338 protein-coding genes, 1 tRNA gene and 11 pseudogenes (1 of these 350 only partly in view) are annotated in these 461,373 nt (G+C 73.7%); 182 read left to right on the top strand and 168 right to left on the bottom strand.

The window, feature by feature from the left end; translation table 11 throughout:
• The 3 genes from lanKC (D7231_RS17305) to D7231_RS17295 all read right to left on the bottom strand — a co-directional run.
• Positions 1–766 carry the beginning of a class III lanthionine synthetase LanKC gene (gene lanKC / locus D7231_RS17305; protein WP_120756346.1) on the bottom strand. Its footprint begins 1,796 nt before the window's first position, so only the first 766 of its 2,562 coding nucleotides appear in the window; the start codon lies at positions 764–766; its stop codon lies beyond the left edge, outside the window.
• Positions 767–1,213: 447 nt separating this feature from the next.
• Positions 1,214–3,850: a class III lanthionine synthetase LanKC gene (lanKC, locus tag D7231_RS17300; RefSeq protein ID WP_120756345.1), complete on the bottom strand. Its 2,637-nt coding sequence runs from the start codon at positions 3,848–3,850 to the stop codon at positions 1,214–1,216.
• Positions 3,851–4,036: 186 nt separating this feature from the next.
• A complete protein-coding gene (locus tag D7231_RS17295) occupies positions 4,037–5,110 on the bottom strand; it encodes a radical SAM protein (RefSeq protein WP_120756344.1) in 1,074 nt (357 codons plus the stop codon).
• Between the two features lie 250 nt (positions 5,111–5,360).
• Between D7231_RS17295 and D7231_RS17290 the strand changes: the two genes are divergently transcribed.
• The 4 genes from D7231_RS17290 (at position 5,361) to D7231_RS17275 (ending at position 11,639) form a co-directional block, all read left to right on the top strand.
• The gene (locus D7231_RS17290) at positions 5,361–7,451 is read left to right on the top strand and encodes a sensor histidine kinase (RefSeq protein WP_147449750.1); all 2,091 of its coding nucleotides are present in this window, start codon (positions 5,361–5,363) and stop codon (positions 7,449–7,451) included.
• A complete protein-coding gene (locus D7231_RS17285; RefSeq protein ID WP_241999770.1) occupies positions 7,444–8,127 on the top strand; it encodes a response regulator in 684 nt (227 codons plus the stop codon). Before D7231_RS17290 ends, D7231_RS17285 begins: the two co-directional genes overlap by 8 nt.
• A 197-nt stretch (positions 8,128–8,324) precedes the next feature.
• Positions 8,325–9,416, top strand: coding sequence for a M4 family metallopeptidase (locus tag D7231_RS17280; RefSeq protein WP_120756342.1), 1,092 nt, complete (start codon positions 8,325–8,327; stop codon positions 9,414–9,416).
• Between the two features lie 99 nt (positions 9,417–9,515).
• A complete protein-coding gene (locus tag D7231_RS17275) occupies positions 9,516–11,639 on the top strand; it encodes a nuclease-related domain-containing DEAD/DEAH box helicase (protein WP_120756341.1) in 2,124 nt (707 codons plus the stop codon).
• Positions 11,640–11,686: 47 nt separating this feature from the next.
• On the opposite strand, the gene dhaK is transcribed toward D7231_RS17275, so the two are convergent.
• Positions 11,687–12,682 (bottom strand): dihydroxyacetone kinase subunit DhaK, encoded by a 996-nt coding sequence (gene dhaK / locus D7231_RS17270; protein WP_120756340.1) that lies wholly within the window; start codon positions 12,680–12,682, stop codon positions 11,687–11,689.
• Between the two features lie 360 nt (positions 12,683–13,042).
• Here dhaK and D7231_RS17265 point away from each other — a divergent pair, with 360 nt between their 5' ends.
• The gene (locus tag D7231_RS17265) at positions 13,043–13,879 is read left to right on the top strand and encodes a hypothetical protein (RefSeq protein WP_324197171.1); all 837 of its coding nucleotides are present in this window, start codon (positions 13,043–13,045) and stop codon (positions 13,877–13,879) included.
• Positions 13,880–13,901: 22 nt separating this feature from the next.
• Here the strand turns inward: D7231_RS17265 and D7231_RS17260 are convergent, their stop codons facing one another.
• Both D7231_RS17260 and D7231_RS37610 read right to left on the bottom strand, forming a co-directional pair.
• Positions 13,902–15,431: an amino acid permease gene (locus D7231_RS17260; protein ID WP_120756339.1), complete on the bottom strand. Its 1,530-nt coding sequence runs from the start codon at positions 15,429–15,431 to the stop codon at positions 13,902–13,904.
• A gap of 487 nt (positions 15,432–15,918) precedes the next feature.
• Entirely contained in the window at positions 15,919–16,104 is a 186-nt protein-coding gene (locus tag D7231_RS37610; protein WP_241999769.1) for a hypothetical protein, read from the bottom strand.
• Here D7231_RS37610 and D7231_RS38505 point away from each other — a divergent pair.
• On the top strand, positions 16,042–16,299 hold the full coding sequence (locus D7231_RS38505) for a DUF3592 domain-containing protein (protein ID WP_422396733.1): 258 nt from the start codon (positions 16,042–16,044) through the stop codon (positions 16,297–16,299). The genes D7231_RS37610 and D7231_RS38505 overlap by 63 nt on opposite strands.
• Here the strand turns inward: D7231_RS38505 and D7231_RS17250 are convergent, their stop codons facing one another.
• The 4 genes from D7231_RS17250 to D7231_RS37600 form a co-directional block, all read right to left on the bottom strand.
• Complete coding sequence (locus D7231_RS17250) at positions 16,300–16,917, bottom strand: SUKH-4 family immunity protein (protein ID WP_120756337.1); 618 nt, start codon at positions 16,915–16,917, stop codon at positions 16,300–16,302.
• Positions 16,918–17,141: 224 nt separating this feature from the next.
• Positions 17,142–17,639 (bottom strand): hypothetical protein, encoded by a 498-nt coding sequence (locus D7231_RS17245; RefSeq protein WP_147449748.1) that lies wholly within the window; start codon positions 17,637–17,639, stop codon positions 17,142–17,144.
• 295 nt (positions 17,640–17,934) lie between these two features.
• Positions 17,935–18,258, bottom strand: coding sequence for a Rossmann-fold NAD(P)-binding domain-containing protein (locus tag D7231_RS37605; protein WP_241999768.1), 324 nt, complete (start codon positions 18,256–18,258; stop codon positions 17,935–17,937).
• On the bottom strand, positions 18,249–18,869 hold the full coding sequence (locus D7231_RS37600; RefSeq protein WP_241999767.1) for an FAD-dependent monooxygenase: 621 nt from the start codon (positions 18,867–18,869) through the stop codon (positions 18,249–18,251). The genes D7231_RS37605 and D7231_RS37600 overlap by 10 nt, the downstream gene beginning before the upstream one ends.
• A 537-nt stretch (positions 18,870–19,406) precedes the next feature.
• On the opposite strand from D7231_RS37600, the gene D7231_RS17235 reads away from it, so the two are divergent.
• Positions 19,407–19,820, top strand: a complete 414-nt coding sequence (locus tag D7231_RS17235) for an SgcJ/EcaC family oxidoreductase (RefSeq protein ID WP_391474663.1) — start codon at positions 19,407–19,409, stop codon at positions 19,818–19,820.
• A gap of 267 nt (positions 19,821–20,087) precedes the next feature.
• On the opposite strand, the gene D7231_RS17225 is transcribed toward D7231_RS17235, so the two are convergent.
• Positions 20,088–20,330: a three-helix bundle dimerization domain-containing protein gene (locus tag D7231_RS17225; RefSeq protein WP_120756335.1), complete on the bottom strand. Its 243-nt coding sequence runs from the start codon at positions 20,328–20,330 to the stop codon at positions 20,088–20,090.
• A 48-nt stretch (positions 20,331–20,378) separates the two neighbouring features.
• Between D7231_RS17225 and D7231_RS38120 the strand changes: the two genes are divergently transcribed.
• Positions 20,379–20,630, top strand: coding sequence for an ArsR family transcriptional regulator (locus tag D7231_RS38120; protein WP_277875602.1), 252 nt, complete (start codon positions 20,379–20,381; stop codon positions 20,628–20,630).
• Between the two features lie 389 nt (positions 20,631–21,019).
• Here the strand turns inward: D7231_RS38120 and D7231_RS17210 are convergent, their stop codons facing one another.
• From D7231_RS17210 to D7231_RS17190, 4 genes are all read right to left on the bottom strand, one after another.
• Positions 21,020–22,276 (bottom strand): MFS transporter, encoded by a 1,257-nt coding sequence (locus tag D7231_RS17210; RefSeq protein ID WP_120756333.1) that lies wholly within the window; start codon positions 22,274–22,276, stop codon positions 21,020–21,022.
• On the bottom strand, positions 22,273–23,217 hold the full coding sequence (locus D7231_RS17205) for a formyltransferase family protein (protein ID WP_120756332.1): 945 nt from the start codon (positions 23,215–23,217) through the stop codon (positions 22,273–22,275). Before D7231_RS17205 ends, D7231_RS17210 begins: the two co-directional genes overlap by 4 nt.
• A gap of 56 nt (positions 23,218–23,273) precedes the next feature.
• Positions 23,274–24,902, bottom strand: a complete 1,629-nt coding sequence (locus D7231_RS17200; protein WP_120756331.1) for an FAD/NAD(P)-binding protein — start codon at positions 24,900–24,902, stop codon at positions 23,274–23,276.
• A 483-nt stretch (positions 24,903–25,385) separates the two neighbouring features.
• A complete protein-coding gene (locus D7231_RS17190; protein WP_120756329.1) occupies positions 25,386–25,805 on the bottom strand; it encodes a hypothetical protein in 420 nt (139 codons plus the stop codon).
• A 151-nt stretch (positions 25,806–25,956) separates the two neighbouring features.
• On the opposite strand from D7231_RS17190, the gene D7231_RS17185 reads away from it, so the two are divergent.
• The gene (locus tag D7231_RS17185) at positions 25,957–28,107 is read left to right on the top strand and encodes an NB-ARC domain-containing protein (protein WP_120756328.1); all 2,151 of its coding nucleotides are present in this window, start codon (positions 25,957–25,959) and stop codon (positions 28,105–28,107) included.
• Here D7231_RS17185 and D7231_RS17180 read toward each other — a convergent pair.
• Positions 28,095–29,678 carry a translation initiation factor 2 gene (locus D7231_RS17180; protein ID WP_120756426.1) on the bottom strand — a complete coding sequence of 528 codons (1,584 nt, stop codon included), beginning with the start codon at positions 29,676–29,678 and terminating at the stop codon, positions 28,095–28,097. The genes D7231_RS17185 and D7231_RS17180 overlap by 13 nt on opposite strands.
• A 445-nt stretch (positions 29,679–30,123) precedes the next feature.
• On the opposite strand from D7231_RS17180, the gene D7231_RS17175 reads away from it, so the two are divergent.
• From D7231_RS17175 to D7231_RS17165, 3 genes are all read left to right on the top strand, one after another.
• Positions 30,124–31,164, top strand: a complete 1,041-nt coding sequence (locus D7231_RS17175; RefSeq protein ID WP_120756327.1) for a vWA domain-containing protein — start codon at positions 30,124–30,126, stop codon at positions 31,162–31,164.
• 95 nt (positions 31,165–31,259) lie between these two features.
• The gene (locus tag D7231_RS17170; RefSeq protein WP_120756326.1) at positions 31,260–34,208 is read left to right on the top strand and encodes a helix-turn-helix transcriptional regulator; all 2,949 of its coding nucleotides are present in this window, start codon (positions 31,260–31,262) and stop codon (positions 34,206–34,208) included.
• A gap of 143 nt (positions 34,209–34,351) precedes the next feature.
• The gene (locus D7231_RS17165) at positions 34,352–35,302 is read left to right on the top strand and encodes an alpha/beta fold hydrolase (RefSeq protein ID WP_228774923.1); all 951 of its coding nucleotides are present in this window, start codon (positions 34,352–34,354) and stop codon (positions 35,300–35,302) included.
• A gap of 15 nt (positions 35,303–35,317) precedes the next feature.
• On the opposite strand, the gene D7231_RS17160 is transcribed toward D7231_RS17165, so the two are convergent.
• The gene (locus D7231_RS17160) at positions 35,318–36,568 is read right to left on the bottom strand and encodes an MFS transporter (RefSeq protein WP_120756324.1); all 1,251 of its coding nucleotides are present in this window, start codon (positions 36,566–36,568) and stop codon (positions 35,318–35,320) included.
• Between the two features lie 133 nt (positions 36,569–36,701).
• On the opposite strand from D7231_RS17160, the gene D7231_RS17155 reads away from it, so the two are divergent.
• From D7231_RS17155 to D7231_RS37080, 8 genes are all read left to right on the top strand, one after another.
• Complete coding sequence (locus tag D7231_RS17155; RefSeq protein WP_120756323.1) at positions 36,702–37,721, top strand: ABC transporter substrate-binding protein; 1,020 nt, start codon at positions 36,702–36,704, stop codon at positions 37,719–37,721.
• Positions 37,711–38,829 (top strand): FecCD family ABC transporter permease, encoded by a 1,119-nt coding sequence (locus D7231_RS17150; protein WP_120756322.1) that lies wholly within the window; start codon positions 37,711–37,713, stop codon positions 38,827–38,829. Before D7231_RS17155 ends, D7231_RS17150 begins: the two co-directional genes overlap by 11 nt.
• Positions 38,826–39,623 (top strand): ABC transporter ATP-binding protein, encoded by a 798-nt coding sequence (locus D7231_RS17145; protein WP_120756321.1) that lies wholly within the window; start codon positions 38,826–38,828, stop codon positions 39,621–39,623. Before D7231_RS17150 ends, D7231_RS17145 begins: the two co-directional genes overlap by 4 nt.
• An 11-nt stretch (positions 39,624–39,634) precedes the next feature.
• Positions 39,635–40,477: a Rossmann-like domain-containing protein gene (locus D7231_RS17140; RefSeq protein ID WP_120756320.1), complete on the top strand. Its 843-nt coding sequence runs from the start codon at positions 39,635–39,637 to the stop codon at positions 40,475–40,477.
• Positions 40,474–41,502: a GHMP family kinase ATP-binding protein gene (locus tag D7231_RS17135; protein WP_120756319.1), complete on the top strand. Its 1,029-nt coding sequence runs from the start codon at positions 40,474–40,476 to the stop codon at positions 41,500–41,502. The genes D7231_RS17140 and D7231_RS17135 overlap by 4 nt, the downstream gene beginning before the upstream one ends.
• Complete coding sequence (locus D7231_RS17130; protein WP_120756318.1) at positions 41,460–42,503, top strand: pyridoxal-phosphate dependent enzyme; 1,044 nt, start codon at positions 41,460–41,462, stop codon at positions 42,501–42,503. Before D7231_RS17135 ends, D7231_RS17130 begins: the two co-directional genes overlap by 43 nt.
• Positions 42,504–42,586: 83 nt before the next feature.
• Entirely contained in the window at positions 42,587–45,367 is a 2,781-nt protein-coding gene (locus tag D7231_RS17125; RefSeq protein WP_120756317.1) for a discoidin domain-containing protein, read from the top strand.
• Between the two features lie 122 nt (positions 45,368–45,489).
• Positions 45,490–45,894 carry a hypothetical protein gene (locus tag D7231_RS37080; protein ID WP_199739390.1) on the top strand — a complete coding sequence of 135 codons (405 nt, stop codon included), beginning with the start codon at positions 45,490–45,492 and terminating at the stop codon, positions 45,892–45,894.
• Between the two features lie 63 nt (positions 45,895–45,957).
• Here D7231_RS37080 and D7231_RS17115 read toward each other — a convergent pair whose 3' ends face one another.
• The 4 genes from D7231_RS17115 to D7231_RS17100 form a co-directional block, all read right to left on the bottom strand.
• Positions 45,958–53,577: a LamG-like jellyroll fold domain-containing protein gene (locus D7231_RS17115; RefSeq protein ID WP_120756316.1), complete on the bottom strand. Its 7,620-nt coding sequence runs from the start codon at positions 53,575–53,577 to the stop codon at positions 45,958–45,960.
• A 176-nt stretch (positions 53,578–53,753) separates the two neighbouring features.
• The gene (locus D7231_RS17110) at positions 53,754–54,464 is read right to left on the bottom strand and encodes a YoaK family protein (RefSeq protein ID WP_120756424.1); all 711 of its coding nucleotides are present in this window, start codon (positions 54,462–54,464) and stop codon (positions 53,754–53,756) included.
• 176 nt (positions 54,465–54,640) lie between these two features.
• Positions 54,641–55,510, bottom strand: coding sequence for a DUF4097 family beta strand repeat-containing protein (locus D7231_RS17105; RefSeq protein ID WP_120756315.1), 870 nt, complete (start codon positions 55,508–55,510; stop codon positions 54,641–54,643).
• Between the two features lie 92 nt (positions 55,511–55,602).
• Complete coding sequence (locus D7231_RS17100; RefSeq protein WP_120756314.1) at positions 55,603–56,145, bottom strand: hypothetical protein; 543 nt, start codon at positions 56,143–56,145, stop codon at positions 55,603–55,605.
• A gap of 236 nt (positions 56,146–56,381) precedes the next feature.
• On the opposite strand from D7231_RS17100, the gene D7231_RS17095 reads away from it, so the two are divergent.
• A complete protein-coding gene (locus D7231_RS17095; RefSeq protein ID WP_120756313.1) occupies positions 56,382–57,617 on the top strand; it encodes a nitric oxide synthase oxygenase in 1,236 nt (411 codons plus the stop codon).
• On the opposite strand, the gene D7231_RS17090 is transcribed toward D7231_RS17095, so the two are convergent.
• Positions 57,556–58,347: a maleylpyruvate isomerase family mycothiol-dependent enzyme gene (locus D7231_RS17090; protein ID WP_120756312.1), complete on the bottom strand. Its 792-nt coding sequence runs from the start codon at positions 58,345–58,347 to the stop codon at positions 57,556–57,558. The genes D7231_RS17095 and D7231_RS17090 overlap by 62 nt on opposite strands.
• Positions 58,348–58,587: 240 nt before the next feature.
• Here D7231_RS17090 and D7231_RS17085 point away from each other — a divergent pair, with 240 nt between their 5' ends.
• The 3 genes from D7231_RS17085 (at position 58,588) to D7231_RS17075 (ending at position 63,751) form a co-directional block, all read left to right on the top strand.
• Positions 58,588–59,958, top strand: a complete 1,371-nt coding sequence (locus tag D7231_RS17085) for an amino acid permease (protein ID WP_120756423.1) — start codon at positions 58,588–58,590, stop codon at positions 59,956–59,958.
• A 174-nt stretch (positions 59,959–60,132) separates the two neighbouring features.
• On the top strand, positions 60,133–62,151 hold the full coding sequence (locus D7231_RS17080) for a hypothetical protein (protein ID WP_241999765.1): 2,019 nt from the start codon (positions 60,133–60,135) through the stop codon (positions 62,149–62,151).
• A gap of 43 nt (positions 62,152–62,194) precedes the next feature.
• Entirely contained in the window at positions 62,195–63,751 is a 1,557-nt protein-coding gene (locus D7231_RS17075; RefSeq protein ID WP_120756310.1) for a type 1 periplasmic-binding domain-containing protein, read from the top strand.
• A 24-nt stretch (positions 63,752–63,775) separates the two neighbouring features.
• Here D7231_RS17075 and D7231_RS17070 read toward each other — a convergent pair whose 3' ends face one another.
• The 7 genes from D7231_RS17070 to D7231_RS37075 all read right to left on the bottom strand — a co-directional run bounded on the left by D7231_RS17070 (position 63,776) and on the right by D7231_RS37075 (position 67,968).
• The gene (locus D7231_RS17070) at positions 63,776–64,099 is read right to left on the bottom strand and encodes a plasmid stabilization protein (RefSeq protein ID WP_120756422.1); all 324 of its coding nucleotides are present in this window, start codon (positions 64,097–64,099) and stop codon (positions 63,776–63,778) included.
• Between the two features lie 136 nt (positions 64,100–64,235).
• Positions 64,236–66,029, bottom strand: a complete 1,794-nt coding sequence (locus tag D7231_RS17065; protein WP_120756309.1) for a complex I subunit 5 family protein — start codon at positions 66,027–66,029, stop codon at positions 64,236–64,238.
• A gap of 6 nt (positions 66,030–66,035) precedes the next feature.
• The gene (locus tag D7231_RS17060; protein WP_120756308.1) at positions 66,036–66,380 is read right to left on the bottom strand and encodes a sodium:proton antiporter; all 345 of its coding nucleotides are present in this window, start codon (positions 66,378–66,380) and stop codon (positions 66,036–66,038) included.
• The gene (locus tag D7231_RS17055; protein WP_120756307.1) at positions 66,377–67,126 is read right to left on the bottom strand and encodes an MnhB domain-containing protein; all 750 of its coding nucleotides are present in this window, start codon (positions 67,124–67,126) and stop codon (positions 66,377–66,379) included. The genes D7231_RS17060 and D7231_RS17055 overlap by 4 nt, the downstream gene beginning before the upstream one ends.
• Positions 67,123–67,371: a Na(+)/H(+) antiporter subunit B gene (locus tag D7231_RS17050; RefSeq protein ID WP_120756306.1), complete on the bottom strand. Its 249-nt coding sequence runs from the start codon at positions 67,369–67,371 to the stop codon at positions 67,123–67,125. Before D7231_RS17050 ends, D7231_RS17055 begins: the two co-directional genes overlap by 4 nt.
• Positions 67,364–67,831 carry an MrpF/PhaF family protein gene (locus D7231_RS17045; protein WP_241999764.1) on the bottom strand — a complete coding sequence of 156 codons (468 nt, stop codon included), beginning with the start codon at positions 67,829–67,831 and terminating at the stop codon, positions 67,364–67,366. The genes D7231_RS17050 and D7231_RS17045 overlap by 8 nt, the downstream gene beginning before the upstream one ends.
• A complete protein-coding gene (locus D7231_RS37075; protein ID WP_199739389.1) occupies positions 67,792–67,968 on the bottom strand; it encodes a hypothetical protein in 177 nt (58 codons plus the stop codon). Before D7231_RS37075 ends, D7231_RS17045 begins: the two co-directional genes overlap by 40 nt.
• Before the next feature lie 185 nt (positions 67,969–68,153).
• Between D7231_RS37075 and D7231_RS17040 the strand changes: the two genes are divergently transcribed.
• The 7 genes from D7231_RS17040 (at position 68,154) to D7231_RS17010 (ending at position 77,374) form a co-directional block, all read left to right on the top strand.
• A complete protein-coding gene (locus tag D7231_RS17040) occupies positions 68,154–68,645 on the top strand; it encodes a DUF6328 family protein (RefSeq protein WP_120756305.1) in 492 nt (163 codons plus the stop codon).
• Positions 68,646–68,790: 145 nt separating this feature from the next.
• Positions 68,791–70,611, top strand: coding sequence for a thiamine pyrophosphate-requiring protein (locus D7231_RS17035; RefSeq protein WP_120756304.1), 1,821 nt, complete (start codon positions 68,791–68,793; stop codon positions 70,609–70,611).
• A 162-nt stretch (positions 70,612–70,773) separates the two neighbouring features.
• Positions 70,774–71,730: a TIGR03557 family F420-dependent LLM class oxidoreductase gene (locus D7231_RS17030; protein ID WP_120756303.1), complete on the top strand. Its 957-nt coding sequence runs from the start codon at positions 70,774–70,776 to the stop codon at positions 71,728–71,730.
• Positions 71,731–71,745: 15 nt separating this feature from the next.
• On the top strand, positions 71,746–72,297 hold the full coding sequence (locus D7231_RS17025; protein WP_120756302.1) for a type 1 glutamine amidotransferase domain-containing protein: 552 nt from the start codon (positions 71,746–71,748) through the stop codon (positions 72,295–72,297).
• Positions 72,298–72,431: 134 nt separating this feature from the next.
• The gene (locus D7231_RS17020) at positions 72,432–73,556 is read left to right on the top strand and encodes a DUF5954 family protein (RefSeq protein ID WP_120756301.1); all 1,125 of its coding nucleotides are present in this window, start codon (positions 72,432–72,434) and stop codon (positions 73,554–73,556) included.
• 81 nt (positions 73,557–73,637) lie between these two features.
• Positions 73,638–74,099: a helix-turn-helix transcriptional regulator gene (locus D7231_RS17015; RefSeq protein WP_147449747.1), complete on the top strand. Its 462-nt coding sequence runs from the start codon at positions 73,638–73,640 to the stop codon at positions 74,097–74,099.
• A gap of 374 nt (positions 74,100–74,473) precedes the next feature.
• Positions 74,474–77,374, top strand: a complete 2,901-nt coding sequence (locus tag D7231_RS17010) for an AAA family ATPase (RefSeq protein WP_147449746.1) — start codon at positions 74,474–74,476, stop codon at positions 77,372–77,374.
• A gap of 27 nt (positions 77,375–77,401) precedes the next feature.
• Here D7231_RS17010 and ribA read toward each other — a convergent pair whose 3' ends face one another.
• Complete coding sequence (gene ribA, locus D7231_RS17005) at positions 77,402–78,019, bottom strand: GTP cyclohydrolase II RibA (RefSeq protein ID WP_241999763.1); 618 nt, start codon at positions 78,017–78,019, stop codon at positions 77,402–77,404.
• A gap of 182 nt (positions 78,020–78,201) precedes the next feature.
• Positions 78,202–79,665 (bottom strand): MFS transporter, encoded by a 1,464-nt coding sequence (locus D7231_RS17000; protein WP_120756298.1) that lies wholly within the window; start codon positions 79,663–79,665, stop codon positions 78,202–78,204.
• 81 nt (positions 79,666–79,746) lie between these two features.
• Between D7231_RS17000 and D7231_RS16995 the strand changes: the two genes are divergently transcribed.
• Positions 79,747–80,052: an ArsR/SmtB family transcription factor gene (locus D7231_RS16995; protein WP_324196972.1), complete on the top strand. Its 306-nt coding sequence runs from the start codon at positions 79,747–79,749 to the stop codon at positions 80,050–80,052.
• Positions 80,053–80,117: 65 nt separating this feature from the next.
• Here D7231_RS16995 and D7231_RS16990 read toward each other — a convergent pair whose 3' ends face one another.
• From D7231_RS16990 to D7231_RS16960, 7 genes are all read right to left on the bottom strand, one after another.
• A complete protein-coding gene (locus D7231_RS16990) occupies positions 80,118–80,861 on the bottom strand; it encodes a class I SAM-dependent methyltransferase (protein ID WP_120756296.1) in 744 nt (247 codons plus the stop codon).
• Between the two features lie 64 nt (positions 80,862–80,925).
• Complete coding sequence (gene pucD, locus D7231_RS16985) at positions 80,926–83,253, bottom strand: xanthine dehydrogenase subunit D (protein ID WP_120756295.1); 2,328 nt, start codon at positions 83,251–83,253, stop codon at positions 80,926–80,928.
• Complete coding sequence (locus D7231_RS16980) at positions 83,250–83,732, bottom strand: (2Fe-2S)-binding protein (RefSeq protein ID WP_120756294.1); 483 nt, start codon at positions 83,730–83,732, stop codon at positions 83,250–83,252. The genes pucD and D7231_RS16980 overlap by 4 nt, the downstream gene beginning before the upstream one ends.
• A complete protein-coding gene (locus tag D7231_RS16975; protein ID WP_120756419.1) occupies positions 83,723–84,616 on the bottom strand; it encodes an FAD binding domain-containing protein in 894 nt (297 codons plus the stop codon). The genes D7231_RS16980 and D7231_RS16975 overlap by 10 nt, the downstream gene beginning before the upstream one ends.
• A gap of 14 nt (positions 84,617–84,630) precedes the next feature.
• Positions 84,631–85,425 (bottom strand): class I SAM-dependent methyltransferase, encoded by a 795-nt coding sequence (locus D7231_RS16970; RefSeq protein ID WP_120756293.1) that lies wholly within the window; start codon positions 85,423–85,425, stop codon positions 84,631–84,633.
• Between the two features lie 187 nt (positions 85,426–85,612).
• Positions 85,613–88,462 carry a helix-turn-helix transcriptional regulator gene (locus tag D7231_RS16965; RefSeq protein WP_147449745.1) on the bottom strand — a complete coding sequence of 950 codons (2,850 nt, stop codon included), beginning with the start codon at positions 88,460–88,462 and terminating at the stop codon, positions 85,613–85,615.
• A 75-nt stretch (positions 88,463–88,537) separates the two neighbouring features.
• Complete coding sequence (locus D7231_RS16960; RefSeq protein WP_120756291.1) at positions 88,538–89,203, bottom strand: TetR/AcrR family transcriptional regulator; 666 nt, start codon at positions 89,201–89,203, stop codon at positions 88,538–88,540.
• A gap of 65 nt (positions 89,204–89,268) precedes the next feature.
• Between D7231_RS16960 and D7231_RS16955 the strand changes: the two genes are divergently transcribed.
• Positions 89,269–90,738, top strand: coding sequence for an MFS transporter (locus D7231_RS16955; RefSeq protein WP_120756290.1), 1,470 nt, complete (start codon positions 89,269–89,271; stop codon positions 90,736–90,738).
• A 44-nt stretch (positions 90,739–90,782) separates the two neighbouring features.
• Entirely contained in the window at positions 90,783–91,385 is a 603-nt protein-coding gene (locus D7231_RS16950) for an NAD(P)H-dependent oxidoreductase (RefSeq protein WP_120756289.1), read from the top strand.
• A 68-nt stretch (positions 91,386–91,453) separates the two neighbouring features.
• Here the strand turns inward: D7231_RS16950 and D7231_RS16945 are convergent, their stop codons facing one another.
• From D7231_RS16945 to D7231_RS16910, 8 genes are all read right to left on the bottom strand, one after another.
• On the bottom strand, positions 91,454–92,194 hold the full coding sequence (locus D7231_RS16945; protein ID WP_120756288.1) for a class I SAM-dependent methyltransferase: 741 nt from the start codon (positions 92,192–92,194) through the stop codon (positions 91,454–91,456).
• Complete coding sequence (locus tag D7231_RS16940) at positions 92,191–93,411, bottom strand: flavodoxin family protein (RefSeq protein WP_120756287.1); 1,221 nt, start codon at positions 93,409–93,411, stop codon at positions 92,191–92,193. Before D7231_RS16940 ends, D7231_RS16945 begins: the two co-directional genes overlap by 4 nt.
• Entirely contained in the window at positions 93,408–94,496 is a 1,089-nt protein-coding gene (gene ribD / locus D7231_RS16935) for a bifunctional diaminohydroxyphosphoribosylaminopyrimidine deaminase/5-amino-6-(5-phosphoribosylamino)uracil reductase RibD (RefSeq protein ID WP_120756418.1), read from the bottom strand. The genes D7231_RS16940 and ribD overlap by 4 nt, the downstream gene beginning before the upstream one ends.
• Before the next feature lie 38 nt (positions 94,497–94,534).
• A complete protein-coding gene (locus tag D7231_RS16930; RefSeq protein WP_120756286.1) occupies positions 94,535–95,527 on the bottom strand; it encodes a formylglycine-generating enzyme family protein in 993 nt (330 codons plus the stop codon).
• A 3-nt stretch (positions 95,528–95,530) separates the two neighbouring features.
• A complete protein-coding gene (locus tag D7231_RS16925) occupies positions 95,531–96,847 on the bottom strand; it encodes an SGNH/GDSL hydrolase family protein (RefSeq protein WP_120756285.1) in 1,317 nt (438 codons plus the stop codon).
• Positions 96,844–97,578, bottom strand: a complete 735-nt coding sequence (locus D7231_RS16920; protein WP_120756284.1) for an SAM-dependent methyltransferase — start codon at positions 97,576–97,578, stop codon at positions 96,844–96,846. The genes D7231_RS16925 and D7231_RS16920 overlap by 4 nt, the downstream gene beginning before the upstream one ends.
• A gap of 136 nt (positions 97,579–97,714) precedes the next feature.
• The gene (locus D7231_RS16915; RefSeq protein ID WP_120756283.1) at positions 97,715–99,403 is read right to left on the bottom strand and encodes a WD40 repeat domain-containing protein; all 1,689 of its coding nucleotides are present in this window, start codon (positions 99,401–99,403) and stop codon (positions 97,715–97,717) included.
• Positions 99,400–99,939 carry a GTP cyclohydrolase II gene (locus tag D7231_RS16910; protein ID WP_120756282.1) on the bottom strand — a complete coding sequence of 180 codons (540 nt, stop codon included), beginning with the start codon at positions 99,937–99,939 and terminating at the stop codon, positions 99,400–99,402. The genes D7231_RS16915 and D7231_RS16910 overlap by 4 nt, the downstream gene beginning before the upstream one ends.
• A gap of 603 nt (positions 99,940–100,542) precedes the next feature.
• On the opposite strand from D7231_RS16910, the gene D7231_RS16905 reads away from it, so the two are divergent.
• A complete protein-coding gene (locus D7231_RS16905; RefSeq protein WP_120756281.1) occupies positions 100,543–100,935 on the top strand; it encodes a DUF6233 domain-containing protein in 393 nt (130 codons plus the stop codon).
• A 114-nt stretch (positions 100,936–101,049) separates the two neighbouring features.
• Here D7231_RS16905 and D7231_RS16900 read toward each other — a convergent pair whose 3' ends face one another.
• Entirely contained in the window at positions 101,050–104,925 is a 3,876-nt protein-coding gene (locus D7231_RS16900) for a type I polyketide synthase (protein WP_120756280.1), read from the bottom strand.
• A gap of 453 nt (positions 104,926–105,378) precedes the next feature.
• On the opposite strand from D7231_RS16900, the gene D7231_RS16895 reads away from it, so the two are divergent.
• From D7231_RS16895 to D7231_RS16875, 5 genes are read left to right on the top strand one after another with little or no spacing between them, the layout of a single operon-like run.
• Positions 105,379–106,659, top strand: a complete 1,281-nt coding sequence (locus D7231_RS16895; protein ID WP_120756279.1) for a phenylacetate--CoA ligase family protein — start codon at positions 105,379–105,381, stop codon at positions 106,657–106,659.
• Positions 106,656–107,951, top strand: coding sequence for an MFS transporter (locus tag D7231_RS16890; protein WP_120756278.1), 1,296 nt, complete (start codon positions 106,656–106,658; stop codon positions 107,949–107,951). Before D7231_RS16895 ends, D7231_RS16890 begins: the two co-directional genes overlap by 4 nt.
• Positions 107,948–109,096, top strand: coding sequence for a GNAT family N-acetyltransferase (locus D7231_RS16885; RefSeq protein ID WP_120756277.1), 1,149 nt, complete (start codon positions 107,948–107,950; stop codon positions 109,094–109,096). The genes D7231_RS16890 and D7231_RS16885 overlap by 4 nt, the downstream gene beginning before the upstream one ends.
• Positions 109,093–110,268: a LuxE/PaaK family acyltransferase gene (locus D7231_RS16880; protein ID WP_120756276.1), complete on the top strand. Its 1,176-nt coding sequence runs from the start codon at positions 109,093–109,095 to the stop codon at positions 110,266–110,268. The genes D7231_RS16885 and D7231_RS16880 overlap by 4 nt, the downstream gene beginning before the upstream one ends.
• A complete protein-coding gene (locus tag D7231_RS16875; RefSeq protein WP_241999761.1) occupies positions 110,265–112,784 on the top strand; it encodes an aldehyde dehydrogenase family protein in 2,520 nt (839 codons plus the stop codon). The genes D7231_RS16880 and D7231_RS16875 overlap by 4 nt, the downstream gene beginning before the upstream one ends.
• A gap of 28 nt (positions 112,785–112,812) precedes the next feature.
• Here the strand turns inward: D7231_RS16875 and D7231_RS16870 are convergent, their stop codons facing one another.
• On the bottom strand, positions 112,813–113,712 hold the full coding sequence (locus D7231_RS16870; RefSeq protein ID WP_120756275.1) for a phosphotriesterase family protein: 900 nt from the start codon (positions 113,710–113,712) through the stop codon (positions 112,813–112,815).
• A 97-nt stretch (positions 113,713–113,809) separates the two neighbouring features.
• Here D7231_RS16870 and D7231_RS16865 point away from each other — a divergent pair, with 97 nt between their 5' ends.
• On the top strand, positions 113,810–114,373 hold the full coding sequence (locus tag D7231_RS16865) for a CGNR zinc finger domain-containing protein (protein WP_120756416.1): 564 nt from the start codon (positions 113,810–113,812) through the stop codon (positions 114,371–114,373).
• Positions 114,374–114,731: 358 nt separating this feature from the next.
• Here the strand turns inward: D7231_RS16865 and D7231_RS16860 are convergent, their stop codons facing one another.
• Positions 114,732–117,011, bottom strand: coding sequence for a terpene synthase family protein (locus tag D7231_RS16860; RefSeq protein WP_199739388.1), 2,280 nt, complete (start codon positions 117,009–117,011; stop codon positions 114,732–114,734).
• Between the two features lie 214 nt (positions 117,012–117,225).
• Here D7231_RS16860 and D7231_RS16855 point away from each other — a divergent pair, with 214 nt between their 5' ends.
• From D7231_RS16855 to D7231_RS37570, 3 genes are all read left to right on the top strand, one after another.
• Entirely contained in the window at positions 117,226–117,630 is a 405-nt protein-coding gene (locus D7231_RS16855; protein WP_120756274.1) for a DUF937 domain-containing protein, read from the top strand.
• Between the two features lie 226 nt (positions 117,631–117,856).
• Positions 117,857–118,597 carry a hypothetical protein gene (locus D7231_RS37575; RefSeq protein ID WP_228774920.1) on the top strand — a complete coding sequence of 247 codons (741 nt, stop codon included), beginning with the start codon at positions 117,857–117,859 and terminating at the stop codon, positions 118,595–118,597.
• Positions 118,594–119,895 carry an ATP-binding protein gene (locus D7231_RS37570; RefSeq protein ID WP_391474427.1) on the top strand — a complete coding sequence of 434 codons (1,302 nt, stop codon included), beginning with the start codon at positions 118,594–118,596 and terminating at the stop codon, positions 119,893–119,895. Before D7231_RS37575 ends, D7231_RS37570 begins: the two co-directional genes overlap by 4 nt.
• A gap of 20 nt (positions 119,896–119,915) precedes the next feature.
• Here D7231_RS37570 and D7231_RS16845 read toward each other — a convergent pair whose 3' ends face one another.
• Complete coding sequence (locus D7231_RS16845; protein ID WP_120756272.1) at positions 119,916–121,475, bottom strand: FAD-dependent monooxygenase; 1,560 nt, start codon at positions 121,473–121,475, stop codon at positions 119,916–119,918.
• Positions 121,476–121,522: 47 nt separating this feature from the next.
• Here D7231_RS16845 and D7231_RS16840 point away from each other — a divergent pair, with 47 nt between their 5' ends.
• The 4 genes from D7231_RS16840 to D7231_RS16825 all read left to right on the top strand — a co-directional run bounded on the left by D7231_RS16840 (position 121,523) and on the right by D7231_RS16825 (position 126,051).
• Positions 121,523–122,212, top strand: coding sequence for a TetR/AcrR family transcriptional regulator (locus D7231_RS16840; RefSeq protein WP_120756271.1), 690 nt, complete (start codon positions 121,523–121,525; stop codon positions 122,210–122,212).
• A gap of 23 nt (positions 122,213–122,235) precedes the next feature.
• Positions 122,236–123,699: an MFS transporter gene (locus D7231_RS16835; RefSeq protein WP_120756270.1), complete on the top strand. Its 1,464-nt coding sequence runs from the start codon at positions 122,236–122,238 to the stop codon at positions 123,697–123,699.
• Positions 123,700–123,721: 22 nt separating this feature from the next.
• Complete coding sequence (locus D7231_RS16830) at positions 123,722–125,299, top strand: alpha/beta hydrolase (RefSeq protein WP_147449744.1); 1,578 nt, start codon at positions 123,722–123,724, stop codon at positions 125,297–125,299.
• 131 nt (positions 125,300–125,430) lie between these two features.
• Complete coding sequence (locus D7231_RS16825) at positions 125,431–126,051, top strand: DUF4142 domain-containing protein (RefSeq protein WP_120756268.1); 621 nt, start codon at positions 125,431–125,433, stop codon at positions 126,049–126,051.
• 30 nt (positions 126,052–126,081) lie between these two features.
• Here the strand turns inward: D7231_RS16825 and D7231_RS16820 are convergent, their stop codons facing one another.
• A complete protein-coding gene (locus D7231_RS16820) occupies positions 126,082–128,538 on the bottom strand; it encodes a SpoIIE family protein phosphatase (RefSeq protein ID WP_241999760.1) in 2,457 nt (818 codons plus the stop codon).
• 457 nt (positions 128,539–128,995) lie between these two features.
• Here D7231_RS16820 and D7231_RS16815 point away from each other — a divergent pair, with 457 nt between their 5' ends.
• The 8 genes from D7231_RS16815 to D7231_RS16780 all read left to right on the top strand — a co-directional run bounded on the left by D7231_RS16815 (position 128,996) and on the right by D7231_RS16780 (position 139,075).
• Positions 128,996–129,901 carry an ATP-grasp domain-containing protein gene (locus D7231_RS16815; RefSeq protein ID WP_120756267.1) on the top strand — a complete coding sequence of 302 codons (906 nt, stop codon included), beginning with the start codon at positions 128,996–128,998 and terminating at the stop codon, positions 129,899–129,901.
• Positions 129,898–130,731 carry an ATP-grasp domain-containing protein gene (locus D7231_RS16810; RefSeq protein ID WP_120756266.1) on the top strand — a complete coding sequence of 278 codons (834 nt, stop codon included), beginning with the start codon at positions 129,898–129,900 and terminating at the stop codon, positions 130,729–130,731. The genes D7231_RS16815 and D7231_RS16810 overlap by 4 nt, the downstream gene beginning before the upstream one ends.
• A 611-nt stretch (positions 130,732–131,342) precedes the next feature.
• Positions 131,343–131,825 (top strand): NADH-quinone oxidoreductase subunit B family protein, encoded by a 483-nt coding sequence (locus D7231_RS16805; protein ID WP_120756265.1) that lies wholly within the window; start codon positions 131,343–131,345, stop codon positions 131,823–131,825.
• A 115-nt stretch (positions 131,826–131,940) separates the two neighbouring features.
• Entirely contained in the window at positions 131,941–133,974 is a 2,034-nt protein-coding gene (locus tag D7231_RS16800; RefSeq protein WP_120756264.1) for a proton-conducting transporter transmembrane domain-containing protein, read from the top strand.
• Positions 133,975–133,999: 25 nt separating this feature from the next.
• Positions 134,000–134,965 (top strand): respiratory chain complex I subunit 1 family protein, encoded by a 966-nt coding sequence (locus tag D7231_RS16795; protein ID WP_241999759.1) that lies wholly within the window; start codon positions 134,000–134,002, stop codon positions 134,963–134,965.
• Between the two features lie 11 nt (positions 134,966–134,976).
• A complete protein-coding gene (locus D7231_RS16790; protein WP_120756263.1) occupies positions 134,977–135,675 on the top strand; it encodes a hypothetical protein in 699 nt (232 codons plus the stop codon).
• Positions 135,675–137,543, top strand: a complete 1,869-nt coding sequence (locus D7231_RS16785; protein ID WP_199739387.1) for a proton-conducting transporter transmembrane domain-containing protein — start codon at positions 135,675–135,677, stop codon at positions 137,541–137,543. The genes D7231_RS16790 and D7231_RS16785 overlap by 1 nt, the downstream gene beginning before the upstream one ends.
• A 2-nt stretch (positions 137,544–137,545) precedes the next feature.
• Positions 137,546–139,075, top strand: a complete 1,530-nt coding sequence (locus D7231_RS16780; RefSeq protein ID WP_120756262.1) for a hydrogenase large subunit — start codon at positions 137,546–137,548, stop codon at positions 139,073–139,075.
• Positions 139,076–139,116: 41 nt separating this feature from the next.
• On the opposite strand, the gene D7231_RS36190 is transcribed toward D7231_RS16780, so the two are convergent.
• Positions 139,117–139,314, bottom strand: coding sequence for a hypothetical protein (locus D7231_RS36190; protein WP_147449743.1), 198 nt, complete (start codon positions 139,312–139,314; stop codon positions 139,117–139,119).
• Between the two features lie 123 nt (positions 139,315–139,437).
• On the opposite strand from D7231_RS36190, the gene D7231_RS16775 reads away from it, so the two are divergent.
• Together D7231_RS16775 and D7231_RS16770 are read left to right on the top strand one after the other, a co-directional pair.
• Positions 139,438–139,510 (top strand) — tRNA-Ala (locus tag D7231_RS16775).
• 61 nt (positions 139,511–139,571) lie between these two features.
• A complete protein-coding gene (locus D7231_RS16770; RefSeq protein ID WP_120756261.1) occupies positions 139,572–140,975 on the top strand; it encodes an SDR family NAD(P)-dependent oxidoreductase in 1,404 nt (467 codons plus the stop codon).
• Between the two features lie 78 nt (positions 140,976–141,053).
• On the opposite strand, the gene D7231_RS16765 is transcribed toward D7231_RS16770, so the two are convergent.
• Positions 141,054–141,503 (bottom strand): winged helix-turn-helix transcriptional regulator, encoded by a 450-nt coding sequence (locus D7231_RS16765; protein WP_120756411.1) that lies wholly within the window; start codon positions 141,501–141,503, stop codon positions 141,054–141,056.
• Between the two features lie 82 nt (positions 141,504–141,585).
• A complete protein-coding gene (locus D7231_RS16760; RefSeq protein WP_120756260.1) occupies positions 141,586–142,221 on the bottom strand; it encodes a TetR/AcrR family transcriptional regulator in 636 nt (211 codons plus the stop codon).
• A gap of 63 nt (positions 142,222–142,284) precedes the next feature.
• Here D7231_RS16760 and D7231_RS16755 point away from each other — a divergent pair, with 63 nt between their 5' ends.
• Positions 142,285–143,265, top strand: coding sequence for a serine/threonine dehydratase (locus tag D7231_RS16755; protein WP_241999758.1), 981 nt, complete (start codon positions 142,285–142,287; stop codon positions 143,263–143,265).
• 8 nt (positions 143,266–143,273) lie between these two features.
• On the opposite strand, the gene D7231_RS16750 is transcribed toward D7231_RS16755, so the two are convergent.
• Positions 143,274–145,025 (bottom strand): ABC transporter ATP-binding protein, encoded by a 1,752-nt coding sequence (locus tag D7231_RS16750; RefSeq protein WP_158673775.1) that lies wholly within the window; start codon positions 145,023–145,025, stop codon positions 143,274–143,276.
• A 192-nt stretch (positions 145,026–145,217) separates the two neighbouring features.
• Here D7231_RS16750 and D7231_RS16745 point away from each other — a divergent pair, with 192 nt between their 5' ends.
• Positions 145,218–146,258, top strand: coding sequence for a PD40 domain-containing protein (locus D7231_RS16745; RefSeq protein WP_120756258.1), 1,041 nt, complete (start codon positions 145,218–145,220; stop codon positions 146,256–146,258).
• A gap of 30 nt (positions 146,259–146,288) precedes the next feature.
• On the opposite strand, the gene D7231_RS16740 is transcribed toward D7231_RS16745, so the two are convergent.
• Positions 146,289–148,439 (bottom strand): type 1 glutamine amidotransferase family protein, encoded by a 2,151-nt coding sequence (locus tag D7231_RS16740; protein WP_120756257.1) that lies wholly within the window; start codon positions 148,437–148,439, stop codon positions 146,289–146,291.
• A 264-nt stretch (positions 148,440–148,703) separates the two neighbouring features.
• Here D7231_RS16740 and D7231_RS16735 point away from each other — a divergent pair, with 264 nt between their 5' ends.
• Positions 148,704–149,348, top strand: coding sequence for a 50S ribosomal protein L25/general stress protein Ctc (locus tag D7231_RS16735; protein WP_120756256.1), 645 nt, complete (start codon positions 148,704–148,706; stop codon positions 149,346–149,348).
• Positions 149,349–149,439: 91 nt separating this feature from the next.
• On the opposite strand, the gene D7231_RS16730 is transcribed toward D7231_RS16735, so the two are convergent.
• Positions 149,440–150,231, bottom strand: a complete 792-nt coding sequence (locus D7231_RS16730) for a VOC family protein (protein ID WP_120756255.1) — start codon at positions 150,229–150,231, stop codon at positions 149,440–149,442.
• 227 nt (positions 150,232–150,458) lie between these two features.
• Entirely contained in the window at positions 150,459–151,514 is a 1,056-nt protein-coding gene (locus D7231_RS16725; RefSeq protein ID WP_120756254.1) for an NAD(P)-dependent alcohol dehydrogenase, read from the bottom strand.
• Positions 151,515–151,644: 130 nt separating this feature from the next.
• On the opposite strand from D7231_RS16725, the gene D7231_RS16720 reads away from it, so the two are divergent.
• Entirely contained in the window at positions 151,645–152,499 is an 855-nt protein-coding gene (locus D7231_RS16720; RefSeq protein WP_120756253.1) for a helix-turn-helix transcriptional regulator, read from the top strand.
• Positions 152,500–152,518: 19 nt separating this feature from the next.
• On the opposite strand, the gene D7231_RS16715 is transcribed toward D7231_RS16720, so the two are convergent.
• On the bottom strand, positions 152,519–153,376 hold the full coding sequence (locus tag D7231_RS16715) for an SCO6745 family protein (RefSeq protein ID WP_120756252.1): 858 nt from the start codon (positions 153,374–153,376) through the stop codon (positions 152,519–152,521).
• Between the two features lie 47 nt (positions 153,377–153,423).
• A complete protein-coding gene (locus D7231_RS16710; protein ID WP_199739386.1) occupies positions 153,424–153,987 on the bottom strand; it encodes a hypothetical protein in 564 nt (187 codons plus the stop codon).
• A gap of 270 nt (positions 153,988–154,257) precedes the next feature.
• On the opposite strand from D7231_RS16710, the gene D7231_RS16705 reads away from it, so the two are divergent.
• From D7231_RS16705 to D7231_RS16665, 10 genes are all read left to right on the top strand, one after another.
• On the top strand, positions 154,258–154,626 hold the full coding sequence (locus D7231_RS16705) for a hypothetical protein (protein WP_147449742.1): 369 nt from the start codon (positions 154,258–154,260) through the stop codon (positions 154,624–154,626).
• 37 nt (positions 154,627–154,663) lie between these two features.
• Positions 154,664–155,176 (top strand): O-acetyl-ADP-ribose deacetylase, encoded by a 513-nt coding sequence (locus D7231_RS16700; RefSeq protein WP_120756250.1) that lies wholly within the window; start codon positions 154,664–154,666, stop codon positions 155,174–155,176.
• A 612-nt stretch (positions 155,177–155,788) separates the two neighbouring features.
• Positions 155,789–156,637, top strand: a complete 849-nt coding sequence (locus D7231_RS36530; RefSeq protein WP_158673774.1) for a hypothetical protein — start codon at positions 155,789–155,791, stop codon at positions 156,635–156,637.
• The gene (locus tag D7231_RS16695; RefSeq protein ID WP_158673773.1) at positions 156,634–159,720 is read left to right on the top strand and encodes a non-ribosomal peptide synthetase; all 3,087 of its coding nucleotides are present in this window, start codon (positions 156,634–156,636) and stop codon (positions 159,718–159,720) included. Before D7231_RS36530 ends, D7231_RS16695 begins: the two co-directional genes overlap by 4 nt.
• A gap of 22 nt (positions 159,721–159,742) precedes the next feature.
• A complete protein-coding gene (locus D7231_RS16690; RefSeq protein ID WP_120756248.1) occupies positions 159,743–160,744 on the top strand; it encodes a methyltransferase in 1,002 nt (333 codons plus the stop codon).
• Positions 160,744–164,010, top strand: coding sequence for an ACP S-malonyltransferase (gene fabD, locus D7231_RS16685; RefSeq protein WP_120756247.1), 3,267 nt, complete (start codon positions 160,744–160,746; stop codon positions 164,008–164,010). The genes D7231_RS16690 and fabD overlap by 1 nt, the downstream gene beginning before the upstream one ends.
• Positions 164,011–164,121: 111 nt before the next feature.
• Complete coding sequence (locus tag D7231_RS16680) at positions 164,122–165,396, top strand: cytochrome P450 family protein (protein WP_120756246.1); 1,275 nt, start codon at positions 164,122–164,124, stop codon at positions 165,394–165,396.
• A 14-nt stretch (positions 165,397–165,410) separates the two neighbouring features.
• A complete protein-coding gene (gene panD, locus D7231_RS16675) occupies positions 165,411–165,827 on the top strand; it encodes an aspartate 1-decarboxylase (RefSeq protein ID WP_120756408.1) in 417 nt (138 codons plus the stop codon).
• A 30-nt stretch (positions 165,828–165,857) separates the two neighbouring features.
• Positions 165,858–166,817, top strand: coding sequence for a class I SAM-dependent methyltransferase (locus tag D7231_RS16670; RefSeq protein WP_120756245.1), 960 nt, complete (start codon positions 165,858–165,860; stop codon positions 166,815–166,817).
• A 43-nt stretch (positions 166,818–166,860) separates the two neighbouring features.
• Positions 166,861–168,198 (top strand): acyltransferase domain-containing protein, encoded by a 1,338-nt coding sequence (locus D7231_RS16665; protein ID WP_120756244.1) that lies wholly within the window; start codon positions 166,861–166,863, stop codon positions 168,196–168,198.
• 67 nt (positions 168,199–168,265) lie between these two features.
• Here the strand turns inward: D7231_RS16665 and D7231_RS16660 are convergent, their stop codons facing one another.
• From D7231_RS16660 to D7231_RS16640, 5 genes are all read right to left on the bottom strand, one after another.
• Positions 168,266–168,598: a DUF6204 family protein gene (locus D7231_RS16660; RefSeq protein ID WP_120756243.1), complete on the bottom strand. Its 333-nt coding sequence runs from the start codon at positions 168,596–168,598 to the stop codon at positions 168,266–168,268.
• Between the two features lie 49 nt (positions 168,599–168,647).
• A complete protein-coding gene (locus D7231_RS16655) occupies positions 168,648–170,321 on the bottom strand; it encodes an MFS transporter (protein ID WP_120756242.1) in 1,674 nt (557 codons plus the stop codon).
• Complete coding sequence (locus D7231_RS16650; protein ID WP_241999757.1) at positions 170,318–171,025, bottom strand: TetR/AcrR family transcriptional regulator; 708 nt, start codon at positions 171,023–171,025, stop codon at positions 170,318–170,320. Before D7231_RS16650 ends, D7231_RS16655 begins: the two co-directional genes overlap by 4 nt.
• Before the next feature lie 121 nt (positions 171,026–171,146).
• Positions 171,147–172,499 carry a crotonyl-CoA carboxylase/reductase gene (ccrA, locus tag D7231_RS16645; RefSeq protein ID WP_120756241.1) on the bottom strand — a complete coding sequence of 451 codons (1,353 nt, stop codon included), beginning with the start codon at positions 172,497–172,499 and terminating at the stop codon, positions 171,147–171,149.
• 68 nt (positions 172,500–172,567) lie between these two features.
• A complete protein-coding gene (locus D7231_RS16640) occupies positions 172,568–173,212 on the bottom strand; it encodes a 4'-phosphopantetheinyl transferase family protein (protein WP_241999756.1) in 645 nt (214 codons plus the stop codon).
• A 459-nt stretch (positions 173,213–173,671) separates the two neighbouring features.
• Here D7231_RS16640 and D7231_RS16635 point away from each other — a divergent pair, with 459 nt between their 5' ends.
• From D7231_RS16635 to D7231_RS16600, 8 genes and pseudogenes are all read left to right on the top strand, one after another.
• Positions 173,672–179,617: a beta-ketoacyl synthase N-terminal-like domain-containing protein gene (locus D7231_RS16635; RefSeq protein WP_120756239.1), complete on the top strand. Its 5,946-nt coding sequence runs from the start codon at positions 173,672–173,674 to the stop codon at positions 179,615–179,617.
• 73 nt (positions 179,618–179,690) lie between these two features.
• A complete protein-coding gene (locus D7231_RS16630; RefSeq protein WP_120756238.1) occupies positions 179,691–192,926 on the top strand; it encodes an SDR family NAD(P)-dependent oxidoreductase in 13,236 nt (4,411 codons plus the stop codon).
• On the top strand, positions 192,923–197,593 hold the full coding sequence (locus tag D7231_RS16625; protein WP_120756237.1) for a non-ribosomal peptide synthetase: 4,671 nt from the start codon (positions 192,923–192,925) through the stop codon (positions 197,591–197,593). Before D7231_RS16630 ends, D7231_RS16625 begins: the two co-directional genes overlap by 4 nt.
• On the top strand, positions 197,593–216,933 hold the full coding sequence (locus tag D7231_RS16620) for an SDR family NAD(P)-dependent oxidoreductase (protein ID WP_120756236.1): 19,341 nt from the start codon (positions 197,593–197,595) through the stop codon (positions 216,931–216,933). The genes D7231_RS16625 and D7231_RS16620 overlap by 1 nt, the downstream gene beginning before the upstream one ends.
• A gap of 21 nt (positions 216,934–216,954) precedes the next feature.
• Positions 216,955–223,899, top strand: coding sequence for an SDR family NAD(P)-dependent oxidoreductase (locus D7231_RS16615; RefSeq protein ID WP_120756235.1), 6,945 nt, complete (start codon positions 216,955–216,957; stop codon positions 223,897–223,899).
• Positions 223,896–233,135 carry a type I polyketide synthase gene (locus tag D7231_RS16610; RefSeq protein WP_120756234.1) on the top strand — a complete coding sequence of 3,080 codons (9,240 nt, stop codon included), beginning with the start codon at positions 223,896–223,898 and terminating at the stop codon, positions 233,133–233,135. Before D7231_RS16615 ends, D7231_RS16610 begins: the two co-directional genes overlap by 4 nt.
• A gap of 170 nt (positions 233,136–233,305) precedes the next feature.
• On the top strand, positions 233,306–235,357 hold the full coding sequence (locus tag D7231_RS16605) for a DUF8189 domain-containing protein (protein WP_120756233.1): 2,052 nt from the start codon (positions 233,306–233,308) through the stop codon (positions 235,355–235,357).
• Positions 235,358–235,704: 347 nt separating this feature from the next.
• Positions 235,705–235,942, top strand: a pseudogene (locus D7231_RS16600) (macro domain-containing protein); the annotation flags it as partial.
• Here the strand turns inward: D7231_RS16600 and D7231_RS16595 are convergent.
• From D7231_RS16595 to sbnA, 7 genes are all read right to left on the bottom strand, one after another.
• Positions 235,928–237,202, bottom strand: a complete 1,275-nt coding sequence (locus D7231_RS16595) for an MFS transporter (protein WP_120756232.1) — start codon at positions 237,200–237,202, stop codon at positions 235,928–235,930. The pseudogene D7231_RS16600 and the gene D7231_RS16595 sit on opposite strands and share 15 nt — an antisense overlap.
• Positions 237,199–239,892 (bottom strand): non-ribosomal peptide synthetase, encoded by a 2,694-nt coding sequence (locus tag D7231_RS16590; RefSeq protein WP_241999755.1) that lies wholly within the window; start codon positions 239,890–239,892, stop codon positions 237,199–237,201. Before D7231_RS16590 ends, D7231_RS16595 begins: the two co-directional genes overlap by 4 nt.
• A 136-nt stretch (positions 239,893–240,028) precedes the next feature.
• On the bottom strand, positions 240,029–240,853 hold the full coding sequence (locus tag D7231_RS16585; protein WP_120756230.1) for a mycofactocin-coupled SDR family oxidoreductase: 825 nt from the start codon (positions 240,851–240,853) through the stop codon (positions 240,029–240,031).
• Positions 240,844–241,563, bottom strand: coding sequence for a thioesterase II family protein (locus D7231_RS16580; protein WP_120756229.1), 720 nt, complete (start codon positions 241,561–241,563; stop codon positions 240,844–240,846). The genes D7231_RS16585 and D7231_RS16580 overlap by 10 nt, the downstream gene beginning before the upstream one ends.
• A gap of 96 nt (positions 241,564–241,659) precedes the next feature.
• A complete protein-coding gene (locus D7231_RS16575) occupies positions 241,660–242,655 on the bottom strand; it encodes a beta-ketoacyl-ACP synthase 3 (RefSeq protein ID WP_120756228.1) in 996 nt (331 codons plus the stop codon).
• The gene (gene sbnB, locus D7231_RS16570) at positions 242,649–243,686 is read right to left on the bottom strand and encodes a 2,3-diaminopropionate biosynthesis protein SbnB (protein ID WP_120756227.1); all 1,038 of its coding nucleotides are present in this window, start codon (positions 243,684–243,686) and stop codon (positions 242,649–242,651) included. The genes D7231_RS16575 and sbnB overlap by 7 nt, the downstream gene beginning before the upstream one ends.
• A gap of 81 nt (positions 243,687–243,767) precedes the next feature.
• Entirely contained in the window at positions 243,768–244,775 is a 1,008-nt protein-coding gene (gene sbnA, locus D7231_RS16565; protein WP_120756226.1) for a 2,3-diaminopropionate biosynthesis protein SbnA, read from the bottom strand.
• A gap of 485 nt (positions 244,776–245,260) precedes the next feature.
• On the opposite strand from sbnA, the gene D7231_RS16560 reads away from it, so the two are divergent.
• The 10 genes from D7231_RS16560 (at position 245,261) to D7231_RS16515 (ending at position 269,673) form a co-directional block, all read left to right on the top strand.
• Positions 245,261–245,482: an MbtH family protein gene (locus D7231_RS16560; RefSeq protein WP_120756225.1), complete on the top strand. Its 222-nt coding sequence runs from the start codon at positions 245,261–245,263 to the stop codon at positions 245,480–245,482.
• A 5-nt stretch (positions 245,483–245,487) separates the two neighbouring features.
• Positions 245,488–250,167, top strand: a complete 4,680-nt coding sequence (locus D7231_RS16555) for a non-ribosomal peptide synthetase (RefSeq protein WP_120756224.1) — start codon at positions 245,488–245,490, stop codon at positions 250,165–250,167.
• Complete coding sequence (locus D7231_RS37565; protein ID WP_158673772.1) at positions 250,164–256,547, top strand: non-ribosomal peptide synthetase; 6,384 nt, start codon at positions 250,164–250,166, stop codon at positions 256,545–256,547. The genes D7231_RS16555 and D7231_RS37565 overlap by 4 nt, the downstream gene beginning before the upstream one ends.
• Positions 256,544–263,662 carry a non-ribosomal peptide synthetase gene (locus tag D7231_RS37560; RefSeq protein WP_120756222.1) on the top strand — a complete coding sequence of 2,373 codons (7,119 nt, stop codon included), beginning with the start codon at positions 256,544–256,546 and terminating at the stop codon, positions 263,660–263,662. The genes D7231_RS37565 and D7231_RS37560 overlap by 4 nt, the downstream gene beginning before the upstream one ends.
• Before the next feature lie 66 nt (positions 263,663–263,728).
• A complete protein-coding gene (locus D7231_RS37055) occupies positions 263,729–264,538 on the top strand; it encodes a CPBP family intramembrane glutamic endopeptidase (protein WP_241999775.1) in 810 nt (269 codons plus the stop codon).
• A 36-nt stretch (positions 264,539–264,574) separates the two neighbouring features.
• A complete protein-coding gene (locus tag D7231_RS16535) occupies positions 264,575–265,711 on the top strand; it encodes a hypothetical protein (protein WP_120756221.1) in 1,137 nt (378 codons plus the stop codon).
• A gap of 1 nt (position 265,712) precedes the next feature.
• The gene (locus D7231_RS16530; RefSeq protein ID WP_120756220.1) at positions 265,713–266,411 is read left to right on the top strand and encodes a DUF6182 family protein; all 699 of its coding nucleotides are present in this window, start codon (positions 265,713–265,715) and stop codon (positions 266,409–266,411) included.
• Positions 266,404–267,069 carry a hypothetical protein gene (locus D7231_RS16525; protein WP_120756219.1) on the top strand — a complete coding sequence of 222 codons (666 nt, stop codon included), beginning with the start codon at positions 266,404–266,406 and terminating at the stop codon, positions 267,067–267,069. The genes D7231_RS16530 and D7231_RS16525 overlap by 8 nt, the downstream gene beginning before the upstream one ends.
• Positions 267,066–268,709, top strand: a complete 1,644-nt coding sequence (locus tag D7231_RS16520) for a GH3 family acyl-acid amido synthetase (RefSeq protein ID WP_120756218.1) — start codon at positions 267,066–267,068, stop codon at positions 268,707–268,709. Before D7231_RS16525 ends, D7231_RS16520 begins: the two co-directional genes overlap by 4 nt.
• A gap of 85 nt (positions 268,710–268,794) precedes the next feature.
• The gene (locus tag D7231_RS16515) at positions 268,795–269,673 is read left to right on the top strand and encodes a methylenetetrahydrofolate reductase (protein WP_120756217.1); all 879 of its coding nucleotides are present in this window, start codon (positions 268,795–268,797) and stop codon (positions 269,671–269,673) included.
• A gap of 73 nt (positions 269,674–269,746) precedes the next feature.
• On the opposite strand, the gene proP is transcribed toward D7231_RS16515, so the two are convergent.
• A complete protein-coding gene (gene proP / locus D7231_RS16510; protein WP_120756216.1) occupies positions 269,747–271,240 on the bottom strand; it encodes a glycine betaine/L-proline transporter ProP in 1,494 nt (497 codons plus the stop codon).
• Between the two features lie 440 nt (positions 271,241–271,680).
• On the opposite strand from proP, the gene D7231_RS16505 reads away from it, so the two are divergent.
• Positions 271,681–272,292, top strand: coding sequence for an HdeD family acid-resistance protein (locus D7231_RS16505; protein WP_228774915.1), 612 nt, complete (start codon positions 271,681–271,683; stop codon positions 272,290–272,292).
• Between the two features lie 348 nt (positions 272,293–272,640).
• Here D7231_RS16505 and D7231_RS38355 read toward each other — a convergent pair whose 3' ends face one another.
• On the bottom strand, positions 272,641–272,853 hold the full coding sequence (locus D7231_RS38355; RefSeq protein ID WP_324196978.1) for a hypothetical protein: 213 nt from the start codon (positions 272,851–272,853) through the stop codon (positions 272,641–272,643).
• Between D7231_RS38355 and D7231_RS38350 the strand changes: the two genes are divergently transcribed.
• The gene (locus D7231_RS38350) at positions 272,822–273,379 is read left to right on the top strand and encodes a DUF4232 domain-containing protein (protein ID WP_324196977.1); all 558 of its coding nucleotides are present in this window, start codon (positions 272,822–272,824) and stop codon (positions 273,377–273,379) included. The two genes, D7231_RS38355 and D7231_RS38350, sit on opposite strands and share 32 nt — an antisense overlap.
• Before the next feature lie 16 nt (positions 273,380–273,395).
• On the opposite strand, the gene D7231_RS16495 is transcribed toward D7231_RS38350, so the two are convergent.
• Positions 273,396–274,292: a helix-turn-helix transcriptional regulator gene (locus D7231_RS16495; protein WP_120756213.1), complete on the bottom strand. Its 897-nt coding sequence runs from the start codon at positions 274,290–274,292 to the stop codon at positions 273,396–273,398.
• A 97-nt stretch (positions 274,293–274,389) separates the two neighbouring features.
• Here D7231_RS16495 and D7231_RS16490 point away from each other — a divergent pair, with 97 nt between their 5' ends.
• The gene (locus tag D7231_RS16490) at positions 274,390–275,193 is read left to right on the top strand and encodes an NAD(P)H-dependent oxidoreductase (protein ID WP_120756212.1); all 804 of its coding nucleotides are present in this window, start codon (positions 274,390–274,392) and stop codon (positions 275,191–275,193) included.
• Between the two features lie 126 nt (positions 275,194–275,319).
• Here the strand turns inward: D7231_RS16490 and D7231_RS16485 are convergent, their stop codons facing one another.
• Both D7231_RS16485 and D7231_RS16480 read right to left on the bottom strand, forming a co-directional pair.
• Positions 275,320–276,765, bottom strand: coding sequence for a glyceraldehyde-3-phosphate dehydrogenase (locus tag D7231_RS16485; protein WP_120756211.1), 1,446 nt, complete (start codon positions 276,763–276,765; stop codon positions 275,320–275,322).
• Between the two features lie 60 nt (positions 276,766–276,825).
• Positions 276,826–278,310, bottom strand: coding sequence for a glycosyltransferase family 87 protein (locus D7231_RS16480; RefSeq protein ID WP_120756405.1), 1,485 nt, complete (start codon positions 278,308–278,310; stop codon positions 276,826–276,828).
• Between the two features lie 143 nt (positions 278,311–278,453).
• Between D7231_RS16480 and D7231_RS16475 the strand changes: the two genes are divergently transcribed.
• Both D7231_RS16475 and D7231_RS16470 read left to right on the top strand, forming a co-directional pair.
• Complete coding sequence (locus D7231_RS16475) at positions 278,454–279,626, top strand: molybdopterin-dependent oxidoreductase (RefSeq protein ID WP_120756210.1); 1,173 nt, start codon at positions 278,454–278,456, stop codon at positions 279,624–279,626.
• Positions 279,626–280,075: a hypothetical protein gene (locus tag D7231_RS16470; protein ID WP_241999753.1), complete on the top strand. Its 450-nt coding sequence runs from the start codon at positions 279,626–279,628 to the stop codon at positions 280,073–280,075. The genes D7231_RS16475 and D7231_RS16470 overlap by 1 nt, the downstream gene beginning before the upstream one ends.
• A gap of 61 nt (positions 280,076–280,136) precedes the next feature.
• Here the strand turns inward: D7231_RS16470 and D7231_RS16465 are convergent, their stop codons facing one another.
• From D7231_RS16465 to D7231_RS16455, 3 genes are read right to left on the bottom strand one after another with little or no spacing between them, the layout of a single operon-like run.
• The gene (locus tag D7231_RS16465; RefSeq protein WP_241999752.1) at positions 280,137–280,880 is read right to left on the bottom strand and encodes a methyltransferase domain-containing protein; all 744 of its coding nucleotides are present in this window, start codon (positions 280,878–280,880) and stop codon (positions 280,137–280,139) included.
• Complete coding sequence (locus D7231_RS37555) at positions 280,814–281,584, bottom strand: TIGR04282 family arsenosugar biosynthesis glycosyltransferase (RefSeq protein WP_120756208.1); 771 nt, start codon at positions 281,582–281,584, stop codon at positions 280,814–280,816. Before D7231_RS37555 ends, D7231_RS16465 begins: the two co-directional genes overlap by 67 nt.
• On the bottom strand, positions 281,581–282,288 hold the full coding sequence (locus D7231_RS16455) for a glycosyltransferase (RefSeq protein WP_120756207.1): 708 nt from the start codon (positions 282,286–282,288) through the stop codon (positions 281,581–281,583). Before D7231_RS16455 ends, D7231_RS37555 begins: the two co-directional genes overlap by 4 nt.
• Before the next feature lie 114 nt (positions 282,289–282,402).
• On the opposite strand from D7231_RS16455, the gene D7231_RS16450 reads away from it, so the two are divergent.
• On the top strand, positions 282,403–283,176 hold the full coding sequence (locus D7231_RS16450) for a response regulator transcription factor (RefSeq protein WP_120756206.1): 774 nt from the start codon (positions 282,403–282,405) through the stop codon (positions 283,174–283,176).
• Positions 283,169–284,293: a sensor histidine kinase gene (locus tag D7231_RS16445; RefSeq protein ID WP_120756205.1), complete on the top strand. Its 1,125-nt coding sequence runs from the start codon at positions 283,169–283,171 to the stop codon at positions 284,291–284,293. The genes D7231_RS16450 and D7231_RS16445 overlap by 8 nt, the downstream gene beginning before the upstream one ends.
• Before the next feature lie 15 nt (positions 284,294–284,308).
• Here the strand turns inward: D7231_RS16445 and D7231_RS16440 are convergent, their stop codons facing one another.
• Complete coding sequence (locus tag D7231_RS16440) at positions 284,309–285,370, bottom strand: NAD-dependent epimerase/dehydratase family protein (protein WP_120756403.1); 1,062 nt, start codon at positions 285,368–285,370, stop codon at positions 284,309–284,311.
• A gap of 116 nt (positions 285,371–285,486) precedes the next feature.
• Positions 285,487–285,855: a DUF488 domain-containing protein gene (locus D7231_RS16435; protein WP_120756204.1), complete on the bottom strand. Its 369-nt coding sequence runs from the start codon at positions 285,853–285,855 to the stop codon at positions 285,487–285,489.
• A gap of 130 nt (positions 285,856–285,985) precedes the next feature.
• Here D7231_RS16435 and D7231_RS16430 point away from each other — a divergent pair, with 130 nt between their 5' ends.
• The 6 genes from D7231_RS16430 to D7231_RS16400 all read left to right on the top strand — a co-directional run bounded on the left by D7231_RS16430 (position 285,986) and on the right by D7231_RS16400 (position 292,515).
• Positions 285,986–286,540 carry an AAA family ATPase gene (locus D7231_RS16430; protein ID WP_120756203.1) on the top strand — a complete coding sequence of 185 codons (555 nt, stop codon included), beginning with the start codon at positions 285,986–285,988 and terminating at the stop codon, positions 286,538–286,540.
• 156 nt (positions 286,541–286,696) lie between these two features.
• Complete coding sequence (locus tag D7231_RS16425; RefSeq protein WP_120756202.1) at positions 286,697–287,623, top strand: NADP-dependent oxidoreductase; 927 nt, start codon at positions 286,697–286,699, stop codon at positions 287,621–287,623.
• Positions 287,624–287,696: 73 nt separating this feature from the next.
• Positions 287,697–288,638, top strand: coding sequence for an AraC family transcriptional regulator (locus D7231_RS16420; RefSeq protein ID WP_120756201.1), 942 nt, complete (start codon positions 287,697–287,699; stop codon positions 288,636–288,638).
• A gap of 303 nt (positions 288,639–288,941) precedes the next feature.
• The gene (locus D7231_RS16410; RefSeq protein ID WP_120756199.1) at positions 288,942–290,369 is read left to right on the top strand and encodes a family 2B encapsulin nanocompartment shell protein; all 1,428 of its coding nucleotides are present in this window, start codon (positions 288,942–288,944) and stop codon (positions 290,367–290,369) included.
• Between the two features lie 43 nt (positions 290,370–290,412).
• On the top strand, positions 290,413–291,549 hold the full coding sequence (locus D7231_RS16405) for a family 2 encapsulin nanocompartment cargo protein terpene cyclase (protein WP_120756198.1): 1,137 nt from the start codon (positions 290,413–290,415) through the stop codon (positions 291,547–291,549).
• A 114-nt stretch (positions 291,550–291,663) separates the two neighbouring features.
• The gene (locus D7231_RS16400; RefSeq protein WP_120756197.1) at positions 291,664–292,515 is read left to right on the top strand and encodes a geranyl diphosphate 2-C-methyltransferase; all 852 of its coding nucleotides are present in this window, start codon (positions 291,664–291,666) and stop codon (positions 292,513–292,515) included.
• Positions 292,516–292,532: 17 nt separating this feature from the next.
• On the opposite strand, the gene D7231_RS16395 is transcribed toward D7231_RS16400, so the two are convergent.
• The 7 genes from D7231_RS16395 to D7231_RS16365 all read right to left on the bottom strand — a co-directional run bounded on the left by D7231_RS16395 (position 292,533) and on the right by D7231_RS16365 (position 302,477).
• On the bottom strand, positions 292,533–293,681 hold the full coding sequence (locus D7231_RS16395) for a substrate-binding domain-containing protein (RefSeq protein WP_194961360.1): 1,149 nt from the start codon (positions 293,679–293,681) through the stop codon (positions 292,533–292,535).
• Positions 293,678–294,682 (bottom strand): ABC transporter permease, encoded by a 1,005-nt coding sequence (locus D7231_RS16390; RefSeq protein WP_120756196.1) that lies wholly within the window; start codon positions 294,680–294,682, stop codon positions 293,678–293,680. The genes D7231_RS16395 and D7231_RS16390 overlap by 4 nt, the downstream gene beginning before the upstream one ends.
• Position 294,683: 1 nt before the next feature.
• Positions 294,684–296,192, bottom strand: coding sequence for a sugar ABC transporter ATP-binding protein (locus D7231_RS16385; protein ID WP_120756195.1), 1,509 nt, complete (start codon positions 296,190–296,192; stop codon positions 294,684–294,686).
• A 37-nt stretch (positions 296,193–296,229) separates the two neighbouring features.
• Positions 296,230–299,136, bottom strand: coding sequence for a SpoIIE family protein phosphatase (locus D7231_RS16380; RefSeq protein ID WP_120756194.1), 2,907 nt, complete (start codon positions 299,134–299,136; stop codon positions 296,230–296,232).
• A gap of 117 nt (positions 299,137–299,253) precedes the next feature.
• Positions 299,254–300,213 (bottom strand): cyclase family protein, encoded by a 960-nt coding sequence (locus D7231_RS16375; protein WP_120756193.1) that lies wholly within the window; start codon positions 300,211–300,213, stop codon positions 299,254–299,256.
• Positions 300,214–300,270: 57 nt separating this feature from the next.
• Entirely contained in the window at positions 300,271–301,686 is a 1,416-nt protein-coding gene (locus tag D7231_RS16370; RefSeq protein ID WP_120756192.1) for an amino acid permease, read from the bottom strand.
• A gap of 92 nt (positions 301,687–301,778) precedes the next feature.
• Positions 301,779–302,477 carry a TetR/AcrR family transcriptional regulator gene (locus tag D7231_RS16365; RefSeq protein ID WP_120756191.1) on the bottom strand — a complete coding sequence of 233 codons (699 nt, stop codon included), beginning with the start codon at positions 302,475–302,477 and terminating at the stop codon, positions 301,779–301,781.
• Positions 302,478–302,609: 132 nt separating this feature from the next.
• On the opposite strand from D7231_RS16365, the gene D7231_RS16360 reads away from it, so the two are divergent.
• Both D7231_RS16360 and D7231_RS16355 read left to right on the top strand, forming a co-directional pair.
• The gene (locus D7231_RS16360) at positions 302,610–304,037 is read left to right on the top strand and encodes a M6 family metalloprotease domain-containing protein (RefSeq protein ID WP_241999774.1); all 1,428 of its coding nucleotides are present in this window, start codon (positions 302,610–302,612) and stop codon (positions 304,035–304,037) included.
• 92 nt (positions 304,038–304,129) lie between these two features.
• Positions 304,130–304,366, top strand: a pseudogene (locus tag D7231_RS16355) (WhiB family transcriptional regulator); the annotation flags it as partial.
• A 35-nt stretch (positions 304,367–304,401) separates the two neighbouring features.
• On the opposite strand, the gene D7231_RS16350 reads toward D7231_RS16355, so the two are convergent.
• From D7231_RS16350 to D7231_RS16340, 3 genes are all read right to left on the bottom strand, one after another.
• Positions 304,402–305,322, bottom strand: coding sequence for an alpha/beta fold hydrolase (locus D7231_RS16350; RefSeq protein WP_241999751.1), 921 nt, complete (start codon positions 305,320–305,322; stop codon positions 304,402–304,404).
• Between the two features lie 179 nt (positions 305,323–305,501).
• The gene (locus D7231_RS16345) at positions 305,502–307,280 is read right to left on the bottom strand and encodes a M4 family metallopeptidase (RefSeq protein ID WP_120756399.1); all 1,779 of its coding nucleotides are present in this window, start codon (positions 307,278–307,280) and stop codon (positions 305,502–305,504) included.
• Between the two features lie 364 nt (positions 307,281–307,644).
• The gene (locus D7231_RS16340; protein ID WP_120756189.1) at positions 307,645–308,070 is read right to left on the bottom strand and encodes a gamma-glutamylcyclotransferase family protein; all 426 of its coding nucleotides are present in this window, start codon (positions 308,068–308,070) and stop codon (positions 307,645–307,647) included.
• A gap of 97 nt (positions 308,071–308,167) precedes the next feature.
• On the opposite strand from D7231_RS16340, the gene D7231_RS16335 reads away from it, so the two are divergent.
• Genes D7231_RS16335 through D7231_RS16325 form a run of 3 tightly spaced genes read left to right on the top strand, consistent with a single transcriptional unit; the run spans position 308,168 to position 312,106 of the window.
• Positions 308,168–310,585: an FHA domain-containing protein gene (locus D7231_RS16335; RefSeq protein WP_120756188.1), complete on the top strand. Its 2,418-nt coding sequence runs from the start codon at positions 308,168–308,170 to the stop codon at positions 310,583–310,585.
• 31 nt (positions 310,586–310,616) lie between these two features.
• Positions 310,617–311,171 (top strand): hypothetical protein, encoded by a 555-nt coding sequence (locus D7231_RS16330; protein WP_120756187.1) that lies wholly within the window; start codon positions 310,617–310,619, stop codon positions 311,169–311,171.
• The gene (locus tag D7231_RS16325; protein ID WP_120756186.1) at positions 311,171–312,106 is read left to right on the top strand and encodes a serine/threonine-protein kinase; all 936 of its coding nucleotides are present in this window, start codon (positions 311,171–311,173) and stop codon (positions 312,104–312,106) included. The genes D7231_RS16330 and D7231_RS16325 overlap by 1 nt, the downstream gene beginning before the upstream one ends.
• Positions 312,107–312,283: 177 nt before the next feature.
• Here the strand turns inward: D7231_RS16325 and D7231_RS16320 are convergent, their stop codons facing one another.
• Positions 312,284–313,573: a streptophobe family protein gene (locus tag D7231_RS16320; protein ID WP_120756185.1), complete on the bottom strand. Its 1,290-nt coding sequence runs from the start codon at positions 313,571–313,573 to the stop codon at positions 312,284–312,286.
• 210 nt (positions 313,574–313,783) lie between these two features.
• Between D7231_RS16320 and D7231_RS16315 the strand changes: the two genes are divergently transcribed.
• The 5 genes from D7231_RS16315 (at position 313,784) to D7231_RS16295 (ending at position 319,952) form a co-directional block, all read left to right on the top strand.
• Complete coding sequence (locus D7231_RS16315) at positions 313,784–315,025, top strand: DUF6777 domain-containing protein (RefSeq protein WP_120756184.1); 1,242 nt, start codon at positions 313,784–313,786, stop codon at positions 315,023–315,025.
• A 37-nt stretch (positions 315,026–315,062) separates the two neighbouring features.
• Positions 315,063–315,794, top strand: a complete 732-nt coding sequence (locus tag D7231_RS16310; RefSeq protein WP_120756183.1) for a DUF998 domain-containing protein — start codon at positions 315,063–315,065, stop codon at positions 315,792–315,794.
• 277 nt (positions 315,795–316,071) lie between these two features.
• Positions 316,072–317,454 (top strand): family 2B encapsulin nanocompartment shell protein, encoded by a 1,383-nt coding sequence (locus D7231_RS16305; RefSeq protein ID WP_120756182.1) that lies wholly within the window; start codon positions 316,072–316,074, stop codon positions 317,452–317,454.
• Positions 317,441–318,748 (top strand): cysteine desulfurase, encoded by a 1,308-nt coding sequence (locus tag D7231_RS16300; protein ID WP_120756181.1) that lies wholly within the window; start codon positions 317,441–317,443, stop codon positions 318,746–318,748. Before D7231_RS16305 ends, D7231_RS16300 begins: the two co-directional genes overlap by 14 nt.
• Positions 318,749–318,878: 130 nt before the next feature.
• Positions 318,879–319,952: a hypothetical protein gene (locus D7231_RS16295; RefSeq protein ID WP_241999750.1), complete on the top strand. Its 1,074-nt coding sequence runs from the start codon at positions 318,879–318,881 to the stop codon at positions 319,950–319,952.
• Between the two features lie 66 nt (positions 319,953–320,018).
• Here D7231_RS16295 and D7231_RS16290 read toward each other — a convergent pair whose 3' ends face one another.
• The 11 genes from D7231_RS16290 to D7231_RS36525 form a co-directional block, all read right to left on the bottom strand.
• On the bottom strand, positions 320,019–320,966 hold the full coding sequence (locus D7231_RS16290) for an MBL fold metallo-hydrolase (protein WP_120756180.1): 948 nt from the start codon (positions 320,964–320,966) through the stop codon (positions 320,019–320,021).
• Between the two features lie 90 nt (positions 320,967–321,056).
• Positions 321,057–322,160, bottom strand: a complete 1,104-nt coding sequence (locus D7231_RS16285; protein ID WP_120756179.1) for a PP2C family protein-serine/threonine phosphatase — start codon at positions 322,158–322,160, stop codon at positions 321,057–321,059.
• Between the two features lie 44 nt (positions 322,161–322,204).
• Entirely contained in the window at positions 322,205–322,393 is a 189-nt protein-coding gene (locus D7231_RS16280) for a hypothetical protein (RefSeq protein WP_120756178.1), read from the bottom strand.
• A 25-nt stretch (positions 322,394–322,418) separates the two neighbouring features.
• Complete coding sequence (locus tag D7231_RS16275) at positions 322,419–324,254, bottom strand: carbamoyltransferase family protein (protein ID WP_120756177.1); 1,836 nt, start codon at positions 324,252–324,254, stop codon at positions 322,419–322,421.
• A gap of 144 nt (positions 324,255–324,398) precedes the next feature.
• Complete coding sequence (locus tag D7231_RS16270) at positions 324,399–325,319, bottom strand: SGNH/GDSL hydrolase family protein (protein WP_120756176.1); 921 nt, start codon at positions 325,317–325,319, stop codon at positions 324,399–324,401.
• 60 nt (positions 325,320–325,379) lie between these two features.
• Positions 325,380–326,309 (bottom strand): NAD(P)/FAD-dependent oxidoreductase, encoded by a 930-nt coding sequence (locus D7231_RS16265; RefSeq protein ID WP_120756175.1) that lies wholly within the window; start codon positions 326,307–326,309, stop codon positions 325,380–325,382.
• Complete coding sequence (locus tag D7231_RS16260) at positions 326,290–327,603, bottom strand: MFS transporter (RefSeq protein ID WP_120756174.1); 1,314 nt, start codon at positions 327,601–327,603, stop codon at positions 326,290–326,292. Before D7231_RS16260 ends, D7231_RS16265 begins: the two co-directional genes overlap by 20 nt.
• Positions 327,604–327,658: 55 nt before the next feature.
• Positions 327,659–328,549 carry a phytanoyl-CoA dioxygenase family protein gene (locus D7231_RS16255; protein ID WP_120756173.1) on the bottom strand — a complete coding sequence of 297 codons (891 nt, stop codon included), beginning with the start codon at positions 328,547–328,549 and terminating at the stop codon, positions 327,659–327,661.
• Positions 328,550–328,614: 65 nt separating this feature from the next.
• Entirely contained in the window at positions 328,615–330,447 is a 1,833-nt protein-coding gene (locus D7231_RS16250) for a carbamoyltransferase C-terminal domain-containing protein (RefSeq protein ID WP_120756172.1), read from the bottom strand.
• A gap of 13 nt (positions 330,448–330,460) precedes the next feature.
• A complete protein-coding gene (locus D7231_RS16245) occupies positions 330,461–332,020 on the bottom strand; it encodes a radical SAM/SPASM domain-containing protein (RefSeq protein WP_120756171.1) in 1,560 nt (519 codons plus the stop codon).
• A gap of 132 nt (positions 332,021–332,152) precedes the next feature.
• On the bottom strand, positions 332,153–332,320 hold the full coding sequence (locus tag D7231_RS36525; protein ID WP_158673771.1) for a hypothetical protein: 168 nt from the start codon (positions 332,318–332,320) through the stop codon (positions 332,153–332,155).
• 617 nt (positions 332,321–332,937) lie between these two features.
• Between D7231_RS36525 and D7231_RS16240 the strand changes: the two genes are divergently transcribed.
• Together D7231_RS16240 and D7231_RS16235 are read left to right on the top strand one after the other, a co-directional pair.
• The gene (locus D7231_RS16240; protein ID WP_120756170.1) at positions 332,938–334,254 is read left to right on the top strand and encodes an alpha/beta hydrolase; all 1,317 of its coding nucleotides are present in this window, start codon (positions 332,938–332,940) and stop codon (positions 334,252–334,254) included.
• A gap of 28 nt (positions 334,255–334,282) precedes the next feature.
• A complete protein-coding gene (locus D7231_RS16235) occupies positions 334,283–336,805 on the top strand; it encodes a bifunctional lysylphosphatidylglycerol flippase/synthetase MprF (protein ID WP_120756169.1) in 2,523 nt (840 codons plus the stop codon).
• A gap of 12 nt (positions 336,806–336,817) precedes the next feature.
• Here the strand turns inward: D7231_RS16235 and map are convergent, their stop codons facing one another.
• Positions 336,818–337,585: a type I methionyl aminopeptidase gene (gene map, locus D7231_RS16230; RefSeq protein ID WP_120756168.1), complete on the bottom strand. Its 768-nt coding sequence runs from the start codon at positions 337,583–337,585 to the stop codon at positions 336,818–336,820.
• A 75-nt stretch (positions 337,586–337,660) separates the two neighbouring features.
• Between map and D7231_RS16225 the strand changes: the two genes are divergently transcribed.
• Positions 337,661–337,939: a helix-turn-helix domain-containing protein gene (locus D7231_RS16225; RefSeq protein ID WP_120756167.1), complete on the top strand. Its 279-nt coding sequence runs from the start codon at positions 337,661–337,663 to the stop codon at positions 337,937–337,939.
• 77 nt (positions 337,940–338,016) lie between these two features.
• On the opposite strand, the gene D7231_RS16220 is transcribed toward D7231_RS16225, so the two are convergent.
• Positions 338,017–338,478, bottom strand: coding sequence for a hypothetical protein (locus D7231_RS16220; RefSeq protein ID WP_120756166.1), 462 nt, complete (start codon positions 338,476–338,478; stop codon positions 338,017–338,019).
• Between the two features lie 382 nt (positions 338,479–338,860).
• Between D7231_RS16220 and D7231_RS16215 the strand changes: the two genes are divergently transcribed.
• A complete protein-coding gene (locus D7231_RS16215) occupies positions 338,861–339,667 on the top strand; it encodes a class I SAM-dependent methyltransferase (protein ID WP_120756397.1) in 807 nt (268 codons plus the stop codon).
• Between the two features lie 83 nt (positions 339,668–339,750).
• Here D7231_RS16215 and D7231_RS16210 read toward each other — a convergent pair whose 3' ends face one another.
• Positions 339,751–341,238: a hypothetical protein gene (locus tag D7231_RS16210; RefSeq protein WP_199739383.1), complete on the bottom strand. Its 1,488-nt coding sequence runs from the start codon at positions 341,236–341,238 to the stop codon at positions 339,751–339,753.
• Between the two features lie 209 nt (positions 341,239–341,447).
• Positions 341,448–342,617, bottom strand: a complete 1,170-nt coding sequence (locus D7231_RS16205; RefSeq protein WP_194961344.1) for a methyltransferase — start codon at positions 342,615–342,617, stop codon at positions 341,448–341,450.
• A 174-nt stretch (positions 342,618–342,791) separates the two neighbouring features.
• Here D7231_RS16205 and D7231_RS16200 point away from each other — a divergent pair, with 174 nt between their 5' ends.
• Positions 342,792–343,613, top strand: a complete 822-nt coding sequence (locus tag D7231_RS16200) for a hypothetical protein (RefSeq protein WP_120756163.1) — start codon at positions 342,792–342,794, stop codon at positions 343,611–343,613.
• A 107-nt stretch (positions 343,614–343,720) separates the two neighbouring features.
• On the opposite strand, the gene D7231_RS16195 is transcribed toward D7231_RS16200, so the two are convergent.
• Together D7231_RS16195 and D7231_RS16190 are read right to left on the bottom strand one after the other, a co-directional pair.
• A complete protein-coding gene (locus D7231_RS16195) occupies positions 343,721–345,286 on the bottom strand; it encodes an AMP-binding protein (RefSeq protein WP_120756162.1) in 1,566 nt (521 codons plus the stop codon).
• 140 nt (positions 345,287–345,426) lie between these two features.
• Positions 345,427–345,762 (bottom strand): glyoxalase superfamily protein, encoded by a 336-nt coding sequence (locus tag D7231_RS16190; RefSeq protein WP_120756161.1) that lies wholly within the window; start codon positions 345,760–345,762, stop codon positions 345,427–345,429.
• Positions 345,763–346,043: 281 nt separating this feature from the next.
• Between D7231_RS16190 and D7231_RS16185 the strand changes: the two genes are divergently transcribed.
• On the top strand, positions 346,044–346,529 hold the full coding sequence (locus D7231_RS16185) for a hypothetical protein (protein ID WP_120756160.1): 486 nt from the start codon (positions 346,044–346,046) through the stop codon (positions 346,527–346,529).
• A 435-nt stretch (positions 346,530–346,964) separates the two neighbouring features.
• On the opposite strand, the pseudogene D7231_RS16180 reads toward D7231_RS16185, so the two are convergent.
• Positions 346,965–348,194, bottom strand: a pseudogene (locus tag D7231_RS16180) (glycoside hydrolase family 6 protein); the annotation flags it as partial.
• 296 nt (positions 348,195–348,490) lie between these two features.
• Between D7231_RS16180 and D7231_RS16175 the strand changes: the two are divergent.
• Complete coding sequence (locus D7231_RS16175; RefSeq protein WP_120756158.1) at positions 348,491–349,456, top strand: TIGR03557 family F420-dependent LLM class oxidoreductase; 966 nt, start codon at positions 348,491–348,493, stop codon at positions 349,454–349,456.
• 39 nt (positions 349,457–349,495) lie between these two features.
• Here D7231_RS16175 and D7231_RS16170 read toward each other — a convergent pair whose 3' ends face one another.
• Positions 349,496–350,557, bottom strand: coding sequence for an ATP-dependent DNA ligase (locus D7231_RS16170; RefSeq protein ID WP_120756157.1), 1,062 nt, complete (start codon positions 350,555–350,557; stop codon positions 349,496–349,498).
• Between the two features lie 116 nt (positions 350,558–350,673).
• Here D7231_RS16170 and ligD point away from each other — a divergent pair, with 116 nt between their 5' ends.
• The 3 genes from ligD to D7231_RS16155 all read left to right on the top strand — a co-directional run bounded on the left by ligD (position 350,674) and on the right by D7231_RS16155 (position 352,609).
• Positions 350,674–351,717: a non-homologous end-joining DNA ligase gene (gene ligD / locus D7231_RS16165; protein ID WP_120756156.1), complete on the top strand. Its 1,044-nt coding sequence runs from the start codon at positions 350,674–350,676 to the stop codon at positions 351,715–351,717.
• Between the two features lie 82 nt (positions 351,718–351,799).
• Positions 351,800–352,225: an SH3 domain-containing protein gene (locus tag D7231_RS16160; protein ID WP_120756155.1), complete on the top strand. Its 426-nt coding sequence runs from the start codon at positions 351,800–351,802 to the stop codon at positions 352,223–352,225.
• Between the two features lie 183 nt (positions 352,226–352,408).
• Positions 352,409–352,609, top strand: coding sequence for a hypothetical protein (locus tag D7231_RS16155; RefSeq protein WP_052392529.1), 201 nt, complete (start codon positions 352,409–352,411; stop codon positions 352,607–352,609).
• Positions 352,610–352,686: 77 nt separating this feature from the next.
• On the opposite strand, the gene D7231_RS16150 is transcribed toward D7231_RS16155, so the two are convergent.
• The 5 genes from D7231_RS16150 to D7231_RS16130 all read right to left on the bottom strand — a co-directional run bounded on the left by D7231_RS16150 (position 352,687) and on the right by D7231_RS16130 (position 356,402).
• A complete protein-coding gene (locus D7231_RS16150) occupies positions 352,687–353,148 on the bottom strand; it encodes a large conductance mechanosensitive channel protein MscL (RefSeq protein ID WP_120756154.1) in 462 nt (153 codons plus the stop codon).
• Positions 353,149–353,220: 72 nt separating this feature from the next.
• On the bottom strand, positions 353,221–353,955 hold the full coding sequence (locus tag D7231_RS16145) for a Mut7-C RNAse domain-containing protein (protein ID WP_120756153.1): 735 nt from the start codon (positions 353,953–353,955) through the stop codon (positions 353,221–353,223).
• Between the two features lie 114 nt (positions 353,956–354,069).
• The gene (locus D7231_RS16140; protein WP_120756152.1) at positions 354,070–354,333 is read right to left on the bottom strand and encodes a hypothetical protein; all 264 of its coding nucleotides are present in this window, start codon (positions 354,331–354,333) and stop codon (positions 354,070–354,072) included.
• A gap of 244 nt (positions 354,334–354,577) precedes the next feature.
• Entirely contained in the window at positions 354,578–355,561 is a 984-nt protein-coding gene (locus D7231_RS16135) for a carbohydrate-binding protein (RefSeq protein ID WP_120756151.1), read from the bottom strand.
• 202 nt (positions 355,562–355,763) lie between these two features.
• Positions 355,764–356,402 carry a hypothetical protein gene (locus D7231_RS16130; protein WP_147449740.1) on the bottom strand — a complete coding sequence of 213 codons (639 nt, stop codon included), beginning with the start codon at positions 356,400–356,402 and terminating at the stop codon, positions 355,764–355,766.
• A 344-nt stretch (positions 356,403–356,746) separates the two neighbouring features.
• Here D7231_RS16130 and D7231_RS16125 point away from each other — a divergent pair, with 344 nt between their 5' ends.
• The 4 genes from D7231_RS16125 to D7231_RS16110 are packed head-to-tail and all read left to right on the top strand — an operon-like array spanning position 356,747 to position 361,402.
• A complete protein-coding gene (locus tag D7231_RS16125) occupies positions 356,747–358,054 on the top strand; it encodes an aminotransferase class I/II-fold pyridoxal phosphate-dependent enzyme (protein WP_120756149.1) in 1,308 nt (435 codons plus the stop codon).
• Positions 358,051–359,211: a GNAT family N-acetyltransferase gene (locus tag D7231_RS16120; protein ID WP_120756148.1), complete on the top strand. Its 1,161-nt coding sequence runs from the start codon at positions 358,051–358,053 to the stop codon at positions 359,209–359,211. The genes D7231_RS16125 and D7231_RS16120 overlap by 4 nt, the downstream gene beginning before the upstream one ends.
• Positions 359,208–360,146, top strand: coding sequence for an NAD-dependent epimerase/dehydratase family protein (locus tag D7231_RS16115; RefSeq protein ID WP_120756147.1), 939 nt, complete (start codon positions 359,208–359,210; stop codon positions 360,144–360,146). The genes D7231_RS16120 and D7231_RS16115 overlap by 4 nt, the downstream gene beginning before the upstream one ends.
• Positions 360,143–361,402, top strand: coding sequence for a phthiocerol/phthiodiolone dimycocerosyl transferase family protein (locus D7231_RS16110; protein ID WP_120756146.1), 1,260 nt, complete (start codon positions 360,143–360,145; stop codon positions 361,400–361,402). Before D7231_RS16115 ends, D7231_RS16110 begins: the two co-directional genes overlap by 4 nt.
• Positions 361,403–361,444: 42 nt before the next feature.
• Here the strand turns inward: D7231_RS16110 and D7231_RS16105 are convergent, their stop codons facing one another.
• The 5 genes from D7231_RS16105 to D7231_RS16085 form a co-directional block, all read right to left on the bottom strand.
• Positions 361,445–361,888 carry a CBS domain-containing protein gene (locus tag D7231_RS16105; RefSeq protein ID WP_120756145.1) on the bottom strand — a complete coding sequence of 148 codons (444 nt, stop codon included), beginning with the start codon at positions 361,886–361,888 and terminating at the stop codon, positions 361,445–361,447.
• 78 nt (positions 361,889–361,966) lie between these two features.
• Positions 361,967–362,269: a thiamine-binding protein gene (locus D7231_RS16100; protein ID WP_120756144.1), complete on the bottom strand. Its 303-nt coding sequence runs from the start codon at positions 362,267–362,269 to the stop codon at positions 361,967–361,969.
• 38 nt (positions 362,270–362,307) lie between these two features.
• Positions 362,308–363,471: an MAB_1171c family putative transporter gene (locus D7231_RS16095; protein ID WP_120756143.1), complete on the bottom strand. Its 1,164-nt coding sequence runs from the start codon at positions 363,469–363,471 to the stop codon at positions 362,308–362,310.
• The gene (locus D7231_RS16090) at positions 363,456–363,989 is read right to left on the bottom strand and encodes a M48 family metalloprotease (RefSeq protein ID WP_147449739.1); all 534 of its coding nucleotides are present in this window, start codon (positions 363,987–363,989) and stop codon (positions 363,456–363,458) included. The genes D7231_RS16095 and D7231_RS16090 overlap by 16 nt, the downstream gene beginning before the upstream one ends.
• Before the next feature lie 234 nt (positions 363,990–364,223).
• Complete coding sequence (locus D7231_RS16085; RefSeq protein ID WP_199739396.1) at positions 364,224–365,423, bottom strand: FUSC family protein; 1,200 nt, start codon at positions 365,421–365,423, stop codon at positions 364,224–364,226.
• 132 nt (positions 365,424–365,555) lie between these two features.
• Between D7231_RS16085 and D7231_RS16080 the strand changes: the two genes are divergently transcribed.
• Positions 365,556–366,329, top strand: a complete 774-nt coding sequence (locus tag D7231_RS16080) for an SDR family NAD(P)-dependent oxidoreductase (RefSeq protein ID WP_120756140.1) — start codon at positions 365,556–365,558, stop codon at positions 366,327–366,329.
• Positions 366,330–366,400: 71 nt separating this feature from the next.
• Here the strand turns inward: D7231_RS16080 and D7231_RS16075 are convergent, their stop codons facing one another.
• Positions 366,401–367,618: a ScbA/BarX family gamma-butyrolactone biosynthesis protein gene (locus D7231_RS16075; RefSeq protein ID WP_120756139.1), complete on the bottom strand. Its 1,218-nt coding sequence runs from the start codon at positions 367,616–367,618 to the stop codon at positions 366,401–366,403.
• Positions 367,619–367,827: 209 nt separating this feature from the next.
• Between D7231_RS16075 and D7231_RS16070 the strand changes: the two genes are divergently transcribed.
• Positions 367,828–368,493 (top strand): ScbR family autoregulator-binding transcription factor, encoded by a 666-nt coding sequence (locus D7231_RS16070; RefSeq protein WP_120756138.1) that lies wholly within the window; start codon positions 367,828–367,830, stop codon positions 368,491–368,493.
• 485 nt (positions 368,494–368,978) lie between these two features.
• Here D7231_RS16070 and D7231_RS16065 read toward each other — a convergent pair whose 3' ends face one another.
• A complete protein-coding gene (locus D7231_RS16065; RefSeq protein WP_241999749.1) occupies positions 368,979–369,656 on the bottom strand; it encodes a ScbR family autoregulator-binding transcription factor in 678 nt (225 codons plus the stop codon).
• Positions 369,657–369,925: 269 nt separating this feature from the next.
• Positions 369,926–370,390, bottom strand: a complete 465-nt coding sequence (locus tag D7231_RS16060; RefSeq protein ID WP_120756136.1) for an SRPBCC domain-containing protein — start codon at positions 370,388–370,390, stop codon at positions 369,926–369,928.
• A 324-nt stretch (positions 370,391–370,714) separates the two neighbouring features.
• Here D7231_RS16060 and D7231_RS16055 point away from each other — a divergent pair, with 324 nt between their 5' ends.
• The gene (locus D7231_RS16055) at positions 370,715–371,854 is read left to right on the top strand and encodes a carboxylate-amine ligase (protein ID WP_120756135.1); all 1,140 of its coding nucleotides are present in this window, start codon (positions 370,715–370,717) and stop codon (positions 371,852–371,854) included.
• A gap of 138 nt (positions 371,855–371,992) precedes the next feature.
• Positions 371,993–372,538 (top strand): hypothetical protein, encoded by a 546-nt coding sequence (locus D7231_RS16050; RefSeq protein ID WP_120756134.1) that lies wholly within the window; start codon positions 371,993–371,995, stop codon positions 372,536–372,538.
• 52 nt (positions 372,539–372,590) lie between these two features.
• Here the strand turns inward: D7231_RS16050 and D7231_RS16045 are convergent, their stop codons facing one another.
• Positions 372,591–373,127 (bottom strand): DM13 domain-containing protein, encoded by a 537-nt coding sequence (locus D7231_RS16045; RefSeq protein ID WP_120756133.1) that lies wholly within the window; start codon positions 373,125–373,127, stop codon positions 372,591–372,593.
• A 196-nt stretch (positions 373,128–373,323) separates the two neighbouring features.
• On the opposite strand from D7231_RS16045, the gene D7231_RS16040 reads away from it, so the two are divergent.
• On the top strand, positions 373,324–374,454 hold the full coding sequence (locus D7231_RS16040; protein WP_120756132.1) for a baeRF3 domain-containing protein: 1,131 nt from the start codon (positions 373,324–373,326) through the stop codon (positions 374,452–374,454).
• A gap of 58 nt (positions 374,455–374,512) precedes the next feature.
• Here D7231_RS16040 and D7231_RS16035 read toward each other — a convergent pair whose 3' ends face one another.
• The 3 genes from D7231_RS16035 to D7231_RS16025 form a co-directional block, all read right to left on the bottom strand.
• Positions 374,513–375,247: an AAA family ATPase gene (locus D7231_RS16035; RefSeq protein ID WP_241999747.1), complete on the bottom strand. Its 735-nt coding sequence runs from the start codon at positions 375,245–375,247 to the stop codon at positions 374,513–374,515.
• A gap of 228 nt (positions 375,248–375,475) precedes the next feature.
• Positions 375,476–376,345, bottom strand: a complete 870-nt coding sequence (locus D7231_RS16030) for an isocitrate lyase/PEP mutase family protein (protein ID WP_120756131.1) — start codon at positions 376,343–376,345, stop codon at positions 375,476–375,478.
• A gap of 431 nt (positions 376,346–376,776) precedes the next feature.
• The gene (locus D7231_RS16025; RefSeq protein WP_120756130.1) at positions 376,777–377,025 is read right to left on the bottom strand and encodes a dsRBD fold-containing protein; all 249 of its coding nucleotides are present in this window, start codon (positions 377,023–377,025) and stop codon (positions 376,777–376,779) included.
• A gap of 832 nt (positions 377,026–377,857) precedes the next feature.
• Between D7231_RS16025 and D7231_RS16020 the strand changes: the two genes are divergently transcribed.
• Positions 377,858–379,345 carry an amino acid permease gene (locus tag D7231_RS16020; protein WP_120756129.1) on the top strand — a complete coding sequence of 496 codons (1,488 nt, stop codon included), beginning with the start codon at positions 377,858–377,860 and terminating at the stop codon, positions 379,343–379,345.
• Between the two features lie 84 nt (positions 379,346–379,429).
• Here the strand turns inward: D7231_RS16020 and D7231_RS16015 are convergent, their stop codons facing one another.
• Positions 379,430–380,881 carry a Gfo/Idh/MocA family protein gene (locus D7231_RS16015; protein WP_120756128.1) on the bottom strand — a complete coding sequence of 484 codons (1,452 nt, stop codon included), beginning with the start codon at positions 380,879–380,881 and terminating at the stop codon, positions 379,430–379,432.
• Between the two features lie 199 nt (positions 380,882–381,080).
• On the opposite strand from D7231_RS16015, the gene D7231_RS16010 reads away from it, so the two are divergent.
• Both D7231_RS16010 and D7231_RS16005 read left to right on the top strand, forming a co-directional pair.
• A complete protein-coding gene (locus tag D7231_RS16010) occupies positions 381,081–381,569 on the top strand; it encodes a helix-turn-helix transcriptional regulator (RefSeq protein ID WP_120756127.1) in 489 nt (162 codons plus the stop codon).
• Positions 381,570–381,579: 10 nt separating this feature from the next.
• Positions 381,580–381,996 (top strand): VOC family protein, encoded by a 417-nt coding sequence (locus D7231_RS16005; RefSeq protein WP_120756395.1) that lies wholly within the window; start codon positions 381,580–381,582, stop codon positions 381,994–381,996.
• 13 nt (positions 381,997–382,009) lie between these two features.
• Here D7231_RS16005 and D7231_RS16000 read toward each other — a convergent pair whose 3' ends face one another.
• The 3 genes from D7231_RS16000 to D7231_RS15990 all read right to left on the bottom strand — a co-directional run bounded on the left by D7231_RS16000 (position 382,010) and on the right by D7231_RS15990 (position 383,243).
• On the bottom strand, positions 382,010–382,360 hold the full coding sequence (locus D7231_RS16000) for a hypothetical protein (protein ID WP_120756126.1): 351 nt from the start codon (positions 382,358–382,360) through the stop codon (positions 382,010–382,012).
• Between the two features lie 80 nt (positions 382,361–382,440).
• On the bottom strand, positions 382,441–382,914 hold the full coding sequence (locus D7231_RS15995) for a hypothetical protein (RefSeq protein ID WP_120756125.1): 474 nt from the start codon (positions 382,912–382,914) through the stop codon (positions 382,441–382,443).
• A gap of 77 nt (positions 382,915–382,991) precedes the next feature.
• Positions 382,992–383,243: a hypothetical protein gene (locus tag D7231_RS15990; protein ID WP_120756124.1), complete on the bottom strand. Its 252-nt coding sequence runs from the start codon at positions 383,241–383,243 to the stop codon at positions 382,992–382,994.
• 406 nt (positions 383,244–383,649) lie between these two features.
• On the opposite strand from D7231_RS15990, the gene D7231_RS15985 reads away from it, so the two are divergent.
• The 6 genes from D7231_RS15985 to D7231_RS15960 all read left to right on the top strand — a co-directional run bounded on the left by D7231_RS15985 (position 383,650) and on the right by D7231_RS15960 (position 386,980).
• Positions 383,650–383,853, top strand: coding sequence for a cold-shock protein (locus D7231_RS15985; protein WP_120756123.1), 204 nt, complete (start codon positions 383,650–383,652; stop codon positions 383,851–383,853).
• A gap of 176 nt (positions 383,854–384,029) precedes the next feature.
• Positions 384,030–384,302, top strand: coding sequence for an SCO5918 family protein (locus D7231_RS15980; RefSeq protein WP_120756122.1), 273 nt, complete (start codon positions 384,030–384,032; stop codon positions 384,300–384,302).
• A 114-nt stretch (positions 384,303–384,416) separates the two neighbouring features.
• Positions 384,417–384,653 carry a hypothetical protein gene (locus tag D7231_RS15975; protein WP_120756121.1) on the top strand — a complete coding sequence of 79 codons (237 nt, stop codon included), beginning with the start codon at positions 384,417–384,419 and terminating at the stop codon, positions 384,651–384,653.
• 86 nt (positions 384,654–384,739) lie between these two features.
• Entirely contained in the window at positions 384,740–385,195 is a 456-nt protein-coding gene (locus D7231_RS15970) for a hypothetical protein (protein ID WP_147449738.1), read from the top strand.
• A 44-nt stretch (positions 385,196–385,239) separates the two neighbouring features.
• Positions 385,240–385,845, top strand: a complete 606-nt coding sequence (locus D7231_RS15965; RefSeq protein ID WP_120756119.1) for a GOLPH3/VPS74 family protein — start codon at positions 385,240–385,242, stop codon at positions 385,843–385,845.
• Between the two features lie 94 nt (positions 385,846–385,939).
• A complete protein-coding gene (locus D7231_RS15960; RefSeq protein WP_120756118.1) occupies positions 385,940–386,980 on the top strand; it encodes a questin oxidase family protein in 1,041 nt (346 codons plus the stop codon).
• 62 nt (positions 386,981–387,042) lie between these two features.
• On the opposite strand, the gene D7231_RS15955 is transcribed toward D7231_RS15960, so the two are convergent.
• A complete protein-coding gene (locus tag D7231_RS15955) occupies positions 387,043–387,726 on the bottom strand; it encodes a TetR/AcrR family transcriptional regulator (protein ID WP_120756117.1) in 684 nt (227 codons plus the stop codon).
• Between the two features lie 116 nt (positions 387,727–387,842).
• On the opposite strand from D7231_RS15955, the gene D7231_RS15950 reads away from it, so the two are divergent.
• Positions 387,843–388,397 (top strand): NAD(P)H-dependent oxidoreductase, encoded by a 555-nt coding sequence (locus D7231_RS15950; RefSeq protein WP_120756116.1) that lies wholly within the window; start codon positions 387,843–387,845, stop codon positions 388,395–388,397.
• Positions 388,398–388,445: 48 nt separating this feature from the next.
• Here D7231_RS15950 and D7231_RS15945 read toward each other — a convergent pair whose 3' ends face one another.
• Entirely contained in the window at positions 388,446–388,724 is a 279-nt protein-coding gene (locus D7231_RS15945; protein ID WP_120756115.1) for a hypothetical protein, read from the bottom strand.
• A gap of 166 nt (positions 388,725–388,890) precedes the next feature.
• Positions 388,891–389,802, bottom strand: coding sequence for a helix-turn-helix domain-containing protein (locus D7231_RS15940; protein WP_120756114.1), 912 nt, complete (start codon positions 389,800–389,802; stop codon positions 388,891–388,893).
• Positions 389,803–389,935: 133 nt separating this feature from the next.
• Here D7231_RS15940 and D7231_RS15935 point away from each other — a divergent pair, with 133 nt between their 5' ends.
• A complete protein-coding gene (locus D7231_RS15935) occupies positions 389,936–391,510 on the top strand; it encodes a dienelactone hydrolase family protein (protein ID WP_120756113.1) in 1,575 nt (524 codons plus the stop codon).
• On the opposite strand, the gene D7231_RS15930 is transcribed toward D7231_RS15935, so the two are convergent.
• Entirely contained in the window at positions 391,505–392,329 is an 825-nt protein-coding gene (locus tag D7231_RS15930) for a serine/threonine protein kinase (RefSeq protein WP_120756112.1), read from the bottom strand. The two genes, D7231_RS15935 and D7231_RS15930, sit on opposite strands and share 6 nt — an antisense overlap.
• Before the next feature lie 68 nt (positions 392,330–392,397).
• A complete protein-coding gene (locus D7231_RS15925) occupies positions 392,398–392,808 on the bottom strand; it encodes an organic hydroperoxide resistance protein (RefSeq protein WP_120756111.1) in 411 nt (136 codons plus the stop codon).
• A gap of 116 nt (positions 392,809–392,924) precedes the next feature.
• Here D7231_RS15925 and D7231_RS15920 point away from each other — a divergent pair, with 116 nt between their 5' ends.
• The 8 genes from D7231_RS15920 to D7231_RS15880 all read left to right on the top strand — a co-directional run bounded on the left by D7231_RS15920 (position 392,925) and on the right by D7231_RS15880 (position 400,221).
• The gene (locus tag D7231_RS15920; RefSeq protein WP_120756110.1) at positions 392,925–393,404 is read left to right on the top strand and encodes a MarR family winged helix-turn-helix transcriptional regulator; all 480 of its coding nucleotides are present in this window, start codon (positions 392,925–392,927) and stop codon (positions 393,402–393,404) included.
• A gap of 85 nt (positions 393,405–393,489) precedes the next feature.
• Positions 393,490–394,578, top strand: coding sequence for an ABC transporter permease (locus D7231_RS15915; protein ID WP_120756109.1), 1,089 nt, complete (start codon positions 393,490–393,492; stop codon positions 394,576–394,578).
• A gap of 288 nt (positions 394,579–394,866) precedes the next feature.
• The gene (locus tag D7231_RS15910) at positions 394,867–395,598 is read left to right on the top strand and encodes a transglycosylase SLT domain-containing protein (RefSeq protein ID WP_120756108.1); all 732 of its coding nucleotides are present in this window, start codon (positions 394,867–394,869) and stop codon (positions 395,596–395,598) included.
• Between the two features lie 114 nt (positions 395,599–395,712).
• Positions 395,713–396,285 (top strand): PadR family transcriptional regulator, encoded by a 573-nt coding sequence (locus tag D7231_RS15905; protein WP_120756107.1) that lies wholly within the window; start codon positions 395,713–395,715, stop codon positions 396,283–396,285.
• Positions 396,286–396,401: 116 nt separating this feature from the next.
• Positions 396,402–397,388, top strand: coding sequence for a hypothetical protein (locus D7231_RS15900; RefSeq protein ID WP_241999745.1), 987 nt, complete (start codon positions 396,402–396,404; stop codon positions 397,386–397,388).
• A 155-nt stretch (positions 397,389–397,543) separates the two neighbouring features.
• Entirely contained in the window at positions 397,544–398,092 is a 549-nt protein-coding gene (locus D7231_RS15895) for a flagellar hook-length control protein (RefSeq protein ID WP_120756105.1), read from the top strand.
• Positions 398,093–398,201: 109 nt separating this feature from the next.
• Positions 398,202–398,900 (top strand): DUF8017 domain-containing protein, encoded by a 699-nt coding sequence (locus D7231_RS36520; protein WP_158673770.1) that lies wholly within the window; start codon positions 398,202–398,204, stop codon positions 398,898–398,900.
• Between the two features lie 241 nt (positions 398,901–399,141).
• Complete coding sequence (locus tag D7231_RS15880; protein WP_120756102.1) at positions 399,142–400,221, top strand: mechanosensitive ion channel family protein; 1,080 nt, start codon at positions 399,142–399,144, stop codon at positions 400,219–400,221.
• 132 nt (positions 400,222–400,353) lie between these two features.
• On the opposite strand, the gene D7231_RS15875 is transcribed toward D7231_RS15880, so the two are convergent.
• Both D7231_RS15875 and D7231_RS15870 read right to left on the bottom strand, forming a co-directional pair.
• Complete coding sequence (locus tag D7231_RS15875; protein ID WP_120756101.1) at positions 400,354–401,298, bottom strand: carbohydrate kinase family protein; 945 nt, start codon at positions 401,296–401,298, stop codon at positions 400,354–400,356.
• The gene (locus D7231_RS15870) at positions 401,295–402,236 is read right to left on the bottom strand and encodes a pseudouridine-5'-phosphate glycosidase (RefSeq protein WP_120756100.1); all 942 of its coding nucleotides are present in this window, start codon (positions 402,234–402,236) and stop codon (positions 401,295–401,297) included. The genes D7231_RS15875 and D7231_RS15870 overlap by 4 nt, the downstream gene beginning before the upstream one ends.
• 230 nt (positions 402,237–402,466) lie before the next feature.
• On the opposite strand from D7231_RS15870, the gene D7231_RS15865 reads away from it, so the two are divergent.
• Positions 402,467–403,819 carry a TolB-like translocation protein gene (locus D7231_RS15865; protein WP_120756099.1) on the top strand — a complete coding sequence of 451 codons (1,353 nt, stop codon included), beginning with the start codon at positions 402,467–402,469 and terminating at the stop codon, positions 403,817–403,819.
• Between the two features lie 34 nt (positions 403,820–403,853).
• Here D7231_RS15865 and D7231_RS15860 read toward each other — a convergent pair whose 3' ends face one another.
• Together D7231_RS15860 and D7231_RS15855 are read right to left on the bottom strand one after the other, a co-directional pair.
• On the bottom strand, positions 403,854–404,549 hold the full coding sequence (locus D7231_RS15860) for a DUF4097 family beta strand repeat-containing protein (protein ID WP_241999744.1): 696 nt from the start codon (positions 404,547–404,549) through the stop codon (positions 403,854–403,856).
• A 218-nt stretch (positions 404,550–404,767) separates the two neighbouring features.
• Entirely contained in the window at positions 404,768–405,154 is a 387-nt protein-coding gene (locus D7231_RS15855) for a hypothetical protein (protein ID WP_120756097.1), read from the bottom strand.
• A 209-nt stretch (positions 405,155–405,363) separates the two neighbouring features.
• On the opposite strand from D7231_RS15855, the gene D7231_RS15850 reads away from it, so the two are divergent.
• From D7231_RS15850 to D7231_RS15840, 3 genes are all read left to right on the top strand, one after another.
• Complete coding sequence (locus D7231_RS15850) at positions 405,364–406,884, top strand: GMC family oxidoreductase (protein ID WP_120756096.1); 1,521 nt, start codon at positions 405,364–405,366, stop codon at positions 406,882–406,884.
• Between the two features lie 39 nt (positions 406,885–406,923).
• Positions 406,924–407,901 (top strand): asparaginase, encoded by a 978-nt coding sequence (locus D7231_RS15845; RefSeq protein ID WP_120756095.1) that lies wholly within the window; start codon positions 406,924–406,926, stop codon positions 407,899–407,901.
• A gap of 356 nt (positions 407,902–408,257) precedes the next feature.
• Positions 408,258–409,208: a DMT family transporter gene (locus D7231_RS15840; RefSeq protein ID WP_120756394.1), complete on the top strand. Its 951-nt coding sequence runs from the start codon at positions 408,258–408,260 to the stop codon at positions 409,206–409,208.
• Between the two features lie 95 nt (positions 409,209–409,303).
• Here the strand turns inward: D7231_RS15840 and D7231_RS15835 are convergent.
• Positions 409,304–409,971 (bottom strand): annotated as a pseudogene (locus tag D7231_RS15835) (ADP-ribosylglycohydrolase family protein); the annotation flags it as partial.
• Positions 409,972–410,050: 79 nt separating this feature from the next.
• Here D7231_RS15835 and D7231_RS15830 point away from each other — a divergent pair.
• The 5 genes from D7231_RS15830 (at position 410,051) to D7231_RS15810 (ending at position 414,550) form a co-directional block, all read left to right on the top strand.
• Positions 410,051–410,569, top strand: coding sequence for a nuclear transport factor 2 family protein (locus D7231_RS15830; RefSeq protein WP_199739382.1), 519 nt, complete (start codon positions 410,051–410,053; stop codon positions 410,567–410,569).
• 164 nt (positions 410,570–410,733) lie between these two features.
• Positions 410,734–411,333, top strand: a complete 600-nt coding sequence (locus D7231_RS15825; protein WP_120756094.1) for an HAD family acid phosphatase — start codon at positions 410,734–410,736, stop codon at positions 411,331–411,333.
• Positions 411,334–411,552: 219 nt separating this feature from the next.
• Positions 411,553–412,671 (top strand): amidinotransferase, encoded by a 1,119-nt coding sequence (locus tag D7231_RS15820; protein ID WP_241999743.1) that lies wholly within the window; start codon positions 411,553–411,555, stop codon positions 412,669–412,671.
• Positions 412,672–412,730: 59 nt separating this feature from the next.
• Positions 412,731–413,669, top strand: coding sequence for a fatty acid desaturase family protein (locus D7231_RS15815; protein WP_199739381.1), 939 nt, complete (start codon positions 412,731–412,733; stop codon positions 413,667–413,669).
• On the top strand, positions 413,666–414,550 hold the full coding sequence (locus tag D7231_RS15810; RefSeq protein WP_120756091.1) for a hypothetical protein: 885 nt from the start codon (positions 413,666–413,668) through the stop codon (positions 414,548–414,550). The genes D7231_RS15815 and D7231_RS15810 overlap by 4 nt, the downstream gene beginning before the upstream one ends.
• Positions 414,551–414,668: 118 nt before the next feature.
• On the opposite strand, the gene D7231_RS15805 is transcribed toward D7231_RS15810, so the two are convergent.
• Positions 414,669–414,989: an antibiotic biosynthesis monooxygenase family protein gene (locus D7231_RS15805; RefSeq protein ID WP_120756090.1), complete on the bottom strand. Its 321-nt coding sequence runs from the start codon at positions 414,987–414,989 to the stop codon at positions 414,669–414,671.
• A 111-nt stretch (positions 414,990–415,100) separates the two neighbouring features.
• Between D7231_RS15805 and D7231_RS15800 the strand changes: the two genes are divergently transcribed.
• The 5 genes from D7231_RS15800 to D7231_RS37050 all read left to right on the top strand — a co-directional run bounded on the left by D7231_RS15800 (position 415,101) and on the right by D7231_RS37050 (position 419,499).
• Positions 415,101–416,726, top strand: coding sequence for an amidase (locus tag D7231_RS15800; protein WP_199739380.1), 1,626 nt, complete (start codon positions 415,101–415,103; stop codon positions 416,724–416,726).
• 112 nt (positions 416,727–416,838) lie between these two features.
• Entirely contained in the window at positions 416,839–417,129 is a 291-nt protein-coding gene (locus D7231_RS15795) for a helix-turn-helix domain-containing protein (RefSeq protein WP_120756392.1), read from the top strand.
• Positions 417,122–418,681, top strand: a complete 1,560-nt coding sequence (locus D7231_RS15790; RefSeq protein ID WP_120756088.1) for a helix-turn-helix domain-containing protein — start codon at positions 417,122–417,124, stop codon at positions 418,679–418,681. Before D7231_RS15795 ends, D7231_RS15790 begins: the two co-directional genes overlap by 8 nt.
• Positions 418,682–419,251 carry a transcriptional regulator gene (locus tag D7231_RS15785; protein ID WP_120756087.1) on the top strand — a complete coding sequence of 190 codons (570 nt, stop codon included), beginning with the start codon at positions 418,682–418,684 and terminating at the stop codon, positions 419,249–419,251.
• 92 nt (positions 419,252–419,343) lie between these two features.
• The gene (locus D7231_RS37050) at positions 419,344–419,499 is read left to right on the top strand and encodes a DUF6131 family protein (RefSeq protein ID WP_194962269.1); all 156 of its coding nucleotides are present in this window, start codon (positions 419,344–419,346) and stop codon (positions 419,497–419,499) included.
• A 33-nt stretch (positions 419,500–419,532) separates the two neighbouring features.
• On the opposite strand, the gene D7231_RS15780 is transcribed toward D7231_RS37050, so the two are convergent.
• Positions 419,533–420,021 carry an SRPBCC family protein gene (locus D7231_RS15780; protein ID WP_120756086.1) on the bottom strand — a complete coding sequence of 163 codons (489 nt, stop codon included), beginning with the start codon at positions 420,019–420,021 and terminating at the stop codon, positions 419,533–419,535.
• Complete coding sequence (locus tag D7231_RS15775) at positions 420,009–420,911, bottom strand: RNA polymerase sigma-70 factor (RefSeq protein ID WP_120756085.1); 903 nt, start codon at positions 420,909–420,911, stop codon at positions 420,009–420,011. Before D7231_RS15775 ends, D7231_RS15780 begins: the two co-directional genes overlap by 13 nt.
• A gap of 156 nt (positions 420,912–421,067) precedes the next feature.
• On the opposite strand from D7231_RS15775, the gene D7231_RS15770 reads away from it, so the two are divergent.
• Positions 421,068–421,697, top strand: coding sequence for a hypothetical protein (locus tag D7231_RS15770; RefSeq protein ID WP_120756391.1), 630 nt, complete (start codon positions 421,068–421,070; stop codon positions 421,695–421,697).
• Between the two features lie 72 nt (positions 421,698–421,769).
• Here the strand turns inward: D7231_RS15770 and D7231_RS15765 are convergent, their stop codons facing one another.
• The 6 genes from D7231_RS15765 to D7231_RS36185 form a co-directional block, all read right to left on the bottom strand.
• Positions 421,770–422,765: an aldo/keto reductase gene (locus D7231_RS15765; RefSeq protein WP_120756084.1), complete on the bottom strand. Its 996-nt coding sequence runs from the start codon at positions 422,763–422,765 to the stop codon at positions 421,770–421,772.
• The gene (locus D7231_RS15760; protein ID WP_199739379.1) at positions 422,762–424,027 is read right to left on the bottom strand and encodes an MAB_1171c family putative transporter; all 1,266 of its coding nucleotides are present in this window, start codon (positions 424,025–424,027) and stop codon (positions 422,762–422,764) included. The genes D7231_RS15765 and D7231_RS15760 overlap by 4 nt, the downstream gene beginning before the upstream one ends.
• A gap of 28 nt (positions 424,028–424,055) precedes the next feature.
• Positions 424,056–424,628 carry an ImmA/IrrE family metallo-endopeptidase gene (locus D7231_RS15755; RefSeq protein ID WP_199739378.1) on the bottom strand — a complete coding sequence of 191 codons (573 nt, stop codon included), beginning with the start codon at positions 424,626–424,628 and terminating at the stop codon, positions 424,056–424,058.
• A 135-nt stretch (positions 424,629–424,763) separates the two neighbouring features.
• Positions 424,764–424,940 (bottom strand): hypothetical protein, encoded by a 177-nt coding sequence (locus D7231_RS36515; protein ID WP_158673769.1) that lies wholly within the window; start codon positions 424,938–424,940, stop codon positions 424,764–424,766.
• A gap of 97 nt (positions 424,941–425,037) precedes the next feature.
• Complete coding sequence (locus tag D7231_RS15750; RefSeq protein WP_120756083.1) at positions 425,038–425,688, bottom strand: response regulator; 651 nt, start codon at positions 425,686–425,688, stop codon at positions 425,038–425,040.
• The gene (locus tag D7231_RS36185) at positions 425,685–426,566 is read right to left on the bottom strand and encodes a sensor histidine kinase (protein ID WP_241999742.1); all 882 of its coding nucleotides are present in this window, start codon (positions 426,564–426,566) and stop codon (positions 425,685–425,687) included. The genes D7231_RS15750 and D7231_RS36185 overlap by 4 nt, the downstream gene beginning before the upstream one ends.
• Here D7231_RS36185 and D7231_RS37545 point away from each other — a divergent pair.
• Positions 426,541–427,284 (top strand): class I SAM-dependent methyltransferase, encoded by a 744-nt coding sequence (locus D7231_RS37545; protein ID WP_241999741.1) that lies wholly within the window; start codon positions 426,541–426,543, stop codon positions 427,282–427,284. The genes D7231_RS36185 and D7231_RS37545 overlap by 26 nt on opposite strands.
• Here the strand turns inward: D7231_RS37545 and D7231_RS15735 are convergent.
• Entirely contained in the window at positions 427,208–427,876 is a 669-nt protein-coding gene (locus D7231_RS15735; protein WP_158673768.1) for an AfsR/SARP family transcriptional regulator, read from the bottom strand. The two genes, D7231_RS37545 and D7231_RS15735, sit on opposite strands and share 77 nt — an antisense overlap.
• A 317-nt stretch (positions 427,877–428,193) precedes the next feature.
• On the opposite strand from D7231_RS15735, the gene D7231_RS15730 reads away from it, so the two are divergent.
• Together D7231_RS15730 and D7231_RS15725 are read left to right on the top strand one after the other, a co-directional pair.
• Complete coding sequence (locus D7231_RS15730; RefSeq protein WP_241999740.1) at positions 428,194–429,339, top strand: family 2 encapsulin nanocompartment cargo protein terpene cyclase; 1,146 nt, start codon at positions 428,194–428,196, stop codon at positions 429,337–429,339.
• A 107-nt stretch (positions 429,340–429,446) separates the two neighbouring features.
• On the top strand, positions 429,447–430,316 hold the full coding sequence (locus D7231_RS15725; RefSeq protein ID WP_241999773.1) for a geranyl diphosphate 2-C-methyltransferase: 870 nt from the start codon (positions 429,447–429,449) through the stop codon (positions 430,314–430,316).
• An 87-nt stretch (positions 430,317–430,403) separates the two neighbouring features.
• On the opposite strand, the gene D7231_RS15720 is transcribed toward D7231_RS15725, so the two are convergent.
• On the bottom strand, positions 430,404–431,300 hold the full coding sequence (locus D7231_RS15720) for a LysR family transcriptional regulator (RefSeq protein ID WP_120756078.1): 897 nt from the start codon (positions 431,298–431,300) through the stop codon (positions 430,404–430,406).
• Positions 431,301–431,455: 155 nt separating this feature from the next.
• Between D7231_RS15720 and D7231_RS15715 the strand changes: the two genes are divergently transcribed.
• Positions 431,456–432,244, top strand: coding sequence for an alpha/beta fold hydrolase (locus D7231_RS15715; RefSeq protein WP_120756077.1), 789 nt, complete (start codon positions 431,456–431,458; stop codon positions 432,242–432,244).
• 86 nt (positions 432,245–432,330) lie between these two features.
• A complete protein-coding gene (locus tag D7231_RS15710; protein ID WP_120756076.1) occupies positions 432,331–433,146 on the top strand; it encodes an alpha/beta fold hydrolase in 816 nt (271 codons plus the stop codon).
• A 75-nt stretch (positions 433,147–433,221) separates the two neighbouring features.
• Here D7231_RS15710 and D7231_RS15705 read toward each other — a convergent pair whose 3' ends face one another.
• On the bottom strand, positions 433,222–433,728 hold the full coding sequence (locus tag D7231_RS15705) for a phenylacetate--CoA ligase family protein (RefSeq protein WP_199739377.1): 507 nt from the start codon (positions 433,726–433,728) through the stop codon (positions 433,222–433,224).
• Between the two features lie 786 nt (positions 433,729–434,514).
• On the opposite strand from D7231_RS15705, the gene D7231_RS36510 reads away from it, so the two are divergent.
• The 3 genes from D7231_RS36510 (at position 434,515) to D7231_RS15685 (ending at position 439,120) form a co-directional block, all read left to right on the top strand.
• Entirely contained in the window at positions 434,515–436,098 is a 1,584-nt protein-coding gene (locus D7231_RS36510; protein ID WP_158673767.1) for a pyrrolo-quinoline quinone, read from the top strand.
• 134 nt (positions 436,099–436,232) lie between these two features.
• Positions 436,233–437,075 carry a 3-hydroxybutyrate dehydrogenase gene (locus tag D7231_RS15690; protein WP_120756075.1) on the top strand — a complete coding sequence of 281 codons (843 nt, stop codon included), beginning with the start codon at positions 436,233–436,235 and terminating at the stop codon, positions 437,073–437,075.
• Between the two features lie 59 nt (positions 437,076–437,134).
• Positions 437,135–439,120, top strand: coding sequence for a helix-turn-helix domain-containing protein (locus D7231_RS15685; protein WP_120756074.1), 1,986 nt, complete (start codon positions 437,135–437,137; stop codon positions 439,118–439,120).
• Here D7231_RS15685 and D7231_RS15680 read toward each other — a convergent pair.
• The 6 genes and pseudogenes from D7231_RS15680 to D7231_RS15655 form a co-directional block, all read right to left on the bottom strand.
• Positions 439,017–440,369 (bottom strand): annotated as a pseudogene (locus D7231_RS15680) (MFS transporter); the annotation flags it as partial. The gene D7231_RS15685 and the pseudogene D7231_RS15680 overlap by 104 nt on opposite strands.
• 422 nt (positions 440,370–440,791) lie before the next feature.
• A complete protein-coding gene (locus D7231_RS15675; RefSeq protein WP_147449736.1) occupies positions 440,792–441,532 on the bottom strand; it encodes a hypothetical protein in 741 nt (246 codons plus the stop codon).
• A gap of 40 nt (positions 441,533–441,572) precedes the next feature.
• Positions 441,573–441,740 (bottom strand): annotated as a pseudogene (locus D7231_RS37540) (S26 family signal peptidase); the annotation flags it as partial.
• A 247-nt stretch (positions 441,741–441,987) separates the two neighbouring features.
• Positions 441,988–442,404, bottom strand: a complete 417-nt coding sequence (locus D7231_RS15665) for a nuclear transport factor 2 family protein (protein WP_120756071.1) — start codon at positions 442,402–442,404, stop codon at positions 441,988–441,990.
• Positions 442,401–443,573 carry an FAD-dependent monooxygenase gene (locus D7231_RS15660; RefSeq protein WP_120756070.1) on the bottom strand — a complete coding sequence of 391 codons (1,173 nt, stop codon included), beginning with the start codon at positions 443,571–443,573 and terminating at the stop codon, positions 442,401–442,403. The genes D7231_RS15665 and D7231_RS15660 overlap by 4 nt, the downstream gene beginning before the upstream one ends.
• A gap of 3 nt (positions 443,574–443,576) precedes the next feature.
• The gene (locus D7231_RS15655) at positions 443,577–450,971 is read right to left on the bottom strand and encodes an amino acid adenylation domain-containing protein (RefSeq protein WP_120756388.1); all 7,395 of its coding nucleotides are present in this window, start codon (positions 450,969–450,971) and stop codon (positions 443,577–443,579) included.
• Between the two features lie 459 nt (positions 450,972–451,430).
• Between D7231_RS15655 and D7231_RS38500 the strand changes: the two are divergent.
• From D7231_RS38500 to D7231_RS37040, 4 genes and pseudogenes are all read left to right on the top strand, one after another.
• A pseudogene (locus tag D7231_RS38500) lies at positions 451,431–451,775 on the top strand (KR domain-containing protein); the annotation flags it as partial.
• A gap of 94 nt (positions 451,776–451,869) precedes the next feature.
• A complete protein-coding gene (locus D7231_RS15645) occupies positions 451,870–452,220 on the top strand; it encodes an acyl carrier protein (RefSeq protein ID WP_120756069.1) in 351 nt (116 codons plus the stop codon).
• 376 nt (positions 452,221–452,596) lie between these two features.
• Complete coding sequence (locus D7231_RS38495) at positions 452,597–452,857, top strand: DUF6086 family protein (RefSeq protein WP_199739376.1); 261 nt, start codon at positions 452,597–452,599, stop codon at positions 452,855–452,857.
• A gap of 20 nt (positions 452,858–452,877) precedes the next feature.
• Positions 452,878–453,072 (top strand): DUF6086 family protein, encoded by a 195-nt coding sequence (locus D7231_RS37040; protein ID WP_199739375.1) that lies wholly within the window; start codon positions 452,878–452,880, stop codon positions 453,070–453,072.
• 212 nt (positions 453,073–453,284) lie between these two features.
• Here the strand turns inward: D7231_RS37040 and D7231_RS15635 are convergent, their stop codons facing one another.
• Positions 453,285–453,710 (bottom strand): MarR family winged helix-turn-helix transcriptional regulator, encoded by a 426-nt coding sequence (locus D7231_RS15635; RefSeq protein WP_120756068.1) that lies wholly within the window; start codon positions 453,708–453,710, stop codon positions 453,285–453,287.
• Between the two features lie 207 nt (positions 453,711–453,917).
• Between D7231_RS15635 and D7231_RS15630 the strand changes: the two genes are divergently transcribed.
• Positions 453,918–454,562 (top strand): MBL fold metallo-hydrolase, encoded by a 645-nt coding sequence (locus D7231_RS15630; RefSeq protein WP_120756067.1) that lies wholly within the window; start codon positions 453,918–453,920, stop codon positions 454,560–454,562.
• 46 nt (positions 454,563–454,608) lie between these two features.
• Here D7231_RS15630 and D7231_RS37535 read toward each other — a convergent pair.
• A pseudogene (locus D7231_RS37535) lies at positions 454,609–454,853 on the bottom strand (IS5/IS1182 family transposase); the annotation flags it as partial.
• 236 nt (positions 454,854–455,089) lie between these two features.
• Here D7231_RS37535 and D7231_RS36180 point away from each other — a divergent pair.
• A complete protein-coding gene (locus tag D7231_RS36180; protein ID WP_147449735.1) occupies positions 455,090–455,488 on the top strand; it encodes a hypothetical protein in 399 nt (132 codons plus the stop codon).
• On the opposite strand, the gene D7231_RS15625 is transcribed toward D7231_RS36180, so the two are convergent.
• Complete coding sequence (locus D7231_RS15625) at positions 455,482–456,858, bottom strand: MFS transporter (RefSeq protein WP_120756066.1); 1,377 nt, start codon at positions 456,856–456,858, stop codon at positions 455,482–455,484. The genes D7231_RS36180 and D7231_RS15625 overlap by 7 nt on opposite strands.
• Positions 456,859–456,958: 100 nt before the next feature.
• On the opposite strand from D7231_RS15625, the gene D7231_RS15620 reads away from it, so the two are divergent.
• Positions 456,959–457,948, top strand: a complete 990-nt coding sequence (locus D7231_RS15620) for a DUF5937 family protein (protein ID WP_120756065.1) — start codon at positions 456,959–456,961, stop codon at positions 457,946–457,948.
• Between the two features lie 216 nt (positions 457,949–458,164).
• Here the strand turns inward: D7231_RS15620 and D7231_RS38490 are convergent.
• The 4 genes and pseudogenes from D7231_RS38490 to D7231_RS15595 all read right to left on the bottom strand — a co-directional run.
• Positions 458,165–458,290: pseudogene (locus D7231_RS38490) on the bottom strand (IS5/IS1182 family transposase); the annotation flags it as partial.
• Between the two features lie 266 nt (positions 458,291–458,556).
• Positions 458,557–458,757, bottom strand: a pseudogene (locus tag D7231_RS38485) (transposase); the annotation flags it as partial.
• A 323-nt stretch (positions 458,758–459,080) separates the two neighbouring features.
• Positions 459,081–459,806, bottom strand: coding sequence for a hypothetical protein (locus D7231_RS15600; RefSeq protein WP_147449734.1), 726 nt, complete (start codon positions 459,804–459,806; stop codon positions 459,081–459,083).
• On the bottom strand, positions 459,716–460,405 hold the full coding sequence (locus tag D7231_RS15595; protein WP_241999738.1) for a helix-turn-helix domain-containing protein: 690 nt from the start codon (positions 460,403–460,405) through the stop codon (positions 459,716–459,718). Before D7231_RS15595 ends, D7231_RS15600 begins: the two co-directional genes overlap by 91 nt.
• On the opposite strand from D7231_RS15595, the pseudogene D7231_RS15590 reads away from it, so the two are divergent.
• Positions 460,390–461,193, top strand: a pseudogene (locus tag D7231_RS15590) (IS5 family transposase); the annotation flags it as partial. The gene D7231_RS15595 and the pseudogene D7231_RS15590 overlap by 16 nt on opposite strands.
• Positions 461,194–461,373: the final 180 nt, after the last annotated feature.

Genomic DNA, 461,373 nt, shown 5'->3' with positions numbered 1-461,373 from the left:
GGGCCTCGCGGAGCACGACGCGCCGCCCGGAGCCCTTGTCCGTGGCGCGGTACACCCCGCCGCCGTTGGAGAAGTGCAGGGCCTTCTCCACCCGGTAGGGGAAGCCGCCGGGCGCGCCCTCCTTGGCGGCCCGCACGGCGGCGGCGATGAAGGCGGGCGCCTCCACCCACGGCGGCACCCGGAAGGAGGTGCCCCGCACATCGGGCACGAGCCCGCCGCCGGGCCCCTCGACCGCCGGCACGTATTCGCCCTCGGGCGAGAAGCAGTACGCCAGGCTGAAGCCGCCGTAGCGCACGTACAGCGGGCCGTCGCCCCAGCGCAGGTCGCTCAGGATGTACGGGCCCCGCACGCCGCGCAGCAGCGCCGACAGGTCCGTCAGGGTCCGCTCCAGCTCCCGCTCGTCCGCGGGGTACACGGTGACCAGCTTGCCGCCCGCCGAGCGCGGACCCTGCTTGCTGTCGACCTGCTTGTGGACGGCAGGGCTGCGCAGGAACTTGAAGGAGATGCCGCGTGCGGTGCAGTGGTCCCAGACCGTATCGATCACGTGCTCCGCGCGGGCGGGCGTCGCCGAGGCGTGGATCTTCCAGCCCTGCCGCGGCAGCCGGGCGTCCGGGCGGTGGAGGTTGACCCAGCCGCCGCGCTCGGACCGCAGCCACCCCGGGGGCGGCGGCACGTCCGTGCGCGCGAAGCGCTCCGCGGCGTCGCCGATGCGGTCGAGCGTGTCCACGAAGCAGGGATCCGCGGCGAGATGACCCTGAGCGAGCATGCGACCTTCCCCTCCCGGTGCCCTGATCGCTGATTCCTGACCTTGATTCCTGACCTTGATGTCTGCGTTCCTGATCGCGGCGCCCTGATCCCCCGGCTCCTGCCGGCCGCGGGCAGCCCACGGCCGGCAGTCCTTGCGGGCGAGCGCTGCGTCGGCAGTGCGTCAGCCGGTGCGTCAGGCGACGCCGCGGGCGCTCTCGTAGCTGTTCGCGCAGGGCCACACGGAGGGGGTCTCCTCCTCCAGCTCTTGCAGTTCCAGGATCTCCGACATGTTCGTCACCTCCCTCCCGTAGCCGGCGTATCCGCGTATCCGGCACGGCCGTACGGCCGTACAGCCGCACGGACCGTCAGCCCATGCCGAGGCTGCTGTGCGAGCTGTTGGCACAGGGCCACAGGGCAGGGGTCTCCTCCTCCAGCTCCTGAAGCTCCAGGATCTCCGTCATCCGAATCACCTCCGCTCTTCGGCTCGTCGGGACGACGACCGCGGGTCGAGGTACGGCAGGACGGGACCGCGCCCCGCCGTGCCGTTCCCCTCGAACGCGGAGCCCAGGGCGAGGAGCACCCCCGCCGAACCCGTGGCCAGGTCCGCCGACAGGCGCAGCATCCGGAAGCCCGGGAACGCGAGGTGCCCGCGGTAGGAGTGCGCGTACCAGGCCAGGCGGCGGACCTGGGTGCGGACGTCCGCACCGGGCCGGCCCCCGTGACCGTCCAGTGCGGCCAGCGTGGCGATCGCACCCGCCCGCCCGCGCAGCAGCCCGGCGTTGCGCACGTACAGCGCCCGGCACGTGTCCCGGACGGCGGCGAGCGTCGCCGCCCTGCCGCCGCCGGGCCGGTGCCGCAGCAGCCCTTGCAGCGGGAACGCGAGCCCGCTGCTCCCGCCGTGCAGGTACGGCAGGTGGTGGGTGCCGTCGAAGAGGGTCAGGGCGCCGTCCTTCTGGACGGTGCACCGATCGATGTCGTGCCCCACGGCGCGGTCGGCGAGATCGAGCCAGCGGGCCGCGCCGGTCTCCTCGTACAAGTGCAGGAAGAGCAGGGCGATCCCGGCGGCCCCGTGCAGCAGGCCGTAAGGCGGCGGCACGCCGGGCCGGGCGGTGAGCGGCCCGGCCGTGACGAGCGCGGCGAGCTCGCCGGCGGTGCGCAGCGCGGCCTCGTGGAGCCCGGCGTCGCCGGTGACCCGCGCGAACCGCAGCAGGTTCAGGGCGATGCCCGCCTTGCCGCCGGCGAGGTCCGGGCGGATCACGCGGGCTTCGGCCGGGCGGCAGCGGGCGAGGACGCCGAGGGCCTCGTCCCGGCGGCCGAGCAGGTCGAGGACCAGCGCGACGCCGTGCAGCCCGTCGTACAGGCCCGGCTGCGGATCGGCGTCGCGCGTCGCGGCGTCCACCAGCCACGCGACGTACCGCTCCGGCACGTCGGCGCCGGCGCGGTGCAGGGCGTAGAGGACCCCGGCCGCGCCGTGGCCGAACGCGTGGCCGCCGAGGGAGTCCGGGCCGGCCGGGGTGGCGGGGAAGAGCCGGTCCTCGCGCCCGGGGGTGGCCATGGCGTGGATCCCGGCGACCAGGGAGTCCCGGACGGCGGGCCAGTTGAGGTCTTCCGCGGCGAGCAGCGCGGCGTGGTCCTCTTCGTCCTCTTCCCGTTCCCGGGCCGCCCCGTACGCCGCCGGATGCGGCAGCAGACCCGCGAGCAGCCTGCTGCCGAAGCCCGCGGGCAGCGGGTACAGCTCCTCGGCGGCCGCGGCGAGGGCGCGCAGGGTTGCAGGGCTGCGGTGCGGGACGGGCAGGAACAGCCACAGGCGCAGGGCGTCGAGCAGGTACGCGGTGGCGTCCGCGCCCCGGAGGCCGGGCGGTGCCGTGCAGCCCTCCTCGCCCAGGGCCGGGGCCCGGTCGTCCTCCAGGTCCGTGGCCGTCGCGAGACACGTGAGGACGACGCGCCCGTCGGGGCGCAGGAGCACGTCCCCCGGGTTGAGCTCGCCGAGGCGCACGCCCCGGGTGCGGAGTTCGCGCAGCGCACCGGCGATCCGGGCCACGACGGCCAGCGACCGGTCGGCGTACGCGGCCGCCTCCTCGGCCGCCCGCGCCTCGGAGGTCAGCGGGAAGGCGGCCGCCGCGGCCTCGGCCAGGCTGCGGCCCTCGACGTGCTCCAGGGCGAGGAAGTGGTGCCCGGCCCGGACGTGGTGGCCGAGGACGCGGGGCACGCAGTCCAGCCCGGCCAGCCGGCCGAGGACCGCGCGCTCCCGGGCCAGGCGCGTGACGGCGTCGTCGCCGCGCCCGTCGAGGCCGGTGTGGGGGCGGGCCTCGCGCAGGACGACGCGGGTGCCGGTGGCGCGCTCCTCGGCCAGGTAAGTGCCGCCACCGGTGGTGGCCTTCAGCGCCCGCAGCACGCGGTAGGGCAGCGGCTCGTCCGGCGCGGCGTGCAGCGTCTCCAGGTCCGGGCGCAGGAACTCCGGCAGTGCGACCCAGTCCGGGCAGCGGAAGACCGGGCGGCGGTTCTCGGGCACGAGCGTGCCGTCGGGGCGCTCCAGCGCCGGCACCAGGCGGGGTTCGTCACCGGCCCCGTACGCGGCGGCCGGCTCGGGGCAGCGCAGCGTTCCGGAGGAGCCGTACCGCACGTACAGCGGCCCGGCGCGGTGGCGCAGCCCGCCCGGGACGTACGGGCCCGGGAGCGCCTCCAGCAGCGCGTTCAGCTCGGTGAGCGCCCCGGCGAGCTCCGCCTCGCCCGCGGGGTGGAGCGTCATCAGGTCGCCGCTCGTGAGCCGGTCGGCGTGCTCACCGGCCAGCGCACGGGCGGCGTCGAGGCTGCGGACGACGTCGAAGGGGATGCCGCGCAGGAGGCAGAAGCCCCGGACGGTCTCCGCCGCGCGCGCCACGTACGGGAGCGCCACGGAGACGTGGATCCGCCAGCCCTGCGCGGGCACGCGCACCGCCCGCGGCCGCAGCGCCACCCACCAGCCGCGGTCCGTACGGTCCCAGCCCGCCGGCGGTTCGCGGAGGACCGCGGAAAGCCGCCCGGAGGTGTCGGGGAGGCGCTCGGGGAATTCGAAGAAGTCCGGGTCCGCCCGGTAGAAACGGTCGTAGTCCTTGAGATTCATCAAGACGGGCCCCTCCTCTCGGTGCCTCTCGATGCCTTTGGGAGTCTGTGGAAGTCTGCGGAACTCTGAGAAATTCTTTTGAAGACTTCGGGAATCTCTGGAATCGGCGGGGTTTACGGGGGCCGCGGCCTGTCCGCGGAATGCGGCCCGGAAAACAGCCGGCCGTTGGATGGGTCGGCCGCGGAATCAACCGGCTACGGGATCGGCCGCTTCAGCGAATTCCGGGGGATTGGTACGGACCGAGCGCCGGCCGATCCTCAGCACGTCCTCCGGGGAGCCGAAGCGCAGGTCCATGCGCCGGACCGCCTCCGCCCAGGTCCCCATGGAGCGCACCGAGGACAGGGTCTCCACGACGAAGGGGTCGTTCAGCCGCTCCAGGGTGCGCTCCCACAGCAGCGCCGCGGGCTCCTCCAGCAGACTGCCGACCGTTCCCTCGTACACGGGGATTCCGCGCACCCTGCCGTCCGGCTCCACCTGCATCACCAGGGTGTCGACGCGGCGGGCCACCCGCTCGGGGGTCATGACGAGGTTGAAGTTGTCCGTGGTGAAGACGGATACGGACGGGGGAGCGAGCTCGCGCAGCCGGGCCAGCAGCCCGTCGCTGGTCAGGTGTGCCACCTGGGCGTCGTCGAGGAGTTCGCGGCGGCAGAATTCCGGGCGGCTGGCGAGGCCTTCGGGAACGGCGGAATTGAAGGCGAGGGTGTTGAGCCGGGGAAAGCGGTGCGCGATGACGGCCGCGAAGTCCTCCAGCTGCCCGAAATTGCTGCGGATCACCACGCAGTCGATGCCGAGGCGCGGCCCCTGCCGGCCGGCCGCCCGGCGCTCCCCGGCCACCTCGTCCAGCACCCCCAGCGCGGCCATCACCCGGTCGAAGGAGCCGGCCCGGCCCCGGATGCGGTCGTGCACCCCGGGCGTCGCGCCGTCGAGGCTGACGATCACCTCGTCGAAGTGGTCCGCGAGCCCTTCGGCGAGGGGCCGGTTCATCAGCCAGCCGCTGGTGTTGACGGACGTGCGCACCCCGGCGTCGCGCAGCCGCGCCGCCACCTCGAACAGGCCCCGGACGAGGAGCGGTTCGCCGCCGGACAGGGCGACGACCCGCGGCCCCAGGGAGATCAGGGCGTCGGTCACCCGGAGCATGTCCTGCAGGCCGAGCTGCCGGGACGGGCGCCGCCCCGACTCCGAGTAGCAGTGCGAGCAGCGCAGGGGACAGGCGTAGGTGGTGTCCCAGACGACCACCTCTGGACCGGAGGAAGAACTCATGGCAGCCACCGTTCCGTTCGAATTCCCTGAAGCGATGTCATGGATGCGATGTCGACGTCGATGCCGATGTCGGTGTCGCGGAAGCGATGCCGATGAAGCGATGCCGTGGAAGCGGCGTCATGAGTCTGCGGCCCGGCGGCTTTTCCCGGGCACCCGGTGGTCCCCCAAACCGCATGGAGGTTCTCCGCCATGCGCGACGGTGGATTTCCTCTCTGGACGGTTCCGCCGGCGGCCCGCGATAATGTCCCTTATGGCAGCGGCCAGAAACCGGGGGATGCACATCGTCGCGGTGTGCGGCGGACTGTGCATGCTCTGGGCGACGCTCATCGGCACCACCCAGTTGCAGAACCGGTATACGCTGCCGTGGATCCTGGGTTCCGTTCTCCCGTGCTATTTCGCCGGTTTGTTCACGTGGTGGCACGCGCCGACAAGTCCGGTCGCAAAGCGACTTCTCCTGATCGGCACCTGGCTCTCGGTGACCATTGCGTTTCGCTACAGCACCACTCTGCTGATCCGGGCCTTCGACTGGAACCTCCGCCCGGCGCCCGGCGCCCTGCACCTGCCCGCGGACTACGGCCTCCAGGTGCTCAGCCAGACCTGCGACCTGATCGTCAGCATCCTCGTGGTGCGGCTGCTCGCCCTGCTGCCCGACGGCAGGTACGCCTTCCCGTACGAGCGCCGCGTCCTGGGCGCCCTGTGGGGCCTGCTGGCCCTGCCCGCCCTGCTGCCGCTGACCGGGATGAGCCGGCTCACCGTCCACTACGTCGTCTTCTACTACCCCGAGGCGTGGCTGCCCGGCCTCGGCGCCGCCCTCCTCGTGCTGCGCTGCCTGCGCGCCCCCGCGGCCGGCCGCCGCGACATCGCCGCCCTCCTGCCCTTCGCCGTCCCCGGCGCCGTCCTCCTCCTGGCCCGCGGCGCCTCCCGCCTCTTCCGCACCTGGCAGGGCGAGCAGGGCATGCTCTACTTCGTCGGCGCCGTCCTGGGCGCCCTGCCGTACGTGGCGATGGCCCTGGCCATCGTCTACGCCGCGTTCCGCCATCGGCTCCTCGGCGTCGACCTCGTCATCCGCCGCTCGGCCGTCTACGGATGCCTGTGGATCATCATCAACAGCTGGTACCTCGGCATGGCGCTGACCCTCGGGCTCACCGCCGGCCAGTACCTCCCGGTCGGCCTGTCCCTGTTCGTCGCCGTCGTCGCTACGGCCCTCTTCCAGCCGCTGCGCGCCCGGCTCAACGCCCTCGCCGAGCGCCACGTCTTCGGCAAGCGCCTGAGCAGGTTCGAGCTCCTCGTCCAGTTCGGCACCACCCTGGAGCACGCCTACGACCTCGGCCGGCTCGCGCCCCGCCTCGCGACCGGCCTGCACGAGGGCCTGAACCTCCAGTGGGTGCGCGTCCGGCTCGGCGGCGAGGGACTACCCGTCTCCGTGGGGGAGGCCGGGGCACGGCCCGCCGGCGCCGGCGGGCTGCCCGCCGAGCCCCTCGGGGAGTTCCCCCTCCTCTACGGGGAGGACGTGCTCGGCCTCATCGAGTACGGCCCGAAGGCCGAGGGCCGCTGCACCCCCGAGGACCACGACATCGGCGAGACCCTGGCCCGCTCGGCCGCCCTCGCCGTGCACAACGTCCGCCTCGCCGCCGAGCTCTCCGCCCGCGTGGAGGAGGTGCAGCGCCAGGCCGCCGAGCTCGACGCCTCCCGCGCCCGCATCGTCCACGCCCAGGACACCGAGCGCCGCCGCATCGAACGCCGCCTCCACGACGGCATCCAGCAGGAGCTCGTCGCCCTCGTCGCCAAACTGGCCCTCGCCCGCAGCTGCCTGCGCCGCGGCGGCGACATCGACGCCGCCCTGACCGAGATGCAGGACGACGCCTACCGCGTCATCGACGAGCTGCGCGAGCTCGCCCACGGCATCCACCCGCCGATCCTCACCGACCAGGGCCTCGTGGCCGCCGTGACCTCGTGCGCCCGCCGCATGCCCATCCCCGTCACCGTCCACAGCGAGGAGTCGCTGGGCGGGGTGCGGTTCGCCCTCGACGTCGAGGAGTCCGCCTTCTACCTGGTCTCCGAGGCCCTCACCAACGTCCTCAAGCACGCCGCGGCCACGCACGTCGCCATCCGCATGGCCCGCGGCGGCGGCCGGCTCCTGGTGGAGGTCCGCGACGACGGCGCCGGGTTCCCGACCGAGACCACCCGTGGTTCCGGCCTCACCGGCATGCGCGACCGCATCGAGGCGGTGGGCGGCGAGCTCACCATCACCAGCGGTCCCGGCACCGGCACCGTCATCCGCGCCCGGCTCCTGGAGCGGGTGAGGCAGGAGAAGCAAGTGAGGGAGGAGACCCGTGCCTGACCCCCTGCGCGTCGTCATCGCCGAGGACCACTACCTGGTCCGCGAGGGCACCCGCCGGCTGCTGGAGGACACCGGCCAGGCCGACGTCGTCGCGGCGGTGGGCACGGCCGGCGAGCTCCTTGACGCCGTCGGCCGGCTCCGCCCCGACGTCGTCATCGCCGACATCCGCATGCCGCCCGGCCACCACACGGAGGGCATCGCGGCCGCCCACGCCATCCGCGCCGGCCACCCCGGCATCGGCGTCGTCGTGCTCTCGCAGCACGCCAACGAGAACTACGCCTTCGACCTCTTCCGGCGCGGCACCGACGGCCTCGCGTACCTCCTCAAGGAGCGCATCGGCGAGGTCGACGAACTGCTGCGCGCCCTGCGCGAGGTGGTCGCCGGCCGCTCCGTCGTCGACCCGCGCATCGTGGAGGTGCTGATGGGCAGCCACGCCCGCGCCGCCGACGCCCCGCTGTCCCGGCTCACCCGCAGGGAGCTCGACGTCCTGCGGCACATGGCGGAGGGCAAGACGAACCGCGCGATCGCGGAGTCGCTGCGGCTGTCCGAGTCGACCATCGAGAAGCACGTCAACTCCACCTTCGCCAAGCTCGGGCTCGCGGAAATACCGCAACTGCACCGGCGGGTGAGCGCTGTACTGGCGTATCTGCGGCACACGCCGACGGGTCCTGACTGAGGGGGGCTCGTCTCTGCGCCCGCGCTCCATAAAGGGCGCGGGGAACTGCGCGACCGGCCGGGGACGGCCCGCAGCCGGCGAACCCAGGAGACCGGCAGGTGGCATGGCGCGCAGACATCGCTCGCGCAGGCACCGCTCGCGCAGACCTCGCTTGTCAAGCTCCTGACAAGGCGTGCGAGTGATGGCACGCTCGTTCCATGTCTCGCATGAGCGTCGTCCTCGCCGTGCCGGCCGCCGCCGTCCTCCTCCTCGCCGGCTTGCAGTCCGGCCCCGCCGAGGCCGGCACCCGCTCCGCCGGCGAGCCCGCCACCGGCAGGGGCTGCGGCGGCAGCACGGTCGGCGAAGTCGTTCTCGGCACCACGCACAACACCACCACGGGCCGGTACGAGCTCGACGACGCCGGGCGCGGCCATCACAGGACGTACGACCTCGGCGGCTCGACCACCGGCAACGGCACCCTCTTCACCGACGCCGACAACGACTGGTGCGACGGCGGCAGGCAGACCGCCGGCGTCGCCGCCCACTACATCGCCTCCGTCGTCTGGGACTACTACCTGAACACCCACGGCCGCAGGGGCGTCTACGGCGACGGCCGCGGCAACTGCAGCCGCGTCCACTACGGCAACAACTACTCCTCCGCCTTCTGGGACGCCGTCAGCGGCTGCATGACCTACGGCGACGGCGCCGCCGGCAGCCGGGAGCCGGTCCTCACCATCGAGGCCGGCGCGCACGAGATGACCCACGCCGTCACCGCGTCGACGGCGGGCCTGGAGTACAGCGGCGAGGCGGGCGGCCTCAACGAGGCGACCAGCACGATCTTCGCCGCGGCCGCCGAGTTCTCCGCGCACAACCCGGTCGACCCCGGCGACTACCTCACCGGCGAGCGGACCGACATCACCGGCACGACCGCACGCGGCTGGATGGACAAGCCCTCCAGGGACGGCGCCTCCAAGGACTACTGGTACCCCGGCATCGGCAACGCCGACGTCCACTACTCCAGCGGCCCCGCCGACCACTTCTTCTACCTGCTCGCCGAGGGCAGCGGCCCCAAGGACGTGGGCGGCGTCCACTACGACAGCCCCACGTACGACGGCAAGCCCGTCAAAGGCATCGGCCTGTCCGCCGCCGAGAAGATCTGGTACCGCGCGCTGACGGTCCACATGACCTCCCGCACGGACTACGCGGCGGCGCGTGCGGCGACCCTGCGCGCGGCGGGGGAGCTGTACGGCACCGGCAGCGGCCCGTACGCGGCGGTGGCGGCCGCGTGGGCAGCTGTCAACGTCAAGTAAAGGGTGAGAGATGGGCAGAAGATAGGCGGGAGATACCCCGTTCGCTCCCCTCGGTTATACGATCATCACTCTACGTCCGGGGTGGTGGAGGGGGCGCGCATGGCCGCGGGGGGATCGGCGTGGAAGCGGGCGCAGGAGGCCCGGCAGTACGAACGCGAGCTGCGCGAGCAGCTCAGGGCGGCCCGGTGGGAGGTCCGCAACTGGGAAGCCGCGAGCGAAGGCGAACGCCAGGTCGCCGCGAAGCTCCAGGTGCTCACCCGGCGCGGCTGGCGGCTGCTCCTCGACCGCCGCTGGCCCGGCACCCGCTCGGCCAACGTCGACATGCTGCTCGTCGGCCCCGGCGGCGTCTTCGTCATCGACGTCAAGAACTGGCGGCACGCCCCCGAGACGGCCGGTGGCCATCTCACGGCCGGCGGGCGCAGCTGCGACGGCGAGATCGGCAAGCTGCTCCGGATGACGCGGACCGCGGAGAACGCCGTCTCCGGGATGAACCTGTCCCCCGTGGCCGTCCAGCCGCTGATGGTCTTCGCCGGCCGGTCGGTGAACGCCGCGCTCGGCACCGTACGGCTGCTGGGGGAGCGCGAGGTGACTCCGGCCCTCGTCGCCGAGCGGACCCGCCTCCGTCCGGCCGACGTGCGGGCGGTCGCCGACCACCTGGAGCGCGCCTTCCCCGCGTACGAGAGCACCGCCGTATCCCCGCGGCCGAAACCGGCACCGGCCGCGGCGCCCGCCTCGGCTCCGGCCGCGGCGCTCGCCCCGGCTCCGGATGCGGCCGACGACGCACTCTTCGACGCCGAGGAGATCCGGAACGCGGCCCTGGAAGCCGCCCGCAGCGCCCCGATCGAACAGTGGATGACGTTCCTCCACCCCGCCCAGCTCGCCCTCGTCCGCCGCAACTGGTCCGGCCCCGCCCGCGTCAGCGGCCCTGCGGGCACCGGCAAGACGGTCGTGGCCCTCCACCGCGCCGCCCACCTCGCCCAGCGCACCTCCGGACGGATCCTCTACGTCACCTTCGCCAACAACCTGCCCCGCGTCCAGAGCACGTTCCTCAAGACCATGGCCCCCGCGGTCGCCGACCGGGTCGAGTTCAGCAGCCTGCACGCGTGGGCCGGGCAGTTCCTCCGCGGCCGGGGCATCGCGAGCAGGCTCGACGGCGGCAAGGCGGAGGACGCCTTCAGCCGGGCCTGGACCCACCACGGCCGCGACACGGTGCTCGCCGCCCTCGACCCGGCCCCCGGCTACTGGCGCGAGGAGATCGACTACGTCGTCAAGGGCCGGGGCATCACGGACTTCGAGGAGTACGCGGCGCTGCGGCGCGTGCGCCGCCGCACCCACCTGCGGCGGCCGCACCGGCAGGCGGTGTGGGCGCTGTACGAGGAGTACGAGCGCAACCTCGCCGCCAAGGGCGTGCACGACTTCAACGACGTGCTCGCCCTCGCGCTCGACGAGGCCCTCGCCCACCCCGGCAGCAGCCCGTACACCTCGGTCGTCGTCGACGAGGTGCAGGACCTCACCCTCGTCGGCGTCCGCCTGCTGCACGCGCTCGTCGGCGACGCGGACAACGGCCTGCTGCTGGTCGGGGACGGCCAGCAGGCCGTCTACCCGGGCGGCTTCCGGCTCTCCGACGCGGGCGTCGACGTGCGCGGCGACCGCGGGCAGGTGCTGCGCACGAACTACCGCAACGCCAAGGCCGTCCTGGAGGCCGCCCTCGCCGTCGTCGCCCAGGACTCCTTCGACGACATCGACGGCACCCCCACGGCGGGGCGCCGCGACATCGACCTCACCTGCGGCGACGGCCGCGTCACCAGAGTCGCCGCGGCGACCCTCGCCGAGCACGACGCGGCCCTCCTCGCCGCCCTGCACGCCCTGGGCCCCGGGGCGTGGCCCGACACGGCGGTGCTCTGCCGCACCGGCGCGGAGCGGGCGCGCTACCGGCGCCTCCTCGCCCGGGACGGCATACCCGCGATCACCCTGGAGCAGTACGACGGCCGCCCGGTGCCCGGCGTGAAGCTGGGCAGCTACCACCGGGCCAAGGGGCTGGAGTTCAAGCACGTGCACCTGCCCGACCACGACGCCCCTGCCGCGGCCGGCGCGGGCGACGGTACCGACGAGGGCGTCGCCCGCGAGCGCCGCGAACTCCACCGCAGCCAGCTCTTCGTCGCCATGACCCGGGCGCGCGACACGCTGTGGCTGGGCTCGGTCAGCCGCCCGCGAGGGGGCTGACGGTCCCTAACGGTCTCTAATGGTCTTTTGATGATCTCAGGAGGCGGCTATCGGCCCCAGCGCAGGCCCGGCGTCTGCACCGGCGCGTCCCACAGCCGCAGGATCTCCTCGTCGGCCCGGCACAGCGTCACCGAGGCGCCCGCCATGTCGAGGGAGGTCACGTAGTTGCCCACGAGCGTCCGTGCGACCGGCACGCCGCGCTCGCGCAGCACCCGGTGCACCTCGGCCGTGAACCCGTACAGCTCCAGCAGCGGCGTCCCGCCCGCGCCGTTGACCAGCAACAGCACCGGTTCGCCGCCCGGCCGCAGGTCCGTCAGGACCGCGTCCACGGCGAAGTCCGCGATCTCGCCGGACGTCATCATCGCGCGCCGCTCCCGGCCCGGCTCGCCGTGGATCCCCACGCCCAGCTCCAGCTCCCCGGCGGGCAGGTCGAACGTCGGGCTGCCCTTGGCGGGCGTGGTGCACGCGCCGAGCGCCACGCCGAAGCTCCGCGACGCCTCGTTCACCCGGCGCGCCAGCGCCTCCACCCGCTCCAGCGGCGCCCCCTCCTCGGCCGCCGCGCCCGCGATCTTCTCCACGAACAGGGTGGCGCCGGTGCCGCGCCGGCCCGCCGTGAAGGTGCTGTCGGTCACCGCGACGTCGTCGTTGACCAGCACGCTGGCCACCTGGATGCCCTCGTCCTCGGCGAGCTCCGCGGCCATGTTGAAGTTGAGGACGTCACCCGTGTAGTTCTTCACAATGAACAACACGCCCCGGCCGCTGTCCACGGCCGCCGCCGCCCGCACCATCTGATCCGGAACGGGAGAGGTGAAAACCTCCCCGGGACACGCGGCATCCAGCATCCCGTACCCCACGAACCCCCCGTGCAACGGCTCATGCCCCGACCCACCCCCGGACACGAGCCCCACCTTCCCGCCCACGGGCGCATCCCGCCGCACGACGACGCGGTGCTCGACATCGACACTGAGCTCAGGATGAGCAGCAGCCATCCCTCGCAGAGCATCGGCGACGACGGACTCGGGAACGTTGATGAGCATTTTCATGGCGGGTTCCTTCGGCGGCGGTCGTGTACTACTCAGTGTGATGATCCCCAGGGTACTGAGGCCGGCGCCCTGAGGAACTCTTCCGGGCCGCCCCATGCCCGGCGCCGGGGCCGGCGCGGCGCGGCCTGGCAGTGCGGGGCGTCCCGGTGTCGGGAACCGTGGCCGAGCCGGGGCGCGTCCTTTTCCGGGACGGTGGAAGGGACCCCATGAGCATCGACCCGCCCCGCCCGCCCGGGCGGGCGCCGGACGGCGAGCCGCGGCCCGGGGGGCGACCCGCCACGGCCCCCGGGCGACCCTCCGCGCCCGTACACGCCGCTGTGGCGACGGCTGCGTGAGGACGAATGGCCGCCGTTGGGTGAGGTGTTGCGGGGGCGGCGGGAGCAGGTGCACGGCGGGGTGTTGCTGGTGCTGGTCCTCCCATGCCTGTGGTGGCTGACCGTGCCGCTGCTGGCCGGCTACCAACTGGCCCGTACGGCCCGCCGCATGGCGCGACGGGTCTTCCCCGTACGCCCGGAAGGGCACGTCGAGGATCCCGAGGTGTTCCGGGTGCAGCGGGTGCGGGCCTGGGCTGCCCTCGTCATTTCGGTGGGGCTGCTGACCGTGTTCGGTAGCAGGAAGGACGTGGCGGAGGCACAGAAGCAGGTCTTGGAACGGGTGTTGTTCGCACCCTGGCTGGCGCTGTTGAGCGCGGCGGTGGTCGTGGCGCTGCTCTTCTGGGCGGCCAGGCCCGGGGCTCGGCGGACCATGCGGACGCAGCTGTGGCCGGCCGGCCGATCGGCCTTGTGGTACTTCGGCGCCTGGACGCTGGTGCCGCTGCTGTTCATAGCGGCGGGCAAGGGGATGGGGCTGCTGCCCAGCAGCGCCAACGGGCTGTTCGGGCTGCTGCTCCGGGCGTCCGTGATGTTCGTGTGCTGGGCGCCGTTCTGGTGGGTGATCTTCTTCCTCTGCTTCGCCTCCGGTCCGGCGCTGCGCCACGCCTTCAACCTGTCCGCCGTGCACGCGGCGCTGCCCGCGCTGGTCACCTCCGCCCTGGTCTGGGTGTTCGCCTTCCTCGGCCTGTCGTCGGGCGGCCTGCCGCCGGGCCCGGTGCCGCTCGCGGTCTGTGCGTTCCTCGGTGGCCCGGTGTCGGTGACGGCATTGGCCTGGTGGGAGATCCACCGGCTGCGGCGGCGGCACGGGGTGCGGTGGCGGGGCTAGCGCCACGGATCTGCGTGTTCCGTCAGGTGATGTTCTCGGCCTCTTCGATCTGATCGTGGGCTTTCATTGAGCTGGAGCGGGGCACTCCGTAGGAGCGGCGTCCGAACCGCCACCACAGCGCGGCCATGACGAGGGCCACCAGCAGGGCGACGGGGGTGTAGTTGAAGCTCATGGCGGTGACCGGGCTGGACTGCGGCAGCAGGAACAGCACTGATACGCCGGCTGCCGAGAGTACTGCCGCCCAGCCGATCGGCCGGCTCCAGCGGCCCAGGTGCCAGGGCCCGGGGGTGAACCGGTCCGGGTGGCGCAGCCGCAGCAGCACCGGGATGGCGTAGGCCGGGGTGAAACCCACGACGGAAATCGCGGTCACCGCCGAGAACGCCGTGGCGGAGTACAGGGACGGCAGGGCAAGCACGAAGGCGACACCGACTGCGAGCCGGACAGCGTTGGCCGGGACGGCCGTACGACGGCTGACCTTCCGCCAGCGCGCCGAGCCGGGCAGGGCGCCGTCACGGGAGAAGGCGTAGATCATGCGGCTGGCGGAGGCGGTCACGGCGTAGCCGCACAGAAACTGCGCCACGATGATCACCAGCATCAACGCCTTCGCCGTCGCCACGCCCAGAGCGTCCAGGAAAATCTGCGCCACCGGCACCCCGGTCTCGCTGCCCAGCGTCGCGGCGTAGTCCTGGACGGCGAACAGCAAGGCGATCAGCAGGATGCCGCCGGCGATCCAGGACACCGCCACCGAGCGGATGATCCCGCGCGCCGCGGCCACGGAAGCGCCACTGGTCTCCTCGCTCAGGTGGGCCGAGGTGTCGTAGCCGGCCAAAGCGAAGCACGGCAGCAGCATGCCCAGCAGGATGACGTACACGGGGCTCGACCAGCCGGTGTTGTTGGTGAACTCGGAGAATACGAAGCCGGCCGGCTGGTGGTGAGAGGGGACGAAAGCCAGGGCGCCGATGATGACGACGGCTCCGGCCAGGTGCCACCACGCGCTCAGGGAGGTCAGGACGTTCATCAGCCGGCTGCCGAAGAGATTCAGGACCGCGTGCAGCGCGAGGATGACCGCGTACATGACCAGCAGGGACCCCGGCGTCGGCACGTAGCCGAACTGCAGGTTCGCCCAGGCGGCGGTGAAGGTCGCGATGCCGTAGTCCTGGGCCGCGATCCCGCCGAGCAGCCCCAGAAGGTTCAGCCAGCCGGTGTACCAGCTCCACCGCTCACCGCCGAGCTGGCGGGCCATGTAGTACAGGCCGCCGCTGGTGGGGTAGCGGGAGGTGATCTCGGCCAGCGCCGCGGCCAGGCACAGCACCAGCGGCCCCACGGCGAGCCACCCCCACACCACCACCGCGGGCCCGCCGCTGTTCAGGCCGTAGCCGAAGAGCAGCAGCGTCCCGGACATGATGGAGATGACCGACAGGGAGGCGGAGAAGTTACCGAAAGCTCCCATGCGACGGTGTAGTTGTTGGGTGTATCCGAGCTCCTTGAGTGTGCGCTCGTCGTCGCCCGGCGGCTGGGGCCGCTTCCATCGTTCATGTGCTGATGTACGCATCGAGATTCTCCGCACAGGGGAGAGGGGAAAGGGAACGGGGGACGGGCGGGGCGCTGTACTGGACAACGCCGAGGTCACGCCTCTGCTCGCTGGGCCGCAACGTCGTCACGTCAGCTCCCTGTCGGTCGTGTCGCGTTCGGGCCGGGTGCGGAAGTCGGGTAGCCGGAGCGCATTGCTATCACTCCGGCCCCCTCAGAACCGTGCGTGCCACTCGTCGCGACAAACGGCTCAAGCAAGCGGTGAAGGCTTCGCTGAAGTGTCCCGGACCATCTGGTCCGGGGCCATGGCGCCTCTGCCTGCCTGCTCGGTGGCGTGGAGGCTCCGGTGACAGTGACGGTGACAGCTGGAGTGCGAGATCCTGCGCGGGCAGCCGCCTCTTTCGCAGGAACCGCCTCCAGCCGATGTAGCGTCCACTCCTACGACCGGAGCTACCCGGAGAGTCGTGCAAGGCATGGAAGGGTAAGCAGCGGTGTGGGTTGCGATGTTGCTACTGGCAGGTCTCGCCCTCCTCGGGTTCGGCACCTATGAGGTCATGGTCCAGCACCGCCTCCAGCGCGAGGGGATCCGCGTCAGGGGCCTGGTGGTCCGCCACCACACGGATGGTTCCCGAATAGATGGTGGCCCTGTTTACTTCGCGGTGGTCGAATTCGTTGATGCGCGAGGTAGTCGGCATACGTTCCAGGCCAGGTCATCCGGAGTCAAGGGCTTTCCCGTGGGCTGTGGGGTCCCGGTGCGCTACTTTCCCGAGGCACCGAAGGATGCGCGAATCGACCTCCTCAGGAGACGGATTGCGGAGGTCGCGGCTCTTCTTGCGGGCGGCACTCTGTTCACGGCTATCGGGATCTGGATGCTCGCCACCGGTCGGTGATCACCCGTAGAGCGAGCGGGCTCCCGGGCTGTTGCCCTTGAATCGCTGGCCCATGGCGATCTCATCGCCCACTACCGACCAGAGGGTCTCGTCGTCCTGGAAGGGGAGCGGGTCGATGGTGCTCGTCTCCGTACGGATGCGATCGACCTCGTCGTCCAAGCGCTCGAAGTCGGTCTCCTCGTCGCCGCTGAAGGTGAACGCGTCGAGCAGGTGCTGGAACCGGAGGGTGACCTGGACGAGGGAGGAGACGTCCGTGTGGAGTTCCTGCACGGTCTCCTCGTCGGGGTCGAATGCGTACACCTTGCCGGATACGGGGTCGAGGGCGAGGTGCGCGTTGAGCAGCCAGCCGATGACGGGCCAGCCACCTGCGCCCTCCGCGCCCTCCGCGGCGTCTTCGAAGTCTTTGATGCAGACGACGTCCTGGACGAGGGGCAGCAGGCTGTCGTGCTCGTCCGGCTGACGCAGCAGGAGTGTCCCGGTGGGGACGCCGATGGTCTGTAGGAGGCGGGCGCCCTCGGTGTCCGCGCCGGTGGGAGGGAAGACGGTGGCGGGCAGAGTTGCGATCCGGTCCTCGCCGAAGATGCCGGCGAGTTCACTGCGGGTGACGTCGAAAAGCATTACCGGAACTCCGAACTCCGTGGCGGCACGGGCGCCGTGGGATTCTCAGCGGATGGGAGCGGTCGCAACAACAGCGTTGCGGATCGAGGCGCTTTCGGCGACTCCGACTCCGATTCGCCCCGCCCACTCACCCGCCTCTTACGGAAAACTTGTGGTCTGAGGGGGAGGAGTGCCCCATCTCCGACCGGCGAGCAGCGTAAACCATTGACGGCGTCGGACAATCCTTAGTAGTCGAACGTCTCGAAGGTGACGACTGCGGTGTCCTCACTATCCCAGCGGACGTTCACCCTCACCTCGTCGGCCTGAAGGCTGCCCGACGGCCTGAGGATGCCAAGGGCGAGCCCTTCCTTCCGTTCCACCACGCTGTCGGACCCCACCCCGTCCGGCTGATTCCGCTCCCCGGAGAGCGAAGCGAGCCAGGGGCGGACATCGGCGCGCGACATGCGGAAGGTGCCCGACTGGGTGTGGCCCGCAAGGCCGCCGCTGAGCTCGGTGCACTGTTGGTCGCTCGCGTGGTCGGGAAGCACCCAGCCCATGGCGTACATCGCCTCCGAGCAGGCCATCGGGCGTTCTTGAAAGCCTTTGCCAACGGTGTCCTCGACCCCGGTGAATGCGTATGTCAGGCCGCCCAAGGCTGCGGTCGCGGCTAAGGCAACGAGCCACAACGCCTTACGGCGCTTCGGACGAGGGGCGGGCGCTGGGATCTCTGCTGCTATAGACACCGAGAAAGTATGACCTAAGCGCAATACCGGTGACTTTGCTGGTGGTGGGTCGTCGGAGCCTGGTCGCGTTGGTGGAATGCGGGACACGTGCGGTGTCCGCCGAGGCGACGGGGCTGTTGTCGGTCCATGAACAGCAGCTGGTTCCAGCCCTGCTGGACCGGCTCGGGCCCGAGGGACGGCCTGGGTGCCTGGCCGACGTCCTCCGCGTAAGCGCTACGAAAGGTGCCGCCCGCGCATCAGGAATCGGAGGTCGCCAGGGTCCGGGCAGCGGTTGCCCGTTCTCCCATGCCGGCCTTCAGCGCGCCGGGTCCGTGGCACGGTGCTGGACCGTCCAGGACGGGCGGGTGTTGACCTGTGCCGCAGTGGCCTGGGCCAGCCTCCTGTAGTCGGTTGCGATCTTGTCGGCCTGCCCGGCAGGCAGCGGCCCGCCGTGGGCCTCGGCTCGCGCGATGATCGCTTCCGGCCCCAGGTTCCGATTGGCCAGCACGATCGCATTGACGGCCGGCCGGCGCATTCGGTCGTATTGGCGGAGCGCGGCGACGGGGTCGTTCTCCCGGGCCAGGCACCAGGCCAGTACGCGGGTGTCGACGATGGACTGCGAGCCGCCGTTCATGCCCATGGGGAACATCGGGTGTGCGGCGTCGCCGAGGAGCGTGACTGTCCGAAGCTCCAGCGGGGCAAGGGATCGCGGTCGAGCATCGGGTACTCGAAGATTGCCGAGGAGCGCTCGGCGAGCGTCGTGAGGTCGATCCAGGGCAGCTGCCAGAACGACAGCCCGGCGCGGGCCTCCGCCGCGGTGACGCGACGGCCGGTGCCCTCCGGAGGCGGGGCGGACGGCTCGTGCCCGGACCTGTGTCGAAGCTCCAGCACCCAGTTCACCAGGGTGTCGCCGTCCGCTGACGTGGGGTCCTCGATCGGGTAGGCGACGAACTTCGCGCCGGGGGTCCCTCCGGCCACCACGATCGAACGACCGTCGAGGACGTGCGGATGGTGGGCGACGCCACGCCACATGTGGACGCCGTTCCACGTCGGTGGGCTCTCGTCCGGGTGGAGCTGGGTACGGACCGCGGAGTCGATGCCGTCTGCGCCGACCAGGACGTCGGCGTCCTCGACCGCGGGCTGACCGTTCGACCGGTCCAGGAAGTGGGCGCGGACGCCGTCCGCGGTCTGCTCGAATCTCTGGAAGAGCAGGCCGGTACGGACCGAGTCCGGCCCCAGTCGTTCGCGCACCGCCGCCAGCATCATCATCTGTAGCCGGCCGCGGTGGATGGAGTCAGGTCCGCCCGGCGATGCCGCCGCCGCCGACGGTCACTCTCATGCGTGTTCCCTCGCCCTTCGTCGGAGCTGCGGAGCCGGCCTACAGTCCGCTGCCGGCCTCGGGACACCGGCCCTGCGCGTCCAATACGCAGCGCTGATGGTAGCTGTCACCATCACTGGTGGCATGGGCCGGGCGTTCCGGTCTGCGACTGGAAAGTCCGGTCCGGTCAGTCACAACCACACCTTCCAGTTGCGGAGTTGATAGATCCGCCCCCGGGTGGCTGACTCCGGCCCAACACCACGCGACAGGACAGGCGCGACGCTCGATTCCCACCTCGTCCCAACTCACCAAGACGGAGTTCACGCCCACCAGCGGAAGCCCAACGATCGTGTTCGGTAGGGCAACAGCTACTCAAACTCCCCGTTTGTACGGGACGGCGCCGGACGTCCGGCCATCCCCACAGCGCATGTGATCACACGCTTGACCTCAATCGCGCTTGAGATGTGATGATGATCCACATGAACACGGAATCCACATCCCGCGCGGCAGACATCGAGGCCATCGGCCGGCTCGTCGCCACCGTCGAGCACTCCCAGCAGAACAAGGACCCCGAGGAGTTCCTCGCCCTCTTCCACCCGGACGCGATCTGGACGACGGCTCACGGCAAGGTCCTCATCGGCCTCGACGCGATCTCGGAGTTCACCCGCAAGGTCCTCCCCGCGGCGAACTGGGACGGCAAGGTCACCTACGAGGTGGTCCACGTGTTCTTCATCCGCCCCGACGTCGCGGCGGTCAAGGTCCGTCAGCGTTACCTGGCCCCGGGCGAGGAGAGCGAGGGCGCTCCGCTGTACGTGGTCTCGAAGCAGGCCGACGGCCGCTGGCTGCTGACCGCCTGCCAGAACACGGGGGTCGTCGCCGACTAGCCAGGCCGCCGGTGTTGCCCGCCCGCCCGTTTGAGGCGGCCGCGCCTCGGGCGTCGTCCGTTCCACAGTGGCGGTGGCGATGCGCCCTTTCTCCCGTACGTGATTGCTGGTCCGGAGAGGCCAGGGTCAACTCGAACCTGGCGCTCTCCACGGGGTAGGCGCCGCTGTGCGTGCGACGCACCAGGCCATGGTCCTCCAGCGTCGCGAGGTTCCGTCGCACGGTGTCCCGGTGAGCCTCGCCGGAGGCGACTCCGTGCACGGTAGCGGTCAGATGCTGTTCTTCACCCGCTGATCGAGGGCGGCCCGGGCCCGCCGTTCGACGAAGATCAGGACGTAGTCCCGGATGCGGGCGTCGCGCATGCTGTCCTCGGCCGTACGGACGGCCGCCTCGACGACCGAGGCCGGGAGGGTGCTGTAGCGGCTTGTCAGCCGCTCGGTGAGGGCGGCTATCTCGCGGCGCTCGTGCTCCTGGCGGTCGGTATCCGGGCTGCTTGCGGACTGTCCGTCCATGATCGGTGCTCCGGGACCCGCTGAGCTTCCGGGCGATGCATCGGCGCTGTGAGCCGTGGCCCATGTCTAGATTGTCCCGCCGCTTCGGTCCTGGTCGAGCGCACGGGTCTGGGGCTGAGCAACCCGACCATTTCCCACCACTACCGGGTGCTGCGCGAGGCGGGTCTGACGAGGACGTTCGTCGAAGGCCGCAAGCGGGTGGTCCGGGTCCGCCGCCAGGAGATGGAGGACCGCTTCCCCGGCCTCCTTGAGGCGATCCTCGGGGGTTCCTCCCGCATTGAAGCCCCGTCAGCCGGCTGAGGATCAACCCCGAGCCCCCTATTCCGCTCGGGGTGTGCCGCTTTTCTGGGACGTCGTCCGGGATCGGCCTGGCGTCCGCGGTCGCCGCGGCCAGGGCGGGGTTCACTACCGTCGCGACGCTGCGCGACCTCTCGCGTGCCGGCACCCTGCGAACGGCCGCCCGCGAGGCGGGGGTCGAGCTCGGCATCCGCCGTCTCGACACCACCGACGAGGAAGGCGTGTTCGCCCAGCTCAACGGCCTGCTCGGGCGGCTCGTACGGCAGAAGGATGGACGGGACGTCGTAGCGGGGTCGGATAGTGGCGCCACAGTGAGGGGCTCACCGGGCGGAGCCGCGCGTGCCGCGCACGTCCGCCCGGTGCCCCCTCGCGTTCGGCAGTCCGGTGTGTGGTCAGCTCGTTCGGGAGGCGGTCTCCTCGGGGGTGGTGTTGGCCGGGGCGGCGTCCGCCGGCTGTGCGTCGCGGGTGGTGCACAGGATCGGCGCGGCCAGGAGCAGGGCTCCTACCCCGAGGGCGGCGACGGCGTACCAGCCTCCCGCGTTCCAGATCTGGGAACCGATGAGGGAGCCCGTCGCGATCCCCAGGAAACGGGTCGTGAAGTAAAGGGTGTTGAGCCTGCTGTGCTGCCCTGCGTCGAGTTTGAAGAGCATGGCCTGATTGACGACCTGGTTGCCCCATACGCCGACGTCCAGCAGGATGACGCCGAGCACGATCAGGACCAGCCACTCCTTGCCGCCCGCGAGCGCCGCCCAGCCGGCCAGCGAGACGAACAGCAGCACCGTCTGGGTGTAGCGGCCGCCCTTGCGGTCGGCCAGCCGGCCGGCTCGTGGCGACCCGAGCGCGCTCGCCGCGGCGACCAGGCCGAACAGTCCGGCGATGCCGGGCCCGTAGCCGTAGGAGTCCTGGAGGACGAAGGCGAGCGTCGTCCAGAAGGCGCCGAAGGAGACGCCGACCAGCGCCCCGGACGTACACACCCGGCGCACCAGCGGGCTGCCCCGGAACAGCTTCGGCAGGCTCTTGAGCAGATCGCTGTACGGCATCGCGGCGCTGCCGGTGATGCCCTTGGGCAGCGCGAAGAACAGCAGCACCAGCAGCATCGCCATCAGCACGACCGAGCAGCCGTAGACCCAGCGCCAGCCCACGAGGTCGGCCAGCGCCCCCGCGTAGGCACGGGAGGCGAGCAGGCCGACCAGCAGGCCGCCCTGGAGGACGCCGACGACCCGGCCCTTGGCCTGACCACCGGTGAGCGCTACGGCGAGCGGGACGACGATCTGCGGAATCGGGGTGAGGGCGCCCAGCAGGAAGCTGACGACGGTGAGGACGGCGAGGTCGGGGGAGAGCGCGGCGGCGGCCAGTGCCACCGTCGTCGCCGCCCCCAGGGAAAGGATCAGCTTTCGGCGGTCGCGGGTGTCGCCGAGCGGGACGAGCAGCAGGATGCCGAGCGCATATCCGTACTGCGTGGCCGTCGGCACCGCGCCCATCGCGCCCTCGGAGACCCCGAAGGAGCTCGCCATGTCGGTCAGGACGGGCTGGTTGATGTAGATGTTGGACGAGGTGATCGCGCAGGCCAGGGTGAGCACGATCATGAGCGTCCGGCCGAGCGCGCCGCCCGCCGTGTCGCTCTTCGCGGGGCCGGCCGGGGGTGTCACGACGGGATCCCGGCGCCGGCGACGGCGTCCCGCAGGACCTTGCGCGCCCCGCGCGCCGTGCTGCCGCCGTCGGCGCAGAAGGCGCGGACCAGGGCTTCGATGACGGGCTCGGCCCGGAACAGGCGGATCCCCTTGTCCTTGATGGCCGTCAGTTCCTCCGGTGTGGCGTGGGTGTAGTACCGCGCCTCGTCCGCCGGCTGCGGAACGCTCAGCAGCCGCTCGCCCTCGAGCGTCTGGACGACCGCCTCATGGATCAGGGCGGCGCCGGCCCGGTGGTGCCGGATCATGTTCTCCAGCACCGAGCGGTCGTGGTCGAGCGGCTGGGTGGCGCAGGAGAGCACATCGCCCGCGTCCCAGTCGGCGTTGATGTGGTGCAGCGTAAACCCTGCGTGCGCCTCGGAGTTGGCCATCGCCCGGGCATAGGTGAGCACCCCGCGGTAGGCGGGCAGGACACCCGGGTGGAGGTTGAGCAGCGCGGAGTGTGCGGAGTGTCCGGTCGCCGTGGCGAAGTACCGGATGATGTCGGCGCCGAATTTCTGGTAACAGCGCACCGAGAATCCGAGGGTAATGCCGCGGCGCTGCAACTCCTGGATGGTCTCCGGGGAGTTGACGCTGTCCAGCCGCTGCACCGTGATGCGGTTCGGGTCCATTCGGGCAAGGGCATCGGGAGTGCGGTACGGGCCGTATTCCGCTCCTGCCGCGTATTCCGCTCCTGCCCCCGTGCCTGCCGCGTCAAGATGGGGGTAGAGCACGTCATTCATCAGCTGGTGCTCGATGAAAAACATCTCGCGGCGGTCGCGCGGGGCCTCCGGGTTCGGTTTCTGTGCGGTGTAGAAAAGGTGGATACCGGCATCCTCCGCGGCGAGCGAACGTACTGCCGCGTTGACCGCCAGGTGCGAGGTGACGTCGCTGCCGACAAAGAAGGCGACTTGCAGGGTCATAAAGGTTTCTTTCCTTGGGAATTCCGGGCCGGCCGGGTCGTCCGGGCCGTCCGGTATTAGCCGAGACCGCGCAGTACGGACCGCGCCGTGGCCGTGGAGTTCGTGCGCAGGGTCTCCACCGAATTGGTATAGAAGTGCACCCCCCGGGTGAGCGGACCGACGAAGTACACCGGTGTGCTCGCGGTGCCGTCAAGGCCGATCAGCCGGCCGGTCCCGAAGTCCACATCGACCCCGCCGTGCCGGTGCGGGCGCAGCCGGCCCGCCTGGCGCAGGTTGCCGATCAGCGGGTCGTCCAGCTCGGTGATGTCCGGGGAGGCTCCGGTGGCGTTGACGACGTAGTCCGCGCCGAACTCCCTTTCCCGGCCGTCCTCGACGCAGGTGAGGGTGTGCCGTCCGCCGTGCGCGACGGCCGCCCGGAGGCCGGTGTGCGCATGCAGCTGTCCCGCGCGCACCAGCCGCCACAGCTTCTCGGCGTTGGGGAGCGGCATGCTGTGCCGGTACATCGCCCACAGTGAGGCGTGCTTCGCCAGGAAGACCTCCTTGGCGGCGTCGTCCATGCGGTTCCACAGATGGGGGGCCAGGTGTCCGGTGGCGTCCAGGGCCGCGTACCAGCGGTTGCGCCCCTCGGCGGCGTTCCGGATGTCCTCGGGCAGGGTTTCGGCCACCGGGCGGCGTGCCGAGCGCAGGGCCGCGTCCCAGTCCAGAGGGGCGCCGGTGGCCAGCTCGATCTCCTGCCGGAAGAGTCCGGCGACCTCGGTCAGGGTGGCCTGCCGCGCCCCGCCGCCGGTCAGTTCCTCGATGCGCTCCTCGGTGACGTACTGCGACTTCCAGGGCGTGGGCGCCGCCTCCTGCACCTTGGGCAGCGACCGCAGGCGGGAGAAACAGTGGATGTCTCCCTGGTGACCGAGGGCGTCGAGCAGGACGATCACGTCGACGGCGGTCAGGCTGGAGCCGATGACGGCCACCGAGGCGGTCGAGGGGATCCCGGCGATGTCGTCGTACTGCCAGGCGGAGGGGAGGTACGCCGGAGAACCGGCCAGCTGCGGCAGTCCCTTACCCGGCAGGTCCCCGGAGCACAGCACCGCGGCGTCGCAGGAATAGACGACGTCCCCGCACTGGACGAGCGCTTTTCCGGCACCGGGCAGACAGTCCGTGACGCGGGCAGTTACGAACTCCACCTCGATGTCGTGCCGATGGGCGTCCTCGACGGCGGTATGTAGCTGCTCGCGAAGGTAGGCGCCGTATTGCACACGGGGGATGTACGCATCTCCGGATGCTGGTCGATTCCCTTGTGGAATACGTGAGTCGAGCCAGTTGAGGAAGTGGTCCGGCCGGTCGGCGTACATGCTCATGGTGGCTGCACGCATGTTGAGGATATGGCATTCGTGCGGCGTGCCGTAAGCGGGACCGGTCGCCAGCTCGCCGGTGTGGTCGAAGAGTTGGATGCGTAACTTGTAGTCGCGACTTAAGGCAGCTGCCTGTGTGATGAGTTGGGTCGTCGTGAGAATGCCGCTGGCGCCTGCGCCCACGACGGCGATGACTCGTTCCGAGCGGACTCTTTCCGAGCGTGGACCTCTGCCCTTGATCACGTTCACCCGGCGAGCGTAACAACCGAGATCTTTTGCGCCCAATACTGAAATCAAGCCACCTTGTTGGTGGCTTGCGGGAGTCGTTGTATGGGGCATGTAGAGCCGGAAAGGGGATCAAATCCCCCGTCAATGGCTGCTGAGGAAGGCTGGGTTCCGATGGTCGGGTCGGCCCCGGGTGTGGCCGGAGAGGTACGCCTCATCGTCGCCGGGATCCGGAGATCGAGGGAAAGAGACGCCCCGCAGTCGCTCAAGGAGTGGCAAAAGACTGGCGCTGCGACCGGCGGCTCTGCTTCGACCGCTCCGGCCTCCGGCGGCACCGGGGCCTGGCATGCCGGTGGGGCAGGTCGTGCGCACCTCCTACTCCCTCGACACCGTGGCGGTGTTCGGGGCCTTGCTGACCACGGCTGCGGCCGCGGCGTTCCGTCAGGGGGCGCGCCTGCGCGAAGATGCGGACAAAATGCGCGTCACGAAGCGTCAGGGCAAAGGATCGCTGATCGGGATTGGTCAGCCCCGGCCGCTTCGCGGCGCGAGGCCGGCGCGGGTGGTCGGCCCCCGCTGCGCGCGAGCTGGGGCGTGGGGCTAGGAAGTGGGCGGCGTGGTCGGGGAGACGGTGAAGGTGAGGTGGGAGAAGTCCTGTCCCTGGAGGACGGTGTGCTGCGTTCCGCCGCTGATCTCGTTGTGCACGGAGCCCGCGGTACGGATCGCCTGAGCCTGCTGCTGCCACTCCGTGAGGAGCCCCCGGAATTCGGCGTCCAGAGCAGCCCGCACGCCGAGCGCCGCGGCCAGTGCCGCCGCGCGCGTCAGGTCGCCGGGGGCGTCTTGCAGCGCCGTGAGCTCGGTCCGGCCCGAGCTGAGGGTGGCGTTCTCGTCGCCGTCGTCAGCTCCCTGCCGGAAGGGGCGCCGGACGAGCGCGACGAGCCCCTGCCACACCTGCCGTCCGGCTTCCCCGCCGGCTCCTCCGGCCAGTGCTGTGAGGGTGGTCACCGCGATCGGATCCATGGCGTACTCCCTGGTTTGTCTGCAAGTAGACACACCATAGAAGCGCCGGGTCGTGGACGCAGCGGATCCCGGTGGTTTCCGGTGGTTTCCGGAAGACATGGCTGAGATGTGTCGTCCCATCATGTAGCCCGTCACCCCCTAGGGTTGGGGGATGGCCGAGGAGACATACAACAGTATGGGTGGGCGGGCGGACGTGGCGGTCCAGGCCGGCCGTATTGAAGGGCTGCACCAGCACTTTCATGGGACGGGGACGGCGCCTCCTTCTCAGCCGGTACCGTTCCAATTGCCCCCGGCGCTCGCGCACTTCGAGAACCGTCAGGATGAGCAGGAGCACATCGAACGAGCTGCCGAGAGTCACACGGATCACCCCGGACCACTGGTGGTGGCGCTGACGGGGATCGGCGGGATCGGCAAGACGGAATTCGGATTTCATGTCGCGCGGCGACTCAGCCAGAGATATCCCGATGGCGTGTTGTACGTCGATCTCGACGACCTGCGGCGGGACGGGACCGTGGAAGTGGCGGACGCGGTCGGTGAACTGCTCACTGGTCTGGACGTCGCCTCCGACTGGCAGGAGCGCTCCTTCGCCGGCCGCTCGAAGCAGTATTGGACGCGCACTCGGGACAAGCGCCTCATCGTGGTCATCGACAACGCCCGCTACGGCGCGGAGGCCGTGCCGCTGCTTCCGGCGTCCGCCGGGAGCCTGGCGATCGTGACGAGCCAAGGGCCGCTCTACGACCTCGGCGGCGTGACCGCTGTCGAGGTGCCTCTGAGCCCGCTGGCACTGGATCATGCGGTACGGCTGCTCGGGCACATCGCGGAGGATCCCCGGCTCGCGGCGGAGCCGGGCGCCGTGACGGAGATCGTCCGCGGCTGCGGCGGACTGCCCGCGGCGCTCAAGGTGGCCGGTCAGTGGGTGCGCAAGTACCGCAGGCGCAGCCTTTCCCGGTTGGTCGCCGAGCTCAGCACCGAGCTGCGGGAGAGGGGCATTCCCATGGTCGAGGCGGTCTGGGACGCGGCCTGCGCCGGGCTGGGACCGGAGGCCGCCCGTCTCTACCACGTGGTGACGCAGTGCCCCGCTCCCGCCATCGCGGCCCCGGCGGCCGCCGCGCTTCTCGGAGGAGACCTCCGGTCCGCCGAGGACGCGCTGGAGGAGCTGGAATCCGCGGGTCTGCTGGAGAACAGACCCGAGGGGTACCGGATGCACGACCTGCTGCGCGGGCATGCCGACCGCCGTGCCCGCCAGGCCGACCCCGCGGGGACGGCCCGTGCCGAGGCCCGGCGCCGGCTGATCCGCTGGTACCGGCGTCAGGCGGCCCGAGCGGACCTGCTGGCCGCCGGCCCGCGCATGACCTTCGCGGAAACCGCCGCGGCGGTCCCCGGTGTTCGCGCCGTTCCCGATGTTCCCGACGCCCCCGCCGTTCCCGACGTTCCTGACGTTCCTGACGTCGAATTCAGCGGTAAGGCGGAGGCCCTGCGGTGGATGGAATCGCAGCGGCTCGCCCTGTACGGCTGTGTCCGATTGGCCTTTGAGGCGGAGCTCTACGAGGACGCATGGGCCCTGTGCGAACCACTGTGGACGCACTTCCTGGATCACCCGCACTACGCGGACGTCACGGACGCTTTCCGCACCGGCGTGGCTGCCGCCGATCGCCTGGAACACCTGCCGGCGATGGTGCGGATGCGATGCCAGCTGGCCAGGCCGCTGTGGGAACAGGAACAGTACGACGAGGCGGCCGAGCACCTGCGACATGCGCTGGGCGCTTCGCAATCCCTGGGCGATTCTCCGCAGGAACGGAAGCTGAAGGCGTCGGTGAGGGAATTCCTGGGCCTGCTGAAGTCGGCCCAGGGCGATTGGGCGGGCGCGACCGCGGACTTCGAGGCCGCGAGAGGAGTGCACGCGGAGATCGGCAACGCGTACGGCGTCCTGCTCCAGACCCACCTGCTGGGCCGCACTGCCCTGAGTCTGGACGAGCCCGAGCGGGCGGTCGCCCTTCTGCGTGAGGCGCACAGGATGGCGCGGGAACAGGAGCGGGAGCGCATGACGGCGCGGACCGGGTTCGAACTCGGCCGTGCGCTGCGGCGTGCCGGGCATGCGGCCGAAGCGCAGGGACTGGTGCGTGCCGCGCTGGCGAATTCCCGTGAGCGGGGCTCGACCTTCGACGAGGCTCGCATACTGAAGGAGCTGGCTTCCCTAGCCGACGAGCTGGGCGACTCCGCCGAAGCGGAGGAACACCGCGCAACGGCGCGGCTGCTGACTGAACGTTCGGGTGGGCTGTCCGATGAGGATCAGAGTTCGTAGTCGAGATCTGTTCTACCGGCCGGAGACAGCTCGACGCCTACGGTGAGAGGGCCGATCTCGCACGTGATCGTTGCGGGTGGCGTCCACTGCGGGTGGGCACCGAGCCAGGCGTGGACCGCCGACACCACTGCTGCGGGATCGGCGCGCGATATGCGTTCGTCGGTCCTGCAAGGGGCGATGCGAACGCTGAGAGGCTCTGAAGACCGGCGCCGGACCAGGCACCGCTCCGGGGAGAGGACGGCGGCCGCGGTCCGGCAGCCCGGAAACTCGTCCAGAACCCGTGCCGTCCAGCCGGCCGCCGTCCAGGTGCTGGTGTGCGGTGAAGGGGAGGCGGGCTGGGCACGGTGCCACAGCACCGACGCGCTCTGGAGGTGGCGGTGGCCGGCCTCAGGATGTTCGGCCGCCAGGTGGTGCACCACCTCGGAAGTGAACGGGGGAAACCGTTCGACGCCGACCCGGAGCCCGGACACCTCGGCTCGTACGGCATGGGCCCGCGGGCGCCGGGGCGCGGCCGGGCGGGGGAGCGCAGGCGGCACCACGGGGACGTCCCGTGGCTGGAGTCCCAGCAGCCGGTAGAGCTCGGAGCGCAGGTGGTGCAGGGCCTGGCCGGGCAGGGCGAACGCGGCATCGGCGAAGTCCCGGGTGTCCTGGGCTTCGGCCGCCGGGAGGAGGTGTACCAGGTCACCGGCCTTGCAGAGCCGGGGGATCGCGGCGAGCATCCGTGCCATGGGGCTGCCGGGTATCAGCTCGCTTCTGCCGTCGTACGCTCCGACGACCGGTCGGCCGAGGGCCGCCGCGTAGAGGGCCGTGGAACCGTGGTCGGTGACCACGGCGTCGGCGGCGACCAGCAGTGCGGCCCATTCCTCGTACGGCCTGGCCAGGATCAGGCCCGCCGCGAGGGCGGGGCCCAGGTGACGGGAGAGGTCGAAGGTGCTGGTCCGGCTGTACTCGTTGGGGTGGAGGACGAGGGCGAGCTGGTACGCGTCGTGCGGGAGCAGGCCGAGGAGTTCGCCCGGCAGCTCGGGTCGTCGCGCGAGCAGCGACTCCGGTCCCCAGGTGGAGGTGAGGACGACGAGCCGGCGCTCGCCTGTCCCCAGGGCGGAGCGGTAGCTCTCCCGGTGGGCGACCGCGCCGAGTAGCCGGTCCAGGGACGGGTCGCCCACGACCGCGCCCCGTGCGGCGGTGGCGGGGCAGTGTTCGGCGAGGCGGGCGAGCTGGTCGCCGTGGGCGAGCGCGTGGAGTGCGGCCCAGGGTTCACCGTCGGCGAGCAGGTAGTGGGGGTCGAGACCGGACGGCAGGTGGGGCGATCCCTCGTCGCTCAGGGCCTTGTTGAAGCCGGCGCCGTGCGGAAGCACGACCCTCGGCCCGGAAAGGGTCCGCAAGGCGCCCTTCGGACTCGCGGTCAGAATCAGGTCGTGCTCGCGCTCCAGCGCTTCGTCCCAGCTGATGACGCGGGCGCGGGAGTGCTCAAGGGCCGCGAAGGCGTCCGCGTCGAATGCCGATCCCGGCACCAGTGTGAAACGGACGAGGATGCGTTCGTCGCCTTCGAAGACGGGCAGTACGTCGAGCAGCCGGTGAAGGGCCCCCGCTGAACGAACGGCAAGAAGAACTGCCTGCTGCCTGCTGCCTGCTGCCCGCTGCCCGCTGCCCGCTGCCCGCTGCCCGCTGCCCGCTGCCCGCTGCCCGCTGCCCGCAAATTGTCCACTGTATCCGGTGAACTTGGCATGTACAAGCTGCTCTGGTCGGGTGAAGTGAAGTCGTCGAGAGCCTCTTGCCGCATGGGGCTGATCGTAACTGGCGGCGTACATCGGTTGCGGGCTGCCGGTTTCGAAGGAACGCGCAAAGCCGCCGACGCGCCCCGCGAGGCCGCCGCACCCCGCGAGAAGGCCGCGCCGCCGGGCGGCCTCCGGGCTCACCGGCCGACTGAGGCCGCCGGGCATCGTCGTGAAGGTCGATTGTCAGTGGTGGCTGCGAGGATCGGAGCATCGAGTCGGAGAAGATTTCGGGGGAGCCGTCATGTCCGGAAACCAGAACTACATCAACCACGTTGCTCTCGTGCTGGACGCCAGTTCGTCGATGTCACATCTGAGCCGTAAGGTCGTCGAAGTCGCCGACCAGCAGATCGCCTACCTGGCCCGCCGGTCGGAGGAGCTGGACCAGGAGACCCGCGTCACGGTGTACGTCTTCGCGAACACGGTGGAGTGCGTCATCTACGACAAGGACGTGCTGCGGATGCCGTCCCTGAAGGAGCTGTACCGGGTCGGTGGGATGACGGCCCTGCTGGCGGCCGCGCTGAAGTCGCAGCGGGAGCTGGCGCAGACAGCTCAGCTGTACGGCGACCACAGCTTCCTGACGTTCGTGCTCACCGACGGGCAGGAGAACGCGAGTCACCACTGCGTGGATGCCCCCACCAGGGACCAGCGTGAGCTCGTGCGGGCCGTGGCCGAGATGATCGAGACGCAGCAGGACAACTGGACGCTGGCCGTTCTCGTGCCGGACCAGATGGGCAAGCGCGAGGCCATGCGGTGCGGTTTCCCGAAGGACAACATCGCCATCTGGGACGCCACGAGCACGCAGGGCCTGGAGGAGGCCGGGCAGGTCATCCAGGAGGCCACCGAGAAGTTCATGGTGGGCCGCACCCAGGGCATCCGGGGATCGCGGGCGGTGTTCTCCATGGGCGCGGAAGCGGTCAACAAGGACACCATCGAGGCGGCCGGCCTCACCCCGGCCGATCCGTCGGCGTACCAGCTGATTCCGGTGGCCCGCGAAGCGGCCATCCGGGACTGGGTCGTCGAAAGCGGCCACACCTACCGCACCGGCGGTGCCTTCTATCAGCTGAGCAAGTCGGAGAAGATCCAGGCGCGGAAGCAGATCGCGGTGCTGGAGAAGAAGACGGACCGGGTGTACACGGGGCCGGAGGCCCGGGCCCTGCTCGGCCTGCCGGACGCGGAAGTCCGCGTCAAGCCGGACCACAACGACGACTTCACGATCTTCGTGCAGAGCACCAGCGTGAACCGGAAGCTGGTGCCGCAGACGCGGCTGCTCCTGATGAGCTGATGCCTCGGCTGATGAACTGGAAGGTACAGTCGGCCGCGCCGAGGGGAGGAGGGCACGGGGCCGTCCTTGCGGCGTTCACGGGGGCACGGAACAGCATGGCGGTCGACCGGATCAGCGGGCGCGGGGACGAACTCGAGGCGATCGAGGCGCTCCTGAAGGAGGTACGCTCCGGCGCCGGCCGGGCCCTGGTGCTGCGCGGCGAGCCCGGGGCAGGCAAGTCGACGCTCCTGGAGTACGCCGCCCGCCGCGCCGCCCCCGCCCGGGTGCTGTCGGCGACCGGTGCCGAGCCCGAGTCGGGCATGGCCTTCGCCGCGCTGCACCAGCTGCTGCGCCCGGTCGCCGGGCTGGCCGATGCGCTGCCCGGCGCCCAGCGGGACGCCGTTCGCGCCGCTCTCGGGATCGCCGAGCCCGCGGCCGCCCAGGACCGGTTCCTGGTGGCGGCCGGGGTGCTGTCCCTTCTCGCGGAGGCAGCGGTGCCCGGGGGCCTGGTGTGTGTCGTCGACGACTTCCAGTGGGTCGACCAGGCCTCCGCCGACGCCTTGTTGTTCGCGGCCCGGCGCTTCGGGAGCGACGGAGCGGGACTGCTGATCGGTACGCGTGACACCCCCGGCACCCGGCAGGCGCTGCGCACTCTGCCTGCCATGGACCTGGCCGGGCTGGACGCCGGGAGCGCAAGGGAAGTGCTGGCGGCGGGCATGAAGGGCGTGGCAGGCACGGCGGCCGGGCCGGCGCCTGCCGTTGTCGATGCTCTCACCGCGGCGACCGGCGGCAATCCGCTGGCCCTGAGTGAGACGGCAGGCCTGCTGACCGCCGAGCAACTGGCGGGCCGGGCACCACTGCCCGACCCGCTGCCTCTGGGCGACGGCATGGCCGGCGTCTACGGCGGGCAGATCGCGCGGCTGCCCGAGGACACCCGGCTGGTCCTGCTCGTCGCCGCGCTGGAGGGACGGGGTGACGTCCGGCTGATCCGGGCGGCGGGGGAGCGGCTCGGGGCGTCACCCGACGCCCTGTACGCCGCCGAGGCCGCCGGTGTCGTGGAGATCCGGCCTGCCGAAGTCCGCTTCCGGCACCCGCTGATCCGCGCCGCCGTACACGCCGGTGCCGGACCGGCGGCGCGTCGCGCGGTGCACGGACACCTTGCCGCGCTGCTGTCCGAGGCGGGCGACCGCGATCGCGCCGCCCGGCACCGGGCCGAGGCCGCGACCGGCCCGGACGAGGAGATCGCCGCCGAACTCGCCGCCGCCGGCGACCGGGCAGGCACCCGCGGCGGATACGCCGACGCCGCAGGGATGCTGTCGTGGGCCGCCGAGCTGACCCCGGACGAGCCCGCCAGGGCCCGGCGGCTGAAAGACACTGCGGCGGCCGCGTGGCTCGGCGGCCATCCCGGGCGGGCGCAGTCCGCCCTCGCGGCGGCCCGGGAACTCGCCGAAGACCCCGTCCTGCTGGCCGAGATCGCCCAGCTCAGCGGCAGGTTCGAGCTGTCCTCCGGCAACGCCGCCGAGGCGCTTCGAGCTTTCCTGACCGCGGCGGAACGCGCCGCCGCGCACACGCTGCCGCCGGACGCAGGGTCAGCGGGTGGGCCGCCGTCTCCGCACGGCGCCGCGGACGCCTCGCACTCGCCGCGTACGGGCGCTGCCCGGCGGGTCGTCCTCGCCCTGCTCGCCGACGCCGCGGAGGCCGCCTCGTACGTAGGAGACACCGACGCCGCCGTGCGGATCGGCAGCCGGGCGGCCGAACTGGCCCCGGCGCCCGGGGCGCCGGCCGGGCCCGAGGATGCCGCCGACACCGACACCGACACCGCCGCCGACGCGTTCCTGCGCGACATCCTGACCGGAATGGGCGCATGGCACAGCGGGGACACCGACGGCGGCGCGCGTCTGCTGCGCCGGGCCCTGGCCGCCGTCCCGGACAACAACAACGACAACAACAACGACAACAACAACGGCGACGACAGTCGGCAAGCCGCCCACCTGCTGTGGGCGGCCGCCGCCGCCAGCCTGCTCGGCGAGAGCGACGCCGCCGCCCGCCACGGCGCCCGCGCCGGCCGCGTCGCGAAGGTCTCCGGCATGGTGGGCACCCTGCCCGTCGTCCTGGAGAACGCCGCCACCGCCGAGCGCATGAACAGCAACATCGCGCTCAGCATTGCCCTCTCCCAGGAAGGCCTGGCACTCGCCCGCGAGACCGGCCTCGACAACTCCGCCGCGGCCCACCTCGCCAACCTCGCCGTCTGCGCCGCCGTCCGCGGTCAGGAGGACGACTGCCGGGCCTACGCGCACGAGGCCCTGGCCATCGCCATCCCGCACCGCCTCGGACTGCGCGCCGCGGTGGCCTCGTACGCGCTGGGCCTGCTCGACCTCGGCCTCGGCCGCCACGACCGCGCCCACGAGCGGCTCATGGCACTGACCACGGCGGGACCGGGAGCGGGGCACCCCGTCGTGGTGTGGGGCTCCACCGCCGACCGGGTGGAGGCCGCCGTCGCGGCGGGCGACCACACGGCGGCCCGTGCCGCCACCGGCTTCCTCCAGCAGTGGTCGGCCCACGCCACCTCGCCCCGCGCGCGGGCGGTGCTCGCCCGCTGCCAGGCACTCGTCGCCGACGACGTCACCGCCCCCGCCCTCCTGCGGCAGGCCCTCGCACTCCTCGACACCGGCGATGACCGCGACGCCACCGCCTATGAGCGGGCCCGCACCGCGCTCCTGCTGGGCGAGCGGCTGCGTCGCGCCCGCCGCGCGGGCGAGGCGCGCCCTCACCTGCGCGACGCCGCGGAAACCTTCCACCGCCTGGGGGCGGCGCCGTGGGAGCGCCGCGCGCAGGGCGAGCTGCGGGCGGCCGGTGAGACGACCGACCCCGCCGGGCCCGCCCTCCTCGAAACCCTCACCGCCCAGGAGCTGCGCATCGCCCGGCTCGTCGCCGAAGGAGTGAGCAACAAGGACGTCGCGGCCCGGCTCTTCCTGAGCCCGCGCACCGTCGAGTACCACCTGTACAAGGTCTACCCCAAGCTCGGCATCACCTCCCGCACCGAACTCGCCCGCCTGCTGCGGTAGGGGCCGGTAAGGGGCCGTAAGGGCCCAGTACCCAGTGGTCCCGCACCAGTGGTCCTACGGATGCCACTGGTGGAGAGGGGACGGCAAAGTACTGCCTGTCCGCACGACAAGCGGACCGGACGAAGGGGCAGGGAATGTCAGCAATGGGACGTATGGTCACGGTGGGCGACATCGAGCTGTGGACGGAGGAGTTCGGCGACCCCTCCCACCCGGCGGTGCTGCTCATAGCCGGTTCGATGAGCCAGGGGCTGCTGTGGCCGGACGAGTTCGTCGGCCGGCTCGCCGCGGCGGGCCACCGCGTCGTGCGCTACGACCACCGGGACGTGGGCCGCTCGACCGCCCGCGACTTCACCGAGCACCCCTACACCTGGGCCGACCTCAAGGCCGACGCCGTAGGCCTCATGGACGCCCTGGGCATCGGCTCCGCTCACCTCGTGGGGCACTCGGCGGGCGGTCTCCTCGCCCAGTGGATCGCGGCCGACCACCCCGGCCGGGTCGGCAGCCTCACCGTGATCGGCTCGTCCCCCCTGGGCGAGAACGAAGGACAGGTTCTGGTCCGCGCGCTGATGGGCGAGCCGCAGCCGGAGGGCAGCCTGCCGGAACCGGCGCCGGAGTTCACGGAGTTCTTCCGCAAGGCGGCCGTGAGCCCGCCCCCGGCCACCCGGGCCGAGGCCGTCGACTTCCAGATCGAGGTCGCCCGTATCCTCCACGGCACCGAGCGTCCGTCCGCGTTCGACGAGGACGCCCAGCGCCGCCTGGAGGAGAAGCTCCACGACCGCATGCGCGACCCGCGCACCGCGGGCAACCACCGGCTCGCCGGCATGGCCGACCTGGAATGGGAACCGGTGGGCGCACCGGCCCGGGTCACCGCCCCCACCCTCGTCATCGAGGGCACGGCCGAACCGGTCAAGCCCGGACACGGCCGGCTGATCGCGCAAGCGATCACGGGCGCACGCCTGACGATGGTCCCGGGCATGGGTCACATGCTCACCCCTCAAGCCGTCGGATCAGTCACGGACGCCCTCGTGGCACACCTGGAAGCCGCCGCCACGGCGGGGACCACCGGCCCCGGGGCCCACCCCATGGACCGATAGCGATAGCCCGTCGCCTCAGCGGGTGAAGTGGCGGGCTGTGGGCACCAGGGCCGCCGCGGCCGGTACGAGGAAGCAGGCGGCGGCGCAGACCGCGAGGACGGGCGTGGTGCCGAACGCGTCGATGGCCGGGGCGATCACGGCCAGGCCGACGGGGGCCAGGCCGTAGGACACCAGGAAGTCCAGCGAGGAGACGCGGGCCAGCTTCTCCGGGGCGACCTCGCGCTGGGTGGCCGTGAACCAGGGCACGTTGAACAGCTCGATCCCGATCCCGGCGACGGCGTACGCGGCGACGACCATGACCGGGTGCACGGGCAGCATCAGGCTCAGCGGAGCGACGCCGTACGCGGCGAGCCCCGCGAAGGCGGCCCAGCCCTGGGAGCGCGGCCGCCATCGGGCGATGACCAGGGCGCCGCCGAGCGCGCCCACGGTGTACGCGGTCATGGCCGCGGCGAGGACCCACTCGGTGCCGTAGCGGTCGCGGGTGATCAGGGGCAGCGCGACGCTGGTGGCGGAGTAGCCGAGGGCGATGACCGCGACGAGGGCGGCGAGCCCGGCGAGGAACCAGGGGTGGCGTCGCGCCTCCCGTATCCCTTCGAGGAACTCGGCGCGGAAGCCGGCGCGCGGGGCGGGCGCCGCGGCCGGGTCCGCCGCGGTGGCACCGGCGGTCCCCTTGCCCGGGACGAGCGCGGCGACCAGCCAGAGCAGGCCGATGCCGAGCAGGAGCGTCGAGACGTCGAGGAAGGCGGCGAGCAGCGCGGTCAGGGCGGGCCCGGCGAGCGTGGAGCCGCGTACGGCCATGGTCATGGCGGCGTTGGCCTGCTGGCGGTGGCCGGGGGCGACGGTCTCGGCGGTGAGCGCCTGGAACGCCGGGCGGCAGGCGCCCTGTCCGGCGCCCGCGAGGGCGGCGGCGGCCGTCATCAGCACGAGCGAGCGGCCGAGTCCGGCGGCGAGGAGGGGCGCGGCGACCGCCGCCGCGAGGGCCGACCAGAGGACGACGGCGCGGCGGGAGTGCCGGTCCGCCAGCACGCCGCCGACGGCGACGGCGGCGAGGAAGCCGGCGGTGCGTGCGGCGAGGACCAGGCCGAGGCCGGCCGCGCCGAGGTCGCGGTGGAGGACGGCGAGTCCCAGGACGAAGGGCAGGGCCCAGGTCGCGAGGCCGGAGGCGGTGGTGCCCGCCCACAGGCGCAGGAACGCGGGGTCGCGGAGGACCGAACGCGGGGGCGGGGCGGCGGACTTGGCCACGGTCGGCGGGGGTGTGGTCGGCACGGTGTGCTTGCTCCTCGGGGTGGGGGCGGGGGTGCGGACCGGCGGGCCGGATCGCACCCGGGTTCGCTTAATGAAAATGAATACCATTACAGTACCCTTCGAACGCGGCACCCCCTCCCGGACTGGAGACCCCATGCGCCACCCCGCCCGCCTCGGCATCGCCTTGGCCATCGCCCTCGCCACCGCGGGCTGCTCCACGGCAGCGCGCGACAGCCCCGCAGCGGACGCCGAGTCCGCCACCGCGGCCTCCGTCACGAGCTGCGGCCGTCAGCTGTCCTTCGCCAAGCCCCCGCAGCGCACCGTCACCCTGGACCAGACCTCCACCGAGACCCTGCTCGAACTCGGGCTCCAGGACCGGATGGCGGGAACGGCCAACCTCAAGACGAAGATCCCCGCGCAGTACCGGGCCGCGTACGCCGAGGTCCCGGTCATCGCCCCGAAGATCGCCACCGCCGAGCAGCTGCGCTCCGCCGCCCCCGACTTCGTCGTCGGCGGCTCCACGGACCTCTTCACCAAGGACCGCGCCGGCACCCGCGAGGAGCTGGCCGCCCTCAAGGTCCCCACCTTCGTCAGCGCCGTGGACTGCCCGCGGCGGAACCCGGCCGGCAATACCCCCTTCGAACTCCTCTTCTCCGACTACGAGAACCTCGGCAAGGTCTTCGGCGCCGAGGAGCGGGCCCGCAAGCTCGCCGCCGGCCAGCGCGCCGCGGTCGCCGAGGCGGGGGAGAACGCCGCCAAGTCCCCCGCGGGCAAGGACCGCCCGACCGTCGTCTACCTCTACTCCGTCTTCAACGGCATGCCGTACGTGGCGGGCAAGAGCGGCCTGCCCAGCGAGATGAGCCGGATCATCGGCGCGAAGAACGCCTTCGACGACGTCAACGAGGACTGGCCGGAGGTCTCCTGGGAGGAGGTGGCCAAGCGCAACCCGGACTTCATCGTGATCGGTGACCTGTCCGAGCGCGGGCGGCCGGGCGACAGCGCCGCCGAGAAGCGCGCCGCGATGACCGAACACCCGGTGGTCTCCAAGCTGGCCGCGGTCCGGGACAACAAGATCCTCGAAGTGCCGGGCATCGAGCTGGACCCGTCCGTGCGCTCGGTGCACGCCCTGGGAATGCTGGCCGAGGGGATGAAGGACCTCGGGTATGTCCGCTGACCCCGTGGCCCGGAGGGGTGCGGTGGATCTCCTGCTTCCGGCGGCCCGCGAGCGGGTGGTGACGGAGGACTCCGTCGCCGCGCCGCGGTCCGGCCGGTCCGCCGCGACCCGGGTCCTCCTCTTCCTCCTCGCGCTCGGCGCCCTGGCGGGCTCGGTCGCCACGGCCGTGACCATCGGCACCGCCGACGTGGGCTGGACCGGCCTCGCCCGCGCCCTCGGCACCCGTCTCGGCCTGGGCGTGGAGCCGTTGCCCCCGCTGGTGGACTCCCTCATCTGGGACCTGCGGCTGCCGCGCGTGCTGATGGCCGCCCTCGTCGGCGCCTCGCTCGCCGTGTGCGGCACGGTGCTCCAGGCGGTCACCCGCAACGCGCTCGCCGACCCCTACCTCCTCGGCGTCTCCTCGGGCGCTTCAACGGGAGCCGTCGCTGTGGTCGTCCTCGGGGTGGGAGCGAGCGCGCTCGGCGTCACCGGAGGCGCGCTCGCCGGTGCCCTGCTCTCCTTCGGGCTGCTCATGCTGCTGCTGCGGCGCACCGGCCTGGACTCGTCCCGCATCGTCCTCACCGGCGTGGTCGTCGGCCAGCTCTTCACCGCGCTCACCTCCCTCGTCCTGATGGCGTCGGCGGACGCGGACACCACGCGGGCCGTCACCCACTGGCTGCTGGGCTCGATGGCGCCCGCCCGCTGGAACACCGTCGTGGTCTGCGCGGTCGTCACACCGCTGGGGCTGCTGGCCGCGTGGCTCTGCTCGAACGCCCTCGACGGGCTCGCCTTCGGCACCGACACCGCCGCGTCCCTGGGGATCGGAGTACGGCGTACGCGGATGCTGCTGCTCGTGGTCACGGCCGCGCTGACCGCGGTGGCGGTGGCCACCGTCGGCGCCATCGGCTTCGTCGGCCTGATCGTCCCCCACGGGGTGCGCTTCCTCGCCGGCCCGCTGCACCGGGTGCTGCTGCCGTACGCGGCGCTCGCGGGCGCGGTGTTCCTGGTGTGGACGGACGCGCTGGCGCGGATCGCGTTCGCGCCCCGCGAGGTTCCCGTGGGCGTGATCACCGCACTCCTCGGCGTGCCGCTCTTCCTCCTCGTCCTGCGCAAAAGGGGTGAACTGTGAGGATCGCCGCCGAAGAGCTGAGCTGGTCGGTGGCGGGCACCCCGGTCGTACGCGAGGTCAGCGCGGACATCGCCCCCGGCGAGACGGTCGGGCTGCTCGGCCCCAACGGCTCGGGCAAGTCCTCGCTGCTGCGCTGCCTGGCCGGCCTGCGAGCCCCCGGCGCGGGCACGGTCCGCTACGACGGCGAGGACGTACGGGACTGGAGCGCGCGCAGGATCGCCCGCCACGTCGCCTTCGCCGGACAGGACCCGGGCGCGGACAGCGATCTGCGGGTCGCCGACGTCGTGGGCCTGGGCCGGACCCCGTTCCGGGACCGCTGGCGCGGACCGGACGCCACCGACCGGGCGGTCGTCGGCGCCGCGCTGGAGCGCCTCGGGCTCACCGCACTGGCCGGCCGCTCCTGGAAGGCGCTGTCGGGCGGCGAGCGGCAGCGCGCCCACATCGCCCGCGCACTGGCCCAGCAGCCGTACGCGCTCCTGCTCGACGAGCCCACCAACCACCTCGACGTTAAACACCAGCTGGAACTGATGCGGCTGCTGACCCGTACGGACCAGACCGTCCTGGTCGCGCTGCACGACCTGTCGCTCGCCGCCCGGTACTGCGACCGGCTGCTGCTCCTGCACCACGGACGCCTGATCGCCTCCGGCACCCCCGCCGCCGTCCTGACCGCCGAGCGGCTCGCCGAAGTCTTCGAGGTGGACGCCGAACTCACCACCGACGCCCTGGGGCACCCCGCCGTCACCTACCGCGGACCGCTCGGCGCACCGGCCCCCATGTCCCATCCCTCCCCGTGAAAAGGAATCCCATGACCCCGACGCCTCCCGCCCCTTCCGTTTCCGTCGACGCGCTCGTCGAAGCCGTCCTCGCGGGCGAACACGGCCCGCTCCCCTCCGAACTCACCGCGACCAGCGTGTTCTGGCTCCACCACGGCACCCGGCTCGCCGGCGGTGACACCACCTACCTCAACCAGTACGTCCTGGTCCGCCTCGGCGGCTCGTTCGGCGGCTGCGCCTTCGAGGCCGGCGAGATCGACCCGTCGGTCTGCCGCGACTCCTCCGGCGCCCCGCTCGACGTCCTGCTGCGCAAGGCCCCGCGCCCGCTGCGGATCGCCGCCCTCGACGCCTACCTCTCCGAGACCCGCCCGCACCGCGCGGCCGCCGCGGCGGGCGACGCCGAGGCCGTCACCCTCCCCACCGGCACCCCGGAGTCCCGGGCGAGGGCCCGCGACGCGGCCGTCGCCGGCCTGCTGGACATCGAGGAGGGCGCGCGGGTCGGCCTCATCGGCGTCGTCAACCCGCTGGTCGCGGCGATACGCGAGCGCGGCGGCGCCCCGCTGCCCTGCGACTTCAACCTCAAGTCCACCCAGTGGGGCGACCCCGTCACCGACGACATGCACGCGGTGCTCGACCGCGCCGACGCCGTGGTCGCCACCGGAATGACCCTGAGCAACGGCTCGTTCGACACCATCCTGGAGCGCTGCCGGTCCCGGGGCGTCCCGCTGGTCGTCTACGCCCAGACCGGCAGCGCCGTCGCCCGCGCGTTCCTCGGCTCGGGCGTGACCGCCCTGTCCGCGGAACCGTTCCCCTTCTCCCAGTTCAGCGCCGAGGAGAGCGTCCTGTACCGCTACCGGCCGGCGGGCGGCGCGTGACGCCCGCCGCCCGCCCGGCGGCCCCCGGTGCCGGCGGCGCGCCCGCCGGCACCGGGCACGCCCCCTGCCACCACGGCGAGATCCTCCAGGGCGTCTTCCTCGACGGCGACGGGCGCCGGTGCGCGGGCCTGGTCACCCTGCCGATGGCCGGCCCCGGCAGCCACGCCGAGTTCGTCCGCCGGCCCGGCACCCCGCCCGGCGCGCTCACCGTCGTCCCCGCCGACCGTACGAAAGCCGCCCGGGCCGCGGCCCTCGCGGTCGCCGAGTGCGCGGAGCGGGCCGGCCGGCCGCCCTGCGGCGGGGAGTTGCGGCTCACGTGCGACGTACCGGTCGGCCTGGGCATGGGCAGCTCCACCAGCGACGTGATCGCCGCCGTGCGCGCGGTCGCGGACTCGTACCGGCTCCGGCTCGCTCCCGACGCGGTCGCCCGGCTGGCCGTCCGGGCGGAGCTGGCCTGCGACCCGCTGATGCTGGACGGCCGTCCGGTGCTGTTCGCCCAGCGCGAGGGCCGGGTCCTGGAGGTCCTCGGCCCCGCCCTGCCGCCGCTGGTCGTGGTGGGCTGCGCCCTCGGCGGGGGCGCGCCCGTGGACACCCTCGCCCTGCCCGTACGGGAGGCCACCGAGGCCGGCGTCCGGGACTTCGAGCGGCTGCGCACACGGCTGCGCCGGGCGGTGGCCACCGGCGACGCGCACCTGCTCGGGCAGGTCGCCACCGCGAGCGCGCGCCGCGGCCAGCAGGTGCTCGGCCACCCGGAGTTCGGCGCGCTGACCGCCATCAGCCGCCGGGTCGGGGCCGTAGGCGTCCAGATCGCGCACAGCGGCGCCGTGGCGGGCGTGCTGTTCGACCCGGCCGCGCCGGGCCTGCGGCACCGCGTCCGCAGCTGCCTGCGCGCCCTGGACGCCCACGGCATCCCGGCCACCCGGACCTTCCCCACTTTTGGCAACTTCCCCGCCTTTCACCACCACCACCAAAGGGATCCCGAATGGACCAGCACATCGCGGAGTCGATCGGCCGGCCGGACCTGATACGCCTCGACGACCGGCTCGTCTGCCTGCGCTTCGAGACGATGAAGGTCGTCTCCGCCCTCGCCGCGGTACGCCACCTGCTCGACACCGGCGCCGTGCGGCGCGGCGACACCCTGCTGGACAGCTCCAGCGGCATCTACGCGTACGCCCTCGCCCTGGCCTGCCACCGGCACGGCATGCGCTGCCACATCGTCGGCTCGACGACGGTGGACCGCACGCTGCGCACCCAGCTCGCCGTCCTCGGGGCGAAGCTGGAGCAGATGGAGCCGTGCAGCGACCTCAAGCTCGACCAGAAGCGGCGCGTCGAGCGGATCCACGAGATCCTCGCCGCGCACCCCGAGTACCACTGGATGCGGCAGTACCACGACGACATCCACTACCTCGGCTACCGTGCGATCGCCGACCAGGTCCGGGCGGCGACAGGCCCGGCCCCGCTCACCGTCGTCGGCGGCGTCGGGTCAGGAGCCTCCACCGGCGCCCTCGCCCGCTACCTGCGCGCGGCCCCCGGCGGCCCTGCGGACGTCGAACTCGTCGGCGTCCAGCCGTACGGCAGCGTCACCTTCGGCGCCGGGCACGTCTCCGACCCCGAGATCATCATCGCCGGGATCGGCAGCTCCATCCCCTTCGGGAACGTCTCGCACGAGCTGTACGACACCCTGCACTGGATCTCCTTCGAAGCGGCGCTGGCCGGCAGCGTCGACCTGCTGCGGCGGCACGCGGTCTTCGCGGGGCTGTCCACCGGCGCCGGCTACCTCGCCGCCCGCCACGAACGCGAACGCAGCCCCGGGCGGACGGTCCTCTTCCTCGCCGCCGACACCGGACACCGCTACGTCGACACCGTCTACGCCCGGCACCGCGAGGCCGCGCCCCTCGCGGACTTCGCCCCGCAAGAGGTGCCCGACCAGAGCCGGCTGGCCCTCCCGTGGTCCCGGATGAGCTGGAACCGCGCCCCGGCGGCGGCGTTGCCGCCCGCATCGGCCCTAGCTTCGGAAGTTGTATGAACAACGCCAACCATTGACGTTATCCGTTCAGCAACTTTATGGTCGCGGGACTCTCGCAGGAGATACGAGAACGACGGAGAACAATGACGTACTCCCCCGGAGCGCGCCCGCGCCCGCGTCCCGCCCGCCTGACCGCGCTGCTGCTCGCCGGAGCGCTCGTCGCCCCGGTGGCGCCCGCGGCCGCGGCGTCCGCATCACAACCCCCCACCGCAGACCGTTCCCCCGCCGCCGTTCCCCCGTCCGCCGGCTGCCGGACGGGTGACGGCTGGTCGCTCGACTCCACCCGCATCGACACCGCCGACACCCACCATGCCTACGTGGGCAACGGCTATCTGGGGCAGCGCGTCCCGCCCAACGGCACCGGCTACTCCGCGAGCGACACCAAGACCGGCTGGCCGCTCTTCACCCCCTCCTACGACGGCTCGTTCGTCTCCGGCCTCTACGCGCACAACCCGCAGACCGCGGACGACCGGCAGGCCGTCGCGGCCCTGCCGACCTGGACCGGGCTCACCGTCGGCACCGGCGGCGCACACGGCGACACCTTCAACTCTTCGACGGAACCGGGCCGGGTGTCCGGCTACCGCCAGACCCTCTTCCTGCACTGCGGCATCGTCCGTACGTCCCTGACGTGGACCGCCGCCGACGGCAGGAAGACCGATCTCGTCTACGAGGTGCTCGCCGACCGCAACGACCCGCACGCGGGCGCCGTCCGGCTGCGCATGACACCGCGCTGGAGCGGCGAGGCCACCGTCACCGACGTGATCGACGGGCACGGCGCCCGGCGCATGAGCGGGACCGGCGGGGGCGACCGGACCGAGGGCCCCGGCCGCGACGGCCGCGACGGCCATGACGGCCGCACCATGGACGTCACCTTCCGCACCGACGGCACGAACACCGACGGCGCCGTCGCCTCCACCCTGCGCGCCGGGAACGGCGTGCGCACGACCGCAGCCCGGAGCGCCGACGCCGCCGCGAACCTGAGCGCACGGCAGTCCCTCGCCTTCCCCGTGCGCAACGGCCACGCCTACGAACTCACCAAGTACGTCGGCGTGGACACCGCTCTGACCTCGCCCGCACCCCGCCGCGACGCCACCGACGCCTCGCAGCGCGCCGCCCGGCGCGGCTGGGACGGCCTGCTGCGCGCCCACACCGCCGCCTGGGCCCGCCTGTGGCGCGCCGATATCGAGGTGCCCGGGCAGCGCGACCTCCAGGCATGGGTGCGCTCCGCGCGCTACGGCCTGCTCTCCAGCAGCCGCAAGGACGCCTCCGACAGCATCGCCCCGGCCGGGCTCACCAGCGACAACTACGCGGGACTGGTGTTCTGGGACGCCGAGACGTGGATGTACCCGGCCCTGCTGGCCACCGACCCCGCACTCGCCAGGAGTGTCGTCGAGTACCGCTACCGCACCCTCCCCGGAGCCCGCGAGAACGCCCGCAAGCTCGGCTACCAGGGCCTGTTCTACCCCTGGAACAGCGGCAGCAAGGGCGACCTGGCCCAGGAGTGCCACAGCGTGGACCCGCCCCACTGCCGCACCCAGATCCACCTCCAGTCGGACATCTCCCTGGCCGCCTGGCAGTACTACCTCGCCACCGGCGACACCGCGTGGCTGCGCGGGCGCGGCTGGCCCGTCATGAAGGGCATCGCCGAGTTCTGGGCCGGGCGGGTCAGCCGCAACACGGACGGCAGCTACTCCATCAAGGACACCGCCGGCCCCGACGAGTACAGCAACGGCGTCGACGACGCGGTCTTCACCAACGCGGGCGCAGCCACCGCACTGCGCAATGCCGCCCGCGCCGCACAGCTGATCGGCGAGCGCGCCCCGGGGGAGTGGACGGCGATCGCCGACCGCATCCGGATCCCCTACGACGCGCAGCACAAGGTCTTCGAGCAGTACGACGGCTACCGCGGCAGCAAGATCAAACAGGCGGATACGGTGCTGCTGATGTACCCGCTGGAGTGGCCCATGCCGCAGGGCGCGGCAGCGAGCACCCTTGACTACTACGCGCAGCGGACCGACCCCGACGGCCCGGCCATGACGGACTCGGTGCACGCCGTCGTCTCCGCCGCGATCGGCGAACCGGGCTGCTCGACGTACACCTATCTCCAGCGCGCCATCAGGCCGTTCGTCCGCGGGCCCTTCGCCCAGTTCTCCGAGGCCCGCGGCGCGAAGGCGGGCGCCGAGGACCCGCTGGCCGGCTCGCCCGCGCACGACTTCCTCACCGGCAAGGGCGGCTTCCTCCAGATCTTCACCAACGGCCTGACCGGCATGCGGATGCGCGAGGACCGGCTGCACCTCGACCCGATGCTGCCCCCGCAGCTCGGCCGCGGCGTCACCCTGCGCGGGCTGCGCTGGCAGGGCCGCACGTACGACGTCGAGCTCGGCGCCCGGCGCACCACCGTACGGCTCACCGACGGCGCGCCGATGCCCCTCGACACGCCGCAGGGCGCGAAGACCGTCACGAAGGCGGCCCCGGCCGTGCTCGACACCCGCCGCCCCGACCTCAAGCCCACCGCCAACGCTGCCCGCTGCACCGCCGCCACCGCCTCCTCCGAGGAACCCGGCATGTACGCGGCGGCCGCCGTCGACGGCAACACGGCCACGGCCTGGGTCCCGGACGGCCCGGACGGCAGCCTGACCACCGACCTCGGCAAGTCCGTACGCGTCACCGAGGTCACCCCGGCCTGGACCGGCCCGGCCCCGGCCTCGTACGCCGTCCAGCTCTCGGCCGACGGCCGGCACTGGCGCGACGCCCCGCCCGGCGGCAGGGCCTCGCCGGTGTCCACGCGGTACGTACGGGTGGCGGTGCACGGTGCCGGGCCCGCCGGGTCCCGCACGGGCATCGCCGAAGTGACGGTCTCGTAGCGGACGGGGGCCGACACGCCGGGATCTTCGGCGCAAAACATCCTTTTGTTGCGTGATCGCCATGCAGCAGGCTGGTCGGCGTATCGAACCGGAATGCTTGATTCGAACTGAAGAGGTATCGCATGAAGCTCATCGTCCGGACGGGGCTCGCCGCCGCCGTGGTGCTCGGAGCCGCTGCTGCCGCCGTCGTTCCCGCCTCCGCCGCCGTCGTCACCGACGACCCGCGCCCGGTGGCCGGTGCGCACGCGGTGGTGCCCAACCCGAAGACGATCAAGGCCGCCGCGTACAACCAGGCCCGCAGCACCCTGGCCGACGCGGGCAGCCGGACGGCGGCCAAGTCGCACCCGATCCACGGGAAGACCGACGTGCCGGTCAGCTACGGCACCAGCCTGCTGGCCGCCGCCCGCGACGAGTTCCGGCAGGCCGACAAGAAGCTGCCGGCGAAGGACAAGAAGTCCGACATGTCGATCGCGCACTACAACGCCGTTCACAGCGCGGCGAAGACCATGGGGATCGACACGTGGTGACGCACCGCTAGCCCGTACCGGCGTGCGCCCCGCCCCCGCGAACGGGGGCGGGGCGCACGTGCGTCAGCCCTCGACGCCGTAGTACTGGGCCAGGAAGCCGGTCACGTGTTCGGCGTGCGGGCTCAGTTCCGGCAGGTGCGTGGCCAGGGCCGTGCGCACGGCTGCCGTCAGTTCCGGCAGGCTCGTCGCCGCCCCCTTCACGTACGGGTCCAGGCGCCGGACGAGCTCGTAGTTGCTCTCCACGTCCAGCTGCCGCATCGCCTTCTCCAGCGCGGGCGCGCCGGCGTCCGCGGCGGGCGGCAGGAGCCGGCTGACGAACGTGACGCGGTGCATGACGCGCCAGCACGGCGGCTTGCGGTCCGACTGGCGGGCCTGCCGCAGCGCGGCCGCGTTCGGGTCGGCGCCGTTCTCCAGCCACGCCGGGTCGACGACCTTGTGGAAGAACGTGTCGAAGTGCTCGGTGTCCTCGCCCAGGTAGAAGCTGAGGAACCGGTACGCGTCGACCTTCCCCGGCGCGTTGACGGGCTTGCCGTCGGCGTCGAAGACCGGCTTGCGGTTCGTGTCGTACTGCTGGACGTTGCCGGACGGCGAGCAGGTGACGTTCAGCCCGAACGAGCGGGTGGCCTCCTTGCCGCGTGCCCGGGTCACGGACATGCCGCCGCCGACGGACGCGTCCAGCTGCGCGTTGATGCCCACGCCCATGACGTCGAAGGACGTGCCGACGGACGCGCCCACCGAGCCGGACAGCGAGTACGAGCCGGACGTCGTCTCGCTGACGGCGTCGGTCGTCTCCGTCGTCTCGGCGAAGAAGCCGCCGTCCGCCGTCCAGACGTAGGTGTTGACCAGGTCGCGGCGCGAGAAGCCGTCCCCGGTGGAGTTGCCCGCGGTGTCGCGGCTCTTGCCGGGCGCCGTGTCGCCGCCGATCGCGCCGCCCAGCACGCGGCCCGCCCGCTCGGCGGTGGGGTCGGGCGTGCCCGTGTCGGTGGAGACCGTCTCGTAGTAGCTGCGCAGCCGCTGCTGGTCCCGCTGGATGCGCCGCTTGATCGCGTACGCCTCGCGCGGCTTGTAGTAGCTGTACTCGCCGTGCTCGCGGGCGCCCTCGTAGTCCGGGTCGAGGACCCTGCCGCGCTCGTCGAAGCCGACCGTGCCGTCCAGCGTGCCCTGCTTGGTGTAGCGGGGGTTGAGGGGGAACGGGACGACGTTCCAGTCCTTGGGGATGTCCGGGTTGGCCTGGATGCGGTAGGCGACGAGGGTGCCGCTGTGCGCGAGCCGCAGCGCGAAGACGTCCGCGGTCTGGGACTGGACCAGCGCGAAGCCGGTGTTGACGGGTATGTAGCGGCGGCCGAGCACCGGGTTGAGCGGCTTCAGCGGGTCCTCCCAGCTGCCGGAGAGGTCCACCTTCATCGCGCGGGCGGTGTTCTCGCCCTGCGAGACGGCGGTCTCGTCGGCCCAGCTGTTGGAGAACTCCAGGCTGCCGCGCACGCCCACCGACACCTTGGCCTTCGCCATGGACTTGGCCACGCCGAAGCCCAGCGGTGCGGCGATCATCCACATGTCGACGTCGACCTCGTTGGAGAGGGCGAAGTTGAACGCCGCGTCGACGCTGCGCTCCTTCGCCGACGACAGCGAGTGGACGACCTGCTCGGCCTGGGTGAACTCCACCGAGGCGACACCGTCGTAGGTCGCGCGGTCGGGGTCGATCGTGTTCGGGGTGAGGTTCTCGGACGGCACCGGCGGCGCGCCCTCCACGTAGCCGACCAGCTGCGGGTCGAACTGCACCTGGCTGACCCACTCGCTGACCAGGTCGCCGACCTTGTAGCCGGTGACCAGGTGCCAGCGGCCGTCGCGCAGATAGCCGTACGCCCGCTTGAGCACGCCGAAGGCCTCACCCTTGACGGTGTACTGCATGTCCGCGTACTCGGCGACGGCCGGCGCGCCCGAGACCGCCTCGTGGAACGGCGTGCGCATCGCGGCGAGCGCGGAGCGGACCTGCGCGGTGTCGCTGGAGACGGGAGCGGTGGACAGGACGGCGGCGGGGCGGGCGGGGGCGGCGCGCAGCGTCAGGTCGTTGCCGCGCAGCCCCTCGTCGCGCACGAGGTCCGCGCTCTCGTCGGTGGAGGCCCGGTCGAAGGACCAGTAGGCGATCAGGTCCTCCTTCTCGCCCCGGAGCCGGGTGAAGAGGTTGTCGAGGATCTGCTCCTGGGTGCGGGAGGTGCGCCAGATCCGCACCTCTTCCAGGACGCCGTGGAAGGGCTGGTCGGCCTTGCCGTCCTTGAGCCGGGCGCCGAGCGCGAGCGCCCGGTCCCCGTAGCCGGCGAAGTCCTCGCTCTCCAGCGGCTCACAGGCGACGGACACGCCGTTGCGGTAGAGGCGGAAGGCGCTGCCGCGCGGGTCGGGGTTGGCCGTCCAGCGGGCGCCGCGCAGGCGGGCGGCGTGCGAACCGGTGGTGTCGGCCGCGGTGTTGCCCGCGTTCTCCTCGAACCGCCAGTGCGCCGTCAGCCCGCGGTCGCGCGCCGAGACGGGCGTGCCGAGCTGCGCGGCGTCGCGCGCGACGCCCCACAGCCGCGCCTCGGAGACGACGCCGGTGAAGGAGCGCGTCTCCAGGCCGTCGCGGGCCCGGCCGAGGTCGAGGGTGCCGGTGTTGCCCCTGGGGCCGGGGCCGTCGTAGCGGAACGTGCCGGCTTCGCGGCCGTCGACGAAGAAGCGGATGTCCTGCCACTCCTGGACGTCGACGGACTCCACGAGCTCCACGGTCTGCTTGACGGGCTTGCCGTCGGCGCCGGCCGCGGTGATCTCCTTGGAGCCCTTGCGCTCCTGCATCGACCGGCCGCCCTTGCGGACGACGCCGATCCGGTGGAACGTTCCCGCAGTGAGGGACTCGGTGGAGGCGAACCGCACGAGCTTGCCGTCGGGCTCCTCGAAGCCGAACTCCAGCCGGCCGTCGGGCAGGACGAGCAGCCGGTACGGGACGCTGCCGCCCGCTCCGTCCGCGGCCCGCCCCTTGGAGAGCAGGCCCTGGGTGGTGCCGAGGGCGTCGGTGCGGCAGAACACCTCAAGGGTGAGGTCGCCGGCGACGTCGAGGGCGTCGTTGTCGGGCACCTCCAGGTACGCGCCGTCCGTCAGCTCGACCGCCCACGACTGCTCGTACGCGGCGGCCAGATGGGTCCACTCGCGCAGGGGGAAGGTGTCACGGGTGGCCACCAGCTGGTTGCCGGCCCCGGCGACGATGCGGTACGTCGTGTCCACGGCCTGCTGGAGCTCGGCGGTCGTGGTCGCGGTGGTGACGCCGCCGCGCAGGTAGACGTGGCGGTTGTTGCCGGAGCGGTCCAGGACCCCGGGCTTGCCGCCCACCTGGTCGAGCGGGTCGCCGCAGGGCCAGTAGCCCATCAGGCCGGGCTCCTTGCCGGACAGCCGCAGGTTCTTGCGGTCCCGGATCTCCGCCGCGGTGCGGGCGGTGCCCCAGAGCCGGACCTCGTCCATCTCCACGGCCGCGTAGTCGGGCACCCAGCTGCCGAAGTGGCTGCCGAAGCTGAAGAGGCCGTCGCCCTGGTACGTGCCCGTGGCCGTGCGCCGGTCCTCGGCGACGCCGTCCCGGTAGATCACCTGCTCCCGGGTGGTCGCGTCGAAGACGCAGGCCCAGTGGTGCCAGCCCGCGTAGTCCTGGCCGTGGGTGGTGGTGAGGTCGTCGCCGTAGAAGGCGAAGGTGAAGGCGCTGCCCTCGCGCCAGCCGATGTGCAGGGCGCCCCTGGTGGTGCCCTGCGAGGTGCCGTGCCCGATGACGTACTGCGCCTTGCCGTTCCATTCCGTGGTGCGCCGGGCCCAGAACTCCACGGTGAAGGACTGGCCGGCGAGGCTGAAGCCCTTCTCGGTCATGGCCACGCCGCTCTTGCCGTCGAAGGCCAGGGCGGGCACGACGGGGGCCGCCGGGGCGAGCAGGCCCAGGGTGTACGGGACCTCGCCGGTGCCGGCGTGGACGATCCTGGCCGCGCCGGAGACCGACTCGGGGCTGACCCACGCCTCCAGGGTCAGGTCGCGGGTGACCGCCACCCGGTCCAGTCCCTCCTGCGGGAGGGTGAGGACGTTCTGCTGTCCGTCGAAGGAGTACGCGCGGCCCGGCTTGTCCGCGCGCCAGCGGCAGCCGTGCCCGGCGACGAGATCGGACACCTCGCCGAGCGGGACCTCCCGGGCCGGGCCCGGGTCGGCCAGCACCAGCCGGGAGCCCGCGGAGAGCGGGACGCCGGGGCGGTTGGAGGAGGCGCGTCGGTGGTCGTAGCGCAGGCGCTGGACGGGCTCGCCCGGCTGCGGCTCGGGGCCGCCCTCGCCGGCGTCCAGGCGGAGCGCGGCGGACCCCGCCGCGTGACCGGCCTCCGTGAGGTAGAGGTGGCCGCCGACGGTGACGGGCGTACCGCCGGGCAGGGCGGCGGAGAGGGGTTCGGCGAGCCGGAGGACGCCGCCGGCCACGTCGCCGGCCCGGCCGCCGGACAGCAGTCTGGTGGTCGCGTCGAACGACTTCACCGCGCCGATCGTGACGGGCTCCTCCGGTGTGCCGTTGACGATCGCGGCGAAGTCGGCCGCTTGGCGCGGCAGCCCCTGCCAGGTCTCGCGCTCCTCGCCCCGCTCGATGGTCACGTCGCACAGGCCGGGTCCGTCGCCGGCGGTGACGCGGATGGTCACCGATCCGAGGCCGGTGCCGGAGTCGCGGGCGGTGAAGGTGACTCCCTGGCCGTCGCCCGCCGCCAGCCGGCGGGAGGAGCGCAGGACCGTGGTGTCGTAGTAGGTGGCGAAGAACTGTCCGTTGGTGCCGCGGAAGTACAGCACGACGTTCCCGGTGGCGCTGTCCAGGAGGTACGGCCGGTCGGCCGAGCGGGCGAAGGCCAGCAGAGCGCCGGAGGTGCTCAGACCGGTGCGGTCGATGGAGAGCTGGGGCATGGGCAGGGCGATGTCGTCGGCGCCCTTGAGGCCGCCGGTGAGACGGGCGAGCTCGTCGCGCCCGGCCGTCAGCTCGGCCCGGGCGGACTCGATCTCGCGGCGGCGCCGCTCCACCAGCTCGAACTTGGGCCGGAGCTCGGCGAGCTGGGCGTCGAGCTCCTCCACACGCTTGCCCGCGTAGCGGATGTCGGAGTGCCCGAACTCGTGGAGGGCGACCCGCTCGAAGACGATCAGCCCCTCGCCGGATTCGGTGACCGCGGCGGTGTCGTACTGGACGACGCGGTCGCCGAGCCGGTCGGGGGCGCAGACCGCCTTCCCGCTGTACCGGTTGACGAGCGTGCTGTAGCCGTCGCTCCGCTCGTCGATGTGGAAATGGGTGTTCCAGGCATTGGTCTTCCGCGGCCACACGATCAGGGGCGCGTCGTTGTCCTGGCTGTCACCGGCAACGTTCATGTCCTTGCCGGTGTGCCGGTTGTACAGGTGGTAGGGCACGGGGCCGCTCCAGCTGGCCCCCGGGGGGATCAGGACGGACCACAGCGCCGACTTCGCGTCCTTGTCGGAGGTCCTGATCAGCGGCGATTCGCTCCCCGCGCCGTCGTCCTTCACTGCGAGGTACTGGGGCTTGCCGTCCCGGGTGTTCTTGAAGCGGATGCGGCACGTCCAGCCCGCGATGTCCTGCCACAAGGCGTAGTACATCGCGCGCTGGCTCTCCAGCTCCGGCACGCCCGCGGTCTGCCGGGCGAGCTCGGCGACCTCGGTCTCCTTGGCCGTGATGTCCTGGACCAGCTCGCGGATCCGGGCGTCCAGCTCGCTGATCGTCTCGACGTCGGCGCTGCCCTCCGGCGCCGCCAGCACCGGCAGCGCCAGCTCGTCCGGCACCTGGGCGAGGCGTCCGTCGCGCCCGACGCCGAAGTCGACGGTGGCCGCGTACGCCTCGTCGGTGGCGGCGCCGGTCTTCGGGTCGGGCCCGGACGTGGCGTACGACAGGAGGACGCGCGCCTGGCGCTTGGCCGGCTTGGGCTCCTGCCCGTAGCCGACGGCCGTCTCCTCCTGCTGGTGGTAGAGGACGGCGGACAGGCCGGAGACCGCGGCGCGGCCGGTGACCGCGAAGCTGTCGCGGCGCACTCCCGGGTGGTCGCCGACGGGCGCCTGCGACGTCACCCACTTCGGGTCGCCGAGGAGCTCGCCGTGGCGGGCGCCGTCGGTCTGGTCGTGCAGACGGGTGCCGGAGCCCTCGTCGAAGCGGTAGTACGCGACGAGCCCCGGGTCGTTGCCGATGAGGCAGACGCCCTTGTCGCGCTTGAGCTCGTCGGGGGTGCGGGCGCGGTCCCAGATCCGGACCTCGTCCAGCTCGGCGCGGGCGCTCTGGCCGAGGCCGCGGCCCAGCAGCAGGGCGCCGGTGCCGGTGTAGTCGCCGCCGGTGGTGCGGCTGCCGGCCTCCTCGCCGTCACGGTAGACGGTCTGCCGGCGGGCCTTGTGGTCGTAGACGCAGGCCCAGTGGTGCCAGGCGGTGTCCGCGACGGGGCTGTCGCAGTTGAGGTCGTCGGCGTAGAAGGCGAAGGTGAAGCGGTCGTCCTCCCGGAAGCCGATGTGCAGGGACGCGAGGGGAGCACCGGCCTCGTCGCCGTGGCCGGCGAGGAACTCCTGGCGTCCCGTCGCCGTGCGCCGCGCCCAGAACTCGACCGTGAAGTCACGGCCGGCGAGCTCCGGCCCCTCGGCGACGCGCACGTGCCCGTCGCCCTCGCCGAAGGCCAGCGCGGTCTCCGCGTGCCCCTCCGTGCTGACCACGGGTATCAGCGGCTGCCCGGTGAACGGGCAGGTGCCGGGCCCGCTCTCGTACACCGCGTCGCGGTGGGCCGGGTCGGGGCTCGTCCACGCCTGGGTGCCCTGGAGGTTGAACAGCCCGTCGCGGCCCTGCTCGACGTTGAAGGAGTCGATGCGGCCCGTGGCGTCGTTGTGCGCGAAGATCTGCCAGCGCTGCTGCCCGTGCACGGCGGTGGGGACCAGCAGCGCGGCGAACCGCCCGCCGGAGAGGTTCCGTACGAACGACAGCTCCTGGGTGGGCTCGTGGAAGGGGCGGCCCTCCATGTCCGTGGTGCCCAGGCTGTCCTTGGCCGAGTCGGGCCGCGTCCGGTGCCGGCTGCGGCGGTAGCGGGCCTCCAGGACGGGCTTGAGCTCGCCGCCGACGAGCAGGTAGCGGTCGCACAGCAGGGTGCTCGCGACGAGCGGCACCTTGGCGCCCGAGGCGTCCAGGACGTAGTCCGTACGCTCCGCATCGCCGGAGGAGGCGCCTCCGGTCAGCTGGTGGACGGCGTCGGGGTGCGCCGCGTCCACCGACTGGCGCAGCACCACGACGTGGGTGCCGTCGGACAGCGCGTGGAAGGGGGCGAGGGCGGTGAGCCGGGCCGTGGTGGACAGGAAGGGGTCCGCCTCGTCCTCGCCCAGCCGCTCCCCGGGCGCTGCCTCCACCCTGCCGCCGCGCTTGACGGCCGGGAGCGCGGTGGCGCCGGCGACCGCGAAGCCCACGTCCGCGATCTCGGACGGGAAGCGGAGCGGGACGGGGTTCTCCGACCAGTAGGCGGCGTCGAGCTCGCCCTTGGCCTCGTCGTGCCGCGCCAGGTCGAGGACGGTGTAGACGAGCCGCCGCTGGTCGTCCATGGCCAGGGCCACCGTGGTGCCCTGGTGGCGCACGGTGGTGGTGTGGACGTAGGAACGGTCGCTGTAGACCTTCAACAGATGCTGCTCGCCGGACAAGGCGTGTCCTCCAAGTGGTGCGGCCGGGTGGTGGCCGGGGAATCGGGGAAAATGCCGGGAAAGCCCCGCTGACCTGCGCCGCTCCCCGTGCGCGAGCGCAGCGGATCACACGATTTACCGACGCGAATCCCCCGTCAAGGAGCCGTTTGCGCCAGCGGCCGAAAGGTGACGGTGCGTCACGCCCCGGCAGGGCCGCGCTGTTGTAGCCCCCTGCCCCGTACGGGTAGCGCGCCCGCCAGGAGCAGGACCAGCGCGAGTGCCAGCGCCGGGGTCGCGCCCTCCCGCAGGAAGAGCGCGCCCCCGCACAGGGCTCCGGTGAACATGGCCGTCAGGGACGCCAGGCGGCGGACGGTCGCCGGGCCGGGGGCGTCGGCGGCGAGGCCGGTCAGGGTGCGCGTCAGCACGGTGGTCGTCAGGTCCGGGACGGCGAGCGTGCGGACAGCCGCGTTCTGGAGGCCCATGCCGCAGCCGAGGAGCGCGATGAGGGCCGTCTGCGCGGCGTCCGTACGGTGCCCCGCCGTCAGGTCGACCGCCAGTGCGGCCGCGACGAGCACCACGTGGACGGCCGTGGCGACGGCGAACAGCCGTGCCGGGTGAGCCGCGCGCCGGCCGAGCCGGCCGGCCGACCAGGCCCCGGCCGAGAAGGCGCCGAGGGCGAGCAGGGACGCCCGGACCGACAAATTGCTGTCGCCCGCCAGGGCGAACCCCAGGAAGACGACGTTGCCGGTCATGTTGGCCACGAAGACGTGGTGCAGGCCGATGAAGCTGACCGCGTCCACGATGCCCGTGGCCAGCGTTTGCAGGACGAGCACGGCCGGCAGGGCGCCGTGCTCGTTGGTGCCGTCCGGGAAGAGCCGGTCGGCGGCGCGTTCCAGAACCTGTCGCATCCCGGCCTCCTCGACGGCGGCGCTTGCCTCGCCCATCGGGAGAGTACGTGCCGGAGGCGGCGCGCCGGGCCAACCGGCGCGGGTGCGGCGCGGGAGGGGCCGTTCGCCGGCGGGTGGGCGCGGGCGGCCGTGCGGGACGGGCCGACCCTTACATATACATACGTACGTCCCCGGCGTCACACCGTCCCGGCGCGGTGGATCGTGATGTCGCCGGCCGAGGTGACGGCGTAGATCTCGGCCGTTTCGGTGGCGGTGCCCGGGCCGTCGGACGCCGTCAGGGAGTTGAGGACGTTGCCCGCCTTGGTCCGCACGTCGAGCCGGGCCGCCGTGCCCTCGGCGATGCCGATCTCGATCCGGCCGCTCGACGTGCCGAGGACGACCGCACCGCGGACGACCTCGCCGATCCGGATGTCGCCCGACGCCGTCCTGGCCTCCAGCGCCGCGCCGGTCCTGCCGACGGAGACGGTGCCGTTCGCCGACCGGACCCGCAGCTCTCCGGCGGCCTCGCCGACCCGGGTCCCGCCGTTGGCGTTCTTGATCACCGCCGGGCCCGCCAGCACGCCGATCCGCACCGCGCCCGCCCCCGTCGTGATGTCGGCCGGTCCGCCCACCCGGTCCGCCGTGATCTCTCCCAGCGACGTGGTGAGGACGGCGCGGCCGGTCTCCTCCAGCCGGATGTCGCCCGCCGACGTCTTGATCCTGCACTCGCCCAGCCGGCCGTAGCCGTGGAAGGCCGCCAGCTGACCGGTGCCCTCGACGTCCGAGCCGGCCGGCAGGCCGACCCGCACGTCGACGGACCCGGACTTGCCGAAGAGGCGCGGCTTCGGGCCCTTGACGAGCAGCCGGCCCCCCGCGAACTCGACCCGCGTGTCCTCGGCGGCCTTCGCGTCCGCTTCGTTCCCGGGGTCGCTCGGGCGCACCTCGACGGCCGTGTCGGTGCGGTCGCCCGCCTCCAGGCGGACGTCGCCGATCGCGAGGTCGACGCAGACGGAGATCGGCTGCGGCGTCTCGTACGACGTCTCGTACGGGGTCTCGAAAACAGGCATGGCTGCCCCTCCAGGTGGACCGGCCGGCCGTCCCCGCCGGCCGGATGCGTGCTGCTGCGGCGCCGCCGGGCGGCGGCCGGTGCCGGGAGCGGTCAGGTGACCCAGCCGGTGTAGCGCTGTCCGCCGCGCGGGGCGCGCCGTTCGGGGCGGCGGGCGCGGTCGTCGGACTCGAGCATCGCGGACACCGCCCGGACCAGCCAGGCGTTGACCGACAGCCCCTCCCGGCCCGCGGCCTCCTCGATCCGGGTCTTCAGGTGCTCGGGAGGCCGGAAGTTGATGCGCGCCGTGGCGCCGTCCTCCGCGCCGGCCGGCGGCAGGGGCGCGACGGGCAGCGGCGCCGCCGCCCCGGGGCGCCCGAAGTCGTCCCCGGCGTCGCCCGGGCCGTGCTCGGCGGGGGGAGGGGTGACGACGAAGCTGGGGTCGAGCCCCCGCAGACGCACCTCCACCGAGCCGGGCGCCAGCTCGCGGGTGATCTCGTCGGCGGCGGCCGACAGGGCGTCGAGCAGGACGAGCCGGACGGCGGAGGAGAGCGGCGTGACGAGGCGCTCGGCGAGCTCGCGCGCCTCCGCGTCACCCGCCTCGGCGGCGACGAGGAGCTCCTGCCGCAGATTGTCGACATACCGCACCAGTTCCATGGCGCCATCCTTGCAGCGCCGTGGCGCCACGGGCAAATCTCCGGCCCCCTCCCGTTCCCTGCCGGCTCCCCCCGCCCGCTACCGGCTCCACCTCGCCCGCGCGGCCGAATCGCCGAACTCCTTGGCCGCCGCTGTACCGCCGCATACGATGTCCCGGCGCGCAATCCGAAGGTCTTTTGGGTTATTCCGGCCGCCCGGGCCCGAGGCGGCGACGGCCGGCGCAAGGTGGGGGCTCGATGACGACCGATCAGCGGGACGGGCGGCGCGCGGCCGCCGCGGCGGACCGGGAGGAAGCCGAGCGGTTCGTACGGCAGTTCGCCGGCGAGTCCGGGATGGGCGACGACGCGCTCCACGCGCGGCTGACCGCGGTACGCCGGGAGATCGCGGAGACCGGCAGCTACCGCCACACCCCCGAGGAGCTCGCCTTCGGCGCCAAGGTCGCCTGGCGCAACTCCGCGCGCTGCATCGGCCGCCTCTACTGGCAGAGTCTGCGCGTGCGCGACCGCCGGCACGTCACCGACCCCGCGGACGTCGCCGCGGAGTGCCTCGCGCACTTACGCGCCGCCACGAACGGCGGCCGCGTCCGGCCGGTGATCACCGTCTTCCCGCAGGACGACGCCGAGGGCCCGCCCGTCCTCATCTGGAACGAGCAGCTCATCCGCTACGCCGGCTACCCGCTCTTCGAAGGCGGCCGCACCGGCGACCCCAGGGCGTACGGCCTGACGGAGCTGGCGACCAAGCTCGGCTGGGAGGGCGCGGGCGGCCGGTTCGACGTCCTGCCCCTGATCATCGAGACCCGGGGGAACGGCTTGCAGTGGTTCGGCGTCCCGCCGGGCGACGTCCTCGAAGTGCCGCTGAGCCACCCCGCGCTGCCCTGGTTCGCGGACCTCGGCCTGCGCTGGCACGCCGTCCCCGCCATCTCCCATATGCGGCTGCGCATCGGAGGCGTCTCCTACTCCGCGGCCCCCTTCAACGGCTGGTACATGGGCACGGAGATAGGCGTCCGCAATCTTTGCGACGCCGACCGCTACGACATCCTGCCGGAGGTCGGGCGCAGGCTCGGCCTCGACACCACCAGCGCGCGCACGCTCTGGCGCGACCAGGCCCTCGTCGAGGTCAACCGCGCGGTCCTGCACTCCTTCGACGCCGCAGGCGTCACCATCGCCGACCACCACACCGAGTCGGCGCGCTTCCTGCGCCACGTGGCCAGGGAGGAGACCGCGGGGCGGGCCTGCCCCGCCGACTGGTCGTGGATCGTCCCGCCCATGTCCGGCGGCCTCACCCCCGTCTACCACCGCTACTACGACGAGCACCGGCCCCGGCCGGACTTCTGCCTGGACGACGACGCGCGGCTGCGGGCGCAGGGCGTGGCGCCGGGGGAGCGCGCGCCCTACGGGGGTGCCGCGGTCGTCAGACGGGGGGAACCAGCGTGGTGTAGCGGTCCAGGGCCGCGCGGTCGCCCGTCACCGTGAGGCGGTCCGCGGGGAGCCTGCCCCAGAGGAACAGCATGAGGTCCGAGGCGGTGCCGGAGGCTTCGGCGTCGCACGGGGCCCCGTCCGGGGTGGTCCGCACGGTGTCGCCGTCCAGGCACACCGTCCACACGTCATCGCCGTCGGTCCGCCGGAAGCGGTAGCGCTCGCCCGCTCCGGGCGGGGCGGCGCTGCGGGCGCGGCTCCACGGGGCCATCACCTCGAAGGAGTGGCCCACGGCGTCCGCCGCGAGGGCGGCGTCGACCGGGCCGGGCGTGCCGAGGGCGTTCTCCGCGTCCCAGCGGTGCACGGCCGCCTCGATGGTCTGCACGCGCAGCCAGAACCCGGTGGTCTGCTCGCGCGACCACGTCCACGCGGGCTCGTCCGGGCCGCGGGCGCGGAACAGCGCCTCCAGGGCGGCGGCCCCCTCCGCGAACCAGTCGGCCAGACTGCCCGGCAGCGGGCCGCGGTTGGGCGCGTACTCCGGCCGCGGCCAGTCCCGCGTGTCCGCGGGGAGACCGGCGAAGGAGGGGTCCGCGGAGGGGTCCGGCGGGCCGGCGAGCCGGTGCCCGATGATGTGGGCGACGCCCCGGTGCACGCTGCCCAGGTGCACGACCAGGTCGGACACGGACCATCCGGGGCAGGAGGGAACGAGCGGCGCCGCGCGGCCGGCCCGGCGCGCCGCGGCCTCGAACGCCCGGACTTCCCGCCGGAAATGAAGGATCCGCTCCACCCGCCCATTCTGCCCCGGGCCGCCCCGGGCAGGCCCGGCACCGCGGCAGCGCGCTCGTTCCCCGGGGACACGCGCCGGTCCGTGGCCGCAATCTTCTGGTCACGGGGGCTCTCCTGGGGGATCTTGTACGGGTAGCGCAGGAACGGCAAGAGAGAGGAACCCACCACAGTGAGCTCGCCAACCACGGGGGACCCGGGCACCGGCACCGAGGGGTACAAACGGAGCCTGGGCTCCCGGCAGATGCAGATGATCGCCATCGGCGGCACCATCGGCACCGGCCTCTTCCTCGGCGCCGGCACCGCCATATCCCAGGCCGGCCCCAGCCTCATCATCTGGTACGCCGCCGCCGGCGCCGTGCTCTTCCTCGTCATGCGGGCCCTGGGCGAGCTGCTCACCCACCACCCGACCTCGGGCAGCTTCGCCGACTACGCGCACCGGTTCCTCGGCCCGTTCTGGGGGTACGCGACCGCCTGGACGTACTGGATCATGTGGGTGACCACCGGCATGGCCGAGATCACCGCCGCCGGACAGTACGTCAACTACTGGTACCCCGGCTTCGACCAGTGGAAGACCGCGCTGATCTCCCTCGTCGTGCTCGCCTGCGCCAACCTGATCTCGGTGAAGATCTTCGGCGAGCTGGAGTTCTGGTTCGCGATCATCAAGGTCACGGCCATCGTCGGCATGATCCTCATCGGCCTGGGCGTCCTCATCATCGGCTTCGGCGACGCCGGCGACACCGCGTCCGTCAGCCATCTGTGGGCCGACGGCGGCGTCGCCCCGCACGGCGTGTGGAACTCCCTGATGACCTTGCAGATCGTGCTCTTCGCCTACCTCGGCGTGGAGCTCGTCGGCGTCACCGCGGGCGAGACGAAGGACCCGGAGAAGAACATCCCGCGGGCCATCAACAGCCTGCCGCTGCGCTTCGGCCTGTTCTACCTCGGCGCCCTCTTCGTCATCCTGTCCGTCGTGAGCTGGCAGGAGTTCCACCCCGGCACGAGCCCGTTCGTCGCCGCCTTCACCAAGATCGGCATCCCCGCCGCGGCCGGCATCGTCAACTTCGTCGTCCTCACCTCGGCGCTGTCCTCGTGCAACGCCGGCGGCCTGTACGCCACGGCCCGCATGCTGCGCACCGCCGGGCTGAACGGCCACGGCCCCGAGGCGCTCGGCCGGCTCAGCAAGCGGGGCGTGCCCGCCACGGCCGTCGTCGTCTCGGCCGTGGTCATGGCCCTCGGCGTGCTGATCAACGCCATCGACCCGGAGCACGCGTTCGCCTACATCACGGCGGTCTCGACCGGCGGCGCGATCACGGTGTGGAGCATCATCCTCGTCACGCACCTCAGGTACCGCCGGGCCGTGGCCGCGGGCCTGGCGCGGAAGTCCACGTACCGGATGCCGGGAGCCCCGTACACGAACTGGATCGCGCTCGCGGGCTTCGCCTTCGTGACCGTGCTGATCGCCTGGGAGTCCGAGACCCGCGTAGCCCTCTACGTGGTCGCCGTCTGGTTCGCCCTGCTGGGTGCCGGATACCCCTTCGCGCGCCGGCGCGCGGCCCGCACGCCCCTGGCAGAGGCTCCCGCGGACGACCCGGCGAAGGCCGCCACGCGCGGCTGACCCGGTCCGGCGCCCCCTCCCCGGGGGCGCCGCTTCCGCATGCCCGCCTGTCAGTTGCCGCCCGACGCCTCCCGCGAACGGCACCCGCGTGGCAGCATTTCCTGACCGGCCGGCGGTGACACGCGCCGGCCCGAGGGGGGGCGGAGTGACGTGCCGGAGCCTGCGAGACAGCCCTTGGGTACCGAGGGCGTGGAAGCGCTGTTCCAGGAGTGCCGCACACGGGTCCAGGACGAGCGCGCGGCGGCGGGCGCCCGCGGGCTGCCCGTGGTGGTCCTCGTCGGGACCCGCGGCAGCGGGCGCACCACGGTGCTCGAATGGCTCGGCTTCCTCGGCTCGCACCGCCCCCACGCGCTCTACGACTTCGCGTCCGCGGGGCCGCGCCGCCCGCACGAGGTCGCGGGCCGGCTCGCCTACGGGCTCTCCCACCGCTTCGCCCGCCAACCCGCCGTGCTCTTCCCCCGCCTCACGCTGGGCCTGCTCGTCGTCGACCCCGGCCTCTCGCTCGACGCCCACGACTCCCGCCGCGCCGGCAACCAGCTGCGCCACGCCCTGTACGACGCCCACGAGCACACCGTGGCCGCCGACCGGGCCGCCGAGGTCGCGGACCTCCTCCAGGACCTCAACCTCTTGCAGATCCCCGGCATCGGCCTGCTGGCCGGGCTGATCCGCCGCCCGCCCCGGATGCCGCTCGGCATCGCCCGGCGCACCGGCTTCTCCTGGTACGCGGGCCCGCACACGCCGCTGCACGAGCTCGTCGCCCTCAACCAGCTCAGCAAGAGCCCCACCGACGCCGACCGGGCCGCCGTCGACCGGCGGCTGTGCGAGGCCTTCCTCGCCGACCTGCGCGGCGAGTTCGCGCGCCGCCGCCGCGACCGCAACTGCGTGGTCCTCCTCGACAACATCGACGCCCCGGGCGGCCGCGGCTTCCTGGACCTGCTCGTGCAGCTGCGCGAGGCGAGCGGCGCCCCCGACCCGCTGCTCGCCGTCGCCACCGCCTCCGACGCCGGCAAGGTCCCCGGCCCCTTCGCCCCCGGCCCGGCCGGCGTGCGCGTCCGCACGCCCGAGCAGGCCTCGTACGCCGACTGGGAGCGCTCCGTGCCCGACCCGCCGCCCGACTCCTCCTGGCGGTGGTACTGCGTCCAGCTGCGCGACCTGACGGCGGGCGAGGTCTCCCAGCTCGGCGCCGGCCTCGCCGACCGGCTCCCCGAGGTGCCCCCGCTGGTGCACCGCCTCACCCGCGGCCACGCCTGGAGCGCCCACCGCCTGCTGGAGGCCGCGGCGCACATCCCCGGCCGCGGCGGTGGCGAGGAACTGCTGCGCGGCATCCTCTCCCTGCCCGCGCCGCCCGCCGGCGACGATGCCGAACCCGTCACCGGGCCCGAGCCCCCGGCCGAGCCCGAGCCGCTCGGCCGGGCCGTCCTGCAAGGCCTCCTGGAAGACCTGACGGAGGAGCAGCGCGCCGCCCTCGCCGCCTGCTCCGCCGCCCGGGAGTTCGACACGGCCTGCGACACCGACCTGCTGGACGCCTTCTCCCTGCGCACCCGCAACAGCCTGGCCCGCGAGACGGGCAACCGGCTGTGGCTCACCCCCGCCGTCCCCCAGGACGCCGGCGCGCGCGGCGGCCGCGGCTCCGGATACCTCCGGGACGCCCATCCGCGCCCGCTGTCCACGCACCCCGTCCTGCACCCGTGGCTGCGCCTGCTGCTCCTGGAGGAGCTGGCCCGCAGCAGTGCCCGCTGGGACGAGGTCCACGAGCTGCTCCAGGACTGGCACGCGCGCCACGGCCACCCCCTCGACGTGCTCTACCACGCACTCGCCCGCGGCCGGCTCGACGACGTCGTCGGCCACCTCGCCCGCAGCCTGACGGACCTGCCCGGCACCGACGCCTGGCTGTACGAGCTCTACGCCGTCACCGCCGCGCCCCTGCGCGCCCCGGTCCTGCCCGAGCAGACGGCCACCCTGCGCGTGGACCGGCTCGCGGAGGAGCTGGCCCCGATCTCGTTCGCCGCACCCGACCGCCGGGCCCTGACCATGCTGGTCACCGCCCTGTGGCTGGCGGGCGACCCGCGCAACCGCATGCCCGCCGCCCGGCCCGAACTCAACGACACGATCAGCTCGATGTTCCAGAGCCTGGCCATGCACTCCGACCCGCGCAGGGTGGGGCTCAGGCACGAGGCCGCCAAGTACGTCTGACCGCGCCGCAGCGCGCGCCCGCCGTCCGGCAAGGAGCCCGCACATGCCCGTGAACCGTCCCGGCCCCCTCGACGAGCTGCCGCCCTGGTGGAAGGGCCGGCAGGGGATCGCCGTCCTCGTCCTCGTCCTGGCCCTCCTCGCCGGAGGCGGCTTCTGGCTGCTGGGCGGGAACGATGACGGCGAGGACCGGTGCGCCGACGACGTGCCGGGCCTCGTCCTGGCCGGCTCCGGGGGCGACCGCGAGTGCACCGGCGTCATGAACGAGACCGCGTACGCCTTCGACCCCCGGCTGAAGGACGTCACCGAGAAGATCGCCGCCGAGAACCGGCGGGTGCGCGACCAGTGGGAGCGGCCCGCCGCCGGCCGCACCCCCGTCCCCTACGTCAAGGTCGCCCTGCTCACCCCGATGACCGCGAGCGACAGCAGCGTGCTGCCCATCGAGGAGATCATGAGCAGCCTCGAAGGGGCCTACACCGCGCAGTGCCGCGCCAACGCCTGCCCCGGGCTCTCCGCCGTGAACGCCACCGGGATCCACGGGCGGACGCCCCAGATCCAGCTGGTCCTCGCCAGCGAGGGCAGGAACCAGGCCCACTGGAGGCCCGTCGTCGAGCAGCTGGCCGGCATGACCGCCGGCGACCACCCGCTCGTCGCCGTCGCCGGCATGGGCGTCAGCGTGCCCGAGACCCAGCAGGCCGCCGACGAGCTCGCCAAGCGCAAGATCCCCGCGATAGGCGCCGTCCTGACCGCCACCAACGTCAACTCCGAGCGCCTGTTCAAGGTCTCGCCGTCCAACACCGACTACGCCAAGGCCCTGCGCCGCAGACTGGACCGGCTGCCCGCCGAACAGCGCCGCGGCTACCTCGTCTTCGACAGCCGGGACGACAACTACGTCCGGACCATGCGCCAGGCCTACGACGAGGTCTTCCCCGACTACATCGACAAGCGCCGCGTCTCCTTCGTGGGCACCACCGGCCCGCGCACCGAGGGCATGCCCAGCCTGTTCTTCAACGCCTTCAACAACATCTGCCTGACCAAGTCCGAGCTCGTCTTCTACGCGGGCCGCGGCCGCGACCTCTCCGACCTCGTGCGCTCGCTGTCCTCGCGCAGCCAGTGCGGGCACGACAAGCCCATCACCATCCTCGCGGGCTCGCAGGGCGCCGTGCAGCAGGCCAACGACGTGATGGGGCTGCTCAAGGACAGCAGGATCACCATCCTGGAGGCGTCGGCGACCGACACCGAGCAGTGGATCAGGGGGAACGGGGCGCCGGGCGGCTTCAAGCCCTTCCTCCAGAGCTTCCGCGACCTCAAGTTCCCCGACAAGGAGCTCGCCGACGGCTACGCCGTCATGCACCACGACGCCGTGCTCACCGCCGTGTGGGCGCTGCGCATGGTCACCGGGCAGACCGGCCGGGAGACGCCGGGCGTCCAGGACGTCTTCAACCAGCTCACCAACCTCCACGACGCGGCCGTGGTCCCCGCGGCCAGCGGGGACCTCAGCTTCGACGACGCCTCCGACGGCTGGCCGCACAACAAGCCGGTGCCGATCATCCAGGTGCCGGGCGGCTCCCCGGACTCCGGGCCGCTGTACAAGACGCAGTAGCGCGGGTCGCGGCCGCGGCCGGGGTCAGTGCCCGAGCTTCCGCTTGAGCTCGGCCTTGTTCATGTGCGACCGGCCGTGCAGGTTCCGGCGCTGGGCCTCGGCGTACAGCTGGTCGTAGGTCGGGCCCCCGGAGCCGCTGTGGGAGCGCTGCCCGCCCCGCCGGGAAGAGGACATGTCCTGGAGCGAGGACTTGCTCGCCGTCTTCGACTCGCCGGACCGGGCGCGCTCCTTGTTGACGGTGCGCGCGGCGATCTCCTTCGCGCGCCTGGTGCTCTCGCCGCGCTCTTCGGCGCTCTCCTTGATGTGCTCGTACTGCCGTTCACGCTTGGGACTGGAACCACGAGGCATGATGTCCATCCTTATGGTGATTGCTTGCGTTTTCACCCTGCCCGCGGCGGCGGGGGCCCGCAACCGTTCGGGGCGGGCGGCCCGGCGGGCCCGGCGCCCGGCCACAAGGCCACCCGACCACCACGAGGCCACCCGGTCACCACAGGGCCAGCAGGGACACCAGCCCGATGCCGGCCACCGTCCAGGCCACGTAGTCGCCGACGTGCCCGGAGTGCAGGCGGCGCAGCGGCGCGGTCCCCGGCACGGCCCGCGACCTGCGGCCCATGGCCAGGGCGGCGAGCGCGACGGCGAGCGCGGCCGACAGCAGGCCGAGGCCGGCGCCGCTCCACGTCCACCACGCGTACGCCCCTGCCGGACGCGCGGCCGAGCGGCCGTCGAGGACCGCCGCCGCGTAGCCGGCGTGGTCGGTGAAGGCCTCCGCCGCGGCGGTGACCGCGCCGGTGAGCCCGGGCACCGTGCCCACGGCGAGCGCCCCGGCCAGCAGCAGCGCCGCCACCGTCACCATGGGGACGGGCGGGCGGCGGACGCGGCGGCCGGTCTCGGGCTCCTCCTCCCCGCCCGCGGTCTCCGGCCCCTCGCCGTGCTCGTACCCCGCCTGCCCCGCGCCCAGGAAGACACGCGCGGCGACCCGCAGCACCGCACCACCCGTCACCGCCGAGACGAGCACGAACAGGGCCGGCAGCCACGGGGACTGCTCCTCCACGAGCGCCTTGCCCAGGCTCGTGCCGAACGGCGGCAGCCCGGCGAGCGCCAGCCCGCCCGCGGCGAACAGCAGACCCGTGCCCGCGGTGTCGCGGCCCTTGCCGTGCAGCTCGCACTCGTCGACGCTGCCGTGGCGGTCGAGGAGGATGCCGGTGCACGCGAAGAGGGCGGCCTTCGCCCCGGCGTGCCCGAGCACGTACAGCGCCGTGCCGGCGATGCCGTGCGGCGTCAGCAGGGCGATCCCCGTGAGGAACAGGCCGGTGTGCGCCACCGTGGAGAACGCCAGCAGCCGCTTGACGTGCCGCTGCTGCCAGCACATCAGCGCGCCCGCGAGCGCGCTCGCCACGCCCAGCACCAGCAGCGTGCGCCGGACCCCGGCGGCCGGGACGCCGCCCGGCCCGGCGAAGACCGTCGTGTAGACGCGTGCGGCGCCGTAGCCGCCCATCTCCACCATCACGCCGGACAGCAGCATGCACACCGGTGTCGGCGCCACCGCGTGCGCGTCGGGCAGCCAGAAGTGGAAGGGCACGGCCGCGGCCTTGACCAGCAGCCCGGTCAGGATCAGCACGAACGCGGCGACGACCAGGGCGTCCCCGCCGTGCCCGGCCGCGCCGGCCGCCCGGTCCAGCTCCCGGCCCGCCTGCGCCATGCCGAGCTCGCCGGTGCGCGCGTACAGCAGGCCGATGCCGAGCAGGCCGGCGTAGCCGCCGAGGGAGTTGACGAAGCCGAAGACCAGCGCGCCCTGCACGGGGCGGGCCTCCTCGACGCGGTAGCCGGTCAGGGCGTAGCCGACGACGCCCATCAGCTCGAAGAACACGAACGCGTCGAAGAGGTCGCCGGTCAGCGCGAAGCCGCACATGCCCGCCTGGAAGAGCAGGACCAGGGCGGGGAAGGCGCCGCCGTGGCCGTGCGGCGGCTCGTCGAAGTAGTGCCAGGAGTAGGCGAGCACGGCGACGACGAGCAGCGAGGTGAGCGCCGCGAGGCCCAGCCCGACGCGGTCGCCGACCAGCACGATGCCGACGCTGTGGCCGTCCCGCGGCCGCCAGGCGCCGAGCCAGGCGACGGCCGGCGGGCGGGTGAGGGCGAGGGCGGCGAGCCCGGCGGAGGCCGCGGCGGCCAGGCCCGCGACGGCCTCCGCCACCGGGCGGGGCACGTGGCGGCCGCCCGCCACCAGCAGCGCCGCGCCCAGCAGCGGCACCACGACGATCAGCGGGAGCAGCCGGCCCACCGCCGCTCAGCCCTTCAGCCCGGACAGCTCGTCCGGGTCGACGGTGCCGTGCCGCTTGGCGGTCTGGACGACGAGGGCGAGGAGCAGCGCGGTGACGGTCGCGCCCACGACCACGTCGGTGAGGGCGAGGGCCTGGACCACCGGGTCGACGACGGGGACGCTCGTCGGGACGTCGGAGAAGACGGGGGCGGTGGCGCCCTTGCGGTAGCCGACGGACAGCAGGAGCACGTAGGTGGAGGACTGGGTGACGGCCAGGCACCCGACGGCGTGGATCAGGTTGCGGCTGGTGGCCATGCCGTGGACACCGACGAGGAAGATCCACCCGGCGATCAGGTAGGGCAGCAGGCTCACGCGGTACGGCCCTCCTCCGCATCGCCCTCGATCTCCAGCGCCTGGGCGAGGAAGTGCGCCAGCAGCACGACGACGGCCGAGGTGACCTCGATCCCGACGGCGGCGTTCAGCAGCGGCACCGTGCCGCCGGAGGAGAGGGTGTTGAACGTGCCGAGCGGCAGGACGTTGGCCAGGTAGGCCGGGCCGGCGAGCAGCCCGGCCGCGCCGAGCAGCACATAGGCCGCCTCGCCCGCGCCGTCGGCCAGTTCGTACAGCCCGAGCGGCCGGAGGCGCTCCAGGGCCGGGTAGTCGACGGCGATGTACAGCAGGTGCAGGGAGGTGGCGGCGACCACGCCGCCCTGGAAGCCGCCGCCCGGGCTGAGCTGGCCGTGCGCGATCACGTAGAGGCCGATGAGCAGGGTGACCGGCAGCATGAGGAGGCCGTAGCGGCGCAGCGCGGCCGGCACGCGGACCGGCTCCGGTGCCACGCGCTTCTCGTCGCGGGTCCGCCGCAGCAGTACGACGGTGCCCAGGACGCTGGCGAACAGGACGGTCTCCTCGCCGAGGGTGTCGAAGGCGCGCTGGTCGAAGTTGACCGAGGAGATGGTGTTCGCGGTCCGCTGCCGGAGCGCGGCGTGCACCGCCCGGTCGCCGTAGGGGTGCCAGGAGCCGCCGAACCCCGGCAGCTCCGTGCAGGCCGCCGCGTACACCGCGGCCGTGGCGAGCAGCCCGGCGGCCAGCACCCACAGCCGTGCGCGGCGCGTCACTTCCGATGCCCCTTCCGCCGGACCTTGCGCACGGCCAGCAGGATCATCAGCGGGGTCACGGCCGAGCCCACGGCGAGCTGCGCGAGGCCCACGTCCGGCGCCTGGAGGACGGTGAAGAGCACGGCGAGCGCCAGCCCGAGCAGCGAGAGCACGATCGCCTGCCGGGCCGGGTCGCGCTGGAACACGGCCACGGTGGCCGCGGCCGCGACGAGCAGCAGAGCGGCGACGACGAGCGCGTCATCCACGGCGCACCGCCCGCGAGGTGACGGCGCCTCCGGCGATCAGCAGCACGCCGATGAGGACCAGCTTGGCCGCGGCCCGGCCGGGGCCGGCGGCGATGCACATGGGCACGACGGTCGCGGGTGCGCCGACGAGGACGGCGGGGGTGAGCAGGCGCGTCCCGGGAGGCCGCTCACCCATCTCGTCGCCCAGGAGACGGGTGAAGACCAGCGTGCCGGCGGGCCCCAGCACGGCGACGACCAGGGCGAGGTCGACGTAGGACGGCCGCCCGTAGCCCTGCGACAGCAGGAGCAGGACCAGGCACAGCAGGAGCGTCGCCATGTTCTGGGCGACGACTCGCCCGCCGGCCGGACCGCGCGCCGCACCCCACAGGCAGGGCCCCAGGCCGCCGGCGACGAGCGCGCAGGCGGCGGCCAGCCACCAGTTCACCGGGCCGCGGCCCGGCGCGCGCCGCGGGCCGCCCACGCCGCGAGCAGGGCCGCGCCCGCCCCCACGGCGAGCTCCAGCGTGTCCGCCCGGCTGATCAGGAGGGTCCACACCGTGGTGAGCCCGGCCCACCACGCGAGGACCTCCGCCACGGCACGTGCGATGCCGCGCGCCATCCGCTCCACCTCCGCCGCTCGCGGGAACGCCCCAGTATCGGCTCGCGGGCCCGGCGATCCGGCGGACCGGCCGGGGCGCGTGTCGCACCGCGCGTGTACCCCCGCTTGCGCACGCCATGGCCGCGCATGTGCATGCCCGGTCCCGGCGGGGGTACTCCGCCCACCGAGCGACGCGGAGGGACGCCATGGCGCCGAGCGGAACGCAGGACGGCGGCCGCCGGGAGACGCCCGAGGAGCGCGCCGACCGGCGCTGGGCCGAGCTCCTCCAGGAGGTGCGCGTCACCCAGACGGGCGTGCAGATCCTCTTCGGCTTCCTGCTGACCGTGGTCTTCACGCCGCGCTTCGCCACGCTCGACGGCACGGACCGCACCATCTACGTGGTGACCGTGATGCTGGGCGCCGCCACCACCGGCGCCCTGATCGGCCCGGTCTCCTTCCACCGGCTCGTCAGCGGCCGCCGCATCAAGCCGTACACGGTCACCTGGGCCGCCCGGCTGACGCTGGCCGGAGTCGTCCTGCTGCTGTGCACCGTCACCTCGGCGCTGCTGCTGATCCTGCGCGTCGCCCTGCACAGCGCGGCCGTTCCCTGGCTGGTGGCGGGCATCGTGGCCTGGCTCGCGCTGTGCTGGTTCGGGCTGCCCGGCTGGGCGCTGCGCCGCTACAGGCCCAAGGACTGACCCCCACACATCCGTACGAGGGATTCGGCGGACCCCGCGTTTCCCGCGCCCGGGACCGGTCACCCGTACCACTACGGCGCGCAGCGCGCAGCGTGCGGCTCCGCCGCGAGACGACCGCGACGCCCCGGCGAAAGGGAGAGTCCCCATGTCCACCAAGGTGTCCGACCACCTCCTGGAGCGCCTGCGCGAGTGGGGCGTCGACCGGGTGTTCGCCTACGCGGGTGACGGCATCAACGGACTGCTGGCCGCGTGGGGCCGGGCGGACGACAACCCGCGGTTCATCCAGTCGCGGCACGAGGAGATGTCCGCGTTCGAAGCCGTGGGCTACGCGAAGTTCTCCGGCAAGGTGGGCGTGTGCGCGGCGACGTCGGGGCCGGGCGCGATCCACCTGCTCAACGGCCTCTACGACGCCAAGCTCGACCACGTGCCGGTGGTGGCGATCGTCGGGCAGACCAACCGCAGCGCGATGGGCGGCTCGTACCAGCAGGAGGTGGACCTGCTCAGCCTGTTCAAGGGCGTCGCCTCCGACTACTGCGAGATGGTGACCGTCCCCGAGCAGCTGCCGAACGTCCTCGACCGGGCCATGCGCACCGCGTACACGCGGCGCACCGTGACCGCGCTGATCATCCCCGCCGACGTGCAGGACCTCGACTACGCGCCGCCGCAGCACGCGTTCAAGATGGTCCCCTCCAGCCTCGGCGTGGCGCCCTACGCACCCGTGCCCGCGGACACCGAGATCACCCGGGCGGCCGAGCTGATCAACGCGGGCGAGCGGGTGGCGGTCCTCGTCGGGCAGGGCGCCCGCGGCGCGCGCGCCGAGGTCGAGCAGCTCGCCGAGGTCCTCGGCGCCGGGGTGGCCAAGGCGCTGCTGGGCAAGGACGCCCTGCCCGACGACCTGCCGTACGTGACCGGCGCCATCGGGCTGCTGGGCACCCGGCCCTCCTACGAGCTGATGCGCGACTGCGACACGCTGGTCGTCATCGGCTCCAGCTTCCCGTACACTCAGTTCCTGCCGGAGTTCGGGCAGGCGCGGGCGGTGCAGATCGACATCGACCCCTTCATGGTGGGCCTGCGCTACCCCTTCGAGATCAACCTCGTGGGCGACGCGCGGGAGACCCTCATGCGGCTGCTGCCGCAGCTCAAGCCCAAGGAGCACGGCCACTGGCGGGCCGGCATCGAGAAGAACACGGCCCGCTGGTGGGAGGTGATGGAGCGGCGCGCCACGGTCTCCGCCGACCCCGTCAACCCCGAGTACGTCTTCCACGCGCTGGACCCGCTGCTGCCCGAGAACGCGATGCTGACCGCCGACTCCGGTTCGGCCGCCAACTGGTACGCGCGCCACCTGCGGATCCGCGGCACCATGCGCGGTTCGCTGTCGGGCACCCTGGCCACGATGGGCCCCGGCGTGCCGTACGCCATCGGGGCCAAGTTCGCCCACCCCGACCGGCCCGCCATCGCCCTCGTGGGCGACGGGGCGATGCAGATGAACGGCATGGCCGAACTCATCACCGCCGCCAAGTACTGCAAAGAGTGGCAGGACCCGCGGCTGGTGGTGGCCGTGCTCAACAACCAGGACCTCAACCAGGTCACGTGGGAGATGCGCGCCATGGAGGGCGCCCCGCAGTTCCTGCCCTCGCAGGCGATCCCCGACGTGCCCTACGCCGCCTTCGCCCGCTCGATCGGCCTCGACGGCGTACGCGTGGAGGAGCCGGGCGGGGTCGTCGGCGCCTGGCAGCGGGCCCTCTCCGCCGACCGGCCCTTCGTCATCGACTTCCGCACCGACCCGGCCGTGCCGCCCATCCCGCCGCACGCGACCCTCGACCAGATCGAGGCCGCGGCCGCCTCGGTCCTCAAGGGCGACAGCGACCGCGCCGCCGTCGTCCGGCAGGGACTGAAGGCGAAGTTGCAGGACATGCTGCCCGGCGGGCGCAAGCGCCACGGGCGCGGCGAGGGCGGCGGCGGATGAGCCCCCGCGGCCGCGACGCCGGGGAAGGGGCGGGGGCCGGGCGGCGCGCCCCGCGCGCGGTGCGTGAGGGGCCGGGGGCCGGATGTTTTCCCCCGGGTGTTTCCCCCGCGCCGCCGGGGATACCCGGGTGCCGAAGCCCCGCCCTCCAGGAGGACACCCCCGATGACGGAATACGGCTACTTCCTGTCCACCGAGGAACACGGCCCAGCCGACCTGGTCGAACAGGCCCGCATGGCCGAGCAGGCGGGCTTCACCTCCCTGTGGATCTCCGACCACTTCCATCCGTGGAACTCCGAGCAGGGCCAGAGCCCCTTCGTCTGGTCGGTGATCGGCGCGCTCTCGCAGGCCACCTCGCTGCCCGTGCGGACCGCCGTGACCTGCCCGATCATCCGGATGCACCCGGCCCTCGTCGCCCAGGCGGCCGCCACCGCCGCCGTCCAGCTCGACGGGCGCTTCCGGCTGGGCGTGGGCAGCGGGGAGGCCCTCAACGAACACATCCTCGGCGGCGCCTGGCCGCAGGCCGCCGTACGGCTGGAGATGCTGCAAGAGGCCGTCCAGGTGATGCGGATGCTCTTCGAGGGCGGCGAGGTCAGCCACCACGGCAAGCACTACACCGTCGAGAACGCCCGGCTCTACACGGTCCCGGACGAGCCCGTGCCCATCGACGTCTCGGCGTTCGGGCCGACCTCGACCGAGCTGGCCGGGCGCATCGGCGACGGCTTCCTCACCATGGCCCCCGACGCCGAGGCGGTCGACCGCTTCCGGCGCAGCGGGGGCGGCGCCAAGCCCGCGCACGGCGGGCTCAAGGTGTGCTGGGGCACCGACCGTGAGGAGGCCGTCCGCACCGCGCACCGGCTGTGGGCCACCGAGCAGCTCCCGGGGGAGCTGGCGCAGGTCCTCCCCACCCCCCGTCACTTCGAACAGGCGAGCGAGCTCGTTCCGGAGGAGCGGGTCGCCTCCGCGGTGACCTGCGGGGACGACCTGGACGCCCACCTGGCCGCGGTCGGCGCCTACGCCGACGCCGGGTTCGACACCGTGTACATCAACCAGATCGGCCCCGACCAGCGCGGCTTCTTCGACTTCTACCGGAGCAAGGTGCTGCCGCAGCTGCCGGACTGACGGAAGGGACGCTCGATGACCACGCGGATCGCATTCCTGGCGGCACCGGAGGGTGTCGAGCAGGTCGAGCTCACGGACCCCTGGCAGGCCGTCATGGATGCCGCCGGGGCGCCGCGGCTGGTGTCCACGAAGCCCGGCCGCATCCAGGCGTACCACCACCTCGACAAGGCCGACACGTTCGCCGTGGACGAGGACGTGGACACCGCGCGCACCGGCGACTTCGACGGCCTGGTCCTGCCCGGCGGCGTCGCCAACCCCGACGTCCTGCGCATGGACGACCGCGCCGTCGCCTTCGTGAGGGCCTTCTTCGACGCCGGCAAGCCCGTCGCCGCCATCTGCCACGCCCCCTGGGTCCTCGTCGAGGCGGACGTCGTGCGCGGCCGCACCCTCACCTCCTGGCCGAGCCTGCGCACCGACATCCGCAACGCGGGCGGCACGTGGGTGGACGAGGAGGTCAAGGTCTGCACCGCGGGCCCCAACGCGCTGGTCACCAGCCGGAAGCCGGCCGACCTCAAGGCCTTCTGCGCCGCCGCCCTCGCCGAGTTCCGCAAGGCCGCGGGCGCCTGATGCCGGGTCCGGGCCCGGATGCCTCCGGGCCCGGTCTGCGACCTCGGCGTTGCGGTCCGGCTGCTGCGTGGGGGAAGCGGGTGAGCACACGCGTTTTCCTGCGCGGGAGCGGACTCGCGCGACATGCTGAGTGCATGTCCGATCACAGCGAGCGAGTGCCGGGGTACCGGCAGATCAGGATGGCCGCGCCCGACGCCCCGGTCGCCGCCCTGGCGGACGAGGAGGCGTGGCTGGCGCGCGACGCGTACCCCGAGATCCTCGGCGCCGGCGGGCCCGTCTTCGGCGTGGCCCGCGAGCGCGAGGAAGGGGGCTGGGAGATGCTCACCCGCTTCGCCGACCCCGCGCCGCAGGACTCCCGCGACACGATGGCGGCCCTCTTCCGCCGGGCCGCCCGCGACGCGGAGGCCGCCGGCGACGCCGCCCGTGACTCCGCCCGCGAGGAGTTCCTCGCCGCTGCCGGACGGCTCGACTGGGAGGCCCTCGACGAGATGACCGTCCGGGGCGTCCGCCACCGCGTCGTGCGCGCCGAGCAGTTCATCCGGATGGGCCCCGACGGGCCCGAGCCGCCGCGCCCCTCCGACCCCGACCCGGCCCCGGCCGGCCGCTCCCACGAGGTGCCCGACCCCGTCCAGGGAATGGTCATCGACACCCTCACGGCCACCGGCATGTCCGAGGGCATCCTCAAGGTCGAGCTGCTGTCCCTCGTCCGCGGCCCGGACGGCACGCCCGCCGACGTGCGGGCCGACTCCCTGCGGGCCGCGTCCACCCACCCCGGCGGCGTACTGCTCCCCACCAGCTACATGATCGCGGAGCGGTCCGGCGACGGCGGGTGGGAGCCCGTGACCGGCGGCTGCCACACCCCCCGGAGCGCGCGCGACTCCCTCGCCCTGGACCTGCGGGTGATGGCCCCGGTGCTGCGCAGGCTGGACGAGGCCGAGCGCGAGGAGTACGCCCGGGCGGCGGACCGGCTCGACGAGGAGCGCGGCCCCGAGGCCGAGGTGGCCGGGCGGCGCTTCCGCGTGGTGCGCATCGAGCGCCTCGTGCGCGTCGGACCGGACGGCCCGGAGGGCCCGCGCCCCTCCGACCACGACCCGCAGCCGCCCGTCAAGGTCCACGACCAGCAGCTGCGCGAGCAGGGCCTGGTCTCCGACGGCGACGAGGCCGCCGACGACGAGGAAACCTGCCCGGAGGTCCGGGAGATGATGGTCCTCGCCGAGAAGGAACGGGAGCGCAGACGGCGCATCGAAGAGGCGGGATAGTGCAGGATACGGCGGGGCCCGGCAGCGCGGGGCCCGGCCTTTCGTGCCTAAACTGGTGACGTGCAGAGGGGGGTTGGCAGGATGAGTGAAGAGAGGGACGGTCCGGACCGGCGCCGCCTCACGGTGGCGCAGAAGCTCGACCACCTGCTCAAGAGGCGTGCCGGGCCCAGCGACAACGGCAAGCCGTCCTACAAGAAGATGGCCGCGGAGATCGCCGCCCAGTCGGGCGAGACCTTCTCCAGCGTGTATCTGTGGCAGCTGCACCGCGGCGAGCGGACGAACCCTACGCTGCGCCACCTGTGCGCGCTCGCCGCGTACTTCGACGTGCCCGTCTCCTACTTCACCGAGGACGACGTGGCCCGGCGCATGATTGACGAGGAGGTCCTGGCCGGTCGCGAGCTGGACCAGGCCATGGCGGAGGCCGGGGTGAGCGCGGTCTATCTGCGCGGCGACCTCGCGGCGCTCTCCCCGGAGGGGAAGCGGATGGCCGCCAATATGATCCGCCAGCTCCGGGAGCTGGAGCAGGGCACGCGGCAGTCCTAGCGCGCCCCGGGCCGCGGCCAGCCCCCCCACCGGCCGGAGCCCGCCCAGGCCTTCCGCACCGCCCCCCGAGGGCAGGGATCCCCACGAGCCACGGACGCCGCACGCTAAGCGGCGTCCGTGGCTCCGTTATGCCGGTTGAAATGCCCCAACTCTCAAGTTAGGGTCACCTCTTGTGACGCCATAAGCTACGGTGAACCAACTATTGGTCAGCTTGTTCATACGAGTTAACGTCTTCGACTTCACGGTCCGGCCTCCTGAGACACATCACTACCCACGGCAACACGGCAGCAAAGGCCGGGCCGGTAAACGGGGGACCCGGGGGAGTGGCATGCAGCTCCGGGACGGCCCCGCCGCCTTACGGGGAGGGCACGCGCGTGCACGACATCCTGAAAGCCGCCGGCGCCGGCCGCGGCCAGAGCATCCTCATCGAAGGCACGGCCGGCATGGGGCGCACCAGGCTCCTGCGCCACGCCATGGACCAGGCCGGCGAGCACGGCCTCCACCTGCTGTCGGCGCGGGCCCGCGCCTCCGAGCAGGACGTCGAGTACAGCATCGCGCAGCAGCTCATGGCGGGCGCCCGGACCCTGCTGGCCGACGCCCTCCCGGGACCGGACGGCCCCGCCGCGCCGCCGGACCCCTGGGAGGCCCACTTCAACTGCCCGGCCCCCTACGCCGCGCACCCCTCGCCCGGCGCGGCGGCGGTCCACCCGCTCGCCCGGCTGCTGTCCACCGGCACCCCGCTGATGCTGGCCGTCGACGACCTCCAGTGGGCCGACACCGCGTCCCTGCGCTGCCTCGGCTATCTGATGGCCCGTCTGGAGAACACCCCGGTCGCGGTCGTCGCCACCGTCGCCCTCGGCGAGACCCCCGGCGACCCCGTCCTGGCCGAGGTGCTCTCCTCCTTCCGTCACCGCACGCTGTTAAGGGGACTCTCCGCCGAGGACACCGCCCGCATCGCCGCCGACGCCTTCGCCGCCCCCGGCCTGGACCCCGGGCCCGATCCCGACGCGACCGACGCCGCCCCCGACCCCCGCTTCGTGGAGGCGTGCCGCAGCGCCACCGGCGGCAGCCCGTACCTCCTCGAAGCGCTCTTCCGCGTGATGCGCCTGCACGGCCTGCGCCCCGACGCCGAGGCCGTGGACCGCATCGGCGACCTCGCCCCGGTGGAGGTCGCCGACACGCTCCTGCCGCGCTACGACCGGGCCTACCCCGGCGCCGCGGCGGTGCTCCAGGCCATCGCCGTCCTGGACGGCTCCGCCACCACCGCCATGACCGCCCGGCTGCTCGGCCTGGACCCGCTCGGCGCGGCTGACGTCGTCGACGCCCTCATCCGGGCCGGGGCCCTCACCGGGCAGGACAGCATCGTCCGCTTCGCCCGGCCCGTCCTGCGCACCGCCGTCCTGGCCAGCGTCCCGCCCAGCCGCCGCGACGCCCTGCACGCCCGCGCCGCCGAGCTCCTGCACGAGTCCGGCGCCCCCGCCGAGCGCGTCGCCGCCCAGCTCCTGCGCGTGCGCAGCACCCTCGGCCTGCACTGGACCTGCGCCGTGCTCTCCACGGCGGCCGGCGAGCTCATCCAGCGCGGCGACCCCGACCGGGCCCGCGCCTACCTCCACCGCGGCCTGGAGGAGTGCCAGGGAGCGTGCCGCGGCAAACTCCTGCGCGCCCTCGGCCGGATCGAGCTCGCCGCCGACCCCGCGGCCGCCGTGGAACACCTGCGGCGCGCCCTCGCCCTCGAACCCGACGCCGCCTGCCGCGCCGACATCCGGCTGTGCACCGCCCACGCCCTGCAACTCCTGGGCCGCCCCGAGGAGGCCGAGCGCGTCCTCCTGGAAGGCGTGGCCGAGGCGCGCGGCGCCGAGGAGGACGCGGCGGACGTCCTGCGGGCCGAGCGCTGCCTGCTGCGCGAACTGAACCACGCCGTCGACGCGGCGGTCGAGGCGGACTGCGCCGGGGCCGCCGAAGCGCTGCCCCCGGCGGCGACGGCGACCCCCGGCGAGCGCCACACCCGGCTCAGCCTCGCGGCCCTGCGCTCCTCGCGCCGCGGCGAGGAGCGCGACCGCGCCGTCCACCAGGCCCGCCAGGCGCTCCAGGAGGAGCACGTCAGCCTCGACTGGCGGATCGCGACCCGCACGGTGCCCCTGCAAGTGCTCGCCCGCGCCGACGAGCTGGACCTCGCCCTGTCCGAGTGCCGCGCGCTGCTGGACCGCGCGCGGGCCGAGGGGTCGCGGACGCTGCTGACCATCGCCCACAGCATGCGCGCCGAGGTGCGCTACCGCTCCGGGGACATAGCCGGCTGCCTGGAGGACGCGCGCGCGGCCCTGGAGCCCGCCGGGTCCTCGCCGTCGGGGCACTGGAGCCGCACGGGCCAGGCGATGGCGGCGGTCGTCGCCTCGCTGCTGGAGACCGGCGAGCTGCGGGAGGCCAACCGGGCGCTGAGCGACTTCGGCCTGGACGCCGACGTGCCGGAGGGCGCCGGGTTCGCGGCCCTGCTCTTCCACCGCGGCCGGCTCCGCGTGGCCTGCGGCCATCCGCAGGCCGGCCTGGCCGACCTGATGGAGTGCGGCCGCCGGCTCGGCGCCGCCGGGCAGCTCAACCCGTCCGTGCTGTCGTGGCGTTCGGAGGCGGCCCTCGTCCACGCGGCGCTCGGCGAGCGCGAGGCCGCGCTCGCCCTGGTGGAGGAGGAGCTGGCCCGGGCCCGCCGGTGGGGAGGCCGCCGGGCGACCGGCCGGGCCCTGCGGGCAGCCGGGCTGCTGGCCAAGGGCCTGGGCGGCGAGGAGGCGCTGCGGGAGGCCGTCGAGGTGCTGGAGGAGTCCGCGGCCCGGCTGGACCTGGCCCGGGCGCTGACCGACCTCGGCATCCTGATGCGCAAGTCCAGCCGGCTCGGCGAGGCGCGCGAGCACCTGCGGCGCGCGCAGTCCCTGGCCGAGCAGTGCGGGGCGGCCGTGCTGGCCCAGACGGCCCGTCAGGAGCTGCTGGCGGCCGGGGCCCGGCCGCGGCGGCCGACCGAGGTGGGCATCGACGCCCTGACCCCGACCGAGCGCCGCGTCGCGCTCATGGCGGTGGCCAAGTTCACCAACCGGGAGATCGCGGCGAAGATGTTCGTCACCCAGCGCACGGTGGAGCTGCACCTGAGCCGCGTCTACCGCAAGCTGGCCGTGACGGGCCGCTCCGGCCTCGCGGAGTACTTCGCGCGGCCGGAGAGCGGCTCCGCGGGCGCCGACCTGCCGGAGTGCGCCGCGGAGCCCGCCGCCTGGTCCGGCGCCCGCGCCGGGTGAGGCCCCGGGGCGGGCGCGCGGCGCCCGTCAGGCGCTACGGCCGGCGAAGTCGAGCCGCTCCTCGACGGCGATGCCGTACCAGCTCAGCTGCCGCACCTTGTCCGGGTTGCTGGTCAGCAGCCTGACCCGGCCGACGCCCAGGGCCCGGAGCATCTGGGCGGCCGCGTGGTAGTCGCGGGCGTCGTCGGCCACCCGCAGGCCGTGGCCCGCGGCGGCGATGCCGCGGCCACGGTCCTGGACGCTGTACGCATCGAGCTTGTCGTAGAGGCTGACGTCCCTGCGGCCCTGGCCTTCCTGGCGCAGGTAGAGCAGGATGCCGCCCTCCTCGGCCACCCGCTGGAGCGACTCGTCGAGCTGCGGCCCGCAGTCGCACCGGCCCGAGCCGAGGACGTCGCCGGTCAGGCACTCGGAGTGGACCCGGACCAGCGGGACGGCGGGGTGGCGGGTGTAGGACACCGCGATGTGCTCCAGGCCGTCGGTGAGCCCGTCGAAGGTGATGACGTGCGCGGTCTGCCAGGAGCCGTCGGCCAGGTGGAGCGGGATCTCCACCCGGGACCGGACGCGGGCCCCGCCCCGGCGGCCGTCCGCCGGGGCCGGGGCGGGCGCCTCGCCGTTCAGCACATCGCCGTTCAGCACTTTCGGCACTGTTCCCTCCCATGGAGATGCTTGCGCGCCCGGCGCGTCACTCGCACCGGTCGCTCCAGCATCGGCGAAAGGGCCGCCGCGGACAGCACGGACCGGCCCGGTACAGCGACCGAAGCATTTCCGCGCCGCGTACCGAACCGGACCGGTGCCGGACCGTCATCCGGCGTTGACCAGGCCGCTGATCAGGCCGTTCGCTCCGATTCCCGGAGCTCCGCCGAGGCCGCCGGGGCGTCCTCCGGGCCGCCGTCGCCGGTGAGCTTGCGGACGGCGGTCCGCAGGCCCGCGGCGATGCCGATGAGGGCGCACGCGGCGGCGATGACGTAGATGATGCCCAGCCCGCGGCTGTCGGCCCAGTCGTGCGAGGAGCCGTAGGCGGTGATGGCCGTGCCGAGGCCGGTCATCACGGCCACGGACAGGGTCTCGCACAGCTGGAGGCTCGAACTGGCCGAGCCCTCCTTGCCCTTGGGGGCCAGGGACAGCACGATCGTGGTGACGGCGGGGTAGACGAAGCCCATGCCGAGGCCGGCGACGGCCCAGCCGACGATCGCGAGCGGGACGCTCTTGAGGTCGGTGCCGACGGCCAGGGCGATCAGCGCGTCACCGGCCACCAGCAGGACGAAGCCGAGAACGACGCGGGCGTGCCGGCCCTTGCCGCCGCTGCGGGTGTCCAGCTTCGCCTGCAGCCAGGCGCCGCTGACCCAGGTGAGGGCGCCCGCGGACAGCGCGAGGCCGGAGCCGAGCGTGGTGAGGCCGAGGACGCGGGTCATGCTGAGCGGGAAGAAGGACTCGCCGCCGTAGTAGGCGGCGCTGACCAGGCCGCGCACGATCATGCCGGCGGGCATGCCGCGGCGGACGGTGAGCGTGCCCGCCGGCAGCAGCTTGCCGAGCACCGGCAGGGTGATCGCGATGCCGACGACGACGAGCGGCACGAGCACGGCGAGGTTGCGGTTCTCCAGGCCGGCCAGCAGGGCGCCGACGCCGAGCACCAGCAGCACGGTCAGCGGCAGCCGGTTCTGGTCCGGCGTGCCGTCGCCGGTGGGCTTGAGCTTGCGCATCGCGGGCAGGGTGAGCAGGGCCGCGACGGGCACCAGCGGGACGAGGATCAGGAAGACCACCCGCCAGTTGGTGGCGCTCGCGATCGCGCCGGCGATGGCCGGGCCGAGCAGGGCGGGCAGCGTCCACGCCGAGGCCACCAGCGCCAGCATCCGGGCCCGCAGCTCGTCGGGGTAGGCGAGGCCGACGATCAGGTAGGCCAGGGCCAGCACGCCGCCGACGCCGAGGCCTTGCAGGATGCGGCCCGCCAGCAGGATCCACCAGTTGGAGGCGATCGCCGCGACCACGCAGCCGATCACGAAGACGATGAAGGCCTGCACGTACGGGCGGGTGGGGCCGCCCCGGTCGGCGCCCTGGCCGGCGGCGATGGTCCCGAAGAGGTTGGCGAGCATGAACGCGGTGAACGCCCAGCCGAAGAGGTGGACCCCGCCGAGGTCTTCGGCGGCCTCGGGAAGGACGGTGGCGACGCCCAGCCAGAGGAAGGCCACCAGGGTGACCGACGTGATCAGCCCTAAGGACAGCGCGCGGTAGCGGGGGGAGAGGACGCCGCCTTCGGCGGGGTCGGCGGCGGGCGCCTCGGTCTTGTCGGTCATCGGACCTCCGAACCAGTTTTACATAGGCAATTTCCTATTTAGGGGATCCACTATATAGGCGCTGTTTGATAGCCTGTCAACGTGAGAGAACCTGCGGAGGACAAGACGGACGTCGCCATGCTCCGGGCGCTCGGACACCCCGTGCGGCTGGGCATCATGCGCGCGCTGGCGGCCGAACCCGAGACGTGCGCCTGTGACTTCACCGAGTTCTTCGAGGTCACCCAGCCGACCATCAGCCAGCACCTGAAGGTGCTGCGGGAGGCCGGCCTCGTGGTCACCCGCCGCCGCGGCACCCAGATCTGCTACTCGGTCCGCCCCGAGGGGCTCGACCGGCTCCACGAACTCCTGACGGCCATTCAGCCGCCCCGGCTGGCCGCCGCCGGCTGACCGGCCGGGCCGGCCCCGGCGCCCGCGAGGGCACCGGGGCCCACCGGGCGCCCGCACGCCCGCCGTCAGCGGACCGCCTCGAACAGCACGATGGGCGGATTGGCCGAGAACCCCTCCCAGTACGCGGCCCCGAAGCGCGCCAGCGCCGCCTCCGGCACGTGCAGCGGCACCCACGAGACCTTCGTGAACCCCGCCGCCGCGAACGCCGCCTCGTACACCTCCGGCCGGATCAGGCAGGTCTCGAAGGTGATCGGCGGCTCCAGCGCCGCCGTGACCCGGATCCGGGTGCCGAACGCCGAGGTCGCAAGCGGCTCGAAGGCGAAGCCGTACGGGTCGGGACGCGGCCCGTCGAAGGAGAAGCGCGGGTTCTGCGTCACCCCGATGAACCGCCCGCCCCGCGGGAGTCGTTCGAAGGCGCCGCGGCACATGGCCGTCAGCGTCTCCTCCTCCCGCGCGTAGTTGAGCAGGTAGGCGGCCGTCACGACGTCGAAGCCGCCGAGGTCCGGCAGGTCCGCCGCGTCCGCGGCCACGTAGCGGGTGCCCAGCGGCGCCCGCTCCTCCGCGGCCCGCGCCGCCGCGACCATCTCCTCGGAGACGTCCGCCCCCACCACCCGGTCCGCGCCCAGCAGCTTGGCCTGCCGGGTGTAGAAGCCGTCGCCGCACGCCAGGTCGAGAACGTCCAGCCCGGTCACGTCGCCCAGCAGGGCGAGGAAGCTCGCGCGCTCCGGGTGGACCGTGGGCAGCGACCGCGCGTCCTCCCAGCGCGCTCCGATCACGTCGTACTGCGCAGCGGTGCGCTCCTGGCTCATGGGGGGTCTCCTCGGGTGGGCGGGGCCCCGGCCGTGACCGGCTCGGGGAGGGTGGTGGCGGCGCTCACCGCACCCCGGAGCCGGGCGTGCGGGTCAGCCCGGCCACGTCTTCGAGGCGCAGGGGGATGCGCGGCAGGTCGAGGCCGGTGGCGTCCCGGACGGCGGCGGCGACCGCGGCCGGGCTGGAGATGTTCGGCGGCTCGCCCACGCCGCGCACCCCGTAGGGGGCGTGCGGGTCGGCCAGTTCGAGCACGTCGACGTGCATCGGCGGCACGTCGTGGACGGTCGGGATGAGGTAGTCGGTGAAGGACGGGTTCTGCATCAGGCCGCCCTCGGTCCGGATCTCCTCCATCAGCGCGAGCCCCAGGCCCTGCACGGTGCCGCCGTGGATCTGGCCCAGCAGGGCCTGCGGGTTGACGGCCTTGCCGACGTCCTGGGCGGTGGCGATCTCGACCGTCCGGACGAGGCCGAGCTCGGTGTCCACGTCGACCACCGCCCGGTGCGCGGCGAAGGCGAACTGGAAGACGGAGTCGCCCTGCCCGGTGTGCGGGTCCAGGGGGAACGTGGGCCGGTGGTGCCACTCGACGGTCTCCTCGACGGCCTCGTCGCCCAGCACGTCGGCCAGTTTGCACAGCACCCGGCCACCGGGGCCGGTGACCGCGCCGCCGGACAGACCGGTGGCGGTGCCGGGCCGGCCCAGCAGCCGGTCCGCGCGTTCCAGGACGCGGGCCCGGACGGCCTCCGCGGCCGCCTTGACGGCGCCGCCGGTGACGTAGGTCTGGCGGGAGGACGAGGAGGGCCCGGCCGAGCCGAAGGAGCTGTCCCCGAACTCCACCGTCACCTGCTCGACGCCGAGCTCGGTCCGGGCGATCTGGGCCTGCACGGTCACCACGCCCTGGCCGACCTCGGCCGCCGCGCTGGTCACCACGGCGCGTGCCTGCCCGCCTGTGGACTCCAGCCGGACCCGGGCGGTGGAGTAGTCGTCGAAGCCCTCCACGAAGCCGACGTTCTTGAAGCCGACGGCGTAGCCCACGCCGCGCACGACGGACTCCCCGCGCGAGGCCGTACGGGCCAGGTGGGCGCCCTCGGGCGGCGCCGCGGGGGGCATCGGGCGGTCCCGCACCCGGCGCAGCAGCTCGGCGACCGGCGCCGGGTGGTCCAGGACCTGCCCGTTGGCCACCGCCGACCCTTCGGCTACCGCGTTGCGGATCCGCAGCTCCACCGGGTCCATGCCGAGCTCGCGCGCGAGCCGGTCCATCTGCGACTCGTAGCCGAAGCAGGACTGCACGGCGCCGAAGCCGCGCATCGCCCCGCACGGCGGGTTGTTGGTGTAGACGACGCGCACGTCCACTTCCGCGTCCGGGACCTCGTACGGGCCGAGGGAGCAGGTGGCGACGGTGCCGGCGACGGCGGGGGAGCTGGAGGAGTAGGCGCCGCCGTCCAGGACGATCGAGGCCTTGACGTAGACGAGCCGGCCGTCGCGGGTGGCGCCGTGCTCGTAGGCCATCTTCGCCGGGTGGCGGTGCACGTGGCCGACGAAGGACTCCTCGCGAGTGTAGCACATCTTCACCGGGCGGCCGGTGCGCAGGGCGAGCAGGCAGGCGTGCGCGTGCATCGACAGGTCCTCGCGGGCGCCGAACGCCCCGCCGACGCCCGCCAGGTGCAGCCGCACCTTCTCGCGCGGCAGGCCCAGGGCCGCCACGACCTGGTCGTGGTCCACGTGCAGCCACTGCGTGGCGACGTGCAGGGACACCCCGCCGTCCGGGTCGGGCACGGCCAGGCCCGACTCCGGCCCCAGGAAGGCCTGGTCCTGCATGCCGACCTCGTAGACGCCGCGCACCACGACGTCGGCGGTGAGCGGCTCGCCGCGCGCGGCGCGGCCGCGGCGCAGCGGGACGTGGCGCAGGAGGTTGCCGCCGTCGTGCACGGCGGGGGAGTCCGGGGTGAGGGCGGCCTCGGCGTCGGTGACCGGCGGGAGCACCTCGTAGGCGACGCGCACCAGCTCGGCGGCGCGGCGGGCCGTCTCCGGGTCCTCGGCGGCCACGACGGCGACCGGCTCGCCCTCGTAGCGCACGGTGTCGACGGCGAGCACCGGCTGGTCGACGACCATCGAGCCGTGCAGGTTGCGGCCGGGCACGTCGCGGTGGGTCAGCACCGCGTGGACGCCGGGCAGGGCGAGCGCCGCGGCGGTGTCGACGGAGAGGATGCGGGCGCGCGGGTGGGGGCTGCGGAGCGTGGTGCCCCACAGCATGTCCTCGGCCTCCAGGTCGGAGGAGTAGGCGAAGGCGCCGCGGACCTTCAGCGGCCCGTCCGGGCGGGGGGCGCTGTCGCCGACGGTCCCGGGCGTGCGACAGGAGGTCGCGGCATACGAATCGGGGGCGTTCGGGGTCACGGGCGGGCCTCCAGGGCGCGCGTGCGGGCGGCGGCCAGGCGGACGGCGTCGAGGATGTGCCCGTAGCCCGTGCAGCGGCACAGGTTCCCCGCGAGGGCGTCCTTGATCTCGGCCTCGCCGGGGTCGGGGCAGCGGCGCAGCAGGTCCTCGGTGGACTTGAGCATGCCGGGGGTGCAGAAGCCGCACTGCACGGCGCCGCAGGCGAGGAACGCCTCCTGCACCGGGTGCGGCCCGTCCTCGCCGGCCAGGCCCTCGACCGTCTCCACGCTCCGGCCGTGGGCCTGGGGCGCGGGCACCAGGCACGCGCACACCAGCACGCCGTCCAGGTGGACCGAGCAGGAGCCGCACTGGCCCTGCTCGCAGGCGTTCTTCGCGCCGGACAGGCCCAGGCGCCGCCGCAGGACGGACAGCAGGCTCTCGGTCCCGGCGACGGCGTCGATGTCGTGCCGCTCGCCGTTGACCGTCAGCGTCAGGCGCACGTCTCCTCCTTCGCGCGCGCGTCCGCGCGGTAGTCGTCCCACACCCAGCCGAGGGCCCGGCGGGCCAGCACGGCCACCGCGTGCCGGCGGTAGGCGGCCGAGCCGCGCACGTCGTCGGCGGGGGAGACCGCCGCGGCGGCCAGCTCGCCGAAGCGGGTCAGGACGCCGTCCGGGAGCGGCTCCAGGGACTGCCACAGCCGCCGTCCGGCGAGCTCCCCGGCCACGAACCGCTCGGCTTCGAGCGCGGGCAGGGGCGTGTCCGCCGCCCCGCCGATGCCGGTGCCCACCGTGCCCCGGGAGGGCCACAGAGCCGCCGCGAAGGAACAGGTCGCCACCACCAGGGCGCCGCGCCGCCCCGCCTTGGCGTAGCTCTGCGGCCCCTCCGCCTCGGGCACCCGCACGGCGCGGATCAGCTCGTCCGGCGCGCGGACCGTGCGGCCCGGGCCGGTGTAGAACTCCCGCACCGGCACCCGCCGGGCGCCGCGCGCGGACACCAGCTCCACCTCCGCGCCCAACGCCAGCAGCATGGGGTGGACGTCGCCGGCGGCCCAGGCGGTGCCGAGGGCGCCGCCCACGGTGCCGCGGTTGCGGATCTGGCGGGAGCCCACCGTGCGGGCCGCGGCCGCGAGTCCGGGCAGCGGACCGGCGAGCTCGTCGGCGAGCCGGGTGTAGGGCACGGCCGCGCCGAGCCGGACGACGCCCGCCTCGCGCTCCCAGCGGGCCAGGCAGGGGATCCGGGTGAGGTCGACGGCGGCGGGCGGGCGCTCCCGGCCCCGGGACAGCCGCACCATGACGTCGGTGCCGCCGGCCACGGGCAGCGTGCCGGGCCGGGCGGCCAGCGCGTCCAGCGCGTCGTCCAGGCGGTCGGGCAGGAGGAAGTCCATGGTGGCCGGCAGGCTCATCCGGCGCTGCCCTCGGTGCGCTTGACGCAGCGGAAGACCGCCCACGGCGGGTTGGCCCGGAAGTCGTCCCAGTAGGCGGGCCCGTGTTCCAGCTCCCCTTCGACGGACAGCCGCACCGGCTCCCACGCGCAGTCGCGGAAGCCGGCGGCGGCGAAGGCCTCCTCGAAGGCCCGGCCGGAGGGCAGGTAGGCGCAGAAGCTGACCCGGGGGTCGGTGTGCGCGGTGACGCGGATCCGGCCGTCGTGCGCCGGGTCCGGCTCCCGCTCGAAGGAGAAGCCGTAGCGCTCCGGCAGCGGGTGGCCGAAGTCGAAGTCCGGGTGGGCGACGAAGGCCCGCAGGGCGCCCCCCGGGCGCAGGTTGCGGGCGCAGTTGCGGGCCATGCCCTCCAGCGCCTCCGGCGAGGCGGCGTAGTTGAACAGGTACGCGGCGAGCAGCACGTCGAACTCGCCGAGCCGCGGTAACGCGGACGCGTCGCCCACGGCGTACTCGACGCCGAGCCGCGCGCGCTCCTCCGCCGCCCGGCAGGCCTCGATCATCTTCGGGGAGATGTCCACGCCCAGCACGCGCTCCGCCCCCAGCCGGCGGGCGTGCCGGGTGTAGACCCCCGTGCCGCAGGCGAGGTCGAGCACGCTCTTGCCGCGGACGTCCGCCAGCAGGCCCAGCACGCTGGGCCGTTCCACGTACATCGTCAGCGGCAGCAGCTTGGACAGCTCGTAGTCCTCGCCGATCCGGTCGTACTGCAAGTCGTCGTGGGACGGGCGCACTGCGCTGCCGTCCGCTGCGTCGGTCATGGGGCGCCTCACCTTCTTCCGGATCGCCCGGAGTTGAGGCTTCCAGATTCCTGCCCCGCACCGGAGTTACGGATCACGGAGCAGCCCGTAGCGTTTGGGTGCCGGTACCGAGACGACAGCCGGCCGCCCGCGGGCGCAGGCCGGAGCGCGTGCCGCCGCCCGGGGCGCCCGCGGGCGGCGGCACGCGTCAGGCGCAGGACTCGGCGGCCTCGTGCTCGGGCAGGTGCAGGCACGCCGCGGGCGCCAGCCGCTCGTCGTCCGCCGCCAGGCTCAGCGCGCGGCGGTCGGAGATCGACAGCTTGCGGTAGACCCGGCTCAGGTGCATCTCCACGGTGCGCCGCGTCACGTACAGCCGCCCGGCGATCTCCTTGTTCGTGAGTCCTTCCGCGGCGAGCAGCGCGGTGCGGCGCTCGGCGGGGGTGAGGGAGGCGGGGCCGATCTCGGTGTCGCGGCGCGGGCGGGCACCGGCCTCGACCATGTCCTGGCGCAGCTCCTGCACGAGGACGTGCGCCCCGCACTTCTCGGCCAGGGCGGCCGCGGTCCGCAGGTGCTCCCGCGCCTGCCGCGTCTTGCGGGTCCGCATCAGCTCGCGGCCCAGGTCGCGCAGCACCCGCGCCTCGTCGAGGGCGGCGCCCGCCTCCCGCAGCAGCTGGGCGGACTCGGCGAGGACCGCCGCCCGCTCCTCGCCGGGCCCGAGCAGGCCCGCGGCGCGCAGGGCGATGCCGACGGCGTGGGGCGCGCCGAACTCCCGCGCGAGAGCCAGCTCCTGCTGGACGAGCCGCCGGCCCGTGTCCTCGTCGCCCAGCCGGGCGTGCGCCAGGGCCGCCTCGGAACGCCAGGGCCACAGCGCCGGGTTGGTCCAGCCGCGGTGCAGCAGCAGCCGCCCGCACTCCTCCAGGTCCGCCAGCCCGGGCCCGACCCGGCCCAGCGCGACTTGCAGCCGGCCGCGGTGGAAGAGCAGCCCGGGCAGGGTCACGGCGGGCACCGCGCTCTCCAGCCCGGCCTCCAGGAGGACCCGCTGCGCCTGGTCGAGGTCACCGGACTCGTACAGGGCGCTGCCCAGCCAGCCGCGGGCCGTGCCGGAGCCCAGCCACTCGCGCCCGGCCGGCTCCGGGCCCCGCTCCAGCACGCCCTGCGCGGCCTCCAGGGACTCCGTCAGGCGGCCCGCGCGGAAGGCGCATTCGGCGAGCACCGCGCGGGCGAGCGCCGCCACGGTGCGCGAGCCCTCCTCGGTCGCCGCGGTGAGCAGGGCCGCGCCGTGCTCCAGGGCCTCCTCCACGGCGCCCGAGCGAGCCAGGACGAGGACGAGGCCGAGGCGCATCAGGGCGTGGTCGTTGACGGTGGTGACCGGTTCGCCGAGCGCGAGGCGGGCCTGCTGGACCGCCTCGGCCCGCTGCGTGCCGCTCCACTGCGCGCCCATGGCCTGTGCCGCGGCCTCGGCGCGGCGCACCCACGGGCAGCGGGCGACCTCGCTCAGCTGCGCGGGGAACGACGACGCCGGCGCACAGGACGGCCTCGGCCGCGCGCCGCGGCCTTCGAGGAGCTCCAGCAGGCCGCGTACGGCGCGGAAGCCCGCCCGCAGCTCCTTCGGGGCGCCGGAGCGCTCCAGCTCGCCGGCCTCCTCCTCGACGATCCGCAGGGCTTCGGGCACGTCGCCGGTCATGGCGGCGGCCTGCGCCAGGTCCAGCAGGGCCATGGCGCGGTGCTCGGTGCCGCCCTGGATGAGGCCGACGGTGCGGCGCAGCCGGGCGACCGCGGGCTCGGGGCCGTCGGCCAGCTCGATGTGGCCGAGCCGGCGCAGCAGCCCGGGCTCCTCCTCCGGCCCGCACTCGGCGAGGCCGCGCTCCAGGCAGACCCGGGCCCGGGCGAGGGCGCCGCCCGCGAGCGCCGCGTCGGCCGCGTCCACCAGCAGCCGCAGCGCCCAGCGCTCGCCGAGGGGAGCGGCGGAGAGCAGGTGCGCGGTGATGCGCTCGCGGGGGGCGCTGTTCGCGTAGAGGGCACGGGCGGCCTCCGCGTGCAGCCGGGCCCGCTCGCTGGGCGGCATCCGGGCCCGGAAGGAGGCCATGACCAGCGGCTGGGCGAAGCCGAAGCCGTCTTGATCCTCCGTCAGGATGCCCCAGTGCACGAGCCGGTACAGCAGGTCGGCGGCCTCGCCGTCGCCGATGCCGGCGAGCCGGGCGACGAGCGGGCCGCTCGCCGCGGGCGCGACGACCGACACGGCGTCGAGCACCGCGCCGGCCTCGGGCGAGCCGCCGTCGAGCCGGGTCAGGAGGGTCTCGGCGATCTCCACCGGGCCCAGCCCGGCCACCCGGTCCGCGGAGACGACGCCCGGCGCGAGGCCCGTGCGCCGCAGCTCGCGCAGCAGTGCCTGGAGCAGCAGCGGATTGCCGCCGGTGGCCGTGCGGCAGGCGTGGACGAGGCCGGGGTCCGCGAGCTCGCCGGTGAAGGAGGACAGCAGATAGCCGACGCTGTCGGAGTTGAGGCCCTGGAGCACCGCGCGGCGGTGGAAGAAGGAGGCGATCCCGGCGGGGGACTCGGCGCCCTGCTGCCCGGCCCCCTCGCCCGCCGGGCCGGGGCGGTCCACGCCGAGGGTGGCCAGCAGGAAGACCGGCAGGCCTTCCAGGCGGGCCGTCAGATAGCCGAGCCAGCGCAGCGACGGGGTGTCCGTCCACTGGAGGTCGTCGATCGCGATGAGCAGGGGCGAGCCGGCCGTGGCGGCGGTGATCAGCCGGTGCATCCCGGCGGCCTCCGCGTCCCCGTCGTCCGGGTCGTCCTGCGGCCAGGCCTTCCCGAGCAGGCACAGCAGCTGGTCGCGTATCTGGTGCAGGACGCCGTGGGCCCGGCTCCGCTCGCCGGGCCTGGCGCGTGCGGAGACCGTCCCGAAGCCCCTGCTCCGGGCGGTCCTCAGTGCGGCCCGCACCAGGTGCGACTTGCCGGTTCCGATGCCCCCCTCCAGCAGCAGGCTGGCCCCCATGCCGGCCTCCGCTGCGGACAAGGCCCCGTCCAGGGCCGTCATTTCGCTGTCGCGGCTCAGCAACAGTCTCTCCCTCCCCTCGTACCTGCCGGGCCGTCACGGCGCCCGGCCCCCCGTCCCTTGCGGGAACCCCGCGCGTCAGAACCCGTCGAAGACCCCGTGCCGGTGCCTCTCGCGCCAGGTGCCGGTCGCCACGCCCTTCAGGACGACCTCGACCACGTCCTCCGCGAGCGTCGCGGTCACCGGCAGGTGCCCGAAGAGCACCCGGTAGTACGTGCTGGACGCGAGCATGTCCAGCAGCAGGTCGATGTCCGCGTCGGGGCGGATGTCCCCCCGCCGGATGCCGCGCCGCAGCGCCTCGGCCGTCGAGGCCCGCCGCGGGTGGAAGAAGCGCTCCAGGAAGAGGGCGTCCAGCTCCGGCTGGTCGGCGAGGTCGGCCACCAGGGCGGGCAGCACGCGCCGCCCGAGCGCGGTGCCGAAGGCCTGGCTGAGGGTGCCGATCCCGGCGATCAGGTCGCAGTGGGTGCAGCCGGTGTCGGGGGTCGGGGTGGTGCCCATCGTGGTGACCAGCGCGTCCACGACCAGGTGCTGGCGGGACTGCCAGCGCCGGCGCAGGGCCGGCTTGCTCGTGCCCGCACGGGCCGCCACCGCTTCGAGCGTCAGGTTCCCGTAGCCCGACTCGTTGAGGAGCTCCATCACCGCGGCGGGCACGGCTGCGTCGATGCGGCCGTCCCGCGGCCTGCCTGTGCGCTGCTGACCGGCTTCGCGTTCTTCGGCCACCGCGCCGTTCGGGGTGTTCACCATGCGGTCAGTATAGGTAATCTGCTATTAATTACGTCCCGGAACGGAACGAAACTTAGGAGGCCGTTGTGTCGCAAGACGTGAACCAGGTGACGGAGGGGACCGGTGAGCCGCTCGTGTCGCCGGTCGAAGAGGGGGGCACGAAGGGCTCGGCCGCCGCGTCGGAGAGCGTGTTCAGCGGGGCCTACCGCGCGCTGACGCTCGGCGTCATCCTTTCCGTGAGCATGGTGGCCTTCGAGTCCCTGGGCGTGGCCACGGTGCTGCCCGACATCGCCAAGGACCTCGACGGCCTGGGCGCCTACGGCTGGGGTCTGTCCGCCCTGATGCTCGCCAACATCATCGGTACGGTGGTCGCCGGCCGCGCCGCCGACAAGAGCGGCCCTGTGCGGTCGATGGCCATCGGCATGCTGATCTTCGCCATCGGCTGCGCCGTGGCGGGCGCGGCGCCCACGTGGCCGCTCTTCCTGCTGGGCCGGGCGCTCCAGGGCCTCGGCGTCGGCGCTGTCATGAGCATGGCCTACACCGTGATCGGGCTCGCCTACCCGGAGAACCTCAGGGCCCGCATGTTCGCCCTGCTCTCCTCCGCCTGGACCATCCCCTCGCTGATCGGCCCCGTGATCGCCGGCACCCTCGCCGACCTCACCAGCTGGCGCGGCGTCTTCCTGCTGATGCTCCCCCTGATCGCCGTCGCCGCCCTCCTCACCCTGCCCGGCCTGCGCCGCCTGGAGCGCCCGTCCGGCACCGCCGCCAGCAGCGCCCCCGCCGGCCCCTGGTGGAAGAGCCCCCTCGCCGCCAGCATCCTGCTCACCGCCGGCACCGCCCTGCTGCTCCAGGCCCTGCTCCTGAAGAACCTCGTGCTGCTCGTCGTGCTCGCCCTCGTCGGCATCGCCGTCGCCGTGCCGACCCTGCGCCAGGTCACCCCCGCCGGCACGCTCAGCCTGCGCGCCGGAGTCGGCGCCGGCATCGGCATCCGCTTCCTGCTCTGCGGCGTCTACTTCGGCAGCGAGGCCTTCCTCCCGCTCGGCCTCCAGGAGCTCCGCGGCGTGAACGCCTCCCTGGCCGGCCTCGGCCTGTCCGCCGGCGCCATCACCTGGGTCGTCGGCTCCGCCTGGCAGGCCAAGCGCGACGGCAGCGGCAACGGCCGCACCGGCAGCGTCACCCTCGGCTTCACCATCCTCTTCGCCGGACTCGTCGTCATGGCCGCGGCCGTCCTCGTCGAGGCCATTCCGCCGCTCGTCGCCATCGCCGGCTGGGCCCTCGGCGGCATCGGCATGGGCATCGGCTTCAACGCCGCCACCACCGACACCCTCGAACAGGCCCCCGCCGAGCAGCAGGGCCTCGTCAGCGGCTCCCTCCAGCTCGCCCAGACCCTCGCGACCGGCCTGATCTCCGGCATCGGCGGCGCCGCCATCGCCATGGCCCACCAGCACGACTCCACCACCCGGGCCGGGCTCCTGTTCACCTTCGCCATCACCGCGGTCCTCGCACTGGCCGGCGTCCTCGTCTCCCGCCGCCTGCGCCCCGCCGCGGCCGCCTGACGCCCGGCACCCGGCACCCCGCACCCCAAGGAAGGAGACCGACCGTGGAGAACGTCCTCCTGCTGGGGCTGAGCGCCCCCACCGAAGACGATCCGTACGGTGACCGGCTGCTTCGCGCCCTCTCGGCCCCAGGAGCCTCCGGCACCCGGCTCGTCGTCAGCACGGCACCCTCCGTGCTGGCCCGGGCCGGCAGCGAGATCATCGCCCCGTCGCACCCCGTGGCCGACGCGCTGCGCCAGATGGCGGCCCTCGCCGACGGCATCGTCCTCACCACGCCCGAGACGGACGGCGCGCCACCGAGCTCGCTGCGCACGCTCCTGAACTGGCTGACCTGGCCGGCCGAGGGCTCGCCCCTCGTGGGCAAGCCCGTGGCCGTCCTCACCACCTGCGAGGACTCCGTCGCCGAGCAGAAGCCGTACTCCGAGGTCGAGCGGATGCTCTTCACCGCCGGTGCCACCATCATCGGCCCGCGCACCATCGTGCCCCGCGTGGACCGGGCCCTGCGCGAAGAGCCCGACGGGCAGGTCTCCTTCGGCGACCCGGGAGCGGCCGTGCGCCTGCTCTTCCACATCCACCGCACGGCCGCGGCCGCCCGGGAGAACGCGGGCCTGCCGCCCGCGGAGGACTTCCGGCCGTGGCTGCTGTGACGGCGGACGCGGACGCCCGAAGGCCCCGGCGGTGAGAACCGCCGGGGCCAACGGGGGACGAGGCCGGCTCAGCCGGCCGTGCAGCGCAGCATCACCAGCGGCGGATTGGCCAGGAAGTCCGCCCAGAAGTCCGCGCCGAACGCGGCGGCACCCTCCTGCGGAACCTCCAGCGGCACCCAGGTGATACCGGTGAAGCCGGCCTGCCGCAGGGCGCCCTCGTAGACCTCGCGCCGCGGGTAGTTGGTCACGAACTCGATGGGCGAGTCCAGCAGCGCCGTGATCCGCACCCGCGGGCCCACCTCGCCCTCGCCCACCGGCTCGTAGCGGAAGCCGTACTTGTCCGTCGACGGCCCGTCGAAGCGGAAGTCCGGCGCCTGCGTGAGGACGAAGAACTCGCCGCCCGGCCGCAGGTTGCGGTGCACGCCGCGGCACATCCACTCCATCGTGGCCGCGTCGTCGGCGTAGTTGAGCAGGTACACCGCCGTCGCCACGTCGAAGCGCCGGTCGAAGACGGGCAGATCGGCGCCGTCGGCGACCTGGTAGCGCACCCCCAGGGGATTGCGCTCCTCGATGGCCCGGGCCGCGGCCACCATCCCGTCGGAGACGTCGACGCCGAGGACGTCCGCGGCGCCCAGCCGCTTGGCCTGCCGGGTGTAGAAGCCCGTGCCGCACGCCAGGTCCAGCACCGAGCGCCCGCTCAGGTCGCCGAGCATCCGCACGAAGCTGCCGCTCTCGGGGTACCGCGCCATGGGCAGCGACTTGAAGCCCTCGTAGGCCTCGCCGATGTCGTCGTACTGCTGGACGGTCATATGACTTCCTTTTCGAGGGGGGTGTCAGAGGTGACGGCCGCGAGCGCGGGCTCGCGGCGCAGCCGGCCGCCGGCCAGGGCGATGCGCCGGCCCTGGTGCCGGGCGGCCGCCAGCGCCTGCGCCGTGGGCAGGGCCCCCGCCGACCGGGGGTGCGACGTGCCGTACGGATTGCCGCCCGCCGCGAAGACCGCGGGATCGGTGTAGCCGGGCGGCACCACCACGGCGCCGCCGTGGTGCAGGACGTTGTTCAGGGCGAGCAGCGCCGACTCGCTGCCCGCGTGCGGCCGGGGCGTGCAGGCGAATCCGCTGGCCGGCTTGCCCGCCAGCGGCCCCGGCCCCGTCTCGGGCTCCAGCGACTGGAGGAAGCCCAGCAGGGACGCGGCCAGGGCCCCCGACCGCACGCGGGCGCCGAAGAGCAGCGAGTCCGCCCAGGCCACGTCGTCCGCGGTGACGACGGCCGCCGCGGGGGCGCCGCTCATGGGGCCGGGCAGGCCCGCCGCCCGCGGGGCCGCCGGCCCCGCCAGGCGGCGCAGCCGCACCTCGGCCCCCAGCTCACGGGCGCCCGCCGCGCACTCCTGCGCCAGCATCCGGACCGTCTCGTCCTCGGCGCAGTGGACGACCGTGACCCGGGCGCGGCCGCCGGCGTCGTCCGCCCGGGCGGCGCGCTGCACCTGGGCCGTGGTGGCGGCCAGCCGGTGGCCGGCCGACCACGCGGCGGCCAGCTCGGCCTCCCCGACGGCGCCGTCGCGCGCCGACGTGACCGCCAGCCCGTACGGATTGCCGCCCATCGCCATGGCTTCGGCACTGGAGGGTTCGGGGCCCAGCGCCCACGCACCCCAGTGGTAGACCGACTGGTACAGCGCCAGCAAGGTGCCCTCGCGCCCGCCGTGCAGACAGGTCGACGCCGTCAGGCCGGTCACGATCCGGTCGGCGAGCAGCCCCTGGGCCCACAGCGGCGAGGTGCTCTCCAGGAACCGCTTGAACGGCGAGGAGGGGTTGCCGAAGTACGTGGGCGCGGCCAGCACCAGCCCGTCGGCCCACAGCATGTCCTCCGGCGCGGCCTCCGGCTCCGGCCACTCCGATATCGCCTTGTCGTCGGCGACTCCCAGCAGCCGCACCTGCGCGCCGTACGCGCGGGCCCCCTCGGCGGCGGCCTCCGCCAGGGCCCGCATCGTGCCGCGCCGGCTGTGGTAGACGACGGCCACCTTCGGGGTCACGGCGCCTCCTCCGGCTCCTCGCCGCCGGCGAGCGGGCGCGAGCGCAGCACCAGCCGGACGTCGTCGCCGAGCCGGGCGACCTCGTCCAGTCGCAGCCGCAGCGCCTCGCTCAAGGTGCCCGCGCCGAACTCGTCGAGCACCGCGCGCCCCCCGCCGCCGAGCAGCACGGGCGCGACGTAGGCCACGACGCGGTCGAGCATGCCCAGAGAGGCGAACTCGGCCGCGAGCCGTGCGCCGCCCTCCAGCAGGACGGAGCGCAGTCCCCTCTCGTAGAGGGCGGCCGTCAGGGCCGTGAGGTCCAGCCGGCCGCCGGTCTCCGGAAGGGCCAGGACCGTGTGCCCGTTGGGCAGTTCGGGCCGCGCGGCCGACTCGCCGACCACTACGAGGGTCGGTGCCGCGTCGTCCAGGACCCGCGCCCCGGGCCGGATGCTCCCGGTTCGGTCCAGCACGATCCGCAGCGGCGGCCGCCCGGAGACGCCGTGGCGCAGCCCCAGGTGGGGGTCGTCCTCGCGGAGCGTGCCCGAGCCGACCAGAACGGCGTCGTGCGTGGCGCGCAGCCCGTGGGCGTCGGCCCGGGCCTCCGGGCCGGTGATCCAGCGCGAGGTGCCGTCGGGGGCGGCCGAGCGCCCGTCGAGCGTCCCGCCGAACTTCCACGTCACGCACGGCCGGCCGAGCCGGGTCGCGGTCAGCCAGAGCTCGTTGGCCCGCTCGGCCTCCTCGCGCAGCACGCCGCCCACGACCTCGACGCCCGCGGCGCGCAGCCGCTCGGCGCCGCCCGCGTGGCCGGGCACGGGGTCCGGGACCGCGTACACCACCCGGGCGACCCCGGCGGCCAGGAGGGCGTCCGCGCACGGGCCGGTGCGGCCCTGGTGCGCGCACGGCTCCAGGGTGACGACGGCCGTCGTGCCCCGCGCGCGGGGCCCCGCGGCGGCCAGCGCCGCGGCCTCGGCGTGCGGCTGCCCCGCGCCCAGGTGCCGGCCCTCCGCGACCGTGGAGCCGTCCGCGTCCAGCAGGACGCAGCCGACGACGGGGTTGGGGCTGGTGTGGCCCAGGCGGGTGACGGCGAGCTCCAGGGCCCGGCGCATGGCCGCCTGTTCGGCGGCGCTAGCGGTGAGCGCCGTCGTCACGGCGTCTCCGCGAGCCGGAAGCCCATCGCGTAGATCTCGCGCTTGTACCAGCCGTGCCGGCGGCGGCAGCGGGCGAGGTCGCCGAAGCGGGTGAAGCTTCCGCCGCGGGCGACGCGGTAGGCGCCCTGGGTCACGGCGAGGTCGTCGGCGATCTCCTCGCCGCCGGGGTAGGCGGCGTAGTCGTCCGCCACGTACTCCTCGACGTTGCCCGCGAGGTCGTGCACGCCGAACGGCGAGCGCCCGGCCGGGAAGACGCCGATCGGCGTCGTCGTCAGCGGCCCCTCCTCGACGGTGTTGGCGGCGCCGGGCCGCCAGTCGTCGCCCCAGGGGAAGTCGCGCCCGTCCCCGCCGGAGGCGGCGTACTCCCACTCGGCCTCGGTCGGCAGCCGGAAGCGGCGCCCGGTCCGGGCCGAGAGCCAGGCCGCGTAGGCGTCGGCGGCCTCGGGGGTCACGGTCCACACGGGGTGGTTGGCGAGCTGCTCGGGGTAGACGCCGAAGCGCCAGGCGGTCGGCAGCTCGGTGCGGCCGGTGTCCTCCAGGAACAGCCGGAACTCGGCGTTGGTGACGGGGTGCAGGGCGATCCGGAAGGCCGCGAGGTCCGCCTCGTAGACGGGGCACTCCTTGGCGATCCACTCCTCCTCGACGCCCGCGTGGCGCCAGCGGCCGGTGACCGCGGCCACCTCGCCGGGCGCGAGGCCCAGCCGGACCCGCGCGGCCGGCACGTCGGCCATCGGCGGGTCCTCGGGGCGGATCCGCGGGTCGCCGGTCAGGCCGAGGACGGTGCCGGCGGCGTAGCGGCGGGCGAACGGCTCGGCGGGGTCCTCCGCCACCCCGACGAGGACGTCCGGCGCGGCGGCCAGGAGGTCCCGGTGCCCGGCCAGGAGGTGCTGCGGGCCCCGGGCGACGAAGGCGTCGGGCAGGGCCATGGCGGCACGGTCGGTCAGGGTGTTGGGGTTGGCGAGGACGACCGGCGGCGTACTGCTGGTCATGGATTACCTTCCGTGGACGGCGGGAACGGGGCTGCCGGCGAGCTCGGCGAGCGGCACCGCGTCGGCCAGGGCCCGGTAGCCCGGGTCGTTGAGATGGATGTGGTCGCCGCCGTCGAACGAGGCACGGACCCGCTGCGGGTCGGCCGGGTCGCGGACGGCCGCGTCGAAGTCGACGACGGCGTCGAAGTCGGCGCGGGCGGCGGGGGAGCGCAGGGCGGCGTTGACCTCGGTGCGCGCCTTCTCGGCCTCCGGGCTGTAGAAGGGCGAGTCCTTGAACGGCGTCAGGGTGCCCACCACGACCCGGATGTGCTGCTCGTGCAGCCGCCGGGCCATGTCGCGCAGCCCGTCGAGGACCTGTGCGGCGCTCGCCCTGGGCTCCAGCTGGAGGTCGTTGATGCCTTCGTAGAGGACGGCGGTGCGCACGCCGGGCCGGTCGATGACGTCGCGCTGGAGCCGCTTCGAGGCGGCCGTGCCGCGCTGCGGCCGGTCGGTTTCGCTGCCGTCGCGCAGGATGCGGTTGCCGCCGAGGCCCTCGTTGAGCACGCCGGTGCCCCGGGTGGCCGGGTCGGCGCTGAGCCTGCGGGCGAGGGCGTCGGTCCAGCGGGCGTTGCCGTCGAGGGTGGACTTCACGCCGTCGGTCTGCGAGTCGCCGAGCGCCACCACGGTGCCGCGCGCGCCCTTGCCGCGGACGTCGACGCCGGTGAGGAAGAACCAGGAGGTCTCGGCGCGGGTGAACGCCCCGTTCCCGGCGTCGGCCGCGTGGTCGCCCGGCTCCGAGACGTAGTTGGTCTGCTGGGCGAGCCAGTGCCAGGTCGCGGGGCCGGTCGGCTTCGGCAGGTGGACGCTCACCAGCAGGTCGCGGTCGGCGGGCACGTCGAAGGCCACGGGATCGCTGACGATCTCCGCCCCGACGGGCACGGTCGCCCCGGCGGCCCCGCCGAAGGTGACGGGCCGCAGGGTGCCGGCCACCGGCGCGGGGGACGGCCCCGGGCCGGGCAGCGCGACGGTCGTCCGGCCGAGGGCCAGCGGCGCGTTGCCGTGGGCGTTGGAGAAGCGCAGGCGCAGCTCGCCGCCGGCGGCCGAGGTGTGCACGACCATGCGCACGGTGCGGTTGTCCAGGCCCTCCTTCGAGATGCCGTCGGGCGCGGCGGGCGCGGGAGCCGTGCCCCAGGTGCCGGTCCAGCCGGCCTCGCCGGCCGCCGCGGGCGGGGTCACGTGCGCGGACGGCGCCGCCTGCGCGGACGGTGCCCCGAGCAGCACGCAGGACAGCAGCGCGGCCGTTCCTGCCGCGGCGGCGCGGCGGCGGGTGGCGCGGCTCACCGGCCCTCACCCTCGGTGCGGCGGAAGGTGCTGACGAGGTACGTGAGGTCGCCGACGGCCCGGGGCACCTGGTGGGAGGCGACGAGGGCGAAGCCGTACTGCCCGACGAGCCCGGTCAGCTCCTGCTCGGTGAACTCGCGGTAGAGGCGGTTGCCGGCGTTGGCATACAGGCCGCCCTTGCCGCCCGCCGCGTTGAAGACGGAGAGGGTGAGGAGGCCGCCGGGGCGCAGCAGCTCGTGGATGCGCCGCAGGTACGGTCCGTACGCCTCGGGGTGCTGGTGGTGGAAGCAGCCGTTGTCGAGCACCGCGTCGTACTCGGCGGTGCCCGGCAGGTCGAGCGCGGCCGTGGCGAGGAAGCGGGCCCGCCCGGGGTGCTGCTCCGCGAGGGTCTCCCACTCGGGGGAGGCGACCAGGTCGATGCCGGTCACGCGGTGCCCGCCCGCGAGGAGGATGCCGGCGTCGCGGCCGTGGCCGGTGCCGAGGTCGAGGACGTGCGCGGCGGGGCTTGCAGCGCTGTCCGGGGTATCCGCTTCCGGCCGGGCGCGCAGGGCGTCCATGAGCAGGCGCGGGGCCTGCCGCATCGCCTCCTCGCCGGTCCAGATGTCGCGTCCGCCGGCGTAGTGGTCGACGAAGTCGCTGCGCAGGACGTCCGCGTAACGGGTCTCGTCGAGCGGGGTGGCCTCGGTCTGCTCGACCGTGTACCGGTCGGCTATGGAGTGGCTTTCGGCCATGAGGGACGGTCCTTCGTCTGCTGGAGCTCGGGTGTGTGGCTCGTGTGTGGTCGGTGCCGGGCGCGTGCGGGCATGGGTCGCGGGGAAGGCGGGCGCAGCCCTCGCCTTCCCCGCGACCGGTCCGTGGCGCCCCGTCCTAGACGGAGGGCGTGTAGTACACCCGGCCGTCGTAGGACGACGCGGCGAAGGCCTTGCGCTCGTCGTCCCAGGTGAGGGACGAGATGCCCGCGGTGGTCGGGCGGACGACGGCCGTCCACTCGCCGGTGGTGCGGTCGTAGAGCGCGATGCGGCCGTTGTAGCTGCCGGAGGCGACCACGCGGCCGTCGCCCGAGGCTGCGACGCACTTGATCGAGTGGGTGTGCGGGGTGTCGAGGACCTCGGCGCGCTGCTCCGGGTCCCAGATGCGCAGCTTCAGGTCGCGGCTGACGCTGGCGAACCAGCCGTCGCCCAGGCCCGCGCAGCCGTTGGCGATCCGGTCGTGCGCGTCCTCGATCGTGGCGACCTTGGAGAGGTCGGAGGTGCGGTACCAGGTCGCGGAGGCGTCGGCGGCCACGGAGAAGATGAGGTCGCCGGAGACCGCGACGCCCTTGACGGCGTTGGTGTGCAGCGGCAGGTCCGCGACGTGCTCGGCCTCGCCGGCGCCGGTCAGGCGCAGCAGCAGGCCCTCGCCGGTGTAGGCGCCGACCACGGCGTAGGAGGCGCCGTCGCGCTCGAAGGCGGCACCGCAGTTGAGCGGGGAGCGGTGCTGGTGGAGCTCACGGCCCGTCAGGGCGTCGAAGACCTTGCCGAGCTGGCCGCCCGAGAGCACCAGGCCGCCCAGCGGGGTGAGGAAGTTGCACAGGCTGCCGGTCTCCGCGACGACCTCGCCCTCGCGGTGCACGATGCCCGCGTCGCCGATGGTGAGCGCGCCGGAGGCGGTGGGCAGCACGGCGTTGACGCCCTGGGTGGGCGGCACCTCGGCGGTGTCCCAGGTGCGGCCCTCGTAGTCGTAGCCGCGGTAGCCGGCGCCGAAGGTCGCGAAGACCAGCCGGGAGCCGCCGGCGAAGGCGCAGGAGCGGGGCCACACGTCGTCGGGCAGGGCGGTGGTGTCACGCCGCTGCGGCACGCCGGAGGCGACGTCCCAGAGCTGCATGGTGCGGTCGTAGCTGAGGCTGACCAGCAGGTTGCGGGCGTCGTCCAGGACCAGGCGCTTGATGCCCGCCTCGTGGGCCGGCAGCACGGAGCGCTCGGTGGGGCCGACGACGATGATCTGGCCCTCGTCGTTGCCCGCGAAGATGGTGCCGCCCGAGGAGATGGCGATGGTGTCGGTCTCGATGCCGTCCATGTCGAGGTCGGCGATCAGCCCGCCGGTCTCCAGCGACCAGCGCTTGATGGTGCCGTCGTCGCTGGAGGAGATCAGCTCGTCGCTGTCGCGGGCCCACTCCACCGAGATGACGTCGGCGGTGTGGCCGGCGAAGCGGGCGACGAGGGTGCCCGTGAAGTCGTAGACCCGCACCCGGTGGTCCCGGGAGGCGGTGGCTATGAGCTCCTTGGACGGGTGGAAGACCGACATCTCCACGTCGTCCTCCTGGTCGGCGAGGACCGCGACCAGGCGCAGGTCCGGCACCGTCCACAGGCGGGCGGTGTAGTCGCTGGAGGAGGTGACCAGGTGGCGCCCGTCCGGCGAGAACGCGCACTGGTTGGCCAGGTGGTCGTGGAAGGAGCGGGCGAGGGCCGTTCCGGTCTGCTGGTCCCAGCAGATGACCTGGTTGTCGTAGCCGGCGGTGGCGACGTAGGCACCCTGCCACGCCGCGATGCCGCTGATGGGTCCCCGGTGCTGGATCACGCTGTTCCTTCCACGAGTTCGATCGAGTGGCCGCCGTACTCGGCCTTGGCGCGCAGGTAGTGGTCGTTGTTCTCGTTACGGAAGATTCCGGTACGGACCTGCTCCACGACCTCGATGCCGTACGAGGCGAGCTGCGCGGCCTTGTCAGGGTTGTTGGTGTGCAGCCGGATCCGCGTCACGCCGAGCGACTGGAGCATCTGGGCGGCCGAGCGGTAGTCCCGCAGGTCGTCCGAGAAGTTCAGCTCGCGGTTGGCGGCGAACGTGTCGAGGCCCTGGTCCTGGAGGCGGTAGGCGTCGAGCTTGTTGTACAGGCCGATGCCCCGGCCCTCCTGGCGCAGGTACAGCAGGACGCCGCCGGACGCGGCGAGCAGCTGCATCGACTCGGTCAGCTGCGGACCGCAGTCGCACCGCGCGGAGCCGAAGACGTCACCGGTCAGGCACTCGGAGTGCAGCCGGACCAGCGGGACGTCCGCGATCGGTCCGAACTGCACCGCCACGTGCTCGAGCCCGTCGCCGAGCCCGGTGAACGTCACCATCTGACCTGGCGTCCAGGCCCCGTCGGCCCGCTGCACGGGAATCTCGACGCGGGCTCGGATGCCCACGGACCCCTCCGGCGGTTCCACCGACGCCCCGTGCAACGGGGTGTCCTCCCCATTGAGTGTTTTGGGCACTGCTTCCTCCCGTAGAACGAGCACGCCCCGAACCCCAGGGCGCAGTCACAGCATGGATGCGGAGGGCAGCGCGGACAGCACGGTCCGTACCGGTACGGGTACCGAGATCATTTGACGGCGGTACCGAACCATCCGGTCTGTTGATTGGGAAGACCGAAGCTTTCAGCGCGTCAGTTCTCGCCCGGGAAACGGACGCTTCGGGATCTTCAGCCGGGATTGCGTCACTGGAAAACCGGCTACCCGGTACCTTCTTCCGCTTCGGTGCGCCGGCAGGGGCGACATCCCTGGTGCGCGGGCTGTACGGACGATCGTCGCCGGTGCCGGGTCCGTTCCGCCATCAGTCTTTCGGGCTAATCCTCCGCCCGGCGGGAACCGGTGCGGGGCCCCGCGCGGGTACCCCTCCGGCCCGTACCGCGACCTGCGGAACCGCCCCCCGCGGCGGCCCCCGCGCTGCTACCGTCGCGCGGCATGGAGCAGCTCTTCAGCGACGACGAACTCGCCCTCATCACGGAGGCCGCGCAGGAGTCGGGGATGGACCCGCGCGACTGGGTCCGTGCCGTGGTCCTGCAAGTCCTCACCGACGACGCGTACTTGGAGGACGACCCGCCGGCCACGAACGGCCACCGCCAGGGGGACGGCCGCCCGCCGTACCGGCCGGACATGGAGCACGCGCTCTGGCCGGTCACCACCCACCGCGGCTCCGGCCGCAACATGCACGAGCTGCACCACGCGGGATGCTGGGTACCGAAGGGCGGCGAAGAGACGATGAGCACGCCGCAGGCCCGTGAAGAGCTCCTCGCCCGCAACGCCATCCCCTGCGAGGCCTGCCAGCCGGAACGGTTCCTTACCCCGCTGGTCTAGCCGTCCGCCGCAAGTGCTGCCGAGGCGCGCGGCGGCCCGTGCACGGACCCCCGGCGGGGCACCCGTGCACGGGCCGCCATTGCGCTCGCCTCGTGTGACGCGGTGGTGCGGGGTTTACGAGGCCGCCACCGGCTCGCCCTCCGGGGCGAGGAGCGACGTGACGTGGCCGGCCAGGCCCTTCGCCGTCGGGTAGTTCCACAGGACCGTCACCGGCAGCCGCACCCCGAGCAGCTTCTCCAGCTGGGCGCAGACCCGCATCGACATCACCGAGTCGAGCCCGAGGTCGGTCAGCGGCCGCTCCGGGTCCAGCTCGCCGGCCGGCATCTTCATCTCGCGCGCCAGCCGTCCGGTGATCTCGTCGTGGACGCGGGCGGCGAGCTCCTCCGGCGGCAGCTCGCGCCACCGCGCCGGCTCGTCCGACGCCGGTGCGCCGTCCACGGCCGCCGCCTCCGGGCCGTCCGCCGCGGCGTCGCCGTCCGCCGCCCCGTTCTCGTGCAGCGCACCGAAGCGCGTCCCGGGCAGCCAGGCCCGCAGCTGCCCCTGCTCGTCGCTGATGACGATGTCCACGGTGTCCGTCGCCGGGTCCACGAGACGGATGTCGACCCAGCCGGTCTCCGGGGCCTCGCCCACCACGCGGACCTCGCGGATGTGGGCGGGCATGCGGACGGTGGGCGGGCCGCCGTAGATGACGGGGACGATGCCGAGCGCGGCGTCCAGCAGCGGCGCCCACGTGACCTGGTCGCCCGGCACGGCGGGCGCGTGCACCCGGGCGCGGATGACGCCCTCGCCGGTGTGCAGCTCCTCGACCGTCCACGGCCAGGCGATGCCCTCCACGCCGATGGCGTCCAGACGGCCGATCACCACGGACGGGTCCGCGGCGGCCAGGCCCGCGGGGGTGGTCACCGAGAGCATGCCCGCCGGGAACGGCGGGGCGTCGGCGGCCATCGTGGACGAGGTGGTGTGGGTCAGCCAGTTGCCCGGCCCGCTCGTCCCGGACGGGCCCGCGGGCCGCGTGCTCAGCCGCAGCGTCAGACCCTCCTGCACGACCTGCACCTCGCGCGGCGTCGCCAGGGCCACCGGGAACTTCAGGGAGACGTCGAACAGCGCCTTGCTGCCGCCCTGTCCGGGCGCGGCCTCCAGGAAGGTGTGGATGATCGAGGAGGCGGGGACGATCGACGTGCCGTGCAGCGCGTGGCCGCCGGGGAACGGCCGCACGGAGTCGTCCAGGTACGTGTTCCAGATGCGCAGCGGCGTCGTGCTCGCCACGTCCACCGGCGGGCCGAGCAGCGTGTGCCCGCTGATGTCGTGCCCGTGGGCGACGAAGGCGCCCGCGGGCAGCACCGCGTCGGTCCAGTAGCGGCGGTGCTGCCAGGCGATCGGGGGCAGCTCCGCGATCGGGGCGGCCGGATACTGCGCACTCCAGTCGACCGTGGCGCCGTGGCTGTGCAGGGCGGCCAGGTTCAGCAGCAGCGTGCGCAGCTCCGGCTGGTTGCGGCGCAGGGTGTGGGCGACGTGGCCGCCCGCCACCTCCAGGTGGGCCAGGGTCTCGCCGATGGAGTGGGAGACGACCGGGTGGGGCGAGACCTCCAGGAAGCGGCGGTGCCCGTCCTCGGCGGCGGCGGTGACGGCCTGCGCGAGGCGCACGGGGTTGCGCAGGTTGGCCACCCAGTAGGCGGCGTCGTGCGGCGCTCCGGCCCGGGGGTCGTCGAGCGCGGTGCTGTACAGCGGCACGTCGGGCGTACGGGGCTCCAGGCCGGCGAGGGCCTCGCGCAGCGCTTCCGTCAGCGGGTCCATGTGGGCGCTGTGGAAGGCGACGTCGGAGTTGACGGGCCGTACGGGTATGCCGTCCGCGCCCCAGTTCCGGACGAGCGCGGCGACGGCCTCCGCGTCGCCGGAGACCACGGTGGAGCCGGGGGAGGAGGCGATCGCGGCGCAGACCGCGGGGTTCCCGGCCAGCCGGGCGGCCGTGTCCTCGAAGGGCAGCGCGACCATGGCCATCGCGCCCTTGCCGGCGACCCGGCGCAGCAGCGCGGACCGGCGCCCGCTCAGGCGCGCGCCGTCCTCCAGGGACAGCGCGCCCGCGGCGACGGCCGCGGCGATCTCGCCCACGGAGTGGCCGATGACGGCGGCGGGCCGGTGCCCGTACGAGCGCCACACCTCGGCGAGCGCGACCTGCACCGCGAAGATCATCGACTGGGCGCGGTCGACGGCCTCGAAGTCGCCGGAGACGATGGCCTGCCGCGGCGAGAAGCCCAGCTCGGTGCGGAAGACCGGCTCCAGGCGGTCGATGGCGTCGGCGAACACGGCGTTGTCCGCGAGGAGTTCGCGGGCCATCCCCGACCAGTGCGAGCCGTGCCCGGAGAAGACCCACACCGTCCCGTCGCCGGAGCCCGGGCGCACCGTGCCCTCCGCGACGTTGTCGGTCTCCTGCTCCTCCGCCCCTTCGGCGGCGACGGCCCGCAGGGCCGCCACGAGCTCCGCGCGGCCGTCCGCCACGACGGTGACCCGGTGGTCCAGGTGGGAGCGGCGGGAGGCCAGCGTGTGGCCGACCGAGGACAGCGGGGTGTCGGGGTGCCGCTCCAGCCAGTCGGCGAGCCGGCACGCGTACTCCGCGACGCCCGCCCGGTTGCGGTAGGACAGCGGGAACAGCCGCGGCCCGCCCGGCAGCGGCTCCTCCCCGAAGCCCTCGGCGGGCTCGGGCGCCTCCTCCAGGACGACGTGGCCGATCGTGCCGCCGTAGCCGTACCCCGAGACGCCCGCGCGCCGCGGCACCTCGCCCTTGGGCCACACCTGGTGCTCGGTGACCAGCCGCAGCCCCCACTCGTCCCACGGGATGTCCGGGCTGGGCTCGCTCGTGAGGACCGTCGCCGCCATCTCGGCGTTGCGCAGCATCAGCGTGGCCTTGATGATGCCCGCGACGCCCGAGGCCGGCTCGGCGTGCCCGATGTTCGACTTCACCGAGCCGATCCAGCACGGCTTGTCGGCGGGCCGGCCCGCGCCGAAGACCGCGTGCAGCCCGGACGCCTCCACCGGGTCGCCGAGCCGGGTGCCCGTGCCGTGTGCCTCGATGTAGCCCGCGGTCGCCGGGTCCAGGCCCGCCTGCTGCCAGGCCAGCCGGAGCAGGTCGCGCTGCGCCTCGGGGTTGGGGGCCATGATGCCGCTGGTGCGGCCGTCCTGCGCGACGGCCGTCCCCTTGATCACGGCCAGCACGCGGTCACCGTCGCGCGTCGCGTCGGACAGCCGCTTGAGGACGAGCACGCCGCACCCCTCGGCGCGCCCGTAGCCGTCGCCCTCGGCGTCGAACGGCTTGCTGCGCCCGTCGGGGGAGAGCGCGCCGGCCGCCTCCAGGGTGAGGGTGTAGGCGGGGGAGAGGATGATGTTCACGCCGCCCGCGAGCGCGAGCGAGGTCTCGCCGGTCAGCAGGGACTGGCAGGCCAGGTGGACGGCCACCAGGGAGGCGGAGCAGGCCGAGTCGAGCACGAAGCTCGGCCCGTGCAGGTCCAGCACGTGCGAGACGCGGTTGGCGATGCCGGTCAGCTGGGCGCCGATGCCCGTCCAGGGCTCGATGCGGGGCAGGTCCTCCAGCAGCCGGCGCCCGTAGTCGTCCGAGCAGGTGCCGATGTAGACCCCGGCGTCGGACCCGGCCACGGAGCGCGGCGCCATTCCGGCGTTCTCCAGCGCCTCCCAGGCCACTTCCAGCACCAGCCGCTGCTGGGGGTCCATCAGCTCGACCTCGCGCGGGGCGATGCCGAAGAACTCGGCGTCGAATCCGTCGACGGCGCCGATGAAGTTCCCCGGCCGCTCGGCCCTGCGCAGGGCCTCGGTGAATTCCGGGCTGATCCGGGTGTAGGCGCGCCAGCGGTCCTCCGGGGTGGATTCCACCGAGACCTTGCCGCCGGTCAGGAAGTCCCAGAAGGATTCGGGTGAGTCGATGCCGCCGGGGAAACGGCAGCCGATGCCGACGAGGGCCACTGATTCTTGAATGGGCATGCGTGTCAATTCCGTTCGTTGCTGGGGGCACGGAGGCGAGACAGGACTTACGCACGGGTGAATTCTTGATGGTTTCTTGATGCGTTATGCGGTCCTCGTACAACGTTCACACGCCGGGTTTGGGCGGTCCATACAGGGCGGTGGACGTTGTCAACTCGGGGCGTGCAACGTCTGCTGCGGGAACGTCACGCCCCGGCGGAAGGAGACGGGTTACCTGCGGTCACCCTCGGTTTCAGGCCAGTAAAAGCGGCCGGTACGCGGCCGATTTTGCAGTACGTTCCGCTGTGTCCCATGATTGTGACCGCGCATCAGGCGGATGCCGGCGCTTCACGAGTGCGTGGTGCACGCGTTCTCGTTGAACAGTCAACCGGCGGCGGCGAGCACAGGCTCCGCCCGGCACAGGATCCGCCCGGCCGGAAACCCATCCCTATTCTCTGAGCAGGCAAAGGCAGCATGCCCGTCCATCAGCTATCGGACCTCATACGTTATGTCCGTCACAACTCCCCGTTCTACGCGGATCTCTACGCGGACCTCCCGCCGGACGTGGACTGCCTCACCGATCTTCCGGTGGTCGGGCAGAGCGACTTCTGGGCGGCCAACACCCTCCACGGCAATCGCGTCCTGACCGCCCCCCTCGACGAGGCCTCGGTCTTCAAGACCGGCGGCACCACCGGGGCGCCGAAGTTCTCCTGCTTCACCCGCGAGGAATGGCAGGAGTTCGTGACCGCCTTCGGCCACGGCCTCGTCGACGCCGGGCTCCGCCCCGGCCACCGCGTCGCGGACCTCTTCTACGCGGGAGAGCTGTACGCCAGCTTCCTGTTCGTCCTCGACTCCCTCTCCCACGCGCCCGTGAGCAGCGTCCGCCTGCCCATCGGCGGCGGCGCCCCGCTGGAGACGACCGTCCCCACCCTGCGCGACTTCGCCGCCCAGGTCATCGCCGGCACCCCGACCACCCTGTGCCGCCTCGCCGAGCACCTGATCGCTGACGGCGAGCAACTGCCCGCCGTCGAGCTGCTGTTCTTCGGCGGCGAGGCCCTCTTCGACGACCAGCGCCGCCTGCTCGCCCGTGCCTTCCCCAACGCCGAGCCCCGCTCGCTCGGCTACGCCAGCGTCGACGCCGGCCTCCTCGGCCGCCCCGTGCCCGGCCCGGACGCCCGCACCCACCGCGCCTTCACCCCGCACACCGTCGTCGAGATCCTCGACGACGCCACGGACGAGCCCATCCGCGAGGCGGGCCGCGCCGGCCGCGTCGTCGTCACCCAGCTCTTCCGCCGCCTCATGCCCGTCATCCGCTACCCCGCGGGCGACCGCGCCGAGTGGACCGACCCCGAGGCCGGCGTCTTCCGCATCCTCGGCCGCGCCGAGGAAGGCGTGCGCGTCGGCCCCGTCTCCCTCTACTCGCAGGACGCCCAGGCCGCCGTCACCACCGCCGACACCGACGGCCGCGTCGTCGGCATGCAGCTCGTCGTGCGCCGCTGGGACGGCCGCGACGGACTCGTCCTGCGCCTCGCCGTCTCTCCTGACGACCCGGGCTCCGAGGACCCCGCCGGGCTCGGCGTCCTCGCCAAGGCCGTCGTGGCCGCGCTCGAAGAGGCCCGCCCCTTCTACCCCGACGCCGTCACCACCGGCTTCGTCCACCCCCTCGCCGTCGAGTGGGTGCGCCACCGCGACCTCGCCGTCAACCCGCGCTCCGGCAAGCTGATCCGCGTCATCGACGAAAGGCCCACGGCATGACCGCCGCCCCCGCGGCCGGCCGCCGGCTGCCGCTCGTCCTGCGCAACCGCGCCTTCGGCGCCGTGTGGCTCGGCCAGGTGCTCACGCAGGCCGCGGTCCGCATGTTCCAGGTCGGCGTCTCCTGGTGGCTCGTCGCCTACGCGGTCTCCGGCGGCAACGGCCTCGCCTCCGGCCTCTTCATGGCCGTCAGCACCGTGCCCGCCGTGGCCCTCGCCCCCCTCGTCGCCCGCTCCATCGCCCGCTTCGCCCACCGCTCGGTGCTGCGCACCGCGGCCGGCGGCGCCGCCGTGGCCGCGACGGCCCTCGCGGTCTGGGCGTACGCGAGCGACCTGCCGATCGCGGCGGCCTACGCCGCGACCCTCGCGCTCGCCACCTGCCAGGCCTTCTTCGACCCCTGCCTGACCACCTCCGTCCCCGAACTCGTCGACGACGAGGACATCGAGGCCGCGACCGGCTTCGAACTGTCCACCCAGTCCCTCGCGAGCCTCGGCGGAGCCCTCCTCGGCGCCCTCATCGTCGACCGCGCCGGCATCCCCGGCCTCGCCGCCGGATGCGCCACCGCCTACGCGGCCGCCGCCGTGCTCATCGCGACCGTCCGGTTCCGCACCCCCGTCGGTGCCGGCGACGACGCGGAAGCGGGCGACGGGGCCGGGCCGCGCACGCTGCGCCAGGTCCTGGCCGGACTGCCCTTCGTCCGCGCCATCCTGATCTGCTTCACCGCGGCCAACCTCTTCACCACCGCCGTGTTCATCGTCATGCCGCTCTACACCAAGTCGGTGCTGCACGGCGACGGCGCCACGGTCGCCCTGCTGGAGGCCGCGCTCGGCACCGGCACCCTCATCGGCTCCTTCACCGGCGCGCGCATCCCGGGCCGCCCCACCGCCGTCGGCTCCGCCTGCCTCGGCGCGATGGCCGTCGCCCTCGCCGTCCCCGGCCTCATCGGCGAACGGCCCGTCATCGCGGGCGCCCTCGCCGTGACCGGCTGGTGCGTCGGCGTCATCGGCGTCCGCTTCGTGGCGCTCTTCCAGCGCCTCGTGCCCACCGCCGACAAGCCCGCCTTCTTCGCCGTCATGCAGGCCGTGCTCGGCGCGACCTTCCCCGTGGCCTCGCTGCTGTTCGGCCTCCTGGGCGACCACCTGTCCGCCCAGACCCTGTGCCTGATCCAGGCGGCCGGCCTCGTCCCCGCGGCGTTCGCCCTGGCGCTGCTGCGCGAGCCCGCTCCGGCCGCGGAGCCCCACGGGCCCGGGGCGGAGGCACCGGTGCCGGCCGGCGCCACGGGAGGCGCGAGGTGAGCGCCCCCACCGCCCCAGCCGTCGAGCGGGCCGCGCCCGGTGACATCGCCGAGCTCCGCCAGCTCTACTACGCGGTCTACGGGCCGCACTACCCCACGGCGTTCGGCACCGACCCCGCCGTGATGGCCCGGCTCATCGAGGACCCGCACACCCTCTGGCTCGTCACCCGCTGCCCGCGCACCGGAGCCCTCACCGGCTCCGCCGCGGTGCACGGCGAGCCCGGCAGCCGCCTCGGCCGCCTCGAAGGGCTCGCCGTCCACCCCGACCAGCGCGGCTCGGGGCTCGCGGGCCTGCTCACCGACGCCCTGTGCCGGCGCATGCTGGACGCAGGCCGCCTCGACTCGGTCTACGCCACGGTCCGCACCGTCAGCGCCGGCCCGCAGCGCGTCGTCAGCCGCAACGGCTTCCGCCCCATGGGCGTCCTGCCCAACGCCGTGGACCTCGACAGCCGCGAGAGCCTCGCGCTCTACGCGCGTTACTCGCCCGGCGTCCTGGAGCGGCGCGCCCCCGTCGCCGAAGTGCCCGGCCCGCTCATGCCCCTGCTGCGCACCGCGGAGCGGACCCTGGGCATCAGCTACGCGGACACGCGCGCCACCGCACCGGCCCCGGCCCCGTCCCCGGCGGCGGCCGCCGAGCTGGAGATGATCGAGGCCCCGGCGTTCGTCCGCCGCCGCTTCCGCGACCGCTTCCCCGACGCCGCGCACTGGTTCTACCCCCTGCACACCCCCAACGTGCTGCTCGTGCCCGGCGACGGCAGCTTCGAGGTCTACGCCTGCCTCAACCGGGCCGGCGGCTACTGCGCGCTCGTCGCCGGCCACCCCGGCCCGGCCGTCGCGGCCGCCCACCTCGAACCGATCACCCGCGCCCTGACCCGCGCCGGAGCCGGCTACGTCGAGGCGCTGCTCCCGCTGGACCGGCACGACCTGCTCTCCGCGGGCCTCGCCCAGGGCTTCATCCCCAGCGCCCTCTACCCGGCCATGCGCCGGGAGGGCGACGGCTTCCACGACTACGTCGTGATGTCCCGGACCACCGAGCAGATCGACTTCCGCGGCCTGGTCGCCGACGCGGCCCTGCAGCCCTTCCTGGATTCCTACGTGTCGGCCTGGGCGTCGACGTATCTGCCCTCACGCGAGGTTGCCTCATGACACTCACCGCACCCCTCAACCCCCATCTCGCCCCGGTCACCGTCCCCGACCCGGACGCGCTCGCACACGTCCAGCAGCTGTGCGACCTGACCGACCCGTACACCTCCGGCCCCGCCGAGGAGGAGCTCTTCGCCGCGGCCATGGCCGAGAGCCACGCCTGGCACCGCGAGCGCTCCCCGTTCTTCCGCGACCTGCACACGGCCACGTCCTCCGGCGATCCGGCCGCGCCCTACCGCGCGCCCCTGGTCCACGCCAACTTCTTCAAGTGCCACGAAGTGCTGTCCATCCCCCGCGAGGACGTCCACCTGCACCTGACCTCGTCCGGCACCACCGGGCAGAAGTCGCAGATGTTCTTCGACGAGTGGACCATCCGCTCCGCCCAGCGCATGGTCGCCCGCATCTTCGAGCGCAACGGCTGGATCACCCCCGAGCAGCCCGTCAACTACCTGCTCTACAGCTACGAGCCCGCCCGCGACCTCAAGCTCGGCACGTCCTTCACGGACAACTACCTGTGCGACTTCGCCCCGGCCCGCCAGGTCGAGTACGCCCTGCGCAACACCGGCGGCGGCCACGAGTTCGACCCCTTCGGCTGCATCGCCGCCCTGCGCCGCTTCGCCGAGGACGACGCCCCCGTCCGCATCCTCGGCTTCCCCGCCTTCCTCTGGTTCACCCTGGAGCGCATGCGCGCCATGGGCCTGCCGCCCCTCCGGCTGCCCGAGGACTCGCTGATCATCCTCGGCGGCGGCTGGAAGGGCCACACCGACCAGCAGATCGGCACGCACGAGCTCTACGCCCGCGTCACCGAACAGCTCGGCATCCCCTCCGAGCGGATCCGCGACACCTTCGGCTCCGTCGAGCACTGCATCCCGTACATCGAGTGCTCCCACCACAACCTGCACGCGCCGGTGTGGTCCCGGGTGTTCATCCGCTCCACCCGCACCCTCGAACCGCTGCCGTACGGGGAGAAGGGCTACCTGCACCTCGTCTCCCCGTACATCACCTCCGTGCCCGCCCAGAGCGTCCTCATGGGCGACCTCGCCTCCCTCCACCCCGGCGAGGAGTGCGGCTGCGAGCTGGAGACGCCGTGGTTCACCATCCACGGCCGCGCCGGAGTGAGCCGCAACAAGAGCTGCGCGGTGGCCGCCGCCGAGCTGATGAAGGGAATGTCGTGACCGAGGCAGATTTTTCGATGGATCCGATGCACCACCACTACTGGCAGGGCGCCTTCATCGGCGACGACGAGGCCGCACGCCGCCTTGAGACCCTGCCCGCCGCCGTCGAGGCGGCGCTCGCCGCACCGCTCGACACCGAGACCGTCCTCGCCGCCTGCGACACCCTGGCGAAGGCCCTGCGCGACCCGGCCCACCCGGTCCGCGCCCGGCTGGCGCCCCACGTGCCCGCCGGCGAGGACGCCGGCGTCCTCCTCGGCGAGCTCGCCGCCTTCCTGGACCGCGCCGCCCTCAGCCGCAAGCTCCGCCGCGAACTGGGCGGTACCGCGCCGCAGCGCCTGACCCGCCCCGACGCCAAGGAGACCGTCTACGAGGCGTGGGCTCCCGTCGGCCTCGTCGCCCACATCGCCCCCGGCAACGCCGCCACCGTCGCCCCCCTCAGCCTCGTCGAGGGCCTCCTCGCCGGCAACGTCAACGTCCTCAAGACGAGCAGCGCCGACACCCTCCTCGCCCAGCACCTCCTCGCCGAGCTCGCCGCCCTGGACCCGAGCGGCGCCGTCGCCGAGCGCGTCATCGTGCTGCGCTTCTCCTCCGGCCGCCAGGACTGGCTGAAGCTCATGTGCGCCCCGGCCGACGCCGTCGCCGTCTGGGGCGGCGAAGCCGCCGTCGAGGGCGTCGCCGCCCACGTCCCGGCCGGCTGCCGGCTCGTCGAGTGGGGCCACAAGATCTCCTTCGCGTACCTCACGCGCGACGCGTGGGCCGACGAGGCGACGCTGGCCGCCCTCGCCGCCGACGTGTGCCTCTTCGAACAGCAGGCCTGCTCCAGCCCCCAGGTCGTCTACCTCGACACCGAGGACGCCGACGAGGTCTTCGCCTTCGCGGAGCGCTTCGCCGCCGTCCTCGCCGGGATGCCGGCGGCCGGCGGGGACCCGCTCGACCCCGCCGAGGAGGCCGAGCTCACCACCACCGAGCTCATCGCCCGCCTGGAGGAGCACCTCGGCCTGACCCGCGTCCACGCCGCCCCCGACGGCTCCTGGCGCGTCATGGCCGACACCCGCCCGGCGCTCACCGCCTCCCCGCTGCACCGCAGCGTGTGGGTCAAGCCCCTGCCGCGCAAGGGCCTGATCGGCGCCCTGCGGCCCATGCGCCGCTACCTCCAGACCGCCGGCATCGCCGGCAGCCGCACCGACGTCGCGGAACTGTCCGCCACGGTCCTCGCCGCCGGCGCCACCCGCGTCACCCCCGTCGGCGCCATGACCGCCGGCTACTCCGGCGAACCCCACGACGGCGTCTACGCCCTCCAGCGCTACAGCCGCCGCGTCGCCGTCCAGGCCGACGAGCGCTTCGCCACGACCGCCTGCCTCGACGACCTGGCCCGCACCCCGGACTTCCCGGCGCCCGCCGGGCCGCTGCTGGACAAGGCGGCCGTCCAGGACCGCAACCACGACGTCGCCCGCGGCGACGCCGAGCTGTACTTCCGCAGCGGCGGCAGCACCGGCACCCCGGCCCTGTCCCTCTTCAGCTGGGACGACTACGACACCCAGATGCACGCCGCCGCCCGCGGCCTGCTCGCCGCCGGCTACGATCCGGCCCGCGACCGCACCGCCAACCTCTTCTACTGCGGCGGCATGTACGGCAGCTTCATCAGCTTCTTCTCCATCCTGGAGCGGCTGGGCGGCGTCCAGATACCCATGGCCGCGGGCCCCGACCACCGCGCCACGGCCGAGGCCATCGTCGCCCACGAGGTCGACACCCTCTTCGGCATGCCCTCCTACCTCTGGCAGCTCCTGCACGAGCAGGAGGACGCGCTGCGCTCGTACGGCGGCATCCGCAAGATCTTCTACGGTGGCGAGCACTTCACCGAGGAACAGCGCCGCACCCTCGCCGGCACCTTCGGCATCGAGGTCATCCGCTCCATCACCTACGGCAGCACCGACCTCGGCCCGCTGGGCTACCAGTGCGCGGAGAGCTCCGGCAGCGTCCACCACCTCCACGCCGACCTGCACACGCTGGAGATCCTCGACGTCGCCGCCGACGAGCCCGTCGGGCCGGGGGAGACCGGGCGCCTGGTCTTCACCACCCGCGCCCGCCGCGGCCAGCACCTCGACCGCTACGTCATCGGCGACCTCGGCCGCGCCCTGCCCGGCCGCTGCCCCTGCGGCAGCCACGCCCCCCGGTTCGAGCTCCTCGGCCGGCTCGGCGACGTGATGCGCGTCGCGACGTACTTCCTCAACTACCGCCGCTTCGTGGCGATCGCCGAGGAGAGCCTGCGGTTCGTCGGCGAACTCCAGGTCGTCCTGGACAATGACGGCGCCCGCGAGGGCCTCACGATCCGCATGGAGCGCACGGAGGCGACCGACGCCGCCGCGGCCCGGGACGCCTTCCTGTCCGGCTACCCCGAACTGCGCACGGCCGTCGACGAGAAACTGCTCGACCTCACCGTCGAAACGGTCGACGGCGCGTCCCTGGACCGCACCCCGGCCAGCGGCAAGCTGCGCACGGTGGTGGACAACAGGTAACGGCACACGCCCCGCGCCCCGCGCCCCGTCAGGGGCGCGGGTAGGCGAACGCGCGGGCCGGGTTCGTGACGAACACCCCCTGGGCGAAGGACTCGCCCAGCTCCGCCACCAGCGCCGGCCGGAGCCTGCGCAGCAGATACGGCATGCCGGGGCCGTCCGCCGACGAGCGGGCGGCCGCCGTCGTGGTGTCCCCGCCCAGGAGGATCCGGTCGGCGTGACCCGCCTCGGCGAGGGCCGTCAGCGCGTCGAACAGCCGCCAGTCCGTGGCGTGGTGGGTGCGCGAAGGCCCGTCGAAGGCCAGGAAGGCCCCTTCCTCCGCCGCCCGGAGGTGCACGCGCAGATCAGGGAAGCGGTTGAGGTGGCCGAGGACGACCCGGCCGGGCGGGACGTCCAGCTCCCCGCACAGCAGGTCCAGCACGTCCATGGCGCCCGTGCCGAGTTCGAGGTGGACGGCGACGGCCGCGCCCGTCGCGTGGTGCGCCTGCGCCGCGGCGGCCATGACGTGCCGGGCGTGGGCGTCGAGGCCGTGGAAGCCCCCGGCGACCTTCACCAGCCCGGCCCGGACCGGCCCCTCCGTCAGATCCCGGACGAACAGCTCCGCGAGCCGGTCCCGGTCGCGTTCCAGATACTCCCGTGCGTAGTGCACCGCCTGGTGCAGCCCCGTCGCGGCGACGACGTGCACTCCCGTGGCCGAGGCCAGTGCCGCGAGTGCGGCGCGCCGCCGCCCCATCCCGCGGGGCGTCCACTGCACGACGGCCTGCCCGCCGAGCGCGCGAAAGGCCCGCAGCTCGGCTCCGGCCGCCTCCGGATCGTCCAGCTCCTGGCCGGGGAGGCGGGGGCTGCGCAGGAACAGATGGTCGTGCGCGTCACAGACCCCCAGCTCCGAAGCGGGAATGTCCCCGAGAACGGTCCGTACGACAGGCCCCATGACGTCTCCTCCGGTCAAGGCGCGTAACGGCTCACCCGTTACATGATCGACGGGATCACTGTAGCGGGTGTAACGGGTGATCCGTTACGATGCCGGTGTGACCGATGAGAACCGCCTGGCCTTCCGCTTCGACTGCGGAGCCACCTGGCTCAACCTGCTCGCCACCCGCGGCCGGCACTTCAGCGCGCACCCGGTCGAGCGCCTGGCCACCCCCGAACGGCTGGCGGAGTGGCTCGACCGCAGCGAACTGCCGCCCGCCCGGCCGCCGGGCGCCGAGGACTTGTGCCGGGCCCACGCCCTGCGGGAGACCCTGCGTCCCCTGGCCCTGGCGGTCGTGGAGGAACAGCCGCCGCCGCCCGAGGCCGTTGCGGGGCTCACCCGCTTCCTGGGCGAGGAGGGCGATCCGGTTCAACTCCTCGCGGCGGACCGGCTACTGCGTGAGCGACCGGCCACCACCGGAGCGGCCCTGGCCCGCATCGCCCGGCAGGCCGCCGACCACCTCACCGGCCCCGAGCGCCACACCCTCGCCGTCTGCCCCGAACACGACTGCCGGGGCGTCTTCACCAACCCCACCGGCCGCCGCCGCTGGTGCCCGTCACCCTCCTGCGCGAGCCGAGGCCGAGTCAGGGCCCACCGCGAACGCCGCCGCACGGGCAGCTGACCCGGCGTACAGGCCGGTTCGACGGGGCCCAAGTCCTTCAGGGCCGGGCGGCGTCGGGCCGAGGGAGACCCGAGGCTTCCCCGGCCCGACGCCACGGTAAGTGCCCTGCTCTCAGAGCAGGGCGGCCACCTAGTGGATCAAGCTTCCGATGAGGGCGTGGATTCCGGCCACGGCCAAGCCCAAGAGCTGACCGACAATGGGCAAGAGCATCGCTGCACTCCTGTCATATGGGCCGCTCATCATCGCGGCCTGGTGGCCGGATCAACGACGCCCCGGCCGGTCGGACACGTCCTAACTGACGTACGCGGCAAGGGCGGTGTTCACCGCTGCCCGCTCACCAGAGCCCCCGCCGCTTTCGTCAGTCGGCCGGGTGGCCGCCCGTAGCGAGTGCCGGGGCGCGGAGCAGTGTCGTCAGGCGGGCGGCTGAGGTGCCCAGGCCGGTGAGGGTGCCTACCGGGGGCGCGGGGAGTGCCGGAGCGGTGGCCTTGTGGCGGAGCAGGTCCTCCTCGCGGTAGCGGCGGCATCCGCGGTGCCAGTTGAGGATCCCGGCCATCCAGTCCTGGAGTTCCTGCGCGTACTGCATGAGCGCCGCCCGCTCCTCCTCTCCGAGGCCGAAGTCCGCGGAGAGGACCGGCAGCTGGTGGGTGACCACGTGCTGGAACTCCCGCATCCGCGAGGCCTGGAGGTCGCTGACGACGGCCAGCGCCTCCTCGCGCCCGCAGTCGAAGAAGTTCTCCACGACCAGGACGGCGTTATGGATCTCGCCCTCGAACTGGATCTCCTTCTGGTACGAGAACATGTCGTTCATCAGGATGGCGTAGTCCATGGCCGCGTTCTCCATGGCCTGGACCGGCTGCGAGCGGTAGATCTCCGGCGGCAGCGCCGCGCCGAGGCCGTTGCGGCACAGCGTCAGGGTCATCTCGGACCCGAAGGTGTGGCGGCGCATTTCGATGTAGTCCACCGGCTCGGGGATGCGGTGCTGCTTCTGGTTCCACAGCTCCCAGAGCCAGGCGTCGAGCATCGTCCTGACCGCCGTGCGCAGACCGGTGCGCTCCTCCCTGCTCATGGCCCCGGTCGTGCGCGCCCACAGGTCGGCCAGCCCGAGCTCCAGGACGTGCTCCGGCCGCGGGGTGGCGGGGGAGTCCACCGGCATGAACAGCAGCAGCCGGTCCGTGCACGCCTGCGCCGCGGTCATGCCGGCCGCCCCGGTCTGCCCGCCGAAGGCCACGGGGTAGTAGTCGTCGCCGTACGTGCCCCAGGCCAGCCAGTCCGTCGCCAGGTCGAGCTCCTCGGCGGTGCCGACCGGGTGGAGTCCCGCGGCACACAGGGCGAAGTCGTAGTCCGCGAGCTTCTCTTCGGTCCACAGCCCGGAGCCGGGGAGGGCCGGGTCGGGGGCCAGCATGCCCATGCGGTGCCCCCAGGCGAGACCGTTGCGCCGGGCGGCGTCCAGGTGGGGGTTGAGGCGCAGCTTGTACGGCATGGGGAAGTCCGGCAGCGGCAGGTGGCCCACGGCCTGGAACGGCACGTGGGCGTGCTTGCGCAGCCGCGCCGGCGCCGTCGCCACGACCGAGGCGAACTGCCGCGCCGCGGAGGTGCCCAGCCCGAGCGGTCCGCCGAGCAGGGCCCCGGGGGTATTGACCGCGCCCTGCGGGGCGTCGTTCATATAGCGACTGGAGCGCATGTGCCACTCGTGGCCGCCGGACTGCCAGTCCTGGAGCCCCTTGACGTAGGCGAAGACGTCGTGCCGGGCCTGCGGGTCCAGGCCGTACAGCTCGAAGAGCGGCGCGAGTTCGGTCAGGGCGGTGTGCTCGAACTGCTGGAGCCGTGCGGTGAGCCAGTCGTTGGTGGTGTCGGCGGCCTCCTGGGTGCCGCAGCCCAGGAACCGCTCCAGCACCAGGACGGCGTTGGCCAGCTCGCCCTCGCTCTCGGTCTCCCGCTCGTACGAGAAGAGGTCGTTGCGCAGGTGCACGCTGTCCGCGAAGGTGTCCTTGAGCACGCGCATCGGCCGGCTCGCGGCGATGGCTTCGGGGACCTCGGCGCCCGCCGCGAACTCGACGAGGCCCGCCGACCAGGGGGCGCCGCCCACCTTGCGGCGCATCTCGATGTACTCGACCGGGTTGGCGACCCGGCCCTCGTTGATGTTGGCCAGCTCCCAGACCGACTCGTTGAGCAGGTGCCGCGTGCTCTCGGTGAAGCGGCGCCGCCAGTCCTCCGACATCGCCGGGGCCGTCCGGGCCCACAGGTCCGCCAGGCCCGCCTCCACCTGGTTGGTGGGCCCGGGGGTCGCACCGCAGTCGAGGGGCATGAAGGCCGGCAGCCGGTCGAGATAGGCCTTCGCGCCGGCCATGTCGCCGGTGCGCTTGAAGACGTCGAGGAAGTGGTCGTCGAAGAAGAACACCCAGACGTACCAGTCGGTGACGAGGTCGAGCACCGGGCCGGAGGCCTCCGGATGGGTGTACGCGCACAGCAGGGCGTAGTCGTGCGCGTCCAGGTCCGCCTCGTCCCAGATGCCGGAGCCCTCCAGCATGTTCATCTCGCGGGCCCAGGCCTTGGAGTGCTCCCGGGCGCCTTCCAGATGGGGGTTCAGGCGCGCGGGGTACGGCATGTAGAAGGAGGGGAGTTCGAAAGGGTGTGACATGGCCGCCCACGCTAGTTCGCGCACCCCGGACGGGTAGATCGGAAGGTCATATTTCCCCTCAATGAGGTGAAAGCCGAGCCGCGCCGCTTAAGGATCTTGAGATCGGTGCCGCCGCTTCCGCGCGGGACGGCGCGCGGGCGCACGCCGTCCCGCACAGTGACCGCCGCACTACCTTGCGTACCGAGATCTGTTCGGCCCGCGTAATGTCGGCCCCATGGGCGATGAAGCGCTGCAGAAGGACGTACTGGACGAACTGGGCGAGGACCGCATCCAGGAGCTCGCGGGGGAGCTCGGCACCGACGCCGACGGGGCGACGCGGATGGTGCGGGAGACCGTCGCGGCCCTCCCCGAGGAGCTCACCCGCGAGAACGGAGCGGCCCCCGCCGGCGTGGCCGGCCTCGGCGGGTTCGGTGGGCTCGGCGGCCTCGGACAGGGGTCGGGCGGCGGGATGCTCTCCGGCGGGCTGATGTCCGGCGTCATTGGCAGGATCACCAAACCCGTCGCCGAGACCGTCGCCAAACGTACGGGCCTGCCGGCCGCCCAGGTCGCCCGGGCGCTCGAACTGCTCCTGCCCGTCGTCATGACCGCCATCGCCAAGCGCCGGGGAAGGAAGCGCTAGGCCGCACCGCCCGCGGGACGGCGGCCGCACCGCCGCGGCCGTCCCGCGGGCGGTCGCCCGCTCCGGGCCCGGGACGGCCGGTGGCTCCCCGTGGCGGACCCGGCGGGCACACGGGGCGGCTCGCATAACATCGTGCTGTATCCCGGCTCCGGACAGGGGCCGCCGCCGCAGCCGACGATGGAACACCCGAGTGCCCCGATCCGCCCGCCCCGACGCCGGGAGAGCCGTGCCGCGCCCGCGTACCGCGCCCCGCAGGCGCCCCCTGCGGGTGCTCGGGGCGCTGGCCGCGCTCGCGGCGGCGCTGACCGCGGTGGCGGGGTGCGCGAGCGCGGGCGAGCCGGTCGGCGCCGGGCGCACAGCCCCCGCCTCGGCGCCCTCCAGACTGTGGCCGCAGGCGACGCCCGCGCCCTCGCCGAGCGGGTCGCAGCACGACGGCGAGACGGCCGAGAAGGTCCCCGGCGCCGCCCCCGTCCCCTCCGGCGACATCCACAAGCTGGATGCGTACGCCCTGGTCAAGGCCGAGGTCGCGGCCAACCGCAAGGACACCGGGGCGGACGCCCTCGACGACGCCACCGCCGCCAAGCTGGCCTCCTCGTGCTCCGCCGCGCGCCAGGAGCGGACCTGCCCCATGCGCAAGCCCGTCTACAGCGACCTCACCGGCGACGGCCGCGACGACCTGATCGTCGGCATCGACATGGAGGACCACTTCCTCTCGCTGCGCGCCTACACCCTGGTCAAGGGCGAGCCGACCCGCGTCCTGTCGACCGTCGCCCAGCCCTCGTCCATCGAGGTCGCCGGCCGCGACCTCATCGTCTGGGAGCCCTGGACGACCCCGCACTACGCCCTGCGCTCGGTCTACACCTGGAACTCCCAGACCCACTACATGGACTTCCGGCGCTACGAGATCCGCCGCGCCGAGACCCCCGCCTCCTCCGGCACGCAGCGCGGCCACAAGGGGCGCTCGTGACCGCCGCCCGCCCGCGGGGCCTGCGCGCCCGGCTCCGCGGACTCTCCCGCCTGGGCTCGCTCTACGGGAAGTTCACGCTCTTCCTCGCCGTCGTGTGCTGCGTCGTCGCGACCGTGCTCGGCGTCCTCGTGCACGTCATCGTCACCCGGCAGACCGTCCACCAGGCCCGCTCCGAGGCCCTCGCGCGGCTCGACTCCGCCACCCGGGCCTACGCGTCCGGCGACCCGATGCACCACCCCGCGGCCCTGAACCCGACCGACCTGCCGCGGCGGCTCCAGGAGATGGCGCTGCGCGGCGAGCGCGGCACCGCCCTCGGCGACCATGACGGCACCCCCACCATGTGGGCCGCCGGGCCCGCCGACGCCGGCGTCATCACCGCCCGCTTCGACTACCGGCACAGCAAGGACACCATCGACGGCCTCGACCGGGCCATCGCCGGCTCCGCCACGCTGGCCATCGGCGGCACCCTGCTCATCGGCGTCTTCGCCGTCTCGCGGGTCACCCGCCGGCTGCACCGCACCGCCGACGTGGCCCGCCGCATCAGCGCCGGCGACCTCGACGCCCGCGTCGCCGACCCGCGCACCACCCGCCCCGCCCGCGAGCAGGACGAGGTCGCCGCCGTCTCCGCGGCGCTCGACGCCATGGCGGGCACCTTGCAGGCCCGGCTGCAGAGCGAGCAGCGCTTCACCGCCGACGTCGCCCACGAGCTGCGCACCCCGCTCGCCGGCCTCCAGGCCGCCGCGGACCTGCTGCCGCCGGGCCGCCCCACCGAGCTCGTGCGCGACCGGGTGCAGACCCTGCGCCGCCTCACCGAGGACCTGCTGGAGATCTCCCGGCTCGACTCGCTGACGGAGCAGGCCGACCTCGACGCACACATGCTGGGGCTGCTCGCCGAGCGGGCCGTGCGCGCGTCCGGGCTGGAGGCCGAGGTCCACGTCGTACGGGACGCGTGCGTGGAGACCGACCGGCGCCGCCTGGAGCGGGTGCTGAGCAACCTGCTGGCCAACGCTCACCGGCACGGCCGCCCGCCCGTCGTCGTCACCGTCGACGGGCCGGTCGTCTCCATCCGCGACCACGGCGAGGGCTACCCGGACTACCTCCTCGAACACGGCCCGCAGCGCTTCCGCACCGAGCCGACGCGCTCGGGCGCCAAGGGGCACGGCCTGGGCCTGACCATCGCCATCGGCCAGGCCCGCACCATCCACGCGGAGCTCACGTTCGCCAACGCCCCGGGCGGCGGCGCGCTGACCACGCTGACGCTGCCGGAGTACGAGGAAGTGCCGGGGGAGCCGGAGTAGAGCCCCGGCCCCGGCCGGCCTCAGGCCGTCGTCGCAGCCCGCTCGCCGAACCACCGGGCGAGCGCGCCGCCGAGCGCACCGGTCGCCGCGGGCAGGGCCGCCGCGTCCGCCGCCCACGCCGTGAAGCCGTCCGGGCGGACCAGCAGCCCCGCCAGCTCCGGGCGTGCCGGGGCCGCGGCGGTCACCACCGTCACCCGGTCGCCGTACCCCTCGGCGGCGGCCCGTACCGCGGGGGCGTCCGCGAGGTCCAGGAGCAGGGCGCGCCCGCCGTGGAGGTGGTCGGCGAGCCTGCCGCCGCCGGCCAGTTCGAGGTCCGGCGCGCTGCCGCCGACGAGCGGGTGGTCGCCGGGCGCGGCCATGGAGTCGTAGCGCTGCCACACCCCGGCGATCTTCTTGGTGAAGAACGTCGTGCCGGCGACGGTGTCCGCGAACTCGGCCACCACCTCGCGCAGCGCCATCGCGTGCGACTCCGGCCGCATCAGCGCGACTTGGGCCCGGGTCCACTCCAGCACCCACGCGCCGATGGGGTGCCGCTCGGCGGTGTACGTGTCCAGCAGGCCCTCGGGCGCCCAGCCCCGTACGGTGGCGGCGAGCTTCCAGCCGAGGTTCATCGCGTCGCCGACGCCGAGGTTCAGCCCCTGGCCGCCGAACGGCGAGTGCACGTGCGCGGCGTCACCGGCGAGCAGCACCCGCCCGGAGCGGTAGGCGGCGGCCTGCCGGGCGTTGTCGGTGAAGCGGGTGGCGGTGTGCACGGCGGTGACGGTGACGCCGGTGCCGGAGACGTGGCGCAGGGCCGCCTGGAGCTCTGCGGCGGTGACGGGGGCGTCGCGGTCGGCGGGCGGCCCGTCGAACTCGACGGTGAGGATGCGCCCCGGGAACGGCCCGTGCGCGTAGGTGCCCGTGGGCGTACGGTTCCAGCCCTTGCCGAGGACTTCGGCGCCCTCCATCGTCACCATCGCCTGGTGCCCTGTGAGGGACGGGTCGGTGCCGGGGAAGGCGAAGCCGGCGAGCTTGCGGACCGTGCTGCGGCCGCCGTCGCAGCCCACCAGCCAGCCCGCGCGGACCGCGCCGCCGCCCACGTGCACGGTGACGCCCTCGTCGTCCGCCTCGAAGCCGGTCAGCTCCACGCCGCGGCGCACTTCCGCGCCCAGCTCCGCGGCCCGCGCCCCGAGCAGGCGCTCCAGGGGCTCCTGGGGGATGAAGCCGACCTCCCCGGCGGGGCCGGCGCCCGCGAAGGCGGGGTCGCCGGTGTCCAGCAGGTCGCCGCTCAGCGGTATGCCGGCGAAGTGCCCGGCGAACTTGGGCGGCATCTTCACGGGGCCGCCCCCGCCGCCTTGCCGCTGCGCCATGAAGCCGCTGATGCGGTCGAGGTTCTCCTGCTGGATCGCGGCGAGGGCCGGCAGCAGGCCGCGCCGGTAGAAGGCCTCCGCGGAGGGCGTGTTGATGGCCCCCGCCTTGATGGTGGTGTCGACCTCGGCCAGCCGCTCGACGACGAGGACGTCCACCCCCGCCAGCCGCAGCTCGCACGCCAGCGTCAGCCCGACGGGGCCCGCTCCTGCCACAACAACGTCGTAGTCCATGGAGGTGACTATAGCGACTAAAAGTTTTTGGTCGATATAATTTTTTCATGGCTTCCTCCCGGGCTTCCCGCCCCGCCCCCGACGACGGACTCTCCCTGCGCGAACGCAAGAAGCGGCAGACCCGGCAGCGGATCTCCGCCGTGGCCACCCGGCTCTTCGCCGCCCGCGGCTTCGACAAGGTGACCGTCGCGGAGGTCGCCGAGGCCGCCGAGGTCTCGACGATGACGGTCTTCAACCACTTCGCGCGCAAGGAGGACCTCTACCTCGACCGGATCCCGGAGGCGCTCGACCTCTTCACCGGGGCCGTCCGCGAACGCCGCCGGGGCGAGACCGCCGCCGCGCCCGTCCGCCGCCTCTTCCTCGAACTCGCCGACGCGCGTCACCCCCTCGGCGGCCTGGGCGACACCTTCCCGGCGTTCTGGCGCGTCATCCTGGACTCGCCCGCTCTGCGCGCCCGCGTCCGCGAGGGCATCGAGGAGCTGGAGGACGCCCTCGCGCAGGCCGTCGCCGAGACGACCGGAGCCGGCCCCGGCGACCCGCTGCCCCGGCTGACCGCGGCGCTCACCGTCACCGCCTACCGCACCGTCGTCGCCACCACCATGGCCCGGCTGCTCGCGGGCGAGCGCGCCGACGACGCCGCCCCCGGCCACCGCGCGCTCATCGACACCACGTTCGACGCCCTGGAGGAGGCGCTGCGGGCGCTCGGCCACCCGCCCGGCGCGCCCGAGAACCCCTGACGCGGCCGGTGTAGCCTCGCGGCATGCCACCGCACCCCCGCCGCCCCCGGTCGTGGCCCTCGGCCCTGGTCGAGGAGCGGGCCCGCCCCGAGCGCATACGGACGCGCCCCGGGGGCTGGCGGCTCGCCGTGGCCGCGGTCTGCTTCGGCGCCTTCATGGGCCAGCTCGACGCGAGCATCGTCACCCTCGCCTACGGCGGGCTGCGCAGCGAGTTCCACGCCTCGCTGGCCGCCGTCGAGTGGGTCTCGCTGGCCTACCTCCTCACGCTCGTCGCCCTGCTGGTGCCGGTGGGCCGGCTCGCGGACGCCCACGGGCGCAAGCTGTTCTACCTCTACGGGTTCCTGGTCTTCACCCTCGCCTCCGCCGCCTGCGCGCTCGCCCCGTCCCTCGGCGTCCTCGTCGGGTTCCGGGTGCTGCAAGCCGCCGGGGCCGCGATGATGCAGGCCAACAGCGTGGCCCTGGTGACCACCAGCGCCCCGCGCGAGAAGATGCGCGCCGCCCTCGGCGTGCAGGCCGCGGCGCAGGCCCTCGGGCTCGCCCTCGGCCCGACCGTGGGCGGCGCCCTGGTGGCCGGGCTCGGCTGGCGCTGGGTCTTCGCGGTCAACGTGCCCGTCGGCGTCGCCGCCCTCGTCGCCGGCCAGTACCTCCTGCCCCGCACCCGTACGCGCAGCCCCGTGGCCGGAGCCGACCGGCTCGGGCCGGTGCTCCTGGCAGTCTCGACCACCGCGCTGCTGCTGGGCCTGTCCATGCTCTCCGGCCTGTCCGTGCCCGCCTGGGCCGTCGCCGCCCTCTTCGCCCTCGCCGCGGCCACCGCCCGGGGCTTCGCGCTGCGCGAGCGCCGGGCCGCCGTCCCGCTGGTCGACCCGGCCCTGCTGCGGCGCCGGGCCGTCGCCACGGGGCTCGCCGGGGCGCTCGGCGCCTACCTCGTCCTCTTCGGCCCGCTCGTGCTCGTACCGGTCGTGCTGACCGGCGCCGGCTCCTCCGAGCTGCACGCCGGACTGGTCCTGACGGCCCTTCCGGCCGGCTTCGCGCTGGCGGCGACCTGCGCGGACCGCGTCCTGCCCGCGGCCCTCGGCGACCGGGCCCGGTGCCTGCTGGGCGCGGCCGTCGCGGCCGCCGCCCTGGCCGCGATGCTCTTCCTGCCGCTCACCGCCGTACCGCTGGTGCCGCTCCTCGCGCTCCTCGGCCTGGGCCTCGGCACCTTCACGCCCGCCAACAACGCCCTGGTCATGGGGGCGATTCCGGCCTCCGCCTCGGGCACCGGAGGCGGGCTGGTCAACATGGTCCGCGGCCTCGGGACCGCCCTCGGCATCGCCCTGGTCACCCTCGCCCTCCACCTCTCCGGGGCGGCCGGGCCCCACCGGGCCGTCGCCGTCCTGCTGGGCGCCGCGCTCCTCGTGATCGCCGCAGCGGCGCTCGGCCCGGCGACACGCCGTGGACCGGGCCGCGCGTCACCCGGACGAGCCGCACGAGGCGCCGGACGCTAGCGGGACAAGTACCGTCCGCGGCATGAGGTCCGTACTCGCACCCTCCCTCTGCCTCCCCCTCGCCGCCACCCTGCTGGCATGCGGTCTCACCGGCTGCGCGAGCCGTGACGAGGCGGCCGCCCGGCCGGATCTGACCCGCTATTACGACCAGGAGATCTCCTGGGAGCCCTGCTCCCGGGAGCAGGACAGGACGGTCAGGGACGAGACGCGGGACGCCGGCCGCACGGCCGAGTGCGCCCGCCTCACCGTCCCCTACACCTACGACGACCCCGGCAAGGGCGAGCTGCGGCTCGCCCTCATGCGCTACCGCGCCGCGGACCGCGACCACCGCCTCGGCTCCCTCGTCGTCGGCTTCGGCGGGCCCGGCGTGTCCGGCCTCGGACAGCTCGGCGCCCGCGGCCCGGACGGCTTCAGCAAGGCCGCGGGCCGCTACGACCTCGTCGCCTTCGACGCGCGCGGCGCCGGCGCCGCCTCCCCGGCGCGCTGCGGCACCGGCAGCGGCCTCCCGGCGGCCGCCCGCGGCCGGGACGACGACGAGGACGGCCCCGACGCCGCCGCCGAACTCGCCGACCGCGTCGACGACCGGGCCAAGGCCCTGCGGGACTGCGCCGAGCGCACGGGGGCCGTCCTGCCGTACCTCGGCACCGCCCACGCCGCCCGCGACCTGGACGTGCTGCGCGCCGCCCTCGGCGAGGACAGGCTGAACTACCTCGGCTACGCGCACGGCACCCGCCTCGGCGCCGCCTACGCCCACCGCTACCCGCACAAGGTCGGCCGCATGGTCATGGACAGCGTCGACGACCCGGCGCCCGACCTGCGCAAGAACGCCCTCGCCCGGACCGCCGCCTACCAGAAGGCCCTGCGCCACGCGGTGGAGATCTGCACCCGGCGCGGCGACGAGGACTGCATCCTCGGCTCCGACACCGACCGCGCCATGGACAGCGTCACCGCGGCCTTCAACCGCCTCGACGAGCATCCGCTGCCGTGGGTGGGCGGCCGCACCCTCGGCCGGGAGGCCGCCGTCACGCAGACCATGGGCCTCCTGCGCTCCCGCGTGGGCCTGCCCGAGGCGCCCAACCTCCTCGCGGCCATCGTCCACCGGCTGCGGCCCGGGGAGGCCGCGCACATGGCCCAGGAAGCCGTCGCCCGCGCCGGCGGCAAGGACTCCGGCGACCGCGACGGCGCCGGGGCCGCGACGGCGGGGGTCAACTGCGCCGACACCAGGAGCCGTTACACCGCCGACCAGGTCGCGGCCGCCTACGACGACTTCGTCGAGGCGTCCCCGGTCTTCGGCCCCGCCCTGGCCGCCGGCATGGCCGTGTGCACCGGATGGCCGCAGGCCGGGGACGACGCCGCGCACGACGTCGCGGCACCCCGCGCCCCGAAGATCCTCCTGCACACCCCCGAGTTCGACCCCGCGACCCCCGTGGCGTGGCTGCACCGCATGGCCCGGGCCCTCGGCCCGTCCGCGGTGACCATGACCGACGCGGGCGGCGGGCACGGCGTCTACGGCTCGTCGGACGCCGACTGCGTCAACGAGAAGGTCGACGAGTTCCTCCTGGAAGGGAAGCTGCCGGCCGACCGGACCCGGTGCACCTGACGCTCCGACAGATCACCGGCCCGGACCGGTGCTCCATTGGAGGGGAGTGACGGCCGGGCTGATGCGGCACGCCCGGCCCCCGGGCAGGCATCAGCCCGTGGGGGCGTCACCGAACGAATGGAGTGTGCAGGATGCGTATGGGACACCGGTTCACGGCCGCAGCGGCAGCCCTCGTCCTGGCGACGGCACCGGCAGGCGCCGCGCTCGCCTGCGACGAGGGGCACGAGACGGGAAGCAAGTCGCAGGACACGGCGGAGACGAAGCCGGCGAAGAAGCCGGGCAAGAAGCCCGGGGCGAAGCCGGGCAAGAGGACGGAGCGGAAGGCGGAGACCGACAGCACCTTCCTGAAGGCGGCCCACCAGGCCGGTCTGGCGGAGATCGCCATGGGCAAGGACGCCGGGAAGAACGCCGTCATGCCGTGCGTCAAGAAGACGGCCGACCTCCTCGTCAAGGACCACACCCGGATGGACAAGGAACTCCGGGAACTGGCGCGCCGCCTGAAGGTCACCCTGCCGCGCGAGACCTCCGAGCAGCGCAAGTCACTGCGGGACATGCGGAGGAAGGCGCACCAACGGGAGTACGACACGCTCTGGCTCAAGGCCGCGGAGGCCGGGCACGTCCAGGCCCTCGAACTCCTCGACGCCGAGATCTCGGGCGGCAAGAACGCCGAGGTGCGCGAGGCGGCCAGGATGGCGAGACCCATCATCGCCGCTCACCTGACGAAAGTGCAGGTGTGCCAGAAGGAACGCTGACGGGCCGCCGGCCGCGGGCCGCGCCGGCGCTCAGCCGGCCGCGGCCAGCGGCTGCTCGGCCCAGATCGTCTTGCCGTCCGGGGTGAACCGCGTCCCCCACCGCTCCGTCAGCTGCGCCACCAGCAGCAGGCCCCGGCCGCCCTCGTCCGTGACCCGGGCCCGGCGCATCCGCGGCGAGGTGCTGCTCGCGTCCGACACCTCGCAGATCAGCGAGGCCCGCTCGCGGATGAGCCGCAGCCGGATGGGCGCGTAGGCGTGCCGTACGGCGTTGGTGACGAGCTCGCTGACGACCAGTTCGGTGGTGAACCCCAGCTCCTCCAGCCCCCAGGCCGTCAGCTGCTCGGACGCGAACTTGCGCGCGTCGGCGACCGTCGACCGCTCGGCCGGCAGGTCCCAGCTGCGCACCTGCGAGGCGTCCAGCGCGCGCGTACGGGCCAGGAGCAGCGCGATGTCGTCCGTGGGCCGCTCGGGCCTGCGCGGCAGGAGCGCGTCCAGGACGGCGTCGCAGGTCTGCTCCAGGGGCGCGGCGGGCCCCGAGAGCGCCGCGCGCAGCCCGTCCAGGCCCGCGCCGATGTCGTGGTCGTGGCCCTCGACCAGCCCGTCGGTGTACAGCGCGAGGAGGCTGCCCTCCGGCAGTTGCAGCTCGGTGGACTCGAAGGGCAGCCCGCCCAGGCCCAGCGGCGGGCCGCCCGGGATGTCGAGGAAGCGCGCCGTGCCGCCGGGCGTCACGAGCACCGGCGCCGGGTGGCCCGCGCGCGCCAGGACGCAGGAGCGCGACACCGGGTCGTAGACGACGTACAGGCAGGTCGCGCCCGTCTCCCGGACGGCGCCCGGCACCTGCTCCGCCGCCTCGTCCTGGGCCAGCTGGACCACCAGGTCGTCGAGGTGGGTGAGCAGCTCGTCGGGCGGCAGGTCGAGGTCGGCGAGGGTGCGCACGGCCGCCCGCAGGCGGCCCATGACCGCCGACGCGTGGAGCCCGTGGCCGACGACGTCGCCGACGACGAGCGCCACGCGGGCGCCGGACAGGGGGATGACGTCGAACCAGTCCCCGCCGACTCCCGCCTGCGCGCCCGCGGGCAGATAGCGCGAGGTGACCTCGACCGCCGCCTGCTCGGGCAGCCGCCCCGGCAGCAGGCTGCGCTGGAGCGTCAGGGCGACGGAGCGCTCCGCGGCGTACCGGCGGGCGTTGTCGACGCACACGCCGGCCCGCGCCGCGATCTCCTCGGCGAGCAGCAGGTCGTCCGCGTCGAACGGCTCGGTGCCCGGCCGCCGGACGAACAGGGCGACGCCGAGCGTGCTGCCGCGGGCGCCGAGCGGGACGACGAGCACGGAGTGCGCGCCGTCGGAAGGATCGGAAGGAACGGTTCCTCCGGTGCCGTCCGCCCAGGCCCCGATCGCCGCCGCGTCCGCGCGGTGCAGCGAGGCGCGGCCGGACGCGAGGGCTTCGGCGGGCGGCGAATCCGGCGCGTACGAGAAGGGGCCCGGCCTCCCCGCGGGGAGGCCGGGGCGCGCGGCTGCCCGGCGCAGGACGGCCCCGTCCGCCTGCCGGTCGCCGTCGAGGGCCGCTGCGGCCGGGTCGCCGCTGTGCAGGACGGCGTCGAGCAGGTCGACGGTGACGAGGTCGGCGAAGCCGCCCGCGGTGAGGTCCGCGAGCTCCTCGGCGGTGCGCCCGACGTCCAGCGTGGTCCCGATGCGGGCGCCCGCGTCATTGACCAGGGCCAGGCGCTCGCGGGCGCGGTGCGGCTCCGTGCGGTCCAGGGCCGCTATCGACACGCCCTGGACGCGGCCGTCGCCGTCCTTGAGCGGAGTGAAGAACGTCGCCCAGGCGCGCTCCCGGGACTGCCCGGGCGCCCGGAAGAAGGTGTCCGTGCGCAGCGCCTCCCCGGTGCGCAGCACCTGGGCCATGAGCCGGCCGAACTCGTCGAAGGGGGAGCCCGGGAAGATCTCGGTCAGCTGCAGGCCCAGCATGGCCTCCTCGGGGCGGCCGGACAGGCGCAGCATCTCGCCGTTGGCGCCGGTCAGCCGCAGGTCGCGGTCGTAGACGGCGGTGGCGATGGGGGACTGGACGTACGCCCACTCCTTGAGCGCCGCGTCCTTGCGGGCCGCGTCCGCGAGCACCGCGTCGGGCGCGGCCTCCGGCCCGGCGGCGCCGGCGGCCTCCGGCGCCGCCCCGAGGAGCACCCACTGCACGCGGCCGTCGCCCTCCGGACAGGGATGTGCCCGTACGGTCACGCGCACCGCCCCGCCGTCGCGGTGACGGGCCGTGAGCACGCCGCTCCAGGGCGCCGAACGGGTGAGCGCCCGCAGGGCCGGGCCCGGCAGGGGCGCGGCCAGGAGGGCGGCGGCGGGGCGCCCGATGACCTCGCCGGGCGCGTGGCCGAGCAGGTGCCGGGCCGCGGGGCTCCACAGGGTGACGGTCCCCTCCGCGTCGACGGCGGCCATGGGGACCGTCGCGGTGGGGGAGTGGGGGTCGGCATACGCGTGCATCGGCGGTCATCCCGTTCGGCGGGCGCGTGCGGCCGGTCCGCCCCGCCGCCCGCATAATTCAGGCTGTAGCTATCTTTCCCGCCCTAACCGGCACTGAAGCATCTATCTCTGCCCGAACTGCCGCGGACTCCGAGGGGATCCCGGGGCGATCCCCCAAGGGCCCCGGCCGCACCGGAGCCGCGCCCCGGCCGCGGCGAAGCCGGTGTATCGGCCAATGAAGTCCCGGGGTGCGTAGCGCCGCTGCAGCCGCCCCCGTCCGTCGTTCGTCGGGGGTCGGCCCGTATCCGATGGGGTATCAGTCGGTCGTATCCGGAGAAAAACGGTCGGGGCCCGGCCGGGTTGCTACGGAATTGAGACAGGCCTGGTCATGCCCCGCCCTGCCCGCATGGCATCCTGAGCCGTCATGAGTTCTGCCGGACGGGATCGGCGGATGTCCGGGGATTACGAGGATGCACCAATGAGACTCTGCTTCCTGGTGGAGGAGCAGTACCGGCACGACGGCATGCCGGTGGACGTCATCCGCCAACTGAGGTCCTGGGGTCACCGGGTGGACGTGCTCAGGCCCGGCGGCTCGCTCCTCAGGCTCTCCGACGCGGTCGCCGCCGGCCGCCACGACGCCTGGGTCCTCAAGACCGTCTCCGGCGGCCCCGGCCTCACCCTGCTGGAAGCCGCGGCCGGGGCCGGCCTCACCACCGTCAACGACGCCCGCGCCATCCGCGGCGTGCGGGACAAGGTGCTGGCCGCCGTGACCGCCGAGCGGCACGGCCTGCCCGTGCCCGTCACCTACGCGGCCCTGCGCATCGAGGAGTTCGCGGAGGTCCCCGAGGCCGCCTACCCGCTCGTCGTCAAGCCCGCCGACGGCAGCTCGGGCCGCGCCGTGCGCCTCGTGCCCTCCCCGGACCGGCTCACCGACCCGGCCTCCCGGGACGAGCGGCCCGACGGCGGCATGCTGATCGCCCAGCCCTACGTGCCCAACTCCGGCACCGACCTCAAGGTGTACTGCGTCGACGGCCGGCTCTACGCCACCGAGCGCTGCTCGCCCCTCCACCCCGACCAGCCCGCCGTCGAACGGCAGGTGCCGCTCGGCGCGGAGGTGGCCGCGATCGCCGCGCGCGTCGGCGAGGTCTTCGGCCTCGACCTGTACGGCGTGGACGTCGTCCTCGGGCCCGACGGACCGGTCGTCGTCGACGTCAACGACTTCCCCAGCTTCCGCCAGGTGCCCGACGCGGTCGCCCGCGTGGCGTGGGCGATCCTGCGGCTCGCCGACGCGGGGGGCGAGCGCCCGCTGCCCGCGGCGGACGCGCTCCCCGGCCACGCCTCCGCCGCGCTGCCCCTCGGCGGTGCCACGGGCGGCGACGCATGAGGATCGGCCTGCTCACCCCGTCCCCCGGCCACCCGCTGCTCGCCGCCGCCACGGCGCTCCTGACGCCCCGCCACGACGTGGTCGCGCTGGACCCCGCGACCGCCGCCGACCCCGCGGCCGGCGAGCTCGCCGACGTCTACCTGCTCAAGACGCGCACCCCGCGCGCCCTCGCCTTCGCGCGCCGCCTCGAAGAGCGCGGCGCGCCCGTGCTGAACTCGGCTGGCTCGACCGCGCTGGTCCAGGACCGGACCGCCATGGCCGAGGTGGCCCTGGCGGCGGGCCTCCCCTTCGTCGCCACCGCCACCGAGGCCTCCCTCGCGGAGCTGGCCGCGCGCGGCGACCTGTCGTACCCCGTCGTGGTCAAGAGCCGGCGCAGCCGCCGCGACGACCTGGTGGCCCGGGTCGACGACCCCGTACGGCTCGCCGTGCTCGCCGCCGAGTGGGGCGGCGAGCCCGTCGTCGTGCAGCGCTTCACCCCCAACGACGGCTGGGACCACAAGCTGTGGGTCGTCGGCGACCACGTCTTCGCCGGCCTGCGCCGCTCCGAACTCGCCGCCCCCGCCGGCACGGGCACGGAGTCCCTGCCCACCGACCGGCTTCCGGCGGGCTGGCTCGACGTCGTCCGCCGCGTCGGCGAGGCGTTCGCCCTGGACGTGTACGGGGTCGACCTGCTGGACGTCGCCGGAACGCCCTTGATCGTGGACGTCAACGCCTTCCCGGGCATCCGGGGCCAGTCCGGCGCGCCGGAGGCGTTGGCGGCCTTGGCCTTGCACACGGCGAAGGGCGCGCACCACCCCCGTATGAGCCCGGCACCCCAGCCGGTCGGCTGACCCGACCGGGCGGGTCGGGGGCGGCCCCGTGCCCGGCGCGGGCAGCCCGGGCCGCGGCCGTGCATATCTTCCGCCGCAACGGCGATCAGCCACTGGCGAGGTTTCCGGCGGCGCCGAACTGCCTGATGCGCGCACGGCACCGCCGGTCACCCCGGTGGGGGCGGGCCGCCGCGGCGGCGGATTCATGGGGGCGAGGCCCCCATGCCTACCGAGCTCCCCATCCCGTAAGTCCGCGCGAAACTTCGGCCGTGCGGGACAAGGGGATTCGACTCATCCGTCCCAGTTGTCCGCCCTGTCACAACACGCGGGCCGCGGCCCGTCCGCCCGTGACCCGGGGCCCGCACGGGCGTTGACCCGGCCAGATCAGTCCTCATGCAAACGGGGCTGCCGAAGGCCGTACGACGATCCCACCCGGAGCGCCGGCGGGCCCGGACCACCGCGCCGGCGGAATCCGCGCGGCGCCGGAGACCGGGCTACCGACCGCCGTCCGCACGGGCCGTCGCGGCCCTTCCGACCGGCGGCCGTCTCTCGGCGCGAATCCGCGCTGTGACGGCGGGAGACGGCCGCCACACCTTCGTGAGGGACGCCGACGCCGAGGTGAGGGAACCCGCATGAGCCTGCTGCGCAAGATCCGTGAGACCGGCCGGGTGGCCGAGGACGCCCCGCCCCGCCCGGCCGGCGACCCGCCGCCCGGCGCCGCGGAACTCGCCGGCTCGGCCCACGTGCGCTGCATCGACGCCGGCTCCTGCAACGGCTGCGAGATCGAGATCGCGGCGGCCTTCGGCCCGGTGTACGACGCCGAACGCTACGGCGCCCGCCTGGTGGCCTCGCCCCGCCACGCCGACGTGGCCCTCGTGACCGGCGCCGTCACCCGCAACATGGCCGAGCCGCTGCGCCGCACCGTCGCCGCGATGCCCCGCCCCCGCCTGGTGGTCGCCGTGGGCGACTGCGCGATCGGCTGCGGGGAGTTCGCCGGCGGCCACGGCGTGGAGGGCGCGGCGGGCGACGTCGTCCCCGTGGATCTGCTGGTGCCGGGCTGCCCGCCGGAGCCGGAGCGGATCGTGGCGGCGCTGCGCGTCGTGACCGGCCGGTGAGCCCGTACGGCACGCTCCGTAGGCCGGCGGCGGGAGCCGCGAGACCCGCGCCCGGGAGCCGGTCGATAGGCACTCCCGGCCCCACCCGCACCCGCACCCCCGCAGGGCAGGCCGCATGAGCTCGGCCGAGTCCGCGACGGTCGTGGCCGCGGGCCTCGCCGGCGCCGGAGTGCTGGCGGGCATGCTCCTGCCGGGCCGGATCCGGGTCGTCGCCGTGGGCCTGTGCACGGCGGGCCTGGGCGGCGCGGGCCTCGCGGGCGGCGTCGCGGCCCTGGGCGGCACCCGCTGGTCCGCGTACCTGCCGGGCCTGCTGCCGCTGGCCGGCCTGCACTTGGCCGTCGACGCCCTCTCGGGCCTGTTCATGGCCGTGGCCGGCGCCGTGGTCCTCGCGGTCGCCGTGTACGGCATCGGCTACGCGTCGGGGCGCGGCCCGCGCGGCCCGGCCTCGCGCGGTGTGCAGGCGGCTCTGCCGGTCTTCGCGCTGACGCTGGTCCTGGTCCCGGCGGCCGCCTCGGTGTCGTCGTTCCTGCTGCTGTGGGAGGCGATGGCGGTCACGTCGCTCGTCCTCGTGCTGGCGGACCAGCGCGAGCGCTCCGCCGTCCGCGAGGCGGGCGTCTGGTACGCGGTGATGACGCACTTCGGCCTCGTCCTCCTGCTGGCGGGCCTCGCCCTGTTCGCGGCGGGCGCGGGCGGCGAGACCTTCGCACAGCTGCGCGCCGGGGCGAGCGGCATGTCCCCGGGCGCCCGCGGCGCGGTCTTCCTCCTCGTCGCGGCCGCGTTCGCGTCGAAGGCCGGCATGGTGCCGCTGCACCCGTGGCTGCCGCGGGCCCACCCCGAGGCGCCCAGCAACGTCTCGGCGCTGATGAGCGCCGCGATGGTGAACCTGGGCGCGTACGGGATCATCCGCGTGAACTTCGAACTGCTGGGCGGCGGACCCCGCTGGGGCTGGCTGCTCGTCCTGGCGACGGGCGCCCTGTCCGCCGTCTACGGCATCCTCCAGGCGGCCATGGCGTCGGACATCAAGCGCCTCCTCGCGTACTCGACGTCGGAGAACCTCGGCCTGGTCCTCATCGGCGTCGGCGCGGCGGGCCTCTTCGCCTCCTCCGGCTACCCCGTCCCCGCGGCCCTCGCCCTGGCCGCGGCCCTGCTGCACGTCACCAACCACGCCGTCTTCAAGGCCCTGCTGTTCTGCGCGGCCGGCTCCGTGGTGCGCGCCACGGGCGTGCGCGACCTCGACCGCATGGGCGGGCTGCGCGCGCGGATGCCGGCCACGGCCGGCTTCTTCGCGGTGTCGTCGCTGGCCGCGGTCGCCCTCCCGCCGGGCAACGGCTTCCTCAGCGAGTGGCTGCTGCTGCAATCCCTGATCCACGGCATGACCGTGCCCGGGGTGTCCACGGCGATCGTGCTGCCGCTCGCGGTCGCCGTCATCGCCCTGTCGGCCGGGCTCGCGGCGGCCGTGTTCGTCAAGGCCCTCGGCGTCGGCTTCTTCGCCCGGCCCCGCAGCGCGCGGGCCGCGTCCGCGGAGGAGAGCCCGCCGCTGATGCACGTCGGCATGGGCCTGCTCGCCATCGGCTGCACGGCCCTCGCCCTCGTCCCCGGCACCCTGGGCAACAGCCTGTCGCGGGCGGTCGCCGCGGCCGGGCTCCACGGCGGCCGCCCCCTGGCGGGCGGCGGCCTGGAACTGCGGCTGGACCAGGTCGCCGCCTCGCTGTCCCCGCTGTGGGTGACGGCCGCCCTGGTCGGGGGCGTCGTGGCCGCCGCGGGCCTCATCCGCCTCACCACCCGCCGCGGGCGCCGCACGAACGCCCGGCTGTGGGACTGCGGAGGCGGCGCCCCCACGCCCCGCATGTCGTACACGGCGACGTCCTTCGCCGAGCCCCTGCAACGGGTCTTCGACGACGTCCTCGAACCCGAACAGGACGTCGACGTCACCCCGGTGCACGAATCCGCCTACCTCGTGGAGCGCGTGCGTTTCCGGCGCAGCGTCCCCGACCGGATCGAGCACCGCCTCTACCGGCCCGTCCTGGCCGCCGCCCTGGCCCTCGGCCGGGCCGCGCGCCGGCTGGCCCCCGGCAGCGTGCACCGCTACCTCGGCTACGGGTTCTTCGGTCTCGTCGCTCTCCTGCTGGCCCTGGCGGTCGGCTGGTGAGCGCCACCTCGCACGAGGAGACGCCGTGAACGGCACCATGACCGCCACCGGCACGGCCGCGGTGACCCTCCAGGTCGCCCTGGTCGCCGCCGGTGCACCCCTGCTCGCCGGACTGATGCGGCAGGTACGGGCGCTGCTGGAGGGGCGGGCCGGGCCCGGCGTCACCCAGCCCTTCCGCGACCTGCGCAAGCTGCTGCGCAAGGAGGCCGTCACCCCGGCCGGCACGGGCTCGGCCTTCCGGCTCGGGCCCCTGGTGCTGGTCGCCACCACGGCCGTCGTCGCGGCGCTCGTCCCGCTGGCCTCAACCGCCACGCCCGTCAGCGGCAGCGCCGACCTCATCCTCGTCGTGGCGCTGCTCGGGCTCGGCACCGTCGCCCTCGCCCTGGCCGGCCTGGACACCGGCACCGCCTTCGGCGGCATGGGCGCCTCCCGCGAGATGACCGTGGCCGCGCTCGTCGAACCGACGATCCTCCTCGCGGTGTTCGCCCTGTCGATACCGGCGGGGTCGACGAACCTGTCGGCCATCGTCTCCGGCGGCATCCACGACCCGGTCCGCCTCGCCTCCCCGGCGGGGCTGCTGTCCACCGCCGCCCTGGCCGTCGCCGTCCTCGCCGAGACCGGCCGGCTCCCGGTGGACAACCCCGCCACCCACCTGGAACTGACGATGGTCCACGAGGCGATGGTGCTGGAGTACGCCGGACCCGACCTCGCCCTGGTCGAACTCGGCTCCCAGATGCGGCTGACCGTCCTGCTCGGCCTGCTCGCCTCGCTGTCCGCCCCCTGGGGCATCGCCACGACCGCCTCCCCGGCGGCCCTCGTCCTCGCCCTCGTCCTGCTCGCGCTGAAGGTCGCCCTGCTCGGCGCGGCACTCGCCGCGGCCGAGGTGTTCTGGGCCAAACTGCGGCTCTTCCGCGTGCCCGAGCTGCTGGCCGGATCCTTCCTGCTGGCACTCCTCGCGGTGACCGCCTCCTACTTCCTCACGGGAGAGTGAGTGAGGGACACATGACCGACAGCGTCTACACCCAGCTGCTCGACCTGGCGTGCGGCGCGTTCCTGCTCGCGGCCGTCGTCGTCCTGTGGCTGCGGCAACTGTCCTCGATCGTCCGCGTCTTCGCCCTCCAGGGCGTCGCCCTGGCCGCCGTCGCCGCCCTCCTCGGCCTGCACGAGGACCGCCTCGGCCTGCTCGCCGTGGCCGCCGGCATCGGCCTGCTGCGGGCCGGCGCCCTGCCGCGCCTGATGCTGCGCGCCCTGACCACCGGCACGCCGCACCGCTCCCATCCCCACTACCAGGAGGACGTCAGTGAGACCCGCGAGACGCAGCCGCTCGTCAACGTCGCCGCGTCCCTGCTGAGCGCGGCCCTCCTCACCCTCCTCGCCTACGCCGTGTCCCGGCCGCTGGTCGAGCTCAACCCCACGCCGGCGACGCGCGCCCTGCCCGTCGGGCTCGCCGTCGTCCTCATCGGCTTCTTCACCCTGGTCACCCGGCGCCGCGCGCTGGCCCAGATGGTCGGCTTCCTGCTGCTGGACAACGGCATCACCGTCACCGCCTTCCTCGCCGCCTCCGGAGTCCCCCTGATCGTCGAACTCGGCGTGTCCTTCGACGTCCTCCTCGCCGTTCTCGTCCTGCAGATCCTCACCACCCGGATGCGGGCCGCCTTCGGCGGCACCGGCATCGATGACCTGCGGGAGCTTCGCGACTGATGACGCACGCCACCACCGCACTGCTGCTGACCGCGCCCATCGTGGTGCCGCTCGCCACGTCCGCCGCGTACGCCGCGTCCGGCCTGCGCGACGCGAAGGCACGCGCCGCGGGGGCCGCCGCCCTCGGGCACCGCACGCCGCGCCAGCGCGGCGCCGCGGCCCCCGTGGCCACGCTCGTCCTCCGCCCGGGCCACGGCCCCGCGACCTACGGCACGACACCGGCTGAGACCGCCGACGGCCCGTCATACGGGGGCCCGGGCGCGCGCGCCTGGCCGGGCACCCGCCCCGGCGGGTCTCCGGGCGGTCCCGGTACGGGATCCGACGGGATCGCCGGTCCGGATACGGGCCCGGGCGCACCCGCGTGGTCCCGTGGCCGGCCCGCTGCACCCGCGGGCACCGGCACCGGTGCCGGCCCGGCAGGAAGGGCCCGCCCCGGCAGGGGACCCCGCACCGGGGCACCCGGACCCGTGCCGCGCCCGCTCACCGGCCGGCTCGGGCTCGTCTCCCCGGCGGCGATCCTCACCTGCGGAGCCGCCCTCGCCTGCACCGTCCCCGACAGCGGTCCCGTCACCGCCTACGGGCGGCTGCTGCGCGCCGACGCGCTCACCGTCTGGATGCTCCTCACCGTCGGCGCGGTCGCCTGCCTGGCCTGCGCCGCCAACCCCGCCCACCTCGCCCACGAGCGCACCGACGAGCCCGCGGCCCGCCGCTACCACCTGCTCGTCCACGCCTTCCTCGCCGCCATGAGCGCCGCGGTCCTCGCCGCCAACCTCGGCGTGCTGTGGGTCGCCATCGAGGCCACCACCATCGTCACCGCCTTCCTCGTCGGCCACCGGCGCACCCGCGCCTCCGTCGAAGCCGCCTGGAAATACGTGGTGATCTGCTCGGCCGGCATCGCCCTGGCCTTCCTCGGCACCGTCCTCCTCTACTACGCGGCCCGCCAGGCCGGCATCCCCGAGGCGTACGCCCTGGACTGGCAGACCCTCGCCGCCCGCGCGGACCGGCTCGACCCCTCCGTCACCCGGCTGGCCACCGGCCTCGTCGTCCTCGGCTTCGGCGCCAAGGCCGGCCTCGCGCCCCTGCACGCCTGGCTGCCCGACGCCCACAGCCAGGCACCCGCCCCCGTCTCCGCCCTGATGTCCGGCGTCCTGCTCTCCGTCGCCTTCGCGGGCCTCCTGCGCTACAAGGTCATCGCGGACGCGGCCCTCGGCGCGGGCTTCACCCGCACCCTGCTCGCGGGCGTCGCCGTGGTCACCCTCGCCCTGGCCGCGGCCCTCCTGCTGGCCCAGCGCGACTGCAAGCGCATGCTCGCGTACTCCAGCATGGAGCACATGAGCCTGATCGCCCTCGGCACCGCCGCGGGCAGCCCGCTCGCCCTCTCCGCCGTCCTGCTGCACATGGCGGGCCACGGCCTCGCGAAGACCGTGGCGTTCTGCGCCTCCGGCCACATCGCACGGCTGTGCGGCACGACCCGCATCGGCAGGATCCGCGGGCTGCTCGCCCACTCGCCCTGCCTCGGCACCGCCTTCGCCGCGGCCGTCGTCGCCCTGCTGGGCCTGCCGCCGTTCGGCCTCTTCGCCTCCGAACTGGGCATCGCGCGCGCGGGGTTCCTCTCCGGCCCCCGCTGGGCCCTGGCCGCCGCCCTCGTCCTGATGCTCGCGGCCTTCGCCGCCCTGGCCGCCCGCACCGCCCGGATGCTCCTGGGACCGCCGCCGGGCGAGGACGACGAGGCGGAGCCCGTACCGCTCGGCGCCGACGCCGGGGCCCCCCTGGTCGCCGGCCTGGCCGCCTGCGCGGCCCTCGGCGTCACCACCGGACCCCTCACCAGGCTGCTGTCCGAGGCCGGCGAGATCATCGGAGGCCACTGAGCATGCAACCGGCCACCGCGCACCGCACCGTCACCGACATCGGCCCCGCCGAACTGCCCGGCAGAGCCGCCGACCTCCTCGTCGCCGGCCACCGCCTCGCCCTCGTCGCCGCCCACCACGACAGCCCCGACGAACCCGGCGGCCGGGCCGTCCGCGTCGTCTACCTCTTCGTCGCCGGCCCGCCCGACACCCGCACCGAACTCCACGTCCGCCTCGACCCCAAGACCCCCGAAGTCCCCACCCTCGCCCACCTCTCCTTCCCCGCCGGCCGCTTCGAGCGCGAGATGCGCGACCTGCACGGCATCGTGCCCCTCGGCCACCCGCTCCCGCACCGCCTCGTGCGCCACTTCCACTGGCCCCGCGGCTGGTACCCGATGCACCCCGACGCCGGCCCGCCCCCGCCCTTCGCCGAACCCGAGGGCCCCTACCCCTTCCTGGAGGTCGAGGGGGAGGGCGTCTACGAGATCCCCGTCGGCCCCGTCCACGCCGGCATCATCGAACCCGGCCACTTCCGCTTCTCCGTCGTCGGCGAGACGATCATCAAGCTCAAGGCCCGGCTGTGGTTCGTCCACAAAGGCATCGAGAAGCTCTTCGAAGGCCGCACCCCCGAGAAGGGCCTGCCGCTCGCCGAGCGCATCAGCGGCGACACCGCCGTCGGCCACGCCCTCGCCTACTGCCTGGCTGTGGAGGAGGCCACGGGCGCCCACGTCCCCCTCGACGCCCGCCGCGCCCGCGCCCTCCTCCTCGAACTCGAACGCCTCCACAACCACGTCGCCGACCTCGGCGCGCTCTGCAACGACGTCGGCCACGGCATCCTGCACGCCCGCGCCCAGCACGTCCGCGAACGCCTGCTGCGCCTCAACCAGGAGGTCACCGGGCACCGGCTGCTGCGCGGCGGCGTCGTGCCCGGCGGCTCCGTGCTGCGCGCCGTGCCCGGCCCGGCGCGGCTGCGGGAGCTGGGCCGGGAGATCCGCGACATCGTCACCCTCGCCCTCGGCCACACCACCGTGCGCGACCGCTTCACCGGCACCGCCCGCCTCGGCATCACCGCGGCTCGCGACCTGGGCTGCCTCGGCTACGTCGCCCGGGCCAGCGGCCTGTCCGCCGACGCGCGCGCGAGCCACCCCTTCCACGACCACGGGGGAGTGCTGACCATCCCCGTCCACACCACCGGTGACGTGCTGGCACGCTTCCTCGTACGGGCCGAGGAGGCGGAAGCCTCGCTGGCCACGGCCGAGCGGCTCGCGGCCGGGCTGGAGGCGGGCCGGACCACGGGGACCTCGCTCGCCTGGCCGCCGCTGTTCGCCCGCAGCACCCGCCGCGCCGGGGTCGGCATCGTGGAGGGCTGGCGCGGCACGATCACCACGCGGGTCGAGCTCGGCGCGGGCGAGACGCTCACGCGGGTCAAGACCGTCGACCCGTCGTTCTTCAACTGGCCCGCCCTGCCCGTGGCGCTGGCGGACACGATCGTCCCCGACTTCCCCCTGGCCAACAAGAGCTTCAACTTGTCGTACGCGGGCAACGACCTTTAGCTCACCGGCTCTGCGGGTGGACCACCGGCTCTCCGGGCTCGCTACGCCGCCCCGTCGCCGTGATCGAGACCGTGGGAGCGGGCCAGGCGCAGCGCGTCCTCCAGCTCGTCCTCCGCCACCGCGATCTCGTAGGCGTCGCCGTCGGATTCCGCCGCCGCGAGGGCCTCCCGGGCCTGCCGCACGCGCCGTCGCATGGCCTCGGCGAATTCGCTCACGGCGGCCCCCAGCGCAATGGGCACGAACAGGTGATTCCTTGAAGTCTAGAGCCGTTTCGCCCGGCGGGCGCCCCCTCGGCCGAGGCCCCGGCTCCTGAAATCCGTTTTTGCGGTCGCCCCGGCAATCGGTAAGGTTCTGGCCAATGCCCGTCCGTAGCGCAGAGGCAGGCGCGCCGTCATGGCATGACGGAGGACGCCGGTTCGAATCCGGCCGGGCGGGCAGCTTGTCGTGCAGGAGCGGAGGCGGGGCCGGGCCCCGCCGCGGGGCGGGGAGCACGTACGTGGAGGTCGGCGCCGGCGACACCGGCATCACCGAGGAGGAGCTGGCCGCCTTCGACCGCACGGTCGGCAAGCTGCGGCAGCTCCCCGCCGATGACCCGGTGCGCCTGAGGGCCGAGCAGGTCGCCTCGTCCTTCGCGCGCGAGGGGCGGCACCACCGGCGCAGGACCCGCCGGCAGGAACAGAACGCCGCCGACGCCGCCGTGGTCGCCGCCACCGCGACCGGCGCCCTCGACCGCCGCGACGACGCGCCCCTGAGCACCCCCGGCACCCCGGGCACGTACGGCCGCCCCCGGCGCTGCTACGTCTGCAAGGTCTCCTACAGCCGGGCCGATGCCTTCTACCACCTGCTCTGCCCGGCATGCGCCGCCGACAACACCCGGCGGCGGGGCCTGCGCACCGATCTGACGGGCCGCCTGGCGCTGCTCACCGGCGGCCGGGTCAAGATCGGTTTCCAGCTCGCCCTGATGATGCTGCGCGACGGCGCCGAGCTGCTGGTCACCAGCCGCTTCCCGCGCGACACCGTCCGCCGCTTCCGCGCGGCCGAGGGCAGCGAGGCATGGCTGGACCGGCTCACCGTGATCGGGATCGACCTGCGCGACCCCCGGCAGGTGCTCGGGCTGTGCGAGCGGCTGAGGGCTGAGGGCCGGCCGCTGGACGTCCTCGTCAACAATGCCGCGCAGACCATCCGCCGCCCGCCCGGGGCCTACGCGCCGCTGATCGCGGGGGAGTCGCGCGCCCTGCCCGCCGGCCCGGCGGGGGCGGAGGTGTGGGAAGCCCCCGGCTTCCGGACGCCGTACGCGCTGGAGGGGACCGGGCACGGCGCGGGCGCGTCGGCGGCGCTCGGGCTCGTCCTGCCGGCCACCGCGCAAATGGCGGAGGCGGCGGAGGTCGACGAGGCCGGGCTGGTGCCGGACCGCTCCGCGGCCAACTCCTGGTCCGTGCGCATCGGGGAGCTGGACCCGGCGGAGCTGCTGGAGACGCAGCTGGTCAACGCGCTCGCCCCCGCGCTCCTGTGCGACCGGCTGCTGCCGCTCCTGCTGGCCTCCCCGCACCTGCGCCGCTACGTGGTCAACGTGACCGCGGTCGAGGGCCGCTTCGCCGTGCGCAACAAGTCCGCGGGGCACCCGCACACCAACATGGCCAAGGCCGCGCTCAACATGCTCACCCGCACCAGCGGCCCCGGACTCGCCGCCCGGGGCGTCCACATGTGCAGCGTCGACACCGGCTGGATCACCGACGAGAACCCGGCGCCGAAGAAGGAGTGGATGGCCGCGCACGGCTTCCGCACCCCGCTGGACATCGTGGACGGCGCGGCCCGCGTCTACGACCCGATCGTGCGCGGCGAGGCGGGCGACCCGGTGTCGGGCGTCCACCTCAAGGACTACCGCGTCGCCGACTGGTGAGCCGGGGGCCGGGCCGAAGGACGTAGACGAGTGGCGGGCGTGGTCGCGTGGCGAGCGGGACCCGGGACCCGCGGCTCGTCAGGCCGCGCCCTCCACGCTCCACCCCGGCACCTGGAAGCGCGCGGTGATCGCCGCGCCGTCGACCTCCTCGCCGCAGCAGCGGCAGACGACGGCCGGGTCGAGGTCGGAGCCGCAGGAGTGCTCGAACACCGTCGGCGGCACGTCCGCCAGATGCCGGTCGCCCCAGCTCATCAGCATGATGAGGACGGGCCGCAGATCGTGCCCGGACGCGGTGGGGCAGTACTCGAAGCGCGCCGGCCGTTCGCTGTAGGGAACCTTTTCCAGCACTCCCGCCTCCACCAGGCGGCGCAGCCGTGAGGCCAGGATGTCGCGCGGGGCCCCGGTGTTGCGGGCGATCGCGTCGAAGCGCCGGACTCCGAAGAAGACCTCACGCAGCACCAGCAGGGAGTACTTCTCGCCGACCACACCGAGCGCGTCGGCGATCGAACAGGGGCGCGGCTTCGTCATGTTCCCCATCGTAGAGCAGCCGGATTTGCTTCCCCAAGCCTTCCGGCGGGGCGCATCCATTTCACCAACCGACCCATGGGTCTCAGGGGTGCGCCGCCTCGATCAGCTGCCGCAGCGCGCCGTAGTAGACCTCATGGTCCGTCATGACGGGCAGGACGGCGTCCATGCCGCCCGTCAGGACGGGGAACCGCGCGGGGTCGAGCGCGGCCAGCGCGGTGCGGGTGCTCCGGGCGGTGAGGGCGGGGTCGCGGTGGTCGACGAAGGTGGCGCTGCCGAGGGTGAGCAGGTACATCCGCCGGTAGGCGCGGAACGCCTGCTCCGGCGTCATCCCCGCGGCGACGCTGTCGGCGAGCGCGGGCTCGACCAGGCGGGCCAGCAGCTGGGGGCTGAGCCAGGGGCGCGAGCCGCGCAGGGCGACCAGCCCCGGGTGTGCGGTGAGCAGTTCGTACAGCGCCCGGAAGCGCCGCTCCGTGGCCTCGGCCCAGGCGGTGCCCGGCGGGATCTCGGGCAGTTCCGCGGCGAGGTGGTCGGTGCACAGGTCGATCAGGCCGCCGAGATCCGTGCAGCGGCGGTGGATCGTCGCGTGGGACACGCCCAGCCGCTCGGCGAGGGAGCGGAAGCTCAGGGCGGAGGGGCCCTCCTCGTCGATGATCGCGAGGGCGGTGCGGGCGATGAGGTCCGGGGTCGCCCGGGCGAGGGAGGGAGATTGCCGCGGCATGTGAGACACCGTATCGTACGTTGTTGCATACGCTGTCCACCTGTGCTCCGAGGAGAGAAACCCGTGCACGACCTCACCTACGGCGACTCGGAGTGCGGCGCTGTGGAATACGGCGACGTCGAGAAGGCCGCCGCCCGCATCGCCGGTCACACCCGCCCCGTCGCCGTCACCCCGGCCGACCGGAGCGGCCGCCGCGGTGGAAGCGTGCGGCTCGCCCTGGAGTTCATGCAGCACACCGGGTCCTTCAAGGCGCGCGGCGCCTGGAACTTCCTCGCCGCCCACCGCGAGGCCGGCACCCTGCCCGAAGCCGGCGTCACCATCGCCTCCGGCGGCAACGCCGGACTGGCCTGCGCCTGGGCCGCCCGGCAGCAGGGCCTGCCCGCGACCGTCTTCCTGCCCGGGAACGCCCCGCAGGTGAAGGTCGCCCGGCTGCGCGGCTACGGCGCCGACGTCCGCCTCGTCGGCACGGAGTACGCCGAGGCGCTCGCCGCCTGCGAGGAGTTCACGCGCGCCACCGGCGCCCTCGCGAGCCACGCCTACGACCACCCGCTGATCGCCGCGGGCGCGGGCACCCTCCTCGACGAGATCCGCGCCGGCGTCCCCGGCCTCGACACCGTCGTCGTCGCGGCCGGCGGCGGCGGGCTCTTCGCCGGCGTCGCGGCCGCCGCCCGCCACCACGGCATACGGACGGTCGCCGTCGAGCCCACCGGCAGCCGGGCCCTCAACGCCGCCCTCGAAGCGGGACGGGTCGTCGACGTCACCGTCGACTCGGTCGCGGCGGACGCCCTCGGAGCCCGCCGCGTCTCCGAGGCGGCCCTGGCCGCGGCCCGCCACCCGGACGTCACCTCCCTCCTCGTACCGGACGAGGCGATCACCGCCGCGCGGCAGTCCCTGTGGGACGAGCGCCGCATCGCGGTCGAACCGGCCGGCGCCACGGCCCTCGCGGCCCTTGCCGGTGCCTACGAGCCGGAGGAGGACGAAACGGTCGCCGTCATCCTCTGCGGTGCCAACACCGACCCGGCGGACCTGGTCCCCCGCCCGTAGCCCGTGCTCTACCGGCCGTCGGCCGCCCCGTAGCCGCGCCCCGGGCCGGCCGCCGTCAGCGTCACCACCCCCGTCGCCGTCTCCAGCAGTGCCGGCCGGTGCGTGACCATGACCACCGTCCGGTCCGCCACCAGCCGGCCCAGCGCGGCCACCACCTGCCGTTCCGCCTCCGCGTCGAGTCCCGACGTCGGCTCGTCCAGCAGCACGATCGGGGCGTCGGCGAGCAGGGCGCGGGCGATTCCCACCCGCTGGCGCTGACCGCCCGACAGGCCGCCGCCGCAGTCGCCGAGCCGTGTGCCGAGCCCGTCGGGGAAGCCGTCGGTGAACGCCGTGACCAGCGCCGCGTCCGCGGCCGCGCGCACCTCCCGCGGGCTCGCGTCCGGCCGCGCGTAGCGGATGTTGTCGGCGACCGTCCCCGCGAACAGGAACGTCTCCTGGAGCACGGCCGTCACCTGCCGGCGCAGCCACTCCTCCGGCAGGTCGGCCGTTGCCGTCCCGTCGATGCACACCGTGCCGCGCGTGGGCCGGTACAGGCCCGCGACCAGCGCGAGCGCCGTCGACTTGCCCGCGCCGTTCGGCCCGGTGAGGGCGATCCGCTCACCGGCGGCGATCTTCAGGTCGAGGCGGTGCAGCGCGCGGCGGTCGCCGTAGTCCATCGACACCCCGGCGAAGTCGACCCGGCCCCGCGCACGGGGCGGCAGGCCGCGCGCGCCAGCCCGTACCGGCGCCCGCAGCGGGCACGGCTCGGCGAGGACCTCGGCGATGCGCTCGGCCGACGCCTGCCCCTGCGCGAAGGTGCCGGAGAGCTTCGACAGCGCCCGCAGCGGGGCCACCATGCCCGTCAGATAGCCGATCGCGACCACGAGATGGCCCGTGCTCCACCACCCGCGCAGCACCCCCACGCCGCCCACCCACAGCAGCGCCGCCGTCCCGGCGGCCGTCACCGCCTCCAGCAGCGGCGCCCGGCGGGCCTGGACGTCCACGGCCTCCAGGCCCGCGTCCAGCACGCCGCCGCTGCGCGCCGCGAAGTCCCGGTCGTGCACGCCGTGCCGGCCGAAGGCGTGCACCGTCCGGATGCCTTGCAGCGCCTCGGCGACCAGGGCCGTCAGCTCGCCCTCCGCCTCCCGGCGCCGCCGCGCCGCCCGGTGGCCGCGCCGCCGGTTGCGGACGCCGAGGAGCAGCACCGCCGGGACGACCGCGGCGCCGATCAGCCCGAACCGCCAGTCGAGCAGGAGCAGCGCGGCCGCGTAGCCGGTGACCGAGAGCACGCCGGGGAAGAGCACCGAACAGAACGCCACCAGGCCGTCCTTGACGTTCCCGCAGTCGGTGATCACCCGGCTCGTGGACCCGCCTACGGTCCGCCGGTCGTGATAGCTCAGCGGCAGCCGTTGCAGATGCGCGAACGTCTCGCGGCGGATCGCGGCGCTCATCCGCTCGCCCACGCCGTTCATCAGCCGGTCGCCCGCGTAGTCGAAGGCGGCGGACACCAGCGCCACCAGCACGACCAGGGCGGCCGCCGCGGTGAGCATGGCGGTCCGGTCCGTGCCGAGGACGTCCAGCAGGGAGCCGAGGGGATTGCGCGCGCCGCCCGCCCCGAGGACGTGGTCGACGACGGCGGCGACCGGCCAGGGCGTCACCAGGTCCGCGGCCGTCTCGCAGAGCCGCATCCCGACCCCGAGGGCGAGCAGCCGGCGGTAGGGGGCGCCGAACCCGCGGAAGAACCGCAGCAGCTGCCGGTGCGCCGTGGACGGGTCCTTCATCAGTGCTCCCCAGCCGACAGGGCGCTGCCCGCCGGTTGACGCAGCGTCAGCCGGCGACTCCATGGTCGGCACCGGCCGGTGCCGCAGGCAATCCGGCGCGCTGCCGGGCCCGGACGGGTGGCCCGCACGGGCGTACGCCGCGTTGCGCCGTTCCGCCTTCCGGCGCGCGCCGGAGCCACTAGGGTCGGCCGGGTGCGCAGTCGCCCGTACGTCTACGTCTACGTCGCAGCGTTCCTGGCCGCCCTCGCCCTGACGGCGTGCGGCGGCTCGGGGGGCCCGCGTCCGCCGGGGCCGTCCGACGGACGGGCGGACAACCGGTCCGACGGCGCGGAGCTCCTCTACCGGGGCAAGGGGCACGCCAGCGCGCAGAACCCCGCCTTCTCGCCGGACGGCAAGTCCGTGCTCTTCACGCTCTTCGAGGACGGCTACAACGAGGGCGCCGCCGCGCTGCGCGTGCTCCCGCTGCACGGCGGGGGCGGCACCCCCGGCCGCCCCGGCACCCTGCTCGACGAGGCCGACAAGGCCGCGGTCAACCTGCCCGGCTCCAGCTGGCACCCCTCGGCCGGGGTGACCTTCGCCTCGGACCGGGCGGGCGGCCGCGACGAGGTGTGGGTGATGCCGCCCGGAGGCCGCCCCTCCCGCGTCACCGAGCACGGCGGCGACTCCGGCTACCTGGAGCCCAGCTTCTCGCCCGACGGCTCGTGGATCGTCTTCCAGGAGATCCGGGAGAAGGGGGCGGGGGACGGCGGCAGTGCGCTCGGCTCGCTCTGGAAGGTCCGCAGGGACGGCACGGGGCGCACCCGCCTCCTGGACGGTCCCGCCACCGGCACGGACAACCGCCAGCCCAACTGGTCGCCCAAGGGCGACCGGCTGGTCTTCCAGCGGCGCGAGCGCGGCGCGGAAACGTGGGCGCTGTACGTGATGAACGCCGACGGCAGCGGCCTGCGGCGGCTCACCGACGGCCCCGGGGAGCACACCGACCCGAGCTGGTCGCCGGACGGCAGGTCGGTGGTCTTCTCCTCCACCACCGGCGGCCTGGAGGTGCCGCAGATCTTCGTGATCCCGGCCGGCGGCGGCCGCCCCGTCCGGGTGACCACGCGCGGCGCGGACTACGACGGTGCGCCGAGCTGGTCGCCGGACGGGCGGTGGATCGCCTTCGAGTCCCACCCGGGGGACGAGGACCGGCCGGCCTCGCTGTGGCGGATCCCCGCCCCCGGAACCGACGGGCCCTGAGGGCGGGCCCGGTCGGCCGGTGGTGCCCGATCAGCCGGTGGTGACCGTCAGCAGCGAGTACTGGGACACCGTCAGGGACACCGTCGCGGTCTCGCCCGCCGTCTGCCAGGCGACCGGCTGCGGAGCCGGCGAGGCCCCGTCCGGCGAGCTCACCGTGGCGGACAGCACCTGCTTGCCCGCGGGCAGCTTCAGCGCGACCGAGCACGCGGCCGGAGTGGTCCTGAAGGCCGCCGGGGCGTCACCGAAGCAGGTGAAGTTGACCAGCTGGACGACCGTGTCGGCGCCGAGCCGGCTCACCTCCATGTGGACGCGCCGGTCGCCCGTGAGCTCCACCGCGGGCGGCGCCGCCGCCCGTACCGGCGCGAGCAGCTGGTCGGCGCTGGCCTGGTCCGTCTTCGCGAGGTAGCTGTGGCCGGCCAGGTCCTTGACGTACCAGCACGTCCCCGCACCGAAACGATTCTGCTTGCTCGCCGGCAGCGGATCGCCTTTACGGAACCCCAGCACGTCGGCCAGTGCGTACTCGCCGCGGGCCGTGCCCAGCTCGTCGAGCCCGGTCGGGACGGGCCCCGTGATGACGACCGTCCCGCCTCCCGACACGTACTCCCGCAGGACCGCGGCCTCGGCGTCGGAGACGGCCTGGAGGTTCGGCAGCATCAGGACGCGGTACGGGGCGAGGTCGGCGGCGGACAGGTGCGGGCTCGGGACGGTGCCGAAGGGGACGTGGGCGTACACCAGCGCCTTGACCGTGCCGCGGAACTCGCCCAGCCACGCCTGGGACGTACAGCTCTCCTCCGCGCTGCCCGACGCCCACCAGTCCTTGACCCCCGACGGCGCCTTCGCGTTGGCGTACATGCCCGTGCCGGCGGAGGGGCTGACGAAGTCCCGGGAGGCCGAGGAGTGGTAGACGCCGACCTCGGCCGCCGGCACCGCGTCGTACAGCTTCGCCTGGTTGGCCGCGACGAAGGCGTACATGCGGGTGCGCATCGCCTTGTCGGTGGTCTCGTTCTTGAACGGGCTCTTGACCTCGTACGGATTGCAGCCCGCCGCCAGCAGCTCGGCCATCACCAGCGAGGCGTCGTCGGCCTTCCAGCCGTACGAGAACGCCCACGCGGGCTTCGGCCCGCTCGCGGCGCGCGCGTACTTGTACATCGAGATCAGACAGGTCCAGTCCGTCGCCGTGGCGTGGCGCATCCCGTCGTAGTTGCCGAGGATGTCCACCTCCCAGACGTGGCTCACGCCCTCCGCCGTGCGCAGGTACCCGCCGTCGAGGCCGACCAGCGTGGCGTACTGGTAGTCCATGCTCACCGTCTCGACGAAGGTGACCAGGTCCGGGTTGACGGAGCGGCCGGCGGCGGCGATGTCGAGCTGCCACTGGTTGAGGTTGCGGTGCCGCCACTCCACGTAGCGGCGGAAGGGCAGGCTGGAGAAGTCGGCCTTCGCGGGCAGCGCCAGGCCGGTGTCGGCCTTGAAGGCGTCAGCCGCCCAGGTGGAGCCGTCGCACCAGCTCATCGCCCCGTCGAAGTAGATCGGCACGTCCGGCCATATGGCGTCCACGCCCGTGGCGGCGAGGGCCTTGACGCGGCCGAGGTAGTAGTCGCGCCAGGGGGAGTTGGGGCTGAGCCAGCAGCTCTCGTCGCCGGGGTCGACCCAGACGACCAGACTGCCGTAGAAGACGTTCGGCTTGCCGTCGAGGGAGCGCTGCACCCACGACTTGCCCTCGCCGTTCTTGTAGAACGACGGGCCCTTCTCGCCGCCGACGCTGATGAGCTCCAGCGACGGGTAGTACATGACCACGCGGATCCCGGCGGCGTGCGCCAGCTCCACGAAGCTCTTGACCTTGCCCATGTGCTCGGTGAACTCGGCGGGCTTCAGCCAGTTCGACAGGACCGTGTCGAGCTCGATGACGCTGACGTTCTGCGCCTTCAGCGCCGTGATCACGGGCTTCATGTCGCGGAGCGGGTCGGCGTCCTCGTCGAACGTGCCGTCGGCCAGCCGTGCGTAGCGGCTCCACTCGGGGAAGAGCCCCTGCCGGGCCGCGGCCGGCGCCCAGCCGGGCGCGGCGCCCGGGCCCGTCCGGGCACCGGAGACGCCGGGGAGGAGCTGTGCGGCGAGCGCTCCGCCGCTCACCCCCAGGCCGGTCCGTAACAGGGCTCTCCGGCTGAATCTTCGTATACCGCTCATGGGTGTCCCCTCGGTTTCACAACGGTGTGACGGGGTCTGCGCTGCACGGTGCCCGCAAAGTCTGCCCGATCGCCCCGGCGTGGGCGGACGGATTCCGGATACGGCGAGGTGCACCCGGGCGGGCGGTGCGTCCGCCCTTGCCACCGGATCTGCCATCAGAAGGAAAACCGCCCGATATCGCTCCCGTACGGAGTAGCCGCGGAGGCACCTCTCCGGCCTGCGGTTAACACATCTTCAGACGACCGAACCGCGAGGAGTGCAGGCATGGCCGAAGTGAAGCTGACCGCCGAGACGCGCACCGACTTCGGCAAGGGTGCCGCCCGCCGGATCCGCAAGGAGGACAAGGTCCCCTGCGTCATCTACGGCCACGGCGCCGAACCGCGGCACGTGTCGGTGAACGGGCACGCCCTGCTGATGGCCCTGCGGACCCCGAACGTCCTGATCAAGCTGGACGTCGGCGGCAAGCACGAGCTCGTCATCCCCAAGGCCGTCCAGCGCGAGGCCATCCGCGGCTTCCTCGTCCACGTGGACCTGCTGATCGTCAAGAAGGGCGAGAAGGTCACGGTGGACATCCCGATCCACATCGAGGGCGAGCTCGCCCCCGGCGGCAACCTGCTGGAGTACATCCTCAACGCCCTGCCGGTCGAGGCCGAGGCCACGCACATCCCGGAGGGCGTCACGATCTCCATCGAGGGGCTGGAGGCCGGGCACACCATCCACGCCAAGGACATCCCCCTGCCGCGCGGCACCAGCCTCGCGGTCGACGGCGAGGACGCCGTCCTCCAGATCGTCGCGGCCCAGACCGAGCCGGTCGAGGAGGAGGAAGCCGAGGAGGAGGAAGCAGAGGCGGCGGCCGAGGGAGCCGCGGAGGAGGAGGGCGCCGCCCCCGAGGGCGAGGGCGGCGGCTGAGCGCTCTTGCGGCGGGACCTCCTGCGGCGGGACGGACAGGGGCGCGGGCAGGGTCCGGTCCGGGGCGCGGCCCGCGCCCCGGACCGGAGGGTCAGGCCGCGCGCGGCAGCGGCTTGAGGACCCCGAAGACCGCGCCGAACTGGTCGGCCAGCCAGGCGATCCGGCCCACGTCCGGTACGTCCTCGGCCGGCGCGACCACCGAGCCGCCGTTCTCCTGCGCCTTGGCGACGGTGGCGTCGGTGTCCGTGACCAGGAAGTACGGGATCCAGCGGGACTCCCGGCCGTCCCCGTCCCCTTCGGGCGCGGGCGCGATGCCGCCGAACGCGGCGTCGTCGCCGCTCGCCCCGGCCGTGGAGATCAGGGTGTAGGTGCCGACGGAGAACTCCTTGTCCTGCGTGCCCCAGCCGAACAGGGCGCGGTAGAAGGCCCCGGCCGCCGCCGGGTCCGCGGTGTGCAGCTCGACCCACAGCAGCGTGTCGGGCTCGCAGACCTTCTCCAGGCCCTTGACGGCGCCGGGCTGCCAGAGGGCGAACTCCGCGCCGCCCGGGTCGGTGAGACAGGCCAGCCGGCCCGCGTCCATGACGTCCGTCGGCGCGACGCGTACGGCGCCGCCGGCCTGCTCGGCCGCCTTGACCGTGGCGTCGGCGTCGGGCGTCTGGAAGTACACCGTCCACGCGGGGCTCGCGCCCTCCTCCGTCAGCGGGCCGAGCGCCGCGACGTCCTTGCCGTCCTGCTGGAAGAAGCCGTAGCCGCCCGTGTCGGGCCCGGCGGACGCCACGTCCCAGCCGAAGACCGCTCCGTAGAACGCGGCGGACGCCGCGGTGTCCGGGCTGCCGAGGTCGAGCCAGTTGGGTGATCCGGTCACGAAATCAGTGCTGAGCATGGTGGGTGCTCCTCCGGCGGATGCGCGCGGGGGCAACGGATGCGCGCGAGGCCCCGCCCCGTCACCGCGGGCGCGGCGCTCGGCGTCCCCCGACGCGACTCAGTCTTCCACCGCTCCCGGAGCACCGCGCGATGCGATGGCCGGGGGCGGGCGGCGCGCGGAGTCGTTACCGGCGCGGTGCGGGGCGGGCGGCTGCCGGCGCCCCGCACCGCGGCCGGTGCGAGGGGTCAGATCGTCGCGGCGTCGATGACGAAGCGGTAGCGGACGTCGCTGGCCAGCACCCGCTCGTACGCCTCGTTGATCTGCTCGGCGCGGATCAGCTCGATGTCGGCGCCGATGCCGTGCTCGCCGCAGAAGTCGAGCATCTCCTGGGTCTCCGGGATGCCGCCGATCATCGAGCCCGCCAGGGACAGGCGCCGGGTGATGAGGGCGAACGAGGCGACCTGCTGCGGGTTCTCCGGGGCGCCGACCTGCACGAGCGTGCCGCCGCTCTTGAGCAGGCCGAGGTACGCGTTGATGTCGACGTCGGCCGAGACCGTGTTGACGATCAGGTCGAAGCCGCCCGCCAGCTCCGCGAAGGTCGCCGGGTCGGAGGTCGCGTAGAAGTGGTCGGCGCCCAGCCGCAGGCCGTCCGCCTGCTTGCGCAGGGACTGGCTCAGCACGGTGACCTCCGCGCCCATCGCGTGCGCGATCTTCACGCCCATGTGGCCGAGGCCGCCGAGGCCGACGATCGCGACCTTCTTGCCCGGCCCCGCCTGCCAGTGCGCGAGCGGGGAGTAGAGGGTGATGCCGGCGCACAGCAGCGGGGCCGCCCGGTCCAGCGGAATGCTGTCGGGGATGCGCAGGACGTAGTTCTCGTCCACGACGACGTGCGTGGAGTAGCCGCCCTGGGTGATCTCCCCGTCACGGCCGGTGGCGCCGTAGGTGCCGACGTTGCCGAGCTCGCCGGTGCAGTACTGCTGGAGGCCGGCCTTGCAGTTGTCGCACTCGCGGCAGGAGTCCACGAAGCAGCCGACGCCGACGCGGTCCCCGACCTGGTAGCGGGTGACGCCGGAGCCGGTCGCGGTCACGACACCGGCTATCTCGTGGCCCGGGGCGAGCGGGAAGTGCCCGTCGTCGCCCCACTCGCCGCGGACGGTGTGGATGTCGGAGTGGCAGATGCCGGCGTACTTGATCTCGATGAGGACGTCGTGCTCACCCGGCTCCCGGCGCTGGATCGTGATCCGCTCCAGAGGAGCCTTGGCAGAAGGGGCGGCGTATGCGGGAACAGTGGTGTGGGTCATGCCCGCAAGCATGCGTCGGCCCGCGAGCCCCAGCCAGAACCCGGCGGAACGTACGCTTGCCGTTCCTACCACTGGCAGTGTCACCCTGGCCCCTCTCACCGGGCCCCGGCACCCCCGCATACTGGTGGGCATGGACCAGCGCACCGAACTGAGCGAGTTCCTCCGCAGCAGGCGGGCCCGCCTCCAGCCCGCCGAAGTGGGCCTCACGCCCTACGGCGGGCGGCGCCGGGTGCCCGGCCTGCGGCGCGAGGAGCTGGCGCAGCTCGCCGGCGTGAGCGTCGCCTACTACACGCGCCTGGAACAGGGGCACGGCCAGAACGTCTCCACCGCCGTGCTGGAGGCGATCGCCGACGCCCTGCGGCTCACCGGCGCCGAGCGGGAACACCTCAACCGCCTCGTCCGCCCGAGCGTGAAGAAGACGCGCCCGTGCCGGCCGCCCCGCCCGCAGCGGGTGCGCCCCTCGGTGCAGCACCTCCTGGACAGCATGGAGAACACCCCGGCCTACGTGGTCGGGCGCCGGCTGGACATCATCGCCTGGAACCGGATGGCCTGCGCCCTCCTCGGCGACCTCGACGCGATGCCCGCCGGGCAGCGCAACATGGCCTGGCAGATCTTCCTGGAACCGGCCACCCGCGAGCTGTACACCGAGTGGGAGAAGAAGGCCGCCGACGTCGTCGCCTTCCTCAGGCTCGACGCCGGCCGCTGCCCCGAGGACCCGCAGCTCGCCGCGCTCGTGGGCGAGCTGTCCGTCAAGAGCCCGGAGTTCCGGTCGCTCTGGGCCGCCCACAACGTGGAGGACAAGGGCTTCGGCGTCAAGAAGCTGCACCACCCCGTGGTGGGCCCGCTGACCCTGTCGTACGAGACGCTGGTGCTCCCCGCGGACCAGAACCAGCAGCTGGTCACCTACCACGCCGAGCCCGGTTCGCCCTCCGCCGAGTCGCTGCGGATCCTGGCGAGCTGGGCGATGGAGAGCTCGGACGTGTAGGCGGCGCGCGCCGGGGCCGTCACGGGCGGGGCGCCCCCATGGGATTGGGCACGGGCAGCACGCCGCTGTCGATGAGGTGACGGCTGAGCGGGACGGCGAGGCGGATCGCCTCCTCGGTCCCTTCCGCGCCCAGGGCGGCGAGGGGTGACGCGGCCAGCCGGTCGGTGTCCTCCTCCAGCCGCCGGCGCAGCGCGCCGCCCGCCCCGGTCAGCCGCCCCTCGCCGTCGAGCAGGCCGCGCTCCGTGAGCCTGTGGCGGCTCTCCTCCCACTCGGCCTCCGTCCAGCCGCGGTTGTCCTGGACGGCTTCCAGCGGCACGTCACCGGTGGCCACGTGCGTGAGTGTGGTGTCCAGGCCGGTGAGGCCCGCGTGGACCGCGGCGAGGACGTGGCCGTCGCCGCGGTGCTCGCGCAGCACGGTGGCCGCCAGCCAGACGCGCATGGCGGGGTCCGCGGGGCGGGGTACCCGGGACCAGCCGGCGGCCAGCGGCCTGCCCTCGAAGCCGCAGCCCGCCACGGCCGTCTCCAGGAGCTCGGCGAGCCGGGCGAGGGAGCGGCCGGATCCCGCCGGCAGCGTACGGGCCAGGGTGGCCCGTACGGCTTCCGTGCGCGTCTCCAGCACCGCTTCGGGCGAGGCGTACGCCCAGGCGTCGGGCAGCGAGCGGGCCACCATGGCCGGGGCGAACACGTGGAACATCGCGGCGACGGGCGCCGGCCCGAGCGGCCCCAGCGGGGCGACGCGCCCGGCGAAGTACCCCATCCACCAACTCGGCAGCCCGAGCGCGCGGGCTGCCGCGGCGGGCTCGGGTGCGAAGTAGACGACGGCGTGGAGGGGCTCGACGGCTTGCCGGAGCCGCTGGGCGGACGAGGACTGCTGCATGGTGAACTCCTCCGTCGAACCGTGTCGCACCGGTGCGAACTGTCGGGTCAATGCTGGGCGTTGGCGAATCCTATGACGACGGCGCCCCACCAGCACACCTGGGAGACGAGGGCCGTGCTCGCGCCCCAGACCGCCATCCGGCGGCCGGGCGGGGCGGGGGAGCGCTGGGCCAGGCGCCGGGTGAGCACGCCGGCCTGGAGGCCGTTGAGGGTGAGGACGAGGATCAGCACGAGCTTGGTGCGGGTGAGCGGCGAGGCCGGGTCCGGGTGCAGGAAGGCGCCGCTGACCAGCAGCCCGGCCAGCCCGGCCCAGACGGGCGCGTGGAGGCGGCCGACGGCGCCGAGCGCCTCGGCGAGCCCGAGCCGCCGGGTGATCCACAGCAGCCCGAACCAGTCGGCGGCCAGCACCGCGCCGAAGCCGAGCACCAGGGAGGCGAGGTGGACGAAGAGCGCCCCGGTGTGCAGGACCTGGTCGGTGCGTACGTGCAGGGAGACCCAGAGGCAGCCGGCCAGGCCCGCACACGCCAGGAGCGCGCCGGCCGTGACCGTCCACCACGAGTCGTACAGGCGGAGCGGCCGCGGCTGAGGATGCGGCAGCTGTGGCACGGACACGGGACCTCCAGGGCACGAGCAAAGAATTAGGCAAGGCTTACCTACTTTGATCGAGGGCCGTCAAAACCGGCCGATGGATATGTCCCGATCCGGAAAGAAGCGTGACCACCCCGAGATCACACCGAGACCGCCCGGGTCGCCCGCTCGCTTGTTCCAAGATCGCGGAGGCGTGGCAATGCCGCGCCCACCGACGAGTGATTCCGCCGGATGGACCAGCCGCCGTGGATAGCTGGAGGCACCGCACCGCCCCGCCACCACGAAAGGAATCCCGTGCGTATCCGCCGCGCCCTTGGCACCGCCGTGTCCGTACTCCTGCTCTCCTCCTTCGCCTCCACACCCGCGGCGCACGCCGCGAACGGCACCCTGAGCGTGGACTACTCGCGCTGCAAAGCGGGCACCGGCATTCCCGGGGTGGCCTGCCTCCCCGAGAAGGTGAGCAGAAGCGAGAAGGACCCGCAGGACGGCAAGTGCTTCAGCCTCCTCACCGAGAACCGCGCGAAGATCCGCAAGCTCACCAACGGCACCAACCGGACCGTCGTCTACTACACCGACCGCCACTGCACCCGCGGCGCCCGCACCCTCGGCCCCGGCCGCTCCCTGACCGAGCCGGCGGTCCGCAGCGTGCGCTACCCGATCTGACCCGGTCCGGCCCGGCCGGACGGGGGAGGATGGCCCCATGACCGTGATCACTCTCGTCCGGGGCGACATCACCGAACAGCACGTCGACGCCGTCGTCAACGCCGCGAACTCCTCACTCCTCGGGGGCGGCGGCGTCGACGGCGCCGTCCACCGCAAGGGCGGCCCCGAAATCCTCACCGCCTGCCGCGCCCTCCGTGCCTCCCACTACGGCAAGGGCCTCCCCACGGGCCGCGCGGTCGCCACGACAGCGGGCAACCTCCCGGCCCGGTGGGTGATCCACACGGTGGGCCCCGTCCACTCGGCGGAGGAGGACCGCTCCGGGTTGCTGGCCTCCTGTCACCGCGAATCCCTCCGCGTGGCGGACGAACTGGGCGCGAAGACGGTCGCCTTCCCGGCGATTTCGACGGGCGTCTACCGCTGGCCGGTGGAGGACGCGGCCCGTATCGCGGTCGAGACGGTGCGGCAGGCGGAAACGAACGTGGAGGAGGTCCGCTTCGTCCTCTTCGACGAGCGGGCGTACGAGGCGTTCGCCGCGCAGGTGGGTGACTGACCCGCCTCTCCATCAAAGGTCCATCGAAGGCATCAGCATTCTGTCCGCCCCCGGCCGGCCGTCGCACATGTAGCAGGTACGGCCTTCGCGCACGTAGCAGGTGGGCCGACCCGTTTGTCCGCCGAGGGTGTTGTTGCCCGTCCGGGCGGCCGGTGCGGCCCGTGGCCGTGTGCTGCGCCGGGTGCCGGCGAGGCGTTCGCGGCCGGACGCGTGGATTCCGCGGAGGAAAAACCCGGTGGCTCCATATGTTTTGTATGCGGGTGGTCACGCCATATACCGGGCATTCGGGAGTTTCCCGGGGGTGCCGGTGGCCGCCCCGCGGGGCCTCGGCGGGCGTCGGCGCGGCGGCGGGAGGCTCGGCGAGCCGCCGGGCAAAACGGTCGAAACGTGACAGTGCAGTGTCTGAAACCCTCCCTGAGTGTGACTGAAATCTATCGTCGTGGCGCGAAGTCGCCCGGCTGTTCAGGGGCGTTCGGGACGCTTCGTTCCATGATCAAGAGCTGTGGACACGGTGGATTGGCTGACCCTAGGATCCAGCTGGCCTGACCGGAGAAGGTCGGGGAATTGGCCGAATCAGTCGCTGGCTTTTCGATATTCGGGGGAAAAATTTCCATGCCCAACCCCACCGTGTGGAATGTCGTGCTCGACGCGGGAGCTGACACCGACATTGTGCTCGCTGCCGATTTCCCGGTGACAGGCCGAAACGAAGGTGGATTCGCCGATCTGGCGCCCGGTCTGAATCTCGACTGCGCCCTGTGGCAGACGGTCGCTCCCGTCCGCGACCCCGGAACGGACGCCCTGGGCGAGGCGTATCTGGAGCCCTGGCTGTCGGAGGTGGCCGCGAGCGGACGCAAGGTCCGTGCGGTCATGGGGTATTGCGCGGGCTCGGTGTTCGCCGGCGTGCTGGCCGAGAAGATCGCCGCACAGCAGGGCACCGCGCCGCGCGTGGTCGTCTTCGACCCCGAGCTCGTCGACGTGCCCACGGTCCACCTTCAGTTCGGCCGCGTCATCGGCAACATGACCACCGTCCTGACAGCGGAGGAGATCGAGGAGCTGTCCGGCACCGCCGAGCGGCTCGTCGCGGACTCCGGCATCGCGCCGGTCGAATTCGCCGCCGGGCTCTACTCGGCCTTCCGGCCGATCGGCACCGCCGCGCTCCGCCGTGCCGGACTGGACGAGGACTACGCCGGGGAACTGGTCGCCCTGGTCGGTTCGTTCATGTCCTACCTCGCCACCGCGGCCGGTCTCGACCCGCGGCCGGGCTGGCGGCGGGCCACCGTGATCACCTCCGCCAGCGAGCGGAGCGGACTGAACCGGATGCGCACCACGCCGGGCATCGCCCCCATCGAGATCGCCGGCGAGCAGCGCTTCGAGGTCGAGCACCGCGACCTGCTGCGCACCCCCGAGGTCACGGCGTCGGTGGCCGGCGTGCTGGCCGCCCGCCCGGGAGCCGGCGCGTGAGCAACGACCTGCCGGCCGGCCGCATCCGCCCGCCCCGCAAGGAGAGCACCCTCTGGCTGCTCGACGAGCTCGTCCCGGACAGCGGCGCCAACAACCTCTCGCTGGCGATGCGGGTGCGCGGCCGTCTCGACGCCGCCGCCACCGCGAAGGCCGTCCAGCTGCTGGTGGAGCGCTTCGAGGTGCTGCGCACCGTCTACCACCGCGACGAGACCGGCCTGCTCAAGTCCGTACCGGCGTCCCTGGCCGTCGGCCTGGAGGAGGCCGAGCACCACGGGGACGCCGAGGAGGAACTCGCCGCCCTGACCGCCTTCGTGGCCGCGCCGTTCACCACGGACGGCAGCCCGCTCGTCCGGGCGCTGCTGCTGCACGGCAAGGACGCCGACGTCTTCTGCCTGGCGCTCCACCACGCCGTCTCCGACGTCCAGTCGACGGCGATCCTGCGCGCCGAGTTCGTCTCCCTCTACGAGGCGGTGGCCGCCGGCGAGCACCCCGTGCCCGCCGAGGTCCCCGCCTGGCACGGCCCCGGGACGTCCGAGGAGAGCCGGCAGTACTGGCGCGAGAAGATGGCGGGCTTCCGCTCGGCCGGCCTGGAACTGTGGTGCGAGCAGCGGGAACAGGCGGTCACCACCCTCCGGGGCGACGAGGTCACCCACGTCCTGTCGCCGGAGGCCCACGAAGTGGTGCGACGCCTCCAGCGCGAGCTGCGGGCACCCGAGTCGGTCGTCCTCCTCACCGCCTACGCGGTGCTCCTCGCCGCGCACGGCGCCGGACCCGACCTCACCATCGGCTCGCCGGTCAACACCCGCCCCCGCGAGGCGGTGGACACGGTCGGCTACCACAGCAACCTCGTCACCCTGCGCCTCCTGCTGGAGCGGAACATAAGCTTCCGGGAGCTCACCGCCCTGACCCGGCGGACGTTCATGGAGGCGATGGCGCACCTGGACGTGCCCGCCGACGACGTCCTCGACATGGTCGAGCGCGACGGTTCCGGGTGGCGCAACACGCTGTTCAAGCACGTGTTCAACTACGTGCCCTTCGTGGAGGACCAGCGCACCTTCTCCATCGCCGGCACCGAGGCCGAGCTCGTCGTGGTGGAGAACGGGTTCAGCCAGTTCGACCTGGAGTTCTTCGTCTCGGCCAGCCGGGAGAGCGCCACCGTGCGCGCCGTGTTCTACACGGGCGTGCTGGACCGCGCCGACGTCGAACTGATGGTCCGCCGCTACGACGCCCTGCTCGTCACCGCGGGCGCCGCGCTCGACGCCCCGCTCTCCTCGCTGCCCGTCTGGTCGCCGCAGGACCGCACCGTCATCGACGCGGCCAACGCGACGGACCGTGAGATCGGACTGCCGACGGTCCTCGCGGGCTTCGCCCGCCGCGCCGCCGCGGACCCCGCGGCCCCGGCCGTCCGCGACGGCGACAGCACCGCCACGTACGGCGCGCTGTGGTCCGCGGCGGCCGACACCGCCGCCCGGCTGACCGCGGCCGGCGTGCGGCGCGGCGACGTCGTCGCGCTGCTCCTGCCGCGCGGGGCGGCCCTGGCAGCCTCCGTGTTCGGCACCTGGCTCGCGGGCGCCGCCTACATGCCCCTCGACCCCAACCACCCCGCGGAGCGGCTGGCGTACCAGCTGGAGGACTCCGGCGCCCGGGCCGTGATCACCGGGGCGGGAACCGAGGCGCCCGCGGGATACGCGAGCGTGCCCGCCGCCGACTGGGAGAACCTGCCCGAGGCGCCGGTGGACACGGCGGCGGCGGAGGCGGCCGGACCCGGCGACCTCGCCTACGTCATCTACACCTCGGGCTCGACCGGCAAGCCCAAGGGCATCCCGATCCGGCACCGCAGCCTCGTCAACCACATCGTCGACTACGCCGACCGCTTCGGCGTGGCCGGCTCGGCGCGCCCCACCGGCTGGCTCAGCACGTACAGCTTCGACACCTCGTCGCTCGAACTGATGATGCCGCTGCTGCACGGCGGGCACACCGTGGTCCTCCCGGACGCGGCACGCACGGACGGCGATCTGCTGGCGGCGGCCGTCACCGCGCACGACATCGGCTTCCTCCAGGCGACCCCGACCACCTGGCGGCTGGTCGCCCGCGAGGCGGGCGAGGTGGTGGCCGGGCGCACGATCCTCACCGGCGGCGAACCCCTTCCCGCCGAGCTCGCGGACACGCTGCTCGCGGCGGGCGCCGAGCTGTGGAACGTCTACGGGCCCACCGAGAGCACGATCTGGGCGACCGCGGGACGCATGAGCGCGGACCGCACCGGACGGGTGGACGTCGGCTCGCCCATCGCCAACACGCGCGTCTTCATCGCCGGTCCCGACGGCAGGCCGCTGCCGGTCGGCGTGCGGGGCGAGCTGTGCGTCGCCGGCGTCGGCGTCGCCTCCGGCTACCACGAGCGGCCGGACCTGACCGCCGAACGCTTCGGCGAGAACGCCGAGTACGGGCGGTTCCACCGCTCCGGCGACATCGCCTGCTGGCGGCCGGACGGCCGCATCGACCTGTTCGGCAGGGTCGACCGGCAGGTCAAGCTGCGCGGCAACCGCATCGAGCTGGCGGAGGTGGAGGCCGTGCTGCTCAGCCACCCCGACGTCGAGGCCGCGGCCGTGGTCGTCGTCGGCGATCCGGGCGCGGACGGCTCCCTCGCCGCGTTCGTCCGGGTGCCGGGCCGGCCCGAGGCCGTCGACGAGCTCTGGGACCACGCCCACCGGCAGCTGCCGCGCTCGGTGGTGCCGCACCGGTTCGTCGCCGTGCACGCCTTTCCCCGGACGGGCAGCGACAAGGTCGACTACCTGGCCCTCGCCGAGCGGGCGGCCGCACAGCACGGCCCGGCCGTCGGCGGCGGTGCCGCCCGGGCGGCCGGCGACGACCTGACCGCGACCGTCCTCGGCCTCTTCACCGAGCTGCTGCAACGCCAGGACCTGGACGCCGGCTCGCACTTCTTCGCCAACGGCGGGCACTCGCTGCTGGCTGCCACCCTCGCTCAGCGGATCAAGGACATCACCGGCGTACGGCTCGCCCTGTCCGACGTGTTCGAGACCCCGACCCCGGCGGCGCTGGCCGAGCGCCTGCGCCGGCTCGCCTGAGCGACCGAAAGAGAGACATCCCATGGAAATCCTCAAGCTGGCCGTCAGCGGCTGGTTCGCGCGGGCCCTGGCGGTCGCCGCCAGGCTGGAGATAGCCGACGTCCTCGACGGCGGTTCGTTGACGCCGGCCGAGCTGGCCGAGCGCACCGACACCGACCCCGAGGTGCTGTACCGCCTGCTCCAGATGCTGACCGTGCCGGGCGTGCTGGAGCGGGACGGCGAGAAGTTCCGCCTGTCCGAGGCCTACGCGCCGCTGCGCGCCGACCACCCCTTCACCCAGCGCCACTTCGCCATCCTCGCCGCCGAGCTGTACGACGACGCGTTCGCCGGCCTGATGCACACCGTCAAGACGGGCCGCTCGGGCTTCCAGGAGGTCTTCGGGCAGTCGCTCTACGCCTACCTGGAGAACGACGCCGAGACGGCCGAGCTCTTCGACAAGGGCATGGTCGACCTGGCGACGCCGGTCGCCCACTGCCTGGTCGAGAAGCACGACTTCAGCGGCGTGAAGACCCTCGTCGACGTCGGCGGCGGCAGCGGCGGCCTGCTGCCCGGCATCCTGGCCGCCCACCCGGGCGCCCGGGGCACCGTGGCCGACCGGGCCAGCGTCTGCGCCCGGGGCCGCGAGGGCCTGGGCCGGGTCGCGGACGAGTCCGTCCTGGAGCGGATCACCTTCACGCCGAGCGACTTCTTCGCCGAGGTGCCCGCCGGCGCCGACCGCTACCTGCTCAAGAACGTGCTGCACGACTGGACGTACGACAACTGCGTCCGCATCCTGAGCACCGTCGCCACCGCGATGGCCGGCAGCGCCGAGGGCGCCCGCCTGCTCGTGGTGGAGCCGCTGGTGGAGAACGACATCGACGGCTGGCGGGCGATGTTCCAGGCCGTGGCCTGCGACGAGGGCACCCTCGGCCTCGACGAGCCGGCCATGCGCCGTGCCCTGGAAGAGGCGGGCTTCGCGGTGGAGTCCGTGCAGCAGCTGCCGACCGGCCACAAGGTCCTCGAAGCCTCCTTGCGCGCCGCCTGATGCTCACGCCCGTCTTCCTGTTCGCGGGCCAGGGCTCGCAGTACCACGGGATGGGCAGGTGGCTCCACGGGGCGGACCCCGTCTTCCGCGAGAGCCTCGACGCGCTCGACGCGGTCGTCCGCGAGGTGCGCGGCGACTCGGTCATCGAGGCGATCCACGCGGAAGGGCACGGCCCCGAGCGCCCGATGACGCGCTTCGCGCTCACCCAGCCGGCGATCTTCATGGTCGAGTACGCCCTGGCGCAGATGCTGAGGTCGCACGGGTTCGAACCCGCCGCGGTGCTCGGCGCCAGCCTGGGCGAGGTGGCCGCGGCGGCGGTCGCGGGGGTCGTCGATCCCCGCGACTGCCTGCGCTCCCTGCTGCGCCAGACCGAGCTGTTCGAGGCCGAGTGCCCCCGCGGGGGCATGCTCGCCGTCCTCGCCGACGTGGGGCTCGCCCGGCGCGACCCGGTCCTGGCGGCGGCCCACGTGGCCGCCGTCAACTCGCCGGAGAACTTCGTCCTGGCGGGCACCGCCGGCGACCTGGACCGCATCGAGCGGCACCTCGTCGCCTCCGGCGTCCTCTGCCAGCGGCTGCCCGTCCTGTTCCCCTTCCACTCGCCCCTGATGGACCCGGTGGAAGGCGCCTTCAAGGACCTGATCGGCGGACTGGCCACGCGGCCCGCCACCGTCCCGCTGATCTCCGGCACCACCGGCGCGACCGTGCACCTCCCGGACCCGGCCCACCTGTGGCGGGTGCTGAGGGACCCGTTCGACCTGACCAAGGCCCTCGCCCCGCTCCTGGAGCGGGACGACCTGCTCTTCCTCGACCTGGGCCCGTCCGGGTCCATGGCCAACCTGGTGCGGGCCGCCCTCCCGCCCGGCAGCACCTCCCGCGTGCTGCCGCTGCTGTCCCCCTACGCCCGCGACGAGGTGCTGTACCGGGCCGTGCTCGACACGCGCCCGCTCCTCGCCCCTCCTGCACCACGAACCGAGGTGAAACCCATGAGCACTCCCGTGGCGACGCAGGACCGCACCGCCGCCGGCGGGAAGACCCTCGACGTGTACGTCTTCCCCGGGCAGGGCGCCCAGGCCAAGGGGATGGGCCGGGAGGTCTTCGACCGCTTCCCCGACCTCGTCGCCCGTGCCGACGCCGTGCTCGGCTACTCCCTGCGCGAGCTGTGCCTGGAGGACCCCGGCCGGAACCTGCGCGACACCCGCTACACCCAGCCCGCGCTCTACGCCGTCGACGCCCTCACCTGGCTGGCGGCCGTCGGCGAGGGCGGGCGGCTGCCCGACTACGTCCTCGGCCACAGCCTGGGCGAGTTCGCCGCGCTCTTCGCCGCCGGCGTCTTCGACTTCGAGACCGGCCTGCGCCTGGTCGCCGAGCGCGGCCGGCTCATGGGACAGGTCACGGGCGGCACCATGGCCGCCGTCTCGGGGGTCGACGCCGCGCTCGTCGAGCGGGTCCTGCGGGACGGCGGGTTCGACGAGATCGACATCGCCAACTACAACGCACCCAGCCAGACGGTGATCGCCGGCCCCGCGGAGGCCGTGGGCCGCGCGCTGCCCCTGCTGAAGGAGGCCGGAGCGCGCTGCGCGCCCCTCAACGTCAGCGCCCCGTTCCACAGCAGGTACATGGCGGCGGCCGCCGAGGAGTTCGGCCGGCTGCTGGAGCGCACCCCCTTCGCCGCACCGAAGATCCCCGTGATCAGCAACGCCGACGCCAGGCCGTACGAGGCCGGTGAGGTGGCCGCCACGCTGCGCCGCCAGATCGCCTCGCCGGTGCGCTGGACCGACAGCGTCCGGCTCCTGATGGGCCTGGGCGACCTGCGGGTGCGCGAGCTCGGCCCGGGCCAGGTGCTGACGAAGCTCGTCGACCGGATCCGCACCGAGGCGGCCCCGCTCCCCGCGCCGGAGACCACGGCGCCCCCGGCGGAGACCGCCGTGCCCGTGGCCCCTGTCTCTTCCGGGCCCGCGCGCAGCCGCACCACTCCCGGGTCACTGGGCTCGGAGGCATTCCGCCGGGACTACGGCGTACGCCTCGCCTACGCCGCGGGCGGGATGCGGCACGGCGTCAGCTCGGTCGACCTGGTCGCCCGGATGGCCGGCGCAGGCCTGCTGTCCTACTTCGGTGCCTCGGGGCTCACCCCCGCCGAGACGGCGGCGGCCGTGCAGCGGATCCGCGAACGCGTCCCCGCCGGAGCGCCGTTCGGGGTCAACGTCACCCACGACCCCTTCGACCCGCGCGCCGAGGACGCCCTGGTGGACGTGCTGGTCCGGCACGACGTCCGGTTCGTGGAGGCCGCCACCCACGTCGAGGTGACGCCCGCACTCGTACGCCACCGCCTGACCGGCGCCCGGGCGCTCCCGGACGGCACCGTGCACGTGCCCCGCAAGCTGCTGGCGAAGGTCACCCGGCCGGACGCGGCCCGCCTGTTCCTGTCGCCGCCGCCTGCCGCGCTGGCGCAGCGGCTGGTGGCCGAGGGGCTGCTGACGGCCGAGGAGGCGGAGGCCGGGCAGCGCGTCGCGCTGGCGGACGACGTCTGCGCGGTCGGCGACGCGGGCGACCACTCCGACATGGCGAGCCTCTGGGCGCTGCTGCCCGCGCTGCGCCGGCTGCGCGCCGGGCTGGGCGGGGTCGCCGAGGCGGTGCGCATCGGCGCCGGCGGCGGGATCGGCACCCCCGAGTCGGCCGCGGCCTCCTTCGTGCTGGGCGCCGACTTCGTCCTCACCGGCTCCGTCAACCTGTGCACGGCCGAGAGCGGGATGAGCGCCGCGGCCAAGGACCTGCTCCAGGACGCCGACGTGCACGACACCGCCTTCGCTCCCTACGGCGACCTGTTCGAGCTGGGCGGGCGGGCGCGCGTGCTGCGCAAGGGAGTGCTCTTCCACGCCCGCGCGGGCAAGCTCCACGACCTGTGGCGCAACTACGACGCCTGGGAGGCGGTCCCCGCCGCGGTGCGGTCCAAGGTCGAGCGCGACTACCTCGGCGCCTCGTTCGACGAGATCTGGGCCCGCCTCGGCCGCACCGCCGGACACGGGCTCGACCCCAAGCGGCGCATGGCGCTGGTCTTCCGCTGGTACTGCGCGCAGGCGAGCACCTGGGCGATCGACGGCACGCCCGGCCGCGTCGCCGACTACCAGGTCCCCTGCGGACCGGCGCTGGGGGCGTGCAACCAGTGGCTGGCCCGGACGCCGTTGCACGCGTGGCGGGACCGGCACGCCGACGAACTGGCCGACCGCCTGATGACCGAGGCCGCCGCCGTCGCCGGCCCGGCGGCCTGAATCCCGCGGACCGGCACCGGGCGGCGCCCGGTGCCGGCCGGGGGCCCGAGCCGGGCGCGAAGCGACACCGAGCACGAAACGAACACACGAGCAAGAAGCGAGGCCGACCTCATGACCGAAACCTCCGCTGCGGAGCCCTCCACCGAACCGGGCGCGCACACCAGCGAGTTCGACCTGTCCGACCCGGCGTTCATCACCGACCCGGCAGCGGGCGAGCGGTGGCTGGGCGGCCCCCGGCCGGTCTGCCCGGGGAAGTTCGCCGACGGCAGCCCCGTCTGGGTCGCCACCGGCTACCAGGACGTCCGGAAGGTGCTGAGCGAGCCGACGCTGCGCAGCCGCCCGCCGGGCGACTCCCACCGGGAGTCCATGCTCAGCAGGGGCATCCCCGAGGACATCGTCGACATGTTCGACTCCACGCTGCTCACCATGGACGGCGAGGACCACATGCGCGTGCGGCGGCTCGTCACGCGCGCCCTGTCCGCCCGGCGGATGCAGACGCTCACGCCGGCGATCGGCCGTGTGGCCCACCGTCTGCTGGACGAGCTCGCCGCCAAGCCCGAGCCCGACCTGATCGCGGACTACGCGCACCCGCTCGCCATCATCGTCATCTGCGAGCTGCTCGGCGTCGACGAGGACTACCGCGAGCAGTGGCGCGAGTGGAGCGAGACGCTGGCGGCGGCCCTGCGCCCGAACCCCGAGCAGTTCGCCCCGGCGGTGCGCGGCATGGCCCGGGTGACCAGGGAACTGATCGAGGCCCGCCAGGCCGAGCCCCGGGACGACCTCATCTCCGAGCTCGTGCAGATCCACGAGCAGGACAGCGAGCGGCTGACCGACGACGAGCTGGTGGCCCTGGCCATGGTCCTCGTCCAGGCCGGTCACGAGACCGTCCGCAACCTCATCGCGCTCGGCGTCTTCACCCTGCTCCAGCACCCCGACCAGCTGCGGCTGCTCAAGGACGACCCGTCCGTCGCCGCCCGGGCGGTCGCCGAACTCGTGCGCCACACCGCACCGGTGAAGCACACCTTCCGGCGCTTCGCGACCGAGCCCGTCGAGATCGGCGGTGTGACGGTGCAGCCCGGCGAGGCCATCCAGGTCGTGCTGGCCGCGGCCAACCGCGACCCCGAGGAGTTCGACCAGCCGGAGCGGCTGGACCTCACCCGCGAGCACAACCCCCACCTGGGCTTCGGCCGCGGCGCCCACTACTGCCTGGGTGCCAGCCTCGCCCTCATCGAGGGAGAGGTCGCGCTGAACGCGCTGTTCGAGCGCTTCCCCGACCTGGAGCTGGCGGCCGAGCCGGCGGAGATCGCGCCGCGCTACCTGCTCGCCATGCAGCGGCTCCCCGTGCGCCTGTCGCCGGCGCCGAAGACCTGCCCCGTGACCGGGTGAACGGAGAGAACATGCTGTACCGAGAGATGTTCAAGTCCAAGATCCACCGGGCCACGGTGACCCAGGCGGACCTGCACTACGTCGGATCCGTCACCATCGACGCCACCCTGATGGCCGCCGCGAACCTGCTGCCGGGGGAGAAGGTCGACATCGTCGACATCGACAACGGCGCCCGGCTGAGCACCTACGTCATCGAGGGCGAGGCCGGCAGCGGGATCATCGGCATCAACGGCGCCGCCGCCCGGCTCGTCAGCCCCGGCGACCTCGTCATCATCATCTCCTACGCCGCCATGACCGAAGAGGACGCCCGGTCGTACCGGCCGAGCGTCGTGTTCGTCGACGCGGACAACCGGATCGTCCGGACCGGCTCGGACCCCGCCGACGTGCCCGACGGCTTCGGCCTGGTGCGCGGCGACACCGTCAGCGCGTGACCGCCCCGCCCCGCCCATCGGAGATCGCACATGAGTTCCACACCTGACGTCATGGCCGCCTTCACCAGCGGCCTCGCGGACATCAACCTCGACGAGTCCGGCGCCCCGCGCAAGGGCGAGAAGGCCGCCGGCATGAAGTCGGCCAGCTCCACCATCTACGACATGGCCGCCACCTTGTCCGGCAAGGGCGACCTGTGGAACTGGGGCATGTACGACGCGGACCTCGCCGAGGAGATGCGGGCCCGCGTGCCCGGATTCGGCGGGCCCTGGACCGACGGCTTCAGCGAGCAGCTCTACTTCCTCGCCCTGCGGGACCTCCCCATCGGCCTGGACGACTACGCCGGCCGGGAGGTCCTGGAGGTCGGCTGCGGCATGGGAGAGGGCCTGAACTTCCTCTCCCGCGTCGCCCCCGGCGCGCGGATGACCGGCCTGGACCTGTCGCCGAAGGCCGTCGCCCGGGCGACCGCCACGCTCTCCCGCGGCGACGCGCTGCGCTACGTGCACGGCGACGCGGAGGACCTGCCCTTCGAGGACGGCTCGGTGGACGTGCTCGTCAACATCGAGAGCTCGCACACCTACCCCGACCTCGGCAAGTTCCTGCGCGAGGCCGCGCGCGTGCTGCGCCCCGGCGGCTACCTGAGCCACATCGACGTCTACACCCGGCAGCGCACCGCGACCATGCGGCAGGCGGCCGAGGAGACCGAGGGCCTGGACTGGATCGCCGACAACGACATCTCGGACCGGGTCCGCGCGGCCGTGCGCCGCCGGATGGCGCCGAACAGCCACTTCCGCGCCATGCTCGGCAAGCAGCGGATGAACCCGCTGATGCGGCAGGTCGTCGCCCACAGCCAGATCCTCATGTTCGGCGGCATGTTCGCCGGCTACCAGCCGCCCTCCACGATCAAGGTGCTCAGCAAGCTGGGCGTCGTGCCGTGGATGAGCGGGCTGCCGATGGAGAGCTACCGCCACCAGATCGCCGTCCGCCGGTGACCCGGTGCCCGGCGTTCCACCGCTCCGACCGGAAGGGGGAGGCGTGAGCGCACAGCTGTTCGCCGTCGCCGCGGGCACCGAGGACCTCCTCACCGCGCTGCTGCACGCGCACCTGGACCGGATCCGTGCCGGACGGTCCCTTCCGCCGCTGGCCCGGTACTGTCACGACGCCGCGACAGGAACGGCCGGCCCGCACCGTCTCGCGCTCGCGGTCGAGTCGTACGCCGACCTGGAGGAACGGCTGGGGGAGGCGTGCGCGGGCGAGACGGAGCGCATCCCGGCGGAGCTCGCGACCCGGCGCCCCCGGGTGGTGTTCGTCTTCGCCGGACAGGGCGCCCAGTGGCACGGGATGGGGCGCGAACTGCGGGACACCGAGCCGGTGTTCCGGGAAGCGCTGGACCACTGCGACGCACTGGTCCGCGAGTTCGCCGGGTTCTCCGCCGTCGAGCAGCTGCGGCTGCCCGCCGAGCAGGCCCGGCTCGGCGAACTGAACATCCTCCAGCCGACGGTGGTGTCACTACAGATCGCCTTGACCGCCCTGTGGCGGAGCTGGGGCGTGACGCCGGACGCGGTGGTCGGGCACAGCATGGGGGAGATCGCCGCCGCGCACACCGCCGGAGCGCTGACCCTGCGCGAGGCCATGATGATCGCCTGCCGGCGCAGCGCACTGCTGCGACGGATCGCCGGCAAGGGAGCCCTGGCCGCGACGGAGCTCTCGCCCGCCGAGGCGCAGGCGGTCGCCGCGGCCAGCGGCGGCGCGATCAGCGTCGCCGGGGAGAACAGCCCCCGGTCCACCGTCCTGGCCGGTGACGCCGCTTCGCTCGCCGCGCTCGTCGAGGACCTGGACCGGCGTGACGTCTACTGCCGGGTGATCAAGAGCACGGTCGCCTCGCACAGCCGCTACGTCGACGAACTGCGCGAGGACCTCGGCACCGCCCTGGAGTCGCTGGACCCCGCGCCCACCCGGGTGCCGATGTACTCGACGGTGACGGCCGGGCCGGTGCCGGGCACCGTCCTCGGGGCCGGGTACTGGATGCGCAACCTCCGCGAGCCGGTGCGGTTCGCCGCCGCGGTCGAGAACCTCTTCGCCGCGGGCCACGAGGTGTTCGTCGAGATCAGCACGCACCCCGTGCTGCTCAGCCCCGTGCGCCAGACGCTCGAACACGGGGAACGGCAGGGCCTGTTGCTGCCCTCCGGCAGGCGGGGGGAGGAGCGCCGTTCGGTGCTCTCCTCGCTCGGCACGCTCTACGCCTGCGGGCGCGAGCCGGACTGGGCGGCGCTGTTCCCGGGCGGGTCCGCGACGGCCCTGACCCCGTACCAGGCCGCCGTGCTGGACGCCGTGCGCCTGCCCAGGCCCGTAGCGGCCGGGGCGGCGGCGTAGCAGGGGAAAGGCCGTGGGCCCGGGTCCGTACGGACCCGGGCCCACGGCCTTTCCGGGCTTCGGGGTGTCAGCGGCCCTTGCGATTGATCTTGATGCTGGCCCGGTCGGTCGACACCGACTGAAGGTTGCGGCAGTCGGCCCCGAGCCGGCGGACGGCGGCGGTGCACAGCTCCTCGGCCATCGCGTGCACGACGGCCTCGGGGTCCTTCTCGTCCGCGGGGATCAGCACGCGGAAGGTGAATCCGTTGAGGGCCCGCTCGTAGGTGACGGTGCCCTCCTCGGTGAAGCGCGCGCTGAACACGTCATGCCGGCTCGCGACGGCTTGCAGCGCGACGCGCTGCTCGTCGCTCAGCTCCGCGAACTTGCCCTTGATGAGGACCTGGTAGGTCGTACTGCTCATGACGGTATCTCCAATTGCGTGCGGGGTCGGTGCTGCCGGTTGCCGCGGCCTAGGCCGTCTCCTGCCGCCGCACCCGGTGGTGGGGCAGGAGGAACAGCAGGCCGGCGACCGGTACGAGGCAGCCGGCGGCCCAGTACAGGGTTTCGCTGTAGGTGGCGACGAACGTCTTGGTGCGGATCTCGCCGAGCGCGCTCCCGATCGCCTCCAGGTTCCCGGGACCGCTCTTCGCGGTGAGCGCGGTGCAGCTGGGCGGCACCTTCGCCAGGTCGTCCTGGCCGAGCGCGTCGGTCGCGCAGCCCTTGACCTCCGCGGCCTGCCGGGCGACCGCCCGGTGGGCCGGCAGGACCCGGTCGGCCTGGGGACCCGCGTTGCCGGCCAGGGCGGAGAAGAAGATGCCGCCGATGACCGCCACGCCGAGGGCCGCGCCGAGCTGACCGGTCGCGTTGATGATGCCGGACGCGGCGCCCGCCTCCTGGGGCGTGACCTCCCGGAGGACCAGCGTGGTCAGCGGGGGCATGAGCAGGCCCATGCCGGAGCCGAGCAGGATCATGGACGGGACGGCGTGCCAGGAGGTGATGTCCGGGCCCAGCCGGTCGGCCGCCCAGGCGTACGTGGCGATGCCCGCCAGCATGCTCAGCGCGCCCGCCACCAGGCAGTACCGGCCGTAGAGCGGGGAGAGCTTGCGCACGGCCAGGCCGCCGACGAGCGGGACGCACACCGAGAACGGGATGGCCGTGAGACCGGTGTGCAGCGCGGACCAGCCGAGACCGCCCTGCAGGTAGAGCGTCCAGCTGAGGAAGAAGCCGGCGGGAATGGCGCTGAAGAGCAGCTGCACGCCGATGCCGGCGCCGAAGGCCCGGACCTTGAACAGGGACAGGGACACCAGGGGCGAGCCGTCCGTGCGGGTCTTGTGGCGCTGGTGCACCACGAACAGCGCGATGACGGGCAGCGCGGCGACGAGCGCGACGATGCTCCAGACGGGCCAGCCGAGCTCCCGCCCGAGCGTCAGGGGAAGCATCAGGAGCAGCAGTCCCACGGTGGCCAGCAGCATGCCGACGATGTCCAGCCGCTGGGCGTGCGGGGAGTTCGACTCCCGCATCCACTTCCACGCACCGGCCAGGGCCGCCACGCCGATCGGGAGGTTGACCACGAAGATGCTCCGCCAGCCGAGGTCCAGCGGGCTCCACTCGACGAGTGCGCCGCCGACGACCGGACCGGAGACGACGGCCAGTCCGATCATGCTCGCGTACAGGCTGACGACGCGCCCGATCTCCTGGGGCGCGAAGGTGACGTGGATGAGCGCCAGGACCTGGGGCACCATGACCGCGGCGGCCAGCCCCTGGAGCGCCCGGGAGGCGACGAGCATCTCGGTGTTCTGCGCGGCGGCGCACAGGGCCGACGCGACGACGAATCCGGCGACGCCGGTGAGGAACATCCGCTTGCGGCCGAAGATGTCGCCGAGCCGGCCGCCGGTGATCAGGAGGACGGCGAAGCTCAGCGTGTATCCGGCCGTCATCGCCTGGACGGCGACGGCCGAGGCGCCCAGATCGCGCTGGATGCTCGGGATCGCCACGGTGATGATGTTGGAGTCGAGCAGGTCCATGAAGGTGGCGACCAGCAGGACGGTCAGCGCGAGCCACCGCTTCGGGTCGGACCCGGGCGCGTCGGGCAGTAAGGGCGTTTCGGGGGCGGTCGGCTGCTCCGTCTGCCCTGCCTTGTTCATGGGTTCTTCTCCAGATTGTCGGATGGTTGCGTCCGGTCGGAGCCGGCGAGGGCGGTCCAGGAGCGCATCAGGAGCTCCACCACGTCCACGACCGTGTCCGTGCTGCTGCCGGCGGGGGAGAGCACGCGCTGGATGGCCAGGCCGTCGTCCAGGGCGTGCACGATGAGGGCCAGCAGCTCCACGGGGGCCGGGGTGCTCACGCCGCGAGCGGCGAAGCCCTGTTCCAGGCCCTGGGCCAGGGCTTCCCGGGAGCGGCGTTCGAGGTCGGCCAGGACCGGCAGCAGCTCCGGGCTGTCCCGCAGGCCGTAGAGCCAGAGTTCGGTGCGCAGGGCGAGCCAGCCGGCCAGGTTGCGGTCGCGCTCGACGTGCCAGGAGCGCAGGTGCTCGATCATCTCCTCGTAGGACCCCGCCAGGCGGCTCATTGCCCGGACTTCCTCCAGCTCGTGCCGGGTCCGCTGTTCGAGCAGGGCCAGGACGAGCTCGTGCTTGCCCTTGAAGTTGCCGTAGAACGCGCCGCGGGTGTAGCCGGCGCGTTCCACGATCTGCTCGACGGAGGTGCCGTTCACCCCTTGCTCGGCGAAGAGTTCAGCCGCCGACCGCAGGAGCTGCTCACGGGTGAGTTCCCGGCTCTGCTGCCGGGTGAGCCGTTTGGTGATGGTGATCGCCTCCCTGGCGAGCCGCTGGGATACGAGACTGTATCCCAATACGGCTCTGTATCTGAAGTGGCGTCAAAAGACATGCACGCAGCCGCGCGCATGCCGAAGGGCCGCCACCGGGCCCGGAGGTCGGTGGCGGCCCTTGGGAGACGCGGCGGGGCCGGCGGGGTCAGCCGGCGGCCGGCACGGGGGCCCGGAAGCGGTTGATGGCCGTCAGGTGCTTCTCGCGCAACTCGCCGTCGCGCACGCCGAGTCCCTCCTGCGGGGCCAGCGCGAGGACGCCCACCTTGCCCAGGTGCAGGTTGCGGTGCACGTCGTAGAGGGCCTGTCCGGTCTCCTCCAGCGCGTAGGTCCGGGACAGCGTGGGGTGGATCTTCCCCTTGGCGATGAGGCGGTTGGCCTCCCACGCCTCGCGGTAGTTGGCGAAGTGGGAGCCCACGATCCGCTTCAGGGACATCCACAGGTAGCGGTTGTCGTACTCGTGCTTGTAGCCCGAGGTGGAGGCGCAGGTGACGATGGTGCCGCCCTTGCGCGTGACGTAGACGGAGGCGCCGAAGGTCTCGCGGCCCGGGTGCTCGAAGACGATGTCGACGTCCTCGCCGCCGGTCAGCTCGCGGATGCGCTTGCCGAGACGCTTCCACTCGCGCGGGTCCTGCTCGTGCTCGTCCTTCCAGAACTTGTACCCCTCGGCGGAGCGGTCGATGACGGCCTCGGCGCCCATGGCGCGGCAGATCTCCGCCTTCTGCTCGCTGGACACGACACAGACCGGGTTCGCCCCGCCCGCCAGCGCGAACTGGGTCGCGAACGCGCCCACACCGCCGGAGGCGCCCCAGATCAGGACGTTGTCGCCCTGCTTCATTCCCGCGCCGTTGCGGGACACCAGCTGGCGGTACGCCGTGGAGGCGACCAGCCCCGGGGTGCCGGCCTCCTCCCAGGTGAGGTGGGCCGGTTTGGGCATCAGCTGGTTGGCCCGGACCAGGGCCAGCTCGGCGAGCCCGCCGAAGTTGGTCTCGTAGCCCCAGATGCGCTGCTCGGGGTCGAGCATCGTGTCGGCATGCCCGTCCGGTGACTCCAGCTCCACCGACAGGCAGTGGGCGACGACCTCGTCGCCGGGCTTCCAGGCGTTGACGCCCGGCCCGGTGCGCAGGATGACGCCCGCGAGGTCGGAGCCTATGACGTGGTACGGCAGGTCGTGCCGCCGGGCGAGCGGCGACCGGGCTCCGTACCGGGAGAGGAAGTCGAAGGTCGGCAGCGGTTCGAAGAGGGACGACCAGACGGTGTTGTAGTTCACGGAACTGGCCATCACGGCGACCAGGGCCTCGCCCGGGCCGAGTTCGGGCACCGGCACCTCGTCGAGGTGCACGGACTTGCGCGGGTCCTTGTCCCGGCCGGCGAGCCCGGTGAACATGCCCGTCTCGCTCTTGTGCAGGGTGACGGCCCGGTAGGACCCGGGGAGGGCGAGTGCGGCGAAGTCCTCCGGCGTCGCGTTCCCGCTCACGATGGCACTGACGATGTCCTGCATGCGACGTCCTCGGTAGTCGGAGATGTACGAGTGGCGCGGCCGGTGCGCGGGCCGGCGCACCGGGCGGTTCATGAGAGGGCCGGTGCCGGTACGGCGATGGCAGTGGCCACGAAGGCGGCGCCGTCCCGGGTGACCGTGCGCCACTGCCCGGTGAACCCGTCGACGCGGCGCCCGCCGACCACCGGTCCGGGCACGTTCAACGCGCAGTGGAAGGTGCCGTTGTCCGGGTCGGGCGTGATGACGCAGTCGCCGAAGTCCAGCCACAGGCCGGTCAGCGGGAACCAGGTCTTGTAGGTGCTCTCCTTGGCGCTGAAGAGCAGCCGGTCCCAGTGGACGGCCGGGTGGGTCCGGGTGAGCCGGTCCAGCGTGCGCCGCTCCTCGGGCAGCGCCACCAGCCTCTCGATGCCCGCGGGCAGCGGGGCGTGCGGCTCGGCGTCGATCCCGACCGACGCGACCACGGTGTTCTCGGCCACCGCGGCCGCGCGGTAGCCGTCGCAGTGGGTCATGCTGCCCACGACCCCCTCGGGCCACACGGGGGCGCCGCCGGGGCCGCGCAGGATCGGCCCGGGGGCCACTCCGAGCCCGGCCAGCGCCGTGCGCGCGCACAGCCGGACGGTGGCGAACTCGCTGCGGCGCTTGCCGACCGCGCGCGCGACGAGGCGGGCCTCCTCAGGGTACAGGTGGGCTCCGGGCGGGTCCGCGAACAGTTCCACGACACTGACGTCCGGAAACAGCCCCGCAAGAAGGCCGGTTCCGGTTCCAGGAGCAGTGGTGTTCCGGCCAGGTGCCGATCCGGAGCCGGATGGAGGGCCCGAGGTGACCGGCCCCACAGGATCGCATGTCCGTATCAGATGGTTCGGGGACGAACCCGACTCCTGATGACCTGTCATGTGCGACAGCCTAACGCTTGCAGAAACGTTCATGATCGGCCAAGATGCGTTCTGTCGAAGCGTGCATTCAAGCCTCGGACCAGCGGCTTTGAACTTTACGTGACAGACGATTCTGCTGAAGGCCTTGCCCTGCGCAGGCGGATCGCCGCGCCCTCGTGAGGCCTTCGGAGCAATGCGTCACAAGGGGGATGTGATGGTTGAGTACTGCCGTTTGCCGTGGCCGCGACCGGATCGCGGCGCCAGGGTCTTCGCACCCGTCATCCGGTTCGCTTGCGCAACCGCATGCTGACCCGTCCGGTCATTCTCGGTCTTCCCGCGCTCGCCATCGGCGGACTGTCCGAGAACTGGCTGCTGCGGGAGGCCGGTGACCTTCATTGGTCCCTTATCGGTGAGCACTTCGGACTGCCTGTCGCCGAACTCGCCGACGCGGAAGGACATCGCCTGCTGCCCGCCTTCGTCCGTGCCCGGATCACCGCGGCCGACTCCCTGCGCGCCTTCGCCGAGCATGACGAGGGAACGCTGAAAGGCTCGCTGACCAGGCTCGATGAGCAGACCTTCGCCAGCGACGTGCACTTCAGCACGGCGACGGCGAGCGTCGGCGTCCGGCTGCTGACGGCCTTCGTCCGCCGTGGTGCCGGCAACTGGCTCACCCCCGGCACGCCGCGGCACGAGGGCCGCGCGCCGGCGGCCGGGCCCGGTGCCGAACTCCTGGAGTTCCACAGCGGTTTCCGTGCGCAGCTCGCTGCGGACCCCGACGGCGCGGAGCTGTTCGGTGACACGTACGAACTCAACCCGTTCGCGGATGTGAACGCTGCCGGACTGCTGTACTTCGCCTCGTACCCGCACATCAACGACCGCGGCGAGCGCAAGTTCGCGCAAGGGCGGGTGCCGGACGCGGAGTGGGCAACCGAGGCCGTCACCGTCAGCCGGGACATCGTCTACCTCGGCAACTGCGGCCTCGACGAGGCGGTGCGCTACCGGCTCGAGGAGTGCCGGCCCGAAGCGGACGACCGCGTGGTCCTGACGTCGTCCCTGCTGCGGGAGAGCGACGGAAGGCCCCTGGCCCGCATCCGCACCGTCAAGTCCCTTGCCCGGCCCGGTGCCTTCACCGCTCTGTGGAGCGACGGGGCGGCTGCGCTTCCCTCCTCCGCGAACTCCCCGTCCTCTTCCTCCGCAGGCCCCCGTCACGAGGCCCAGGTGCCCGGCGACCTGGAGGCCACGCTCCTGGCACTGATGGAGAACGTGCTCGGCAGGCCCGCCGGTTCGCTGTCCGCGGACGAGGACCTGCGCCACTACGGGCTCGACAGCCTGTCGCTGTCGGAGGCCGTCGTCCGGGTCGGCGAGGAGACCGGGCTGGCGATCGACCCCGGCACCATGTTCCGGGCGTTCACCGTCGCCGCCATGGCACGCGTGGTGCGCGGCGAGCACCGGGCTCCGGTCGCCGCCCCGCCGGCCACGGCCGCGGCGCCGGCCGTGACGGCGTCGGCCGCGCCCATCGCCGTGATCGGCATGGCGGGCCGGTTCCCCGGCGCGCCCAGCGTGCCCGGACTGTGGGACCTGCTGGGCCGGGACGAGGACGCCGTGCGCGACATCCCGGCCGACCGCTGGAACACCGCCGCCCACCCCGGCATGGTCGGCAAGGCCGCCCTGCTCGACGACATACGCGGCTTCGACCACGAGTTCTTCTCCATCAGCCCGCGCGAGGCCGCGCTGATGGACCCCCAGCAGCGGCTGCTGCTGGAGGTCGCCTGGGCGACGGCCGAGGACGCGGGCGTGGACCCGTCCTCGCTGGCCGGCACCCGCACGGGCGTCTACGCGGGCGTGTGCCACTCCGACTACGCCGCGGTCCTCGCCGAGCACGCAGGAGACGACGAGCCCCACTTGAGCGTCGCGGTCTCCCCGTCCCTGGTGGCCAACCGGGTTTCCTACGCCCTCGGGCTGCGCGGGCCCAGCGTCGCCGTCGACACCCTCTGCTCGTCGTCCCTGGTGGCCGTCGCGCAGGCCGTCGCGGCCCTGCGCGCGGGCGAGTGCGACCAGGCCATCGCCGGCGGCGTGAACGTCCTGTGCGACCCCGCACGGCACAACGCCTACCAGCGCACCGGCGTCCTCAGCCCGCGCGGCCGCTGCCACACCTTCGACGACGACGCCGACGGCTACGTCCGGGGCGAAGGCGTGGGCGCCCTGCTGCTCAAGCCGCTGGACCGGGCGCTGGCCGACGGCGACCGCGTCCACGCGGTGATCCGCGGCACGGCCGTCAACCACGGCGGCCAGGCACGGTCGTTCACCGCGCCCAACCCGGACGCGCAGGCGGACCTGCTCGTGGCCGCGTACAACGAGGCCGGCGTCGACCCGGCGACCGTCGGCTACATCGAGGCGCACGGCACCGGCACCCGCCTGGGCGACCCGATCGAGATCTCCGGCATGGTCACGGCCTTCGAGCGGCTCTACGACCAGTGGGGCCACCCGCGCCCGGCCGCGCCGCACTGCGGCGTCGGCTCGGTCAAGACCAGCATCGGCCACCTGGAGGCGGCCGCCGGCATCGCCGGAATGATCAAGGTCATCCTGGCGATGCGGCACCGGACGCTGCCGGCCAGCCGCAACGTGCGCCGGCCGAACCGCATGATCAGGACCGAGGGCACGCCGCTGCGGCTCCAGCTGGAGCGGACGGCATGGGAGGCGCCCGCCGGTGGCGGACCCCGCCGGGCCGGCGTCAGCTCCTTCGGCATGGGCGGCACCAACGCGCACGTCGTGCTGGAGGAGGCGCCGGAAGCGCCCGTGCCGCCGGCCCCGGCCGGCCCGGTGTCCGTCCCCGTGTCCGCCCGTACGCCGCAGGCCCTGCGGCAGGCCGTGGCCGCGCTGCTGGACGTGGTCCGCTCGCCCGGTGCCCCCTCCCTGGCGTCGATCGCCCGCACGATGCGGACGGGGCGCGCCCACCTGCCGCACGGCGTCACCGTCGAGGCGGCCGGCCTCGGCGAACTGGCCGCGCAGCTCGCCGCGGTGCTGGACGGCGCACCGGCCGAGAGCCCCCTGCCGGACACCGGCGCGCAGGGCACGACCCCCGACGCCCCGCCGGTGTCGCTGCCGACCTACCCCTTCAGCCGTGACCGGCACTGGGCCGCGCCCATCCCCGGCGCCGAATTCCTCACCACCGCCTGGGAGGACGCGCCCGCACCGGCCACCGCGCCGGAGGGCCGGTTCCTGGTGGTCACCACCGACCCCGGGCTCGCCCGCACGGTGCTCGCCGAGCGGGGCGTCGCACACGTCCCCGGCGACCCGCTGCCGGCGCTGGACGGACTGACCGGCGTCGTCGACCTGGTCGACCTGTCCGCACCCGGCACCCTGGTCACCGAACGCATCGCCCTGCTCCAGCAGGTGCTCACCGCCCTGCCCCGCACCGGGCTGCGCTGCGTGCACGTCAGCGGCGCCGAGCGGTCCGTGCTCGCCGGCTTCTACCGCTCCCTGTCCGGCGAGTTCCCCGGTGTCCACGGGCGCACCGTCCGCGTGGACGGCGGGGCGGCCGGCCTCGCCGCCGCCGTCGCGGCCGAGACGGCGGCGACCGACCGGGACACCGAGATCCGCTACGAGGGCGCCCGGCGCCGCCGCCCGGCGGCCGTCTTCGCCCCGGCCCCCTCCGGCGATGACCTGCTCGCCGGCATCGGCCGCGGCGCCGTGCTGATCACCGGCGGTCTGGGCGGCATCGGGCTGCGCCTGGCGGCCCATCTGGCCGACCGCGGCGCCCGGCACATCGTGCTGGTCGGCCGTTCCCGGATGCCCGTGCGCAACCAGTGGGCCGCCCTCGCCGCCGCCCCGTCCACCGACCCGGTGCTGCGCGCCCGGCTCACGGCGCTCCTTGGCCTGGTCGAGCGCGGCGTGACGCTGACCGTGCGCACCGACGACCTCGGCGACGTCACCTCGCTGCGCCGGCTGATCGGCCGGGCCAGGAAGGAGGCCGGCTCGCTCGACGCCGTCTTCCACTGCGCGGGCGTGATGGACGCGCCCGCGTCCTTCCTCTCCCGTACGGCCGAGGACACCGCCCGGGTGCTGCGGCCCAAGGCCGGCGGCCTGGAGGTGCTGTGGTCCGCCTTCGGATCGCGCCCGCCGCGGCTCATGGTGCTGTTCTCCTCGGTGGCGGCGGCCGCACCGCGCCTCGGCGCGGGCTACCTCGACTACGCGGCGGCGAACACCCTGCTCGACGACTTCGCGGCCGCCCGCACCGGAGAGTCCGGCTGCACGGTGCGCTCCCTGCGCTGGCCGCTGTGGCACGGCGTGGGCATGGGAACCGACCGGACGAGTGCGAGCGGTGCGCTCGGCATCCCCGACCTGGCCGCGGGCGACGCCCTGGAACTGCTCGACCTCGCCCTGCGCGTGCCCGGCGAGCCCGTCCTGCTGCCCTGCCGGGCGGAGCGCGCCTCGGTGGCCGCGGACGAGCTGTACCTGGCTCCGTCGCGCACCGCCCCCGCGGCGCCGGCACCGGCGCCCTCCGCAGCGGCCGTACGGCCCTCCGGCGGTGCCGGCACCGAGCCCGGCGGCGTGCCCGGCACGGCCGCCGGTCTCGACCGGCTGATCGCCCTGGTGGCCCGGACGACCAAGGTCGAGCCCGCGCTGCTGGGCCCCGGGACCGCGCTCGGCGACGTCGGCGTGGATTCGCTGCTGATGGCCGAACTCGTCCGGGACCTCGAAGCGGAGCTCGGCCACCCGGTCGACCCGAGCCTGCTCCAGGAGCACCCGACGCTCGGCGGACTCGCCGCCGCCCTCGATGTGCCGGCCGCCGCCGGCGCGCCCCTGCCCGCCGAGCGCCCCGCCGCCGCGCCGCAGCCGGCCCGCGCGTCCGACGGCAAGCCGGTGCCCGTCGCCGTGATCGGGATGGGCTGCCGCCTGCCGGGCGCCGCCGGCCCCGGGCAGCTGTGGGAGGTGCTGCTGGCGGGAGGCGACGCCGTCACCGAGGTGCCGGCCGACCGCTGGGACACCGCGTCCCTGCACAGCCCCGAGGGCGGACCGGGCCGCAGCACCAGCAGGTGGGGCGGGTTCCTGGACGACGCCGCCCTCTTCGACCCGGAGTTCTTCGGCTTCGGCGATGAGGAGGCCCGGCACCTGGACCCGCTGGCGCGCAAGGCGCTGGAGGTGTCCGTGGAGTGCCTGCGCGACGCCGGATACCGCGAGGACGAGCTGCGGGGCCGCTCCGTGGGCGTCTTCGTCGGCACCCGGACGGGCAACCACCGCGCGCACCTCCAGCCCCCGAAGCGCGAGTACATCGCCGGTGTCAACCAGAACTTCGTCGCCGCGCACATCTCGCACTTCCTCGACCTCACCGGTCCCAACCTCGTGGTCGACAGCGCCTGTTCGTCGTCCCTGGTGAGCATCCACCTGGCGGCGCAGAGCCTGGCGTCCGGCGAGACGTCCATGGCCTTGGCCGGGGGCGTGGACCTGCTGTTCGACGAGGAGCCGTACCTGATGCTCAGCGCCGGCAAGGCGCTGTCCCCCAGCGGCCGGTGCCGCGCCTTCGACGCGTCCGCCGACGGCCTGGTCCCCGGCGAGGGCGCCGGGATGGTGCTGCTCAAGCGGCTCGACGACGCCCGGCGCGACGGGGACCGCGTGCTCGCCGTGATCGAGTCGTCAGGCGTCAACAACGACGGCCGGACCATGGGCCACACCACGCCGAACGGAGCCGCCCAGCGCGCCCTGGTCTCCGGCGTGCTCGCCCGCGGCGGGATCGACGCGCGGACCGTCCGCTACGTCGAGGCCCACGGCACCGGAACGATGATCGGCGACCCGATCGAGCTCCAGGCGCTGACCGCCGTCCACCGGACGTACTCGGACGACCGCGGCTACTGCGGCATCGGCAGCATCAAGAGCACGATGGGACACCTGCTCAGCGCGGCCGGCGTCGCCGGGTTCATCAAGGCCGTGCAGATCCTGCGGCACGGCCGGCTGGTGCCGACCCTGCACTGCGAACGCCCCAACCCGCGCTTCGCGTTCGCCGAGTCGCCGTTCTTCCCCGTCACCGCCGTCGCGGACCTGCCGCCCGGCAGCCGGGTCGGCGTCAGCGCCTTCGGCTTCGGCGGCACCAACGCCCACCTCGTCCTGGCGGCCGGCACCCCCGGCGAGCCGGGCAGGCCCGCGCTGCCGCCGCCGGACTACCGGCGCAGACGCTTCTGGCGGCTGCCCCCCGCGGCCGCCCCCGCCGCGGAACCGGTCCGTTCGGCCCGGCTCGACCTGATCCTCACGTAACCCGGCACGTCACCGGCGCGCCCGGGCCGCTCCCTCGCCCCGCCGCGCATCGCCGATCCCCAGGAGAGAACACGTGGACCGAAGGTCCGTTCGCTGTGCCCTGCTTTTGAACCGGGACAACCCGATCGTCGACGACCACCGGGTACACGGGGTCCGCACCCTGCCCGGTGTCACCTTCCTCGACATCGTCCACCGGCTGCTCGTCGCGCACGGCATCCCGCTGGACGGGACCGAGCTGAACGACGTGCTGTTCGTCGAGCCGGTGGTCACCACCGAGTCCTTCGACCGCGAGCTGTCCGTCGAACTCGTGCCCGACGGTGCCGACTTCCACGTGACGGCGACCAGTCGCCGCACGCAGGACGGCACTCCGGTCGACGACGCGGTGACCACCCACCTGAGGGCGACGCTGCGCACCGGCCTGGCCCCGCTCACCGGCACGCTCGCCCCCGCGGCGCCCGGCGCCGCGGGCGACGTCGGCCAGGTGTACGCGACCGGCCGGTCGGCCGGCATCGAGCACCGGGCCTTCATGCGCTGCGCCGGCACCCTGCGCACCGGCACCGACCACGTGCGCGCCGAGATCGCGCTCGGCGATGAGGCACGGGCCACGGTGGGGGACTTCCTCCTCCACCCCGCCCTGCTCGACGGGTCGACCATGCAGTCGTACGCGCTCGTGTTCGACGGAGCCGACGCCGACGGGCGCCCGTTCATCCCCCTGCACATCGCCTCCTTCCGCGCGGCCCGCACGCTCGGCGACGCCTGCACCGTCGACCTGCGCCTGAAGCCGTCCGGGGCCGGCGACGAGGCGGCCAAGGACATCGTCAAGGCCGACATCGACCTGTACGACGGGTCGGGCGTCCTCGCCGCGCAGTTCACCGGTCTGACCTTCAAGCGCATCCGCTCCACGGCGTCGATCACCCGGCTCACCACGGCCGCGGGGCCTGCCACGCCACCCGCCGCGCCGGTGCCCGCCGCGGCCCCCGCCGAGCCGGTCTCCCCCACGGGCACGGACGGCGAACCGGCCGACCTCCGCGCGGAGATCACCGAACTGGTCCGTCTGACCGTCGGCGACCCAGCCCTGGAAGTGGACCCGGACCGCGGCTTCTACGACCTCGGCCTGGAGTCGACCCACCTCCTCACCCTCGTCCGGGCCCTGGAGGAGCGCTGGGACGTCGCGCTCTACCCCACGCTGCTCTTCGAGTACCCGACCGTCGACGCGGTCGCGGCGCACCTCGCCGGGCTGCTGCCCGCCGGCCCGCGCCCCCGGGCGGCCGCCGCTCCGCAGGACGAACTCCCCGGACGCACCGGCGCCCTGACCGGCCTGTGGCAGGAAGCGCCCCGTCCCCAGGCACCGGCCGCCGGCCCGCTGCTGGTGATCGGCGACCTGACGGCCCGGCCCGGGCAGATCACCGCCCGCCGCGGTCCGGCCTTCCGCCGCATCGCGGACGACGAGTACGAGCTGCGCACCGGGGAGACCGGTGACCTGCGGCTGCTCCTCGCCGGCCTCGGCACGCCGCCCGAGGCGGTCCTGCACGTGGCGCCGCGGGACGGGGCCGCCCTCCCCGAGGCCGTGGAGTCGGCCTGCCAGGAGGTGCTCGCCCTGGCCAAGGTCCTGGCGGACCGCCCGGTTCCCGTCGTGCACGCGGGCCCGGCACCGGTCGCCGCCGCGGTGTCCGGGCTGGCCCGCACCGTGCGCCTGGAGCAGCCGCGTCTCGCGATCACGGCCGTCGAGTGCGACGGCCCCGCCGAACCGGAGGCGCTGCTCGCGGAGTTCGGCGACCTCTCCGAGGCGTGGGTGCGGCACGCGGCGGGGCGCCGGTACGTCCGCCGCTACCGCGAGGCGGCCCTCGGGGCCGCGGCCCCCGTCCGGCGCGGCGGGGTCTACCTGATCACCGGCGGGGCGGGCGGCATCGGCCGCGAGCTCGCCGCCCGGCTGACCGAGCGCGGGGCCACGGCCGTCCTGGCCGGGCGCTCACCGCAGCCCTCGCCGCCGGCCGGCTCGTACGTGCGCGCCGACATCACGGTCCGCTCCGAGGTGGACGCCCTGGTCAAGGACGTCCTGGAGACGTACGGGCGGCTGGACGGCGTCGTCCACGCGGCCGGGGTGCTGCGGGACGGCCTGTTCGCCGGCAAGCCGGCCGGGGATGTCTCGGCGGTCCTCGCGCCCAAGGTCCGCGGGACCGTGCTGCTGGACGAGGCGACCCGCCACCTTGACCTCGACTTCTTCGCCGTGTTCTCGTCGGTGACCGGCGTCGCGGGCAACGCGGGACAGAGCGACTACGCCGCCGCGAACGCCTTCATGGACGCCTACGCCCGCGAGCGCGGACTGGTCTCCCTCGCCTGGCCGCTGTGGGCCGGCGGCGGCATGCGCACGGACGCGGCGGCCGAGGCGCTCTTCCGCCGCCAGGGCCAGGCCGCTCTGCCGACGGCGGACGGACTGGACGTGTTCGAGCAGGCGCTCGCGCTGTCCGGCACCGAGGTCGTCGTCCTCCACGGCGACCCCGGCCGGGCCCGCGAGGCGCTGGGCCTCGCCGCCGCCGACCCGGCCGCGCCCGCCGCCGCGGAGCAGCCGGAATCCCCGGAGCCCGCCCGCCGCGCGCCGCGCCCGGCCGCACTCCCGCAGGCGCACGACGCCGACGGGGACATCGCCGTGATCGGCGTCGCCGGCCGCTACCCCATGGCCGAGGACCTCGACCGGTTCTGGACCAACCTGCGCACCGGGCGCGACTGCGTCACCGAGATCCCCGCCGACCGGTGGGAGCAGACCGGCTTCTACGAGCAGGGCCGCACCTCCGGCCGCTCGTACAGCAAGTGGGGCGGCTTCCTGGACGGCATCGACGAGTTCGACCCCGCCTTCTTCCGCGTCACGCCGCGCGAGGCCGAGGGCATGGACCCGCAGGAGCGGCTGTTCCTCCAGACCTCCTGGCACGCCCTGGAGGACGCCGGCCTGACCCGCGCCGACGTGGCCGGACGCTCCGTGGGCGTCTTCGCGGGCGTGATGTTCACCCAGTACCAGATGCTCGGCCTGGGCGCCGAGGACCGGCTGCCGGTGCTGCCGACGTCGTTCTCCTCGGCGGTGGCCAACCGCGTCTCCTTCTTCCTCGACCTGCACGGCCCCAGCCTGGCGCTGGACACGATGTGCTCGTCGTCCCTGACCGCCCTGCACCTGGCCTGCGAGAGCCTGCGGTCCGGCGACAGCGAACTGGCGCTCGCCGGCGGCGTGAACCTCATCGTCCACCCGTACAAGTACCTGCACCTGAGCCAGGTCGGCTTCGTCTCCACCGACGGCCGCTGCCGCGCCTTCGGCGCCGGAGGCGACGGCTACGTGCCCGGCGAGGGCGTCGGCGTCGTCGTGCTCAAGCCCCTGGCCCGCGCCCTGGAGGACGGCGACCGTGTTCTCGGCGTGATCAAGGGCAGCGCCGTCAACCACGGCGGGCGCGCGGGCGGCTTCTTCGTGCCCAACCCCGCCGCACAGGCCGACGTCGTCCGGCGGGCGCTGCGCAAGGCGGGGGTCGAGGCCGCGTCCGTCGGCTACGTCGAGGCGCACGGCACGGGCACGGCGCTCGGCGACCCCATCGAGATCACGGCACTGTCCCAGGCGTACGGCGACGCGCCGGGCCGGCTGGGTTCGGTGAAGTCCGGCATCGGCCACCTGGAGCCGGCCGCCGGCATCGCCGGGCTGACGAAGGTGCTGCTCCAGCTGCGCCACCGCACCCTGGTCCCGTCCCTGCACGCCGACCCGGCCAACCCCGGCATCGACTGGGACGCCGCGGGCCTGAAGGTGCAGCGCGAGACGGAGCCGTGGCCCGCCGCCGCGGACGGCACCCCGCGCCGCGCCGCCGTCAGCGCGTTCGGCGCGGGCGGGGCCAACGCCCACGTCATCGTCGAGGAGTACCCGCAGCCGCAGGCCGCCCCCGCCGTGGCCGGGCCGCAGGTCGTCCTGCTCTCCGCCCGCACCCAGGAGGCCCTGCGCGAACTGGCGCAGCGCTACCTGGAGCCGCCCGCGGGCGACCGGACCGCCGACGTGGCCGCGCTCGCCGGCCTGACCGGTGCGGACCCCGAGGCCGAACTCGACGAACTCGGCCTGGACGCGGACGACCTGCGCAGGCTGGCGCGCGCCCTCGCGGAGCGCTTCCCGGGCTCCGCCCCGCACGTCGACGCCCGCTCCACGCTGGCCGGTCTCGCCGCGGGCCTGCCCGCCGGCGCGGGACCGGACGCCCCGCTGGCCGACATCGCCTACACCACCCAGACCGGCCGCGAACCCATGGCCGAGCGGCTCGCCGTCGTCGCCTCGGACGCGGACGAACTGCGCTCGGCGCTCCGCGCCTTCCTCGACGGCTCCCGGACCGCCGGCTACCGGGGCAGCGTCACCGGCGCGTCCGGCGCCGCCGTCCCGGATTCCACGGACCCCCACGTGCTGGCCCGCAGCTGGGCGGCGGGCGCCGCGCCGGACTGGCGTGCCCTGCACCGCGGCCGTACGGCACGGAAAGTGGCGCTGCCGCTCTACCCGTTCGCCCGCGTACGGTGCTGGGTCGACGCCGCGCCCGCCGTCCCCGCCGAGGCCCCGGCTCCCGCCCCGGTCCAGCGGGTCCCGGAGCCCGCCCCGGAGGCCCTCCCGGTGGACGTCCCCTCCTGGGAGGTGTGCGCCGCCCCCGCCGAGGCCCCGGCCCCCGCCGGCCCCGTCGTGGTGCTGCACGCCCCCGGACGCGAGGGCCTCGCCGCCGAGTTGTCGGCCCGCCACGAGGGCGCGGTCCTCGCCCCGCTGGGCGCACCCGTTTCCGTCACGCCGCGCCTGGTCTACGTCCTCACCGGCACCACGGACGCCGCCGCCCCGCGCGAGACCGACCGCGTCGCGGCCGCCGAGGCCGCCGGCGTCAAGGCCCTGGCCCGCCACGCCCGCCAGTGGTCCCACCTGCCCGCACTCGACTGGGTGGTCGTCACCACCGGTGCCGCCGCCGCACCCGGCCGCGGCGTGACCGACCCGTACGCCGCCGGTGTCACCGGCTTCGCCCGGGTCCTGGAGAACGAGCACCCCGGCTGGTCGGTCGCCACCGTCGACCTCGACCCCGCCCACGAGTCCGCGCACCTCGTGACCCCGGCACCGCGGGGAACCCGGACGGCCTGCACCGGGACCGTCCGCCACACCCAGGTCCTGCGCCCGGCTCCGGCCGGCAGCGCTCCCGTACCGCTCCGCCGCGGCGGCACGTACGTCATCATCGGAGGCTCCCGCGGCATCGGCGCGGCCCTCGCCCACCGGCTCGCCGCGGACTGGGACGCGCAGGTCGTCCTGGTCGGCCGCAGCGAACTCCCCTCCGGCACCGGCCTGGGGGAGGGGATCCGCTACGTGCGCGCCGACGCCACCGACAGCGCCGGGCTCGCGGCCCTCCTCGACCGGGAAGGGCCGGTGCACGGCGTCGTGCACGCCGCCCTGGTCCAGCGCGACCGGCTGGTGCGCAACATGTCCGACGAGGACCTCGCGGAGAGCCTGGCGGCCAAGTCCGGCGTCGCGGCGGCCCTGGCCGACGCGCTGCGCGGACGCCCGCTGGACTTCCTGGCCTTCTTCTCCTCCGCGCAGTCCTTCCTCGGCGACCCGGGCCTGGCCAACTACGCGGCCGGTTCCACCTTCCTGGACGCCTACGCCCACGCGCTCGACGCCCGCCTGCCCTACCCGGTGCGCGCGGTCGACTGGGGCTTCTGGGGCACGGTCGGCGCGGTGGCCGGCGACACCCACCGGGACGGCCTGACCGCGGCCGGCTTCCGGTCCATCACGCCCGCGGCGGGATTCGCCGCGCTGCTCGAAGCACTGCGGCAGCCGGCTCCCCAGGCCGTCGTGGTGCCCGGCACCGCGGCGCTGCGGGAGCGCATGGGAGCAACGAGAACGGAGACGACGGACGTGACCACCACCGACGGTGGACAGCGGGGCACCGCCGGGCTGCGCGTCGTGGAGGACTTCCACGCGCTCGACCGGCGGATGACGGAGGTCGCCACCGGCGCACTGCTGGCCCTGCTCGACGACCTGGGTGCCTTCGCAGGCCCCGACCCGGACGCGGCCGAGGTCTCCCGCCGGATCGGCGTCACCCCCCGCTACGAGCGGCTGCTGCACACCCTGCTGGACATGCTCGCGCAGCACGGCCTGCTCGACGCCGGCGGCGGACGCCTGCGCCCGGTGCCGGGCGCCCTGGCCGGGGCCCGCGCCGGCGGACACCTCCGGCAGCTCGGCGAACTGGCCGACGCCCACCCCGAGTCCGCGGTCTTCGTACGGCTGCTGGCCCTGTGCCTGGAGCGCTTCCCCGAGCTGCTGCGCGGCGAACTCCTCGCCACCGAACTCCTCTTCCCCAAGTCGGGCACCTCCCTCATGGAGCGTGTCTACCGGGGCAACCCCATCAGCGACCTCTACAACGACCTGCTCACCGAGCACCTCGTCGGGCACGTGCGGCGACGCCTGGCGGAGCTCCCGCCGGACGCCAAGGTGCGCATCCTGGAGGTCGGCTCCGGCACCGGCGGTACGTCCGCGGGCCTGCTGCGTGCCCTCCGCCCCTACGGCGAGCGGGTCGAGTACTGGTACACCGATCTGTCGGTCACCTTCCTCGCCCACGGCCGGGCGGAGTTCGGCGAGCAGTACCCGTTCCTGCGGTTCAAGCGCCTCAACCTGGACAGCGACCCCGTCGCCCAGGGCTTCCCGGCGGACGGCTTCGACCTCGCTGTCGCGGCCAACGTCCTGCACGCCACGTCGGACGTGGGCCGCGCCGTGCGCCACCTGCGCGGCCTGCTGCGCACCGGCGGCGAGCTGGTGTTCAACGAGCTGACCACGGTCACCCTGCCCGCCACGGTCACCTACGGCCTGTTCGACGGCTGGTGGGCCCACGACGACACCGGTCTGCGCCTGCCCGGCTCGCCGCTGCTGGACGTGCCCGGCTGGACCCGGCTGCTCGCCGTCGCCGGCTACGAGGTGGCGGCCGCGATGCCGGACTCCGGCGCGACGACCCGCAACTTCCAGCACGTCGTCGTGGCCAGGGCCGTGGCCGGCGCCGCCGCACCCGCCGCCGCACCCGCCGCCGCACCCGGCGGCGAGGCCGCACCCGGGAGCGACACCACCGTGTCCTTCTTGTCCTCCTTCACCGACGCGCTCCTGGCCCTCACGGCGGACGCCTCGGGCATCCCCGTCGGCGACCTCGACCTCGACCGGGCGATCGGCGACTACGGGTTCGACTCGGTCAGCTACAGCCTCCTCGCGAGCCGGCTGAACGACGAGTTCGCCCTGGACGTGACGCCCGCGCTCTTCTACGAGACGCCCACCCTGCGCGCGCTGGCAGACCGCCTCGTGAGCGACCACGCCGGACTGCTGGACGCCCCGCGGGCCGTCGCTCCCGCGCCCGCCGCCCACGGTGCCGCCGGGGCGGGCGAGGAGCGGCCCGAGCCGGCCCCCCTGCCCGCGCCCGTGGCGCCCGTCTCCGCGGCGCCGGCGGCCGCGCCCGCCGGGCCCGAGGCGATCGCGATCGTCGGCATGGCCGGGCGGATGCCCGGCAGCCGCGACCTGGACGAGTTCTGGCAGCACCTGGTGGCGGGCGACGACCTGATCACCGACGTGCCCGCCGACCGGTGGGACCGCCGCTCCCTCCCCGAGGGCGTGGCCGGCCGCGGCGGCTTCGTCCACGACGTCGACGTCTTCGACCCCTTGTTCTTCGGCATCTCCCCGCACGAGGCCGCGGGCATGGACCCGCAGCAGCGGCTCGTCCTTCAGGGCGTGTGGACGGCGCTGGAGGACGCCGGCCTGGCGCCGGGCGCCCTCGCGGGCTCGGACACCGGCCTGTTCATCGGCGTGGGATCGAGCGACTACGACGAGGTCAGGAAGGCCGCGGGCGTCCCCGTCGACGCTCACGCGGCCACCGCCACCACGCACTCCATCCTGGTCAACCGCGTCTCCTACCTGCTCGACCTGCACGGACCGAGCGAACCGGTCAACACGGGCTGCTCCAGCTCCCTCGTCGCCCTCCACCGGGCCGCGGAGGCCATCCGGTCGGGGGAGTGCGACATCGCGGTCGCCGGCGGCATCAACCTCATCCTGTCGCCGCACAACCACGTCCTGCTCAGCCGCACCGGCATGCTCAGCCCGACGGGCCGCTGCCAGGCCTTCGACGCCCGCGCCGACGGCTTCGTGCGCAGCGAGGGCTTCGGCTTCGTCGTCCTCACCCGCGAGGGCCCGGCCCGCCGCCACCGCGTGCGCGCCTGGCTGCGCGGCACCGCCGTCAACCACGGCGGCCGCTCCCGGTCCCTGACCGCGCCCAACCCGGCCGCCCAGGCGGCGATGATCGTGCGGGCGCACGAGCGCGCCGGAACCGACCCCGCCACGGTCGGCTACCTGGAGACGCACGGCACGGGCACCGAGCTCGGCGACCCGGTCGAGATCAACGGCCTGCGCACGGCCTTCGACGAGCTCTTCCGCCGCCGCGGAGTCCAGGCGCCGGCCGAGCCCCACTGCGGTCTCGGAGCGGTCAAGGCGAACATCGGCCACCTGGAGTCCGCCGCCGGCGCCGCCGGCGTCCTCAAGGTGCTGCTGGCGATGGAGCACGCCGTGCTGCCGCCCGTGGCCGGCCTCGGCGAGCAGAACCCGCACCTGCGCCTCGACGGCACCCCCTTCCACCTGGTCCGCTCGGCCCGGCCGTGGCCGAGCCCGGCCGTGGCCCCGCGGCGCGCGGGGGTCAGCTCCTTCGGCTACGGCGGGGTCAACGCCCACGTCGTCCTGGAGGAGGCCGGGCCCGCACCGGAACCGCAACGGCCGTACGGCCCCTGGGTGTTCCCGCTGTCCGCCCGCACTCCGGAGGCGCTGCGCCGGTACGCGACGGCGCTGCTGGAGGCCCTGGACCGGGCCCCGGACCTGGCGGACACGGCGCACACGCTCCAGCACGGCCGGGACGCGATGGAGGTGCGGCTGGCGGTGACCGCGGGTGACCGGCACACGCTCGCCGCCGCGCTGGCTGCCGCCGCCCGGGGCGCCGAGCACCCCGCGCTGGCCCGGCCCGGAGGCACCGCCACCGCCGACCGCTGGGTGGCGGGAGAGCGCGTCGAGTGGCCGCAGGGCGGCGTCCTCATCCCGCTGCCGACCTACCCGTTCGAGCGCCGCCGCTGCTGGGCGGGGCTCGAGGACCTGCCCACCGGCACCGCCGCCCAGGAGCCGTCCGGCGAGAGCGCCCCCGCCGCCCCCGCGGGCCGGTACGCGCCGCGCCGGCAGCCCGTCGCCGCCCCGGTCGCCGCCTTCCCGGCCGCCGGTCCCGTCTGGGTGCTCGGCTGCGACGAGCACCCGGCGGCCGACGTCCACCGCATCGGTGACGCTCCCCTGGAGTCGCTGCCGACGCCCGCCGCGGTCCACGCCGTGGTCAGCGGCGAGGCCGGCGTCCTCGGCCTGTTCCGCATCGTCAAGCATCTCCAGGAGCGCCCCGGCGCGGCCGGCGAGCTCTCGCTGACCGTCGTCACGCGCCGCGCCGCAGGGGTGGACTCCGCCCCCGCCGACCCGTCGGCCGCGGCCGCGCTGGGCCTGGCCAGGTCGGTGCGCCACGAGTGCGAGCGCTGGCGGGTCAGCACCGTCGACGTCGGAGCGGACGACCCCGCGACCGTCTCCGTCGCCGTCCCCGGCGACTACGCGCTGCGCGCCGGGCAGTGGTTCCGGGAAGTGCTCGTCCCCGTCGAGGGCGAGGCGCCGGCCGCACCCGTGCTGCGCGAGGGCGGCACGTACGTGATCACCGGGGGTACTGGTGACCTGGGACTGGACATCGCCGAACAGCTCGTGCGGCGGTACCGGGCCAGGGTCGCCCTCGTCGCGCGCTCCGCGCCGGACGCGGCCAAGGCCGCCCGCATCCGGGCGATCGACCCGGCCGGGACGTCGGTGGAGGTCCACCGGGCGGACGCCGCCGAACCGGACCAGCTGCGGGCCGTGTTCGAGCGCGTGGGCACCGTGCACGGGGTCCTGCACTCGGTGACCGTCCCCGGCGACCGGTCGCTGGCGGCCATGGACGAGGCGTGGTTCACGCGCGCGCTGACCGCGAAGAGCCGTACGACCGCGGCGCTCGCCGTGGCCCTGGGCGACCGCCGGCCCGACTTCCTCGCGGTGTTCTCGTCCGTCCAGTCGTTCCTCGGGAACCCCGGTCAGGCCGCCTACGCGGCGGGGTGCACCGCACAGGACGCCATCGGGCGCGCGCTCGCCGCGCACCTGCCCTACCCCGTCCGGGTCCTGAACTGGGGGGCCTGGGCCGGCTCCGCGCTCACCGAGCGCCACCGCGACCGGCTGGTCGCCGCGGGTGTCCACCCGCTCTCACCGCAGGCGGGATTCGAGGCGCTGAGCCAGGTGCTCGGCGGACAGGAGGTTCAGGTGGCAGTGGTCTCCGGTACGGATGACTTCCTCGCCCGCATCGGCGTCCCGGTGGCGGGTGCGGCCGGACAGCGGCCCGCGGCCCCGGAGCCGGTCGCCGCTCCGGCGGCAGCCCCCGCGACCGCCGCGGCGGCCGCCCCGGCCGCCGAAGGGTGGCGCGAGGCCGCGGCCGGTGAACTGCTGGGCCTCCTGCGTGAGGTGGCGGGCATCCGGCCGGGCGAGCTCGCCGCGGACGACCTGCTCAGCCGCTTCGGCTTCGACTCGATCATGTACACGCGGCTGAGCCACCTGGCGAACGCGCGCTGGGACCTGGACCTGACGCCGGCCGCGTTCTTCGGCGTGGCCACCGCGAACGACCTCGTCGGCAAGGTGCTCCGGGACCACGGTCCGGCCCTGGCGGCCGCCTTCCGCCCGGCGGCCCCCGCCCCGGAGCGGCCCGCTCCCGCCCCGGAGCCGGCCCCCGCCCCCGCGGCGGCCGCGCCCGCAACCGTGCGCACCGCGCCCGGGGCCGTCCCGGCACCCCTCGCCGGCGAACCCGCCGCCGTGGCGATCGTCGGCATGGCGGGCCTGCTGCCGGACTCCGACGACCTGGACGAGTTCTGGCAGCACCTGACGGCCGGTGACGACCTGGTCCGCGAGATCCCGGCCGACCGCTGGGACTGGCGCCGCCTGCACGGCGAGCCGGAGCCCGGACGGTTCCGCACGCCGGCCAAGTGGGGCGGGTTCCTGCGCCGCGTCGACCTGTTCGACCCGCAGTTCTTCGGCATCTCCCCGCACGAGGCCGTGGCCATGGACCCGCAGCACCGGCTCGTGCTGGAGGCCGCCTGGACCGCGATCGAGAACGCCGGCATCCGGCCGTCCTCGCTCGCGGGCACGGACACCGGCGTCTTCATCGGCAGCGGCACCTACGACTACTTCGAGCTCCAGCACGCCCTCGGCGTCCCGCTCGACGGGTACAACACGGTGGGCAGGGCGCACGCCATCATGTCCAACCGGGTGTCCTACCTGCTGAACCTGCGCGGCCCCAGCGAGACGATCGACACGGCCTGCTCGTCGTCGCTCGTCGCCGTCCACCGGGCGGCCGAGGCCATCCGGCACGGCGACTGCGAGGTCGCGCTGGCGGGCGGCGTGAACGTCATCGCCTCGCCGACGCTGTTCGTCGACATGAGCCAGGCCGACATGCTGAGCCCCGACGGCCGCTGCCGCACCTTCGACGCGAGCGCCAACGGCATCGTGCGCGCCGAGGGCGTCGGCGTGGTGGTGCTCAAGCGCCTCGACGCGGCGATCGCGGACGGCGACGTCATCCACGGCGTCCTGCGCGGCAGCGCGGTCAACCACGGCGGCCGCACCAACTCGCTGACCGCCCCCAACCCGGACGCCCAGGCCGCCTGCATCGTCAAGGCGCACCGCCGGGCCGGGGTGGACCCGCGGACCGTCACGTACGTCGAGACGCACGGCACCGGCACCGAACTCGGCGACCCGGTCGAGGTGGAGGGCCTCAAGACGGCGTTCGCGGAGCTGTACGCCGACCACGGTGCCGAGTGCGGGGAAGCACACGTGACGCTGGGCGCGGTGAAGACCAACACCGGCCACCTGGAGGCGGCCGCGGGCGTCACCGGCCTGATCAAGGCCCTGCTCGCGATGCGGCACCGGGAGATCCCCGCGAACCTGCACCTGGACACCCTCAACCCGCACCTGCGCCTCGGCGGCAGCCCGCTGCGGCTGCCGGACGGGCGCGAGCCCTGGCGCCGGGTCCGCACGCCCGACGGGGCCGAGGCCCCGCTGCGGGCCGGAGTGAGCTCCTTCGGCCTGGGCGGCGTCAACGCCCACCTGGTCGTGGAGGAGTACGGCGAGGAGGTGCCCCCCGCGCCGTCCGGCGCCCAGGTGTTCGTCCTGTCGGCCAGGGACGCGGAGCGGCTGCGCGGCTACGCGCGGCGCCTGGCCCGCTGGGCCGCGGACCACGAGGACGTCTCCCCGGCCGCCCTCGCCCACACGCTCCAGACCGGCCGCGAGGAGTTCTCCGAGCGCCTCGCGATCGTCGCCGGCTCGCTGCGCGCGCTGGTGGCGGGCCTGGAGGCCTGGCTGTCCGGTGACGGCGCCGCCGGCGTGTTCACCGGGGACGGCTCGGACGCCACCACGGCGCTGCTGCTGGAGGGCGCCGAGGGCCGCCGCTACCTGCGGTCCGTGGTGGACGCCGGCCTGCTCGACAAGGTCGCCCGGCTGTGGGTCGGCGGCGCGCCGATCGACTGGGCGGAGCTGTGGCAGGGCGCGGCCCCGCGCCGCGTCCCCGCACCGACCTACCCGTTCGCACGGGAGAGCTACTGGCTGACCCCCGGCCCCCGGTTCGACGCCGTCCAGGCCGCCGAGGCGGGCCTGGTCGACGGTGCTGCCGAGGACCGCGACGCGGCCGCCGTACCCGCCGAGCCCGCCCGGCAGGCCGAGGCCGTGCAGGTCGAGCACGCCAGGCCCGCCGAAGCCGCCGAGCCCGTACGGCCCGCCGAGCCCGCCGCGCCCGTGGCGGCCGCGCCGCCCGCCGGCACCGGCCCGGAGGCCGCCGTGCGCGAGCACGTGCGCGGGCTCCTGGCCGCGCACCTGGGCATGCGGCCCGACCGGCTGCCCGTGGACCGGGTGCTGTCGGACGCCGGAGTGGACTCGCTGGGCCTGCGCCGGCTGAGCCGCCGCCTCGGCGCCGACTACGGCGTCGAGATCCCCGCGCGCATGTTCGGCGTGGCCCAGACGGCGCGCGCCGTGGCCCGCGCCGTGTTCGAGGCGTACGGGCCCCTGCCGGGGCGCGAGGAGACCGCACCGGCCCCCGTACCCGCGCAGGCGACCGCGAAGGCCCCGGAGCAGTCCGGGGACAGGATCGCGGCCCTGCTGACCGGTCTGCGCGACGGATCCGTGCGCGTGGACGACGCGCTGGCCGCACTGAAGGGAGGGACGGGCCGATGAGTACCGAACTGCGCGAACTGCTGGCGGCCATCGCCGCCGGAGAGATGTCCGACGACGTGGCGGAGCTCGTGCTGCGCGGGCTGGCCGAGCCGTCGCCCGCACGGGAGCAGGCACCGGCGGGCGAGCCGGAGCCGGAGCCCGGGCCGGGCCCGTACCCGCTCAGCCGCGGACAGGCGGCGCTGTGGGCGATCCACGCGGACAACCCGCGGGCGTCCTCGTACAACCTCCCGCTGGGCCTGTGGCTCGGCGACGGCGTCGACCCCGGCCGGCTGGCCGAGGCGCTGGCCGCCGTGGTGCGCCGGCACCCCGGGCTGCGCATCGCCGTCCGGCTCGGCGCCGGCGGGCCGGAGCAGGAGATCACCGACCGCCCCGCGGAGGTGACCCGGCTGGACCTCCGCCACGTCACCGACGGCGAATTCGCCGTCCGCCTGCGGAACCTGATCAGCCGTCCGTTCGACCTCGAACACGACGCGCTGCACCGGATGTGGCTCGTCGCGGCCCCCGGCGGCGGCACCCTGCTGCTCCTGGTCTTCCACCACCTGATCACCGACGGTGTCTCCAGCCACCTCCTGCTGCGCGACATCGTCGCCTGCCACGAGGCGCTCGCCGCGGGACGGCAGCTGCCGGCCGCCGAACCCGCCGCCCCGTACGCCGAGTTCGTGCGCTGGCAGCGGGCGATGCTCGCGGGCCCGGAGGCCCGGGAACACCGCGCGTGGTGGCTCGACCGGCTGACCGGCGCCTCGACCGCGCCCGTGCTGGAAGCGATCGCCGACCGCCCCCGGCGCGCCCCCGCCGCGCACGACGAGGGCGCGATGGTGCAGCTGCGGCTCTCCGAGGCGACCTGGAGCGCGGTCCGCGACACCGCCCGCGCGGCCCGGCTGACCCCGTTCAGCGTCGTCCTCGGCGCCTTCGCCGCCCTGTTGCACCGGCACTCCGGGCACCGCGACATCAGCGTCATGGTGCCGACCGACGGCCGCCCCTCGCAGCGCTTCGACCGCACCGTCGGCTACCTGATCAACCCGGTGGTGCTGCGCCTGGACTGCGACCCCGGCCGGAGCTTCACCGCGCTCATGGACGCCGTCCACGCGCGGATGGCGGAGGCCGAGGACCACGCCGCCTACCCGTTCGCGTCCGTCGTCGACGACCTGCGCCGCACCTCCGACGCCGGAGCGGGCTTCGACATCGGCTTCTACATGCAGCAGGGCGTCGGCGGCGACCAGGACATGGCGGCCGGGCAGACCGTCTTCCGGGACGCGCTCGACCTCACCCAGGAGGGCGAGAACGACCTCGTCGTCGAGGTGGTCGTGCGCGGCCCCGGCGCGCTGGTGTACGTCAAGTACGACCCGGCGCGCTTCGACCGCTCCACCGCCGAGCGGCTGGCCGAGCACTACCGGCTGCTGCTGGAGGCCGTGACGGCCGACCCCTCGCGGCGCGTCGGCGACGTCGAACTCGCCACCGCCGCCGAGCGCGGTGCGGTCGAGCGGGCCAACGCCACCCGCCGCGAACGGCCGCGCGACGTCACCGCCGCGGGCCTCGTCCTCCGGCAGGCGGAGCGCACCCCGGAGCGCACCGCGGTGGCCGACGCCGAGGAGTCGCTGACCTACGCCGGGCTCGCCGGGCGCACCCACGCCCTCACCCGGGCGCTCACCGGCCGCGGCGTGCGCCCCGGCGACGTCGTCGGCGTCCTCGTGGGCCGCCGGGCCGCGCTTGTCGTGACCCTGCTCGCGATCCAGGCCGCCGGCGCCGCCTACGTCCCCCTGGACCCGGACTTCCCCGCGGCCCGGCTCGCCCACATCGCCACCGACGCGGGCCTCGCGGCCGTGGTCCTCGACCCGGACCTGGCCGGCCGGCTGCCCGAGGGCACGCCCGGCGTCCGCATCCCCCTGACCGGCCGGGAGACGGCGGCTCCCGCCGCCCCGGTCGCCCGCCGCGACGGCGACCTCGCGTACGTGCTCTACACGTCCGGGTCGACCGGCGAGCCCAAGGGCGTCGAGGTCAGCCACGGCAACCTCGTCAACCTGCTCGACTCGACGGCCGACAGCCCCGGCTGCGCCGAGGGTGACACGCTGCTGGCCGTGACCACCGCGGGCTTCGACATCTCGGGCCTGGAGCTGCTGCTCCCGCTGACCCGCGGCGCCACCGTCCGCATCGCGCCCTCGGAGGCGCTGCGGGACGGCTTCGCGCTGGCCGAGCTGATCGGCGCGTCGGGCGCCACGATCGTCCAGGCCACCCCCGCCACCTGGGAGATGCTGCTGCACGCCGGCTGGACGGGACGCGTGCGCAGGATCCTGTGCGGCGGCGAGGCGATGACGCCCGAGCTCGCCGGCCGGCTCCTGGACCGGTGCGACGAGCTGTGGAACATGTACGGCCCGACGGAGACGACCATCTGGTCCTCCGCGCAGCGCGTGCGCCGCAACGCCCCCGTGACCGTGGGCACCCCGATCGCCAACACCACCTTCCGTACCGCCGGCCCCGGCGGCGCCCCCGTGCCGTTCGGTGCCGTGGGCGAGCTGCTGATCGGCGGCGACGGCGTCGCCCTGGGCTACCGCGGCCGCCCGGAGCTGACGGCCGAGCGCTTCGTCGAGGACCCGGCGACCGGCGAACGGCTCTACCGCACCGGCGACCTGGCCCGCTGGACGCCCACCGGCGAGATGCTGGTGCTCGGGCGGGCCGACCGGCAGGTGAAGCTGCGCGGCCACCGCATCGAGCTCGGAGAGGTCGAGGCCGCGGTCCGGAGCACCGGCGAGGTCGGCGACGTCCGCGTGGTCGTGCGCGAGGAACTGGCCGGGCACCCGCAGCTCGTGGCGTTCGTGACGGGCGGCGCGGACGCGGCGTCCGCCGTCCGGCGGATCGCGGACCGGCTGCCCGACTACATGGTTCCCTCCCGCACCGTGGCCCTGGAGCGGTTCCCTCTGACCCCCAACGCGAAGGTCGACACCGGTCCGCTGACGGCGCTGCCCCTCGACGAACTGGTGCGCCGCTTCGGCCACGGCGGCGGCCCGGCCGCCGGACCCGTGGCCGGGCCGGCCGCGGCGGCGCCCGCGCGGCCCGCGGCGCACGCCGGTGACCTCGTGACCTGGTTGCGCGAGACGACGGCGGGGGTCGCCGGGGTGCCGGCGCAGAACATCCCCGTGGACCGGCCGCTGGGCGAGGCGGGCTTCGACTCGATCGGCTTCACCCGGCTGGCGGTGGCACTGCGGGAACGTTTCGGCATCCCGGTGCGGCCGACGGTCTTCTACGCCCACCCGGACCTCACCTCGCTCGCGGCCCACCTCCGCGAAGCCCACCCCGGAGCGTTCACCCCGGCCGCCCCGTCCCCGTCCGCGGCCGTGGTCTCCGTGGCACAGGCGGGCGCGCCGGCCCCGTCCGCCGCGGCGGACGGCTACCCGCCGGTGGCGATCGTCGGCATCGGCGGCCGCCTGCCCTCCTCCGCCGGCCTGGAGGAGTTCTGGGAGCACCTCGCCGTCGGACGCGACCTGACCCGGCCCTACCCGCTGGAGCGCGGCTTCTCCGACCGGGTCTTCCCCGAGCGCTTCCGCGGCTCCTACGTCGACGACGTGGACGCCTTCGACGCCCAGCTGTTCCGCATCTCGCCCCGCGAGGCGGCGCAGATGGACCCGCAGCAGCGGCTGCTGCTGCACGCGGCCCACGAGGCCGTCCTGGACTCGGGGCAGGTCCCGGCGGCGCTCGCGGGCAGCCGCACCGGCGTCTTCGTCGGCCTCAGCGGCGCGGACTACCTGAGCCTGCTCGGCCCCGGCTCCCCGGAGATGGGCGACCACTTCCTGATCGGCAACGTCGCCTCGATCGCGGCCAACCGCATCTCGTACGTCTTCGACCTGCACGGCCCCAGCGCCGTCTTCGACACGGCGTGCTCCAGCTCGCTCGTCGCCGTCCACCGCGCGGCCCGCGCGCTCCAGCAGGGGGACTGCGAGCTGGCCCTGGCCGGCGGAGCGAACCTGCTGCTGTCCCCGCACGGGTTCACCGGGCTGCGCCGCGCCGGGATGCTCAGCCCCGACGGCCGCTGCAAGACGTTCGACGAGCGCGCCGACGGCTACGGCCGGGGCGAGGGCGTGGTGCTCCTCGCGCTGAAGCTGCTGGACCGCGCGCTGGCCGACGGAGATCCGGTGCACGGCGTGCTGATCGGCTCGGCGGAGAACCACGGCGGGCACACCCACTCGCTCACCGTGCCCAACCCGCAGGCGCAGCGCGAGGTCGTCCTCGCCGCGCACCGGGCCGCCGCGGTGGCGCCCGACACCATCGGCTACATCGAGGCCCACGGCACCGGGACGCCGCTCGGCGACCCGATCGAGATCGACGCCCTCAAAGAGGCGTTCGGCCGGCTGTACGGGGACTGGGGCATCCCGGTCGCCCCCGCGCGGACGGGCGTCGGCTCGGTCAAGACGAACATCGGCCACCTGGAGGCCGCGGCCGGGGTCGCCGGCATCGTGAAGGTCCTGCTGGCGATGCGTCACCGCACGCTCCCCGGCCTGGTGGACCTGCGCGCGACCAACCCTGAGATCGACCTCTCGGGCAGCCCCTTCCGGATCCAGTCCGGACGGCAGGCATGGGAAACACCCGACGGCGCGCCGGCGAGGGCCGGCGTCAGCTCGTTCGGCATGGGAGGCAGCAACGTGCACGTGGTAGTGGAAGAGGCGGGAAAGCGCTGATGAGCCGCAACACCGAGGACAGGACCGCTCGACTGGTCGTGCTGTCGGCCGAGGGCCGGGAACAGCTCGACCGGTACCGGGCGGAACTGTCGGACTGGCTGGACGCCCACCCGGCGGCTTCCCTCGACAGCATCACGCACACGCTGCAAACCGGCCGCGAGGCGCTCCGGGAGCGGCTCGCCGTGGTCGTGACGGACGTCGCGGAGCTCGCCGCACGCCTGCGCGACGGCGACGGCGTCGTGACCGGCACGGCGTCCGCAGCCGCGGACGCGCCCGCCGCCGGCCCGGCCCGTACGGACGACCCGGCCGAGGCCGCCCGCCTGTGGGTCGCGGGACAGGACGTCGTCTGGCCGGAGCTGCCCGGCGGCCGCCCCGCCCGGCTCTCCCTGCCCCGCCCGCCCCGGCCCTCCCGCCGCTACTGGATCAGCCCGCCCGCCGCCCTGGCCGACGGACCGGCCGAACGACTGCTGACGGGCAACGAGTTCTACCTGCGCGACCACGCCCTGGGCCGGGTCCGCATCCTGCCCGCCGTCGCCGCCCTGGAGTTCGCGGTGGCCGCCGCGGACCGGCTCGGGCACGGCCGCGCGACCGGCATCGTCAACGTCCTGTGGGCCCGCCCCGTGCTCGTCGAGGACGAGCCCGTGCGCGTGCGCCTGGACCTCCGGCAGGCCGCCGACGGCGTGTCCTACGAGGTCCGGCAGGTGGACGGGAGCGCCGACGGCGCGCTGTGCTCCACCGGCACGCTCCGCTTCGACGCCGGGCAGGAGGCTCCGCTCCTCGACCTGGAGGCCGTCCGGGCCCGGCTGCCCCGCACGTCGACGGCCGACGAGTGCTACGCGGTCTTCAGCGCGCTCGGCGGCGGCTACGGCCCCAGCCTGCAAGGGCTGCGGTCGGTGCGGTCCGCGCCGGGCGAGGCCCTCGCGCACGTCGCGGTGCCGGAGGCCGCGGACGCCCCCTTCACCGACTTCACCCTGCACCCGTCCCTGCTGGACGCGATGCTCCAGGCCTGCCTGTGGACCGACGAGGACCCCGCGGCCCCGCGCGCCCGGCAGCTGCCCTTCTCCCTGGACGCCGTCGACATCTTCGGCCCGCTGCCCGAGCAGGGCTACGTGCACGCCGTCGCGACCCCGGCCGGCCACGACGTGGCCCTCGCTGACGCGCAGGGCCGCGTGTGCGTGCGCTTGCGCGCCGTCGTCACCCGCGCCGTGGCCGGTGCCGCCGGCCTCGACGCCACCGTCGCCGCGCACCTGCTCGTCCAGCGGTGGCAGGACGCGCCGGCGCCGGCCGCCGGCGGCCCGCTCGCGCGCACGGTGCTGCTCGGCGACGCGACGCTCCCCGGCGCCGGGCGTTCCACCGAGGACGCCGTCTTCCCGTGCGGCGAGGAACTCCTCGTCGTCCGCGCCGTGGACGGCGACCCGCTGCCCGGCCTGCTGAAGCTCTTCCGCTCCTGGTCGGCGCAGCCGGCCCCGCAGCCGGTGCGGGTGCTGCACCTGTTCCGCCCGGCCGGTACGGCTGAGGACGCGCGGGTCTACGCCCTGGACGGCTTCGGGCGTGCCCTCGCCAACGAGCACCCCGACTTCCGGGTCGCCGTGATCGACACCGGTGACGCCGACCCGGCGACGGCCGTCGCGGCCGAGGCGCGCGGCGCCCACGAGTTCCGGGTCCGCTACACCGCCGACGGTCGCCGGCAGGTGCTCCGGTGGGAGGGCATCGAGCCGGCCCCGGCACCGCTCGCTCCGCACGGCACCGTGCTCGTCACCGGCGGCGCCGGAGCCCTGGGCCGCCACCTCGTCGCCCACCTGGGCGGCACCGCCCGCTACGTCCTGACGGGCCGTTCGGCCCACGCCGACCTCGCGGACCTGCGCGCCGCCGGTCTCGACGTGCACTACCTCCCGGCGGACCTCGGCGCTCCCGGCGCCGCGGCCGGCCTCGTCGAGCGCGTCCACGCCGCGTTCGGACCGATCCACGGCGTGCTGCACCTCGCCGGGACGACCCGCGACGCGCTGCTGGTCCGCAAGACCGACGAGGAGACCGCGGCCGTCCTCGGGCCCAAGGTGCGCGGCACCCTGGAACTCGACGAGGCCACGGCCGGCGACCCGCTCGGCTTCTTCGTCGCGTTCTCCTCCATGTCCGGAGCCGCCGGCAGCCCCGGCCAGACCGACTACGCCTATGCCAACCGCTTCCTCGACGCCTTCGCGCAGTGGCGGCGCGCGAGCGACCGGCCGGGCCGCAGCCTGTCCGTCCTCTGGTCGCTGTGGGCCGACGGCGGCATACGCGTCGACACCGACGAGGCGACCGCTGCCCGGATGGCCCGTCAGGTGGGGCTGGTGGCCATGCCGACGGACGCGGCGCTGGACGCCTTCGACCGGGCGCTCGGCCACGACGGCGACCACGTCCTGGTCGCGCACGGCAACCTCGCGCGGCTGCGCCAGGTGCTCGACGCCCCGGCGCCGGAGCCGTCCGCTCCGTCCGCACCCGCCGCTGCCTCCGCCTCTTCCGCCCCTGCTGCTCCTTCCGCGCCGGTGGGCACGGAACGCCCGGTCGCGGCCATGGCCGAGGACTTCCTGCGCGGAGTGCTCGCCACGGTCTTCGAGTTCCCCCCGGAAGAGATCGAACCCGGCGTCGCCTTCGAGCAGTTCGGCATCGACTCGCTCCTGATCATGGATCTGACCCGGCGGCTGGAGGACGACTTCGGCTCGCTGCCGAAGACGCTGTTCTTCGAGTACCAGAACCTGCGCGACCTCGCCGCCTGGTTCACCGAGCACCACGGCGCCCGGATCACGGAGCTCGCGGCACCGGCCGCCTCGCCCGCACCGGCGGCCGTGACGGAGCCCGCGCCCGCGGCCACGCCCGCCGTCACCCCCGCTCCGGCTCCGGCCCCCGCCGCCCCGGTTTCCTCCGCCCCGGCCCCCTCCGCCTCCGGCCCCGTGCCCATCGCCATCGTCGGCGTCGCCGCACGGTTCGCCGGGTCGGACACCCTGGAGGAGTTCTGGGCCAACCTGCGAGCCGGCCGCGACCTGGTCACCGAGATCCCGGCCGACCGCTGGAACTGGCGTGACTACGACCGGGCAACGCCCGCGGACCAGGCCGCCCCGTACAGCCGGTGGGGCAGTTTCCTGCACGGCATCGACAAGTTCGACCCGCTCTTCTTCGGCGTGTCGCCCCGCGAGGCGGAGATCATCGACCCGCAGGAGCGGCTGTTCCTCCAGACGGCCTGGCACGCCATGGAGAACGCCGGCCGCACCCGCGCGGACCTGCGCACGCACCGCGTCGGCGTGTACGTGGGCGCGATGTACGGGCTCTACCAGCTCCACGAGGCCGAGGACGGCCGGATCGGCGCCTCGTCCCACGCCTCCATCGCCAACCGCGTCTCCTACACCCTGGGCCTGACCGGCCCCAGCCTGGGCGTCGACACCATGTGCTCGTCCTCGCTGACCGCGATCCACCTGGCCGTGCGCGACCTGCGCTCCGGCGACACCGACATGGCCCTCGCGGGCGGCGTCAACCTGCACGTCCACCCGTACAAGTACCGCTTCCTGGGCCAGGGCGGCTTCACCTCCAGCGACGGCCTGTGCCGCAGCTTCGGCGCCGACGGCGACGGCTACGTCCCCGGCGAGGGCGTCGGCGCGGTGCTGCTGCGCCCGCTGGCCGACGCCCTGCGGGACGGCGACCACATCCACGGCGTCATCCTCGGCTCCAGCGTCAACCACGGCGGCCGCACCAACGGCTTCACCGTCCCGAACCCCGTCGCCCAGGGCGACCTGGTCGGGCAGGCGCTGCGCGAGGCCGGCGCCGACCCGGCGTCGCTCGGCTACCTGGAGGCCCACGGCACCGGCACCGCCCTCGGCGACCCGGTGGAGATCCGCGGCCTGGCCCGCGCCCTGGGTGCGTCCGGACTGGCGCCGCGCAGCCTGCCCATCGGCTCGGTCAAGTCCAACGTCGGGCACCTCGAATCGGCCTCCGGCATGGCCGGCCTGTGCAAGGTCCTGCTCCAGATGCAGCACGGCGAGCTCGTGCCGTCCCTGCACGCCGACCCGCTCAACCCGAACATCGACTTCGACTCGACCCCGCTGCGCGTGCAGCGCGAGCTCGCCCCCTGGCCGCGGCCGGGCAACGCCCCCCGCAGGGCGGGCCTGAGCTCCTTCGGCGCGGGCGGGGCCAATGCCCACCTCGTCATCGAAGAACACCTGGAGGACCGCGCGGTGCACACCACCGGGCCGCAGCCGTCGTCCGGCGACGAGACGGGGCCGTGGCTCTTCCCGCTCTCCGCCCGGGCGCCCGAGCGCCTGCCCGTCCTGGCTGCCCAGCTGGCGGACGCCCTGGAGAGCCAGCCGCAGCCGCGCCTCGCCGACGTGGCGTTCACCCTCCAGCAGGGCCGGGAGGAGTGGGCCGACCGCATGGTCGTCGTGGCCTCCACCGTCACCGAGCTGGTGGCCCGCCTGCGCGGCGCCGGCACCGAGGGCGTCTGGACCGGCAGTGCCCGCGGCCGGGCCGCCGCCCGCGCCGCGGCGCCGGCGAGCGACGCCCCGGCCGACATCGCCGCGGCCTGGGCCGCCGGCGCGACTGTCGCGTGGCCGCGGAACGGCGGCCGGCGCGTGCCGCTGCCGGGCTACCCCTTCGAGGAACTGCGCTGCTGGCTCACCGACACCATCTGGTCGCCGCCCGCACGGACCGCGGCCGGCCCGGCCCACCCGCTGCTGGACGAGGTCGACCCGGCCGGCAGCCTCGACGGACTCACCTACCGGACGGTCTTCGGACCGGAGCACCCCTACATCGACGGGCACCGCGTCGGCGAGACCCGCCTGCTGCCCGCCGCGGCCGTCCTGGAGATGGCCCGCGGAGCCGCCGAGGCGGCGGGCGCGGGAGCGCAGCTCCGCCTTGCCGGCGTGCGCTGGCTGCGTCCCTTCGTGGTGGAGGGCACCGAGCGCTCGGCCCGGATCCGGCTGCGCCGCGGTGACACCGGCCTGACGTTCGACCTGCTGGACGACTCCGGCGACCTGCTCGCCCAGGGCCGGATCGACACCCTCGCCGCGCCGGCCGCGGAGACGCTCCCGCTGGAGGCGCTCCGGGCCCGCATGACCCGCCACCACGAGGGCACCGCCCTCTACGCGGACCTCACCGCGGCAGGGCTCTTCTACGGCCCCGCCCTCAGGACCGTCGAGTGGATCGCCGCGGGTGACGGCGAGGCACTGGTGCGGCTGCGGATCCCCGCCGAGGCCGCCCCGTTCACCGGCTGCGCCCTGCACCCCTCGGCGGTCGACGGCGCCCTGCACGCGTTCGCGGTGCTGCGGGACCGCAGCGCCGGGCCCGCCATGGTGCCCTACGCCCTGACCGCCGCCGAGGTCCTCGCCCCGGTGACGGACCTCGCGTACGCCCACGTGACGACGGCCGGCACCGACCGCTACGACCTCACCCTCACCGACTCCGCCGGAGGCGTCCTCGCACGCCTGCGCGACCTGTCCCTGCGCCCCGCCCCCGGCACGGCCCCGCAGCAGGCCGCGGCGGCGGCCCCGGCCCTGATCCCGGCCGCCCCCGCGGCCGCCGGGGCCCCGGCCGACGACCTGATGTTCGTCCCGAGCTGGACCGCGCTGCCCGAGCGCCCCGCCCCCCTGCCCCGGGACCCGGCCGGCGGCACCACCTGGCTCGTGCGCGGACCGGAGTCCGCCGCCCTCGCAGCCGCTCTGACCCAGCGTCTGGGCGGCACGGTCGCCGAGGTGGACCCCGACCGGGTCGCCGACGCCGCCGGCCGCCCCGACCACGTCGTCCTGCTCGCCCCGCGGGCCGGCGCCCGCACCGACGACATGAGCGCCCTCGACACCGCGCAGGAGCAGGGCGTGCTCGCCCTGTTCCGCCTCGCCAAGATCCTCCAGCGGCTCGGCTCCTCGGTCCGGCTCACCGTCGTCACCGAGGACGCGCTCAGCACGGCCGGCGAGCCCGTCCGCAACCCGTTCGCGGCGGCCCTGCACGGCCTCGCCCTCTCACTGGCCCAGGAACACCCCCGGTGGCGGGTGGCCGTCGTCGACCGGTCGTCCGCCGACGAGCCGTCCGCGGACGTGCTCGACGTGCCCGCGGGCGGTCCGTACGCGCTGCGCCGCGGCGTGCTCCACCACCGCCGGCTCGTCCCGGCCGCGGCCACGCCGCCCGCGGAGCGCATCCGCCACGACGGCACCTACCTGATCCTCGGCGGGGCCGGCGGCATCGGCCTGGAGCTGACCGCGTGGCTCGTCCGCACCCACCGGGCCAAGGTCGTCCTGCTGGGCCGCAGCGAGCTGGACGCCGCGCGGCGCGAGCGCCTGCGTGCCATCGACCCGAGCGGAACGCTGGTCTCCTACCGGCGCGCCGACGCGACCGACCCCGCGGCGCTGCGTGACGCCGTCGCGTGGACGCGCACCACCCACGGTGCGCTGCACGGCGTCTTCCACGCCACGATCGTCCTGCGGGACCAGACCGTCGCCACCATGACGGAGGACACCTTCCGCTCGGTGCTGGAGGCCAAGACCCGCACCTCGGTGGCCCTGCACGCCGCGCTCGGCGCCTCGGCCGGCCTGGACTTCGTCCTGTTCTTCTCGTCCGCGGTGGCCCTCGCCGGCAGCGCCGGCCAGAGCAACTACGCGGCCGGGTCGACCTTCGAGGACGCCTTCGCCCACCACCTCGACGACGTGCTGGGCGCCCGGGTCGCCGTGATCAACTGGGGCTACTGGGGGACCGTCGGCATCGTCGCCGACGAGCGCAACCGCAGCCGGCTCGCGGCCGCCGGAATCCACTCGATCACCCCGGAGGAGGGGATGGCGGCCGTGCACGCCGTACTGGGACGCCCGGACCGCCAGGTCGTCGTGGTCAAGGCCGACGCCGCCGCCCTCGCCGCCGTCGGCGCGCAGCCGCGCACGGACGGCCCCGCGGACGGCGGGGCACCGGCGGACGACACCTCGCTGGTGCCGTCGCTGGCGGCGCTCCCGCCCGTCGCCCGCCTGCTCACCGAGGCCGACGACGCCCGCCTGACCGAGGTCATGTGCGGCTGGCTGTGGACGCTCTTCCGGCAGGAAGGCGCGTTCCTGACCGCGACCGAGGAGTGGACCTCCGCGGCCCTCGCCGAGCGCCTGCGCGTCGTCCCCGCGCAGGGCAGGCTCTTCGCCGAGCTCCTGCGGCAGCTGACCCTGTCGGGCTACCTGAACGACCGCGACGGGCGGTTCACCCCCGCCGGCCGCCCGGCCGCCGGGGACCCCGAGGGCGACCTCGTCGCGCTGTGCGAGGAGAAGCCGGCCCTCAACCGCTTCGACCGGCTGCTGCGCCCGTGCATGCAGAACCTGTTCGCTGTCATGCGCGGCACCGTCCGTGCCACCGACGTGATGTTCCCGGGCGGTTCGACCGCGCTCGTGGAAGGCGCCTACCGGGGCAGCCCGGTCGTCGACCGCGCCAACGAGCTCGTCGTCGGCGGCGTCCTGGACCACCTGACCGGCCACGACGGCCCGCTGACCGTCGTCGAGATCGGCGCGGGCACCGGAGGCACCACCGCGAGCGTGCTGCCCGCCCTCGCCGCCTCGGGCGCGGACGTCACGTACGTCTACACCGACATCTCCCGCGCCTTCCTCCAGCACGGACGCCAGCGCTTCGCCGAGGAGCACCCGTACGTCCGCTTCCAGCAGCTCGACGTCTCGGGCGACCCCGCGGCGCAGGGCTTTACGCCCGGCAGCGCCGACCTGGTCGTGGCCGCCAACGTCCTGCACGCGACCGCCGACCTGCTCGGCACCCTGCGCGCCGTGGCGTGGCTGCTCAAGCCCGGCGGTCGGCTGGTGCTCAACGAGGCCAGCAGCAACGTCCTGACGGCCACGCTCACCTTCGGCCTGCTCGACGGCTGGTGGCTGCACCGGGACGCCGAGCTGCGCCTGCCCGGCTCGCCGCTGCTCTCCGCGCCCGGCTGGCGCAGGGCCCTGGCGCTCGCCGGCTTCGCCCGCAGCCGCGCCCTGCCGGCCGACGAGGGCCTGACCCAGCACGTGGTGGTCGCGCACACGGCGCCGGACGCCGCGCCCGCGGCGGCCGCGCCCCCGGCCGGCGTCACGGCAGCCGCCGCGCCGGCGCGTGCCGAGGAGCCGGTGCGCACCGGCGGGCCCGCTCGTTCCGCCGAGCCGCCGGTGCCCTCCGGCGGGGATGCCGAGGCACTGGCCGCGGCCGCCCAGGAGTACGTGAAGGACGCCTTCGAGCGGATCCTCCAGGTGCCGCGCGACCGGCTCTGGCTCGATGAGACGTACGAGAACTTCGGCGTCGACTCGCTGACCGTGCCCCAGATCGTGGACGTGCTCTCCGAGCGCATGGGGGAGCTGCCCGCGACCCTGCTGTTCGAGTACCCGACGATCCGCGAGATCGCCGGCCACCTGGCCGACCGGCACGCCGACCGCGTGCGCGGCCTGCTGCCCGAGGCGCCCGCGCCCGCGGCGGCCCCGGCCGTGCGGGTCGCCGAGCGGGCTCCGGAGGAGTCCCGCACCGCGGCCGACCAGCGCATCGCCGTCGTCGGCATCGCGGGCCGCTACCCCCTGGCCGACGATCCGGACGCGTTCTGGGCGAACCTGCGCGCCGGCCGCGACTGCGTGCGCGAGGTGCCCGCCGACCGGTGGGACCACCGGGCCATGACCGAGGCGGACGGGCACAAGCCCGGCCGCTGGGGCGGCTTCCTCGACGGCATCGACGAGTTCGACCCCCGCTTCTTCCAGATGTCGCTGCGCGAGGCCGAGCTCACCGACCCGCAGGAACGGCTCTTCCTCCAGACCTCCTGGCACGCCCTGGAGGACGCCGGCTACACCCGGGCGCGCCTGCGCGGCAGCCGCGTCGGCGTGTACGTGGGCGTCATGTACGGGCACTACCAGCTCTTCGAGGACGAGCGGGGCCTCGCGGGCGGCATGGGGTACGCCTCCATCGCCAACCGGGTCTCGTACTTCTTCGACTTCCACGGGCCGAGCCTGGCGATCGACACCATGTGCTCGTCGTCGCTGACGGCCATTCACCTCGCCTGCGAGGCCCTGGCGGCCGGGCACGCGGACTACGCGCTCGCCGGCGGCGTCAACCTCGCCCCGCACCCGCGCAAGTACCGCCAGCTCGCGGCCGGCGGGTTCACCGGCGAGAGCGGCCGCTGCCGCAGCTTCGCGGCCGACGGCGACGGCATGGTGCCCGGCGAGGGCGTCGGCGCCGTCCTGCTCAAGCCGCTGGCGGCCGCCGAGCGCGACGGCGACCGGATCCTCGGCGTGATCCTCGGCAGCGCCGTCAACCACGGCGGCAAGACCGGCGGGTTCGCCGTGCCGAGCCCGTCCGCCCAGGGCGAGGTCATCGCCGAGGCCCTGCGGCGGGCCGGCGCCGAGCCGGCCGGCGTGTCGTACGTCGAGGCGCACGGCACCGGGACCGCGCTGGGCGACCCGGCCGAAGTGGCCGGACTGTCCCGGGCGTTCGGCGACCTGCCGGCCGGCTCGGTCGCGATCGGCTCGGTGAAGTCCTCCGTCGGCCACCTGGAGTCGGCCGCGGGCATCGCCGCCCTCACCAAGGTGCTGCTCCAGATGAAGGCCCGCGAACTGGCGCCGTCGCTGCACGCGGAGACCCTCAACCCGGCCGTCGACTGGAACTCCGTGCCGTTCCGCGTCCAGCGCGACCTCGCGCCGTGGCAGGCCGCAGGCCCGCTGCGCGCCGGCATCAGCGCCTTCGGCGCGGGCGGCTCCAACGCCCACCTCGTGGTGGAGGAGTACCGCGAGGACGCCCGCAGCGGCGCCACCTCAGGACCGGCCGTCTTCCCGTTCTCCGCACGCGACGCGGAAGGGCTGCGCGGCGTCATCGAGCGGACGCTCGCCTGGCTGCGCACCTCGGCCCCCGGCGTCACCCCCGAGGACATCGCCGCCGCCGCGGGCGTGCCCGTCACGGCGGTGGACGAACCGCTCGACGAGCTGGGGCTCGACCCGGCCACGATCGTGCGGCTGATCGGCCTCGGCGACGCCGTGCGGCCGGGAGCCGTGCACAGCGGCACAACCCTGCGCGAGCTGGCCCGCCGGGCCGGCGGCACCGGTGACGTGGACCTCCTCCGCCTCGCCTACACCCTGCAGACCGGCCGGGAGGCCATGGCCCACCGGTTCGCCGTCGCCGCGCGCTCGGCCCGCGAACTCACCGACGCCCTCGACGCCTTCCTCGCCGGCCGGCCCACCGGGCACACCGCCGTCGTCACGGCGGAGCCCGGTGCGGCCACCGTGCCCTCCCCGGCCGACCCGGACGGCGTCGCGCGCCGCTGGGCCGGCGGCGAGGTCGTCGACTGGGCCGCCGCCTACGACGGCCCGGTGCGCCCGCTGTCCCTGCCCGGCTACCCGTTCGCCCGCACCCGCTGCTGGATCGACGCCGTCACCCCGGCGGCGCTCCCGGCGGGCGCGGCCCAGGCCGCCCCGCCCGCCCGTGCGGAGGACGGCCGGACGCTCGACGCAGTGCTGCGCCTGCTGGGCACGGTCAGCGGCTACCCGGTCACCGACCTCGACCCGGCGGGCTCCTTCCACGAGCACGGCCTGGACTCCCTGAGCCTGATCCGGCTCGCCGACGAGGTCTCGAACGCCTTCGGCGTGTCCACCGGCCCCGACCAACTGCTCGCCACCCCCTCCCCGGCCGCGCTCGCCGCGTGGCTGGAAGCCGAACACCCCGCCGCCGCGGCCGCCGCGGCGCCGGCGGCCGAGCCCGCTCCCGCCGGGCCCGCCCCGGCCGCCGACGACCCGGTCGTGATCGTCGGCATGGCCGGCACCCTGCCCGGCGCACGGGACCTGGACGCGTTCTGGGCCGCCCTCCAGCGCGGCGGCGACCTCTTCAGCGAGGTGCCCGCCGACCGCTGGGACAGCCGTGCGCACTACGGCGACCCGGCGCAGCACCCCGACCGCACCCGCGTCACCCGGGCCGGCTTCATGCCGGACACCGACCGCTTCGACCCGCTGTTCTTCGGCATCTCGCCGCGCGAGGCCCGCTGGATGGACCCGCGGCAGCGGATGCTGCTGCGCACGGTGTGGGCGGCGCTGGAGGACGCGGGCATCGACCCGGCCCGCCTCGCCGGAACCGACACCGGGCTCTTCGTCGGCGTCGGCTCCTCCGAGTACGCCGAGCTGGTGCAGCGCTCCGGCACGGCCACCGACGCGTACTCCTCGACCGGTCTGACCCCGTCGATGCTGGCCAACCGCATCTCCTACCACCTGGACCTGCGAGGCCCCAGCGAGCCGGTCGACACGGCCTGCTCCAGCTCGCTCGTGGCGCTGCACCGCGCCGCCGAGGCGCTGCGGCTCGGGCACTGCGACACGGTCGTCGCCGGCGGCGTCAGCCTCATGCTGTCGCCCGTCACCTTCGCCTCCCTCGAACGGGCCGGGATGCTCAGCCCGGACGGCGTGGGCAGGGCCTTCGACAAGGACGCCGCGGGGTACGTGCGCGGCGAGGGCGTCGGCGCCGTCGTCCTCAAGCGGCTCAGCCGCGCCCTGGCCGACGGCAACCCGGTCCTCGCCGTGCTGCGCGGCACCGCCGTCAACCACGGCGGCCGCTCCAACTCGCTGACGGCCCCCAACCCGCGGGCCCAGGCCGAGGTCATCGTGCGGGCCCACCGCGAGGCGGGCGTCGACCCCGCCACGATCGGCTACATCGAGACGCACGGCACCGGCACGGTCATCGGCGACCCCGCCGAGACCAACGGCCTGCGTCAGGCGTTCACCGAGCTCTACCGCGACTGGGGCCACCAGGCACCGGCCGCTCCGCACTGCGCCCTGGGCGCACTGAAGAACACCATCGGCCACCTGGAGCCGGCGGCGGGCATCGCCGCCGTGCTGCGCGTCCTGCTGTCCATGCGGCACGGGCGGATCACCGGCGACCCGCACGGCCCGGAGCTCAACCCCCACCTGGCCCTGGACGGCACGCCGTTCGAGGTCGCGGTGGACGGACGGACCTGGGAGCCCGCCGCGCCCGGCGTGCCGCGCCGCGCCGGCGTGAGCTCGTTCGGCTACGGCGGGGTCAACGCCCACGTCGTGCTGGAGGAGTACCCGGCCGACGAGCCGGCCCCGGCCGCCGGCTGGGCCGTCGTCACCCTCTCCGCCCGCACCCCCGAGCAGCTGCGCGCCTCCGCGCAGGCACTGGTGGACGCCCGGGACACCTGGGCCCACGACCTCGCCGGCACCGCTCACACGCTCCAGGCCGGCCGCACGGAACACGCCGAACGCCTGGCGTTCGCCGCGGACTCCGGCGAGCACGCGGTGGCCACGCTCCGCCGGTTCCTCGCCGGAGACCTCTCCGGCCTCCACCTCGGCCACGTCGACCGGCACGCCGACCGCGCGCCGTTCGACGGCCACGGCGACGAGGAGACCGCCGCGGCCTGGGTGCGCGGCGCGACCGTCGACTGGTCCGCCCGCACGACGGGGACGCCGAAGCTGCGCTCCCTGCCGCCGTACCCCTTCGCCGCCGAGCGCCACTGGTTCACCGACGGCGCCTCCACCGCGCCCGCCGCTCCTGCCGGCCCCGGGGACGAGCCGCTGCCGGCTGCTGCCGGCACGGCCGCGCCCGTCAGCCTCTTCGCCGCCGAGTGGGTGGCCGAGGCCGTTCCGGCCGCCGCGCCGCACGCCGGGCGGGTGCTGGTGTTCGGCGACCTGCCGGTGCCCGGCGCCGTCCACGTACGGGCCGGGTCCGCGTACGCGGACGACGGCTCCACGATCACGATCCGCCCCGGCGAGCCCGAGGACTACGTCCGGCTGCTCGCCACGCCGGCGGACCGGATCGTGCACCAGTGGCCGCTGACCGAGCCGGACCGCCAGGACCTCGGCTTCGAGTCCGTGTTCCTGCTCGTACGGGCCATGACGGCCGCGGCCTCCCGCGCCGCGGCACGCATCCAGGTCCTGGCGCCCGAGGGCGCCGCGGCCGAGGCGTGGGGCGGGTTCGACGCGTCGCTGCGCGCCGCCCTCCCCGGCACGGCCTTCGGCGTCGTGCACGTCGCCGGCCGGGTCGGAACGGACGCCCTGCTCGCCGAGGTGGCGGCCGGGCGGCTCTCCGGTGCCGCGGTGCGCCTCTCGGCCACCGGCCGCACCGTGCGCGTGCTCACGGAGACCGCCGCCCTCCCCGTCACGGACTCGCCCCTGCGTCCGGGCGGCGTCCACCTGGTGACCGGCGGCGCGGGCGGCCTCGGCCTCCTGCTCGTCCGCACGCTGCTGGCGCGCGGCGCCCGGGTGGCCGTCACCGGCCGGTCCTCCGCCGAGGACCGCGCCGGGGAGCTCGCCGACCTGCGCGCGCTCGGAGACGTCCGGTACTACCAGGCGTCCGTGGACGACCCCGCCGCCATGGCCCACGTCGTGGCGGACGTCAAGGACGAGTGGGGCGCCCTGCACGGCGTCTTCCACCTCGCCGCCACCGCCTCGCGCACCCCTCTGCCGGACAAGGACGTCGAGGAGTTCCGCGCCCACCTGCGGGCGCGCTTCGAGGGCACGCGCGTGCTCGACGAGGTGACCCGCGACGAACAGCTCGATGTATTCGTCCTGTACTCGTCCCTGGCCGGGCTGCTCGGCGACTACGGGCTCGTCGACTACGCCGTCGGCGCCCGCTTCCTCGACGGCTTCGCCGAGGAGCGCGAGATCCTGCGCCGGGCGGGCCGCCGCAGCGGGCGGACGGTCTCGGTCGACTGGCCCATGTGGCGCGCCGGAGGCATGCACGTGGACGCCGACGACGAGCGCCGCTACCTCGCCGGCACCGGCTTCCGCTACCTGGAGGCCGGCGAGGGCGAGCGGCTGCTCGACCTCGTGCTGCGGCTGGACCGCCCCCAGGTCGCCGTCCTGCCCGGCGAGCCCGGGCGGATGCGCGAGCGCGTCGAGGCGATGCGGATCCGCGAGAGCGAGCCCGCGGTCCGCACGCCGCAGCCCGTGGCCCCGCAGCCTGCCCGGCAGGCCGGCGCGGCACCGGCCGGCCTGACCGGCCGGCTGCGGACGATGGTTGCCGGACTCGTCGGCCTCGCACCGCGGGACCTCGACCCGGAGGCCGGGTTCGGCGAGTACGGCCTGGACTCCTTCGGGCTCCAGTCCCTGTCCGTGGCCCTGGAGGAGCGCTACGGCGTCTCGGTGCCGACGACGACGCTGTTCGGCGCCAACACGGTCGAGAAGCTGGCCCGTCACCTGCTGTCGGAGCACCCCGGCCTGCTGGAGCACGACGCGCACCCGGCGGCCGTGCCCGCCGCCACGGCCGTAGAGCCGGCCGTGGCCGCGCCCGCGGTGACACCCGCCGACGGCGACGCCGTCGCCATCATCGGCATGTCCGGTCGTTTCCCCGGCTCGCCCGGGCTGGAGGCCTTCTGGCGGAACCTCGCCGAAGGGCGTGACCTGATCACCGAGACGCCCGCCGGCCGGTGGGACTGGCAGGAGGTCTCCCGGCGCTTCGGCGGCACCGCGCGCTGGGGCGGCTTCCTGGACGACGTCGACCGCTTCGACCCGCGGTTCTTCAAGCTCTCGCCCGCCGAGGCCGAGGTCATGGACCCGCAGCACCGCCTGTTCCTCGAACAGACGTGGGCGGCGCTGGAGGACGCCGGCTGCCGGCCCGACCGGCTCGCCGGCCACCGGGTCAGCGTCTTCGCGGGCGTGCAGTTCAACGACTACGAGACGATGGTCCTCCGGGGCGAGCGGGTGAACCCCCACGCCGGCACCGGGCTGGCGCGGACCATGCTGGCCAACCGCATCTCGTACCTGCTGGACCTCAAGGGCGCCAGCGAGAGCGTCGACACCGCCTGCTCCAGCTCCCTGGTGGCGCTGCACCGCGCCGTGCGCGCCCTGCGCAGCGGCGAGAGCGAGATGGCCGTCGCCGGCGGCGTCAGCCTGGTGCTGACGCCGCAGACCGTCGTCGCCGGCAACCAGCTCGGCGTGCTCGCCCCCGACGGCCGCTGCAAGGCGCTGGACGCGCGGGCCGACGGCTACGTCAAGGGCGAGGGCGTCGGCGTGGTCATCCTCAAGCCGCTCGCGCGCGCCCTCGCCGACGGCGACCGGGTGCACGCGGTGATCCGCGGCAGCGCCGTCAGCCACGGCGGCCACGCCTCCTCGCTGACCGCCCCCAACCCCCTGGCCCAGGCCGACCTGCTGGTCGACGCCTACCGGGACGCCGGGGTACCGGCCGCGACGCTGTCCTACGTCGAACTCCACGGCACCGGCACCGCGCTCGGCGACCCGGTCGAGATCGACGGACTGACCCGCGCCCACCGCACCCTGGCGGACGGACCGGCCACCCCGTGCGGCATCGGCACCGTCAAGAGCAACATCGGTCACCTGGAGCCCGCCGCGGGCATCGCCGGCGTCATCAAGGTCGTGCTGGCCATGCGCCACCGGACGCTGCCGCCGACGCTGCACCTGAAGCAGCTCAACCCGCTGATCGACCTCACCGGCACGCCGTTCCGGCCCGTGCTGGAGGCCACCCCGTGGGAGCCCGCGGACGCCGGCGGCGCGCCCCTGCCGCTGCGCGCCGGGGTCAGCTCGTTCGGCTTCGGCGGGGTCAACGCCCACGTCGTCCTGGAGGAGGCGCCCGCCGCGCCGGCCTCCGTCGCCACGGACCGCGAGGCCGAGGAGGTGTTCCTGCTCTCCGCCCGCGACGAGGACGCCCTGCGCCGGTACGCGGCGGCGACGGTGGAGTTCCTCGGCGGCGAGGACGTCCCGCCGCTGGCCTCGCTCGCCCGCACCTCCCGGACCGGACGCGTCCCCATGGCGGTGCGCCTCGCGGTGGTCGCCCGCTCGACCGGGGACCTGCGCGCGCAGCTGGCCGCCTTCCTCGACGGCGGCCGTGCACACGGCGGCGCGGACGGCGACCACGGGTGGCTGTCCGAGCCGGAGGGCGCGAGCTACCTGGAGCGCCTGGTCCGCGAGGGACGGCTCGACCGTCTCGCGCAGCTCTGGCAGGAGGGCGCCGACATCGACTGGAGCGCCCTGCGCACCGACCGGGCGCCGCTGACCTCCATGCCCACCTACCCCTTCGCCCGCGAGCGGCACTGGCTCCCGGCCGCCGCCCCCGCGGACGTACGGCAGGACCGGCAGGCGGGCTCCTCGGGCTCCCAGGACTCTTCCCTGCTGCTGGTCAAGGACTGGGAGGCCGCCCCGCTGCCGCAGGCCGAACTGCCGGGCAGGCTCATGGTCCTCGTCGGTCCGGAGACCGACCCCGGCGCCGCCGCGGCCTTCGGGCCCGGTGCCGTCGTGGTCCGGCTCGGCGAAGCCGGCAACGGCGACGGCGACGACGCCGCCCGCGCGCGGATCGTGGAGTCGGCCGGCCGGGTGGACGCCGTGATCGACCTGGCCGACGCCTCGGCCGTGCCGGTCGCCACCGTGACCGCCGACCCGTTCCGGATCGCGCTGCTGCGCGACCTCGTCGGCGCGCACCGCACCCGCGGCCTCGCCTACCTGCACCTGACCCGCGGCCTCACGACGTTCCGCACCGAGCAGCCGACGCTGCGCGGCGCCGCGTTCGCGGGCCTCGTCAGGATGCTCACGGCCGAGTACCGCGGCGTCTTCGCCCGCACCCTCGACCTCGACACCCTGACGCCCGCCGCCGTGCGGTCGGCGGCCGCCGCCGAACTCGCGGCGACCGACCCGGTGACCGAGGTCTGCGTCCGGGCGGGGGAGCGGCACCGTCCGGTGCTGCGCCCGGCCGCCCCGGCCCCGGCGTCCGCCGACTGGTCGGCGGACCTGGCCGGCCGGACCGTCGTCATCACCGGCGGCACGGGCGCGCTCGGCCGGCTGGTCGCGGCGCGGCTCGTCGAGCGGGGAGCCGACCGGCTCGTCCTGCTCGGCCGCTCGCCGATGCCCGCCCGCGACGCGTGGCCGGCGCTCCTCGCCGACCCCGGCACCGACGCGGCCCTCGCGGCGCGCCTGCGCGACCTCGTGGCGCTCGAACGCCCCGGCGTGCGGGTGACGATCGAAGCCGCCCCGTCGGACCGGATCGCCGAGGTCCTCGACCGGGTCCGGCAGCGGACCGGCCCGATCGCCGGGATCGTGCACTGCGCCGGGCTCGGCGTCATGCGCGACCCCGCCTTCGTCGGCAAGCGGATCGAGGACGTCCAGCAGGTGCTCGAACCCAAGACGACCGGCCTCCAGGCCGTCCTGGACGCGTGTGCGAACGACCCGCTGCGCTTCGTCGTGCTGTACTCGTCCATCGCCGGACAGGTGCCCGCGCTGGCCGTGGGCATGAGCGACTACGCGCTCGCCAACTCCGCGCTCGACCGCGTCGCCGCGTACCGGGCCGCCACCGGCGGACCCGTCGTCAGGTCGCTGCAGTGGCCCAGCTGGCAGTCCGCCGGCATGCCCGAGGTCGACACCCCGGCCTACCGGGACCTGGGCCTGCGGACCCTCGACCCGGAGACGGGGCTCGCCCTCCTGGACCGGGCCATGAGCGGGAACGACCCGGTCGTCCTGCCGTGCGTCGTGGACGCCGCGCGCTTCGACGCCGCCGCGCTCCTCGCGGTGCCGGCGCCCGGCCGCAAGGCCGCCGCGCCCGCCGTAGCCGCCCCCGCGGCCGCCGCGCCCGCAGCCCCGGCCGGAACCGGCCTGGTCCGGAAGGTGACCGAGGTGCTCGCCTCGACCCTCCGCATGGACGCGGCGAAGATCGGACCGGACGAGGACTTCGCCGACCTGGGCGTGGACTCGATCATGGTCGCCCAGATCCTCGCCGCCCTGGAGCGCGAACTCGGCGTCGTCGCGGAGCCGTCGGCCGTTCTGGAGAACCCGACCGTGACGCTCCTCGCGGCGGCCCTGCGGGACGAGGTCCCGGACGCCGCGCTCGCGGAGCCGGCCCCGGAGCCGGTCGTCGCGACGGCCGTCGTAGCCCCCGCGGCCTCGCCGGAAGCGGCGCGGGTCCCGGAGACGGCGCGTGACGAGGACGGCGCCATCGCCGTCGTCGGCCTCGCCGCGCACTTCCCCGGCGCGTCCGACCACCGGGCGTTCTGGCGGAACCTCGTGTCCGGGACGGATTCCGTGACCGAGGTGCCGGCGTCCCGCTGGGACGCGGACCGCCTGTGGCGGCCGGTGGCGGAACCCGGCACCACCGTCAGCAAGTGGGGCGGCTTCCTCGACGGCATCGAGGACTTCGACCCGGAGTACTTCCGCCTCGACCCGGCCGCGGGCCCGCACGTCGACCCCCTGGTGCGGCAGGTCCTGGAGACCGGTGCGGAGTGCCTGGCCGACGCCGGGCTCACGCCCGAGGAGGTCGCGGGCCGGCGCGTCGGCGTCTTCGCGGGCGCCCGGAGCGCGAACTTCGGTGCCCACCACGGCGCCGCCGGGCCGCACTCGATCAGCGGCATGGCGCAGAACTTCATCGCCGCGCAGCTGTCGCACTACCTCGACCTGCGCGGGCCGGCCGTCGTCGTCGACACGGCCTGCTCCAGCGCGCTCGTCGCGGTGCACCTGGCCGCACGCAGCCTGCGGACGGGGGAGTCGGACCTGGCGTTCGCCAGCGGCGTCGACATCCTCCTCGACGAGGTGCCGTTCGTCGGCATGAGCGGTGCGGGTGCGCTCTCCCCGACCGGCCGCTGCCGTACGTTCGACGAGCGGGCCGACGGCATCGTCCTGGGCGAGGGCGCCGGCACGATGCTGCTCAAGCGCCTGGCCGACGCGGTGCGCGACGGCGACCGGATCTACGCGGTCATCGAGGGCAGCGCCGTGAACAACGACGGCCGCACCATGGGCATCACCACCCCCAACCCGCGGGCGCAGAAGGACGTCATCGAGGCGGCCTGGGCCGACGCCGGGGTCTCCCCGGACCGGATCGGTTACGTGGAGGCGCACGGCACCGGCACCATGATCGGTGACCCGATGGAGCTGAAGGCGCTCACCGAGGCGTTCCGCGGCTCCACCGACGCGATCGGATTCTGCGGCGTCGGCAGCGTGAAGACCAACATCGGGCACACCCTCAGCGCCGCGGGCATGGCCGGGCTGATGAAGGTCGTGCTGTCGGTCCACCACGCGCAGCTGCCGCCGACGCTGCACTGCGAGACCCTCAACCGGCGCTTCCGGTTCGACGAGTCGCCGCTGTTCCCCGTGCGGGAGCCGCGCGCGTTCCCCGGACGCGACGGGACGCGCCGCGGCGCCGTCAGCTCCTTCGGGTTCGGCGGCACCAACGCGCACATGGTGGTGCGTCAGGCGCCGGACGAGCACGTGGCGACGCGCTCGCCGCTGGACCCGCCCCGCTACCGGCGGCGCCGGTTCTGGTTCGACGCCCCTGCCGAGGCGCCCGCCCACCCGCCCGTCGGAGCGTCCGCCGACGCGCACGCCGACGCGCCCGCACCAGCGCCCGTGGAAACCGGCCGCCCCGCCGCGGCGGCCGAACCGCCCGCGCCGTTCTTCGAGCTCGAGTTCTAAATGCATGCCGGAAGGAAAGAAATGAAAGCGTTGGACGGCCTGACCTGCACCGTGGTGGTGCGCGGGACCGACCCGGTGCTGCGCGACCACAGGGTGCACGGCACGCGCATCCTGCCCGGCGTGTCGTTCCTCGACATGATCTACCGGATCCTGCGCGCCCGCGGCGTGGACACCGACCGGGCCGAGCTGCGCCGCGTGCTGTTCCGCAACCCCGTCGCCGCAGGGCCGGAGTTCGACACCGAGCTGCGGATCGCGTTCGCGGCGGACGGCGACGGCTACCGGGTGTCGGTCACCGGCACCCGCCGCCCGTCGGGCGAGGCCGAGCCGGTGCTGGACTGCCGGCTGCACCTCGGCGTGCCCTTCCCGGAGGAGTCCGTCGACCTGGCCGCGCTGCGCCGGGCGCCGCACACCGCGGACATGGCGGACCTGTACGCGCTCGTGCGGGGGACCGGCATCGAGCACGGCGACTTCATGATGGCCCGCGGCACCCTGCACGTCGGCGACGGCGAGCTGCTGGCCGACCTGTCCCTGAGCCCGCAGGCCGCGGCCTACGCCGGCTACTTCCACCTGCACCCGGCCGCGCTGGACTCCTCGACGCTGCTGCCCACGCAGTTCGCCGTGGCCGGCGCCGGCACGGCCGCGCGGCCGTACATCCCCATGCTCATCGAGTCGTTCCGGGCCCGGGGCCCGGTCGGCGCCCGCACCCTGGTGCACGCCGTCCCGCCCCGCCCGGCCGGCCCGGACGGCGACCTGACCACGTGCGACCTGCGCTTCCTCGACACGGACGGCGGCGTCCTGCTGTGGTTCCGCGGGCTCACCTCGAAGCGGGTGCGCGATGAGGCCGCCATCACCCGGCTGGACGGCGCGCCCGCGGCGCCGCAGCCGACGGCCGAAACCGTGGTGCGCGAACTGCTCGCCGGGCGCCTCGACCGCGCGGACTTCGACGAGGAGGCGGGGTTCTACGAGCTCGGCCTGGACTCCACCGCGCTGCTGGGCATCTCCGCGGACCTGGAGCGGGCGTACGGCACCGACTTCTCGCCCACGCTGCTCTTCGAGCACAACACCTTCGCCGGCCTGGTCGATCACCTCCGGGACCTCCAGCTGCCCGCGGCCACCGCCGCGCGCCCGGCCGCCGCCGCGCCCGTGCGGCCCGTCGCCGACACGCCCCCGGCGCGGGAACACCCCTCCGAGGTCGTCTGGTTCGAGCCCCGCTGGCGGCCCGCACCGCTGCCGCAGGCCCCGGCCCCGGCCTCCGTCCTGACCGTCGACGCGACGACCTCGCGCGACTGGCCCGCCCTGCTCGCGGCGACCGACGCGTCGGACGTGCTCTGGACGCCGGCCGACCCGCAGGACGTCCTGCGGGAGGCCGTCGACCTGACCGGGTTCGCGGCTGCCCTGCTGCGCACCCGGAAGAAGCAGGTCCGGATCGCCTGTCACCTGCCGGCCGACGCACCGGCCGGCACGGCCGCGGCGATCGCCGGCCTGTTCCGTACGCTCCGCATCGAGCAGCCCGGCGTGCACGCGGCCGTGGTGCGCTCGGCGCACGCGGCCGACGCCCTGGCGGAGCTCGCCGCGGGCGCACCCGACGCGGACGTGCGGTACGAGGCGGGCGGGCGCCGGGTGCGCGAGGTCCGGCCCGTGCCCGCCCCGGACGCACCGGCGAGCCTGCGCGAGCGAGGCGTGTACCTGATCACCGGCGGGCTCGGCGGAGTGGGCCTCGCCCTCGCCCGCCACCTGGCGCGGACCGTACGGGCCCGGCTCGTGCTGTGCGGGCGGACGGCGGCCGAGTCGTCCGTGACCGCGGAGCTGACCGCCCTCGGGGCCGAGGTCGCCGTCGTCGCGGCCGACGTCTCCCGTCCCGAGGGCGTGCGCGCCGCGATCGACCACGCCCTGTCCCGGTTCGGGACGCTCCACGGCGTGGTGCACGCCGCCGGCGTCCTGCGCGACGGGCTGATCGCGGGCAAGAGCGCCGACGACGTGCGCACGGTGCTGGCGCCCAAGGCCGCCGGTGCCCGTCACCTCTACGAGGCGACCCGCCGGCTGGAGCTGGACTTCCTCGTGCTCTGCTCCTCCACGGCCGCCGCGTGGGGCAACCGGGGCCAGGCCGACTACGCCTGCGCCAACGGCTTCCTGGACGGCTTCGCGGAGGACCGGCCCGGCGTCGTGTCGATCGGCTGGCCCGGCTGGGCGGACGGCGGCATGCAGCTCGACGCGGGCGCCCTGCGGAGCATGGGCCTGACGGCCATGGACACGCCGACCGCGGTGGACATCATGCTGCGGGCCGTGGGCAGCGGCCGGCCGCACGCGGTCGCCCTCGTGGGCGACGCGACCAGGATCACCGAGCAGTTCACCCCGGCGGAGCCCGAGGCCGGGCCCGAGTCCGTCGTCCCCGAGCCCGTAGCCCCCGCGCCCGTCGCCGTCGAGGCGGCGCCCCCGTCCGCGCTCCCCGCCGGGGACCCCGGTGACGACGCCATCGCCATCGTCGGGATCAGCGGGCGCTACCCGCAGGCCCGCACCCTCGACGAGTTCTGGGCGAACCTCCGCGACGGCCGCGACAGCATCACCGAGGTGCCCGCCGGCCGCTGGGACCACGGCGCGATCCACACCGACGCCAAGGGCGTCCCCGGCCGTTCGTACGGCAAGTGGGGCGGATTCGTGGACGGCGTCGACGAGTTCGACGCCTCCTTCTTCCACATCTCGCCCAACGAGGCCGCCGTGCTGGACCCCCAGGAGCGGCTGTTCCTCCAGGAGGCGTGGCACGCCTTCGAGGAGGCCGGACACGCGCCCTCGTCCTGGCGCGGGCGCGCCGTCGGCGTGTTCGCGGGCGTGATGTACAACCAGTACCAGCTGCACGGCGTCCGCCCGGAGCCGGGCCTGGTGCCCTCGTCGTTCAGCGCGTCCATCGCCAACCGCGTGTCGTTCTTCCTCGACCTCAAGGGGCCGAGCATCGCCCTCGACACGATGTGCTCCTCATCCCTGACGGCCATCCACCTCGCCGTCGAGGCGATCCGGCGGGGCGAGTGCGAGGCCGCCCTGGCAGGCGGCGTCAACCTGCACGTCCACCCCAACAAGTACCTGCTGCTCAGCCAGTCCTCCTTCCTCTCCACGGACGGCCGCTGCCGCGCCTTCGGCGAGGGCGGGGACGGCTACGTGCCGGGGGAGGGCGTCGGCGTCGTCCTGCTGCGGCCGCTGCGCGACGCGCTGCGCGACGGCGATCACGTGCACGCCGTCATCCGCGGCACGATGCTCAACCACGGCGGCCACACGGGCGGGTTCTCCGTGCCCAGCCCCGTCTCGCAGGCCGCGCTCGTCGAGCGGTCGCTGGCGGCGTCGGGCGTCGACCCGGCCGACATCGGCTACGTCGAGGCGCACGGCACCGGCACCGGCCTCGGCGACCCGATCGAGATCACGGCGCTGGAGCGGGCCTTCGACCGGGCCGGCGCCGGCCGGGGCCCCTGGCCCATCGGCTCCGTCAAGTCCAACGTCGGACACCTGGAGTCCGCGGCGGGCATCGCCGCGGTCACCAAGGTGCTGCTCCAGATGCGCCACCGGCAGCTGGTGCCCTCCCTGCACGCCGAACCGCTCAACCCGGCCGTGGACTGGGCCGGTTCGCGCTTCCGCGTCCAGCGCGCCACCGAGCCGTGGACCGCGCGCGAGGGCGCACCGCTGACCGCGGCCATCAGCTCCTTCGGCGCGGGCGGCGCCAACGCCCACGTGGTGCTGGCCGAGCGGCCGGCCCCCGAGCCCGCGCCGGAACCGGCCCGGCCCCGGCTGTTCGTGCTCTCCGCCAAGGACGCCGGCCGGCTGGACGAGCAGGTCACCGAGCTGCTCGCCCACCTGGAGCGGGCCGGCGGCGCCGACGTCACCGCAGCCCTGGACGGGCTCCTGACCGAGGCCGCGGGCTTCCCCGCCGACCCCCGGGAGCCGCTGGCCGAACTGGGCCTGGACTACCCGCAGCTGTCCGCCCTGGCGCAGCGCATCGAGGAGGTCTTCGGCGTCCGGCTGCCCGTCGACGGCAGCACCACCCCCGCCGACCTGGCGGGCAAGCTCGCCGCGACGGCCCCGCCCGTGGACCCCGCGGCCCTCGCCTTCACCCTCTGGGCCGGACGCGACCACCTCGACGAGCGGCTCGCCGTCGTCGCCACCACGACCGGCGAGCTCGCCGAGGCCCTGCGCACCGGCGAGGGCTGCCACCGCGGCCGGCGGCGACGCGCGGCCGCACCGGCCGCCGGGGACGACCTGCACGCCCTGGCCCGCGCCTGGGCCGGGGGCGCCGAGATCACCGTCCCCGCGCCCGCACACCCGCGCCGGCTCTCCCTGCCCGGCTACCCGTTCGCCCGCGACCGGCACTGGATCGACACCGCCCCGGCGGCGACCGGCCCGGTGCCCGCGACCGGCCCGGCGGCGCTCGCCGAGCTCGTGGAGCTGCCCGACCGGCACGTGTTCGCCACCCGGATCAGCACGGCGGACCAGCCGTGGCTGGCCGACCACACCGTGGACGGCACCGTGCTCCTGCCCGGGACGTACTTCGTCGACCTGGCCCTGCACGCCGGAGCACGGCTCGGCGCTCCCCGCATCGAGGAACTCGTCACCCACACACCGCTGCCGGCGGCCGCCGCCGAACTGCGCCTCGTCGTCGCCCCGCCCTCGGCGGACGGACGGCGCACCTTCGACATCCACTCCCGCCCGGCCGCGGACACCGCCTGGACCGCTCACGTGACGGGCACCCTCGCACCCGCCCCCGAGGCCGCCCCGGAGACGGCGCCCCTGCCCGGTGACGCCGAGGAACTCGACGTCACCCGGCTCTACGAGACGCTCTCCGGGTACGGGCCCGGCTTCCAGGGCCTGCGCCGCGCCTGGCGCACCGCCGACGCGGTCTACGCCGACGTCGTCGTGCCCCACGGCGACGCCGGGCCGCACGGCCTGCACCCGGTGCTGCTCGACGCCGCCCTGCACACGGTGGCCCTCGCCTCGACCCTCGACGGCGACCGCCCCTACCTGCCCTTCGCCTGGTCCGGCGTGCGCGTCCACGCCCCGGGCGCGACCGCCGCCCGGGTCCGGGTCGCCCACCTCAGGGCCGACACGGTCGAGGTCCGCCTCACGGACCGCTCGGGAGCCCCCGTGGCGACCGTCGACTCGGTCGTGCTCCGTCAGGCGGGCGCCCCCGCCGACCCGCTCCACCGCATCGCGTGGGTGCCCGTCGACGCCTCCGGCACGCAGCCGCACGCGCGCTACGCGGTCGTCGGACCGGACCCGGACGGCGCCGGCACCGCCCTGGAGGCGTCGGGCGCCGAGGTGACCCGCGTACCGGACCTCGCCGCCCTGACGGACGTGCCCCCGGTGGTCGTCCTGCCCGTCGTCTCCGGCGGACCCACGGCGGCCGAAGCCCGCACGCTCACCGGCCGGGTGCTCGGCCTGCTCCAGGAGTGGCTGGCCGGAGACCGTTTCGCGGACTCCCGGCTGGTCCTCGTCACCACCCGCCCCGACCCGGCCACCGCCGCGGCCTGGGGCCTGGTGGGCTCCGCCCAGTCCGAACACCCCGGGCGCTTCACGCTCGTCGAGGCGGACGACCTCGCAGCGCTGCCCCGCGCGCTCGGCACCGGCGAACCACGGCTGTCGCTGAGCGGGGGAGCCGTCCGGGGCGCCCGCCTGGTCCGCACCCCGGTGACGGCGGCCGCGGCCGCCGCCGGGCCGCGCCGCCACGGCACGGTGCTCGTCACCGGCGCGAGCGGCGCGCTCGCCGCTCCGGTGGTCCGCCACCTCGTCGAACGGCACGGCGTACGCGACGTGCTGCTGGTCAGCCGCAGCGGGCGGCTCCCGGCGGGCCTGGACGGCCTGGAGGCCCCGGACGCCCGGATCGAAGCCGCCGCGTGCGACGTGGCCGACCGCACGGCCCTCGCCGCACTGCTGGCAGACCGTCAGGTGACGATGGCGGTCCACGCCGCGGGCGTGCTCGACGACGGCGTCGTCACCGCCCTCGACGCCGAGCGCCTCGACCGCGTGCTGCGGCCCAAGGCCGACGGCGCCGCGCACCTGCACGACCTGCTGCCGGACGCCGAACTGGTGCTCTTCTCCTCCGTGGCGGGCGTGCTGGGCGGCCCCGGACAGGGCAACTACGCGGCGGCCAACGCCTTCCTGGACGCCCTAGCCCGGGACCGTGTCCGAAACGGCGGCAAGGCCGTCTCCGTGGCCTGGGGACCGTGGGCGGTCGAGGACGGCATGGCCGCCGACCGCGAACGGCTCACGCGCGGGGGCATCGAGGCGCTGCCGGCCGACGCCGCGCTGCGCCTGCTCGACGCCGCCCTCGACGGCGAGCACCCGGCGGTCACCGCCGTGCGGCTCGTCCCCGGACCGGCCGCCGGTGCCGTACCGCACGTCCTGCGCGAGCTCGTGGCGCCGGCGCAGGCCGCGGCCGCGGCCGTTCCCGAGGCCGGCCCCGGCCTGGCCGGCCTCGGCCCCGACGAGCGGCGCGCCCGGCTCTCGACACTGGTCCGGCAGCACGCCGCGGCCGTGCTCGGCTACTCCGGAGCCGCGGCGATCGACTCCGACCGCTCGTTCCAGGAGCTGGGCTTCGACTCGCTGAGCTCCATCGAGTTCCGCAACCGGCTGGGCGCGGCCCTGGGCCTGTCCCTGGAGGCCACGCTGGTCTTCGACCACCCCACCCCGGCCGACCTGGTCGCCCACCTCGACGAGCGGTTCGCCGGCGAGTCCGGGGCGAGCGACCTGGAGGGCCTCCTGGAGGCCTTCGACCGCATGGCCGCCGCGCTCACCGCCGCGGCGGCTGACGACCCGGACCGCGGCCGCGCCGCGGACCGCGTCCGCGGCCTGCTCGACAGGCTCGCACCGCGGACCGCACCGGCCCCGGCCGGACCCACCGTCGACACCGCCACGGACGACGAAATCTTCAACCTGATCGACACCGAGCTCGGCACCCCCCTGCCGGGGCTGGAGGACCACACCCGATGACGAACGAGGACAAGCTCCGCGACTACCTGCGGCGGGTCACCTCCGAACTCCAGTCGGCCCGGCAGCGGCTGCGCGACGTCCAGGACCGGGCCGCCGAGCCGATCGCGATCGTCGGCATGGCGTGCCACTACCCCGGCGGCGTCGCCTCGCCCGAAGACCTCTGGACGCTCGTCGCCGAGGGGCGCGACGGCATCACCCCCTCCCCGCGCGACCGCGGCTGGGACCTGGACGCCCTGCACCACCCCGACCCCGACCACCCGGGGACGACCTACGTCCGCGAGGGCGGCTTCCTGCACGACGCGGCCGCCTTCGACGCGGGGTTCTTCGGCATCTCGCCGAAGGAGGCCCTGCACACCGACCCCCAGCAGCGGCTGATCCTCCAGACCTCCTGGGAGGCCGTCGAGCGGGCGGGCCTGGACCCGGCGAGCCTGCGCGAGAGCCGCACCGGCGTCTTCACCGGCGTCATGCACCACGACTACCCCGGCGCCCAGGGGGCGGGCAGCGTCATCTCCGGGCGCGTGGCGTACCAGCTCGGCCTGCGCGGCCCCGCCATCACGGTGGACACCGCCTGCTCGTCGTCCCTGGTCGCCCTCCACCTGGCCGTGCGCGCGCTGCGCCGCGGCGAGTGCGACACGGCCCTCGTCGGCGGTGCGACCGTGATGGCCACGCCCACCGCCTTCGTGGAGTTCAGCCGCCAGCGCGGCCTGGCGCCCGACGGCCGCTGCAAGCCCTTCGCCGCCGCGGCCGACGGCACGGCCTGGTCCGAGGGCGTCGGCGTGCTGGTCGTCGAGCGCCTCTCGGACGCGCTGGCCGCCGGCCACCGGGTGCTGGCCGTCGTCCGCGGCACCGCCGTCAACTCCGACGGCGCCAGCAACGGCCTCACCGCGCCCAACGGCCCCGCGCAGCAGCGCGTCATCCGCGAGGCCCTGGCGGACGCCGGCCTCGCGCCCGGGCAGGTCGGTGCCGTGGAGGCCCACGGCACCGGCACCCCGCTCGGCGACCCGGTCGAGGCCCAGGCCGTGCTCGCCGTCTACGGCAAGCAGCGCACCGAGCCCCTGCGCCTGGGATCCGTCAAGGGCAACCTCGGCCACACCCAGGCCGCCGCCGGTGTCGCCGGGATCATCAAGATGGTCATGGCCATGCACCACGGCGTGCTGCCCCGGACCCCGCACCTGGACGCCCCCACCCCGTACGTGGACTGGGCGGCCGGCGCCGTGGAACTCCTGGCCGACGACGTGCCCTGGCCCGCGGGCGACGCACCCCGCCGGGCGGCCGTCTCCTCGTTCGGAGTCAGCGGCACCAACGCCCACGTGGTCCTTGAAGAGCCGCCCGCGGCGGAGGAGCCGGCCGGGGACCCGGCGGCGCAGGACGCGCCGGGCCCGTGGGCCTGGCCGCTGTCCGGCCGGTCGGAAGCCGGGCTGCGCGCCCAGGCCGGATCCCTGGCCGCCTTCCTCGCCGGCCGTCCGGAACTCCACCCCCGTGACGTCGCCTTCTCCCTGGCCACCACCCGCGCCGCGCACGAGCACCGCGCCGTCGTCCTCGGACACAACCGTTCCGAGCTGCTGTCCGCCCTGGCCGAACTCGCCGGGGGCAGGCCCTCGCCGGCCGTGGTGGAGGGCACCACCGGACCGGCGGGCACCGTGGCCTTCCTCTTCCCCGGCCAGGGCTCGCAGTGGCGGGAGATGGCCGTGCGCCTGCTGGAGACCGACGAGGTCTTCCGCGAGCGGATCGCGGCCTGCGAGGCCGCCCTCGCCCCGCACACCGACTTCGACCTGCGGGCCGTCCTGCGCGGTGAACAAGACCTCGACCGCGTCGACGTCGTCCAGCCCACCCTGTTCGCCGTCATGGTGGCCCTCGCCGAGGTGTGGCGCTCGCGCGGCATCCACCCCGCGGCCGTCGCCGGCCACAGCCAGGGCGAGATCGCCGCCGCCTGCGTCGCCGGTGCGCTCACGCTCGAGGACGCCGCCCGCGTGGTCGCCCTGCGCAGCAAGGCCCTGACGGCGATATCCGGACGCGGCGGCATGATGTCGCTCGCGCTGCCCGCCGACGACGCCCGGGCCCGGCTGAGCCGCTGGGACGGCCGGCTGTCCCTGGCCGCCGTCAACGGCGCGGGCTCCGTGGTCGTCTCCGGCGACGACGACGCCCTTGACGAACTCCTCGCCGCCTGCGAGGCCGACGGCGTGCGGGCCCGCCGCGTCGACGTCGACTACGCCTCCCACAGCGCCCACGTGGAGGCCGTCCGCGAGCAGGTGCTGGAGGCCCTCGCGCCCGTGCGCCCCCGCGCCCCCCTGGTGCCCTTCTTCTCCACCGTGGACGGCCGCTGGATCGACGGCGACGACGCCGCGGCGTTCGACGCCGGCTACTGGTACCGCAACCTGCGCGAGACGGTGCGCTTCGACGAGGCCGTCACCGCCCTCGTCGAGCGCGGCTGCACCACCCTGCTGGAAGTCAGCCCCCACCCCGTGGTCACCACCGGCGTCCAGGAGACCGTCGACGCCCTCGGCACCGACACCGCCGTCGCCCACACCCTGCGCCGCGACGAGGGAGGCCCGGAACAGCTCCTCGCCTCTCTCGCCCAGCTGCACGTGGGGGGCGTACGGCCCGACTGGTCCGCCGTGTGGCCCGGCGCCCGCCGCGTCGAGCTGCCCACCACCGCGTTCGTCACCGAGCCGTACTGGCTGCGCACCGCCGCCGGAGCCGGCGACGTGACCGCGCTGGGCCTCGACACCGTCGGCCACCCCGTCCTGCGCGCCGCCCTGCCGGTCGCCGACGGGCAGGTGCTGACCGGGACGCTGTCCCTCGCCGCCCAGCCCTGGCTCGCCGACCACACCGTGGAGGGCCACGTGGTCGTGCCCGGCGCGGCGCTCGCGGAACTGGTCTCCCGGGCCGCCGACGAAGCCGGGTGCGCGGTCGTCGACCAGCTCACCCTGCTCACCCCGGTCGTCCTGCCCGACGACGCCGACGTCCGGCTGCGCGTCGACGTCACCGAAGCGGCCGGGGACGGCTCCCGCGGACTGACGCTGCACGCCCGCACCGGAGCCGGCCAGTGGACCACCCACGCCACCGCCGTCCTGCGGCCCGCCGGCGACGACGCCCCGCCCGCCCCCGCCGCCTGGCCGCCGCCCGGCGCCCGGCCGCTCGACGTCGAAGAGCTGTACGCGCGCCTCGCGGAGGCGGGCCTGGCGTACGGCCCCGCCTTCCGCGGCGTACGGGCCCTGTGGCGGGGCGCCGACGGCGACCTGTTCGCCGAGGTCGTACTGCCCGGCACCGGCGAACCCGGCGACTTCACCCTCCACCCGGCCCTGCTCGACGCGTGCCTGCACCCCGTGGCGCTCGGCGACTTCCTCACCGGGCAGCAGGGCCCGGCCGGCGAACCGGCCCGCCCCTCCCTGCCGTTCGAGTGGCAGGGCCTGCGCGTCCACGCCGCCGGCGCGAACAGCGTCCGCGTCACCCTGTCCGCCGCCGGCCCCGACGCCGTGCGCCTCGCCCTCACCGACCCCTCCGGAGCACCGGTCGCCTCCGTGGACAGCCTGGTGCTCCGCGAACTCCCCGACGGCGCCCTCACCCGCCCCGACCGCGGCGACCTGCTGCTGCCGGTGCAGGTGCCCCGGCCCCTGCCCGGCGGCGCGGCGGACGGCTACGCCGTACGCGACGCCGGGCTCGCCGCGCTGCTGAGGAAGCAGCCCACGCAGGACGCCGCCCGGTACGTCCTCGTCCCGGCCCCCGCCGGCGATCCCGCCGCCGCGGTGGCCGGGGCGCTCCGCCTCGTCGGCGACTGGGTGACGGACGAACAGAACGCCGAGTCGGCCCTCGTCGTGGTCACGCGCCGGGTCCTCGACGACGTGGCCCAGGCCGCCGTCGCCGGACTCGTACGCTCCGCCCAGCTCGAACACCCCGACCGCTTCCTGCTGCTCGACCTGGCCGACGACGAGGACGCCACCCTCGCCGCGATCCCCGCGGCGCTGGCCACCGGCGAACCGCAACTCGCCCTGGCCTCGGGCCTCCTGCGCGTGCCCCGGCTGACCCGCGCCGCCCCGGCCGACGGCGGGGCCGGCGACCTCGGCAGGACCCTGATCACCGGAGCCTCCGGAACACTGGGGCAGCTCGTCGCCCTGCACCTCGTCCACACGCACGGCGTGCGGGAGCTGGTCCTGGCCGCCCGGCGCGGCCCCGACGCGCCCGGCATGGCCGAACTCACCGCCGAACTGAGCGGGGCCGGCGCAACCGTCGAGGTCGTCGCCTGCGACGTCGCCGACCGCACGGCACTGGCCGCGCTGACCGACGGCGCGGACTTCGCCACGGTCGTCCACGCCGCCGGCGTCCTCGACGACGGCCTGGTCACCGACCTGACCCCGGAGCGCCTCCAGCGCGTGCTGGACCCCAAGCTCGCCGCGGCGCAGCACCTGCACGAGCTGCTGCCCACGGCACGCCTGGTGCTCTTCTCCTCCGCCGTGGGCGTCCTCGGCGGCCTCGGCCAGGCCAACTACGCCGCCGCCAACGCCGGACTCGACGCCCTGGCCCGGCTGCGCCACGCCCAAGGCCTGCCCGGCGTCTCGCTCGCCTGGGGCCTGTGGGACGCCACCAGCCGGATGACCGACGGCGTCGACCGGGACCGCTTCGCCGGCTCCGGGTTCCTCCCGCTGCCGAGCCCCGACGGGCTGGCCGCGCTCGACGCCGCCCTGGCCTCGGACGAACCCGTGCTCGCCCCGATCCGGCTCGACACGACGGCCCTGCGCGCCCAGGGGGAGGCCGTGCCCGCCCCGCTGCGCGACCTGCTCGGCGCGCCGGCGCGCCGCAGCGCCGCCCCGGGCGGACCGGCCGGCGGCTCCGAACTCGCCCTCCGCCTCGCCGGCAAGTCCGAGAACGACCGGCACCGCACCCTGCTCGACCTGGTGACCGGCCACGCCGCCGCCGTCCTCGGGCACGCTTCGCCCGACCTGGTCGACCCCGCGCGGGCGTTCAAGGACGCCGGGTTCGGGTCGCTCAGCGCCGTCGAACTGCGCAACCGGCTGGCCGCCGCCACCGGCCTGCGGCTGCCCGCCACCCTGGTCTTCAGCCACCCCAGCCCGGAGGCGCTGGCACGCCACCTGGACGAACTGCTCGCGGGAGCCGCCCCGGCGACCGCCGCGGCGCCGTCCGCCGGAACCCCGGCCGACGCCGACGACCCCGTCGTCCTCGTGGGCATCGGCTGCCGGCTCCCCGGCGGCATCCGCACCCCGGACGAGCTGTGGGACCTGCTGACCGCCGAACGCGACGGCATCGGGGAGTTCCCCGAGGACCGCGGCTGGCCGCTGGAGCGCCTCTACAACCCCGATCCCGCGGCCGCCGGGAGCTCCTACACCCGGCACGGCGGCTTCATGACCGGCGCGACCGCCTTCGACGCGGCCTTCTTCGGCGTGTCACCCCGCGAGGCCGTCGCCATGGACCCCCAGCAGCGGGTCCTGCTGGAAACGGTGTGGGAGGCCTGCGAGGACGCCGGCATCGACCCCGCCACGCTCCGCGGCACCCGCACCGGCGTGTACGTGGGCGCCATGTACCAGGACTACGGCCGCCTCCTGGAGACCGCGGCCGCCGAGGGCTTCCTCGCCCCCGGCGTCGGCGGCGGCGTGCTGTCCGGCCGCGTGGCGTACACGTACGGCCTGGAGGGCCCGACGGTCACCGTCGACACGGCGTGCTCGTCGTCGCTGACCGCCCTCCACCTGGCCGCCCAGGCCGTACGGGCGGGGGAGTGCGACCTCGCGCTCGCCGGCGGCGTCACCGTGCTCTCCACCCCCGCGTCCTTCGTCGAGTTCAGCGCCCAGCGCGGACTGGCCGCCGACGGCCGGTGCAAGCCCTTCGCGGCCGCCGCCGACGGCACGGCCCTGGGCGAGGGCGTCGGCGTGGTGCTCGTCGAGCGCCTGTCCCGGGCCCGCGCGCTCGGCCACGAGGTGCTGGCCGTCCTGCGCGCCAGCGCGCTCAACTCCGACGGAGCGAGCAACGGCCTCACGGCCCCCAACGGCCGCGCCCAGGAACGGGTGATGCGCGCGGCACTCGCCGCCGGCGGCCTGCGGCCCGCCGACGTGGCCGCCGTCGAGGCGCACGGCACGGGAACGCCGCTGGGCGACCCCATCGAGGCGGAGTCCGTCCTGGCGGTCTACGGCCAGGACCGGCCCGCGCCGCTGTGGCTCGGCTCGCTCAAGTCGAACCTGGGCCACGTCCAGGCGGCGGCCGGCATCGCCGGCGTCATCAAGGCCGTCCTGGCAATCCGGCACGGACTGCTTCCGCGCAGCCTCCACATCGACGAGCCCTCGCCGCACGTCGACTGGACCACGGGCGACGTCTCCCTGCTCACCTCGGCGCAGCCCTGGCCCGAGCAGCCCGGGCCGCGGCGCATGGGCGTCTCCTCGTTCGGCATCAGCGGCACCAACGTGCACGTGGTCGTCGAGCAGGCACCGGCCCCCACGGCCGGCGACGCGCCGCTGCCCGCCCTCGGGAACGAGCCGTGGCTGCTGTCCGCGCGCTCCGAGGACACGCTGCGGGCGCAGGCCCGGCGGCTGCTCGGGACGGACACCTCCGACACGGCCGCCGTGGCGCGAGCCCTGGCCACCACCCGGGCCGCCCACCGCCACCGGGCCGTGGTGACCGGCGCCGGCGAGCAGGCGCTGCGCGCGGGCCTGGAAGCCCTCGCCGCAGGCCGCACCGCCGACGGCCTGAAGCGGGCCCGCGCCGGCAGTCAGCGGCTCGCGCTGCTGTTCACCGGCCAGGGCAGCCAGCTGCCGGGCATGGGACGAGGGCTGTACGAGACGTTCCCCGCGTACGCCGACGCCTTCGACGAGGTGTGCGGGCACTTCAAGGACGCCGGCCTGGACACCGGGCTGCGCGAGGCGGTCTTCGAGCGCGAGGACCTGCTCGACCGCACCGCGTACACCCAGGCGGCACTGTTCGCCCTCCAGACGGCCCAGTTCGCACTGCTGACATCGTGGGGCGTCACGCCCGACGCCCTGATCGGCCACTCCATCGGCGAGCTGTCCGCCGCCGGCGCCTCGGGCCTGCTCTCCCTCGGCGACGCCGCCACGCTCGTGGCCGCCCGCGGCCGTGCCCTGGGCACGCTTCCCGCCACCGGGGCGATGGTGTCCGTACGGGCGACCGAGGAAGAGGTGCTCGCCGCGCTGGACGGCCGCTCCGGCACCGTGGAGATCGCGGCCGTCAACGGCCCCCGGGCCGTCGTCCTGTCCGGGGACGAGGACGCCGTGCTCGCCGTCGCCCGGGACCTGGAAGAGCGCGGGCACCGGACCCGCAGGCTGCGCGTGGGCGTCGCCTTCCACTCCGCCCACGTCGACCCGGCGCTCGAGGAGTTCCGGGCGGTCGCCGCGACCATGAGGTTCGGACGGGCCCGCATTCCCCTGATCTCCACCGTCCGGACCGACCACGCCCCCGGCACCGCGGACTACTGGGTGGACCAGCTGCGCCGCCCCGTCCGCTTCGCCGACGCCGTCGCCCGGGCGCACGAGACCGGTACCACCGCCTTCCTGGAAGCCGGCCCCGACGCCGTCCTGGCACCGGCAGCCGAAGCGTGCCTTCCGGAGAGTCCGGTCCGCCCGGTCTCCCTGCTGCGCCGCGACCGCGACGACGTCCGCACCGCCACCGAGGCCCTGGGCCTCCTGCACACCCACGGCGTGGACGTCGACTGGAAGGCCGTTTACGCGGACCGGCCCGTGGGCGCGGTGCGGTTGCCGAAGTACGCCTTCGCCGACCGCACCTACTGGCCGGCCCCGGCCGTGCCGGAGCCCGCGCCCGTCCCCGCGGCCGCGCCCGTTCCCGCGCCCGTTCCGGGGCCCGTTTCCGCTCCCGCGGAGGCTCCGGCGCTCGATTCGTTCTGGTCGGCCGTCGACGGCGCGGACGTCGCAGCCGCCCTCGGCCTGCTCGATCTCCAGGGTGACGCGACACCGGCCCAGGTGCTCGCGGCGCTCGGCCGGCTGCGGTCCGGCGTGACGCCTCCGCTCCTGGAGGCGGCCCGCTGGCGGCAGGTGCCGGACGCGACCGCTCCGGCGCTCCCGTACGACGTGCTGCTGCTCGTTCCCTCCAAGGGCGACGACGACCTGGCCGACGCCCTCGCCGGCTCCCTCGTCCGGCACGGCGCCCGCGTCCGCACCGGCGGGGAAGGACGGGCGGACCTCGTCGTGGCGCTTCCGGGCACCGAACCCGCCGCCGAGCCCGGCGTGCCCCGCTGGGTGCTCAGCAACGGCGGCCCCGTCCCCGCGTGCGAGCACGTCGTGTTCGTCCCGGAGAAGACCGACGCCCTCGCCCGGACCCGGCTCTGCGCGGCGCTCGCCGGCGGCCTGCGGGAGACGTGGATCCGCCCCGACGGCATGTTCGTGCGCGAGTACGAGCCGGTGGATCCGGCCGGCCCGTGGCAGCCTCGGGGCGACGTCCTGGTGGCCGGCCCCGCGGACGCGCTGACCGAGGCGACGGCCGACGCCGTGCTGCGGTCCGGCGCCCGCTTGCTGGTGGCCGGCGGCGTGCCCTGCCCGCCCGGCGCCGCCGAGTTCGGCACGGCCGGGGACACGGCGCGGCTCACGGCGGCCGTCGTCCGTGCGGGCAGCGGATTCGAGGACGTGGAAGCGTCCCGGGTGGCGCTGGTGTCGGTCGGCGGCCTCCTGCCCGCGCCGGAGCGGGAAGCCGGCCGGGACGGCGGCACGACGCTCGTGACGGTGGTCGACCCCGGCCTCGACCCGCGCGCCGCCGCGGCCGGCCTGCTCCGCGCCATGGCCGGCGACGAGCCGGCCGTACGACTCGTCGCCGCGGACCGGGACGCGGACGCGGACCTTCCGGCATCGGCCACCACCGGAGAGGAGTCGCTCCCCGCGGAGCAGCCTCAGGCCGAGGAGCCTCAGGCCGAGCAGCCTCAGGTTGAGGAGCCTCAGGTTGAGGAGCCGGCGGCCGGGACTCCGCAGGAGCAGGGCTCCGCACTGCGGGCGGTCCTGGTGAAGCTGCCCCGGGAAGAGTGGCCGGAGGCCGTACTGGACGGCGTGCGAGGGCTCGCGGCCGCCGTGCTGGGCCACGAGTCCGCGTCGGAGATCGGCACCGAGGACGAGTTCTTCGACCTCGGCCTGACCTCGGTCGCGGCACTCGAACTCCGCGACCACCTCACCACGCTGACCGGTCTGGAGTGGCCCGCGGACGTCCTCTACGAGTGCCCGACCCCCCGCGTCCTGACCGACTTCGTGGTCGAGCGGCTGATCGCGGACATGGGCTGAGCCCCCGCCGCAACGAACGGGAGCCCGTCCTCGCAGAAGCGCGAGGACGGGCTCCCGTCGTCAATCCGTAGCGTTCCCGGTGCCCTCCCCGGGCAGCCGTGGCTAGCGTCCACCCTGCCGGTTCGCGGCGGCGGTCACCGTCATGCCGTGGCATCCCCGCGGGAGGACTCATGCATCCGATCAGCAGACGCCGTCTGCTCCAGGGCTGCGCCGCGGCAGGCGCACTCGCAGTGCTGGAGGCCGGGGGCGGCGCGGTCGCCGGTGCCGCGTCGCCCCCGCCCCACCAGTGGATCGGCGCAGGGCCCTTCGCGCACGTCTACGATCCGTCCACTCCCGGTGGACGGCGCTACCTCAACGACCACACGCTGATCAAGGCGGCCGGCCGCTGGCACCTGTTCGGCATCACCGGAGCCGTCGCGCCGCCCGGCCGGGCCCCCGACAGCGCGGCCGAGGTCTCCTTCGCCCACGCCTCCGCCCCGGATCCGTCCGGACCGTGGACCACGCACCCCGACGCGCTGACCGCCGACCCGGCGTACTTCGGCGAGGAACACCTGTGGGCACCGCACGTCATCGAGGCGGGCGGTACGTACTGGATGTTCTACGCCGCCGGCGGGCGGAGCGGCGCCGCCATCAACCTCGCCACCTCGACCGACCTGTTCACCTGGACGCGCGTTCCGGGCGGCCCGCTCTTCCGGGGACGCGTGGCGCGCGACCCGATGGTGGTGAGGATCGCCGGCCAGTGGGTCATGTACTACACCGAACTGTCCGGTCAGGACGCTGGGGGCGGGAACGGTGGGGGCGGCCGGCACGTGGTGGCCTTCCGGCGCTCCGATGACCTGGTGCACTGGAGCGAACCGGGAATCGCGTTCACGGACGCGACCACCGAGGCGACGGTGTCGGTCACCGAGTCGCCCTTCGTCGTCGAACGGGGCGGCTGGTACTACCTGTTCATCGGGCCCCGCAACGGCTACGACGGCACCGACGTGTTCGCGTCCCGGAACCCGTTCTCCTTCGGCCTCGACGGGTACGCGGGCCACGTGCCCGGTCATGCGGTCGAGGTGGTCACCGACGGGCAGGAGTGGCACGCCAGTGCCGCGGGATGGTTCCACCAGGGCCTGCGTCTCGCCCCCTTGCAGTGGCGGGACGTACCGCCGCCCTGGCAGAGCGCTGACAACCCCGTCGCCGGCCTGGACGTCGACGGCCGTCTGACCGTGTTCGCGCTGGACGCGGGCGACGGCGCGTTGCTGCGCCGCGTCCAGCTCGGCCCGCAGTCCGACACCTGGTCGCCGTGGGAGTCGTTCGGCGGACCGGCCGGGGCGGTGCCCACCCTCGGCCGCAACGCCGACGGCAGGCTGGAGGTGTTCTCCCTCGACCCGGGCGGTGCCGGCCTGCACCACCGGGTGCAGCGGCCGGACGGCGGCTGGTACGACTGGGAGGTGTTCGGCGGCGCGGCAGGCGCAGCCCCGGCCGTCGCCCGCAACGCCGACGGCAGGCTCGAGGCCTTCGCACTGGGCCCCGGCGGCACTGCCATCGCCCGGCGGCGGCAGAGCTCACCCGGGTCGCTGACGTGGGAGCCGTGGGACGGCGGCTTCGGCGGGCCCGCGGGCGCACCGCCCGTCGTCGCCGCCAACGCCGACGGACGGCTGGAGGTCTTCGCCCTCGCACCCGGTGGCGAAGGCATCTACCACCGGTGGCAGGAGACGCCCAACGGCCCCTGGGCGCAGTGGAGCCGCTTCGGCACGGCGGCCGGCACCGCGCCGCGCGTGTCCCGCGACGGCAGCGGCAGGCTCACCGTCGCCGCATCGGCTCCGTCCGGTCCGGCAGCGTTCTCCCGGCGTCAGACCGTGCCGAGCGGAGGCTGGGACGACTGGCAACCGGTGTCCGGCTGGACCGCCGGGGCCCCGGTGCTCGTCCCCGACGCCGACGGCAGGCTCGAAGGCTTCGCCCTGTCCCCCGGCGGCTCCCCGCTCAGCCACCGCCGGCAGGTCACCTCCGGCGGCTGGGATGCCGCTGACGACTTCGGCGAGCCCGGCGTCCGGCTCGCCGCCCCGCCGACAGCTGTGGCCGACGCCACCGGACGGATCCACGTCTTCGCCGTCACCACCGAAGGCCGGCTGCGCACCCGTGTCCAGGCCCGGCCCGGCGGCTGGCTCCCATGGAGCGCATTCGGCGACCGCCCGGTCGCGCCCGTCCCGTCGGGCAGCCCCGTGTACTGGACCTGAACGCGTGGTGCAGTGCCGCGGGCGCGCATTGCGGCCGACAGCATGCCGCCGGGGAGGCGCGGCGGGCTGTGACGTGCTGCATCCTCTTATCTGCTGGATGCGTGCTTTGCCGGAATCTCGGAAAGTAGTCAGAAAACGGGGTGAGCGTGGAAGGATGCCCAGGTCACGAACTCTGCTCCCCGCGCCCGCGGGGATGACCCCTCTCACGAAGAGGCAGGTCCGCCATGGAGCGTCTGCTCCCCGCGCCCGCGGGGATGACCCCTGGCGGAGGAAGAGAACCTTGCCGGAGGTGGGCTGCTCCCCGCGCCCGCGGGGATGATCCCCTGGCGCGATGCTGAGCCTGCCCGTCCGTTGAGGAGGACCGCTCGGACCTGCTGGCCTCCTGCCACCGGGAGTCGCTGCGGGTGGCGGATGAGCTGGGTGCGCGGACAGCGGCGTTCCCGGCGATCTCGACGGGCGTCTACCGCCGGCCGGTGGAGGACGCGGCGGCAGGCGGAAACGAACGTGGAGGAGGTCCGCTTCGTCCTCTTCGACGAGCGGGCGTACGAGGCGTTCGCCGCGCAGGCGGATCTACCGCTCTGCTGACGACGGCGGTGACGCGTCGGTGGCCCGGGCCGTGGCGAGGGCCGCAAGCGCCAGTACCGCGGCCCCGGCTAGGAAAGGCGTGCGTAGTCCGGCCAGTTGGGCCAGTACGCCGCCCGTGGCCGCGCCGAGGGCGCCGGCGCCGTTGCTGACGAGTTGGTACGACATGCTGACCCGGCCCAGCAGTTCCGCGGGCACGAGCTGCTGGCGCAGCGTCACCGCCGTGATCTCCCAGATCAGGGACATGGCGCCGTATCCGGCGACGCAGCAGCCCGCGACGAGTGCGGCCGGGGCGGCGCCCGCGGCGGCGGCGGTCACCGCCGAGCCGGTGACGGCCGACAGGAGGACCCGGCGCGTGCCGAACCGCCGCACCAGGCGGGGCGCGGCCGCCGCTCCGCTCACGCCGCCGACCGAGAACGCGGCGATCAGCAGCCCGTAGCCGAGCCCGTCGAGGCCGAGCACGTCCCTCGCGTACAGCACCAGGACCGCGATCATGCCGGTGGTGACGAAGTTCGTGGCCCCGGCCACCAGGCACAGCCGCCGCAGCACGGGTTGCCGCCGGAGCCATCCGACGCCCTCGGCCACGTCCCTACGCAGGCCCCGCACCGCACCAGGCTCACCCGGCTTACGCGGAGCGTCCGGGATCCGGGCGCTGAAGTCCCCGCGGAGCACGAAGACCAGGGCGGCGGCGACGGCGAAGGACACCGCGTCGACGCCGATCGGCAGGGCAGGGGCGATGGCGAACAGCAGCGCACCCAGCGGCGGGGCGAGCAGTGTGGCGGTGACCAGGGCACCGGACTGGAGGGCCGCGTTGGCGCGGATCCGGGCCTCCGGCTCCGCCACGATCGCCGGAACGACCGCGGACCAGGCGCCGGTGTAGAGCGTCTGCCCGCAGCACAGCAGGAATCCGGCGGCGGCGAGCAGCGGAACGGAAGGTCTGCCGGACGCGATGGAGGCGGCCAGCGCACCCGCGACCAGGGCCCTGGCGAAGTCGACCGTCCACAGGACCCGCCGCCGGTCGAGCCGGTCCGCCAGCGCCCCGGCGATCAGGCCGACCAGCAGCCACGGCAGCTGCTCGGCCAGGGTCACGGCCGCGACCTGCCGGGGGTCGTCGGTCACCTGCGCGGCGAGCAGCGGGAGCGCGATGAAGCGCATGCCGTCGCCGAGGCCGGAGACCGTGACGGCGGTCCAGATCAGCCCGAACCCCGTCCCGAGTCTCCCGAAGCTCCCGAATCTCCCGAGGCCCGCCCCGAGCGGCTTCACCGCGCCGTCATCGCCGCTTCGAGCCCGCGCACGGTCGGATTGAGGTAGAACTCGCGCAGGCCGACCGAGGGCAGGCCCGCGTCCCGCATCGCGGCCGAGATGCGTACGGCCAGCAGCGAGTTGCCGCCGAGTTCGAAGAAGTCGTCGTCCGCGGTCACGGCGGTGCCGAGAACCCGCCGCCAGATGTCCAGGATCACGTGGACCGGTCCCTCGCCGCCGGGCGCCGCCGCTTCGGCGGTGCCGTCGTCCGCGCTCCCCAGTGCCGGCGGGGGCAGGCGCGCCGTGTCCACCTTGCCGTTGACGGTGAGCGGCAGCTCCTCGACGACCGTGACGGTGCTCGGAACCATGTAGTCCGGGAGCGTCCGGCCGAGGCTGCCGCGGATCCCGCCCGGTGAGGCGGGGGCGCCGAGCACCACGTAGGCGTCCAGCCGGGCGCCCGCCGGGTCGCCGTCGGGGCCGGCCGCCATGACGACGCCGGCCGCCCGCACGGCGGGGTGTTCGAGCAGCCCGGCCCGGATCTCGTCCAGTTCGATGCGGAACCCCCGCAGCTGGACCTGGTTGTCCATGCGGCCGAGGTGGTCGAGTCCGCCGTCCGGACGCAGCCGGCCGCGATCCCCGCTGCGGTACATCCGCCCGCCTCCGAAGGGATCCTCGACGAAGCGCTCCGCCGTCAGGTCCGGGCGGCCCAGGTAGTGCAGCGCCACCCCCGTGCCCCCGACCCAGATCTCTCCGGCCGCCCCGAACGGCACCGGCCGCCCCTCCGCGTCGCGCACGGACACTGACCAGCCCGGCAGCGCGGTGCCCACCGAGCGGGACCGCCGCACCATCTCCCCGGCGGTCACGGTCCGGGACGTCACGTGCACCGTCGTCTCGGTGATGCCGAACATGTTCACCACGCGGCAGTGCGCGGGCGGGTGGCGGTCGAACCAGCCCTTCAGGACACGGACGTCCAGCGGCTCGCCGCCCAGCACCACCAGCCGCACGGCCAGGTCCCCGGCGGCGCCCCGGTCGGCCTCGATCAGCTGGGCGAACGCGGACGGGGTCTGGCTGAGCACGGTGACCCGTTCCGCGGCGAGGAGCGCGCGGAACTCCCCGGCCTCCCGCGACGCCCAGTAGGGGACCGCGACCAGCCGCCCGCCCGTCAGCAGGCAGCCCCAGATCTCCCAGACCGAGAAGTCGAAGGCACCGGAGTGGAACCACGTCCACACGTCGCCCGGCCCCAGCCGCATGTCGTGCCGCGTGGCGGCCAGGAGGGCGGACACGTTGCGGTGCGGGACCACAACACCCTTGGGCCGGCCCGTCGACCCCGAAGTGAAGATGACGTACGCCGGGTCTTCCGGCGCCGCTCGCAGGCCGGAGCCGGTCCCGTCATCCGCATGGCAGTCGTCCCCCATGCGGTCCAGTTCCTCGGGGCTCGTCACCCGGGTGCCGGCCGGAGCCGGGAAGCCCGCCGCGCCGGTCACGACGACCGTGACTCCGGCGTCCTCGGCGGTGTTGCGGAGCCGCTCGCGCGGATGCCGCACGTCCATGGGGACGTACGCGGCGCCCGACTTGAGGACGGCGAGCATGACCGTGACCGGATCGGCGCCCCGCTCCAGGCACACGCCGATGAGGGTGCCGGGGCCGGCTCCCAGCCGGCGCAGGGCCCGTGCGCGGTGCTCCGCCCGGCGGTCGAGCTCCGCGTACCCGAGCGTGCCGTCGGGCCCGGAGTACGCCACGGCTTCGGGCTGTGCGGCGGCCACGGCCTCGAACGCCGCGTGGACGGTCACCGGGGTGTGCCCCGCGGGAGGAGGTGCCGCTCCCGCGGCCAGCACCTCCGTGGCCTCCTCCGCGGTCATGCCGGCCGCTTCGGCCACCGTCGCCGCCCCGTCGGTTCCGCAGGCGCCGGGGGAGCGGTTCCCGAGCCGCTCCGCCGTACGCACCACCTGTAGGGCGAAGCGGACGGCGATCTCAGAGGCCATCGCGTCCTCGTCGAAACGGCACTCTCCGCGCACGGTGCCGTCTTCGCCCCGCTCCCACCAGAGGGTCAGCGGGAACAGCGGTGCGGCACACGGCTCGTACACCTGGCCCGGGCGTGCGCGGGTCAGCACGGTGCCCACGGAGGGCCGCTCGCCGTCCGGGAAGTCCGGCGGCCCGCCGCACTCCTCCTCTTCCTCCCTTACGACGCCCGTGCCCGGCCGCTCGCCCTCCTCGTAGCGGGCGAGCACGAGAGGCACGGCCGCGAGCAGGTCCTCGTCGGACGCCCGGGCCTGCACGTTCAGGGCGACGGCGGCGTGCGCTCCGGTACGCTCGGGATCGCCCAGGCCCCAGGCGGGCAACCGCCGCGTTGCGGTGGGTGCTTCGCAGGCCGCGGGCGGCTCGCCGACGGCTGGCGGCGCCGCGTCCGCAGCGGTGAGCGCCGATGCCAGCCGGGCCAGTCCCTCGCGCCCCAGCACCGCGCGGTGGGCCACGAGGACCAGATCGGCGGGGCCGTCGTCGTAGGTCAGGAGTACGGCCCGCAGACCGGGCCCGCCGGGCGCGAGCGCGCGCCGTGACTCGGCGGCCCGGCGGCGCAGAGCCACGGGGTCGCCGCTGGGAAGCCCGACGGGCTCGGCCCACAGCCGGAGGTTCTTCAGCGCGGGCCGGCAGCCGGTCGCCCGGGTGAGTCGCGCCTGCAACTCATCGGTCCGGGGAGCGCTCGGCAGGCGCACGGCGAGACCATGACACGCCCGACCGGGTTCCACGGCGGCACTGCTGGACACGTAGGGCTCCTCGGACGTCGAATCTGCGGACTCGGACTCGGACTGGGACTCAGGTGCGGACCGGGGCTCGGGCGCGGGGCCGTGGCTACCAGACGGTGAAGCCGCCGTCCACGGTGATCACTGACCCGGTCACCCGCCGGGACTCGTCGCTCGCCAGCCAGAGCGCGGCGGCCGCGACGTCGTCCGGCTCGACGAGTTCGTTGGACGGCTGGCGCTGCACGAAGGTCTCTTCGTGCTCGTGCACCGGTACGTCGAGCGAGCGGGCGATCTCGCCCAGCATCCGCCCGTCGACCAGCGGGTCGTCCCGCACGGAGCCGGGGCACACGGCGTTGACCCGGACCTTCAGGGGCGCGTAGTCGAGCGCCGCCGCCCGGGTCAGGCCGATCAGCCCGTGCTTGGACGCCACGTACCCGGCGAAGTGCCGGTAGCCGACCAGGCCCGCGGTGGAGGCGATGTTGACCACGGACCCGGATCGCCGTGCGAGCATGCCCGGCACCACCGCCTTGGTCATCCGCCACGCGCCGGAGAGGTTGACGTCGAGCATCACCGACCACTCGCGCTCTTCGACGAGGTGCAGGTCCTTGCCCGACGGAGCCGCGATCCCCGCGTTGTTGACCAGTACGTCGATGCGGCCGAAGCGGTCGGTGGCCGCCTCCACGGCCCGTGCGACGGTGTCGGGGTCGCGCACGTCGCCGGTGGCGGTCAGGACGCCGGCGCCGCTCTTGCGGCACAGCCCGGCGGTGTGCTCAAGCTGTTCGGGGGTGCCGAGGGCGTAGGGCACCTCGTCGAGATGCTCCCCGAGGTCGAAGAGCACCAGGTCCGCGCCCTCTTCGGCGAAGCGGAGGGCACAGGCCCGGCCGAGGCCCCGTGCCGCCCCCGTGATCAGGGCCGTCCGGCCGGTCAGCCGCATACGGCCGTTCCGTTCAGTGAGCGGGCTATCAGCTCCAGCAGGGGACGGGCGCTCTCGGTGAGGTACATGTGGCCACCGGGCAGTTCGGCCGTGGCGAAGCCGAGGCTCGTGGCGCCGCGCCACTGGGCGGCGTCGGCGGCCGAGACCAGCGCGTCGTCCCGCCCCCGGACCGAGGTGACCGGTACGGCGACCGGCTCCTCGCCGCGCGGCCGGTAGCTCTCGTGCATCTCCACGTCCGAGCGCAGCGTGGGCAGCAGCAGGGCGCGCATCTCCGGGTCGTCGAAGGCTTCGTGCCGGTAGCCCGCGAACTCCTTTACCCGCGCCAGGAACGCCTCGTCGTCGAGGCCCGTGGCGCGCTGCCCGCGCGGGGCCCAGGGGCCGGGGCTGCCGCTGACGAACAGCCGCGCCACGCGCGCGGTGCCGTCCGCCTGTAGCCGGCGCGTCAGTTCGTACGCCACCACCGCGCCGAGACTGTGGCCGAACAGGGCGACCTCGCCCGCACCGGAGACCGCCGTGAGCACCTCGGGCAGGAGGCTGTCGGCCGCCTCGTGCACATCGTGGTGGGCAGGCTCCGCGATGCGGCGTTCACGGCCCGGCAACTGCACCGGCAGCACCTGGACACCCGGGACCGCGAGGTCCCGCCAGGGGCGGAAGAAGCTCGCTCCCGCCCCGGCGAAGGGCAGGCAGAGCAGGGGAGTCGGGGAGGACATGCAGGGGTGCACCTTTCGAACAGTCATGGTTCAGGTTGCGAACAGTCGTGGTTCCGGTTGCGAACGGTCACGGTTCAGATGTCGAAGGGTCATGGTTCAGGGCAGCCGTACGACCTGGGCCGCCCAGGACAGCCCCGCGCCGAATCCGAGGAGCAGCGCGAGGCTCCCGCTGCTCACGGTGCCCAGCTCGCGGAGCCGGGCGATGGCCAGGGGGATGGAGGCGGCGGAGGTGTTGCCCGCGTACCGCACGTCGCGTGCCACCGTGACGTGCGGCGGCAGCTCCAGCCGCTGGGCCAGGGTCTCGACGATCCGCAGGTTGGCCTGGTGCGGGACGAAGACGTCGAGGTCGTCCAGGGTGAGGCCCGCGTCCGCCACCGCCCGGCGCGCGACCCCGGGCATCTCCTGGACGGCCCAGCGGAACACCTCCGGGCCGGCCATGCGCATCGTGGGCCAGCCGGATCCGGGGTCGTCCCGGTAGCCGAGCCAGGTGGCGGAGTGCGCGATGAGGTCCTTGCCACTGCCGTCGGATCCCCAGGCGGCCGGGCCGATCCCCGGTTCTTCGGCGGGGCCGAGCACCACGGCTCCCGCCCCGTCGGCGAACAGGAAGGCGGCCGAGGCGTCGGCCGGGTCGACGATGTCGGTCATCTTGTCCGAGCCGACCAGCAGCACGTACTCGGCGGACCCGTCCCGGATCAGCGCGGCGGCCAGCGTGAGCCCGTAACAGAACCCTGCACAGGCGGCGTTGAGGTCGGCGGCCGCCGCGCCGCTGCCGAGCCGGTGCGCGACCTCGGGTGCGCCGCCGGGGCTCTGCCGCATGTTGGACATGGAGGCGAGCAGGACGGTGGACAGCCTGCCCGGTGCGATGCCGGCGTCGGCCAGGGCCTTCCTGGCCGCTTCCACCGCCATGCTGACCACGGTCTCCTCGGGGTCGGCGTACCGGCGTTCGACGATGCCGGTACGCCGCCGTATCCACCCGGCCGTCCGCCCGGTCCTCGCGGCGACCTCGTCGTTGCCGACGACGCGGCGCGGCCGGTACGCGCCGATGCCCATGATCGCGGCGCCCGGTGCGCCGGTTCGCCGCCCCGTCACCATGCTGCTGCGCCCGACTGCGCCGGGGCGGGGAAGAAGCCCGCCACCGGCCGGCTGCCGCCCGCGGCGGCGAGACGGTCGTGCACCCAGCCGCCCACCGCCAGGTCCAGGATGCCGAGGCCGAACGGTGAGAAGACGCTCGCTCGCCCGGCGTCCCGCCGGGCGCGGCCGCGGAGGAGGCCGGCGACGGTGCCGTGGAGGAACTCCCGGTGTCCTGCCTGCTCCGCGGCGAGGTGCAGCGAGGTGCGTTCCCGCACCGCGTGGCCGGGGTCGTCGGTCAGGTTCTGGCTGCGCAGGATCAGTCCGGGCGCGAGGTCCCGCAGCGAGAGGTGGAGCACCACAGGGGCGTGGGCGAGGAGGGCGGGGTCGTGCAGGTGCGGCTCCCCGGCCACGGTGGCGAGGACGACCAGGTCGCAGCCGGCGAACGCGCCCCGGACGCCGTCGGTGACCCGGACGTCGACGGCCCCGTCGTCCGCCAGGTCCCTCGCGAACCGGCCGGCCGCGCCGGCATCGAGGTCGAAGAGGCGGTAGCCGCCGATCCGCCAGCCCAGGTCGCGCAGGAAGCGCCGCACGTGCCCGGCGATCAGACCGGTGCCGACGAATCCGACGCGTTGTGCGGAGCGGCCTCCGAGCAGCGCCTCCGCGGCGACGACTGCGGAGGCGGCGGTCCGGGTGGCGGAGATCAGGGACGCCTCCATGCAGACGTACGGGAACCCGGTGGCGGCGTCGTTGAGGATCAGGACGGCCGAGGCCCGGGGGATGCCGCGCCGGGTGTTCTCCGGGTAGCTGGCGATCCACTTGATGCCGGAGAGGCCGAACTCTCCGCCGAGGCGGGCGGGCAGGGCGATGATCCGGTTGCGGGGTTCGTCCGGGAAGCGCAGGAAGCTGCTGTGCGGGTTGGACGAGTCTCCGGCGTCGTGCGCGAGATAGGCGCGGCGCACCACGTCCGCGCACTCGGGGCGGTGTCCTTCGATCTGCTCGGCCACCTGCGATGCGGTGATGAACGTCATGGGTGGCGGCGGCTGGTCGGTCATGGGCGTGTCCTCCAGTGGGGCGCGGTGACTTCAGGCGCTGCGGCGCGGGAGGCCCGGGAGCGTGTGGAGAAAGTGCCGGACTCAGCCGGCTGTGACCTCGGTTCCCACCGGGGGAAGGACGCTGTCCGCGTTCAGGACGTGGTGGACCCAAGCGGGGTCGTAGAGCGTGTCGGAGTAGGCCCCGCCCCGGTCCGCGCACAGGAATGCCACCGCCGGGCGGCCTGCTGTCTCCCTGCCGGTGAAATAGCGGGAGATGGCGGCGTAGACGCTGCCGGTCGAACCGCCCGCGAAGATGCCGTGCCGGCTCAGTAACCTGCGGCAGCCCTCCGCCGCCTCCGCCTCGGGCACGATCACGACGTCGTCGATGAGCGCCTTGCTCAGCAGGGGCGGGACGAGGCTCGAACCGAGACCGGGGATGCGCCGTGGCCGCGAGGGGCTGCCGAAGATCGCCGAGCCTTCGGAGTCGACCGCGACCACCCGGGCGCCGGGGAACTCCTGCTTGACCCGGGTGGAGAGCCCGGCGATGGTGCCCGCGGTGCTGACGCCGACGAAGACGTAGTCGAGCGCGGGCAGGACGCGGCACAACTCGGCGCCGGTGGCGTGCTCGTGGGCGTACACCGCGTCGGTATTGGCGTACTGGTTGGGCCAGTACAGGGGCGGGATGTCCGCGCGCAGTTCCTGGATGCGTGCGAGACGGGCCTTGAGGTAGCCGCCGGTGGCGTCCGCTTCGGCGACCTTCTCCACCCGGTCGCACAGCAGCCGCAGCTGTCTCTCGGTGGCCGCGTTGACGTTGGGGTCGATGACGGGGATGAAGGTCAGGCCGAGCAGCCGGCAGAACGACGCCATCGACAGGGCGAAATTGCCGGAGGACGACTCGGCGACGGCCGTTCCTTCGCGAACGTCACCGCGCTCGACGGCCCGGCGGAGAATCCAGTACGCGGAGCGGTCTTTGGAGCTGCCACCGGGGTTGCAGAACTCCAGCTTGGCGAACAGGTCCAGGTGCGGGTGGCGTAGCCGGACCACGGGCGTCTCAGGGAGTGAATCCCCGATTCCGCGTATGCGCTCAAGCAGTGGCTGGTCAACCTTCACCCTGTCCCCCGATTGCTGACGCGTCGTATCGCAAAGTCGCACATGTCGCACATGAGAGTTGATCTGCCGAGGGAAACCGCCGCATGGTCGGAGCGGAGTATTCCCTTTCGTTTACGAGTGTGGTGACACCAATACCCCGTGGGCTTTTGCTCGATCCTAAACACGTTTCGGCTCCGCTCTCAAGGAATTCTGAGCCAACTTGAGGAAGAAGGTACTGAGCCGGCATCCGGGGCCGTCCGGAGATCACTTACAGAAACCCTAACTCGTCAGTCGCTTGACAGCGTCAGATCCGCCGTGCCAGCGTTCCGGGCATCTGAAACTCAGCACGGGGATGCAACGGGGGTTGCTGTGTTTGCGGGGTGAGCCGGCCTGATCCGTGCCGCGCGGAGAGCCCCATCTCTTGATAGTCGCAGGTAACCCTTTGCCGGCGCGCCCCGGAATTCCGCCTGCCGCTTGCGATGTATTTACCTCCGGGAAGGATTGCGATGCCCAATCCGTTCGACGACGACGCGGGGACATTCTTTGCCGTGGTGAACGGCGAAGGACAGTACGCCCTGTGGCCGGCATTTCTGGAAGTGCCCTCCGGCTGGCGCCCGGTATTCGGTGAGAACACCCGCGCGGCCTGCCTTGAGCACATCGAGCGGAACTGGACCGACATGCGCCCCGCGAGCCTGGCCGCGGCCATGAGCGACACGGCCGAGGGCTGACGGGCATGCCGCAGCACTCAGCCACGGGCCTGCCGATGTCGACGGCCCAGTCCGACATGTGGTTCGCACAGCAGATGGACCCCGGCAACTGGACCTACTGCGTCGCGCAGTACATCGAGATCAGGGGCCCGGTCGACATCCCCACCCTCCGCGCGGCGGTGCGCCGCACCGTAGCCGACATCGAGTCCCTGCGCGTACGGGCCGGAGGCGACGCCGCCGATCCGCGGCTGGTGATCGAACCGCTCGCCGACTGGGACTTCCCGGTCCTCGACGTCAGCTCCGCGGACGATCCCCGGGCCGAAGCCGAGGCACGGATGCGCGACGAGCTGCGCCGGCCGGTCGAGCTGACGCACGCCCCGCTCTTCCGCACGATCCTCTTCGCCGCCGGACCCGGCCTGTACTTCTGGTACCACCGCTGCCACCACCTGGCCCTCGACGGATACGGTGCCGCCCTCTTCGCGGCCCGCTCCGCCGAGAACTACACGGCCCTCGCCGCCGGATCGGCGCACCCGGCGAACACCTTCGCACCCCTGACCGACGCCGTGGCGGCCGAGACCGCCTACCTGGAGTCATCGCAGTACAGCAAGGACCGGGACTTCTGGCGGCAGCGCTGCGCCGGCCTGCCCGGTATCGCGAGCCTGGCGGAGCGGCCGCCGGCGGATCCCGGCGACGGCATCGTCCGCAGTACCGGTTCCCTCGGCCCGGACCTCGCCGGGCGGCTGCGCACCGTCGCCCGCACGGCCCGTACCACGTGGTCGGCGGCCGTCATCGCCGGAGCCGCCGGATTCCTGCACCGTATGACAGGCGAGCAGGACCTCGTGCTCGGCCTCGCCGTCACGGGCCGCGCCACCCCCGCCCTGCGCCGCCTGCCCTGCACCCAGTCCGATGTGCTCCCGCTGCGCCTTCGCGTACGGCCCGGGCTCGGGTTCGGCGACCTGATCGAGCAGACCTCGCGCGAAGTCCGCGAGGTGCTGCGGCACCAGCGCTACCGCTCCGCCTGGCTGCGGCGCGAACTCGAAGAGGCCGGGGTCACGGGCCGGTGGGCCGGACTTGAGGTCAACGTCATGCCGTTCGAGCTGGACCTCGCCTTCGGAGAGCATCCCGCCGTCGTCCACAACCTGCTCAACGGGCCGGTCGAGGACCTGGCGTTCGCGGTGTACGGGGCGACGGCCGCGCGCAGCATGCGCGTCGACGCCGACGCGGTCGAGAACCGGTACTCCGCCGAAGCCCTGCACGGCCATCGCGCACGCTTCGTACGCTTCCTCGCCGAAGCCGCCGCTGATCCGCAGCGCCCCTTGGGCCGTACGGGACTCACGTCGCCCGAAGAGCGCCGCCGCGTGCTCAGCGGCTGGAACGACACCGCGCGCGACAACGGCGTCCAGTGCGTCGTGGAACAGGTGCGCCGGCAGGCCGCGGCCACCCCTGGGGCCGTCGCCGTCACCGACGGCCGCACCACCTTGACCTACGCGGCACTCGCCGGCCGCGCGAGCGCCCTCTCCCGCCGGCTGACCGGGGCGGGCGCCGGACGCGGCTCCCTGGTCGCGATCCTGGCGGACCGGGGAGCCGATGCCGTGACCGGCGTCCTCGGCGTCCTGGGCAGCGGCGCCGCCTTCCTGCCGCTCGACCCCGCGGTGCCGCGGCGCGCGGCCGCGGCCCTCGCCGGCAGCCGTGCCACGCTCCTGCTCACCGACCGCGCCCACCTGACGCAGGCCGGCGAACTGGCCGTCGAGCTCGCGGCCTCAGGCGCGGAACCGCCCGCCGTCGTCGCCTGCGACGACACCGCCGACCCGCCGCACGACTTAGCCCCCGCCATGGGGAACCCGGAGGACCTGGGCTACGTCCTGTTCACCTCCGGCTCGACCGGGCGCCCCAAGGGGGCCATGGTGCACCGCCGCGGCATGGTCAACCACCTGCTGGCCAAGGCCGAGGACCTGAACCTGACCGAGGCCGACTCCGTCGTACAGAACGCCCCGCTCACCTTCGACATCTCCATCTGGCAGATGCTCACCCCACTCCTGACGGGCGGGCGCGTGCGGGTCGTCGACGACGAGTGCGCCGCGGATCCGGAGCGGCTCTTCGGCCTCGCCGCCGACGAGCGCATCACCATCCTCGAAGTCGTCCCTTCGCTGCTGCGCGCGGCGCTCGACACCTGGGAGGCCGGCCCGTCGGCCGTGCCGCGCCCGGACGGGCTCCGCCGGCTCGTGGTCACGGGCGAGGACCTGCCGCCGGAGCTGTGCTCCCGCTGGTTCGCCCTGTTCCCGCACATTCCGCTGGTCAACGCCTACGGCCCCACCGAGTGCTCGGACGACGTGACCCACGCGATCATCACCGTCCCGCCGCCCGAGGGCGAGCCCACGGTGAGCATCGGCCACCCCGTCCGCAACACCCGGCTCTACGTCCTCGACGCGGGTCTCCAGCCCGTGCCACCCGGCACGGCGGGCGAGCTGTACGTCGGCGGGACCGGCGTCGGCCGGGGCTACGTCCACGACCCCGTACGCACCGCCGTCGCCTTCGTGCCCGACCCCTTCGCCGGCCTCCCCGGGGCCCGGCTCTACCGGACCGGTGACCGGGCGCGCCACCGCCCGGACGGCAGCCTGGAGTTCCTCGGCCGCACCGACCACCAGGTCAAGATACGGGGACAGCGCATCGAACTCGGCGAGGTGGAGTCCGCCCTCCGCGCACTCCCCGGAGTGCGCGCAGCCACCGTGTCCGTCGTCGACGGGCCCGGCGGCACGCCGGCCCTGGTGGGGTACGTGACCGGCCCCGCGGACCCGGCCGGGCTGCGCGCCGCGCTGGCCGCGGAACTGCCCGAGGCCATGGTCCCGGCCGTCCTCACCGCCCTGGACACGCTTCCCCTCACACCCAACGGCAAGATCGACCGGAAGGCCCTGCCCGCCCCGGACTTCGGCGCCACCGCCGGCGGCCGCCCCGCGCGCAACCCGCGCGAGCGGCTGCTGTGCGGCCTCTTCCAGCAGGTGCTCGGGATCCCGTCGGTGGGCATCGACGACAGCTTCTTCGACCTCGGGGGCAACAGCATCTCCTCGGTCCAGCTGGTCAACCGGGCCCGCCGCGAAGGCCTCGTCCTCACCCCGCGCGACGTCTTCCGGCACCGGACCGTGGCCGAGCTCGCCGCGGTGGCCCGCACCGGGAGCACGGGAGTCCAGGAGCACCCCGACGCGGGCATCGGGCCGGTGCCCCTGCCCCCGGTCGTCCACGCCCTCCGCGAAGCCGGCGGGCCCGTCGACGGCTTCCACCAGGCCGTCCGTCTGGAAGTGCCCGCCACCCTCACGGAGGTCTCCCTCACCGCCGCGCTCCAGACGGTCCTCGACCACCACGACGCCCTGCGCCTGAAACTGGAGCGGGAACCCGAGTGGCAGTTACGCGTCCAGGCGCGTGGAGCCGTGCGGGCCGGCCGGTGCCTGGAAGTCGTGCGCTCCGAGCACCCCGAGGACGACGCCGCGGCCCGGGCGGCGGCAGCACGGCGCAGGCTCTCCCCGGGGGAGGGGATCATGCTCCAGGCCGTGTGGCTGGACGCCGGCCGCACCAGGCCCGGCCGGCTCCTGCTGGTCGTGCACCACCTGGCGATCGACGGACTGTCCTGGCAGATCCTGCTGTCCGACCTCGCCGCCGCCTGGCGGGCGGAGTCCGATCCCGGCGGCCGCACCGCCACCGGCCCCGAGCCCGTCGGAACGTCCTACCGGACCTGGGCCGGACTGCTGCACCAGGCCGCTCACGACCCCGTCCGCACGGCGGAGCTGCCGCTGTGGCAGGAGATCCTGCGGCCCACGGAACCCCCGCTGGGCACGGCCCCGCTCGACCCGGAGCGGCACACGGCAGGCACCCTCCGCACCCTGACCGTAGAGCTGACCCCGGAACAGACCGTCCCCCTGCTGGACTCCGTGCCCTCCGCCTTCCGCGCGGTGACCGAGGACATCCTGCTCACCGCGCTGGGCATCGCCCTCACCGACCGGCACCGGACCCGGGGCGCCCGGCCGCCGCGGACGGGCCCGTCGGGCGTCCTGGTGGAAGTCGAGGGCCACGGCCGGGAAGCGGTGGGAGGGGAAACCGACCTGTCACGCACCGTCGGCTGGCTGACCAGCCAGTATCCGGCGCGGATCGACCCGGGCACCACTGACTGGGACGAGCTGTGGGCGGCGGGACACGCCGCCGGACAGGCCATCAAGAACGTCAAGGAGCAGTTGCGCTCGCTCCCGGACAACGGCGTGGGCTACGGACTGCTGCGCCACCTCAACCCGGAAACCGCCGAGACCCTCTCGACCTTCCCCCCGCCCACGATCAGCTTCAACCACCTCGGCCGGATCGCCGAGCCACCCGCGCTCACGGCGGCGGGCTGGTCCCTGGCAGGCACCGGCGAGCTGGTCGAGGGCCTCGACCCGGACGCCCCCGTCCGCCACGTCCTGAGCATCAACGCACTCACCCGGGACACACCCGGAGGGCCACGGCTCACCGCGGTCTGGTCATGGCCGTCCGAGCTGCTGCCCGAGGCGGACGTACGGCGGATCGCCGGCACCTGGGAGCGCGCCCTGGACGTCCTGACCGCGCACGCCGCGCTACCGGACGCCGGCGGCCGCACCGCGTCCGACTTCGGCCTCGCCGGTCTGCGCCAGGACGAGATCGACGAGTTCGAGGCCGAATTCGCGGCGGAGTGGGAGAACCAGGCATGAAGCAGCCGCACATCGAGGACATCCTGCCCCTGACGCCCTTCCAGGAAGGACTCCTCTTCCACACGCTCTACGACGAGCGGGCCCCCGATGTGTACACCGTCGAATACGCGCTGGAGCTGACCGGCCCGCTGGACCCGGCGGCCCTGCGCACCGCGGCCGAGGCCCTCGTGCACCGGCAACCGGCGCTGCGCGCCTGCTTCCGGCAGCGGCACAGCGGAGAACCGGTTCAGCTGATCCCGGGCCGGGTGCGCCTGCCCTGGGAGGAGGCCGACCTGACCGGCCTGCCCGCCGACGAGCGGGAGGCGGCGGCGGACCGGCTGCTGGACACCGCCCGGTCACGGCGGTTCGACCCCGCGAAGCCACCGCTGCTCCGCTTCACCCTGATCCGGCTGGGCCCGCTGCACCACCGGCTGGTGCTGCTCAACCACCACATCCTGGTGGACGGCTGGTCGATGCCCGTGCTCTTCGAGGAGCTGTTCACGCTCTACGCCCACGGCGGCGAAGCCCCGGGCCTCGAACCCGCCGTGGCCCACCGGGAGTACACGGCCTGGCTGTCCGGGCAGGACCGCCGGGCCGCGGAGGCCGCCTGGCGCACGGCGCTCGCCGGGGTCGAGGAGCCCACGCGCGTGGCCCCGCGCGCCGAACCCGCCGGGGAACTCCCGCACCGCGTCACCGCCGAACCGGCGCCCGAGCTGGTCCGTGCGCTCACCGGGACCGCCCGGCGCCACGGCGTCACCGTCAACACGATCGTGCAGACGGCCTGGGCGATGGTCGTGGGACAGCTGACCGGACGGGACGACGTGGTCTTCGGCGCCACGGTCTCCGGCCGCCCCGGCGAACTGCCCGGCGCGGAACGCATGGTGGGCTGCTTCATCAACACCGTCCCCGTACGGGTCCGGCTGCGGCCGGACAGCACCCCCGCTCGCACGCTGACCGAGATCCAGACCGCGCAGACGGACCTCATCGCCCACCACCACCTCGGCCTGACGGACATCCACCGCGCCGTCGGCACCAGTGAACTGTTCGACACCTGCGTGGTGTTCGAGAACTACCCGCTCCGGCCCGACACGCTCGAACTGCCGGGAGACCACGGCCTGCGCGTGGCCGGGCTGCGCATCCGCGACGCCGCCCACTACCCCCTCCGGCTCGCGGTGATGCCGGCCGGGGAACGCATGCCGCTGCACCTGGACTACCGGGCCGACCTGTTCGACCGGGAGGCCGCCCGGGCCGTCGCCGACCGGCTGGCCCTGGTGCTGGAGGCGCTCACCACCGACGACGAGCGGCCGCTCGGGCGGATCGGCATGACCACCCCCGCCGAGCGGCAGGAGGCCCTGGAACGGGGAACAGGAGCCGTACGGGCCGTCGGACGAGCCACGCTTCCCGACCTGTTCGAAGCGCAGGCGGCCGCGACTCCCGACCGCACCGCCGTGGTCTTCGAGGGCCGCCGCCTGACCTACGCGGAGCTCGACGCCCGGGCCAACCGGCTCGCCCACCTCCTGCTGAGCCGCGGCATCGGCCCGGAGGACCGGGTCGCCGTGGCCGTGCCGCGGTCCGCGGAACTGGTGACGGCGCTGCTCGCCGTCCTCAAGGCAGGCGCCTCGTACGTCCCCGTCGACCCCGGCCACCCGCAAGAACGCATCCGCTACGTGCTGGAGGACGCGGCACCGGAGATGGTCCTGACGACCGAGGAAACCGCCGCGGCGTTCGCCACCCCCCACAAGTCGCTGGTGCTCGGAGCCCCGTCCACCGAGGACCTGCTGGCCGGGAAGCCGGCACACGCGCCCGGGGACGCCGACCGCGCCGCACCGCTCCGGCCCCGCCACCCCGCCTACGTGATCTACACGTCCGGCTCGACGGGACGCCCGAAGGGCGTCGTCATCGAGCACGAGGGAATCGTCAACAGGCTGCTGTGGATGCAGTCGGAGTACGGGCTGGGGCCCGGCGACCGGGTCCTCCAGAAGACACCCGCGGGCTTCGACGTCTCCGTATGGGAGTTCTTCTGGCCACTGATCACCGGCGCCGCCCTCGTCGTCGCCCGGCCGGAGGGGCACAAGGACCCCGGATACCTGGCGCGGCTCATCCGCGACGAGCGCGTGACGACGGCCCACTTCGTCCCCTCCATGCTGCGGCTCTTCCTCCAGGCCCCCGGCGCCTCCGGGTGCACCGGCCTCCGGCGGGTCATCAGCAGTGGGGAAGCGCTGGCCGCGGACCTGGTGGAGCTCTTCTTCGAGACGCTCGACGGCCCGGAACTCCACAACCTCTACGGGCCGACCGAAGCCTCGGTCGACGTGACCCACTGGCCGTGCCGCAGGGCCGCCACTCCCTCCGGAGCCGCGTCCGTGCCGATCGGCCGGCCGGTCTCCAACACCCGTGTCCACGTACTGGACTCCGCGCTGCGTCCGGTCGCCCCCGGGGTGACCGGAGAGCTGTACCTCGCCGGAGTACAGCTGGCGCGCGGGTATGCGGGGCGTCCGGGGTTGACGGGTGAGCGGTTTGTGCCGGATCCGTTCGGGGGCCCTGGTGGGCGGATGTACCGGACGGGGGACCTGGTGCGGTGGGACCGCGCGGGTGAGCTGGTGTTTGTGGGGCGCGCCGATGATCAGGTGAAGGTGCGGGGCTTTCGTATTGAGCTGGGAGAAGTCGAGGCTGCACTGGCGGGGCACGCCGGTGTGGGTCAGGTGGCTGTGGTGGTGCGGGAGGACCGGCCGGGTGATCCGCGGTTGACGGCGTACGTGACGGCCGGTTCTGGCGAGGTGGATCCGGCTGAGTTGCGGGCGTTCGCGGGCGAGAGGTTGCCGGAGTTCATGGTCCCGGCGGCTGTGGTGGTGCTGGAAGAGCTGCCGTTGACGCCGAACGGGAAACTGGACCGGCGGGCGCTTCCGGCTCCTCGTGCTGAGGGTGCGGCCCTGGGCCGGGCGCCTCGTACGTCGCAGGAGCAGGTGCTGTGCGGGCTGGTGGCGGAGACGCTGGGCGTCGGGACAGTGACGATCGACGACAACTTCTTCGACCTCGGCGGCCACTCCCTCCTCGCGGTCCGCCTCGCTGCCCGCATCCGCACCGCCCTCGGCGTCTCCCCGGACATCCGGACGCTCTTCGAGGCCCCCACCGTGGCCGAACTGACGCAGCGGCTGGACACGGGGCGCACGAACCGGCCCGTACTGCGCGCGGCGCCGCGCCCCGATGCCGTACCGCTGTCCTTCGCCCAGCAGCGGCTCTGGTTCCTGGACCGGTTCGAGGAACCGGGCGCCGCGTACAACATGCCGCTGGCGCTGCGCCTGTCCGGGCAACTGGACGCCGTTGCGCTGCGGGCCGCGCTGCGCGACGTCGTCGACCGCCACGAGAGCCTGCGCACGGTGTATGAGGACGGCGCGGACGGCGAACCCCGCCAGCGGATCCTGACGCCGGGGGAGTACGACGTCGAACCGGTCGTCGTGCCCACCGCCCGGACGGATCTGGACGCTTTGGTGAACGAGACCGCCCGCCGGCCGCTGTCACTCGCTCACCGGCTGCCGTTCGACACCACGTTGTTCGCAGTGGCGCCCGACGAGCACGTGCTGCTCGTGGTGCTGCACCACATCGCGGGTGACGGCTGGTCGATGGGGCCGCTCGCGGACGATCTCACCGAGGCCTATGCGGCGCGTATGGCGGGTCGTGCTCCGGGGTGGGATCCGCTGCCGGTGCAGTACGCCGACTACACCCTGTGGCAGCGGGAGCTCCTGGGGGACGAGCAGGATCCCGGCAGCCTGGCGCACGAGCAACTCGCCTACTGGCGAGCGGCCTTGGCCGGTCTGCCGGAGACGCTGGCCCTGCCGTACGACCGCCCCCGGCCCACCGAGGCCGGCTACCGGGGCGGCACGGTCCGCTTCCGGCTGGAGCCGGGCCTGCAACGGGCTCTGCTCGACGTGGCGAAGCGGCGCCGGGCCACGCTGTTCATGGTGGCCCACTCCGCCCTCGCCGCGCTGTTCACCCGGCTCGGGGCGGGCACGGACATCCCGGTCGGGAGCCCGGTCGCGGGCCGCACCGACGAGGCGCTGGACCGGCTCGTCGGGTTCTTCGTCAACACACTGGTGCTCCGCACCGACACCTCCGGCAACCCGGCCTTCCACGACCTGCTCGACCGGGTGCGGAAGGCCGACCTGGACGCGTTCGCCCACCAGGACCTGCCGTTCGAGCGCCTGGTGGAGTCCCTGAACCCGGCGCGATCGCTGTCCCGGCACCCGCTGTTCCAGACGATGCTCGTCTTGCAGAACACGGAAGCCGCGCCGCTGCGGATGGCGGAGATCACGGCCGAGATGTTCCCCGTCGACCTCGGCATCGCCAAGTTCGACCTGCTGTTCAACCTGGACGAGCACTACGGGGCCGATGGCACGCCCGAGGGCATCGACGCCTACGTCGAATACAGCACCGAGCTGTTCGACCAGGAGACCGCCGAGACGATCGCCCGGCGTCTGGTGCGGGTGCTGGAGGCGGTCGCGGCCGACGACGAGGTCCGGATCGGAGACATCGACATCCTGCTGCCGGGGGAGCGGGAGACCGTGCTGGAGCGGTGGAACGACACCGCCCGGGACATGCGGCGGACCACGCTTCCCGAGCTGTTCGAGGCACAGGCGGCCGCGACTCCCGACCGCACCGCCGTGGTCTTCGAGGGCCGCGGCCTGACCTACGCGGAGCTCGACGCCCGCGCCGAACGGCTCGCCCACCTCCTGCTGAACCACGGTGCCGGGCCCGAGGACTTCGTCGCCATCGCCATGCCCAGGTCGGCGGACGTGATCGTGGCCGTGCTCGGCGTCCTCAAGGCGGGCGCGGCCTATCTGCCCCTCGACCCCGGCTACCCGGCCAGGCGGATCGCCCACATCCTCCGCGACGCCGCTCCCGCGGTCGTCCTGACCGACGCCGCCACCGCCGGAGGGCTTCCTCCGTGCGACGCGGCGACCGTCGTACTCGACGACGAGGCCACGGCCGCCCGGCTCGCGGAACAGCCCGCCGGCGGAGCGGCCGCGGCCCGTGCCGGACGCGTCACACCCGGCACCGCCGCGTACGCCATCTACACCTCCGGATCGACCGGGACCCCCAAGGGCGTGGTGGTGCAGCACGGCACGGCGGCCGACCTGGTCGCCTGGGCCGAGGAGGAGTTCGGGCCCCGGCGCCTGGACCGTGTACTGGCCTCCACCTCGCTCAACTTCGACGTCTCCGTCTTCGAGATGTTCGCGCCGCTGTGCACCGGCGGGACCGTCGAGGTCGTACGCGATCTGCTCGTCCTGACCGAGCCGTCGCACCGCTCCTGGAACGGTTCGCTCATCAGCGGCGTGCCCTCGGCCGTGGCGCAGCTGTTCGGGGCGGGCGGAAAGAGCGCCGCAGGGCCCGCGGCGGGCACCGTCGTCCTGGCGGGAGAGGCCTTCCCCGCGCATGTCGCCGCCGCGATACGCGAGGCCCTCCCGGGCAGCCGCATCGCCAACATCTACGGGCCGACCGAAGCCACCGTCTACTCCACCGCCTGGTCCACCGACGGCCCGGTGGAGCAGGCGCCGCCGATCGGCCGCCCCATCCGCAACCGGCGCGCCTACGTACTGGACTCCGCGCTGCGTCCGGTCGCCCCCGGGGTGACCGGGGAGCTGTACCTCGGAGGCGGCGGACTGGCGCGCGGGTACGTGGGGCGTCCGGGGCTGACGGGTGAGCGGTTTGTGCCGGATCCGTTCGGGGGGCCGGGTGAGCGGATGTACCGGACGGGAGATCTGGTGCGGTGGGACCGCGCGGGTGAGCTGGTGTTTGTGGGGCGCGTCGATGATCAGGTGAAGGTGCGGGGCTTTCGTATTGAGCTGGGAGAGGTCGAGGCTGTGCTGGCGGGGCATGCCGGTGTGGGTCAGGTGGCTGTGGTGGTGCGGGAGGACCGGCCGGGTGATCCGCGGTTGACGGCGTACGTGACGGCTGCGTCGGGTGGATTGGATGCGGCTGAGTTGCGGGCGTTCGCGGGCGAGGGGTTGCCGGAGTTCATGGTCCCGGCGGCTGTGGTGGTGCTGGAAGAGCTGCCGTTGACGCCGAACGGGAAACTGGACCGGCGGGCGCTTCCGGCTCCTCGTGCTGAGGGTGCGGTGCTGGGGCGGGCGCCACGTACCTCGCAGGAGCGGGTGCTGTGTGAGCTGGTGGCGGAGACGCTGGGCGTCGGGTCGGTGACGATCGACGACAACTTCTTCGACCTCGGAGGCCACTCCCTCCTCGCGACCCAGTTCATCAACAAGGTCCGCGCCGCCACCGGCACCGAGCTGAGCGTCCGCGCACTGTTCGAGACCCCGACCGTCGCAGGACTCGCCCCGAAGCTGAAGGCCGGCGGACGAGCCAGGCCCGCGCTGCGACCGATGCGCAGGCCCGGAGGTGACCGGTGATCCCGCTGTCGTACCCGCAGCAACGGCTGTGGACGCTGATCGAGCTGATGGGGCAGTCCCCCGCGTACAACATGCCGCTGGCGCTGCGCCTGTCCGGGCAACTGGACACCGCTGCGCTGCGGGCCGCGCTGCGCGACGTCGTCGACCGCCACGAAAGCCTGCGCACCGTGTTCCCCGCCGCTGACGGCCGGCCGCGGCAGAGCATCCTCGCCACGGAGGAGGCGGAGACCGGCATCGAGGTGGTGCGGACCGGTGAGCCGGCGCTCGCGGACCGGCTCGCCGCGGCCGCGGCCCGCCCCTTCGACCTGGCCCGCGACGTCCCCTTCCGCGCCACGCTGTTCGAGCTCGGGCCGCAGGAGCACGTGCTGCTCCTGCTGGTCCACCACATCGCGGGTGACGGCTGGTCCATGGGGCCGCTCGCGGACGATCTCACCGAGGCGTATGCGGCGCGCATCAGTGGCCGTGCTCCGGGGTGGGATCCGCTGCCGGTGCAGTACGCCGACTACACCCTGTGGCAGCGTGAGCTCCTGGGGGACGAGGAGGATCCCGGGAGCCTGTCTCATGAGCAACTCGCCTACTGGCGGTCCGCCTTGGCCGGTCTGCCGGAGACGCTGGCCCTGCCGTACGACCGCCCCCGGCCCGCCGAGGCCTCGTCCGCCGGGGACACCGTCGAGTTCGTCCTGGGGACGGACCTCCACCGAAGGCTGAACGAACTGTCCCGCAAGCGCGGCGTCAGCTTCTTCATGACGCTGCACGCGGGGCTCGCCGCGCTGTTCACCCGGCTCGGGGCGGGCACGGACATCCCGGTCGGGAGCCCGGTCGCGGGCCGTACCGACGAGGCGCTGGACCGGCTCGTCGGGTTCTTCGTCAACACGCTGGTGCTCCGCACCGACACCTCCGGCGACCCGGCCTTCCACGAACTCCTGCACCGTGTCCGGGAGCGGGTCCTGGAGGACTACGCGCACCAGGACCTGCCGTTCGAGCAGCTGGTGGAGGCGGTGTCCCCGCAGCGCTCACTGGCGTGGCACCCGCTGTTCCAGACCATGCTCACCCTCCAGAACAACCCCGAGCCGAAGCTGACCGTCCCCGGCCTCTCGGTCCGTCCCGAGCCGGTCTCCGTGACGGCCGCGAAGTTCGACCTTTCCTTCGACTTCACGGAGCACACCGACGAACGGGGTGCCCCCGCGGGCGTGACCGCCGTCCTCGAATACAGCACCGACCTGTTCGACCGGCGTACGGCCGGGACGATCGCCCGGCGTCTCGTGCGGGTGCTGGAGGCGGTCGCGGCCGACGACGGGGTCCGGATCGGGGACATTGACGCCCTGCTGCCGGGGGAGCGGGAGGCCGTGCTGGAGCAGTGGAACGACACCGCCCGGGACATGCGGCAGGCCACGCTTCCCGAACTGTTCGAGGCACAGGCGGCGGCCACCCCCGACCGCACCGCCGTGATCTTCCAGGACCGGCGGCTCAGCTACGGGGAGCTCAACGCGCGCGCCAACAGCCTGGCCCGGCGGCTGCTGGCACGCGGCGCCGGGCCCGAGTCCGTCGTCGCCGTGCTGCTGCCGCGCTCCGACCGACTGGTGACGGCACTGCTGGCCGTCCTCAAGACCGGAGCCGCCTACCTGCCGGTCGACCCGGCGTACCCGGCCGAGCGGGTGCGGCTCATGCTGCGCGAGGCCCGGCCCGCGGTCGTGCTCAGCGAAGCGACCGACCTCCTCCGTGAGCATGAGCATGAGCACGAGCACGACGGCCAGGGGGCGGACCTCGCCGACGCCGACGCCGACCTCACCGACGCCGACCGGGCGTCGCCCCTGCGGGGAGCCCATCCCGCGTACGTCATCTACACCTCCGGCTCGACCGGCACCCCGAAGGGTGTCGTGGCCACCCACGACGGCGTCGTCAACCAGATGCGGTGGCTGGCCCGGGAGCACCCTCTCGACGGCGGGGACGTGATGCTGGCCAGGACAGCGGTGAGCTTCGACGCCGCCGTCTGGGAGATCTGGCACCCGCTGCTGTCCGGGGCCGCCCTGTGCGTCGCGCCGGACGACCTCGTGCGCGACCCGGCCGCCCTCATGGCCTACGCGGCCCGCCACCGCGTCACCGTCGCGCAGTTCGTGCCGTCCCTGCTCGCCGCACTGCCCGACGGCATCGACGGGAGCGGGCTGCGCCGGGTGTTCGCCGGCGGCGAGGCCCTGCCCACGGCGGTCGCCAGCCGTGTCGCCACGGGGTGGCGGGCCGTGCTCGTCAACCTCTACGGGCCCACCGAGACGACGATCCAGGTCACCTCCGCGACATGGGACGGCGACGACCGCCCGCCCACGGTGCCCATAGGGGCCCCGGTCCACAACACCCGCGCCTATGTGCTCGACGAGCGCCTGCGCCCCGTCCCGCCGGGTGTCACGGGCGAGCTGTACATCGCGGGCGCGGGAGTCGCCCGCGGCTATCTGGGGAACCCGGGCATGACCGCGGAACGGTTCGTGGCCTGCCCCTTCGGGCCGCCGGGGGCCCGGATGTACCGCACGGGAGACCTGGCCCGGTGGGGGCAGGACGGGCAGCTCGCCTTCGCCGGGCGCGCTGACCAGCAGCTCAAAGTCCGCGGCTTCCGGGTCGAACCCGGCGAGATCGAAGCGGCGTTGGAGCGGCACTCCGGTGTGCGGCAGGCCGTCGTACGCGTCCATCAGGGGCCGGGTGCCCACCACGGGCGCCTGGTGGCCTGGGTGACCGGCCGGGACGGCCGCCCACCCGCTGCGGAGGAGCTGCGGGCGCACGTGCGCGAGGTGCTTCCGGAACACATGGTGCCGTCGGCCGTGGTGCCGCTGGAGGCGGTGCCGCTGACCGCCAACGGAAAGCTCGACACCGCACGCCTCCCCGCGCCCGCGGCCGGGCCCGCCCCGGCCTCCGGAAGCCCGCGCACACCTCAAGAGGCGGCGCTGTGCCGACTGTTTGCCGACATACTCGGCCTGGAACGGGTCGGCACGGACGACGGGTTCTTCGATCTCGGCGGCGACAGCATCGGGGCGATCCAGCTCGCCGGGCGGGCCCGGGAAGCCGGTCTGTCGTTCTCGGCCCGCGACGTCTTCCGCTGCCGCACCGTGGCGGCGCTCGCCGCCGAGGCGGCGGCACTCGCCCCCGAGCCCGCCGAGGAGCCGGGCGCCGGCATCGGAGAGGTGCCGCTGACCCCGGTCATGCACTGGCTGCGCGAGCACGGCGGCCCCGTCGACGGGTTCCACCAGTCGGTGCTCCTGCGCAGCCCCGGCGAGGCCACCAGAGACCTGCTGGTCACGGTCCTTCAGGCGCTGATGGAGCGGCACGACATGCTGCGCTCCCGGCTGCGCACCGGCAGCGACCGCCCCACCGGACCCGGTACGGGCTCGTGGACGCTCGACGTGCTCCCTCCCCACGAGGCCGACGCCGATACGCTGCTGCACCGCGTGGACGTGCGGGGAGCCGGCCCGGACGGCATCAGGGCAGCCGTGGCAGGCCAGGCCGCGGCCGCGCGGGACCGGCTCCGGCCGGCGGACGGCGTCATGCTTCAGGCCGTGTGGTTCGATGCGGGCCCCGGCGCTCCGGGCCGGCTCCTGCTGCTCGTCCACCACCTCGCCGTGGACGGGGTGTCATGGCGGATCCTGGTCCAGGACCTCGCGGACGCCTGGCAACAGGCCACGGCCGGGCGGCGGCCCGAACTCGCCCCCGTGCGGACGTCGTTCCGCCGCTGGGCACAGCAGTTGTGCGAGGCCGCGACCGAGCCGGACCGGACCGCGGAGCTGGCCGTGTGGACCGGCATGGCTTCGGGCGCGGCGGCCGGCGAGCCGCTGACCCGCGTACCGCTGGACCCGGCGCGCGACACCGTGTTGACCTCCCGGTCGCTGACCTCGGACTTGCCGGCGGGGGAGACCGACGCGCTGCTGACGCGTGCGGCCCCGCTGTTCCACGCGACGCCGGGCGACGTCCTGCTCACGGCCCTCGCCCTGGCACTCGCCGAATGGCGGCGCGAACGCGGCCGGGGCGGCGCGACCGGGACCCTGATCGACCTGGAGGGACACGGCCGGGAGGAGATCGTGCCGGGAACGGACCTGTCCCGCACCGTGGGCTGGTTCACGACCCTGTTTCCCGTACGACTGGACCCGGAGCGCGCCGCATGGGACGAGATCCGTTCCGCGGGGCCCGCCGTGGGCCGGGCGCTGAAGCGGGTCAAAGAGCAGCTCCGGGTGCCGCCGGACAAGGGTGTCGGCTACGGGCTGCTGCGCTACCTCAACCCGCGCACCAGCGGCGAGCTGCGCGGGCTGCCCCGTCCCGAGATCGCGTTCAACTACCTGGGCCGGGTGGGGGAGGCCGCCGGCAGCGACACGGCCGGATGGGGACTCGCCACGGATGCGGACGCGCTGGGCGCCGGCCGTGACCCCGCCTCTCCGATGAGCCACCCCCTGGCGGTGGACGCGCTCGTGCGCGAAGGCGCGGACGGCGGAGGACCCGTGCTGAGCACGACGTGGACCTGGCCGGACCGGCTGTTCCGGGCGGAAGAGGTACAGCGGCTCGACCAGCTCTGGCGGCAGGCCTTGGCGGCGCTGGCCCGCCACGCCGGGCAGCCGGGCGCGGGAGGGCACACGCCCGCGGACTTCCCGCTCGTACGGCTGACCCAGGAGGAGGTCGAGGCCGCCGAGGCCGCACACCCGGCGCTCGCCGGCGTCCTGCCGCTGTCCCCGCTCCAGGAAGGGATGCTCTTCCACTCCCTCTACGACTCCACGGCGCCCGACGCCTACGTCGTGCAGATCTCCCTCGACCTCGACGGGGACCTGGACACCGGCGCCCTGCGGCGGGCCGCTCGGGCGCTGCTGCGCCGCCACGAGGCGCTGCGGGCCGGCTTCCACTCGCTCCCGTCGGGCGAGACCGTCCAGGTGATTCCGGCCGAAGCCGCGCCGGAGTGGGCCGAGACCGACCTGAGCGGGGCGGGAGCGGCGGAGCGGGAGGCCGGACTGAGCCGGATCGCGGCCGCCGACCGGGCCGGGCGCTTCGACCTGGCGGCCCCGCCGCTGCTGCGCTTCGCCGTCACCCGCACCGGTGAGCGCCGCCACCGGCTCCTGGTGACGAGCCATCACATCCTCTTCGACGGCTGGTCCCTGCCGATCCTCCTGGGCGACCTCTTCGCGCTGTACGGCGGCTCGGACGGCGACCCGGGCCTGCCCGCCGTACGCCCCTACCGGGAGTTCCTCGGCTGGCTCGCGGAGCAGGACCGCCCGGCCGCGACACGCGCCTGGAAGGCGGCGCTCAGCGGCCTGAAGCAGCCGACGCTCCTGGCGGGGACGGCGGACGCCGCCCGGGACCCGGCACCCGCCGGCACCCTGCTGACCCGCCTTCCGGCAGAGCTGACCGGACGGCTGACGGCCGCCGCCCGGCGGCGCGGTCTGACGGTGAACACGCTGATCCAGGCCGCGTGGGCGCTGCTGCTCGGCCGGGTGACGGGGAGCACCGACGTCGTCTTCGGCGCCACGGTCTCCGGCCGCCCGCCCTCCCTCCCGGGCGTGGACGGCATGGCCGGCCTCTTCATCAACACCGTGCCCGTACGCGTGCGACCGGAGCCGGGCGAGCCGCTGACCGCGTTGCTGCAACGGCTGCAGGACCAGCAGTCGGAACTCTCCGAACACCACCACCTCGCCCTGATAGACATCCACCGGGCGACGGGCCTGCCCACCCTCTTCGACACGGTGCTCGCCTTCGAGAACTACCCCTTCGACGCCGCCGCGCTGGACCTGTCGGAGGCGGGGCTCACGGTCGTGGACGCCGATGTGCGGGACGGGGCGCACTATCCGCTCGCCCTGATCGTGACCCCGGGAGAGCGCATCATGATCCGGGCCGACTACCGCCCGGGGGTCTTCGACCGGAGCACGGTCGAGCTGGCGGTCCGGGAGCTGGCCGTGATCCTCGGACAGCTGGCGGACGATCAGGACCGGCCCGTGGCGGAGGTGACGGCGGACGCGGACGGGCAACTGCGCACGGCGCTCGCCCGGCGGCCCGCCCCGGCAGCCGCGACCGCGCCGGTCGTGGGGGACCCGCAAAGGCCCCGCCCGGAGGGCGGTCCCGCCGGCCGCGACCCCCGCGACCCGCAGGAAGAGATGCTCTGCCGCATCTTCGCCGAGGTCCTCGGCACGCCCGGCGTCGGCGTCGACGACGACTTCTTCGACCTCGGGGGCCAGTCGCTGCTGGCCACCAAGCTGATCCACCGGGTCCGCGCCGAGCTGGGCGTACGGGTCGACATCCGCAGCCTGTTCGAGTCACCCACCCCGGCCGGGCTCGCCCGGCGGCTCCACAGCGGCACGGACACGGCGACCGCGTTCGGCGCCCTGCTGCCGCTGCGCTCCCTCGGCGAGGGGCCGGCCCTGTTCTGCGTCCACCCCGGCGTCGGGATCGGCTGGAGCTACCAGGGGCTGACCCGGCACATCGACCCTCGTCACCCCGTGTACGCGCTTCAGGCCCGCGCCATCAGCGAGCCCGGGGCGCACTGCGCCACGCTGGAGGAGATGGCCGCCGACTACGTCACGCGGATCCGCACCGTCCAGCCCCACGGCCCGTACCACCTGATGGGCTGGTCGTTCGGCGGCGTCGCCGCCCACGCCATGGCGGTCGAGCTCCAGCGCCTGGGCGAGCGCGTGGCGCTGCTGGCGATGCTCGACGCCTACCCCGGCCGCCTGCTGCCCGCGACCGACGACCGCGCCATGGAGTCCGAGGTGCTCCGGGCGCTGCTCCAGGGGCTCGGCCACGACGCGGCGGAACTCGGCCCCGGCCCGCTGGACCGCACCCAGGTCCTGGAGTTCCTGACCGCCCGCGACGAGCACCGCCCGTACGAGAACGACCGGACGATGGAGGCGATCCTCGACGCGGCGGCCCGCAACACCAGGCTGCAACGGCAGTTCACCCCCGGGCTGTTCCGGGGAGACGTGGAGTTCTTCACCGCGTCCCACGACCAGCCCGCGGACGGCCCGGTCGTACGGGCCTGGGACCGGCACGTCGACGGCACCCTCACCGACCACCGGCTGCCCTGCGCGCACCTGGAGCTCATGGACGGCAAGGCGCTCGCGGAGATCGGCGCGGTCCTGGACCGGAAGTTGAGGATCGCATGAGCCGCGGAGCCGCCTCGCTAGACTGCTCGCGACCACCGGCCCCCGTGGGGAGGGACAGCCTTGACCATGCAGAGCGACGAGGCCATCGCCCCGCGGCAGCGGACCGCACTCCCCGGCCTCGCGGCGGGGACGGCGGCGCTCCTGATCGGGGTCCCGGTCACTGCCGGCTCGCCGGTCGTCTCCCTGGTCGTGGCGGCCGGGGCGGTGCTGGCCACCACGGCCGCCATCGCCTCGGGCTCCGCCCCGGCCGTGCGTACGACGCTGCTGGCGGACCTCGTGGTGGCCTTCGCGCTGACCGGTGCGCACGTCCTGAACGGGACGGTGCTGATCTGGCCGGTGACCGTGCTGCTGGCGCTCGGCGTGGGGCACCTCGTCAACCGCAGGTGCCGTGCCCCCCACCCCACCGGCCAGTGGCTCAGGCGCGGCCGGACCACGCGGGAACTGCCCTGGCTGATGGCCGCCACGGTGGTGCTGAGCACCGCCGCGCTCGTGACCTGGGCCCGGATCGTCCATCCCGCGCCCCCGCCGTTCGTCGACGGCGCCCGGGACCGGTCACCCCTCCTGCTGCTCGCGGTCATCGTCGGCTTCGCCGTGGTGAACGGGATCGCGGAAGAGTTCCTGTACCGGGGCTTCCTGCTCACCGAGCTGAGAACCCTGCTGGGCACCGCACCGGCCGTGGTGCTCCAGGCCGTCGTGTTCGGCGTCGCGCACCTCAGCGGCTTCCCCTCCGGGTGGCCGGGCGCCGCCATGGCCGCGGCGTGGGGGATCGTCCTGGGCGTCATCCGGATCCGGAGCGAGGGCATCCTCGCCGCCTGGGTCGCACACCTGGTCGCCGACTCCGCCATCGGCGCCATCGGGGTCTTCCTCTTGTTCTGACCGTCCCCTCCGCACCGGCCGGGCGGGGGTGACGGCATGCGGACTCCGCAGAGCCGGGAGCGCGTCCTCTTCGCACCCGTCCCGGTCGCCCCCACCAAACCACTGACGCTCAGTCATATCAAAGGCCTGCTCTGGGCCGACGTCCTCAGGAGGGCCACCGGGCTGCTGCACGACGTGGACCACCTCCACAGCCACACCGTGGCTCACCTCAACGGACAGACCCTGGGATTCTGGTCCTACCTCGACCGCGTCCATCCGGGTACCGACTACGACCTGCTCGACGAGGAGCAGATCGGCGGACTGTACGTGGAGTTCCAGCGGCGGAGGGACGCGGGCGGGCCCGTACCGGCGCCGGAGGACCTCGCCGCGCGCCGCGACGCCGCCGAGCGGCACGGCCGGCTCCACCCGGCGGGCGAGCGCGTCCTGGCACTGTGGGCCCGGCGGTTCCGCGAACTCGGGCTCCGCGACCCCGGGCTGAGCACCCGCCGGCGCCCCGCCGCCTCGCTGGACGAAACGGTCGAGGCGCTGACCGGGCACGGGCTGTGCGTGGACCACCGGCCGTGGCGCGGGCCCGTGTACCTCGACCTGACCGCCCGGGGCACCGCGCTGCGCCAGATCGTCGGCGCCGACGGCCACCCCAACTACCTGGCCGGCACCCTCCGCGAACTCATCCCCCTCATCGGCGCGTACGACCGGTTCGTCCTGGCCTGCGACCGCGAGTCGTTCGCGGACTACGCCCTGCTCCGCGACGTTCTCACCGCGCTGGGGGCCCGGGTGTCGCTCGTCGGCCTGGGACGGGTCCGGCTCGGCGGCAGCGTGCGGACCAGCCGCCACGGCGGATGGGAGGGCCGCACGGCGGCGCCCCTGGCCCGCACGTTCCTGGACCGCGTGGGGCCGCGCCCTTACCGGCTGGGCCTGCGGCTGTACTTCATCGCCGGCCTCGGCCAGGGCGACCGGGAGCCGTTCCGGACGGACCTGCTGTGGCGCTGCATGGCACGGGCGCACCGGCTCCTGGAGTGTTCCGTACCGGCCGCGGAGCACGAACTGCCGGAACTCCTCGGCCGGTGCGCCCACCCCTACGGATACGTCCACCCCTACCGGCTCACCACGGGATTGCTGGCCACGTCCCGGACCACCACGGCCCGCCCCTTGCTGGAGGAGGTGTTCCTCTGAAATGTTCACGCAGGACGAGATGTTCACGCAGGACGAGCTCCAGGCCGCGCTCGCGGCACGCACGCGCCGGGCGGGGCTCGCCGGCGAACAGCGGAGGGCCGCCGCGATCGCGGTGCTGCGGTCCTTCGACCCGGCGGGGTTCGCCGCCTCGGCCCTGGAATTCGCCGCCGTGCTCCCCGCCGCGACGCGCGGGCTGTGGCTCGCCAACTTCACGCAGACCCTCTTCCTCGCCGGAAACCCCGGCAACGTCTCCGTGCGCCACCCCCCGACGACGACGGCCGCCGACGGGAGCGTCTGCTGGTACGCGACGGCTCCCCGCCCGCACTACCGCGGCCTCTGCCTGCTGCTGCGCTCGCTCCGCGGCGAGCTGCCCGGAGACTTACCGGACACCGTCACCGTGACCGTGCCCGCGGCCGCTCCCGGCGCGGCGCCGACGGCCGGGGCCCCGGCGCAGTGGCGGCTGACCGTGGACGTACGCGGCCTGGGCCTGCCGCAGTACCTGGTGCACCTCACCCACACGCTCGGCGAAGCCCTGATCACCGGACTGCTGCGGCCGCACGACCGGATCCTCGTCTCCCACGCGCGCGAGCTGGCACCACCCGCGGGCGGCTACGCCTACCTGCGCGTGCACCGCGACACCGACGCCCCGGAAGCGCTGCGCGCCTACGCCTGCCTGTCCGAGGAGCGGAGCCATGGCTGACTTCTGGGTGCTGCTGGGCACCGACTACTGCGGCAAGTCCTCGGTGCTCGAAGCGCTCGCCGACGGGCGGTCCGCGATCCATCCGGTCTCCTACGACCGCCACATGCTGCCCGAGGAGTACGCCCCCCACGCCGGCCTGCACGCCCTGCTCGGCACCGCGCTCCGGGACGGCGGCGGCACGTACTCGGGCGACTTCGTGCTGTCGCTGCTCCAGGTCGGCGTGGTGTACCTGCGGGACCGGGCCCTCGCCGGCCCCGCCGGCCGGACCGTGCTGCTCGACTCCTACTACTACAAGGTCCTCGCCAAATGCCGCCTGCTCGGCCTGGACGGCGACCGGGCCTTCCGCTGGTGGCGCACCTTCCCGCAGCCGCGCGGCGTGGTCCTGCTCGACGTGGACCCCGCGGACGCCTGGCGGCGCAGCGGCGAAGGGGCGCTGCTCAACCCCATGGAGCACTACGGCACGGCCGGCACGCGAGCGGAGTTCCTCCGGTTCCAGGCCGATCTGCGTGACCTGCTGCTGGACGAGGTCGCCCGCCTCCCCGTCGTCCGCATCAGTGCCGGCGGCGACGTGGCGGCCACCACGGCCGCCGTCGCACGGGCGGTCGGGGAACCGGGCCTCCGGGAAACAGCGGCGCGAGCAAGAGGAGGCCGGCTGTGACCGGGGACCGGGAGACCTATCGCCGCGGGCTGGTCGCCGACAAGTACCGGCTGGCGCGGGCGCTGCACCACGCCGGCGACTGGCAGGAACGCGTCCGCACGGGACTCCTCGCCGAGAACGCGGACACCGTCTTCGGCTCCGCGCACGACTTCACCCGTCTCCGCACGATGGACGACTACCGGGCGGCGGTGCCCCTGCGCACCTACGCGGACTACGAGCCGTGGATCGACCGCGCCGCCGCGGGCGAGCCCGGGATCCTGACCGCCGAAGAGCCGCGGCTCTTCTTCACCACCAGTGGAAGCACCGGGGCGCGCAAACGCGTACCGGTCACCTCACGCTTCCTGACCACCACCTATCTGCCGTTCTTCCGCGCCGCCATGGGGGTGCCCGCCGAGTACTTCCCGGAAGTCATCACCCGCCCGGCCGCCACGCTCAACCTGCGGCACGACAGGCTCGCCCGGCCGGCCACCACCGGCTCGGGCCGGCACAGCCTCGGCCCCAGCCAGGCCGACATGGGCCGCGCCTTCGGCGTCGCCCTGCGCGAGCCGGGCGGCGACGCCCCCTGGGCCGAACTCCCCGTTCCCGTGGACGACTCGGCCTACCTGGACAAGCTGTACCTGCGGGTGCGGATGGCGGCCGAGCACGATGTGCGCTGCGTCATCGGCCACAACCCGGCCCTGATCGCCATGCTGCCGGTCCTGCTCGCCCAGTGGTGGCCCCGGCTGCTGCGCGACCTGCACGACGGCACGTACCTGGGAGCCCCGGGCGGAACACCGAACCCCTCGCGGGCGGCCGAACTCGAACGGCAGGCGGCCTATGCCGGCCGCCCCACCCCGGCCGTGATCTGGCCACGGATCCGGCTCCTCTACTGCTGGGCCTCCGGGGTGGCCTCGCTCTACCTCCCGCGGCTCAGGGAACTGTACGGAACCGGCGTCACCGTGCTGCCCACGCCCGCCGCCGCGTCGGAGGGCCCGGTCGGAGTGCCCCTGGACCGCCACCCGACCGCGGGGCCCCTGGCCGTCTCCACCGCCCTCTACGAGTTCGTCGAAGCCGGGCACGACATCCGCGCCGACAGCCCGACGCTGCTCCACCACGAGCTGGAGGCGGGGCGCGACTACCACGTGGTGTTCTCGCACATCGGCGGCCTCTACCGCTACGTCCTCGGCGACCTGGTGCACGTGGTCGACCACGTGCACGGAGTCCCGCGCGTCGAATACGCGGGCCGGAACACCCTCAGCGACGCCGCGGGGGAGCGGCTGCGCGAATTCCACCTCGTACGGGCGCTGCGCGCCACCGCCCTGCGGGCCGGGCTCGACATCGGGAACGCGACCTGCCGGGTGGAACCGGGCACCGGCACCCCCGGCTACGCCGTCGCCGCGGCGCTGCACCCCGAGCCGCTCCCCGGCGAGCTCCCCGCCCTCGCGCAGGCCCTGGACCGCGAGCTCGGCCGGCTCTCCCACGGCTACCGGGCCGCCCGGGCCCGGGGCGCGCTGGCCGCGCCGGTGGTCCGTCCGGTCGCGCCGGAGGCCTTCGCCCGGCACTGGCACCGGAGAGTCGCGGCCGGCATGCGCCCGCCCGAGGTCAAGGACCAGATCCTCCAGCCGGATCCGGCCGCGTGGAAGCTCCTGCTGGGGGAGTGACCGCCGGGGAACGGCCGGGGACGGGAGCGGACGGGTGTTCCTTTACCCTCGTGCAGTCGGGTCGTCCCACGCCTTACGGAGCACGATGGATTCTCGTACCGCCTCGCCCGGTGGAGCCACCGGCCTGCTGCTTGAGGACTTCTCCCTCGAAATGACCGGCAAGGACGTCCCGGATCTCCACGAGGCCCGCCACTACCTCCCGGCGGGCACGCGCGTCAACGTGACCTTCCTGGGCAACGAGGACCTGCCGATGCGGCTCACCGCGGCCCGTGCGGTGAAGGACCTCGGCTTCGAGCCCGTCCCGCACCTGTCGGCCCGCCGGATGCCCTCCCGCGCGGCGTTCGAGGAGTTCCTCTCCCGGCTCCGGGCCGACGGGACGTCCGGGCAGGTGTTCGCGGTGGGCGGCGACCCGGCCGTTCCGGAGGGGCCGTACGGGGAGGCCCTGGCGCTGATCCGGTCGGGGCTGCTGGAGCGGTACGGCGTCCAGCAGGTCGGCATCTGCGGCTACCCGGAGGGGCACCCGGCCATCACCGGCCCGGAGCTGTGGTCGGCGCTGGAGCGGAAGGCGGCGGCGCTCGCCGAGCGTGGCATACCCGGCCACGTCATCACGCAGTTCGGCTTCGACCCCGGCCCGGTCCTCGGATGGATCGGGGAGCTGCGTGACCGCGGCATCCACCTGCCCGTCAGGGTCGGCGTCCCCGGGCCCGCGGGGGTGCGCAGGCTGCTGGGGTACGCGGCCCGGTTCGGCGTGGGGACCAGCGCGGGCATCGCCCGGAAGTACGGCCTCTCCCTCACCCACCTCATGGGAACCGCAGGCCCCGACCGCTTCCTGCGCGCCCTCTCCGAAGGCTACGACCCGCAGCGGCACGGCACCGTCAAGCTGCACTTCTACACCTTCGGCGGCCTGCGGGCCACGGCGGAGTGGGTGGCGGGCTTCCGCGCAACGATCCCGGCGGCTTCGTAGCGCGCCGGCAGAAGGGTCCGTGAGGACGGCAGGACAGGACGGCCCGTGAAAATGGCGGGTCCCCGGCCGCCCCTCAGCGCTTCTCGTCGTGCCGGTGTCCCGGGTGGCGCAGGTGCAGCCATACGTTGCGGGCCCGGCGGCCCGCTTCGGTGCGGCTGTGGGCCACCAGCCGTTCCGCCTGCTCCGGCGTCTCCACCATCGGGCCCGAGCCGCGCAGCGGCTTGCCCGCCGTCTCGTGCAGGAAGAACGCCGAAAGGAAGCCGATGACGCCCGCGCCCATCAGGTAGTAGGCCGGGACCATCTCGTTGCCGGTGCTCTCCAGCAGCGCCGAGACGACCAGCGGCGTGGTGCCGCCGAACAGCGAGACGGAGATGTTGTACGACACCGACAGCGCGCCGTAGCGCATGCGGGTGGGGAAGAGCGCCGGCAGCGTGGCCGCGGAGGTGCCGGCGAAGACCACCAGCAGCAGGCCGAGCACGAAGCAGCCGAGCGCCGGCAGCAGCACGCCGCCGGCCCGGATCAGCAGCAGCGCCGGCACGGCCAGGGCGACCAGGGCGGCGCTGCCGGCCATGAACATCGGGCGGCGCCCCCAGGTGTCCGAGCGCCGGCCCACGGTCGTGATGGTCAGGGCGACCAGGATCATCGTGGCCAGGACGAGCAGTTGTGCGGTGGTGGGGTTCTGCTTCAGCGTCTCGGTCATGAACGTCGGCAGGTAGGACGTCACGACGTAGCTGGTGACGTTGTAGACCACCACCAGGCCCATGCAGATCAGCACGGCGTGCCAGTGCCCGGTGAAGATCTCCTTCAGCCGGCCGTGCCCGGACTGCCGGCCCTCCTCGGCGCCGGCGAGCTCCGCCTCGCTCTCCGCCTCCGCGCGGAAGGCGGGCGTCTCCTCCAGGCGCATGCGCATGTAGAGGCCGATCAGGCCGAGCGGCCCGGCGACGAGGAACGGCAGCCGCCAGCCCCAGTCGGCCAGGCCGTCGGTGCCCAGGACCGCGGTGAGCACGGTCACCAGACCCGAGCCGAGCGCGTAGCCGACGAAGGTGCCGAAGTCGAGCCAGCTGCCGAGGAACCCCCGGCGCTTGTCCGGCGCGTACTCGGCGATGTACGTGGTGGCCCCCGCGTACTCGCCGCCCGTGGAGAAGCCCTGCACCAGCCGGCACACGAGCAGCAGTACGGGCGCGGCGACGCCGACCGTGGCGTACGCGGGCAGCAGACCGACCGCGAACGTGCTGACCGCCATCATGATCATCGTGGCGGCGAGCACCTTCTGCCGCCCGATGCGGTCGCCCAGCGGGCCGAAGACCAGGCCGCCGAGCGGGCGCACCACGAAGGCCGCGGCGAAGGTGGCGAAGGCGGCGATCACCTGCGTGCCGGAGGAGCCGGAGGGGAAGAAGACCTTGCCGAGCGTGGCCGCCATGTAGGCGTACACGCCGAAGTCGAACCACTCCATCATGTTCCCCAGCGCCGCGGCGGAGACGGCGCGGTGGACCTCGGGGCGGTCCGTGACGGTGACGTCCTCGATGGTCAGCATCTTCTTGCGGCGCCGCAGCACGGTCCTGAGCATCCGGTCGGTGGCCGAAGTCCCGCCGCGCTGCGGGGCGCCGCGCCGGGGCGCGGGCGTCCCCTTCGGGAGTCTTCTGCGATCGGCGCTCAATGCTCCACCTGAGAGTCGGGGGCGGAATCAGGGGCGGGGACGGGGGCGCGGAAGGCCGTCAATCCCATGGTAGGGGCGTCGCCGCACCCGCGCTCGGGGGCCGAGTTGACCCGGGCCGGCCCGGGTTCCGGTGTCGCCCTGCCGGGAACTGTGCAAGCCTGATACGGGGGAGTAGTCGGGCAATTCATGCGCGGGGGCGAGAGGTAAGCGCCATGAGTTTTTCCTCGAACGGATCCGGCGGACCCAGTGGACCCAGCGGATCCAACGAATTCCAAGCGTCCCACCAGGCCCGTACGGACGTCGGTGAACCCGATGCCCGAGCCCCCGCTGACATTCCCTCCGGTCTGACCATGCTGGCCAACGCCGGATGGCAGGTCCTGGTGAGCGCGGGCGTGGCCTCGGTCGCCCTCGGGGTCGTCGTCCTGGCCTGGCCGAAGGCGAGCCTGACGGTGGTCGGCGTGCTCTTCGGCATCTATCTGCTGGCCATGGGCGTCTTCCAGCTGGCAGGGGCCTTCGGCACGCACATCCCGGGGCACATGCGCGCCCTGGGGTTCGTCAGCGGCGCGATCTGCGTGCTGCTGGGGCTGGTGGCCTTCCGCGGGCCCGCGCAGTCGCTGCTGCTGCTCGCGCTGTGGATCGGCTTCGGCTGGCTGCTGCGCGGCGTCATGCTGACGGGCGTGGCCCTGTCCGTCCCGGCGCTCCCCGCCCGCGGCTGGCAGGTCTTCCTCGGAGTCATCAGCGTCCTGGCCGGAATCGTGGTCATCACGTCGCCCTTCGAGTCGATCGCCGTCCTCACGATGGTCGTCGGCATCATGCTGGTCGTCATGGGAGTGATCGAGGTCGGGCACGGCATCCGGCTGCGCGCGCGGCTCGGAAAGCTGTCCGCGCCCAGCGCGCCCCAGGGCGGCGCGGGTGGCACGGGCGGCCGTGGCCACCGGTGGCACGCCCACCCGCAGCACTGACGGCGTCCGTGGCACGACTGTGACAGGAAGTGTGGCGGGGGTCACGGCAATTGCGGGACGGTCTTGATCCAATCGCCGTATGCTTCGTAACTTTCGTGCCCTTCCCGCTGTTTTGGCCGGTGCCGCGCTGCTCACCGCGTGCGGGACGCAGAGTGCCGGTCCGTCAGCGGCGCAGGCGTCCGGGACCCCGGACTCTCACGGCGATTCCCCCTGCGAGGCACGGCCTTCGCCTTCCGGCGCGACGTCCGGCGAGCCGGGCAAGGACGGAGTGACGATCACTGGTGCGGGGCGCGGCGCGCGTCCCTGCGTCACGTTCGAGGTCACCAATCGCGAGAAGGAACCGTTCACTTACACGGTCACCTTCGAGTTCCCGTCGAGTTCCGGTGTGGGAATGGAGATGGCGGAGCAGACGGTGCCGTCGGTGGGGCCCGGACGGACCGCGCGGGGCACCTTCACTCCCAGCGGGCCGGAGCCGGGGGAGTCGGGCGCGCCGGGCACGCCGAAGTCAGGCGTCCAGGACAGCTCGCGGGTGCGCGTCGCGAAGGTGAGGAGCGTTCCCACCGCCGAAGCGCCGTCACAAGAGGGCGCCTGCCCGCCGTCGGGTGTGCACGTCTACGTGGACGAGGGAAACGCCGCCATGGGGCTGCGTGCCCAGGGCATCCGGCTCCGGAACTGCGGCACTCAGCCCTACCGGCTCAACGGCTACCCGGAGGTCCAGCTGCTCGACGCGAGCCACCGGGCCGTGGACAGCGTGAACATCCTCCGCGGCGGCAGCGCCATCTCCACCGGTACGGGAGCCGACGGATCGCCTCAGCCGCTGGCCCTGAACCCGGGCGAGCAGGCGTACTCGGTTCTGGTCTGGCGCAACACCGTCACCAGCGGCGAACCCGTGAACGCTCCATATGCGCGAGTGCGGGCGCAGCCCGGCGCCCCCGCGGTGATGGTGACCCCCGAGTTCGACCTGGGGACGACAGGGCAGTTGGGCGTCGGCCCCTGGAAGAAGGACGACAACACGCGCGCCCCGGCCACCGGCGGACCGGCCGGTACGCCGGGGCCCGGCCGGCCGGACGCCGTCCTCCAACAGTAAGAACCGGGACCGCGGTTCAGTCACTCGGCCCGGCGGCCAGCCGGGCCAGTGCCGCTGCCTCCCGGCTGTCCGTCTCGGGTGTGAAGACGTGCATCACCAGGCCCGTCTCGCCGGGCAGCGCGGGCACGTGCAGCGTCTGGTAGTCCAGGGTGAGCAGCCCGGCCCGCGGGTGGCGGACCCGCTTGCGGCCCGCCGCGCACATCACGACTTCGCCCGTGGCCCAGATGCGCCGGAAGTCGGCGCTGCGCGCGGACAGCCCGGTCACCAGGGCGGTCAGTTCCGCGTCGTCGGGGTAGCGGCCGGCGGCGACCCGCAGCTGGCCCACGGCTTCGACCGCCCTGTCCTCCCACTCGGGGAAGACGTCCCGCGCGGCGGGGTCGAGGAAGAGGTACGCCGCCTGGTTGCGGTCGCGCCGGCCGGGCTCGGCCAGGCCGCCGGCGAGTTCGGAGCCCAGGTGGTTCCAGGCCACGGCGTCCAGGCGGTGCGTGGTGACGAAGACGGGCAGGCCGGCCATTCCGTCCACGATGCGCTGAAGCACGGGGCCGACCCGCGTCCCCGGGGCCGGACCGGCCGGGGCCCCGGCGAGGGTGGCGAGGTGCCGGCGCTCCGCCGTGCCGAGGCCGAGCGCCGTGGCGAGGGCGTCGAGCACTTCCGGCGAGGGCTGGGTGGCGCGGCCCTGTTCGAGGCGCACGTAGTAGTCGACGCTGATGCCCGCCAGTTGGGCGAGCTCCTCGCGCCGCAGCCCGTGCACGCGCCGGCGGCGTCCGCCGGGGAGCCCGGCCTGCTCGGGCGAGACGCGCCCGCGGCGGGCACGGAGGAAGCCGCCGAGCGCCCGCCGCGCGTCGCCCACGCCGTCGATGCCGGCCGGGGCCTCGCCGCGTTCCACGTGTTCCACCTGATGCGTGTCGTGCATGCCGCCAGTATGGGTGGCCCTGTCAGTACCAGGATCAGCGGACCTCCGGTTGAAGAGGGTTCTGGCTGCCCCGCCGCGTCCGGGAGAACGTGGCGTCATGAACGGAACCACATCGCAGCCGCAGCAGCCGAAGAAGATCCTCATCGTCAGCGCCCACCCCGAGCCCCGCTCGCTCAACGCCACGCTGACCGCCTTCGCGGCCGGCCATCTGCGCGCGGCAGGACACGAGGTGCAGGTCTCCGACCTGTACGCGATGAAGTGGAAGGCGACGCTGGACGCCGACGACTTCCCCGACCACCCCGGTGACCGGCCGCTGGCGGTCATGTCCGACTCCGAGCGCGCCACCCTGGCGGGGCGGCTCACGCCGGACGTCGCCGCGGAGCAGGAGAAGCTGCGGTGGTCGGACGCGGTGATCCTCCAGTTCCCCATGTGGTGGTTCTCCGCGCCCGCGATCCTCAAGGGCTGGATCGACCGGGTGTTCACCGCCGGGTTCGGCTACGGGCCCGCCCTGCCGCCGCCCTACAGCGAGGGCGCTCCCCTGGTGGGCCGCCGGGCGCTGGTGTCGGTCACGGCCGGCGCGAGGGAGACGTCGTTCTCCGACCGCGGCATCCACGGGCGGCTCGCCGACGTCCTCCACCCGATCCAGCACGGGCTGTTCTGGTTCACCGGCATGGCCCCGGTGGAGCCGTTCGTGACGTACCACGCGAACGAGCTGCCGCCGGAGCGGGTCGAAGCGGCGCGGCGCGCGTACGCACGACGGCTCGACGGGCTCTTCACCGACGCCCCGGTCCCGTTCCGCACGCTGACCGGCGGCGACTACGACCACGACATGCGCCTGCTGCCGGGGAGGGAGGCGCCGGGCACGAGCGGCCTGGACCTCCACGCGCATCCGCGCCCGTGACGCGAGACCGCCGGCCGGCGTCGCCCCGTACGACTCGTACGAGGTGACGCCGGCCGGCGGTTGCGGGACTCGGAGGCTGAGCGGCTCAGAAGCTCAATGGCTCGGAAGCTCAGCGGCTCGGAGTCTTCAGAGCACCGGCGCCGGGAACGTCGGGTACTCCACGCCCGAGACGTGCTGGACGACGCGGATGACCTGGCACGAGTAGCCGAACTCGTTGTCGTACCAGAGGTAGAGGATCGCGTTGTCGCCGTCGACCTTCGTGGCGCCGGCGTCGACGATCGAGGCGTGGCGCGAGCCGACGAAGTCCATGGACACGGCGTCGGGGGCGGTGGTGAAGTCGATCTGGCGCTTCAGCGGCGAGTTCAGCGAGACGTCGCGGAGGTACTCGAGGACCTCCTCGCGGGTGGTCTCGCGCCCGAGCCGCAGGCTGAGGATCGCGATGGAGACGTCCGGCACCGGGACGCGGATCGAGCTGCCGGTGATCGGCGCCTTGAGGTCCGGCAGGGCCTTGGCGACGGCGGAGGCGGCGCCGGTCTCCGTGATGACCATGTTGAGCGGCGCGGAGCGGCCGCGGCGGTCGGCCTTGTGGTAGTTGTCCAGCAGGTTCTGGTCGTTGGTGAACGAGTGGACGGTCTCCACGTGGCCGCGCAGCACGCCGTACTCGTCGTCCATGGCCTTCAGCGGCGGGACGATGGCGTTGGTGGTGCAGGAGGCGCAGGACAGGATCTGCTCGTCCGGCTTGATCGTGTCGTGGTTGACGCCGTGGACGATGTTGGGGACGTCGCCCTTGCCGGGAGCGGTCAGGACGACCTTGTCGATGCCGGGGCGGAGGTGCTTCGACAGGCCCTCGCGGTCGCGCCACTTGCCGGTGTTGTCGATGAGGATGGCGTTGTCGATGCCGTACGCCGTGTAGTCGACCTCGGACGGGTCGTTCGCGTAGATCACCTTGATCGCGTTGCCGTTGGCGACGATCGTGCTGTCCGCCTCGTCGACGGTGATCGTGCCCTGGAACTGGCCGTGGATCGAGTCGCGCCGCAGCAGCGAGGCGCGCTTGACGATGTCCTGCTCGCCGCCCTGGCGGACGACGATGGCACGCAGCCGCAGGCCGTTGCCGGAGCCGGCCTTCTCGATGAGGAGCCGGGCCACGAGGCGGCCGATGCGGCCGAACCCGTAGAGGACGACGTCGCGGCCCTCACGGCACTCGATCTTGTTCTCGCCCGTGGCGCCGGCGACGGCCTGAGCGGTGAAGGCCGCGACGGACAGACCGTGGTCGCCGGCCTTGTAGGTCGCGGCGAGCATGCCGATGTCGATCTGGGAAGGGCCGAGGTCCAGCGTGGTCAGCGCCTGGAGGAACGGCAGCGTCTCGGTGACCGAGAGCTCCTCGCCGGCTATCTGACGGGCGAATCGGTGGGTCTTCAGGATGCTGACCACCGACTTGTTCACCAGGGAGCGGCTGTGGAGGAGGACGGTGACGTCCTGCTCGCGGTGCAGCTTCCCGATGATCGGGATCATCGACTCCGCGATCTCCTCGCGGTTCTTCCAGTCAGTGAACGAGTCGTCGTTGACAGTCACAGGCTTTTCTCTTTCGAGCTAGGCAGCGCTCACATGCTAACCCCATGCGTTTTTGATCGTTCAAGGGGTGTCGCCGACGGCCGCCCGCGCGGGTTCCCCCAGGGCCCTGACCTGCGCCCGGCGGCGTAGCAGCCAGCCCGCGAGGACGGCGGTGCCCGCCAGGGCGTAGGCCACGGTGCCGAGGAGGCCGGAGTCGTCCACCGCGCGGCCTCCCACGTATTTCGCCGCTCCGGCCATGGCGACGCCGAGCCACTCCCAGCGGCCGTCGAGTGCGATGAGGGCGATCAGGAGCAGTGCGTACCAGGAGTAGCCGGGGGTGGTGAGGAGGAACGCCGTCCCGGTCACCAGGAGCGCGCCCCGCCAGGGGCGCTCGGGGTCTCCCCGCAGCAGCACGTACGCCACCACCGCCGCGCAGAGGACCAGGACCGCGGGCTGGGCCCAGGAGGCGGGCAGGACCAGCCGGAGGAGGGCGTAGCGGTTCTTCACGGTGGGGTCGTCGTAGCCCTCCTCCGCGGCGTAGCCGCCGAGGTAGCCGAGGACCGACCCGTGGGAGACCAGGAGGTACGGCAGGTAGCCGAGGCCGACGACCGCCGCCGCGGGCAGCAGCGCGGCGAGGGCGCGGCGTACGGCGCCGCCCGGCCGGCCGGCCCCGCGCGCGGCCGATCCGGCGAGGGCTCCGGGGAGGACGACCGCGGGCAGCAGTTTGGTGGCGATTCCGGCGCCGATCAGGGCGCCGCCCCGCAGCGGGCGCGCGCGGACCGCCGCCAGGCCAGCGACCGCGAACAGCACTCCGAGCACATCGACGTGCGCGTTGTTCACGGCCTCGACGGCGACCGCCGGGCACCACGCCCAGTACGCGGCCCGGTGGGCGCGGTCGCGGCCGCGGCGGCGCAGGACGGCCAGGAGCAGGGCCGAGACGGCGACGGACAGCACGGCGCCGCCCACCTGGAAGGGCTTGTGCCGGGCGTCCGCGGGCGAGAGCGCGTGGACGAGGAGGAAGTACCCCTCGGCCACGGGCGGGTAGATCGTGTGCACGGAGGGGCGGTTGATGCGCGTGCAGGAGGTGGTACGGCCTTCCGCGGCCGGGCTGCTTTTCGCTGCGGCCGGGCTGCCTTCCGCTGCTGCCGGACCGCCTTCCGCCGCCGCCACCCCGAACCGCTCGGGCCGCTCGCACTCCGCGCCCCGCGGGAACAGCCAGTCGTCGCGCAGCCGGGACAGGGCGGGGTCGCCGGGCACGTGGTCGTACGGCGAGACGCCCGCGGCCTGGACCCGGCCGTCCCAGACGTAGCGGTAGACGTCGGAGCTGGTGCGGGGCTCGGCGACCAGCCCGGCGGCGGCGACGGCCACGGACCCCGCGAGCACCAGCGGTGCCACGAGGCGGGCCGGTACGTGCCGCAACGCCCACGCCGCCGCGCCGAAGAGCGCCCACGCCACCGCGTACCAGCCGGCGAGCGAGGCGGGGTCGGTCACGTAGGCGTCGCTGCGGACGGCCAGGACGAGGACGGCGGTGAGCGCGGCGAGGGCGGCCGTGGTGACGGCGGTCATGACGGCGGGGCGGCGGGGAAGGACGATCACCGGGCCAGCCTGCACCGGGCGCGGGCGGAACACGTGCCGCGCAGGGCGAACGTCCGCATTCCGTAAGGTCCTCATGCCCCCGTCCCGGCCCCCGCGCGCGTTCTGATGAAGGCATGAAGCTCCCGCTCCAACGCCTCCGGCGGCCATCCCTCCGCCTTCCCGGGCTCCCGTTCCCCTCCTTCTCGGGCAGGCTGCACGACGCCCGTACGGCCACCGCCGTCGGCCGCCTGCTCGGCGCGGCGATCGCCGTGTGTTTTGTGACGGGCCTGGTCAGCCACGTCTTGCAGCACCCGCCGTCCCTGCTCGCGAACAGCCTTCCCAGCCGCCCCTCCTGGGGCTACCGGCTGAGTCAGGGGCTGCACGTCGCGAGCGGGATCGCGGCGATCCCCCTGCTGCTGGTGAAGCTGTGGACGGTCTACCCGCGCCTGTTCGCCCGGCCGCTCGTGCGCTCGGTGCGGCACGCCCTGGAGCGGCTGTCCGTCGCGGTGCTGGTCGCGTCGGCGCTCTTCGAGCTCTTCTCGGGGCTGTTCAACACCGCGCAGTGGTACCCGTGGCCGTTCTCCTTCGTGCCCGTGCACTACGCCGTCGGCTGGCTGCTCATCGGCTCGCTGCTCCTGCACCTGGCGGTCAAGGCGCCGGACATCGCGGCCCATTGGAGGCGCCGCTCGCCCGGGACGCTGTCCCTTCCCGCCGAGGACGGCCCCGACCGGCGGTCGTTGCTGGCCGCCACGGGCGCCGCCGTCGGAGCGGTGACGCTCACCACCGCGGGCCAGTCCCTGACGCCCCTCAAGAGCCTGGACCTCCTGGCCCCGCGCCACCCGGACCACGGCGAGCTGAGCCTGCCCGTCAACCGCACCGCCGCCCGCGCCGGAGTGACCGCGGAGGCCGTGCGCGGCTGGCGGCTGTACGTCGGGGGCCCGCGCCCGTACGAGATCACCCTGGACGAACTGCGCACCGTGCCGCAGCGGGAGGCGACCCTGCCGATCGCCTGCGTGGAGGGCTGGAGCCGCTCGGCGCGCTGGACGGGCGTACGGGTGCGCGACCTGCTGGACCGGGCGGGCGCACCGGTGGGAGCCCTGATCCGGGTCACGTCCCTGGAGCGGCACGGCGCCTACCGGGTGATGGTCATGCCGCACACCTACGCCCGCGACCCCCTCACGCTGCTGGCCCTGCGCCTCAACGGGCGGGAACTCCCGCCCGACCACGGCTATCCGGCCCGGATCATCGCCCCGAACAGGCCCGGCGTCCTCCAGACCAAGTGGGTGTCCCGGATGGAGGCGCTGTGATGCGGGGGCGGGGACGGGGGAACCGGGCACTGCCGGTGTTCCGCGCGGCCGCCGGCGCGTGCGGGGTCGCCCTGATGGGGGTGGGCGTGTGGGCCGCGTGGCGCGGCGACGACCCGCAGGACCCGTGGCAGGTCGTGCAATGGCTGGCCGGGGCGGTGCTCGTGCACGACGGGGTCGTCGTCCCACTGACGCTCCTCGCCGGTCTCGTGGTCGTACGGCTGCGGGCGCGGCGCGCGGTGCGCGCCGGCCTGCTCGTCGCGGCGAGCCTGACGGCGGTGGCCTACCCGGTCCTGTTCCGGCCGGGCGTCCCGCAGAACCCGTCGGTGCTGCCGCTGGACTACCTGCGCAACTGGCTTCTCCTGCTGGGGCTGACGGCCGCGGTGACCGCCGCGACCGTGCTCGTACGGGCCTGGGCCCGGCGGCTGCGGGAAGGGCCGCGGGACTCGTGACGCGACTGCGGGGCGCCCTCCGTCGTACGGAGAGCGCCCCGCAGGGCGCCGCGCCCCGGTCTCAGCGGCGCAGGGCCGAGAACGACCGCCCGGACACGGTCCACCGCTCCGCCACCCGCCACCCGGCCCGCCTCGCGTGGCGGGTCAGGGCGGCCGTGCCGACGCGGGCCCACGGGAAGGGCGGCCCGGTCCGGCCGCGCCCGTCGTCGACACGCACCTCCACGCGTTCGTCCACGCGCTCGCCGGCGTCCGGGCCGGCGGACTCGGCGATGAGGAGACCGCCCGGCGCCGTCAGGCGGGCGACGCGGCCGAGGAGGGCGGCCGGGTCGCCGCCGATGCCGATGTTGCCGTCGATCAGCAGCGCCGTGCCCCAGCGCCCCTCGCCGGGCAGGGGAGCGAAGACGGACCGGCACAGGGCCGCACCGCCGCCGCGCCGGGTCCGGTCGACGGCGGCCGGGCTGACGTCCACGCCGAGCACCGGGTGGCCGCGGGTAGCCAGGGCGGTGACGAGCCTGCCGGGGCCGCAGCCGATGTCGATGACGGGGCCCCGGCACCGGTCGAGGACCGTGAGGTCGGCGGGGTCGGCCTCCGCGCACCACCGTTCGACGTCGAGCGGCAGCATCCAGCCGTCCGTACGGCGCAGGAACAGCGGGCCACGGCCGGCGCTGACCGCGTCGGCGTAGGGGTCGCTGCGCCAGGGGGCCGGTATCCGGGCGGGCGGCGCCGCCGGGTCCGCCGTCAGTTCGCGCGTCGGCACGGCCGGCCACCTCCGCCGGGGGAGAGCGGCGCGGGGGCCGGCTTCCATGACGGCTCCCGTGACGGCTCCTGCACCGGATCCCGCGGCGCGGGCACCCGCCGCCCGAGCCGTTCCACGGCCGCCGCGAACCGGCTGCCGGGTGCCGCCTCGGCGACGCGCAGGGCGTCCGCCGCCGTGTCGACGTCGAGCAGTTCCGGGAGGTCCCGGACGCGGAGCCCGGCCGCCACGAGCCGGCGGCGCTGCACGGCGCCGGTCGTGGCCGTGGACATGGGGACGCCGCGCAGGAGACCGGGCTGCCATGGTTCGGCCAGCCCCAGGGCCCAGAAGCCGCCGTCGGCGGCGGGGCCGAACCAGGCGTCGCAGCCCTGCCAGCCCGCCGGGCCCAGGGCCGGGGCCAGCAGGCCCGGCGTGAGCTGCGGGGTGTCCATGCCGACGAGCAGGGCGGGGCCCGTACAGGCGGCGAAGGCGGCGGCGAGCCGTTCGTCGAGGCCGCCCGCGCACTGCGGCAGGACCTCGAAGCCCGGCGGCAGCCACGGACCGGGCCGGCCGTCCAGGACGAGGACCCGGCGGCAGGCGGGCATGGCCCGTACGGCCCGCAGCGTGTCCGTCAGCGCGGCCTCCGCCAGCAGCGCCGCCTCGGCCGGCGCGTACGGCGGGGTGAGGCGCGTCTTGACCCGCCCGGGCAGCGGTTCCTTGGCGATGACGAGCAGGGTCGTCGGCCCGCCCGGGCCCGCGGGAACGGCGGCGCTCACGCGGCCGTCACCTCCCGCGGCGCGGCGGGCGCCCGGAGCACGCCGCGCATGTCCCGCACCGCGCGCCAGGTGCCGCGCCAGGTGCCGGTCACCTTCGAGCGGCCGGTGCGGGGGAGGTACGGGACGTCGGTCTCCGTCACCCGCCACCCGGCGTCGGCGGCGCGCACCACCATCTCCAGGGGGTAGCCGCTGCGGCGGTCGGTCAGGCCGAGGCCCAGCAGGGCCTCCCGGCGCGCGACGCGCAGGGGGCCCAGGTCGTGCAGCCGCAGCCCGGTGCGGCGGCGGACCATCCGGGCCAGGGCCGCGTTGCCGAGGCGGGCGTGGACCGGCCACGCTCCGCGCCCTTGCGGGCGGCGCCGGCCGAGCGCCAGGTCGGCGTCGCCGGCGGCGACCGCCGCCGCGAGGCCGGGCAGCAGGCCGGGGTCGAGCGAGGCGTCGCAGTCGCAGAAGCAGACGAGTTCGGCCTCGGCGGCGGCCAGCCCGGCGTGGCACGCCGCGCCGAAGCCGAGGCGCGGCTCGTGGACGACGGTCGCGCCGAGGGAACGGGCCAGGTCCGCCGAGCCGTCACGGGAGCCGTTGTCGACGACGATCGCCCGCCAGCCGGCAGGCACCCGCGCCAGGACCCAGGGCAGGGCCGCCGCTTCGTCGAGACAGGGCAGCACGACGTCCGCGGTAGGAGAGGTGGAGTGAGTCACGCCACTCACCCTACGGAGCGAATTCCGGCATTTCGGATGTCAGGGTCTTACGAAACGAGGACGCCCGCCCACGGGCCGGGACGCTCCGCACCAGCGCCTCCCGGCCGGTGCGAGGCTGGAGTCATGCAGAACGAAACTCCCGCCCGCGTCCTCGTCGTCGACGACGACCCGACCGTCGCCGAGGTCGTCTCCGGCTACCTCGGCAGGGCCGGCTTCGCCGTCGACCGGGCCGCGGACGGCCCGGCGGCGCTGGAGCTCGCCGCCGCCGTGCGCCCCGACCTCGTCCTCCTCGACCTGATGCTGCCGGGCATGGACGGCCTGGAGGTCTGCCGCAGGCTGCGGGCCGCGGGACCCGTACCCGTGATCATGCTGACGGCGCGGGGCGACGAGGAGGACCGCATCCTCGGGCTGGAGATCGGAGCCGACGACTACGTCACCAAGCCCTTCAGCCCCCGGGAGCTCGTGCTGCGCGCCGAAGCCGTCCTGCGCCGGGCCCGGTCCCGGGCCGACGTGCCGCCGCCCGCCCCCGCGCTGCGCGCCGCCGGGATCGTCCTCGACCCCGTGGCGCGGCAGGCCACCAAGGACGGGGCGCCGCTCGCCCTCACCCTCCGCGAATTCGACCTCCTCGCCTTCCTGCTGCGGAACCCGGGGCGGGCCTGCGGGCGCGAGGAGCTGATGCACAAGGTGTGGGGCTGGGAGTTCGGCGACCTGTCGACCGTGACCGTGCACGTCCGCCGGCTGCGCGCGAAGGTCGAGGACGACCCGGCCCGGCCGCGCTTCATCCGCACGGTGTGGGGCGTCGGCTACCGCTTCGACGCGGAGGGCGACTTCGAGGGTGACGCCGCCGGGACCTCCGACGCCGCTACGCAGTCCGGGGAGGCCGGGACCCGTGAATGACATCCTGCTGATCGCCCTCTACGCCCTCGCGGGAGCGACCGCGGCCGGCGTGCTCGGCGCACTCGCCCTGCGGCTGCTCCGGCACCGCTCCGTCGCGGTGTCCCTGACGGTCGTGGCCGCCGTGTCGGTGACGGCCATGCTGGCCGGGACGCTGAGCGTGGCGTGGGCGATGTTCCTGTCCTCGCACGACCTGACCGTCGTGACGACCGTGTGCGCCATGGCCGCCGTGGTCTCCCTGGCCACCGCGCTGGTGCTGGGCCGCTGGGTCGTGGCCCGCAGCAACGCCCTGACCCTGGCCGCCCGGGACTTCGGCCGCAGCGGCAGCTTCGCGGCCCCCGGCGGCAACGCCACGGCCGAACTGGCCGCGCTCGGGCGGGAGCTGGCCGCCACCAGCGCGAAGCTGGAGGAGTCCCGGGAGCGGGAGCGCGCCCTCGACGCCTCGCGCCGGGAACTCGTGGCCTGGATCTCGCACGACCTGCGCACCCCGCTGGCCGGGCTGCGCGCCATGGCGGAAGCCCTGGAGGACGGCGTCGTCGAGGACCCGGCGCGCTACCACCGGCAGATCCGTACGGAGACCGACCGGCTCAACGGGATGGTGAGCGACCTCTTCGAGCTCTCCCGGATCCACGCGGGCACGCTCTCCCTCAGCCCGAGCCGGATGTCGGTGCACGACCTGGTGGGCGACGCCCTCGCCGGAGCCGAGCCGCTGGCCCGCGAACACGGCGTCCGGCTGATCGGCGAGAAGGCGGAGGAGGCGGCCGGCGTGCCCGTCGAGGTTGACGGCCGGGAGATGACCCGGGTCCTCGGCAACCTCCTCGTCAACGCCATCCGCCACACCCCCGCCGACGGGACCGTCGCGATCGCCGCGCGGCACGAGGAGGCGACGGGCACGGTCGTCCTGTCCGTCACCGACGCCTGCGGCGGCATTCCCGAGGAGAACCTGCCCCGCGTGTTCGACACGGGCTGGCGGGGCTCCGAGGCCCGTACACCGACCGCGGGTGCGGGACTCGGCCTGGCGATCGTGCGCGGCATCGTCGAGGCCCACTCGGGGCGCGCGACGGTCTGCAACGTCCAGGGCGGCTGCCGGTTCGAGGTGGTCCTGCCGGCGGCGCCCTGACCCGGACGCCTCCCCTCAGGCGTGGGCCGGCCGCCGCTGCGGGGCGTGCGCGAACTCCGTCATGCCCGCGGTGAAGCCCACCTGCGGAGACCAGCCGAACTCCGCGCGGAGCCGGCGCGAGGTCGCCGTGATGTGCCGGACGTCCCCGAGCCGGAACTCGCCGGTGACCACGGGGGCCGGCCCGCCGTGGGCCGCGCTCAGGGCGCGGGCCATGTCACCGATCGTGCGGGGCGTGTCGCTCCCGCAGTTGTACGCCCGCGCGCTCCCCGCGGGGCGGGTGCCGAGCCCCTCCAGCGCCAGGACGTTCGCCGTGGCCACGTCGCGGACGTGCACGAAGTCCCTGCGCTGGCGCCCGTCCTCGAAGACGCGCGGCGCCTCGCCCCGCGCGAGGGCCGAGCGGAAGAACGAGGCGACGCCCGCGTACGGGGTGTCGCGCGGCATCCCCGGCCCGTAGACGTTGTGATAGCGCAGCGACACGGCGCGGCCGCCCGTCATCCGCGCCCAGGACGACGCCAGATGCTCCTGGGCGAGCTTCGTCGTCGCGTACACGTTGCGCGGGTCGGCCGCCGCCTCCTCGCCGACGAGCCCCGGCGCGAGCTGCTTGCCGCAGCGCGGGCACAGGGGCTCGAAGCGGCCCGCTTCGAGGTCCCCGGCCCGCCGGGGCCCGGGCCGGACGGGGCCGTGCTCCGCGCAGTCGTAGCGCCCCTCGCCGTAGATCACCATGGACCCGGCCTGCACGAGGCCGCGCACGCCGGCTTCGGCCATCGCCGCCAGCAGCACGGCCGTGCCGTGGTCGTTGCAGCTCACGTAGGCCGGCGCGTCGGCGAAGTCCTTGCCCAGGCCGACCATCGCCGCCTGGTGGCAGACCGCGTCGGCGCCGCGCAGCGCCCGCGCGACGGCGGCGGGATCGCGTACGTCGCCCTCGTACCAGGCGGCGCCCTCGGGCAGGGCGGGCCGCACCGGGTGGGCGGCGGGGAGCAGGGCGTCGAGGACGACGGGGTCGTGCCCCCGGGCGAGCAGGGCGGAAACGATGTGCGAGCCGATGAAGCCCGCTCCTCCGGTGACGAGTACGCGCATGCGTCCGACGGTAGGGCCGGCGGCGGCCGTACGGCCCGGACGCGCGCGGTACGTCATCACTCCGTAAGGGTCGGCAAAGGTCGGCCCGGGGCCGGCGCCGCGTCAGTCCTGCCCGGTCAGTCCTTCGTCAGTACGTCCCGCAGGACCGCCGCCGCGCTGATGTCGCGGTCCCTGGTCGCGGTCAGCAAGGTGAGCGTGCCGTGCCGGGACAGCTCCCTGAGGTGCTGGAGGGCGGCCGTGTGGGGCTCGTCGCGCAGTTCCGTGCGGTAGCGGCGGGTGAACTCCTCGAAGCGGGCGGGGTCGTGCCCGTACCAGGTGCGCAGCCCGGTGGACGGCGCGACGTCCTTGCACCACTCGTCCAGCGCGGCCGCCTCCTTGCTCAGGCCGCGCGGCCAGATGCGGTCGACGAGCACCCGGCTGCCGTCCGCCTCCTCGTCGGCCGGGTCGTAGACCCTCCGCACTTGCACCCGCCGTGACCGCACCATGAGCCCATCGTCGGCGCCGGCCGGGCGGAACGCACGCGGAACGGCGCGGGGGAGGCCGCTCCGCGATACGCCTGGCATGACCAACTACCCTTCTACCCTTGCCCGAACAGCGAAAAGGAGTACGCACACCATGCCGGAGACCTCGTTCCAGGGCCAGGCCGTCGACACCGCACGACCCGCCTCCGCCGCCTATCTCGTCATCGGCATCCCGGGGTCGGGGAAGAGCTCGGTGTCGGCGGCGCTGGCCCGCCGGTTCCCCCTCGGCGCGCACATCGAGGGCGACCACCTCCAGGAGCTGATCGTGGCGGGAGGCCGCCTGCCCTCGCCGGAGGCGGACCTCGAAGCCGACCGCCAGCTGCTGCTGAGGGCCCGCAACGCGGCGGTGCTGGCGCGCAGCTTCCACGCCGCCGGCGTCGTCCCGGTCATCGACGACGTGGTCGTGCGGCGCGCGCACCTCGACTTCTACCTGGAGCACCTGAAGGACCTGCCGCTGCGCCTGATCGTCCTCGCGCCGTCGGCGGAGGTCGTCGCCCGGCGGGTGGCCGAGCGGGACAAGGTGCTGGCGGACGACTGGTCGTTCCTGGACGCGGCGCTGCGCGCCGAGCTCGGCGGCCGGGGCACGTGGTTCGACACCTCCCGGATGACCCTGGAGGAGACGGTCGACGCCGTCGTGACGGAGGGCTGATGGCGCCTTCGTGACAGAGGGTTGATGGCCCAGCCTCCCGGAGAGGAAGACGATGGGACATCTTCCGAAGATCCAGGGATATTCATCGGCTCATTCGATCTCCTTAATGTTGAGCACAGAACAGGAACCCACCCCACCAGCAGGGAGCAACCCACCATGCGCGCTGTCATCCAGAAGTCCTTCGGCGGCCCCGAGGTCCTGGAGGTCGTCGAGACCGAGCGTCCCACCCCCCTCATGGCGGAGGTCCTCGTCCGCGTCCACGCCAGCAGCGTGAACCCGGTGGACGTGGCCGTCCGCTCCGGCGCCTACCCGCTGCTCGGCGAGCCGCCCTTCGGCGTCGGCTGGGACATCTCCGGCGTCGTCGAGGAGGCCGGGGCCGGGTCCCGCTTCAAGCCGGGCGACGAGGTGTACGGCATGCCGTTCTTCCCGCGCGCCGCCACGGGCTACGCCGAGTACGTCGCCGTGCCGTCCCGCCAGGTGGCCCGCAAGCCCGCCACCCTCGACCACGTGCACGCCGCCGCCCTCCCGCTCGCCGCCCTCACGGCCTGGCAGGGGCTGGTGGACGCGGCCGGGCTCACCGAAGGGCAGCGGGTGCTGATCCACCGCGCGGCCGGCGGCGTCGGGCACCTCGCCGTGCAGATCGCCAAGGTCCGCGGCGCCCACGTGACCGCCCTGGCGAGCGCCCCCAAGCACGACTTCGTGCGGAGCCTGGGCGCCGACGAGGTCATCGACTACCGCACCACCGACTACACCGAGGCCGTCAAGGACCTCGACGTCGTCTTCGACTCCTCCTCCGAGGGCGTGCGCTCCCTTGACGTCCTGCGCCCCGGCGGCACGCTCGTCAGCATCATGGAGCACGGGGACCGGGAGCTCGCCGCCCGGATCGAGGCCGCCGGCCGCCGCTTCGCCGGCATCGCCGTCGAGCCCGACTACGCCTCGCTGGAGGCGATCGCCGCCCTCGTGGACGCCGGCCGCATCCGCCCGCATGTCTCCGAGACGTTCCCGCTCGCCGAGGCCGCCGAGGCCCACGAGGCGGTCGGGTCGGGCCGGACCCGGGGCAAGGTCGTCCTGACCGTCGGCTGACACGGAACGGGCCGTAGGCTGGCCGCCGGACAGGGACAGAGGCCGAACAGGGACAGAGAGGGAGGGGTCGGCGATGGACATCCTGACCGAGGCGCTGAGCTCGATGCGGACCGGCCGGCCCAGCTCCGTGCGCACCAACGGCCTCGCGCCCTGGGGCCTGCGCCTCTCCCCGGTCGCCGGCGCCGGCTTCCACGTGGTGCTCTACGGCACCTGCTGGCTCGTCCCCGAGGGGGACGCGGCGGACGTGCAGCCGATCGCCCTCAGCCCGGGAGACGTGATCTTCCTGCGCGACGGCCGGGGGCACGTCCTCGCCGACCACCCCGCCACCCCGCCCCAGGAGGAGGCGGGGTCCCGGCAAGCGGCCTGCCCGGACGCGCCCCTCGGTACGGTCACGATCGGCGCCGACGGCCCCCGCACCAGCCTCCTGTGCGGCCACTACCACCTGGACCAGGGACGCCCCCACCCCCTGGTGCGCCAGCTCCCCGAGATCATCCACCTGCCCACCCGGCACGGCCGCCACTCCGAGCTGCAAGCCGCCGTGCAGCTCCTCGGCTCGGAGCTGGAGAACCCCCGCATCGGCTCGGCCGGCATCATCCCCGCGCTGATCGACTCGCTGCTCCTCTACATCCTGCGCGCCTGGATCGAGGACCAGCCGCCGGCGGAGGCCAAGGGCTTCGCCGCCGCGCTCAGCGACTCCGCGGTGGCGCCGGCCCTCGCCGCCGTCCACGAGGACCCGGCCGCCCCGTGGACGGTCGAGTCCCTGGCCGGCCGGGCGGGCCTGTCCCGCGCGGCCTTCGCGCGCCGCTTCACGGCCCTCGTGGGCGAGCCGCCCATGGCCTATCTGACCCGCTGGCGCATGACCACGGCCGCCAAGCTGCTGCGCGAGTCCGACGCCCCGCTCACGACCGTCGCGGCCCGCTCCGGATACGGCTCCGAGTACGCCTTCGCCAAGGCGTTCAAACGCGAGTACGGACTGGCCCCCGGCGGCTACCGCCGCGACTTCCGCGCCGCCTGAAGACAGCCGCCTGAAGAAACCCGGCCGAAGAAGCCGCCCGACCGTACGTATTCAGCCACCTCGGTCATCGCCCACACCGCGGCATAGCGGACATGGTCACCCGCCCTCACCTGTGCCCCGGCCCGCATCGGGCCGTGCGGACCCTTTCCGCCCCGGTGGCGCAAAAGCGACGGTACGGTCCCGGCCGTCTCGACCAACATCATCACGCGCTGCTTCACTTGCGCCGCGGGAGCTCCTGGTAGTCCGAACGGGCTAATCGAGGGGCTCCTTCTTGACGCACGCGCCCAGATGGAGAGGACCGGGATGTCGACCGCAGCGCACCGGCACCAGCAGGAGCAGCCCGAGCAGCAGACGGGCCGGGCACAGCTCAGCCTGGGGATCGCCGCCGCGCGGAACCTGGCGACCACCACCAAGACCGCCCCGCTGGTGCAGGGCACCAGCTCGCGGTGGCTGCTGCGCACCCTGCCCTGGGTGGAGGTCAAGGGCGGCGCGTACCGCGTCAACCGGCGCCTGGTGTACGAGGTCGGCGACGGCCGGATCACCTTCGTCCAGGAAGGCGCCGCGGTCAAGGTCGTCCCCGCCGAGCTGGGCGAACTGCCGCTGCTGCGCGGCTTCGACGACGCCGAGGCGCTGCGGGCGCTGGCCGAGCGGTGCCGGCAGGAGGAGTACGAGCCCGGCCAGGTGATCGCCGAGCGCGGCCGCCCCGTCGACCACGTCTACCTCATCGCGCACGGCAAGGTCGAGAAGGCCGGCGCCGGCAAGTACGGCGAGGAGACCCGGCGCGGCGTGCTCGCCGACGGCGCGTTCTTCGGCGCCCGGGCCGTCGCCGAGGCGCCGGGCACCTGGGAGTTCACGGCGCGCGCGATGACGGCCTGCACCGTACTGGCCCTGCCCCGGACCGCGTACGAGGAGGTGGCCGGCCGCAACGAGCGGCTGCGCGCCCACGTCCGCGGGCGCCAGGCCGAGCAGGCCCGCCCGCAGAACAGGAAGGGCGAGGCCGACATCGCCCTCGCCTCCGGCCACACCGGCGCGCCCGTCCTGCCCGGCACCTTCGTCGACTACGAGCTCTCCCCGCGCGAGTACGAGCTGAGCGTCGCCCAGACGGTCCTGCGGGTGCACAGCCGGGTCGCCGACCTCTACAACGACCCGATGGACCAGATCGAGCAGCAGCTCCGGCTGACCATCGAGGCCCTGCGCGAGCGCCAGGAGTCCGAGCTCGTCAACAACCCCGAGTTCGGCCTGCTGCACAACGCCGACCACAGCCAGCGCATCTCCACCCACTCCGGCCCGCCCACCCCCGACGACATGGACGAGCTGCTCAGCATGCGGCGCGGGACCAAGGCCTTCTTCGCCCACCCCCGGGCCGTCTCCGCCTTCGCCCGCGAGTGCAACAAGCGGGGCCTGTCCTTCGACAGCGCCGACGTGGGCGGCCACGCCGTGCCCGCGTGGCGCGGCGTGCCGATCCTCCCCTGCGGCAAGATCCCCGTCTCGGAGGAGGGCACCTCCTCCATCCTCGCCATGCGCCTGGGCGAGGCCGAGGAGGGCGTGGTCGGCCTGCGGCAGACCGGCATACCCGACGAGTACGAGCCCGGCCTGAATGTGCGGTTCATGGGCATCAACGACCAGGCCCTCATCTCCTACCTGGTCAGCACCTACTACTCGGCGGCCGTCCTCGTGCCCGACGCGCTCGGCGTCCTGGAGAACGCCGAGGTCTTCCACACCCCGTCCTGACGGGCGCTGCCCACCACCGCCCCCGGAACGGAGAGAAGAACCGGTGTCACTGCTGTCCCGGATCACCGCGCCCACGGCCCGGCACGACGCGGCGCTGCTCGCGGCGGCCCTGCTCGCCCACCAGGGCGCCCCGGCCGCGCCCAGGGCGCTGCGCCCGCCCGCCGGGCCGACCGGCCTCGGCACCTCCGCGGCCCGCGTCGCGCCCCCGCGGCCGGCCGCGTCCTCCGCTTCCGGCGTCCCGGAGCTGTACTGCCCGCCCGCGCTCCGGGACGACCCGGCCCTCGGCCGGGAGGTCAACAACCGGCTGCTGGCCTGGGCCGGCGAGACCGGCATCTACGCCGGACGGCTCGACCGCGTCCGCGCCGCCGACTTCGGGCGCCTGATGATGCTCGCCCACCCCGACACCGACGACGCCGACCGGCTGCTCGCGGCGGGCAAGTGCGCGCTCGCGGAGTGGGCCACGGACGACTACTACTGCGACGACGGCGCCGGACCCGAACTCCTGGGCTCGCACCTGGGGCCCGCCTACGCGGCCTTCGACCCCGCCCACCTCCCCGCCCGCTACGCGCCCGCCTGGGAACGCGAGATGCGCGCCGACCCCGTCCGCGTCGCCCTGCGCTCCGGGCTGGAGCACCTGGCCCGCTACGCCGAGCCCTCCCAGCTGAACCGGCTCCGCCACGAGGTCGCCGTCCTCTACGTCGGCTACGGGCAGGAGGGCTCCTGGCGCTCGCGGGAGTACGTGCCCACCGTCCCCGAGTACCTGGCGCACCGGCAGTTCAACAGCTTCCTGCCCTGCATCGCCCTGGCCGACGTGGTCGGCGGCTACACGCTCCCCGCGGGCGAGTACGCCGATCCGCGCGTGCGCCGCGCCGTCACCATGGCGGCCACCGCCGCCACGCTCGTCAACGACCTGTACTCCATGACCAAGGAACACCACGCCACCGGCGTGGAGTTCAACCTGCCGACCGTGATCGCCGAGCAGGAGCGGTGCTCGCCCCGCGAGGCGATCGAGCGCAGCGTGGAGATCCACGACGAACTGGTGCGCACCTACGAGGCCGAGGCGGCCGCTCTCGCCCTCACCGGCTCGCCCCAGCTGCGCCGCTTCCTGGCCGGGGTCTGGGCCTGGCTCGGCGGCAACCGCGCGTGGCACAGCGGCAGCCCCCGCTACAACAACGCCTGAACCACCCGCTTCGAACCACCCGCTTCGAAGCGTCTTCTTTGCACCACCCGTTTTGAAGCACCTGCTTTGAACCAGCCGCTTCGCCTTCCTTGCACGCCCTAAAGGAGCACGACCATGTCCAGCGCCCCCGCCCCCGTCCTGCGCACCGCCTACCAGAAGTCCGTCGCCGAGTACTGGAACAACGAGAAGGACCCGGTCAACCTCCAGCTGGGCGACGTCGACGGGCTCTACCACCACCACTACGGCCTCGGCGACTACGACCCCTCCGTCCTGGAGGGCCCCGAGGCCACCCGCGAGGCGCGCATCACCGAGGAGCTGCACCGCCTGGAGTCGGCCCAGGCCGACGTCCTCCTCGACCACCTGGGCCCCATCGCCCCCGAGCAGCGGCTGCTGGACGCCGGCTGCGGCCGCGGCGGCACCAGCATCATGGCCAACGCCCGCTTCGGCTGCCGCGCCGACGGCGTCTCCATCTCCCGGGCCCAGGTCGACTTCGCCAACGAGCAGGCCCGCAAGCGCGGCGTGGACGACAAGGTCAATTACCACTTCGCCAACATGCTGGACACCGGCCTGCCCACCGGCGCCTTCCAGGGCATCTGGAACAACGAGTCCACCATGTACGTGGACCTGTTCGAGCTCTTCGCCGAGCACGCCCGCCAGCTGGCCTTCGGCGGCCGCTACGTCGTCATCACCGGCTGCTCCAACGACGTCACGGGCGGCCGCTCCAAGGCGGTCAGCCGCATCGACGAGCACTACACCTGCAACATCCACCCCCGCAGCGCCTACTTCAAGGCCATGGCCGCCAACGGCCTCGTGCCCATGAACGTCGTCGACCTGACGGCCGACGCGATCCCGTACTGGGAGCTGCGCGCCCAGTCCTCGCTGGCCACGGGCGTCGAGGACCCGTTCCTGACGGCGTACAAGGAAGGCAGCTTCCACTACCTCCTCATCGCCGCCGACCGCATCTGACTCGTCTGACCGGCGGGTTACGGACCCTCCCAGATCCTGCGGTACGCCGCGCGATAGCCGGGCGGGTCCCAGGACGTGGCGCCGCGGCTGTTGGCGGCGGTGGCGATGTGCACGGGGGCCACGTACCCGCTGGCGGGCGCGCCGGCGAAGGCGCGGTTGAACTCGTCGACGATCTGCCAGCCCTGCTCGGAGAGCGCCTCGGGCACCGTGGCCGCCTGGAACTGGCGGCTGTTGATGCGCTGGAAGGCCGACGGGTCGCCGTCGCCCGCGCCGATGTTGTACGGCGCGCCCGCGCCCTTCCTGCGGGCCGCGCGCAGGGCGGGCGCGGCGTCGGCGAAGTACACGTCGTTGATGGCGACGGAGTGCGTCCACCGCCGCGGGAAGCGGGAGAGGAGCGAGGAGACCTCCTGGGGCGTCCGGCTGCTCGTGTCCGCGAGCGGGATGTTCTCCTCCGCCAGCAGCCGCACGCCCGCGCACGTGCCGAGCTCCTTCGTGATCAGCTCGGACTTGTTCCTGGCGAACGGGATCGAGGCGTCGGTGAACACGACGACCCCGGCGGCGCCGTGCCCGTGCGCGATGACCCAGTCCGCGCTGATCCGCGCGACGTCGCCGACCCGCGTGGTGACGTTGGTGAACAGCGCGGGGTCCCTGCTGGGGCCGGGGGAGGCGACCGCGTGCCAGCCGATGAGCGGGATGTGCTCCGCTCCGGCCTGCGCGACCTGCTGCGACGTCAGGCGGGGGTCGAAGCCGGCGATGACGATGCCTTCGGGACGCAGGGCGACGGCCTGGCCGAACGCCGCCTGGATCCCGGCGGGGGTGCCCTGGCCGTCGATCACCCGGACGCGCCAGCCGATGGCCCCGGCCGCCTCCTCCACGCCCCCGGCGACGCCGGCGACGCCGGGGTTGGTCATGGACTGCGCGACGAGGACGAGTGACTTGCCGGGCACGGCCCGCGGACCGGTGACGGGCCCGTTCCACGCGGAGTCGGTCCGCTCGGCCCGCCGGACGGCCGCCTCGGCCCTGGCCAGGGCGGCGGGGCAGCCGCTCCCGGCCGGCGTGGCCGGCGGCGGGGCGGGGCCGGTCGACGAGCCGCGCTCGCAGCCGGTGAGGGCGGCGACGCCCACGGCCAGGACGGCCGCGCCCGCCCGCACGGCCGTACGGTTCACAGGCCGGCTCCGTGGCGCAGCTGCCGGCGCGCCGCGTAGCCGGCCAGGCCCACGGCGATGAGCAGGGTGGCGCCGTTGAACATCGGCGTGACCCAGAACCGGGCGCCCAGCTGGCCGATGCCGGCGAGGCCGATGGCCAGGACGGTGACGGCCACCAGCGTGCCCAGGGCGTTGGCGCGGCCGGGCCGGATCGCGGTGGAGCCGAGCAGCGCGCCGACGAACGCGGGCAGCAGGTAGTCCATGCCGACGCTGGGGTTGCCGGTCTGCTGCTGCGCGGCGAGCAGCACCCCGGCGAGGCCGACGACCAGGCCGGAAGCGGTGAAGGCGCCGGTGACGTAGCGCCGCGAGGGGATGCCCACGAGGTCGGCGGCGCGCGTGTTGGAGCCGATGACGTACAGGTACCGGCCCAGCGGCAGCCGCTCCAGGAGCAGCCACAGGACGGCCGTGAGGGCGAGGACGTAGAAGGCGGAGACCGGCAGGCCCAGGAACCGGGAGTCGTAGAGCGCGGTGAAACCGGCCGGCAAGCCGCCCGGGCCGGGGACGATCCGGGCCCCGCCGGTGATCCAGCCGGTGAAGGCGTACATGATGCTGCCGGTGCCGAGCGTGGCGATGAAGGAGTCGATCCGCGCGAATTCGACGACGGCGCCGTTGACGGCGCCCACGGCCGCGCCGCCCAGGACCACCACGAGGCAGGCGGCGGGCCACGGCCAGTGGCCGGCGACGAGGAGCCGCATCATCACGACGTGCGCGAGGCCCAGGCCGTAGCCGATGGACAGGTCGAACTTGCCGGTGGCGATGGGGATCGTCGCGCCGAGCGCGAGCATCGCGGGGATCGACTGGTTGGACAGGACGGCGGAGATGTTGTCCAGGGTGGGGAAGGTGTCCGGCAGGGTGAGGGAGAAGGCCGCGAACAGCAGGACGGTCAGGGCCAGGAGGCCGTAGGCGCCGACGAGGTGCCCGATCCGGTGACGGACCGCGGGACGGCGGTTCGGGGAGGTCACGTCACGGCGTCCCGGTGAGGGGAGACATGGCCGAGGCCGCGTGGGTGAGCGCGGCGACGGTGAGGGCTTTGCCGCTCAGCTCGGCCGTCGCCTTCCCGCGGACGAACACCAGGGCGCGGTGGCACACGCCGGCGACCTCCTCGAAGTCGGTGGAGATGAGCAGCACGGCGAGGCCGTCGGCCAGGGCGTGCTGCAACAGGTGGTAGATCGCGGCCTTGGCGCCGACGTCCACCCCGGCGGTCGGCTCCTCCAGGATCAGGAGGTTCCGGTTCGGCCCGAGCCACCGGCCGATCATGACCTTCTGCTGGTTGCCCCCTGACAGGGTCGCGATCGGCACCTCGCTGTCCCGGGGGCACACGGCGAACCGCTCCATGAGGACGGAGGCCGCGGCGCGCTCGCGCCAGGGGCTGATCCAGTGGGCGCTCCGCAGCCCGCCGGCCCGGGGGTTGGCCAGGAAGTTCTCCCGTACGGTCAGCTCCGCCGCGCAGCCCTCCTCCAGCCGGTTGCTCGTTACGAAGCCGACGCCGGCGTCCACCGCGGCGGTGACCGTGCCGGGCCGGTACGGCCGGCCGTCGAGCACGGCGCGCCCGCCGAGCAGGGGCCGGGCGCCGGCGAGGGCGCGGCCCAGCTCCATGTGCCCGGCGCCGGTGAGGCCGACCATGCCGAGGATCTCGCCGGCGCGCAGCTCCAGGCTGACCGGCCCGGTGCGCTTCGTCCGCACGCCGTCCAGGCTGAGTACGGGCGGCCCGGGCGCGGGGGCGGTGAACGCGTAGCCGCGCGGTTCGTGGCCGACGATGTCGTGCACGAGCCGGGCCGGGGGATAGCCGGCGACCGGGCCGTGGCTGACGATGCGTCCGTCGCGCAGGACGGCGAAGGCGTCGGCGACCTTGAACACCTCGTCGATCCGGTGGGTGACGAAGACGACGGCGTGCCCGCGGTCGCGCAGGGTGTGCAGGACGTCGAAGAGCCGGGCGCAGTCGGCCGCCGGGAGGCTGGCGGTCGGCTCGTCCAGCACGATCAGCCCGGCCCGGGTGGACAGGGCGCGGGCGATGGCCACCAGGGAGCGTTCGGCGCGGGTGAGGCCGGAGACGACGGCGTCCGGGTCGAGGTGGGCGGCGACGATGCCCAGGGCCTCGGCGCACTGCCGGCGGGTGCGCCGCCAGGACACCAGCCCCGCGCGGCGGGCGTATCCGGTGCCCAGCGCGATGTTCTCGGCGACCGTCATCCACCCGACCAGCCCGAGGTCCTGGTGGATGAACGACATGGCGCGGGAGGCCGCCTCGGTGCCGAGCGGGTGCCCGGCGACGGTCACCTCGCCCGCGTCCGCGCGGTGGACGCCCGCGAGCACCTTGATGAGGGTGGACTTGCCCGCGCCGTTGGGGCCGAGCAGGGCCAGGACGCTGCCGCGGCCGATGTCGAGGTCGACCGCGTCGAGCGCGAGCGTGCCGCCGAACCGCTTGCCGAGCCCGCGGATGCGGACGAGGGGCTGGGAGTTCGGCACGTTCGTCATGCTACGGCCCCTTTCGCCCCGGATCCCGGATGGGCCGTCAGATGGCGGGGATGTCGTCGAGGTCGATCCGCAGCGCGGCGGGGCCGGCCTTGCCGCCCGGCACCTCCAGCGCGCACTCCGCCCAGATGACCTTGCCCTCCGGGGTGTAGCGGGTGCCCCAGGACTGGGAGAGCTGGGCGACGAGGAACAGGCCGCGGCCGCCCTCGTCGGTGGCCGCCGCGTGGCGCAGGTGCGGGGAGGTGCTGCTGGTGTCGGCGACCTCGCAGGTCAGGGCCCGGTCGTAGAGCAGGCGCACCTGGATGGGGCCGGAGCCGTAGCGGATCGCGTTGGTGACCAGCTCGCTGAGCAGCAGCTCGGCGGCGAAGGCGGTCTCCTCCAGCCCCCATTCGGCCAGCCGGCGGGTGACGGCGGCGCGGACGGAGGAGACCAGCGCCGGGTCGGCGGGCAGGTCCCAGGTGGCGATCCGGTTCCGGTCCAGGGTGTGGGTACGGGCCACCAGCAGGGCGATGTCGTCCTCCGGATGGCCGGGGACCACGGCCTCCAGGACGGCGCGGCAGGTGTCCTCGGGCGGCCGGTTCGGGTGCGACAGCGCCCGGCGCAGGTCCTCCAGGGCCGTGTCGAAGTCGCGCCGGCGGTCCTCGATCAGCCCGTCGGTGTAGAGGACCAGCTGGCTGCCCTCGGGCAGCAGGAACTCCGCCGTCTCGAAGGGGAGGCCGCCCAGCCCCAGCGGCGGGCCGGCGGGCAGCTCGGGGAAGGAGACGAAGCCGTCGGGGCGCACCAGCGCGGGCGGCGGGTGCCCGGCCCGGGCCATCGTGCACGCCTGCGTGGTGGGGTCGTAGATGACGTACAGGCAGGTGGCGCCGATGATGCCGGGGATGCCGGCGCCGGGGTCGCCGCCGCCCTCCTCGCGGTCCAGGCGGCCGACGAGGTTGTCGAGGTGGGTGAGGACCTCGTCCGGGGGCAGGTCCAGCTCGGCGAAGTTGCGGGCGGCGGTGCGCAGCCGGCCCATCGTGGCGGCGGCGTGCAGCCCGTGGCCCACGACGTCGCCGACCACGAGGGCGACGCGGGCGCTGGAGAGGGGAATGACGTCGAACCAGTCGCCGCCGACGCCGGACTCGGCGGGCATGTAGCGGTGCGCGACCTCCACGGCGTTCTGCTCGGGGAAGCCCTGCGGCAGCAGGCTGTGCTGGAGGGCGAGGACCATCGCGTGCTCGCGCGTGTAGCGGCGGGCGTTGTCGATGCAGATGGCGGCGCGCGTGGCGAGCTCCTGCGCCAGCGCGCGGTCGTCGTCCCCGAAGGGGGCGGGGTCCCGCGCGCGGTAGAAGCTCGCGATGCCCAGGGCGATGCCCCGCGCGAGCAGCGGGACGGCGATGAGGGAGTGGACGTTGTGGGCGAGGATGCGCTGGGCGGCCACCGGGTCCTGGGAGACCCAGCCCGGGGCGTCCCGCAGGTCGGGCTCCAGGACGGTCCTCCTGCCGTTCAGGGAGCGGAGCTGGGGCGTGCACGGTTTGAGGTGGACCCGCTCGCCGACGGGGTAGAACGGGCAGTCCCCGCGGATGCCGTGGACCACGGTGCGGTGCAGGGGCTTGGCCGGGTCGGTCGGCTCGTCGCCGCGCAGCACCGCCTCGGGGAGGTCGATGGTGACGTAGTCGGCCAGGCGCGGGACGGCCATCTCGGCGAGCTCGCGGGCCGTGCGGGCCACGTCCAGGGTGGTGCCGATCCGGGTGCTGGCCTCGGACAGCAGCTCCAGGCGGCGCCGCGCCGCCACGGCGTGCTTCCCCACGCCCGGCTCGCCGACCAGCAGCAGGTTGCCGGCCGCGGGGGCGCCCGCGGCGGCCCCGGGGGCTGCCGGGCCCGGCGCGCGGGCCGTCGCCGCGGACCGGCCGGGGGTGGCGCCGGGCGGCCGGCCGGGCAGCGGGGCGAAGCGGGCGAGGGACTGCTCGGCCAGGAGACCGGGCGCCGCGGCGGCCGCGGGTCCGGCGGCTGCGGCCGTGGCCCCGGGTGCGGTCCCGGCTTCTGTGGCGACCGTGAGGCGCTGGTGCCGTGCGTCGAGGAACGCCTCGACGACGACGCCCTCCACCCCGGAGGCCGTGGTCACCGGGCGGCTCAGCAGGGTGACCCGCCGGCCGCCGGGCAGCGACACCTCGACGGCGGCCCGCTGGGCCGACGCGATCAGCTCGGTGGCCCGCTCCTCCAGGATCATCCGGTCCCGCCAGTCCAGGCCGCTCGCGGCCGCCGGCTCGCCCAGTTGCCCGTTGACGGCCGCGGGCCCGGCCGGCGCGCGGAGCCTGGCGTCGACGTACGCCTGGAGCAGGGCGCGCTCGCGTGCCGAACTCTGCTCCAGCAGCCGCCGCTCGATGGCGCCCGCCGCCTTGCGGATCACGATGTCCAGCGCCGCGTCCGCGTCCGTCCGCGGGAAGCCCAGGCACAGGACTCCTTCTATGCGGCCGTTGAGCAGGTCCCGTACGGGGATCGCCGCACACGCGTTGGACTGGGAGCGCTCGGCGAAGTGCTCGGCGCCGTAGACGTTGACCAGCTGCCGCTCCGCGAGGGCCAGGCCGATGCCGTTGGTCCCGGCGTACTTCTCGGCGAACACGAAGCCGGGGACGCTCTGGATCGCGGCCAGCCGCCGCACCAGGGTGGTGTCGCCGAAGCGGCGCTGGAGCACCGCTCCGCGCCCGTCGGCCAGCGACACGTTCATGTTCCGGCCCGCGAACCGGGCTTGCAGGCGGTCCAGCACGGGGCCGGCCGCGCGCACGAGGCGGCCGTCGAGGTCGATGTCCGGGAAGTACGGGAGCTCGCAGCCGTCCGGGGAGAGCCCCAGGGACCGGCTCCGCTGCCACGAATCGAGGATCGGGTCGCGCACGGCACCCTCGACCGGCGCGCCGGAGAAGAACTGCTCACGGGCGAGCACGGGGCCGATGTCCTCCGTGACGAGCCCCATCCGCATCACTTCCCCGTACGGTCCGCACGCCTGCACTGATGTTCCATTTTAGAACTTCCCGGACATATCGGTTTCTCCGGCTTGTTTCCTTGGTCATCTCCCAGGTCATTTCCTTGGTCACAACACGGCGACCGGGTTGACGGGCGAGCCCGTACCCCCCGGGATGTTCAGGGGGGACACGAGGAGCAGGAAGTCGTAACGGTCCGTGCCCGCGCAGGCGGCCGCGAGCTCCTCGACGTCGAGGTTGTCCAGCAGCGGCACGCCCATCGCCGCGACGGCGAGCGTGTGGACCGGCGAGTGCACGCCCTCGACCGGCGAGGGCCGCACGTCGCTGTCGCCGTCGCCGCCCAGCAGGGCGATGCCGCGCTCGGCCAGCAGCGGCACGGCGTCCACGTGGAACCCCGCGCAGGCCGCGTCGGCGTCCCAGGGGCCCAGCTCCCGGCGGCGCCGGAAGCGGCCGGTCCGCAGCAGCACGGCGTCGCCCTCGGCGATCTCCACGCCCAGCGCCTCCTCCGCGGCGGCGACGTCCCCGGCGTGCACGGCCTGCCCCGGCTCCAGCCAGGCTCTTCCCTGCACGGCGGGCAGATCCAGGAGTACCCCCCTGGTCACCAGGGGTCCGAGCGCCGCGACGCTGCCGAAGCGGGCGCCCGCGGCGCCGACGAGCTCCCGCGCCGCGCCGCCGCCGTAGAGCCGCCCGCGGTAGGCGACGTGGGAGAGGGCGTCCAGGTGGCTGATGCCCTTGCCGTGGTAGTCGGCGCCCACGAAGTCCTTGTGGGTGGACGGTTCGGGGGCTTCGACGTCACCGAGGTCGGACATGTAGTGCAGGGCGGGCTTGCGATTGTCGGGGCCGGACGTGGTGTCCCACGGCCGGCCCAGCGGGACGACGGTCCCGGACCGCACCAGGGCGGCCGCCCGCCGGACGTGGTCCGCGCCCACCCGGTTCCAGGCCCCGCGCTCGGCGGGCTCCCAGCGGCCCCACGTGCGCACCCGCTCGAACATCGCGTCGAACTCCCACCGGGAGACGGCGGGGCCGTTGCCGGGGCCGTCGGCGGGACCGTTGCTCATCGTGGTGCTCATCAGGTGCTCCCCGGCGGACGGAGGAAGGCCTGTCCTTATACGGGGGAAGGCCTGTCCTTATTCTGCGGCGGCCCGCCGCGCCCCGCCTCGGCGCTCCTTCACCAGAGCGCACATGATCAGCAGCGCCGCCCAGGCCCCCGTGCACAGGACCTGCGTACGGGAGTCCGGTTCGAGGGCCATGACCACCAGGACCGCGCCGATCGCGAGCAGGGACAGCCGGGTGAGGTGCGGGAACAGCCACATGCGCACCGGCGGCTGCGGATCCCCGCGCAGGGCGCGCCGGCGGCGCAGGCGCAGCTGGGAGAGGCCGATGAGGAACCAGACGATCAGGATGGTGGCCCCCACGGCGTTGAGCAGGAAGCGGAAGACGGACTCCGGCCAGAGGACGCTGAGGACGACCGCCGCGAAGCCGAACGCGGCGGAGGCGAGGACGGCGTTGCGCGGGACCCCGCCCGGCGTGACGCGGCCGAGGGCGCGGGGCGCGTCGCCGCGGTGCACGAGGGAGTAGAGCATGCGGGAGGAACCGTAGATGTTGGCGTTCATGGCCGACAGCAGGGCGACGAGCACCACGGCGTTCATGACGTTCCCGGCGCCGGGGACGCCCATGCGTTCGAGGGTGCCGCTGTAGGGGCTGGTGCGGGCGGTGCCGCCGTCCCAGGGCAGCAGGGTGACGATGACGGCCATCGAGCCGATGTAGAAGAGGCAGATGCGCCAGACGACGGTTCTGGCGGCGCGGCCCACGGCCCTGACCGGGTCGGCGGACTCGGCGGCCGCGATGGTGACGGTCTCCAGCCCTCCGTAGGCGAAGACCGCCGCGACGAGGCCGAGGGCGAGCCCGTGCCAGCCGTGCGGCAGGAAACCGCCGTGGCCGGTGAGGTGGGCGGTGCCCGGCGCGGCCGAGCCCGGCAGGAGGCCGGCGACGGCGAGCGCCCCCAGCAGCAGGAAGACGCAGATGGCGGCGACCTTCAGGCCGGCGAACCAGAACTCCAGGTCGCCGAAGCGCCGGACGGCGGCGAGGTTGCTGCCCGTGAAGCCGGCCATGAAGAGCGTCATCCACGCCCAGCCGGGGACGCCGGGAAGCCATCCGGTCATGATGTCCGCCGCCCCGATCGCCTCCGCGGCGACGCTGACGACCAGCAGCGACCAGTACAGCCAGCCCGCCGTCAGACCCGCCCAGGGGCCGAGCGCCTTGGCCGCGTGCACGGAGAACGACCCGGTGGCCGGGTCGGCGGCGGACATCTCCGCCAGCATCCGCATGACCAGCAGCACCAGGCCGCCGGCCAGGACGTACGCGACGACGATCGCGGGCCCCGCGGCCCTGATCCCCACCCCGGAGCCGACGAACAGGCCCGCTCCGACGGCACCGCCCAGCGCGATCATGGACAGGTGGCGCTGCTTGAGCCCGCCCGGAAGCGCGGTGGCCGCCGTGGCCGGGGCGGCTCGGTCGGTGGCGGCGGGGGAGGGTGCGAGCATGCTGACCGTCCTGGGGCTCAAGGGAGGCGTGGGCGTGGAACCACTACCTACCGATCAGCCGGGCACGGCACCCTTCCGCGCGGCCCGCTCTGTCAGGTCGGGGGAGCGAAGCGGTCGATGAGCGCGGTCACGCCGGCGGCGAGCTGCTCCTCGCCGCCGCGGGCGGCCAGCCCGGGCCCGAGGGCCCGCAGCCGGGGGAACTCCTTGACCGGCAGCCGGTGCAGCCCGAGCCGGAAGGCGGGCTCGGGCTCGTCCGGATTGTCCACGACCTCCCGGAGCTCGGTGACGATGTACCCCAGCACCCAGGAGATGAAGGCCCGGTACAGCTCCAGCGTGGCGCGCTCGCCCAGCCCGGCCCGCTCCAGCCGGGTCAGCAGGCGCTCGTGGGCGCGCAGCACCGCGGGCGGCCGCCGGGTCAGCGGGACGGTGAACGGCCGGAGCGCCATCAGCGGGACGACGTGCGGGTGGGCGAGCGCGACGCGGTACATCGCCCGGGCGACGCCGACGAGCGCCTCGCGCCACGGGGGAGCGGTCTCGGCGTCCCCGGCGGCGAGGGCCGCCGGGCCGAAGGGGGTGGAGCCCAGGCTCTCCTCCAGCTCGATGAACAGCCTCTCGACGAGGCCGTCGAGCAGCTCGTCCTTGCTGGAGGTGTAGCGGTAGAGGGCCATCGTCTCGACGCCGAGCTCGTCGGCGACCCGGCGCATGCTCAGGCCGTCGAGCCCCTCGGCGTCCGCGACGCGCAGCGCCGCGCCGACGACGCGGTCCCTGGTGAGACGGGTGCGGGCAGCCATGGCGACGGCCTCCCTTGACAAGGGGACAAGCCAGGTTAAACCTGTACATATACAGCATAAACGGAAACGACATGTTTACGAGGTAAATATGCCGCGCATCCTGTGATCGAACCGATCCGGTGAGTGATCGCCATGAGAAACACCTGCACACGGCCCTGCCCGGTGCCGCTGTCCCCCGACGCGCTGTCCCGCCTCTACACCCGCTACCTCGACCTGACGGAGCTGGGCCGGCTGCCGAAGGGCACCACCTTCGAGGACTACTACTACGTCTGGCGCTCCGCCCGGCGCGGCGAGAAGCGCGTCGGCCTCGACGACGGCGCCGCCGGGGTCGGGCCGGCCTTCGCCGGCCGGGAGCTCATCACGCCGCCGTCCAAGAAGCTGAAGGGCGTCATCCACACCCTGGTGCTCCTGGTGGACTTTCCCGACCGGCCGCACGACCCGGACCACCGCCCGGGCCACTACGAACAGCTGCTGTTCAGCGCGAACTCCCTCCCGACCGGCAGCATGCGCGACTACTACCGCACCGTGAGCGGGTTCCAGTCGTTCAGCGAGAACGGCATAGACGTCCAGGGCGAGGTCCACGGCTGGTTCCGCCTGCCGCAGCCGCTCTCCTTCTACGCCGACGGGAACTCGGGCCTGACCGAGGAGGGGTTCCCCCGCAACTCCCAGGGAATGGCGCGGGACGCGGTCCGGCTCGCCCTCGAAGCCGGCGTCGACTTCACACCGTTCGACGTCCTGGACGAGAAGATGGTCACCGCCCTCTTCATCGTGCACGCGGGCCGCGGCGCGGAGGAGATCGAGGGCCCGGAGGGCCGTGACGAGATCTGGAGCCTCAAGTGGGGCATCCCGGGCGGCATCAAGGTCGCCCCCGGGCTGAAGGTGGAGACCTTCCTCACCGTGCCGGAGGACTGCGCGATGGGCGTGTGCGCCCACGAGTGGGGCCACCTGGCGGCGCGCTGGGCGGACTACTACGACACGGGCGAGCTGGAGGCCACCAAGTCCAACGGCCTCGGCGACTACTGCCTGATGGCCTCGGGAAACTGGGGCAACCACGGCCTCACGCCCACGCTCCCCAACGGCATGCTGCGCATGTTCCACGGCTGGGTCACGCCGCGGAACATCGCCGCGACCACCAAGGACGTGGTGCTGCGGCCGGCCGCGGAGACCGGCGATCTGCTCTTCGTCCAGAACCCGGACACGATGACGGACTTGCAGTACCTCATCGTCGAGTACCGGCGCCGCCGGAGGCAGGACGCCGCGGCTCCCGACGAGGGCATCGCCTGCTATGTGGTGGATCAGGCCATCGCGGACGTCAACCGCGAGGACCGGCTCGCGATCGAGCTGATGCAGGCCGACGGCAAGCGCGACCTCGGCGCGATCTTCGGGCGCGGCAACCGGGGCGACTCCGACGACCTCTACCCCTCCCTGGGCAACGCGACCCTCGGCGAGAGCACGAGGCCCGCGCTCAACCTGCCGAACGGGAAGTTCTCCGGCGTCACCATCGAGGTGCAGGGGAACCCCGGGGACAAGGAGATGGGCGTCGACATTCACATGGAGTGAGGCTTACGCGGCGCGTTCCGGGCAACGCGGAGTAAAGGGGAGAGGGGGGACCGCCGACCCGGATCGAAAGGAACTGTCACATGAATCGCCACATGGACTGGCGACAGTACGCCGAGTGCCTCCACGAGGACCCCGAGCTCTTCTTCCCCGTGGGGAGCCGGGGCCCCGCGATCGTCCAGACCGAGGACGCCAAGTCGGTCTGCCGCCGCTGCCCGGTGCGGGAGAACTGCCTGCGCTGGGCGCTGGAGTCCGGGCAGGAGAGCGGCGTGTGGGGCGGGACGAGCGAGGCCGAGCGGCGGTCCCTGCGCCGGGCCGCGGGGACCCGGCGCGGGACGTCACCCGCGGGGCGGGTCCGGCCGAAGGGTCAGCCGAAGAACTCCAGGAGGGCGCGCGTGACGGCCTCCGGCTGCTCCTCGACCAGGTAGTTGCGGGTGCCCTCGATCTCGGCCATGCGCACGTCGGTGCCCTGCTGGGGGAACACCTGGCTCATGTACTCGAAGAACGTCCCGTACGCGAGGCCGAGCATCGGCACGGATATCTTGTCGTACGACTCGAAGTCCGCGATGTCCTGCTGGTACGACTGGAACCAGCCCTTGCTGGCCCGGATCGCCTCGGCCGACGAATACGCCTTGGCGTAGATGTCGCGGTCCCGGTCGGTGATCGCCTCCGGGTCCACCAGGCTGAGGCCGAACATGTAGTCGATGATGTGGCGGTAGCGGCCGGTGAGGAGCTTCTCCGGGAAGCCGGCCACCTGGTTGAAGGCGAGCCACCAGCGGTGCGGGCCCTTGTCGCCGGGGTTGGGCAGCATGGGGAACTTGTAATAGCTCTGGTCCGCGTGCGTGGTGTTGAGGATCGCCACCTTCTCGGTGGCCTCCGGGTGGTTCGCGGCGTAGGCGAAGGCGACCATGGCGCCGATGCCGTGCCCGGCGATGCTGACCTTCTCGTGGCCGAGGTGGCGGACCAGTGCGAGGATGTCCCCGGCCATGGACTTCTTCTCGAAGCCGGACTGCGGCTTGCTGGACCCGCCCATCCCGCGGATGTCGACGGTGATCACGCGGAAGCGGGCCGCGAGGGCGGGCATGACCTTGCGGTACTCCCACCACGTCTCGGGCCAGCCGGGCAGCAGCACCAGCGGATCGCCCTGGCCGCCGGTCACGTAGTGCAGCCGGACGCCGTTGACCTCGGCGTACTCGCTGGTGAAACCGCCTTCGAGGGACGCCGCGAGCTCCGCGTTCAGAGCCTTCAGCTCCTCCGCGCTCGTGACCGTCTCTGCGTTTGCCGGCACTTGCTCCCCCTTGTCGTCGACCAGTGCGCGTGGGGTGGGTTTGAAGCCCCAACTCTCTGGTGGCGTCGACGATAACAACATCCACTTCGCCGGACCAGGGGTTGTGGATCACACCGGCCCGGCCGGCTCCCCGGTGCGCAGCGCGCGGGGGAACCGGCCGGGCAGGGCGCGGGCGACCGTCAGCGCTTGACGGCCGGGCCCTCCTTGGGCGTGTTGGCGGCGGTCACGTTCACCCCGGCCCAGGCGGCGTCGACCGCCTGGTACTCGGTGCTCTTCTCGCCGTACATGTCCGCGGCGGCCTGGAGCGTGGCGGTGCGGGCCTCGTGGAAGTCGGTCGTCGAGACCATGTAGCGGGTCAGCGCGCGGTAGAAGATCTGCTGCGCCTTCTCCCGGCCGATGCCGGCGACGGCCTTGCCGTCGTACGTGGCGGAGTCGTACTCCACGCCCCCGACGGTCTTCTTGCCGCTGCCCTCGGCCAGCAGGTAGAAGGCGTGCGAGGAGACGCCGGAGCCGGCGTGCACCTCACGGTCGTAGGAGTCCTTGTCCCAGTAGTCGACCGTGCCTTCCAGGACGTCCAGCGACGGCTTGTCCATGCGGCGCAGGAACTTCTGCTCCAGGCCGAGCTTCTCGCCGAGCAGGTAGTTCGGCGGGTTGCCGGCGTTGTTCGTGCGGAACTCCACGCCCGTGCCGAAGATGTCCGCGAGCGACTCGTTGAGCGAGCCCGCCTCGCCGAACTGGTTCTGGCGTGCGTCCACCCGCGTGGGCTGGAAGTCGGCGGTGGCCTCGATCACGCCGTGGCTGAGCTCGTGGCCCGTGACGTCCAGGGCCACCAGCGGCTGCTTGAACGTTTCTCCATCGCCGTCGCCGTAGAGCATGCAGCCGCACTCGGGCGACCAGAAGGCGTTGCCGACCTTGTCGCCGAAGTGCACCAGGGCGTGCGGGCCGGAGCCGTCGTTCTTGATGCCGGTCCGGCCGAACGTGGCCTTGTAGTAGTCGTACGTGCTGGTGATGCCGAACTGCGCGTCGACGGCTGCGGTGGCGGCGTCCGTGGTGGTGCCGTTGCCCCAGCGGTTGTCGGAGTCCGTGAACTCCTTGCCGGACGCGAAGGAGTCGAGCTCCTTGCCCCCGGCGTCGCGGGTCTCGCCGCCGCCGCGGCTCGGGTCCTTCAGGACGAAGGAGTCCTTGGCGTTCTGCGTGGTCGTCAGCGGGACGTCGCCCGCGAAGAAGGAGGCGCCGGTGCCGCTCGCCTGGGCCGGGAAACCGGCGCCGGGCTGCACCTTGGCCGGCGGGGCGGACTTCGCGTTCTTGCTCGGCTTCGCCTGCCGGCCCTGGTCGCGGAGCTTCGCCTTCAGACGGGGCGAGATGAAGCCGTCGCTGAGCGGCGTGCTGCTGATGACCTTGCCGCTGCCGGCGTCCACGACGACGCTGTGGCTGACGCCGGTCTCGGCCTTGCCGCTGTCGGTGACGGTCACGCGGTAGGCGAGGACCGGCTCGGTGCTCCGCGCGTCGACCACGAGCTCGGTCTTCGCGGCCTTGCCGGACACGGACTTCGCGGCCGTGGCCGCGGCCTGCGGCGCGGTGAGCTTCGGGGCGACCGAGTCCACGGCGACCTTGTGCTTGATGGCCCGGGTGACGCCGAGGTAGTTCTTCTTGGCGTCGAGGTGGACGACGAGGTCGCCACCGACCACGGGGACGCCCTGGTAGGCCCGGACGAAGCGGACGTGGCGCTTGCCCTCGGGGTCGACGAGGGTGTCCTTGACCCGGAGCGTCTCGTTCTTGCCGACGCCCGTGGCGTCCGCGTGGGCGAGCGCCGCGGCGGTGGCGGCCTTCACGGTCTCTGCGTTGGCGGCGAGGGTCGCCGCGCTGATGGAGGTCTCCGTGGCGGCCGCGCGGGCCCGGTCCCGGGCGGAGCCGTTGTCCACGGGCTGGGACGGAGCGGCGGCCGCGGTGCCCGCCATGGTGGCCGCGGCCACGACGGCCACGGCGACGGCGAGTATTCGGTTCTGCGTTGTGGGGGTTGTACGCAAGTTCAGCGCCCTTTGCGTCGAGGGCGGTTCGGGACGCGCCCGGCCGCCTGCATGCACGCGGTGCCGTCACTCGCGCACCGCGGGAACCTGTGGTCCCGCGGAGGACTCTGCCTGTACTGGCATGGGCATGAAAAGATCAGATAGGCGTGATGTCCGGACAGTTGATCAACTGTTAACAATGACCGAACAGAAGGTGCCTATGTAGTGACTTGGCGTCAACCGCAGGGTGAGATGCGGGCTGCGGGGCGAGGGTTGCTGCGGATCGCCGGCATCTCGGAATGTGAGACGCGAAGCCCTACGCCCCGGGCCAGCTGCCGCCCGCCACCCGCGTCCCCGACGCCCGCAGCCGCCGCGCCGTCCGCTCCGCCGCGAGGTACACCCAGGCGCGGACCGCGCCGCCCCCGCCGCCGGGCAGCACCGGCCGCACCACCCGTACGTACATCTCGCCCGTGCCGTCCGGAGCGCAGCCCTCCAGCTCGTCCAGGGACGCGAGCACCGCCACGTACGCACCCGGCACGACACGGACCAGCTCGCCGCGGACCTCGCCGCCCGGCTCCGCCACGGCGTAGGGATACCCGGGCCCCTCGTACAGCACCGCGCCCCGCAGCCGCGCCGGCTCCTCGGCCACCGTCCGGCCCCGCAGGAGACGGCCGTGATTGGCCTGCCCGGGGCGCAGCGTCCCGTAGACGAACACCGGCAGCCGCTCCTGCCCCACCGCCATCCCCGGCTCCCTCCGCCGTCCCCGCCCGCCCCTGCCGCCACCGCCGCCCCGTACCACCGGAAGGCGGGGCAGGGCGGTCCGCCGTAAAATTACCGGTATGGGAGAGCGCCCTGTCGTGCCCTCCGCCCCCGAACTCGTGGTCGAGTCCGACGGCGGCTCGCAGACGATGACCCCGAGCCGCGTCTACCAGGTGGGGCGCGACCCGCAGAGCGACATCGTGCTCGACGACGCCCGCGTCTCCTGGCACCACGCGGTGCTGCGCCCGGTCGCGGACCACTGGACCGTCGAGGACGCCGGCAGCACCAACGGCACCTGGGCCGAAGGCCGGCGGGTGCAGCTCCTCGACGTGGGCCCCGGCACCGTCCTGCGCTTCGGCAGCCCCGCCGACGGGCCCGCCGCCGTCCTCAAGAGCGCCCCGCCACCGGCCCCGCCCCCGGCGGCGCCGCCCCCTCCGCCCCCGGCGTCCCTCGCGGAGCGCCCGACCTCGGTGTCCCACCCCGCCGCCACCGGCACCTTCCGCCGGCCCACCTCCGTACGCCCCCTGCCCGCCCGCACCATCCGCATCGGCCGCGGCCCCGACAACGACGTCACCGTCGACGACCTGGTCGTCTCCCGGCGCCACGCCGAACTGCGCGCGGGACCCGGCGGCGACTACGAGATCGTCGACCTCGGCAGCCACAACGGCACCTTCCTCAACGGCCACCCCGTGCGCCGCGCCCCGGTGCTCTCCGGCGACATCATCGGCATCGGCCACTCCGCCTTCTGCCTCGTCGGCGACCAGCTCCAGGAGTACGTCGACAGCGGCGAGATCTCCCTCGACGTCCAGGACCTGTGCGTCCACGTCGACGCCGAACAGGGCCGCAAACTCCTCCTCGACGGCGTCTCCTTCCCCGTCGAGGAGAAGTCCCTGCTCGCCGTCGTCGGCCCCAGCGGCTCCGGCAAGTCCACCCTCCTCAACGCCCTCACCGGGCTGCGCCCCGCCGACCGGGGCGCGGTGCTCTACGACGGCCGCGACCTCTACCGCGACTACGCCGAACTCCGCGCCCGCATCGGCCTCGTGCCCCAGGACGACATCCTGCACGTGCAGCTCACGGTGCGCCGCGCCCTGTCCTACGCCGCCGAACTGCGCTTCCCCGGCGACACCGCCAAGGCCGAACGCCTGGCCCGCGTCGAGGAGGTCATCCGCGAACTGGGCCTCGAACAGCGCGCCGACCAGCCCATCCACAGCCTCTCCGGAGGCCAGCGCAAGCGCGTCAGCGTCGCCCTGGAACTCCTGACGAAGCCCTCCCTGCTCTTCCTCGACGAGCCGACGTCCGGCCTCGACCCGGGCATGGACCGCTCGGTCATGAACACCCTGCGCACCCTCGCCGACGACGGCCGCACCGTCATCGTCGTCACCCACAGCGTGCTCAGCCTGGACGTCTGCGACCGGCTGCTCGTCCTCGCCCCCGGCGGGCGCACCGCCTTCTACGGGCCGCCCGGGGACACGCCCGGCTTCTTCGGGTTCAAGGAGTGGCCCGAGGCCTTCGAGGCCTTCGAGAACGACAAGGACCGCGACTGGCCGGGGGAGTACCGCGCCTCGGCCCAGTACGGGCAGTACGTCGCCCCCGCCGCCGGGCAGCCGGGCCCCGCCGGGGCGCACGCGCCGGAGGAGGAGCCCGCACCGCCCCCCAAGCCCCAGACCTGGGGCGCCCAGCTGTCGACCCTGATGCGCCGCTACGTGCGCGCGCTGAGCACGGACCGCACCTTCCTGATCATCATGATCGTGCTGCCGTTCGTCACCGGCGCGATGGCCCGGCTGTCCTCGGGCACCCGCTTCGCCTCCGCCGACAAGGCCAACACCGTCCTGCTGATCCTGTGCGTCGGCGGCGTGCTGACGGGCGCCGCCAACGCCGTGCGCGAACTCGTCAAGGAACGGGTCATCTACCGGCGCGAGAGAGCCGTGGGCCTGTCCAGGTCCGCCTACGTGATGTCGAAGATCCTCGTCCTCGGTGTGATCACCGTGGCGCAGGCGATCGTGCTGTCCATCGTCGGCCTGGCCGGAGTGGACACCCGCGCGCCCCACGGCCAGGGCGTCCTCATGCCGCCCTTGCTCGAGATGACCCTGGCCCTGGCACTGCTGTCGTTCACGTCCATGCTGCTCGGCCTGCTCGTCTCGGCGATCGTCCGCAGGGAAGAGGTGACCATGCCGCTGCTGGTCCTCATCACCCTGGTGCAGGTCGTCTTCTGCGGCGGAATGATCGAGCTCAACAACAAGCTCGTGCTGGAACAGCTGTCCTGGCTGGTGCCCTCGCGCTGGGCGCTGGCGGCCATGAGCGCAACGATCGACTTCACCCGCATCCCGCCCGCCACCGGGCAGGTCCCGCCGTCGGCCGGGGGAGGGGACCCGCTCTTCCGGCACGCCGTCGGCACCTGGCTGATGGACATGGGCATGATGGTGGTCCTGTCGCTCGTGTTCGCGCTCCTGGTGGCCCGCCTCCTGCGCCGCCACGAACCCGCGGTCATGCGGAAGTGACGCAGACGCAGGAGATGGAGGAGACGGAGCCATGAGCACGGTCCCCCTGGCGCCCGGCGGTGCCTCCGGCATCCCCGGCTTCCTGCCGACCCACGTCGTGCCCCCCGGCGGGCTCGCCACCTGGGCCGGCCCCGACGGGGCCGTGCCCACCACGGCGCTGGACCCGCTCCTGCCCGTACGGCTCGTGGAGCGGCGCGGCGACTGGGGCCGGGTGCTCTGCTCCAACGGCTGGGCCGCCTGGACCGACGCCCGGCTCCTCGTCGTCCTCCCGCAGGACCCGCCCGCCGCCGGCGGCCCGCTCGTCCGGACGGACGACGCGCGCGGGCTCCTCGCCCGTGTCCAGGAGGCCCTCGACCGGTACCGCGGGGCGATGGAGGACCTCGCCGCGGGCCGCACGGACGCCGAGGCCTTCGGGCAGACGGCCCGGGGCCTGCGCATCGGGGCCGTCGTCGACGGCGACGCCGTCTGGCTCTACGACGCCGAACGGGACCTGTGGTGCTACTGCGACGGCACCGCCATGGCCGCGCTCACGTCCCCCGCCGGGCCCGGCGGGGGCCCCGGCGGCGGCCCCGGCGGTGAACACTGATGGCGGCGGCCGGGGACCGGCCCGCCGAGATGACCGGCCACCGCATCGCCGGCTACGAGGTGGAGGGCGAACTGGGGCGCGGCGGCATGGCCGTCGTCTACCGCGCCCGCGACCTGCGGCTCGGCCGGATCGTCGCGCTCAAGCTGCTCGCCCCCGAACTGGCCCGCAACGACACCTTCCGCCAGCGCTTCGGGCACGAGTCGCGCGTCGCCGCGGCCATCGACCACCCGCACATCGTCCCCGTGTTCGAGGCCGGGGAGGCCGACGGGGTGCTCTACATCGCCATGCGGTACGTGGCCGGGCTCGACCTGCGCGCCCTCCTCGACCGCGACGGGCCGATGCCGCCGGTCGCGGCGTGCCGCATCGCCGGGCAGGTCGCCTCCGCGCTCGACGCGGCCCACGCGCACGATCTCGTCCACCGGGACGTCAAACCGGGGAACATCCTCGTCACGGAGGGCACGGACAGCGACCACCCCGAGCACGTCTACCTCACCGACTTCGGGCTGACGAAGAAGTCCCTGTCCCTGACCGGGTACACCCGGGTGGGCCAGTTCGTCGGCACGCTGGACTACGTCGCGCCCGAACAGATCGCGGGCAAGCCGGTCGACGGGCGGTGCGACGTGTACAGCCTGGGGTGCGTCGTCTTCGAAATGCTCACGGGGGCGCCGCCGTTCCGGCGCGAGGACGACATGGCGCTGCTGTGGGCGCACCAGTACGATGCGCCGCCGCGGGCGTCGGAACAGGTGGCGGGGCTGCCGGCGGCCGCCGACGATGTTTTGGCCAAGGCCCTGGCGAAGACCCCGGACGAACGCTTCGACAGCTGCTTGCGTTTCGTGGCGGCCCTGAGGACGGCCACGTCGGCTACGCCGGGCGCGACGCGGGTCCCGGAGCCTCCTGGGTGGGCGGCGGCAGCGTTCCCGGAACGGGGCGCGTGACGGCGGTGCGCTGACGCGGGGGTTGCGGCCGGTCCGGCACCGCCGGACTGCGCCGTTGTGGTGGTCCGCCGTGGCGGCGGGGGAAAACCGGCCGGCCCTGAAGGCGGGAGAGGCGCCGATTTCCCCTCCGCCGCCGCGGCGCGCAACCCACCGCCGGACTTCCCGGCGGTGCCGGGCCTACCCCGGCCCCGGATTCCCGGCTTCGCCGGCAAGGCCCCCGCGCCGGACCCGGTGGGACAGGGCGCTTCCCGCGAAGCCCGCCACCGCGCCCCACAGCAAGCCCAGGCCCATCAGCGTCAGCAGGTGCGGCCGCAACGCGACCTCGCCGCCGAAGGCTGACATGTCCGTGATGCCGAGGATGGACAGGCCGAAGCGGGCCGAGATGCGGGTGAGGGTGCCGATGACGAACAGAGTGACCGCTGAGGCGACACCCACCTGCACCGCGTGCTCCCACGGCCGCGTCGTCGCCGGTGACCGTACGGCCGTCAGGAACGCCGCCGCGAGGAGGGCGACCGCGGCGACGACCACGAGGAGCCACGCCCGGCCGTCGTGCGCGGCGAGCGAGGAGACGCTGAGCGTGGACGGCCGGTCGCCCCCCTCGCGGAGCACCGCCGTGAGCGGCGCGGGCATGGGCAGCCCGAGCGACGTGCCGGGCACGCGGCCGTCCCAGGTGCCGCCGAGGCCGAGACCGAACGCGAGCCAGGCGAGGTTGGGCAGGCCGAGGAGGAGCACAGCCATCGTGTCCCCCGGATGCCCCCGGACGGCGGCGGTCACGAGCCCGGCGACGAGGCCGAGCAGCACGTAACCCAGCAGCAGCGCCACCATGGCGGACGCCACGGGCCGCACGGGGTCCTGGAAACGCAGCAGCCGCGACGGCAGGGGCGTCTTGCGGGAGGCCGCCACGGCGACGGCGAGCAGGACGAGCAGCCACAGCAGGCCGTAGCCGAGCGTGGGACCGAGCGCCGCGCGGAAGCCGACGCGGGGGGCGACGTCGAGGACGTCGCCGATGTCACCGAGGAGCGAGTCGCCCAGGTTGATCCGGAAGTCGTGGCGCGCGCCGAGGCCGGTGAGGAGCAGGGCGAGCAGCCACAGGACGGCCGTCCGGGCGACGCGGGCGAGCAGCGCGCGCCCGCTCGTCACGGCGTGGTGCCGCAGCGGGCGCAGGAAGACGACGGCGAGGGCGACCGCGCCGGCCAGGGTCACCGACAGCGGGACGACGGCGATGCCCGCCCCCGTACGGCCCAGGACGCCCGCGTCGCCGGACAGTTCCACCGTGCCGCCCACGGCCGTGACGACGGTGGCCGCCGTCACCGAGGGGAACGCCCCGCCCGGCAGCCCGCCGGCCCCGGCGGCCCACAGGCCGAGCGCGGCGACGGCGAACATCGCGGCCACTCCGGCGGCGACGGCGGCGAGGGCTTCCCACCAGGCGCGGACGAAGGAGGGCGCGCCTCCGGGCGGCTGGCTCACACTGCCTCCGCGTGCGTCGTCGACGGTCGGACACCCGGCCTCCGGCGGGGAGGCCCGGGAAGCCCCGGGAAGCCCAACCTACGCCCGCGGGTCCCGCCCCACCTGTCGAGAACCTCCCGGAGGGAACCCCGCTTGCGGGCCGCGCCGGTTTGCGGCACACAATGAGCCCGTAAGCCTGACAAAGAGGACAAAAGCGGAGGAGCAGGGCTCGTGTCGTCCGAACCACCGTCAGAAGACCGGCCCACCGGCCCGCCCTCCGGCCCCCTGTCCGGCGGCGGAGGGAGCGGGTCCGGCAGGTCCGGCCCGTCCGGACCGCCTCCCGAACCGACCCGCCCGGACTGGCACTCGACCCCGTCGGGCGAGGGCGCCGGGTCGGGCGAGGGCGCCACCGAGATCAGCGGCCCCACGGGCGCGCAGCCGCCGGAGGAACCGCCGTCCCCGCCCGGCCCGCCGGCCCCTCCGTCCGGCGCGCACGGCGCACCGCCGCCCGCGGGAGAACCCGCCAAGTCCTGGTGGCGCTCCGCCCCCAGGGTGGCCCTCCTCGCCGGCGCCCTGGTCGCCGCCGCGGCGCTCGTGGTCTTCTTCCTCCGCCCGGAAGGCGGCAGCGAGGTCTTCCTCCAGGCCGCGTCGGCCCACGGCAACGACCCGTTCACCGCGTCCACGGCCAAGGACACGGGCACCAAGGAGGCCTCCGAGCCCGTCACCCCCTCCGAGGGGGGAACCCGCACGTACCAGGGCTCGACCCCGGGCCTCTACGGCGGCACCCAGAACGCGGCGAGCTGCGACGTCGAGCGCCAGATCCGCTACCTCAACGACGACCAGACGAAGTCCCGCGCCTTCGCGAGCGCCGCCGGCATCCAGCAGGGCGAGATCCCGGGCTACCTGCGCGGCCTGACGCCCCTGCAACTGCGCTCCGACACCCGCGTGACCAACCACGGCTACAAGGACGGCTCGGCCACCACGTTCCAGTCCGTCCTCCAGGCCGGCACGGCCGTCCTGGTCGACAACCGCGGCCTGCCCCGCGTGCGCTGCGCCTGCGGCAACCCCCTCGGCCCGCCCGTCGCGGCCAAGGGCGGCACGAAGACCAAGGGCCAGAGCTGGAGCGCGTACAAGTCGTCGAACGTCGTCGCCGTCACCCAGGCCACGACCGTCGTCTACGTCATCGTCGTGTACGACCCCGTGACCGGCCAGTGGTTCGAACGCCCGGTCGGTACCGACGGGGGCAGCGACCGCCCGGTCCCGCCGCCCAGCGGCGCCATTCCGTCCGGCCCGGCCTCGCAGGGGTCGGAGGAGCCGAGCAGCGCCGAGCCGTCGAAGCCGTCCTCGTCCGCCCCGCCGACCCCCTCCACGGCCCCGCCGTCCCCGCAGAAACCGCAGAAGCCGCCCACCGAACCCGGGCCCGCGTACGGGCCGCAGAACCGGGGGCTCGCCGGACCCGGAGGGGCGGCATGAGCGGGGCCGCCGCCCGGCGGGCCTGAGACGGCCCCCGATGCGCGACGCGCCCACCGAGCCCCGGCCGGGGGAAGCCGCCCCCGGCCGGGTGACGGCCACGGCCGGCGTGAGCCCGCGGGACCCGGGCGGAGCCCGCCGGGCGGCGTGGCCGCTGGCCGTCGCGGCGGTGGCGTACAACGCCTGGGTGCTGGAGTTCCTGCTGCCCACCGGCCTGGACCCCCGGCACTCCTACGTCAGCGAGCTCTACGCCGCCGACCAGCCCTTCCACGTGCTCTTCGGCGTCGTCGAAGTCGTCACCGCCCTGCTCGTCGCCGCGGGCGCGGCCCTGCTCGCCCGGCGCGCGGGAAGCGATCGCTGGTCCGTCGCCGGGCAGTGGGCGCTGGTCGCCTTCGCCGCGTCCTCCGTCGCGGACGTCGTCGTCCCGATGCGGTGCGCACCGTCGGTGAACCGCGCCTGCGAGGCCGTCAACCCCTGGCACACGGCCACCAGCGCGCTGGCCCACGCCGCGCTGTTCGCCTCCATGGCCCTGATGGTGACCGCCGCGGTGCGCGGCACCCGGTGGCCGCTGGTCCGCCGCTGGGGACCGTGGGTCCTGGCGGCCGCGCTCGTGACGGCCGTGAGCACGGTCGGCCCGCTGTTCGGGCGGCCGGGCTGGCACGGCGTTCCGCAGCGGGCGCACCTGCTGCTCGTCGGGGTGTGGCTGGCCCTGCTCGCCGCCTCGCCGGGAATCCGCCGCACCCGGGGCAGGGGCCGCCACCGGGCCCGGTGAGCCGCCGGCGTCGCGCGAAGCCCGCCGGCGATCGGATCTGGTCGTTTGTGCGCGAGAGGGACCGGCTCCGTACCTCGCCGACCGGAGGCTCACCCCGGCAAAAACGCGGAAAAGCGCACTGCTCAACGACCCCATGAACAAGGTGTGTTCACTTCTGAGCAGAACTGCCGCTACGCCAACGGTGAATGCTTTAAGGCCATGACGTATTGCTGCGGTCTTGTGAACGCAATGTTGCCGACAAGACGATCACCCTCGTTGCCCACACGAGGAGGTCCTCATGAACGACCGGCTCAGTCTCAGCCCGGACGCGGCACGGCAGCTCGCGACCACCACCAAGACCACCCCGCAGATGCGCGGCATCACGCCCCGCTACCTGCTGCGGGCCCTGCCGTGGGTGGACGTCGAGTCCGGCGTCTACCGCGTCAACCGCCGGCGGACCTTCATCCTCGGTGACGACCGGATATCCACCTTCAGGAACGACGACGCCCACCACGTCGTCCCCGAGGACCTCCGGGAGATCCCCTTCCTCCGCGAGGCCGGCGAGGAGCTGCTGCGCGAACTCGCGGACGCCTTCACCGAAGTCTCCTTCGACGCCGGGCAACTGCTCCTCCAGGAGGGCGAGGCCGCCGACAAGCTCTGGATCCTCGTCCAGGGCCGCGCCGAGAAGCGGACGACCGGCCGCTACGGCGAGGACGCCCTCCTCGGCATCCTCGGCGACGGCGAGTTCTTCGACCTCGACGCCTGGGCCTGCGGCTCGCCCGCCGCCCACCGCGTCAAGGCGCTGACCCCCGGCACCGCCCTGTGCGCCGACCGCAGCCACCTGGCCCGGCTGGCCGGCTGCGACGAGGCGCTGCGCGCCGCCCTCGCCGCCTACACCACCGGCGAACGCACCGTCCCCGGCGCCGAGGTGCCCGTGGACCTGAGCGCCGGGCACGTCGGCGAGCCGGACCTGCCGGGCACCTTCGTCGACTACGAGGACACGCCCCGCGAGTACCACATGACGCTCGCCCAGACCGTGCTGCGCGTCCACTCCCGCGTCGCCGACCTCTACAACGAGCCCATCGACCAGACCCGCGCCCAGGCCGGCCTGACGATCCAGGCGCTGCGCGAGCGCCAGGAGCGCTCGATGCTCCACCACCCCGAGTACGGCCTGTTCAGCAACGTCGCCCCCGGGCAGCGCCTCCAGACCCGGACCGGCGCGCCCACCCCCGACGACATGGACGAACTCCTCAGCAAGGTCTGGAAGCAGCCCTCCTACTTCCTCGCCCACCCGCGCGCCATCGCCGCCTTCGGCCGCGAGTGCACCCGCCGCGGCGTGCCCCCGGTCATCGAGAACCGCTTCGGCAGCCCCCTGCTGACCTGGCGCGGCGTCCCGCTGCTGCCCTCCGACAAGGTGCGCATGAGCGGCCCGAACGGCGCCGCCACCACCGAGATCCTCCTCATGCGCGTCGGCGAGGCCGAGCAGGGCGTCGTGGGCCTGCGGCCCGCGAAGGTGGCCGACGAGGTCGAGCCGGGCCTGTCCATGCGCAACATGGGCATGGACCAGAAGGGCATCACCCAGTACCTGATGACGGCGTACTTCAACGCCGCGGTGCTGGTCGAGGACGCCCTCGCCGTGCTCCAGAACGTCGAGGTGTCCAAGTACCATGACTACTCCTGACTTGCCGTGGGGCGCGTACGCCGCCCCGCCCCCGCAGCCCACCGCCGGCAGCGCCACCACCCGCAGCGGGCAGTTCACCCCCGAGGCCGCCCGGCGGGACATTCCCGTCCTCCAGCGGCCCGTCAACGGCCGCCCCGTCGTCTGGCTGGACAACGGCGCCACCACCCAGAAGCCCCGCCAGGTCATCGAGACCCTGGCCGCCTACTACGCCACCGCCAACTCCAACATCCACCGCGGCGCGCACACCATGGCCCGCGAGGCCACCGAGATGTACGAGGGCGGGCGGGCCGCGGTCGCCGGGTTCCTGGGCGCCCCGTCGCCGGACACCGTCGTCTTCACCCGGGGCACCACCGAGGCCGTCAACCTCGTCGCGCAGAGCTGGGGACGCGCCAACCTCGGCCCCGGCGACGAGATCCTGGTCTCCACCCTGGAACACCACTCCAACATCGTCCCCTGGCAGCTGATCGCCAAGGAGCGGCGGGCCCGCGTCGTCCCCATCCCGCTCCTGCCCGACGGCAGCATCGACCAGGACGCCTACGCCGACCTCCTCTCCTACCGCACCCGGCTCGTCGCGGTCAGCCACGCCTCCAACGTGCTCGGCACCGTGCCGCCGGTGAAGGAAATGACGGCACTGGCCCACCGCTACGACGCCAAGGTGCTGGTGGACGGCGCCCAGGCGGTCGCCCACTTCCCCGTGGACGTCCAGGACCTGGACAGCGACTTCTACGTCTTCTCCGGGCACAAGCTGTACGCCCCCACGGGCATCGGCGCGCTGTACGCCAAGCCGGAGATCCTCGCCGGCATGCCGCCGTGGCAGGGCGGCGGCAACATGATCGACCAGGTGGACTTCGGCCGCGTCACCTACGCGCCCGTGCCGCACCGCTTCGAAGCCGGCACCGGGCACATCTCCGGCGTCGTCGGCCTCAGGTCCGCCATCGACTGGCTCAGCTCGTTCGGCCGCGAGGCGGTCGCCGCGTACGAGACGGCCCTGCTCGGCCACGCCCGGCAGGCCCTCGCCGCGGTCCCCGGCCTCACCGTCCTCGGCGACGCGCCCGGGAAGATCGCGGTCCTCACCTTCACGCTCGCCGGCCACGACCCCATGACCATCGCCCGGTGGCTGGACCGGGAAGGCATCGCCGTCCGCGCCGGCCACCACTGCGCCCAGCCCTCCCTGCGCCACTACGGGCTGGAGGCCGCGACCCGGGCCTCCCTGGCCCTGTACAACACGGCCGAGGAAGTGGACCAGCTGGCCGCCTCGCTGACCCGGCTTCAGCTCCAGGGAGCCGCCGCCTGACCCGTGCGCGGCACAACTACGAGATTCCGCGGTATTTCCGGTGCCACAGGGAACCATCAGCTACGGAAGGCAATCTCGTACGTCGGAGACGCACGAGTGTGCGTACGAACCCGGAAGCAGGGGGCGGTACATGTCACGAAGAGTCGCGCAGCGGCGGTCGCCGGCGGTGCGGGGCGTCATGGGATCGGTGGCCGCCCTCGCGGCCGGTCTGGTCCTCGTCGCGGGAACGGCCGGAACGGCCACGGCCATACCGGCCGGCGGCGGCACGCGGGCCACCGCGGGCTGCGGCAGTGACCAGGGGGAGAAACAGCCGTCCGCCGCCGCGGCCGCCGCGGCCCGCGCGGCCACGGCCGAGCCGCCGGCCGCCGCGGTCGGCACCGCCGCGGAGAAGATCTCCTACAGCCTGCCCTCCCAGCTGCCCATCGGCATGTGGTCGCGCTCCGGCATCACCCTGCGCACCCCCGTCACCAAGGGCACCGTCCGGCTCGACGTCCGCAGCCGCGGCTTCGGCACCGACTCCCTCTCCGTCCAGCACTACGTGCCCACGACGCACAAGTGGACGGACCTCAAGAGCAGCCCCACCGGCTCGGACACCCACGGCGTCTTCACCTTCCCGGTCACGGCCGACGCGAGCGCGGCCCGCCCGCACAGCGTCGCGCTGCGGATCCAGGACCTCGACCGGCCGGGCACCCTCACCGTCACCGCCTCCGTCGACGACGGCAAGGGCCGCACCTACAGCGCCCCCGCCCGCACCGCCACGACTACCCGGCCCGACGTCTCCGTCAGCGGCTGGCGCGGCGGCGACCGGCTGACCCGCGGCGGCGCGCCCAGCGGGCCCTTCACGGTCACCGTGAAGAACACCACCGACCGGCCCTACCCCGCCCTGTACGCCTCCTACTACGCCTACGGCACCGGCAACAGCCACGCCCTGGCCCCCAAGGACCTCGTCCTCCAGCAGTACCGGCCCGGCCACGGCTGGGAGCGCGTCCCGCTCGTCGCCGGCGGCTGCGACCCCGGCATGAGCGCGGCGCTCCTGCCCGTCGCCAAGGGGCCGCTCGCGCCCGGCGCCACGGTCTCCTACCGGCTGCGGATCGCCGTCGCCGCGTCGGCCCCCCGCGACGTGTCGCGGGCGGACGCCGGGGTGACGGTCGGCAACGGCGACCTGTCCTTCTTCCACCAGGACCTGCCGTTCGGCATCCGCTAGCGCGCACAGCCGCGGATCCGCGGGCCGGCCCCTTGCGGGCCGGCCCGTCGGCGTACCGGGACCGGGTCAGGCCGGGCCCGGGTCCCCGTCCTCCGTACGGTCGAACGCCGCCCAGCGCGACAGCGCGAACTTCCCGCCCTCCCGGCGCACCTCGGCCGCCCCGTGGCCCGGGAAGTGCGCCGGGAACACCAGGGCGCGGGTGTCGGCGGCCTCCTCCAGGATCCGCCGCCGGGAGCGGGTCGCCTGCAGCTGGTCCTCGCTCAGGCACGTGTCGCAGTCCGGCTCGGCTATCTGGAGCGGGCTGTGCACCAGGTCGCCGATGAACAGGGCGCGGTCCGTGCCCGACTCCAGCCGCACGACGGCCGAGCCCGGCGTGTGCCCGGGGGCGGCCTCCAGCGTCAGGCCCGCGTCGATGCGGTACGCGTCGCCCTCCCAGAGCACCATCTGCCCCGCCCGCTGCACGGGGAGGACGCTGTCCTCGAACACCGTCTCGATGCCCTCGGCCAGGCTCAGGTCCCCGAGGACGCCGCGCGGCGTGTGCGGCCCGGCCGGGTTCCAGTAGTCGAAGTCGGCCCTCGCGACGAGGTACGTCGCGTTCGGGAACGTCGGCACCCACGTGCCGTCCCGCAGGCGGGTGTTCCAGCCGATGTGGTCCGCGTGGAGGTGGGTGTTGACGACGACGTCCACGTCCTCGGGGCGGACCCCGGCGGCGGCGAGCCGCTCCAGGTAACCGGTCCTCAAGTGCGACCAGTCCGGCATGTGCGGCCGGTCCTTGTCGTCGCCCAGCCCCGTGTCGACGACGACGGTACGGCCTTCGCTGCGCAGCACCCACGTCTGCACGTTGCACACCAGCTGGTCGGTGGCCGGCCGCCAGAAGTCCGGCGCCAGCCACGACTCGTTCTCCTTCCACATCCGCGGGGTGCTGGAGGGAAAGATCGCGGGGGTGGGGGCGACCGGCGCGTGCCATTCCACGACGCGGGTGATGCCCACTCCGCCTAAGGTGATCGTCTGCATGCCAATGACGCTATGCACCGGAGGCGGAACCGCCAAGAGGCAGATAACTGCATTGTGTTGACGCGGCGCCGCACCGCCCCGCACCGTGCGTCAATGCTCGCGCCGTACCGCGAGGAGCGCCGCGTCGTCCGAGAGCTCGCCGCCCGCGTGGGTGAGGAGGTCGGCGACGATGCGGTCCAGGAGGGCCGCCGGGGACACGTCCGGCATGGTGGCGAGGCGGTCCGCCAGGGGGTAGAAGCGGCCCGCCGCGTCCCGCGCCTCCGTCACCCCGTCGGTGTACAGCAGCAGGAGGTCGCCCCGCTCGAAGGCGAAGGGCCGTCCCCGGTACGTGCCGCCGGCCAGGCTGAGGATGGCCAGCGGCGGCTGCGGTTCGGGGGTGGGCACCTCGTCCACGGCCATCCCGCCGGCCCGCCCCGGCCGGCACCGCAGGGGCGGCAGGTGCCCGCAGTTCACCAGTTCGGCCCTGCCCGGCCCGGACACCTCCACCAGCGCCGCGGTCACGAACTCCTCGCCCGGCCGGCGCCGCCCCATCGCCGCGTCGAGCCGCCCCGCGACCACCGCGAGCGACGGCTCGACCTGCGCGGCCTCCCGGAACGTGCCCAGCACGGCCGCCGCCGTGTCGATCGCGGCGAGCCCCTTGCCCCGCACGTCGCCCATGAGCAGCCGCACCCCGAAGGGCGTGACCAGCGTCTCGTACAGATCGCCGCCGACCCGCGCCTCGGCCGCCGCCGCCAGGTACCGCACCGCGACCCGCAGCCCGTCGAGCCGTTCGGGCGGCGGCCGCAGCAGCGTGTGCTGCGCGGCCTCCGCCACGGACCGCGACTCCAGGAGCTCCCGCTCGCGCGTGGCGATGAGCACCACGTTCGCCGTGCTGACGCACGTGATCGCCAGCACGGTGAACGCGGACGTCAGGTGCACGAGCAGCGGCACCTCGTTGTCAGCGAGGGCCAGCGGCGCGACGAGGACCAGCGCGGCCAGGCCGACGAACAGCGGGACCCGGGGCCGCCGCGTGCCGATGCTGGCGAGCACCGGCGCGGTGGCCAGGACGGGGGACACCGTCCACTCCGGGCTCTCCGCCAGGTCCATCGCGACGGCCGCGGTCAGCAGGACGTACGCCGCCATGACGAGGAGCCGCGCGCGGTGCGGCAGGCGCGGCGCCTGGGGCTGACCGTCCGGGCCGGTGACGTGCGTCATGATTGATGTCCACCATCAGCCACACCCGGCCCGCCCGCAACCCGTCAGCGCCTCCCGGCCGCACCCGCATCCGCGCCGGACCCCGTACCCGCCCCGCTCCCGGGCACGAAGTGCCAGTACGTCTCCGCCCGCGGCCGCCAGCGCCGCGCCAGCGGATCGCGCACCCTGCGCCGGCACCACCCCCACGGGGTGACGACCAGGTAGTACACCGCCGTCAGCAGCATCGTCCGCACGGCGTCACACCTCCTTCCCCGGCAGTCAGTCCATCGGGATCCCGGCACGCCAGTCCCGCTCCTCCTGCCACGGCGGCTGCCCCTGCTTGCGCAGCAGGAAGCCGCCCAGCGCCAGCAGATCGATGTTGGTCCGCATGAAGCAGGCGTACGCCTCCCGCGGCGTGTTCACGATCGGCTCGCCGCGGACGTTGAACGACGTGTTCACCAGCACCGGGCACCCGGTGCGCTCCTTGAACGCGAGCAGCAGCCGCCGCAGCCGCGGATGCCGCCCGTCCACGGTCTGCACCCGCGCCGAGCCGTCGACGTGCGTCACCGCCGGGACCGTCGACCGGGGCACGTGCAGCAGGTCGAGCCCGCCCACCCCGCCGGGGACGTCCGCGGCCAGCCGCTGCGCCTCCGCGACCTTGCCCACGATCAGCATGTACGGGCTCTCCTGCCGCAGGTCGAACCAGTCCTTCGCGTCCTCGGCGAGCACCGCGGGCGCGAACGGCCGGAACGACTCGCGGAACTTCGTCCGCAGGTTGAGCGCCGACTGCATGCCGGGATCCCGCGGGTCGGCGAGGATGGACCGCGACCCCAGCGCCCGCGGCCCGAACTCCATCCGCCCCTGGAACCAGCCCACGATCGCCCCGCCCGCCAGCGCCGCGGCCACCCGCCGCGCCACGCCCTCGAACCCCGGGCGCTCGTACGGGATGCCCTGCGCGTCCAGATACGCGCCGATCTCGTCGTCCGTGTACTCCGGCCCCAGCAGCGCGCCCGCCATCGCGTCGTGCCCGGCGGCCGCGTGCGCCCGCGGCGCACCCCGCTCGCAGGCCTCGGCGAGCGCCGCCCCGAGCGCGCCCCCGGCGTCCCCGGCCGCGGGCTGCACCCACAGCTCCGTCAGGCCCGCGTCCTCCAGGAGCCGGCCGTTGGCGACGCAGTTGAGGGCGACGCCGCCGGCGAGGCACAGCCGCGGCTCCCCGGTCAGCCGCCGCGCGGTGCGCGCCAGCTTGACCATCACCTCCTCGGTCACCTGCTGCACGGACGCCGCAAGATCGAACTCCCGCTCGGTCAGCGGGCCTTCCGGCTGCCGCCGCGGACCGCCGAAGAGCTGCTCGAAGGCGGCGCCGGTCATCACCCGGCCCCGCAGGAATTCGAACCGGCGCAGGTCGAGCCGGAACGAGCCGTCCGGCTTGACGTCGATCAGCCGCTCCCTGATCAGCGGTGCGAAACGGGGCGTCCCGTACGGGGCGAGCCCCATCAGCTTGTACTCGCCCGAGTCGACCTTGAAGCCGCAGAAGTACGTGAACGCCGAGTACAGCAGCCCCAGCGAGTGCGGGAACCGCAGCTCGGCCAGGCACCGCAGCCGGGTCCCCGCGCCCTGCCACAGCGTGGTCGTCGCCCACTCGCCGACGCCGTCGACGCACAGCACGGCGGCCGCCGGGTAGGGGCTCGCGAAGAACGCGGACGCGGCGTGGGACTCGTGGTGGCGCCGCGCCACGACCTCCGGCACCGCCGCCCGCCGCCCGGCCCCGGCCAGGTGCTCGCGCACGGCCCGCGTGGCGGACCGCTTCCAGCCGAGCCAGGCCGGCAGCCCGTCGAGGAAGGACGGGAGGCCGTGCGGCGCGGCCCCCGCGTACGTCGCGAGCACCCGCCGGAACTTCAGCGCCGGATCCTCGTAGTAGGCGACGGCGGACACGTCACCGAGCTCCGCGCCCGCCTGCTCCAGGCAGTAGCCGACCGCCCCGTGCGGGAACGACGGATCGTGCCGTCTGCGGCTGAACCGCTCCTCCTGGGCGGCCGCGACCGGAACGCCGCCGGCGACCAGCGCGGCCGCACTGTCGTGATAGAAGGCCGACAAACCCAGAACCAGCTGCGTCACGCGGCGCCCCCGGATCAGAACATGGGATAGATGGACGCGTCGTCCGCCGGCTGCGGCTTCAGCGCCCGCTTGCGGCGCAGGCGCAGGCGCAGCAGCCGTGCCAGGACTCTGCGGAGCAGTGCCATGCGAACCCTCCTCCCCGCGCTAGGACGTGCCGAGCCGACCGGCGAGGACCCGGGCGACGGCGTCGTACCCGGCGTCGACGCAGTGCACCCGGTCCACGAACAGCCAGTCCCCGGGCCCGGTCGCCGCGCCGAGCTCCGCGTTCATGTCGACGAAGGGCACCCCCAGCGCCGCACACCCCTCGCGCAGGGCGGCCGCGTAGGCCCGCCCGACCTCCATCGAGGCGATGTCGTTGTGCAGCCGGCGCCAGTTGGAGACATCGTCCAGCTCGTCGAACAGCGCCTTCTCCTGCGGTGCCGGCTCCTCCCGCACCCAGGGCGCGAGCGGCTGGAGGACGAACGTCAGCCGCGCCCCGAGCGCCCGGGCCAGCAGCCGCCACCCGCCGAGGTGGCGCACCGTCAGCGCCGTGGCGTGCGCGATGCGCTCGGCCGGGGCCGGCACCGCGGACGCGTCCGGCGCGGGGCCGCACTCGAAGAAGGCGCCGTGCCGGCCGTGCTGCGCCGCCGGCAGCCGGCTGAGCACGAGGTTGTTGACGCCGGAGAACACGACGATCTCCGCGACCTCGGGCAGCAGGTGCTGGAAGAGCGTCAGCAGCATCAGCTCCTGCGCCGAGTTCAGGCTCTGCCCCGCGAAGGTGAGCCAGGGCAGCCCGGGCGCGTGCCGGCTGCCCAGGCGCGAGGCGATCGTGGCGTGGTCGCCGCTCGCCCCCACGCCGAACACGGAGGAGCTGCCGGCCAGCAGCCGCACGGGCCCCGGCGGGCGGCCGTCGGCGACGGTCGCCGTGCCATCCGTCGTGTGGGTGACCCGGAAACCGCACGAGTCGGTGGAGTACACCGGGGTCCGCTCGTTGCCGTACTGGAAGAAGCCGATGTACGGCTGGTCCTCCAGGACGAAGGTGTAGTGCTCCATGTGGGGGACGAGTTCGGCGCGCGGGGACTTCATGGGGCAGGGCTCTCCTCGGGTCTTCCGGGACGACCTCGGACCTTTTCCGGGACGGGCGCGTCAGTGGGCGGCGGGCGGCAGGTCGTAGAGCGCGCCGGGCCGGTCCTCGCGGATCAGGTCGGCGTTGACGGCCATGGCGGCGAGCCCGCCGCTGGCCGCGGCCATGGCCGCCTGCTGCATGTTCTTGCCCAGGTCACCGGCCACGTACAGGCGGGGGAGCGAGGTCCGGCCGCGCTCGTCGGTCTGGACTTCCGTGAGGTCGGCGGCCTGGAGCCAGGGCCGCAGCGGCTCCACGCGCGGCTCGGTGTCCATGTGCAGGAAGAGGGCCGTGAACGTGAGCACGCTGCCGTCCGTCAGATCGACGGCGACGCCGTCGGGGTGCGCGGCCACCGAGGCGATCTTTTCGGGCACGATCTTCACCCCGGAGGCGGTCAGGAACCCCTGCTCCTCCTCGGGCAGCTCCCGCCGGTCCGACAGATAGGTGAGCGAGGACGTCCACGCGGTCAGGGTCGCGGCGAGGCACTCGCCGGGCACCGCGCCGCCGTACACGCCGAAGTGCCCGTCCCGCACCTCGTACGCGTGGCAGTACGGGCACTCGAACACGCCCTTGCCCCACAGCGCGGCGAGCCCCGGCACGTCGGGCACCTTCGAGCGCACGCCCGCCGCGTAGATGACCGTGCGGCTCCTGAACGCCCCGGACTCCTTGGCCACGGTCACCAGGCGGTCGCCCTCGGGGGCCACGGAGATCACCTCGTCGTCGACGAACTCCACGCCGTAGCGGGAGATCTCGGCGCGGGCGCGGGCGCGGAAGTCCGCGATGGTCACGCCGTCGTTGGTGAGCATGTTGTGCATGACGCCCGCGGCCATGTTCCGGGCGTCGCCCGAGTCGACGAGCGCGACGCGCCGGCGCGAACGGCCCAGGTACAGCGCGGCGCCCAGGCCCGCCGGGCCGCCGCCGACGATCACGGTGTCATACAGTTCCGCGGTCATGCTCTCCTCTTTCGGTGTCGGTGTGCTGCCGCGGCACGCGGGAGGCTTCCGGCTGTTCGCCGGCGAGCGCGTCCTGGCGCAGCGGTGCGAGCAGGGCGACGGATCCCAGGATCAGGACGGCCCCGGACGTGACGAAGACGGTGGTGACGGACGTGGTGCGGGCGAGCAGCCCGCCGAGGGCCGCTCCGATCGGCATCGTTCCCCACGAGCACAGGCGTGACACGCTCATCACGCGGCCCTGGAGCTCCGGCGGTGCGAACCGCTGGCGTAGGGACAGCACCGGGATGTTCCAGCTCATCATGAAGACGCCGTTGCAGAAGATCGCGGCGCCGGCGGCCACCACGTGCCCCGCCAGGCCCAGCCCCACGTAGGCCGCGCCGGACAGGATCAGCGACCACAGCGCCTGGACGAGCGTGGGCAGCCGCCGCGCGAGCCGGGGCGCGAGCCACGTCCCGGCGATCGAGCCGACGGAGCCGGCGGTCAGCAGCAGGCCGTAGCCGGTGGCGTGCAGGTGCAGGGTGCGGTAGGCCAGCAGCACCAGCATCGAGAACGTCGCCGAGTACACCAGGCCGTAGAGCGCGCTGGCGGCCAGCGTGCGGGTCAGGGCCGCCCGGGTGAGGACGAAGGAGACCCCCGTGCGCAGGTCCTGCCACAGCGACCGGGCCGCGGACGTCCCCGGCGGGGGCGCCGTGCGCGGGGCCGCCTTGACGCCGGCCAGCCCCAGCAGCAGCACCGCGGCGAGCCCGTACAGCGCGCCGCCCGTCGCCAGCGCCAGCGTCGCGCCGACGCCGACCAGGAGGCCGGCCAGCGGCGGGCCCGCCATCTCGTTGAGGATGACCTGCGGCGCGAAGAGCCGGCCGTTGGCGTGCTCCAGGTGCTCGGAGGCCACGATGTCGGGCAGCATCGCGGGCGCCGCCGTCTCCGCCAGGGTCTCGGCGATGCCGAGGACGAACGAGAGCACGAACAGCACGGCCAGCGACGTGCCCGCGGCGAACGCCCCGACGGCCGCCAGCAGCGCGGCCGCCCGCGTGAGGTTGCTGAACAGCAGGATCCGCCGCCGGTCGTGACGGTCCGCCAGCACCCCGGCGGGCAGCGCGAACAGCAGCCACGGCAGCATGTTCACCGCCGTGAGCCCGGCCACCACCATCGGCTGCGGGTGGCTCGCGACGACCAGCAGCGGCAGCAGGGTGCGGGTGACGCCGTCGCCGGCGTTGGACGCCACGGACGACGACCACAGCCAGCGGAAACGGCTGCCCAGCACGGGCGTTCGGGCGGGTGCCCCGGTCTTGGTCAAGGGACTTCACTCCGCGTCCGGCCGCCGCGCACCGCCGCCCCGCCGCCCGGCACGGTCACGACCAACTCGTGAGCCCCAGGAGCCGCTCGCCCAGCGGGGTGAGCCCGGCGCGCCCGTACAGCTCGCGCTCCTTCTTGCGAGGGCTCCCGTGGTGCTCGTGCTCGTGCGGCGGGATGCGGTCCCGCCAGAACCGTACGCGGCTGTCCCGGAGCGCGGCGTCGTCCTCCAGGGCGGGCGCCATGGAGATGTACTGTGCCATACGCACCCGGTCCGCGGAGCGGTTCGGGCGCACCCCGTGCGGCAGCAGGCTGTTGAAGATGATCAGATCGCCGGGGTCGACGCGCAGCGTCTCCACCGCGTAGCCCGTGATGTCGGGCGTCATCGGGTCGCGGTCGGGGGGCTGTTCCTCCAGCCACGCGTCCAGCTTCTCGAAGATGCCCGGCACGCACTGGAAGCCGCCGATCTCCTCGTTGCCCTCGCTGAGCGAGAGCACCCCCTGGCAGCTGATGGGCAGCGGCCGCCGGGAGGTGTCGACGTCCCAGTGGACGAAACCCTCGAACGCGCGGGTGCCGCGGTTCGGCGGGTTGACGTTGGCGAAGTCGATCACGACCCACAGGCCGGTGGTGTCCCAGATGTCGACGAACGCGTCGTACACCCGCTGCGTCTGCCGGTTGTCCCACATGGCCTGGTGGTTGTAGATCTCCACCAGCCCGCTGTGGCCCGGCAGCCGCTGGTTGTCCGTGCGGTCCGCGTACCAGGTGGCGGGGTCGCCGGGCGCCATGTCCTCGAACTCCCACAGCGCCCGCGTCAGCCGCTCGACGTTATCCGCGGGGACGGCCTGCCGGACGACCACGTGTCCGCGGGTGGTCCAGTGCTCCCAGTCCTCGGGGGACAGCACGCGCAGCGGCAGCTTCTTGCGGACGTCCCTGAGCTGGGTCCTCGCCATGGTCGGTGCTCCTTGCTCCTGGTCAGGTTCACGTTCGGGTTCAGGTGGTGAGGGTGTGCTCCCGGTCAGGTGATGACGGTCCGCTCGTCGGCCAGGACGACCGCGTCCAGGGCCGTCGCGTCCAGCAGCTCCAAAGCCTCCGCGAGGTCGTTGAGGATGGGCCGGCCGCCGCCGTTGGCGCTGGTGTTGATGAGGATCGGCAGCCCCGTGCGGCGGGCCAGCGCGTGGCACACGCGGTGCAGCAGCGGATGCCGGTCGGCGTGCAGGGTCTGCAACCGCGCCGTGCCGTCGATGTGCCGCACCTCGGCGAGCCGCTCCGCGTGCTCCTCGCGGACGCGCACCGCGAACAGCATGGTGTCGGTGTGGTCGAGGGGGCCGGCGAAGTACGTGCCGGCCAGTTCCGCCGGGCACAGCGGCGCCACCGGCCGGAACCACTCGCGCCGTTTGATGGTCTGCGAGACGTGGCGCCGGGCGCCGGCCCAGTGCGGCGAGACGAGCAGCGACCGGTGCCCCAGGGCGCGCGGCCCGGTCTCCATCCGGCCGCCCAGCCAGGCCACGCACTTGCGCCCGGCGAGCATGCCGGCCACGTGCTCGGCCAGGGCGGCGTCGCTCGCGAGGGTCGTCCGGGTGTGCCCGGTGCTGACCGGGCCGCGCGCGGTGAGCGGCGGACCGCCGTAGGCCAGCTCCGCGCCCGGGTGCCTGCCCGCCGCCGGCCGGTCCTCCGGGGCGGCCACGGCCAGCGCCGCGCCCAGCGCGATCCCGGAGTCGTCGCAGCACGTGGGGATGTGCACCCGGGAGAACAGCCCGCTCTCCGCGATCCGGGTGTTCGCTGTGATGTTCAGCGCGCAGCCCCCGGCGTAGCAGAGCACGGGGTGACCGGGCCAGCGGGCGTGCAGCCCGGCGACGAGGTGGGTGAGGTCCTCCTCCACGGCCGCCTGGAGCGTCGCGGCCAGGTTCCGGCAGACCGGGTCGCCGGGGCTGTGCCCGACGAGGAACCGGTGCCCGCGCGGCGTGCGGATCTCGTCGGGGAACACCCCGCCGTAGGAGTGCACCACGTCGTCGTCGGTGGCGTCGGCCAGCAGGCCGTCCAGATAGCCGCCCGCGTCCTCGTCGTACGGGTACCAGGTGTCCTCGTAGCGCAGGGCGCTGCCGGCGGGCGCCTCGCCGCCGAGGGGGGCGAGCAGGTCGGGCGCGGCGCGCCGGGCGCGCTCCCCGGCGAGCATCGTGCGCAGGACGGGCAGGAGGCCGGCGTCGACGGTGCCGGTGGCGGCCAGGCCCAGCAGCTTGCCCGTGTCGAACTGCCCGCCGTGCACCCGGCGGGCCAGCGCCTCGTAGACCAGCCCGAAGCGCGGCCCCGTGCGGTTGCTGAACGACAGGACGGGCGTCAGCGACGCGCCGTCGCCCAGGCACACCATGCCGCACTCGGCGTAGTTGCCCGTCCCGTCCAGGGCGAGGACGAGCGCCTTCTCCGCCCCGGAGGTGTAGTAGGCCAGGGCGGCGTGCGCGTAGTGGTGGCGCACGGCGATCACGGGCAGGGGGCCGGCCGGGCCGTCGGCGAGCGGCCAGTCCACGGACTTGACCGGGCGCAGGACGGACGTGGCCAGAGCGTCGCCCGGGCGGCTCCACGTGATGTCCTCGGAGACGAGCTCCACGAGCCCGCCCGGCAGGGTCCGGCACGCCGGGGTGTACCAGTCGGCGACGGCGATCGCGGTGACCGGCCCGCTCGCCAGCGTATGCAGCCGGTTCACCCAGTCGCCGACCGACGCCGCGAAGCCCGCGTTGCCGCCGCACACGTGGCGCAGCCCCACCTGGCGCTCGCCCTCGATGACGTGTACCCCCGGGGGCTGGGCCAGGGCCGCGCCCCCGTCGTGCCCGAAGTTCAGACCGATCGTCGGCATCTGACGGGCCCCTTCAGACGCCCGCGCAGACCTGGGCGTGGTGACGCTCCAGCAGCCCTTGCACGACCTCGCGCATGTACGCGCAGTAGCCCGGCGACATCACCTGGATCGACCCGTTCTCCTCCTCCAGCGCGCCCGCGGACCCGCCCGAGCAGGTGCCCTGGAGCTCGCAGCCCTGGCAGCCGGGGCCGTTGGTGTAGGCCCGCATGCCGTAGTCGCGGTAGGCCGCCGAGTTGAACACGCCCCGCCAGTCGTCGATGGTGCCGAGCTTGCGCGCCGTCGCCTTGCAGGCGAACACGCTGCCGTTGGGCTCGATGGACAGCTGCCGGCCCACGGCCGGGCACGTCTTGTAGTCCGCCTGGGCCGCCCACTTCGCCTCGTCGGCGATCATCTGGAACGTCTGGTACCAGTAGCCGCTGAGCTGCACGCCGCGCTCGCGCCCGTAGTCGACGGCGGACAGCAGCTTCTGCGCCACGTCGTGCGGGCTGTGCTGCTCGAAGAACTCGCGCGCCTGGAAGGAGACGATCACGTCCAGGGAGTCCAGGCCGGCCTCGGCGACGAAGTCGATCAGCGGGGTGCCCCACTTGTCCCAGGTGTACTGCGACAGGACGGTGGTGATGGCGACGGGCACGCCCGCGGCCTTCATGTCGAGGATGGCCTTGCGCACCACCGGCCACGGCGTGCGCTGCTGCTGTCCGCCGCGGAACTCCCCGGTCTCGGGGACGAGGTAGTCGATCGAGACGGTGGTGGAGACGCGGTAGTCGGCGAGCGCCTTCAGCAGCTCGGCGTCGATGCGCGAGCCGTTGCTCGTCATGTCGTACGACAGCGTCACGCCGTCGTAGAAGTGCCCGAAGGTGTGCAGGATGTGCAGGATCGTGTTGCGTGCGAGCGTCGGCTCGCCGCCGAAGAACGACACCGTGAGCTCGCCGCCGCCGTTGGCCTTGCGCAGCGCCACCGCCTCGCGCAGCGTCTTCTCCGCGACCTGCGGGGACATGTGCATCGAGGGGTTGCGGGCGCCGTCGGTGCCCTCGTTCCAGTCGCCGCGGGCGAGCGTGGGCCCGCTGTCGCCGCGCGCGGTGCGCAGCTGGACGAGGACCGGGCCGGGCTTGACGGACTCGCCCGAGGTGTTGCGCTCCTCGACGCCGCCGTCGAAGTTGTACGCGAAACAGCCCTGACAGGAGAAGTTGCAGGCGTTGGTCAGCACGAGCTGGATGGAGGAGTGGAAGACGCCGCTGCTGAGCGCCTCGCCGCGGGCGGCGAGGAGTTCGTCGATCTGCGCCGCCTCGTCGTGGCCGGCCTCCACCAGGTACTTGGCCTCGATGAGGCTGTCCACGGTCTCGCTGCCCGCGCGGGCGCGCAGCGCGTCCAGGGGGATGCCGGCGGCGGCCTCGCGCAGCAGCTCGACCGTGTCGCGGTCCACCAGGCGGGCGTTGCCGAAGAGGGAGTGGAAGGCCACCGTGCGCTCGGTGCCGTCGAAGGCGTCGAGGCGGCCGCCGAACCGCGCGAAGTCGCGGTCCCGGGCGGTGCGCATCGTACGGACGTAGCGGGAGGACTGGTAAACCGGAGCCGACATCGGTGGACTTCCTCCTGGAAGCGGTGCGGAACGAACGGGGCCGGGACGCCGGCCGGGGGCGCGCGCCCGTGGAACGGGCCCGCCGCGGGCGTGCATCGCGGCGGGCCCGTCGGAACCGGTGCGCCGGGACGGTCAGACAGGGGTGACCGGTTCCTTCGTCTCGGCGACGTCCGTGCGGACCGACTCCGCCTTCGGTACCGGCGTGATCGTCGGGGCGTTGCCCTTGTCGGGCGAGACGAACCCGCAAGGGCGCGACGACGCCGTGGGCGTCGGAGTGATCATTTTCTTGACTTCGGCCATCAGTCTCTCCTCGCCGTGGTCCGGCAGTATGCGTGCATACGCGGCCAGCGAATCATGGCCCGGCTGATTCGGGGGATATTTGTTCCGGCCACTTTTTTCGGAGCGTATTACTTGATCCGGGCCGCTGGTATTAGCGCACGAACGGTATGGATTCCTGTTCGAGAACGGAGTTGGGGGCCGCTAGGGGAGTGCAGGCCTCTGCCGCCACCTGGGAGTATGCGGAAAACGCCGCTGCCGGAGGCATTTTCGGATGCGCATGTGCATGGCATGGATCAATTGCCATGGTCTCACCGGCCGTTACGAAGTGAGCGGTTTACGGGCCCGGCGCCCAAGACGATCTGTGGCCCGCTTTTTCCTCTGCCGCCCGGCGCCCTTCCCGGGCTGCGGCATTACGGCCGCGCGCGTGCGCGAAGGAGCGCGCCGGAGGAGGTGAATGCGCCTTTGGCCACTCCGTGCGCCGGGCGGAACACCGGCTCCGGGAATTCCGCGTAAGGGAACCGGCCGCCGCTGCCGTCCGGGAATCTCCCGCCGGCCGGGCCGCCGGCATGGGCCGCGGTACGCCTGCCTGAGTTGCTGCATTTGCGGTGATATGTAGCATTTTCAGGGAGGTGCGATGGATGCAGATCTGCGCAGGCCCGCTGGACTGGTCCCTGGTGAGCGGATGGATTCCGGTCGCCCTCCTGGCCGTGGGGCTGTGCGCCCTCGCGGCGCTCCTCTTCTCCCGCCGCCGCACCTGGTGGACCCGCCTCGCCCCGGCGGCCGTCCTGCTCGCCGCCGCCGCGACCTGGCTCCTGCGCACCGCCGTCGACGACTGGTGGCAGCCCTTCCCCGACCCCCTGCCCACCGGCGTGGTGATCTGGGCCGGGATCGCCGTCCTCGGCGTGTGCCTCGCCGCCTTCCGCATCCCGCTGCTGCGTCCGCGGCACTGGGCCGCCGCCGTCCTCGCCGGGCTCCTCGTCGTCCTCCTCGGCGCCTCCGAGATCAACCGGCACTTCGACCAGTACCCCACCGCCCGTAGTGCCCTCAACTCCTGGCTCACCAAGACCACGAGCATCACCGAGGCCACCGGACGCACCGAACCCACCCTGCGCGTCCCCGCCGGCAAGACCGTCGCCGACGTCTGGCGCCCGCCCGCCGGCATGGCCGAGCAGGGAACCCTCTCCAAGTCGTCCGTCCCCGGCGTCAGATCCGGCTTCCACGCCCGCAGCGCCTACGTCTACCTGCCGCCCGCCTACCGCGCCACGCCGCGCCCCCTCCTGCCGGTCCTCGTCCTCATGGCCGGCCAGCCGGGCTCGCCCGCCGACTGGATCAACTCCGGGCGGCTCGTCGACATGATGAACGCCTTCGCGGCCGGGCACCGCGGCCTCGCGCCCGTGGTGGTCGTCGTGGACCCCCTCGGCTCCCAGTTCGCCAACACCCTCTGCCTCGACTCCCGGCTCGGCAACGTCCAGACCTACCTCGCCACCGACGTCCCCGACTGGATCCGCTCCCACCTCCAGGTCGCCACCGCCCGCACCTCCTGGGTCATCTCCGGCATCTCCTTCGGCGGCACCTGCTCCCTCCAGCTCGGCGTCAACGCCCCGGGGGTCTACGGCGTCGTCAACGACATCTCCGGTCAGGAAGCACCCACCCTCGGCAGCCGGCAGAAGACCGTCGACGCGGCCTTCGGCGGCGACACCGCGGCCTTCACCGCCGTCAACCCCCTCGACGTGATGGCACGGCAGCGCTTCCCGGACACCAAGGCCGCCTTCGTCGCCGGCAGCAGCGACAGCACCTACCGGCCCCAGCAGCGCAAGGTCTACGAAGCGGCCGTGAGAGCCGGCATGCGGGCCGAGTGGGTCCTGCTCCCCGGCGGCCACAGCTGGCAGGTCTGGCGCCCCGGCCTGGAGCGCCAGCTGCCCTGGATCTCCCGCGAGACGGGACTGACCCGATGAGCGACTCCCGTGAGGCAGGGCCGATGCGATGAGCGAAACCGCCGCCCCGCCGCCCGCGCCCACCCCCGGCGACAGCACCCACCCCTGGCGCGTCACCCTCGACCGGCTGCTCGCCCCCGTCCGGCACGCCCCCTTCACCCTCGGCTTCCTCGCGGTGCTGTGGATCGTCGGCGCCGTCACCGGCAGCCTCGGCAGCGGCCCGAGCCGGCACCGCATGGACCACGTCGGCGTCGGCGTCCCCGCCCTCGCCGAAGGCCGCTGGTGGACCCCCGTCAGCTCCCTGCTGTGGTGCCCCGGACTCGGCGGCTACCTCGGCGCCACCGCCATCATCCTGCTGCTCGTCACCCCCTCCGAGCGCCGCCTCGGCGTCGCCCGCACCGCAGCCGTCCTCATCGGCGGCCAGATCCTCGGCACACTCCTGGGCACCGGCATCGTCCAGCTCGGCAATGTCGCGGGGGAGTGGTGGCTGGAGGAGCTCGCCGGCTACGTCGCCGTCTCCCCGACCGTCGGCGCCCTCGCCGTCGGCGGCGTCCTCAGCTACCGGCTCACCGCCCTGTGGCGGCGCCGCACCCGCCTCGGCATCGTCGCCTTCGCCCTCGTCATGGCCCTCTACGTCGGCCACCTCCAGGGCGTCCTGCGCTTCGGAGGCGCCGTCACCGGCCTCCTCCTGGGCGCGCTCCTGTACCGCCGGGCCGGGCCGCTGCGGCTGCGGCACTCCTCCCACACCGAGGCCCGCGTCCTTGTCGCCCTCGTCGTGGCCGCCGCCGCCATCGGCCCCATGGTCGCGATCCTCTACCGCGACGCCTACGGCCCCCTCAACTCCTTCCAGCTCTACGTCTCCGTCCAGCCCACCGGACAGGAGGTCGCCGAAGCCTGCGCCGCCTCCGCCGGGGACTGCCACTTCGTGCACGCCCTGCGGAACTTCTACGACTCGCCCGCCGCCGTCATGGCCGTCCTCGTCCCCGCGCTGATGCTCGTCCTCGCGGAAGGCCTGCGCCGCGGGCTCCGGCTCGCCTGGAGCCTGGCGATCCTGGTCCACCTCGCTTGGATCGCCCTGTTCTCCTGGTGGCTGCACGACTTCCTCAGCCACCCCGCCGGCTGGGCCGAACCCGCCGACCGCTCGACGTACGCCCAGGCCTTCGCGGAACAGATGCTGCTGCCCGTCCTCATCGTGGCCCTCCTGATCGTCACCCGCGCCCGCTTCGGCCTGCGGCTGCCGCGCCCGGCGACGTGCGGCCTCGCGGCCGTCACCGGCGGCGCCCTCGTCCTGGCCTGCGCCGCGTACGTGGGCATCGGCTACGCCGTGCGCGACCAGTACGACCCCGCGGCGGCGCCCTCGGTGCTCTTCTCGGGGCTCGCCTCGGAGTTCCTGCCGCCCACCCTGCTCGCCACCTTCACCGACTGGCCGGTCCCGGTCGGCGGCACGGCCCAGGCCCTCTTCCACTACTGCGGGCTCGTCTTCTGGCTCGTCACCCTGATCGCGCTGCTCGTCACCTTCCGCCGCCCGCGCCTGCACACCGACGCCGACGCCGCCGTGCGCGCCCGCGAGCTGCTCGCCGGGCACGGCGGCTCCACGCTGTCGTTCCTGACGACCTGGGACGGCAACTACTACTGGTTCGACGCGGCCGGGCGCTCCGCCGTCGCCTACCGCGTGATCGCCACCGTGGCCCTGACCACCGGCGAGCCGTTCGGCGCGCCGGACGCGCGGGCGGCGGCCGTCGGCGGCTTCGCGCGCCACTGCGACGAGCGCGGCTGGACGCCCTGCTTCTACAGCGTGGGGGAGGAGGCCCGCGCCGCGGCGGAGGCGCTCGGCTGGCGCTCGGTGCAGGTCGCCGAGGACACCGTCGTCCCCCTGCCCGGCCTCGCCTTCACGGGAAAGAAGTGGCAGGACGTGCGGACCGCCCTCAACAAGGCCAAGAAGGAGGGCATCACCGCCGAGTGGTGGTCCTACCCCGAGGCCCCGGTCGCCCTCACCGACCAGATCCGGTCCATCTCCGAGGAGTGGGTCGCCGACAAGGGCCTGCCGGAGATGGGCTTCACCCTGGGCGGCCTGGAGGAGCTCGACGACCCGGCCGTGCGCTGCCTCATCGCCGTGGACGGCGACCGCACCGTGCACGGCATCACCAGCTGGATGCCGGTGTACGAAGCGGGCCGGCCCGCCGGCTGGACGCTGGACTTCATGCGCCGCCGCGCCGCCGGGTTCCGCGGCTCGATGGAGTTCCTCATCGCCTCGGCCGCGCTCGGCTTCCAGGAGGAGGGCGCCCGCTTCCTCAGCCTCTCGGGCGCTCCTCTGGCCCGCAAGGCCACCGAGGAACCCCCGGCGGCGCTCCAGCGGATCCTCGACTACGGGGGCAAGGTCCTCGAACCGGTCTACGGCTTCCGGTCGCTGCTGAACTTTAAAGCGAAGTTCCAGCCGCAGTACCACCCCATGTACATGGCCTACCCCGACCCCGCCGCCCTGCCCGCCATCACCCGCGCCATCGGCAAGGCGTACCTGCCGCACATGACGGCGGCCCAGGGCGTACGGCTGATGCGGCAGTTCTCGGCCTGAGCCGCGCCGCTACTACGGCAGCGTCAGCACCCGCGGGCCGTCCTTCGTGATGGCGACCGTGTGCTCGATGTGCGCGGCGCGGCTGCCGTCGGCGGTGCGTATCGTCCACCCGTCGGCGTCCGTGCGGTAGCCGTTGCTGCCGCCCGCCATGAGCATCGGCTCCAGCGCGAGGACCAGGCCGTGCCGCAGCGTCATGCCCCGGCGCGGGCGGCCCCGGTTGGGCACGTGCGGGTCCTCGTGCATCTGCCGGCCGATGCCGTGGCCGCCGAAGTCCGCGGGCATGCCGTAGCGACCGGAGCGGGCGACGGTGCCGACGGCGTGGGAGATGTCCCCGATGCGGTTGCCGGGCACGGCCGCGGCGATGGCGGCGTCCAGCGCCCGCTGCGTGGCCTCGATCAGGGCCGTGTCGGCCGGGCGCGGCGTGCCGACGGTGAAGCTGATGGCGGCGTCGCCCGTCCAGCCGTCGAGCTGCGCACCGCAGTCGATGCTGACCAGGTCGCCGTCGCGCAGCGCGTAGTCGTCGGGGATGCCGTGCACGACGACGTCGTTGACCGAGGAGCAGATCACGCCGGGGAAGGGCGTGGGGGCGAAGTCGGGCTTGTAGCCCAGGAAGGGGGAGGTCGCCCCGGCGTCCTTGATGACGGCGTGGGCCGCCTCGTCCAGCTCCCGCAGCGTCACGCCCGTCTTCGCCGCGTCGCGGACGGCGGCCAGCGCGTGGGCCACGACCCGGCCCGCCTCGCGCATGGCGTCCAGCTCGCCGTCGGTCTTGATCTCCACCATGGTTCCGGAACTCCCCTAAGCTCGGCGTCACCAATTCTTATACCGGTATTAGTATCACGGTCTAGAATCCGGGTCATGGTGAGGACCCCCTTGACCCCCTGGGAACGGCGGCGCGGCGAGCGGCTCGGCGCCCTGCTCCGCGAGGCGCGCGGCGAACGCAGCATGGTGGAGATCGCCGCCGCCGCGGGCCTGTCCGTGGAGACGCTCCGCAAGATCGAAACCGGCCGCGCGCCCACCCCCGCCTTCTTCACGATCGCGGCGCTGGCCTCCGTGCTGGGCCTGTCGATGGAAAGGCTGGCGTCCGTCGCCGCGGCGGGCGCCGACACGGAGGAGCGTGCGGCGCTGACGGCGTAAGAGGGGCGGGGCCGCAGCCCCGTGAGGCCTTGCGGGCCGCCGCCGCTTTCGGTGCCGGCCCGGTATCAGTCCTGCGCTCAGTCCCACCAGTTGAACAGGACGTCGCCCAGACACGAGGGCTTCCAGTAGCGGATCTCCGTGAGCTCGGCCGGCGACAGCTCCGAGACGTCGACCTCCTCCAAGGGGGTCATCAGCTCCTTGACCCCCATCACCCGCAGCCCCGCCGTCTCGAAGACCTGCGCCCACACCGGCGGGTCCGCGAACCCCGGCACCGGCTCGCCCTCGCGGACCGGGTCCGTCGTGAAGGCGACCACGGGCAGGTGGACGTGGCCCAGGGCGGTGAACACCCGGCCGTACCCGTCGCTGAGCGCCGCCCGGCGGAACGTCTGCACCTCGCCGGGCACCATCTCGCCGGCCCGCCCCCGGGCCTCCATGGCCGCGGTGAAACAGGCGGCGCGGAACAGCGCCGCCTCCGTCCGCGGCAGAGGGGCCTCGTGCGGCCCCCGGAATCCCGTAGCGCCCCGCGCCAGACGGATCAACGTGCCTTCCTTCCCGTGTGCCGGAGCCCGGTGGCCGTCAGAGGCGGACGGGAGCTCACTCACGTGCCCATCCCGCTCCCGCAGTCACGCCCGTGTCACCCGTGACGTCCTGCTCCTCCTTACCCAGCACAACGCGCGAGCCGCCGCTTCGTACGCCTCTCCCGCAGTGCGTGCGGCCCGCCGCGCCACGGCACGCACCCCCCGGCGTGCGCGCGCCCGGTGCACCTCCCCGGCGGCCGTCCGCTCTTCGGCGGCGCGCCGGAAAATCGTTCGCGTGCTCGCAAGGGACCCCACTAGCGTCACGCCCGTGACGACGACCAGCGGAGGAACGGACGGCGGGCGGAGCGGCCACGCCGGGAACTGGCGCGAGGACAACCGCGCGATGTGGGACGAGAGGGTGCCCCTCCACACGGGGAGCGCCTTCTACGACGTGGCGGGTTTCAAGGCCGGCCGCAACGACCTGCGCGGGTTCGAGGCGGACGAGGTCGGTGACGTCACCGGCAAGCGCCTGCTCCACCTCCAGTGCCACATCGGCACCGACACCCTGTCCTGGGCCCGCAGGGGCGCCGTGGTGACCGGGCTGGACTTCTCCGGCCCGGCGGTGGAGGCGGCGCGGGCACTGGCGTCGGACGTGGGCGAAGAGCAGGCCCGGTTCGTCGAGGCCGACGTGTACGACGCGCCGGCCGCGCTGCGGGGCGAGACCTTCGACATCGTCTACACCGGGTTCGGAGCCCTGTGCTGGCTGCCCGACCTGACGCAGTGGGCGCGCACGGCGGCGGAACTGGTGGCGCCGGGCGGCTTCTTGTACCTGGCGGAGTTCCACCCGGTGGCCATGTGCCTGGGCGAGGACGGCAGCGCGTTCGCCGAGGACTACTTCGCCCGGGGGCCGTTCACGTACGACGAGCCCGGTTCGTACGCCGACATGAGCGCCCCGACGCGGCACAACCGCACGGTGGAGTGGCAGCACCCCCTGGGCGACGTGATCAGCGCGGTGACCGCGGCCGGCCTGCGGCTGGAGTTCCTGCACGAGCACGACTTCACGCTGTTCAAGTACCTCGACGGCATGGTCCGGGCGCGGGACACGAGCGGCAGCCGGGGCGGCGAGGGGACGGTCTACCGGCTCCCGGAGGGCCGCCCGCGCATCCCGATGGTCTACTCGCTGCGGGCCTCCAAAGAAGTCTCCGCATAACTCCGTACAGCTCCGCATAGCAGGGCACCGGTGCACGCCGCTGAACGCGCGTGCACCGGTGCCCTCACCCCGCGTGCGGGGACCTACTTGCGGCGGGAGCCAGTCGAGACGGTGCCCTCGCCGCCCGCCAGCTTCCACTCCTTGTGGAGCGAACCCAGCGGGATGGGCTTCTCGAAGATCGGCGTGCCGAAGACCTGCAACTGGAGCTGGAGGGCTCCCGCGAGGTCCAGTCCGCCGTAGGCGCCCCACTTGCCGGTGGCCGAGGCCTTGCCGTCGGCGGAGGCGGTCGCGCTGCCCTCCGCCTCGGCCCGCAGGTACGGGGCGACGTCGGCCTTCACGCCGACCGCGCCGTACAGACCCACGGACGCCTCGGCGCCGAGCGCCGCCTTCACCTTGCCGGCCGCGGTCACGGACGCCTGCGGCGAAGTGGCCGAGAAGTCGGAGGTGTTGACCGGCGACCAGCCCTTGCCGCGGTTGTACGCGCCACCGACGCGGAAGCCGCCCTTGAGCTCCTCCTTGACGTCGACGTTGACGTGGCCGTCGGCGTCCACCTGGAGGTAGCAGGTGAGGCCGAGGTTGACCACGACCGGCACCGGGCCGACCTGGATGACCGGCGAGGCGTGCAGCTTGGCGAACGGCACGCGCAGCGGCTTGCCGTCCGTCGAGGCGGCCGCCTGGCCCTTGAGCTCCCACTGGGAGGACCAGTCGCCCGACAGTGACACCGACGCGCTGGCGGGCGCGCCGCCGAAGCCGGCGCCACCGCCGTCGTAGGCGAAGTCGACCTCCGGGGCCAGCTGGACGAAGCCCGAGGCCGACGCCGCGGCGGACACCGGAGCGTCCTTGGCGGTGGCGATGGACGTGCCGACGTCGAGCCGCAGGTTGCCCAGCGGCACGTTCGCGCCCTTGGGCCCGAAGTGCACGTTCCCCGTCTTCGTCCACGAGGCCTTGACGCCCTTGACGAGCGGCTCGACCTCGACGGTGGACGGGTCGACGGGCACCGCGCCCTTGGCCTGGGAGTCGCCCAGCAGGGCGCCCAGGGTGGCGGGAGCGGTGTTGACCTCGGTGCCCTGCTCGGTCTTGCCGAGCACCTTGGTGACCTTGGCGAGGACACCGTCGGGGGCGCCGGGGGCGGGCGCGCTGGCGATGATGTCGCCGACGTCCACTTGGCTGTTCTTGCCGGGCGAGGCCTCGGGGGAGGCGCTGCCCGCGGCCCCCGCCGAGCCGGACGGCGCGGGGGTGCGGCCGGGGGCCACGCCCTTGGGGGGCTTCGCCGCGCCGGAGATGACGGCGCGTCCGCTCTTCTGGTCGAACGAGGCGACCTTCAGCGCGGACTTCTGCGCCGGCTTCCCGGAGCCGGAGGGGCGGGCCACGGCGCTCGGGGCGCCCGCGCCCTCGGGCGCCGCCCGGACGGCGAGCTGGGGTTCCGCGGCGGGCGGACGGGCTGCTGCTGCCTTCTCGGCGCCGGCGCCCGGGTCACTGCCGGACGGCCCGGAGGCTGCGGAGCACCCGGTGGCGAGCAGGGAGGCAGCGGTGATGGCGGGTAAAGCTATAAATCGTGCGGACTTGCGCAAATTCGGTCCTCGGAGCGTGAGGTGGGGGCGGGCCGGAGGGGTCGGCACTCCGGCCCGCATCACACGGCATGGGCGGGTGAACCGGATGGCTACCCGCCGGTAACGGCATGATCATGCCATGGGTGTGGCGGCCCTCAGAAGTCCTAAACCACCGGCGGGCAGTGATCTGGATCACTGCCCGCCGGAGGGGTCGGCTTGCGCTAAGTCGTTTAGTTTTTGACCGCCTTGAGAACGACGAACTTCGGGTCGCTCGCCACGGTCTCGCAGTTGCCGAAGAGCCGGCGCAGCTTCACGTGGTAGCCCAGGTGCCGGTTGCCGATGACCCACAGCTCGCCGCCGCGGCGCAGCGCGGCACGCGACCCGGCGAACATGCGCCAGGCCGTCGCGTCGGTGGTCGACTGGTGGGAGTGGAACGGCGGGTTGTTCAGCACCAGGTCCACGGACTCGGCGGGCACGCCCTCCAGGCCGTCGCCCACCCGGAACTCGGCCTTCGCCCGCGGCCCCGCGTTCTCCCGGAACGTGGCCTCGGCGGATGCCACCGCCTGGTAGGACTCGTCGACGAACATCACCTCGGCCTGCGGGTTGGCCAGCGCGGCGGCCGTTCCGACGATGCCGTTGCCGCAGCCGAGGTCCACCACGCGCTCCGGGCCGCGCCGCTGCGGCAGGTTGCGCAGGAAGAACCGGGTGCCGATGTCGAGCCGGTCGGCGCAGAAGATGCCCGCGTGGTTGGTGACCGTCAGACCGGAGGCCGGCCCGATGCCCAGCGGCAGGGCGTAGCGGTGCGGCCACGGGCTCCCGGACTGCGGGACGGCGGGGTCCGGCGTGCAGAAGATGAGGCGGGCCTTCTTCACGGCCAGCGAGGTACGGGTGGGGCCGGCGATCCGCTCGAACAGCTTGAGCGTCGAGGTGTGGATCTCGGTCACCTTGCCCGCGCCCACGACGACGGTCCCGGCGTGCAGACGCGGCGCGAGCCGGTGCAGCTGGTCCTCCAGCAGCGCGAGGCTCTTGGGCACGCGCACCAGCAGGACGTCGATGCGGTCCGGCGGGGTGTCCCTGGTCGACAGGAGCTCCGCGGCACCGGCGCCGAGGCCGTTGCGCTCCAGGTTCCGCAGGGTGGCCTGCCGGGCCAGGAACGACTCGGTGATCTGCACGGGCCGGGCGCCCTGCCGGGCGAGGGCGGTGGTCAGCGCGCCCCACCGGTCGCCCAGGACGGCGACGGTGCCGGACAGGTCCGCGGGGCCGTCGGCGCTCTCCGCGCTCCCCGCCAAGTGCTGGAGCAGGTATTCATCGGCGGCGTCCCAGGCACGGAGCTGGTCGCGGGGGTCCTCGGGGAAACGGGTCAGGACCAGCTCGCCCCACGGCGTCATCAAACGGTTCATTGTGCCCACAGGCTAGTCGAGACCCCCGGCGCGGGTGAGCACGGCCGTGCCGTTGCCGTACGCGCCCCCGGCCGATCGCGGATCCGGCCGGGCGGAGCATGCCCCGGCCACTGGGTAAAGTGTCGCTGCCGTTCGCGGCCGTACGAACATCGCAGGTGAACACGGGGGCAGGACATGGGCATACTCAACCGGGTGAAGAACCTGGGCGACCAGGTGGGATCGGCGGCGACCGCCTTCGGCATGGACGTCGCGAACGCCGTGCAGCGCGGCGCCGACGCCGGGCGCACCGGCACGAACGCCTCCGGCGACTGGGTCCTCTCCGTCCTGCGCTCGCTGCCCGCCCCCGCCGCGCCCGCCACCGCGGAATGGGAGTTCTCCCTCGGCGCCCTGATCTGCCGCCACCCCAAGGTCCCCGCCCTCACCGCGAAGGCGCTGCGCCCGCTGGACGCCATCGGCGCCCTGCGCTTCGGGCCCGAGTCGGTCGGCTTCGACGGCGAGGACGTCCCCTGGGACAAGGTCGTCCACCTCCAGCTGCACGACGCGTTCAGCGCCATGTCCACGGACGCGCTCGACACCGAAATCGACCGGATCCGGGACCTGCTGCCCCCGCTCCCCGGGCGCAAATGGGTCGTCACCAAGGTGGTCGAGGGACTCGCGTCCGTGATGCTCGCGGCGCTGGAACAGGCGGGCGAGCAGCGGCTGGAGACCGTCGACGTCGCCTGCGAGATCACCTACCGCGGCATGCTCGGCGTGAAGAAGACGCTGCGCGCCAACATGTTCACCACGGCCCTGCTGGCCCAGCAGCCCGAGGTCATGCACAGTCTCGTCCTCACCGCTCAGTCCAAGGGCGTCCCGGTCCTCCCGGCCGAGCCCCCGCTGCACGGCACCAAGACCGGCGAGCGCGTCCTCGCCCTGCGCGCCCGGACGGACGCGGTGGCGGCCCGGCTCCGCGCCGAACAGGGCGCGGACTCGCCCGCGCCGGCCCCCGCGCCGTAGGGATGCGCCGGGCGCCGTAAGGACGTGTTGGCCGAAACGGCACCGGTTGCCGAGGGGGCCGGCCGCAGTGCGCGGGCCGGCCCCCTCGGTGCGTCCGTCCGCCGTCGTCAGCGCGTCTCCGCCGCGGCCTCCGCCTCGCGGCGGAGGAACTTCTTGTCCGGCTTGCCGGCGTCCGTCAGGGGCAGGGCGTCGATGAAGGAGACGTGCGCGGGCTCGTACATGGCGCCGCGCTCGTCGCGGACCAGCTCGCGGAGCTCCTTCTCGTCGAGCTCGCTGCCGGGGGCGCGCACGACGGCCGCGTACACGTGCTCCATGCGGTTGGCGTCGGGGACGCCGAAGACGGCGCTCTGGAGCACCTCCGGGTGGGTGTTGAGCAGGTCCTCCAGCTCGGTGGTGTACACGTGGCCGCCGACCACCACGATCATGTCCTTGATCCGGTCGACGATGGTCAGGTAGCCCTCGTCGTCCAGGAAACCGATGTCACCGGTGTGCAGCCAGCCGTCCCGCAGGACCTCGGCGGTCAGCTCGGGCTGCTTCCAGTACCCGGTCATGATGTGCTCCGAGCGCACGCAGACCTCGCCGTGCTCGCCGGCGGGCAGGTCGCGGCCGGACTCGTCGCGTATCGCGATCTCGACGCCGTTCATGGCCTTGCCCGCGGTGCGCAGCCGGGACGGGTCGTCCGGGTTGTGGTCCTCCGGGCTGAGCACGCTGATGCCGCCGGCCTCGTTCTGCCCGTAGAACTGCGTCAGCACGTGGCCGAAGCGCCGCACGGCCGAGGCGAGGCGGGCCGGGGAGGACTGGCAGCCGCCGTAGGTGACGTTGCGGAGGCTGGAGGTGTCCGTGCCGTCCACGTCCGGGTGGTCCATCAGCTGGTACAGCAGGGGCGGCAGCAGGAACATGTGGGTGATGCGCTCGCGCTCGATCGCCGCGAGCGCCTCCGCCGCGTCGAAGTCGTCGAGGAGGACGACCGTGCCGCCGTCCGTGCGCAGGGTGACGTCGGCCAGCAGCCCGGCGGCGTGGGCGAGCGTCGTGCACACCAGCTGCCGCATCCCGTCGTCGGCCTTGCCCTCCGGCTCCAGGATCTCGTCGACGTCGTCCTGGAAGCCGGGCAGCCGCTCGAAGGCGGTGCAGATGGCCTTGGGGTGGCCCGTGGTGCCGCCGGTGTGGCGGATCATGCAGATGTCCTCGGGGCGGGCGAGGCCCGAGAGCGGCTCGGCCGGCTGACCGGCGGACAGCTCCAGCAGGTCGGCGCCCACCGTGCCCGGACCGAGCAGGAGCACGTCCTCGACGCCGGTCAGCTCCGCCAGCTCGGCCGCCCGCCCGGCGTAGGCGGGGTCGGCTATGAGGGCGCGCGTCTCGACGTCGCGCATGATGGTGGCCTGCACGTCGGCCGAGAGCTTGTTGTAGAGGTGGTTGACCGCGCAGCCGATCAGGTTGGCCGCGTAGCGGGCGGCGATCGTCTCCGGCAGGTTGCCGCTGAGCAGGGTGACGACCTGTCCGCGCTCCACGCCCCGGGCGCGCAGCGCGCGTGCCATCCGGTGGACGAGGTCGCGGAGCTCACCGGCGGTGACGCGACGGTCGTGGTGGACGACGGCAGTCCTGGCGGGGTCGGCCCCCAGGATGTCGAGGTTCCGCTCCACGTATGTGCGGAACTGCTGCGCCGTGGCGGTCATGCGTGATTCCTCCTGATGCGGCATGGCGATTGCCAGCAGTTGACTTAGGCAACCAGTTCGATGCTAATGCCATTGATCAACAGCGCCAAGTCGGGAGGAGGTTTGAGCGGTGCATGCCGACCCGAAACGTCGATATTCGGTCAACGGCTGGTCGGCGTGCCCACTCGCAGCCGGTTTCCGTCGGGGTCCCGCAGCTCGATCTCCCGCGCCCAGGGGGCGGTTTGCGGCGGTACGCCGAACTCGGCGGCGACCGCGTCGACATCGCGCACCCGCAGATAAACCAGCGTCCCGGGCCGGGCGTCGCCCTCGTGCTCCGACAGGAACAGCCGCACCGGCCCGCGGGCCACCTCGACGAAGGCCGGAAGGCCCGGTTCGAAGCGGTGCTCCCACTGCTCGGCGAATCCGAGGCGCGCATACCAAGCGACCGCCGTCCGCGCGTCCTCGACATAAAGCACCGGGATGACTTCTTCGTCCACGCGGCCATCATTCCAGACCCCCGGAAGGGCCCGGTTGTTGTGCTTTGACGACGAATGCTCTCTTCGGGGCCCGGCACCGGACCCCTTCGCTTCGAACGTCCTTTTCCTGCGATTTTCCCGGGATCTTGGTTCACTCGCCCGGCGGCATGCCGCTAATGTGGACGCGCCTAGGCGGTTCCCCCCACGTGTCGGCAGCGGACTCCGTGCCCGCGTAAAGCGGAGTCACGGATTTCGAAGTGCGGCTTCTTTCCTGCCCGTTCCGATCGTGGAGTTGCCCGACCATGTCTTCCCGCATATCCCTCCCGGCCTTTCGCCGCCGCTGGGCCGGCGCCTGCGGCATCGCCCTCGCCGGAGTCCTCACGCTGGCCGGCTGCACCGGGGGCGACGAGGACGCGTCACCGGCGAAGAAGTCCTCGGCCTCCGCCTCCGCGGCGCCGTCCGCGGCCTCCTCCTCGCCGTCGCAGGCGCCCTCGGCGTCCCCGACCGCGCCGCCCTCCCGAGCCGCCACCCCTTCACCGGTCCTGCCGAAGCCGCCCCGCAAGTCCGCGACCCCGCCGGCCGCCGAACACACCGGTGCGGGCGGCTCCTCGGCGCGAACGCAGGCCCCGCGCGAGGCCGGTACGACGTGCGAGATCCGCTCCAGCGCGGGCAACTGCTACAAGGCGGGCCAGTTCTGCCGCAATGCCGACGTGGGGGCGAGCACGCACGACGCCCAGGGCCGGCTCATGAACTGCGGCGGCAGCGGCAAGCCGCGCTGGCACTACTGAGCGCCGCCCGGCCGGCCGGGCGCCTCGGATCACCCGTCAGGGCGGGCGTTTCGTACCGGGGATGTTGACCACCCGTCGGCATCCCCTGAGTGAGCCGGCCGGTCACTCGCCCGTGGCGCGCCCGTCCGGCGGGTCCACGGGCGGCCCGGCGGGCGGGGCCGCGGACGTGGCCGCGGGCACGTGCCCGCCGCCCGGCCCGGACGACGGCGCGGCGGCGGCCGGCGGCATCGGAGCGGGCGGTACGGGGCCGGGGGCCGCCGGCGCCGGTGCCTTCGTACGGCCGCGAGCGGCAGGGGACTCCTCGGCGCCGTCCGCGGGCGGGCGCCCGGGAGCGGTACCGGGAGGCGCGGCCGGCGGCGGGACCGGCGGCGAGACCGGCACTTCCGGCTCGCCGGGCTCCCGTGACGGACGCGTGACCTGCCCCGGTGTGGCGCGGGCGAGGTCGAGCGCGTACTCCGCCCACCAGCGGCCGGCCGGCGGCGCGCCGCGGCAGGCCCCGTCGGACTCCCCGGGCCGTTTGACCCACAGGAAGGCGTCGATGCGCGGATCCCCGGTGGCGGTCGTGGGAGGCGTGCCGAGGGCGCGCCCGGGCGGGTTGCACCAGGACTCGGCCTCGTGCTCGGCCTCGGGCTTCGGCTCGGGCTCGTGCCCCGCTTCGTGCCCGGCCTCATGGCCGCCCTCGTGCCCGGCTTCGTGTCCGGGCTCCTGCCCCGCCTCGTTCTCGCCCTCGTCCCCCTCCGTCCCGTCGCCTTCCGCCCCCGCGACGTCGTCCAGTTCTCCTTCCAACCCCTCCAGTTCGTCCAGTTCCTCCATCTCCTCGGGGTCGTCGGTATCCCCCCTTCCCGCCGCGCGCCGGGCTTCGGCCGCACCCGGGGGAGCCGGAGCGGGATGCCGGCCGCCCTTCTTCTTGCCCTTGTGAGGAGGCGGTTCGGGGAGCGGCCCGTTGCCGTTGCGGCTGGTGTCGATGATGTAGTGGGCGCCGCCGAGCAGCGCCGAGAGGTGGTCGCCGTAGGCGCGTGTGACGGGCGTCGTGTGGAAGTTGGAGACGTTGAGCGCGAAGCCGTCCGCCTCCGCGATCCCCGCTTCGGTGAGCGCCGTCACCATGAGGTTCTGGTCCTTGATCCAGCCCGGGTTGCCGGCGTCGATGTAGACCGAGACCCCGGGCCGGGCCTTGAACGTGCGCACCGCCTCGGCGATGAGCGCGAGCCGCTGCTTGGCCGCAGCCCGGGGCACGCAGCCGGACGCCCACTGGGCGAGCGCGTCGGGTTCGAGGACGATCCAGGCCCGGCGCGCGCCGATCCCGGCCGCGGCCCGCGAGACCCACGTGCGGTAGTGTGCGGCGTCGGCGGCGCCGCCGGAGGAGTACTGACCGCAGTCGCGCTGCGGGATGTTGTAGGCGACCAGTACGGGGATGACGCCGTCGCTCTCGGCCTGCCGGGTGACGTCCTCGGCCTGCGCCTCGGGATCGTCGCCGGTCAGCCAGACGGCCATCGGCTCGCGCGCGATGCGCTGGAGGACCCGCGCGTCGTCCTCGCGCCCCCGCTCCCGCCACACCTCCACCTGGCGGGCGGCGGGCCCCCGCGGCTCGACCCAGAACGGGGAAGCGGCGTCGAGGTTCTCCTCGTCGTCCGTCAGGGCCCCCTTGGCCGGCCAGGCCAGGGACATCGCGCCGGCGCACACGCACGCGGACACCACGAGGGCCGCGCCGCACCGCAGTGCCTTCTTCGCCTTCTTCCTTCCGGGCGCGGTCGCCCGGCCCGCGTGGGGCCTGGCTGCGTGCCGCGGTGCCGCGTATGGCATCGATCCCCTGCACTTCATATTGGCCGATCGGTCTATTTCAGACACAGTGACAGGTGCCGACCCGTCAGACACGTCGGATTAGGCCGAACGGGACCCGGGAGAATCGCTCTGTCGACAGAGCGTCAGTTACGCGCGGACCGCCGCCGGGAAGCCGTTGCCGCATGGTGCAGATCGGGTACACGATGATGACCGAGCAGGCGGGGCCCCGGGACCTCGTCGCGCACGTGGCCGGCGCGGAGAAGGCGGGGTTCGACTTCTCCGTCACCTCCGACCACTACTTCCCGTGGCTCGCCGCGCAGGGCCACGCGCCCAACGCGTGGGCCGTGCTGGGCGCCGCGGCCCGGGCGACGTCCCGGATCCCGCTCATGACCTACGTCACCTGCCCCACGACGCGCTACCACCCGGTGCTCGTCGCCCAGCTGGCGGCCACCGTCCAGCTGCTGTCCCAGGGGCGGTTCCGCCTCGGGCTCGGCTCCGGCGAGAACCTCAACGAGCATGTCGTGGGCGGCGGCTGGCCCGGCGTCAGCGTCCGCCACGAGATGCTCGAAGAAGCCGTGTTCATCATCCGGGCCCTCTTCGAAGGGGACCTCGTCACCCACCACGGCACCCACTACGACGTCGAGCACGCCCGGCTGTGGGACGTCCCCGTGCCGGCCCCGCCCATCGGGATCGCCGTCTCGGGCGAGCACTCCTGCCGGCTGGCCGGGAGCGCGGCCGACCTGGTCATCGCGACGGAGCCCAGGAGGGAGCTGCTGGAGGCCTTCGACCGCCACGGCGGCGCCGGGAAGCCCCGGATCGGGCAGCTCCCCGTCTGCTACGACACCGACCACGGCGCGGCGGTCGAGCGGGCTTACGGGCAGTTCCGCTGGTTCGGGCTGGGCTGGAAGGTCAACGCCGAGCTGCCGCACAACGGGTCCTTCGCCGCCGCGTCCGCTTCCGTCACGAAGGAGGAGGTCGCCGAGGCGATCCCCTGCGGCCCGAACGTGGACCGCTTCGTCGAGGCCGTACGGGCGTACACCGACGCCGGGTTCACCGAGGTCGCGCTCGTGCAGATCGGCGGCGGCCACCAGGAGCCGTACCTGGAATGGGCCGGGAGAGAGCTGCTGCCCGCCCTGCGCACGCTCTGAAGACCGCCCGTCCCGCGGGGCTGCCGCCGGTCACAGCGCTCACAGCGCGAGGATGTCGGCGAGCTTGTAGTCCGCCGGTTCCTCCAGCTGGGCGTACGTGCACTGGTGGGGCTCGCGGTCGGGCCGCCAGCGGCGGAACTGCGTGGTGTGCCGGAACCGGTCGCCCTGAAGGTGGTCGTAGGCGACCTCGCACACCCGCTCGGGCCGCAGCGGCACCCAGGACAGGTCCTTGGTGCCGGTCCACCGGCTGGGGCCGCCCGGCAGCCGGCCGGCCGCCTGCGCCTCCTCGCTGGTCCACTCCTGCCACGGGTGCCCCTCGGCCGAGGGCATCCGCAGCGGCTCCAGCTCGGTCATGAGCTCCTGGCGGCGGCGCATCGGGAACGAGGCGCAGACACCGACGTGCTGGAGGCGCCCGGCCGGGTCGTAGAGGCCGAGCAGCAGCGAGCCCACGACGGGCCCGCTCTTGTGCGGGCGCAGCCCGGCGACGACGCAGTCGGCCGTCCGCTCGTGCTTGACCTTGGCCATGGCCCGCTCGCCGGGCCGGTACGGGGAGTCCGGCGGCTTGGCGACGACCCCGTCGAGCCCGGCCCCCTCGAACTGCTCGAACCACGCGTGCGCCGTCTCCAGGTCGTACGTGGCCGGAGCGACGTACACCGGGGCCGAGACCCCCTCCAGCGCCGCGGTCAGGGCGTCGCGCCGCTCCCGCTGCGGGGCCGCGAGCAGGGACTCCTCGCCGAGGGCGAGCAGGTCGAAGGCGATGAAGCTCGCCGGGGTGGCCTCGGCCAGACGGCGGACGCGAGAGGCGGCGGGGTGGATGCGTTCGAGCAGGGCGTCGAAGTCGAGGCGCCCGCCGCGGGTGATGACGATCTCGCCGTCGAGCACGCAGCGGGGCGGGAGCCGCTCGCGGAAGGCCTCCACGAGCTCCGGGAAGTAGCGGGTCAGGGGCTTGCTGGAGCGGCTGCCCAGCTCGATGTCGTCGCCGTCGCGGAAGACGATCGCCCGGAAGCCGTCCCACTTCGCCTCGTACAGCATGCCGGGCGGGATGGCCGCCACGGACTTCGCGAGCATCGGCTGAAGCGGTGGCATCACGGGGAGATCCATGACCGCGATTGTGCGGGCCCCGGGTCCCGGCCGCCTCTCCGCCGGGCCGTCCGCGGCCGCGTCCCCGCGACGCCGTCCGCAGGCGGGGCCCGGTGCCGCCCTCTAGCGTGAGGGGCATGGCACAGGAGGCGCTGGAGCTCACCGTGGGGGAGCGGACGGTACGGCTGTCGCACCCGGACAAGGTCTACTTCCCCGAGCGGGGCTTCACCAAGTACGACCTGGCCCGCTACTACCTCGCCGTCGCCGACGGCATCGTCCGGGCCCTCAAGGACCGCCCGACCACGATGGAGCGCTACCCGGACGGGGTGGAAGGCGAGTCCTTCTTCCAGAAGAGGGCGCCGAAGAACCTCCCCGAGTGGATCCCGACCGGGCGCATCGCCTTCCCCAGCGGCCGCTACGCCGACGAGATCTGCCCCAACGAGGCCGCGGCCGTGCTGTGGGCCGCGAACCTCGGCTGCGTGACCTTCCACCCCTGGCCCGTGCGCCGGACGGATACCGAGCACCCCGACGAGCTGCGCATCGACCTCGACCCGCAGCCGGGCACCGGGTACGCCGATGCCGTCCGGGCCGCCGTCGAACTCCGCGACGTCCTCGACGGCCTGGGGCTGACCGGCTGGCCCAAGACGTCCGGGGGCCGCGGGCTGCACGTCTTCGTGCCCATCGCGCCGCGGTGGACCTTCGTCCAGGTGCGCAGGGCCGCCATCGCCGTCGCCCGCGAGGTGGAGCGGCGGGTGCCGCAGGAGGTCACCACGGCGTGGTGGAAGGAGGAGCGCGGCGCCAAGGTGTTCGTCGACTACAACCAGACCGCCCGCGACCGCACCATCGCCAGCGCCTACTCGGTGCGGCCCCGCCCGCACGCCCCGGTGTCCGCGCCGCTGACGTGGGACGAGGTGACCGGCGGCGCCGTGCCCGAGGACTTCGACCTGGCGAGCATGCCGGCCCGGTTCGACGCCGTGGGCGACGTGCACGCGGGAATGGAGGACCAGCCGTGCGGCCTGGAGGCAGCCCTGGAGCTGGCCGACCGCGACGAGCGCGAGCACGGCCTGGGCGATCTGCCCTACCCGCCGGAGCACCCGAAGATGAAGGGCGAGCCGAAGCGCGTACAGCCGAGCAGGGCAAAGAAGGGGCCGACTGAGGGATCCTCAGACACGAAAGAGTGAGGGCGAATTGCCCTGGTTTATTAAGGATTGCGGCGAGGTACGACGGCATTGCGTTATCCACCCCGCAGACCAGGGAGCCCCCATGCCCAGGACACTCGCAGTCCGCAGCAAGAAGATCTCGACGGATGCCATCGCTGCGGCCGCATTGGCGGGCTCGCTGCTGGTCGCCGGCTCGGCCCAGGCAGCCTCCGGCCCCGCCGTCCCCCCCGTCCCCCAGCAGCCCGCCGGCAAGATCGTCAGCGCCTCGGGCGTCAACGAGCGCATGTACCCCAGCACGGACTCGGCGGTGCGGGGCACCGTCGCCCGCGGCGCCAAGATCGGCCTGCGCTGCAAGGTCCGCGCCCAGACCGTCGGCGGCAACAACATCTGGTACCTGCTCCGCACCCGCAACACCTGGGTCGCGGCGGCCTACGTCGGCAGCGCCGGCGTAGGTGCCGTCCCGCTGTGCAAGGACGTCGACCGCACGCCCCTGGACAGCGCCCCCACCACCCGGGCCGCCATGGGCTGAGACCCGCCGTCCCCGCATCCGCTCCGCGCCGGGCCGCCCGCCCGGCGCGGAGCCGCGCGCTCAGCGGTGTCGCGCGCAGACCCCGTTACTCCAGGTGGCTGACGGTAACGGATTGTGCCGTCACCTCGGGCGGCGGGCGGAATAATGGGTCATGTCGTTGTTTCCCGGCCGAATGCTGTCGTGATGCTGTGCAAGGACTGTCTGAACCCGGTAATCGAGGGCCCCGAAGGCGGCTACGTCTGCGGCCAGTGCTTCCACGTCGTGGAGCCCAACGGCTACGCGGAGCGCCGGGCCGAGGGAGTGCGGCGGGCCGCGGAGGAGCGCCGCATCCGCACCGAGGAGCGCCGCGCCCGGGCCCAGGCCCGCAACCGCGCCTGGCCTTGAGCGCGCTGAGATCCCCTTTTAGCGCTCCGGATCCCTGAGCCCCTGAACGGCCTGCTGAGCCCCGAACGTCCCGGCGCTCAGCGGCCCGCGGGCGCCGCGCCCCCGGCGGCCGCAGCCGCAGGAGGCTGATCGCTGCCGCAGTGCAGGCACTTGACCGCCGCCGCGGGAAGGTCCTCCGACAGGCACGCCGGGCAGGTCTTGAGCGGGCCCGGCTCCGCGAAGACCACCATGCCCCGCCGCGCCTGCACGTGCTTGTACGGGACCACGATCAGGAAGTACACCACGGCCATGAAGATGAGGAAGTAGACGGCCGCCGAGAGGAACGAACCCAGGTCCAGGTAGGTGTTCTTGTTGCCCGCCCGGCCCAGCTGCCAGCCCAGCCCCATCGAATGCCCGCCCTGCGCCCGGGCGATGATCGGATTGATCACGAAGTCGGTGAACGCCTTGATGAGCGTGCTGAGCGCGAGTGCGATGATCAGGCCGACGGCGACGGTGACGATGTCACCGCGCATGACGAAGTTCTTGAATCCCTTGAGCATGACCGACCTCCGGACAGCACGCTACATTCCGTCAAGCGGTCCTCAGCGGTACGGCACGCGCGGCGGCCGCCCTCAGGCGGCGGAGCCGCCGAATTCCCGCACGGCGTCCTCGACGATCGCCTCCAGCCGTGAGTGGTGCGCCCCGCGCCAGTACACGCGCTCGCAGACGGTGCACTGCGCGAACACGTCGTACGTGCGCCGCGTCCCGTGCTCCAGCCGCTCCGCGACCGTGTCCTTCGCGGCGTCCGCGAGCGGCCCGTTGCAGGCGGTGCAGCGCGTCCATGGGGCCAGCACCGGGGCGAACCTGCTCAGGACGTCCCGCAGTTGCTCGTCGGGACGGTCGCTGTAGACGTAGGCGCCGGCCCATATCTCGCGCCGCCGCAGCAGCCCCCGGTCGCGGCTGAGCAGCACCCGGCGCTCCGCCGCGGACAGCGCGGCCAGGGCGGGGTCGCCGATGTCCTCGCTCTCGTAGGCCGCGTCCACGCCCAGCAGCCGGAGCCGGCGCGCGAGCGTCCCCAGGTGCACGTCGAGGAGGAAGCGCAGCGGCGCGCCGGGCACCCGCTGCGGGCGCTCGACCGCGCGCACCTCGACGGATTCACCCGCGGAGGGGACGTGGGACACCGCCGCCGGGCGGCCGTCCACGAGCAGCGCGCCGGCCTCGGTCAGCGGAACGCCCAGCGATTCGACGACGTGCCCCAGGGACGAGGACGCGTCGATCGCGACGGGTGCCCGTTCGCGGCGCAGCTCCGAGTTGGCGAAGAGCCGCAGCTCAGGGGCAAGGGTGACGTGGATTTCCGGTCTGCTCACGCCGCCAGGATGCCATTGGCCGGCGGTCCGCCGGGCGCGGGGGCGCGGGTGGCGCTGCCGGCCCGGGCCCGGCCCCTGGGCGGGGCCGGAGCCGGGAAGCGCTCCGACGGGGCGTCAGGAGGCGCTGGGCAGGGCCGGTACCCGGTGCGTCGGGCAGGTGTAGCCGTTGCCGTGGATGTAGCTCCAGCCCAGCTCCTCGATGTGGGGCGTGGCCGTGTACGTGTGGTGCAGGAGGTGGCCCCACAGGTCGTCGTCGCGCGAGGGGCCGGGGTCGGGGATGACGAGGTCGAAGGTCGTGTGCGTGGTGCAGCCGTGGTGGTCGCACGCGAGGTAGAAGCGGACGGGGCCCGGGGTTTTGCCTGCGGTAGTGAGGCTCATGGGGCTAACTCTCGGGGGACGCCCGGGGCGGGGGAGGGCGGATCGGCGGATCTCTCCCCCGCTTCGGTGACGCAGCGTGTGACGACGGCCGGGGGTGGGTAGTCCTCTTCCCCTGGCGCACCTTTGGTTTTCCGTATCATCCGCTCAGGAGTTCTGGCGGGCTGATTACTGTACGTGGTCGCTGCGTGCGGTCGCCGTGTGTGACCCGCCGTCCGTGGTTGCTGTATGCGGTTGCTCCGCGCGGCTACTGACGGACGGTCCAGTGGTCGTTGGCGCCCGCCTGGAGGAACTTCAGGGGCGGGCAGAGGAAGTCGCGGCCCTGCGGGCTCTCCTCGGTCCACGGCGAGTCGGCCGGCCGGGCGGGCCGCCATGTCCCGCGGCTGCGCAGCGCTACGGCGCCGGAGTCGAAGACGGTGGTGCGGGCCTCGGTGCAGTAGTAGCCCGTTCCGGTCGAGGGGTTGACGCTCGCGTAGATCTCGAACATGTCCCAGCCGTGCGACAGGCCGCTCTGATCCTTGCCCGACTGGCGGAAGAGCAGGTCCCAGCCGGCCGTGCGGTAGTTGTAGAGGTACGCCGACCACCGGTTGGCCGCGGCGTCGTCCTGCACCATCTGCACGCTGTAGGCCGGCCGCCCGCTCGCCTTGTCCGTGTACGTGGCGAGGAACGCGGCGTCGACGGCGAGGGTCTTCGCGGGGCCGCCGGGGCTGGAGCACCAGTCCCAGGCCCATATCTCGTTGCCGCTGTTCCAGTAGGCGGTCACGACCTCCATGCAGGAGTTCTGGGCCTTGGTGGTGGGGGAGTAGGTGAAGTTCTCGCTGTCGGAGACCCGGTAGGAGGCGTCGACGCTGTGGGTCGCCTGGATGCCGTCGTGGGTGCCGGGCTGCGGGAAGACGCCCCACCAGTTGTGCGTGAGGTCCGCCTCCGGGGTCGCGGTCCCGCCGCCGGGCGTCCGGTCGTGGCGGCTCAGGGAGCCCGCCCGCGCGGCGGCCCGGCGGCCCTCGGCGAAGATGCGCGCGGCGCGGTCGCGGGCGGGGGAGTGGCCGGGGGTGCGGGCGCCGGCGACCGTGCCGCGGTGCGGGGCGCCGGGGGAGGGAACGGGATCGCGGTGGGCGGACGCCGTGCTCCCCGCCGCCCGGGGGTGGGAGGCGGCGGGGACGGCGGCGCCGAGGGCGGCGAGTGCAGCGAGTGCGGCCGTTGCGGACAGCAGGGCCGTACGGGCTCTCTTCATGGCTCCTCCGGACGGGGCGCACGGTGCGCGCGGTGGGGGGATTGGACCGGACCAAGCGATGAGAATGTCCATGACAACTGTTGAGGTGTCAAGAGACGCGAAGAGCCCACCACGCACGGCTCACCCCGGAGAGCCCGGCGCACACACGAGGGCGGCACGGGCCTCGGTAAGGCCCGTGCCGCCCTCGCGAGCTGACCGGCGCTCAGTCCAGAATGCCGCCCAGCACCCCGCCGACCAGCCCCGTCAGCCCGCCGACCACCCCGCCGAGCGCGAACACCAGACCGCCCAGCACGCCCGTCACCAGGCTCAGCAGGCCCGGCCCCCGGCCGTCGTACCGCTCGTGCCCGTGCGGCCCGTGCCCGCGCCCGGGAGGCCGGCCCCGGTCGGACACCTCGACCCCGTCCTTGGCCAGGTACGCCGTGGCCGCGGCCGCGTCGGTGGCGGCCGTGGTCATCCGGTCCAGGTCCGGGTGCGCGGCCGCGGCCTCCCGGGACAGCGCGCCCCGGGCCCGGTTCAGGCCGTCCAGGTGCTCCTTGACCTGCGTGCACGACAGACCCTGCTGCGCGCCGCCGGCCGCCTCGACCGCACCCGGCCCCGCCGCCCGGCAGGCCTTGACCGCCTCCACGGCCCGCTTGCGGATCACGTTGCGGTCGATGGCCCGGGCCCCGCCGGCGGCGGCCTCGCGCAGTGACTCGGGCGACGGCGCCTCGGCCGCCGGGGACGTGGGCGGCGTCGGGGGCGGGAAACCGGCCGAAGCGACGGCGGAACCGGTCGCACCAAGGGCCAGCGCACCGCACAGGGCGCCGGAGACCATGAGGGCGGTTCTGCGGGAAGCACCCATGAACGAACTCCTTCGGGCAGGACGGGCGATCGTTACGGTCACCTTGCGCCCGCCCCCGGGACCTCGCAATTCGTCGTCCCCGGGCTTTGCGCCGATCAGCCGAAGGCCCATCAGAAGCCCGCCACCGGCGCCCCGCACCCGCCCGGCCCGGGCGGCGGGCGATCGTATAGAGATACAAGCGGAAAAGCCAATGACGACCACGCGTGAGTGAAAGCGGCCCTGACGCCCTGGCACCCGCACGCCCCGCAGGGCAGGCTGCCAGGCGCACCACCGCGCTCCTTCCACACCGCACCGCCCCGTGCACCTCCCCGCTCCCTGCCGCCGACGGAAGAGCCCCCTCCCTCATGCCCGACAGCAACCCCGACAGCAGTCCCGGTCACAATCCACCCGCCGACCTCTTCGACAAAGCCCCGGCCTCCCCCTTCCTGCGGGCCGTCCACGCCACTCCCGTACGGCCCTACTACCGTCCCCTGCAAGCGCGCGACGGCGAGGCGGTCCTCGACGGGCGCAAGGTCGTGATGGCCGGCTGCAACGACTACCTCGGCCTGGCCACCGACTCCCGGGTCACCGCCGCGGCCGCGACCGCCCTCCAGACGTACGGCACCTCCTGCTCGGGCGCCCGCACGCTCAACGGCACCCTCCCGCTCCACGGCGAACTCGAAGCCGCCGTCGCCGACTTCCTCGGCACCGAGGACGCCGCCGTGGTCACCACCGGCTTCCAGGCCAACCTCGCCCTCGCCGCGCTCTTCGGCCCCGGCGACGCCGTCTTCAGCGACACCGCCAACCACGCCTCGCTGATCGACGGCATCCGCCTCGGCGCCGCGCACCGAATGCGCTACCGCCACGCCGACCCCGCCCACCTCGACCGGCTCCTCGCCGCGGCCGACCCCGCCGCGGCCAAGGCCGTCGTCACCGACGGCATGTTCTCCATGGACGGCGCCCTCGCCCCGCTGCCCGCCCTGACCGCCGCCGCCCGCCGCCACGGCGCCCGCACGCTCGTCGACGGCGCCCACGACATCGGGCTGCTCGGGCCCACCGGCCGCGGCGCCGCCGAGCTCCTCGGCGTCCACGAGCGGGTCGACCTCTTCACCGGCACGTTCTCCAAGTGCTTCGGCTCCACCGGAGGGTTCCTCGCCGGCCCCGCCCGCGTCATCACCCACCTGCGCTACGCCGCCCGCGCCATCCTCTTCTCCGCCTCCATGCCGCCGCCCGCCCTCGCCGCGGCCATGAGCGCCCTGGAGATCAGCATCGACGAGCCCTGGCGCCGCCACCGCGTCCTGGCCCTCGCCGCCCGGCTGCGCACCCGGCTCACCGCCCTCGGCTACGACACCGGCCCCGCGCACACCGACCCCGCCCCGCCCGGCGCGCCCCCGCCCCCCGGGCCGGTCATCGCCGTGCGCACCGGGGACCCGGCCGACTGCGTCCGGCTGTGGCAGCACCTGCTCGACGCGGGCGTCTACACCAACCCCGTCGGCCCGCCGGCCGTCCCCGAAGGCTCCAGCATCATCCGCGTCACCCTCCAGGCCACCCACACTGACACCCACGTCGACCACATCGCCGAAGCCTTCGCGAGCGCCCGCCGGACCCCGCCGCCCGCCGCCCCCGTGCTCGCCCGCCCCCGTCAGGCCCTCGCCCCGGAGACCGCCCGATGACCGACGTGACCGTCACCCCGGTGCGCGGGCGCGCCGCCACCACCGCCTTCATCAGGATGCCCCGCGCGCTCTACCGCCACGACCCCCACTGGGTCGCCCCGCTCGAACACGAGCTGCGCGCCTGCCTCGACCCCCGCCGCAACCCCTTCCACACCACCGGCACCGCCCAGCTCTTCCTCGCCCTGCGCGGCACCACCCCCATCGGCCGCGTCGCCGCCCACATCGACCCCCGGTACCAGCAGCGCCACGAGGAACGCACCGGCCACATCGGCTTCTTCGAGTGCACCGACGACCCGGCCGTCGCCGGCGCCCTGTTCGCCGCCGCCGAGCGCTGGCTCACGACCCGGGGCGCCGACCGCGTCCTCGGGCCCCTGAGCTTCACCACCAACGACGAATGCGGCCTGCTCGTCGAAGGATTCGACGGCCCGCCCACCGTCCAGATGCCGCACAACCCCCCGTACTACGCCGGTCTGTTCACCGCCTGCGGCTTCACCAAGGCCAAGGACCTCCACACCTTCACCGGCCCCGTGCCCGCCGACGGCGAGGTTCCCGCGGTCATCCGCCGCGCCGCGCAGCGCGCCCTGACCGACCCCGCGGTCCGCATCCGCCCCCTCGACCCCCGCCGCTACGACGCCGACCTCGCCGCCGTCCGGCGCGTCTACGACGAGGCATGGGCCGGGAACTACGCCTCCGTGCCCTTCACCGACGCCGAGTTCCACCACCTCGGCCGCCGCCTCAAGCCCCTCCTCGTCCCTGACCTGCTCCAGATCGCCGAAGTCGGCGGCGAACCCGCCGGCTTCACCCTCTGGCTCCCCGACGCCAACCAGGCCCTGGCCGCGGCCCGCGGCCGCCTCACCACCTACGGCCTGCCCATCGGCCTCGTCCGCGCCGCCCGCGCCCGCCGCCGCATCACCCGCACCCGCGCCTCCACCTCCGGCATCACCGGGGAACACCGCGGCCGCGGACTGATGGCCGCCCTCTTCTGCCGGGCCCAGCAGGCCGCCGCCCGCCTCGGCTACACCGAGAACGAGTACTCCTGGATCCTGGAGGACAACCGCGACGCCGCCCGCCACGCCCGGGCCATGGGCGCCGTCCACACCCGCACCCACCGCCTCTACCACCGCCCCCTCGCCCCCGCCCCGGCCACCGCCTCATGAGGTACGCCGTCACCGGAGCCACCGGATTCGTCGGCACCCGCCTCGTCGCGCACCTCACCGCGCTCGGACACGACGTCACCGCCCTCGTACGCGACCCCCGCCGCACCGTGCCCGGCGCCCGCACCGCGCCCGCCGACCTCGCCACCGGGGCCGGGCTGCGCGAGGCCACCGCCGGCGCCGACGTCGTCATCCACCTCGCCGCCCTCACCCACGCCGCCGACCCCCGGGCCCTCGCCACCGTCAACACCGGCGGCACCCGCCGCCTGGCCGCGGCCCTCGCCTCCCACCCCCATCCGCCCCGGCTCGTCTACTGCTCCTCGCTGGCCGCCAGCGGCCCCGGCCGGCTGCGCCACGAGGACGACACCCCCGCCCCCGTCTCCGCCTACGGCCGCAGCAAGCTCGGCGGCGAGGACGCCCTGCGCCGCGCCGCCGGCCGGCTGCCCGCCCTCACCGTCCGGCCCCCCATCGTCTACGGACCCGGCGACCGCCAGTTCCTGCCGCGCCTCGCCGCGGCCGCCCGGACCGGCCTGCTCCCCGCCGTCGGCCCCCGCGGCCCCCGCCGCTACTCCCTCCTGCACGTCGACGACCTGTGCCGGGCCCTGCTCGCCGCCGCCGAACACGGCAGGCCCGGCGCCGTCCACCACGTCGGCGACGGCGCCGAGCACCTGTGGAGCGACATCGGCGCGGCCGTCGCCGCCGCCCTGGGCAGGCGCCCGCCCCGCGTGGTCCACCTCCCCGCGCCCCTGGCCCTGGCCGCCGCCCACGCCCTCGGCCGCACCGGCATGCTCAACCCGGACAAGGTCAGCGAGGCCCGCCACCCCTCCTGGACCACCGCCCCCGGCACCCTGCCCGGGTTCGCCCCGCGCATCACCTGGCCCGACGGGCTCCGCACCACCCCGAGCCCCGCACTCCTCGACATCCGGAGCAGCACATGACCGTGCGCCGACACCTCTCCCCGTACGAACGCGCCGTGTGGGCGGCGGGTGAAGCGCTGCCCGCCACCGTCGCGGGCGCCGTGCACGTGGAGGGCGCCACCACCCCCGGCCGGCTGCGCGACGCCGTCGCCGCCGTCCGCGCCCGGCACCCCCTCCTCGGCTCCCGCGTGGAGCGCGGCGGCCCCTGGCGCGCCTGGTTCACCACCGAGGGCGTGCCCGAGACGCCCCTGCGCGTGGAGTATCCCGTCGCCGGCCGCACCGTCGCCCGCGTGCTGGAGGAGGAGCTCCAGCGCCCCTTCGCCACTGCCGACGGGCCCCTGGCGCGGTTCGTCGTCGTCGACGGCGGGGACTCCTTCGACCTGATCGCCGTCTTCCACCACCTCGTGGCGGACGGGCACTCCGCCGCCGTCGTGTTCCGCGACATCCTCCGCCACCTCGCCGCCCCCGGCGCCGGAGGCCCCGCCGTCGCCGCCCCGCCCGCGGACGGCCTCCTGCCCGGCCCCCGCGTCCGCCCCGCCGACCTCGCCAAGCTCTCCCGCTCCCTGCGCCTTCCCCGCCAGGCCGGCCCGCCGGCCCTGCCGCCCGGCCACGCCGCCCCGCTGACCTGCCGCACCTGGACGCTGGACCGGGCGGAGACCACCGCGCTGCTCGACCGCTGCCGCGCCGAGCGGACCACCGTCCACGCCGCCCTCTGCGCGGCCTTCGCCCGCGCCCGCCGGGCCCCCGGGCCCGCCCGCATCGCCGTGGCGGCGGACCTGCGCCGCATCCTCGCGCCCGTGCCCGAGGAGTCCGTCGGCCTCTACGCGGCCAGCTTCCTGCTGCCCGTGGCGACCGGCCGCCCCCACGACGACCTCTGGGAGGGAGCACGAGAGCTCAGGGAGCGCCTCCACCGGCGCCTGCGGCCGGAGGAACTGCGCCCGCTCGTCGCGGGGTTCCGCCTGCTGCCCCTGCCGGACGGGATGATCACACGGCTCCTGCACCGCAGCGAGAACAAGGGCGCACGCTTCGACGTGTCCCTCAGCAACTTCCTCACGTCCATCCCGGACACGTACGGCGACCTGCGCCTGACCGCCTTTCACGGCGCGGCCCACACCAGCCTCTCCGGCGCCCCGCTGGTCATCCTGATCGGCTTCGGCGGCAGGCTGTTCTTCAGCGTCACCTCCACCGACCCCGACGCGGCGGGCCTGTGCGAGCGGGCCATGACCCACCTCAACGCAGCGGTGACACCCGCCCGGCCGGCAGGTGCCCGCCTCTGACCCCCGGGGCCGCGGAACCCGCGCCGCGGGCCGCGCGCCCCGTCAGTGGGCGCCCGCGTACACCTTCGACGCGAACTCCGCGATCTGCTTGTCGGAGAGGTTCTGCGCGAGGTTGGCCTCCGAGATCATGCCGACGAGACGGTGGCCGTTCTGCACGTCGATCACCGGCAGCCGCTTGACCTGGTGCTGCTCCATGGTCGCCAGAGCGTCCGTCGCGGGCGCGTCCGCATCGATCCAGTGCAGCTCCCCGCCGAGCGAACCCGCCTCCACGCTCGCCGGGTCCACGCCGTCGGCCACGCACTCGATGACGATGTCCCGGTCGGTGACCAGGCCCTGGAGCCTGTCGTCGTCACCGCAGATGGGCAGCGCGCCCACATGCAGCTCGCGCATCAGTTTCGCCGCGTCCAGCAGCGATTCGTGCTCGCCGACGCACTTCGCGCCCGCCGTCATGATGTCGCGGGCGTTGAGCGGCTTGTTCCGTGCCATGATCGCTCCTCCCGTCGTGGCAGGTTCTTGCTCCCTCCATCGCAACACGGATGACCACCCGACGCCATGCGCACACCTTCACCGTCCGCGATCGGCCATGTGCTGCTCGAACGTGCTGATCTTCCCGTCCAGCAGGCCGGGCCGCCCGGGCCACAGATCGGCCTTGAGGACCAGCTGGACCCGTGGCGCCCGCGCGGCGACGGCCTCCGTGGCCCGCCGGACGACGTCCATGACCTCGTCCCACTCGCCCTCGATCATCGTGTACATCGAGTCCGAGCGGTACGGCAGCCCGCATTCGCGGATGACGGCCACGGCGTCGGCGATCTCGTCGGGGAAGCTCTCTCCGACGCCGACGGGCGTCAGGGTGAAGGCGATGAGCACGGTGGTCCGCCGTCCTTTCTTCTTCTTAGGTCTTCTTCTCAGTCCCCCGCGCGCGGCGGGGCGGTCGTGGTGGCGTGATAGGCGGCCGCGACCAGCAGGAGATGGTCGATCTCATGGGTCAGGCTGCGTGCCGAGGGCCCGTCCTGGTCGCCGGGCCCGGTGAGGTTCGCCGTCTGGGCGTGGGGCTTGCGGCCCTCGTGCTTGTTCCGCAGCGCGGCCGTGAGCCAGGACGCGGTGATGTGCGCGTCCACCAGGTGGGCCGGCAGGGACTGCCCGTGCACGCCGCGGCGAATCGACTCGAGCGTGGCGGGCGGGATGTAGTTGCGCAGGACGATCATCGCGTCGCGGATCTCGATGACCCGGCGGTAGAGCCGCAGCTGGAGGGGGACGGCCACGGCCCCGATGCGGTTGGCGGGGCGCAGCACGACGTCCGGGGTGTGCGTGGTGAGGTCCTGCCACAGCCGCTCCAGGCCGTGGTACGACCTGCGGTACTGCACGTGGGTGCGGATCCGGGCGAACACCGGCAGGGCCACCCCGAGCGCCATGCACACGGCCTCGACCCCGGTGACCGGCGAGAACAGCGGGGCGAACACCGGCGACCGCGTGTACAGATAGACGAGCTTGAGCGACCACAGCACCGTGGCCAGCAGGATGCCGGAGCCGAACAGGCGCAGCCCGTAGCGCAGCAGGCGCGGCGTGCCGTGCCGGCCGTGGCTCCAGCACACGATGCCGCAGACCGTGTCGGCCGTCAGGTGGAAGGCGAAGAACACCCACCAGTAGGCGTCCGGCACGCTCGGCGTGGCCCGCGACGGCGCGATCTGGTTCCGCGCGTGCGCCGGCCCGAGCACGTCCAGCAGGACGAGCGCGACCATGACGGCAGCCGCGGTGCCGAAGAGCACACCGGTGCGGCGCCGGCGGCCGGCCGCCCCGTGGATGAACCACAGGACCGCCGCCGCGTCGACGATGCTGAACAGATGCGTCGTCAGGTCCACCCAGTGGGCGCCGGGCACCATCCGGGACAGCACGGCCGTCACGGGTTCGAGGTGCATCGACATCGCCAGGGCGATCATGACGACGGCGAACCACAGCGGCCGCTGCTCGCGGTGGCGAACGGCCTGCGGGGCCCGTACGAGGGCCGCCGACCACAGGGCGGCGATGCCCGCGTTCTCGATCCAGCTGAGCTCCTCTATCCAGGCGAGCACGACGCCCCCGTCGGCCGGCCCACCCGCAGCCCCATCGCCGATTCCAGACCGCCGAGCATCCCCGACAGCAGCGTCGGCGCGGGCACCCGCCCGGCCGCCTCCAGGATCAGCGTGGCGATCATCTCCGCCTCCTGCTCCTGCTCGTCGCCGTAGCGGATCCGCGGCAGCGCCCGGCGCACCGACTGGGGATCGGTGATGTCGAGGTGGCGGTACAGCCGGGTGTCGTCGAGCGCGGAGCGGTGGTTGCACACCAGGTGCCCGATCTCGTGGACGATGATGTGCTCCTGGTGCAGCGGGCTGGTCTGCCCGTCGTAGAGGATGAAGTCCTCGGTCTCCACGGACAGCAGCATGCCCGAGGGCGTGCCGGGGACGGTCGGTGTGGGCAGGGCCAGCAGGCGCAGCGGCCGGTCGCGCTCGGCGGCGAGCCGCGCGCACAGGTCCTGTGCGGAGAACGGGTCGGGCACAGGAATCCCGCCGATCACCTTCTGGCATCGGCGGCGCAGATGCCTCCAGTGCATCTCAGTCGCTTCTCCCGCGGTCGTAGGGACGGGCGGGCACATGACCCGGTATCGGCGCCGGGTCATCGCGGTCTCCCGGTCCGCGAGGCGGACTCCAAGGCGGTCAATGGCGATACCACGAGCCCCCCTCGTACATGTGCCCCAGCCGCCTGCGATCGTAGATCGCCGCGCGCTGTCACGCCAGGGTCGCGCTACGTCGCGGTCCCCGCGGGGCGCCGGAGGCCGCCGGCGGGGCTATCCGAGGGTGCTGCGGCGGCCGTAGCGGCTCTTGCGCAGCCGCTGCACGACGCGGTGCAGACGCGGGTAGCGCTCGCGCTGTTCCCGGGAGCGGCGGTCGAGTTCCTCCGTGAGCCGTTCGGTGCGCTTCTCCACGTCGAGCTCGTCGAGGACGCGGTCGATCTCCGCGAGCAGCGCCCCGTGCAGCTGCCACTGCCGGGGGTGCTGCTGGACCTGATGGAGCAGCAGGTCGGCCGCCCCGTCGCGGGTGCGGCGGGCGGCGTCGAGCTCCCGAGTGAGGTGCTCCTCGGCGTGCTCGGCGCTGGTGGTGACGTGCGTGGTGATGACGACGGCGAAGTTCTCCACCGCCAGGGCCATGTGCCCGTAGACCTCCGCGAGGGCGGCGGCGGTGTCCCCGGGGAAGAGCGGCTCCTGCGCGCGGTGCGTGGCCAGATCGGTGAGGGTCCGGCAGGTCACGCGCAGCACGACGGCCGTGATCTCCAGCGCGTCGAGCCCCGTACGCAGCACCACCCGGTAGAGGAGCCCCTCCTTGACGCGCGGATTGAGCCGGAGGCTGTCCTCGGCCTGCCGGAGCGAGGCGTCCACCTCGACGATGTCGTGGTCGAGCCGCCGCGCGGCGTGCAGCCGGGCCGCGGCCTGCTCCACGGACGTGTGGCCGGTGATCTCCTCGCCGATGTCCTGGAGGAGGCGGCGCATCCGGCGCGCGAGGTCCTCGATCGCCTCGCCCGCGGGCTGCACCCACACCGGGGGGACGAGCAGGACGTTGAACAGCAGCCCGACGACCGCGCCGATCAGCGTCTCCAGCACCCGGTCCCAGGCCGTCTCCGCGACCCGCGTCACCCCCAGGACGAGCATCGCGCTGATCGCGACCTCGGGGACGAACTCGCCGGCCTTCACGAACCGCCCGATGACCAGGGAGGCGAGGATGATCAGCCCGAGGCTCCACCACGTCAGCCCGACCAGCACGCTGAAGCCGATCGCGATCAGGACGCCGGCCACGACCGAATTGACCCGGCGCACCCCCGTGGTGAGCGTGGAGTAGAGGGTGACCTGGACGACCAGGAGCGCGGTGAGCGGTGCGGTCAGCGGGGCCGGTTCCCTGCTCAGCCACAGCGCCACGACATAGGCGATCACCGCGGCTGCGGTGGACCGCACCGTCTGCACGACCGCCGGTTCCCTGCCGCGCCTCACCAGCATCGTCAGGGGATCACGAAGTCCGGGCACGTCGGTCCTCCTTCCCCCTCCCGCCTCCCTGCCAGCCACCGATGCGCCACTTGGGGCACCGGGGGCGGGGGAGAGCGGCCGTCAGGGGATGGCAGGATTTCGGCCATGACTGATCATCAGGGTTTTCTTTCCGGTAAGAGTGTGCTGATTACGGGAGCGAGCAGCGGAATCGGCGCTGCCGCGGCGAAGGTGTTCGCGCGCGAGGGCGCCGCGGTGGTGCTGACGGCGCGCAGAGGGGAGCGCCTGGAGGCGCTGTGCGAGGAGATCCGGGGGAGCGGCGGCGACGCCGCGTTCGTCGTCGGGGACATGCGCGTGGAGGACGACGCGCGGCGGGCGGTGGAGTGCGCGGTGGAGCGCCACGGGCGCCTCGACGCCGCCTTCAACAACGCGGGCATCGGCTGGGACCAGGAGCCGATGCACCTGATGAAGGACGACGCCTACGACGCCATCATGGACACGAACGTACGGGGCGTGTGGAACGTCATGCGCCATGAGCTCGCGGCCATGGTGGAGTCGGGTACGGGCGGCTCCGTCGTCAACAACAGCAGCGTCGCCGGCATGCAGGCCATACCCGCGGCCGCGCCGTACGTCGCCTCGAAGCACGCGGTGATCGGCCTGACGAAGGCCGCGGCGGCGGAGTACGCGCCGCACGGCATCCGGGTGAACACGGTCGCCCCCGGCACGACGCGCAGCGAGATCATCGCCGGCTGGTTCGAGCGCAACCCGCACATCGAGCCGGAGCTGCACCGCCTGACGCCGCAGGCCCGTACGGCCGAGCCGGCGGAGATCGCGGAGGCGGCCGCGTGGCTGTGCAGCGACAGGGCGTCGTTCGTGACGGGGGCGGTGCTGCCGGTCGACGGCGGCTTCACGATGGTGTGACGCGAGTTCGGGGCGTGACGCGGTAGGGGGAGAGGGCCCGGCGGCCGGACGACGGCCGCCGGGCCCCCGCTTCACGCAGCGGGGCCGGTGTGCGTGGTGGTGAAGACGGGCTCGCCGTTCTGGTGCCCGACGGTGGTACGGGTCGTCGTGCTCGACGTCGTCTGCCGCTCGGTGGTGATGGCGATGGGGGCGTCGAACTCGGCGTACCGGTGGAAGGTGGTGTGGGTGGTGGCGGGCTGCGGGCGGTAGCCGGAGCCCGCTGCCGGATCGCAGGCGCAGGAGCCGGCGGCGGAGCCGGCCGCGGTCGGCGCGGTCCCGGTGAACGCGGCCTGGTTGGCGGCCTCGATCAGCACGAGACCGGGGACGTGGTCGACGCCGTGGTCGTAGTAGACCGTGTTGTCGAAGGGGTGCCGCAGCTGCCACCGGCGGGGCTCGTCCGTGGGGCTGAGCAGGACCTCGTCCGGCCTGGCCCGGCCGACGTGCGCGGGAGGAAGGTGCGGCGTGAGGGGCGGCAGCGCCGAGGGAGGCTGGCAGTACTCACCGCGCAGCCGCCGGTAGACCGCCGGGGGAATCCACTCGAACGTGGTCTCGCCCGTGACGAGAACCGGGCCGGAGACCTTGCCGTCGTCAGCCGCCGGCCCCGCGGCCGAGATGGTCATGCGGATGTGGAGGGCGGTGACGCGCTTGTTGCGCGTGGTCGTGGGCGTGGCGGTGACGTCGATGTGCAGCGGGGTGGCCCGGTCGGTGTCGAGGGCCGCGCCCGGGTTGAGGGTGTAGGAGAAGGTGTGGAGGAGCGTGGCGTGGCTGAGAGGGGCCTCGAACGCGGTGTGGGCGAGGAGGAGCCCGGCCTGGCGTATCGTCTGGGCGACGGTGAGGGGCTCGTAATGGGTGCCGTGGCCGGGTACGTGGTGCGTCGTGTGGGCCGGCCAGCTTCCGGTGACGGAGTAGTGCGTGGGGTCCAGCTGCTCCCAGCGGGTCAGGAACACGGCGTCGTCGAAGCTCAGGTGCACGAGTTCCTTGGCGGCGAGGCCGCCGGGGGTTCCTACGCCGGTTCCTTCTTCGGTTCCGAGGCTGCTTCCGGCGCCGGCCCCGCCGCCGGTTCCGGCGCCGTCGTGGGCGGGGAGGGCGGTGCGGGCGCTAAGGTCTGAGGTCGAGGCCTGCGGCCCGCCGGACGCCTCGGTCCCGCCGGCCTCCAGCCGGACGAGCCGGCACTCGGTGGCGTGGTCGGCGGACTGCCGCGGGATGCCGTGGGCGGCGTTGAGTGCGGGGCGGAGCAGGATCTGAGACACGTCTCTCCTCGGAGTGGAATCGTGCGTCCCGGTTGTTAACCGGCCCGGTGATAAGATACGGACTATCCGGTTTGCTTTAGGGTTGTGGCTTGTGCTTGCCCTGGCCGTCGAATCCGGGCCCTGCCCGTTTCGTCCGGCAGGACGCATTCGGCGGCCGGGGCCGGCCGGGCGTTCGTATCGGCGTGTTGCCGGTGAACGGGAGGTAGTCAATGGCGAAGCAGGCGCGGGCGATTCACACGCGTCGCCTGATTCTCGAGGCGGCGGGTGAGGTCTTCGACGAGTTCGGATACGAGTCGGCGACGATCGCGGAGATCCTCGGGCGTGCGGGCGTCACCAAGGGGGCGCTGTACTTCCACTTCGCGTCGAAGGAGGAGCTGGCGCGCGGGGTCCTGGGCGAGGCGCTGACGACGGAGGGCGTGCTGCCCCAGGAGTCGCGCTTGCAGGAGTGGGTGGACGTCGGCATGGTGCTGGCGCACCGCCTGCCCGCGGAGCCCCTGCTGAGCGCCGCGATCCGGCTGTCGGCCGACCGCAAGGCGCGGGACCTGTTCGGCACGTCCTGGCCCGGGTGGATCGAGTTCATCGCCCGGCAGCTGACCGAGGCCAAGGAGCAGGGGGAGTTGCTGCCCCACGTGGACGCGGAGCGGACGGCGATGCTGTTCGTCAGCTCCTGGACGGGCGTCGAGATCCTGGCGACGGCGCACCCGGAAGGCGAGTCCCTGGAGCAGCGGATCGCCCTGCTGTACGACATGTTCCTGCCGAGCGTCGCGGTGCCGGGCGCCCTGCGGATGCTGGACACGGCCCCCGACCGCGGTGCGCGGGTCTGGCGGGCGCACCGGGCCCAGAGCGAAGAGGCGGAGGCCGCGGCCTCCGTGTGACGTACCGCGCGCGCTCCGGCTGTGACGCCGGGCGCGCGGAGGATGTCCGGGCGGCGGGCTGGACAGGACCGCTGCCTGATGACGTCCACGCTTACCCCCTGGTGTCCGGCCGATGCCGTTTTGAGCGCACAGCGCCAACGGGCCACGAGCCCCCCCTCGTCACCCCTGCACGGCATCGGAAAGCTGTCCGGAGGCCGCTGCGCGTGGCGGCGGGCCCCCGGTGATCCGATGCCAGGACGCTAACAAACCGGATATCCTGTTTGTCAAGGGTGAACGACATTCCTTCACGCGCTTCACCAGGGTGGATGCTCTGCGGGGCACGTGATGGAAGGTCGGATTCCGGGGTGGGTTCCGGAGCGGAACCAGGGGTGGGTTTCGGGGGGAATTCCCGGGTAAGGCGAAGGCCCGCAAGGGGGGTTGCGGGCCCGAGGGCGGCGGCGACGTTCCGCCGCCCGGCTCTGCTGTCGGTCCTCTGCCGACGGTCCTCAGCCGACGGCCGCGTGGGCCGCGGCGGGTTGTGCGGGAGCGGGTCCGGTCGCGCTGATGACGGATTCCGTTCCGGCGGCCTGGAGTTGCGTCAGCGCCTTGGGGGTGGCCATCTGCGGCAGGAGGGTGTGCCAGAGGCCGGTGAGGGCGGGGCGCGAGAGCCAGTTGTGGTCCTGGCGGGCCAGGGCCTCGAAGCCGGCGGTCGCCCCGACGACCGTGGTCGTCAGCTCCTCTTGCACCGCATGGGGCGGGGTCTGCCCGTGGGCCGCGGAGCGCTCCAGCGTACGGCGTACGCACTCCAGCCACTCCTGGTGCAGATTCACCTCGGAGTGGTGCGCAGTACGGCAGTTGAGGTGGAATCCGGCGCGCACCACGACGTCCCGGCGCAGCTGCTGGGCGATGACGTGCGAGGAGTCGATGAGTGCCTGGAGGGGTGAGGGGCTCTTGCGCTGGGCGTGCCGGGCCAGGGCGTGCAGGGCCCTGGTGGCCTCGGACTCCACGGCGGCCGCCATGGCCGCCTTGGTGTCGAAATGGAAGTGCAGGGCGCCCGAACTCACCCCGGCCCCGGCGCTGATGCCCGCGAGCTTGGCGCGCGTGTAGCCGAACTCGTCGAAGGCCTGCGCTGCGGAGCGGATCAGCGCGTGCCGGGTGTTCATGGCCCGTTCTTGCTTCGTCACCGGCAGCTCCTGCGGTGGTTCGACAACATCATGAACACATGAAACCAACTAACTGGTTTGATTTCTACTTGGCCTGCCCGGAATGCTCCTTATCTATGGGTAACTCGCAGACCGGCTTACTGGCGGCGGGTGATGCCGGTGCGGCGGACCGGAGTGGGTGAGGGGTAAGTGGTCCGCAAATACACCGAATTGCGGCTTTGGCTGGAGATGAGAAACCGACAGTCCGGTTTGTAGTGTGCGAGTGGTCTCGCAGGGGGATCCCCGCGGGCTCAGAGGCTGCCCGCCGCCTCCGCGCACTTCTTCGCCGTCGTCTCGGCGCGCTTCTTCAGGGCCCGGTTGAGCGCCTCGAAGTCCGCGACGCAGGCGGCGATGCTCCGCCGCAGGAACGGCACCAGCACCCCGGTGAACTTCTCGCTCTGCACGACGCGCGTGCCGTTCCCGTCCAGGTCGGTGAGGGTGAAGCGGTGCTCTCCGGTGAAGAGGCCGGGCAGGAGGGTCCGGCCGAGCCACCGCAGTTCCTCCTCAGGGGCCGCGGCCCTGACCTTCGGGCGGTACGTCATGGGCCGGCGACGTGCCGGGAAGACCCGCAGCCGCAGCCGGCCGCCGGGCGAGACCGTCCCCGACGCCTCGCGGATGAAGGGGTTCCACTCCCCGTAGCGCTCCAGGTCCGTCAGGATCCGCCAGACGTGGCCGGGCGTGGCGGCGATGTCTACCACGGTGGCTATTTCCCGCATCGGCGTCCCTCTCGTCGTGCCGCGGTTCCCCGTTGCCGCAGTGCTCTGTGCGGCCGTCCTCGTACGGCCCGCCCTGCGTGGGCGTCGTGCCACGTTGCCGTCGTGTGGCGTTCCTTCGCGCGGAGGACGTGCCCGCAAGGTTCAGTATTGGCCGGAATCGCCCTGTCGGCCTTCCGGGCGAGGCGGGGGGCTGCCCGGCGCATCTGGAGCAGCGGCCGTTACCGCCCGCGGCCACCGGGCACACCTCCAGCCGGCGGGTCTTGCGGGGACGCCGGGGAGCCCTTGCCCCGGTGCGGAACGGCGGACGAGAGGGCGGACGGTCGCATGATCACGTTGGGGGTGGAGGAGGAGTACCTGCTCCTGGACCCCGTCACGGCGCTGCCGGTGCCGCTGGCGGAGGAGGTGCGGGCTGCCTCCGGCCTGCACACGACGGCCGCGGCGTGGGAGATCAAGTCCGAGCTGCTGCAAGCCCAGCTGGAGGCCGCCACCCCCGTCTGCACCGGCCTCGCGGAGGTCGGCGGGCACCTGCTGCGGCTGCGGCACGCGATCAGCGCGGCGGCGCGGAAGGCGGGGTGCCGGCCCGTCGCCTGCGGCGCCGCTCCGCTGGCCGGCGGGCCCCCGGTCCCGGTCACCGGCGAGGGGCGGTACCTGGCGCTCCAGGCGCAAGGGGCGCGCCTGGTGGACGAGCAGCTCGTCAACGGCATGCACGTGCACGTGGGGGTGCCCGGCCGGGCCGCGGCCGTCGGCGCCCTGAACCGGCTGCGGCCCTGGCTGCCGGTGCTGGTGGCCATGGGAGGGAACTCCCCGCTGTGGCGGGGGAGGGACACCGGGTTCGCCAGCTGGCGCACGGTGATCTTCGGGCGCTGGCCGGTCAGCGGCCCGCCGCCGTGCTTCGAGGGACCGGACGACTACGACCTGCGGGTCGGTGCCCTGCTCCGGGCCGGTGCGATCATGGACACCGGCCAGCTCTACTGGCAGGCGCGCGTCTCCGAGCGCTATCCCACCCTCGAAGTGCGGGCGCTGGACGTCCAGCTCACCGTCGAGGACGCGGTCCTGTTCGCGGGCATCGTCCGCGCCCTGGTCGCCACCGCGCTGCGCGAGGAACGCGAGGGCCTGCCGCTCGCGCCCTGCCCGCCGGAGATGCTGCACGCCGCGAACTGGCACGCCGCGCGCTACGGGCTGCACCGCGGCCTGATCGACGCCCACGGCCGGCGCCGCGGCCCCGGCGAGGCGGTCGGCGCCCTGCTCGCGCACATCACCCCGGCCCTGGACGAGGCCGGGGACACGCGTGAGGTCAACCGGCTGCTGCGGCTCTTCCTCGGCCGCGGCGCCCCGGCCGACCGCCAGCGCCAAGCCCTCGCCGCGGGCGGGCTGACCGCCCTGACGGCTTTGGTGAGCACGGAGAGCGCGGAGAGCCCGGAGGGTCAGGGAAGCGCGGAGGGGCCGGAGAGCCCGGAGAGCTAGCGGCGTCCGCACGGCTGTTGACTTCTCCGCAGCCCCATGGCAGAGATGACATGTTCACGTCAGTCCTGCCGGTCTTCCGGCAGTCCCGTCCTCGGATCCGGCCCGCCCACCGCGGCGCCGGACGGAAGGAGCACGGCGATGAGCATCCCCCACACCCGCACACAGCGGAACCGCGGCCGGACGATCACGGGCGCGGCAGTCGCCGCCGTACTGGCGGGGGCGGGCACCGTCCTCGGCGCCCCGCCCGCCGCGGCCGCCGACGCCGTCACCGTCGGCTACACCTGCACCGGCCCCGGCGCCCCCGGCGGCGTCCAGTCCCTCCTCGTCACCGTGACCGCACCCGCCAGCGCGCCGCAGGGCTCGACCGCGGATGTGTCCGTCGAGGTCACCACCGCGCTGACCGTCCCCGTCGACGTGCCCGCCCGCGCCGCCACCGGCGAGATGGTCCTCGCCCTCGGCGGCTCGGCGACCGGCTCCGTAACAGCCACCGGGTTCACCAACGCCGGTACGGTGCCCAGCGGCTCGACCGTCACGCTCACCGGCGGAACGGCCTCGGTCGGCCTCGGGGCGCCGGGAGCCGCGACCATCGCGCCGGGCGACGCCACCGTGCACGTCTTCGGCGTGACCGTCACCTGCGAGGTCTCCGGGACCGCGCCCGTCGCGGCCACGATCGACGTCGCCTGACGTGGCGGGGCGGGCCCACGCCGGACGGACCCACGGCCGGACGGGCCCGCGGTCAGACGGGCTTGAGGGCGGTCGCCCCGAAGGAGACGTCGAAGCGGTCGCACCAGATGCTGACGCTGGTGTAGCGGGACAGGTCCACGTCGGCCGGCAGGGCGTAGTTCTGGTCGCCCTTGTTCCCCTTGAGGGAACCCAGGCTGCGGTGCGCGCCGTCGTCGAAGACGTACCACCCGTCCCGTCCCTTCTTCACCGGGGCGTCGCTGAGCAGGACCTTGACGTCGGGGCCGTTGCTGGTGTCGAGGTTCTCGATGCGCAGCGTGCGGCTCCCGTCGGGCAGCTGGAGGATGCGCACCTTCCCGCTGGTGCTGTGCTCGTGGCTGATCAGGTCGCCGGTGGCCAGGGTCCGCACGCCGCCCGTGCCGCCGCCCGCCCGCGCGGAGCCGGCGGCCGACGGCACGGACTCCCGTACGGTCTCGTCCACCCACAGCTTCCACGGCTGGAACCACACCAGCCCCGCGGCCACCGCGAGGGCTCCCGCGACCAGCACTCCGATGACGACCGGCTTGCGCAGCACCCGTCGTACACGTCCCATTTCCTGCCTCCGTAAGCCCGGCGTGTTCTCTTCACCCCTTGGAACGCGATCCGGCCCGGCCCGGGTCCGTCATTCCGGTGACGAAAGTCTTACGTCCCCCGCCGGCGTCCCCGTCTGGTGGCGCTGGGGTGGCTGGTGCGGGGTGTTTCTGGTGATCTGTAAGGGTCCCGGAGGCCGCGGCGGTAGGAGAACACCCATGGACATCGGCGACCTGACCGACGAGATCCTCCGCGATCTGCGCGGAGAGCGGCCCTATCCGGCGGTCTCGCTGCTCGTGCCGACGACCCGGCGTTCCCCCTACAGCCCCGAGGACCCCGTCCGGCTGCGGAACACCGTCGCCGAGGCCAAGCGCCGGCTCGCCGAGGACGCCGGGGTCTCCCGGTCCGTACGCTCCGACGTCGAGGGGCAGCTGGACGCGGCCGTCGCCGGGGTGGACCTGACGCACACCAGCGACGGGCTGCTGATCCTCGCGGCCCCCGGCGAGCACCACGTGTGGTACCTGCCGCGCTCGGTGCCCCAGCGCGTGGTGGTCGGGAAGACCTTCCTCACCCGCAACCTCGTGGCCGCCGCCCGGATGGAGGAGCCGTACTGGGCCCTGGCCGTCACCAAGGGGGAGTGCCGCCTGTGGGACGGCGCGGGCGACCTCCTCACCGAGTTCACCGGCAACGGCTTCCCCGTGCACCCGGCCCTGCCCGACCACGTGGACGCGCTGCCGGGCAAGAACTACGGCACGCCCATCCGCGAGGAGGGCCAGGCCGAGCGCGAACGGCAGTACTTGCGGACGGTCGCCGGCGCGCTCGCGGGCGTTCTCGAGAAGCACCCCCGGCCCCTGTACCTCGTGGGCCTGCGCGAGCTCACCGCGCACTTCAAGGAGGCCTTCCCCGACCAGGGCGCGATCACCGCCGTGGTCGAGAACGGCAGCGGCGCCGCGAAGAGCGGCCACGAGCTCCTGGAGGTTCTCCGCCCGGCCTTCGAGGAGCGCCGCGAGGCGCGCAGGGGCGAGGTGATGCGCAGGCTCAGCGACGCGCGCGGGGCCCGCCGCTACACCTCCGGCCTGGACGAGGTCTGGCAGACGGTGCGGCAGGGCCGGGTGGCCCTCCTGGCCGTCGAGGACCACTACCAGGCGACCGTCCGCACCGACGGCAACGGCGGCCACCCGCAGCTGGTGGAGGAGTCCGCGGAGCCGCTCAGCGCGGACGGCTCCCTCATCGAGGACGCCGTCGACGAGATCGTCGAGAGCGCGCTCGACAGCGGCGCGGACGTCGAGTTCGTCCCCGACGACTCCCTGGCCGAGGAACACCGCCTCGCCGCGGTCCTGCGGTACTGAACCGGCAGGGCGAGGCGTCCCGCTTCACCGGGCGTCCCGCGTCACCGGGCTGACCGGGTCACCGGGCGGGCCGGAACTCCAGACCGGAGACGTGCTCGCGGGTCGTGGTGCCCAGCAGCACGAGCGAGGCGGCCTCCGCGACGTCCGGCGGCACGGGCCCGCCTCCGCCGCCCGGCTCCACGGCGCCGTCGAGCCCGCGGAGCAGCCGGCCCAGCCCGTGCGCGTGCCGGGTGAAGGCGCGCCGGCTGACCCGGCGGCCCCGTACGCGCTGCCCTTCCAGCGCCTGCGCCGTGCCCACGTCCAGCAGCACCAGGTGGAGTTCGTGGCCCCGGCGGCCGGCCTCGCGGGCCAGCCAGCGCCGCATCCACGGGCGGCTGCCGCAGTCGTGCACCAGGACGGGCTCCCCGCCGCGCACGGCGGCCCGGATCCGCAGGAAGTGGTCCAGCCGGGCGCACGGCCGGTAGACCGCGTACGGCAGCCGGTCCGGCATGCGCGCCTGCCACCGCTCGTGGGCGGCCCGTGGATCGACGGCGGGGGCCGCCGCCGACCAGCGGCGCATGAGGGTGCTCTTGCCGCTGCCGGGCAGTCCCGACACGACGACGACCGACCCCGCCGGGTACGACAGCACCGCCGGGGCCCGGCAGCCGGCCGCCCGCAGGTCGACCAGCCCGCTGGGACGCAGCGCCGTCGTGGGCGCGGGCCCGGCCTGCGCCGCCGGGCCCGCGGGATCCGCCGGATCGCCGGCGGGTATGCCCGCCGGAGTGCTGCTGTCGGTCGTGCCGGTCCGGCTCACGGTCTGGTGTCCCCTGCCCTTGGCTGCTGTGCGCCCGCCGCCTTCGCGGCGGGGCCAGTCCTTCAGACGCCGTGGCGCACCCTGCCGGTTCACCGGATGTCCCCGCGGGTTCACCGGATGCCGCTGCACGTGCACCGGGCCGGGGGTGAACAGGCCCGTGGCCGCGCCGGAGGGGATGGGGGCGCGGCCACGGGCGGCCCCGGAGGGCCGGATGGGGAAGGGGTGCGGTCAGTGGGCGCCGGGCGCGGCGGTCAGGGCCCGGCCGTGGTGACGGCTGATGTTCTTCTCCAGCAGCGCCAGGCATTCGGCGACGCCGATGCTGTCGGGGGTGTGCTCGGGCAGCCGCCCGTCCCGGGCCTTCAGCCCGGCCAGGGCCTCGTCCATGGCCGACTGCGCGGCGAAGAGGCACGGGGTGCTGTAGATCGCCACGTCCACGCCGAGCCCGGACAGCTCCGGCAGCGACAGCCGGGGCGACTTGCCGCCCGCGATCTGGTTGAAGAGGAGGGGCTTGTCGCCGATGACGTCCCGGACCTTGCGGATCCAGTCGGTGCTGCGGACGCCGTCGACGAGCAGGACGTCCGCGTCGGTGGCGGCCAGGGCCTTGGCGCGCCGCAGGATCTCCTGCTCCTCCGTGGCGTCGGTCCGGGCGACGACGACGAGGTCGCGGCGGGATTCGAGGACCATGTTGAGCTTGTCCAGGTACTCCTGGAGGGGAAGGATCTGCTTGCCGTCGACGTGCCCGCAGCGGCGCGGCCGCTGCTGGTCCTCCAGGATCACTCCGGAGGCGCCGATGGCCTCCAGCTGCTGGACGGCGTGGCAGGCGGTCTCGGGATCGACGTAGCCGTCGTCGATGTCGACGAGCAGGTGCTGCGCGGGGAAGGCGAGGCGCAGCCGCTGCACGAAGGCGACGATGTCGGGCCAGGCGATGAAACCTATGTCGGGAAGGCCGTAGTGCGAGGCCGCGAAGCCGAAGCCGGAGACGAACATGCCGTCGTAGTGCCGGGCCGCGACGGAGGCGGAGAACATGTCGAAGATGCCGATGAGGGGGGTGGTGCCGTCCGCGGCGATGGCGTCACGTAGCCGGGCGGGGTGGTTCACGGTACCCTCCGAAGACTGGTTTGGCGTCGGTTGGGCCCGCTTCGGCTGCTGTCTTTGACGGAAGCCCGCAGCCGCTGCGGGAGACGATGACCGACCGGAGATCCCTGGGGTGCGCCGCGCGAAGGCGTGCCCCAGGGATTTTTGCTGTGCTCTGCTGCTGGTGGTGCCGGTCGGTGCCTTCGGGAGATTAGTCAAGAGATAGTCATGCAGCAATATAGGCAAGGTAAAAGCGGGTGGCCGGCGATGCTTTCGCGCCGACCACCCGCACCTCCGGAGCACTGTGCGGCGCACACCCGTCCGCACTCGCCCCGCAGCTGAGCGGCCCCTTCCGGTCCCGCGGCCGGCCCCGCGCATATGCCCGCGGATCGACCGGATCCAGCGGGTCGGATCACGTCGCGGCGGACCGCGCCGGGCCGGGCCGGTGCCGGGGCCTACTGCTTGGAGAGGTTCCGGGCCTCGGCGCGGCCTTTGAGCTCCAGCTGCTCGGCGAGGTCGCGCAGGGCGCGCGCGCCGGCGATCTCCTCGCCGACGCGCGGTTCGTTGGGATCTCGGGCGTCCCGGGTGGAGCTGGTCCGGGCGCGGAGCTCGGTGCCGTCGCGCAGTCGCAGGAGGGCGGCGGCCCGGGTACGGGATTCGTCCTCGTCGAATTCGATTTCTACGTGCCAGCCGGCGACCTGCATGGGCAAAACACCTCCGCCGTGTTGCAGCTTTCTGTGGCGGCCACTGTAAGTCGCCCCCTTCGGGCGCCCGCGCCCCCGCGCGCCGGGCTGCCTCCAGGTCCACCCGTCCGGCTGCCCGGCCATCCGTATGCGGGGTGCATGAATGCAATAGGCATGAATGCAGAAGGCATGTATCGCCCGAGGCAAACAACGCAAGATCACATCGCTGTGGCCTTGATCACAGCGGACAGGGGCAATGCGTGAAAACGGTCATGTACGAGCCTGCCTTTCCCGCCCCGCGAATCCCTTTACCCGTCCGGGAAATGCCCTGGTCGCCCCGCTCTGACCAGCACTGATCGATCACTTACCGACGGAAATATCAATTCCCCGTGAAGTCTTGACGTCGCCCTTACGCGCCTCACACCATTCACGGCATGGAGTCCACCGAGAGCCGGCCGAGCACCGAGGCGCAGCAGCGTCCCGGCGCCATGCCGTGCCGTGAGGCGCACGCGCCCCACGGCAGGCCGGTCCGTCGGGTGACACCCGGCCGGCGGCGGCCCTTAAAGGGCTGACCTCCCCGCGCCATCCAGCGGCGCCCAGGACGGCAGCAACAGCACCGCCGCCCCGGGCCACGCACCCTCGTGCCCGCTCCCCCCTGCACGGCCGCGAACGACCCCCACCCGGGGCCGCCCGCGCCCGGCCGGAGGAGAGGACATGCCCGGCTCACGGCCGGCGGGCATCGCACCATCCCTCGGAGGAACGGCATCGCCAGCCGGCCCTCCGGGTAACCGGGCTCACCCCCTCGCAGCACCACGGCCCGGTCCTGCCCCCTCCAAAGAAGGCGAAGTACCACATGAGTGACCGCACCCTCACTGCGGCCGAAACCCAGCCCGCCGCCACGGCGGCGCCGACGGCCTCCACGCACGTGGACGCCGGCGATGCCGGGTACAGCAAGGACCTCAAGTCCCGCCACGTCAACATGATCGCCATTGGTGGAGCGATCGGCACCGGACTCTTCCTCGGTGCCGGCGGCCGCCTGGCGAGCGCGGGACCCTCCCTCTTCATCGCGTACGCCGTCTGCGGCCTCTTCGCCTTCTTCGTCGTCCGGGCCCTGGGCGAGCTCGTCCTCTACCGCCCGTCCTCCGGCGCCTTCGTCTCCTACGCCCGTGAGTTCATGGGCGAGAAGGGCGCCTTCGCGGCGGGCTGGCTCTACTTCCTCAACTGGGCCACCACCGGCATCGCCGACATCACGGCGGTCGCCACGTACACGCACTACTGGAGCATGTTCAGCGACATCCCCCAGTGGGTGCTCGCGCTGATCGCCCTCGCGGTCGTGCTCACCGTGAACCTGATCTCGGTGAAGTACTTCGGTGAGATGGAGTTCTGGTTCGCGATCATCAAGGTCGCCGCGATCTCCACCTTCATGGTCGTCGGCATCTTCCTGCTGGCCAGCCAGCACAAGGTCGGCGACGGCACCCCGGGCCTGTCCAACATCGTCGACCACGGCGGCATCTTCCCGTCCGGCGTGATGCCCATGCTGATGGTCATCCAGGGCGTCGTCTTCGCCTACGCCTCCGTCGAGCTGTGCGGCGTCGCCGCGGGTGAGACCAAGAACCCCGAGAAGATCATGCCGAAGGCGATCAACTCGATCATGTGGCGCGTCGGCCTCTTCTACGTCGGCTCCGTCATCCTGCTCGCGGTGCTGCTGCCCTACGCCGCCTACCACGCCGGCGAGAGCCCCTTCGTCACCGTCCTGTCCAAGATCGGTGTGCCGTACGCGGCCGGCGTGATGAACCTCGTCGTCCTCACCGCGGCGCTCTCCAGCCTGAACTCCGGCCTCTACTCCACCGGCCGCATCCTGCGCTCGATGGCCATGTCGGGCTCGGCGCCGAAGTTCACCGGCAAGATGAACAAGGGCCAGGTCCCCTACGGCGGCATCCTGCTCACCGCGTTCTTCTGCGTGCTGGGCGTCGGCCTGAACTTCGTCGTCCCGGCGGACGCCTTCGAGATCGTGCTGAACTTCGCCGCCATCGGCATCATCGGCACCTGGGGCATGATCATGGTCTGCTCCCTGCTGTTCTACCGCCGCTCCAAGGAGGGCCGGGTCACCCGCCCCGGCTACAAGCTGCCCTGGGCCCCGTACACCCAGATCGTCACGCTGCTCTTCCTGGCCGCCGTGCTGGGTCTGATGGCGGCCGAGCCGGGCGCCGGGCGCACCACCGTCCTGTGCCTGCCGATCATCGTGGCGATGCTGATCGGCGGCTGGTACCTCGTCCGCGGCCGGGTCGCGAAGATCCAGCGCGAGAACGAGCTCGCTCGTGCGGAGGCCGGTCAGTCCTGACCGGTTGACGTAAGAGAGGCGCCCACCCCGGAAGACCGGGGTGGGCGCCTCTGCATGTGCCTACGGCTCGGCCGAGCCCGCTGCCTACGGTTTGACCGAGTCCACGCCCGACCGCCCCGCGCGCCACTGCCCCCGCGTGAAGTCCGGGATCTCCTGCGGCGCCCCCTTCGCTCTGATGGAGGCGTGGCTGAGCGGCACGGGCGCGCTCCACGTGGCCGCGTCGTACACGTCGAAGTCCGGCACCAAGCCCTGCTGCATGCACTGCATGAGCCGGAAGACCATGATGTAGTCCATGCCGCCGTGCCCGCCGGGCGGGTTCGCGTGCTCCTTCCACAGCCAGTGGTCCCACTTCGCGTACGCCCCGAAGTCACCCCACTCGTCCCCGGACATCTCCGGCTCCAGGTAGATCCGCGGCGGGTAGTCCTCGAACACGCCCTTCGTGCCGCCCAGCGTGTTCACACGGCTGTACGGGTGCGGGTTGGAGACCCCGTGCTCCAGGCGGATCACCCGCCCCTTCGCCGTCTGCACCAGGCTCACCGACAGATCGCTCCCGACGTACGTCTCCTTCCAGCTCGGATCGCCCGCCGGCATGTGCTGCGCGCGGTAGGCGGCCAGCCCGGCGGCGGGGGAGCCCACCGTCGAGATCCGCACCGCGCGGTCCCCGCGGTTGACGTCCATGTAGTTCGCCACCGGCGCGAAACCGTGCGTGGGATAGATGTCGCCCCGCAGCCGGGTGTGCCACTGCCGCCGCCACGGGCCCTCGTAGTACGTCGGCGAGAACATCAGCTCCCGCAGGTCGTGCAGGTACGCCCCCGCCCCGTGCAGCAGCTCGCCGAAGACGCCCGCGTGCGCCATCCGCAGCACGCGCATCTCGTTCTTGCCGTAGCAGCAGTTCTCCAGCTGCATGCAGTGCCGCCGCGTCCGCTCGGACAGGTCCACCAGCCGCCACAGCTGATCCAGCTCCATGGCGGCCGGGCACTCCACCCCCACGTGCTTGCCGGCCTTCAGGGCCGCCTCGGCCATCGGGAAGTGCCACTCCCAGGGCGTGGCCACGTACACGAAGTCCACGTCGCCGCGCCCGCACAGCTGCGCGTAGTCGCCCTCGCCCTTGGTGTAGAGCGCCGGCGCCGGCTGACCCGCCGCCTTCACCGTGGCCGCGACCTTCTCCGCCTTCGCCCGCACCTTGTCGCACAGCGCCACCACCCGGACCCCGGGCACCGCCAGGAACAGCTCCGTCATCGAGGCGCCGCGGTTGCCCAGCCCGACGATCCCGACCCGCACGGTGCCGCGCCGCTCGAACGGCACCCCGATCATGGTCGCGCCCTGCCGCCGCGGGACCGCCGCGGCGGCAGGTTCTGCCGCGGCGTCCGCCCGGGCCGGGCCCGCGCCGAGGCCCGCGCCGACCCCCACTCCCGCGCCCGCGGCGCCCGCGGACTTCAAGAGGAAGCGGCGGCTGACGCCCGGGTCCTGTGCGTGGCCGGGCGTCTCCGTCTCCGTCTCCGGCTGCCGGGGGTTCTGCGGGGCTGACTCGTGCATCGGTCCTCCTGGATACAAGGGGCTGATGTGAGCTGCGGCGCGTACGTGAACCTTGCTGACTTCGTGACTCCGGTAAGTGACCCTGACGGCTGTGACACGGGCAACGCAAGAGGGCTCGCGCGACGAGATTCCGCCGTTCCCCCGGGCCCGGCTCACGGCCGCCGGTGGCCGCCGGCGGCCGTGCGATGCTGGTCGGGTGATGCTGACGGACCTGGTCCGGCTCCGCCGGGCGCGCGACACGATGGACCGCGACTACGCGGAGCCCCTCGACGTCCCCGCGCTGGCCCGCTCGGCCCACATGTCGCCCGGCCACTTCTCCCGCAGCTTCCGCGCCGCGTTCGGCGAGACCCCGTACAGCTACCTCATGACCCGCAGGATCGAGCGGGCCAAGGCACTGCTCCGCCGCGGCGACCTGTCGGTCACCGACGTCTGCTTCGCGGTCGGGTGCACGTCACTGGGGTCGTTCAGCTCACGCTTCACCGAGCTGGTGGGCGAGAGCCCGAGCGCGTACCGGGCACGCCCGCACGAGCAGGGCGCGGCCGTCCCGGCCTGCGTCGCCAAGATCTTCACGCGGCCGGCCAGGAACGCGGAACCGGTGAGGGACGCGAGTCCGGTGAGGAACGCGGAACCGGTGAGGAACGTGGAACCGGTCAGGATCGGAGAAGCGCAGCACGCGGCCCGCCCGTAGCGTGAGCTGCATGGACATCAAGCTTTCACAGTGCTTCATCGCCGTCGACGACCACGACAAGGCCCTCGCCTTCTACCGGGACGCGCTCGGCTTCGAGGTGCGCAACGACGTCGGCTTCGAGGGGATGCGCTGGGTGACGGTCGGCGCCCCCTCGCAGCCCGACGTGGAGATCGTGCTCGAACCGCCCGCCGCCAACCCCAACGCCTCCCCGGCCGACAAGCAGGCCATGGCGGAGCTGCTCGCCAAGGGCATGCTGCGCGGCGTGATCTTCTCAACCGACGACTGCGACGCCGCCTTCGAACGCATCCGGGCCTCGGGCGCCGAGGTGCTCCAAGAGCCGATCGACCAGCCGTACGGGGTCCGCGACTGCGCCTTCCGCGACCCCGCGGGCAACATGCTGCGCTTCGCCCAGCGCCGCGCCGCGTGAGCCCGCCGCCCGCTCAGGACGCGTCGTCGTCGGACGGGTCGTCGTCCTCGAAGAACTGCGTCTCGTAGAAATCCATGAGCTGCTCCGCGGTGTGCCCGGTCGTGCGGGCGAAGTCCTGGGCCACCGCGGCGGCCCAGTTCCCCAGCGACAGGGACAGCGCAAGGATGCCGTCCGTGCCGTGCTTGGCCTGGATGGCCTTGATGGTGGCCAGGTTCACCCACGGCACGACGCCCGGCTCCTTCTCCGCCACGGTGCGGCGCAGGAGTTCGATGACGGTGCGGGTCATCTCCGGCTGGAGCGGGCGCAGGCGCTCGCGCTCCTCCGTGACCCGGGCGACGATGCGGGCGCGCTGGTCCTTGTCCACGGACGTTCCCCTCCTTCGGCGGTGGCGACCGCCTACCGTAGGGCCGCCGCGGGCGCTCGGGGGAGGGTTTGGTGCGATGGTCAGCGTACGGGTGAGGCGGGATGGACGGGCGGTGCGTACGGGGCCGCCGCTGACGAAGGATCGTCGGCGGGGGTCATGACCCGGCGGCCGCGGGCGAAGGCCTCGGCGCACTCGACCGGGACGCCGAGCAGCAGCGCGGTCACCGGTGCACTGGAGAGCGGCGCCTGCTCCGTGCCGATGCGGTACGCGGTGCGGATCAGCTCGTCGTCCGGGCCGCTGTCGTCCACGGTCTCGAACCCGTCCCCGGAGGGGCTCCACCGGCCGTTGACCCGCCAGGTGTAGTGCAGTTCGAGCAGGCCGGGGGAGGAGTGGCACCAGGCGAACCGGCCGATGCTCAGCTCGCCGCTGATGCTGTCGAAGCGGCTCCATCCGCGGCCGTCGGCCAGGAACACGAGCTCGCTCGTCTCCATCGCGCCCGCGTCGAAGGGGGCGCTGCACCACTGGCCGGTCAGGTGCTCGTCGAGAGAGATCACCCGGGGATTATCGCCCTACGGGTGCGGGCGGTGCGGTGCCGGGAGCCCCGGCACCGCGGTCGCCGGCTCGTCGGTTGTCATCGGAGGGAGATACGGCTGGATGCCTCCTTGGGGAGCTTCTCGTTGACGAAGGAGACGGTGTCGCCCACGGGGGATTCCTCGACGTCGGCGAGGTGGGCCAGCCGGTTCATCAGCGGCCGCGGGCTGAGCCCGCCCCCGCCGGCGGCCTGGGCGGTGCCGGATGCGGAGACGGCGCCGCACACCAGGAGGGCCGATCCCACAGCGATACGCGTCACGATGCGGTTCTTCATGTCTTGCAGAACGACCATGGGGACGAACCGACACGCAACCCCCGGAAAACACATGAAACGCATGGCGGGCGCAGGGGTGTTGATGCCGGTGGGGCCGTTGCTCGGTACGGGTGCTCAGTCCGGATGCTCAGTACGGCTGCTCGGTCCGGGGAGGTCTTCGCGGAAAAATCCCGGCGTAGAGATGATTTTTCACTCGACCGTGGGGCGAAAAATTTTTCCGCCCCACCGGCAGGGGTTCCGTGCTACTGTCTTTTCAGTTGCAGTTGTGGTTCCCAAAGACTTGCAAGTGTTCATCGGCCGGCCTCCAGTCGGCGGTGGCACTTTTTGTATTTCCGGCTTTTCAATTTCCGGACAGGGCAATCATCGCGGCGATGCGGGGCCCGCACAGTGCGGTCCCCGGGTAATGCCCCGAAGGAGATTTGTTATGGCTACCGGCATCGTGAAGTGGTTCAACGCTGAAAAGGGCTTCGGCTTCATCGCCCAGGACGGCGGCGGCGCCGACGTCTTCGCCCACTACTCGAACATCGCCACCCAGGGCTTCCGTGAGCTCCAGGAGGGCCAGAAGGTGACCTTCGACGTCACCCAGGGCCAGAAGGGCCCGCAGGCGGAGAACATCCTCCCCGCCTGACGCCCGTCGTCCGACGCGCGCTGAACGCAGCCGGGGCCCGCACTTTGGGTGCGGGCCCCGGCTCGTTGCTTTTCCGCTCCATTCCGGCAGGCGGCCCGTGGCCGCCGGGGAATTCCTTCGATACGCGCCGGCCGGCATCCCGCCCCCGGGTTTCCCTCCCACCTCGTCGAGGCACTATGCGCTGCGTTATCGCCCGTTTCCCCTTCGATCTCGTCAAGAGCGAGGTCGAGCACATGATGAAGGGCGTCGCGCCTGAGCCCGCCGTGGGCGCCTGCGTGGCCATCGGCCGCCGCACGTATCCCGTCAAGCAGGTCGGGCAGGTGATCACCAGGCAGGACCGGCGTGATTTCACCGCCGACGAGGTCACCCGCGCGCTGACCCGGCTGGGCTTCACCTGCCACTCGGTGCCCGCCGAGCCGGCCGGCCCCCTGCCCGGAAGCCTGCTCTGAGCGACCCCACGAGCCCTGCCCTGCGGCCGGCCGGTTCCGCCGGCCGGGTGCAGCCCCGCCGACCCGCCCGCCATAGCCTTGCCCCGGCCCCCCTCCCTGCGGAGCATGCGGCCCATGGCACGTTGCGAGGTTTGCGGTAACGACTACGACCTGGCGTTCTCCGTGGAGACCCGGGACGGTTCGCGTCACGTCTTCGACTCCTTCACCTGCGCCATCCACAAGATGGCCCCCGTCTGCGAGCACTGCCGAGTCAAGATCATCGGCCAGGGCGTCGAAGCGGACGGCCACTGGTACTGCGGAGCCCACTGCGCGCGCTCCGAGGGGAAGGTGGGGATCGTGGACCGCGTCTGACGGGCACGCCCACCGGGATCGACGGCCGGGCGGCCGTACGCGCACGGGCCGCATGGCATTGTGATCATGTGTTTCTCCTGATCCTCATGCTTCTCCTGGCCGTGCCCGTGGCCGCGTGCCTCCTGCTCGTGAAAGCCGTACGTGCCGTGATGACCCGGCGGCTGACCCGCAGGAAGGGCGCCGGCGCCTGGACGGAGGCGGCAGGCTCCCTGCTGTGCTGCGCGGTACTGGCGTACGGGGTGGGCGTGGGGTTCATGTTCGTGCCCACCTGGCCCGACTGGTGCCCCGTGGTGACGTTCAGCGACGACCCTGACCCCTCGGCCGTAGCCCCTCACCCCCGCGTGGAACAGAGCTGGTTCCCGCTGGAGGCCCGCTGCGTCTCGGACGTCCACACCCCGGTCGACCTGGTTCCCGCAGCCGTCAACCCGGTCATGCTGGGGAGCCTCGCGGGTGCGGCGGGCTGTGCGGGGATGAGCGCGTGGCGGAGGCGGCGACAGTCGTCCGAGGTGGAACGGGGTGCAGCGGTGGAGGTTGCTCCGTAGGCTCGGGTGCGGAGCATCCGCCGGCGGCCCACGTGGAGCCTTCTATGACCACAGCACGGGACTTGATGATGACCGCTATGGACGCGGCGTCCACGCACCCTGTGGAGCCGGGCGATCTCTCGCTCGCGCTGGCGGGAGCGGAGGTGATCGACCTCCTGGCCGCCGGGGCCGTCATCCTGGACGGCGACCGCATCGTGCCCGGCAACCCGGCCGCTCCGGCGGATCGCGTGCTGGCCGAGGCCGCGGCGTCGCTCGTCCGGGAAGCGCCGTACGAGCCGGTCGGCGACTGGCTGTGGCGCAGGGGCCGCGGCCTCGCGGCGGTCTACCTGGGCGCCCTGGAGGCGGACGGGCAGCTCACGCGGCGAGGCAGCCGCTGGATGCCGTTCCGGCCCGGCCGGGCGGTCCCGGCCGATTCGGCCGACCACCGTCTCGCCGAGGACCGCCTGGCGGCGGACGAGCCCGTCCTCGCCGGCCTCGCGACGGCCCTCGGGATCCGCGGCGAGAGCGGCGCGGAGGCGACGGCCGACGCCGGTGACGAGGCCGAGATCGTGCTCGCCGCGGTCAATGACGCGCTGCTGGACCTGGAGGCCGTACGGCAGCGGCGGACCATCGAGCAGGCGGCTTTCGACAACATCTGGCGGGGCGCCTGACGGGGCCCGGCGGCCCGGCCTAGGGCCGGCGCGCCGCCCGACCTGGTCCCCGCGGCCGATACGGCGGCCGGCGACCGCGCCTAGCGTGCCCCGTATGGACACCACGGACGACACCACGGACGCGAGCGGCGTGCTCGACGAAGCGTTCCAGCGGCTGCACGCCGCGGGCCCGGAGCGGCTCGGGCGGCTCACCAACCACGCCCCCATGGTGGCCGAGGCGCTCGTCGCCCACGGCCGCGCGGACGCGGTCCACCGCTGGCTCGACCTCTACGAGGAGCGGCTGGAGGAGTTCCCGGCCGCCGTCGCACCCGTCACGGACGCCGACTGGCCCGGCGCGCTCGGCGACCCGCGCCGGGCCGCCGACTGGATCGCCTACTTCGGCCGCGCACTGCCCGAACACGGCTGGCGGAGCGTGCTCGCGACGTGGTGGCCCCGTCTGCTGCCGGGCATGTACGGAGGATCGACCCACCCCGTGATCCGCGTCGGCCACGCCGTACGCGCTCTGCTCCGCGACGGCAACAGCGAGCCCCGGCTGACCGAGCTCGTCCACGGGCTCGGCTACTGGGCCGCACGCCATCACCCGCTCACCGGCATCACCTGGCTCCCCGGCCGGGCGCACGCCGCCGCGAGCCTGCACGCCGTACCCCCGGTCCCGGCCGTCGAGGGAGGCTTCCCGGCGCGGCTGGCCCGCGTCGAGCGGCTGCCCGCCTGGGCCGGTGACGTGACCGACCCGGGCACGGCCCGGCACCGGCTCGCCGAGCTGGTACGCGCCGCGACCCACCGCTACGCCACCCACGGCCACGGCGACGCGACCATGCTCGTGCACGCGGCCACGGCTCCCAGCGCCGTCCTGCGCACCCTCCCCGCGCTGCCGCGGGACCTGTGGGCGCCGAGCCTCCACGCGGCCTGGAAGGCGTCCGCCGCGGTCACGGCGATGTACGCCCCCGCGGAAGCCGTCCCGTACGTCCCGTGCGCCTCACCGGGCGGCGTCACCGCCGCGGACGTGCTGGAGCGCGCGGTGGCGCACGGCGACGAGCACGTCATCAAATTCGCCGACACGGCGCTCGACGTCGCCGACGAGCAGGCGCACGCCGCCGCACTGCGGGCGATCGAGCTCAGCGAGCCCCTCGCCTGATCTTCCGGATGTCCGGCTGATCTCCGGATGCCCGGCGAGCGCGGCGCGGGCCGCCCGGAGGCTCACCCGGCCGGGCCGGCTCCCAGCCGCGTCACCAGGTCGTGCCAGGTCGCGTCCAGGCGGTCGAGGGACATGCCGCGCTCGACGGACAGGTGGTGGACGAGGGTGGTGTCGAGGTAGCCCAGCAGCGTGTGCGCGAGGAGCTCGGCGTCGCCCTCCACGCCCGCCCCGCGCAGGAGCATGGCGACGTGCGTGAGGCGCAGGTGGCGGGCCGGGACGCTGTAGGCGCGCAGCGGGTCGGTCCGGGTGGCCAGGATCAGGTCGTGGTGGTCGCGCTCGTGGCGGATGACGGCGGGCCCGAAGGCGTGCAGGCGCTGCGCCGCGGGGGCGCCGGGGCCCAGGGGCGGCGGGCCCGAGATGAAGGCCGCCTGGAGTTGCTCCTCGCGGTGGTCCAGGAGCGCCAGCAGGAGGCCGGTGCGGTCGCCGAAGCGCCGGAAGACGGTGCCCTTGCCGACCCCGGCCGCCGCGGCCACCGCCTCCATGGTCAGGCTCGCGGCCCCGCACCGGGCCGTCAGCTGTGACGCGGCCTCCAGCAGGCGCGTGCGGTTGCGCGCCGCGTCGGCCCGCAGCTGCGGGGACTCGCCGACCGGGATGAGCGCGAGGCCCGGACGCTCGCCCCGGGCGTCAGAGGCGCCTTCGGGGCCACCGGGATCCGGGCAGGGCGGGGGCGGGGGGAGACCGGTCATGGGACCAGCGTAGCGCGTGCGCGAATTAACTGGACCACGGTCCGGATAGGTGCTACAACTTTAAACAGGGCCCCGGTCCGGTTTTATTCTTGTCGCTCACGCTTATGGAGATCCCCATGTCCGTCCGCATCCTCACGCTCGTCGGCAGCCTCCGTGCCGGGTCCCACAACCGCCGCCTCGCCGAGGCGGCCGTCAAGATCGCCCCCGAGGGCACCGACGTCCAGATCTACGAGGGCCTCGCCGACGTGCCCTTCTACAACGAGGACATCGACGTCGAGGGCAGCGTCCCCGCGGCCGCCGCCGAGCTGCGCGAGGCCGCGGCCCGCGCCGACGCGCTCCTGCTGGTCACGCCCGAGTACAACGGCACCATGCCGGCCGCGCTGAAGAACGCCATCGACTGGCTGTCGCGCCCGTTCGGCGGCGGCGCGATCTCCGGGAAGCCGGTCGCCGTGGTCGGCACCGCCTTCGGTCAGTACGGCGGCGTCTGGGCGCAGGACGAGGCCCGCAAGGCCGTCGGCATCGCCGGCGGCATGGTCGTGGAGCACGCCAAGCTCGCGATCCCCGGCTCCATGACGCGCTTCGCCGAGCTGCACCCCGTCGAGGACGCCGAGGTCACCGCCGGCCTGACCGTGGTCATCGAGAGCCTGGCCGGGGCCCGCGCCGCCGCGTAACCGGCTTCCCCGTCCGCCTCCTCAGGCCCACAGGCCCCCGTCGCGCCGTCAGCGCTTCGGGGGCCTGACCCATCCCTTCTTGACCAGCTGGTCGCAGTGCCACTTGCCGTAGCGCTTGCTCTCCCCGCGCTTCTGGGTGGCCTTGATGCAGTCCGTGTAGGGGAAGGGTGGCTTGTCGGCAGGCATGCCCACGGTGGGCAGGTGCGTGATGGATGCGTGCGCGGCCGGCAGGTGCACGGCGAGCGGGGCCGCGGGGGCCGGTTGCGCGGCCGCCGCAGGTGCGGCCAAGGCGCCGGCCACGACGGCCGCAGCCGCCAGGATCCTCATACGACGCACAGTTTCCCTCCGCCTTCTCGTTTTCATGCCGGTTCGTTCCAGTTCATTCGGACTCGTACCGGGGCATGGTGATTCGTGCATACGGGCCAACGAGCCGGAGCACGGCGGGAAACGATTCCCGGGAGGGGTTTCACCCCGAGGGCGACGGCAAGCCGCTTCACGCCGCCGAACGGGCGATCCCGGCATCCAGGGCGGCGCAGAGCCAGTCGTGGGCGGCGCCCGGAGTCGGCCGCGACGGGCCGTACAGCTCGGCGGCCAGCTGCCAGTAGAGGTCGATGCGGGGATCCGCGGCGAGCTGGCCGCTGAGCTCGCGGCGGAAGGCCGGCGTGTCGCGCGTGCCGCGCGAGCGCGCGTAGGCCGCGACGAAGCAGTCGAGCGCCTCACCGTCGTACGGCTGCCGCTGCGCCCGCAGATCGGGCGACGCCAGGGCGTACGCCTCGCCGAGGCCCTCGTAGAGCACCGCCGGGCGGTAGCCGCCTCCGGTCCGGTGCGCCGCGGGCTGCCAGTCGCTGACGCCGGACGCCCCGGTGCACGGGCCCGAGACGAGGGCGTGCAGCCGGGCGAAGGCCAGGACCTGCGCCGGGGTCGGATCCGCGGGCGGCTCCGGCACCGCCTGGTCGACGACCGCGGACAGCACCCGCGCCGGGAGCCGCGGGGGCAGCCAGCGGCGCCAGAACCGGGCCAGCGCGGCCGTGCTGGGCGGGGCGGACACGGCGCCGATCAGGCGCAGCCGGTCGGCGCGCTCCCCGGCCGGGCAGTCCCGGACGAGCTGGAGGGCGGCCTCCCGCCAGCGCAGGGCGGCCAGTTGCGTGCCGAGCTCCCGCAACTGCCCCGCGACGACGTCCTCCAGGGCGTCCTCGGAGTCCAGGACCCGGCCCACGTCCGGGACCGGCAGGTCGAGGGTGCGCAGGGAGCGGATCAGGCGCAGCCGGTCGAGGGCCTCGGGGCCGTACCGCCGGTGGCCCCCGGCGCTGCGGCCCGCCTCGGGCAGCAGGCCGCGGTCCGAGTAGAAGCGGACGGTCTTGACGGTGACGCCCGCGTGCCCGGCGAGCTCTCCGATGCTCCACATGCCGTCAGGTGACACGGCTTGAACCTCCCCCAGCTGGAGCTTTTACCGTACCGGCGAGCGCGGACGGCCCGGCGGGCCGGGGCCCGCGGACCGAGGTGCACGAGGCCGCGCGACGGCCTGCGAGGAGGAGAGCATGACGACATTCGTCCTGGTGCCGGGTGCCCACACCGGCGGCTGGATCTGGGAGGACGTGGCCGCCCGGCTGCGGGAGGCGGGCGCCGAGGCCCACCCCGTAACGCTGACCGGCATGGGCGGCGGCCGCGACGCGACGGACACAGGCACGGGTACGGGCACTTGTACCGGCACCGACCTGGAGACGCACGTCCAGGACGTGGTGCGGCTGATCGACGAGCTCGGTGAGGGCGGCGAGAGCGACGAGGGCGGCGCGCCGGAGGTGGTGCTGGTCGGCCACTGCTACGGAGTCCACCCGGTGCTCGGCGCCGCCGCCCGGCGCCCCGGACGGGTCGCCCGGATCGTCTACGTGGACACCACCGTGCCTCAGGACGGCGCCCCGGCCCTCGAACTGATACCGGATCAGGCGCTGCGCGACGCGGTGCGGAAGCGGGCGGGGGAGCCCGGAGCCGGGTCCGGCGGGCTGCTCTCCCCGCCGGAGCCCGCCGAGTGGCAGAAGTGGGGCAGCCTCGCCGGCATCCCCCAGGACGCGCTGGACCGGCTGACCGGCCTCGCCGCACCACAGCCCCTGGCCACGCTCACCCGGCCGCTCAGCGTGCCGGACGGGTCGGTCTCCGAACTGCCGACGACCGGCATCCTCTGCACCGCCGGCGGAGCCGGCATCGCCCTGGTCGAGTCACTGGCGAGGATGGGGGATCCGCGCCTCCTGGAGCTCGTCCACCCGAGGGTCGGTTTCTTCGAACTCGGCACCGGGCACTGGCCGATGCTCTCCGCCCCCGGAGAGCTGGCCGCGATCCTGCTCCGCGCCGCCGCGGACGAAGGACACCGGCTGTCCGTGACGCCGGCGGACGAACCGCCGTCCCATCTGCGGCCCTTCCTCCTGGACGTACCGGAGCGGCGCCGCGAGCGTGTGGGGCGGGTCGATCTCCACCTGCCCGAGGCCGGCGGCCCCCGCCCCGCGGTGGTCTTCGTCCACGGCGGGCCGGTCCCCGCCGGCATGCGGCCGACGCCGCGCGACTGGCCGCTCTACACGGGCTACGCGCAGTACGCGGCGAGCATGGGGGCGGTCGGCGTGACGGTGGACCACCGGCTGCACGACGTCACCGACTATGAGCGCGCCGCCGAGGACGTCGCCGCGGCGGTCGAACGCGTACGGGCCGACCCGCGCGTCGACGGGGAGCGGGTCGCGCTGTGGTTCTTCTCCGGCGGAGCGCTGTTGTCGGCGGACTGGCTGGCCGCGCCTCCGCCGTGGCTGCGGTGCGTGGCGGCGACGTACCCCGTCCTCGTGCCGCTGCCGAACTGGGGGCTGTCCGGTTCGCGCTTCCGGCCCGCGGCCGCGGTGCGCGCGGCCGGGTCGCTGCCGGTCGTGCTGACCCGTGCGGGCCGGGAGTTCGCGGAGATCGCGGCGACGATCGAGGAGTTCCTCACCGCCGCCGGGGACTGCGGAGCCGCGGTCGAGGTGATCGACGTGCCGGACGGCCGCCACGGCTTCGAGACGACCGGCCCCACCGGGCAGGCGCGCGACGCCGTGGAACGCGCAATGCGGTCCGTCCTGGGACACCTGCGCGATTCATGACCCGCCGGCGGCGCGCCAGGCTCGGGCGAACTCGCGGACCGACGCGAACCGCTGCCCGGGCTCGGCCCGGGCGGCCCGCTCCACGACGGCGAGCCGGGCGGCCCCGCCCCGCCAGGCGCGCTCGCGGTCACCGGAGTCGAGGAGCAGGCGAGCGGCGCGCCCGAGGGTGAACACCGTGGTGCGGATGTCGATGGCGGCCCCGCGCACGAACTCCTCGGGCGCCATGAACCGCGTGGAGCCCGGCAGCCGTTCGTCTTCCAGGATGAACGGGCCCGGACGGTATTCGTCGAGGTCGACGAGGTGCATGGTGCGGGCGGCGAAGTCGTACAGCAGGGAGCCGTCGTAGAAGTCCACGGCGACGTGCCCCGAGTCCTCCACCGCGAGGTGCGCGCTGAGGATCCGCTCGAAGGCGCGCACGACGAGGGGGAGGGGCAGCACCCGGAAACGCGCCATGGCGCTGCCGGGGGCGGTGCGGTCCGCGGATCCGTGGGCGGCGGGGTGATAGAGGACCTCGCCGTCGCGCCACGGCATGACCACCGCCCAGCCGTCCCGCAGGGCGATGCGGTGCACCTGCGGGACGATCGCCGGGTGCTGCACGGCTTGGTGGAAGGCCCAGGCCCGGTCGAGGGACCGCCGTGCGTCGCGGGTGACGGCTTCTTTGACGAACCAGCGCTCACCGTCGGCGAGACGGACGCCGTAGGACACGCACCCCGAGTCCTGGCTCCGGAAGGCGGCGAAGATCCTTCCGATCCGGTCGAGACGGGCCTCGATGGATACGGACGAGGTCCGGGAGAAGTCCAGTAACGGGTGAGGGGGCATGCCGTCATCGTGCCACCTGCGGGCGCGCGGCTTCGGGCGTCGCCGCAGACCTACTCGGTCTGCTCGGTCTACTCGACGACGAGCTCGACGGAGATGTTGCCCCGCGTGGCCTTCGAGTACGGGCAGACCTGGTGGGCCTGCTCCACGAGGCGGGTGCCCGTCTCGCCGGCGAGGGTGTCGGGGAGCTCGACGCGGAGGACGACGGACAGGCCGAAGCCGGTGTCGTCCTTCCCGATGGAGACCTCCGCGGCGACGGAGACGTCCTTCGTGTCGACCTTCGCCTCGCGGCCGACCAGCCCGAGCGCGCTCGCGAAGCAGGCCGCGTAGCCGGCGGCGAAGAGCTGCTCGGGGTTGGTGCCCTGGCCGTTGCCGCCGAGCGCCGGGGGCATAGCCAGAGCGAGGTCGAGCCGGCCGTCCGAGCTCACGGCACGGCCTTCGCGGCCGTTGGCGGTGGCGACAGCGGTGTACAGCGCATCCATGGGGAGCTCCTTCGTTCGGCGGGTTCCTGTGCGGGGCGGCGCCTCCGCACAGCCATGAGCATTGCACACAACTTAGTTGTGCACAACTTAATCGTGGTGCGGGTTAGTCTTGGGCCATGACCGCTCCGCACCCTCCCCTCCCGGACGACGCGGAGCTGCTCCGCCTCGACCACCAGATCTGCTTCTCGCTGCACGCCGCGGCCCGCGCCTTCGGCGGCGTCTACCGCGACGCCCTTAAGGACCTCGGCCTCACCTACCCGCAGTACCTCGCCATGCTCGTCCTGTGGGAGGAGCCCGACCCTCAGCCGGTCAAGGCCATCGGCGAGCGGCTGCGGCTCGACTCCGGCACCCTCTCCCCGCTGCTCAAGCGGCTCGAAGCGGCCGGCCTCGTGGCGCGCGAGCGCAGCGCGGAGGACGAGCGCTCGGTCGTCGTCCGCGTCACGGAGGCCGGCGAGGGGCTGCGCGAGCGCGCCCTGCCGGTGCCGCGCAGCATCGCCGCCGCATCGGGCCTGTCGCTCCAGGACGCCCGCACCCTGCGCGGACTCCTGGAGCGGCTCACCGAGAGCCTCGACGCGGCGCAGGCGGGGGAGCGCTGACCCGGCCCTGACTGTCCGCCTGCGACGCGCGGGCCCCGGCCGCGCCGTGCCCGGATCGTGAGGATCATCCGCTTATCGTGACCCCATGGGTGATCCCCTGGGTGAAGAGAGCGGCCCCGGCGCGCCGCACGCCCCCGCCGGTGCCGGGCGGCGCGCCCGTACGCGCCGGCACGCGTTCCGCCACTCGCCGTTCTTCCCCGCCACCGTGCTCCTGCTGATCGTGGCCGCGTCCGCCGGGCTCTTCGCCGGCTCCTACACGTACGCCATGGCCAATCCGACCCCGCACAACATCCCCACCGCGGTCACGGGCGTCCCGCTGTCCGAGATCAAGCGGGCCGAATTCGTCCAGGGCATGGAGAAGGCGCTCGGGGCCGAGCTCCGGCTGCGCCACTTCACCACCTACGAGGCCGCCCGGGACGCCGTCGACGACCAGCAGGTCTACGCCATCCTCCAGGACCGTCCCGGCGCGGCCGAGCTGGACGTCTCCGGAGCCTCCGGCGCGACCGTCGCCCAGCTCCTGACCGAGACCGCGCCGGAAGTCGGCAAGACCATCGGCGTGCCCGTGCCCGTGGTCGTCAAGGACATCAACCCGCTGCAAAAGGGGGACCCGCGCGGACTCGCGCTCTTCTACATCACGCTCGCCGCGGTCATCGTCGGATTCGTCGGCGCCATTCAGATGGGCGTCCACGCCTCCGCGCTCAATCCCGCCGAGCGCATCGCCTTCACCGCCGGATACTCCCTGCTGGGCGGATTCACTATTGCCGCCGTCGTGGACTGGGGGCTGGGCGCCGTGCGGCTTCCGTTCACGGAATCCTGGCTCATTCTCGCGCTGACCATGTTCACGTCGGGAATGGTTTTCACGATGTTCAATGCCCTTTTCGGGCGGTGGGCGATGCTGCCGACCTGGGGGCTGATGGTCCTGCTGGGCAACCCCTCCTCCGGCGGCGCCGTCTCCTGGCCCCTGCTGCCCTCGCTCCTCGGCGAGATCGGCCGCTGGCTGCCGCCCGGCGCCTCCGTGAACGCCCAGCACGCGGCCGTGTACTTCCGGCACTACCAGCACTTCTTCCCGTTCGCCGTCCTCGGCGCCTGGGCCGTCCTCGCCTGCGCCGTCTTCTGGGCCTGGCGTCACCGCCACCCCGGCGGACGCGACACGAGCGCGGCCGCTCCCGCGTGAACGCGCGCTCGCACGGAGTGACGCGCGGGGCCCTGCGGTGTGAGGCCGCCCATGAGGCGTGGGTCACTTACGAAGGGCCTTAGTGGATGCGGGGGCGGAATGAAGGGGAAAGGGCGGGGTTTTTCCGGGGGCTATGAGCGGGCGTAGTAGGTCACCGTGCTTGTCAGGGGTTTTCGCCGCCGCTAACAATTGCGGGGTCGCTGGGCGCCGTCGACCGAGAAACGGCGCTTCGTTATTGCGCCGCTTCAGGGCCGGGCGACATCCGCGATTGGAAGGTTCAGCTCTCTCATGCGCTCCACCATCTCCGGCTATACCCGTCTTCCGAAGATTCACAAGTTCTCCGTCGCCGGCATTGCCGCGACCGGTGCCGCCGTCGTCGCGGTGGCCGTCGCCCCGCACGCTTTCGCCGCCGGCACCGCTTCCGATGCTTCGGTGAAGCCGGTGGCGTGGAGCGCCGAGGCGTTCGGTGAGACGCAGCAGGATGCGCTGGAGGCGCAGACCGCCGCCGCTGTCACGGCCGCTAAGGCTGACGCCGGCAAGGTGAGTGCGGAGAAGGCGCGTGCTGAGAAGCAGGCCGCCAACCGTTCGACTGAGCGCAAGGCCATCGAGGCCAAGCCCGCCGCCCCCGCCAAGCCCGCGGCTCCGGCTAAGCCGGCCGCCCCGGCTGCCAAGCCTGCCGCTCCGGCGAAGAAGGCTTACGCGGACAACGTGGACGGCTGGATCAGCGAGGCCCTGGACATCCTGCGCGCCAAGGGCATCCCGGCTTCGTACGAGGGCATCAAGAAGAACGTGATGCGTGAGTCGACCGGCAACCCGCGCGCGATCAATGACTGGGACGTCAACGCCGCCAACGGTGTGCCGTCGAAGGGTCTGCTCCAGATGATCGACCCGACGTTCAAGGCGTACCACGTCGAGGGCACGTCCTGGGACATCTACGACCCGGTCGCCAACATCACCGCCGCCTGCAACTACGCGGCCGACAAGTACGGCTCGATGGACAACGTCAACTCCGCGTACTGAGCCGTAGCCGACAGCAGACAGCTGAACATCATCGCGAGGGCGGTGGCACCCCGGATCCCGGGGCGCCACCGCCCTTCCGCGCGTTTAGTCTATTTAGACTGTTACAGTTCGACCATGCCACGACGCACCCTGGACAACCCCATCGTGCTGGCGGTGCTGGGCCTGCTGCTGGAACAGGCCTCGCACCCGTACCAGATGCTCGCCGAGCTGCGGCAGCGCAGCGACAGCCACGCGGCCGCCATCACGCGGGGCACGCTCTACAACACCGTCGCCGCCATCAACGAGGCCGGGTGGGTGGCCGTTCAGGGCCAGCAGCGTGCGGGAAACCGCCCGGAGCGGACCGTCTACGCGCTCACGGATGCCGGACGCGAGGAACTCGTACGGCGGCTGGACGACCAGATCCGTAACCCCGAGCGGGAGTTCACCCGCTTCCTCGGAGCTGTCACCTACCTCGGTGCGCTCGGTCCGGACGGCGCCGTGGAAGCCCTCACCGAGCGGGCGCAGCGGCTCCGGCAGCGCACGGCGGCCGACGAGGAGCGCCTGGCTTCCGCACGGTCGGCCGGCGCGCCACGCCTGTACGTCATCGAAGCCGAGTACGCGCTGTGCCTCGCGCGCGCCGAAACGGCGTGGATCGACTCGGTCATCGACGACATCCGCACCGGCGCACTCACCTGGCCCACCACCTGACCTGACTTGCCCTGACCGGACTCGGCCTGACCGGACGTGATCCGCCCCGGCACGCCACCGCGGCGGCGCCCTCCACCGCGCCCTGCTCGAAACCAAGTCGAGAGGAAATCGCCCCCATGACGCCGACAGCGCATGACGGAATGCTCTTCGGGATATACCCGGGCAGTGTCACCGGTGACGACACCGGAGGCCTGGCAGCAGGCCCGCCCGACGACCCGTCCCGCATCACCGCCGCACTCGACCTGCTTCAGGGGAGGCCCGGCCGCCCCTTCCTCGTACGCGCCTACACCCGCTTCGACGACACCACCGCGCTCGGCAGTCCCCACGCCACGTCCACGCCGGCCGACGCGGCCCGGTACGCGGTGCGGGGCCGCCGCCTGGATCTCGTCGCCCAGTACCAGTCCGCCTCCGGCGACGTCGAGGGCTACTGCGCCTTCCTTCGCGAACTGGTCGAGCAGTACGGGGACGTCACGAGCACCCTGCAAGTGACGGAAGAGCCGAACATGACGTCGATGCCCACCCTGGACGGCGCCTACCCCGGCGTACAGGAAGCGATCGTCCGCGGGGTGACCGCGGCCAAGGAGTGCGCACGCGCACTCGGGCACACGCATCTGCGGGTCGGCTTCAACACCACCCCGCTCTTCGGGCCCGCCGCCTCCTTCGTCGCCGACCTGACCCGCCGGGCGGGCGACGCCTTCCTCTCCGACCTGGACTACGTGGGCCTGGACTTCTTCCCCGATGTCTTCGTGCCCGTCGCCGCGCCCGACCTCCCGAACGCCGTCGAGGGGCTGCTGCGCCACCACCGCCGTACGGTCCTGGACCCTGCCGGCCTCGGGCACCTGCCCCTGCACATCACCGAGCACGGCTGGCCCACCGGCCCCGGCAGGCCCGTCCACCGGCAGGCCGAAGTCGTCGAGACCGTGGTCGGCGTCGTCGCCGCCCAGGCCGGGCCGCTCGGGCTGAGCGGCTACACGCACTTCGCCCTGCGCGACGCCGACAGCGGGAACCCCGGCCTGTTCCACCGGTTCGGGCTCATGACCGACGACTACGCGCCCAAGCCCGCCTTCTCCGCCTTCGCCGAACTCGTCGAACGCTTCGGCTGAAAGCCGGGGACGGGGTGTCCGGTTCCGGGCTTGGAGGTCCTGTGAAGAGCGTGGAGAATCCGCACCGTCACGCCATGCATCTCAAGTCACATCAGTGAGGAGAAGCCATGCGCTCGGTGAAGTCCTCGGCGAAATCGATGAATTCGGTGAGGTCAGTGAAGCCGGTGAAGTCGGTGAAAGCGGCCCTCGCGCTCGGCGTCGCGGCGCTCGCCGCGGCCGGAAGCCTCGCAACTCCCGCCACCGCGGCCGCGCCCGCCGCCGACTCCGGCGGCAAGGCCATGACCTGGACGCTGATGGCGGACGGCCCCAGTGGGACTGTGCAGGTCGGCGGCGGCCCCCTGAGCAACCCGTACCAGGGCGACACCGCCACGACCACGGCCCTGCCCGTGCTCTGCCTCAGGATCGACGGCCGGGCCGCCCCCGCCGGCATCACCCCCGGCTTCTACGCGGGCTGGGCCCGCGGGGCCGTCGCCGCCACCAACCCGATCCGCGGCACCCGCCTGACCAGCCGCGCCGCTGCCGACAGCGTCTGCGCGAACACCTTCGGCGAGGGCTGGCGCATGGCCGAGTTCCACGACGGCAGATACGGCCCCAACCTGGAGAGCTCGGGGGGCTGGAGCTTCTGGGCCTACGGCGACGTCCCCGCCGGCACGCGCTTCTGGACGGCTATCAACGACCAGCCGGCCAACCCCTGGAACAACTGACCCTCCCGCCCCGCTCCGCCGTATTCGCTCTTGAGTGCGTCAGTCTTGAGTACGTCAGTGAGTACGGGTGCTCAGGCAGGTTCCCGCGCAGATCACCGATGCTGGGACCATGACGACACCTCAGCCTCCACAGCCGCCTCACCCTCCCCTCGCCTTTCCGCCCGCCGCGCCCGCGCCCGTGCCCCCGGCCACTTCCCCGTCCGGCCGGGGGCCGGGCAACCGGCGGACGATGGTGGTCGGCGGCGTGGCGGCGGCCCTGGTGCTGCTGCTGGTCGCCGGGGTCGCCGCCGGGTGGTGGCTGACCCGCGACGAGGACACCGCGCCGTACGCCGGCCGGCCTCGCGTCACCGACGGTGCCGCCGGGCTCTCTTACGCGATACCCGAGGGGTGGGAGAGTGACGGGAAGAAGCTGATCGACGCGTTCACCTCGTCGGCCGGCAAGAGGAACGCCGGCGGTGGCGGCAGCACCGTGTTCGCCGGCCGCGCCGGGGCGGTCCCGCAGCCCGCTCTGCAGCGGCAGGCGGAGCGGGCCGCCCGCTCGAACGCGGAGTTCTTCTACCCGGACGGGAGCTCCGAACTGGAGGAGTCCCGGCCGACGACGGTCGACGGCCGCCCCGCCCACACGGTGGCGCTGCGCGTGAGCGCCGACAAGCAGGGCGCGAGCATCCCGGGGCACCTCCGCCTGACCATCGTCTCCGTCGACGACAGCCGTTCGGCGTTCCTCCTCGGCGTCGCCCAGCCGGGCGGTCCGGAGGAGAACCGGGAGGTGGACAGGGTGATGGAGAGCGCCTCGCTGGACCCTCGGTAGGTGCCGCGGAGGTAGCCGCAGTTGGTGAGCTCGCGGCGGTCGCGCGGCCGATCGCCACCCGGGCGTGCAGGGGCGGAACGGGCGTGGTGCAGGATGTCCTCTCGCGATGATCCACTTCTGTGGGACCCGCGCACTCACGATCCGTCGGGACAGACAGGTACAAGGTGACGAACCACTACTCCGGGCCTCCGGCAGACGGCGCCGCCGTCGCTCCGCTCTCCGCAACGGCAGGAGGACACCGGTGACCCGCGACCTCACCCTGCACGACGCCATCGTCGCCGGCATCGCGGTGGCCGCCGGCGTGGCCGTCGCCCTCCTGCTGCGCGTGATCCTGCGCTGGCTCGGCGAACGGGCCGCCCGTACCGCGTGGGAAGGCGACGACATCATCGTCGACGTGCTGCGCACCGTCGCCCCGTGGGCCGCGGTGGCGGGCGGCGTGGCGTCGGCGGCCGCGGCGCTCCCGCTGACCAGCCAGGTCGGCCACACCGTCAACCAGGCGCTGACGGCCTTCGTCATGCTGACGGCGACGTTCACCGCCGCCCGGGTCATCAGCGGGCTCGTGCGGTCCGTCGCGCAGTCGAGGTCCGGCGTGGCCGCGTCGGCCACGATATTCGTCAACATCACCCGCGTCGGGATCCTGGCGATGGGCTTCCTCATCATCCTGGAAACCCTCGGGATATCCATCGCCCCGCTGCTCACCGCCCTCGGCGTGGGCGGTCTCGCGATCGCCCTGGCCCTGAAGGACACCCTGGCCAACCTCTTCGCGGGCGTCCACATCCTCGTCTCGAAGACGGTCCAGCCCGGCGACTACATACGGCTCAGCAGCGGCGAGGAGGGCTACGTCCGCGACATCAACTGGCGCATCACCGTGGTCGAGCAGCTCAACAACAACCTCGTCATCATCCCGAACGCCAAGCTCGCCGGCACGAACATGACCAACTTCAGCCGCCCCGAGCAGAAGCTGTCGGTCACGGTGCAGGTGGGCGTCGGCTACGACAGCGACCTGGAACACGTCGAGCGGATCACCAACGAGGTCGTCGAGAGCGTGATGAAGGACATCACCGGCGCCGTCCCCGACCACGAGCCCGCCGTCCGCTTCCACACCTTCGGCGACTCCCGGATCGGCTTCACGGTGATCCTCGGCGTCGGTGAGTACAGCGACAAGTACCGCATCAAGCACGAGTTCGTGAAGCGCCTGCACCGGCGGTACCGCGAGGAGGGCATCCGCATCCCCGCTCCGGCGCGCACGGTCTCCCTGGAACAGCCGGCCGGGGAGCCCGTGATTCCCCACCCCCGCGCCTCCGTCGAAGCCACGGGCTGAGCGGCCGCGGCGAACGTTCTTCACCGCCGCGTCCGGCGGACGCGTGCCGCGTGCCGAGCCGGGGGACCGGAGCCCGGGGGAGGGGCGTCGCACTCACTCCGGGCTCGGACGCGTCTCTCGCTCCGTAGACCCCTAGGGCGCCCATCCGCCACTATCAATGCCTCCGCCTCCGCTCCCGCCCGGGCGCGCACCGATGCGGGTGACTGCCTCCGCGCCGGCCTGGCATCCCCGGTGTGCGGACGTGGCCGGGTCGTGGCCGGCCAGGCGGGACGCGAGGAAGGCGCCGGTGAAGGCGTCGCCCGCGCCCGTCGTGTCCACGGCCGAGGCCGGCCGGCCCGGCACCCGGGCCGTGACCGCGCCCGAGGCGGCGACCAGCGCGCCCCGGGCGCCCTGCGTGGCGACCACGAGCGGGAACTGGCGGCTCAGCTTGGCCGCGGCGTCGGCCGGATCGGGCAGGCCGGTGAGGAGCGCCGCCTCGTCGCCGTTGGGCAGGAGGACGTCCGCTCCGGCGACGGCCTCCAGGAAGCGGTCCACCCCCAGGCGGGCGATGAAGCCCGCGGAGGCCGGGTCGACGCTGACCGGCACGGAGCGGGCGCGGGCGGCCTCCATCGCGACCTGGGCGGACCGGCGGCTCGCCTCGGCGAAAAAGAGGTAGCCGGAGAGGTGCAGGTGACCGACCCCGGCGAGAAAACCGTCACTCCAGTCCGCAGGCGACAGCCGCTCGACGGCCCCGCTGTCGGTGAGGAAGGTCCGCTCGCCGTCCGCACCGACCAGGCAGACGACCGTACCCGTAGGGGCCTCGGGGTCGACGACCAGATGCGGCCGGACCCCGGCGGCCCGCAGCGCGCGCTCATGCTGCTGCGCCGCCGCGTCCGCCCCCACCCGGGCCAGGATACGGACATCCCGGGCGCCCGAACGGGCGGCCCAGCAGGCCACATTGGCGCCCGCCCCGCCCGGGAGCGTGACGATCGCGGCCGCGGTGTCGGTCGCGGGGGCGAGCGGCGTGCGGTGACGGGCGACGACGTCCGTCACCACGTCACCGACCACCAGCAGCGCCCCGGCCCGGACACCCGTCATGAGGCGTACGCCACGGCGATCTCGGCCGCCAGCCGCGCATTGCCCCGCACCGCGGCCACGTTGGCCTCCAGGGACGCCCCGCCGGTGTGCCGGACGAGGTGGTCGAGGAGGAAGGGAGTGACCGCCTGCCCGGTGACGCCCTCCCGCGCGCAGGCCGCCAGCGCCTCGGCGAGCACCCGGTCGTGCAGGGCCGGATCCAGCTGCTGCGCCACGGGCACCGGGTTCGCGACGATGAGGGCCGACTCCGGGCCGCCCAGCGCGTCCTGGGCCCGCAGCACGCCGGCCACCTCCGCCGCGGACCGGGCCGTCCAGTCGACCGGCTCGCCGGAGCTGCTGAGGTAGAAGCCCGGGAACTCCGCCGTCCGGAAGCCCAGCACCCCGACGCCCAGCGTCTCCAGCCGCTGCAAGGTCGCCGGCACGTCCAGGACCGACTTCACCCCCGCGCACACCACGGCGATCCGCACCCGCGCCAGCAGGCCCAGGTCCGCCGACTCGTCCTGGGACCGCACCCACTCGCGGTGGACGCCGCCCAGGCCGCCCGTCGCAAAGACCCGGATCCCCGCCCGTGCCGCCAGGAACGCCGTCGCGGACACGGTCGTCGCCCCGCTGGCCCCCGCCGCGACCGCCGGCGCCAGGTCACGGTGCCCCAGCTTGCGGATGCCGTCCTCACCCGCCACCCGCGCCAGCTCCGCCTTGTCCAGCCCCACGCGCGGCTGTCCGTCCAGCACGGCGACGGTCGCGGGGACGGCGCCGCCCTCCCGTACGAGCTCCTCCAGTTCCTCCGCCACGTGCAGGTTCCGTGGTGCGGGCAGGCCGTGCGCGATGATCGTCGACTCCAGGGCGACCACCGGCCGGCCCCGTACCAGCGCTTCCCGCACCTCGTCCGACACGGCCGGCCACCTCGGTTGCCCGCCCGACACCTCTGGCACCTCTGGCATCGCAGGTCCCTCCCGTCGCGCCGAGCACGGCGCTGCTCACCGGATCCCTGATGCACAGAGCCGTTCCCCGGCCCGTGACCTCGCAAGCCTCGGCCGCCGAGGGCGTGATGGCTTGACGGGTTGAGCGGGTTGACGGCTGACGGGTTGACCGGGGCTGCCCGACGGGGCTTGGCTTCCCTCACCTTTGATGTCCAGTCAAGCCAAGTCCAGTCCAGCCCAGGAGGGGAACCATGCGCTGTCTCGCACGAACCGCGATGCTGGCCGCCGCATTGAGCGCTTGCACGGTGGCCGCACTGCCCACCGCTACCGCTGCCACCGCCGCCACCAGCGGCGCCGAGCACCAGCGCCCGCGTACGGAACGGGTGAGCGTGGCCGCCGACGGAGCCGAGGGCAACGCGGAGTCGTACACCGCCGGCATCAGCGCCGACGGCCGCTTCGCGACCTTCAGATCCGTGGCCACCAATCTGACGCCGGGCACGCGCGGCGGCGTCAACCTGTTCATCAAGGACTTACGCAGCGGGGCCGTCGAGCAGGCGAACGTGGCGAGCGACGGCACGCCCGCCGACGACTCGTCCTTCGACATCGCCCTCAGCGCCGACGGACGCTACGCCGTCTTCGACTCGCGGGCCGGCAACCTCTCCCCGGACAAGCGCCCCGGGGACACGGATCTCTTCGTCCGCGACCGCACGACGGGACGGACGGAGCTGCTGCTGGAGAACACGCAGCAGCAGGCGGGCACGTCCTACGAACCGGCCGTCAGCGCCGACGGCAGGTTCGTCGCCTTCACCTCCGACCGCACTGACCTCGTGCCCGGGCCGAGCACGGATCCGGTGGCGGTCTACGTACGGGACCGATGGAACGGCACCACGCAGCGGGTGAGCGTCCGGTCGGACGGCAGCCAGGCGGGCACCCGCTCGGCGGCGCCGGTCATCAGCGCGGACGGCAGCAAGGTCGGGTTCCTGTCGCTGGGCGGCCTGGGCGAGGGCGAACCCGCGGGTTCCGCCGCCGCTGCGGGGCTGGCAAAGCCGCGGCTGAGCACCTTCTACGTCCACGACATGCGCACCGGCCGGACCGAGTCCGCCGCCCGGCAGCGCGACGGCAGCGACGCCGGGGCGAGCGACATCCGCCTCAGCCCCGACGGACGCTACGCGCTCTTCACGACCCGCAGCTCCGACGTCGTACCGGGCAAGACCACGCAGACGTCGGACGTCTACGCCCGGGACCTCCGGACCGGCACCACGCAGCGGCTCAGCCTCGCCCACGACGGGTCCGAGGCCCGCGGCGACTCCCGCGGCCCCGTCATGAGCGCCGACAACCGGAAGGTGTTCTTCACCTCCACCGCCCCCAACCTGGTCCCCGGCGGCACCACCGGCGGACACCAGGCCGTCTACGCGCGGGACCTGCGCACCGGCTCCGTCGAACGGCTCGACGTCGCGGCCGGCGGAACCCCGGCCGACGGCGAGTCGACCGGCGTCGCAACCGACGGCCCGGGCCGCACAGCGGTCTTCACCAGCTCCGCCGGCAACCTCGTCCCCGGCGACACGAACAAGGCCGACGACGTGTTCCTACGCCGCCTCCCGTGACCCGGGGCCTGAGCATGGGCATAGGTCGCCGCTCTCAGGACCGCTTGACGGTGATGGCGCCGCTGCCCGTGCTCAGGTCGAGCCGGTGCGTGCCGGACGGGTCGTCGTGGACGGCGATGTCCTTGCCGCCACTGTCGCTCTCGGCGGTCACCCGGTACCGCCCGTCGGGCGTGGTCAGAGTGACGGCCCCGCTCCCGGCCCCGGCCTTGACGTCCTGCGCCTCGGACATGGTGAGGTCGACGGCCCCGCTGGAGGTCCTGGCGACGACGGGGCCGCCCTTGAGCCCCTTCCCCGTGATGGCGCCGCTGCCCGCCTGCACCTCGACCGCGCCGTTGACGTCGTCCAGGTCGATGGCGCCGGAACCGGTCCGCACCTTCACCGCGCCCGACCGGGACACGCTGACCGCGCCGCTCGTCGTCCGGCCGGTCACCGGTATGCCTGCCGGCAGGTCGACGGTGTAGGCCACCGAGCAGTCGTCGCCGCAGCCACCGAGCACGAGGACGCCGTTCCCGACGCGGTGCGTAGCGCCCTCCGGCCGGTCGCCGCCGTACTCCACGTAACGGTGCAGGCTCACCGCGGTGGCACCCTCCTTGCCGCGCAGAGTGACGCCGCCGGAGCCGGTGTCCAGCCGTACGGAGGTGATTTTCTGCGCGACGGTGGTGTCGTCGTCGAAGTTCTTCCGCATCATGCTGCACGCGCTGATGCCGCCGGCAGCGATGGCGGCTGTCATGGCGGCAGTGAGCAGACGGGAGCGCGCACGCATGGGGATATCCACCGTTCTTGATGACTTGATGAGATGTCAGGGGGTGTCAGGCACTCCTGCCGAGGAGCTGCCTGTCCAGGCGAGGCTATGCGCCGTACCGGACCTCTCACCATGGGGAAAACCCCCGGATGCAGATCCCCGATCCCCGATCCCCGTTCCTCGGCCGGCGGCACGGCCGGACGTGCTCATTGCGGCAAGGCGAGCACCCTGAGGATGACGAAGGCGGGCGGCAGCAGTGCGCTCCAGGCGGTGAGCCTGCGCGCCGTGGCGTACCGCATGCGCCGCGGCAGGACGCCAGCCGTCAGGAGCAGCGCCGGCGTCCCGGCGAATGTCGCGTACAGGCCGAAAACGACCTCGGCGAGGGCCTGGTCGAGGGCGCGGGAGCAGTGGTCGGGGCCGCAGCTGTCGGTCGCCATGGGAGCGAGCCCGCCGAAGAGGAGCGCCACGGGGATGAGCAGCACCGCAAGCACCGCGGGCAGGATGAGCGAGCGCCCGCCGCGTTCGTCCCGGTCGTCGGTGCTGCGGGTCTGTGCGGCGGCGTCCGCCTGCGCCTGCGTCGTGAGGTCGTTCATGGGTCCACTCAACCCTCCGCCCGGGCCTGCCCGCGTCGGCCCGGGTACTCAGAACGTACGGGTGCGCGTACTCATCCCGGCCTCATCCCGGTCTCGTCCTGAAGGTGACCCGCGCCGCAGCCGTCAGCCGCGGCGGTCATCTGTTCGTCCCCGGCGCCGGGGGCCATCATGAGAGCGCCGTCGCATCGGTCACCTGGAAGGGGACACCCATGCCCGTACAGGGCGCAAGGGATGCACAGCACGAGAGCCACGACTACGTCGTCGTGGGGGCGGGGTCGGCCGGTTGCGTACTGGCCGCGAGGCTGAGCGAGGACCCCGGCGTCCGCGTCCTGCTGCTGGAGGCGGGGCCGCCCGACGACGCCGAGGCGATCCGCGTCCCGGCGGCGTTCACGACGCTGTTCCGGACCAAGTACGACTGGGACTACGAGACCGAACCCGAGCCGGGCCTGGACGGCCGCCGCTGTTACCTGCCGCGCGGGAAGACCTTCGGCGGCTCGTCGTCCATCAACGCGACGATCTACATCCGCGGCAACCGCGGGGACTACGACGCCTGGTCGGACGCCGGCGCCAAGGGATGGAGCTGGGACGAGGTCTTCCCGTACTTCCTCCGCGCGGAGGACCACCACGGCGGCGCCTCCGACCGGCACGCCGCCGGCGGCCCGCTCACCGTCAGCGGGGGCCGTTCCAGCAGCCCGCTCCTGGCCGCGTACGTGGAGGCCGCGCAGGAGGCGGGCCACCCGTTCAACCCGGATTTCAACGGCCCCGAGCAGGACGGCTTCGGCTACTACGACCTCACCCAGCGCGACGGCCTGCGGTGCAGCACGGCCGACGCGTACCTGCGCCCCGCCCTGGAGCGGCCGAACCTGACGGTGGTCTCCGTAGCCCACTGCACCCGGCTGCTGTTCTCCGGCGGCCGGGCCGCCGGCGTCGAGGCCGAGCACCAGGGCGAGCTGGTGGAACTGCGCGCCGAACGGGAGGTCATCGTCTCCGCGGGCACCTACAACTCCCCGCAGCTGCTCATGCTTTCGGGGATCGGCATCGCCGCGGAGCTCGAAGCGCTCGGCATCGCGCCCCGCGCCGACCTCCCCGTGGGCGAGAACCTCCAGGACCACGGGCACCTTCCCCTCATCCACCTCACCAGCAGCGAGTCGCCGATGACGGCGATGGCCCCGGCGGGCGGATTCGTACGGACCCTGGCCGGCCTCGAAGCGCCGGACGTGCAGATCCATGCGATTCCGGCCACGTACGAGGAGGAGGGGCTCGGCGCCCCGGCCGCCCATGGCTTCCACCACGGCGCGGTCCTGCTGGGCGCGGCAGCCCGGGGAAAGGTCTCCCTCCGCTCGGCCCTGCCCAGCGCCAAGCCGCGCGTCGTGCACAACTACCTGTCCACGGAGGAGGACCGCGCGGCCGCGGTGCGCGCCCTGCGGGTCCTGCTCGACATCGCGGACCGGCCCGCCCTGCGGGCGCACCGGCGCTCCGACTTCCGCGTGCCGCGCTCGGACAGCGACCAGGACCTCCTCGACTTCGCCCGGCGGGAGCTGCACACGCTCTACCACCCCGCGGGCACCTGCGCCATGGGGCCGGTCGTCGACAACGAGCTGAGGGTGCACGGCGTACGGGGCCTGCGCGTGGTGGACGCCTCGGTCATGCCGACCCTGGTGCGAGGCAACACCAACGCGCCTACGATCATGATCGCGGAGAAGGCCGCGGACTTGATCCGGGGCGCGTAGCCCGGCGCCGGACGCCGGCGGCAACGGCTGGGGGAGAACATGAGCATCGCGCTGTTCGCGCTCGGGGGCACGATATCGGTGTCCGGGCGCGCCACGGGGGAGCGGCTGACCGGGGCCGAGATCACCGCGGCCGTACCCGGGCTGGACGAGCTCGGGGTGCCTCTGGACGTACGCGACGTCCACGCCGTTCCCAGCGGGAGCCTGACCTTCACGCAGGTGCTCGACGTCGTCGAGGCGGCCTCGCGGGCCGTGGCGGAGGGGTCCGCCGGCGTCGTCGTCACCCAGGGCACCGACACGCTGGAGGAGACCGCGTTCCTCGCCGACCTCGTGTGGCCGCATGACGCGCCGTTCGTCCTGACCGGGGCGATGCGGCAGCCGGGCATGGCCGGCGCCGACGGACCGGCCAACGTGCTCGCGGCCGCCCGCGTCGCCGCTTCCCCCGCGGCGCGCGGGCTCGGCGCGCTCGTCGCCTTCAACGACGAGGTGCACGCGGCGCGGTGGGTGCGCAAGTCCCACAGCACGAGCACGGCGGCCTTCGTCTCCCCGAACGCCGGCCCGGTGGGGCGCGTCGTGGAAGGCGGCGTACGGGTCCTGGCCCCGCCGCCGCGCCGTGCCGTCCTGCCGGCCGGCATCGGCAGAGCGCGGCTCGACGCCGCCCGGGTGGCCCTGCACTGCGTCACCTTCGACGACGACCCCGGCCGGCTCGAAGGCCTCGCCGCCACGTACCGGGGCCTGGTGGTCGCCGGCTTCGGGGCCGGGCACGTGCCCGCCTCCTTCGCTCCCGTGCTGGGCGCCCTCGCCGACCGCATCCCGGTCGTCCTCACCTCCCGCACCGGCAGCGGCCCGGTGCTCCGCCGCACCTACAGCGCGCCCGGTTCGGAGACCGACCTCCAGCAGCGCGGACTGATCAACGGCGGGCTGCTCGACCCGTACAAGGCGAGGGTGCTGCTGCGACTGCTGCTCGCGGCGGGCGCGGAACACGACGACATCACCGCGGCGTTCGCCGAACACGGCTAGCCGGATCCCGCTCGCGTACCGGCCAATTTCCGCCAACGGCAGCCGGATCAGTGATCATTTGGGGTGGGGGAGGGCGTAGGGTGGTCGGCATGCGTTCGACAGTGCTTGCGCCTCCCGCTGCCTGAGGCGGGTCGCCACGTCTCCTCAGCGCGCCGGGCCCTTCGAGGCCGACGCGCTGTGTGGTTGTGCCCGCGCACGGGAGTCCATGACCATCCGCTCCGTCTGGAGAACGCACTGTGTCCGAATCGGTGTCAGAAACCGTCTCTGCAACGTCCATAGAGCCGTCGTCCTTGACCAGCGACCCCGGCGATCCCGGCAACTCCAACGACCCCGGCGCGCGGGCAGCGTCGCGTTCCGTGGGGCGCGGCCTCGTCTACCTGGCCGTCGCCGGCACCACCTGGGGAACGACCGGCGCCGCAGTGGACATCGTCTACCGGTCCAGCGACCTGGGCCCCATGGCGCTGTCCTTCTGGCGGTACGTCAGCGGCCTGGCGCTGCTGCTCGCCGCCCGTGCCTTCCTCCGCATCCGCACCGCTCCCGCGCCCTCCGCCTCCTCCGCTCCCCGCGTCCTCCGGCAGCCGTGGTGGCGGGGGCAGCGGCTGCTGCTCCTGGGCGGGACGGGCATCGGCCTGGCCGTCTTCCAGACCGCCTACTTCGGGGCGGTGCAGGAGACCGGGCTGGCCGTGGGCACCATCGTCACGCTCGGGGCCGGGCCCGTCTTCACCGCGATCGGCGGGCGGCTGCTGCTGAACGAACGGATCGGACGGGGCGGGGTCATGGCCGTGTGCGGGGCGCTGGGCGGCCTGGCCGTGCTGGTCCTGGGCGACCGGACCGGCACCGTCGACCCCCTCGGAGTGGGTCTGGCGCTGCTGTCCGCCGCCGGATACGCCGTGGCCACGCTCCTGGCCCGCTGGACGGGCCGCCGCGGCGGCGGGGGCGAAGACCCGTACAGCCTGACGATGTGGTCCTTCGGCATCGGTGCCGTGGTCCTGCTGCCCCTCGCCTGGGCCGAAGGCCTCGTCCCGCACACCGAGCACCTCGGGCGCGTGCTGCTGCTCATGGCCTACGTCGCCGCCGTCACCACCGCGCTCGCCTACCCGCTCTACTTCGCGGGCGTCGCGGCTGTCCGCGCGACGACAGCGGCGGTGGTGATGCTGATCGAGCCGGTCAGCGCCGCCATCCTCGCCGTGACGCTCCTCGGCGAACACCTCACCACGGCGACCGTCCTCGGCACGCTGCTCCTGCTCGCCGCGGTCGCGGGCCTCGCCGTGGCCGAATCCCGGCTCCCGGCGCCGGCGGCCGCCTGAGGAAAACCGCCCCGGGCAACTGCCGCACTACCGCGCCGCCGCCATTGCGTACACCTGCCGCGAAGGCGGCGGCGCCCCCCCGGCCCCGGGCGCCCTCAGCGGTCCCAGAGCGCGCCGAAGGCCAGGAGCTCGTCGCGGTACTCGATCCGCTGCACCCAGTCCTGCGGCCAGGCGCCGGCGCCCAGGTGCGCTCCCGCGAACGCGCCGGTGAGGCAGGCGATGGAGTCGGAGTCGCCGGAGGTGCAGGCGGCCCGGCGTATCGCGGTGACCGGCTCGGCGGGGAAGAGCAGGAAGCACAGCAGCGCGGTGGCCATGGCTTCTTCGGCGATCCAGCCCTCGCCGGTGGCCAGGCAGGGGTCGGCTTCGGGGTCCGGGTCGCTCAGCGCGGCCTCCACCCGGCCGGGCGCGGCGAGGCACTCGTCCCAGCCGCGCTCGGTGAAGGCGACCGCGCTGTGGTCCTGCGCGAACTCCCACAGGTCGCCGAGCCACCGCTCCCGGTAGACGGAGCGGTTGGCCGGCGCGTGCTCCTTGAGCAGGCCTACGAGTTCGCCCGGCCGTGCGCCCTGCGCGAGCAGGTGCACCGCGTACGCGACGAGGTCGCCGGCGGCCGGCGCCGTCGGGTGCCCGTGCGTGAGCGCGGCCTGCGGGAGCCTCCGGCGGTTCCCGTGGCGCGCGCCGGCTTCCGGTTGTTGTCCGGCGAGCGTCACCACGCGACGAACTCCTCGCGTACGGGCCGCTCCATCCGGGCCGGCGCAAGCGTGCCCGTTCAAACCGTTCACTGTGGGCGCGGCCACTCCTTTGCCGCTGGACCTCAAGTGCGCTTGAGGTGACAGGGTTCCCTCATGGAGACCGAACAGATGCACCAGATGCAACAGGTGCGCCAGATGGAACAGATGCACCGTCAGCTGCAAGCTCTCACCGACCGCGCGGAGATCACCGACCTGCTGGACCGCTACCTGCGCTCCCTGGACGAGCGGGTCTTCGACGAGGCCTGGGCCCGCGCGTTCCACACCGAGGACGTCACCGCGGAGATGCCCATCGGTACGGTCCGCGGCCGCGAGGCCCTGCTGGCTCACATCCGGCGCGGCATGGCGCTCTTCGACCGCACTGTGCACTTCGGGGCGGCTCCCGTCATCGAGATCGACGGCGACCGCGCCACTGTCAGCGGAGCCCAGCTCAGCACGCACATCCTCGCCGGCGGCTCGGAGGACCTCTTCGTCTCCGGCGGCCGCACCCGCACCGAGCTGGCCCGGACGCCCGACGGCTGGCGGATCAGCGCCTCGGCGCTGCACGTGACATGGACCCGGGGCACGCCGCCGCGGGTGCCGGACGAGTGGAAGGCGACCGCCCCCGCGGCCTGAGGCGAACACCGCGCGGAAGGGGTCGGAGCCGGTCCGGATCCGGACGGCGGCCGGTCCTGGCGCGTTCATGACGGTGACATCTTGCCGTCGCCCCGGCGTCCCTCCGCGATGTTGATCTGTCTGACCGACAGGTTGATCGTTCGACCATCGGAAGGAACGGGTTGATGTCCGTCAGGAAGTCCCGTATCGCCGCCCTCGCCGTGCTGACGGCAGTCGTGCTCCCGGCCGCGACGCCGGCCGTCGCCGCCCCCGCGCAGGACGCTGTTTCCGCGCAGGCCACCGCCTCCGGTCAGGCAGCGCCGGGCTACCAGACCTGGCAGTCCGACGTGAAGAAGGCCGTCGCCCCCGCCGTCCCGTGGCTGCGCGGCCGTTCCGCCGAGCGTGGTGGCGGGAAGCCGGCCATCGTGCTGGACATCGACAACACCGCGCTGGAGACGTACTACCACGAGGGCCGTGCGAACAAGCCGGTGCTGGAGGTGGCCGAGTGGGCGCAGAAGCACCACATGGTGGTGCTGTTCGTCACCGCCCGCACCTCCTCCTCGTCCGCCCGGCAGCAGCTCGAGCACGCCGGCTATCCCGTGGACGCGATATGCACGCGCGAGCACGGCGAGAGCAAGGGCGAGGGCAAGGCCCGCTGCCGGGAGGAGCTGACCCGGGACGGCTACGCCATCACCGCCAACATCGGAAACCGGTCGACCGATTTTGAAGGCGGCTACTACGAGAAGGGCTTCAAGCTCCCCGACTACGGCGGCCTGCTGTCCTGACGCCGCATCAGGCGCGTTGCGCCTGTCAAGAACGCCTTTTGCGACAACATCGCCGGGAGCCTTGCCCGCCCGGCGGGCGCACGCGTTGAATTCGATCACTCGATCGACGGCCACCACCGGTGAGGACGTAACTCACCGCGCCGCATCACCATCCGTACCGCCGGTACCTCCTGGTGGTGGCCCCGCACGTCGCACCGCACAGCAAGAGGAGCACTACCCGTGACACTTGACGCAGTGGACAACAGCGCGACCGAACACACTGCTCAGGCAGAACAGCCGGCAGGCCCCGTGTGTTCCTACACCGAGTGGGACCCGCTGGAGGAAGTGATCGTCGGCATCGTCGACGAAGCGAGCTTCCCGACCTGGCACATGGCCCTGCCGCCCGTGCTGCCGGGCAACCAGCACGAGACCTTCCGCCGCAACGCCGGGCAGCCCTTCCCCGCCGAGCAGGTGGCCGCGGCGCACAGGGAGCTGGAGGAGTTCGCCCACATCCTCACCAGCGAGGGCGTCAAGGTCCGCCGCCCCGAGCCGATCCCCCAGCGCACGGAGTACAGCACGCTGGACTGGAAGAGCACCGGCATGTACGCGGCGATGCCGCGCGACGCCCTGCTCGTGGTCGGCGACGACATCATCGAATGCCCGATGGCCTGGCGCTCCCGCTACTACGAGAACCTCGCCTACCGCCCGCTGCTCAAGGAGTACTTCCGCGGCGGCGCCAAGTGGAGCGCCGGGCCCAAGCCCGAGCTGACGGACGAGCAGTTCGACCAGGACTGGACCGACCCGGGCGAGGACGGCCCGCAGCGCCTCGTCGTCACCGAGTTCGAGCCGACCTTCGACGCCGCCGACTTCACCCGCTGCGGCCGCGACATCATCGCCCAGAAGAGCAACGTCACCAACGACTTCGGCATCGAGTGGCTGCGCCGCCACCTCGGCGACGACTACCGCATCCACGTCTTCGAGTTCAACGACTCGCACCCGATGCACATCGACGCCACGCTCGTCCCGATGGCCCCGGGCAAGCTGCTCATCCACCCCGAGCGCGTCCCCGAGGTGCCCGCGCTGTTCAAGGGCTGGGACGTCATGACCGCCCCCGCGCCGGTCATCCCCGACGCGCACCCGCTGTACATGACCAGCAAGTGGATCAACATGAACATCCTCATGCTGGACGAGGAGCGGGTCATCGTGGAGCGGCAGGACCAGCCGATGATCGACGCGATGAAGAAGTTCGGCTTCAAGCCGATCCCCGTCAACTTCCGCAACTTCAACAGCTTCGGCGGCTCGTTCCACTGCGCCACGCTGGACGTGCGCCGCCGCGGCACCCTGGAGTCGTACTTCTAATGAAGACCGGGGGGATATGGAAACACACACCGCGGGACGGGCTCCTGCTGGTGTTCAGCGTGGCGCAGTTCGCCGTCACCATCTGGCTCGCCACCGCGTGGGACGGGGCCTCGGCCCCCTGGAGGGCCGGCGGATACGCCCTCCTCGCGGTGATGATGGCCTACAACATCATCGTCATCTCTCACCTGTTCACGCACGTGCCGTGGTTCGCCTCGTCCCGGCTCAACGGCCTGGTGTCGCTCCTGAACTCGGTCAACATCGGCCAGTCGGTGCAGGCGTACCACCTCACCCACGTACGCAACCACCACCGGTTCAACAACGACCTCAAGGGTGCGGACGGCACGACGCGGGACACCTCGTCCACCTACCGCGACGGCAAGGACGGCGAACACGCGCCGCTGCTCTACTTCGTGGTGATGGGCGCCCTGGACTCGCTGGTGGGCCGGGGCAAGGAGATCCTCTACGTCGTGCGGCTGTGGCGCGTGACACCCGGCGACGGCAAGCTGCTGGAGCTGGCCTCCCGCAGGGAGCCGCGCCGCGGCAAGGAACTGCGCCAGGTGCAGGCCGACCGTGCCGCGCACTGCCTGTCCCTCGTGCTGTTCGCGGCGATCTCCTGGCAGTGGACGCTGTTCTGCTACCTGCCCTCGTTCTTCATCGCCCTGGCGATGGTGAACGTGCAGAACTACTACCGGCACTACGGGGCCGACCCGTCGTCCCGCGCGACGGACTCGGTGAGCCACTACGGCCGCCTGTACAACGCGCTCACCTTCAACGACGGCTACCACCAGGAGCACCACCTCAGCCCGGCGACGCACTGGTCACAGATGCCCGTCGTACGGGAGAGGCGCCGGGGCGAGCTGGACGGCCGGCCGCGCATCATCAGCCCGGTCCCGGCCATGCTCGGCTTCCTCGACCGCAAGCGCCCGCTGCTCCACCACGGCACCGCGACCGGCGGCGCGCCGTCCACCGCGACCGAGACCCGTCGGAGGAGCGCATGACCACCGGCACCACGGCACCGCGGATCACCGGCAGGGCCCTGCCGCCGGACCAGTTCCGGGTGCACGAGACGCACGGCAGTCTCGACGTCGAGGCCGTCCTCCAAGTGCTGCGCGGGGAGCTCGCCGCCTACCGGGTGACCGGCTTCGTCCCCGAGGCGGACCGCCGGCGGATCGTGGAGAACTTCTGGGCCTCCACGCGCCGCACTCCCCGCTACGGCGAGGGGGAGGACGGCGTCGAGGGGTACATCGTCGGCGCGTCGCACATCGAGAAGACCACGGACGCCTACCTCACCGAGGTGGCACAGTCCGCGGACGCCGTACGCGCCCTGTACGAGGGCGCGACCGACCCGGTGTCCGCGCTGCGCGACGAGCTGGCCGCGCACGGCGGCCTGTCGCGGGTCCGCCCCGCGGTGCACGAAGGGCGCGCCGCCGGCGACTCGAAGGCCGTGCTCTGGAACAACACCGGCGCGTTCCTGCTCATGCCGCACGACGACCTCGCGCAGCTCCGGGACCCGCTTCAGGCGGGCTTCGAGATCCAGAGGCTGCGCCGGGTGATGGCCGTCAACGTCTACCCGCAGGTGCCCGGCGGAACGGGACAGATCAAGCTGTGGAACGTCGAGCCCGACGACCGCTCCCGCGAGCGGCTGGGCCTGACCTACAGCGGCTTCCCCTACCCGCCGGAACTGCTGGAGGGCCATCCCGGGGTGGTCGTCCCCGTCGAGAGCGGGGACCTGTGCGTGATCAACGGCAACCTCGCGCACGCCGTCCTGGGCAGGGAGACAGGGGAGACAGCGGAGACGCCTTCCGGTGACGCCAAGCGGCTGCTGCTGACCTGCTTCACGGCGCTGAACGACGAGAACGAACTCGTCTGGTGGACCTGATCACCCTCACCGGGGAGCGGGCCTGATCATCCTCACCGAGGAGTGGACCTGATCGCCCTCACCCGCGAGCGGTGACGGCCGGGGGCGCGAGGAACGATCCTCGCGCCCCCGAGCCCGTTCAGGCGTTCTTCGGCGCCGTGTGCTGGACGACCTCGAAGGAGAGCAGGCTGGAGCCGGTGGCCGCCGGCTTGGGCCGGGCGCCGTCACCGCCCTGGTGGCCCTGCCGCATGGGGCCGTTCATCCAGTTCTGGTAGTCCTCCTCGCTGCGCCAGCGCGTGTAGACGAAGTAGTCGTCCGTGCCCTCCACGGGCCGCAGGAGCTCGAACCACTCGAAGCCGTCGCTGGACTCCACGAGCCCGGCACGTGCGGAGAAGCGCTCCTCCAGGACGGCGCGCTGCTCGGCGGGGACGGTCAGGACGTTGATCTTGACTACGCTCATGCCCCAATGGTGCCCGATGTCCCCGTTACGGGTGCGGCGGGGGTGCCGGCTCCGGGGCGTGGCGCGTGCGGGCCCTTGTGCCGGGCGCGGCGATGTAGTGCGCTGGCACTCATGGGGAAGCAGAGCGCTCTCGTACTGATGGCCGCACTGGCGGTGGGGCTGGGGTCTCTCATGACGGGTGTGCCGGGCGTGCCCGGTGTGCCGGACGCCCGCGCGCAAGCCGCCGAACGCGACGCCGGCAGCCCGCCGCTGACCGGCGATCCTCCACCGGCCCTGCCCGTCGACCTCGACAGGGTGACGATCCCGGAGCTACAGGCCCGCATGGCCGACGGATCGCTCACCTCGTCGGAGCTGACCGCCGCCTACCTGCGGAGGATCGCGACCGTCGATCCCAGGATCAACGCGGTGCTGCGCACCGATCCCACCGCCATGCGCCAGGCGGCCGCCAGCGACGCCAGACACCGGCACGGCGGCGCCCGCGGACCGCTCGACGGCATTCCCGTCCTGCTCAAGGACAACATCGGCACCCGCGGTCTGCTCACGACGGCCGGATCGCTGGCGCTGGCCGGCAGCCCGCCGGACACCGACGCGGCCCTCGTCAAGCGGTTGCGGGACGCGGGAGCGGTGATCCTCGGCAAGACCAACCTGTCCGAGTGGGCCAACTTCCGCGCGGCGAAGCCGACCTCGGGGTGGTCGGCGGTGGGCGGGCAGACCAGGAACCCCTACGTGCTGGACCGGAACCCGTGCGGATCGTCCTCCGGTTCGGCCGCCGCGCTCGCCGCGTCGCTCGCGCAGGTGGCGATCGGCACGGAGACGGACGGCTCCATCGTGTGCCCGGCCGGCATGAACGGCGTTGTCGGCCACAAGCCCAGCCTCGGGCTGGTCAGCGGGGCCGGCGTGGTGCCGATCTCCGCCGAGCAGGACACCGCGGGGCCCATGGCGCGCAACGTGACCGACGTCGCACTCACCCTCGCGGTGCTCCGCGAGGACGGCGCCTCGCGCGCCGGCACCGCTCTCCCGGACAGCCTGACGCGCCCCGGCGGGCTGCGCGGCAAGCGGATCGGCCTGTGGCGGCTGCCCGCGCTCGGTCCGGACGTCGACGCCCTGATGAGCCGTACGGCAGGCGAATTGCGCGACGCGGGAGCCGTGGTCGTCGAGGTGACACCCCCGTACCAGGAACGGCTCGCCCAACTGGAATACCCGGCGCTGCTGAGCGAGTTCCACCGCGACATCGACGCCTACCTCGCCACCCGCCGCGGACCGCGCGACCTCGCCGGGCTGATCGCGTTCAACCGCGCCCACGCGGCCGAACGGACCTGCTTCGCCGGCCAGGAACTGTTCGAACAGGCCCTCGCCGCGCCTCCCGTCACCGACCCCGGGTACCGGGCCGCCCGCGCCGAGCTGAAGGACCTCTCCCGGCGCTCCGTGGACGAGACCATGGCCGCCCACCGTCTGGACGCCATCGCCGCGCCGACGAACCCGCCCGCCTGGACGACCGACTGCGCGCGGGGCGACAACGACATCATCCCGTCCTCGACCCCCGCGGCCGTGGCCGGATACCCCTCGCTGTCGGTGCCCGCAGGCTTCGTCGGCGAACTCCCGGTCGGCCTGCTCCTCATGGCCGGCGACCGCCAGGACAGCCGTCTGCTGTCACTGGGCGCCACGGTGGAGGCCCACCTGAAGGCCTGGCGAGCACCGCGCTACCTACCGACTACGGGGTCCGGCACCTCCCGGTGAACGGTGGGGCACCGGCCGGCACTCGGCGGGTGGCCACCGTCTCGTAGAGGACTCGCCGGCCCACTCCCAGCGTGTATGCGGTTTGCGCATGGTCATTGGTAGGGTGTGCGGCATGAGCTCGGGACTGGAGGAGTCGTTGCGCCTGTCGGTGGCCGCGTTGATGCGGACGACAGGGGAGTCGCAGAGCGTGGTCGCCGGTGTGCTGGGCCTGACGCAGGCACAGGTGTCGCGCAGGCAGTCGGGCGCGGCGTCGTGGACGCTGGGCGACGTGGACGCCCTCGCCGTGCACTACGGCATCGCCGCCTTGGACCTGCTGGCCGGTCCGGCCCGCGCGTGCGAGGCGCTGCCCGCAGCCCGGCGGCGGGTCGCCACGGCCGCGCGGGGGGTGCGGTCCGGTGGGTGACTTCGACGCGATCGACTCCCTGCTCGCCGCCGTCGGCCCGGAGGCCGGACTGCCCGCCCGCGGAGTCCGGCGGGAACTACGGGAGCAGGCCCGCTTGTCCAAGGCCCAGGTCGCCCGGGCGCTCGGGGTGAGCCCGTCCACGGTGGCCGGATGGGAGGACACCCGGGATCCTTCCGGCGAGATCCGCACCCGGTATGCGTATCTGCTGGACGGGCTGGCCGCCAAGTTCGCGGTCGAGGTCCAGGAGAAGCCGGAGCCGGAGGCCGTGCAGGAGCCGGAGCCGGTGCAGGAGCCGGCTGCGGCCGATGACGCTTCACCGGCCTATGACGCCTCAACCGCCGGTGCCGGTGAGGGGGACGACGTGGAGTCGCTCGCTGTGCCGGAGCCGTGCGTGCTGTGCGGGCAGCCGGCCGGGAGCCGGGTGGCGGGGTTCGCCCAGCACCTGGACCCGGCGGACTGCCACACCGTGACCGCCCCCGGCCCCGGTCCCGCCCCCGCCTCCGAGGCGGCCGAACCCGTAGCGAGGCAGGAAGGCCCGCCGCGCGGGCCGCGCCCCTCCGGCCGCTCACAGGGTCCGGCCGGGCGTGCGTTCCAGGAGCCGTCCGGGCCTGCCGACCTGATCGGTCAGGCGGTCCGGGCTGCGCTCGCCGAGCATGAGGGCGACATGGAAGCGGCCACCGCCGCCCTGCTGAAGCGCGCGATCCCGGACGCGATGCGGCTGCTGGACGAGACGCGCAAGGGCGCTCGCTACGACATCGTCGCCCACCCGTGGATCCCCGACATCCTGAAGAAGCAGACCTCGCGCGGCGCCGACCAGATCTGGGAGGCCCGCCCCAAGTGGACCCGCCACGAGCTGCCGCCGGGCCGCCATGAGGTGACCGCGCTCGACATCAACGGCGCCTACCTCTCCGCCCTCAAGACCCATCTGCCCCTCGGGCAGCTGGAGCACTCCGCCGGCCTCGCCCACGACCGGCGTCGCGCGGGTGTCCACCTCATCACCCCGCCGGCGTGGGAACACGAGGCGGTGCTGCCCAACCCCATCGGGCAGCGGGACGAGCCGGGCCCGCTGTGGGTCACCGAGCCCACCCTGCGCCTCCTGCTGCGCCTGTCGGGCCCGAAGTACGGGCTGTGCGCGCCGCCGGAGATCCACGAGTCGTACACCTCGGGTGCCACGGAGAACCTCCTGGAGAAGTTCCGCGTCGCTCTCAAGGACGCCCGTGACGCGGCCATCACGGAGAACGACGAGGTCACCCTGGAGTACGTGAAGGCGATGTACTCGAAGTTCGTCTCCACGATGGGGGAGTCGAACTACAACCGGGAGCTCTACCGCCCGGACTGGATGCACATCATCCGCTCCCAGGCGTTCGCCAACCTCTGGATGAAGGCCCTCAAGGCGCACGACGAGGGCCTGGCGGTCGTCCGGGCGATGGGCACCGACGAGCTCCACGTCATCGGTGACTGGCGCCGTGTCTTCGCCGAGGGCCGGGGCGTTACCGAAGTCAAGGTCAAGGACGCGTACACCGCTGCCATCGGGACGGGGGAGGAGGAGTAGATGCCGCAGAAGAACATCGACTTCGGCAAGTACGGCGCCCGGGGCCTCAAGGGCAGCGAAGCCGTCGCCCGCAAGCTCGACGAGCTCGCCGGCGGCATCACCACCCCCGTGACCGCCCGCCGCGGCCTCATGGCCCGCCTGCACTACCTGACGAGGACGGCCCACGCGCGCCGGGCCGCCCGCGACGCCGGCCTGACTGTCACCGACCGCACCCTGAAGGCGTGGCTGGACGGCGGGCGCCGCCCGTCGAAGGCCAGCCTGGACCGCATCGAACAGGCCTACCGGTCGGTACGCCGCCAGAACGTCGCCCGGCACCTCCTGCGGCGGCTGAACGCGTCCGGCGGGACGCGCGTGGAGATCCACCCCCTCAACCAGTCCCAGGTGCCGCGCCCGCTCCAGCGCGTGGTCGAGTACCGGACGATGAACGTACGCCGCTGGGACCGCATCGTCGCCGCGTGGGCCGCCGGCGACTACCAGGGGCTCGACGACGCCTGGACGGACACGATCGTCGACCTGGGCTCGCAGTGGGGCCAGTACGAGTACGTCACGAACGTCGGCTTCGCCGCCTGAGGGCGCCCCGGGCGTCACTTGTATCTCTTGGCACGGGACCCGGCCGGGGTGGACAGTAAGGAGAGGGGGTTTTCCGCCGAGCGGAGGCCATCATGATCGTCCTCGGAGTCATTCTCCTCGTCATCGGGTTCCTGACCGGCATCTCCATCCTGTGGACCATCGGGATCATCGTGCTCGTCATCGGCGCGATCCTGTGGGTGCTGGGCGCGGTGGGCCATGAAGTCGGAGGCCGGCGGCACTACTGGTAACCGCTGATCAGCCGGGTCCCGTACGCCGTGCGCTCAGGTGAGCGGCGGTGTGGCAGCCGGGCCGTGCCGCTTGCCCGAGCGCCGGGACAGGGCGGTGTCGGCGGCGGCGAGGATGTTGCCGAAGGTGCGCGTGATGACCGGCTTCGCGAAGCGCCGGGTGAGGAAGGCGCCGAGCACCGGGACGGGAATCTCTGCGCGGGTGGTCCAACGGACCAGGGTGCCGCCGTCGGTCTCGGTGAACGTCATGCGGCCGAGCTCGTGCCGGGACGGCGGCAGGCTCCGCTCGACGACGTACTCGGTGGAGTACGGCGCGTCGTAGTGAGTGATGCGCTCGCGGAACCAGCCGATCAGCCAGAGGTGATTGCGCACCGCGCCGACGCCGTAGGGCGCGTCCTCGCCGCGCCGGTCCAGGCGGCAGCGCAGCACCAGAGGCGAGCACGTGTAGTTGGTCGTCGTGGTGAGCCAGGCGAAGACCTCGTCGATCGGGGCGGCGATGGTGCGCTCGACGGTCATGGTTTCCATGGCTGGAGTTCTCCTCGGTCGAGTGGGCGCACCGCATCGGTGCGCCGTAGCTTGTCGGGGTTGCGCATGACGTAGAGGCCGCTGATCCGCCCGTCGTGGATCTCGAAGGCGAGCAGCCAGTCGGGCTCGCCGCCGTTGACGGAGCGTGCCGCGGGCATGCCGTTGTACGTGGCCTGCTCGATGCGGGTCGCCGCCGTGAGGCTCGTGCGGGCCACACCGAGGACGTAGCGGGCGACCTCGGCGCTGCCCGTGATCGGGTGGCGGGCCGCGGTCGCTTTCCCGCCGCCGTCGGACACCTGCACGACGTCGGGCGCCAGCAGGTCCATCAGCGCCTGGATCTCGCCGGTCTGCGCCGCGAGCAGGAACCGCTGGACGACCTTCCGGGCCGCGCCGGAGTCGGGCTCGAAGCGGCGGCGGCGCGCGTGGACGTGCCGGCGTGCGCGGTGCGCGATCTGCCGGACGGTGACCTCCGTCTTGCCGATCGACGCGGCGATCTCGCCGTGGGTGTAGCCGAACACGTCGTGCAGCACGAACACCGCGCGCTCGGCCGGGCTCAGCGTCTCCAGGACGAGCATCATGGCCATCGACACCGACTCGGCCAGGATCGCGTCCTCGCTCACCCCCGGAGCCGTACGGATCGGTTCCGGCAGCCACGAGCCGACGTAGTCCTCGCGCCGCGCCTTCAGCGTGCGCAGGTGGTTGAGGGCCTGCCGCGTCACCACGCGGACCAGGTAGGCCCGCGGGTGCTCGACCGTGGCCGGGTCGACCGCGCTCCACCGCAGGTAGCTCTCCTGAAGGACGTCCTCCGCGTCGGCGGCGCTGCCCAGCATCTCGTAGGCGATGGTGAACAGCAGCGGACGGTGCTCGGTGAAGGCGTCGCCCTCAGCCATGACGCTCCTCTCGTCGGGGTATCGGGCCGTCAGTAATGGACCGTCTGTTCGTCAGATGCCCATCGAGACACCCCGCACCGGCGAACCGTGACAGGTTGCCACTGTGATCCCGTTCACAACGAGGCCGCCGTCCGGCGCCTCTGTAGAGTGGCCGCCGTGAAATCGAAGATCGTGTCAGTGCTCATAACCGGTGCGGTGTGCCTGGCGGCCGCCGGATGCGGAGGTGGAAAGTCCGGCGGGGACCACGCCGGCGCCGAGCCGAAGCCGGCCGCCACCGTCCTGTCGCAGCGGCTGGACCAGCCGCCCGCCATGCCCGACGAGAAGGCGGAGCCCTCCCCGGCCGCCGACGCCTCGTTCAGTGAGAACCTGGAGTACGAGCTGCGCCGCAAGACCCGGGCCATGGCCGGCGCCGCGGGCAGCATCACCGCCGAGTGCCCCAAGGACGTGCAGTCGGAGAACGGAACGCAGACGACCTGCAAGACCACCTTCGAAGGCCTCCAGGTGGAGTGGGACGTGCGCATCGGCGAAAAGTCCCTCTTCAGCACGGTGAAGTACACGGCGACCCCGCGCCAGGGGATCCTCACGCGCGACGGCGTCGCCCGCCTCCTCTACGGCAACTACAAGGGCAGCATCGACTACGCCCTGTGCAATGACATCCCCAAGGCCGTGCTCGCACCCCTGGGCAGCCCGTCCAAGTACGGTTGCGACGTGGTCATGAAGGGCGAGAAGCCGTCGGGCTTCGCCCAGCCCGTGCGGGCCACCGACTCCGGACCGCGGTACTACTGAGATACCGCGCCAGGCCGGTGCCGCGCCAGGCCGACACCGACACCGGCACCGGCCCCGGGCCGGCCTGCGCGGTCAGTGGCCCAGCCGGCTCAGGGCCTGCTCCGGATAGCGCGCGCCGGCCACCGCCTCGGCGGGGACGGCGTCGCCGATCCGCGCCAGTTGTTCCGGCGTCATGACCAGGTCCACGGCCGCGGCGTTCTCTTCGAGGCGGGCGAGGCGCTTGGTGCCGGGGATCGGGATGATGTCGTCGCCCTGGGCCAGCAGCCAGCCGAGGGCGGCCTGGGCCGGGGTGCAGCCGATCTCCCCGGCCACGGCTTCGAGGGCGCGCACGAGCGCGAGGTTGCGATCGATGTTCTCCTCGGAGAACCGGGGCCAGCGCCGCCGGTTGTCGCCTTCGGAGAGCTCGTCGCGCGAAGCGACGGCTCCGGCGAGCATGCCGCGGCCCAGCGGCGAGTACGCGACGACGGCCGTGCCGAGCTCCCGGCACGTCGCGAGCATGTCGCCCTCCACCACGTCCCGGGTGGCGAGCGAGTACTCCATCTGCACGGCGCTGACGGGATGCACGGCGTGCGCGTCCCGCAGCGTCCGCGGGCTCACTTCCGACAGCCCGAGGAAGCGCACCTTGCCGGCGGCGACGAGCTCCGCCATGGCCCCCACGGTCTCCTCGACCGGGATGTCGGGCGTGCGGCGGTGGACGTAGTACAGGTCGATGTGGTCGACGCCCAGCCTGCGGAGCGACGCGTCACACGCCTTCTTCGTGTGCTCCGGCGAATTGTCGACCCTGTCGACCCGCCCGCTGACCGGATCGTGCCGCAGCCCGAATTTGGTCGCGAGGAAAAAGCTTTCACGGGCCCGCCCTTGCAGCCAGTTCCCGAGGAGTTCCTCGTTGGCCCCGCGACCGTAGGCGTCCGCCGTATCGAGAAAGGTGATGCCCAGCTCGGCGGCGCGGTCGAGGGTGCGCCGCGCCTCTGCCGTGTCGACGGGACCGTAGGCGATGGACATGCCCATGCATCCGAGACCGATGGCCGATACGGTCGCACCGCTGCCGCCGAGCCTGCGGTTCTTCATGACCTGTTTCCCCTCACGTGTCCCATGTTCCACCGTTCCGCCGCCGCCCCGCCCGTGCCTGTGCTTGTGCCTGTACCTGTGCCTGTTCCGCCCTGTTTCACCAGGGTGGAATAGGCACGGGCCACTCCGATCAGCCGGGAGACCTCGCCCGCGTAATCCACGTTCGTGGGAACGAACGACGTCACGGTCGGTGGCGCCTCGGGCAGTTCGACTTCACGCATCTTCGCATCGATCGCCGCCGCCACAAGGGCCGCCTCGGTATCGGCGGTGACCCCGTCCGGCTCCTCCGGCATGTACGGGCGCAGGGCGAGGATGCCGTCCTGGATCTCGATGACGCGCCGGTACAGCCGGTAGTTGATGTCGTACGGCGCGAAGCGCACGAGCCGTGAACGCTCCGGAGGACTCAGCGCGATGTTCGGGTTGGCGGCGCAGAGGTCGCTCCACAGCCGGTGCAGCTTCTGATGGGCGAGGAAGTGGTCCGTGCGCTGCCGGGCCGCGGAGACGCGCGGGCCCCAGGACGGCATGGTGAGCCCGGCGGCGAGGAAGGCGATGCCGACGCCGTTGGCGACGGGGGTGACGGCTTCCCAGTTCAGCGGGGCCAGGCCCAGTTGCACCGCCACGACGGCCCAGGCGCGGTTGAGGCAGTAGACGAGGTAGGCGGCGGCACCGACCGCCGTGCAGTGCAGGCCGCGGCGGAGCCACGCGCGCCCGGACACCTTGCCGTACCGGAGGCTGAGCCGGATGATCTCGACCATGCCCGCGCCGAACGCGGTGACGTACAGCAGCAGATAGGCGGCCGTGACGGGCCGGTGCGCGTTTTGCAGCAGGTAGTGCTGCGACCTCTGGCCGGACCCGTCGTCCCCGGCCCACCACAGCACAATCATGACCAGTCCGCAGAGGGCGGTGACGGTCAGGAGCACGCGGGTCCTGGCGCGGGCCACGTCCCGCGGGTGGACCCAGTGGACGATCGCGATGAGGAAGGCGGCGCTGGAGGAGGCCCCGCCCATGAGGTGGATGCCGAGAGCGCCCAGGTTCTGCACGCCGAAGAACGCGTCGACGCCGGCCGATACCGCGGGGGTCGACAGGACGAAGGAAACGCCCTTGCAGAGAAAGGCGGCGAGGAGGGCGAACAGCGCCGGATCCCGGCCCTTTCTGCCTTTGTTCCCTCCGCTTCCTCTGCGCACGTCGAGGAGCTTGTACAGGAAGGCGACGGCGCAAAGGGCGGCGCAGACGGGGAAGATGACGCTCTTCAGGCCCAGCACTGCTCCTCCCCGGCGAGGAGTGGTGAGATCACAGCGACCTTTCTATGCGGGCCACGGTTTCCGCGTCCACCGAGGGGACGTCCCACCTGCTTTCCAGCGGCGGGCGGGTGACGTGCTCCAGGATCAACGACGCCATGATCTCGGCTTCCTGCTCCTCCTCCGACGAATAGCTGGTCCGGCCGAGTGCCTCGCGGACCCGCTGGGCGTCGAGGTGCGGGACCATCGTGAAGAGGCCCGAGGTGCCGACCGGGTCGGTCGCCCCCCTGTGGTTGCAGATCATGTGCGCGAGTTCGTGCGCGATGATGTGGTCCTGGTGGAGCCTGCTGGTGTTGGCCTCGAAGATGACGATGTCGGCCGTGTCCAGCGCCACCCACATCCCGCACGGGTACGACGGTCCCATGATCACCGGAGCGAGGTGGAGCGGCCGGTCCCGCTCGCGGCTCAGGTGCTGGCACAGCGTCACGATGTCGCAGTGGCCGGGTAGTTCGAGCCGGGTCAGCAGGGCATCGGCGCCTCGGCGGAGCCGCCGCAGTGCTCGTCCGGACCGGCGGCGGGTGGCCGCGGATCCGGAACCATCGGCGTGGACATGGTGTGCTCCCACTGACTCTCTTTCACCCGCTCGTCCCAGAAGACCTGTCAGACACCCGCCGGAGAATCTACTCGTCAACCGGTCGGCGAGTCGATAGATCGGCACCCTCACGCGGACACTGCGCAGCGCCTGCCGGAACGGGTCCGGTCAAGTGCAGTCCGTGACCGGGGCGTCGTGGGTCAGGGCACAGGCGATCCGGGATCCCTCGCGCACGCCGTGGACGGCCTTCAGCTGCTGCTGGAAGTCCCGCCACTGCCGCCGGGTCCCGGCGATGGCACCGCGGACCGCTCGGACGTTGGACGGGGGGACTTGCCGATCGGTCACACAGGGAATTCACGTCGCCTTCGCGCCGCTGTCGAGGCGCTCTCCGCGTGCCTTCAACGCGCTTTCACGGTGCTTTCACCGTGCTTTCGCGGCTCTGTCAGCCGGTGAGCCCGGCGTCGCGGGCGTACAGCGCGGCCTGGACCCGGTTGCCGACCTCCAGCGCGGCCAGGATGCGGCTGACGTGAGCCTTCACCGTGCTCTCCCGCATGCCGAGCCCCGCGGCGATCTCGGCGTTCGACGTGCCTTCGGCGAGGAGGGCCAGCACGTCGGTCTCCCGCGGCGTCAGCCGGTCCAGGCGCGAGCGGGCGGCGGAGGTCCTGCCGCGGGTGGTGTGGTGACAGTGCTCGATGAGTCGCCGCGCGGCGGAGGGATGCAGCATGGCCTGCCCGTCCGCGACGACCTCCACGGCCCGGATGATCTCCGCGGGGTCGCTGTCCTTGAGCAGGAAGCCGACCGCCCCGGCGGCGAGCGCGTCGTACACGTACTGGTCGAGGTCGAAGGTCGTCAGCATCACGACCTTGGGCGGATCGGGCAGGGCGAGCAGCCGCGCGGTGGTCTCGATCCCGTCCATGCGGGGCATCCGGACGTCCATCAGGACGACGTCCAAGTGCTGTGTCCCGGCCCGCGCCACGGCCTCGGCCCCGTCGGCCGCCTGCGCCGCGACAAGGATGCCCGGCGCGTCGTCCAGGATGTCCACGAGCGCCAGGCGCACCAGGCTGGCGTCGTCGACGATCATCGTGCGTATCATGCCGCCCCTTCGTTCCGCCGGCAGTCCTGCGGGATGCCCGCGGTGACCTCCCAGCCGCCCGCCCCCGTGGGTCCGTAAGCCAGGCAGCCGCCCAGCGCGTCGACCCGCTCGGCCAGCCCGATCAAGCCGTAGTCCGAACCCGCCGCCCCCGACCGCCGGCCGTCCGGATTACGGACCACCACCGTCGACTCCGGCGGGCCGTAGCGCACCTCCACGCGGACCCGTGCCCCGGCGGCGTGCTTGCGGGCGTTGGTCAGCGCTTTCTGGACCAGGCGGTGGACGGCGAGGCGGTGGCTGGCCGGCACGGCCCCGGCGTCGCCCCCGACGGCCGCGTCGATCTCCTGTCCCGCCGCCCGCGCCTCGTCGAGCAGCGTCGACAGCGCTCGCAGGCCCGGCTCCCGCGCGTCCGCGGGCTCGGCGGAGCCGTGGCGGCGCAGCGCTCCCAGGACGTCCCGCAGGTCGTCCAGGGCGTCCGTCGAGGCGGTGCGCAGCAGGCCGATGCGGTCGGCCACCGGCCCGGGCAGGGTTGCGCCGCGCCGCTGGAGGGCGCCGGTGTGCAGGGCGATGACCGTCAGCCGGTGCGCCAGGACGTCGTGCATCTCGGCGGCGATCCGGGTGCGCTCCTCCAGCCGGGCCGCTTCCGCACGCAGTTCGCGCTCCACCTGCAAGTGGTCGACCTGGTCGGCGAGCGAAGTGACCAGCTTGCGGCGGCTGTCCGCCCACAGCCCGAAGGCGAGGGCGACCAGGAGCACCGCCAGGGGGCCGTACGAGCGGGTCGCCCACAGGCTCTGCTGCGGGTGCGTGAACGCGCTGCCCGCCTTCGGGCGCCGCGGACCCGTCCGGGTCCTGGAAGTGGGCGCCGGGACCGGCACTGTCACGCGGGCCATCGCGGCCCGGCTCGGTCCGGGCGACCGCATGGAAGCCGTCGAGCTCAACCCGGCCTTCGTCCGGATGCTGACCCGGGCGCTGCGCCGGGATGCCGCGCTGGCGCCGTTCTCCGGGCAGATCCGCGTGATCCCGGAGTCGATCACCGAGCTTCCGCTGACCGAGCACACCTATGACGTCATCGTCTCCTGCCTGCCTTTCACCAACTTCCCTCCGGAGGTGGTCCGTTCCATCCTTGAGCGCTATCTGGCCGCACTGGTGCCGGGCGGCCACCTCACCTACTTCGGCTATCTCGGCACCCAGTTAGCCCGGAACCTGGTCAGCACCCGGGCCGCGGCCGCCCGGCACCGCGCGGCCGGCGCCGCGGGGCTGCCTTACCGCAGCATGGCCCCGTACAGCCTGGCAGCCGGCGCGGTGTGGGCATGTGCGGAAGCCGGGGCCGGCTATGCGGGCGCGGCCTCCCTGCGCCGGCTGGTTCCGCCGCGACTCCACGGGGAGGCGGGCCTGCTGCTGATCGCGGCGGCGGCCGTCGCGTGCGCGGTGCTGATCGCCCCGGTCCTGCGGGCCGCCCTGGCAGTACGGGCGAGGCGGGCAACGGCACGGGAGGGGACCGGGGCGCCTGTCGCCGGTACGGTCAGGAGGCGCGTTGCTGGTCCCTCTCCCGCAGGGCTTCCCGGCCGCTCGCGGGAGCGGCGTCCCGCTCCGGAATGATGTTCTCGCCCGATCTCAGCATCGCCAGATGCAGTTGCCGTGCCTCCTCGCCCGGCTCGACGCCCGGTTCGTCGCGGAAGGACCGGCGCATCGCCGCGTAGGCCTGGAGCGCTTCGCCCCGGCGTCCGCAGCGGTGCAGCGCGGTCATCAGCTGGATCCAGCGACGTTCGTGAAACGGGTACTTGTGCGTGAGGGCGCGCAACTCTCCCACGATCTGGTCGTGCCGCCCCAGGGACAGGCACACGTCGTGGTAGCGCTCGCCGGCAGTGATCCAGCTCTCGCGCAGCCGGGGGGTGACTTCGCGGTGCAGCGACTCGGACTCGATGTCCGCGAAGGGTTGTCCGTGCCACAGTACCAGCGCCTCGGTCAGCAGATCGGCCTCCCCGGCCGGGTCCCCGCAGTCGCCGGCGGCGCGTGCGAGGCGGGTGAGTTCCGCGAAGCGCCCGAGGTCGAGGCGGCATGGAGCGACCTCGATGGTGCACTGCCGGGGGCGGTGCGGATGCGCCGGCCCAGCCCGGTGCCGTCCGCTTCCAGGCTCCGGCGCAGCCGTGTCAGCAGGGTGTGCAGGGCGCGGCGGGGAAGGCGGCCGCACCGCCCCTCCCGAAGCCGCATCGCACGGGCATCGGTCGCACGCACCGCTTCCGCCGTATCTGCACCACAACGCGACCGGATAAACATACACAGCTACATACGGATGAATGTGTGCCCGTTCTGCTGTGCAGGTGCCTCCCGGCCCGTCAGTCTGCTGCACCGGAGAACTCCGGCATCGCGGACCGCCGTTCGCGATGCCCGCATGCGTAGCGAAGGGACCCCCGGATGCCCCAGCTTGACGGCGCCTCTCCGCTCCAGGCGGGAGCGCGCAGTGCCCCTCGCCCCCGCCAACTCGCAGCAGGCGGGGTGCCGTCCGCCGTGGCGGACGCGGTGCACGGCCTCCTCGCCGGGCCCACGGGGCTGGGCACGTCGGCGGTCCGGCTGTTTCGTACGGCCCTCGCCGACGCCGGCCGCGAGCCGGCTGAGGCCCCCGCGGCGCCCCCGGCCGAGGAGGGCGCCGCCCCGCCCGCCGGCGGGGGCTCCGAGGAGGGTTCGGACGGGGCTTCCGTCGTGGTGCCGCCGCTCTACTGCCCGGACGCCGAGCGGGACGACCCCGCCCTCGGCGAAGAGGTCAACAACCGGCTCGTCGAATGGGCCGAGGAGATCGGCATCTTCCAGGGCCGCCTCGAACGGCTGCGGTCCCACAACTTCGGGCGGCTGTTCATGCTCGCCCACCCCGACACCGACGACCCCGAGCGCATCCTCACCGCCGCCCGGTGCGGGCTCGCCGAGTGGGCCGTCGACGACCACTGGGTCGACGAGGGGGAGGACACCAACCCCGAGCTGATCGGCTCGCGCCTGGCCTTCGCCCACGCCGTGGTCGACCCCGTCCGCCTCCCGGCCCGCTACCAGGCGGAGTTCGAGAACGTGGTCCGGAAGGAGCCGGTGCTGCGCTCCTTCCGCTCCTGCCTCGACCACCTGGCGCAGATCGCGAGCCCCACCCAGGTCGCACGGCTGCGCCACGAACTCGCCGTGATGTTCGTGGGCTACAACCAGGAGGCGGAGTGGCGCAGCTCCGGGCGGACCCCCGCCGTGTGGGAGTACATGCTGCACCGCTACGAGAACGCCTTCTACCCGTGCATGGTCCTGATCGACCCGGTCGGCGGCTACGAACTCCCCGCCGCGGAGTTCGCCGACGCGCGCGTGCGCCGCACGTACCTCTACGCCGGTACGGCCAACGTGCTGCTCAACGACCTGTACTCGATGACCAAGGAAGACCCCACCGACACCAACCTGCCCAACCTCATCGCCGCCGAGGACAACTGCTCGCTCCAGGAGGCCGTGAACCGCGCGGCCTGCATCCACGACGAGCTGATGCACACGGTGGAGGCCGAGTGCGCCGTCCTGAGCGCGGCCGGCTCACCCGCGCTGCGGCGCTACCTGACCGGGCTGTGGGCCTGGATGGGCGGCAGCAAGGAGTGGCACGCCACCAGCCCCCGCTACCACGGCACAGCGGGTCAGTGACTTGCGTTGAGTTGAGCCTGAGTCCCTGCAAGTGCCCATGAGTTCCAGCCAGTTCCCATCAGTTCCCATCAGTTCGTCGGCTAACGAAAAGAGAAGACACGGTGACCATTCAGGAGACCCCCGCCCTTCAGGTGACCCCCGCCGCGGTCCTCGCCAGCGCGTACCAGCGGTCCGTCGCCGATTACTGGAACCGCGAGAAGAACCCGGTCAACCTCCGCCTCGGCGAGGTGGACGGCATCTACCACCACCACTACGGCATCGGCGACGCCGACTGGTCGGTCCTGGAAGGGCCGGAGGAGACCCGCGACGAGCGGATCACCGCCGAGCTGCACCGCCTGGAGTGCGCCCAGGCGGACCTGCTCCTGGGCCACCTGGGCCCCATCACGCCCGACGACCACCTGCTGGACTCCGGTTCGGGCCGCGGCGGCAGCAGCCTCGTCGCGAACCAGCGGTTCGGCTGCCACGTCGACGGCATCTCCATCTCCGAGACCCAGGTGGCGTTCGCCAATGAGCAGGCCGAGAAGCGCGGCGTGTCCGGCAAGGTGCGCTTCCACCTCAAGAACATGCTGGACACCGGCTTCGAGACGGGCCGCTTCCGGGCCATCTGGAACAACGAGAGCACCATGTACGTCGACCTGTCCCAGCTGTTCCCGGAGTACGCGCGGATGCTGCGGCACGGCGGCCGGTACGTGACCATCACCGGCTGCTACAACGACAGCTACGGTCTGCCCTCCCGGGCCGTCAGCGAGATCAATGCCCACTACATCTGCGACATCCACCCGCGCAGCAGCTACTTCAAGGAGATGGCGAAGAACCGCCTCGTCCCGGCCGCCGTGGTGGACCTGACCGAGGCCACGATCCCGTACTGGGAGCTGCGCGCCCAGTCGCCCCTGGCCACGGGCATCGAGAAGGCCTTCCTGACCGCGTACAAGGACGGCAGCTTCCAGTACCTGCTCATCGCGGCCGACCGGGTCTGACGGCACCTGCTGGTCCTGTTGGTTCTGTTAGTCCTCTTGGTCCCCGGCGGCTCGCTGCCGGGGACCAAGAGGTTTTGCCTGTGGTGCTCAGCCCTCGTCTTCTCCCAGACTGTTGCAGGCGTCCAGGAGAGCGGCCAGCCGGTGGGAAGGGGAGTGGGGGCGGACCACCAGGTACGTGCGGACGGCGGGGGCAGGGGCGGCGAACGGGCGGAAGGCGATGCGGGGAGCCGGCTGGACGCGGGCCTGCGCCGCGTAATACACCGTCCAGCTCGGCCTGCCGGAGGCGATCGCGGCCAGGGTGTCCTGGTCGGTGGTGAACGCCGCGCCCATGACCGGCTCGAAGCCCGCGGCGCGGCAGGCGCCCGTGACCGTGTCGACCAGGTACGGGTTGGTGTCGCGGGGCGTGATCCGCAGGGGGAAGCCGGCCAGGTCGGAGAGGGCGACGTACGGCTGTGCGGCCAGCGGATGGGCGGCCGGCAGGGCGGCGACGAGGGCGTCGCGCCAGAGGGGAAGAAACTCCAGGCCCGGGCTGTGCGCGTCCGCACCCCGGACGAAAGCGGCGTCCAGTTCGCCGTCGCGGACCTGCTGGAGCCGGGCCGCGCGGGGCGCGCTGACCAGCTCGACCATCAGCTGCGGAGCCCGCTCGGTCAGCGCGGTCAGCACCGCGTCCAGACGGAGGCCGAGCCCCGTGGTGGTGCCGACCCGCAGCGTCGACTCCTGCTCGGCATGCAGCGCGGCCATGGCTTCGAGCGCCGAGCGCTCGGCCTCCAGGACGGCGTGGGCGTGCGCCAGAAAGGCCCGCCCCGCGGCGGTCAGCGTCACGGTACGGGTCGTGCGGTCGAACAGCTTGAGGCCGAGCTCGCGCTCGAGCCGCCGGATCTGCTGGCTGACGGTCGGCTGCACGATGTGCAGCCGCTCGGCGGCACGCCCGAAGTGCAGTTCCTCGGCCACCGCAACGAAGTAGCGCACCTGACGCAGCTCCACGCCGCTTCCCCCTCTTATTCATCACGCTTCATGATCAGTCTAGGAGCGGATCGCTTCTTGGCCGTCACCGCCTTGTCCATTGGAATGGGCCACGTCACAACAGCGTGGCGCGGGCTCCCACCGGCGCGCAGAAGACCCGTAGAAGGGACAGGACGATGGCCTACGCGACCGTCAACGGCACCACGCTCCACTACCAGGACCTCGGCTCCGGCCGGCCTTTGGTGTTCCTGCACGGCTGGGGCACCAGCGGCCGCGTGTGGGACGCCCAGGCCGCCGACCTGATGACCGACCACCGCGTGATCACCCTCGACTGGCGGGGCTGCGGCCGGTCGGACCGGCCCGTCACCGGCTACAGCATTGACGGCATCACCCGCGACATCCTCGGATTCCTCGACGTCCTGGAGCTCGACCGGCCGGTGCTGATCGGATCGTCGATCGCGGGGGCGTTCACCATCGAGGCCGCGCTCGCCGCCCCGGACCGCATCGGCGCGATCGTCCCCGTGGACGCCGGCATCCACCACTTCTCCGGGATGCGGGAAGCCATGGACAAGCTGCTGGCGGACCTGCGCGCCGACAGGGCGGGCACCCTAGCGGACTTCGTGCCGCACTGGTACCGCCCGGGGGCGAGCGCCGCCATGATCGACTGGACGGTCCGGCAACTGCTGGACGCCACGTTCCTCATCGACCAGCTCGTCGTCGACCAGGCGGACTACGACCCCCGGCCCCGGCTCGGCCGCGTACGGGTCCCCACCCACTTCCTGCACGGCGAGCTCGACACCGAGGTCCCGCTGTCGGTTCCGCGCGAGTGCGCAGGCCTGATCCCCGGCGCCCGGCTGACCGTCATCGAAGGCGCCGGCCACATGTCCCAGCAGGACCAGGCCGAGCGCTTCAACGAGGCGCTCCGGGCGGCGCTGAGGCTGACGGCCCCTGCCTCGGCCGCCTGAACAACCACTCCCCGAACCCACTTCAACGGGTTCTGGCCAGGACCAGGTCTTGGCCAGAACCAGCGATCTCCGGAGGAAGAACCACCATGCCCGTAGTCGACGTTGCCGTCTCCGGCGGAATCAGCAAGGCCCACTACCTCGTCACCGGAAGCGGCCCCGGCCTGGTCCTGGTGCACGGCACCGGCGCCACCGGCCAGGTCAACTGGGGACCGCTCATCGAGGCCCTCAGCGACCGGTACACCATCGTGGCCCCGGACCTGCCCGGCGCGGGCGAAACCCGCGACCCCGGCGGGCCGATCACCCTTCACGACATGGTCGCCCACGTCGTGGCGGCGGCCCGGGACGCCGGCCTCGAACGCTTCCACCTCGCCGGGCACTCCCTCGGCGCCGTCGTGGCCACGGCCACCGCAGGACTGCACCCCGACCTGGTCGACTCCCTGACGCTTCACGCCGGATGGGTCCGGGCCGACGCGCAGATGGCGTTCCAGTTCGAGCTGTGGAAGGAACTGGTCCGCACCGACCCGGCCGCGATGGCGCGGATGCTCCTGCTCACGGCCATGGGCAAGGACACCCTCCGTTCCTGGGACCGGACCGCTTTCGACCAGGCGGCCGCCGCGTTCACCGGCTTGCTGGAAGGGGACAGGGCCCAGGACGGCTTCGCCCGGCTGTCCGAAGCCAACGCGACCATCGACCTCACCGGCCTGCTCCCGGACGTCACGGCCCCGACCCTGATCATCTCCAGCGCCGACGACCGCATCGTCTTCCCGCACCACCAGCTCGAACTGGCCGACGGGATACCCCACGCCCGGCTGCTGCGCGTGCCGGGCGGTCACGGCCTCCCGGGTGAGAACCCGGAGCTCCTCACCGCCAAGGTCGCGGAACACCTCGCCCGGGTCGCCTGACCGCGTGCGGGCGTAGGTGGGGGCCGGCGTAGGCAGGGGCGGGCGTAGGCAGGGGGCGGGCGGATCCGGTGGGTGTCAGGCGAGTGGGATGACCGTCCTGTACTTGCCGCCGGGCGTCTGCCGGGGTGGTTCCTCGGCCCGTTGAACGATGCCGTGGCCGAGGCCGTTGCCGGCGAGCAGGCGGGTCAGCTCCTGGAGGACGGTCCGCCACGCCCGGTCCGGGTCGGCGCCGGCAGCCGGGAGGATCCGTACGCGCAGGGCCGCCGGGGCGGTCTGCTCGATCTGGAACAGCTCGATGCCGGGGGTGTGGTCGAAGAGGGTGCCGAAGGCCAGAGGGGAGAGGCTGACGTGGCCGCCGCTGCTGGTGGGGAAGGTGAGGACGTCACCGGCGCGGCCCCGCACGCGGATCGCCGGGAGCGGGTTGCCGCAGGGACACGGGTCGGGCCGGAGCAGGACGCTGTCGCCGAGGTCATAGCGCAGGAACGGCTGCACGCGGTTGGCGAGGTTGCTGATCAGAACGGTATGGGAGAACTCGCCGGGAGGGGTGGGGCGGTGGCCGGCGTCGACCGGCTCCAGCGCCACCCAGTCGCTGTTGACGTGGTACCAGCCTTCCGCGCAGCCGTGGCTGAGGTAGATGCCGGTGCCCCCCCGGCTGGTGACACCCCGGCCGGTGACACGTCGGCCGGCGCGCGCCCCGGCTCCGTTCGCCGGAGCCGGGTGAGGTCAGTTCCCGGAAGCCGGCGCGAAGGGCGGCCACGGGCTCGGGCCGTCAGGGACTGTCGCCGGTGCGAAGGGCGGGATCGGTCCAGGCGTGTCGTCCGCCGCGAACGGCGGAATGGGGCCGGGTCCCTCGGGCCGCGCGAAGGGCGGGATGGGGACAGGGGTATCGGGGGCCAGGGCCACCGTACGGAGAGACCCCGTGCCGACGGGTGTGGAAGTGGTGCTCGCGGCGGCCGTTCCGGCCGCGGTCGCCACCGATAGTGCCGTTGCTGCAGTCAGGAGCGCCGCCTTGCGTGCGAACGTCATCCGTTCCTCCTTCCGGATGGGGGCGCTGGGCGCACGGTGCGGGCGCGCCGCGCCACCCACGCGCTGTCGCCCCGATGGTGAGCCGGAATGAGCGCACCCGGCCATCCCCGGAACGGGGAATGGCGTGCACCGCACGGCCGTTGGCGGAGACCGTACGGGCGTGCGGGGCGTGAGCCCGGCCGCCCCCGCTTCCGCGTCACCCGTTCCGGTGATTGAGGCTCGGCAGTCCTTCGCCAACCCTGGACAGGGAAGGCCCGTATGGACGTAGTAGACGTATAGCGGGACGCATTCAGGACGCATTCAGGACGTATGCGGAACGTATACGGGGGGAGGCCGCCACGGATGCCGGCGACTGCCGACGGAGCCGGCCCCGCGCCGGTGACCACGCAGCACAACGACAACCGCCGAACCGGCGCCAACCTCCACGAGCACACACTCACCCCCCTCACCGTCGGCCCCACGACCTTCGGCAAGCTGTTCACCCGCGCCGTCGACGGCCAGATCTACGCCCAGCCCCTCGTTGTCCCCGGCGTCGACGTGCCCGGCGAGGGCCAGCGCGACGTCGTCTACGCGGCGACGATGCACAACACCGTCTACGCCTTCGACGCGCACGACCCCACCGCAGGCGCCCCGCTGTGGCGGGCCTCCCTCGGACCGTCGGTCCCGCTGCCCGACCCGCAGATCGGCCCGTCCGGCTACCGCGACATCGAGGTCGAAGTCGGCATCGTCAGCACCCCCGTCATCGACACCGTGCGGCAAGTCCTGTACGCCGTGGCTCTCACGAAGGACGCCGACGGCTACCACCACACTCTGCACGCCCTCGACCTCGCCACGGGCCGGGAGTCCCTCGGCGGCCCGGTTCGCATCGCCGCCGAGGTACCCGGTACCGGCGAGGGCAGCAGCGGCGGCCGGATCGCGTTCGTCAGCCGGCGCCACATCCAGCGGACCGCGCTGACCCTGGCGAACGGCCGGGTGTACATCGCCTTCGCCTCCTACGGCGACCGCCGCCCTTACCACGGCTGGGTCCTCGCCCACGACGCCGCGACCCTCGCCCTCACGGGCGCCTACGTGACGACGCCGGGTACGCGCATGGGCGGGATCTGGCAGGCGGGGCAGGGCCTCGCGGTCGACGCCGACGGCTGTCTGTACTTCATGACCGGCAACGGCGGATTCGCCGCCGACGGCAGCGAACTGGGCGACAGCGTCGTCAAACTCACCCCGGACCTCGCCCTCGCCGACTGGTTCTCGCCGTACAACAACGCCACCCTCGACGCCCAGGACGCAGACCTCGGCTCGGCCGGCCCCCTGCTCCTGCCCGGCACGTCACTGCTGCTGGGCGGCGGCAAGGAGGGCAAGTTCTACCTGCTGGACACCGGCCGCATGGGTCACTTCCACGCCGGATCCGACTCCCAGATCCCGCAGAGCTTCTACGTCGTGACCCCCGACGGCAACCGCCACCACATCCACGGCGGACCGGTGTACGGGGATTTCCCCGGCGGCCCCCGGGCCTACGTCTGGCCCGAGAACGCCTTCCTGCGCGCCTACCGCTTCGACGGCCGGCTCTTCGCCACGACCCCGGTGTCCACGAGCACCACCACCGACCCCACCGGCGTCCCCGGCGGCTCCCCGGGCATGCCCGGCGGCATGCTCTCCCTCTCCGCCCACCACACCGACCCCACTACCGCCGTGCTGTGGGCCTCCCATCCCTACCGGGACGACGCCAACCAGGCGGTGGTGGAGGGAATCCTGCGCTGCTACCAAGCGGCGGACCTCACCCGCGAGCTGTGGAACAGCAAGATGAACGCCACGCGCGACGACGTAGGCCTGTTCGCCAAGTTCGTCCCACCGACCGTAGCCGACGGCAAGGTGTACATAGCCACGTTCTCCGGCGCCCTGCACGCTTACGGACTGCTTCCCCGGGCCTGACCCTGCTGCGTCTCAGGTCAGGCCCGGCACAGAGCCTCCGCTGCCGGGTGGTGTCCCCCTGCGCCATGGAACCGGGCTGCAATGTGGCTGTTGACCACATGGGTCCGGCCGGAGACCCGGCCTAGGGTGCGGGCATGACCGCGCCCCACTCCTCGACCCCGCCGTTCAACCCGCCGTTCAATCCGCCGGACCCGCCGCCGTCTCCGGCGGACTCCGCCATCGACCTGCGTGGGCGCACCGCGCTCGTCACCGGTGCCGCAGGCGGTATCGGAGCCGCCTGTGCCCTGCGGCTGGCCGCCGCCGGGGCCCGGGTCCGGGCCGTGGACCGTGACGGCTCCGGGCTGGATGCCCTCCGCGCGCGGGCGGAGCACCTGCCCGGCGCCGTCGAGGCCGTACACCTCGACCTCACCGACCTCGACGCCGCCGAGCAGGCGGCTGCCGGTACCGACATCCTCGTCAACAACGCCGGCACCCAACTCGTACGCCCCATCCAGGACTTCCCTCCGGAGGAGTTCCGCGCCGTTCTCACCCTTCTCCTGGAAGCGCCCTTCCGCCTGCTGAGGGGAGCCCTGCCGCACATGTACGAGCGTGGATGGGGCCGCGTCGTCAACATCTCCTCCGTACACGGGCTGCGGGCCTCCGCGTACAAGTCCGCCTACGTCGCCGCGAAGCACGGCCTCGAAGGGCTGTCGAAGGTCACCGCCCTCGAAGGGGCGCCCCATGGGGTCACCTCCAACTGTGTGAGCCCGGGCTACGTGCGCACGCCCCTCGTCGAGAAGCAGCTCGCCGACCAGGCCGCCCTCCACGGCATCCCCGCCGAGAGCGTCCTCACCGGGATCCTCCTGGCGGACTCGGCCGTCAAGCGCCTCATCGAACCCGGCGAGGTCGCCGAAGCCGTCGTCTACCTGTGCGGACCGCACGCCTCCTTCATCACTGGCAGCACCCTGACCATGGACGGCGGATGGACGGCCCACTGAGCGAGCAGCGCTCACCGGCCGCTGGCGCGCCGCTGGGCCACGGCGGTATGTCTGTGCGCATGTCCGACGATCACGCCGAGACCGAGACCCCGTACCTCGCGCTGCTCGCCCGCGGCGCCCCCGCCGCGGAGTACGAGCGTCCGGTGCTGCGAGCCCGCGCCGACGGCGCACCGCCGGACCATCTCGCCGCCCTCGATCGTGCCAAGCACCTGGCCCTGCGCGTACAGGCCGAACTGGAGGACCGGCGACGGCGCGAGGCCGAGCTGTCGGCCCTCTTCGCGACCGCCCACGACCTGGCCGGCCTGCGCGACCTCGACGCGGTGCTCCAGGCCATCGTGCAGCGGGCCCGCTCCCTGCTCGGCACGGACGTCGCGTACCTCACCCTCCACGACCCGGCCGCCGGCGACACGTACATGCGCGTCACCGACGGCTCGGTCTCGGCCCGATTCCAGCAGCTGCGGCTCGGCATGGGGGAGGGGCTGGGCGGGCTCGTCGCGCAGACCGCCCGCCCCTACGTCACTGACGACTACTTCGACGACCCCCGTTTCCAGCACACCCGGACCATCGACTCGGGAGTCCGCGACGAGGGCCTGGTCGCGATCCTGGGCGTGCCGCTCCGGCTCGGCAGCCGTGTCATCGGAGTCCTCTTCGCGGCGGACCGCCGCGCCCGTGCCTTCGAACGCGGGCAGACGGCGCTCCTCGCCTCGTTCGCCGCACACGCCGCCGTCGCCATCGACACGGCGAACCTGCTGGCCGAGACCCGCTCCGCCCTCGCCGGGCTGGAGGCCGCCAACGAGATCATCCGCGACCGCAGCGCCGTCATCGAGCGCGCCTCCGACGTCCACGACCGCCTCACCGCTCTCGTACTGCGCGGCGGCGACGTGCACGACGTCGCCGCGGCCGTCGCGGAGAGCCTCGGCGGGCAGGTCACCTTCCTGGAGGCGGGTGAGTGCCCCGCGGCCGCCGTGGACAGCTCCCGCGCCGTACGCCACGGGGACGGCTGGTACGCCGCCGTCTCCGCGGGCGGCGAACTCCTCGGAGCCCTCGCCCTGTCCGGGCACCCCGCCCTCGACCCCGTCGACCAGCGCACCCTCGAACGGGCGGCCATGGTCACCTCACTGCTGCAACTCGCCGGCCGTCAGGCGGGCGAGGCCGAGCAGCGCGTACGGGGCGAACTCCTCGACGACCTCCTCGACGCGCCCGGTCGCGACCCGCGCCTCCTGAGGGAACGAGCGGCACGCCTGCGGGCGGACCTCGACACACCGCACGTGGTGCTGGCGGCGAGAGTGGCGGAGGGCGCGGCGCAGGGCTGCGTACCGGGTCCCGTGGAGGGGCCGCCGCCCGCCGACCACCGGCAACGACTGTGGTCAGCGGCGTCCCACCTCGCGGCGACCCGGCACGGCCTGGCCGCCGCCAGGGACGGCGGCACGGTGCTCCTGCTCCCGCACGACGGGCGGCACAGCCCGTCCGAGGAGGCCCGCCGCGCCGCCCGGCAACTCGGCGCCGCGGTCCCCGCCGGCGTCACGGTGGGCGCCTCCGCGCCCGTACGCGCTCCGGCGGCCGACCCCGGGGCCGTGGCCGCCGCGTACGCCGAAGCGATGCGCTGTCTCGACGTACTTCACGTGCTCGGCCGGGACGGAGAGGGCGCGGCGGCCGACGACTTCGGCTTCGTGGGGCTGCTGCTCGCCGAGGCGGGCGACGGGGCCGGGAGCGGGGACCGCATCGGCCGGTTCGTCGCCCGCACCATCGGGCCCGTCGTTGAGTACGACACGCGGCGCGGCACCGCGCTCGTGCCGACCCTCGACGCGTACTTCGCCGGGGGCATGAGCCCGGCCCGCACCAAGGACGCCCTCCACGTGCACGTCAACACCGTCGCCCAGCGCCTGGACCGCGTCGGCCGCCTGCTCGGCCCCGACTGGCAGACGCCCGCCCGGGCCCTGGAGATCCAGCTGGCGCTCCGGCTGCACCGTCTCGCGGCGCCGCCGGCGGACCGGCGAGGTCCCGGTGGCGCGTCTCCTGCGCGAGACCGACCGCGACCAGCGTGATCACAACGGCGGCGATCACGTACAGGGCGACGGGCGTGCCGCTGCCGTACTCCGCGAGCAGCGCGGTCGCGATCAGCGGGGCCGGCGCCCCGGCGGCCACGGACGCGAACTGCGCGCCGATCGAGGCGCCCGAGTACCGCATCCGGGTCGCGAACATCTCGGAGAAGAAGGCGGCTTGGGGCGCGTACATCCCGCCGTGGAAGACCAGCCCCACCGTCACGGCGGTCACGAGCCCCCCGAAGCTCCCGGAGTCCGCGAGCGCGAAGAACGGAAACGCCCAGATCCCCACGCCCGCGGCCCCCATCAGATAGACGGGCCGCCGCCCGATCCGGTCCGAGAGGGCACCCCAGGCGGGGATGACCGCGAAGTGCACGGCGGAGCCGATGAGCACGGCGTCGAGCGCGGTCTGCTTGGGCAAGTGCGTCTGCGCGGTGGCGTAGACGAGGACGAACGCGGTGATGACGTAGTAACTGATGTTCTCCGCCATACGGGCACCCATGGCTATCAGCACATCGCGCCAGTGGTCGCGCAGGACGGCGACGAGCGGCGGCTTCTCCGGTTCACCCGCCGAGACCCGCGCGAGGGCGGCCTTGAAAACCGGCGACTCGTCGACGGACAGCCGGATCCACAACCCCACCATCACCAGCAGCCCCGACAACAGGAACGGCACCCGCCACCCCCACGACAGAAACGCGGCCTCGGACGTCAGCGCAGTCAGCGCGGACAACACCCCGGTAGCCAGCAACTGCCCGGCCGGAGCCCCGGTCTGCGGCCAGGAGGCCCAGAACCCCCGCCGCCGCGCATCCCCGTGCTCGGACACCAGCAACACGGCCCCGCCCCACTCCCCGCCCAAGGCAAACCCCTGCACAAGCCGGAGCAGAGTCAGCAACACGGGCGCCAGCGACCCGACGGCGGCATGCGTAGGCAACACCCCGATGGCGCATGTAGCACCCCCCATCATCACCAGACTCACCACAAGCAACCGCTTCCGCCCGACCCGATCCCCGAAATGCCCGAAAACCAGCGCTCCAACGGGCCGCGCGACGAAGCCGACGGCGTAGGTGAGAAAGGACAGCAACGTCCCGACGAGCGGATCGGACCCGGGAAAGAAGAGCTTGTTGAAGACGAGCGCAGCGGCAGAACCGTAGAGGAAGAAGTCGTACCACTCGATAGTGGTCCCGATGAGGCTCGCGACGACGATTCTGGGGAGTGAGTTGGGAGTTGGAGTGGGTGGGGGAGGGTTGGTCATGGTCATCACTTCCGTGTGGGGGAGGGGCGCGTCATTGCGTCGCCACACCGTAGGAAGCGGCAGGTCAGGGGCCTATGTGGCGAGGGACCATACTTCGGCGGCGGGGGGTGAGGGCAGAGCCCATGAGAGGGCGCTACGGGCCCTGCGAATAGCTCAACTCGATTTAGGAATTCGGTGCAGAGTAATGTCGTGATTGGGTTGATATGGCACCCGGGTGCTGACTCCCGTGCTGACTTGGTGCTGACTACGCAGCGTTGAACTGCGGCATTCGGTCATGGATCGGACTGCTGCGTTGGGCCAGACGATCGCTCGGCCCGATGCGCTGGAGGTCGTCGCATCACCTCAGACGACCGAAGGCAACGGCACCGACGTTTGCCCCGTCACTGCCGGAAGGGCCGGCTCGGGCATGACCGCTTTCTCGGTCAGCGGTTGAAAATGCCCAGGATCGTGGTGACGACGGACCCTACGTAGACGGAGACGGTCGCCACCATCTCCTTCACCGGGAAGAGCTGGACCCGGCCTTCCCGGATGACGGCGATCTCCCGCCGCTCCGCTCGCGCGATCTCGAACTGCTCAAGGCTTCCGGGGACCGCCCGCTGCCGCAGCTCGGCGAAGCAGCTCCGGAGCCGTGCGATTTCCTGCTCGCGGTACCGCTTGGTCCCGCTCCTGAGCAAGGCCACGGGGAGGAGGAGGAAGAGGGGGACGCAGAGCAGGAAGAGCAGGAGGAAGGGCGCGGTCCAGGAGACCTGTCGCACAGAGAGCGAAAGGAACAGGGAGCAGAACCCGACCAGGGAGATGAGGAGGGACACGACGACTCCGCTCAGAAGGTCCTGCATGGCCTTCCATCCGTGGCAGCCGTCGGGGTTGGCCGTGTCGAAGGCGTAGACGACGTCCTTACGGATGGCGAAGAAGAAGGACATCATGCACAGGCCCATGAGGTTGTGCTTGATGATCACGTAGGCGATGCCGGAGGCGACGAGGGCGTAGACGACGGGGCCGGTGGGTCCGCCGGCTTCGGGGGACGCCCACCAGGAGGCGTAGGCCCGCATGCTCCACTCGTGGCGGGCGCCGTCATCCGTTCCGGGAGCCAGCCAGAGGAAGACCCCGCCTTCCCGGTAGGCGCCGCTGAGCAGCCCCGCGATGACCAGCGAGACCAGGGCCACCGCCCAGGAATGCCGGCCGCATGCGGAGAAATACCGGTTGGACGACCGCGCCGCGGTGCGGTTTCGCGCCGAACCACGGCGTGAGCTTGTCCACCAGGACGCGGTCGTCCTTCTGCAGGGTGTTCTCCATCGAACCGGAGGGGATGGAGAACACCTGTATCAGGAAGGTCTTGACCAGCAGGGACAGGACCAGCGCCACACCGGCGAGCATCAGCGTCTCGTGCCATCAAGGGCGCTTCTTGCGGGGGCCCCGGCTCGACGTGCGGATTCTCCTCGGCCATCGGCGTGTGGCGTCCCGGCCTTCGCGGTCCGTGGCCGCGGGCTCCTCCACGGTCCTCACGTTCGCCCTTCCTCTTCCGTCCCGGAGGTTCCGATGAGCCCTCACAAAACAGTCAGCGAACGGCAGTTCCCTCGGCGGCCGGGACGCCCACGGTGAGGCGTCCCGGCCGTCGTGCTTACCCGTCCTGTCCGAACAGGGTCCGGGCGAAGTACTGCGTGTCGAAGTACTCCCGCATGCTCACGATCTTTCCGTCGCGGACCGTGAAGTGCGCGCTGATCTCGTTCGCGTACGGGATGCCGTGCACGGTCGTCGAGCGGGTGACGCACTCGACCGACACCTGGTCGCCTTCGGCGAGGACGTGCGAGACCTCCACCGAGTAGCCGGCGTCCGGGTCGAACAGCTCCCCCATGGGGGCGAAGAACTTCTCGCCGATCTCGTCCAGGCCCCTGAACGTTCCGGCCAGCGGGTGGCTGCCGGGTATGCGGTAGACGGCGTCGTCGGCGATGAGCTCGGGTATCGCCTCCACGTCACGCGTGCGCAGGGCCTGAAGGTAGCGGGTGACGACGGTGCGTGCGTCGGGCCGGACGGTCATGCGCTGCCCACCAGCTGGGGCGTGAGGGCCCGCTGGAAGGGGGCGAAGAGCACGGACTGCGGCGCGCGGCGCAGGTAGGCGTCGCGGAGGCTGCACAGCACCGGGTTCTCCACCTGCTCGAAGCCGGCGAACTTGCGGGAGACCTCGACCATGAACCGGGTGCGTTCCCGGCGCATGTTCTCGTAGGCCCGCAGCGCCGCGACGGGGTCGCTGTGCGAGGCGAGGCACTGGGCCAGCACCACGGCGTCCTCGATGGACGTGCTCCCGCCCTGGCCGAGGCTGGGCAACATCGGGTGCGCCGCGTCGCCCAGCAGGGTCACCGGGCCCTCGCCCCACTGCTCCAGGAAGGGCCGGTCCAGCGCGGGCACGGCGACGATGTCTTCGACGGGCGTGGTGCGCACGGCGTGGCGGACCTCGTCGGCCCAGTTGTCGTAGGCGCGGATGACCTGGTCCTTGTCGCTGTTCCAGGAGCGGGCGGCGTGGGTGGGCATGTTGATGGTGCCCCACCAGTAGGCGCGGCCGTGGCCGACGTCGTGGATGCCGAACCGCTTGCCGACGCCCCAGTAGTGGGCGTTGAAGCCCTTGGTCATGCGCGGGTGGTCGTAGGGCGTCACGGCCAGCCAGCACAGGAAGCCGCCGTAGCGGGGCTTGCCGTCGCCCGTGCGCTGGCGGCGCACTACGGAGTTGATGCCGTCCGCGCCGATGAGGATGTCGCCGGTGGCCTCGCGGCCGTCCTCGAAGCGCACCCGCACGCCGTCGGAGGTGGTCTCGTAGCCGGTGGCCACGGCGCCCGTCTCGATGCGCTGGTCGCCGAGGCCCTCCAGCAGGGCCGCCTGGAGATCGGCCCGGCACATGGCCACGCTCGGCGCGCCGAGCTCTTCGCCCGCGGACTCGATGGGCAGCGACCGGAGGGTGCGCCCGTCGCCGGTCATGATCTCGGTGTGCAGGACGGTCTGCCCGCGCTCTTCCAGGCCGAGGTCGAGGCCCAGCACGCGCAGGGCGGAGACGGCGTTGCTCAGGACGGAGATGCCGAATCCGGCGGGCCGCAGCTCGCTCGCGCGCTCGTAGATCTCCACCTCGACGCCCACGCGCCTCAGGGCGACGGCGGTCGCAAGCCCGCCGATGCCGGCTCCGACGACGATCGCCCGTGTACGGGTGTGCAGGGACATGGTTCAGTGTCCTTTCGGGGTGGAACGGGTGGGGCCGGACGGTGCGGTGACCGTGTCGGTCAGCTCCGCGATGGCTCGGGCCACGTCCGCCACGTGCGGTTCTTCCATGATGGTGAGGTGGTCGCCCGGGACGGGCACGACGTGCACCGCGCCGGTGGTCACCTCGCGCCAGCCGTTGGCCGGGTCGGTGTAGCGGGTGCCGGCGGCGCCGTGCATCGAGCGCAGGACCTCGGGCAGGGGCTCGACGGCCCGCAGCAGGACGATGTCCTGGTCGGTGGGGGCCGGTCGGTGCTCCACGGTCGCGCGCCAGTTGGCGGCGTACACCCGGAACAGCCTGCGGACCAGGGCGTCGGCGCCGTCGGCGGGCAGGACGCCCTCACGGGCGGCCAGGTCGGCGATGAACGAGAACTTCTCGTCCAGCGTGGTGAGTTCGTCCGGGACGACGGCCATCGGGGACGAGCCGCCGCGGTGCAGCCAGAGCAGTTCCCAGAAGAACCAGCCGAGCAGCGCCTCGTCGGAGTAGGCGCCGCGCTGCGCGCCGGGGCCGACCGCGACCGTGTCCAACAGGACGACCTGCGAGATCTCCTCGCCGGCCGCCTGCAGTTGGCGGGCCATTTCGAAGGCGACGAAGCCGCCGAAGGACCAGCCGCCGACCCGGTACGGGCCCTGCGGCTGGACGCGGCGCATGGCCTCGATGTACGAGGCGGCGATCTCGGGCAGGGTCCGAAGCGGTTCGGTGCCGGGCTCGGCGCCGGCCGCCTGGAAGGCGTACAGCGGCTGGTCGTCGGGCAGGTGCCGGCTGAGCGGCAGGTAGCACAGGACGTTGCCGCCCATGGGGTGGGTCAGGAACAGCGGCTGCCGGTCGCCGCTGGTGCGGATCGGCACCAGCGGGTCGAAGGCCGCGGCCGCGTGGCCGGAGCGCAGCAGCTCGGCGAGCGCGGCCACCGTCGGCGCGGCGATGAACCGGGAGAGCGGGATCGCAATCTTGTACCGCTGCTCGATGAGCACGACGAGCCGCATCACGGTGATCGAGGTGGCGCCACACGCGAAGATGTCGTCGTGGATCCCGACGGGGCCGGTGCCCAGCAGGTCGGCGAGCATTTCCACGAGCGCCCGCTCGTGGGCGTCCCGGGGCGGGGTGCCGCCGCTGGAGCCCGTCCGGGACAGCGGCAGGGCGCGCAGGGCGCGGTCGTCCCGCTTTCCGGAGGGGGTCAGCGGCAGTGCGGGCAGCCACTCCCAGTGGGTGGGGACCATGAAGTCCGGCAGTGCGGAGCGGAGTTCGGTGCTCAGCAGGCGGGTGTCGGTGCGGTCGGCGTCGCCGACGAGGAAGGCGACGAGGGCGGTCTGCCCACCGGCGTCCTTCCGCGCCACGACGGCGGCCTCCCGGACGTGCGCCTCGGGGTGGCGTGCCGCCAGCTCGGTCAGGGCGAGTTCGGCCTCGGCGGGCTCGACGCGGTAGCCGCGGACCTTCACCTGGCTGTCCGCGCGGCCCGCGTAGTGCAGGGCGCCGTCGGGCAGGACCAGGGCGAGGTCGCCGGTCCGGTAGAGCCTGCGCTCTCCCGCGGGGGTGGCCATCTGCACGAACCGCTCGTCGGTCAGGGCCGGATCACCGAGGTAGCCGTCGGCGAGCACGGTGCCGCCCAGGTACAGCTCGCCCTTGACGCCGACCGGCACCGGGCGGCCCCGCTCGTCGAGGACGTGCACCTCGGTGCCCTCGACGGGGGTGCCTATCGGGACGAGCAGCGGGAAGGCGGCCGGGTCGCCGGTCATGGTGTGCCGGGTGACGACGTGCGACTCGGTGGGCCCGTACTGGTTCTCCAGGACAGCTCCCGGCAGCGCGGCCAGGAGCGCGCGGATCTCGTCGGTGACCCGCAGCTGCTCGCCGGAGGAGACGATGATCCGCAGCCGCCGGGGGACGAGGCCGAGCGCGGCGGACGCCTCGGCCAGCTGTTGCAGCGCGACGTACGGCAGGAAGACCCGCTCGACCTCCTCCCGGTCCAGCAGCCGCAGCAGCGCGGGCATGTCGCGCCGTTCGTCCTCGGTGACCAGGCGCAGGGTGCCGCCGGAGCAGAGCGTGGAGTAGATCTCCTGGAAGGAGACGTCGAAGCTCAGCGGCGCGTACTGGGCCGTCTTCCCGCCGGGTGCCGCGGAGGCGGCGAGGGTCTGCCAGCCGACGAGGCCGGCCAGTGAACGGTGCGGCATCGCCACGCCCTTGGGCCGGCCGGTGGAGCCGGAGGTGAACAGGACGTAGGCGCCGTCGGCCGGGTCGATCGCCGCCGGAAGTTCCCGGGCCGCGGTGCGGTTGTCCTCGGGGTCGGGCAGCGACTCGGCGGGCGGATCCAGCAGGGACTCGGCGGGCAGCAGGAGGCCGGGGTCCGGTACGAGCCCCGCGTCCGTCTCCCGGGCGATGATCCGGGCGGGGCGGGCCTCTTCCACCATGGCGGCGAGCCGCGCCGCCGGGTAGGAGGGGTCCAGGGGCACGCACGCGGCGCCGGCCTTGGCGATGCCGAGGACAGCGGCGATCGTCTCCCGGGAGCGGCCCGTGGCGAGACCGATCCGGTCCCCGGTGCGGGTACCGAGAACGAGCAGCCGCCGGGCCACCCGCTCGGACATCTCCCGCAGCTCGCGGTAGGTCCAGGCGCCGTCGTGGGCGGAGACGGCGACGGCGTCGGGCGTGCGGTCGGCCTGCCGGCCGAAGAGGCTCACGACGTCCTGCGTCGCTGCCGGGCCGGAGGCCGTGCCCTGCGGGGCCGCGAGGAGGGCTGTGTCCGGCTCCGCAAGGAAGGCGAAGTCCGGGGCCTCTTCGGGCCGGGTGGCGATCCGGTGCAGCACGGCGGTGAAGGTGCGGGCGAACAGCTCGGCCTGGGAGGGCGTGATGCCCTGGCCGCCGCCGTCGACGCGCAGCCCCATGCGGCCGTCGACCGGGTCGGTGAAGGCGTTGACGAGCAGCTGGAAGTCGGTCTCCTCCCACGTCGTGAAGGACTCCAGCCGCAGCCCGGGCAGGCTCAGCACCTGCGCCAGGACGTGGAAGTGCACGTAGTTGAACGCTGTGTGCAGGACGGTGCCGCCGTGGTCCTCCTGGATGGCGCTCAGCGGGTACCGCCGGTGGGCGTGGGCCTCGCGCTCCTGGCGGAACAGCTCCCGGACCACCTCCAGCCAGCTGCCGGGCGCACCCGTGCGGGCGTCGCCCACCCGGACGGGGAGCGTGTTGAGGAACAGCCCGGCCATGCGCTCGGCGTCCTCGCGCTCGGGGCGTCCGTGGGTGATGAGCCCGGTGGTGAACTCGTCGAGCCCGGAGAACAGGCGCAGGGTCAGGCAGTGCGCGGCCAGCAGGACGGACTTCACGGGCAGGGCGTGCTGCCGCGCCAGGTTCCGGACCTCCTGCGCGAGGTCGTCCGGGAAGACGGCGTGGTGCACCACGTGGCCGTCGCCGCGGGGCGTTTCGGCCGGCGCGAAGCCGTCCAGGCGCAGCACCTCGGCGCCCTCCAGCGTGTGCCGCCAGTGCTCCCGTGCCGCGGGGTCGGCCTGGGCCGCCCGCTCCTCGCGCACGTGGTGGGCGGGGCCGGGGGGCAGTGCGTCGGGGACGGGGCCGATGGCGGCCCCCAGGGCGTGCTGGTAGTCCTGGAGGAGTTCGCGCAGCAGGTTGGCGACGCTGCCGCCGTCGAGCAGGGCGTGGTGGAAGCTGAACACCAGCTCCACCGCCTCGTCGCGCACGTGGGCGCGGAAGAGGTAGAGGGGCGCCTGCTCGAAGTCGTAGCGGTGGTAGCGCCGTTCCTCCACGTGCGCGCCGATCGCCGCCTCGGCGGCCTCGGGCGTGCTGCCGCGCAGGTCGGCGACGTCCAGTCCGCCGGGTGCGCTCGGGTGCACGATCTGCAGCGGCTCGGAGAATCCGCCGAGGTCGAAGGAGGAGCGCAGGGCGGGGTGGCGGGCGGTGAGCCGGTCGAAGGCGTGCCGGAACCGCCCCTCGTCCCACGCCGTCGCCAGGCGGTAGCGGAAGACGTCGTGGTAGACGGCGGAGTGTTCCTCGCGACGGCTGTGGTAGACGAGCCCGATCTGCAGCCGGGACATGGGGAACGCGTCCTCGGCGTCCTGGAGCCGCGCGCGGTCCACGTCGGGGACCAGGGCGAAGGGCGGCAGCGCGGTGCCGTCGTCCTCCGGTGCCGGTGCGGACGTCCGCCCGGGGCCGGCGCGGTGGCCCTGACGCGTCACGTGCGCGGCGAGCCCGGCCACGGTCGGGTGGCGCATGAGCTCGTCCAGGGCGAAGCGCAGCCCCTGCCGCTCCGCCAGCGCGCGGACGCGCAGCATCAGCAGGGAGTCGCCGCCGAGGGCGTAGTAGTTGTCGTGCGCGCCGACCCGCTCGACGCCCAGGACCTCGGCCCAGACGGCGGCGAGCGCCCTCTCCTCGGGGGTGCGCGGGGCCGCGCCCGGCGTCTCGGCGTCCACGGCGCCCGGCGCCGGCAGGAGGCGCCGGTCCAGCTTCCCGTTCGGCGACAGGGGCAGCCGGTCCAGCCGGACGAACCGGGCCGGGATCATGGACTCCGGCAACTGGTCCGCCAGTTGCCCGCGCAGGTGGACGCCGTCGAGGTCCGTTGCGTCCTCGGTGACGTAGTAGCCGACGAGGTACGTGCCGCGCCCGTCGGAGGCGTGGTCGGTCACCGCGGCGTCGCGGACGCCCGGCACGCGGGCCAGCGCGTCCTGGACCTCGCCGAGCTCCACGCGGTTGCCGCGGACCTTCACCTGCCCGTCGATGCGCCCGAGGTACTCCAGGGTGCCGTCGGCGAGCCAGCGGGCGAGGTCGCCCGTGCGGTAGAGCCGGCCGCCGAGCACCCAGGGGTCGTCGGTGAACTTCTCCCGCGTCAGCTCGGGCCGGTTCAGATAGCCGCGGGCCACCTGGACGCCGGCGATGCACAGCTCGCCGGGCACGCCCACGGGCTGCGGGGCGCCGTCCGGACCGATGACGTACAGCTCGGTGTTGTCGATGGGCCGCCCGATGGGCACCCGCGTGACCGTCCGGCCCGGCCCGGCCGGGCACTCGTACACGGAGACGTCGACCGCGGCCTCGGTCGGCCCGTACAGGTTGACCAGTCGCGGCGCGCTGTCCCCGGCCGGCGCGAAGACCCGGTTGAACTGCTCGACGCGCCCCGGCGGCAGCGCCTCGCCGCTGCAGAACACGTAGCGCAGCGACCGGGCCTCGGACAGCCTCTCCGGGTCCTGCTCCAGCAGATCCAGGAAGGGCCCCAGCATGGACGGCACGAAGTGCAGCACGCTGACACCGCGCTCGGCGACGGTGCGGAGCATCAGCTCCGGGTCCTTCTCCCCGCCGGGCGGCAGCAGGGCGACGGCGGCGCCCTCGATCGCCCACCAGAACAGCTCCCACACCGATACGTCGAACGAGACGGGAGTCTTCTGCAGCAGGACGTCACCGGCCCCGATGGGGTAGGCGCGCTGCATCCAGGCCAGCCGGTTGACCACCGACCGGTGCTCGACCATGACGCCCTTGGGCTGTCCGGTCGAACCCGAGGTGTAGATGACGTAGGCCAGGTCGCGGGCGGTGGCGGAGGGGGCGGGCGTGGCGGGCTGTACGGGGGCGTCCGGGCCGTTCAGCAGCTCCTGCACCGGGCAGACGGGTACGTCCTGCGGTACGGGCAGGGTCGTCCCGCCGGTCAGCGGGGCGTCCGTCACGACGACCTTCGCGCCGCTGTCCGCGAGCACGAAGCCGATGCGCCGCGCCGGGTGGCCGGGGTCGACGGGCACGTACGCGCCGCCCGCCCTCTGGATGCCGAGGATCGCCGGCAGCAGGTGCGGGCCGCGCGCCATGAGCACGGCCACCCGGTCGCCCGGGCCCACGCCGCGGGCACGCAGCGCCGCGGCGATCCGGGCGGAGCGGGCGTCCAGTTCCGCGTAGGTCAGAGCGTTCTGCCCGTCCGGCGGGAAGACCGCCGGGCGCTCGGGCACCAGAGCCGCCCGCGTCTCGAACAGGGAGGGCAGCGTGGCGTCCTCGGCGAACGCCGCCTGCGGGCCCCTGGCGAAGCGCTGCAGCCGCTCCCGCTCCTGCTCGGCAGGCAGGGGCAGTTCGGCCGCCGGGCGCTCGGGCTTGTCCAGGCCGTGCTCGATCAGCGACATGAGGTGATCGGCGAGGGAGGTGACGGGCAGGTCCTCGTCGAACACATCGGTGGCGTAGGTGAGGATGACCCGCAGGTCGGACGTGCCGCGCGTGCTGACCGTGTAGACGGCCAGCGCCTCCTGGTCGTGCGGCGGCGCGAAGTGCAGCGGCCCGCTGCGCTCGATGCCCTCGGCCAGCGGCTTGAGGGGCTTCAGCGACATGAAGGACAGCGTGACGTCGTAGAGCCTGCGCTCGCCGCCGGTGCCCGCCGAGAGCTCCCGCAGCACCTCCCCGTAGGGCAGGCGCTGGTGTTCCTGGAGCCGGGTGAGGGAGTTCTGCACCTGCGCCGCCACGTCCGCCAGCGGCCGGCCGTCGGGGACCTCGATGCGCAGCGGCAGGGTGTTGGCGTACTGCGCCACCGTCGTCAGCTCGGCGCGCGTACGGCGGTTGAGCAGCGGCATGCCGAGCACGGCGTCGGAGGTGCGGTGGACGCGCGCCAGCCAGGTGCCCAGTGCGGCCGCGAGGAACGCGAACGGCGAGCCGCCGCTCTCCTTGATGTGCTCCACGACGTCGCCGGGCAGGGTGAAGGTGTGGCGGCCGAAGTCGGGCACCGCCTGCGGATCGTGGCGGCGGGCGAAGAAACTCGGCTCCATCTGCGCCAGTTCGGCGCGGTGGAAGCCCCGGTCCGCCTCGTGCTGCGACGAGGCGAAGTAGTCGTCGCGGCCGGTGACGGCATCCAGCGCCGACGGCGCCGCGTCGCGGCCGTTCGCGGCGGCGCGGTTCGTGGCGGACGCTCCGCGCGCCCGGCGCGCGTACTCCTCGGTCGCCTCGCCGTGCACGAGGTCCATGGACCGCCCGTCGGCGACCAGGTGGTGCGTCTGGATCAGCAGGTGGACGGCCGTGTCGCTCTCGCGCAGCAGCGCGACCCGGAACAGCGGCCCGTCGCCCAGCTCGATCGGCGTCCGCAGGACCTTTTCGCGCCAGGCCAGGCAGGCGGCCTGGGGATCCGGGGCGGACGAGAAGTCGATGACGTCGACGGCCGGGCGTCCGTCCGCCACCAGGACGTCGGCGAGCCACTGCCGCGGAACGCCGTCATCCTCGCCGAAGCGCAGCCGGAACGCGTCGTGCCGCTCCATGGTCCGGATCAGGCAGTCACGGAGCAGAGGAACGTCCACGGGACCCGTGAATTCCTCGGCGATCGTGGCGTTGAACTGTGGACTCTTCGGCGCGCGCATGGCGGCCAGCCAGATGTCACGTTGGTACGGCGACAGCGGAACGCTTCGCTCCGAGGGCAGCCGAGAACTCCCGGTGTTGATGAGCTTTTCCCTTTCAAGCCGTGCTGTGGGCAGCTGAAGGCAGCTGCGGGCAGCCGGACACGCGCCCGGAAGCGGGCGTGGCGTGTCGGCGGGTGGCGGGGCGGCGGGTGGCGGGTGGTGGGTTGTGAGGCCTGGCGTTGTCACGCGGCGCGTCGAACGTACCCTTAAAAAACCCGCAGTTATCCGGCCATGATGCCCATCGACGCGAGGTCGCCGGCCTGAACGGCCCCGATGTTGGCGGTGGCGTCGAGCCACATCGCCTGACCTCTGCGTTGTCTCACGATGTCCTTCACAGGATTCCCCCTTGATCCAGCTGTCCGGACGGACCTGACCATCGTCTCCATGGCGTGATCTATTCGAAAACTGGGGAATCAGCCACTCCGCTGGCTGGTGTCTGGAAACAGCCGTGACGAACGCGACGTTCCGCTGTAAAGGGATCTGCGATCCGGGGGAGCCGACCTCGGCGCACGGAACCTCGCCTTGGTGAGCCGACGCGGCGAGAACGCGCCGGAGGCGGCCAGGACTACCACGCTCCTGGCAAAACGCGGCGCACATGTCAGCGTGCACGCTGCGGACATCACCGACATCGACGCCGTCCGCGCCGTTCTGGAGGACCTGGAGGCGACGGGCCGCCCGCTGCGCGGGATCGTGCACACGGCGATGCACCTCGATGACGCGTTCCTCAACGAGCAGACCCCCGAACGGCTCCGCGCCGCGCTCGCGCCCAAGGTGGCGGGCGCCCGCATCCTGGAGGCTGTGGCGAGGGAACGCGGCGCCGAACGGGACTTGTTCCTGCTGCACCCGCCTGCCGGACCTCGCCCCCGCCGGGACCGGCGACGGGCTGAGCCGAGAGGAACTGCTGGACCAGCTCGCCACGATGGACGCGGACGACGCACTGGAATACATCAGGACCACCCTCGCCGACCTGCTGGCCGAGGTACTGCACATGGATGCCGGGCAACTGGACCACCACCTCAGGCTCGACCACTACGGCATGGACTCGCTCATGGCCGCCCAGGTCCTGGTCACCGTCCACCAGCGGTACGGCATCGACATCCCGCCCATGGAACTGCTGTGCAGCAACGGCACCATCGACGACCTGGCACGCATCCTGTACGTGCGCCTCGGACTGGCCGGACAATCCAGTTCCGCCGCCCCGGCAGGCGTACCGGCACAGGCCAGCGAGGAGAAAGAGCCGGAGACCGCCAGTGCCCGCCCCGTCGCCTGACCGACGACACGCCTGAGTCGCCAGGACAGGCAAGCGGGAACCTCCACGGGCCCCGAATACCGTGCCCGCCCGGCTGTTCCGGCACCACGATTCACCCAATTCAGGCGGAGCGGTTGCTCCCTGTGCCGGACGCAGTCCGCGCCGTCGAGAACGGGACGATCTGCGAACCCGCTGGCGCCTTCGGCATCGTCCTTGCCGCACGCGCCCTTGCTCCCTAAACGTGCCGACCTGGGGTTCGGCACTCGGAACCTCGCCGGCGTCGAGACTGTGCGCCGGGCCGTCCTCCACTTCGCCATAGGGCCCGCGGTCACCGCGAATAGTGCGCCCTTGAGCGGTGGTTCTGCCACCGCAAGGCGGGATAGTCAGCCCGCGAGTCATGGAAGTCCGCCTCGGGCAGACGGGAAATGGGATTGCCTGCAAGGACGAGAACGGGCAGCCGGTGGTCTTCATCACCGAGGACAAGGAGACCGAGCAGCACGGACACCTCCCGCCCGAAGCCGCTGTCCGGCTCGCCTGGCAGGAACCCGTCGACGCTCCGAACCCGTCCAACGGGGCCTCTCGGCTGTTCATGAGTCAGGTGAGCGTCTACCAAGCCGAACTGGGGCTGCCGTCCGGCATCGGACCCAATGCAGGCTGACGTGTCAGATCGACCCCCTCGTGTTCAAGGCGCTCGTCGACGCCTTGCTCGCGTGGCACCGGAGAACGAGTCACGCGGTCATGGCTGCCCTGTCCGAGGGGTTCGTTGTTACGGTGCTGGTCCTGGCGGAGCGAGCAGGCATCCAGGTGGAATGGCAACCAGCAGGCTTCGCCGAGGTCGGCCGCCTTTACTCCCAGGGCTTCCCACCCGACTGACCCTCATGAACCGGACGCCATCCGACTATGCCGAAGCCCTGGCCTTCAGGTGGCGGTGTGCGGCAAGCACGAAGTCTCCCGGCGACCGACGATCTTCGCCGAAGTCATCCGTGCGCGACCAGTACGGGTATCGCGGACATCACGCACACCAGAGTCGTGACCTGCAACTTCACAATGCACAGCGCTCGATGACCCGAACGACAGTCCCTGGGCTATTTGCCATTCAAGTGTGTGGTCAGGCGTGATAGCAGAGGCAGCGCCGCCTCAAGCGTCTTTCGTTCATTGGAACTGAGGACATCGTTGATCGCGGTGCCGAGCCAGTCGGCACGCCTTCGGCGCTCCTCGGCCAGACGGCCACTTCCCATCGGCGTGAGGTGGAGCAACAGCTTGCGCCCGTCGCTGGGGTGTGCCTCGGCATGTACAAGGCCCTGAGCCAGGAGTTCTTTGACCGCCTTGGCAGCCGACTGGTGACTGACTCCCCGCTGTTGTGCGATATCGGCGGTGGTCAGCGGGCCGCTGCGGTCCAGGTAGCCCAGGACGGCGGCCTCGCCGGGCGGCATCTTGTCGGCAGTGCGCACAGTGCGTACGAGCCGTCCGATGGTCAGGCGAAGTTCTTCAGCCAGCTGATTTTCGTCCATGATGCCAGCTTACCCACACCCATCAACCAAACTGTACACCTTGGCTCCATTGTTCGCTTTGGCGCTGCAGGGGCGCCCGCCGCCCCTCGCCGTAGCGAGGGGCGGGGGCGTCGGAGTCAAGACGCAGCCGACGCTCACGGCGCGATATCTACAACCGTACTGTACAGTTCGGTTGTAGATATTCGGTCGGCTCGGAAAGGACCCGCTGTGAAGCTCACCAAGCACGCCCATGCCTGCGTCACGCTCGAGAAGGACGGCACCCGCCTGGTCATCGACCCCGGCACCTTCACCCCGGACGCGGCAGAGGCCGTCACCCAGGCTCACGCCGTCCTGATCACCCACGACCACTTCGACCACTTCGACGAAAAGCTCGTCGCCGCCGCTCTCGAAGTCCAGCCCGGGCTGCAGGTCTACGGCACAGCCACGGTCGCAGCCGCCCTCGGCAGCCACGATGGCCGCGTCCACGCCGTCGCCGCGGGCGACACCTTCAGCGTCGGTTCCCTCACCGCCACCGTCCACGGCCACCGCCACGCGCTGATCCACGCCGACATCCCGTGCCCCGACAACGTCGGCTACCTCCTCGACGAAGGAGCCGTCTACCACCCCGGCGACGCCTACTTCGCGCCCGACGCTCCCGTACGCACCCTCCTGCTGCCGACCAGCGGCCCATGGACAAAGCTCGGCGAAGCCGCTGACTACGTCCGCACCGTCAAGCCCGAGCGCATCATCCAGATCCACGAACTCATGCTCAGCGACCTCGGCCAGCACTCCACCGCCAATCTCCTCGGCGAGAAGGGGCTGACCGGCACCCCGATCGACCGCCTCGAGCCCGGCACCACCGTCCAGCTGTAACAGCTCGTTCCCAACGGATGCGGGGCCGGCGGAAGCCGTGGGGTCAGGCGATTGTCCGTTCCACAACCCACCGCTGGACGCCGAGGCCGAAGCCGTGCGGGATGCCGCGGCGGGCGATCGCAGGTTTGACGCCGGTCGCCCGGACCAGGCGGCGGTATTTGTCGTGGCCGCGGTCGGCCAGGAGCGTGTCCGGCCGGTTGCGGGGACGTCCAACCAGGCCGCAGCCGCCGGGATCTTCCGCAGCAGCGGCATCAGCTGGGTGACGTCATCGCGGTTCCCTCCGGTCAGCGAGCCTCCGGTTCGCCATCGTCGACGGTCGGCATTGCGCGTCGGCCCTCTACCTCGAACTCTCCCTGCTCGCCTACACGGCACGCGCACTCGACGAGCAGATCAACCAGTTTCGTCGAGCCTGGGATGGCGCAAGGCTCCGGCACGACCTCCGCCTGGCCCGCAGGCAGTTGCAGAGGCTCCTTGAGCGCGCGCTGGCCCCGGTCCGAGCAGTTGTCCGGCGGGCGATGCTGCTACGAGTGCGGCGGACCATCGCCCACCTGCCATGGCCGCCGAAGCACAGTCTCGTCGACCCGCACCCCGGCAGAGACCTCACCGTGCGGAGTGACCCGCCTTGCCGCTTCGCAGATGCCGCGGGCTCCCCAGTGCTGCACTCCAACACCGAGCGCAGCCGGAACATCAACACGGCAGGCAGCCGCATAGCCCTTTGGCGAGGCTGCCTCGCCGGCTCGAACTGGGAATTCTTCGTGTGGATCTCTGATCTCATCGAGCGGTTGGGCGACGCCCCGCAGGTCATCGTCGGCCTGATCGGCGTCTTCTTCGCGGCGCCAGGCGCCCGGCCGGCAGCCGCTTGGTGGCTGGACCGGGCGCGCGGTAGCAAGGCGTTCCTTATCAGACCAGGTCGGAGCGGTCAGTAGGTGCCGCCGCGATACCAGGGGCCTTGATCATTCGCCGCTCGGTGCGGCGGACCGCCCATGCTCCCAAAGCTCCTCGGCATGCTCCGCGAAGCGGTCGAAGAGGCCGCCGTCCCCGGCAGGTCCCGCATGCCGCGCAGCGGTGAGCGGTAGATCGGGACCCACACCACGGCCAGCCCCAGCGCGCCGGCCCAGAGTGCGGCGCGGAGGGAGGCGACCGTGGCCAGCAGGCCGGCCAGGGCGGCGCCGAGGGTGAGCGCGCCGGTGAGCAGGAAGCGCATGGTGGCGTTCATGCGGCCGAGCAGGTGGTCCGGGGTGGTGTGCTGACGGAAGCTCACCTTGATGACGTTGTCGATGCCTACCTTGAGCGTGGTCAGCAGCCAGGCCCCGGCGGCGCACCAGAGCAGTGGGCCCCGGTCGGCCAGTGCGACCAGGACGCCGAGTGGCGCGACCGCCAGGCCCATCAGCCAGAGTACTCGCCCCGCGCCGAGCCGGCGGGCCAGCGGGCGGGCGAGCAGCGAGCCGAGGAAGACGCCGACCCCGCCGAGCGCGAAGAAGAGGCCGAGCATGTAGTCCGGCAGGTGCAGGGAGCGGGTGAAGAGCACCGGGAGCACGGTCTGGCAGAGCTGGATGGACAGGTTGGTGCAGGCGCCGGCCAGCGCGATGGGGCGCAGCAGCGGGTCGCCCAGTACGAAGCGCAGCCCGTCCCGTATCTCACCCGCCAGCCCTCGCCCGGTACCGCCGGCCGGTCCGGGGGAGGCCGCCGGCTCCGGACGGCGGATCCGTAGCAGCAGCGCGGCCGAGCCCAGGTAGCTGACCGCGTCCAGCAGCACGGCCATGGGCGCCGACACCAGTGCCACGAGGAAGCCGCCCGCCCCGCGCCCGCCGACCTGGGTGACCGCATCCATCGTGACCATGTGCCCGTTGGCGCGGGTGAGGTCGGCCCGGCCCACCACCGCCGGCAGGTTGCTCAGCGCGGCCACATCGAAGAAGACGGTCGCCGCCCCCGACAGCAGCACCACCAGGGCGAGTTGGGTGAAGGTCAGGCAGCCGAGCAGCCAGGCCGCCGGGACCGAGCCGAAGAGCACGGCCCGGACCAGGTCGGCGGCTATCATCACCGGGCGCTTCGGCAGCCGGTCCACCCAGGCGCCGGCCGGCAGCCCGATCAGCAGGAAGGCGACCGTGCTCAGCATCGCCAGCAGACCCACCTGGCCGGCCGAGCAGTGCAGCGCGAGCACCGCGACCAGGGGCAGGGCGAGGGAGCTGACAGCGGTGCCCAGCTTGCTGACAGCGGCGGCGGCCAGGAGCAGCCGGAATTCCGCATCGGGCGAGGTGGAGGGGGCGGGCGGGCCGGCCCGCAAGTCGGTGATCATGGTGCACAAGCCTGGCCGCGGCCGGGAACCCCCGGCCATGAATTTAGGCTGAGCTGAATCGACGGGCCGCCGCCCACAACCCGCCAAGGAGGCCCGCCCCGTGCTGGAGCTGGAGTTCACCGCCCGCGACCTGGCTCACACCCGGTTCGCCGTCTCCCCGCTCTGGGAAGTGGTGGCGAGCGTCCGAGTGCTGCGGCGGCCGGACGAGCATCCGCTGCACCGGCCGTGGCTGACGGCGGTCCGCCCCCGGCTGGCCGCCGCCCGGCTGGACTGGCGGCTGCTCGCCGACCTGGTGCCGGAGGGGCCGTTGGCGATCCCGGTCTTCGTGGCGCCGCCGCCGACCTCCTCGGTGCCGGATCTCGGGGTGGAGCTGGCGGCGCTGCGGGCCACCCCGCCCGAGCAGGTCCGGGCCGAGCTGGACGGGCCGCGGGCGCCGCGCACCGAGCGGGTCGAGGCGCTGCGCCAGGACCCGGAGGCCGAACTGGCGCGGCTGGCCGACACCGTAGCGGCGTACTGGGAGCTCGCGCTGGCACCGTACTGGCCGCGGCTGCGCGCCCTGCTGGAGGGGGACGTGCTGCACCGGGCCCGGCTGCTCGCCCAGGGCGGCATCCAGCACGTCTTCACCGACCTGGATCCACGGGTGAGCTGGACCGGCGAGCGGCTCTCGGTCGAGCACCGCTACGGGGGTGGTGGGCGCCGGCTTGGCGGGCGGGGACTGCTGCTGATCCCCTCGGCGTTCGTCTGGCCGCGGCTGTTCTCGGTGACCGTCCCCGGCCGCCAGCCGACCCTGCGCTACCCGCCGCGCGGGGTGGCCGCCCTCTGGGAGCGGCGCGAACGCGAGCCCGCGCAGGCGCTGGCGGCGGTGCTGGGGCGCTCCCGGGCCCGGCTGCTGACCGAGCTGGACGCCCCGGCGGCCACTGCGGAACTGGCCCGCCGGACCGGGATCACGGCGGGCGGCGTCTCCCAGCACCTCGGCGCGCTGCGCGCCGCGGGACTGGTCGCCGCCGCCCGGGCCGGCCGCCAGGTGCTGTACCGGCGCACCGAGGCGGCCGAAGTCCTGCTCGCCGCGGCCGACCGCGACCCGAGCTGACCCGGCCCGGCTCGGCGGTTGCCCTGCTGATCGGCCTTCTCCGGGATGACCGCGGTGATCCTGCGTCGGCGCAGGTAAGCCCGGTTGGCTTTGGACGGATAGGCATTGTCCGCCGCGACTGCGTCAGGGCGAGTGCGCGGCCGGCCGGCCCGGGGACCCGGATCTTGTCCAGGACCGGGATGAACTGACGGCAGTCAGCAGCCTGACCGGGGGCAGCACGAACGCCAGCGGCAGCCCGCGTGCGTCGACCGCGGCATGGACTTTGCTGCTCAGCCCGCCTCGGGACCGGCCGAGCCCGGCTGCCGCAGCGCAGGCTTTGCGGCGTCGCCGTGCGGCGGCATGATCCGCACCCGGCGACCGGTCCTGGCCGTCCGCACCGGGTGTGGCCTGCGCCGTACCACTCGCAGTACCGGCGGCTGATCGTCCAGCAGAGCCCCCTTTTCCTCGGTCAGGGCCTGCTCCAAAGCGTCCAACGTCTCCCCGGCGATCGCCGGACCGGCTGACTCGTGATGAGCCCGGACAATTGTGGAATCCACAGTGACCAGCTCAAGCCCGACCTGCCCACGGGACGCGGCCTCGGCGATCAGCGCGTCCATCAGGCCCTGGAACACCCCGGCCTTGGACCAGGCATTGAGCCGGTCATAGAGTGTCGACCAGAATCCGTATCGTTCCGGCACGTCACGCCAGCCGGAGCCGGTGCGGAACCGCCACAGGATCCCGTTGAACTGCTCCCGCATCCGCTGCGGCAACGGCCCGGTAGTAGCTACCGGCAGTTGAGGCTCGATCAACGCCCACTTGGCATCCGTCACATCAAACGCGCCACGTCCGAGTTCTACCAGCCGCCGCCAGCCCACCACCGCTGGGCCGGGTCAGCCGCCGGGTCATCAGGTGACCGTCCAGTTGGTGTGGGCTTCGCTGATGGAGTGGGCGGGGGGACGTCATTCTGGCCATGGAGCACGGCAACCTCGCCGTCCTGCTCCATCTCGTGGACGACCGGACCGCCCTCAAGCCGGCGCTGCACCTCGGCGATCAGGACGTGCCCGGCCCCTGGGGGCAGTTGGAGAACGTCTTACCACCCTGCGCTGAACTCAGCGAGGCGGGTGCCCGGCCGCCGCCTTCGCAGGGGGATCCCCTAGGGAAGGCCGGGCGCGCCGCGAAGCGGGGCCGTTGTCGAGCAGTGTGGTGAAGTGCGGCAGTGCCTTCTTGGGCCGGCCCAAGTGGAGCCAGGCGGTCCCGGAGGACACGGCCGCCATTCCTCGTCGACATTGACGCTCAGCAGGTCGGCCGCGGGGTCTGCGTCGGCCGCCTTGGCGGCCAGCGTGCTGGTGGCTCGATCCAGCGCCCGGGTGCTGGCGGTGAGGTCCCCGAGACGGGCGAGGGCTTGCGCCTCTCTGGTGTGCAGGGTGACCGCGAGGCCGGCCGGGAGGCGCGGGACGATCGCCTGTATGGCATGGACGAGGGACAGCATGTCCTTGGGGTCGCCGGCTACGAGATGGCGGAATGCCAGGGCGGTCATGCAGGAGGCGACGTGACGCCGCGAGCCCGCGGCGGTGGCGGCGCGGATCCCGGCCAGGGCGTACCGTTCGGCCCTGGCTTCCTCTCCCAGGCAGCCACTGAGCCATTCGCACAGCGCGGCGGTGCGTGTGGCAAGGAGGAGGAGCCGGGCCCCGGTCTTCGCGTCGTAGCCGTGGCCGGTCAGGAGCCCGGTGAGCAGGCAGTGTTCCGCGCGGGCGGCGACGTACAGGGCCATCGGGGTGACCGGGGTCGCTATCTCCTGGAGTTCGAGTGCTTCGATACGGGCCTCGATCCCGGCCAGGATGCCGGGCGCCGCAGAAACCGAGATACCGCGTAGCGGCAAACGATCGAATGACGACAGGCGCGGCGGGCGTCCGATGAACCCGGACTTTCCGGGCCCGAGGGCGGCTCAGATCCCATCAGAACCGATGGCGGCTGAGGCCTGGCAAGCCTGGGTGATGTCCGCGCAGCCTCCGGGTCCGCTCTCGCCGCAGAACAGCAGGCGGCCGGACAGCGGACCCGGATTTCGGTGGCGTCGATGATCGCCGTCTGGCCGGTGGCCCCGATGCGGGCGATCACGTCGGCCAGAGTACGCGGACGGACGCCGCCCTCGACGGTGCAGCCCCGCTCGGCGAGCAGCGGCCGCACCTCGCCGATGGCCCGGGTGATGGTGGAGCGGTCGACGCCGAACCAGCAGGCCAGCACGTCGTGGGTGACACCGTGCCGCACGTGCGCGAGGGTGGCCGGCAGACGGTCGACGAAGACCAACCTGTCCCGGGCTCCGGCACCGATGGCCCGCCGGCGCGGCCGGTCGGACAGTCTCGCCTCGTGACGGGCCTGCCGGTCCGGGCCAACTTCCGTAACCAGAGCGGCGATCACCTCATGCGAGAGCCCCGTGATCCGCCGGTCCGCCGGATGAGCAATGGGCACTGGTGGAGCCATTGCTCCCGCCGGCGCGGGTGGGGCCGAAGGGCGGGCGGCGGGAGAAGCATCTGCGGCGGCGGATCGTCGATGCGATCTTCTACGTGGTGCGCACCGGGTGCGCCTGGCGACAGTTGCCGAAGGACTTCGCGCCCTGGCCGGCGGTGTACTGGTACTTCACGTGGTGGCACGACGACGGCACCGTCGAGCGCATCCATGACGCCCTGCGCGGCAAGGTCCGTGAAGCCGACGACCGTAACCCCGAGCCGAGCGCGGGCCTGATCGACTCGCAGTCCGTCCGCACCGCCGAAACCGTCCCGGCAGCCACCAGGGGCTTCGGCGCGGGCAAGAAAGTGAAGGGCCGCAAGCGGTTCATCGTCACCGACCCCCTCGGCCGGCTCCTGGCCGTCCACGTCGTTGCGGCGAGCGTGCAGGACCGCGGCGGAGCGAAGCAGCCGTTGCTGTGGACCAGGCTGGACCACCCCGGAGTCCGGAAGGTCTGGGCCGGCCAGGGCTTCGCCGGCCGCCTGGTCGAGTGGACCAGTGAGATCCTCGGCCGCGACCTGGAGATCGTCCGCAAGGACCCCGGCCGGCGCGGCTTCCAGGTCCAGCCCAGGCGGTGGGCGGTGGAGCGCACCTTCTCGTGGCTCACCGCCCACCGGTGCCTCGCCCGGGACTGCGAATCCAGTCCGGCCCGCTCGGAGACGATGATCCGGTGGGCCATGATCGGCATCATGGTCCGCCGGCTTACCTGGGGCCGTGCTGCGACGCGCCCCGGCCCGCGACCGCTCGTGCGGCAATCCTCGTAGACAGCCCGCCGGCCCCTCACCTCACCGACGGCAACTGCTGTCGGCGGGCTACAGAGCCAAGAACCCCTCGGCCTCGCGCTTCAGGGCAGGCGGCACGTCGGCCAACTCCAAGACGATCAGGCGGACCTCCCGCCCGAGCTCGGGGAACTCGCTCCAGACCTCCGCACTCCTGGTGAGCAC

It is taken from the genome of Streptomyces klenkii (genome assembly GCF_003626645.1).
Taxonomy (GTDB): Bacteria; Actinomycetota; Actinomycetes; order Streptomycetales; family Streptomycetaceae; genus Streptomyces; species Streptomyces klenkii.
This window is presented reverse-complemented; position numbering and strand designations above follow the sequence as displayed.

Bases quoted from the DNA above. Each gene is read 5' to 3' on its own strand.
- D7231_RS16920 (WP_120756284.1), bottom strand. From the start codon at position 97,578: ATGGCCGAAAGCCACTCCATAGCCGACCGGTACACGGTCGAGCAGACC.
- D7231_RS16880 (WP_120756276.1), top strand. From the start codon at position 109,093: ATGACACTCACCGCACCCCTCAACCCCCATCTCGCCCCGGTCACCGTC.
- D7231_RS15625 (WP_120756066.1), bottom strand. From the start codon at position 456,858: ATGATCACCGACTTGCGGGCCGGCCCGCCCGCCCCCTCCACCTCGCCC.
- D7231_RS17295 (WP_120756344.1), bottom strand. From the start codon at position 5,110: ATGAGTTCTTCCTCCGGTCCAGAGGTGGTCGTCTGGGACACCACCTAC.
- D7231_RS15910 (WP_120756108.1), top strand. From the start codon at position 394,867: ATGCGCTCCACCATCTCCGGCTATACCCGTCTTCCGAAGATTCACAAG.
- D7231_RS17175 (WP_120756327.1), top strand. From the start codon at position 30,124: ATGTCCGGAAACCAGAACTACATCAACCACGTTGCTCTCGTGCTGGAC.
- D7231_RS16990 (WP_120756296.1), bottom strand. From the start codon at position 80,861: ATGAGCCAGGAGCGCACCGCTGCGCAGTACGACGTGATCGGAGCGCGC.
- D7231_RS15960 (WP_120756118.1), top strand. From the start codon at position 385,940: ATGGACACCACGGACGACACCACGGACGCGAGCGGCGTGCTCGACGAA.
- D7231_RS16790 (WP_120756263.1), top strand. From the start codon at position 134,977: ATGACCGACAGCGTCTACACCCAGCTGCTCGACCTGGCGTGCGGCGCG.
- D7231_RS16055 (WP_120756135.1), top strand. From the start codon at position 370,715: ATGATCACGTTGGGGGTGGAGGAGGAGTACCTGCTCCTGGACCCCGTC.
- D7231_RS16440 (WP_120756403.1), bottom strand. From the start codon at position 285,370: ATGCGCGTACTCGTCACCGGAGGAGCGGGCTTCATCGGCTCGCACATC.
- D7231_RS17150 (WP_120756322.1), top strand. From the start codon at position 37,711: ATGTCCGCTGACCCCGTGGCCCGGAGGGGTGCGGTGGATCTCCTGCTT.
- D7231_RS15715 (WP_120756077.1), top strand. From the start codon at position 431,456: ATGGCCTACGCGACCGTCAACGGCACCACGCTCCACTACCAGGACCTC.
- D7231_RS17165 (WP_228774923.1), top strand. From the start codon at position 34,352: ATGGGACGTATGGTCACGGTGGGCGACATCGAGCTGTGGACGGAGGAG.
- D7231_RS16620 (WP_120756236.1), top strand. From the start codon at position 197,593: ATGAGCCGCAACACCGAGGACAGGACCGCTCGACTGGTCGTGCTGTCG.
- D7231_RS16450 (WP_120756206.1), top strand. From the start codon at position 282,403: ATGCAGAACGAAACTCCCGCCCGCGTCCTCGTCGTCGACGACGACCCG.
- D7231_RS15645 (WP_120756069.1), top strand. From the start codon at position 451,870: ATGGACGCGGACGACGCACTGGAATACATCAGGACCACCCTCGCCGAC.
- D7231_RS15850 (WP_120756096.1), top strand. From the start codon at position 405,364: ATGCCCGTACAGGGCGCAAGGGATGCACAGCACGAGAGCCACGACTAC.
- D7231_RS16605 (WP_120756233.1), top strand. From the start codon at position 233,306: ATGCATCCGATCAGCAGACGCCGTCTGCTCCAGGGCTGCGCCGCGGCA.
- D7231_RS17095 (WP_120756313.1), top strand. From the start codon at position 56,382: ATGACGACCGATCAGCGGGACGGGCGGCGCGCGGCCGCCGCGGCGGAC.
- D7231_RS16575 (WP_120756228.1), bottom strand. From the start codon at position 242,655: ATGGTGACGGGGCGGCGAACCGGCGCACCGGGCGCCGCGATCATGGGC.
- D7231_RS16310 (WP_120756183.1), top strand. From the start codon at position 315,063: ATGCGCGACGCGCCCACCGAGCCCCGGCCGGGGGAAGCCGCCCCCGGC.
- D7231_RS16225 (WP_120756167.1), top strand. From the start codon at position 337,661: ATGGTGAGGACCCCCTTGACCCCCTGGGAACGGCGGCGCGGCGAGCGG.
- D7231_RS17105 (WP_120756315.1), bottom strand. From the start codon at position 55,510: ATGCCTGTTTTCGAGACCCCGTACGAGACGTCGTACGAGACGCCGCAG.
- D7231_RS17030 (WP_120756303.1), top strand. From the start codon at position 70,774: ATGACGGAATACGGCTACTTCCTGTCCACCGAGGAACACGGCCCAGCC.
- D7231_RS17035 (WP_120756304.1), top strand. From the start codon at position 68,791: ATGTCCACCAAGGTGTCCGACCACCTCCTGGAGCGCCTGCGCGAGTGG.
- D7231_RS16740 (WP_120756257.1), bottom strand. From the start codon at position 148,439: ATGAGCGGTATACGAAGATTCAGCCGGAGAGCCCTGTTACGGACCGGC.
- D7231_RS16400 (WP_120756197.1), top strand. From the start codon at position 291,664: ATGTCCAGCGCCCCCGCCCCCGTCCTGCGCACCGCCTACCAGAAGTCC.
- D7231_RS17100 (WP_120756314.1), bottom strand. From the start codon at position 56,145: ATGGAACTGGTGCGGTATGTCGACAATCTGCGGCAGGAGCTCCTCGTC.
- D7231_RS16585 (WP_120756230.1), bottom strand. From the start codon at position 240,853: ATGCGGCTGACCGGCCGGACGGCCCTGATCACGGGGGCGGCACGGGGC.
- D7231_RS16385 (WP_120756195.1), bottom strand. From the start codon at position 296,192: ATGACGAACGTGCCGAACTCCCAGCCCCTCGTCCGCATCCGCGGGCTC.
- D7231_RS16760 (WP_120756260.1), bottom strand. From the start codon at position 142,221: ATGCCGCGGCAATCTCCCTCCCTCGCCCGGGCGACCCCGGACCTCATC.
- map (WP_120756168.1), bottom strand. From the start codon at position 337,585: ATGGTGGAGATCAAGACCGACGGCGAGCTGGACGCCATGCGCGAGGCG.
- D7231_RS16670 (WP_120756245.1), top strand. From the start codon at position 165,858: ATGAGTTCCACACCTGACGTCATGGCCGCCTTCACCAGCGGCCTCGCG.
- D7231_RS17020 (WP_120756301.1), top strand. From the start codon at position 72,432: ATGTCCGATCACAGCGAGCGAGTGCCGGGGTACCGGCAGATCAGGATG.
- D7231_RS16730 (WP_120756255.1), bottom strand. From the start codon at position 150,231: ATGCTCAGCACTGATTTCGTGACCGGATCACCCAACTGGCTCGACCTC.
- D7231_RS16830 (WP_147449744.1), top strand. From the start codon at position 123,722: ATGAGGTCCGTACTCGCACCCTCCCTCTGCCTCCCCCTCGCCGCCACC.
- D7231_RS17190 (WP_120756329.1), bottom strand. From the start codon at position 25,805: ATGGATCCGATCGCGGTGACCACCCTCACAGCACTGGCCGGAGGAGCC.
- D7231_RS16380 (WP_120756194.1), bottom strand. From the start codon at position 299,136: ATGGGGCTCGTCACGGAGGACATCGGCCCCGTGCTCGCCCGTGAGCAG.
- D7231_RS16700 (WP_120756250.1), top strand. From the start codon at position 154,664: ATGACCGTGATCACTCTCGTCCGGGGCGACATCACCGAACAGCACGTC.
- D7231_RS37075 (WP_199739389.1), bottom strand. From the start codon at position 67,968: ATGGCGCGCGGCATCGCACGTGCCGTGGCGGAGGTCCTCGCGTGGTGG.
- ligD (WP_120756156.1), top strand. From the start codon at position 350,674: ATGGCACAGGAGGCGCTGGAGCTCACCGTGGGGGAGCGGACGGTACGG.
- D7231_RS16285 (WP_120756179.1), bottom strand. From the start codon at position 322,160: ATGACGCACGTCACCGGCCCGGACGGTCAGCCCCAGGCGCCGCGCCTG.
- D7231_RS17130 (WP_120756318.1), top strand. From the start codon at position 41,460: ATGGACCAGCACATCGCGGAGTCGATCGGCCGGCCGGACCTGATACGC.
- D7231_RS16115 (WP_120756147.1), top strand. From the start codon at position 359,208: ATGAGGTACGCCGTCACCGGAGCCACCGGATTCGTCGGCACCCGCCTC.
- D7231_RS16195 (WP_120756162.1), bottom strand. From the start codon at position 345,286: ATGACCGCCACGGCGCAGCAGTTCCGCACATACGTGGAGCGGAACCTC.
- D7231_RS15750 (WP_120756083.1), bottom strand. From the start codon at position 425,688: ATGATACGCACGATGATCGTCGACGACGCCAGCCTGGTGCGCCTGGCG.
- D7231_RS15665 (WP_120756071.1), bottom strand. From the start codon at position 442,404: ATGACCGTCCGGCCCGACGCACGCACCGTCGTCACCCGCTACCTTCAG.
- D7231_RS17015 (WP_147449747.1), top strand. From the start codon at position 73,638: ATGAGTGAAGAGAGGGACGGTCCGGACCGGCGCCGCCTCACGGTGGCG.
- D7231_RS15985 (WP_120756123.1), top strand. From the start codon at position 383,650: ATGGCTACCGGCATCGTGAAGTGGTTCAACGCTGAAAAGGGCTTCGGC.
- D7231_RS16765 (WP_120756411.1), bottom strand. From the start codon at position 141,503: ATGACGAAGCCGCGCCCCTGTTCGATCGCCGACGCGCTCGGTGTGGTC.
- D7231_RS16825 (WP_120756268.1), top strand. From the start codon at position 125,431: ATGCGTATGGGACACCGGTTCACGGCCGCAGCGGCAGCCCTCGTCCTG.
- fabD (WP_120756247.1), top strand. From the start codon at position 160,744: ATGCTCACGCCCGTCTTCCTGTTCGCGGGCCAGGGCTCGCAGTACCAC.
- D7231_RS16300 (WP_120756181.1), top strand. From the start codon at position 317,441: ATGACTACTCCTGACTTGCCGTGGGGCGCGTACGCCGCCCCGCCCCCG.
- D7231_RS16815 (WP_120756267.1), top strand. From the start codon at position 128,996: ATGAGACTCTGCTTCCTGGTGGAGGAGCAGTACCGGCACGACGGCATG.
- D7231_RS16090 (WP_147449739.1), bottom strand. From the start codon at position 363,989: ATGCACTGGAGGCATCTGCGCCGCCGATGCCAGAAGGTGATCGGCGGG.
- D7231_RS15805 (WP_120756090.1), bottom strand. From the start codon at position 414,989: ATGAGCGTAGTCAAGATCAACGTCCTGACCGTCCCCGCCGAGCAGCGC.
- D7231_RS16245 (WP_120756171.1), bottom strand. From the start codon at position 332,020: ATGTCGGCTCCGGTTTACCAGTCCTCCCGCTACGTCCGTACGATGCGC.
- D7231_RS15780 (WP_120756086.1), bottom strand. From the start codon at position 420,021: ATGGAAACCATGACCGTCGAGCGCACCATCGCCGCCCCGATCGACGAG.
- D7231_RS15945 (WP_120756115.1), bottom strand. From the start codon at position 388,724: ATGAGGATCCTGGCGGCTGCGGCCGTCGTGGCCGGCGCCTTGGCCGCA.
- D7231_RS16855 (WP_120756274.1), top strand. From the start codon at position 117,226: ATGGGCGATGAAGCGCTGCAGAAGGACGTACTGGACGAACTGGGCGAG.
- D7231_RS17125 (WP_120756317.1), top strand. From the start codon at position 42,587: ATGACGTACTCCCCCGGAGCGCGCCCGCGCCCGCGTCCCGCCCGCCTG.
- D7231_RS17290 (WP_147449750.1), top strand. From the start codon at position 5,361: ATGGCAGCGGCCAGAAACCGGGGGATGCACATCGTCGCGGTGTGCGGC.
- D7231_RS16525 (WP_120756219.1), top strand. From the start codon at position 266,404: ATGGCTGACTTCTGGGTGCTGCTGGGCACCGACTACTGCGGCAAGTCC.
- D7231_RS16960 (WP_120756291.1), bottom strand. From the start codon at position 89,203: ATGGTGAACACCCCGAACGGCGCGGTGGCCGAAGAACGCGAAGCCGGT.
- D7231_RS17235 (WP_391474663.1), top strand. From the start codon at position 19,407: ATGATCCACATGAACACGGAATCCACATCCCGCGCGGCAGACATCGAG.
- D7231_RS16045 (WP_120756133.1), bottom strand. From the start codon at position 373,127: ATGGGACGTGTACGACGGGTGCTGCGCAAGCCGGTCGTCATCGGAGTG.
- D7231_RS16205 (WP_194961344.1), bottom strand. From the start codon at position 342,617: ATGAACCGTTTGATGACGCCGTGGGGCGAGCTGGTCCTGACCCGTTTC.
- D7231_RS16725 (WP_120756254.1), bottom strand. From the start codon at position 151,514: ATGACCCACACCACTGTTCCCGCATACGCCGCCCCTTCTGCCAAGGCT.
- D7231_RS15935 (WP_120756113.1), top strand. From the start codon at position 389,936: ATGACGACATTCGTCCTGGTGCCGGGTGCCCACACCGGCGGCTGGATC.
- D7231_RS16185 (WP_120756160.1), top strand. From the start codon at position 346,044: ATGTCTTCCCGCATATCCCTCCCGGCCTTTCGCCGCCGCTGGGCCGGC.
- D7231_RS16530 (WP_120756220.1), top strand. From the start codon at position 265,713: ATGTTCACGCAGGACGAGATGTTCACGCAGGACGAGCTCCAGGCCGCG.
- D7231_RS16370 (WP_120756192.1), bottom strand. From the start codon at position 301,686: ATGCTCGCACCCTCCCCCGCCGCCACCGACCGAGCCGCCCCGGCCACG.
- D7231_RS15975 (WP_120756121.1), top strand. From the start codon at position 384,417: ATGGCACGTTGCGAGGTTTGCGGTAACGACTACGACCTGGCGTTCTCC.
- D7231_RS37565 (WP_158673772.1), top strand. From the start codon at position 250,164: ATGAAGCAGCCGCACATCGAGGACATCCTGCCCCTGACGCCCTTCCAG.
- D7231_RS16610 (WP_120756234.1), top strand. From the start codon at position 223,896: ATGACGAACGAGGACAAGCTCCGCGACTACCTGCGGCGGGTCACCTCC.
- D7231_RS16625 (WP_120756237.1), top strand. From the start codon at position 192,923: ATGAGTACCGAACTGCGCGAACTGCTGGCGGCCATCGCCGCCGGAGAG.
- D7231_RS16155 (WP_052392529.1), top strand. From the start codon at position 352,409: ATGCTGTGCAAGGACTGTCTGAACCCGGTAATCGAGGGCCCCGAAGGC.
- D7231_RS16680 (WP_120756246.1), top strand. From the start codon at position 164,122: ATGACCGAAACCTCCGCTGCGGAGCCCTCCACCGAACCGGGCGCGCAC.
- D7231_RS15905 (WP_120756107.1), top strand. From the start codon at position 395,713: ATGCCACGACGCACCCTGGACAACCCCATCGTGCTGGCGGTGCTGGGC.
- D7231_RS16335 (WP_120756188.1), top strand. From the start codon at position 308,168: ATGGGAGAGCGCCCTGTCGTGCCCTCCGCCCCCGAACTCGTGGTCGAG.
- D7231_RS16465 (WP_241999752.1), bottom strand. From the start codon at position 280,880: ATGGAAGCCGGCCCCCGCGCCGCTCTCCCCCGGCGGAGGTGGCCGGCC.
- D7231_RS17110 (WP_120756424.1), bottom strand. From the start codon at position 54,464: ATGCGACAGGTTCTGGAACGCGCCGCCGACCGGCTCTTCCCGGACGGC.
- D7231_RS16580 (WP_120756229.1), bottom strand. From the start codon at position 241,563: ATGTCCTCCCCGACTCCCCTGCTCTGCCTGCCCTTCGCCGGGGCGGGA.
- D7231_RS16890 (WP_120756278.1), top strand. From the start codon at position 106,656: ATGACCGCCGCCCCCGCGGCCGGCCGCCGGCTGCCGCTCGTCCTGCGC.
- D7231_RS15845 (WP_120756095.1), top strand. From the start codon at position 406,924: ATGAGCATCGCGCTGTTCGCGCTCGGGGGCACGATATCGGTGTCCGGG.
- D7231_RS16240 (WP_120756170.1), top strand. From the start codon at position 332,938: ATGCAGATCTGCGCAGGCCCGCTGGACTGGTCCCTGGTGAGCGGATGG.
- D7231_RS16160 (WP_120756155.1), top strand. From the start codon at position 351,800: ATGCCCAGGACACTCGCAGTCCGCAGCAAGAAGATCTCGACGGATGCC.
- D7231_RS15595 (WP_241999738.1), bottom strand. From the start codon at position 460,405: ATGGCTCCACCAGTGCCCATTGCTCATCCGGCGGACCGGCGGATCACG.
- D7231_RS36525 (WP_158673771.1), bottom strand. From the start codon at position 332,320: ATGGCCGAAGTCAAGAAAATGATCACTCCGACGCCCACGGCGTCGTCG.
- D7231_RS36530 (WP_158673774.1), top strand. From the start codon at position 155,789: ATGCCCAACCCCACCGTGTGGAATGTCGTGCTCGACGCGGGAGCTGAC.
- D7231_RS16735 (WP_120756256.1), top strand. From the start codon at position 148,704: ATGGCCGAAGTGAAGCTGACCGCCGAGACGCGCACCGACTTCGGCAAG.
- D7231_RS16505 (WP_228774915.1), top strand. From the start codon at position 271,681: ATGCTGGCCAACGCCGGATGGCAGGTCCTGGTGAGCGCGGGCGTGGCC.
- D7231_RS17070 (WP_120756422.1), bottom strand. From the start codon at position 64,099: ATGCCTCGTGGTTCCAGTCCCAAGCGTGAACGGCAGTACGAGCACATC.
- D7231_RS15635 (WP_120756068.1), bottom strand. From the start codon at position 453,710: ATGGACGAAAATCAGCTGGCTGAAGAACTTCGCCTGACCATCGGACGG.
- D7231_RS17155 (WP_120756323.1), top strand. From the start codon at position 36,702: ATGCGCCACCCCGCCCGCCTCGGCATCGCCTTGGCCATCGCCCTCGCC.
- D7231_RS16040 (WP_120756132.1), top strand. From the start codon at position 373,324: ATGGACATCGGCGACCTGACCGACGAGATCCTCCGCGATCTGCGCGGA.
- D7231_RS16085 (WP_199739396.1), bottom strand. From the start codon at position 365,423: ATGCTGGTGAGGCGCGGCAGGGAACCGGCGGTCGTGCAGACGGTGCGG.
- D7231_RS16835 (WP_120756270.1), top strand. From the start codon at position 122,236: ATGCCACCGCACCCCCGCCGCCCCCGGTCGTGGCCCTCGGCCCTGGTC.
- D7231_RS16005 (WP_120756395.1), top strand. From the start codon at position 381,580: ATGGACATCAAGCTTTCACAGTGCTTCATCGCCGTCGACGACCACGAC.
- D7231_RS16490 (WP_120756212.1), top strand. From the start codon at position 274,390: ATGAACGGAACCACATCGCAGCCGCAGCAGCCGAAGAAGATCCTCATC.
- D7231_RS17025 (WP_120756302.1), top strand. From the start codon at position 71,746: ATGACCACGCGGATCGCATTCCTGGCGGCACCGGAGGGTGTCGAGCAG.
- D7231_RS16660 (WP_120756243.1), bottom strand. From the start codon at position 168,598: ATGAGCAGTACGACCTACCAGGTCCTCATCAAGGGCAAGTTCGCGGAG.
- D7231_RS16780 (WP_120756262.1), top strand. From the start codon at position 137,546: ATGCAACCGGCCACCGCGCACCGCACCGTCACCGACATCGGCCCCGCC.
- D7231_RS16130 (WP_147449740.1), bottom strand. From the start codon at position 356,402: ATGGGTGCTTCCCGCAGAACCGCCCTCATGGTCTCCGGCGCCCTGTGC.
- D7231_RS16170 (WP_120756157.1), bottom strand. From the start codon at position 350,557: ATGGATCTCCCCGTGATGCCACCGCTTCAGCCGATGCTCGCGAAGTCC.
- D7231_RS16235 (WP_120756169.1), top strand. From the start codon at position 334,283: ATGAGCGAAACCGCCGCCCCGCCGCCCGCGCCCACCCCCGGCGACAGC.
- D7231_RS16140 (WP_120756152.1), bottom strand. From the start codon at position 354,333: ATGAGCCTCACTACCGCAGGCAAAACCCCGGGCCCCGTCCGCTTCTAC.
- D7231_RS37055 (WP_241999775.1), top strand. From the start codon at position 263,729: ATGCAGAGCGACGAGGCCATCGCCCCGCGGCAGCGGACCGCACTCCCC.
- D7231_RS16535 (WP_120756221.1), top strand. From the start codon at position 264,575: ATGCGGACTCCGCAGAGCCGGGAGCGCGTCCTCTTCGCACCCGTCCCG.
- D7231_RS15940 (WP_120756114.1), bottom strand. From the start codon at position 389,802: ATGTGGAGCATCGGAGAGCTCGCCGGGCACGCGGGCGTCACCGTCAAG.
- D7231_RS17085 (WP_120756423.1), top strand. From the start codon at position 58,588: ATGCAGATGATCGCCATCGGCGGCACCATCGGCACCGGCCTCTTCCTC.
- D7231_RS15660 (WP_120756070.1), bottom strand. From the start codon at position 443,573: ATGTCCCTGCACACCCGTACACGGGCGATCGTCGTCGGAGCCGGCATC.
- D7231_RS17250 (WP_120756337.1), bottom strand. From the start codon at position 16,917: ATGCTTTTCGACGTCACCCGCAGTGAACTCGCCGGCATCTTCGGCGAG.
- D7231_RS16375 (WP_120756193.1), bottom strand. From the start codon at position 300,213: ATGAGCACCACGATGAGCAACGGTCCCGCCGACGGCCCCGGCAACGGC.
- D7231_RS15980 (WP_120756122.1), top strand. From the start codon at position 384,030: ATGCGCTGCGTTATCGCCCGTTTCCCCTTCGATCTCGTCAAGAGCGAG.
- D7231_RS15990 (WP_120756124.1), bottom strand. From the start codon at position 383,243: ATGGTCGTTCTGCAAGACATGAAGAACCGCATCGTGACGCGTATCGCT.
- ribD (WP_120756418.1), bottom strand. From the start codon at position 94,496: ATGCGCCGGGCCCTGGAGCTCGCCGTCACCCGCCTGGGCCACACCAGC.
- D7231_RS15930 (WP_120756112.1), bottom strand. From the start codon at position 392,329: ATGCCCCCTCACCCGTTACTGGACTTCTCCCGGACCTCGTCCGTATCC.
- D7231_RS15865 (WP_120756099.1), top strand. From the start codon at position 402,467: ATGCGCTGTCTCGCACGAACCGCGATGCTGGCCGCCGCATTGAGCGCT.
- D7231_RS17170 (WP_120756326.1), top strand. From the start codon at position 31,260: ATGGCGGTCGACCGGATCAGCGGGCGCGGGGACGAACTCGAGGCGATC.
- D7231_RS16175 (WP_120756158.1), top strand. From the start codon at position 348,491: ATGGTGCAGATCGGGTACACGATGATGACCGAGCAGGCGGGGCCCCGG.
- D7231_RS16805 (WP_120756265.1), top strand. From the start codon at position 131,343: ATGAGCCTGCTGCGCAAGATCCGTGAGACCGGCCGGGTGGCCGAGGAC.
- D7231_RS16120 (WP_120756148.1), top strand. From the start codon at position 358,051: ATGACCGACGTGACCGTCACCCCGGTGCGCGGGCGCGCCGCCACCACC.
- D7231_RS17275 (WP_120756341.1), top strand. From the start codon at position 9,516: ATGGCCGCGGGGGGATCGGCGTGGAAGCGGGCGCAGGAGGCCCGGCAG.
- D7231_RS16720 (WP_120756253.1), top strand. From the start codon at position 151,645: ATGGACCAGCGCACCGAACTGAGCGAGTTCCTCCGCAGCAGGCGGGCC.
- proP (WP_120756216.1), bottom strand. From the start codon at position 271,240: ATGCTCAGGACCGTGCTGCGGCGCCGCAAGAAGATGCTGACCATCGAG.
- D7231_RS16105 (WP_120756145.1), bottom strand. From the start codon at position 361,888: ATGGCACGGAACAAGCCGCTCAACGCCCGCGACATCATGACGGCGGGC.
- D7231_RS36510 (WP_158673767.1), top strand. From the start codon at position 434,515: ATGCCGGCGACTGCCGACGGAGCCGGCCCCGCGCCGGTGACCACGCAG.
- D7231_RS16475 (WP_120756210.1), top strand. From the start codon at position 278,454: ATGAAGCTCCCGCTCCAACGCCTCCGGCGGCCATCCCTCCGCCTTCCC.
- D7231_RS15685 (WP_120756074.1), top strand. From the start codon at position 437,135: ATGTCCGACGATCACGCCGAGACCGAGACCCCGTACCTCGCGCTGCTC.
- D7231_RS15810 (WP_120756091.1), top strand. From the start codon at position 413,666: ATGACCACCGGCACCACGGCACCGCGGATCACCGGCAGGGCCCTGCCG.
- D7231_RS15710 (WP_120756076.1), top strand. From the start codon at position 432,331: ATGCCCGTAGTCGACGTTGCCGTCTCCGGCGGAATCAGCAAGGCCCAC.
- D7231_RS15775 (WP_120756085.1), bottom strand. From the start codon at position 420,911: ATGGCTGAGGGCGACGCCTTCACCGAGCACCGTCCGCTGCTGTTCACC.
- D7231_RS16255 (WP_120756173.1), bottom strand. From the start codon at position 328,549: ATGGCGAGGACCCAGCTCAGGGACGTCCGCAAGAAGCTGCCGCTGCGC.
- D7231_RS16295 (WP_241999750.1), top strand. From the start codon at position 318,879: ATGTCACGAAGAGTCGCGCAGCGGCGGTCGCCGGCGGTGCGGGGCGTC.
- D7231_RS16060 (WP_120756136.1), bottom strand. From the start codon at position 370,390: ATGCGGGAAATAGCCACCGTGGTAGACATCGCCGCCACGCCCGGCCAC.
- D7231_RS16025 (WP_120756130.1), bottom strand. From the start codon at position 377,025: ATGCAGGTCGCCGGCTGGCACGTAGAAATCGAATTCGACGAGGACGAA.
- D7231_RS16435 (WP_120756204.1), bottom strand. From the start codon at position 285,855: ATGGTGCGGTCACGGCGGGTGCAAGTGCGGAGGGTCTACGACCCGGCC.
- D7231_RS16270 (WP_120756176.1), bottom strand. From the start codon at position 325,319: ATGAAGTCCCCGCGCGCCGAACTCGTCCCCCACATGGAGCACTACACC.
- D7231_RS16325 (WP_120756186.1), top strand. From the start codon at position 311,171: ATGGCGGCGGCCGGGGACCGGCCCGCCGAGATGACCGGCCACCGCATC.
- D7231_RS16110 (WP_120756146.1), top strand. From the start codon at position 360,143: ATGACCGTGCGCCGACACCTCTCCCCGTACGAACGCGCCGTGTGGGCG.
- D7231_RS16050 (WP_120756134.1), top strand. From the start codon at position 371,993: ATGAGCATCCCCCACACCCGCACACAGCGGAACCGCGGCCGGACGATC.
- D7231_RS16555 (WP_120756224.1), top strand. From the start codon at position 245,488: ATGCCGCAGCACTCAGCCACGGGCCTGCCGATGTCGACGGCCCAGTCC.
- D7231_RS16800 (WP_120756264.1), top strand. From the start codon at position 131,941: ATGAGCTCGGCCGAGTCCGCGACGGTCGTGGCCGCGGGCCTCGCCGGC.
- D7231_RS15825 (WP_120756094.1), top strand. From the start codon at position 410,734: ATGTCCGTCAGGAAGTCCCGTATCGCCGCCCTCGCCGTGCTGACGGCA.
- D7231_RS16360 (WP_241999774.1), top strand. From the start codon at position 302,610: ATGAGAAACACCTGCACACGGCCCTGCCCGGTGCCGCTGTCCCCCGAC.
- D7231_RS16080 (WP_120756140.1), top strand. From the start codon at position 365,556: ATGACTGATCATCAGGGTTTTCTTTCCGGTAAGAGTGTGCTGATTACG.
- D7231_RS15800 (WP_199739380.1), top strand. From the start codon at position 415,101: ATGGGGAAGCAGAGCGCTCTCGTACTGATGGCCGCACTGGCGGTGGGG.
- D7231_RS17205 (WP_120756332.1), bottom strand. From the start codon at position 23,217: ATGACCCTGCAAGTCGCCTTCTTTGTCGGCAGCGACGTCACCTCGCAC.
- D7231_RS16495 (WP_120756213.1), bottom strand. From the start codon at position 274,292: ATGCACGACACGCATCAGGTGGAACACGTGGAACGCGGCGAGGCCCCG.
- D7231_RS16635 (WP_120756239.1), top strand. From the start codon at position 173,672: ATGCTGACCCGTCCGGTCATTCTCGGTCTTCCCGCGCTCGCCATCGGC.
- D7231_RS16945 (WP_120756288.1), bottom strand. From the start codon at position 92,194: ATGACCGTCCAGCAGTACGACGACATCGGCGAGGCCTACGAGGGCTTC.
- D7231_RS16070 (WP_120756138.1), top strand. From the start codon at position 367,828: ATGGCGAAGCAGGCGCGGGCGATTCACACGCGTCGCCTGATTCTCGAG.
- D7231_RS16150 (WP_120756154.1), bottom strand. From the start codon at position 353,148: ATGCTCAAGGGATTCAAGAACTTCGTCATGCGCGGTGACATCGTCACC.
- D7231_RS15920 (WP_120756110.1), top strand. From the start codon at position 392,925: ATGACCGCTCCGCACCCTCCCCTCCCGGACGACGCGGAGCTGCTCCGC.
- D7231_RS15795 (WP_120756392.1), top strand. From the start codon at position 416,839: ATGAGCTCGGGACTGGAGGAGTCGTTGCGCCTGTCGGTGGCCGCGTTG.
- D7231_RS16690 (WP_120756248.1), top strand. From the start codon at position 159,743: ATGGAAATCCTCAAGCTGGCCGTCAGCGGCTGGTTCGCGCGGGCCCTG.
- D7231_RS16215 (WP_120756397.1), top strand. From the start codon at position 338,861: ATGTGGGACGAGAGGGTGCCCCTCCACACGGGGAGCGCCTTCTACGAC.
- D7231_RS15870 (WP_120756100.1), bottom strand. From the start codon at position 402,236: ATGCCAGAGGTGCCAGAGGTGTCGGGCGGGCAACCGAGGTGGCCGGCC.
- D7231_RS15925 (WP_120756111.1), bottom strand. From the start codon at position 392,808: ATGGATGCGCTGTACACCGCTGTCGCCACCGCCAACGGCCGCGAAGGC.
- D7231_RS16470 (WP_241999753.1), top strand. From the start codon at position 279,626: ATGCGGGGGCGGGGACGGGGGAACCGGGCACTGCCGGTGTTCCGCGCG.
- D7231_RS16265 (WP_120756175.1), bottom strand. From the start codon at position 326,309: ATGACCGCGGAACTGTATGACACCGTGATCGTCGGCGGCGGCCCGGCG.
- ccrA (WP_120756241.1), bottom strand. From the start codon at position 172,499: ATGCAGGACATCGTCAGTGCCATCGTGAGCGGGAACGCGACGCCGGAG.
- D7231_RS16975 (WP_120756419.1), bottom strand. From the start codon at position 84,616: ATGGACTTCCTCCTGCCCGACCGCCTGGACGACGCGCTGGACGCGCTG.
- D7231_RS15970 (WP_147449738.1), top strand. From the start codon at position 384,740: ATGCTTCTCCTGGCCGTGCCCGTGGCCGCGTGCCTCCTGCTCGTGAAA.
- D7231_RS16715 (WP_120756252.1), bottom strand. From the start codon at position 153,376: ATGCAGCAGTCCTCGTCCGCCCAGCGGCTCCGGCAAGCCGTCGAGCCC.
- D7231_RS16655 (WP_120756242.1), bottom strand. From the start codon at position 170,321: ATGAACAAGGCAGGGCAGACGGAGCAGCCGACCGCCCCCGAAACGCCC.
- D7231_RS15950 (WP_120756116.1), top strand. From the start codon at position 387,843: ATGTCCGTCCGCATCCTCACGCTCGTCGGCAGCCTCCGTGCCGGGTCC.
- D7231_RS37050 (WP_194962269.1), top strand. From the start codon at position 419,344: ATGATCGTCCTCGGAGTCATTCTCCTCGTCATCGGGTTCCTGACCGGC.
- D7231_RS16560 (WP_120756225.1), top strand. From the start codon at position 245,261: ATGCCCAATCCGTTCGACGACGACGCGGGGACATTCTTTGCCGTGGTG.
- D7231_RS15765 (WP_120756084.1), bottom strand. From the start codon at position 422,765: ATGAAGAACCGCAGGCTCGGCGGCAGCGGTGCGACCGTATCGGCCATC.
- D7231_RS16930 (WP_120756286.1), bottom strand. From the start codon at position 95,527: ATGACCAGCAGTACGCCGCCGGTCGTCCTCGCCAACCCCAACACCCTG.
- D7231_RS16845 (WP_120756272.1), bottom strand. From the start codon at position 121,475: ATGGACTACGACGTTGTTGTGGCAGGAGCGGGCCCCGTCGGGCTGACG.
- D7231_RS16010 (WP_120756127.1), top strand. From the start codon at position 381,081: ATGCTGACGGACCTGGTCCGGCTCCGCCGGGCGCGCGACACGATGGAC.
- D7231_RS16900 (WP_120756280.1), bottom strand. From the start codon at position 104,925: ATGCCCATTCAAGAATCAGTGGCCCTCGTCGGCATCGGCTGCCGTTTC.
- D7231_RS37080 (WP_199739390.1), top strand. From the start codon at position 45,490: ATGAAGCTCATCGTCCGGACGGGGCTCGCCGCCGCCGTGGTGCTCGGA.
- D7231_RS15900 (WP_241999745.1), top strand. From the start codon at position 396,402: ATGACGCCGACAGCGCATGACGGAATGCTCTTCGGGATATACCCGGGC.
- D7231_RS16895 (WP_120756279.1), top strand. From the start codon at position 105,379: ATGCCCGTCCATCAGCTATCGGACCTCATACGTTATGTCCGTCACAAC.
- D7231_RS16345 (WP_120756399.1), bottom strand. From the start codon at position 307,280: ATGGCGGGCACCGCGGCCGCCGCTCCGTCCCAGCCCGTGGACAACGGC.
- D7231_RS15860 (WP_241999744.1), bottom strand. From the start codon at position 404,549: ATGACAGCCGCCATCGCTGCCGGCGGCATCAGCGCGTGCAGCATGATG.
- D7231_RS16410 (WP_120756199.1), top strand. From the start codon at position 288,942: ATGTCGACCGCAGCGCACCGGCACCAGCAGGAGCAGCCCGAGCAGCAG.
- D7231_RS15785 (WP_120756087.1), top strand. From the start codon at position 418,682: ATGCCGCAGAAGAACATCGACTTCGGCAAGTACGGCGCCCGGGGCCTC.
- D7231_RS15915 (WP_120756109.1), top strand. From the start codon at position 393,490: ATGGGTGATCCCCTGGGTGAAGAGAGCGGCCCCGGCGCGCCGCACGCC.
- D7231_RS16125 (WP_120756149.1), top strand. From the start codon at position 356,747: ATGCCCGACAGCAACCCCGACAGCAGTCCCGGTCACAATCCACCCGCC.
- D7231_RS15965 (WP_120756119.1), top strand. From the start codon at position 385,240: ATGACCACAGCACGGGACTTGATGATGACCGCTATGGACGCGGCGTCC.
- D7231_RS16840 (WP_120756271.1), top strand. From the start codon at position 121,523: ATGGCTTCCTCCCGGGCTTCCCGCCCCGCCCCCGACGACGGACTCTCC.
- D7231_RS16480 (WP_120756405.1), bottom strand. From the start codon at position 278,310: ATGACCGCCGTCACCACGGCCGCCCTCGCCGCGCTCACCGCCGTCCTC.
- D7231_RS15690 (WP_120756075.1), top strand. From the start codon at position 436,233: ATGACCGCGCCCCACTCCTCGACCCCGCCGTTCAACCCGCCGTTCAAT.
- D7231_RS16135 (WP_120756151.1), bottom strand. From the start codon at position 355,561: ATGAAGAGAGCCCGTACGGCCCTGCTGTCCGCAACGGCCGCACTCGCT.
- D7231_RS16200 (WP_120756163.1), top strand. From the start codon at position 342,792: ATGGGCATACTCAACCGGGTGAAGAACCTGGGCGACCAGGTGGGATCG.
- D7231_RS16305 (WP_120756182.1), top strand. From the start codon at position 316,072: ATGAACGACCGGCTCAGTCTCAGCCCGGACGCGGCACGGCAGCTCGCG.
- D7231_RS16820 (WP_241999760.1), bottom strand. From the start codon at position 128,538: ATGCACGCGTATGCCGACCCCCACTCCCCCACCGCGACGGTCCCCATG.
- dhaK (WP_120756340.1), bottom strand. From the start codon at position 12,682: ATGAAAATGCTCATCAACGTTCCCGAGTCCGTCGTCGCCGATGCTCTG.
- D7231_RS16430 (WP_120756203.1), top strand. From the start codon at position 285,986: ATGCCGGAGACCTCGTTCCAGGGCCAGGCCGTCGACACCGCACGACCC.
- D7231_RS16420 (WP_120756201.1), top strand. From the start codon at position 287,697: ATGGACATCCTGACCGAGGCGCTGAGCTCGATGCGGACCGGCCGGCCC.
- D7231_RS16615 (WP_120756235.1), top strand. From the start codon at position 216,955: ATGAAAGCGTTGGACGGCCTGACCTGCACCGTGGTGGTGCGCGGGACC.
- D7231_RS15955 (WP_120756117.1), bottom strand. From the start codon at position 387,726: ATGACCGGTCTCCCCCCGCCCCCGCCCTGCCCGGATCCCGGTGGCCCC.
- D7231_RS17000 (WP_120756298.1), bottom strand. From the start codon at position 79,665: ATGACCGACAAGACCGAGGCGCCCGCCGCCGACCCCGCCGAAGGCGGC.
- D7231_RS16015 (WP_120756128.1), bottom strand. From the start codon at position 380,881: ATGCACGAGTCAGCCCCGCAGAACCCCCGGCAGCCGGAGACGGAGACG.
- D7231_RS17200 (WP_120756331.1), bottom strand. From the start codon at position 24,902: ATGCCCCATACAACGACTCCCGCAAGCCACCAACAAGGTGGCTTGATT.
- D7231_RS16910 (WP_120756282.1), bottom strand. From the start codon at position 99,939: ATGGTGACGTTCACCGGGCTCGGCGACGGGCTCGAGCACGTGGCGGTG.
- D7231_RS16905 (WP_120756281.1), top strand. From the start codon at position 100,543: ATGGAGCAGCTCTTCAGCGACGACGAACTCGCCCTCATCACGGAGGCC.
- D7231_RS17140 (WP_120756320.1), top strand. From the start codon at position 39,635: ATGACCCCGACGCCTCCCGCCCCTTCCGTTTCCGTCGACGCGCTCGTC.
- D7231_RS16365 (WP_120756191.1), bottom strand. From the start codon at position 302,477: ATGGCTGCCCGCACCCGTCTCACCAGGGACCGCGTCGTCGGCGCGGCG.
- D7231_RS16515 (WP_120756217.1), top strand. From the start codon at position 268,795: ATGGATTCTCGTACCGCCTCGCCCGGTGGAGCCACCGGCCTGCTGCTT.
- D7231_RS16290 (WP_120756180.1), bottom strand. From the start codon at position 320,966: ATGCAGACGATCACCTTAGGCGGAGTGGGCATCACCCGCGTCGTGGAA.
- D7231_RS16020 (WP_120756129.1), top strand. From the start codon at position 377,858: ATGAGTGACCGCACCCTCACTGCGGCCGAAACCCAGCCCGCCGCCACG.
- D7231_RS17075 (WP_120756310.1), top strand. From the start codon at position 62,195: ATGCCCGTGAACCGTCCCGGCCCCCTCGACGAGCTGCCGCCCTGGTGG.
- D7231_RS15855 (WP_120756097.1), bottom strand. From the start codon at position 405,154: ATGAACGACCTCACGACGCAGGCGCAGGCGGACGCCGCCGCACAGACC.
- D7231_RS17260 (WP_120756339.1), bottom strand. From the start codon at position 15,431: ATGCGTACATCAGCACATGAACGATGGAAGCGGCCCCAGCCGCCGGGC.
- D7231_RS16970 (WP_120756293.1), bottom strand. From the start codon at position 85,425: ATGACCGACGCAGCGGACGGCAGCGCAGTGCGCCCGTCCCACGACGAC.
- D7231_RS15875 (WP_120756101.1), bottom strand. From the start codon at position 401,298: ATGACGGGTGTCCGGGCCGGGGCGCTGCTGGTGGTCGGTGACGTGGTG.
- D7231_RS16250 (WP_120756172.1), bottom strand. From the start codon at position 330,447: ATGCCGACGATCGGTCTGAACTTCGGGCACGACGGGGGCGCGGCCCTG.
- D7231_RS17185 (WP_120756328.1), top strand. From the start codon at position 25,957: ATGGCCGAGGAGACATACAACAGTATGGGTGGGCGGGCGGACGTGGCG.
- D7231_RS16785 (WP_199739387.1), top strand. From the start codon at position 135,675: ATGACGCACGCCACCACCGCACTGCTGCTGACCGCGCCCATCGTGGTG.
- D7231_RS16750 (WP_158673775.1), bottom strand. From the start codon at position 145,025: ATGAAGGACCCGTCCACGGCGCACCGGCAGCTGCTGCGGTTCTTCCGC.
- D7231_RS16860 (WP_199739388.1), bottom strand. From the start codon at position 117,011: ATGTCACACCCTTTCGAACTCCCCTCCTTCTACATGCCGTACCCCGCG.
- D7231_RS16330 (WP_120756187.1), top strand. From the start codon at position 310,617: ATGAGCACGGTCCCCCTGGCGCCCGGCGGTGCCTCCGGCATCCCCGGC.
- sbnB (WP_120756227.1), bottom strand. From the start codon at position 243,686: ATGACCGACCAGCCGCCGCCACCCATGACGTTCATCACCGCATCGCAG.
- D7231_RS37605 (WP_241999768.1), bottom strand. From the start codon at position 18,258: ATGGGCATGAACGGCGGCTCGCAGTCCATCGTCGACACCCGCGTACTG.
- D7231_RS17225 (WP_120756335.1), bottom strand. From the start codon at position 20,330: ATGGACGGACAGTCCGCAAGCAGCCCGGATACCGACCGCCAGGAGCAC.
- D7231_RS37610 (WP_241999769.1), bottom strand. From the start codon at position 16,104: ATGCCGACTACCTCGCGCATCAACGAATTCGACCACCGCGAAGTAAAC.
- D7231_RS36520 (WP_158673770.1), top strand. From the start codon at position 398,202: ATGACGACACCTCAGCCTCCACAGCCGCCTCACCCTCCCCTCGCCTTT.
- D7231_RS38495 (WP_199739376.1), top strand. From the start codon at position 452,597: ATGGAAGTCCGCCTCGGGCAGACGGGAAATGGGATTGCCTGCAAGGAC.
- D7231_RS17040 (WP_120756305.1), top strand. From the start codon at position 68,154: ATGGCGCCGAGCGGAACGCAGGACGGCGGCCGCCGGGAGACGCCCGAG.
- D7231_RS16870 (WP_120756275.1), bottom strand. From the start codon at position 113,712: ATGGGGCCTGTCGTACGGACCGTTCTCGGGGACATTCCCGCTTCGGAG.
- D7231_RS15830 (WP_199739382.1), top strand. From the start codon at position 410,051: ATGGAGACCGAACAGATGCACCAGATGCAACAGGTGCGCCAGATGGAA.
- D7231_RS16425 (WP_120756202.1), top strand. From the start codon at position 286,697: ATGCGCGCTGTCATCCAGAAGTCCTTCGGCGGCCCCGAGGTCCTGGAG.
- lanKC (WP_120756345.1), bottom strand. From the start codon at position 3,850: ATGAATCTCAAGGACTACGACCGTTTCTACCGGGCGGACCCGGACTTC.
- D7231_RS16340 (WP_120756189.1), bottom strand. From the start codon at position 308,070: ATGGCGGTGGGGCAGGAGCGGCTGCCGGTGTTCGTCTACGGGACGCTG.
- D7231_RS17280 (WP_120756342.1), top strand. From the start codon at position 8,325: ATGTCTCGCATGAGCGTCGTCCTCGCCGTGCCGGCCGCCGCCGTCCTC.
- D7231_RS16810 (WP_120756266.1), top strand. From the start codon at position 129,898: ATGAGGATCGGCCTGCTCACCCCGTCCCCCGGCCACCCGCTGCTCGCC.